Below are 461373 nucleotides of genomic sequence, written 5' to 3' on the forward strand. Positions count from 1 at the left end.
CGGCGTGGCAGACGTTCAACTATTGGATTCCGCTTTATATGGCCACCGAGCGCCATATGAACCTGAAGGAGATCGCGCTGTTTGCGTGGTTGCCGTTCCTGGCGGCAGACGTGGGCTGCGTGCTGGGCGGCTATCTCGCGCCGTGGTTCCAGAAGCGCTTCTCGGTGTCGCTGGTGACATCGCGCAAGCTGGTGATGGTGACGGGCTGCCTGTGCATGATCGGCCCGGCCTGTATCGGTCTGGCGACGAGTCCCTACACGGCGATTGCACTGTTCTGCGTGGGCGGCTTCGCGCATCAGACGCTTTCTGGCGCGCTGTACACGCTCACGTCCGACATGTTCGGCAAGCACGAAGTCGGTACGGCTGTGGGGCTGGCGGGCATGTCGGGCTACATGGGCGGCATGCTTTTCTCGCTGGCGGTCGGCACGCTGGCCACGACGATCGGCTACAACCCGCTGTTCGTGGCGCTGGCCGTGTTCGACATCGTGGCGGCCATCCTCGTGTGGACGATGCTCAACGACAAGCAGGCCCGCCCCGTGCCGATGCAGCCGGGCGGGACGGCACCGAGCACCGCGGCTTGATTCTGCTGCAGCCCGCCCCGATCAAGCGGCCCGCTGAGCGACCTTTGGGTTGAGCTTGGCCGGGCTGAGCGGATCGAAGTCGACCCACTCGCCGTTGCGCCAGCGGCCTGCGGCTTCTTCGACATCCATACCGCCGACGCTGGCGAGGATACGCGCGGCTTCGGCTTCCCGGTCTGGTGTTACGCGCACGGCCAGCAGGACGCCGGAATGGCGTGTGCGCAGCGTGGCATCGGCCGGCTGTGCGGGGTGGGGGTCGTCGCGTGTGGCGACCATGGCACCCGCCAGCGAGCCGATATAGGCGCCCACCCCGGCCGCCACCACCGAGAACAGCACGGCCACGTGCAGCGCGATCAGCACGACCACCCCGGCGACAGCGCCAATCGCGGCGCCGATCGCCATCCCCTTGCCGGCGCCGGCATGGGCCCGTGCCGCACCCGGGTCGGCGTTGCGGTCTCCGCCAATTGGAAATGCCGCATGCTGGCCGGATGGGTTGACGAAGAAGACGTTCACGTCGTCCTCGGAAAAGCGCTGGGCGAACAGTGCACGCGCGGCCTCTTCGGCGCGTTCAAACGTATCGAAACGGGCAGCGACGATAAGCGACATGGGGCCTCCTGAGAAACGCATTTCCCATAGCGCAAGCAAGTCGGGGGCCCGCGCCAAAAGTCGACCCAAAGTTACCTAGATCAGGTGATTGGCCGGGCAATCACTCGTGGCCATACTTGGCCCCCAAGGCCCGCTCGAGGCCATGCCAAATCCAGACAGACGATAACGAAAACGTGGCCGTCCAGAGCAACGGGCGGCCGGCCGATACCGCCCGGCAATCCGGCGGTCTTTTGGTATTCAAAACGGGAGGGTGTGTCATGTTCAACGGCTTTTCTGCGGTGCCGGGCGCGATCGTGCCTTATGCATACGACTGGCTGCTGGTGGGGCTGTCGTATCTGATCTCGGTGGCGGGGGCGTATGTGGGCTTGCGATGGTCAAGACGCGTGCGCAACAAGAACGGCACCCTCGACATGGACCGGTTGATCTGCGCCAGCGTGGCGCTCGGCGGCGGGGCGGTCTGGTCGATGCACTTCATCGGCATGGCGGCTTACCGGACACCCGTCCGGATCGAGTTCGATCTCTTCATGACCATGATGTCGCTGCTGGTGGTGATGGTGTTTGCCGCTGGCGGGCTCGTCATTGCGTCGCGCACCACGGGCAACCGCCTGCGCAACATTGCCGAGGGCGGCGTGCTGACCGGCCTCGGCGTGGCGGTGATGCATTACACCGGCATGGCCGCTGTGCATACGAACAGCAACTTCGACTGGGACGTCTCCATCATGGGCGTCTCGGCCTTGATTGCGGTCGTGGTATCGATGGTCGCGCTGTGGCTGGCAACAACCGTCAAGACACGCGGTCAGCAGTTGGGTGCGGCGCTGATCATGGGCGTGGCCGTCTGCGGCATGCACTACACGGGCATGACGGCCGGCACGATGATCTGCACGGGGCAGAGCTACTCGCCGTCGCTGTTCGCCATTGAAGGCAGCAATATCGGCTACGCGGTGTTTGCGCTGGCCGGCACCGTCCTGATGATCATTCTGCTGATCGAGGCGTCGCGCAGTGCAAGCAGCGCACGCGCCACCGCATCGGGCACGCTGCGCTGAAACGTGTTGCCAGAACGCCCGGCCGGGTGTTTTTCGGCTGGGCGATTCTCATGGCGGTGGCGCGCACCGCTACAATCGCGGCCTGGCATTTGTAGATGGCGTTTGAAATGGTGCTTGGCTGGTTTGGCATTTCCACCGTGTGGCTGCTGCCGCTGGTGTGGCGGTATGTAACGCGCGCGCTGGCGGGGGAGCGGGATTTCCTCAAAGGCCGGGGCACCGTGCGGCTCTGGCTGGTGACGCTCGTCGCGTTGAGCGCCAGCGCCGCGCTTGAAGCCCTGACTTCTGGCGCCGACCCGCAGGACAAGGCCGGCGGTGCTGCCGGGCGCGCATTGTCGTCGCTGTTCTCTCACATGCTGGGCTGGACGGGCGCGTTCCTCCTGATGCTCGGCGTGCTCGTCTGGGTCGCCCCCATGGTGTTCGGACGATCGTGGGGCCAGGTGTTCAACCGCCGTCGCGCCGCTGATGCCGAGGCGTCTTCCGAGCCGGTCACCCGCCACGACGAACCCGTTGACGATGGCTTGAAGCCGACCGCGCTCGGACTCGGCGGGGCAGGGGAGACGCGTTGGACCGCTAATGCCGGCCCCGCGCAGCCGGCGGTGCGTCACCGTGGCATCGAGGCGGTTTCTGCCCGACGCCAGCCCGCATGGCAGCCGCCCCCGCGCACGCGCCCCTCGCCGCCGCAGCCCGGCGAGATCTGGCCGCTGATCGATGCAAAGAAGGGTGCGCCGGCAGAGACGCCAGCAAGCGCCAAGGCGCGGCCCGCAGCTCCACCCACTCCGCCGCAGACGCCCGCGGCACGCCCAAAACCGCGTGCCACCATCGTCAGCAGCCCGTTCCATCAACCGCAACTTGGTCTGCAGACGCAGGCGCCAGCGCCAGCTCCGGCGGTCACGGCGCCGCAGACCATGTCCGCTGCTGAGCCGGTTGTGCTCGCCGAGCCGACGGTGCCGGAGTTGGTGGAGGCGAAAGCCGACGTCGCAGAAACGCCAACCGTCGATCTGGATGCCGTACGCCAAGAAGCCGAGGCACTCCTGGCCGAACTGCGCGGCCTGATGGCGCCCGCCGTAACGTCGACGCCCGCGCAGGAGCTTGCCGAGCCGATCGTGGAAGCTGAAGCCGCCCCGATTGTTGAAGTACTGCCCGGGGTGGGAGCGCTGCCCGCTACGCCGTCTGTCGCGCAGACCGCGCAGACCGCGCAGACCGCGCAGCCGGAAGTCGCGCCTGCCGTGCCTACGCCCAAGCCGCGCATCGTCTTGCCGGCCGTGGTGGGGGAGGTGGTGTCGCGCGCGGCGCCGGTCATCGCCTCGGCGCCTGCGCCCGCACCCGCGCCAGCTGCTGCACCTGCGGCGCCACGCATCGTCGACTACCGCCTGCCGGGCGCCGGATTGCTGACCGCCGCATCCCCCAGCGCGGAATCCGTCTCCGCCGAGCACCTGGAAGAGACCAGCAACCTGATCGCCCAGCGTCTGGCCGAGTTCAAGGTGCCAGTCACGGTCGTTGGCGCGTCGGCCGGGCCAGTCATCACGCGGTTCGAGGTTGACCCGGCGATTGGCGTGCGCGGCGCGCAGGTCGTCGGGCTGATGAAAGACCTGGCGCGGGCGCTGGGCGTGACGTCCATCCGCGTTGTCGAAACCATCCCCGGCAAGACGTGCATGGGCCTGGAGCTGCCCAACGCCCGCCGCGAAATGATCCGCCTGTCGGAAGTCGTGAACGCAGCGGATTTCCAGTCGCATGCGTCGCACCTCGTGCTGGCCATGGGCAAGGACATCACCGGCAACCCGGTGGTGACGGATCTCGCACGCGCCCCGCACCTGCTGGTGGCCGGCACGACGGGCTCCGGCAAGTCGGTCGCCGTCAACGCGATGATCCTGTCGATGCTGTACAAGGCCACGCCAGATGACGTGCGCATGATCATGATCGACCCGAAGATGCTGGAACTCTCGGTGTACGAGGGCATTCCGCATCTGCTCGCGCCGGTCGTCACCGACATGAAGCAGGCCGCGCACGCGCTGAACTGGTGCGTGGGCGAAATGGAAAAGCGCTACCGCCTGATGTCGGCGCTGGGTGTGCGCAACCTGGCCGGCTACAACCAGAAGATCCGCGCGGCAGAACAGGCCGGCCGCAAGGTGCCGAATCCGTTCTCGCTGACGCCCGATGCGCCCGAGCCCCTCTCGACGCTGCCGATGATCGTGGTCGTCATCGACGAACTGGCCGATCTGATGATGGTGGCCGGCAAGAAGATCGAAGAGCTGATCGCGCGCCTCGCGCAGAAGGCCCGTGCCGCCGGCATCCATTTGATTCTGGCGACGCAGCGGCCGTCGGTGGACGTCATCACCGGCCTGATCAAGGCGAACATTCCCACGCGCGTGGCGTTCCAGGTGTCATCGAAGATCGATTCGCGCACGATTCTCGATCAGATGGGCGCCGAATCGCTGCTCGGCCAGGGCGACATGCTGTTCCTGCCGCCGGGCACTGGGTATCCGCAGCGCGTGCACGGCGCGTTTGTCGCCGATGAAGAAGTGCACCGCGTGGTCGAACACTGGAAGCAGTTTGGCGAGCCCGAATACGACGAAGCCATCCTCGCCGGTGATCCGGGTGAAGCTGCCGCGAGCGGTGATTTGTTCGGTGGCGAAAGCGGAGATGCGGAAGCCGATCCGCTCTACGACGAAGCGGCGGCGTTTGTGCTCAACACGCGTCGCGCGTCGATTTCTTCTGTGCAGCGGCAACTGCGCATCGGCTACAACCGTGCCGCGCGGCTCATCGAACAGATGGAAGCGGCCGGGCTGGTGTCGCCGATGGGGCGGAATGGGCAGCGTGAGGTGTTGGCGCCGGGTGGCGGGGAGTGACAGGCGCTTGTCTGCCACGCGTGACGGGTACGACGCGACCAATGTACTGCGTCCTTCCGTGGGCCTGAAAGCAATATGCGACTGAGGCTCTTTCAGAACCGCAGTCGCACATCAACCGCCGGAGCAGCTCAACTCTCCGCCGTGGCATTCAACGATTGAAGCCACTGCCCAAGCTGCTCCTCACCTTGCTCATCCAACCGTCCCGACAGCTCGCCATACCATTGAGCAATGGCTTCGATGGGCAGATTCGCCTTGAGAATCGGCAAGCTGTTTTCCAGGAAGCTCGGGAAAAACGGGATGCCGCGCATGTACAGGAAATGCGAATCCGTGATGCGCACGTGCGCGTAGACATCGCGCAGCCACTCCAGATACGGCAATGCCTCGGCCATGTGCCCGCTCTGCGTGAGTGACGAAATGAATTGCGTGCGGGCGGTGACGCTGGACATCTCGTGCGTCTGCTCGTTGATCTCGTCGAACTTCATCAACCACGCTTCGCCGCGCTTCAGTTCGCCGCACATGACGGACGTCGTCGCCAGCTGCAGCGCGTTGTGCGCGCTGGGCTCCTGTTCGAACAACGCAAGCCAGTAAGGAAACGCCTCGGGATAACGACGCATGTCCGAATAGGCGAGCGCGCATAGGCGGTTGGCGTCGGCGTGGCGATTCGCGTGGGGTGCTGCCGCGGTGATGGCCGCTTCGTACTGGCCTTGTTGGTAGGCCTCCAAGGCAGGGGCGAGTTCGGGGGCGATGTCGGGCGAGGTGTCGTCGTCTTTCGGCGGTGGGGGCGGGTTGGCGACTTGGTCTTTGGTGTTTCGGCCGAATAGTTTTTTCAGTATGCCCATGGTGTCTTCTCGTTGTTCGTCAGTTTGACCGCGCACTTTGATGCGACATGAGAAGCGACCTGCGCTCCGGCGTAGACGGGCAGGGCCAAGTAGAGAAGCCAGAACATCGATGACCTGCTCAATTAACCGACGACGAATCAACAGTGCGGTTCGACTCTATTCGTGTTCACAAAGGGGCTGCCGAGTAAATCGCCACTGATTCGTCGGAACTGTTTCCTCGGCTTGCAAGACGACGCTGGCTTGCAAATCATGCTCACCCGGCTCACGGCTTGTGTGCCGGAGGCGGTCGGCCACCCTTGGCGAGATGAGTCATCATGGAGCGAGCCGATGTGTTCTCCGCCACTTCGGAAAAACGTAAGTACTTCCGACTCGCTGTATCCAGGCTTTCAGATTACGGGGTAGAGAATCGCCTTCATTGTTTGCGTATAGGGCACGCCTTCTTCAATTGTTCGACCGCTGCGGCGGCTCCATTCAAACCGAAGGCGATCTTCTGCCCGTCTACCTCGGCTATCAGTTGGCCTGAAGCTTGGAACAGTGCATAGAAATGCGCCAAGTTCTTAACTTCGCCAGTTGCATACCAATCCATGTCTGACACCTCGCGGTGTGCATGCACCGTCAAGTGGCTACGGCTAGACGAGAACTTGACTTTGACGGGCTGCCCTTCCTTCTGCTGTTCTGCGTAGGTAGCAACAGTTGCTTTGAGGCGCCCGGATTCGCAGCTGACATATAGGGGCAGTCCGTCAGTTTCAGCGCCACCATAAGTGAGTGTCCCTTCTACGTAGTGCCATTCGGATAAGGCCTCGTCAGTTGCCGCAGTGGCGTTGTTGGTGAGAAGGAGCGCGGTGCAGACCAAGGTGGCCGCTGCCGTCAGTAAGGGCTTCAAATCAACTCCAATTTATGAGAATTGCCTGGTTCATCTATATAGAGCGGAGCAGTCCCGTTGCCACAGTGGATCCGTGCTGCAAGAACCAAAGCGACTATCTGTCTTCGCTTGATCAAGGTTGCTCGCGCCCCACACTGACGTGAACGTGGTGGATGTGAATTGAATCAGTCTTGATGAACGTCGTATTGCCTTGCATGCCAACGTTGGCATAGGTGAGTTCCCAAGGGCCGCCTAACCAACCTAATGCACCCGTTTGTCGCTGTTCGGCGAGATATCGATGAAATCTCCGTGAGAAGTCGCGTCGCAGTACTTTAGTCGGGGTATTGGTTTCCGCATCAGACGCAGTTGGTTTTGCGTCAGTTCCCTCTATCCGATGCAAGTGAATCTCGACAGTGACATCATTACCATCGCTCCCGGTAGCAACAGTTCGTAGGTGGGTGATGTCAAGTGCCAATGAGTAGCGATGCCGCGTTGAGCCAGTATGCGGTCTCCAAGCTCCAGTGCTACGGGCGTAAGTTATGTTTAGGGCCTGCATTGCCGAAAGCCACCAATCGAGTACCGACGGGTGCGTCTTTCTAAGGCACTCGTCGGCCGTCATCAGATTTGCGTCAGCGAATCCTTGCGTTTGCCGCCCCCCTTGGGTCGACATTGCCTCGAATCGGACAATTCTGTTGGTCAACTGTAGTTCGCGCGTGGCTGTTTGTCCGTCCGGGACCAGATGTTCTCCATATATTTGCTCTAGCGCGGCTCGGTTGACGCTGCCGGTAATAGAAGGGTGCGATGTTCCATAGCAGGTACTGATATCGCTCCAGAGTTGATTTTTTATGCGGTACTCACCGAGGTTCAAGGCATGCGCTGCCGAAGCGTGCGTGTTGTTTAGCGGCCCCAGACTATTGGCAGCCGCTGGATAAAGATTGGCAGGACGACCGAGCGTGTTGGGGTGCACTTGCGCCACATTGAAAGTCTGCGGTGCTCCGGACTCTGTCACCACCAATTCCATCCAAGGTTGTACTTCCCGTTGGCTCGCTTGACCGCTAGGGAGTTGGTGATACGGGATGGGAAATGTATTGCCGGCCGGTATCGTTACGTTTGGCTCCTTAACGTACAGTCGATAGCGTCCCGCACCGGGGATGGCAAATTTTGCTTCCCCGCTGGAGATATGTGTGATGCTGTTGCTGAGAACAATCCAATTCGCGTTGTTTTGCGCGTCCTGCTGTGTCAGTGTGTACGGAAGATTGGCGGCGGGCCTAGTCCCCGTTCCTTCCTGCATCTGTACGGTTACGCGCAGCCAATACCTCTGCACCAACTGCACCGTCGTTTGCAGAATATTGTTTCCGTTTGTCGCGTTCTGGACCTGCTGAGCAGGAATTTGCTGTTGCGCAGTAGCCATGTGGCGAAATCCTTAAGCCGCACCGTGCATTGCCAGCGGCATGGGGCTGGCAGTGCTATTTGCAGAAACGATCACACGCTTGCGTTGACCGTCCTCGAGATTGAAGGCGCCGATATTTTTCCAGGAGCCGTCGCCCTTCTGGATTTCAATAGAGACGCGTTGCGGTGGGCTTGCTGAAACGACCCAATCACCATGGTTATGCGTTGGTGCAGCATCGGGCGGTCGGATGCGCAGTGTGGGCAACAAGCCGTGCTCGTCGGTTGTACCGGAGAATGACTTGCTGCCTGCGGTGATACGTACGGCCAAGCCTGCGATAGCTTGGCCAAAGCCGTGTTCGAAATAGAGCTCGGCACTGCCGCCGATATGGTCATGATCGTGATGATCGTCGGTTGTCATCGTAGGTGTCTTGCGTGGGCGTTAGGTGGCTAGCAACCACAACCGCTTTCTTCGATAGTCTCTTCAGTGATCGTCCAACCGCCTCGACCAATGTAAACGGTGGCATTGGCCTTGTCGCTTGTGACGACGGGGCTCTTACCGGAGCGGTCTGTAATGCCTTCGGCCAGTACGGTGCCGTCTGCTCCAACGATCTTGTACGGGATGTCAGGCATGGCCTTCTCTCCGTGATCAACGAGCTGCAATTGACCTTTGAAGGGCCCTAGTTGTTGAGCAGGCAATGCCACCATTTGCGCCGCCTGCCCCCCAGGCCCCTCAAACGGATGCCCAGCCCCCTTCACCGACAGCAACCCCGACGTCTCAAACGTCACTGCATTCCCTTCCAGCCGGATCAACGAGTCCCCGCCATGCAGCACGATGTTCTGCTGCGCGAGGATCTCTACCGAATCGGCCGACGAGGTAACGGTAACGGCCTTGTCTGCCAGCACCGCCAACGCATCGGTATGCGCCTGGATGGACACCGGCCCGCCTTCGGCAATCGCGCGGATGCCGTTGCGTTGGGCAAACAGGCTCACGCCCTTTGCAGCGGCAGCGGCGATGACATTGCCAGCGGCGAGGTGCCAGTCGGCCTGCGCGGTGCCGTGCAAGTGCCGCCCGGCGTAGACGGTGGTGGTGGCCTGCGAGGCGAGCGCGATGCTGGAGGGCGATTCGGTCACCAGCAGCGGCTGGCCGAATTTATCGACGGGCTGCTGTGAATCCTGGCCATTGACGTTGCTGGGGTACTTGCCGTCCTGCGCAGGGTCGAGCGCCTTGTCGATCGGCTCGAAGGCTTCGTTGGCCGCCAAGGGCAGCGCTTGCTGGCTGGAGGCTGCGTCAGATAAGCGCTGTGCAGTCTTCTGCGCGGCGGTGAGTTGCCCGCGCGCTTCATGGGCGTCGAGCAGCGTGCCGACGGCTTGAGCACGCGCGGTAGTCGAGAGCAGCAGGCCACCGCCGGCGCGGACCACCGCCCAGGCATCGGTGCGCAGTTCGGCGCCGGTGCCGCGCCACGTGCCGCGGTCTCCGCCCGTGGCGCCGTGCGAGGTGACATAGCCGAGATTGAGCTGGCTGTTGGCGGTCGAGCTGGCCAGGCGCGTGCGCAACTGGCCGGGGTGATCGTCAACGACCCACTGGTTGTAGCCGTCGCCGCCAAGTCCCTGCGAGTGCCAGCCGGACAGGGCTTGCCCAAGCGGCGCATCGGCAGGGGCCCAGGGCAGGGCGTCTTGCGTGTTGTGCAACTGCATGGCGATCATCGGCCGGTCGATGTCGCCGTCGATAAACGTCAGCAGCACTTGCGTGCCGGCGCGCGGCAGATGATTGCCGCCCCAGTTCGGGCCCGCGCTGGCGCTGGCCACGCGCACCCAGGCGGTGACCTGCGTGCGATCGCTGCCGGACGGGTCCGAAAAAGCATTGACCTCCGGCGCGCGCAGCCACGGGAAGCGCACGCGCACACGATGGTCGCGGTCGGTGGTGAGCGGCGCCCCATCGTCGGCAATGACGACGGCGGCCTGGCCTTCAGGCGCAGTCGGGCGGCGTCGATAGGGCGGCACGATGGGCGCCTCGGCCGGTACGGCGACGAAACGATTGCGGTAGCTGCCCGATTCGATCTCCGTGGTGGAGAGCAACTTTGCGATGTCGGCGCCGAGGTTGTTGGCGGCTTCGTGTTCCACCTGCAGCGTGACGAACTCGCTGTGCTTGCTGTCGAAATGCTGCGTGAGCGTGAAGCGCTGGCCGGCGCCCAATTGGCGCACGCTGCCTTGGCCCTCGTAGCGCAGGTAGGCGCCCTCGTGTGCCTGCATGCGAAGTTGCGCGGCGCGGCTGGCTTCTTGCGCATTCGAATATTGATACGAGCCCGAGGCTTCAAAGCGTTCCAGCGTGGGCAGTTCGCCGCCAGGGTCGCCGGCGCTGGCCTGGGCGCTGGTCGCAGCCAGTGCCTTGTAGTCCCACGAGGCGAGCGTCACGGCGTTGGTGCCGACGCTGTGCGCGTGCGAGAAACGCTCGATCGCGTCATCGCTTTCGGTGGCGTCAACGCGGTGGAAGCGGATCTGCGGCTGTGGGCAGGCTGGCCGTTGCGCATCGTTGTCGAAGATGACGACGGTGTGACGCGACTGCGTGCTGCCTTGCTGTTGCTTGTCGTCGCTTTGCTCGTGCTCGATGCGGAACGACAGGCCTTCCTCGGCCAGCAGCCGCATCACGAACGCATAGTCGGTTTCGCGGTATTGGCAGCAGATCGATCGTTTGGCGCACGGCTGCGTTGTCGCAATCTTGTAATGTGCGGTGGGGTATTCGCTGAAGACGTCTTCGATGATCTCGAGCGCCGTCTTGTCCTGGTAGACGAAGCAGTCGCTGCGCGTGCGCAGTCGGTCAAGCCAAGGCACGACGCGCAGGCGGTAGCGTGCGAGGCCGCCGTCGCCGCCAAGCGATGCACAATCGGCCACGTAACCATGCCACGCGCGTCGCTTGCCGTCGGCTTGCACCAGGCGCAGCGTGACTTCCTGCGAGGCCAGCTTGGCCGTGTCCAGATGCGCCGACGGGCTCAGGCAATCGATATGCAGGACAAACGAGGCCGACACCGCCTCGGTGGCGGTAAAGCGCTCCACGACGAGGTTGTCGGAAGCAAGCGCCGTCTCCAGCGTGATCTGGCGGGTCTGCTGCCCGAGCAGCGCGCCCAGGACGGCTTGTGGCACGGCGGCCGGAAGGTTGGACAAAGGCTTCATCGGAACAGCGTCGCGCTGGGGTTCGTGTTGCGGTTCAGCAGAGGGATGGGCGCGCGGCCCATCGTGGCCATCACGGCAGCGAAATCGTCAGGTGCGAAAAGCGCGGCCCGAGCTTGATGACCTGCGAATAGCCTTCCAGCGTTTCGTTGGTCTTGGCGTTCAGCGTGTGCGACAGCCCAAGGAAGCCCAGCAGCCCGATCAACGCAAACACGGCACCGAAAATCCACAGCGGCGTTTCGCGCTTGAGCATGTGCGCGACCTTGTCGGGCAGCGGCCAGTGCGGGGCAAACGCGGCGCGCTTGCCCTTGATGGCGGAAATTTCGTCGCCCAGGCGTGCGGTCAGGTAAGCCAGCTTTTCAGGCCCTTCGAGGATGTACTTGCCGCGAAAGCCCAGCAGCAAGCACATGTGGAAGACCTCCAGCGCCTGCAGGCGCGGCGCACCGTGCGCACGCAGTTCTTCGAGCTTGACGAAGAAGGTCTCGCCGGCGAGCTGTTCGCCAAACAGCACGAGTTGCAGCGGGCGGCGCTCCCAGGCCGGGCGGATCGCAAAGTTGGACGACAGGATGGTTTCGTCCACTGCGGCGCAGAACGCGTACTTGGCGTCGAACACGTCTTCGGCCGACACGTTCAGGCGCTTGGCGCCACGGTCGAAATCGTCGAGGAAGGCGCGCACGCGCGAGAGGAAATCTTCTGCGCTGGTCGGCTGCTGGGCATTGCGCAACTGGAACAGCATGAAGAACCCGTCGTACAGCAAGTCGAGCAGCGTGCGGGCGTGCGTGTTGGATTCACGTGCATCCGCCGCAGCGGTTGCCGGTGCTGAACCGCCAAACAGCGAAGGGGTGGAGGTAGCGCTCATGAAGTCACCGCGATCAGTTCAAGTTTGAGTTCCCGGATGCCGGCCGGGGCATAGATGGTGAGGGTCTGGGCCTGCAGCATGCGTTCGTACAGCATGCCGCGCGCTTCCACGGCGAAGTAGCACGCGCCCGGACGCACCGGAATGGCGGGCGGCACCTGCGGCGTATAGGTGAGCGGCACGCCCGGCATGGACGACAGCACGAGCTTTTCGACGTCGTCGGGGGCGCCGACCTTGAAGCGCGCCGGAATGGCTTCCACCAGCTCGGCGGCCGGCATGTCTGCCGACACCGACAAGTAGAAGCTGGTCTGGTCGTCGATCTTGCCGGAGTCGATGCGGCCCAGGTGGAACGACGGGCGCGTCTCTTCCAGCGCAATCGCAAAGTAGCGCGTGGAGATGACGGTATCGAGCAGCTCGCGCACGATCGTGTCGAGCTTGGCAAACACCGGGCCCGGATTGTCGTGATCGTAGGCGGGCAGGTCGGCCAGCGTGTAGCTCTTGGTGAACGTCATGAGCGCGCCGGCCAGGCGCAGCATTTCCTGGAACAGGCGCTCAGGGTGCAGGTCTGGGTGGTGATACAGATGCGACAGCGCCGCAAACGCCGCATTGGCCGTATGCAGCAACCAGAACGACGCAATGTCGCCGGAGCGGAATTCGATGATGTTCTTGGTCGGCTCGCGGTGGAAACCGTACAGCGCGTTCACCTTGGCCTGCAGGGCGTCCAGCAGCCTGCGCAGGCGCTGATACAGCACGGCCGAGGCGTTGATCGCCATGCTGGGTGCGACAAAGTTTTCGTCCAGTTCAAAACCGCCGGTGCCGGTGCGCCGCACGCGCACCACGGGCAGCGAGATGAACTGGTCGCGCGGTTCTGTCTCGGCAATCAGCTTGACCGACTTCTTCAGATACGTGATGGCGGCGGGCTCCGCCTCTGTATACAGGTCGGCCGTTTCCTCTTCGGCACCGACAAAGCGCGACACCGATGCGCCTTCGATCTGCTCGCGGTAGTTGCCGCCGTTGTCTTGCAGCGGATACAGAGCGATGTGGAAGGTCAGTTCCGACACGCCGGCGGGAATGGCGTCGAGCACCAGCGGCGGCGGCAGTGCATCGGCCTGCGGCGCGAAGTACAGCTCGCCGTCAGGAAAGAACAGCGACAGCTCGATCACGCGCAGCACGCCGCTGGCCAGCGCATCGGTATCGAAGCGCGCGTGGCGGATGCCCCATGCATACGGCTGGATGACCTGCGCAGTCGCATGCAGGCGCGACTCGTGATACGCGTCCTGACGCTGGAAGTGCTGCGGGCGCAGGAACAGCCCTTCGCCCCAGAGAATCTTTGCGGAGTAACTCACGTTGGCCCTTGTTGTTCAGCTACCGCAAACCGCGGGGGAGAGCAGGTTGAGATCGGTCAGCGGCGTGGCGCCAGCCGGCGTGGTCAGCGTGCCGGACGTCACCGTCATGGCGCAGGCGTGCAGCCCGATCACGATGCCCGACTTCTCGTTCTTCTCGGTGTTGAAGGCAAACTTCCAGCGCTGCGAGGCGGGGCTGCGGAACAGCGCCACGACGCCCAGTGTGGTCGCTTCGCGCGAGACCTTCTCGGTGAAGTCGTAGCGCTGGCCGGGGATCAGCGTCATCTCACGCACGTTGACGAGATCCGCGCCGAGGGTCTGCTTCTCACGCGCCGGGTCGATGAAGGTGTCATACGGCGCCTGCAGGAAGCTGGTCGGATCCTTCAACGCATACAGACGCACCACCACCGCAACAGGACGGCGGTCGTTGGCGGCGTTCAGGTTGTTGCCGGCCGTCATCTTGAGCGGCACTTCGCGCGGCGGCTTCTGCGCGTCAGGCACGTTCGACGATTTGAGCCCCATCGCTTCGAGCGCGCCGTTGGCCGCACCGGCCAGCACGCTCGCACCGGTGGAGCAAGCCGCCAGGGCGGCCACGCTGGCGCTTACCAGGATCAGCTTGAACGCCGCTGCGAGACGGTGCTTCAGAGGCTGCTTCAAACGGCTGCCGCAGCCCGGCTGCCTCGCCGCTTGCCCCCAAGCAGCATCGAATTTCATCATCTTCATGCCTGATTTCTGAATTACTTAATTCTCTTTGTTTGACCGGCGCGGCGCCTGTGCAGCTAAAGGAAACCGGTGATTTGTTTCGATTTCTTAATAAAGCAAGGCGGAAGAATGTTTCGGTTTCTTAATAATCGAAGATCGTTGCTGGATGCGGCTCTAAGGTACTGAATACAAAGGATGTTTCGGTTCCTTAATAATCCGTTTTTGGTTGTCAACGGCAACGAGCGGAGTGTACTATTTCGCGCCAGTCGAGACCAACATTTAACTCGCCAATTCCGGCGAATTTGATTGGGTATCGACACACCGCTTTGAAACTTTGAAGAGTCTCGCCGTGGCCAAATCCTCGTCTACTTCCGTTCTCCGTTCCTTCATCGTGCTGGCTGCTGCCACCGCGCTCTTTGCGGGTTGTGCGACCAACAACCCCGGACCCCAAACCGACGAGGCCTTCGGCAAGAGCATGTCGGAGGCGGAAGCTGCGGCCAAGGGCGGCCAGCAGGACAAGGCGATTGATCTGTACCAGCAGATCGCCAAGCAGAACCCGACCCGTGACGAGCCGTGGGTGCGCATCGCGCAGATCCAGTTCGGCGCAGAGAAATACCCGCAGGCCATCCTGGCTGCAGAAGAAGCCCTGCAGCGTGACAACGCCGATCGCCAGGCCAAGAGCATCTTGGCGGTGAGCGGCCTGCGTGTCGCGCGCCGCTCGCTGCAGGAACTGCGTGCCGACAGCGCGCTGGCCGGCGACGTGAAGACCGACGCGCAGGTGCTTGCCAAGATGCTGCGTGACACGCTGGGCGAACAGGTTCTGTTCCCGGGCGAACAACCGGTCGCCAAGCAGCCGGTGCGCCGCCCCGCACGCGTTGTCCGCCGCGCAGCTCCGGCTGCGGAGCACGGCACCACGGCTGCGCCGGCAGCTGCCACCGGTGCTGCCAGCGGCAGCGCAGACCCGTTCGGCGCACTGCGTTAAGCACAGCGCTGGTTCGCATTCCTGGAGGAAGGTGATGGCCAAGAAAGAAAGCGTACAGAAGCGTCTGCAGAAGGTGCGTCCGCCGCGCGTGCAACTGACGTATGACGTCGAAATCGGCGACGCAATCGAGACGAAGGAACTGCCATTCGTGGTGGGCGTGGTGGCCGACCTGTCGGGCCAATCCGAAGTGCAGCAGCCCAAGCTGCGCGACCGCAAGTTCGTCAACATCGACCGCGACAACTTCGACGAGGTGATGAAGGGCGTGGAGCCGCGCGCGGCGTTCCAGGTGCCGAACACGCTGACGGAAGACGGTGGCCGCTTTGGCGTCGACCTGAAGTTCCGTTCGCTTGAGGACTTCAGCCCCGAAGCCGTTGTCGAGCAGGTCGAGCCGCTGCGCAAGCTGCTCGAGGCGCGCTCCAAGCTGGCTGACCTGCGCAACAAGATGGCCGGTAACGACAAGCTGGAAGACCTGCTGTCTGAAGTGCTGAAGAACACCGAAAACGCGAAGAAGCTGGGCGCCAAGCAAAACGGGGGCGAGGATGCTTGAGAACCAATCCGCTGCGCAAGGCGCCTCGGTTGCGGAAGAGGTGAGCCTGCTCGACAGCATCGTCGAGCAAAGCCGCGTCGCCAAGTCCGACTCCGAGCGTGAACGCGCGAAAGACATCATCGGCGAGCTGGCAAGCCAGGTGCTGAGCGGCACCGTGGTGGTGTCCGACAACCTGTCGGCCACGCTCGATGCACGTGTGGCCGAGCTGGACCGCCTGATCTCGCAGCAGCTGAGCGCGATCATGCACGCGCCGGAATTCCAGAAGCTGGAATCCACCTGGCGCGGTCTGCACTACCTCGTCAAGGAAACGAGCACCGGCCAGACGATCAAGATCAAGGCGCTTAACGCGACCAAGCGCGATCTGACGAAGGACTTCAAGACCGCCATCGAGTTTGACCAGAGCGCGCTGTTCAAGAAGGTCTACGAAGAAGAATTCGGCACCTTCGGCGGGGCCCCGTTCGGTGCGCTGATCGGCGACTACGAAATCACGCGTCAGCCCGAAGACATGTACTTCATCGAGCAGATGGCGCACGTGGCTGCGGCTTCGCACGCACCGTTCATTGCCTCGTCGTCGCCGGAACTGCTGGGCCTGGAATCGTTTGCTGACCTGGGCAAGCCGCGCGACCTGGCGAAGGTGTTCGACACGGTCGAATACGCCAAGTGGAAGTCGTTCCGGGATTCGGAAGATTCGCGCTACGTCGGTCTGACGTTGCCGCGCTTCCTGGGCCGTCTGCCGTACAACCCGAAGGACGGCACCGTGGTCGAGAGCTTCAACTTTGTTGAAGACGTCGACGGCACCGATCACAGCAAGTACCTGTGGTGCAACGCCGCCTGGGCGTTCGGCGCACGCCTGACCGCGGCGTTTGACGACTTCGGCTGGTGCGCTGCCATCCGCGGTGTGGAGGGCGGTGGCCTGGTCGAAGACCTGCCGACGCACACCTTCAAGACCGACGACGGCGAAATCGCACTCAAGTGTCCGACCGAAATCGCCATCACCGACCGCCGCGAGAAGGAACTGAGCGACCTCGGCTTCATCCCGCTCGTGCATTGCAAGAACACGGATTACGCCGCGTTCTTCGCTGCACAGTCGGCGCAGAAGGCGAAGAAGTACGACTCCGACAGCGCAAACGCCAATGCGGTGCTGTCTGCGCAGCTGCAGTACATCTTCTCGGTATCGCGCGTGGCGCATTACCTGAAGGCGATGATGCGCGACAAGATCGGCAGCTTTGCCTCGGCCAAGAACGTTGAGACGTTCCTGAACCGCTGGATTTCGCAGTACGTGCTGCTGGACGACAACGCCACGCAAGAACAGAAGGCGCAATTCCCGCTGCGCGAGGCGTCGATCCAGGTGGCGGAAGTGCCGGGCAAGCCGGGCACGTATCGCTCGGTGGCGTTCCTGCGGCCGCACTTCCAGCTCGACGAACTGTCGATCTCGCTGCGCCTCGTGGCGGATCTGCCCAAGTCGGCCAACTCGTAATTCCTGACCGGACTCTCCCCGGGGGGGAATGTTCGGGCATAACCACCCGTTACGCTCGTTACCCGTTGCAGTACCAACAACCAATCTATTGAAGAGGGTCTCTGTATGAAGGATATCTACGTCAAGTTCGACAGCCCGGCAATCAAGGGGGAGTCGCAAGACAAGGATCACAAGGACTGGATCGAAATCAACAGCTGGTCGCAGGCCATCAGCCAGCCGCGTTCGGCCACGGCTTCGACGGCCGGCGGCCACACGGCTGAGCGTTGCGAGCACCGCGACATGGTCTTCACGAAGGATCTGGACGTCGTCAGCCCGCTGCTGTACCAGCACGCTTCGGGCGGCACGACCTTCGGTGAAGTGACCATCGAATTCTTCCGCGCAGATGGCGAAGGCAACCGCGTGAAGTACCTCGAAGTCAAGCTGAAGAACGCCATCCTGAGCGAAGTCGATTCGCAAGTGGTCGCCCAGGGCATCCCGACCGACACCTTCAGCCTGCGCTACGCCGCTGTGCAGTGGAAGTACACGCAGCAGAAGAGCGCCGGCGGCCAAGGCGGCAACTCGCAAGGCGCCTGGAGCCTCACCAAGAACGACAAGACCTACTCGGTTTAACGTTTGGTGTTCTCCTGATGACAAGAGCCGCAGCCGCCGTGCTGCGGCATCTTGTTTTCTAGCAGCATATGAAAGGCTTCGAACCCAGCCTGCTCGACAAGCTCTTCGACGACGAGCCGCACGCGCCCATGCCCACGGCATTGCGCCAGCTCTCGCTGGAAGAACTCAAGAGCACCGTGGCACGCGATATTGAATCCTTGCTCAACACGCGCATCGTGTTGGAAGAAGAGGATTTGCACGGCTTGCCCGAATGCAAGCGGTCGCTGCTCACGTATGGCCTGAACGATTTTTCCGGCCTGAGCCTGGCCAGTTTCTACGACCGCAACTACATCTGCCAGTCGCTCACCAAGGCGATCGAGCGGCATGAGCCGCGACTGCAGCATGTGAATGTGTCGCTGGAGATCAATGAACGCGCGACCAATGCCTTGTGCTTTGGGATCAGCGCGGTTCTGCTGGTGGGGCCCGCACGCGAGCCCGTGAGTTTTGACGCCATGCTGCAACCGTCGACGCTGCGGTATTCCGTTTCGCGCGGACGCGGCTGAGACTGCACGGACCTGCACAACGCACCACCCGCAACACGCTGAAGCACCCGCAGGACCGCCACCGGACCGCCACGAAGAATGGAAGAGCTGCTGCCTTATTACGAACGAGAACTGGCCTTCCTGCGCCGGTACTCGCGCGACTTCGCCGAGCGGTATCCGAAGATCGCCGGCCGCTTGGCCATGTCGGGCGACGGCTGCGACGATCCGCATGTCGAGCGGATGATCGAATCGTTTGCCTTCCTGACCGCACGTGTCAGCAAGAAGCTCGACGACGACTACCCCGAATTTACCGAGGCGCTGCTGGAGGTGCTGTATCCGCACTACCTGCGGCCCTTTCCGTCGTGCTCGGTGGCGCATTTCGATGTGCGCGGCGTGGCTGCGCAACTGAGCGCGCCGGTCACGATTGCGCGCGGCACGTTCCTCACCACACGCATGGTGCGCAAGGTCGAATGCCGCTTCCGCACCGCATACGACGTCACGTTTGCGCCGGTGCGCGTGGCCGGCGCGACGTTCGAGCGCGCAGTGTCGGCGCCGGCCGCCGTGCAATTGCCCAAAGGCGCGACGGGCGCCATTGCCATCACGCTGGAATACGTCGGCGAGCGCGGCGGTTTCGAATCGCTGTCGATGGACAAGCTGCGCGTCTACATGGACGGCGAGCCGTCCTTCGTGGCGGCGCTGGGCGATGCGCTGTTCCTGCACACCGCAGCCGGATACGTGGAAGCCGAACGCGCCGGTGTCTGGAAGCGCCTGATTTCCGTGCCCTTGCACGAAGTCGGCTTTAGCGAAGACGAATCCCTGATCGATTGCCCGGCACGCTCGCATCCGGCCTATCGGCTGTTGACCGAGCACTTCAGCTTTGCCGAGAAATTCAACTTCTTCGACATCGACCTGGCCGCATTGCGGCGCGGCCTGACGCCGGGCGTGCCGGTGCGCCGTCTGACGCTGCATCTGGTGCTGAAAGACGTGCGCAGCGATTCGCACGCCGCGCGCCTGCTCGAGAACCTGCAGCCTGAGCACTTGCGCCTGCATTGCACGCCCGTGGTCAACCTGTTCCAGCAGAAGGCCGATCCGATCCGAATCGAACATACGGCCAGCGCTTATCCGGTCGTGGCTGACAGCCGGCGCGCCCACGGCTTTGACATCTACTCCATCGACAACGTGCAACTGGTGCGTGAAACCACGGCGCACGAGAAGGTGACGGAGTTCCGGCCGTTCTACTCGCTGCATCACGGCGAGGAGCCCGGCCGCGCGGGCCATTACTGGCTGGCACGCCGCAACGAACTGATCGCGCAGCGCAGCCCGGGCTTCGAAACGGAAATTTCCATCGTCGATACGCAGTTCGACCCCGCCAGCCCGCAAACCGACACGCTGAGCCTGACCGTCACCTGCACGAACCGGGACTTGCCTTCGACGCTGGCGTTTGGCCAGCCCGATGGCGATCTGTCGATGGAAGGCAGTTCCATCGCCCGCAACATCACCTTCCTGCGCAAGCCCACGCCGTCGATGCGGTTTGGCGGCGGGCGCGCCGCGCAATGGCGATTGATCTCGCTGCTGGCGCTCAACCATCTGTCGCTCGTGCAGAACGGCTTGCCGACGTTGAAAGAGATGCTCCGCCTGCACGACCTGCCGCGCAACGCGATCTCGGCGCGGCAGATCGAAGGCATCGTCGCGCTCGATTACCAACCGGCGACGCAGTGGCTGGCCGGCAAGCCGTTCGCCACCTTCGTGCGCGGCCTGGAGGTGCGGCTCACGCTGGATGAAGACGCCTTTGTGGGCACCGGCATGCACCGGTTCATCCGTGTGCTGGACCACTTCTTCGGCCTGTACGTCCACATGAACAGCTTTGTGCAGTTGATTGCGGTCTCGCGCCGCAGTGGCAAGGAATTGGTCAAATGCGCACCCCGCAGCGGCGAATCGATCCTGGTGTGATCCGGCGGCTGCTCCAGCAGCCGCACCGGTACCAGTTCTTCCAGGCCGTGCGCCTGCTGGAGCAGTTGTTCGCGCGCGAAGGCGGCACGGCGCCCGAGCAGGCGCTGGCCACGCGCCTGAGCTTTCGCAACACGCTGTCGCTGTCGTTTCCGCCCAGCGAACTGCAGCACATCGAGGCCGAGGGCATTACCGCCGAGATGCTCGAAACCGACGCCGCGTTCATTGCCGCGCTGGAAGAGGGCGCGCTCGATTCGCTGGCGATCACGCCCACGTTCTTCGGCATGCTGGGCGGGCAGGGCGCCTTGCCGTTGCGCTACACCGAAATCGTGGCCGAACGCGAAAGCCTGTGGCGCGACCGCGCTGCGCGTGCGTTCTTCGACATCTTCTCGAACCGGGCAACGGCGCTGTTCTACCTGGCGTGGAAGAAATACCGCCTGCCGTTCCAGTACGAAGTCGACAGCAACAAGCATTACCTGCCGCTGCTGCTATCGCTGGCGGGTGCGGCAGACAAGACGCTGCGCCGCGATCTCTCCACCACGCCGGGGCCGATCCTCGACGAAGCGCTGGCCGGTTATGCCACGGCCATCCGGCATCGGCCGGTGTCTGCGGCGTACCTGCAGCGCGTGCTGTCGGATTACTTCCAGGCGCCGATGCGGGTGGAGCAGTTCGTCGGCGGGTGGTATCGCGTGCCGGCGTCGCAGTACACGCGGCTGGGCAGCACGAACAACCTGCTGGGCGCCACGGCGTTGGCCGGCGCGCGGGTCTGGCAGCGCGACCTGCGCGTGCGCCTGTGGGTCGGCCCGCTCAAGCGTGCGCAATACCGCAATTTCCTGCCGGGTGCCTCCGGCGCGCTGGCGTTGCGCAAGATGCTGACCATCCTGTGCGGCACCACGCTTGAGTTCGAAATCAAGCTGATCCTGCGCCAGCAGGACGTGACCGGCAGCACGCTGGACAACAGCAACGACGGGCGCCTGGGCTGGGACACCTTCCTGTGTTCCCGCCCCGCGCAGCAGGACCGCAGCGATGCGCAATACACCCTCGCGCCGCTGCATTGATACCGACACATTCATCGATTTTTCCGGAGCGCTGCCGCCATGGCCATCCCACTCAAAACCCTGATCGCCAAGCTGAATGCGACGAGCCGGCAAGCCGCCGAGCGCGCCGCGTCGCTGTGCATGGCGCGCGGCAACTACGAGGTCGATCTCGAACACCTGTTCCTGGCGTTGCTGGAAAACCGCCGCAGCGACTTTGCCGTGGCCGCGCGCGCCAGCGGCATCGACCTGGCCGCGCTGCAACGTGACCTGGAAGCCGAGATCGGCCGCTTCCAGACCGGCAACACGCGCACGCCGGCGTTCTCGCCGTACCTGCCGAAGCTGTTCGAGCACGGCTGGCTGATTGCCTCGCTCGATTCGCAAATCACGCGCATCCGCTCGGGCCATCTGCTGCTGGCGCTTTTGACGGAGCCCAGCCTGTCGGCGCTCGCGCAACGTGGCTCGCGCCTGTTCGGCCAGATTGAAGCCGACCGCCTGAAGCACGACTTCGATCGGCTGACCGCCGGTTCCGACGAGCAAGAGCAGGCCGTGGACATTGCCGACGACGGCGCAGACGCTACGCACGGTGAAGGTGGCAAGCCCGCCGCGGCGTTGACGTCCACACCGGCGCTGGACCAGTTCACCGTAGACCTGACCCAGTCCGCACGCGATGGCCGCATCGACCCAGTCATCGGCCGCGATGCCGAGATCCGCCAGGTGATCGACATCCTGATGCGTCGTCGCCAGAACAACCCGATCCTCACCGGTGAAGCCGGCGTGGGCAAGACCGCCGTGGTGGAAGGCCTGGCCCTGCGCGTGGCTGCCAACGATGTGCCGCCGCCGCTGCAAGGCGTGACGCTGCGCACGCTCGACATGGGGCTCCTGCAGGCAGGCGCCAGCGTCAAGGGCGAATTCGAGAACCGCCTGAAGAACGTGATCGACGAGGTGAAGAAGAGCCCGAAGCCGATCATCCTGTTCATCGACGAGGCGCACACCATCATTGGCGCGGGCGGGCAGGCCGGGCAGAACGATGCGGCCAACCTGCTCAAGCCGGCGTTGGCGCGCGGCGAGCTGCGCACGATTGCGGCCACCACGTGGAGCGAATACAAGAAGTACTTCGAAAAAGATGCCGCACTGGCGCGCCGCTTCCAGGTCGTGAAAGTGGAAGAGCCCAGCGAGCCGCTGGCGGCCGCCATGCTGCGCGGCATGGCCGGGCTGATGGAGCGCCATTTTGGCGTGCGCGTGCTGGACGAGGCGATTACCGAGGCCGTGCGGTTGTCGCATCGCTATATCAGCGGCCGCCAACTGCCGGACAAGGCCGTCAGCGTGCTGGACACGGCGTGCGCCAAGGTGGCGCTGGGCCAGAGCGCCACGCCCGGCGCCATTGAAGACGACCAGAAAACGCTCGAACGCCTGCAAGGCGAGATCAACGCGCTGGAGCGCGAACAAAGCGCTGGTGCGGAGCACGACGCGCGCCTGAAGGCGCTGAACGAGCAGCGCACGGAGCTGGAGCAACGTGTCGCGCAGAACACCGAACGTCTGGCGCAGGAGCGCGCGCTGGTCGCACGCATTCAGGCGCTACGCGAGGCCCGCGAAAGCGATGCCGCACAAGCCAGCGAGGAAGACGCACTGCCCGTGGCCGCCAACAGCGACGTGGTATCGATGCCCAAGCGCAAGCGCGCTGCCGACAAGACGGATGAGCAGGACGAACTGGCCAAGCTGCTCGCCGAGCTGCGCGCGCTGCAGGGCGAATCGCCCATGGTGCCGCTGCAGGTGGATGGCCATGTCGTGTCGGAGATCGTCTCGGCCTGGACGGGCATTCCGCTGGGCCGCATGGTCAAGGACGAGCTCCGCACGGTGCTGAACCTCAAGCCGCTGCTGGCTGCGCGCGTGATCGGGCAGGACCACGCGCTGGATGCCATCGCGCAGCGCGTGCGCACCGCCACGGCCAACCTGGAAGACCCGAACAAGCCGCGCGGCGTGTTCCTGTTTGCCGGTCCGTCGGGCGTCGGTAAAACGGAAACGGCACTGGCACTGGCCGACATTCTCTACGGCGGTGAACGAAAGCTCATCACCATCAACATGAGCGAGTACCAGGAGGCGCACAGCGTGTCGGGCCTCAAGGGCTCGCCGCCGGGTTATGTCGGGTATGGCGAAGGCGGCGTGCTGACCGAAGCCGTGCGTCGCAACCCGTACAGCGTCGTGCTGCTCGATGAAGTCGAAAAGGCCCACCCGGATGTGCTGGAGATGTTCTTCCAGGTCTTCGACAAGGGCGAGATGGACGACGCCGAAGGCCGCCCGATCGACTTCCGCAATACCATCATCATCCTCACGTCGAATGTCGGCTCGCAGGCCATCATGCAGGCCTGCCTGAACAAGCCTGCTGAAGAGTTGCCCGACGCCGATGCGCTGGCGGAGCTGCTGCGCCCGACGCTCTACAAGGCGTTCAAGCCCGCATTCCTGGGGCGCATGAAGGTGGTGCCGTATTACCCGATTTCCGACGATGTGCTGGCCGAGATCATCACGCTCAAGCTGGGCCGTATCCGCGATCGCGTGGCCATCAACCACAAGGCGACGTTCCAGTGGGACAACGCGCTGGTCGAATCGGTGCTCGCACGCTGCACGGAAGTCGATGCAGGCGCCCGCGCGGTCGACCACATCCTCAACGGCACGTTGCTGCCGCAGATCGCCGAGTCGGTGTTGACGCGCATGGCTGAAGGCGGCAGCGTCGAGAAGATCAAGGTCGGCGTCGGCAAGAACGGCGAGTTCAAGTACCGCATCAACTAAGTCGCTTCGCTGGAGCACATCATGGTCTCTCCGACCGAGTTGGCAAACCTGCTACGTGCGTCGTTCTCCCAGGCGGACCGGCTGCTGCGCCTGGAAACGCCGCTGGGGCCGAACGTGCTGCTGCCCGAACAGGTGGATGCAGCCGAGCACATCGACGCAGGCGGCTTCCGGCTGGAACTCACGGCGCTGTCCGACAACGCTGACATCGATTCGGCCAAGCTGCTCGGCCAGCCCGTGCGGCTGGATCTGCTGACGCAGCAAAGCCGAAGCGCGCTGCGGCCGTTCCATGGCCACGTGACGCGCTTCGAGCAGGTGGGGGCGAACGGCGGCCTGGTGCGCTATCGGCTGGTGATCGAACCTTGGCTCGCGTTCCTGCGCCATCGGCAAGACAGCTTCCTGTTCCAGGACATGTCGGTCATCGAGGTGATCGACAGCCTGTTTGGCGACTACCAGGGCCAAGGCCGCCTGGTCCCCGCCTGGCGCTGGGCGTTGCGCGACAGCTCGGTCTACACGCGCCGCAGCGTCATCACGCAATACGACGAAAGCGACTTCGATTTCGTCACGCGTCTGCTGGCCGAAGAAGGGCTGTTCTATTTCTTCGAGCACGAAGCCAAGGACGGCGATGCGCTGGGCGTGCATCGCATGGTCATTGCAGATTCCAATGACGTCTTTGCCGACAACGCACAGGCGAGCATCCGTTTTGGCCGCGCAGATGCCACCGCCACCGAAGACGTGATCGACCGCTGGCAAGGCGCCCGCCGCTGGCAGACGAACGCCGTGTCGATCGCCAGCTGGGACTACCGCGCCAACGCCAAGCGCACGGCGCAACTCGGGGCGCAGCAGCAAAGCAACGATGGCCCGCAGCTGACGTTGCAAGACACGGATTACCCCGGTCAGTACTGGTTTGAAGACAACAACCAGGCGCAGCGTGTGGCGCGGCTGATGATGGAAGCGCTGGAGCTGCGCGACAAGCAGTTCGACGGCGAAGGCACAGCCCGCACGTTGGCGACCGGCACGCGCTTCCAGTTGCTCGATCACTTCGATCATGACGATGGCGAGCAGCGCTTTGCCGTGTTGGCCGTGAAGCACCAGGCGCGCAACAACTTCAACGACCGCTTCGGCCAGGTGCTGACCGAAACGCTGGGTGCACTGCGCGGCGGCGATGTGCTGGCCGCGGGAAGCAACCATGCCGCAGGCGACGACGCGCCGTTCTATCGCAACCATTTCACCGTCGTGCGCGATAACGTGCCCGTGCGCCCGCAGCAGAGCGATGAGCAGGGCCGTGCGCTGCATCCACGCCCAACCGTCAATGGCAGCCAGACTGCGCTGGTGGTGGGTGCGGAAGGGCCCGTGCATACCGACCGGGACCATCGCATCAAGGTGCAGTTTCATTGGCAGCGCGGCGCTCGGTCAGCCAGCCGCCAATCGCATCCCGCCGGTGATGACAACGCGCGTGCCAGCGCAGGCCTTGGCGCATGGGTGCGCGTGACCGCGCCCGTGGCGGGTCCGAACTGGGGCGGCGTGGCACTGCCGCGCGTCGGCCAGGAGGTGCTGGTCGAATTCCTGCAAGGCGACATCGATCGGCCCGTCGTGGTGGGCGCGGCCTACAACGGCAGCGGCCAGACCGACGCGCAATACAACCAGAACCAGGCCGGCGCAGCCGGCGCCACGGGCAACGCTCCCGCGTGGTTCGCCGGCGACAGCAAGAGCCAGGGCGCCTACGCGCACAACGCGGTGCTGTCGGGCATCAAGACGCAGGCGCTGGCCGGCAGCCAGTCGGGCTCGTCGGGTTACAACCAGCTCGTCTTTGATGACTCCGAAGGGCAGGGCCGCACGCAGCTGAGCACCACGCAGGCGGCGACTGGCCTCGTGCTCGGTCATCACAAGGAACAGGTCGACAGCGCGCGGCAGGCCGATCTAGGCCACGGAGCAGCGCTTGCAACCGACGACAGCGGCGCCGTGCGCGCCGGCGCCGGCCTGCTGCTCACCGCCCACAGCGCCGGCACCAGCGCATCGCTGCAGGACAGCGAGGATGCCGCCAGCCAGATCGAAGCCGTGAGCGACCTCGCCGAATCCCTCGCCGACGCAGCGCAGAAGCAGAAAGCCGGCCTGGCCGATGAACCCGCCGCCAAGGAACTCCCCGCGCTCAAGCAACTGCGCCACACCACCGAAGTGCTGCGTCACGCCGAAAGCGCCGGTGAAGGCGCGCAGGCCGTTGCCTACAGCGAGCCGCATCTGCAAGTCTCGGCGCCCAAAGGCATCCTCAGCACGACACCGGCCGATGCGGTGCTGGTTGCCGGCACGCAAGCCACGTTGGTCGCCAAGCAAGACACCAACGTCGCCGCTGGCGGCAATCTTTCAGTGGCGGTGGCCGAGGGGCTGAGCCTCTACGCGCACGGTAAATCGCTGGGGCAAGCCGGGGATGCCACACCGGGCATCGCCATGCATGCCGCAAGCGGCAAGGTCGGGCTTTCGAGCCTCAAAGGCGAGACCCATCTGGTGGCCGAGAAGGCCGTGACGGTCGCCTCCACGCAAGCCAACGTCACTGCAGAGGCGAAGCAGCACGTGCTCGTCAATGCAGCCGGTGCGCAGATCAAGGTGACGAATGGCACGATTGAGCTGCATGCGCCTGGGATGGTGACGTTCAAGGGGGCGGGGCATCGGTTTGTGGGGCCGGGTGGGGCGGGCGTGGATACTCAATTGGCGAAGGGTGAGTTGAAGGCGTGCCCCGAGAACGACCAACGCGCGGCAGCGGGTGGTGCAGCAACGCTCTGAAGATGCATATGGCTTTCGAAGATTTGCTGCGCACATTGGGTGAGTCACTCCAGGCGGACGATGAGAGTGCATACCTTCTAGTAGATCCAATGCTGCGCGAACCTCTGGCACGGGACTTCATTCTTGATTCCGGTTGCGAGATTTTTCCAATTGTGATGGCTTCCGTGTGGCTGGCGGAACATCAGACTCCTTATCTTGTGAGGCTCAGGCCTGCAGCCGTTCAGACCCTCAAGGCGAGTCTAGAGGCCGCCCTGCGAGAACAAGTGGACGTGGACGTGGAGAACGATGAGGGTTTCGCTATCGGCGGGTGGCTGCGCTCCGCTGTAGAGCCGCAATTGTTAGCCAAGCATCTGGCTCGTTGCATGACGCCAGTGGGAATGCCTGCCGGCGTTCGATATCTTCGATTGGCGGACCGGCGAGTATTTGAGTTGATTTGGTCCATATCCAATCTAGCGCAACGGCAGGAGTGGCTCGGCCCAATCAGCCAATGGTGGACGCTTGATAGACTCAATTTGCTTGTTCCTCACACCGTGGAACAATCGGTCGCTTGGCAGCTCAACTACCTGCGGATCGATTCGAAGCGTTGGAGGCGCATGCGCAACTGCGAACTTGTCCAGCAGTTGCTGCGCGGTTGGCGTCGGTTTCAACGGGAGCTTCCCCCTGACTACCTTCAACGGGCCGCCAATGCAATTGAGGCAGCGCAGTCGCTCGAACTGGACCAGGCGGCGGATATCGTGCTGCTCGCCGCATATATTGTCCAGATTCACCCGCGGCTCTGCGAGCATCCACGAGTAGTGCAGCTGGTCAAATCTGCACGCCAAGAGTCTCCCAATCTCGCGCAACGCTTAAGCGAACTGCCTGACGATTCGTGGGATGAAATTGGACGGGAGCTTACGAATATGCCCGCTCTTCATCAATCTTTTGACCCGTTAACCTACGCGAGCGTGGAGTGAAGTCATGGCAGGCGAAGCAACCGGAAAGTATGCACAAAATGCCACTCAAGCTGCGATCGGAGTTCCCCAATGCTCGGCGGGCGGATGCCCTTCCTGCACCAAATCTGGGTTACCGATTCTGCTGGTACGGCCGGGACTTGCCGAGAAGTCGTACGCTGCAAGCAAGCATGACGCTATCGCCAAGCTGCTCCCAGGTGTCGCGGACCCGGCGCTCAGTTATTCCGGGTATGTCATGCGGACGTTGCGAGCCGGCTATGTCTATGCATACTACGAAAAGCCACATACCCCCGAGATAAAGGCGCAGAAGGGGTGGCAGGCACTTCAGGTCGACACACTTGGTTATCTGACACCATTTCCGATCGAACAATTGCCTGTACCGGGCGCGGCCAAAGAGTTTTCCTGCCAGCGCACCGATGGCTATGCCGCGGCTATGCTGTTCGTGATTCCAGATGCGCTGAACACGGGGCAGGTTTGGGTGGGCTTCAGTGATACCCCCTGGAGCGACAAAGTACGTGCGAAGTACGCCGGCGACAAAAAGCTCCGCGATCAGCGGATGGCTTGCATCAATGCACCCAATGCGACTTGCAAGCGCAGTATTCCGATGACCGAGGCGAGCTTGTCGGCAGCTTTACCTGAATACAACGCGGACAGGCAAACGGTGGCGACCGCTTTGTTTGGTAGTCCCTATCCTGGCGTGCCATTAGATAGGGACGGCAAGCCGCTGGCGCGCAAGGAGGCAGCAAAGGACGTCTATAGCCAGGCGTCTGTGATCGTGACGCGTGGCAAACAGTTCGATGTGAGTAAAGCCATGCTGGTCAGCGTGCCGGATGCGGTGGGTGCTACGCATGAGGCTGCCCAGCTTCGGCTGGAATTGCCGCAAGCGGCTAAGAAAATCCTGACTGCGAAAAACGGCTACTGGAAGCTGCAATCAGCGATGAGCATCAAGGCGTTGGTGGAGTTGTTCGACGCGCAGTATAAGAATCTGGGTAACACGCCAGGACTGTACGGCGAGTCATATATGCCACGGGCGCAGTTTGACGATATGAAAGGCCGGGGCGCACTGCCCCCCGGCGCGACGTTCATACCCCAGGCTTATACGGTTCAAGGCGGCGGAATGTTTCCTGGTGGGACATACACCAATCCTTCGTTGGGTACCGTCAGCATCCCGCAGGACGAGTTGCCGGCTGTGAGGTTGCAGAAGAAGGCTGGGACGGGCTATACGAAATACCTAGAGCAATACGGTCACGCGTGCGAGAGCGATGCCAAGTTGCTTGCGCGTATCGAGGTTGACTACGGTAGTTGGCTGAATAGCCCCGCACGTAAGCTTGTCACAGAGCATGATTTCGATGAAACCACCCGCCAAGATGGCGTCTACTACGCACACGTTGTCAGCAAGGTGGCATATGGAGGCCCCATTACTGACGTTGGTGCGGGTTGGTATGCAGACTTTGTAAAGAGCGATCCGCGCGACAAGAACAATGTGTTGGTGCGCGCGATGCTGGGCAACCAGAAGGATTTCTTTGAGTGGTTCAAAGAGTCTGATCAGCGTTCAAAGACCGTTGATGAGGCCAAGGCTTTATTCGACGTTATCGAGGAACTGGAGAAGGACGCGAAAGGGGGAAAGCTGGTCGGCATGTTAGCCCACAGCTTGCCGTATTTACGGATCCTCGCATCTGCGGCGGGGTACGGCTTGATGCCTTTGGCCGGGGCGACGGGAATCATGCTGTCCAAAGTCGGGAAGATGGCGCCCGATCTTCTCAGGAAGATGGAGGTACTGATCGTTCGGGTCAGTGTGACGAGCGTCACCACAAGAAAGATACGGGCGACTCGTATTCAAGTCAGCGAGGAGCAGGCAAAGATTTACTGGCGCGAAATTGCTAGAACCAGTCCTGGAGATGTGGGCAAAGCCACACGCAAAGTCGGGGAGTCTGAAGTCACGAACGTCACAAGAAGTGGTGTCTTGGCTATGGATTTGTCCGGTGCCAAGGGCAATGCACGCGTTGATGTCTATGTTTTTGAAAGCGTGACAGCTACGACCACGACACTCGCTGAGTTGCCGAAAAGCGGAGAGCAGCTTAAAGAGGTCGCGCGCAGAGTTGGCAAAGTCCTCAAAGAGGGGGGCGCTGTTCTCTCGGCTGGTGGCGCGGTCATCCAGTTGCTGTGTTTGAGTGAGAACCTTGAGAAACTCCGTAACGGGAATGATGAGGTTCGCGTTGAAGCTTTTCTGGGCCTGGCCTCAGCTGCCCTCGGTTCATCAGCGGCCTTGGCGGAGCTTTCGGCAGCATTTTCAAAGGAGTGGGAAAAGCTCGGCGCCACTTTGGGGCTCAAGGTATTGGCGGGTTTCGCTTCTGCTCTTTCAAGTGTCCTTGATGGCGTGACGGCACTTACCAAGGTGTTTTCACGGCGCCGCAGTGGTGACGCGGCTGCTGCAACAGCCTACGGTTTTCAGGCGTTCTTCTTCTTCAGCGCGGCACTCGCAGGTGGTGCGGCAGTGGCGAATGTGATGGGAGTGCTCACCGTTACAGGATTCGGACTTTCATGGACGGGTTGGGGTTTGCTGCTAGTAGCCTTAGGCGTGGCGGCGGGCTATATCGCCATGATGGTCCAGAATACGCCTGCAGAAGATTGGGTTGCGGGTACGGTGTGGGGCAAGAGTACATGGGGCAGTCTCGCCAAAGAACAAGAGGAAATGAATAAGCTGCTGCTGGGCATCAGCGTTGATTTCAGCTATCGAAATGGGATCGGCGACAATTTCATGCGCTCCATGGCCGTCGTGGGAATGGGTGGCCTGCCCTCGCCGCAGATGTCGGACTATGCAGCGTCCCGTGAAGCTTGGCTTAGCTTCTCGCTAAACAAAGCACTGCGTGAGAAATTGACATGGTCCGTTCAGATATACGGAAAGCGCCGCGACGGTCGTACCGTTCTGCTGATGCAACGCGGCAGTAGATTGGTGGCTTTTCCAGGTAGTGCGGCAGCGACATTGGAGGGCGTTGACAAAGGGCGTCCTGATGTGAAGGACGACGGCAATACCGTGATCGTGTCTGCAGATCTGAACACAATGATGTTCAGCGGTGCATCCGCGAAGGTACGGGTTGAATCGCCGGATGGAGATGTGCTGGTCGAAGAGCAGTTGCCTTGAAATCAACTGCCTCTTTTTGTTGAACAGAATATTGTGAGGTTTCCCAAGATGTCTCAGGGCAATCCTGATTTTCGCGTGCTGCTACCGGAATGGAATCAGCCCGAGCCATATTTCGAGTTCCCTAAGACGAAGAGGCGCGCATTACAAGCGCAGCGAAAGCCATGGCGCGTTGCCCCCGATAACAAGCATCAGCCTGTACACTTGGTTGGAAGCACGTGCGAATCGCTACTGAATATCTATCCGGAAGCCATAGAAATCGGGGCCCCGCTAGGATCGGAAGGCAAGACTATTTTTGGAACCTTGTTCTTGGTCAGCATGACGGTTTTCACGGTCATGTTTGCGTATGCGGGGGTTGCGATGTGGGATCCGGGTGAACCCCTGCTTATGGGCACATCCGCACTAATGATTTTTTGTTCTGTGATCGCGTTTCTTGTGGCCGTGGCCTGTTTCAAGATCGTGTTCTTCTTGCCAAGGGACTTGCCTGTGCTTTTTAACAGGAAAACGCGGCAAGTCAGCTTCATCCAGCTTCAACCCTTCATCTTCTTTCGGTTTTGGAAAGTACAGCGCGTCGCAAAGCCCCGCACCTATTCCTGGGATGAGGTCAAAGCGCGCAGCTACAAGATGACCCAGTTTACGGGGGCTGCAGGTAGAGAAACGTACTTCTTAACCCTCCTGTGGGGCGAGCCGGATAAGCCGAATCTCTGCAAAGAGATCGTGAATATCGGCTACGCAGGCTGGTGGGAAGACGCAGTGCTCTGGCGACTTTACGAACACATCCGCCGCTACATGGAGGAAGATGGTGCTCCGATTCAGCCGGGAGAAAAGCCGCGCCGCTCTGGCGTGGGCAAGGTGCCAGTTTTTTCGCCAGACATCATTGCCGCAGCAGGGGGCCGTGCGTTGAGTGACCAAGAGATCGAGAATCTCGCGTGTAGGCACTAGCCGGTTACTGGTCGAGCCCTTGTGCGGAGGCCGGGAAAAGGGCTGATAGCAGCAAGTGATTGAAATGCAAGAAACCGGGTCGAAGCTGCAGCCACAGAGGCCCCTATCCGCTGCTTCATGAGTGAGGGGCCAAAGAATCTGCGAGACATCAGGCCGTTCCCGCGCGATATCAGTTTCCGGCGGTGCCTGCTGGAGTTCTATCCGTTGTTTGATCGGACAGAAGAAGGCGCACGGCTTCGCGCCAATATGCACGCGGTTGAGTTGGTGCTGCTGACGGCGGTTGGGATCCCGCTGTTTTGGCTGTTTCTTCCTGCGGGTATTTTCGAGTACGTCGGGCAACGCCTTGCGCCGGAACCAAAGTGGCCGGCAGAGATCGTTTCGCGAACCGGGCAAGCCTCGCGCAATTGAGTTTCCTTGTGCCGGGATGCGCCACCCGTGAAGCTCAGCGGTGCAGATGTGAGCGATGGGCCCGCCCACACATGAAGATTTAGAAACAATCCCCCCAACCGCCCCAAGCCTGCGTAGCATCTCCACCGTCCGCCCCGCGCGTGCGGACGTCACATTTCACGCACGCTGATATGAACGCACTGTCCCGCCTCGCCGCCGCTTCTGCTGCGGTCGCGTTGCTCGTCACGCCCGCATTCGCTCAGGACGACACCCCGTTGCAGGTTTCGTACCGCCAGGTGCTGACCGAATATTTCAAGGACGCGCCGACCGCGTCGAAGAAATACGACGGTCGCCGCCTGGTCTTCAAGGGGCAGGTCTATCCGCTGTCCGACGACAGCCTGAACACGCTGGCCGTGACGGAAGACCTGAAGGTGAGCGCGCCGTTCCAGGACGATCAGCGTGACGCGCTCAAGGCGCTGTTTCCCGATCACAAGCTGGCGGCGTACAAGCCCAGCAAGGACATCACGCTGGATTGCCTGAATCGCCAGTTCGTTGGTATCACGCTAGCGCTGGCGGATTGCCGCGTCGCCAAGCCCTGAGTTTCGTATCGCACATCGGTTTTCTTTCGCTTCAGATCATGGCCTCTCTTCCGTTTGACCAATTGCTTGCTCCGCTGCCCGGCGCTCAGCCCTGCGGCGAAGACATGCTCTTCTCTGCAGAATTCGACAGCATCCAGGATGCGCGCCGCTTCGATGATCCGTCGCTCGATCAGGGCGAGTGGGTCACGGAGATCAAGGAAGCTGACTGGCGCGCGGTCATCGCCGAGAGCACGTCGCTGCTGCAGAACCGCACGAAGGATCTGCGCCTGGCTGCATGGTTGGCCGAGGCGTTGTCGAAGGAACGAGGCTTTGCCGGTCTGCGCGAGGGCTACGAACTGATCGCCGGTTTGTGCGAGCAGTTCTGGGAGCACATCTATCCGCTGCCTGAAGCCGACGATCCCGAAGCCCGCACAGGCAGCATGGCGTGGCTTGCCACGCGTTCGAGCCAGCTCATTCGCGAGGTGCCGCTCGTGGAAGCGGGCAAGGGTGGCTACAGCCTTGTCGATTGGGAAGTTGCGACCAGCCTGGTCGAAGCCATCCGCCGCGATCCGGAACAGGCGGACGAGCTGTCGCGCGGAAAAGTCACGCAGGAACAGTTCGAGTCTGCACGGCGCGCAACGCCGCCCGCGTTCTACAAGACGCTGCACGACGATGTGGTCGGCTGCGGCGCTGCGCTGCTGCGGTTGGAATCCGTTCTGGATGCACGGGCGGGTGATCACGCGCCGAGTTTCCGCCCCGCGCGCGAAGCCTTGCAGGCGGTGCGCGCGTTGGTGGAGCGCTTCGGTGGCAAGCCGGAGCCCAAGCCAACCGCCGTGGAAGCAAAGGGGGCTCCGCAACAGGCGACGCAGTCTGCCGCCGGCACCGTCATCGAGACGGTCGTTTCCGGCCCCATCCGCACGCGCGCCCAGGCGTTGAACCAGCTGCGCGATGTGGCCGAGTTCTTCCGCCAGACCGAGCCGCACAGCCCTGTTGCCTACCTCGCCGCACGTGCCGCGAAGTGGGGCGACATGCCGCTGCATGCGTGGCTGCGCACGGTGGTCAAGGACGATGCGACGCTGTCGCAGATCGAGGAGCTGCTGGGCCTGGGCGATCCGCCCTCGGAAAGCGCCAGCTGACCTGGCTAGCTGCTCGAGCAGCCGCCGCAGCCGCTGGATCCGCAGCTACTCGAGCTGCAACTGCTGGAGCCACTGCTGCTGGAGCTGCAGTTGCTCGACGTGTCGCTTCCGGAGCCGCCGGAACTGGCACCGACGGGGGTTCCCATCATCGATCGGTATCCGGCCCACGCTGTGTTGGCCAGCACGCTGGTGCCGCCAAACGCCGCCAGCCACAGTAGATCGTTCGTCGACAAACCGGCACGTGGCGCCTGCTGGCTGCGCTGACGATGAACATCCAGCGTGGCGTTGGCGCCGGCGGTCGGGCCGGCACGCCCTACGCCGATCAGCCGCGCGGTCACGCACCAGTACACGATTACGAACAACGCCACCTCGATCAGCAGCCACATCACCGGACGCTGTCGGGACAAGCCCACAAAGACCTTCATCACCCCGAGCCACAGCATCGCCAGCGCAATGACCCACGCAGCGACGGTCGTCCCGCGCATCGCGCCGCGGGCCCACATCCAACCTTCGTGGCGCAGCCGATCCGTCATGTCGATGGCTTCGTCGAGGAGTCGGTCCCGAAAGGCCGGCCATGGCGAACGGCGCTGTGGTTGCCGTGCGAGCCAGGTCCACGCGTTGACATGACGCTGGGGCATTGGTGTCTCGTTCGCGACCACATATGTGTTTCGGTCACGTTTCCTCTTTGCCGGAGAAGCAACGCGGATCGCACCCGCGTCGAGCAGTGTCAGCGTCGCGACCTGCGCCATTCGTGTGGCGTCGCCGGTAATCAGCGCCGCTTCGACAGGCGTCAGCTGACGCGGCACGTTGCCATCGGCGGCTCCCCAAGGGCGGCGGTCGTACGCCGCGCGATGCAGGCCCCGGATCAGCAGACACGCCATCACGCTCACGCCGAGATAGAACGCGAGAAAGCGCGGCCCCGGAAAGTTCAGCACATCGAAATCCGATGCGATGTTCGTGGTGATGACGATGAGGATGGCTCCGATCAGAAGCCATACGGAAGGCATGACCGAGCGATTGGCCGATGCGGGTGGCGGCGTGACCGGGTTGAGAGCATGCCGTGCGGGGCCGGCAGCCTCCGGCGCGCTGTCAGGCTGCGCAGGTTCCGGCACCGGCCAGACGTCGGCAGGCGGCTCGACGCCGAACGTACGCCGGTAGCTATCGATCGTCTGCTGGTAGTGCTGCGCGTATGTGTCGTCTTCGTCTGGCGCGCCAATGCCGGGTGCGTGGTGCAGCGGCGCGCGCAGGACTTCTCCGCAAAACACCGTCCAATACTCTTTCGAATATTGCAGATGAAGATGCCAGGCCGCATCGATAGCCTCGGATGGCGTGACGGGGTGCCCCGCAAACACCGCCAGATACGCGAAGCGCTTGTATTCCTCGATGACGGTCAGCGTGTATAAACGCGACCACCCTTCCGCTTCTGCCAGACGTTGGCTGAACGGCACTGGAGCATCGGGCGCGTCCGGTGAATACTCGCTCAGCCGGCGCAGGCAGGCTTCCCGATCGGCTTCGGTCGGGGCGGAATCGGGCAGGGTCGATGGGGCGGACGGTGTCATGTGCGTTGCTGTCAACCGTTAATGCCTACTTGCTGGGAGGACACTGCGCGCTTGCATGCACCTAGCCGCGAACGACTAATTCTCTTCATGTCGCTCCAACGCTTCAAATACCGCGCGCTCACAGCGGCCGAAGTCAAAGCTGCGCAAGCGGAGATGGCGGTTGCCGTATTCACCAGCCGCCATCATTTCTGGGATGGAGCGCAGGGGCCCAGCCATCAGGCGCATCAGCGTCTGTGAAATGATCACGAACAACATCGGCGCGAGGGTAAACATCCCGACCATCATCCCCGTGAGGGAACTGGCACCTTCGAGGCCCAACTCGCTACCTGCCACCAAAAGCATGATCACGAGCATCAGCGCACTGAAATAACCGAGAAGGCCGATCGCCTCGCTAAGGCCGGAGTTCCTGCGCGACAGTATGGTCTCCAGCGGTTCGGGCAAGTCTCGAGGGCGCTTTGCAACATAGACAGTCTGTGGCTCACGACGGCCGGTCAAGCGCATGCCCCACGCTGAAAAACAGCCGTTGTCCCACCAGCCTGCAGCAAGCACGCGCATGCCGTTCAGGCCCGCGAAATAGGGTGCATTGGACGAAACCCGACGGTCCGTGACCTGGTATTCGCAGAAGTGGATAACCCGATCGTCGGTCAACGTGATGACGACGGGAGTCACGCGATAGTAGGTATCCCGCGAGATATCGTCGGTGTAGTCATATGCGTTGTGCGCATTGGCATCAACGCTCAATCCCATGGCCTCGTAGGCCCTGAACGCCGCGTTATCCACCTGCACTGAGCGAATGATGCCGCTGACGATCGCGACAGGCGCACCCCGTCGCCGACTGGCAAGCCAGTGCTCAAGCTGCTGCCATGCCCATACCAAATGGCACCAGAGCCACCAGATGCGCTCTTTCACCGGAGAAAATTGCGCGATTGGCTGCGACCGTCTCCTAGTGGGGTCGTGGTACGCGAGGCGGATCTGGGTGGAGGCACGCCGTTCATCACCCGGCTGCAATGGTGCAGCAGGCGACGGCTCACGCAACCGTGCCCGCCGGCGAGCGTCCTGTCGCGTCACTTACTCGCCCGAAACTCGATCCGCCGATTGCGCGAGCGGCCTTCATCGGTGTTGTTGGCCGCGACCGGCTGATCCGGCCCCACGCCCATCGCGGTCAGCGTGCCTTGCTCGGCGCCCTTGGCGATCAGGTAGTTTTTGACCGTCTCGGCGCGCGCCTGGCTCAGGTTGAGGTTCAATGCGCGGCTGCCGGAATTGTCGGTGTGGCCGACGATTTCGATCTTGCGGCCGTTCAGACGCGGCAGCACGGCGGCCATTTCATCCAGAATCGCGCGGCCCTTGGGCGTGAGCGTGGCGCTGCCGGTTTCAAACTCGATGATGCGGTTGGCCAGCGTCTGGTCCAGCAGCCCCTGTTCGGACACCGCCGCCACGCGCAGCCCGTTCTTGATCGTGTAGCTCTGGCCCAGCGCCGTCGCCATGTCGCTCGTGAGCTGTTGGCGCTGCGCCTCGTTGCCGACGTCGCCGTGCAGCGACACCTGCGTGCCGTCGATGTTGAGCTGCCCGCGGTTCACCTGCTTGATGGCCGGCGACAGGATCTTCTGCACGTTGGCCGACCAGTTGGGCGGCGACACCACGTTGCCCACTTCGATCTGATCGACCACGTTGGCGCTGCCGTACAGCTCGCGCAGCTTGGCCAGCACGGTCGCCTTGGTGGCTTCGTCCGGCACCATGCCGCCCGCGACGACCTGGCCAGGCACGGGCGCAGCATCGCCCGCCGCGGCGTGGGCGGGCAGGGCGCTGCCCAGGCAGGCCAGCATGGCGGCGCTTGCCAGGAGTGTTGCAGGCCGGAAGCCGCGCTTGATTGCATCCAGACCCATGTTCATTCTCCGATGAAGACTTCGCGGAAGGTATCGACCGCCACGCGCAGCGACAACTGCGGTTGATCCAGGTAACTCACGAACTTGGCCAAGCCGTACTCTCCGCTGACGTGCTGGTCGACCCACTCCGGATCGTCGATGTTGATGTTCTGTTCGGCATACGCCAGCGGCGACATGACGCTGTGCAACGTGCGCGACGAGGCGCCGTTGAAGCCGATGACCAGCCTCTCCGCGCCGTTGATATCGCCCAGGAACAGCGAGAGCTCGAAGTCCGCCCGCTGCAGGAAGCGCGACACCAGCTCCAGCCAGAAACTCGCCACCAGGCTGCGATAGAGCGGGTCTGCTGGCAGCGGCAGCGTGAGGCCTTTCTCAAGCCGCGACGAGCCATTGGCCATCACAGGTTGCAGCAGGGTGCCGAGCGCCAGCAACGTGCGGCGCAGACGGATGTTGTGGCCCTCCGAGCGCAGCATTTGCTCAAGGCCGGCAACGGTCTGGAAGTCGATGAAATCCGAAAAGCTCGCGTCGTGCGACTGCGTGCTTGTGCCGCCCGTGCCGGTCTCTACGCCGTGTTGCCCTTCGGCCAGCAGGCGCAGGCCTTCAGTGGCGTCGGTCGCGGTGCCGAGCGAAAGCATCTGCTGGCCGGCGCGCGTCCACAGGCGGGCCAGCGCAATCGGGCTGCGGGCGATGAAATTGATCGGGCGATCGACTTCCATCGCCGCAGCCGTCAGGAACGGAAAGCGGCGCGACGACAGATCGCTGCTGGCCATGAGCGTGCCCGCAATGGCGAGCTTGCTCTGCGAGCCGAGAAACGCAAACTGCACCGGCTTCCAATTGTCGTAGGTCGTCTTCCAGTCAGGGGCTTCGGCCAGCAATTCCATGCCTTGCGCCAGCCAGCGGTCGAGCGTGTCGAGCAGCTGGACGTTGTTGGCGCTTTTGACGAAATCGCCGCGCGACGGAAGCTTGCCGAAGTACGAAAGCTGCAACTGGGTCTGGCTCATTGCGCCGTCCCTCCTTGCTCTTCCGTGATGTTGTGGCGTGCGGCCTGCGTGGACACCGCGGCTTGGGCCGCAGGCGGCGTGCCTGTTGGCGCTGCCGGGGCGGGCGGCGTCAGGGTGTTCTGCGGTGCCGATGCATCGGCAATCGACGTCGGCAGACGCAAGCCGCGCAGGCCCTGGCCTTGCGGCGAATCGGATGCGGTGGTGCCGCCGGTCTGCGGGCTGCTGATGATGCGCAGGCTGATCGATACCGTCAGGTTGTCCTTCGTCCAGGACAGATCGAATGCGCCATCCGGACGACGCTTGCGTTGCGCCGTCGCAATCAGGCGCTCCAGGCCGAAGCGGCCCGGCTCGTTGAGCAGTTCCACCGTGCGGCCGTCAAAGGTGGTGGCCGTCACGCGCGCACCTGGCGTGCCCTGCGGATTCGGCCACACGAAGTTGGCCCACTGCGGCGGCGTGTTGCGATAGCGCAGTTGCTGCCCGTCGATCTCGATCGTGTATTCGGTGGCGCCTTGCGACGGCACCGGCAGGATCTGGAATACCGTCTGCGGCGCCGCGGCTGCCGCACCGCCAGCACCGCCGGCAGCACCACCCGTGAGCGGCGCGATCCAGCGTGTGAAGCCCGTGGTGAACTCGGGCACAAACGCGATGCCCAGGTCGCCCCACGTGCGGGAGGCGATCATGTCGCCACGTCGCACCGACAGCGGACCGATCGTCGTGCTGGCGAACTTCGCGATCGCGCCGTCCGGGCCGAACACCTGGCCGATCTCGGCCGCGCTGGCCTCGATCTTGGCATTGGGCGCAAACGGGTACTTGTCGGCCAGCGTGGTGGCGAACGGCTGATACACCTGCGCGTTCCACACCTTGTTGACTTCCGTCGTGGCCGGGCGAATCGCCACCGCATACGACTGCAGCAGCGGACGCACCAGCAGCGGACGCAGCGTCGCGCGCTCGCTGTCGGTCATGCCGGTCAGCATCTGCTCATCCACGTACTTGAGCGTGTCGGCCAGCTCCGAGCCGTTGCCGTCCAGCGTCTGCTGCATCAATTGGCGCGCACCCGGCCCCGGGTCGCCCTGGTTCTTGATCTGGTTGAAGCGCGTGCGCACCTTGGACAGCGAATCCATGTAGCCGCGCAGCAGCGACTTGTCGTCGCGCATGACCACCACGCGTGCCAGCCCCGAGAACTCCTTGCCCACCGGGCCCATCGGAATGGCGCCGGCTTCAGCATTGCCGCCCACCTCCAGGTTGACGTTCACCTGCGACGGCGTCTGGCGCGCAAACAGCTGCTTGAACCAGCCGAGCACGCCGGTCTTGGCCTGCTTCAGGCCGGCGTTGAACATCGACGGGTTGTCCCACGACGTCTGGTCATACGCGGTGTCGAGCACCTTGCGGATCGGCGAGTTGGTCGGGTCGCCCAGCAGGTTCATGCCGGTGACGGCCTGATCGAAGCTGGTGAAATCCTGGATCGCCACGCCCTGCATGAAGCGTTGCCATTCGCGCGCGTATTCGGTCTTGTACATCGTGACCAGCGCCTTCTGGATCTGCTCGGGGCTGCCTTCCAGCGTGAGGTCGTCGCGTGCGGCAACGTTCAGCACCCAGTCCTTCGTCTGCAGTTCCTTGTTGGCCGCTTCCTTGATGGCGGGCTGCACGTAGCCGAACCACGCTTCCTTGGTGAACGTGCCGGGCACCGCGTAGCTGCCCGCAACCAGCCCGGCACCCGTATCGCCGACGATGCGTGCGACGGTCATCGGGGCGTAGCGCGTGGAGGCGCGTGCCTTGATTTCCGCGTACGCGCGTTCGCGTGCGGGCATGCCGCGCACCACGCGGCGCAGGTTCTCACGCGTCTGGTCGACCAGCGAGAGGTTGCCTTCCAGCAGCGGCCAGTTGTCGTCGTTCACGCGGGCCAGGAAGAACGACAGGTTGCGCTCCGCCGAGCGGATCATCTGCTCGCGCGGCATGTTGCCGCGGTTGTCTTCCAGCCAGCCGCGCCAGAAACGCGTCACTTGATCGGTCAGGTGCGCGACTTCCACGTGGCGCTTGTCCGACAGCATCAGGTAGGTCTTGAGCGCGTTGTAGCCGTCTTCCACGTTGGTGGGCGAGGCATCGGTGTAGCGCTTGGCCCCGGTCGACGCCGTAGCCTGGTTTGGCGCGGCAGGCGCGCCGGCTGCTGCAGCCGACGCACCACCCAGCGTGGCGGTAGCCGTCGTCACGGACGTGGTCATCACTGCGCCGGTTTCCGGCGGACGCACCATCGGGGCGAGCTGATCCGGATGCGCGTTGACCTCTGCCAGGAAGGTTTCGATCGCGCCGCCCACCGGCTTGAGCATGACCTGGCGCAGGCCGTTGTAGTACTCGTCGAGCAGCTTGTGCTGCAGCGTGTCGCCCTGGTACAGGCCCAGCGACAGCGCGAGGGGATGGTCGTTGCGATACCGGTCGAGCTGTTCGATCCGGTCTTGCAGGATGTCGAGCGCCTCCAGGCGGGCCTGCAGGTCCACCCGGTTCTGCTGCATCTTCACGATCTTGTCGAGGTCAGCCTGCACGTTGGCCGTCAGCGTGCGGTTGCCCATGTACGACCATGTCCAGCCGCCGAGCATCACGCCCAGCGCCAGCACCAGTGCAAAGAAGGTAGCGATGCGCACGCGCGTCTTCGCGGGGCTGGCGAATTGCCGCACGGTCTGCTTGTCGGCAAAGATCACCTTCGAGAACAGGTCGCGCAGGAAGAAGCCGTTCTTGGAGAACACCTCGCGGGTGCGTGCGGCGCCGTCGGTCGACAGGCCAAAGCGTCGCGCAATGCGCTCGGCCGACACGCTGTTGGTGGCGCCTTCCTGCAGTGCGCTGGTGAAGTAGAAACCGCGGAATACCGGCTTGTACTGGAACGGGTTCTCATCGAACAGCGTCATCAGGAACGCACGCAGCGTCGGCTTGATCGACGCAAATTCCAGCGGGAAGCTCAGCAGCCCCGGCGAGAGCTTGTTGTTCCGGTGCAGCGCGATCTGCGCCACGCTGATCTCCTTCAGCCCGTCGCACAGCTCGTCAAAGCGCTGGTCGAACACGGCGGCCACGTCGGGCTTCGAATCGGGCTCGAAGGGCAGGGTGGCGCCCCAGACGCGGTCGCGCTCCTGCTTCTCGCTGTCGCCAAAGAATTCGGTAAAGCCGGTGATCAGGTCGGCCTTGGTGAACATGACGTACACCGGGGCAAACACTTCCAGGCGTTCGGTCAATTCCTGCACGCGCTGGCGCAGGTTCTTGGCCAGGTTGATGGCGAATTCGGGGCGGTTTTGCGTGAGTTCCGACACGCTCACCGTCACGACGATGCCGTTGATGGGCGCCTTGGGGCGATAGCGTTTGAGGAGGTCGAGGAAGCCGAGCCACTCGCGACGGTCTTCTTCGTGCACGGAGTAACGGCCGGCCGTGTCGAGCAGGATGCCTTCGGTGGTGAAGAACCAGTCGCAGTTACGCGTGCCGCCGATGCCCTGGATGACCGCGCCGCCCTTGTCGGCAAACGGAAACTGCAAGCCGGAATTGAGCACGGCCGTGCTTTTGCCCGCCGCCGGGTTGCCGATCACGATGTACCAGGGCAGCTCGTACAGCGCCGCGCTGCCTGACATCTGCCCGAGCTTGGAGCGCTTGATGGTCTTGACGGCCTCGGCCAGGCGCACGCGCAGGGCTTCCACTTCTTCGCGCTTGTCTGGCGTGGCGGTCTTGTCAGCGGCGGCCTGTTCCAGCACGCCTTCCAGCTTGTTGCTGGCCTGACGCGCGCGCCAGCGCTTCCAGAGATACGTCAGCAGCCACAGCGCGAGCAGCACGCCCAGCGCGATGCCGACCCAGACCAGGCCAACCTCGAAGGTCTGCGCCATCAGCAGCAGGAAGATGGTCAGCACGATCACGCCAAGAATCGACAGCGTGCGTGAGTTGGTCAGGAAGTTCAGGAAGCGTTGCATGTTGCCTTCGGCTCGGGAACAGACGGAATCGGAATCGAAATCTGGAACAAGGTCAGGTCAGGCTGGGCACCACCGCGATGGCGCCGCGCTGCTGGATGTCGTTGGCGGTAATGGCCAGCACCGGCTTGCCGGTCTGCTGGCTCAACTGGTGCGCCACCACCACGGATAGCAGTGGGCCCGCAGCGCCCACATAGCCGCACGGTGTGCCAACGGGCAGCAGATCTGCGGCCAGGTCCAGCGTGGGGAAACGTTCGGAAAACACGCGTGCCACCTCGACGGTGCGCACGGGGTGCATGCCGGTGTCTGAAACGACGCCGGCAACGGTGATGGGTTCGGCAGCCGAATCGCCCTCTGCGGTTTCGGCCTTCTCAGCGGGTGCCGCGTCCTGCTTGGCCTTGACCGGTGCGGCGGCCAAGGTGTCGAGCACGTGGCCCACGGCGTCGCCCAGTGCCTGCAGTTGCGGCTGGCCGCGATCGGGCGTCGGCGATTCCAGGCGCGCCACGCCGGCGCGCGTGATCGTGAACGTCTCGGTTGTAGCGGGAGCACCGTCCAGTGCGGCCGGCTGCATGCTCTGCGCCATGAGCGGTGCGCACAGCAGCACGCCAGCAGCGGCTTCGCCCGGCACGCGGCCATGCTGGCGATTGGCTTCGAACAATTGCTCGTGCTGCATCAGTTGTTCGACCGCGCTTGGGCCCACCAGCGAATCCGCCACCACTACCATGCGCAGCACGCGCTCGTCGCTGGCGCGGTTGACGCCTTGCGTGGCGCGATCGACCAGCAGCAGCGCATCGGCATCGCCTTTGGCGGTGATGGGCTCCAGCGTCAAACGGTCTGCTGGCCAGATCAACGCGATGCGTTGGCGCAGCCAGCCATCGGCGGCGGCTTGATGCTGCGGTGTCCACTCGCGCGGGAGCAGTGCGGTGATGATCAGCCGCGTGGTGTCCGGCTCGGTCGTTTCCGGGGCGTGCGCAACGGCGTGTGCGGCGAGTTCTTCGGCCACCTGGCCGGCCAGAGACAGGGCGCGCAGGCGTTCGTCCAGCCAGTCGACATCGGGATGTTGCTCGGCCAGTTCGGCACGCAGGTCTTCGATGTCGATGCCTTCCACTTGCGCAGCAAAGATCGGCTGGCCGAAGCCTTGCACATCGGTCAATCCGGGCTGCGTATTGGCCTGCACGGCCTCCATCACTGAAGCGGCATCGCCTCCGACGGGCGCACGCAGGGCGCTGGCGAGCAGCACGGCGCGCCATTGGCGCGTGGCGTCTTGCGGATCGTCGGCCTTCGCGTCGGTGCCTGTTGCGGCCGGCGTGGCAGCCGCCAGCTCACGGCCCGCCACGACATTCGAGCGGATGCCATCCAGCGCGCGCTTGATGACCCAATAGCCGACGATCATGCCCACCGGCAGCAACAGCAGGTAGGTCAGGATGTCGCCGGTGGTCGGCATGCGGTTGGCCGACTGCCACCACACGATGACGGCAATCCACACCACCACGAAGACAGCGAGCAGCGTCAGCCCGGACCGGAAGAGTCTTGCAACCATGTCGTGCGCGTTCAGATGCTGCCGGTGTTGCCCTGGCTGGACAGGAGGGTGGCGCCGCAGGCGGTTTTGTCGCCGTGGCGCGCCGCCTGCTTGCCGTCGATGATGACGTTCGGGTCGCCCGTCACGATGACGGTCGTGCCGCCGTGGCCGTTCTTCGGGCAGGTCACCTTGTCACCCACGCAGGCAATGCCCTTGCCGCCGGTGGTTGTGTTGCCCGATGCGGTGATCACCACGCCGCCGTGGTCGGTCTTGTCACCCAGCAGGATGAAGGGCCGTGTCATTGCATGCTCCCCATGTGTCCTATCGTCATTGCCTTGGTGCGGGCTGCTTGCCGAGCACGCCCTTGCGGCGCAGCTCGACGTGGCCCAGATCCATCATCTTCCAGCGGCCGCCCCACACGAGGCCCACCGATTCCGCTGTCTGGCCGTACAGCTCGTAGCCGCGCATCGCCCACGGGTCTTTCTCGCTGATGACCAGCTTGCCCTCGCGGAAGAACGCGCTGTCTGCCGCCAGGCCGTACTGGTGATAGCTCTGGAACGCCGTGGCCTGCGTGACATTGCTGCCCATCGCCGCCAGCTTCACTTGCCGCTCGGGGCTCCGGTAGCCTTCGAGCAGCGCCATCTCGTAACCGTGTTCGTCGCGCATGATCTTGTAGACCAGCAGCAGGCGCTGACGGAAATCCGCGTCGAGCAGGTTCCAGTCGCGGCTCGCATCGCGGATGGCCGGGCGGATCTGCTCGACTTCACGCGTGGTGAACACCTCGGGCGGCAGGGGCGGCGGCGGGATCAGCCGTTCACCATTGAGCAGCGCCGAGATGTGCGGATCCGGCTCGCGCACCTGGTCGTCATCGAACTCGAACGACTGCTGCTCGCGCAGCGCCAGCGCCAGCATGGGCGGCACCGACAGCACGCCCAGCGCACCGAGCAGCAGCATCCGCCGCCGTACCACGAACTGTTTGAACGCCGATACCCCGGACGTTGCGTTGTCCACCGACTCGCGCAGCGACCCTGCCGAGCGCGCGCCCACCACCGCAGCCCCCGCGCTCACGCGCTGCCACTGCGCACGCAGCAACGCCACGCAGCGCTGCCGTACCGACGGCAGCAGCAGCACGGCAGCGACCACCACCATGGCAACGAAGTAGAGAACAAGAGCGACAAAAACCATACCGACCTGCGGAGCGTGGGCGCCTACGTCAATTCATCCAGATTTATATCTGTATTTACAATGCTAAATTATTAATAAACGGTAATAATCGAGCGCTCGCTACGCGGGAATATTAAGAAACGATAAAGAAAATACCGCAACCTGCGCCAATCATTTGTCTTTCAGCAAGGCCAGACTTAGAATCAGCAGCCACCACCGGAATCGGCGCTTGTTTGTAATGCATACGTTCGCCGCGCATTCTATTTCAATTCTGGACCCGTGATGAGTAATAACGGCGATTTGAAACAAGAAGGGCCCCCAACGCTCTTCAATTCTGAATCCGAGACCGATGAGGCCGGACATACGCGCATTCTGGCGAGTCTGGAAGGCCGCGTCGCGGCCGGCGGCAAGGCACCGAAGAAGTCCGGGCAGCGCTATGGCGTTGCGGCGGCGGTGGTCGTGCTCGCCGCCGGTATCGGCGCGTGGATGCTGCTGAACCCCAGCGGCGAATCTGCGCCCCCGCAGGTGGCAGAGCAGGCCGCGCCAGCGGCCGCGCAACCGCCTGCATCCACGCAGGCTGCCGGCGCGGAAACCGCTCACACGGCCGCTGCGGCGCCGGTTGCCTCCGCAAGCGAGCCTGCAGCGCAAGCGCAAGCCGCCACCATCGTCAATGTCGCGCCGGGCGAAGACCACGCAAGCGAGAAGGTCGAGAAGGTCGACAAGGCGCCGGTCGCGAGCGTGCCTGCCAAGGAGCCGCATGACCAGGCGCCACCCGCGCATGTCGTGGCGGCAAAGTCCAGCAGCACCTCCGCCGATACCGACGAAGGCAAGACGGCAACCGCCAAGCTCGTGGCGAAATCGACGAATACGCCATTTAAGGCGCTGCAGCAGCCGTCAAAGCCGAAGGCGCAATCCGCGGCCAAATCCGCCAAGAACCGAAAAGGCACATTGGCGCCCGATGATCCTGACGCCGATCTGCTGGCCGCATTGCTTGCGCCGCAGAATGCTGCCAATAAGGCCGCCAATTCAACCACTTACAAAGGGCAATAGCCGCCCGGCTGCCCGGTTGTTTTTACAACCGGGTGATTGAGCGGAGGCGGCTGCAATGCCCGACATTGCGCTGCCTCGTAAATGCCCGCGCTGGTTTCACGAAATCGCTCCGTGATACGCCACGCGTTGCAGCATCGGACAGCGAATGGACGCCACGACCCTCCTTCAGAACCTCTTCGCACCCACACGCCGCCTGTACACGCTGGAAGGCGAGGGGCCGCTTGCGGAGCTCGCGGTGGAAGCCTGGCTCGGTCGCGAGGCGCTCTCCGAGCTGTTTGAATGGCGCGTGGTGGCTGTCAGCGCCAATGCGCGCATCGCACTCAAATCGTTGCTGGGCCAGCGCGTCACGCTGGTTACGACGCTGGCAGACGGTACGCAGGGCAAGCGCACGGGCTTGATCCGTCTGGCCGAGAAGCTTGGCGCGGACGGCAGCCTCACGCGCTATCGCCTGACCGTGGTGCCGTGGTTCTGGCTGACCACGCAGCAGCGCCACAGCCAGGTGTTCCAGAATCGGCCGCTCGCCGACATTTTTGAGCAGATGCTGTCGCCATACGAGCCGTATGCCTCGTGGCGCTACGCGGCCGGTGCCGAAGCGCGCATGAGCGATTTCGGTACACGCGCGCACATCGCCCAGTTTCGCGAGACCGACTACCACTTCGTCACGCGGCTGCTGGCCGAAGCGGGGCTCGGCTTCACCACGGTGGAAGACGACCAGGCGCACGGCGGCCACACGCTGGTGATTTTTGCCGACAGCACGCAGCTGCCGGAAGATGCGGAGTCCGCATCGGCAGGCGGTATCCGTTTTCACCGCGCGCACAGCCTGGAAGAGCGCGACGCCATCCAGCAACTTGCCTGCCACAGCCGCACGACGGTGGGCGGCGTGGCGGTGGCCGCGTGGGACCCGGAAGGCAAGCAGAACGCTCGCGCCCACGCGCCTGCACGCTTCGCCACCAGCACGGGCAGCCCGGATGCGTATCTGTCGATCAGCCCATCGCTCGCGCCCGATTCCGCCAATGCCCAGCGCGTTGCCGAGCAGGTCATGGAAAGCCTGGAAGTGCGCGCGCTGTTGTTTTCCGGGCGCGGCACCGTGCGCACGCTGCGCAGCGGGACGCGCCTCCAGGTGGTGGATTGCCCGCACCTGCCGCAAGACGTGGAAGGCGCCTATCCGCTGTTGATGGATCTGGTCGAGCACTGCGGCATCAACAACCTGACCGTCGATACGCACAACGCGCTCAGCCAGCGTTTGGGCGGGCTGGATGCCGCGCTGGAATTCGATACGCCGCCCAGCGCGCCGGAATCCGGCCCGGGCGTTTTTGGTTTCCAGGAAGCAGAAGGCCCCGTCGAGCGCAACGCTCCGTCAGGCGATCTGCTCAAGGCCGCACGCACGCACGGCTACGCCGGAATGTTCCGCGCCAGCGACGCACGCAGGCCCTGGCGCCCGGCTGTGACCGAACCCGATTGCGGCCGTCTCTACGCGGCACCCACCGCGCAAGGCGTGCACAGCGCCATCGTGGTCGGCCCGGACGGCCAGACCCAAGCCGGCGGAGACGGCGAGCATCATGCCAGCCCCGCAGGCGAAATCCGCGTGCGCTTTCCGTGGCAACAGGGCGAGCGCGCGGATGACCGCAGCAGCCGCTGGGTACGCGTCGCGCAGCGGCAGGCCGGCTCCGGCATGGGCTGGCAATGGCTGCCGCGCATCGGGCAGGAAGTGCTCGTCAAGTTCAGCGAAGACGACATCGACCAGCCCGTCGTGATCGGCTCGCTGTACAACGGCCAGGGCGAGGCAGGCATCGCGCCAACGCCGGGCGGGCAGGGCGCATCCGACCAAAGCGACGGCACGGCCCTCTACAAGCAAGGCAGCGACAGCGCCGCGAGTGCGCAAGGCAACGTGGCCGGCGGCCACAGCCCCGCCTGGCATGGCATGGGCACCGAAGCCGAAGGCCACCGCAACGCCGCCGCCCACACCGGCTTCAAGAGCGCGGAACACGGCGGCAGCGGCTACAACCACCTCGTCTTTGACGACAGCGACGGCCAGTTGCGCACGCAGCTCGCCACCACGCAGCAATTCAGCCAGCTCAACCTCGGGCATCTCGTCCATCAGCAAGACAACCGGCGCGGCAGTTTCCGTGGCCAGGGCTTCGAGCTGCGCACCGATGGCCACGCCGCCGTGCGCGGCCAGGCGGGCTTGCTGCTGACCACCTACCGCGATGCCAGCAGCGGCAAAGCCGTGCCCACCGGTGACAACGCCGCAGGCATTGCACTGATCAAGCAGGCGAAGGAACTGACGTCATCGCTCGGGCAAGGGGCCGTCACGCATCAGACCGCCGCACTCGACACCGCCAAGAACGACGATGCCCCGCTGGCCAAGCAAGCCAAGGCGGTGGCCGGCATGGTCGACGGCAAAGCGCTCGACGCCGCCAAGCAGGACGCCAGCGCCGGCAACACCGCCACGCAAGGCAAGGTGCCGCATCAGGGCGAGGCCATTGCCCACCTGGCGGGCCGCGCGGGCCTCGTCATGGTGGCGGGGCAAGACCTGCAGCTCGCCAATGGCGAAAGCATCGCGCTGGGCAGCGGCCAAGACACCAACCTCGCCGTCGGCAAGCAGGCACGCATGCACGCCGGCCAGGCGATCGGCGTGGCTGCAGGTTTGTCCAAGGCGGGCGACAACAACATCGGCCTGCAGCTCACGGCGGGGCAAGACAACATCGACGTGCAAGCCCAGCACGACGTGCTCAAGCTGATGGCCAAGCAGGACCTGAAGCTGGTGTCGGCCAATATGAACGTGGATTTTGCGGCCGCCAAGCGCATCCGCATCGCCACGGCCGGCGGGGCGTCGATCACGCTGGAAGGGGGGAATATCACCGTGGAGTGTGCGGGGGCGATTACGTATAAGGCGGCGCAGCGGGTGTTTCAGGGGCCTGTCAATCAACCGTATCCGTTGCCGGCAAGCCCGACCTCCGAGATCAACTTGCCCGGCACTTACCGCTTCTCTCTATAGAAAGCCATGCTAATTTCGTACCCTATCCTGCCCCAAGGTAAGGAGGCTGGAGAAGCATTTGTCGGCCAGAAAGACTGGAAACCTGCAGTCCTTCCTAAAAGCGATCAATCGAAGGATCGCATTGAGGACCGTCCGGGGGAGCTTTCCGAGACTGAGGACGATGAGTTCGCAAAAGAATTGATCGACCAGCCCGCCCCAATAAATGTGCCCAACCGACCACTGAGCGAGGCCGACGCCATTGCCATGGAGCAGCAGGCGATGCACGGTACCTATCCGATCAGCTTTGATCGTAGGTGGCATGGCGGAATTCATCTATCGATTAGCAATACTCTGCAAGCCATCCGTGCAGTCGCTGATGGTACTTTGGTGGCCGCGCTCTATCCTAAAGAGCCACTTAAAGACCCACATGGCTCCGCATGTGAACGCGGTTTTGTTTTGCTGAGGCATGATACAGAGATTGGTGCGAAGCTGATTCCTGCGGTGAATGGCCAAGAGGCGAAGCTTGAGCCTATCAAGTTCACCTACTTCTCGTTGTATATGCATTTGGCCAGCGCAGAGGCGGAGAAGGCGACGGGCGTACGTCGCGGCCCCAATGAAGATGGTTTTGCTCGGCCACTGCGGACGATTGCCGCCGATCAATTGATGATGTTCGCTGACCCGGCAAAAGCGCCTCGTATCTATCGTCGCGAGATCATCGGTTATCCAGGGAAAATGTACGGCGGCAGCCAAGTGCAAGTGGAAATTTTCACAACGGAAGAGCAGCTCAAACAACTGCCGGATACGGAGAGTCTTGTCGCGCAAAAGAAGTCATCGGAACGGCTACCCTGGGGAAAATTGTATTTCTACATTCCTGCCGGAACAGCGTTCGTCGCTACTCCCAGTAGAGCTACACACGGGTTCATTGGGAAAACAGACAAGACAATCAAAGAAGAGGTTGTCGGAAAAAAGAAGGCTCCAACGGGGCAGTATTACGACAGCCGGGGACTAAATTCGGTTTTTTTCCCTAATAAAAAAGCGGGCGTGAATACTTCTCCTCTGGTAGTTGAGATGTGGTATCACAAGGGCTCTCGATATTTTCGGGTTCTCAAGGAGGAGGCGGGGCCGGTAGGAAAACGATACGTTCCACTAGTCAGCAACACGCAAGCCTTCGAGATGAAGGACTACGAGTACGATCTGTACCAACGTGCAAAGCGCATGTACTCAGGATGCATGAGCGCCGGCGCCGATCTTTTGCGCTTTGGCCGAATCGTTGGCGTAGATCAACCGCAGTCCAGCGCAGCCGATTGCTGGTTGGCAGTCCCCTTTGGGGCGGGCACAGAGGACATTGGTTACATAGATCTTGCACAGAGTGCGATCCTAAAGTTCTCAGATGCAGATTTCCCGCACTTTAATGGCTGGAGGCGGGTGAAGGAGGAGCAGGCAAACGTCGATGGTAAAGTCGATGTCGCTTATCTAACAAAGCTCTTAGCGGATGCCGACACAGACCATGATGGGCGGACGTCTGAAGACGAGATGGCGCAGTATTTGACGAGCCATCCAGAGATCAGGCAATGGCTTAGGCACTTGATTTGCAAAGCACCATCCGAGTGGGACGCCAGCCATAATGACAGCCGTTACTCGGACTTGAAGCAAAAAGGGGGGGCGTTCTATGGCAAAGAATCCGAATATCAGGCGTTTTTGTCTTTTGCTAAGAAATTTCAATTCTGGGATGACATCAAGGCGGCATTGGCCGGGCATGGCATCAACAGTTCCACGCTGTGGTTCTTCCACCCATTGCAGTTCGTCAAACAGTTCCGGAAGGCGAACTGGCTGACGTTGGAAGAAATGGCTCAACTGACTCCGTTGAAGCATGAGTGGACGGACGATAAACCTGGCACAAAACCTACCACCGTGGTGACCCTGTGGTCGGACATGCGTGCAAGATTGATCAGCGGCAATAATGAGGCTGGTCGCGGGCCAAGTACTGCCAAAACGTCGCCTCCTGATCTGTGGCGCAACTTGAACTGGACGTTTGTGAAGTACGGTATTGCCGATATTTCACGCAAAGCCCATTTTTGGGGGCAGATCTCTCAGGAAACGGGGTTGCTGACTGACGTGGTTGAAAACGGGGACAGGCAATACTTCCTTGATCACGATTACGATAAGAAGAACGGAAATAGAAACGCGGATGACGCTGAGAACTTTAAGGGGCGTGGGCTGATTCAGATTACCGGTTTGGAAAAATATTCTGCTTATAGCGAATACAGAAAAACAAAAGATTACACAATAATCCCAAATCAGGAATTAATTGGGGGTAATGCATTTGAGACTTGCGATTCTTCGGGTTGGTATTACAGCTTCTTCCGCCCGTCTACAATGCGTGCTGCGGATGGTGGGGCGACTGCTGCGGCTGTCAGAGGTGTAACGCAAGCAGTCAACGGCGGCGTAAACCACATAACCAATCGTGGAACCTATTTCTCCCATGCTTTGCGCGCACTTAATGATCAGGTGGATCAACTTCAGCAATACAGTCCGCTGAATCCAGATACATCGGCAGAGTACGAGGCGGAAGAGGCAGAAAAAAAGCGGAAGCAAGAAGAGGCCAAGAAAAGGAAGCAGGAAGAGGCGGCCAAGAAAAAGCAGGACGCTAACGCAGCCAAGAAGAAAGGAAGGAAAAAATGACGCAGTGGAAGTCCTCTATATTTTTCCTTGCAGCGCTGTGCGCCAGCTATGCTTTCTGTGCAGAACAGGCCGCCTCATCCAGATATGTCCCTAACAATCAAGATGAATCCAGGGGGTTAGTGTCTCAGTGGGTTGCAGAAGCAGAGCGATTCAAAGAAGCCAAGCTTTTATTAATCAAGAGTGGGAAACTCGTAATTGGTAAAAAGTCTTCGACGCCATTTCCTACCCATCCCGTCAACTTGCCCACTGCGGGATGGACGCCGTTGAATACCGAGGAGGCAAAACTATGTGGGTTCTATTTCGCCATTCCGCCGAACAGTGAGGGAGGCGGATGCGAGAAAAGGAGAGAGGCGAACGGGCCAGCGGGGCAGGCACCAGAGTGGAATTCAACCGCACACGATTCTTTCGATTGGGTCGCAGGAGTTAGCATTCCGGTTCGGAAGAGAGGCACGCCGGGGTACACCTTTGACCAATATTTTTCGTATGCGAAATTTATTGTCATTGATAGCCAAAGTTTCGAGCAGCGCCTATTGGAAAGCCCTCAAGTCGGTGCGGGGAAAATTGGGCTTTTTGCTAATAAGGAAATGTACCCAAATAGACTCTGGAATAGTCTGCCGGCCAACCCCGTTGTTGTTAAAAACAATGAAGGAACGCAGCTATTGGTCGCTCGCATAGACGGGATTGGTGATAAGGTTGCTGGGCGTCGGTCGCTTTATTCATCGTGCATTTACTCAATTCATGGAAACGGAAGGCGATCTGCGGAAGCGTTAACATGCTTCATGAATATTGATAAGTATAAAAATAATCAATATATCAATCAGTACATGAGGATGCTCGATTCAATTAGGATGGAATGATTGAATTTGTTGTTATCGTATTGATGTTGGGTTGAATTTATTGCTTTTGAATGCGACGACAATTATCTGCATCTTTTCTCATTGCGTAACTCGATTATCTCAGCTAATTCTCAAATGAACCTGCAATACAAACTTGCCGTAGCCCTCTTGACCACCGCCTGGATGACCGCAGGCATCTGCGCCCAGCACACCTCCACCGAGCCGGCATCAGGCAATGCCCCGCAAAGCGGAATCAAGAAGGCCGTGCACGCAAAGAAGCAGGGCAAGCGTACCAAGGTCGCCCGTGCACGCAAGAACACCGCAGTCGCGCGTGATGGCGATGCAGAAGTGCTCGCCCAAGTGCTAGGTTCCGATAGCAGGAATCCGTTGTGGGGGAAGCCTCAGCAGTAAGGGGAGCTTGTTGGCACATGAGCTGCGTGACGCGGCCGGGGCAAGCTGCAGATTCCGCCGCAAAGAAAACACTACGAAAACCTTGAGATGCTTCGGCGCAGCGGCCACCGCTTTAATTGCGTTTTGCATATTGACCGTTGGCGCGTCGAAGGCGGCGTCAACGGATGATGAGGCGACGGCTAGCATCACTTCGTACAACCACACGCCCGACTACATCCACCAGTTCTACGTGGATGGGACCTGGGGGGGCAACTCGTTCGCCTACGGCGGCGGTGGAAGTTTCGTTTGTTGCGTCGCATACCCCAAGAATTGGCACCCCGGCCTAACCGCCAAGGTGAAATGGACTACCTCCAGTTCTGATCCGAACGCGGAGGGTGATGCTGCGAAGGAGCACTGGCACGAGGCTGTCGTTTCGATCGACAGGTATGAGGACGAAGCCGACACATTGAATGTGCACTTCCTGCCTGAAGGAAAGGTCCGGCTCATTATTTCGAATAAGGGGCCGGGCCAGCGTAATTATCCTGGGCCACCTTACCCTGTTAAGCCGGCAGATTTCCATTTTGAGCCAAGCCGACGTGCAGCGCGTGAGGCTGAACAGCGCGCCCGAGCGCAAGCGGCGGGACGGGCGCGGCTTCAAGAGGAGATGCGCGCGTTGAAGAATGCATCGCCACCCCCTCAAGCGCCGGCAGAGCCGATACCACTTTTGCCCGACGATATCGCGCCCGGTGTGAAGCGAGACGCGACGACACCACCTGGCTACCACCATATCCAAGGGTGATTCATATACCGCAGTGCGCTCGGCCGCCGTCGGAATCGGACAACCAATATCTCGTGCTGAACGGTCTTCTTTGCCTCTCCAAACGACAGGTTGCATGCGCCGCATAGCGACAGCGTTAGCGTTTTTCGTTGTGGCCCAGCGCCCCGCATCAGCTGCCGACGCCGTTGCGATTTCGCTCGATCAACTCACCAACGCCACAATCGAAATACGGGGCAGCGACATCTACTACGAGTTGCGAGCTCCGGCCGGCATTCGCAACGCAACAATTGCCACTGAAACTGAAAAGGCATCAGGTGAACGCTCCAGAATGGCTCTATCGCGTTAGAGGCGCCAAGCTTGAACCGCTACTCGACATCGATGATGGACCGTCTGGCGTGTTGAAAACTACGTGCAATGGCATGCCGGATCTTATGACGAGTGCGCGCGTCAGCATGGGCGAGCATTACGTGACCTACTACCGCTATGACGGCACGCAGTACCAATCTGCGTATGCCTACACCGCGATGGGCGTTGGCACAGACGGCAACGGCAATGATTTGGTGATTGCGCAGGGTGGGCAAGTTACGCCGGCGGTTTGCCGGTAGATCAAGACTTACGGGAGGGCGCCTTTACCCCCCCGTCCGCTGCTTCTGCAACATCGCCAACTGCGTCGCCAGGTAATTGCTCGTATTGGTCATACTCGCCACCACCTTCGACAGCGCATTGAACTGCGTGTAATACAGCGCCTGCTTGGCATCGAGCTGCTTCTGCATCAGATCAATCTGCTTGCCGAGCGAGGTGATGGAGCTATTGATGGCGTCGGTGGCGTTCTGCACCATGCCGTTGTTCGACAGCAAGTTGCCCGACACGGTATGCAGTTGCGCGGCGTAGCCACGCTGCACGGTGACGGTGCCACGGTCGCCCAACGCACCGCCGGTCACTTGCACCGTCAGGCCATCGATGGCCGATCCACTGGCGCCGTACAGGTTCTGGCCCGAACCCGTTGCGGCCGCGCCGTTGATGGTGCCTTGTACATCCCGTCCGGCCGTGGCCGTTGGGCTGCCGCCCAGCAGCGATGCGGCACCATTCCCCGACACCGACACCGTCGATACCGAGCCGTATTGCTTGTCGGTGAGCGTCAGCACGCCGTTGGCATCGGTGCCGATGGCGACTTCCACCTTGGCTCTCTGCAGGTCGGGCGAGGCGTTGATCTGGCTCTGGATTTGCGCGGCCAGGCTCGACGCGGTGTAGCTGCCGGCCGGCACCTGGATGTTGGTCGTGATGCCGCTGAGCGTGACCGACAGGCTGTCGTTCACGCCGCTCTGGATGGTCGTGTTGGCCGCCGCCGAGCCCTTGAGCGAGCCCTGCGTTGCCAGCTGAGTCACGTTGACGGCATAGCTGCCGGCTTGCGTGGTGGTTGAAAACGACGAGACCTTCAATAGCGAATCCGTCGCCGTGCCCGTGCCGGCAAACAGCGCCGCCACCTGGCTGGGCGATTTCTTAAGCGCCGCCGTGAGCTTCGCGTCGTCAATCGACAGCGTGCCTTCCTTGTCCATCGTCACGCCAATGCTGCCCAGCGACTGGAACGCGCCGTTGCCGATGCCCTGGCCCAGCACGTCGGTCAGCTGGTTGATCATCGCCTTGGTGCTGACATCGCCGGCCAGCGCGCCGTTGTTGGCGGCATTGGCGGTGTCGAACTTGGTCAACGCGTTGAGCTGGATGCGCAGCGCGTTGTACGCCTTGACGAAGTTCAGCACCGACTGGCTGGCCTGGCCGGCGTCGCTGCCGACCGTGACCGTCGTGCTGCCCGTCTTGGCCAGCGTGAACGAGGTTCCGTCTACCACGTCCGTCAGCGTATTGGTGGCGCTTTGCACGCTGATGCCGTTGACGGTGGCCATGGCGTTGCGGCCCGTCGCGACCTCGCTCATGTTCTGCGTGCCGGCCGGATCGTGGCTCAGCAAGGATTGCAGTGTCGAGTCGCCCGAGACGGCAATCTTCATTTCCGAATTGGCGCCGCCCGTGGTGGACGTCAGCACCAGCCGGTAGGGCGAATTGCTGCCGTCGTTGACGATGCTGGCCGAAACGCCCAGGTTGGCGTTGTTGATCGCGTCGCGGATGCCGGCGAGCGTGTTGTTCGACGGGTCGATGGTGATCGAGCCGCCGGCCTGGTTGCCGTTCTGCGTGAAGGTGGCGCCGGTGTACTTGCCGTCGGCAAAGCTGCCGCCCGAGACACTGCCGAATGAAAACGTGAGCGTGGTGGGCGTGCCGCCGCCGATGGGCGTCTTGCTTGACGCCTGCCCGGCTGCCGACAGCACCTGCGCCTGCGCAAGCTGCGTCACGTTGACTTGATACGTGCCGGCCGGCGCCGTGTTGGACAGCGAAGCCGTGAGGATCGACGTATCGTGCCCGCTGGCCTTGTTGCCGGTGAACGTGTCCGGATTGTTCAGGGCCGCCATGGCTGTCTGGAAGGTCGCCAGCGCGCTTTTGAGCGAGCCGACCGCCGACAACTGCGTCTGAAACGCCTTCTGCTGCGTCTGCCGCAGCGTCATACCCTTGCTTTCCGCCTGGATCAGCTTCGTGACAAGGCTGTTGACGTCGATGTTCGTACCGATACCCGGAACGGAGATCGGCGGAATGTAGTTATTGCTCGTGGACGAAGTGGCCATGGTCGGACGCGCGCAAACGCTTTCTTCACAATCTCCACAATGTGACGGCAGCGTTGCGCAGTTCTTTAGGGCAAACCCTGCTCCGGCAGCGATTGGGTTCCGTTTTGCTCAGGAAAGCGAAAGGTTTGCCGGCGCCACATCGGCCTGTGGGGGCAGCGCCGGCGGCTTCCACCAAGCTGGAAACCGCCGCGCGCCACGCTAGACCGTCGCGCCTTCCTTGCTCGGATCGACCTGCTTGCCGCGCGCCAGCACCGGCACCAAGGCCGCGCCGGTATGGCTCGCCGGCACGCGCGTCAACGCCTCCGGCCCGCAAGCCGCGACGATCGTGCCGCCTTCGTCGCCGCCTTCGGGGCCGAGATCGAGAATCCAATCCGCCTCGGCAATCACGTCGAGGTCGTGTTCGATCACGATCACGCTGTGGCCGCCGTCCGCCAGGCGATGCAGCACGCGGATCAGCTTGGCCACGTCGGCCATGTGCAGGCCCACGGTCGGCTCGTCCAAAACGTACAGCGTGTGGGGCGCCTTCTGGCCGCGGCGCGTCACGTCGTCGCGCACCTTGGACAACTCGGTGACAAGCTTGATGCGCTGCGCCTCGCCGCCGGACAGCGTGGGCGACGGCTGGCCCAGCGTCAGGTAGCCGAGGCCGACGTCCTTCATCAACTGCAGCGGGTGGGCGATGCTGTTCATCGCGCCGAAGAACTCGACCGCTTCGTCGATCTCCATGGTCAGCACATCGCCGATGTTCTTGCCGCGCCAGGTGACGGCCAGCGTTTCTGCATTGAAGCGCTGACCGTGGCAGACGTCGCAGCCGACCTTCACGTCGGGCAGGAAGCTCATGGCGATGGTGCGCACGCCCTGGCCTTCACAGGCGGGGCAACGGCCGTCGCCGGTGTTGAACGAGAAGCGCGACGCGGTGTAGCCGCGTGCCCGCGCCTCCAACGTGTCGGCAAAGAGCTTGCGGATGGTGTCCCACACGCCGATGTACGTGGCCGGGCAGGAGCGCGGCGTCTTGCCGATGGGCGTCTGGTCGACCTCAAGCACCCGGTCGATGGTTTCCCAGCCGGTGACGCTGTCACAGCCGTGCCAGTCGTGTTTGACGTCGAGCTTGCGCGGCATCTTGGTGTCAGGCACCTCAGCCTGCGCGGCCTTGCGTGCACGGCGCGTTGCCGGCGAAGACAGCACCGAACGGCCCACTGCATCGAGCAGGTTCGTCATCAACACATCGCGCGCCAGCGTCGATTTGCCCGAGCCCGACACGCCCGTAATCGCCACGAGGCGCGACAGCGGCATCGTCGCGGTCACGTTGCGCAGGTTGTGCAGCTTGGCGCCGTGCACCGTCAGCCACTGCTCGGGCACCGCTTGTGCGCCCGTACGGGGAGCAACCACCTGGCGGCGCGGCTGCAGCGGATGCTCGATCGGCTGCGACAGGAACCGGCCCGTGAGTGAATCCGGCTGCGCGGCCAGATCCTGCACCCCACCTTGCGCGACGAGCGTGCCGCCGCGCTTGCCGGCGCCTGGGCCGATATCGATGATGTGGTCGGCGCGGCGGATGGTGTCTTCGTCATGCTCAACCACCACCAGCGTGTTGCCCTTGTCGCCCAGCTTGCGCAATGCGTCCAGCAGGATCTGGTTGTCGCGCGGATGCAGGCCGATGGTCGGCTCATCCAGCACGTAGCAGACGCCTTGCAGGTTGCTGCCGAGTTGCGCCGCCAGGCGAATACGCTGCGCTTCACCGCCAGACAGGCTCGGTGCGGCGCGGTCCAGGCTCAGGTAGCCCAGGCCGACTTCCTCCAGGAACGACAGGCGGCTGTGAATCTCGGCCACCACGTCGCGGGCGATGTCGGCGTCGCGGCCGGTTAGGTCCAGGCCTTCGACCCAGCGGCGGGTCTGGCTGACCGTCCACTGCGCAATGTCGACGATGGGCTTGTCGGCAAAGGTCACCGCGCGCGCCGTCGGGTTCAGGCGTGTGCCGTGGCAGTCCGGGCAGGGCAGGTCGGTCATGCCTTCCGGATCGACTTCCTCCGACGGCAGCGTCTGCTCGCGGCCGCGATCGTCTCCGCCGAGGACGGTGTCGTCAAACGCGGCACGCTGCTCGCGCGTGAGCGCCAACCCGGTGCCGACGCAGCTCGGACACCAGCCGTGCTTGCTGTTGTACGAGAACATGCGCGGATCCAGCTCGGGGTAGCTGGTGCCGCAGGTCGAGCACGCCCGCTTGGTCGAAAACACCTTCACATTGCCGACATGCGCCGTACCGCCGTTGTGCATGGCGTGCTGCAGGCCGTCGAGCGGCGCGAGCACGTGCATGATGCCCTTGCCGTATTCCAGCGCCTGCTCCAGCAGCGCACGCAGCGCGGCTTCGTTTTCCGGCGAGACAACAAGGTCGCCCACCGGCAGTTCCAGCGTGTGCTCGCGGAAGCGGTCCAGGCGCGGCCATGGGTCGACGCTCAGGAATTCGCCGTCGACGCGCAGATGCGTATAGCCGCGCGCCTTGGCCCATTTGGCCAGGTCGGTGTAGACGCCCTTGCGGTTCACGACCAGCGGCGCGAGCAGGCCGATGTGCTGACCGCGATGGTCGCGCATGAGCTGGGCAAAGATCGCCTCCGGGCTTTGCGCCGACACCGGCGTGCCGTCGTGGATGCAGTGCTGCACGCCCAGCTTCACGTACAGCAGGCGCAGGAAGTGCCACACCTCGGACGTCGTCGCCACCGTGCTCTTGCGGCCGCCGCGCGACAGGCGCTGCTCGATGGCCACGGTGGGCGGAATGCCGTACACGGCATCGACTTCCGGCCGCCCCGCGGGCTGCACGATCGAACGTGCATACGCGTTGAGCGATTCAAGATAGCGCCGCTGCCCTTCGTGGAAGAGGATGTCGAACGCCAGCGTCGACTTGCCTGAACCCGACACGCCCGTCACCACGTTGAACTTGCCGTGCGGAATATCGACGTTCAGGCCCTTGAGGTTGTGCTCGTGTGCGTGGACGATGCGCACGACGTTTTCGCCCTGGACTTCCGCCAGCGCCGCACGCTTGGCGCGGCGGTCGGCCAGTGCTGTCTGCAGCGGTACGCCTTCGATGGCTTCCGGCTGGCCGACGCTGGCTTCGTATTGTTTGAGCGCGGCGCCGGTGTGCGATGCAGCGCAGCCTTTGACCTGCGCAGGTGTGCCGGCGCAGACCAGCAGGCCGCCGGCGTCGCCGCCTTCGGGGCCGAGGTCGATGATCCAATCCGCCGCGCGCACCACGTCGAGGTTGTGTTCGATCACGATCAGCGAATGCCCGGCGTCGAGCAGCTTGCCGAACGCGCGCATCAGCTTGGCGATGTCGTCAAAGTGCAGACCGGTGGTCGGCTCGTCGAACATGAACAGGCGGCCTGCGTTGGCCGGCACGTCCTGCTTCACGCGCTTGCGCGCCGCGGCCTGGGCGGCCTGTGCGGCTTCGGCCAGGAAGCCCGCCAGCTTCAGGCGTTGCGCCTCGCCGCCGGAGAGCGTCGGCACCGGCTGGCCAAGCTTCACGTATTCCAGGCCCACGTCGACGATCGGTTGCAGCACGCGCAGCACGTCGGCGTCATCGGCGAACACGCTGGCGGCTTCGCTCACCGTCAGTTCCAGCACATCGGCCACCGACAATGCGCGGCCGGCGCGCGGCAGCTTCACTTCCAGGATTTCGGCGCGATAGCGCGTGCCGTCGCAATCCGGGCAGCGCAGGTAGATGTCGGACAGGAACTGCATCTCGACGTGCTCGAAACCCGAGCCGCCGCAGGTCGGGCAACGGCCGTCGCCCGAGTTGAAGCTGAACGTGCCCGCCGTGTAGCCGCGCTGCAGCGCCATCGGCGCCTTGGCGAACAGCTTGCGGATTTCATCGAACGCGCCAACGTAGCTGGCCGGGTTCGAACGCGCGGTCTTGCCGATCGGGGACTGGTCGACGAACACCACGTCGCTGACCTGATCAGCACCGCGTAGTGCGCGGAATGCGCCGGGCGATTCGGTTGCCTTGCCGAAGTGCCGTGCCAGCGCGGGGTGCAGCACATCCTGGATCAAGGTCGATTTGCCCGAGCCCGACACGCCGGTCACGCACACCAGGCGCTGCAGCGGAATTTCGACCGTGACATCGCGCAGGTTGTGTTCCGCCGCGCCTTCGAGCACCAGCTGCGGCGTGGCGTCATTGACGGGGCGCGCTTGCCAGTCGGTCGCATCGGCCACGCGGCGCTGGCCCGACAGATACGCGCCCGTGAGTGTGTCCGCCTGGCGGATCGACGTCGGCGTACCGTCGAAGACGATGTTGCCGCCACGCTCGCCCGGGCCGGGACCCATGTCGATCAGGCGGTCGGCTGCCAACATCACCGAAGGATCGTGCTCGACCACCACCAGCGTGTTGCCGGCGTCGCGCAGGCGGTGCATGGCTTGGACAATCCGGTCCAGATCGCGTGGGTGCAGGCCGATGCTCGGTTCATCCAGCACGAAGAGCGTATTGACGAGCGACGTGCCGAGCGCCGTCGTCAGGTTGATCCGCTGCACTTCGCCGCCCGAGAGGGTGCGGCTCTGGCGATCCAGCGTCAGGTAGCCGATACCGACGTCGCACAGATACGCCAGGCGCGTGCGCACCTCGTCCAGCAGCAGCTTGAGCGCGTCGTCGAGCAGGGTGGAGGGCAGCGTCAGCTCATCGAAGAAACGGCGGATGCGCTCGATCGGCAGCAGCATCAGGTCGTGCACGGTCAGCCCGGGCACGGCTTCGAGCTGGGCGCGGTTCCAGGCCACGCCGCGCGGCATGAAGCGGTGTTCGGGCGCCAGCACGGCATCTGCGTTTTCCTTGGTGCCGAGGCGCCATTGCATCGACTCGGTTTTCAGTCGTGCACCGCCGCAGGTCTCACACGTCGTGTAGCTGCGGTACTTGGAGAGCAGCACGCGGATGTGCATCTTGTACGCCTTCGACTCCAGGTAGTCGAAGAAGCGGCGCACGCCGTACCACTGCTTGTTCCAGCCGCCACGCTTGAAAGCCGGGTCGCCATTGATGACCCAGTTGCGCTGGGCTTCGGTCATCTCCGCCCACGGCGTGCCGCGCGGGATGTCGGCTGCGGCGGCGTAGCGCATCAGATCGTCCTGACACTCCTTCCAGGCAGGCGTCTGCATCGGCTTGATGGCGCCGTCGCGCAGGGTCTTGCGCTCGTCCGGAATCACCAGCCCCAGATCGACGCCGATGACGCGGCCGAAACCGCGGCAGGCATCGCACGCGCCGTAAGCGGAATTGAACGAGAAGAGCGCGGGTTGCGGGTCTGCGTAACGCAGGTCGCTTTCGGGGCAGTGCAGGCCGGTGGAAAAGCGCCAGATCGTGGGCTCCGCACCTTCCTCTGCAGGCAAAACGTAGACGCTGACACGTCCGCCACCGCGCTTGAGCGACGACTCGATGGCCTCCAGCGCGCGGGCACGCTCGGTGCCCTGCAGGCGGAAGCGGTCGGCCACCACGTCCAGCAGCTTGCGCTTGCCCGTGGACGACTCGACCACGCGCTCGGCCTGCACGCGCGTATAGCCGCTGACCGACAACCACTGCGTGACTTCTTCGGGGCTCGTATTGGCGGGCAGCTCGACGGGAAACGTCACCACCAGGCGCGGATCGCCCTCGCGCGTGCGCGAGAGCAACTCGTCGTAGATGGTTTCCGGTGTGTCGTGCCGCACCGGCAGCGCCGTGTCGCGGTCGAACAGCTGGGCGGCGCGCGCAAACAGCAGCTTCAGGTGATCGTTCAGCTCCGTCATCGTGCCGACCGTCGAGCGCGAACTGCGCACCGGGTTGGTCTGGTCGATGGCGATGGCGGGCGGCACGCCTTCGACGTGCTCGACCTGCGGCCGGTCCATGCGGTCGAGGAACTGGCGCGCGTAGGCGCTGAAGGTCTCGACGTAGCGGCGCTGGCCTTCGGCGTAGAGCGTGTCGAAAACGAGGCTGGACTTGCCGGACCCCGACGGGCCGGTCACGACGGTCATTTCGCCCGTGCGCAGGTCCAGATCGAGGTTCTTGAGATTGTGCTGACGGGCTCCGCGCAGGCGAATGACACCGGAGGACATGGAGGGCGTTCCTTGGAGCTTGGAGGTAAGGGGGAATGCCGGCGCGGTTGAACCATTGGCAGCTGCGCCGGCAATCAGAATTCGAGCCGTAAACTGTAGCGGATTATGAAGATCCGGTTCGTCTACGAAACGAGTCGCGGGCGGGAGCGTAACGCAGGGCTCCTGACAGCGTTTTGTCAGGAGGTTTCAGCGGAGCAGGAAAAAGAGTGGAGTGACGCTTGTGTCACCCCCGCGGCTGGGCGGTCAGCCTACCTCGCGCCCGTAAGAAGCTTGGTTGGCCGGCAGGTCGAAGCCCGTGGGGCCGGGCTTGCGCGGCACAAAACGATGGTGCTCGACCACGCCACCCTTGACGATGACGACCGTCTCTTCGGGGATCTCGGCCCAGGCGCCAGGCAAGTCGACAAGCGGCTCTGACAGCACAAGAAACGCGCCGTCGCCTGCGTCTTCAATTGCGGCGCTGTCAGGATAGAGCTGGTGCAGATGCTTGAACGATGTGCTGTGAAAGAGGGAGCGCGATTCGCCCTCGCTGGAATAGCGCGCTGCCACGATCTGGACGCCGTCCGTTGCGCAGACCGTCATGTTCAGTGGGTATTCGACGCCGTGGCGGCGGCCGATGTCTTCGATCAGCCCGACCATTTGTTCGAGAGCGCCGCGCGGGTCGCGGTCGAGCCCGAACGACAGCGCCAGGAAAAACATGACTTCGGAGTCGGTCGAACCCTCGATCCAGCGGAACAACTCCGGCGCCACTTCCATCATCAGCGCGCGGCGCAGCATCGGATATTCGCGGATGAGCCCGTTGTGCGCAAAAAGCCACCGGCCGTAGCGGAACGGATGGCAATTGGTCTCTTGTGCCGGGGTGTCGGTGGCCGCTCGCACGTGGGCGATGAACATCGACGAGCGGATGGCGCGGGCGGCTTCACGCAGGTTGGTGTCGTTCCACGCGGGGTGCAGGCAGCGGTATCGGAAGGGCACTTCAGAGTAGCGGCCGTACCAGCCGATGCCGAAACCGTCGCCGTTGGTGGTCGTCTCGCCGCCGAGGCGGGAGCGCAGACTTTGGTCGATCAACGAGTGCCGCGGCCGGAACAGCACTGTCTCCATCTGAATGGGATTGCCAGAATACGCCAGCCAGCGACACATGATGCGTTTGCCTGTAAGGGATGCCTTGAAAGGTGAGTCTATGCAATGCGTTTGCGAATGCACAAGAAAATCCCGACCCTCATCCGGCCATGGGATGGGTGCTTTTTCGGTCTTGACGGCTCGGTCCATCGTCCATTTTCTTGGTGTCGTCTCGCACAATATGAAGTTCGCGAATCCGCATGGGGACGGCGCAGCGGGCCTCTGCGAGGGTGGCGCGGACTTTCTGGGCGAGCGTCCAACGCATGTCCCAGAAGTGCTCCGTCCGTGCCCAGACGCGCAGATTCAACACGGCAATACTGTCGTCAAAACGCATCACCATGGCCAGCGGCGCCGGGTCCGCCAGCACCTGCGGTTCATTGGCGGCCAGCGTTTGGAGTGCCTCAAGCGCACGCGGAATATCGTCTTGGAGCGAGACCTCGGTCTCCAGATCCAGCCGGCGGGTCGGGTTGCGCGTGTAGTTGCGCACGGAATGGCTCCACAGCGCGCTGTTCGGTACGTATTCGCAGATGCCGTCGGGCTTGGTCAGGCGCGTCATGAACAGGCTGACTTCTTCCACCGTGCCGGCAACTTCACCGCCGCCGCCATCGATGTAATCGCCCACCCGGAAGGGCCGCAGCGCGAGCAGCATGATGCCCGCCGCAATGTTCTGCAGCGTGCCCTGCAGCGCCAGCCCGATGGCAAGGCCCGCCGCGCCCAGTACGGCAATGATGCTGGCCGTTTCAATGCCCAGCCGGGACAGCGCCCCGACAATGGCAAGAATCCGGATGCCCCAGACGGCGATGTCGCACAGGATGGGCGTGAGCGTGGCGTCGACGCGGGTCTGGCCGCTGGCCAGCCGGGTGAGCCACCGGCCGATGCGTTTGGAGATCCACCAGCCGAGAAACAGGATGAGCATCGCCGCGCACAGGCTGACGGCCAGGCGGCTGAAGGCGTCCCAGATGAAGTTCAGGCGTTCGGGATGAAGGTGCGAGAGAAAGTCTTCCATGGTCGAGTGAATCTGGGCGGGCAGGAATCTGGAGCGATGCGCTCCGTACGCCTGTCGCAGGCCGCAGTATTGGTGGGCAGGCTCGCGGGCAATGGCCCCGAGCCGATGCATCGACCACTGGGATGAGGGTTTGGCTGCGTTTTGGAACCGAAAGTAACAAACGCGCCTTGGTCAAATTGACGCAGAAGGAGGCGGCGTCGGTTTGGATCCGGAAGGAAGGGCCGAGTGCACTCAGGTGCGCAAGCGCTTCGAGCAAGACTTTGCCGCCCGCCGATGAGCTCGGACGGGGCGGCGTCAGACGATCGGGGAAGGTTGTGGCCTTACTCCTCGACCTCGCTACGCACCATCAACACTGGCTTGTTGGTCTTGCGCACCACGCCTTCGGCCACGCTGCCGAGCACCAAATGCCTGAGCCCGCGTCGGCCATGTGTGCCGAGCACGATCAGGTCGGCGGCGGTCTCGTTGGCTTCCGCGACGATCGTTGCCGAGATCTGCCCCGGCGCAATGGATTTTTCGAGCAACTTGGTCGAATGCTTGACGCCTGCTGCGTCGAGCTTTTTCGAAACCTCGGCGAGCGTGTCCCGGCCGTAATTGACGACCTGGTTGGCGTAGGCAATCGAGTCCGCGCCGACCATGTCGAAGGTGATGTCGCTGCTGTCGGCAACGAAGAGGGCTTCGACTTCGGCGCCCGTTGCCTTGCTGACCACAATGGCCTGGTGCAGCGCGAGATAGGACGCGTGGCTGCCGTCGACGGCGAGCAGGATTCGCTGGTACATGGTGGTCTCCAAGGCGTTGCGCAGTACGGCACCGCGTGTAACCAGCGTAGACAGCGTGGCGGCGGGGCTGTTGATGCGCGTCAAAGGTCTTTCGACGCCACCTGCAGGACGGCAGCGCCCGCCACGCGACCGGCGCGGAGGTCTTCCAAGGCGGTGTTGGCATCTTGCAGCCGATAGGGTGTGACGTGAACCTGCAAGGGAACCTCTGCGGCGATGCGCATGAGGGCGAGTCCATCGGCGCGCGTCAGGTTCGCCACCGATACAAGCTTGCGTTCTTCCCATAGCAACCGGTACGGAAACGCCGGGATGTCGCTCATGTGGATGCCGCCGCAGACCACCGAGCCGCCCTTGACCACGGCTTGCAGCGCCTGCGGCACGAGCGCGCCGATGGGCGCGAAGATCAGCGCGGCGTCAAGCGGTTCTGGGGCGGGCGCGTCGCTTGCGCCTGCCCAGCTGGCGCCGGTGTCGAGCGCAAGTTGCTGGGCTGCTGTGTCGCCGGCGCGGGTGAAGGCGAAGACTTCGCGCTGCTCTGCCACGGCAATCTGCGTGATGAGGTGAGCCGCCGCACCAAAGCCGTAGATGCCGATCCGGCGCGCATTGCCGGCCATGCGCAGCGTCCGGTAGCCGATCAGCCCGGCACAGAGCAGCGGCGCGGCGTGGGCATCGTCGTACCGCGCTGGAATCGGCAGGCAGTATCGCGCGTCGCAGACGACGTATTGGGCATACCCGCCGTCGCGCGTATAGCCGGTGAAGGCAGGGTGGTCGCACAGGTTTTCGCGGCCGTGCAGGCAGTACGGGCAGACGCCGCATGTCCAGCCAAGCCACGGCACGCCGACGCGCTCGCCTGGAGCGGGTGTTGTCACGCCTTCGCCGCATGACTCGACGATGCCTACGATTTCGTGACCGGGAATCAGGGATGGTTTCGGGGCGGTCAGTTCGCCGTCCACGATATGCAGATCGGTACGGCAGACACCACATACCGAAACGGCGATCCGGACTTCTCCCGGCCCAGGGGCGGGCAGCGGCACTTCACGCCAGCTCAACGGCTTTCCGGCGCCTTCCATCACCATGGCCTGCATCGATTCAGACATCGCTGTCTCCGAGATTGGCGTGTCTGATCAGTATGGGTCAGCACCACGGAACGGCTGCCCGACAGTCGACCGTCGACTGCGCCAGATCAACCGAAAAGCGTTGCCGCGCGCAATACTGAACGGGTGCAATGCAACGCGTCCGTGTCCACGAAATGTCTTCACTGCTGTCTTTCTCGGTTGCCTTGGGCGTGGGCCTGGCGATCGGCCTTGAGCGCGAGCGTAGTCATGCCGGCAGCACCGAGCTCCCAGCGGGCATGCGAACGTTTGCGATCGGGGCGCTGGCAGGCGCCATTGCGGCAAGCCTGCCAATACCGTTTGCCGTGCCCACGGTGTTGCTGGCCATCGCGGTGTTGGCAGCGATGGGGTATCACCATTCGGCCAATGTTGACCCTGGTGTGACGACGGAGCTCGCGCTTGTGGCGACCACGCTGCTGGGCGCCTATGCCGTGACCGAGCCGGAAATGACGGCCGGCCTGGGCACGGTCCTTCTTGTTCTGCTCTATGCCAAAGCCGGTTTGCATCGGTTTGCCCGCACGGTCATCACCCAGCGTGAACTGGCCGATCTGCTGATCCTTGCCGTGGCGGCATTGCTGATCTGGCCCGCCGTTCCAGACCGGAACCTCGGGCCGCTGAACGCCTGGAACCCGCATACGCTGTGGCTCGTTGTGCTGCTTGTCATGCTGACCGGCAACATGGGCCACTTTGCGGCGCGAGGGTTTGGAGAGCGCCTCGGTCTGCCGCTGGCCGGCTTGTTCAGCGGGTTTGCCTCGAGTGTGGCAACGATCACGACGATGGCGGCACGGGCGCGGCAAGACCGTCGCCCAGTTGACGGCGCAGTTGCCGCCGCGCTGCTCTCCAACGTTGCCACGCTGGTGCAGATGCTGCTGCTGATTGCCGCCATCAGCATCGACTTGTTGCGCGTGCTGGCGGCCCCGCTGGCGGTGGCCATGGTGGTGACCGTGGCATGGTCCGCCCTATGGATATGGCGCGGCAGCGAGCCGCTTCAGGCGGCGCCCGAGGACGCAGCGTCCGCCATCAACTGGCGCATCGCGATCGGTTTTGCGCTGTGGACGGCGGCCTTGCTGCTTGCCGCGGCCGCCGCGCGCATGTGGTTCGGGACGGCAGCGGTCGTGGCCGTCACGGTCTTCGGTGCGTTTGCCGATGTCCATGCCGCCACCGCTTCCATCGCAACGCAGGCGGCAAGCCACACGCTGCAAATATCGACGGCGGGCGCGCTCGTGATGCTTGCGCTGACGGCCAACACTTTCTCGAAGGTTGTCGTGGCCGTCAGCGGAGGCCGGGCATTTGCCGGCAAGGTCACCGCCGGTCTGCTGACCATGCTGCTGGCCAGCTGGGCGGTGTTCTGGTTGGTTGCCTGATCAATCCCGCCCGATGCCCAGCACCCAGTAGAGCGGGCACATGCGGACGAGGCCGGTCACCAGGGGGATCAGACCCACCCAGCCGACCCACGCGGGCACCTTGCCAAAGAACGCCAGCAGAATCATGGCGACGCCGATCAAGATGCGGACGGCGCGGTCCGCGGTTCCAACATTGGTGAACATGGCAGTGCTCCTGGATAACAGTGAGTGAAGCCTTAGAGAATCAAATCGGACGGCGCATGGTGGCGGGGCGCGGTCGCGTTGTCGCGGCCGAGAATGCCGGCGAGCAACGTCCATTCGCCGCCGATCGCGCGGATGGTGTCGTCCAGGCTGAGCATGCCCACCAGCCGTTGCTGACGATCGACCACGCCTAGACGGTGCAGGCCGTGGCTCAGCATCGAGCGGAGGGCTTCACTGATCACGGCGTCATCGTGGATGGTCAGGAGGCCGCGCGTCATGACTTCGGAGACGGCGGTGTGGGTGCAGTCGCTTTGGCTGGCAATGCCGTGCACCACCATGTCGCGGTCTGTCACGATGCCGACCACCCGTGAACCTCCAACGGCTTGTTCCGTGACAAGCAGCGCCCGGGCGCTTTCGTCGCGCATCAGCCGGGCGGCTTGCTGCAGCGTCGCCGTCGCCTGGACGTGGACGATGCGGTGGGAACAGATCTCGTCGACCCTCATGCTGAACTCCGATGCGCGTACGTTTTCACTATAAGAACGGGCCGGTGTCAGAAGTTGATCCCGCACAAGGTGCCGTGAGCTTTCCAGAACTGCACCCGAGAGGCAGCGGATAGCGCACGAGTCTATCGAGCGCGGCGCGCAAGCCCTTGAGGCAGATCAATTGGCATTGCCTGAGGCGCCGGCAAGCCAAACGCTGATGTAAATCAAGGGCTGATCCGCATGGTGGTCCAACATGGAATCCAGCAACCCCGTGTGGGGCGGACGACGGATTCGATGGAGGCACATCATGTACGACAGGATTCTGGTAGCCGTGGATGGCAGTCCTACGGCGGAGCGCGCGCTGGACGAGGCCATCCAGCTTGCAAAAAAGCTCGGCTCTGAGCTGGTCATCGCGCACGTGATCGACAACTCGTATCTGATGTACGACGTTGGCTATATCGATGTCGGCGCCTTTACCGAGGCACTGGTCAAACAAGGCCAGCAAATCGTTGCCGACGCGCGGGACAAGGCCGAAAAGGCCGGTGTACATGTCCACAGCGTGGTGGTGGACGACCCCATCGGAACCTTCGACATCGGCACCGCCATCGAACAGGCGGCACAGAACGTCGGCGCCCAGGCCCTGGTGCTGGGCACGCATGGGCGTCGCGGCTTCCAGCGCTTGTTCCTGGGCAGCGTGGCCGAGAGCGTTGTTCGCCGCAGCACGCTGCCGGTGCTGCTCGTCCGCGCGGTGCCCACGGAACCGGTGCACGAGACTACCGAACCGCTGAGCAACGCCGTCATTGCCTGACGGGTAGTTCCCCCCTCTGACACGACATCAGGATCTGACCATGAGTTACGCCAGTGTGATGGTGCATCTGGACCGCAGCGAGCGCGCCATGCATCGTCTCAACCTTGCAGCCCAGTACGCACAGGCGCATGGCGCCAAACTCGTCGGCATCTATGCGAGCTTCGCGCCCAGCCTCAGCTGGTTCTACATGATGGAGAACGCTGCGCGCTATCTGGAAGAAGACCGCATCCGGCGCGATGGCGTTCGGGACGCCGTACACGCGCGCTTTCGTCAGGCGACGGAGGGCCTGGGGGTGGAAACGGAGTGGCGCGCAGTGGAGGGCGACCCCGTGGCGCTCGTGCTGCGCGAGGCGCGAGAGAGCGATCTTCTCGTGGTCGGACAACGAAACCACGATGATCCGGATGAATTCATCGCCGGCGACTTTGTGGAAACCCTGATCCTGGAGTCGGGCCGCCCTGTACTGGTGGTGCCGTATGCGGGCAACTTCACGGCATTGCCCAAGCGTGTGCTGGTCGCCTGGAGCGGCGGCCGCGAAGCCGCCCGTGCCGTGCACGATGCCATGCCGATCATGAAGGGTGCCAATGTGCACGTGCTGCAGATCACCAGCAAGCAGCCAAAGCACTGGGCCGAAGAAACCACGGTCGGCCAGGTGGCGCGTGCGCTGAACGCGCGCGGCATTCAAACGACGGTTGAAGAGGCCGACTGCGCAGATTCCGACACCGCCGTGGGCGAGCTGCTGCTCTCGCGGGCGGCCGACTTCAATGCCGACCTGATCGTGATGGGCGCCTACGGGCACAGCCGCCTGCGCGAACTCGTGCTGGGCGGTGTGACGCGCACCCTGCTGAAGACGATGACCGTGCCGGCGCTGATGTCGCACTGAGCCTCTGCCGCGGCTGAACCTGATGAGATCGCCATGAAGAACGATATCCAGCTCAAGCACGATGTCGAAGAAGAACTGCAATGGGATCCGGCGGTGGATGCCAGTCGCTTTGCGGTTCAGGCCAAGGACGGCGTCGTCACGCTCTCCGGCCGCGTCGACACGTTCGCCGACAAGCATGCCGCGGAAGAGGCGATCCGGCGTGTTGCCGGCGTGACCGCGCTTGTCATCCATGTGGATGTACGGATGCCCGCGGATATGGTGCGCCCCGATGAAGACATTGCGCAGGCAATCAGCAGCGCGTTGCATTGGAATGTATCCGTGCCGGCCGATGCCATCCGCATTAGCGTCGAAGACGGCGCCGTGACGCTGCGCGGTGAAGTCGACCAGGATTTCCAGCGCCGTGCGGCGTTGGACACGGTGCGCAGGGTGCGCGGCGTGAAGTCTGTCGTCAATGCGCTGACATTGCGCGCCGCCTCCGGGCCGGCCGATCTGAGCGATCGCATCGCAAAGGCACTGCAACGCCTGGCTGCGGTCGACGCCTCGCGCCTGAATGTTTCCGTGACGGACGGGACGGTGACCCTTTACGGGCCGCTGCGCAACCTCAACGAGTGCCGTGCGGCCCGCGAAGCTGCATGGGACGCGCCAGGCGTGCGTGCCGTCGTCGACCGCATGTGGGTAGGTTCCTAGAAGCAATCCGCTGTTCCACTGCTTTCGAGATCTTTGGAGTCCGAGATGGAAAAGAAGCTGATCGTGTACTACTCGCGTACCGGTACGGCACGTCAGGTGGCCGAGCAGATGGCTGCGCAGAGCGGATGGCAGCTTGCCGAGGTGACGGACGAGCATCCGCGCGCCGGTTTCCTCGGGGATGCGCGCTGCGTCATCGAAACCGTGTTCCATGCCCGCGCGAAGTACCGCTATGAAGGCCCGCCGCTCGATGAAATCGAACATGTCGTCGTGATTGCCCCCATCTGGATGGGCCACCTGGCTTCGCCCATGCGGGACTTCCTGGCGGACCAGTTGCCGGGGTCCACGCACCTGTCCGTGATTTGCGTCATGGCCGCCCGCGGGGCCTTCCGCGCAGTCGAAGAGATTATGCGGATCACCGCGACCATTCCTGCGCCCGTACTGGCGCTGTTCCAGCGCGACGTGCTGAGCGGGTTGTCGCAGGAGGAGATGGCGGGCTTCATCGATCAGGTGAAGACCGCCGGCCGGTGGGAGCAGTCGAGGCAACGCCCGGCCTGGCTCTCGCCAACGGAAGCCTGACCTTCAACACACCGCTCGGACATTGGATCAATCGAAGGAGACTTGGCATGAGCCGCTTTACCGAGGCGCAATGGGAACGGCTGAGGAGCTTGCTCGACGAACAGGACGCACGCGTGCAGCGTCAGTTGTCCGCACTGGGGGCATCCGCGGTGCCGTTGCCGCGTGAGGCGCCGTTCGAAAACGCGGATCTTGCCGATGAAGAGGCAGGAGACCAAACGAACGACGTCATGCTCGCCCGATATCGCAGCGAGCTGGAGCAACTGGACGCTGCACGCGAGCGCATGCAGCAGCACAGCTACGGCATCTGCGTCGATTGTGGCGAGGCGATTCCGTTTTTACGCCTGCAAGCCCAGCCGACTGCCATGCGCTGCTTGCCTTGCCAAACCGCGCGCGAGCGCCGGTGGGCGTAGCAAGGCGACGCTATCTAGCAGGAGCAAAGTATGAAAAGCGATCTGGGTATCAAGCAGGACGTCAACGACGAACTGCTTTGGGAGCCCGCGGTGGATGCCGCAGCGATTGGCGTGGAAGTGGAAAACGGCGTGGTGACACTGACCGGCCACGTCCGCAGCTACATGGAGAAACTCGCTGCCGAGCATGCCGCCGAGCGTGTTGGCGGCGTGCGCGGTGTTGTGCAAAAAATTGAAGTCCGCCTGCCGGGCGCGCACACGGACGCGGACGTCGCGCAGGCAGCCCGTGCCGCGCTTGAATGGCAGGTGACCTTGCCGTCCAATCGCATCGAGGTGCTGGTCGAAAACGGCTGGGTGACGCTCTCCGGGGAGGTCGACTGGCCCTACCAGAGCGAACAGGCAGCGCATGCGGTGGGGTCATTGCGCGGTGTGGCGGGCTTGATCAATCGCTTGCGGATCAAAGCGCGCGTGGCGCCTGCCAATGTTGCCGAGCAGATCGGTGCGGCGCTCAAGCGGCATGCCGCGCGTGAAGCTGACCATATCCAGGTCTCTGTTCAGGGCGGGACGGTCACGCTCAGCGGCCACATCGGTTCCGCATCGGAGCGGCGGGCGGCCAAGGGCGCAGCATGGTCCGCACCTGGCGTGACGGAAGTCATCGATCATCTCCAGATCGCGCCCTAGTGAGGGCAGAAACAAGGCGGGGAAGCCCAGCGGGGAAACGCGGGGGAAGCAGAAACGCCGCCCCACCTGAAAAAGGGGGGCGGCGTTCTTTTATGTGGCGAGCCGAGCGATCAAAGCTCGGTCAGTGCGGCCCTGTCGGTCAGTTCGATGTTCTTGCCGCTCACGACGATCCAGCCTTCGCGCTGGAACCTCGACAGTGCACGGCTGACGGTCTCGAGCTGCATGCCAAGGTAGCTGCCGATTTCTTCGCGGGTCATGCGCAGCGTGAAGCTGGAGGCCGAGTAGCCGCGGTCTTGCATGCGCGAGGAGAGGTTCAGCAGGAAGGTCGCCACGCGCGCTTCGGCACTCAGCCCGGCGAGCAGCAGCATGAGCCCCGACCCGCGCACGATCTCTTCGGCCATCAATTGGTGAAGGCGATGCTGCAGCGGGCGGATGTCCTGGCACAGGTCCTCAATGCAATGGAACGGCATGGAGCAGACCGTGCTGTCTTCCAGTGCAATCGCATCGCAGCTGTGGCGATCAGTGGCGATGCCGTCGAGGCCGAGCGTTTCGCCGGGCAGCTGGAAGCCGCTGACGTGGTTTGCGCCGTTGGGGTGCGAAAGCACGGTCTTGAACGAACCCGAGCGGATGGAATAGAGCGCGTGGAAGCTGTCACCCGCGCGGAACAGTGCTTCGCCCTTGGGGATCTTGCGCCACGTGTGCACCATCTGATCCAGCTGTTCACGTTGTGCGGTCGGTACAGCGCTGGCGATGCAGGCCCAGTGCATCATGCAATTGGCGCACTGGCTGCTCGGGATCAGCGGCGTTGTCTGGCGGGCCTGCGCAGCGTCACGGACGAGCCGGAGCTGGGGAAGGGCAGCAGGGTGGCGGGTTTCGACGGGCGTGGGCGACTCAATCGTGCGCGGAATCATGGGGCGGCTCCGGAAGGCGGTTGTTGTGTTTGAACCACACATCCTCTGAGAGGTGGTGGGTATCCGGTCACAGCCCTCCATCAAGGCCTGATGTCCGTGAGTAGAAGTATGGGAGGCGCCGCGTTTGCGCGAAATCAGGCAGCGCTGAGATGCGCGTCGGCGTGCGCTGCGCTCTTGTCAGGGTTTCCTGACAGGCCGTGACAGGGTTTCCCGGGGGGCGCCTCCATCACACAGGCGGTATCTGCCGCCCCCGGAATAAGCTATGTTGTCTGCATTCCAGCCCTTTTTTGGTGCCCGGTGGCGGACCAAGACACTCCATCTTCGAAGGCAACGCACAGGCGACTATTGCAGTTGCAATCCACCTCAGCCGAACTTGTGGTGGGGGTGCTGGCCGTTTTGCTGCTGGCTGCAACGGTGGCTCGGTTGGCGTTCGCACTCCGGGCCGGCGATGCTCCGTTCATTTTGCTGGCCTCGGCAAGTATCGCTGCGGTTGTCGCACTGGTGTTCTATTGGCTGCGGCTCCGGAAGTTGCGGGCGGCCGTCGCGCGGGATCTGACGTACCTGGAAAAGAGCGAAGCCCGGCTGGCCGGCATCATCCGCTCGTCCATGGAAGCCATCATTTCCGTCGATGACGCTCAGCGCATCGTGCTCTTCAATCCCATGGCGGAGACGCTGTTCGGATGCCCGGCGCGCCACGCCATCGGCCGTCCGCTGTCGGACTTTATTCCCGAGCGGTTTCGCGGCGCACACGAAGCGCATGTGCGGCGCTTCGGCGTGACGGGCGTCTCGGAGCGCCAGATGGGCAAGCAGCGCCCGCTGTTTGCGCTGCATACCGACGGGCGTGAGTTTCCGATCGAAGCATCGATTTCCCAGATCGAAGTGAACGGCGGCAAGCTCTTCACGGTGATGCTGCGCGACACCACGGAGCGCGTCCGCGCGGAAGCGGCGCTGCGGCGCTCGCAGGAAGAACTCCAGCATCTGTCGGACAGCATCCTGTCCACGCGCGAGGAGGAGCGGCACCGCATCGCCCGGGAGCTGCACGACGATCTGGGCCAACGTCTGAGCGCGCTCAAGATGGACATTTCTCTGCTGGCGGCCGATCTGCAGGCGGCACGGAGCGACAAGACGCTGATCGACCAGACCCAGGCAATGCAACACGTGATCGACGAGACGATCGCCGCCGTGCGGCAGATCTCGGCCGATCTTCGACCGCCGTTGCTGGACGAGCTGGGGCTCGTGCCCTCCATCGAATGGATGGCCAAGAACTTTCGTCAGCGCTTTGGGCTGGTCGTCACTGTGCGTGCTCAAGAGCTGGCGATGAACGAGCGCGCCGCCATCTCGGTCTTTCGGATCGTGCAGGAGGCGCTCAACAATGTCGTGCGCCATGCCGACGCAACGCGCGTCGAGATCGAGTTCTCGCAGCAGGACGATGTGCTGGAACTGTCGATTCAAGACAATGGACATGGCTGGAGCGGCGCGCCTCCCGCGGCGGGGGAGCGCAAGCCGCTGGGGTTGCTTGGCATTCGCGAGCGCGCCCGGCTACTTGGCGGACAAGCGACGATCACACACGCGCCCGGCGGCGGCTTCCGCTTGAGCGTGAGTTTTCCGGCCGTTCACGAAACCACTGAGGAGGCGCGGACATGATTCGCGTGATGATCGCCGACGATCATGCCGTGATGCGCGATGGCGTGCGTCATATCCTGGAGCGCGCCGGGGATTTTGAAGTCGCATGCGAAGCCTCCGACGGTACGCAAGTCGTGCAGCTGGTGCGTGACCATCAACCGCAGGTGCTCGTGCTCGATCTTTCCATGCCGGGGCGCAGCGGGCTCGAGCTGCTTCGTCAGTTGCACGACGATCACCCCAGGGTGCGCGTGCTGGTGTTGACCATGCATGCGGAAGAACAGTACGTGGCGCGGGCCTTTCGCGCCGGGGCGGCCGGCTACCTGACGAAGGAAAGCGCCGCGACCGAACTCGTCACCGCGCTGCAGAAGGTGGCGAACGGCGGCACCTATGTCAGCCCGCCCATGGCGGAGAAGCTCGCGCACAGCCTGGGCGAGCCCAGCGAAGAGGCTGCCCACACGCGCCTGTCTGACCGCGAGATGGAGGTTTATCGCCGCTTGGTGCGGGGCGAGCCTCTGACCGAGATCGCCACCAGCCTGTGTGTGAGTGCCAAGACGGTCAGTACCTACAAGATGCGGTTGATGGACAAACTGCAGCTCTCCAGCGAAGCCGCCCTTGTGCGTTACGCGATTCGTCATCGCCTGTTCTCGGACGACGATACGCTGTAGCGCATTTCCTGCGGGACTCGGCGCGGCCTTGCGACACATCAAGGGCCGCCAGCCCCGAATCGCTATCGTTGATGCACATGCATGGGCCGGTTGATTTCACCCCGGGGCGCGCCCCTGTCTGCCGTGCATGGTCAAACGGGAGCCATGTGCAAGCCATTCTGAAACGCAAGCGGGTGGTCGTGGGATCGGCCGATGATGCGAGGGTCGCAGCTCGCCGCGCATACACCTGGGCGCAAGGAGATTAGCGATGCGCGGTCAACCAGGCTGGCAAGTGCTTCCCGATGTGCTGCCCGTGCGTTCACCCGCCGCCGACGATCTCTCTACGTGGTCAGCACTTGCCTCGCAAGACGTGCTGGATCGGCTCCACACCCAGGCGCACGGTCTGACACAGGACGCGGCCGCACAGCGCCTGCGTGAATACGGGCCCAACCGCGTGGCCAACGGCCATCACGAGGCTGTGCTGGTCGAGTTGGCTCGCCGCTCTGTCAATCCGCTGAACTTGCTGCTGATCTCGCTGGCGGGCGTCTCGGCGGTGCTGGGCGATGTCCGGGCGGCGGTGCTGATTGCGGTCATGGTGGTGCTGAGCGTGGTGCTCGGCTTTCTGCAGGAACATCGCTCGAACCGCGCGGCGGAAGCACTGCGCCGCATGGTGCATACAACAGCGACGGCCAGGCGCATCGGTTCCGACGGCGTCGAAGCAACCCAAGAAATCCCCATCGAGCAATTGGTGCCCGGCGATATCGTCCAGCTTTCCGCCGGTGACATGGTCCCGGCAGACTTGCGGCTGCTCAGCGCGAAGGATGTGTTCGTCAACCAGTCGGCCCTGACTGGCGAAGCCATGCCGCAGGAAAAGCACGCGGAGCCTTCCGACAGCCACCCTGCGGCAGATTTCGATCGGGCCAACCTCTGCTTCATGGGCAGCGCCGTGGTGAGCGGCTACGCCACAGGCGTGGTCCTGACCACGGGCCAGCGGACCGCCTTTGGCCATGTGGCCAACCTGATTGCTGGGCAACGCGTGCAGACCAGCTTTGATCGCGGCATTACCCGGTTCACCTGGCTGATGCTGACGTTGATCCTGGTGATGGCGCCTACGGTGTTTCTCATCAACGGGCTGACGAAGGGCAACTGGTTCGAGGCACTCTTGTTTGCGGTGGCCGTAGCCGTGGGCCTGACGCCGGAGATGCTGCCGATGATCGTGACGGTCAATCTGGCCAAGGGCGCCATCGCCATGTCGCGCAAGAAGGTCATCGTCAAGCGGCTCAATGCCATCCAGAATTTCGGGGCGATGGACGTGCTCTGCACCGACAAGACCGGCACGCTCACGCAAGACCGCATCATTCTCAAGCATCACCTGGACTTGCGCGGCGAAGAATCCGACCAGGTACTGGAGTATGCGTTTCTGAACAGCTTCTATCAGTCGGGCCTGAAGAACCTGCTGGACGTGGCCGTGCTCAAGCATGTGGAGCTGGAGCAGCGTCTGGATGTGCACGCGCGCTTCCAGAAGATCGATGAGCTGCCGTTCGACTTTGAGCGCAGGCGCATGTCGGTGGTGCTCGCGCAGGACGACGGCACGCACGTATTGATCTGCAAAGGCGCGGTGGAAGAAGTGCTGGCCGTCAGTGCGCGTTACGTGAGCGGTGACGAGGCGGGCCCGCTGGAGGCCAGCCATCTGCAAGATACGCGGCAACTGGCGGAGACCCTGAACGCAGACGGCTTCCGTGTCGTGGCGGTTGCGTACAAGGAGATGCCGGCCGAGCAAAACCAGTACGCCGTTTCGGACGAGTCCGGCTTGACGTTGCTGGGGTATATCGCCTTTCTCGACCCGCCGCGCGATACGGCCGCGCCCGCCATTGCCGCCTTGAAGGCCAGCGGTGTGGCGATCAAGATCCTGACGGGGGACAACGCCATTGTTGCGCGCAAGGTCTGTCGCGAGGTCGGGATCGCCGTGGAGCCCGTGGTGCTTGGGACCGAGCTGGCCGGCATGTCGCCGGAGCAGATGGCCGAGGTAGCAGAGCGCGCATCCGTGTTCGCCAAGGTGTCGCCCGCGCAGAAGGCGGCCATTGTCGAGGCGCTGCACCGCAGGGGCCATGTGGTGGGTTTCATGGGCGACGGCATTAACGACGGGCCGGCGCTCAAGGCAGCCGATGTCGGCATCTCCGTGGACAGTGCAGTCGATATCGCCAAGGAGTCCGCCGACATCATCCTGCTGGAGAAAAGCCTGGCCGTGCTGGGGGAGGGCGTGACGGAAGGGCGCAAGGTGTTCGGCAACATCGTGAAGTACATCAAGATGGGTGCCAGCTCGAACTTCGGGAACATGTTCAGCGTGCTGGGCGCCAGCCTGTTTCTGCCTTTCCTGCCGATGGCACCGGTGCAGGTGCTGCTCAACAACCTGCTTTACGACTTCTCGCAAACCGCCATCCCGACTGACAACGTGGACGACGACTACCTCGTCAAGCCGCGGCGGTGGGAGATCGGCAGCATCCTGAAGTTCATGCTGTGCATGGGCCCTGTCAGTTCGCTGTTTGACTTTGCAACGTATGCGCTGCTGCTGGGTGTGTTTCACGCGTGGGGGAATCCGGCGCTTTTCCAGTCCGGATGGTTTGTTGAATCGCTGCTCACGCAGACACTCATCATCCATATCATCCGCACGGGCAAGGTGCCCTTCGTGCAAAGCCGGGCAAGTACCGCGCTGGTGCTGACGAGCCTCGCCATTGCGTGCGTGGGCGTTGCCATGCCGCTGACGCCAGTCGGCGCACTGTTCGGTTTTGTGCCGCTGCCGCTTGCCTACTGGCCCTGTCTGGTGGCGATCGTGCTGGTCTACGGCGTGTGCGCCTACATGATGAAAGCGTGGTACGTGCGCAGGTACGGTCTTGATTGAGCCGGGCGTGTCAGCCCGCCTGGCGTTCGGTTTGCGGGGCAGCGCCCAACGCAGCACGCACTTCAGCGTCTTCCACCTGAGGAAAATCGGCGTAATACAAGCCGACCGCGCGGAAGCCCTGCGGCGCGTAGAGGCAGACCACTTCATCGGCGAGGGGGCGAATGTCTTCCAGGCTGTCCGGTGCCGCCACGGGAACGGCGCAAATGAGGCGTTGCGGATGACGCTGGCGTATGGCGTGGAGTGCTGCCTTCATGGATGCCCCGGTCGCCAGCCCATCGTCGACCACGATCACAACGCGTCCTTCTACGTCATACGGACCGCGGTTCGGGGTATAGAGCGCACGGCGCCGGCGGATGACATCCATCTGTTCGGCGCTTTCCTGTGCGAGGTATGTGGTGTCTGCGCCAATGCGTCCTGCATAGGGTGCGGTGTAGGTCCAGCCGCCTTCTTCGACGGACCCCACTGCCAGTTCCGGGTTGAATGGCGCGCCCAGCTTGCGGACCAGCACCACATCGAGCTGACCTCCAAGTGCGGTTGCGATGAGAGCGCCCATGGGAACCGCGCCCCTGGGGATGGCCAATACCAAGGGATGCACGCCCCTGTACTGCTCCAGCGCCTGCGCCAGCATGCGCGCTGCATCCAATCGATCTTTGAACCGCATGGCGCTACCTCGTATGTCGGTGGGGTTGGGTCGCTGCACCGAGGTGACGGGCAAACCATGCGCGCGCCAGCTCGGCAACATGTTCCAGCGCGCCGGCCTCTTCAAAAAGGTGCGTTGCGTGGGGCACCGTCTCCAGGGCTTTTTTGCATTGCATCTGGCTCAGCGCCTGACGGTTGAGATCGAGAACATCCAAATCGGCGGCCCCCACAATCAGCAGGGTCGGGCAGGCGAGCGTGCTCAGCGCACGTTGGCCAGCAAGATCCGGGCGACCGCCGCGGCTGACGACCGCTTCGATCGGGCAGGCGTCGTCCTGCTCCGACGCTGCCAGGATCGCCGCTGCGGCGCCCGTGCTGGCGCCGAAATACCCGAGTCGCAGACTGCGTTCGCGGGCGATGCTCCGTACCGCGTGTGTAGCTGTCTGCAGACGCTGAGCCAGAAGGGCGATGTCGAACCGGCACGATGCGTGTGACGCCTCTTCGGCACTCAGCAGATCGAACAGCAGCGTGCCCAGGCCGGCGGCGTGGAGCTGATCGGCCACATACCGGTTGCGCGGGCTGAGCCGCGAACTGCCGCTGCCATGCGCAAAGATGACCAGGCCGGTGGCATTGCCCGGGCAGTCCAAGGTGCCTTCCAGGACGGCCTCATCCGCCACGATGTCCATGCTGAGAGAAAGCGGTTCGGCGTTCATGGAGCGGATATCCCGAAGTGAGGCGCAGCCAGCCGGCAGGTGCGCTACGCGTTTGGTGCTGGCTGGGCACTACCGAGGTTGGTCGATCAGGCGGCCTGTTGAGCCCTTGCCTTTGCGGTGCCTGCCAGTCCGTTCTTCTTCGCTTCGGAGTCGGGCAGGGCCATGAGGTTGAAGCTGTCGAAGAACGCCTTCAGCGAATCGGACGACGCGGCAAACAGCTGGGAGGAAGAGGTTTGCCCTTCGGGTTGCTGCATCTGCTGGGTCCACTCCGTCATTCGACGCAAGGAGGCGGCTTGCAGCTTATTCGTGAACTCGGCCCACGTTTTCAGCGCGTTAGCCCCGTGGCTCGATTGAATCTTCATGAAGATGCTGTTCGCAGCGGCCAGCGATGTCCAGTCATGCGTGCCGCTCAGTTCATGTTCCAGTTCACGCACATCTTCCAGCGCGGCCTCGGCGAGCTTCAGGCGGAAATGGGCTAGGTCGATTTGCGCCTCGAGCATGAAGCTGGCGGTGCGGCTCATCTCGCGCAGAGCGGCGCATGCCAGGTTGCAGGCCATATCAGCAGGTTGTTGCATTGTGATCTCCGGTGGGGTCTTGGCGGACAGGGGAGCGGGCCGCCGAATGGGGAATCCATATGCAGCGTAGGCCCTCTGCGGCTGGGTGCGTTGACGTGGCGCAAACAGCCGGCCGCGCGTGAAGCGCCATCGCTTTGGTGCTTCGTTTCAGGGCATTTGCTTGCCTGAGCCAGCCGGAGGAATGCACTGCCCTGTGCCCCTGAGATGAGGCACCACGTTGGATATCTCACAAGGAATGACATGTGCCCGCTCCTGCGCGTTGAGTGGCTCCTGCGTAGCGATCTGAGCGTCCAGCACCTCCAGGTCTGCCTCGGATGCGTCGCGCCCGCCGTGCATGCGACTGCGGATGCGCTTACGCAGCGTGTCGACGTCGGCAACGCAGTCCGCGATGCCCACCGCCACGCTCAGCCGCCGGCCCAGCGAGAAGAAACGTCGGCGCTGATGCTCGGCCAGGAACGTGGCGTCCGCAATCATCGGAAAGCCTGCGTCTGCACCGAGCTTGCAGATCGCGGCCAGGCGCCGATAGGTACGCTCGAGCGCACGCGGCAGATAGCGATCGGCAGGGCCGGCATACCGAACGCGTTGGCGTTCAACATCGGAGCGCACGCGGATCATCCCTTCCGCTTCGGCAAGCTGTGCGGCACGCGTGGATTTTCCACTGCCGGAAAGACCGTGCATGAGGACAATGCATGCGTCGTTTCGGCAGAGCAGCTTGTGGGACAGGTCGAGCATGCGGCGTGCCTCTGCGCGCGGTTTTGCGGCCAGATCCGGGGTGCCATCCAATTGACGGGCGCGTTCGAGCAGTACACGAGCGCGCACGAGTGCACGCATCGATGCGTAGAAGGGCAGAACCGACAACCCGCCATAGTCGCCGCATCGTTCGAGATAGCGGTTGATGAATCGATACGCCAGCCCGTCCAGACCTGTGGCGAGCACATCCATGAACAGGAACGCGGTGTCGTACATGGTGTCGATCCACCGCAGTGAAGCTGAGAATTCCAGACAGTCGAACGGGGTCGGCTGGCCGTCGATCAACACGATGTTGCCCAGGTGCAGGTCGCCATGGCATTCGCGGATGTGGCGACTGCGTCGGCGTGACGCGAATGACGCTTCCAGACGATCTGCCTGCCGACGAAGCTGCGATACCGTGGCTTGGGCCAGTGCTGGTTCTGTGCTTAAGGCAATGACTCCGGCTGCGCAATCCTCGAGCGTTTGCCGAATGGCCGAGGGCGTTCCATCGTCTGAACCCGCACTGGCGACCGGCGCGGAGGCGTGGAAGTCTGCAATCAGGTCGGCCAGCGCGTCGACTTCTTCTGGGCGGAGCCGCCGGTCACGCGCCACCGCACAGAGTACGTCTTGCTGGGCGAACCGCCGCATGCAGACGGCGTATTCATCAGGCACCCCTTGCCCGTTGATGCGGATGGCGCCCGTGGCCGGATCGCGCGAAATCGGCACCACGCCAACGTATAGCGCGGGGGCGAGGCGACGGTTGAGACGGCACTCTTCCTCGCAATCGATTTGCCGCGCGCGGAGCGTCGAAAAGTCGACGAAATCGAGCTTGACTGGCTTGCGCACCTTGTACGCAAACGCTCCGGCCAGGAAGACCCACGACAGATGCGTTTCGATCATCTGCAGATCGGTGGCGGGGTGCGGATACGCAGCGGCCTCAAGCATGCGGCTGACGAACGCTTCCGCTGCCTGCGTGCTTGGAATGGTGGCGGCTTGTTCGGCCATACGCGGGTTTCATCTCCGGACATTGAACATCAATATCGCGCGCATGCCGACGTGCGCCCTGACGTAGATCAACGTGCGCGCAGGGCGGTTGCCTAGCATGGAGTCATCGTCTTCCTTGGGGACTCCCATGAAAGCGCTCGTCTACGAAGGGCCCGGCAAGATCACCCTGGCCGACAAGCCGAAACCGGAGGTGCAGTCGCCCGGCGACGCCGTCGTGCGTGTCATGTTGACGACGATCTGCGGTACCGATCTGCACATCATCAAGGGCGACGTGCCGACCTGCGAGCCTGGGCGCACCTTGGGCCACGAAGGCGTGGGCGTGGTGGAGTCGGTTGGCGCGGCCGTGACATCACTGCAGCCGGGGGACCATGTGCTGATCTCCTGTATTTCGTCGTGCGGAAAATGTGCGAACTGCCGGCGCGGCATGTACTCGCATTGCGAGACGGGCGGCTGGATCCTGGGCCACCGCATCGACGGCGTGCAGGCCGAGTACGTCCGAATTCCGCATGCGGAGACGAGCCTGTACAAACTGCCGCCTGGCGTTGACGAGGAGGCGCTCGTCATGCTGTCGGACATCTTTCCGACCGGATTCGAATGCGGCGTGCTGAACGGCCGTGTTCAGCCCGGCAACAGCGTGGCGATCGTGGGCGCAGGCCCCATCGGGCTGGCCTCGCTACTGACGGCCCAGTTCTACTCGCCGGCGCAGATCATCATGATTGACACGAATACCGCGCGGCTAGAAGTGGCGGGCCGGCTGGGCGCGACCGCGTGTATCGATGTCTCCAGTGAAGACGCCGTAGCCACCGTGAAGCGGCTGACGGATGGCGTGGGCGTCGATTGTGCGATCGAGGCGGTGGGCGTGCCCGCGACGTTCGAACTCTGCCAGCAACTGGTTGCGCCGGGTGGCGTGATTGCGAACATCGGCGTGCATGGCGTGAAGGCAGACCTGCATCTGGAAACGTTGTGGAGCCAGAACATCGCCATCACCACGAGGTTGGTCGATACGGTCAGCACACCGATGCTCCTAAAGACGGTGCGTGCGGGCAAGCTGCTGCCGGGCCAGCTCATTACGCACCGCTTCAAGCTCGATGACATCCTCACCGCCTACGACACCTTCCGCAACGCTGCGAAGACCCAGGCGCTCAAGGTGATCATCTCCGCCTAGATGGCGACACATGTTCGGTGACTTTTCAGCTCTGTGAGGTGGATGCCATGAGTGCGGCGATGCTCCTGTCTTACGACCCTGTGCAACATCTACTGCCGCAGCCCACATCCCATGCTGCGCCGGCAACCATAGCGCTGGCGCCGCCGCTATTGGATGGCGGCAACATGTTGGCGGCGGCGCTTGCCAAGCGGAAAAGCGTGCGGGAGTTCGCACCGACGCCGCTATCGCTGCAGCAACTGAGCGACTTGCTATGGGCGGCGAATGGCATCAATCGGCCGGAAACCGGCGGGCGCACCGCGCCTTCTGCGCATGGCCTGAACGAGATCGACATCTACGTCGCGCTGCCTGAGGGCGTCTACGAATACGAACCTGGGGCGCACCGCCTGCGCCTCAAGCACGCCGTGGATGCGCGCAACCTCACGGGGTATCAGGATTTTGTGGGGAAGGCCCCGCTGGATCTGGTGTACGTCGTGAACCATGCCCGTGCGGACCAGATGCCCGAAGCCGTGCGCGACACCTTTTGCGGCGTAGCGGCCGGTGCGATCTCGCAGAACGTGTCGCTCTACTGTGCCGCGGTCGGGCTGGGCTGTGTGGTGCGCGGCTGGCTCAACCAGCGCCTGCTGGCAGAGGCCTTGTCGCTCAACGAAGACGAGGTACCGGTGCTGGCGCAGACAGTCGGCCACCCGGCCGCTTAGCGATGAGGTATGACATGAGCCACGCAAGTCGTCTTTTGCAACGCTGCCTGTTCGCCGCATTGGCGTTGGCTGCCAGCGCGCACGCCGGTGCAGCCGGGCCAGATGCAGCGGCGGCTCCGGAAGTCCGCTTCCAGAACGAGATCGCCTATGTGTCCGGCGGCGTGGGAAGCGACGAGCGCGACACCCTGCACGCGATGGCGCGTCGTTTCAACGTGCGGCTGAACGTGGTGTCGGCCAGAACCGGCGAGGCGCTGTCGGACGTGGATGTGTCGGTTGCGGATGATCGCGGCAAGCTCCGTTTGCGCGTGCGCACGGAGGGCCCGCTTCTGTATATGCGCTTGCCCCGCGGGCACTATCAGATCACGGCCGCATATCGCGGAGCGATGCAAACGCTGGGCGTTCGCGCAGGCGCGCAGCCCGTCGATGCGGTCGTGCGGTTGCGTATCGAGCCTGGCGCAGACGAGTGGCTGCTGTGCAAGCGCGGCTGCCCGCGCGCTGGCGCGCGTCCGGCAACACGATAAGGCCGTCATGACAACACATCGCATTGCGCTCATCACCGGTGGCATGGGCGGCCTGGTCCAGGCCATTGCCATCCGTCTTCATGAGCAAGGGCACCGGGTTGTGGTCACCCATTCATTGGGCAATACGCATGCGATCGCATGAGTAACGCGTGCGCACGCCGACGATGTCTCAGGACTGTGGCGAGCGTTTTCCATTGGCCTCCACCAGCATGCGCTCCACGTGCGTGAACGCTTCGTGAAGTGCGACGTAGGGGTCTTCGTGGGACGTATTGCTGGACACATGCGTCTGATGCGGCGCGAACACGTGGACGTGCACGTCGAACGGCTTGCCCTTGTGCTGATGCTTGGCCCCCACGGTAAGGCTGACACGGCAGCGTTCCAGATCGCCACGAATACGCGTCAAGCGGTCTGCACGGTCGATAACGGCCTCTTCGACGGCCTTGGAATGCGCAACACCCTGGAAAGAAATATCGACTGGAAGACTCATGGTTAGGCTCCGGTGGGTCTGGTTGCGGGAGTAGACATCGATGCGTTCATTGTTGATCGCATGATTTCCGGCACCTTGACTCGGATCAAACCGTTTGGCCCAGCAGGCGACATGTTGCAGTGCAGAGACAGGCGGGCCGAGGTGGTGTCTCCCGCCCGGCGTCACATGGTCCGCTTCAACAGCGGAAGCAGCGTGTCGAGCGGGCGCGCATTGACCAGGCCTCTACGCGCACAGACGGCGTCCGTGGCGTCCGTGGAGGCCAAACCAAACGCGGCTACTTCGTCTGATTTCCGCCGTCCGTATAAGCGTCACGCTTGCCCTTTGCGCCTTCTGTGTATGGATCGAACTTGCCGCGTCTCGATCCCTCTGTGTACGGATCGCGCTTGGCCTGCTTGGCGCCGTCCGTATAAGGGTCACGCTTGCCTTTTGCGCCTTCCGTGTAAGGGTCGAACTTGCCGCGTCTCGATCCCTCTGTGTACGGGTCGGGCCTGGCTTGTTTTGCACCCTCCGTGTAGGGGTTGATTTTGTCAGCCCCCTGTCCGTTGTCACCCTGTGCCGCGTCGCTCTTACTTTGTGCGTACACCGAAGTGGACGCCGCAGCGATGACGAGTACCGTCATCATGAGTTTTCCGCGCATTTTTCTGCTCCTGCAAACAAATCCAGTCGATCCAATGGTTTCCGTCTACCGCGTGTGCGTCCGACGGCTATTTCAAGAATAGGCAGCTGTGGGAGACGCTCGTTGACAGGAATCAAGCTCGTCTCCACCGTCGATGCGTGCCTGGCACATCGCTTCCTGCGTGCGTATCTTCTTCCGCGACGACGAGCCGTCAGGCGCCTTGCGCGCGCCTGGACGCAGCGTGCGTTTGCAGCGGCGATTGGGCTTGCGTAGCCGATGCGGCGATCACGTTGAAGGTGTTGACCAACGTCTGCCAGGAGTCGAGAGACGCGATCAACAGTTGCGCTGGGGACGCAGCCGTCCCGGGCCGATGTTGGAATTGATCGTGCCATTCGGTGGCCTGCCGAAGATATGAGCGCTGTGCATCGTTAAGCAGATCGGTCCATTGGCGAACAGCGTTGGCACTTTGGTTCGCTTGCTGCTTCATGTATGCGCTCTGTGCCGAAGCCAGCGCACTCCAGTCTTTGACTGTGTCCAGCTGACCCTCCAACTTGGACAGATTCTCCAGCGCCGTTTCCGCCATCTTGACGCGAAGGCGCGCGAGTTGAAGTTGGCTATCGACGAAGAACTCGGCTGCGCGGCTGGCGTCGCGCATGGTGGCGCAGGCGAGATTGCAGGCTGCATCAGTAGGCTGTGGCATCACGATCTCCGGTTGACCTGACTGCAGGGTAGGCACTTCGTCATTGCCGGAATTGACCTGACGCAAATCTCCAGATCGGCGTCGCATCGGCCTCTGATGGCACGGCGTTCCTCACGCGGTTTGCTGCCAGGGCTGAAAACCCGAAAGAAAGCGCGGTCAAGGAACTTGAGAGCGCCATCCGCAAGGCCGCGTCGCGCGGTACCGCATGACGCAAGCAGCGGCGGAGGTGCTCTACACATCTCCATGCCGGGCAGGCCGCAATCACGTCGATGGATACGGCCACCGGTGGGCGAGTGGCGCGAGCAGTATTGCGTTGTTGAGGCACGTCAAAACGCTGGACGTAGCGCAAATTAGGCTAATAGGTCAGGTCGCTTTGGTGCCGCATTGCTGCTGAATGCGATCAAGGAAGCCGTGAGGCGGTTTGCCGTCAGGCTCAACGGTCTTCCATGCAGCCTCGAAAGGTGCAGCGTGAGGTTGGCTTCTGAGCGAGCCGAGCCGCTTTGCGGCCCCTATTTCGTGCACGTCGAGATGGAGGAGCAGGGGCGTGAGCTTGCAACGGACCAGGCGTCGGACCTGGATGTACATGTCGCGCTTCTCAATGCCCTGCGAGACATGCATGACATGGTGAGGGCCGCTGGATCGAGACGCCGATGTGCTGCCTGACCAATGGCTGACCGCTGTGCCTCCTGGAGGTGTGCAATGCCGGAAATCGTCACGCTGACGGTCAATCCCGCAATCGATATCGCCACGTCGGTGGAGCGCTTGACGGATACGCACAAGATGCGCTGCACGCCGGCGCGCTGTGACCCCGGAGGCGGCGGCATCAACGTCGCGCGCGTCGTCCATCGCCTCGGCGGCGATTGCCTCGCCATCTACCTGGCCGGCGGCCCGATGGCTGAGCGATTGGGGCGCCTTCTATCGGCAGAGGGCCTGCCATTCGTCGCCCTTGGGATTGAAGGCGAGACGCGTGAGAACTTTTCCGTGACGGAACTGTGCAGCCACCGCGAATTCCGTTTCGTCATGCCTGGGCCGGTCGTTTCGGAAACCGAATGGCACCGCTGCCTGGCGTATCTCGATGCACTGCAGCCTGCGCCGCGCTACCTTGTGCTCAGCGGAAGCCTGCCGCTCGGGGTTGCCGACGATTTCTACGCACGCATCATTGATCAGGTCCGGGCGCGTGGCAGCCGCGTCGTACTGGACGCCTCGGGGCCGGCATTGCGTGTTGCGTTGCTGCATGCGCCATACCTGATCAAGCCCAGCCTGAACGAGCTTCGCCAACTGACCGGGCGCGCGTTGGAGACGGAGGCGGATTGCATGCAGACAGCGCAGGAGATTGTCCGCAACGGGCACGCGCATGCGGTCGCGCTCACCCTGGGCGCAGGCGGCGCCATGCTTGTCACGCAGGAGGAGATTGTTCGTGCCGGTGCCGTCGCTACGTCATTGCTCAGCACGATTGGGGCGGGCGACAGCTTCGTGGGCGGAATGGTGTGGGCGCTCAACCGCGATGCAGCCATGCGAGAGGCATTTCGGTACGGCATGGCTGCCGCAGCAGCGGCGTTGAGCCATGCGGGTACCGAACTCGGCAGCGCCGCCGAGATCGAGCAGCGCTTCGCCGAGGTCTCATTGTCTTGAGGCGTGTTCGCTTTGGCTCGGTTTTCGGCGGCGTAGATGATCGATCTGCTAATGCGGCTGTTTCGCGGGCAGCGGAGACGGAGCGCCCGAAGGGGAACCCGCCTCCGATTTCGGGGCCGGCATCGGCGTCACATTTCCAGTCAGGATCATGTCGAGATCGTGGCGGTCGACCACCTCTTTTTCCAGCAGCATGCGTGAGAGCGCTTCCAGCCTGGAGCGCTGGGCTTCCAGCGTGGCTTTCACGCGCGCGCTGGCATCGGACAACACTTTGCGCACTTCCGCATCGATCATCTGCGCTGTGTCTTCGCTGTACTCCTTGCGCTCGCGCTGCATCAGGCCTGCGCCGGCAAGGAGGGGGTTCGGCGTCTGCTCGTAGGTGGCCAGGCCAAGCTGTTCGCTCATTCCAAACTGGGTAATCATCTGCCGCGCCATGTCGGTTGCGCGTTGCAAGTCGTTCTGCGCACCGGTCGACACGTCGTGGTACACGATCTGCTCGGCAACGTAGCCGCCCAGCAGCACGTCGAGGCGGTCGAGCAACTCGCTCCGCTTGAGAAGGTAGCGGTCCTCGGTCGGGGTCTGCTGCGTGTAGCCGAGTGCGGCGATACCTCGCGGAATGATCGACACCTTCGAAACGCGATCGGCCAGGGGCCGGTGTTCGGCCACGATGGCATGCCCGGCTTCGTGGTAGGCGATCGTCTCCTTTTCCGTGGCGTTCATCACGCGGTTCTTCTTCTCCAGGCCGCCCACGATGCGGTCAAGCGCCTCGTCAAAGTCGATGGTCTCCACCGCGGCTTTGCCTTCGCGCGCGGCAAGAAGTGCCGCCTCATTGACGAGGTTGGCCAGGTCGGCACCCGCAAAGCCCGGCGTCCGGGCGGCGATCTTGCTGAGGTCCACATCGGCCCCGAGCGTGACGTTTTTGGCGTGGACCTTGAGGATCTGCTCCCGCCCCTTGAGGTCCGGCCGGTCCAGCGCGATATGGCGATCGAACCGGCCTGGACGAAGCAGAGCGGGGTCGAGTATTTCGGGCCGGTTCGTGGCGGCCATGATGATGACGCCCTTGTTGCTGTCAAAACCGTCCATCTCGACCAGAAGCTGGTTCAGCGTCTGCTCGCGCTCTTCATTGCCGCCAACGACGTTGAACGCGCGCGTCTTGCCCAGGGCATCGAGTTCATCGATGAAGATGATGCAGGGCGCCATGGATTCAGCCTGGCTGAACAGGTCGCGCACGCGCGCCGCACCCACGCCGACGAACATCTCGACAAATTCCGACCCGCTCATGCTGAAGAAGGGCACAGCCGCTTCACCGGCAACTGCCTTGGCAAGCAGGGTCTTGCCGGTGCCGGGCGCACCCACAAGCAACACGCCTTTGGGAATCCGGCCGCCCAGGAGCTGATAGCGCAGCGGCTCTTTCAGAAAGCTCACGATTTCCGACAGCTCGTCCTTGGCTTCGTCGATACCGGCAACATCGGCAAAGGTCACGCCGGTTTCCTTTTGCATGTAGACCTTTGCCTTGCTCTTGCCGATTTCCATCAGCCCGCCGGCCGCGGCCCCGCCCATGCGCCGGATCAGGAAGTTCCAAACAGCGAAGAACAGCAGCGCAGGCACAACCCACGAGAGTAGCGTGCTCAGCCATTTGTTGTCAGGCCGACCAACGAATCGCACCTTGGCTGCCTCCAGCTCCTGAACAAGGGCCGGGTCATTCACACGAAGCGTCTGGAACGGATGGTCGCCCTTGCCCGTGCGGCGGATGAGATCGATCTGCTGCTGCGTCAGCAACGCCTCGATACCCTCCGTCGAGAAGGTGCCGGTGATGTCCTGCTCGCCAATGGCGACGTCCTTGATCTTGCCCGCGTGCAGCAGGGCCTTGAAGTCGCTGTAGGGGAGGGTGTCCGTCTGCTCGGACATGAACAGCGCCTGGAACGCCAGCATGCTCAACGCGACGATGACGGCGTACCAGAGTGAAAACCTCTGTTGCTGCGGCTTCATGCTCTCTTTCACGATTTCACCTTCGCATGGTCGTGCGTCATCTGGCGTCCTGATCGAACCTTGATGTTCGTGCCTGGGCCGGAAAGACGGTTGATGCGGATCAACCCCTGCGCAGGTCGTCGTTGCACTTTCAGCGGCGTGCCCGCGATGGCGGAAACAGCCTCCAGCACCCCGCGCGGTGACGGAAGAAGAGGATGACAAGCGGGCGGGCCGATGTTGTCAGCTCGGCCTGTACGCAGCCGCAGTCGACGCCGGGACAATGCAGGCGCGAGATGCGCAGATTCGGTGCGTCGCGCACGCCAAACCATTTGGTGACCAGCTCGCGCAACGTGGTTTCGTATTGGGGCATGGTGCGATTCGCCGTCATGCGGCCTGGGTCGGCTGCTGGGCAGTGCGCCATTCGGCGGACAGCGCCAGCAGCATCAGCTTGAACAGCATGCGCGCAGCCCGGACGGGGCTTTTCAGGCAGGCCTGCACCTGTGCGCTGCGGCATTCGCCGAACAGGCACCACGAACAGAAATGCTCGCAGTTGTTGGTGAGCAGTCGGTAGTTGCGTTCCCCCAAGCGCGACCCCGCACGGCGGGCGACCTCTTCGCCGTCGTAGCAGGGGCTGGCATCGCACTGGATGGTCACCGCAAAACCGCATGCAAAGCAGGCAATGGAGATGCGCTCCACGGGGCCACGGCGCTGACGGCGAGAGAAGCCGGCGTAGTGAATGACCTGCCCATTGCCGACATAGATGCCGTGGTGCCGGTATCCATCGCGGCCCGCTACAAGGTGCGCGCCTACCGGAAGCACAGCGTCGAAAGCGGCGAGATCGTGCGGTTCATCCCACTGGGCGATGCACTCGATGTTCTGGCTCATGGCGCGCTCCGTTGTACTGGCTGGGCGTTGTCGTATTCCGGGGCGAATCGACAAGGCGCTGCTTGCTTGTTGGCGTGTCACCAGTATTGGCAGCGCATTCGCCGGCGTCATGCAGGCTGCGCTGAGAATGCTGTCGGAGCGGCGGGTTCCCATGTCAGGAAAGCCTGACACCGGGGGCGGTACCTCGGAAGCGATGTGCTTGATACGAGCCGCGCGACGCCCGGTCCGACGCCTGCCGTGCGCCGCCGTTGATCTGCCGCAAGGCGCTCCGAAACTGTCGTGCCACGATGAATGTGCTCACCCCGAGATCCCGGGGACCACTCACCAGGAGGCAGTCATGAGTCAACTCAAGCGTTATGACCCGTTCGCCATGGAGCCGGTCGGCGACATCTTCCAAGGGCTTCTGCGCTCGTTTCGCGGCGGGATGGACGGTGCGTTGCCGTTCAAGGTGGACGTGACGGAGTCGGACAAGGCCTACAACGTGGTCGCAGAAATCCCGGGCGCGAAGAAGGAAGACATTGACGTGACAGTCGATCGCGGCACGGTCATGATCTCGGCCAAGGTGGAACGCAACTCCGAAGAGAAGGAAGGCGAACGCGTCATCCGCAGCGAGCGCTACAGCGGCGCCATGCAGCGCATGTTCACGCTCGATGCGGCCGTCGACGAAAGCAAGGTCGATGCGACATACGAGAACGGGCTGCTGCGCGTGACGCTGCCCAAGAAGGAAGCGTCGCCGCAGCAGCGCGTGACGATTCGCTGAGTGTCAGGGGCGATCGCATGCGGCTGCAATTTCTCGGCGCGACCGACACGGTGACGGGCTCCAAGTACGTGCTTGAGACCGGCGGGCGCCGGGTCATGGTCGACTGTGGCCTGTTCCAGGGCTACAAGTCACTGCGTCTGCGCAACTGGGACAAGCTCGCCGTCAACCCGCACCACATCGATGCGGTCGTGCTCACGCATGCCCATATCGACCACAGCGGCTACCTGCCGCTGCTCGTGCGCAATGGCTTTCATGGCCCGGTTTATTGCACGAAGGGCACCGCCGAACTGTGCAACATCCTGCTGCCTGACAGTGCCCGCCTTGCGCAGGAGGATGCACAGTACGCGAATGCCGAAGGGTTCTCCCGTCATCATCCGGCCTTGCCCCTCTACGACGAAAAGGATGCCGCCAGGGCGTTACGCCGGCTGCATCCCGTTGACTATGGCGAGCGTTTTCCCGTTGCGGAGGGCGTGGAGGCGGAGTTCCACCGAGCAGGGCACATCATCGGTGCGGCCACGGCGACATTGTTCGCGGAGGGCCGGCGCGTCGTCTTTTCCGGCGACCTGGGGCGGCAGATCGACCCCGTCATGCGCCCACCCGAGCCCATTGCCGAGGCCGATACCCTGCTGGTCGAATCCACCTATGGCGACCGCGTGCATCCGGAAGGCGACCCGCTCGATGCGCTGCAACAGGTCGTGCAGCGAACCATTGGGCAGGGCGGCACGCTGCTGATTCCCGCCTTTGCGGTCGGGCGCACGCAAGAGCTTCTGTATTGCCTCTACGTGCTGATTCGCGAACGTCGGATTCCGCATGTGCCGATCTACCTCGACAGCCCGATGGCCGAACTGGCGACCGAGGTATTTGCGCGCCATGTCGACGATCTGCATATCGGCGCCTCCGACTGTCAGGCGGCCTGCGCATTGGCCGTTCCGGTGCAGAGCCCTGAACAGTCCAGGCATCTGGGTAGCGATCGCGCGCCCAAGATCATTCTTGCCGCAAGCGGCATGGCTACGGGCGGACGGGTGCTGCATCACCTGAAGAGCTTTGGCGGAGGTAAGCGCAACGCCATCCTGATGTCTGGCTTCCAGGCGGCCGGCACGCGGGGCGCGGCGCTGTTGGCCGGCCAACGGGCGTTGCGCGTGCACGGACGCGAGGTTGCCATCCGGGCCTCGGTGGAGCAGATCCAGAATCTGTCCGCCCATGCGGATGCCAATGAACTGATGGCCTGGCTGCGCGGCTTTACGCGACCGCCACGGCAGACCTTCATCGTGCATGGCGAGCCGGCCGCCAGTGACGCCTTGCGCCAGCGCATCGAGCACGAACTGCTGTGGCCGGTTCGCATGCCTGAGTATCGCCAGTCCTACGATCTGGAGGGCGCATGACCGCCCCGGCCGTTGGTCTGGACCCGCAGCGCCTGCTGATCGCCATGCCGGGCTGCGACACCGCCGCCATGCGGCTTGCCATCCCGCTGAGCGCGGAATTGGGCCACGCCGCCGTGAGCCACTTTCCGGACGGTGAGTCCTATGTGCGGCTTTACACGCCTGTGCACGGGGCGGAAGTGGCCATTGTCTGCACACTCGATCATCCCGACGAGAAGCTGTTGCCGTTGCTCTGGCTGGCGATTGCGGCACGCCAGGGTGGGGCGCGCCGCGTCGGCCTGATTGCGCCGTATCTGCCGTACATGCGGCAGGACGTCATCTTCAATGCGGGCGAGATTCGCGCTGCGGAACACTTTGCCGGCTTGCTCGACCCCGTGTTCGACTGGCTCGTCACGGTGGATCCGCATCTGCATCGCATCGCGCATCTGTCGGATGTCTATCGCATGCCGACGGTCGCCGTGGAAGCCGCGCCTGCCATTGCCGCATGGATCCAAGCGCATGTGCAAGCGCCGTTCCTGATCGGGCCCGACGACGAAAGCCGGCAGTGGGTGGAGCAGGTAGCCGGTCTTTGCAACGCCCCATGGGCGGCGCTGACCAAGACGCGACACAGTGCGTGGCACGTGGAAATTGCAGCGTTGCCGGATATTCCACCGCGGTGTGTGCCGGTGCTTGTCGACGACATCATCTCCACCGGGCGCACGATGCTCGCGGCTGCGAATCTGCTGCAGCGCGCCGGCAAGTCGCGGCCGGTTTGCGTTGGCGTGCATGCCGTGTTCGCCGCCGACGCGTACAGCCAGCTTTGTGCGGCCAGCGCAGAGGTGGTCACGTGCGACACCATCCCCCACCCCTCGAACGAGATTGCATTGACAGCGCCGCTGGTCGACGCCGTTTCGAGCATGTTCGATTTACCCCTGCCGTCGAACAAGCGGGTGCTTGTTTGATCAGGGCTTCGTATCTGGAGGCCATCATGAAAGAAATCCGGTTCCTGCCTGACGAGCCGGCCTACTGCGCAGCGGGGCCGCGTCTGCAATGCCGCGCGTCTGTCGATGGCAGCTCCGCAAGCTACGCGATCACTGCAGAGGCACTCGAAGACCATTTCGGTGCGCGCTCCTGCCGCTCGGATGATCTGCTCGCCGCGTTCAATGTGCATCGCGGCGATATCGAAAATGTCGCACGCATGCTGTTCGAGCAAACCGGCTCCAAGGAGATTACGCTGCACAGCGGGCACTTCCGCTTCGCCGGCTGACGTGGCTGTCATGAGCACTCGCTCCATGCCCGCGGTTGACGCCGCCGTAGTGCCACAGGGATGCCTCAGCTTCAAGGCGCTTGGCATTGACACGTGGCAGGAGCACGTCATCTACATGCATCCGGACAGCGCGATCTGCCGGTCGGAAGGCTTTACCGCGCAGGCCCGTGTGGAAGTCCAGATCGGGCAGCGATCGACGATCGCCACGCTGAACCTGGTCGGGTCGGAGCTGCTAGAGAAGCATGAGGTGAGCCTCTCGGCCGCCGCGGTCGATGCGTTGATGGCACGCCCGGGTGACGAGGTCTGCGTCAGGCATGCGCCGTCGCTCGAGTCTTTGCGTGCCTTGCGGGCCAAGATCTACGGTGGGCATCTGGACGCCAGGCAGCTGCACGAGATCATTGCGGACATTTCGAACGAGCGCTATGCCGATGTCCATATCGCAGCCTTCCTGAGTGCCTGCGCATCGGGCCGCATGACCATCAAGGAAACCATCGATCTCACACAGGCGATGGTCGACTCGGGCGAGCGCCTGCAGTGGGATCGCGCCGTCGTGGCAGACAAGCACTGCGTGGGCGGGTTGCCTGGCAACCGCACGAGCCCCATCGTGGTAGCCATCTGTGCGGCGGCGGGGCTGCTGCTGCCCAAAACGTCGTCACGCGCCATCACCTCGCCGGCAGGCACCGCAGACATGATGGAAACGCTCACGCGCGTCAACCTGACCGCTGCGGAACTGCGATGCGTGGTGGGGCAGGTCGGGGCATCGCTTGCGTGGGGCGGGGCGCTGAGCCTCAGCCCGGCGGACGACGTGCTGATTCGCGTGGAAAGGGCGCTCGATGTCGACAGCGATGCCCAGTTGGTGGCGTCCATTCTCTCCAAGAAGATCGCGGCCGGGTCGACCCATGTGTTGATCGACGTGCCCGTGGGCCCAACGGCGAAAGTCCGCAGTGTCGAAGACCTCGAGCGCCTGGAACTGCTGCTCAAGCGCGTGGCCCAGGCGTTTGATGTGCAGGTGTTGATGGTGCGCACGGATGGTGCACAACCCGTTGGCCGCGGGATCGGCCCCGCGCTGGAAGCGAGAGACGTTCTGGCCGTGCTGCAGCGTTCTCCTACGGCGCCGTTCGACTTGCGGGAGCGGTCCCTATTGCTGGCCGGCGCGTTGCTGGAGTTCTGCGGCGCTGCTGTTGCCGGAACGGGGCTCGACATGGCAAGCGGCTTGCTGGACAGCGGTGCTGCGTGGCGGAAGTTCGAAGCGATCTGCGAGGCGCAGGGCGGCTTGCGCATCCCCGGCGAAGCCGTCTTCCGCCGCGACGTGGTTGCCGATCGAAATGGCGTCGTCACGAACATCGACAACCGCCACCTTGCCCGCATCGCAAAGCTTGCGGGCGCGCCGATGCGTCAAGTCGCAGGGGTGGAAATCCATGTGCGATTGCGGGATCAGGTGAGTGTTGGGCAGCCGCTGTTCACCATCCACGCGCAGGCTTCGGGCGAGCTGGAGTATTCGTCGGCCTACGCGATGACGCATGCTGTGGTGGATTTATCCCCGATGGGAATCGTTTGACGTTGATTGCACATCGTTGGTGGTGCGGCATCGTCAAATGAAAGGCACATTGCGTTACAATCCGCGCATGCCACGTGCGACTGCAAGCCTCTCGCTTCGGGCAATGCTGCTGTTGACCATCGTGTTGATGCAGCTGCTCAGCCCGCTTCTGCACGGCCATCTCGGAACACCGAAACAATCTGGCCTGCACGTGCACACCGCACTTCCTGCTGCGGTTGATTCTCATTTCGCACCCATCTCGTTTACCCATCGGCCTTCCGCTGAAACGTCGGCCACGACGGATCTCCATGGCCTGGCATTGACGAGTCCGGAACCCTTCGAGGTTGATGTCGAGCCCGCCATGGGCCCGGCGGACCTTGCCGCGTTTCTTTGGGCAGCGGCGGCCGCTGGCGTTTCTGCGCTGACGTTCCTCCTCCTTGCAGCGCTTGCTCGCGCCGCTGCATTGCGTCCCGCCTATCGGCCAACGCCCGTTCGAGCGCGCTGGCGGGATCGCATCAACCGGCCACCTCCGTCTCAAGCACCTCCGCTGCAGTCCTGATCCGTACCCGGTTGACGGCCGGCGTGCGCGTGGCTCCGCAACTTGTTGACTTGCAACAAGCCCTTCGTGTCTGGGTTGGCGATGATGAATGTGTCAGAAGCGCTGTCTTTTGCCGCATTGCGCACGCCCAACGCTACACGGCGGTAGCCACACCGCTCTCCACTGGCCATCCACCGCAAGCGTTTGTCGTTCGCGTCGCATGCAAGCGCTGAGCGACGGTTGATTTTCAGGTTGCTCCGCGTACGCGCGGCAATCAGGGGCGGCGCCCGCAGCGCGCCTCCGAGGATTGGAGTCAGGCATGTCTTTCAAACGAATCTTCACCGCCAGTGCGTGTGTTGCGCTGATCGTGTGCCCGCTCGGGCAGGCCGTTGCCCAAGCAGGTGCCCAGGCGGTGCCGCTGTCTGCGGAGCAGGCGCGCTCGCTTGGCGTGCGCTTCAGCCCGGTCGACAGTGCTTCCGTGCTGGAGGTGGGCACGCACGCGCGCGTCGTCTTCAAGCCGGATGCGCAATATGTGGTGGCAGCGCCGTACGCGGGCATGGTGCCGCGGGTGTTGGTGTCGGTCGGGCAAACCGTCCGCACGGGCCAGCCGCTGGCGGGTTTTCTGAGCCCGCAACTCTTCGAAACGAGCCGCGCACTTACGGAAGCCAATTCGCAGGCGCGGCTCGCACAGCAGTCGCTCTCGCGCGACAAGGCCCTTTACGACGACGGCATCATCGCTGCAAGCCGCTGGCAGGCAACGCAGGCGCGGGCCGCTGAAGCCAGCGCCATGGTCAAGGCGCGCAGGGCGGAGCTGGCTTCCGCAGGCATCGCATTCACCGGCACGGGCGGTGAGGCGCAATTGGTTGCCAGCCGTGGCGGTGTCGTGTCGGAAGTGAACGCCGTTCCGGGCGCGCGAGTGGAAGCGGCGGCACCGCTTTTCAGGATCGTCGACCCGGCTGCCCTGGAGCTGGACCTGCTCGTCGGACGCGATATACCGGTGCCGGCCACAGGCGATCGCGTGGAGGTCGCGCAACGCGGCGCGGGCGGCACCGTCATTGGTGTCGCGCCTTCCGGTGACGGCACGGCAGGCGTGCGGGTGCGCGCATCGCTGGAGCGACGTGGAGACCTGCGCGCCGGAGAGAGTGTCAACGTCACGCTCAAGCTGAGGGGGCAGGCCAACGCGAGCGCCCCCGGCCTGCTGCGGGTGCCTGTGGCCGCGCTGGCCTATGTGCGGGGCGTGCCGGGCGTGTTTGTCGCGACCGATAGAGGCTTCCGCTTCCAGGAGGTCGCCGTCGCCAGTACGGACGACGCCATCGCTGTCGTTCGTGCCGACCTTCCGGCCGGTGCGCGCGTAGCGGTCGCAGGTGTCGGTGCGCTCAAGGGCTTGCTGGCGGGAGAGCAGTGATGTTGCCCCGCCTGATTGAGTTTTCGTTGCGCCAGCGCGTGCTGGTGCTGATCGCGGCTGGCGTGCTGGCAGTGGCCGGCGTCTGGGCGTATCTGAACCTGCCGATCGACGCGTTTCCCGATATCTCGCCGACGCAGGTCAAAGTCGTGCTGAAGGTGCCGGGCATGACACCAGAGGAGGTTGAGCAGCGCGTTTCGACGCCCATCGAGCAGGAACTGCTCGGCCTGCCGCACAAGACGATCGTGCGCTCGGTGTCCAAGTACGGCATCAGCGATGTGACGGTCGATTTTGAAGAAGGGGTGGACGTTTACTGGGCACGCCAGCAGGTGTCGGAACGCCTGGCCGGCTTGGCGCGCGATCTGCCGTCGACGGCCGTGGGCGGCCTGGCGCCCATCACCACGCCGCTCGGCGAGATGTTCATGTTCACGGTGGAGGGCGATGGCTATTCCCTGGCCGAACGGCGCCGTGTGCTGGACTGGGTGATCCGGCCGGCGCTGCGCACCGTGCCGGGCGTGGCTGACGTTAACGCCCTCGGCGGCGAGGTGCGCAGCTATGAGGTGACACCTGATCCGGCCCGATTGCGCGCACGCGGCGTCACGCTCGAACAATTGCGTCAGGCGCTGGACGCCAACAATCGCAACGACGGAGCAGGGCGGCTGGACCGCGGAGACGAGCATTGGGTCGTGCGCGTAGAAGGTGGCGTGCGCGGGCTGGATGATCTGCGCGCGATTGTCGTGGTGCCGGCTCAGGGCTTGTCTTCCGCGTCTGCGGTCACGGTTGGCGATGTTGCGACCGTGCGGATGGGTGAGGCCACCCGCAACGGCGCCGTCAGCAAAGACGGCAACGGCGAGGCGGTTGAAGGACTGGTCCTGGGCCTGCGCGGCAGCGACGCACGCAAGCTCGTGGAGGCGGTGCAGGCGCGGCTCGATGCGCTCGGCCCGCAACTGCCAAAGGGCATGTCGACCCACGTCTTCTACAACCGCGGCGAGCTCGTCACCCGCGCAGCCAATACCGTGGTTCGTGCGTTGATTGAAGCCAGCGTGCTGGTTGTCATCACGTTGTACCTGTTCCTGGGCGGGGTGCGGGCGGCGCTCGTTGTGGCGGCGACGCTGCCGCTGTCGATGCTGGCGACGTTCCTGCTGATGCGCTATGTGGGCCTGACGGCCAACCTGATGAGTCTCGGCGGTCTGGCCATTGCGCTGGGCATGCTCGTGGACGCCGCCGTCGTCGTGGTCGAGAACATCGAGACGGCCATGGCGCGTGCGCAAGACCACAAGACAGATCCGGCGTTGCGCGGTGCGGTCATCCGCCATGCAGTGGCCACGGTAGCGGTACCGATGCTGTCGGGCGTGTCGATCATTGCCATCGTGTTTCTGCCGCTGCTGTCGTTGCAGGGCCTGGAAGGCAAGCTCTTCGGACCGGTGGCGCTGACCATCGTGCTGGCGCTGGCCTCGTCCGTGGTGATTGCGTTTACGGTGGTTCCGGCGCTCGCTTCGTTGCTCTTGCTGGCGCATGCAGACGAGCCGCCCTGGCTGATGCGCAAGGTCGCGGCCGGCTTTGCGCGAATCCAGGCATGGACGACAACGCATCGCCGCACGGTGTTCAGTCTGGCCGGCGTGGCGCTCGCGCTGGCCGTGGTGCTCTACATATCAGTCGGCAAGACGTTCATGCCGACGATGGATGAGGGCGATCTGATCGTCCAGTTGCAGAAGGCGCCGTCTGTTTCGCTCGCGGCGTCGCTCGACATGGACCAACGTGTGCAACAGGCGCTGCTCAAGGAGGTGCCGGAAATACGCTCGATTGTCGCGCGTTCGGGTTCGGATGATCTTGGCCTGGACCCGATGGGCCTGAATGAAACCGATACGTTCCTGGTACTCAAGCCAAAGGACCAGTGGCGCGGCAGCAAGGAAGACATCGCGATAGCGATCCGGCGTGTGATGGAGCGCTTTCCCGGCGTCATCTACGGCTTCACTCAGCCCATTGAGATGCGTGTCTCGGAGATGCTGACCGGCACGCGCGGCGACGTTGCCATCAAGCTGTTTGGCAGCGACCTGGCCGCCATCGATGCGGCCGCGCAGGCCATCGCTGCGAAGGTCCGCACCATCCCCGGTGCAGCCGAGGTGATTGCGCCCAGCAACAGCGGCGTGCAGTACCTGAAGGTGTCGCTGGATCGCGCTGCAGTCGGTCAGGCCGGCTTCTCCGGCGATGCCCTGCAGGCACAACTGCGCGCGCTGATCGAGGGTGACCGGATTGGCGTGGTGCCCGAAGGCATCGTCCGCACGCCGCTCATCTTGCGTGGCGGAGCAGGCTTGCGGCAGGCCCCCGAAAACCTCACCAGCCTTCTGGTGACGGCACCCGACGGCAAGGTATGGCCTCTCACCTCCCTCGCGCGTATCGAACGCGTGGACGGCCCCGTGCGTATCAACCACGAAGACGGCGCCCGGTTTGCCGTGATCCAGGCCAATGTCGACGGTCGAGACCTGGCCGGTTTCGTGCAGGAGGCCCAGGCAGCCGTCGGTGGCATTGGCACCTTGCCGAAAGGGCTGCGCGTGGTGTGGGGCGGTCAGTTCGAGAACCAACAACGCGCCGCAGCGCGCCTTGCGCTGGTGGTTCCACTGGCCCTGGGCGCGATCTTCCTCTTGTTGATGCTGACGTTCCGCTCGGTGCGGCAGGCCGTGCTCGTGGTCGCCAACATTCCGTTCGCGCTCGTGGGCGGCATTGCGGCGCTGCGCATATCGGGCGAGTACCTCTCGGTGCCGGCCTCCGTCGGCTTCATCGCGTTGCTCGGGATCGCCGTGCTCAACGGCGTGGTGCTGGTGTCGCACTTCAACACGCTGCTGGAATCCGGTATTGGCATGGCGCAAGCTGTGCGCGACGGCGTGCGAGACCGCCTGCGGCCCGTCCTGATGACGGCCTGCATCACCGCGCTGGGCATGATTCCGCTCCTGCTGGCCAGCGGGCCAGGGTCAGAAATTCAGCGGCCGCTGGCGATCGTCGTATCCGGCGGGCTTATCTCTTCGACCGCGCTGACGCTGCTTCTTCTGCCCCTGCTGTTTGAACGTTTTGGGTTGCCTCGGCCGCGCGCGGCCGCCGGGCAGGGAGATTCACAATGAAGTTGGAACTGTTTCGCATCGCATTGGCGGGAGCGGGCGCGATGCTGCTTTGGACTGCTGCGGCGCAAGCGCAAGCGCAAGAGCAAGGTTCGCCGAGCTATCTACCCGCCGAGAGCGCCGTGCGCGAGGCCGTCGCACAGTCGCCCGACGTGCTGGCGGCAGAGGCCCGCCGCGATGCCGTACTGGCCCGCGCTGAAGGCATCCGCATGGGCACGGCTGAAACGGTGGTGCGTGCCATTGGTCAAGGCCGACAGGTGCGCGACCCTTCCGAGCGCCATGCCGAAGGGCAGATTGCCGTGGAACGGCCATTGCGGCTATGGGGCAAAGCGCAAGCCGACGGGCAGCTTGCCGATGCGGCTACCGAGGCCGGCCAGCTTGCCGTCAAGGACGCGCGCCATGAGGCATCGCGTCAGATTCTGGCCCTCTGGTTTGCAGCCGTGCGCGCAGGCCAGGCACGCCAGGCGGCGCAGGAAAATGCCAAGGCCGCCGCCGATCTGGCGACGTTGACGGCGAGAAGGGTACAGCTGGGGGATGCGTCCCGCCTGGAGGCCGAGCTGGCCGCAGCCGACCGCGCGCGCATGCAGGCCGCGCTGGCGACTGCCGAGGCGACGGAACGGACGGCGCAGGCAGAGCTGCGAGCCCGGTTTCCGGGACTGGGCAATCCCGCGTTGGGCGCCGATTCCGCGCTCCCAGCGTTGCCGCGCGATCCACACGATCCACCAGATCGTCTGCGCACCCAGTACATCCAGGACAGCCACGAATACCGGCTCGCCATGGCAGAAGAGGCGCAGGCGCAGCAGAAGGCCAAGCGCGCCGATCTGGAGCGTCGGCCGGACCCGACTGTCGGAATGTTCGTTACGGTGGAGCGCGGCGGTGCCGAACGCATCATGGGCGTGAGCGTTGCCATGCCGATCGGGTCGGCACATCGTCGCACAGCGGCGGTGGCGGCCGCTGCCGATGCGGAAACGGCGGCACGGCGCAGGCTGGGCGCGGAGCGGCGGCTGGGTGCCGAATTCGACGTCCTCTACGGCAACTTGCAAGGCAAGCGGGCGAGCGCGCAAGCGCAAATGGAAGCGGCTACGCTGCAGAAAAGCGCTTCCGACAGGGCAACCCGTGCGTATCGCGCAGGGGAGTCGGGCCTGACGGAGCTATTGGCCGCGCGCCGCAGTCTGGCCGAGGCGCAACTGGCCGAGCGGCTTGCCCGCGTCGACCTGCTGGAAGCCGACAGCCGCCTTCAACTCGATCTGCATCGGATGTGGGATTTCGACGATTGACCTGCAACCGCTTGACCGCTCACTCAACACATTCTGGATAACGCTATGCAAACAGAACTGAAATATTCGCCCACGATGCGCGCGCTCCATTGGCTGGTGGTCCTGGCGGTGTCGATCGCCGTCGTGGCCATCGAAATCATGGATTTCTTCCCGAAAGGCAGTGCCGAGCGCGCAGCGCTATTTATTGTTCACCAGACAGCGGGCCTCTCCGTGCTCGCCTTGATGGTGTTGCGCCTGTTGGCCCGGGTGGCCACGCAGGCCCCGCCACCGGTTCCGGGCACACCGCTAGTGCAGCTTGCGGCGCGACTCACGCATGGCGCGCTCTACGCCCTGATGGTCGGGATGCCCGTCCTGGGCCTGTTGGCACTGGCCTGGGGCGGCAAGCCGATTCAACCGTTCGGGCTGAATCTGCCGCTGGCGCTCACGCAAGACAAGACCTTGGCGCACTGGTCCAAGGAAATTCATGAGTCGGGCGCCACGCTGGTCTATATCGCAGTCGGGCTGCATGCCGCTGCGGCGCTCTGGCACGAGTTCATCCTGAAGGATCGGCTGCTGCGCCGCATGCTGTAGTCAACATGGGCACATGAGCACATGAAGACTGCGCCGACCACGGACTCCACGATGCACTCCACGCGCTTGCTCGCCAACGTTGCGTTGCTTGCCGGGTCGGCGCTGACCTTGGCAGCGGGGTTATGGGCGCGGTATGTCGGTGCCGATGCGCTGGCGCAGCAACTCTGGCTGATCGGCGTGGTGCCGAACTGGCTCGCCTTGGCCGTCACGATTGTCCAGTCGCTGATGCGACGGCAGGCCGGCGTGGATGTTCTGGCGGTGATGTCGATCAGCTTTGCGCTGCTGTCTGGCGAGGTGCTGGTGTCGGCGGTCATTGCGTTGATGCTGGCGACGGGCCGCACGTTGGAAGACTTTGCCCAGGCGCGCGCGCAGCGCGAGATGACCGCGTTGCTCGGCCACGCGCCCAAGCGGGCGAATCGCTTCGACGACGGTCAGTGGCGCCAGGTCAGTCTGGAGACGGTGCAAGCCGGTGACCGGTTGCTGGTGCGACACGGCGAAGTCGTGCCGGTGGACGGCACGCTGTCCGAGCCCGCCGATCTCGATGAATCCACGTTGACCGGAGAATCGCTCACCCGTCATCGTTTGCCCGCAGATGCCATTTGCAGCGGCGTGCTCAATGTGGGCGCCGCTTTCGAAATGATCGCGAGTGCGTCAGCCGAGAAAAGCACGTTTGCCGGCGTTGTCCGCCTCGTCGGCGCGGCGCAGTCAGAGCGCAGCCCTTCGGTGAGGCTGGCTGACCGATATGCCTTTGCCTTTGGCGGCGTCGCCATTCTTCTGGCCGGGGCAAGCTGGATCCTCACGGGCGATTCGGCGCGTTGTCTTGCCGTGCTCGTCGTTGCCACGCCGTGTCCGTTGATCCTGGCCGTGCCGGTCGCCATCGTTTCCGGGCTGTCGCGCTGCGCCAAACGGGGCGTACTCGTCAAAGGCGGTAGCGCGCTGGAGCGACTGGCATTGGCCGACACGCTGTTCTTCGACAAAACGGGCACGCTCACCAGCGGATATGCACGATTGGTCGACATTGAATGCGCACCGCAGTACGCGCCGGATGTTGTGCTTGGGCTTGCGGGCTCACTCGCGCAGGCGTCGAACCACGTTACGGCCGAAGCCGTCGCCAAGGCCGCGCGGGAGCAGGGCGCCACGCTGCGATTGCCAAGCGCCGTTGAGGAGAGCCCAGGCGCCGGCGTCTGCGGCCGCGTTGAAGGGCATGTCGTTTCCATCGGCGCGTTGCCTTATGTCTTGGGTTCGGCCGCCGTGCCGGCCTGGGTGGAAGCGTTCGTCAAGCGCGTGAGCTATGGCGGTGCGTCAGCCGTTTTTGTCGGTGTGGATGGCGCACTGGTGGGCGCATTGCAGTTGATCGACCGCGTTCGCCTTGAAGCGCCACGAGCGCTGCGCCTCCTGCGCCGAGAGGGCATCGCACGGCAGGCGATGTTGACCGGCGATCGGGCAGACGTTGCGGAATCGGTCGGATCCATGCTGGGGGTGACGGAGGTCTATGCGGCGCTGTCGCCGGCGGCCAAGCTCGCGGCGATTCGGGATGCCCGCGCCAATGGCACGGTCATCATGGTCGGTGATGGCGTCAACGATGCGCCTGCGCTGGCCGCGGCGGACATTGGCGTGGCCATGGGTGCACGCGGCGCTGCCGCCTCTTCGGAGGCCGCGGACATTGTCTTGCTGGTGGACCGCCTGGACCGGCTCGTTGATGCGGTCCGGATCGCGCACCGCACACGCCGCATCGCGTTGCAGAGCGTGATGATCGGCATGTCGTTGTCGCTGGCCGCCATGGTTGTCGCTGCGCTGGGCCATCTACCGCCGTTGGGGGGTGCGCTGCTGCAGGAGGTGATTGATGTATTGGCAATCGCCAACGCGTTGCGGGCGCTACTGCCCGCACAAGACGAGGCGATCCGTTCAATGATCTCTGCAGACGTCGAACGTCTGAAGGCCGAACACGCCGAGCTGGAGCCCATTCTCGGCCGCATCCGCGTCGTCGCAGACTCGCTGCCGCATATGGCGGGCGCTGCGGCGAAAGCCGCGCTGCTGTCGCTCAACCAATCCTTGGAAGATGTCCTGCTGCCGCATGAGCGCCGAGACGATACCCAGCTGTACCCGGACGTCGCGCGCCTGCTCGGCGGAGACGACCCGATGGCGGCAATGAGCGCCATGCATCGCGAGATATTCCGCGTGACGAACCTGTTGGGCCGTATCGTGGCGGATGTTTCCCCGGACGGACCCGATGCCGCTGTGACACAAGAGCTGCAACGCCTGCTGTATGGGCTCGATGCCATCCTGCGGCTGCATTGCGCGCAAGAAGACGAACTGTTCCATGTGCTGGGTGGAGAGGCCTGAACGCCATGACAAACCTGCTCGCGTTGTTCGCGACCATCTTCTTGCTGAACGTGATGCCGGCCTTCGCACCGCCCACGTGGATGGTGATGTCATGGGTTGGCTTCTCCCGGCCCGATGCGAACCCGGAGCTTCTTGCGGGCGTTGCTGCCTGCGCGGCAACCCTTGGGCGCTTGGTCCTTGCGAGGCTGTCCTGCACACTTGTACGCAACCGCTGGATGCGCGAGGCGGATCGTCAGAACGTCGACGTGGTGCGAGCCTGGTTGGAAGAGCGCAAGGGTATGACGGTCGGCCTGATGCTCGCCTACGCCTTCAGCCCGTTTCCGTCCAACTACATCTTCATTGCGTACGGTTTGACCGGGATGCGGCTATGGCTGATCGGCGTGCCGTTCTTCATTGGCCGCTGGATCAGCTATCTGACCTGGACGCACATTGCCCAGATCGGCGCCCGTTATCTGGATGAGGAGACGGAGATCGACGGGGCGTATATGGGCGTGTACTTCGTCGTGTCGCAGGTCGTGTTTCTCGCGCTCGTTTATGGGTTCGCCAAAGTGGATTGGCGGCACTTTTTACAAACGAAGCGTCTACGCTGGCGGCACCGGGAATCGCTCGCATCGGCATCCGAAGACACACAAACAAAAGCAGGGCGATGAGTTGAGTCTGGACGAGCTGGCCCGGCACCGCGGCGACAATGCGTTTTTTACCGGCGCCTGGGCGCCACGTTTGCACCCATGGGAAGTCCATCCTGACGTTGCGCCCGCGGTAAAAGGTGCGGCCGCGTCTGCAACACCCTACAATGCCGTGGCTGGCGACCTGCCGGCTTCCCCACCTGGCGGCTCTAATGCAACTGCCCTACGGCGTATTAAAGGTCCTTCCTGAACCGTATATCGTCGTAGACGAGCGGCTCTTCATCGTTTTCGCGAATACGGCGGCGCGCGACACGCTCATGCTCCCGCTTCAAGAGGGGCAAGCGCTCGATCTGCAAGCGGATACGCTTCTCGATGCCATTTTGGGTGTCATTCAGCGCGCTTCTGCGCAAACGATTGAACTCCATGGGCGCAGCGGTGCCCGCTTCCAAGCGGAGATCCTGCCTGAGGGCGAAGAAGCGTCGCCCGGTCGCGCCATCATCCGGTTCCACCGCGTTTCTGAGCACCGCCGAGGCAGTGGCCGCGCTGACGACGCGTTTCAAGACGAGGCCATGCTTCGCATGGCGGTTGAAGCGGCCGAGATCGGCACGTTCTACTGCCCGATGCCGCTGGACAAGATCGTCTGGAATGCCAAGTGCAAAGAGCATTTCTGGCTTCCGCCCGATGCCGAGGTCGATATCGGCGTTTTCTATGCGCGGTTGCATCCAGACGATGTCGAACATACGCGCGAGGCCGTCGAAGCGGCCGTGTACCGCGCCATGCTCTATGACATCGAGTACCGCACGCTGTCGCCGTCGGGTGACGTGCGTTGGGTGCGGGCGATGGGCCGCACGCGGTATTCCGAATCCGGCGACCCCGCCCAGTTTGACGGGATCACGATCGACATCACCAAGCAGAAACTGGTGGAAAAGGAGCGGGACCGGCTGCTGGAGCACGAGCGGCTTCGCCGTCAGGAAGCGCAAACCGCAAGCTCGCTCAAGGACTCGTTGATCGCGACGGTTTCGCATGAACTCCGCACGCCGCTCAATGCAATCAAAGCCTGGACCGAGGTGCTGGCAGCCAAGGCGACCGACCCTGAGGCTGTCATGCGGTGTGTCGAGGTGCTGCATCGAAACATCGATGCACAGGCACGACTCGTCGACGATCTGTTGGACGTCAATCGAGCCGCAACCGACAAACTGGTCATTGAAACCGAGCCGCTGCGCATCGAGAACATTGTCTCGGCGGAGGTCCAAAGTTGGATGCCGATTGCGCAACGCAAGCAGATCGATCTGCGCTATCGGCTCGAAGCCGGGGGCGGCGTGGTGGGTGACGCGGTACGTCTGCGCCAGATCATCTCGAACGTGCTCAGCAATGCAATGCGCTACACGCCTGCGGGTGGGCACATCGATGTTGTTGTCACCTTGGACGGCCCCTTCGTGAAGGTGGCAATGTCCGACAGCGGCAAGGGCATCCCGCCGGAGAAGCTGGAAACGATTTTTGAGCCGTTTGCGCAGCTGGGCGCGTCGCGTCCCAAGGATCACGGCGGGTTGGGTCTCGGGCTCGCCATTGCGCGCAAGCTCGCCACGCTGCACGGCGGCACGTTGACAGCGACGAGCGCTGGCGAAGGGATGGGCGCCACATTCGTCCTGGCCGTCCCGCTTGAGGCCGTCAGCGCTGCGACGATGGGCGCGGCCGCCGCCAGCTCCGAGAATCTGCTGGCAGAAGCGCCAGTCGCCGCGTTGATGGCGGCGCCGCACACCGCTGTATCGGTGTCGTGACATTCCCAACGGCGAGATGGCATCGGTCGTCTCCCAGGCGCGATGCACGACAGCGACGAGCGCCTGCACTCGTCGCTTTGCATTCCGCGTGGGATGAAAAACCTTCTGCCACCTGGCCAAAGGTACGGCGCGAAACCGTTGCGCGATCCGCTGAATCAAAGGCGTGACGACATGTACTGTTCCCGGACTGCCAACCCGGCGTAGGGAAGGTTGCTGGCCGTGACGACGGCAAGGTAATCGGCGAATCGATACTGCAGACGGGCGGTCTGCAGTGGCGATCCGCTCAACGCCTCCGGTGATGCATCGCCCACCGTCGACGTTGGCATACCGAGCACATTGCGCAGCGCATACGCCGCGCCGTTCCACGCGGCAGTTGTGTCGCCGGCGCTCATGCCACGTCGGTAGACGTCTATCCCGATGAGGCGGTCGTCTGGGCCGAAGCTGAGCCACAACTCGCTGACGGGCGGGCCGGCAAGACGAAGCTTATTGGCCTCGACGCCGCGACAGCGAAGGTAGCTGTAGCCGTGCTTGACGTCATCGCATGCAATGCCGCTTTCGTGTGCCCAGCGGGTGGCCTCCTCGACTGTCGTGCCGTCCAGCACGAACCCGCCCGGCACCGGGCGAGCCGGCGCCAACCGCTCAGCACGCAGATGTGCCAGTCCGCTTGCGCGCAGCGTGCTGACCTGCTCGGCGGTGGTCTTGTCGACGGGGCAGGGGACGCCAAGCATCGCCAGTACAGGGCGGGCCGCCTTCAAATGCATTGCCCCGACGAGCCCCATTGCAACCGCAAGCGCCGCAACGCCCGGCACGCCATAGCGTTGCAGGCGGCGCCCCGGGCTCATTGGCAGTTCTGGGCAGTGTTGGGGCCCAGGTACTTAGGCATGGACGACACGATGGTCGACTTGAGACCGGTGAGCACCGGAGCGACACGTGCGATGTAGCCGTCCGGAACGCCATCGGTCTTCATGACAGCGGCGGCATCGGTGATGAACTGGTCGAATACGCAGCCAGGGATGCCGACATCGGCGTGCGCCGTTGCCATGTCGTCACACATGACGGTGGTACCGTCCGCCGCGACTTGCCCCGGATAGCTGAAGGGGCCGCCAAACAGCGCCTTGAACTGGAGGTTCAGGCAAGCCTTCAGCCGTCCCACCGTATCGTGTCCGGGCTGACCAATGTTGGCGAAGTAAGGCGCTTCCTTGGGGTCCGCAAGCAGACCGGACACCGCGTCGTCGACAACTTTGGAGATGGCTGCTGGCGCGCCGGCGTCTCCGCCAAGCCCCGCCCACATATCAGCGTTTTGCGGGAACTGCGCGGTCGCCGCCGTCGACGCCATCGACATGGGCGCGTCGTCGCCGCCTCCGCATGCACTGAGCGTCGCGGCGGTCAACGTCAGAACCAATAATGCTCGCTTCATGGGTCAATCTCCTTTGGTCGGATATGGATCGCGCGCTGCGCAGCCCGCCTGAAAGGCCACACAACGCTGGCTTCATATACGTTGCCCGCGCCAGACCGGATGCAGGATGGTCCACTCATCTGAGAAATGCACTCGCGCGCATCCAACCGCGCGCGCGGACCGTATACCCCAGGGGACACAACGACTCCACGCGCACTTCCATGGTGATCCTTCCAATTTGCTGTCATGTCGATCTACCGCAGCTCCATACGGGCGCACGCCTGGGCGGCGGCATTACGCGCCGCGGCACCACTGCCTGGGAGCACGTATGGCGATAACCCGCTTGACACGGCGAGCGTGGCTGGCCGCGGCACTATCCAGCCTGGCCGGCTGCTCGGGCCTCGATGTTCTGAATGCGATATCCAAAGCTGACGCCAGTATTCCCATGCTGGGGTTGGCGTATGGCGACAAGCCGCGACAGAGGCTGGATGTTTACCGGCCGATCCGTCCCATGGCGGGGGCGGCGCGGGCTGTTGTGTTCTTCTACGGCGGGTCTTGGCGTGACGGTTCGCGCACGGACTATGCCTTTGTCGGTGAAGCGCTGGCCGCGGCCGGCGCGATTGCGATGGTGGCCGACTATCGGCTGTACCCGGAGGTCAGTTACCCGGGGTTTCTGGAGGACTGCGCCGCCGCTACGGCCTTCGCGCGGCGCTGGCTCGCGCAGCAAGGCTACGCAAATGCGCGCCTGTTTGTTGCGGGCCATAGCGCAGGCGCCTACAACGCTGCCATGCTGGCCACCGATTCGCGCTGGTTAGGGGCGCAGGGCCTCAGTACCGAGACCCTTTCCGGCTGGATCGGAATGGCGGGTCCGTACAACTTCCTGCCCATCGAGACGGCCGACATACTGCCGGTGTTCAATCATCCGCACGAGACTCAGGACAGCCAGCCGGTATTTCACGTGGATCAACGGTGGCAGCCCCCGGCACTCTTGCTCACCGGCGAACGCGATGCATACGTCGACGTTGGTCGCAACACGCTATCCCTGGCCGAACGCTTGATGAAGTTTCGGCATCCGGTTGAACTTAAGGTCTACCCGCAACTGGATCACAAGACGCTGGTAGCAGCGCTCGCTTCGCCCCTGCAATTTCTTGGACCGGTCCTTCCCGACGTTGTCGATTTCATTGCCAGGGCGTAGCGGACTTCTTTTGCTTTGACGCGTTTGCTCGGCCCGTGAGTCGGGAATGCGTTGATATTTGTGTTCGAAATGGCAGCCGGAGCGACACAGGACATGGCCCTGCATCCCTATACTCGGCACTGACTCTACAGCGATGCCGAGTGCCAATGTCGCCGGCCAATGTCGTTCTATGAATCGGGAATATCGCGCAGCCGGCGTGGCCATCGCGGGTGGCGGCACGCCGGCGCTCGCCTGCGTCTTGGCTCAAAGCGCAACGGGTGGACTCCGACGTCCACAGCAACCCGGGCAACTGGCTATCCATCGCGGGGCAGGGGGCAAATCCGTACGGAGAGGGCGCCGGTCCAATGTCGGGAAGCAGCTTTCGCAATATAACGCTGAAGGTCGGTACCTTCGCCTTTGGGGAGCGCCGTGAGGGATCCCGCCAAGACTGTTCGACTGGTGCTGGGTGACCAGCTCAACCCGATGCACTCATGGTTTAACGACGTTGATCCCCATGTCGTTTACGTGCTCATGGAGGTGCGTCAGGAAACCGATTACGTGCTGCATCATGCGCAGAAGATACTTGCCATCTTCGCGGCTATGCGCGACTTTGCTCGCCACCTTCTGGCGCAGGGTCACCGCGTGCGCTATCTCTCCATCGACGACGCGGACAACACCCACTCGGTGACAGAAAACCTCGCCGCGCTGGCGCAAGCGTATGGCGCCGAGCGCGTGGAATGGCAATCCGCAGACGAGTGGAGGCTTGACGTGCAACTGCGTGCGTGGGCTGCAACGCAGAAGCTGACCACGCACGAGGCCGACACAGAGCACTTCATGACCGGTCGGCGCGATTTGGCAGCCATGTTCGCAGGCCGCAAACAGTGGTTGATGGAGCGGTTCTATCGGGACATGCGCCGGCGCCATGGTGTCCTGCTGGACGGCAAGGGCGATCCGGAAGGCGGGCAATGGAACTTTGATCACGACAATCGCAAGCCCTGGCGGGGTACGCCGCCCGAGCCCGCCGATGTGCGGCCACTCCATGACCACCGGAATCTGTGGGCCACGCTCGAACGCAGTGGCGTAAGGAGTTTCGGCAACCCGCAGGCAGACCGCTTGCGCTGGCCCCTGAATCGCTCGGAGGCACTGGCTTGCCTGGAGGCATTTGTCCACCAAGCGTTGCCGTACTTTGGCGATTTTGAAGACGCGATGAGCAGCGCCCATCAGAGGCTGTTTCATTCGCTCCTGTCGTTCGCATTGAACGTGAAGATGCTCAGTCCGCGTGAGGTGATCATTCGCGTGGAAGCGGCTTATCGGCAAGGGAAGGTACCGGTGGCTGCCGCGGAAGGGTTCATCCGCCAGATTCTCGGCTGGCGCGAGTACGTGCGCGGCATCTATTGGACGCACATGCCGAGCTATGCGTCGTCCAATGCGCTCCATCATCACGCGCCTCTGCCTTCGTGGTTCTGGAATGGCAAAACGCAAATGCGCTGCCTTCAGCACGCTATCGGGCAGTCGCTGGAAACGGCCCATGCGCACCACATCCAGCGGCTCATGGTGATCGGCAACTTTGCGCTATTGGCGGGCATCGCGCCGCTAGAGGTCCATCGCTGGTACCTCGGGGTCTACATCGACGCCTTCGAGTGGGTGGAGGCACCCAACACCCTCGGCATGAGCCAATGGGCCGACGGCGGACGCATTGCCACCAAGCCCTACGTAAGCAGCGCGGCCTACATCTCCCGCATGAGCGATTACTGCAAGGGTTGCCACTATGACGGTAAGCAGCGAATCGGTGAGCGGGCGTGCCCCTACAACGCTTTGTATTGGGATTTTTTCTCGCGCCACGAGCCCATGTTCACCGGCAACATCCGGCTGGCGATGGTGTACAGGCAGCTCGCGAAAATGCCGGCAGAGGAACTTGATGCGCTGCGTGCGCGCGCCGCAGACGTGCGTGCGCGGCTGGAGACGCTGTAGACCCGAGCGGCGCTGCACTGCCCCGATTTCAATTGACATGAGCGTTGAACAACCGTGCGTATATTGCTGACCGGAGGCACCGGCTTGATCGGCCGGGCGCTTTGCCGTTATTGGGCGGCGGGCGGCCATGAGCTCGTTGTCTGGAGTCGTACGCCGCTACGTGTGCCGGCGCAGTGTTCTGGTGCGCAAGGGGTGGCCGCGCTGCGCGAGCTTGATGACGCGGAGCCGTTCGATGCAGTGGTCAACCTGGCCGGCGCACCGATCGCCGACCGCCCGTGGACCGCGCGGAGGCGGCAGGTTCTATGGCGCAGCCGCATCGACCTGACCCGCGAACTCGTGGACTGGCTGGGCGAAAGCGTGCTGCGTCCCCGCGTGCTCGTCTCGGCTTCTGCAACGGGCTGGTATGGCAACCGCGGGAACGAGCGCCTCGACGAGGGTAGCGATCCGGGCGGGAGCGATTTTGGCAGCAGGCTTTGCGTGGCCTGGGAGCAAGAGGCCGAGCGCGCCGAGCAACTGGGCATGCGGGTTGTCCTGCTGCGGACGGCGCCAGTACTTGCCCGCAGTGGCGGAATGTTGCCGAAGCTGCTGCTGCCGTTCAGCTTGGGGCTCGGTGGCCGTCTCGGGAATGGCCGCCAATGGACACCGTGGATCCATCTGGATGACGAGGTCGGACTGATCGACTTTCTACTGCGCACGGAAGACTGCCGAGGGGTGTTCAATGCGTGCGCGCCGCATGCCGTGTGCAATAGGGAATTTGCACAGGCCCTGGCGCGGGCGCTTCACCGCCCAATGCTCTTTCCTGTTCCCGCATGGGCGTTGCGCGTGGCGCTACGGGAAATGTCCATCCTGTTGCTGGGAAGCCAGCATGTTGAGCCCGCACGAGCCATGCAGGCAGGCTATCGGTTTCGGTTTTCGCGCCTGGAGGACGCATTGGCTGATTTGCTGAACGCCCGGTGCGTGGCTGGCGGCTAGATGCTTGCGCGGCGCAAGCGCAGCGCGTTGGATACCACCGAAACCGAACTGAGGCTCATCGCGAGCGCCGCGATCATCGGAGACAGCAGCAAACCGGTCGTGCTGTACAGAACACCGGCCGCGAGCGGTACCCCCAAGGCGTTGTAGACGAACGCAAAACCGAGGTTTTGCTTCATGTTGCCAATCGTCGCCTCGGACAGCGCCCGTGCGCGTGCGATGCCGCGCAGATCGCCTTTGAGAAGCGTGACCTGCGCGCTGTTCATGGCGACGTCCGTGCCCGTGCCCATGGCAATACCGACATCGGCCTTCGCCAATGCAGGTGCATCGTTGATCCCGTCTCCGGCCATCGCCACTGTTCTGCCTTCGCTTTGAAGCCTCGTCACGAGCGCCAACTTATCGGCGGGCCTGACTTCTCCGTGAAATTCGGTGATGCCCAATGATTGAGCGACCGCCTTTGCCGTTGCCGTGCCGTCGCCTGTGGCCATCACCACGCGGATGCCCTTGTCCTTGAACTGCGCCAACGCTTCGACCGTGGTCGGTTTGACCGGATCGGAGACGGCGAGCAAACCGGCAAGCATGCCGTCTGCGGCCAGGTACATGACGCTTGCGCCGCGGGTGCGTAGTTCGTCCGCGGACTGGGCCAATGCGGTTGCGTCAACACGCTCTTGCTCCATCAACACGGCGTTGCCCAGCGCGAGCCTCTTTCCCCCGACCGAACCGCGTACGCCGATGCCGCTGCTGGACTCGAAATCCTGGGCGTTCTGCAAAGACAATCCGCGCGCTTTCGCGGCCTCGACAATGGCCGCCGCCAATGGATGCTCGCTGCCCTGGTCGAGACTGGCCGCCAGGCGGAGCACTTCGGACGCATCAAAACCGTTGGCGCCCAAGCTGCGCTCAAACGCGGGCTTGCCTTGCGTGAGCGTTCCGGTCTTGTCGACGACGAGGGTGTCTACCTTGCGCAGATTCTCGATGGCGGCCGCGTCGCGAAACAGGATGCCGTTCGTGGCGCCCTTGCCGCTTGCCACCATGATCGACATTGGGGTGGCGAGGCCCAACGCGCATGGGCACGCGATGATCAACACGGCAACCGCATTGATGAGCCCATACACCCAGCTTGGCTGCGGCCCAAACAATCCCCAGGCAAAGAAGGTGAGCACCGCAATGGCAACCACAGCAACAACGAAGCCTCCCGCGACCTTATCGGCCATGCGCTGCATGGGTGCCTTGGAGCGCTGCGCTTGAGCGACCAACTGAACGATCTGCGAGAGGACAGTCTCGGAGCCCACTTTCTCCGATTCGATGATCAAGCTCCCTGCGGTGTTCATGGTCGCGCCAATCACGTGGTCGCCCACCCGCTTCGTCACAGGAATGGGCTCGCCGGTAATCATCGATTCGTCGACGGAGCTTGCGCCCTCGATCACGATGCCGTCGGTGGGCACTTTCTCACCGGGGCGCACGCGCAGGCGGTCGCCCACGTGTACGTCGGCCAAGGGCACATCTGCCTCGGTGCCGTCTGCGTTGACACGCCGTGCCGTTTTGGGGGCAAGCCCAAGCAGCGACTTGATTGCCGCTGACGTCTGCGAGCGCGCCTTCAACTCCAGAAGTTGACCCACCAGCGTGAGCGAAATAATGACCGCCGCCGCCTCAAAGTAGACACCGATGCGACCATGCTCCGCGAACGTCTGTGGAAACGCGCCTGGCGCGATGGTGGCGATCACGCTGTAGAGATAGGCCGCGCCGGCGCCCAGGCCAATGAGCGTCCACATGTTTGGACTACGATGCATGAACGACTGAGCGCATCGCTTGAAAAAGGGATAGCCCGCCCAGAGCACGACGGGCGTCGAGAGGGCCAGCTCGATCCAGCTTTGCTGCGGGGCGTCCATCCAGCCATATCGGTGTCCGAACATCGCCAGGATGAAAGCTGCAACGGTAAGCGGCAGCGTCCACCAGAAGCGGCGTTGGAAGTCTTCCAGCTCGGGGTTCTCTTCGTCACCCAGTTCCGGAACCATCGGTTCCAGCGTCATACCGCAGATCGGACAATTGCCTGGGCGGTCCTGCCGGATTTCAGGATGCATGGGGCAGGTGTAGACGGTCCCCGCTCGGGGGCCGGCGGAAGAGGGCGCAACGCGGTCTGCGTCGATCTGCCCGATGGGCGATGTTGTAGTTCGATCGTGCCGGTGCATCACATCGTGCCCTTCATGATGATGGCCGGCATGCCCGTCATGCGAACGTGTGTGATCGTGCTCGGCAGCGTGGATGTGGCGGTGCTCTTCCATTGAGATTGGCTCCTTCCTATGCGTTCGCCCGCTGCCAGATGCACCTGCTTTCGGGGCAGCACACGTTTCGTCCGCTCAGAAAACGATAAACCCTCCCATGCAGGGAGGGTCAACGGGATTTTTTGTGCGGAAGGCGGCAGATGCACGCAATGTCAATGTAGATGGCCGGCACGAGCCGCCATTGATGCATGTCAACGGCGCATCGGCACGTAGCTTTGACATCAAGATGTCGTGTAATTTGCATTATGTAAAATAAATGCAACGCCCGCAGGCGCCGCGACAGCATCTCTCCCATCCGGTTGTTTCGACAAGAAGACTTGTCACCGCAAATTGCATCGGACAGCATGCCGAGCCGCAATCCACTCTTCATTCGTCGGCTCTACCGCGACGCGGATGCGGCTCGCAGAACTGGAAATGATTGCGGCATGCGCTTGGTTGGCTGCGTCATCCAGCTCGGCCCCCAGATAACTCAGTGCACCGACAACGCGTTCGCGCAGTACGGCGTTGTGTTCGCCGATACCTGCCGTGAATACCAGGAAATCCAGCCCGCCCAGCACCGCCACCAAGGCGCCGATCTCGCGGACGATACGGCGCACGTAGAGCGCCAGCGCTGCCTGGGCCCGCGGGTTGTCGGCTTCGTGCGAAATGAGTTCCCGCGGGTCGGAAGACAGCCCCGACACGCCAAGCAGACCCGATTCGTGATACAGCACGTGCCCGACCTGTGCCGGGGAAAGATGCTCCGTCTCCATCATGTAGAGCACCACACCCGGATCGAGCGAGCCACATCGCGTGCCCATCATCAGGCCTTCGAGTGCGGAAAACCCCATCGTTGTGGCCACGCTCTTGAGCCCGTGCATTGCACACAGGCTGGCACCGCTGCCGAGGTGCGCGACGATGGTTCGCCCGCGGGCGATATCGCCATGCCGTTCGGGCAAGGCAATCGACATGTATTCGTACGACAGCCCATGAAAGCCATAACGCCGCAGGCCGCGCTCCCATGCCTTGTAAGGCAACGGCAGCATCGTCTCGACCTGCGGCAGCGTGCTGTGGAACGCGGTATCGAAGCAGGCGACTTGCGGCACGTCAGGCAAGTCCGACAGAAGCGCCTCGATGGCTTCCAGTGCAAATGGCTGATGCAGCGGCGCCAGTGGAATGTAGCTGCGTAGATCGGACAGCACCTCCGCGTCCACGCGCACCGGCGCAAAGTACTTGGCGCCGCCATGTACCACCCGATGCGCCACGGCCATCAGCCGGCGGCCGTCCAGCCTTTGCTCGACACGCCGGCGAATGTGCACGAGCGCGGCGTGATACGGCTGCGCAGCGTCAAGCTCTACCGCCTGTGTCGGCGCGCCTGCCTCAGTTGCAGTGGGGTGTTCAGTGCCGATCCCCTCCACTTTGCCGTTCCACATGGGCGTACGCGGCAACGGGTCCAAGGTGGCGTCGAACAACGCAAACTTGATGCTCGACGAGCCGCAGTTCAGTACGACGATGCAATCGTTCATGGCGGTAAGTTGCGGTAGCGGTGGGCCAGCAATGTGGCAAGCGCGCACGACGCAATGCGCGATTCTCGCGAGTCGGCACGGCTGGTCAGCACAATGGGCACGCGGGCGCCGAGCACGATGCCCGCGCTGGCGGCCCCGCCCAGGTATTCCAACTGCTTGGCGAGCATGTTGCCGCTTTCGAGATCCGGCACCACCAGCACATCGGCCTGCCCTGCCACTTCCGAGACGATGCCCTTGATGCGCGCAGCCGCGGCAGATACGGCGTTATCGAAGGCCAGTGGCCCGTCCAGCACGCCGCCGTCAATCTGGCCACGGTCCGCCATCTTGCACAGCGCCGCCGCGTCGAGCGTGGCGGGCATGCGCGGGTTCACGGTTTCGACCGCCGCAAGGATCGCCACCCGAGGCCGTTCCACGCCAATCGCATGGGCCAGATCGATGGCGTTGCGCACGATGTCCGCCTTCTGATCCAGGGTCGGCGTGATGTTGATGGCGGCATCCGTCACGATAAACGGGCGCGGATACGCGGGCGACTGCATGAGGAAACAATGGCTGATCCGCCGCTTCGTACGCAGCCCTGCCTCTTCGCGCACGACCGCCGCCATCAGTTCATCGGTATGCAGGCTGCCCTTCATGAGCGCCTCTGCCCTGCCCTGCGTGACAAGCTCCACTGCGCGGGTGGCAGCGGCGCTGCTGTGCGGCACGTCTTCAATCTCGATGCCGCGGAGGTCGAGGCCGGCTTCGGCGGCTACGCGCATCAGCTTGGCATGCGGCGCGACGAGACAAGGCACGATCAGCCCTTCAGCGCGCGCGTCCATCACGGCAGACAGGCTCAGCACATCGCACGGGTGAACGACAGCCATGTGGATCGCACCAAGAGGCCGCACATGGTCGAGCAGCCGATGGATACCGTCACTGCCGGTGGTGATGCGCACGTCCGGCAGTGTGGTACGCGGACGCTCGATCCGCTCGGTGGGCGCGATGACCTCCGCCTCGCCCGCGATGGCCACTGTGCCGCTGTCGTTCGTACACGTGCATGCCAGCTTGACGCGCTTTCTTTCGTCCTCTTTGCTGACCACCGTCACGCGGATGGTCAACGTGTCGCCAATGCGCACCGGTGCCAGGAATTGCAGCGTCTGTCCAAGGTAGATCGTTCCCGGGCCCGGCAAACGGGTCCCGAGCAAGGCGGAGATGAGCGCTCCGCCCAGCATGCCGTGGGCGATCACGCCATGAAAGCGCGTGGATGCGGCAAATTCCGGGTCGAGGTGCTGGGGGTTGACGTCCCCCGACAGCACGGCAAAGAGCTGGATGTCCTCTGCCGTGAGCGTGCGCAGGATGGCTGCGGTGTCGCCAACGGCAATTTCGTCAAAAGTGCGATTGCGCACCACGCTGAGGTCGCTGCCCGGCAGGAGCGCCGGAGATGCAGGCAGATGATCGGGGCCCATGTGCGCTCGTCAGGAAGCTTTGCGGAGTTGTCCGTTGCCCTTGCCGGGGGCACGCAGAAGATTCGGGTTCGACGGCTCGCTTGCGGAGCGGACCCATGCATCGCCCGGCACGCCCCACGTCGACAGCATGCCCTGCAGCGCCGTGTGGACCGGCATGGCATTGCCGGCTGTGCTCAGGGCCCGAACGGAAGCCTGCTGCCATTCCAGCATGACGCGCTGGTAATCCGCCACGAAGCTCGACTGGTTCGAGATAGCCGTTTGCAGCACCCGTTGAAGTACATCCATGGCGCGCTGGCTGCTTTGCCAGAAAGCGTTGGGCAGCAGTGCTGCAAACGCGTTCCAGTCCTCGACGCTTTGCAGGTCGGCCAGCGCAGACTCCGTGCGGGCAACGTCTGCGGCAAGCAGGTCGGCGCCGAGTTCATACCAGCGCTGTCGCGTTGCCTTGAGCAGACCCAACGTCTGCAGTGCGAATGCGAGCTGCGCCTTTTGGAGCGCGAGCGGAACGTTGGCGGGTGTATCCATGTTGGCTCCTTAAGCCATCTGGCTGATGGTTTGGCGAAAGCGCGTCAACGATGCGAGAAACAGCACGGCGCCGATGACGCAGATGGCCAGACACTGCGGCCACACGACATCCAGCCCCGCACCCCGATAGAGAATGGCCTGCGACGCCGATACGAAATGCGTGGTCGGTGCGGCGAGCATGATGTCCCGGACCACGCCGGGCATGCTCTCGCGCGGGGTGGTGCCGCCGGAGAGCAACTGCAGCGGCAGCAGCACCAGAACGAGCAGCATGCCGAACTGCGGCATGGACCGCGCCACCGTCGCAAGAAAGATTCCCATGGAGGTTGTGGCAAACAAGTGCAGCGTGGCCACCAGCATGAAGAGCAGGATCGAGCCTTCGATCGGGACATGCAGGGCGCCCTGCACCACGAACACCAGCGCCACCAGCGCGGCGAGCACCACCACCAGCCCCATCGACCAGACCTTGGACACCATGATCTCGAACGGCGTGACAGGCATCACCAGCAGGTGCTCGATCGTGCCGTGCTCGCGTTCGCGGATCAGCGCCGCGCCCGTCAGGATGATCGACAGCATGGTCACGTTGTTGATGATCTCCATCAACGAGCCGAACCACGTCTGCTCCAGGTTGGGGTTGAAGCGTGTGCGCAGCACCAGGTCGACCGGCGTGGCAGGCGCGGCGCGGTGGCGCTGCAGGAACGTGTTCACCTCGCCCGAGACGATCTGCTGGATGTAGCCGTTGCCGGTGAAGGCCTGGCTCATGCGCGTGGCGTCGATGTTGAGCTGGATTGACGGTGCGCGGCCAGCCAGCACGTCGCGCTGGAAATTGGGCGGGATGTCGAGCACGAACGTGTAGCGGCCGCTGTCCATGCCTGGGTCCACGTCCGTGAGCGGGATCAGTGCCGGGGTGCGGAAATGCGGTGGATAGAAGCTCGAGACAATGCGCGCCGACAGCGGCGAGCTGTCTTCATCGACGATGGCGATCGAGGCATTGTGCAGGCTCTCCGGCATTGCGGTGGCGGCCACGTAGATCGACAGCGTGAAGGTGTAGACGATCAGCACCATCATCATCGGGTCGCGCAGCAGGCTTCGCAATTCCTTGATGCCGAGGCGGAAGATGTTGCTCAGACGGGCGGTGCGGCGATCGGTCGGAAGGTGCAGCATGGCGTGACTCTCCTACCGATCCTGCTTGCGCAGCATCAGCAAGGTGGCGCCCAGGATGAACGGCACCGCCGCCAGGAGCGGCCAGAAGGCGCTGCCCAGCGCGCCCACATCCAGCGCCTTGCTGAACACGCCGCGGCTGATCGTCAGGAAATGCGTGGCCGGATACACGCGCCCGATCACAGCGCCCGCCCCTTCCAGCGACGACACCGGATTGAGCAGTCCTGCAAACTGCACGCACGGAATGATCGTGCCGATCATCGTGACGAACATGGCCGCGATCTGGCTTTGCGTGAAGGTCGACGCAAACAGCCCGAAACCCGTGGAACACGTCACGAAGATCAGCGCCCCCAGCGCGAGCGTTGCAAAGCTGCCCTTGATCGGCACACCGAACACCGTCACCGCCAGCAGCGCCAGCAAGAAGAAGTTCAGCATGGCCAGCACGATGTACGGCGCCTGCTTGCCGAGCACGAATTCCGCCCGCGTGACCGGCGTCACGTAGAAATTGATGATGGAGCCCAGTTCCTTCTCTCGCACCACGGACAACGCCGCCAGCATGGCGGGAATCATCATCAGCAGCATTGGAATCACGGCGGGCACCATGGCAGGCAGGCTTTTCACGTCGGGGTTGTAGCGATAGCGCGTTTCAACACTGCTGGGCGCCGCCAGGCGCACCCCCAGCCGGTGCACGGCCGCATCTGCCAGCCAGAGCTGGTGGATGCCCTGCACGTAACCGCGCACGGTTTCCGCGCGGGTGGGCATGGCGCCGTCCACCCAGGCCCCGATCTGCACGACCGTGCCGCGCTCCACATCGCGCGCAAAGCCCGGCGGAATTTCGATTGCCAGCGACAGCTCGCCGTTGCGCATCCGGCGGTCCAACTCAGCGTAGTCCCGAATCGGGGGTTTTTCGATGAAATAACGCGAGCCCGCCAGGTTGAGCGTGTAGTCGTGTGAAAGCACGGTCTGGTCACGGTCGAGCACGGCGTAGGTCAGGTTCTCCACATCGAGGCTGATGCCGTATCCGATGATGAACATGAGGATGGCCGTGCCCAGCAGCGCCAGCGTGGCGCGCACGCGGTCACGGCGCAGTTCCAGGGCCTCGCGCAGCGAATAGCTCATCGCACGCGCCAGACTGAAGCGGCGCGCGGCCGACATGCCGGTAGGCGCAGGGGTTGGCGCCGCGCGCTCCGGCAGCGGCGCGGCAAACTCGGCGGCTCCCGCAGACGCTTCGGCCGCCTCCTGCAGATAAGCGATGAACGCTTGCTCCAGCGTCTCTGTACCCCGGGCATGCACCAGCGCCGCGGGCGCGTCGCTCACCAGCACGCGGCCCGCATGCATGAGCGAGATGCGGTCGCATCGCTCGGCCTCGTTCATGAAATGCGTGGAGATGAAGATGGTCACGCGGTCCCGCCGCGCGAGGTCGATCATCAGGCGCCAGAACATGTCGCGTGCGACCGGGTCCACGCCGGAGGTCGGCTCGTCCAGAATCAGCAGCTCGGGCTTGTGCACCATCGCCACGGCCAGTGACAGGCGCTGCCGCATGCCCAGCGGCAAGCTCTGAGGCAGGCTGTCGGACACGTCCTGCAGCCCGAACCGGGTCAGCATCTCAGCCACGCGCGACTGCACTTCCTGCTCGGGCACCTGGAACAGCCGCGCATGCAGGACAAGGTTCTGGCGCACGGTTAACTCGCCATACAGCGAGAACGCCTGCGACATGTAGCCCACGCGCCGGCGTGTGTCGATGTCCTTCGGGTCCACCGGATGGCCGAACAGCCAGGCCTGCCCTTCGGTGGCGGGCAGCAGGCCGGTGAGCATCTTCATGGTGGTCGATTTGCCGCAGCCGTTGGAGCCGAGAAAGCCGAAGATTTCTCCACGACGGATGCGGAAGTCGACGTGGTCCACGGCAACGAAGTCGCCGAAGCGCATGGTCAGGCCGCTCGCCTGCACGGCCACATCGTCTTCTGCGCCAGCCACGAGGGGTGGCACCACCACGGCCTGATGGCCCTGCCGGCGCGTTGGCGGCAGCAGTGCGATGAAGGCGGCCTCAAGCGAATCGGCACCGGCGCGGCTGCGCAGCTCAGCCGGCGTGCCGGTGGCGAGCACCTGCCCGGCGTCCATGGCGACCAGCCAGTCGAAGCGCTCGGCCTCTTCCATGTATGCGGTGGCCACGATCACGCTCATGCCGGGTCGCGCGGCGCGAATACTGGCAATCAGGTCCCAGAACTGCCTGCGCGAAAGCGGGTCGACGCCCGTGGTCGGTTCATCGAGGATCAACAGATCCGGGTCGTGGATCAGCGCGCAGCACAACGCCAGCTTCTGTTTCATGCCGCCCGAGAGCTTGCCTGCAGGCCGTGAGAGGAACGCCCGCAGGCCGGTGCTGGCCGTGAGTGCATCAATGCGGCGGCGGCGCTCCGCTGCATCGTGGCCGAACAGGCGCCCGAAAAACTGCAGGTTCTCTTCGATCGAAAGCGTGGGATACAAGTTGCGCCCCAACCCTTGCGGCATGTAAGCGATGCGTGGGCCGACCGCTGCGCGTGCTCGGCGGTCGCTCATGTCGCTGCCCAGCACATGGACGGAGCCTTCCTGCAGGGCCCGGGCGCCCGCCACCAGAGACAGCAGGCTGGACTTGCCCACGCCGTCCGGGCCGATCAACCCGACCATGCACCCCGCGGGCAGGTCGAGCGTGACGCCATCCAGCGCGAGCGTCTTGCGGTAGCGCAGGCGCACGCCGGCCAGGCTGGCCACCGGCGCCGCCGGGCGCGCGTCAGGCGAGGCGCATGAGTCGGCAGAGGCGGTCACTGCGGAACCTTGATCGCCAGGCCGGCCGGCCATTCGGCTTGCGCGTCGAGCTTCAGCCACGCCACGCCGGGCAAGCCGGTCTTCACCAGCTTCAGGTGCTTGCGCAGCAGATCGCGATCGATCTGCGCCTTGACGCGGAACATCAGCTTCTGGCGCTCGCTGGCCGTTTCCACGGTCTTGGGCGTGAATTGCGCGGTGCTGGCCACAAAGGACACGCGCGCCGGAATCACGTATTGCGGCGCTGCGTCGAGCACGATACGCACCTCGCTGCCCATGGCGATGCGGCCCGCGTCGGTCTCCGGCACGAAGAAGGTCATGTAGACGTCGGACAGATCGACGAGATTGAGCAGCCGCCCGCCGCCGGCCAAGACCTCGCCAGGCTGGGCGATGCGGTATTGCACGCGGGCGTCGCGCGGCGCCGTCAGGGCGCTGTCATCGATATCGGCCTTGATGCGCAGTACGGTGGCGTCTGCCGCCTTGACGGTGGCGCCGGCGCCGGCCACCTGTGTCCGCGCGGCCAATACGGCTGCCTGCGCCGCCTCGGCTTGCGCGCGGGCCGCCACCAGCGCGGCCTTGGCGCTGCGCACGCGGGCGCGGTCGTCGTCCAGCTCCTGCATCGACGATGCCCCTTCGTGCGACAGCGTCTCGGAGCGCGCCAGGCGGCGCTGCGCGGCATCGAGGTCGCTCTCACGCAAAGCAATCTGCGCGAGAGCCGCCTGCCGATCGGCTTCTCGCACGGCCACCTGCGCCTGTGCGCTCGCCACGGCAGAGACCGATTGCTGCTGCCGCGCCAGAGCCTCGTCGCGCTGCGCTTCCAGCGTCTGCACTTGCATGTGCGCAAGCGGCTGCCCTGCCGTCACGAAGTCGCCCTCGTCCACCAGGATGTCCTGCACGCGGCCGGGGAGCTTGGTTGCCACGTCGATTTCGGTGGCTTCGATGCGGCCGTTGCCGCTCACAAAGCCCTTGCCGGGACCTTCTTGCCGAAGCGTCTTCCACGCGAACGCCGCTCCGGCTACCACCAGGGCGGCCGCCAGCAGCGCAATCCATCGTTGTTGGGGAGTCGTCGTCATGGTGTTGTTCGGCCCGATACGCGCGATGCCGGCGTCAGGCTCAGAGGATGGGGTTGCGGATCGGTTGCGGATTCGACGGCCTGCGTGCCGCCGCCCAGTGCCGCATACAGGCCAACGCGGCTCGAGAGAAGCGCGCGACGCATTTGCACCAGTTGCTGCTGCGCGGCCAGCAGATCGCGCTGGGCGTCGAGCACCTCCAGGAACGTCGATGCTCCAGCGTCGAAACGCAGTTGCGACAGCCGCGCCCGTTCGGTCTGTGCGGCCAATGCGGCCTTTGCAATGTCGAGCTGTTCGGCCAGCCACCTGCGTGCCGACAGCGCGTCGGACACGTCGCGGAATGCGCCCTGCACCGTCTTTTCGTAGGCGGCCACGGCAAGGTCTCTGCGGGCTTCTGCCAGGTCGAGGTTGCTGCGCAGCTTCCCGCCTTCAAACAGCGGCAGGCTGATGCTGGGCGCAAACACCCAGGCGCGTGTGCCGGGTGCAAACAGATTGCCCAGTTCCGGGCCGACGGTGCCGTAAGCGCCCGTCAGCGCCACGCGCGGAAAGAACGCCGCCCGTGCCGCACCGATGCTGGCGTGCGCGGCCCGCAGCCGGTGCTCCGCAGCTGCAATGTCCGGGCGCTGCGTCAGGAGATCGGAAGGCAGACCGGCGCGCAGCTCGGCCAGCATGTGGCGCTCGTCAAGCGGCTCGGCAACAGGTGGCAAATCGATGGGCTTGCCGACAAGCACGGCCAGGCCGTGCGCCTGAACGTCGCGCGCCTGCCGCAGTTGCGTCAGCAGCGCCTGCGCCTGGGTCAGCAGGGTCTCGACCTGCGTTTGGTTCAATCGTGAAGTCGCCCCGACCGCCACCCGGCGCGAGAAGATGCGCAGTGTCTCGGTGCGGCTGTCCACGGTCTGCTGCGCCAGCGCGATGCGCTCGTCCAGTTCACGCAGGACCAGGTAGCTGTCGGCCACCTGTGCGATCAGCCCAAGCGCGACCGCGCGGCGCGCCGCGTCGGAGGCTACGTAGCTTTCCAGAGCGGCGTCGTTGAGGTTGCGCACGCGCCCCCAGAAATCGATCTCCCAGCTGGAGACACCGGCCCCCACCTGGTACTGGGTGACACGCATGGGCATGCCGAATGGGCTGACGTCCGCCGGAATGCTCAGGCGGCTAACGCCGGCCTGCGCGTCAAGGTGCGGAAAAGACTCCGAGCGCTGGATGCCAAACGCGGCACGCGCCTCTTCCACGCGCAGCACGGCAGTGCGCAAGTCACGGTTGTTCTCCAGCGCTTGCGCAATCAACGCCTGCAGGCGCGTGTCCGTAAAGTACGCCTGCCAGCCGGTGGCGGCGGCGGACAGGCCGTCCGTGCCGTCGTCGGTGTCGTAGTGCTGGGCCACAGGCAACGCGGGCGCCTCGTAAGGCGGCGCCATCGAGATGCAGGCCGACAGGGCCAGCACAGCGGCGGCGGCCATCGCGGCGGCGCGGGTGCCTGCGTAGCTGCCATGCTGCCGGCGTTGTTTCTCCACACGCATCTATTTCTCCAGCACGTAGGTGCCGGGCGCATCGGCCAATGGCGGGAATCCTGGAACGCCCATCTTCGGCGGCTTCACCACTGCGGAGCCCGAGGCATGTTCAACGAGCCATGCATGCCACGCCGGCCACCAAGAGCCGTCTGTGGCGGGTGCCGAGGCCAGCCAATCATCCGGCGCCGCCGATGTCTCGCCTGCATGGCGTGTCTGCATCTGGAAACGCCGATGCGAGTTGACGGGCGGGCTCACGATGCCGGCGTTATGGCCGCCGCTGGTCAACACGAACGTCAGCTCAGCCTCGGTCAGGTGATGCAGCTTGTAGACGGAGCGCCAGGGCGCCACGTGGTCGGTCAGCGTGCCCACCACGAAGATGGGCAAATCGATATCGTTGAGCGCCACCGGCTTGCCGTTGACGGGGTAGCGGCCCTCGCTCAGGTCGTCGTTCAGAAACAGGTGCCGCAGGTACTGGCTGTGCATGCGCGCGGGCATGCGCGTGGCATCGGCGTTCCAGGCCATCAGATCGTTCATGGGTGCGCGGTCTCCCAGCAGGTATTCGCCCACCAAGCGCGACCACAACAAGTCATACGAGCGAAGCATCTGGAAGGCTCCGGCCATCTGGCTGGCGCGCAGATAGCCGGTCTGCTCCATCTGCGCTTCAAGCAGGCTGACTTGGGCCTCGTCGATGAACAGGCCCAGTTCGCCCGGCTCACAAAAGTCTGTCTGGGCGGCAAAGAGCGTCATGGACGCCAGCCGCGCATCGCGATCGCGCGCCATGGCCGCTGCGGCAATCGCCAATAGCGTGCCCCCAAGGCAGTAGCCGGTCGCATGTACGCGCTGGCCCGGCACGATGGCATTGACGGCATCGAGCGCGGCAAAGACGCCGAGCTTCAGGTAGTCATCCATGTCGAGGTCGCGATCCGCCTCGTCAGGGTTCTTCCAGGAGATGCAGAACACGGTATGGCCCTGCTCGAGCAGATAGCGGATCAGCGAGTTCTGCGGCGACAGATCGAGGATGTAGTACTTCATGATCCAGGCCGGCACGATCAGGATGGGCTCGGCCTGCACCTTGCTCGTGGCTGGCGTGTACTGGATCAGCTCGATCAGGCGGTTGCGCAGGACCACCTTGCCGGGCGTGATGGCCACGTCGCGGCCCACCATAAAGCGTTCGGTACCGGCAGCGGGCGCGCCGCTCATGGAGCGCTCCACATCGTCAAGCGCATTGAGCGCGCCGCGCACGAGATTGGTGCCGTGCTGTTCAAAGGTCCGGCGCAGGACAATCGGGTTGGTCGCCAATTGGTTGCCCGGCGACATCATGTCGAGCCATTGCCGCGCAGCAAAGGCGACCACGTCCTCATGATGTTTGGCGACACCCCACACGCCGCGCGTCGCCGCCTCCCACCATTGTTCTGTCAAGAGGAAGGCCTGATGCAGCACGTTGAACGGCCACAAGCGCCACTCGTCGGCAGAGAAACGACGGTCGCGGGCCGGCGGCTGGACGCAAAGACACGCGTTCTGGGGCCCGGAAGCCATGCAGTTCCGGATGTAACCCTCGAGTTGTTGGGCCTGCGTCAGCGCCAAGCGGTACAGATCCAGCTGCTTGCCGGGAGAGACGGCCAGATGCAGCGCCCAGTCGAGCAGCGCCAGTTGCATCGATGCAAGCGACAGCGAATTGGAGGCGCGGGCAAGCGCAGCGTGAAACGGTAGGTCGATCTGCTCAGCAGTCAACGAAGACGGCACGGGGGCGGTGCGCATGGTCGGGGCGTCAAACGATTGCGAAATATGCAATCCATTAGATGCCAGGGGCTACCGCCCGGACTTGATGCACCTCAAACCGGGGCAAGAGGGCGGACTCTAGGTGGAGTCACAGAAACGACATCTGGGGGTGGCAATCCGGGCAGCAGGTCACTACCGCGCGCTATTCGGTAGGGGTCTCCGACCCGGGCCACCCCGTCGTCTACCGACGCGTCGGCTCGCCTCGCATATCTGCGGATCCGCCCGAGCCCGCGGCCGCGCCCGTTCCTGCCAAACCGTCGCTACCGCCGGATCCACGCGATCCGGCCGAGGTGCCGGCGCCCTCGGGGGCGGATGCTTTGGGCGCGGACGCCGACACTGTATTGGGATGCCGGGGCAGGGATTTTTTTGTCGCCTGAGGTGGAATCGCCGCTGCGGAAGCTGGCCGCGCAGGGTGTATCTTCCCGGGCTGCGCGAACGAAAGCCCGCTTCCCCATCCCAGCAAAACGAGCAAGCCAGCCGCTGCCCTCTTCTGCACTTTCCATACGTTGTCCATGCTCGGCCTCCGGTGCGTGCCGGTGTTTGAAGCAGCCGACATGCCACCGGTATCCATTCGCAGTCACGATTCTTGCTGCCCCGTCGGCTTTCAGCGTTTTGTTTCGCGCTGAGCCGCCATCGTCAACATCCCCGAAGACGGAGCCCGATATGCACGACGAATTTAAACCGGCCCGGCGCCGTTTGCTCAAGGCCCTGGGGATCACGCTACCCGCCTCGACCACCGTATTCGCTGGCGCGCAAAGCCCAGCGGCACGCACATCCGAGCACCTTCCGGGCATGACTGCCACGCCGGGGCCAAGCGCCACCTCCGGCGCAGCGGCGACTGAACCTGTGAGTCTTTTCTTCAATGCATACGAAAAAGCGGCGGTCGATGCGATCGTTGCGCGCCTGATTCCGGCAGACGAACTCGGGCCCGGTGCGAAAGAGGCTGGCGTCACGGTGTTCCTGGATCGACAACTGGCGGGCAGTTTCGGCAGCGGCGCGAACTTTTATCGCCATGGCCCCTTCCAGCAAGGCACACCGGAACAGGGCTATCAGCTGGCGCTCACGCCGGCGGAATGCTACCGCCTCGGTCTGGCGGCATTGGACCGCGTCTGTGCAAGCCGTTATGGCGGAAAGCGATTCGCCCAGCTCGATGCAGCAACGCAGGACGCGGTGCTTGGCGAGGCTGAGGCCGGGAAACTGCAGATGGACGGTGTGCCGAGCGCGGTGTTCTTCCAGACGCTGTTGGATGGCGCTGTCGAGGGCTATTTTTCCGACCCCATCTACGGCGGCAACCGCGACATGGTGGGCTGGAAGCTGGTCGGTTTTCCGGGCGCAATGGCCAGTTTTGCCAATGACATCGAGCGACACAACCAGCCCTACACGCGTGCGCCTGTTTCGATTGCCACGGCCCACGCGCACGACATGGCGACAGCGCCGCCGCGCTCGGAAGCACAACCGATTGCCTTCGTCGCGCTTGCAAGTAACGAGGTATGCCGCAGCCGCACGGGCGCCGATAACGGAGGCGGCGAATGAAGACATTGCCTCCCGTGGATGCCGTAATCATTGGCGGCGGCTGGACCGGCGCCATCATCGGCAAGGAGTTGGCGGCACATGGCTCGCGTGTGGTGGTGATGGAGCGTGGGCAGCCCCGCTGGCCGTCGCCCGATTTTCAGGCGCCGGCAATCCACGACGAACTGAAATACACGCGCCGGCATGCGCTGCACCAGGACACATCGACCGAGACCTTCACCTTCCGCAACCGCAGCGACCAGGTGGCCTTGCCGATGCGCCGCTGGCAGTTCGCCTATCCGGCCACGCATCTGGGCGGTGCCGGCAACCATTGGTCGGGCGCCTATTACCGGTTCGACCCGACCGACCTCAAGCTGCGCAGCCACTATCGCCAGCGCTATGGCGACCGCATCTTCGACGCCAACCTCACCGCCCAGGACTGGCCCCTCACCTACGACGAGCTGGAACCGTATTACGACCGATTCGACTACCTCATCGGCGCGTCGGGTTTTGCCGGCAACCTGAAGGGGCAGTTGCAACCGGGAGGCAACCCATTCGAGCCGTGGCGCTCGCGTCCGTATCCGAATCCGCCGATGAAGGTGCCGTTTGCATCGGCATTATTCGGCACGGCTGCAGCATCAATGGGATACCACCCCTACATCCAGCCCTCTGCGCTGTGCACGCGTCCGTACGTGAACACCGAGGGGCTGCCGATGAATGCATGCGTGTATTGCGGTTTCTGCTCCAACTTCGGCTGTGAGCATTTTGCGAAGGCGTCCCCGCAAATCTGTGTACTGCCGGCGGCGCTCAAGCTCAACACGTTCGAGTTGCGCACGAACGCCCACGTGCTGAAGGTCGAGCTGGACGAAGCGCGCAAGCATGCCCGGGGCGTGACCTATGCCGACGCCACGGGCCAGCAGTTCTTCCAGCCCGCAGAGATGGTGGTGCTATGTGCGTTCAGCGTTCAGAACGTGCGGCTGCTGCTCCTGTCCGGCATCGGCAAGCCTTACGACGCTGCCACGGGCCAAGGCGTGGTGGGCCGCAATTACACGCACCAGACAACGTCCGGCGTGAACCTGTTCTTCGACGAGAAGACGTGGCTCAACCCCTTCATGGGCGCCGGTGCTGCGGCGGTGACGATCGACGATTTCAGCGCCGACAACTTCGACCACGGCCCGCATGGCTTCGTGGGCGGCGGCTATATCCAGATCCAGGTGGTGAGCGGTGCGCCCATCGGATACCACCCGACCCCGCACGGCACACCGCAGTGGGGCAGCGCCTGGAAGCGCGCCGTGAAGCGCTATTACAACCATTCCGCGTCGATCACGATCACCGGCTCGGCCATGCCGACGCGCGGCGGCTATCTCGACCTGGACCCGACGTACCGCGACGTCTACGGCCTGCCGCTGCTGCGCATCACGTATGACTTTCCCGACAACGACATCCGCATGTCGGCCTTCCTCACCGACCGTGGGAACGCAATCGGCAAGGCCATGCAGGGTGTGGTGGCAACCGAGCCTGGCCCCCGCAAGCGGCCATACACGGCGACGAGCTATCAGTCGACACACCTTACGGGCGGCGCCGCGATCGGCGACGATCCGGCCACCAGTGTCGTCAACCGCTTCGGGCAATGCTGGGATGTGCCCAACGTGTTTGTCACCGGGGCCAGCCTCTTCCCGCAAAACTCCAACTACAACCCCACCGGTACCGTCGGTGCCACCGCGTATTGGATTGCCGACGCCATCAACGCGCGCTATCTGAAATCCCCCGGGAAGGGACTGGTATGACCGAAGACCGCCCGCCCTCTCGCCGCCTGCCGGTCGTTTTATGGCTGCTGCCGTTGCTCGGCATTGCGCTGCCGATCTGCGCGGTCTTCTATGACATGTTGTCGGATCGGGGCATCTCGTCATTTCGTGGGGCAAGCCAGGCGCAAAACCATGCGAAGCCGCTAGGGAACGTGGCGGAAACCGGCACGGCGGTCAGGCGCGCCACCGATTTCATTCCCAAGCCGACGGCATGGTCCGCCCTGCTGGCAAAGGCGCCGCAAGAGGACACCGCGCGCGCGCGGATCCTTGTCACGCAGGGCAGTGGCGCCGTGCCGCCTGCATGCGCGACCTGCCATGGGGCGAAGTCGGTGGCGCCGCAACCGTTTCCTGCGCTGGAGGGATTGCCGGCCGAGTACATCGTCAAGCAACTGCTCGATTACCGCAGCGGCGCGCGGCAATCGTCCGTCATGCGACCGGTCGCGCGCGAGTTGTCGGATAGCGATATCACAGCAGTCGCGCGGTACTACGCGGCGCAAGCGCGGCCGGGCACCGCAGCGCTATCCACGGATGGCGCCGCTGCGAGGCTGCATTGGTCGGGCGACAACGGGCGAGCCCTGCCCGCCTGCGCAGACTGCCACGGCGCTTCGGGGCGTGGCGGCGGCCCGGTCCTGCCACCGCTGACGGGGCAGCCCAAAGGCATGGTCGCTGCGCAGCTCAATGCGTTTCGCTCCGGCACGCGCGCCAACGACGACGACGGCGTCATGCGCGCTTTTGCACACCGCCTGACCGCTGCCGAGATCGAAGGCCTCGACAACTTCTATGCCGCAGCTTCCGCCCCGCAGGGCGGCGTCCGCAAGCCAGCGCAGTAGAAATCGACCTGCCACATCCCGTTCAGATGAGACGGAGCCGCTACTTGCCCCAAGGCGGGGCGTTTCCGTGGTACAACCGGCGCCAGCGTCTCATTCACTTCCTGCATTCAGATCGACATCGGCGCACTTGCGGCCCGATCCACCTGCCTCGCCACCGAGGCACAACGACACCTCCATTTAGAGAAAACCGTGTTCACTTGCATCAACCAGAGCTGCGGCACGCAGTGGCAGCTTTCCGACGTCGTCATCAAAGACGAGGGCCAAGGGCCGCTCTTCCGCTGTGCGCTATGCGGCGCACGCAACTATCTCAAACGCGTCGAAACCAAAGACGGCCGGGTCATCTACAAGCAAATCGAAGGCAAGCCGCTCAAGTGATCCAACGCAACGACATGACCATCGAACCGACCGCCGCGCCTTTCAGCACCCTGCCGCTCGCCCCTGCCGTGCTCGCCAACCTTGCGCAGCTTGGCTACACCGACATGACGCCGATCCAGGCCGCAAGCCTGCCGATCGCTCTTGCGGGCCACGACCTGATCGCACAGGCAAAAACCGGCAGCGGCAAAACCGCAGCGTTTGCGCTGGCCCTCCTCGCACGGCTCGACGCGCGGAGCTTCGACGTGCAGTCGATGGTGCTCTGCCCTACGCGCGAGCTGGCCGACCAGGTTGCGCAGGAGATCCGCCGCTTGGCGCGCGCCGAAGAAAACGTGAAGGTGCTGACGCTGTGCGGCGGCACACCGATGCGCCCGCAGGCGGCAAGCCTGGAGCACGGCGCGCACGTCATCGTCGGCACGCCGGGCCGCATCATGGACCATCTGGAGCGCGGCAATCTCGCGCTTGGTGCACTGAAGACGCTCGTGCTGGACGAAGCCGACCGCATGCTCGACATGGGCTTCTTTGACGACATCGCGACGGTCGTGCGGCAATGCCCGGCCGACCGGCAAACGCTGCTGTTCTCGGCGACGTACCCGGAAGGCATTGCCAAACTGAGCCAGCGGATCCTGCGCAACCCGAAAGAAGTAAAACTCCAAGAGCGCCACGACGACAGCAAGATTCGCCAGCGCTTCTACGAGGTGACCGACAGCCAGCGGCTGCATGCGGTCGGGCTGCTGCTCAAGCACTATCGACCGGTGAGCACGCTCGCGTTCTGCAACACGAAGCAGCAATGCCGCGACCTGCTCGACGTGTTGCGCGCGCAGGGCATTCACGCGCTTGCGCTGCACGGCGAACTCGAACAGCGCGAGCGGGATCAGGTGTTGATCCAGTTTGCGAACCGCAGTTGCTCGGTGCTGGTTGCAACCGACGTCGCCGCGCGCGGGCTCGATATCGCGCAACTCGAAGCGGTGATCAACGTTGACGTGACGCCCGATCCCGAAGTGCACGTGCACCGGATTGGCCGCACAGGCCGCGCCGACGAGAACGGCTGGGCGCTGAGCCTCGCCAGCATGGACGAGATGGGCCGCGTCGGCAATATCGAAGAGGCGATGGGCCGCGAGGTCGAATGGCACAAGCTCGACGAGCTTGATACCGGCAACGATGCGCCGCTGCTGCCGCCCATGGAAACGCTGCAGATTCTCGGCGGACGCAAGGAGAAGATCCGCCCCGGCGATGTGCTGGGCGCCTTGACCGGCGACGCTGGCTTTCGCGGCGACCAGATCGGCAAGATCAACGTGACGGAATTTTCGACCTACGTCGCGGTCGAGCGCGGCATCGCGCGCGACGCGCTGCGCAAGCTCAACGCCGGGACGGTGAAGGGCAAGAAGGTCAGGGTCCGGCTGATGGAGGAGTGACGCCCTCCCCTGCGCCGCCAGCGCCTCAACCCAGCATGGCAGCGGCAACACCCGCCGCCGCACACAACGCCACCACGATCAACGGTGGCGTTTTCCATCGCGCCAGCAGCAGGAACGCAATCACTGCGACGGCAACATCGCTCCATGACCGCACGGCGCTCGTCCAGACCGGCGTGTAAAGGGCAAACGCCAGCAATCCCACCACAGCGGCATTCACACCCGCAAGCAGCGCCGCCATGGAAGGACGCGCGCGCAACGCCTGCCAGTAAGGCAACGCCGCGATGACCAACAGCAGGCCCGGCAGAAAAATACCCACCGTGGCAAGCGCGGCGCCAGCCCAGTGATTGAGCCCCGGGCCGATCGTCCACCCCAGGAACGCGGCGAAGGTGAATAGCGGCCCGGGCACGGCCTGCGCGGCGCCGTAGCCGGCCAGGAAATCGTTTGACGCGACCCAGCCCGTTGCGACTGTCTGCTGCTCCAGCAGCGGAAGTACGACATGACCGCCCCCGAAAACCAACGCGCCCGAACGATAGAACGCGTCGAACACCTTCGCGGGCATCCACGAATGAAGATCCGTCATCAACGGAAGCCCAAACAGGAGCGCGCAGAACAGCACCAGGCTGACGACGCTGGCCATGTGAGACACGCGGAATGCGCCGTCCTGCCCTGCCTTCAAGCCAGCCGGCACCGGACGGGCCGATCGGCACAGCAACAGCCCCAGCACGGCGCCCAGCGCAATCACGACCAGTTGCGCGTAGACGGTCGTCAACGCACCAAGCACGGCAATGCTGATCACCGCGATGCCTGCGCGCTGCCAGTCGGGACAGAGCTTGCGCGCCATGTCCCACACGGCCTGCGCCACCACCGCAACGGCAACGAGCTTCAAACCGTGGATCAGGCCTGCGCCGACCGGGCCGCCCAGGCTCGGCGCGAGCATTGCAAAAGCCAGCAGCAACAGGACGGAAGGTAGCGTAAAGCCGCACCATGCCGCCAAACCGCCGCGCCATCCGGCCCGGAGCAAGCCGACGGAAAACCCGACTTGGCTGCTGGCAGGCCCCGGCAGAAACTGGCACAGCCCCACCAGATCGGTGAATGTTGCGTCGTCGAGCCAGCGCCGGCGCTCCACGAACTCACGGCGGAAGTAACCGATATGCGCGACGGGGCCGCCGAAGCTCGTGAGCCCCAGCTTGAGAAAAACCGCCAGCACTTCCATGGCAGAGCCCGCTTGATGTGTGCGGGACGGTGTGGCGGAAGCGGTCATCGGGGCGGGATATCGATGTTTGAGAAACGCGTATTAGAACATTGCCGCCATGGCTTGGAAGGCAACTAAAGTGGCAGGATAGGCATCGCCGTCACCGTCATCGGACTCTGCCGCGTATCCCATCATGCACTTTGCCCACACCATTGGCGCACAGCGCCATGTGTTCAACGATCTCAAGACGCTCCTGGCCAAAGCCAGTCCGGCGCGCTCCGGCGACTACCTGGCGGGCCTCGCCGCGGCCAGCGAGGGCGAACGCATGGCCGCACGGATGGCGTTGGCGGACGTGCCGCTGTCGGTCTTCCTCAACCAAGCGCTGGTGCCGTATGAAGACGACGAGGTCACGCGCCTGATTCTGGATCGGCACGACGCACAGGCCTTCGAGCCGATCGCCTCGCTCACCGTGGGCGAATTTCGCAACTGGCTGCTCCTGCACGAGACCGACAGCGCGACATTGACGAGCGTCGCCGCGGGCATCACGCCAGAAATGGCCGCCGCGGTCAGCAAGCTGATGCGCAATCAGGATCTGATCGCCGTGGCCCGCAAGTGCCGCGTGGTCACGCGCTTTCGCAACACCATCGGTTTGCCGGGCCGGTTGTCAGTCCGGCTGCAGCCCAATCACCCGACGGATGATCCCAAAGGCATTGCTGCGTCGGTCATCGATGGCCTCCTCTACGGCTGCGGCGACGCGACCATCGGCATCAACCCTGCCGGGGACAATCTCGGCGCCATCGTTTCGCTGCTGCAACTGGTGGATGAGCTGCGCAACCGCTACGCCATTCCCACGCAGTCGTGCGTGCTGACCCACGTGACGAACACGGTGCGCGCCATTGACCAGGGCGCCCCGGTCGACTTGGTATTCCAGTCGGTGGCTGGCAGCGAGCAAGCCAATGCGGGGTTCGGCATCAGCCTCGCATTGCTGGGCGAAGCCCATGACGCAGCGCAAAGCCTCTCGCGCGGCACGGTTGGCAACAACGTGATGTATTTCGAGACCGGCCAGGGCAGCGCGCTGTCGGCCAACGCGCACCACGGCGTCGATCAGCAAACGATGGAAGCGCGGGCCTATGCCGTAGCGCGGGCGTTCTCGCCCTTGCTGGTGAATACGGTCGTCGGCTTCATCGGCCCGGAGTATCTCTATGACGGCAAGCAGATCATCCGCGCCGGATTGGAAGACCACTTCTGCGGCAAGCTGATGGGCCTGCCGATGGGCTGCGACGTCTGCTACACCAACCACGCAGAGGCCGATCAGGACGACATGGATACACTGCTGACGCTGTTTGGCGTGGCGGGCGTCCAATTCATCATGGGCGTGCCGGGCGCTGACGACATCATGCTGAACTACCAGAGCACGTCGTTTCATGACGCGCTTTATCTGCGCGACACACTCGGCCTGCGGCCCGCACCGGAGTTCGAGGCGTGGCTGCAAGGCATGGGCATCGTCGATGCTGCCGGCCGCCTGCAAGACGCGACGGCGCGGCAACCGCTGCTGCAGTTGGCTCACGCGCTGTGAAATCCCTGAGGAAGCCGAACATGCCAAAACACACGCTGGGTCAGCTGAATCCGTGGACGCATCTGCGTGCCTTCACTGACGCCCGAATCGCGCTGGGCCGCGCCGGCAACAGCCAGACCACCGACGCCGTGCTCGCCTTTGGCGTGGCGCATGCCCAGGCGCGCGATGCCGTGCACCTGCCGCTCGATAGCGCCGCGGTGGCGGCAGTACTTGGGGAAGCGGGTTTCACGGCGGTGACGGCCCACAGTGCGGCCGCCGATCGCGCCCAGTATCTGCGCCGTCCCGACCTTGGCCGCCGCCTTGACGATGCGAGCCGCGCAAAACTCGGCGCGTTGCGGCCAGCACAGCCATTCGACGTTGTTTTCGTGATTGCAGACGGGCTCTCCGCATTGGCGGTGCAGAGCCATGCCGTGCCCCTGCTGTGCAGCGTGCGCGAGCGTCTGCCGTGCGACTGGTCGATCGGGCCCGTGGTTATCGCCGAGCAGTCCCGCGTTGCGCTGGGGGATGAGATCGGTGCGCTGCTGGGCGCGCGGCAGGTGGTGATGCTGATCGGTGAGCGACCGGGGCTGAGTTCGCCTGACAGCCTAGGCATTTACCTGACCTACGCGCCGCGTGTTGGCCGCTCCGATGCGGAGCGCAATTGCATTTCCAATGTGCGGCCGGCAGGCCTGACCTATGACCAGGCGGCGAGCCGGCTGGTGTTCCTGCTCAACGGCGCGTTGGCGCTCGGCCGCAGCGGCGTCGACCTGAAGGACGACACCCCACCCGTTTCTGCTGTTGCCTCGGGTACAGCCCGACTTGCCGAACGTCAGAACCCATGACACACTCCCTCCCGCTGCCCACACCGGCAGCACGCAGGCGCGGCTGACGTACCAACGACAGCTGCAACACGCCGCAGGAGAGACCGGGCCCAACGCGCATACGCGTAACGCCCGGCGCCGATGGAGCAACCACCCCGGAAACTCTCAGGCAAAAGGACTGTGGCGTCGACTGCGAATCTGGAGAGAGGCGTGCACGCGCGCGCCCACCGAAGGGGAAGGCGCCAGCGCTGCTGATGCCCAAGCTCTCAGGTCCCAAGACAGATGGGGTGAGCCGACCGGATCGTCCGGTCATGACATCACTCCATAGGGACCGCCATGACGCACATCGTCATCGTCGGCGCCGGCATATCTGGCGTCACTACCGCTTACACGCTTTCGCAACTCGGCTATCAGGTCACGGTGCTCGACCGCCACCTGTATCCGGCCATGGAAACCTCGTTCGCCAACGGCGGCCAGCTTTCCGCCAGCAACGCTGAAGTCTGGAACAGCACCGGCACGCTGCTCAAGGGCATCAAATGGATGCTGCGCAACGACGCTCCGCTGCTGCTCAACCCCAAGCCCTCGTGGCACAAGTATTCGTGGATCGGCGAGTTCGTCGCCAGCATCGCGCACTACCGCCGCAACACCATCGAAACCACCCGCATGGCCATCGAGGCACGCAAGCATCTGTTTGCGATGGCCGAACGGGAGCAGATCGATTTCGACCTGCAGAAGCGCGGCATCCTGCACGTCTATCACGACAAGGCCAGCTTTGCGGCAGCAGGCAAGGCCAACGCCCTGCTCGTCGCCGGCGGGCTTGAGCGCCACGCCGTGAGCCCCGAGGAGATTGCCGCCATTGAGCCGACGCTGCGCGGCAACTACTACGGCGGCTACTTCACCGCATCCGACGCCACGGGCGACATCCACAAGTTCACGCGTGGCCTGGCGCAGGCGTGTGAGAAGCGCGGCGTGCGGTTCATGCACGGCGTGGATGTGCGCGGTGTGGAAACCACCGAAAGCGGCGTGCGCCTGCTGTTGCAAACCACACTCGATGACCGCCTTTCCACCAGCTCGGCGAATGTCGTACAGGACCTTGCCGCAGATGCGATGGTCGTGTGCGCAGGCGTGGGCAGCCGGCATATCGCACAACTGGTGGGCGATCGCATCAACGTGTATCCGGTCAAGGGCTATTCGATCACGGTCCACCTGGACGACGATGCCAGCGTGCAAGGCGCGCCGTGGGTCAGCCTGCTCGATGAGAGCGCAAAGATCGTGACAAGCCGGCTGGGCGCGGGCCGCTTCCGCGTGGCCGGTACGGCAGAGTTCAATGGCTACAATCGCGACATCCGCGCCGACCGCATCGAACCGCTGGTGGCCTGGACGCGCCGCAACTTTGCGATTGGCACGTCGCGCGTGGTGCCATGGGCCGGCTTACGCCCGATGATGCCGGACATGATGCCGCGCGTCGGCCGTGGGCGGCACGCGCGCGTGTTCTACAACACGGGCCACGGGCATCTGGGCTGGACGCTGTCTGGCGCGACCGCTGCCATGGTGGGCGAGGTGATCTCGCGAGATTGCCCGCTGCATTGATCGCAGCATGAAAAAAAGCCCGCCGGAACACTGGCGGGCTTTTTTTCATTGCGGGAATGAACCAAGCGATCAGAACTTGTGCCGCACGCCCAGCATCACGCCCAACCGCGAGTTGTTGCCATACGTGTTGCCCGAATTGTTGAATGCGGCCGCGCTGTTCAGGGCAACCCAGGCGCCCTGCAGGCGGGTGTAGTCCACTTCGGCGTAGACGTCGGTGCGCTTGCTGAAGGCGTAGTCGAGCATGCCAGCGGTGGTCAGGCGCTTACCGCTGGCATCAAGATGTTTCATCCAGTCGTACTGCACGGTGCCGATGAAGCTCAGTGCGCCGGAGATCGGCACCTTTGCACCAACATAGGCGGCCTGGTTCTTGTAGTCGGCCACGTCGAGACGGCTGTTCGTATAGCCGAGGTACCACGTGGCAATCGACGTATCGAGCTTGCCGCCAAAACCCCAGACCGTCTGCTTGCTGGCCTGCGCTGCCGGCACCGCCCCGAAGAACGCCGATGACACATCGCGCGTGACCTGGTACACGGCGCCCACTTCAGCCGGCCCCATGCTGTAGACGATCGAGCCGGCGCCGGCCGAACTCTTGCTGAAGCTGCCAGCCGCCTCGCCAAACGTCCATGCGCCGGCAAGCTGCAGGCCGCCGAACGACTTGATGTATTTGACCGTGTTGTCGTAACGCAGGCCGGTGTAGTTGCCGCCTTGATAGCCGACGATGGAGTTGTTGGCGAACGCCATCGCCTCATACGAAGACAGCACTTCATGCGCCAGCGTGTATTGGCGTCCCAGGTACAGCTTGCCGTAGTCGCCCTCCAGGCCCACCACCGCGGTGCGCCCAAACAGACGTCCGCCCTGCTGGCTGCCGCCGGTATCGGGGAAGAAGCCCGATTCGAGGATGAACATGGCCTTGGTGCCGCCGCCCAGATCTTCGGTGCCGCGCAGGCCCCAGCGGCTGCCGGTCAGCACGCCGTCCATCATCTGCAGATTGCTGTTGCCTGCCGCGTTTTCGTGCGTGCTGTAGCGGATCGTGGTGTCGATCAGCCCATAGAGCGTGACACCGCTCGCGGTTTGCGCTGCCGCTGGCACGCTCGTGGCTCCGAGCACCAATGCGGCAATCATTGTCTTGTTCATGGCTCCCTTGTCTCCTCTTTGGTGTGATGGGTATGGATGTGCGACGGCTGTCCGGGCAACCGCGGTGTTGCGTGGATAGCGCGCACGGCCGCACAACCGTGAGCGCCAGAATTCTCGTGACTCAGTGGTCAGCCGCAGTGGTGGCGCCTCGGCTCAGTTGCGCCTGCACCGCCATGCGCACGGCGGCGTTTGCGGCGCCGTAGCCGAGGTAGCCGTTGCGCTGGACAAGCTCGAAGAAGAAGCGCTCGCGAAACGGTTCGGTGTAGGTGTGCAGAAAATCGCCGTGCGGGTCGCGGTCGTAGAGCAGGCCGTCGTCGTGCAGGCGCGTGACCAGTGCATCGTCGAGCCCGAGCCGGGCAGCGACGTCGTCGTAGTAGTTCTCCGGCACGTGCTGCAGACGTGCGGCACCGCGGTCGATGGCTTCAATGGTTTCGAACAGCCGCTCGGTGCGCAAGGCAATGTGATGCACGCCCGAGCCCGCGTAGGCGGCAATGAACCGGCCGGTGGCCGTACGCCCGCTTTCCGACACGCTGAGCGGAATCCGCACGTTGCGATCGGGGCTCACCATGGCCCGGCTCTTCACGAGACCGTACGGGTCGGCAATCTCCTGCATCGCTTCAGCGTGCATGCCAAAGATGGCGCGGTAGAACAGCACGAAGCTGTCGAGCCGATGCGCCGGCAGCGCCTGTGCAACGTGGTCGATCGATGCCCACCCTGCTGCCTCGTCCTGCACCTGCGGCAGCAAGACAAAATCGTTCTCGTAGATGCTGCGATCGGCTTGGCGATCGTCGATCAGATAGAGCAACGTGCCGTCCGGGGCGCGCAGCGCCGGAATGCTGCGCTCCCTCGGCCCGACCGGCCCGCGCCATTCCTGGGCGCACAACTCGCGCGCGCGTGCCATGGCGCGCTCGGCATCGTCCACCTTCAGGCCGATCGCACAGACAGAGGGCCCGTGCAACTCGAAATGCTCCGACGCCGCGCTGTCCTGCTCCATGTTCAGGATCACGTTGACGCGGCCTTGCCGATACAGGTCAACGGCCTTGGAGCGGTGGTGTCCGGCAAAGGCGAAACCCAGCGCGCGCAGGCGCGCTTCAAGCTCCCGGCCCGCCGCGGCATCCACCGCAAACTCCAGGAAATCCACGCCTTCAAACCGGGCCGCCGCCGGCAGCTCCGCACCGCCAGCTTCGGACTCCAGCCAGAGCAGCGAACGCATGCCGTCCAGCGCGGTCAGCCGCGCGGGCGCCGAGCGGAATTCGTCATTGAAGACTTCCAGTGACAGCGGCCCCGTATAGCCCGCGGCAAGCAAATCGCGCGCAAAGTCCGTCACCGCCAGATCGCCCTGCCCCGGGAAGTTGCGGTGATGCCGGCTCCAGGACAGCACGTCCATCGACAATTTCGGGGCATCCGCAAACTGCACAAAGAAGAGCTTGTCTGCCGGCACATCGCTGAGACCCTCCAGGGAGTCGCCCAGCGAGAGCGTATGGAAGCTGTCGAGAATCAGCCCCAGCGCAGGGTGGTCAGCCTGCCGTACGATCTGCCACGCCTGGCGCCAGGTTCGCGTGTGGCGCCCCCAGGCCAGGGCCTCATAACCTACGCGCAGCCCGCGCCGCGCCGCTGCGTCTGCCATCTGCCGCAGGTCGTCCGCCGCGCGCGCCGGATCGTCGATGGCGAACTCCTGCACGTTGCTGCAGACCAGCACCATCTCGACGCCCAGCTCGGTCATCACGTCGAACTTGCGCTCGGCGCGGGCGAGATTTCGGGCGAACAGCTCATGCGGCATGGCCTCGAAATCGCGGAACGGCTGGTACAGCAGGATCGCCAGCCCAAGGTCGGCCGCCATCTGCCGCACGCGGGCCGGGGAGCCGTCGAAGTTCAGCAGATCGTTTTCGAAGATCTCGATGCCATCAAAACCAGCTGCGGCCGCCGCTTCCAGCTTTTCAGGCAGCGTGCCGGACAGGCAGACGGTGGCAATGCATTTGGGATGGCGTGCTGCGCGGGGCGAATTCATGGCGATGCGTTGTCTGACGATGCCCGCAGCGTAGGTGGGCACACCCCGCGCTCACAAGCGGCATTCGCGCAACAGCGTGCGATGATCGTACAATCGTGCGCACATATCGCTCGTTTTTAGGGTTATCGCCATGACGAAGGAACCGCTGAACCGGCGCGACTGGATCGCCGGGCTGGAAAAAGGGCTCGCGATCCTGGAGGCGTTCGACCACGAGCACCCGAGGCTGACGCCCACGCAGGCCGCCGAGCTGACCGGCCTGACGCGCACCGCCGCGCGCCGCTACCTCCTGACGCTGGAGCATCTGGGCTATCTCACCAGCGAAGGGACGCTCTTCAGCCTGACGCCGCGCGTGCTGAAGGTGGGCTGGTCGTACTTCGATTCGGCGCGCCTGCCGCGCACGGTGCAGCCGTTCCTGCAGCAGGTGACGGCCGCCGTCGGCGAGGTGGCGTACCTGAGCGTGCTGGACGATTGGGAGCTCGTCTTCATCTCGCGCACCAGTACGAGCCGAGTCATGAGCACGGGCTTCGTGCTGGGTGCGCGCGTGCCGGCGCCGCTGGCCTCGGCCGGCGTAATGATGCTGGCCGCGCAACCCGAGCAGAAGGTCAAGGCGTGGCTGGAAACCTGTGTGCTGACGCCCTATACGCCCTACACGATCCTGCAGCGGGACCGCCTGTTCGATGAAATCCGCAAAGCTGCCCGGCAGGACTACGCCGTGGTCGAGCAGCAGCTGCAGATTGGTGTGCGCGGGGTCGCGGTACCGCTGCGCGATCGGCATGGCAACGTGATCGCCGCACTCAGCGTGAACATGCAAGTCGGTGAAGAAACCACGGAGCATGCATTGCAACGCGTGCTGCAGGTGCTGCAGGACACGGCCCTGTCGATCATGCGCGTGCTGTAGCCGGCCACGTCCCCCTCGTTATCCCGGAACGCCATGCTTTGACACAGGTACGGACTCGGAGAAACCCTTGAGTCGTACGTTATTCGCACCATGTTGTGCGATTATCGAACGAATGCAATCGGCAATTGCTTGTGCGCCGCCCCGCGGGCGGACTACGCTGCGTTGCGTGTACAGACGGCCCTTCATCGAACGAATCGCGCGAATTGCACGATAGGCCGCACAGATAAAACCCGGAGACCACCATGACCGCAGCCCCTGCCCACGAGCCCCTGGGCAAGCACCAGTCGAAAAAAGCCGCCGCCAGCGGCTGGATCGGCTCGGCGCTCGAGTACTACGACTTCTTCATCTACGCCACCGCAGCGGCGTTGATCTTCCCGCAGATTTTCTTCCCCAAGGGCGACCCCAAGACGGCCATCATCGCGTCGCTGGCGACGTACGGGGTGGGTTACATCGCGCGGCCCATCGGTGCATTCGTGCTCGGCCATCTGGGCGACACGCACGGGCGCAAGAGCGTGCTGCTCTGGTGCATGTTCCTGATGGGCTTTTCGACCATTGGCGTGGGCCTGCTGCCCACGTATGACCAAGTCGGCCTGTGGGCGCCGACACTGCTGGTGATCATGCGCCTGATCCAGGGCTTTGCCGTGGCTGGCGAAATCTCGGGCGCCAGCTCGATGATCCTGGAGCATGCACCTTTTGGCCGGCGCGGCTTCTACGCGAGCTTTACGCTGCAAGGTGTGCAGGCGGGCCAGATCCTGGCGGCCGCCGTGTTCCTGCCCCTTGCCCACTACATGCCTGCCGACCAGTTCAACGCCTGGGGCTGGCGCATTCCGTTCCTGCTGAGCTTCGTGGTCATCATCGCCGGCTACGTCATCCGCCGCGAAGTGCACGAAACCCCGGCCTTTACCGCTGAGCAGCAGCAACAAGGCCGCCCGCGCTCGCCCGTGATCGACGCTTTCAAATACAGCATGCCGGACATGCTGCGCGTGGTCTGCATGGCGCTGATGAACGTGATTCCGGTGGTGGCGACCATCTTTGGCGCAGCCTATGCCGTGCAGCCGGCGTACGGCATCGGCTTCGCCAAGGACATCTACCTGTGGATTCCGGTCGTGGGCAACATCGTTGCGGTGCTCGTCATTCCGTATGTTGGCGACCTGTCCGACCGCATTGGCCGCAAGCCGCCGATCGTGATCGGTTCGCTGCTCGCTGGCGTGCTCGCGTTTGCCTACCTGTACGCCATCAGCATCAAGAACGTGCCGTTCGCATTTGTCATGTCGATCCTGATGTGGGGCGTCGTCTATCAGGGCTACAACGCGGTCTTCCCGAGCTTCTATCCGGAACTGTTCCCGACGCGCACCCGTGTGTCGGCCATGGCGATTTCGCAGAACGTGGGCACGGCCATCACCGCCATGCTGCCGGCCCTCTTCACCGCCGTGGCCCCGCCGGGAGCCGCCAACATCTGGCTGACCGTGGGCGTCATTGCCTTTGGCGTAACGGTGATTTCCGCCGTGGCCGCCATGACCGCACGCGAGACGTATCGCATCCATATGGACGACCTGGGCCAGCCAGCCGCCCAACCCGTCGACAAGGCCGAATATGCCCGCCAGCGGGCCGGAGCCTTGGCCGCCTGAAACACGCTTCTCCTGAACCATGATTTCTGGAAAAACCACCCTCATCGCCCACATCGGCTACCCGACCGAGACATTCAAGTCGCCGATGATCTACAACCCCTGGTTCGAGCAAAAAGGCATCGATGCCGTTGTGGTGCCCATGGGGGTCAAGGCGGAGGACTACGCGCAGAGCTTCGAATCGATCTGCCGTTTCACCAACCTGCGCGGTGCCCTCATCACCATGCCGCACAAGGTGACGACGGTGGATCTGGTCGATGAAGTCACGCCCGCCGTGCGTATTGCGGGCGCCTGCAATGCGGTCCTCAAGCGCGATGACGGCACGTTGCTGGGCGACCAGTTCGACGGTGCCGGCTTCGTGCGCGGCGTGCAGCGCAAGGGACGCCAGCTCGAAGGCGCGCGTGTGCTGCTCTCGGGAGCCGGTGGTGTCGGCTCGGCGATTGCGGCGTCGTTGGCCGCTGCGGGGGTGGGCGAGCTGGCCCTGTATGACACCCGCGCAGAATCGGCTGAATCGCTGGGCCGACGTCTGCGCGAGCACTACCCCGCGCTGGTGGTGCGTACCGGTTCGAATGATCCGGACGGCTTCGATGTGGTCGTCAACGCCACGCCAGTCGGCATGAAGGAAGACGATCCACTGCCCTTCGACGTGGCCCGCATCGCGCCGAGCTGCTTTGTCGGCGAGGTCGTCATGAAATCCGAGTACACGCCGCTGCTGCGTGCGGCGCTCGACAAGGGTTGCGACGTCCAGGTCGGCACCGACATGCTGTTCGAGATGATTCCCGCGTATCTGGAGTTCTTCGGCTTCGGCACCGCCACCGCAGATGAACTGCGGCGCAGCGCCGCCATCGCCTACTGACCCGATGACGCGTCGCCCTCTGAGCTTTGCCCTGCTGCTGCCGCTATTGCTATCGGCGCAGCCGGTCGCGACCGACAGTTACCTCCCCGCCCTGCCAGCCATTGCGCAGACGCTGGGATCGGCCAGCACGAGCCTCACGGTCTTCGCGCTGGCCTTTGGCATTGGGCAGCTGCCGATGGGAAGCCTGGCAGATCGGTTTGGCCGGCGTCAGGTGCTGCTGATCGGGCTCGCGTGCTATGCCATGGGTGCGCTGGCCGGCGCGCTGGCGACAACCGCCTCCATGTTGACCGCCGCACGCGCCGTACAAGGTTTCTCGATGGCCGCCATCCTGGTGTGCGCGCGCGCTGCCGTACGCGACCTGCACCCCGCACGCGATGGTCCGCACGTCATGGCGCGTGGTCTGACGGGGCTGGGCTTCGTGGCGTTGATGGCACCGATCATCGGCGCCTTTGTCGCGCAACACGCAGGTTGGCGCTGGGTACTGGCGGGCATGAGCTTCTATGCACTCGTGCTTTGGGCGATGTGCTGGTACGGCTTTGCCGAAACCCGGCAGGAGACACACACTCAGGCGGGCAGCGTGCGCGAGATCTTTGCCAGCGCGGATTTTCGCGTCTGGGGGCTGCTGGCGGCGACCACCTACGCCGGCATGTTCTGCTTCCTGCTGCTCTCGCCGATGGTCTATATCGCGTACCTTGGCCTGTCACCCGAGCTGTATGGCTGGATACCGGCCGGCGGCTCGCTCGTCTATATCCTCAGCACGACCGGCTGCCGGCGCCTGCTGCGTCGCCAGAGCCTTGTGCGGACGGTGCAGCAAGGCGCAACGCTCAGCCTAATCGGCGCCGGCATCCAGGGCTTGGGCTGCTGGCTGCTTCCCGGGCACGCGTGGCCGCTGCTGCTCGGGCACGCCGTCTATTGCATGGGCCACGGCATTCATCAACCTTGCGGCCAGGCGGGCGCGGTGGGCGAGCTGCCACATCTTGCCGGGCGTGCCGTGTCATGGTCGGGTTTCATCATGATGCTGGCGGCCTTCTGCCTGGGGCAGACCGCCGCGTCCTTTGACGACGCATCGCACACCCTCGGTGCCTGGCCCATGGTGGTGCCGATGATGCTTGCCGGCACCGTGCTGGCGTCCATTGCGTTCCTTTGGCTGCCGAAGTTGAAGAGCCAGCCGAATCCACAAAGCGCTGCCGCATAGCGACTGCGAGATGCGCATTGCCACGCGCGTGGTACACAATGCGGTGTCTGCATTCTTTGCTTCAGCCACAGGAGTTTGACCATGAGCCGCAACGCCGACCTGCCATTCAAGACCGCCGGCTTGGAGTTCATCGAGTTCGCCACGCAAGCGCCGGCAGCGCTCGGCCAAGTGTTCGCATCGCTGGGCTTCAAGGCCATCGCGCGGCACGTCAGCAAGGACGTCACGTTGTACCGGCAAGGCGACATGAACTTCCTCGTCAACGCTGAGGCCGATTCCTTTGCGCACCGCTGGGCCGAGGAGTATGGCGTCGGCATCTGCGCCATCGGTATCCGCGTCGACGATGCCCAGCACGCCTACGACCGCGCCGTCGAACTGGGCGCATGGCCGGCCGAGGCCGAGCCGATCGGCCCGAGCGAGCTGGTAATACCGGCCATCCAGGGCGTGGGCGATACGCACCTGTATTTTGTCGACCGCTGGCGCGGCAAGCACGGTACTCGGGGCGGCCTGGGCGACATCTCCATCTACGACATCGACTTCCGGCCGCTGGATGCGGCTACCGCGTATGAGGACTGGCACCACGCCGGCGTCGGCCTGGCGCGCGTCGACCACCTGACGCAGACCGTCGGCCCCGGCCGCCTGCAGGATTGGATCGACTTCTACCGCAATCAGCTCGGCTTCAGCGAAATCCACGAACTGCACGCCAACTGGCACGTCGCGGCCGATTCCCGCGTGATGGTGTCGTCGTGCGGCATGATCCGGATTCCGCTCTATGAAGAAGGCACGCACCGCGCGCACCTCATGCACGCCTACCTGCCCGACCACCCCGGCGAAGGTGTGCAGCACATTGCGCTGGCCACCGACGACATCCTGCGCACCGCCACCGCGCTTGCCGCCAACGGGCTCACCTTCGTCGAGCCACCCGCGCACTACTACGACACCGTCGACGCGCGACTGCCCGGCCATGGATTGGATCTGGACGCCCTGCGCCGATACGGCATCCTGGTCGACGGCGAAATCGTCGGCGGCGTGCCCAAACTGTTCCTGCAGACCTTCATCAAGCGCCATCCGGGCGAAATCTTCTTCGAGATCGTGCAGCGGCGCGGGCACCACGGATTCGGCGAGGGCAATCTGCCGGTGTTGACTGCGGCGGCCTGATCCCGGGGAAACGTCGCATACAAAAAGCCCGCCAAGTTTCGGCGGGCTTTTTTTCGTACTGCGGGTGCTGCGATGCCGATCAATAACCAGCTGCCAGCCCCGTGTTGCGACGCGGATCATTCGCGCCATAGAAGCGGTTGTTGCCGACCGGCTTGCCGCCCAGCGACGGCGCACCGACGATGATCGCCGCCAGATGGTTTGCCGGCTGCGGCGCACCCAGGTTATGGCCCATCGACGTCAGGATCTTGCGCGTATCTTCGGACAGCGCATACGGCTCGACGTTGGTCACATCCGGCAGCCATTGCTGATGGAAGCGCGGCATGTCGACGGCCTCCTGCACGTTCATGCCGTAGTCGATCGCGTTGATCATGGTGAGCATGACGGCGGTGATGATGCGGCTGCCGCCCGGCGTGCCCACCACCATGACAGGCTTGCCGTCCTTGGTGACGATGGTCGGGCTCATCGACGACAGCGGACGCTTGCCCGGGGCGATCGAGTTGGCCTCGCCCTGCACCAGGCCGTACAGGTTCGGCACGCCGACCTTGGCAGTGAAGTCGTCCATCTCGTCGTTCAGGATCACGCCCGTCTTGGCGGCCGTGACCTTCGCACCAAACCAGTCGTTGAGCGTGTACGTGACGGACACCGCGTTGCCGTACTTGTCGGCAATCGAGTAGTGCGTCGTGTTGCTGCCTTCATGCGGCTCGACGCCCGGCTTGATGTCCTTCGACACGCCAGCCTTCTTCGGGTCGATCACGGCACGGATCTTGGCTGCGTAGTCCTTGCTCAGCAGGCGGTCCAGCGGGTTCTTCACGAAGTCCGGATCGCCCAGGTAGCTGTTGCGGTCCACATAGGCGTGGCGCATGGCTTCGATCTGGTAATGCGTCGCCTGCGCGGAATGCCAGCCCAGGTCCTTGAGCGGATAGCCTTCCAGGATGTTCAGCATTTCGCAGATGATCACGCCGCCCGAGCTCGGGGGCGGTGCCGACACCACGTGGTAGCCACGGTAGTCGCACTCGACCGGCGCCAGTTCGCGCGTCTTGTAGCTGACGAGGTCTTCTTGCGTGATGAGGCCACCACCGGCCTTGCTCGATGCAGCAATGGCCTGCCCGACCCAGCCCTTGTAGAAGCCGTCGGTGCCCTTGTTGCTGATCTCACGCAGCGTCTTGGCCAGGTCGCGCTGGACGAGCTTCTCGCCCACCTGGAACGGCTGGCCCTTGTTCAGGAAGATCGCGCCCGATGCGGCGTCTTCCTGGAAGTCCTTGGTGGACGTGTGCAGCATGTCGACGTCGCCCTGATCGAGGGTGAAACCCTTCTCGGCCAGCGCGATGGACGGCGCGATCAGTGCAGCGCGTTGCATGGTGCCGTACTTCTGACGGGCGTATTCCATGCCCGACACGGTGCCCGGCACACCCACGGCCAGATGGCCCTTGGTGGATGCGCCCTTGATGACGTTGCCGTCCTTGTCCAGGTACATGTTGGCGGTGGCGGCCTTCGGGGCGACTTCACGGAAGTCGAGGAAGGTCTTGCGGCCATCGGCCAGCTGGATGGTCATGAAACCACCGCCGCCGAGGTTGCCCGCGGCCGGATACACCACGGCCAACGCGTAGCCCACGGCCACGGCAGCGTCGACCGCGTTACCGCCGCGCTTGAGCACTTCCACGCCGACCTTGCTGGCCAGGTGCTGTGCCGAGACGACCATGCCGTTCTCTGCGGCCATGGGGGCGACAGACGCCGCATGTGCGACGGTCGTGATGCTGATCGATGCGATTGCGGCGGTGATCCACCGCATGCCTGTTCTGGGATTCTGCATAGGAGCTCCTTTGGTACCTTCATGGACGCCGGTCGTGCCAGCGTACGTGTTATGGCGCGCGAACCTTATCAGGCGCTGCGCTGGGGCACTATAGCCTCATCCCCGTATTGACGCATTGCGCCGGCAGTGAGACGGCGCGTATCGCTAACCCAGTGGCACCTCGAGCCCGACTTTCACGCGGTTGAGCACCACGGCCGTGCGATACCACTTGATGTTGTCGTTGTCGTCGAACAGGCGTCGCGCGAGGGCTTCGTACTCCGTCATCGTGGCTACGTTGAGGATCAGGACGAAATCGGCCTCGCCCGTTACGTAGTAGCACTGCTGCACCTCGGGGCCGCAGAGCGCCTTCTTGAGCGCAACCATCGCCGCGGTATTCGTGCGCTCGGCATGCACCTCGACGATCACGGTGATGGGTTTGCCGACCCGCTCGGGGTCGACCACTGCCACGTTGCCGACGATGATGCCCGCCTCCTCCATCCGCTTGATACGCCGCTGCACGGCTGCGGTCGATAGATTGACCTCCTCCCCGATCACACGCAGCGGCGTGGTGTAGCAGCGCTGCACCGCATTCAGGATGGCGATGTCGAAGGCGTCGAGTTCGAGCGATTTCTGAGGGGCCATGGCCAGGCTTGTGGCGAGAAATTTTTGCGTCTGGCTGGGCAGAATAGCGGAAATTGCTCTGCCGACGTGACATAGGATTTCGTCATCATTTCGTTCGCAGAGGCCATCCAATGCATTGGCAATCCCAGCTCGTCAGCCCCGAAATGCTCGCTCCTGGCGGCTTTCGTTCGTTGGTGACGCCCGTCTACCGCGGCTCAACCGTGCTGTTCGACAACGCAGCGCAGGTCGTGGACGATTGGCGCCATGCGCAGTACGGCTATACCTACGGCCTGTACGGCACGCCAACCGCCATTGAATTGGGGGCGCGGATTGCGCAACTGGAGCGCGCACGCCACAGCTTTATCGTCCCGGGCGGGCAGGCTGCCATCGCGCTCGTCTACCTGGCCTGCTGCGGCGCGGGCAGCCACGCGCTGGTGCCGTTCAGCGCGTACGGGCCCAATCGCAGCATGGCTGCCGGCCTGCTCAAACGCATGGGCATCGAAGTCGAAACCTACGACCCGCTCATCGGCGCCGGCATCGCGGGGCGCATCCAAGCGAACACCGCGCTGGTTTGGACCGAAAGCCCCGGCTCGGTCACGATGGAAATCCAGGACGTGCCGGCCATCGTGGCCGCGGCGCACGCGCGCGGCGTGCCGGTGGCGCTCGACAACACCTATGCGGCGGGCGTGTATTTCGATGCCTTCGCGCACGGCGTGGATATCAGCGTGCAAGCGCTGACAAAGTACGTGGGCGGCCACAGCGACCTGTTGCTCGGCTCCGTCTCGGTCAATTCGGAAGCGATGTTCGAGCGCGTGGGCAGCGCGTTTGCCGACCTCGGCATGGGCGCCTCGCCCGATGATTGCAGCCTCGCGCTGCGTGGCCTGCAAACGCTGGGGCTGCGGCTGGAGCGCCTGCAAGCCTCCACGCTGGCGGTAGCGCGTTGGCTGCATCTGCAGAACTGCATTGCCACCGTGCTGCATCCGGCGCTCCCGTCCTGCCCCGGCCATGAACTCTGGAAGCGCGACTTTACCGGCACGACGAGCGTGTTTTCGGTGGTCTTCCAGGAAAGCGTTTCTGCCGAACAGGTCAACGCGTTCATCGATGCGCTGCGCATGTTCCGGATCGGCATGAGCTGGGGCGGCACCAGCAGCCTCGTGATGCCCTATCCGGACTTGGCGCGGCCGAACCGCCACTACCGCGGCCGCCTGGTGCGGCTCAATGTCGGGCTGGAAGCACCGGAAGACCTGATTGCCGATCTGCGGCAAGCCATGGCCCGTGCAGGCATCCAGGAGCCCGTCGTGGCGTAACCGCCAGCACGTCAGTCAACCGCGGCAAACGGCGGCGCGCGCCGCTTCACCGTTTGCGCCTTGACGATGGCGGTGTTGGTTTCGGCGTGATACGCCACGCGATCGAGAATCTCATCGAGCTGATCGATCGAGCGCACATACAGGCGGGCGATGAAGCAATCCTCGCCGGTGACCTTGTCGCATTCGCCGATCTCCGGAATCTCTTCGATTAGCTGCTGCACGATATGCAGCTTGCCCGGCATGGGCCGCACGCGCACGATGGCCTGCAGCGTGTAGCCCAGCGCAGTCGGGTCGATGTCGACGGTGTAATTGCGGATCACGCCGCGTTCTTCCAGCCGGCGCAGGCGCTCCGACACGCTCGGGGACGACAGCCCCACCTGCTCGGCCAGCTGCTTGAGCGAGATGCGGGAATCGGTCAACAGGACGTCAAGAATGCGCTTGTCCAGGGCGTCAATCGCGTTCATTTTCTCTTCCGCAATCGGTTGAGGCATTTCGCCTTATTTCATGAAAAACAACGTGAATTTTGCCTTAGAAAAGCAATGGAAGTCGCCCTATTCGCATGCGATCCTTCTTGCATCCAACGCACAAGGTGGTTCGCATGAACAATAAGGCGCGCGGCACGGTCGAGATGACCTCCGCCATGATCATTTCCGGGACGATCGGCTGGTTCGTCGTCCGCTCCGGCCAGCCCGTGGCCGACGTTGTGTTCTGGCGCTGCGTGTTCGGCGCGCTGACGCTGCTGGTGGTATGCGCAGGGCTGGGGCTGCTGCGCGGCGCGATCACGTGGCGGCGCGCCGGCATTGCCGCGCTGGGCGGCGTGGCCATCGTCATCAACTGGCTGCTGTTGTTTGCGGCGTATCCGCGCGCGTCCATCTCGATTGCCACGGCGGTGTACAACACGCAGCCTTTCATGCTCGTCGGGCTGGGCGCGCTGTTTCTGTCGGAAAAGCTGACGGCAGCCAAGCTCACCTGGCTGGCCATCGCCTTCATCGGCGTGGTGCTGATCGTGCAGGTGGGACCGGCCGCCAGCGCTGGGACGGATTACCTGACGGGCATTGCGATGGCGCTGGGCGCGGCGTTTGCCTACGCGGTGGCCGCGCTGTTGATCAAGAAGCTGGCCGGAACGCCGCCGCATCTGATCGCGCTCATCCAGGTGTGCGTGGGCGTGCTGATGCTGGCGCCGCTGGCCAACCTGTCGCATCCGCCAGCCGATGCCCATGCGTGGGTGATGCTGGTCACCGTGGGCGTGGTGCATACGGGGTTGATGTACATCCTGCTCTATGGCGCCATCCAGCGGCTGCCGACACATCTGACGGGGTCGCTGTCGTTCATTTATCCGATCGTTGCGATCGCCGTGGACATGGTTGCGTTCGGACATCGATTGCAACTGGCGCAATTCCTGGGCGCGGCGGCGATCCTGCTGGCGGCGGCTGGTATGAATCTGGGGTGGTCGCCATATCGGTGGCTGCGCGCGCGGAGCGAATCCGCCGTCTCCAAATAACGCAATACGCGCAATAGGCCGCCCCACCGGCAACACGAATGGGCGGCCCAACTGCTGTTATTCTTGTGCGTTTTCCGCCGGCGCCCGGCGCGCCCTGCGCCTGCCTCTCTCCCCCTTTGGCAGCCGGCGGACAGAAACCCCAAAGATACGCACAAGATGAAGGAAGGTCACCCGCCGGCGCCGGGTCGCGAAACCGCGATCGCCTGGATCCTGGAACAAATGCAGATGTACGGCCTGTCTGTCGAAGACCTGCAGGCGCATGGCTGCTTTGACGCGCCACCGCCGCCGCCCGCACCCCTCGGCCCCGTCTACATGAGCGCCGACGGCCAACACTGGGACGGCTCGGGCGACATGCCGGACTGGCTGCAACGCGCCGTCAACGCCGGACAGAGCATCGAGCATTTCCGCGTGGGCTGACGCGCAGACAGCGCAGGTACGCCGGTTGCGTGGTTGTTGGCGTAAGCGCTGCCGGTTTGCTGATCTGCGAGTTGTTCCACTGCATTGCCGGCCGGCGCTCCAACCCAACGGAGGACGTCATCATGCCGGAACGCAAGACCGTAGAACGTGCGCGCGCCGACAAGCGCCACGGCAAGGCCGCCTCAACGCAGGCAGGCAACTTCGTGAAGGAAGAGATGGATCACATCCGCGAAGGCAAGCACGGTGCGAAAAACACCAAGCAGGCCATTGCGATCGGACTGTCCAAGGCGCGCCGCTCTGGCGTTGCCGTCAAGCCGCCGGGGGAAGGCAAGGCGTCGGCCGCCACCCGCAAGAAGGCAGAACACGACGTCAAGGCCGGGAGCAAGACTGGCGGCAAGAAAAGCAGCCACGCCAGCGCGAGCAAGGAATCCACGGCCAAACGCAGCAAGACCACGACGCGCACGCTGAAGAAGGAAGGCCATTCGGCGGCGTCCAAGTCGTCGCTGTCCAAGCAGGCGCATAGCGCGGCTTCGAAGCGATCGAGCAGCGAGCGCTCGGCGGCGGCCAAGAAGGGCGCCGCCACCAAGGGCGCGGCCGGCCGATCCGCTGCCGCCAAGAAGGCAGCCCGCACCCGCGCTGCGCACGCCAAGTAAATCTTTCCTGCTCGACCTGAAGGCGGCCCCATCCGGGTCGCCTTTTTTGTTGCCGATTTACCTGCCTCCAAAAAAACTCGAAAAAATTTCTGTTCTCCGTGTCAGGAACGTTGCCATGCGCCGACGAAGGTGCACGGAACACCTCTGCGCGATGCCGCAGTGAACCGTACGGCGAGGGATTTCGCCCTGCCAGCCGTTCAACGACACCTGTTCAATCAAGGAGAACACACATGAAACAACACGCCATGATCGCCGCCGCCCTGGGTAGCCTGCTCGCACTCGGCGCACTGTCGACGCCGGTGCAGGCCGCCGACGCTGCCGGCAAGGAAAAGTGCTACGGCGTGGCCAAGGCCGGCCAGAACGATTGCGCCAGCCCCGGCAGCGCCCACGCCTGCGCAGGCCAGTCGAAGATCGACAAAGACCCGATGTCGTGGAAGTACGTGCCGGCCGGCACCTGCGCGCAGATGGGCGGCACGATGCAGGCTCCGTCGAAGTAACGCGCGACGCCGGGTGACCGCCATGCAGACCGCTCTGCCAACCTGCGCCGGCGCAGGCCTGCGCGCACCGCACTTTCCCGCCCTGCTGCACGGGGAAGCGCGCTTCCCGTGGGCGGAAGTGCACAGCGAGAACTATCTGTATGGCGGCCCCGCACGTGCAGCGCTGCTGGCCGCGCGAGAGCGCCAGCCGGTGAGCCTGCACGGCGTGGGCATGGGGCTCGGCAACGCAGATGGGCTGGACGTCGAACACGTTCGCGCCATCGCTGCGCTGGCGGACGCCGTTGCGCCTGCCGCGATTTCCGAGCACCTGTGCTTCAACCGCAGCGGCGCACAGGTCGTCAACGATCTGCTGCCGCTGCCCTATTCAAGCGAATCGCTCGGCATCGTCTGCGCCAACGTCATGCGCGCACAGGACATCCTCAAGCGGCCGCTGCTGATCGAGAACATCGCTGCATACATCGACTGCCGCACGCTGGTCGATGCCGACGACGCCGTCTCCGAAGGTGCATTCCTGACCGCCCTCGCCCGGCGCACGGGCTGCGGCATCTTGCTGGACCTGAACAATCTGTACGTCAACAGCGTCAACCACGGCGTGACCGTCGAATCGGTGCTCGCCGACATCGACCCAACGCTGGTCGGCGAGATTCACCTGGCCGGCTTCAGCGTGGAAGACGGCATGCTGATCGACACGCACAGCGCGCCCGTCCATGCGCCCGTCTGGGCGTTGTACGACGCGTGGATTGCCAAGCACGGCCCGCGCCCGACCCTGATCGAATGGGACGCTGAACTGCCGCCCGTGCAGGTGTTGCTGGACGAAGTGGCACGCGCCCAGGCGGTACTCAATCGCCACGCCCACGTCATGCGGGAGCCGCGCCATGCGACTGCGTGACTGGGAAGCGCACCTCGTCGGCGCACTGACGCATTCTGTAAGCGACGCTGAAACGCGCGGCATCGCCATCTACCGCAACGCGCGTCTGGCCATTCTGCGCAACGCATTGGCGGGGGCCTACCCCGTCTGCCGCGCGCTCGTCGGCGACGACTGCTTTGATGCGCTCGCGCGCGACACGCTGACCGCGCAGGCATCTACGTCCCCGAATTTGCATCGCTACGGGAATGCGTTGCCGGACGTCATTGCGCAATCGCCATTGGCGCAGAGCGTGCCCTATCTGGCCGATGTGGCGCGACTGGAATGGTGCGTGCATTGGGCGCATTACGCCCCGGACGCACACGTTGAAGCCCCTGACGCCACGCTGCTCGCGCAGCCTGCAGACACCATCTGCGCAAGCCTGGCCAACGGTGCGCAGTGGGTGGCGTCGCGGTGGCCGGTCGTGTCGATCTGGCGCGCGCACCAGGCTGACGCAACCATCGCGCTCAATGAAATCAATCTTGGGGTGGGAGAAGCCGCGGCGATTGCCGTGCGCGGGCATCGCGTTGCCGTGCTCGATCTTGATCCTGCGACCGCCACGTTCCTCGCCGCTTGCGAAGCTGAGACTTCGCTTCAAGCGGCGCTCGAAACCACGTTAGCCGAGCGGCCGGATTTTGATCTGACTGCATGCCTGTCCGGCCTCTATCGCTCGGGGCTGCTCGCACTGTCTGCCTGCCCAACAACCTCGTCTACTGGAGACACGCCATGAACACCCTCACCACGACGTTTGCCCCGCTTACGCGCCTGCGCGCGTCGTTCGATCGGCTTGCCGGTCCGCAAAGCACGCTGTGTTCGGTCATCCTGTTGATCGCCCGGGCGTATCTCTTTTACGTGTTCTTCCGCTCCGGCCTGACCAAGCTGCACGACTGGGACACGACGGTGCTGCTCTTCACCGAGGAATACAAGGTGCCGCTGTTGCCGCCCGCACTGGCAGCAGCGCTCGGCACGTTCGGCGAACTGGTTTTCCCTTCTCTGATGCTGGCCGGCATCGTGCCGCGGCTGGCGGCTACCGGGCTGTTCTTCGTCAACGTGGTGGCGGCCGTGTCGTACTGGGCCAATCTGTCGGCATCGGCCATCGAATTTCATTTTGTGTGGGGCGTGCTGATTGCGCTCGTGGCAACGGTGGGACCGGGTTGGCTGGCGGCGCAGACGCTCTGGCAGGGTCGCACGCGTTAAGCAGATTGGGTGGGCGGCGGGCTTATGATGTCGGCTTGTCGCCCTCTCTTCAGGAGCATCGATGCGCTTTCCTCAGTTGTCCTTCGCAGCCTCGGCCGGTGTGTTGGCTGCAATTGGCGCCGCAGCATTGCTTACGGCTTGCGCGTGGGGCGATAGCCCGAACAGCACCGGCGCGCACATGCTCGACGACTCGCTGCTGTCGTACCAGGTCAAGGCGGCGCTGGATCAGGACACCGCGCTCAGCACACGCCAGATCCGCATCCGCTCCAGCCCCGACGGCAAGGTGACGCTGACAGGCTGGGTCGATACGCCCGAGATGGCCCGGCGCGCCGGCGACGACGTCAAACGCTTTGTTGACGCGGCCAAGCTCGACAACCAGCTGCGCGTGCTGTCGCGCATGCAGGTGCTGGGCGGCGGCCCGTACATCCCGGCCGGCTTGCCGCCCGAGGCACCCGCCAGCGCCCCCGCCGCGCGCTAAACCGCGCACGCGGTTACGCTGCCCGCGCGCCTGCTCGCCCGGGCACGCGGCCCACGGGCAGCGATTGCAGCAGCCCGAAGCCAACCTCCGCGATCAGGAACGGCACCACCAGCAGCGTAGCGCCCGATGCCAGTGCGTATGCCTGCCACGTCGCAAACAGCCAGCGCGCCACGGCGTCGTACCGGCCGAGCGCCACACTCGCCTGTCGGAGACGCAGCACCGACCACACGCACACCACCGACCCCATCAGATTGGCCATCAGCAGATGCGTCGGCTCAAATGCCGGCAAGCTGCCGATGCCCAGCGCATGCGCCAATGCGCTGAGCGCCTGATGCAACAGCGCGAACGTCCACGGCGTCGCAAACGGGGCGGTCACGATCAGGTCATACCAGGCGCTGGCCCGCACGATACGCAGGAAGGTCGATTCGGAAACCATGGGGAAACTCCAGAAGTGAAGTGAAGGAGCCGCCACGGTAAAGCTTGGTGTACGCTCCAAGGTCAAGCCTTCGGCGTTCCCAGCCCTCCAAACCACCATGCCTGCCCTTCCCGCTTCCAATTCCGCTTCCAATGCGCGCACCGGCGATATTTCCATCGGCGACCTGGCCGCCGCCACCGGCGTCTCGCGGGATGGCCTGCGCTTTTACGAAGCACGCGGCCTAATCCGCGCGCGGCGCCGGAGCAACGGTTACCGTGCGTACCCGCCCGAAACTGTGGAACTGGTGCAATACGTGCGCACCGCGCAGCAATTGGGGTTCACGCTGGCAGAGATTGGCGAAGGGATGGCGCAGGTGTGGCAGCAACCCGACATCGACGCCGCCGTTACGGCATTGCTGCGGGAGAAACTTGCCGCCATCGATGTCCGCATCGCCAGCTTGCAGGCCACGCGCGATGCACTGGCTGCTCGCGTCGGCATGCCATGCCCCCTTGCGCCAGCCTGAGACGCCCGCCATGTCTTGTCATACAACTGTCGCAGACTGCCGCCGCTGGGCGCGTTTTTGCGCGTTTTTCTAACACCCTGACGGCTTGCCGAGTCGTGAAAGGCGCTTGAAAGATCGCGTCGGTAAAAACGCTCCCGTCTCAAGGGGAGTCTGCTGCAGTGAAACATCCGGGTGCGTTCCATCCACGGGTAAGGGCCGTGCTGTGCGCGGTGGCCTGCCTGCCATTTGCCGCTGCCTGGGCAGCCACGCCGGCATCGGCCCTGGCTGCGGCGAGCATGCCGGTCGCCACCATGCCGCCGATCAAGCCTTCCGTGCCCGGCGTAACGGGTGCCGGCTTCAACCTGGTCGAACTGTTGCAGGAGCTGAAAGGCAATAACCCGCAGCTGATCCAGGCACGCCATAACTATCTCTCTGCCAAGTCGATTCCCCCGCAGCTTGCGTCGCCCAACAACCCGCAGCTCGGCTACATCTGGAACAGCATCCCCAAGGGGTTCCCGCTGGCGATCAACCGTGCAGGCGGCAGCCAGTACAACCTGACGCAGCAGATTCCGTTTCCGGGCAAGAAAGCGCTGGCCGCCGAGATTGCCGATCGCCAGGCGGAATCGCTGAACGCGCAAAACGACGCGCTGTACCTGCAGCTCTACGCGCAGCTTTCCACCACGTACTACCAGGCGATCGCGCTGCAGAAACAGATCGACGTACAGAAGCTGACCATCACGCGCCTGGAACAGGTCAAGCAGATCACGCGTGTGCGCTACGCCAACAACGCCGCCGCCTACGCCGACTTCCTCAACGCGCAGGTCATGCAGAGCAGCGCGCAGAACGACCTGTTCGCCGCACAGCGCCAGTACGACACCACGCTCCAGACACTGAACACGCTCATCGGCAAGGAGCCGAGCTTCCCGCTCGTGCTGCGCGCTGACGACGAGTCCGTGCACCTGCCGGAGGAACCGCTGCCCGAGCTGGAAAACCAGGCGCTGCGCGAGCATCCGTCGATCAAGGCATCGGCCGAGCTGATGGACGCCGCGCGCAAGAGCGTGACGCTGGCGCGCAAGGCCTATCTGCCCGATTTCCAGGTCATCGCCACCGTCACCACCGACAACCCGCCATATGGCGTGCGCCCGAACAGCTACCAGATCGAGCTGGACGTGATCATTCCGTTCTGGTTCCTGACCAAGGAAAAGTACGGCGTGAACCAGGCGGTGGAAAGCCAGATTGCCACCGAGGCGAATGACGTGTCGGTGCGCCAGCAGACGTTATTGGCGGTCGATACCGCCTACAACACGCTGCGCCAGACGCTTGCGCAGCTCGACTTCAACAAGCAGCGGCAATTGCCGCAGGCGCTGGCGGCGTATCGCGTCACGATGACCAACTACGCCAGCAACAACGCCGATTTCAACGACCTGCTCACGGCACAGGGCGCGCTCAAGAACGCCGAACTGTCGGTCGCGCAGGCACAGGCCACGGCCTTGCAGGCCTATCACGCGCTGCTCGCGGCCACCGGCCGCTCGCCGGTTCAAGCTCAATAACATCATGAAGAAGTTCTCTCCCGTTGTTGCAGTCATCGCCTTGGCCGCAGCACTGGCTGCGGGCGTGGTCGTCGGACGCAAGTGGCCTGCCGCCGTGCCGGCCGAGACCGCGAAACCTGCGGCAAGTCCGGCCTCTGCGCCGGCTGCCGCGTCGCGTCCGAAACCCGACGCCGTTGAAATTCCGGCCGGCGGCTTCGACCCGCAGCAGGTGAAGGTCGCACAGGTGGGCCAGCAAGCGGTGCCGGTGGAGCTGTCCACGCCGGGCAAGCTCGCCTACAACGCCGAACGCACCAAGCTGGCCTCGGCGCGCGTGGCTGGGCGGCTGGACCAGATCCTCCTGTTCGAAGGTGCGCACGTGCGCGAGGGACAGCCGATTGCCCAGCTGTACGCGCCGGATTTCATCTCCGCGCAGAAGGAATACCTGCTGGCGCTGAATACGGCTCGCCAGCTCAAGGGTTCCAACATGAAGGATCTGCAGGACGATGCCGACGCCACGGTGCAGTCCGCCGCGGGCCGCCTGCACGTGCTGGGCATGTCCGATGCCGATGTCGCGCAGATCGCCAAGCGCGGCACCCCCGCTGAACACCTGACGCTGCGCGCGCCCATCTCGGGCACGATCGTCAAGCGCAACATGGATCCGGGCGCCTTCCTGAACGTGGGCGACTCGTTCATGAGCATCGTCGATACGCGTGTGCTGTGGTTCACAGGCAACGTGTATGAAAACGACATCGCCAGCGTGCGCATCGGCCAGCCGATCTCGCTGCACACATCGGCGTATCCGGACCGCGAGTTCACGGGCCGCGTGAGCTTTATCGCCCCGAACATCGACCCGGCCACGCACACGTTGACGGTGCGCTGCGACGTGCCCAACCCCGACGGCCTGCTGCGCCCCGAGATGTACGCCACGGCGCGTATCCAGACGGGCAGCGGCCAGGCCACGGTGGTCCCAAAATCCGCCTTGGTGAAAGACCACGGCAGCTACTTCGTGATCGTCCAGAGCGATGCCACGCACTTCAAACGCGTGGAAGTGCACGGCAAGGACACCGGCACCGACGGCAACTTTGCCGTGACGGCCGGGCTTGAGGCGTCGTCGCAGGTGGTGGTGCGCGGCGCCGCGCTGCTCAACGAGATGATCGTCAAGGCAGGAGCGTAGGCATGGGCTTCAACCCCATCGCGGGCATCCTCAAGCGCCGGCTGCTGATCGTCTTCCTGGCGATCGCGCTGCTGGTGGCCGGCGTGCTGTCCTTCCGCGAACTGCCGCTGCAGGCGTATCCGGGCGTGGCGCCGCTGTCGGTGCAGGCCATCACGCAATGGCCGGGCCGCAGCACGACCGAAGTCGAACAGCAGATCACCATCCCGATCGAAAACGCGCTGGCCGGCGTGCCCGATGTGCAGTCGTTCCGTTCGGTATCGCTGTTCGGCCTGTCGGTCGTGACGCTCAAGTTCAAGGAAGGCACCGACAGCTTCAAGGCGCGGCAGAACTTCGCGCAATACGTCGCCGCAGCCAACCTGCCGACGGGCGTGCAGCCGTCGCTGAGCCCCGACTCGGACGCCACGGGCGAGATCATGCGCTTTCGCCTCGTGGGCGACGGCGTGGACCTCACCACGCTCAAGAGCTACCAGGACTACGACATCACCAAAGAGTTGAAGCATGTGCAGGGCGTGGCGGATGTCAGCTCCTTCGGCGGCAAGGTGAAGGAGTATCACATCGTGCCGTCGCCCGCGAAGCTGCAGTCGTACGGCATCACGCTGTCGCAGCTCATCACGGCCATCGGCAACGCCAACAACAACACCGGCGGCAACCTGCTGCGCGACGGCGAGCAGCAGTTCGTCGTGCGCGGCGTCGGCCTGCTGCAGACGGTGGACGACATTCGCAACGTGGTTGTGGCCGCCAACAACGGCGTGCCGGTGCGCGTGCGCGATATTGCCGAGGTGGAAGTCGGCAACGTGCAGCGCCTGGGCCAGGTGCAATACAACGACCAGCCCGACGTGGTCGAAGGCATCGTGCTGCTCAAGCGCGACGCCAACGCAAGCGAGGTGCTCGCCAAGGTGCGCGAGAAGGTGGCGGAGCTGAACAACGGCATCCTGCCCAAGAGCGTTCAGATCAAGCCGTTCTATGACCGCCAGGTGTTGCTCGACATCACCATGGGCACGGTCGAACACACGCTGGTGGTGGGCATCTCCCTCGTGCTGGCAGTGTTGTTCGTCTTCCTGGGCAACTTCCGGGCGGCGGCCGTGGTGGCGGCGGTGATTCCGCTGGCGCTGTGCGTGTCGTTCATCAGCATGGAGCACTTCCATGTGCCGGCCAATTTGATCTCGCTCGGGGCGATCGACTTTGGGGTGATTGTCGATGCGGCCGTGATCGTGATGGAAAACATCATGCGGCACCTGGAAGAAGGTGCCGAGAAGCTGGATGACGCCATCGTCAAGGCGACCAGCGAAGTGCAGCGCGCGATGATCTTTTCCACCGGCATCATCATCGTGGCGTACTCGCCGCTGTTCTTCATCGGCGGTGTGGAGGGCATCATCTTCAAGCCAATGGCGTTCACGATGGGCTTTGCGCTGATGGCGTCGATCGTGCTGAGCCTGACGTTCGTGCCGGCTACCACGTCGTTCGTTTTCGGCAAGACGCTGCATCCGCATTCGCCGGCGTTCATCACGGCGATCCTGCGCTGGTACAAGCCCCTGCTGCGCAAGCTGATCGCGCGGCCGATGGCCGTCTTTGCCACGGCCATCACGGCACTGTTGCTGACGCTGTACAGCGCCACGTTCCTCGGCACGGAGTTCCTCCCCACGCTCGAAGAAAACAACCTGTGGCTACGCATCACGCTGCCCAATACGGTCGACCTCGATTACTCGGCGTCCGTCGCGAGCGACCTGCGCGCGTACTTCGTCAAGCAGCCGGAAATCAAGCAGGTTTCGGTGCAGATCGGCCGCCCGGACGACGGCACCGACTCCACGGGCGTGTTCAACCAGGAATACGGCCTGTATTTCGCACCGCCCGACCAATGGCCTGCCGGCATGACGAAGGAGCAACTCGTCGAACGGCTATCCAAGCATCTGGAGAAGATCCCGGGCATCGAATACAACTTCTCGCAGTACATCCAGGACAACGTGGATGAAGCGCTGTCAGGCGTGAAGGGTGAAAACTCGGTCAAGCTGTTCGGCAACGACCTCAACGTGCTCGAAGCCAAGGCCAACGAAATCCAGGCGCAGCTCAAGAAGGTCTCGGGCCTGGTGGACGTGGGCATCTTCCGCGAGCTGGGCCAGCCGACGCTGAACGTTGCGATCGACCGCCAGGCGGCTGCGCGCTTCAACATCAACGTGAGCGACGTGCAGAACCTCGTGCAATACGCCATTGGCGGCGCGCCGGTCACGCAGATCCTGGAAGGCGAAAAGTCGTTCGGCCTGGCGGTGCGCCTGAATCAGCAGGCACGTGCGTCTTACGACGCCATCCGCGAACTGCTGATCGACACGCCCGATGGCCAGCACGTGCCGCTGTCGATGATCGCCAAGGTGGAAATGACCGATGGTCCGTTCTTCATCTACCGTGAACTCGGAAAGCGCTACATCGCCATCAAGTTCGGCGTGCGCGGCCGCGACCTCGGCAGCGCAGTGGAAGAAGCACAGCACGTGGTCGGCGACAGCGTGCAGCTGCCTGAGGGCTACACCGTCAAGTGGGACGGCCAGTTCAACGAGATGAAGGTCGCACAAGGCAAGCTCATGGTGATCGTGCCGTTGACCATCCTCGTGATCTTCCTGCTGCTGTACAGCACGTTCGGCAACTTCAAGGATGCGCTGATGGTCGTGCTGAATGTGCCGTTTGCGGCTATCGGCGGGCTGCTGGCGCTGCATATCGCGCATGAGACGCTGTCAATTTCGGCGGGCATCGGCTTCCTCTCGTTGTTCGGGATTGCCATCCAGGACGGGGTGATTCTGATCTCGTACGTCAATCGCCTGGCGCAATCCGAGAACGTGCGGGAAGCCACCGTCGACGGTGCCGCGCTACGCCTGCGCCCGGTCATCATGACGGCCATGCTGGCGGGGCTCGGTCTGCTGCCAGCAGCGCTGTCGCACAGCATCGGCTCGGAAGCGCAGCGCCCGCTGGCATTGGTGATCGTCGGCGGCATGGTGACGACGACGATCCTCACGCTGCTGGTGCTGCCGGTGGTCTTCACGTGGGCACACCGCCATCGCCGTCCGCCATCGCGCGATTCGGACGTCAATCCGACGGCGGCCATGCTGCCTTAAGCCCCACGCGTACTCAACGGACAACGGGCGCACCGCTTTACCGGCGGCGCGCCCGTTTTCATTTGGGCTCACACCAGAATCGGACCAATCTCATGGTGAGGCGTGGACGAGGCGAGCAGAGTGCGTCTTTGATTCTCATCGCACGCACCGCCGCAATGCACCCCACGCCCAACGTATCCGCCAACGTCGCCGCACAATTTCCCCCGCAAGTCGTCACGACGCTCACCGAGCTGTTTGGCACCGATCTGCAGCAGTGGCGTTTTATCGTCGATCTGTTTTGCGAGACGGTGGAACAGGATCTCGCCAACCTGGAGAACGCCATCCGCGGCGGCGACGACACACAGATCGTTGAAGCGGCGCACCGCATCGTGGGTTCGGCGCGCATGCTCGGCCATCAGGCGATTGGCGATGCCGCCCGCTGCATCGAGCGCGCTGCGCAGAGCGCCGGGCCGTATCGGCAACGCGCGGAGGACATGCAATCGGCCCTCACCTCCCTGCGCGCTCTCGCCGACGAATTCCGCCGGCAGGCAAACGGCTGTCCTTGGCCGGCCATCGACTGAACACCAACATCCCCCCCGGGCCATTTATGTTGACAGTCACATAAATTAAGCAATTCGGTTGTATTTTGCGTAATTCGCAATACAACGGGTGACTACAACTATTGATCTAGAACAGGCTGCCCCACTATCTTTCGCGGGCAACGTCGGCGCACTCCAACCGCAGCCGACTGGCACGCACCGGCCATGACCGGCGCGGCCGCACCGTTTCGCCACACACGTCACAACACGGGCTCAACTTATCCGGGGGGATTCGATGTCCGAAGCAGTCCTGCATCCATTTTTCTCGCGCGAGCGCACCGTCGCCGCGGTTGGTTTCAACCGCTGGCTGGTTCCGCCTGCCGCTCTGGCCATCCATCTGTGCATCGGCATGGCCTACGGTTTCTCCGTCTTCTGGCTGCCGCTTGGCCGCGCGCTGGGCATCACCAAGCCGCTCACCTGCGGCGCCGATGTCTCGCTGATCGCCGAGCTGTTCACCACCACCTGCGACTGGCGCGTCTCCAGTCTGGGCTGGATGTTTACGCTCTTCTTCGTGTTCCTGGGCGCATCCGCTGCCATGTGGGGCGGCTGGCTCGAGCGCGTTGGCCCGCGCAAGGCCGGCGTCGTCTCGGCCATGTGCTGGTGCGGCGGGCTGTTGATTTCCGCGCTCGGCATCCAGATGCACCAGCTGTGGCTGCTGTGGGTGGGCTCGGGCGTGATCGGCGGCATCGGCCTGGGGCTGGGCTACATCTCGCCCGTGTCGACGCTGATCAAGTGGTTCCCCGACAAGCGCGGCATGGCCACTGGCATGGCAATCATGGGCTTCGGCGGCGGCGCGATGATCGGCGCCCCGCTGGCTGACCGCCTGATGAAGCTGTTTGCGACACCCGAATCGGTGGGTGTGTCGCAAACGTTTATCGTGCTCGCCGGCATCTACTTCGTGTTCATGATGGCCGGCGCGCTGGGTTACCGCGTGCCGCCCACGGGCTGGAAACCGGCTGGCTGGACGCCCTCGCCCGCCAAGGCGAAGGACACGATGGTCACGCAACGCCATGTCCACGCAAATGAAGCGCTGAAGACGCCGCAGTTCTGGCTGATCTGGGCCGTGCTGTGCCTGAATGTGTCGGCCGGTATTGGCGTGCTCGGCATGGCCTCGCCGCTGCTGCAGGAAGTGTTTGGCGGCAAGCTGCTGGGCGTGACGACGTCGTTCATGGACCTGACGGCCGCGCAAAAGGGCCAGATCGCGGCCATCGCTGCAGGCTTCACGGGCCTGCTGAGCCTGTTCAACATCGGCGGCCGTTTCTTCTGGGCCTCGCTGTCGGATCGCCTGGGCCGCAAGATGACGTATGCGGTCTTCTTCGTGCTCGGTTTCGTGCTGTATGCATCGATTCCGTGGACGTCGCACACCGGCAATATCGCGCTGTTCGCACTGGCTTTCTGCGTGATCCTGTCGATGTACGGCGGCGGTTTTGCGACTGTGCCAGCCTATCTGGCTGACATGTTCGGCACACAGATGGTGGGCGCCATCCACGGCCGCCTGCTCACGGCGTGGTCGACCGCCGGCATTCTGGGCCCCGTGCTGGTGAACTACCTGCGCGAATACCAGATCGCCCATGGCGTGGAACGCGCAGCCGTGTACGACATCACGATGATGATCCTGGCGGGCCTGCTGATCCTCGGCTTCATCTGCAACCTGCTGGTGCGCCCCGTCAACGCGAAGCACTTCATGACCGAAGCGCAGCTCGACGAGCAACGTCACGCTGCCGCAACCAAGAGCCCGACGCCGTCGGTTGTTTCGCCGGAAACGTCGCTGGAATGGAAGGCGCACCCGGGCTCGGCCGTGGCTGTGGTGCTCGCCTGGGCCGCCGTGGGGCTGCCGTTGGGCTGGGGGGTTTGGATTACACTCCAAAAAGCTGCCGTTCTGTTCTCCTGACACCTGATTCAACGCCGCCCCGCCACCCATGAAGCACCAGAAGATCGAGTTTTACCGTCACCCGGCCGGTGGCTGGGGCGCGCTTAAAAGCGTTGCGCATCAACTGCTGTCGCAGGGCATCGCGGCCAAGGGCGCCAAGACGATGCTGTCGGCCAACCAGCCTGACGGCTTCGACTGCCCGGGCTGCGCCTGGCCTGACCGCGACCACGCATCCACGTTCGAATTCTGCGAAAACGGCGTCAAGGCCGTAGCCGCAGAGGCGACTTCCCGCCGCACCACGCCGGAGTTCTTCGCCCAGCACACCGTGCGCGAACTGGCCGAATGGTCTGACTACGCGCTCGAAGATCAAGGCCGCCTGACGCATCCGATGGTCTACGACGCGGCCAGCGACAAATACGTCCCGATCGAGTGGGACGCCGCCTTCGCGCTGATCGCGCAGCACCTGCGCGCGCTGCCCGATCCGAACCAGGCGATCTTCTACACCTCCGGCCGCACCAGCAATGAGGCGGCCTTCCTCTACCAGTTGTTCGTGCGCGCCTACGGCACGAACAATTTCCCCGACTGCTCCAACATGTGCCACGAGCCCTCCGGCACGGGCATGCGGGGCAGCATCGGCGTGGGCAAGGGCACCGTCACGCTCGACGATTTCACCAAGGCCGACGCGATCTTCATCTTCGGCCAGAACCCGGGGACGAACCACCCGCGCATGCTGGGCGAGCTGCGCGAGGCGTCCAAGCGCGGCGCCAAGATTGTTTCGTTCAACCCGCTGCGCGAGCGCGGGCTGGAGCGCTTTGCCGATCCGCAGAGCAAGATCGAGATGCTGACGCTCGGCTCCACGCGCATCAGCACCGAATACCACCAGGTGTGCATCGGCGGCGACCTGGCCACCGTCAAGGGCATCATCAAACACGTGATCGAGCGTGACGATGTGGCGCGCAGCCGCGGCGAACCTGCCATCATCGACCACGCCTTCATCGCCCAGCACACCGGCGGCTACGACGCCTTTGCCGCCGACGTGCGTGCCGAATCGTGGGCCACCATCGAAGCCGAATCGGGCCTGCCGGAACACGAAATCCGACAGGCCGGCGACACGTACATCCAGGCCGGCAGCGTCATCGCGTGCTGGGGCATGGGCATCACGCAACACAAGCATGCGGTCGCGACGATCCAGATGATCGTCAACCTGCTGCTCCTGCGCGGCAACATCGGGCGCCCGGGCGCCGGTGCGTGCCCCGTGCGCGGCCACAGCAATGTGCAGGGCGACCGCACGATGGGCATTTACGAGAAGCCCGCCCCTGCGTTCCTCGACCGTCTTGAGCAAGTCTTCGGCATCCGGGTACCGCGCGAACATGGCTACGACACCGTCGGCGCCATCGAAGCGATGCGGCAAGGCGCGGCCCGCGTGTTCTTCGCCATGGGCGGGAACTTTGCGGCCGCCACGCCCGACACCGCCGCCACGTGGGCCGGCCTGCGCCAGTGCGACCTGACGGTGCACGTGACCACCAAGCTCAACCGCAGCCACATCGTGCACGGCAAGGCCGCCCTGATCCTGCCGTGCCTGGGCCGGACCGAGGTCGACCAACAGGCTGGCGGCACGCAAGGCGTGACCGTGGAAGATTCGATGAGCATGGTGCACATGTCGGCGGGCATCAATCCGCCAGCCTCGCCGCATCTGCTGTCGGAACCGGCCATCGTGGCGCGGCTGGCCGAGGCGACGCTGCCCGAGAGCACGATTCCGTGGCGCTGGTTGGTCGAGGACTACGACCGCATCCGCGAACGCATTGAAGCCGTGTTCGACGACTTTGCCGGCTTCAACGAGAAGATTCGCGTGCCGGGCGGATTCCGCCTGCGCAACACCGCATCGGAACGTGTCTGGAACACGCCGTCGGGCAAGGCGGAATTCCACGCTCATGCCGTGCCGACCGACACACCGGTCCACCGCGCCCGCGAGCGCCATGCCGACGCCACCGTATTCACGCTCGCCACGGTACGCTCGCACGATCAGTACAACACCACGATCTACGGCATGGACGACCGCTATCGCGGCGTGTTCGGCCAGCGCCGCGTGGTCTTCATCAACAAGGAAGACCTGCACACGATCCGCATGAAAGATGGCGAGTGGGTGGACATGGTGACGCTGTCCGAAGACGGCACCACGCGCCGCGCCGATGGCTTCCGGCTGGTGGCGTACGACATTCCGCGCGGCTGCCTGGCGGCGTATTACCCCGAGACCAATCCGCTGGTGCCGCTGTCTTCCGTGGCCGACCAGGCCCGCACGCCGACGTCCAAGTCCATTCCGGTGATGCTGGTCCCGAGCCAAGTCCAACGCACCGCTGACGCCCAAGCGGCCAACACGGCAGAAGCCTGATGCCAACCGAGCCGGCGTGGTCTGCGCTGCAACTGGCGCTGCTGGCGGCATTACGCGAAACCGACGCCGGCAAGCCGGTGTCGCTGCCCTGGCTGACCAAGCGCGTGGGCGAGCGCGCCAGCACGGTGCTGCGCGCGCTGCATCCCTTGGCCGATGCCGGCCTGCTGCGCGTTGCCATGGACGACACGCGCTGGCTCATTGTGCTGCTCGACGCCGGCCGCGCCTTGCCCGATTTCACTGCATGACTGCCCTGCCCCACCAATCCACCGGCTTGCCCGTCGTTTCCGCCTCCGCGACGAAACGCACGCGGGCCGGCGCGCAAGACGACACCCCTACCGCCGTCGCCGATGAAGCCCCGGTAGCGCTTGTCTTCAACGGCATCACGCATGCGGTGATGATGGCGTCGCCAACTGATCTGGAAGATTTCGCGCTGGGCTTTGCGCTGTCGGAAGGCATCATCGACAGCCGCGCCGATTGGCGTGGCGCAGACGTGGAAACGCGTCCGCATGGGCTCGAAGTGCATGCCGAAATCGCCTCGCATTGCTTCGTGCGGCTGAAGGAACGCCGCCGCGCCTTGGCGGGGCCGACCGGCTGCGGCCTCTGCGGCATTGAAAGCCTGCAGACGTTTGAAGAGGCACCGGCGCCGCTAGTGCCGCCCGCGTGGCTGGCGTCATTGAGCGACGCTCAGGTGCTGGACGCCATGCAGGCGATGACGGCGCATCAGCCCGCCAACGCGCTCACGGGAGGCTTGCATGCCGCAGGCTGGGTGCCCGCAGACGGCAACGCACCGCTGCATGTGCTGGAAGACGTGGGCCGCCACAACGCGCTCGACAAGCTGATCGGCAGGCTGGCCCGGCTTGGCATCCGTCCCGCAGATGGCTTCATCGTCATGACAAGCCGCGCGAGCTTTGAGTTGTCGCGCAAATGCGTGCAACTACAGGTGCCGCTGCTGGCGACGATCTCCGCGCCGTCTTCGCTGGCGATCCGTCACGCCAAGGCCGGGCAGTTGACGCTCCTGGCGTTCTGTCGGGGCGATAGCGTGACGCGGTTTGCGTAGCTCGCACAACGTGCTGCGTCAGATCTCCACCTTGCTGCCCAGCTCAACCAGGCGGTTGGCAGGAATCCGGAAGAAGTCTGACGGCTTGGCGCTGTTGTGCTGCATCCAGGCAAACAGCGATTCACGCCACATCGCCATGCCGGGCAGCGGCGACGGCACCACCGTGGCACGCGTAATGAAGAAGGACGTTTCCATATCTTCAAAAACGATGCCCAGCCGCTCGCCCACATTGCGGACGATCTCGTCAACGGCCGGTGTTTCCTTGAACCCGAAATCCACCACTGCGGTGTGGATGTCGTCGCCAATGGTTTTGACGACCAGTCGCTTGGCGGGGTCCACATACGGCACGGCAAGCGTGCGGAAATGGATGAACAGCACACGCTTGTGCAGCACGTGGTTGTGCTTGAGGTTGTGCAGCAACGCCAGGGGCACGAAGTCGATGCTCGGTGTGAGATAGACGGCAGTTCCATCCACACGATACGGCGGATGGCGCAGCAGCCCCTCCATGAACGGCTCGAGCGGAATGCCGCCTTCCACGTTGCGCGCCTTCAGCAGCTGCGTGCCCGAGTGCCACGTCACCATCAGGAAGAAGATCAGGCCGCCCAGCAGCAACGGGAACCAGCCACCCGCGGCAATCTTGAGCAGGTTGGCGGAAAAGAACGACAGATCCACCGCCAGGAACACCGCGCCGATGCAGGCCACCAGCGACAGGCGCCACTTCCAGGCGTTGCGCATGACGACCGTCACCAGACCGGTCGTCAGCACCATGGTGGTCGTCACCGCAATACCGTAGGCCGCGGCCAGATTGTCGGACTTGCCGAAAGCCAGCACCACCGCCACCACCAGCGCCAGAAGCATGTAGTTGACCACCGGCACGTAGATCTGGCCGATCTCCACATCCGATGTATAGAGAATCTTCATGCGCGGCGCATAGCCCAGATGCACGGCCTGCGCCGTCATCGAAAATGCGCCCGAGATGACCGCCTGCGATGCAATGACGGTGGCCGCCGTGGCCAGCAGCACCATCGGGCCGACTGCCCAGTTCGGCATCAACAGAAAGAACGGGTTCTGCACAGCGCTCGGCTCGCGCAGCAGCAAGGCGCCCTGGCCGAAGTAGTTCAGCAGCAGGCACGGCATGGCAATGTAGAACCAGGCATAGCGGATCGGACGTGCGCCAAAGTGGCCCATGTCGGCATACAGGGCCTCGGCGCCGGTCAGCGCCAGAAACACCGAGCCGAACACGATGAACGCCAGCACCGTATGCCGGAATCCGAATTCGATGGCGTATACGGGGCTCAGCGCCACGAGTATCTGCGGCGACTTCACCACCGAAGCCAGCCCCATCACCCCCAGCAGCACAAACCACAGCACCATGATCGGCCCGAACAGGCGCCCCACCACGTGCGTGCCGTGCTTTTGAATCAGGAACAGCACGATGAGCACGATCAGCGCCAGGGGCAACACCCACTTCTGCAGCGCGGGCGCCATGATCTCCATGCCTTCAATGGCGGAAAGCACCGAAATGGCGGGCGTGATGACGGCGTCACCGTAAAACATGGCGGCGCCCAGCAGGCCGAGCAGCATCAACGTGCGGGTGAACCGGGTACTGCCGCTGCTGGCACGCATGGCAAGGGCCGTCAGCGCGAGGATGCCGCCTTCGCCATTGTTGTCGGCGCGCATGACGAACAAGACATATTTGACGGACACCACCAGCGTCATCGCCCAGAAGAGCATCGACAGGATGCCGAACACGGTCTGGTCGGAAAACGGCACCCCATGCTCGGGGTTGAAGCACTCCTTCAGGGCATACAGGGGGCTGGTGCCGATGTCCCCGAAGACCACGCCGATTGCGCCCACCATGGTGGCCATCAACGCGGGATTTTTCTTCGTTTTACTGGCTGCGACGGTCGTCATGGGTAGGCTGCGACTGGAACGACGGGGGCGCACGCAATTTTCGTGCACCGTCTGCTGCACTTGCTTTACGGGGGCGAACCGAGTGCGGCAGAAGCCACTAAAGCTTAGGTGAAAACGCCCGGGTTTGCGCCGGTGTTTGCACCGATGGCACGCCTGCGCCAACCCTGCTGAGCGGCCGAAAACGACGTACGCACCCGGTCTAAGCAAAAAGCTTAAAAAAACAGACTTTGACGGGGCGACGCGCCAAGCATATATTCACCAAACGATCGTTTGGCCGGTTCGGCCGGGTCTGCCTGCTGTGTTTGTATTTGGCCGGCGGCCGATCGATTTCTCAACTTCACGACTCAAAATCATGGCTACTGGTACCGTCAAGTGGTTCAACGACGCAAAGGGTTTCGGCTTCATTACCCCGGATGATGGCGGCGAAGACCTTTTCGCTCATTTCTCCGCAATCAATGCCGCAGGCTTCAAAAGCCTGAAGGAAGGTCAGAAGGTGTCGTTCGAAGTCACGCAAGGCCCGAAGGGCAAGCAAGCTTCGAACATCGTGCCCCAGTAACAAGGAGCACGCGGGCGCGGTAGCCCGGTTTTGGCTTGCCGCGCGGGGTTTCCTCGCGCGTGTATTGGCCGGGATATTCCGCCAGGCAGGTTGTTTCAGTACGTGTTTGCCATCAAGCAGTCGGATGGCCGCCGGAAGCGGTGGCCTGGTTTGACGAACCCTATTGGGAGCATGCAATGGCCAGCCGAATTGAAGAGAACGCCGTTCAATATGATCCGCCCGCCGGGGCAGCTGCAGAAATGCATGCTGCCCCGAGTTTTATTCGGGATTCGGAGATCCAGTTTTCGCGCTCGCAGACATTCCACGAGGGCCAGCGCGTCAGCTTCGATGTAGAAATCGGGCCCGATGGCGAACTCATCGCCGTCAACATCAAACCAATATGACACGCCGGTTTCAACTCGGCATGTTCAAACGATAAAGGGAGGCATTGCCTCCCTTTCTCATGGGCGATGCATCGGCTTACTTGGCTGTCGGCATCACGAACTCGGCGCCCTTGGCAATCGAATCCGGCCAGCGTTGCATCACGCTCTTGTAGCGCGTGTAAAAACGCACGCCTTCTTCGCCATAGGCGTGGTGGTCGCCGAACAGCGAGCGTTTCCAACCGCCAAAGCTGTGCCACGCCATCGGCACCGGAATCGGCACGTTGATGCCGACCATGCCCACCTGGATCTGCCGCGCAAAGGCACGCGCCACGCCGCCGTCGCTCGTGTAGCAGGACACGCCGTTGCCGAACTCGTGGGCATTGATCAGCTTCACCGCCTCGGCAAGATCGTGCACCCGCACCACCGAAAGCACGGGCCCGAAGATCTCTTCCTTGTAGATCGTCATCTCGGGCTTGACGTGGTCGAACAACGTGCCGCCCGTGAAGAAGCCTTCGGCGTGGCCGTCGACCGTGTGGCCGCGGCCGTCCACCACCAGCTCGGCACCCTCTTCCACGCCCTTGGCGATATAGCCTTCCACCTTGGCCTTATGGGCAGCCGTGACAAGCGGACCCATTTCGCTGTCGGCCTGCATGCCGTTGCCGATCTTGAGTGCGCGGGCGCGTTCGGCGAGGCGCGGGACCAGCTTGTCGGCCACGTCACCCACCGCCACGGCCACGGAAATCGCCATGCAACGCTCGCCGGCCGAACCGTAGCCGGCGCCGATCAGCGCATCGACGGCCTGGTCGAGATCCGCATCCGGCATGACGACGAGGTGATTCTTTGCACCGCCCAAGGCTTGCACGCGCTTGCCGCGCTTGGTGCCCTCGGCGTAGATGTATTCGGCGATGGGCGTGCTGCCGACGAACGAGACGGCCTGCACATCCGGATGCTCGAGCAGCGCATCGACGGCATCCTTGCCGCCCTGCACGACGTTGAACACGCCGTCGGGCAGGCCCGCCTGCTTGAGCAGGTCGGCAATCATGAGGCTGGGGGTCGGGTCACGTTCGCTCGGCTTGAGGATGAACGTGTTGCCGCACGCCAGCGCCACGGGCGCCATCCACATCGGCACCATGAACGGGAAGTTGAACGGCGTGATGCCGGCCACCACGCCCAGCGGCTGGCGCAGGTTCCAGTTGTCGATGCCGCCGCCGATGTTGTCGGTGAAATCGGTCTTGAGCAGGTTCGGAATGCCGCAGGCAAATTCCACCACTTCAATGCCGCGCGTGACTTCGCCCTTGGCGTCGGAGAACACCTTGCCGTGCTCGCGCGTGATGGCGGCCGCCAGGGCATCCTGGTTTTGATCGAGCAGCTCCTTGAACTTGAAGAGAACGCGCGAGCGCTTGAGCGGCGAGGTCTCGGCCCAGTCGGCGGCGGCTGCGTGGGCAGCGGCCACGGCGGCGTCGACCTCGGATTTGCCGCCCAGCAGCACCTGCGCGCTCACGGCGCCCGTCGCGGGGTTGAACACATCGGCGGTGCGCGTGCCGCTGCCGGCATGGCGTTGCCCGCCGATGTAATGGCTGACGACGGAATCCGTCACGGCAGGATCAATCGGTCGGTTCATTTCAGGCTACCTCTTGCAGAACGGTACGAACGGTGTCGAAGATGCGCGCGATCTGCGCTTCTTCGATGATGAGCGGCGGCGAGAACGCCAGGATGTCGCCGGTGTAGCGCACCAGCACCCCGCGCTCCAGGCATTTCAGGAAGACTTCGTAAGCGCGCGCGCCCACGGCGCCGGGGCGCGATTCCAGTTCGATGCCAGCCACGAGGCCCAGGTTGCGGATGTCCTTCACGTGCGGCGCGCCCTTGACCGAATGCGCTGCCGCTTCGAACGCCGGCGACAGCGAACGCGCACGCTCGAACAGCCCTTCGCTGCGATACAGATCGAGTGCAGCCACCGCCGCGGCCGCGGCCAGCGGGTGCGCTGAATACGTATAGCCGTGGAACAGTTCGATCGCGCCCGGCGCACCGGCGTCGACGACGGTGTCGTGCACCGACTGGCGCACGGCCACGGCGCCCATCGGCACAGCGGCGTTGTTGATGCCCTTGGCCATCGTCAGCAGGTCTGGCGTCACGCCAAAGAACTCCGCCGCCGTTGCGGCGCCCAGGCGGCCAAAACCGGTAATGACCTCATCGAAGATCAGCAGGATGCCGTGCTTGTCGCAGAGCGCCCGCAGACGTTCCAGATAACCCTTGGGCGGCACCAGCACGCCCGTGGAACCCGCGAGCGGCTCGACGATAACGGCGGCAATCGTCGATGCGTCATGCAGCGTGACAAGTCGCTCCAGCTCGTCGGCCAGATGCTCGCCCCAGGCCGGTTGGCCCTTGGAGAACGCGTTGTGCTCGGGCGCATGCGTATGCGGCAGGTGATCAACGCCGGGAATCAGGTTGGCCGAGAACGCCTTGCGGTTCGGCGAGATGCCGCCCACCGAGATGCCGCCGAAACCCACACCGTGGTAACCGCGCTCGCGGCCAATCAGGCGTGTGCGCTGTCCTTCGCCCCGTGCGCGGTGGTAGGCCAGCGCAATCTTGAGCGCCGTATCCACCGCTTCCGACCCCGAGTTGACGAAGAAGATGCGGTTCAGACCTTCCGGCATGATCTCGGCCACTTTTTCTGCCGCACGGAAGGCCATCGGGTGGCCCATCTGGAAGGTGGGCGCGTAGTCCAGCGTGCTCGCCTGCGCGGTGATGGCCTCGACGATTTCCTTGCGGCTGTGCCCGGCGTTCACGCACCAGAGGCCCGCCGTGCCGTCCAGCACTTCACGGCCGTCGGCGTCGCGGTAATACATGCCCTGGGCCGACGTCAGCAGGCGCGGCGCAGCCTTGTACTGACGGTTGGCCGTGAACGGCATCCAGAAATAGGACAGATCGGTGGTTTCCAGCGGGTGCGGTGCGGGTTTCATCGGCGGCTCCGAAAAAACAGCGGAAGGGGAACGGACTGGCAAGCCAGCAATTGAAGCAAACTGTACAGAGTCATACGCAACGCGGACATGCACAGATGGCGGTTCTATAAGAAACTGTATAGGCGCCCACCACCCGCTTCGTGCCGCATCGCAACATGCAACTCGAACTCGATCCTTCTCATCCCCAGCGTACGTTGGTCGACCAGATCGTCCAAGGCATTCGTGCGGCGGTGGACAGCCATACCTTGCTGCCCGGCACTCGGCTGCCCTCCGTGCGCAAGTTGGCGCAGGCCCACGATGTGAGCACCTTTACGGTGGCGGAGGCCTACACCCGGCTGGCGGCGCTGGGCGCCATCGTCGCGCGGCCGCGTTCGGGCTACCTGGTGGCGGCTCGTACACCGGCCCAACCGGCTTCCGTGGCCCCACGCTGGGAGCCCCCGACGCTCAACGCGGCGTGGCTGCTGTCGGATGTCTTTGCCGATCGCTCCATCGCCATCAAGCCAGGCTGCGGCTGGCTGCCGAACGACTGGCTGGACGAGCGCGGTGTGCAGGAAGCCATGCGCGCGGTGAGCCGTGTGTCGGCGTTGCGGGTGGCGGGCTACGGACATCCGTGGGGCTATGCGCCGTTGGGCGACTACGTTGCGCAGTCGCTGGCGCTGCGCGGGCTGCCGGTGGAACGCTCGCAAGTGCTGCTGACCAGCGGCGCGACGCAGGCGCTCGACCTGATCGTCCGCACGTTGTTCAAAGCGGGCGACGTCGTCGCGGTGGATGATCCTGGCTACTGCAACGTGCTCCAGGTGCTCAAGCTGGCCGGCCTGCGCGTGGTCGGCGTGCCGCGCACGCCGGATGGACTCGACACCGTGGCGCTGGAAAACATCCTGCGCGCCGACGACGCCGACCGGCCGCGCGCCCTTTTCACCAGCTCCGTGCTGCAGAATCCCACCGGCTCCTCGATGACGGCGCAGAACGCCTATCGCGTGCTGCAACTCGCAGAGCAACACGGCCTTTGGATTGTCGAAGACGACTTGCACCGCGAACTGGCCGATCCCGCCGCCCCGATGCTGGCTGCGCTCGACGGCCTGCGCCGCACGCTCTACGTGAGCGGCTTTTCCAAGACGATCTCGCCCTCATTGCGCGCGGGCTATGTGGTGGCCGACGCCGCCATCACGCGCGAACTGGCGCGCACCAAGATGGCCGTGGCGCTCACTTCGTCTGAAATTACGGAGCGCATCGTGCATGCGTTCGTCACCCGCCCCGTCTATGCCGAACACGTGGCGCGACTGATTGCGCGGCTGGGCGAAGCGCACACACGTGTCGAAACCCTCATGCGCCAACATGGTGCCGAGCCGTTCGATACACCGGGGCGCGGTCTCTTCCTGTGGGCGCGTTTGCCCGGACACGCAGATGCCGCGGCGCTCGCCAATCAGGCCATCGAGCACAACATCTGGCTCGCGCCGGGCCAATACTTCCGGCCGCATGACGAGCCGAGCCCGTGGTTGCGCTTCAACGTGGCGTACTCCGCCGAACCGGCGCTCTGGGAATTCCTCTCGCACGCCTGACAGGCGCAAGCTGCATGCGGCGCAATGACGTATTGCATGCAATCAATCACGTGGCCGGCACTCAAACGTGAACTTCGCTGGAACGGAACGTCGCGGCGTCACAGAAGCGCGACACGATGCGCTGTCGCCTACCGTTCTCCTGCGCTGTCGATTCCCAACGCCACCTGCAGCCCAACCTGCACAAGGAGTGCCATGGACATCAAGACCGTCCGCGAAACCGCCTTCGCGATGCCGTTGACGAGCCCCGCGTACCCGCCCGGCCCGTACCGCTTCATCCATCGCGAATTCTTCATCATCACGTACCGCACCGATCCGGCCAAGCTGCGCGCCATGGTGCCCGAGCCGCTGGAAGTGCCCGAACCGCTCGTCGCCTACGAGTTCATCCGCATGGCCGACTCCACCGGCTTTGGCGATTACACCGAAAGCGGCCAGGTCATCCCCGTCACCTACGAAGGCACTCCTGGCACGTACACGCTGGCGATGTACCTGGACGACCATCCGCCCCTGGCCGGCGGCCGCGAAATGTGGGGCTTTCCCAAGAAGCTCGCCTCGCCCCGGCTGGTGACCGACAAGGACACGCTGATCGGCACGCTCGACTACGGCCCCGTGCGCGTAGCAACCGGCACCATGGGCTACAAGCACCGCGAGCTGGATCTGGCCGAACAGAAACGCCGCCTGGAGCGCCCGAACTTCCTGCTCAAGATCATTCCGCACGTGGACGGCAAAACCGCGCGCATCTGCGAGCTGTCGCGCAACTACATGATCGACGTCGACATGAAAGGTGCGTGGACCGGCCCCGCATCGCTGGAACTGGCGCACCATGCGCTGGCGCCCGTGGCCGAACTGCCCGTGCTGGAGATTGTCGAAGCGCGGCACATCATTGCAGACCTGACCCTCGGCATGGGCGAAGTCGTGTTCGATTACCTGGCGAAGTAACGCCTGCCCAACGCCATTCCTTTCCCGCCAACCCTCGGAGTACACACATGTCTGATTTGAAAGGCAAAGTCGCCGTCGTCACGGGTGCCGCCAGCGGCATCGGCAAGCAGATCGCTCTCACGCTCGCCGGTTCGGGCGCGGCCATCGCCATCGTTGACCTGAACGAAGACGGCGCCAAGGCCGTCGCCAAGGAAATCACCGACGCCGGCGGCAAGGCCATCGGCTTGCGCATGGACGTGACCGATGAACAAGCCGTGGACAGCGGCATCGACCGCGTGGCCGAAGAACTCGGCTCGGTCGACATCCTCGTCTCGAACGCTGGCATCCAGATCGTCAACCCGTTCGTGAGCTATTCGTTTGCCGACTGGAAGAAGATGCAAGCCATCCACGTCGATGGCGCGTTCCTGACCACGCGTGCAGCGCTGCGCCACATGTACAAGGACGACCGTGGCGGCGTGGTGATCTACATGGGCTCGGTGCACTCGCATGAAGGCTCGCCGCTCAAGTCGGCCTACGTGGCGGCCAAGCATGCGCTGCTGGGCCTGAACAAGGTGCTGGCCAAGGAAGGTGCCGCGCATAACGTGCGTTCGCACGTGGTGTGCCCCGGTTTTGTGCGCACGCCGCTGGTCGAAAAGCAGATTCCCGAGCAAGCAAAGGAACTCGGCATCAGCGAAGAGGATGTCGTGAAAAAGGTCATGCTCGGTGATACCGTGGACGGCGTGTTCACTACGGTGGAAGACGTGGCCGAGACGGTGCGCTTCCTGGCCACGTTCCCGAGCGCCGCACTGACTGGCCAATCGTTCGTGGTGAGCCACGGCTGGTTCATGCAGTAAATCTGAGCACCCGCAAGGAGGTTGGAGGAGATATGCCCGCACCCAAACTACGCGTGGCCGCAAGCAAGCGGCCCACGCCGGCAGAGTCGTCACGCCCCGCAGATGCGCCGCTCACTACAGCGCAGCGCATCGTACTTCCCGAATACGAAAACATCGCGTTGGTGCTGCAAGGCGGCGGCGCGCTGGGCTCGTACCAGGCCGGCGTGTTCGAAGGGCTGGACGAAGCCGGCATCGTGCCGAACTGGATTGCGGGCATCTCCATCGGGGCGCTGAATACGGCCATCATTGCTGGCAACGCGCCCAAGCATCGGCGAGAGAAGCTGCGCGAGTTCTGGCAGATCATCACGCAACCGACGTTTTCGCCGCCGCTGCCGGACATCCTGGAAAACGCCTGGTTTGACGGCAACGCGCATCTGCGTAAATGGCTGACCGCCATGCAGGCGACGGACACCCTGCTTGAAGGCCAGCGTGGCTTCTTTACACCGCGCTTTCCTGCGCCGCTGCCGGCCAACGAAGTCGACCCGCTTGAAGCCAGCTACTACGACACCTCGCCGCTCAAGGCGACGCTGGAACGCCTGTGCGATTTCGACCGCATCAACGACGGCGGCATCCGCGTGTCGGTCGCTGCCGTAAACGTCCGCACCGGCAACCTGGAAGCGTTCGACAACACCGAGCGCCGCCTGCGCGCCGAGCACTTCATGGCATCGGGGGCGCTGCCGCCGGGCTTTCCGCCTGTGCTGATCGACGGCGAGTATTACTGGGACGGCGGCGTCGTCTCCAACACGCCGCTGTCGTATGTGCTGGGCTCCAAGCCGCGCCGCGACACGCTGGTGTTTCAGGTGGACCTCTGGAGCGCGCTGGGTCCGGTGCCCAATACGATGATCGGCGTGGCCAGCCGGCAGAAGGACTTGCAGTACTCCAGCCGCACGCGGCTCACCACCGACTGGATGGAGCGTTCGCAATCCACCCGCCGGTTGATACGGAAGCTGCTCGATCACCTGCCGCCCAAGGAGTTCGAGCGCACGCAGTGGTACAAGCACGCGCAGGAAATGGCCTGCACCAAGCGCTACAACGTCTTCCACCTCATCTACGCAGCCAAGGAACACGAAGGCCCCGGCAAGGACATCCAGTTCGGGCCGTCGACCATGCGGGACCATTGGGCCTCAGGCCTGGCGGATATTCGCGAATCGCTTTCGCACCCGGAGTGGCTGGAGATGCCCGATAACGAGACGGGCTTCATCACGCACGACATCCACCGCCATCCGGGCTTAGAGCGGGAAGACAAACGGCTCTGAGCCACACTACCGCGGTGCGGGCGGCATACGCAGCGCAGTCGACAGCGGCGGCCGCGGCAGCGCGGCCGTCCATGCACGGCGGATCACCGCGCTGATCTGCTTGTAGACCTCTTTCGAGATCACCGTTTCGGCCAGCATCGTGTCGATCTTGCTCTGGCCGATGTACAGCGCGAACAGCACCAGCAGGCGTTTTTCCAGCGCAGCGCTGTAGTCGCCAAACTTCTCGCGCAGCTCGGCCAGGCCCTCTTCGGCCGCCTCGATCCGGGTGATCAACACGCCGTCGAGCAGGTCTGCCATGCGCTCGCCCAGCACGGGCTGAAGCGACGTACGGTTGTACGCGCGCAAGCGTTCGAGCACCGTCTGGCGGCAAATGAGCAGCTCAAAGCGATCGGCCAGCGCGTTGGCCAGTGGCCGGTCGATATGCGCCACGCGATGCAGCCACACCGCAAAGCGGTAGCCGGCGTTCTTGGCGAGGATGCGCCGCGATGCGCGCTTGTAACCCAGGCGCCCCTCCGTGCGCGCCGCGTCGATCATGTCGGCGGTGTTGCGCATCATGGCGTCGAGGTTGCGGATCGAGACGAGGCCGTTGCCGTACTCGGGAATCAGCTCACGCTCCCGCGTGGCAAGCGATACCAGGCCGATGGTCAGGCGCTCGCGCTCGGACAGCGCTTCCTCGAGGTTCAACTCCAACGCCCCGGCCGCGACTTCCCGCCGATACACCTCCGCCGCCTGGTCGGTGGCGCCCGACGTGAAATGAAAATGCCCGCCGATGCGGCGCATGGTCGATTCCACTTCCTCCGTCGACATGCTCAGCGCCTGGCCTTGCAAGGCTTGCTCTTGCGGCGACAACTGATCGAGCCCCAACTGCCGCATCACCCAGCGCAGCGTCGCCCCGTTGAAAAGCACGCTCACCAGCACAAAGCCGGTGGCGAGGATGGTGACGAAATGACGATCGGCCTCGTGCACGGCCTGGTTCTCGGCCACACCAAGCGCCAGCACCAGCGTGACAGCACCTCGCAGGCCGCCCCACGCGAGGGCAAGCTTGTAGGCATGGCTGACCGGCGCGGAAAGCTTGAGCCACGCCAGCGCAGGCAGCAGCCCAAACAGCACGGCAAGGCGCGCTGCCAGTGCCGCCAGCACGATCACCGCCAGCCACAGCGCGTCTTTCCACACCACGCCGTGCAGCAGTTCCGGCACGCGCACCGCAGCCAACAGAAAGACCACCGCCCCAGCCAACGCCGCAATCTGCTCCCAAATCAGTTGCAGGTGCGACCAGTTGCGCGGCGTCAGGCGCGTGCGGCCCAGCGCGCCGATCACCAGCCCGGCGCAGACCACCGACACCACACCCGACACGCCCAGCATGTTTTCCGCCACGAGATACAGCGGATACGGCAGCGCGAGCGTCCACGCGGCTTCGGCCTGGGCGATGCCGCGCAGCGCCGGCAGCAGGAATGCGGCGATGCGCCCGGCAATCAAGCCGAACACCACGCCGCCGCCAAACGCCTTGGCCAGCTCACGCAGGCCGGTGCTGACGGTGGCGTCACCGCCGTTTCCCGTCAGCATGGCGAGCAGCACGCCCATGATGGCAATGGCGGCCGCATCGTTGAGCAGCGCCTCTCCCTCCACCAGGCGGATCAGCCGCGCCGGTGCGCCCACGTCGCGAAACACCGCAATCACGGCGGACGGATCGGTCGTGGCGATCATCGCGCCGAGCAGCAGGCACGTGACGATGCCGAACGGCGTGACGGCCGCCGCAGCGAGTCCAATCACACCCGTGGCGACCACCACGGCCACGATGGCCAGCATCAGAATCGGCGCGGCATCCGGCGCCATGCTGCGCACATCGACCGACAGCGCCGCCTGAAACAGCAGCGGTGGCAGGAACAGCCACAGGTACGCCTCCGCCGGCCAGCTCGGGTCGACGAGCGGTGCGAAGAACGTGGTGGCAAAGGCGGGCGCGCTGCTGCGCAAGATCACATAGGCGCCACCGATACCGATGCCCGCCAGTGCCAGCAAGGTCGATTCCGGCAGCGTCAGGCGCGAAGCCAGCATCTGTACCATCGCCACCACCGCCAGCAGACCGCCCGCCACCAGCAACAGGATCACGACGCCGTTCACGACGCTGCCTCCCGCACAGCGAGCCAATCCGCCCGTTCGGCATCGGTCAGGTCCGGCACGACAGCCGTGCCGGTTTCGGCAGCGGCCACGGCGGCTTCGAGCACAGCCATGACGGCCACCGCCTGCACGGGCGGGACGGGATTTGCCCGGTTGCCGAGAATGGCGTCGCGCACAGCGGCGTAGTACGCGCGCTGATCGCCAGCAGGCGTTGCGACGGCGGTTTCGGTGGATGTTGCGCCGTCGATGAGCAGACCCGCGTCGTCGTCGGCGCCCCAGCCTTGCGCGCCGGGTTGCATGCCGGCCAGCAGTTGCGCTTCCTGCTGATCCATCCGCCGCTTGATGAATGAACCGCGCGTGCCGTGGACCACCCAGCGCGGCGAGCCGCCCGCCACCAGCATGCTCGCGTGAAGCACGGCGCGCCGCTCGCCCATTTCCAGGACGACATGCGCCCAGTCCGGCGTCTCGGCGCCGGGGCGCTGGCGTGCGAACGAAGCGCTCACCGCATCGGGCAGGCCAAGCAATTGCAGCGTCTGGTCGATCAGGTGCGGGCCGAGATCGAACCAGATGCCCGTGCCCTGCCCCGCCTGCTCCCGCCAGCGCGCACGCACCTGCGGGCGATAGCGGTCGAAATGCGCCTCGACGTGCATGGCTTCGCCGATGGCGCCGCTCGCAATCGCTCCTTGCACGGCCAGGAAATCGCTGTCCCAGCGGCGGTTTTGGAATACCGACAGCATGCGCCCCGTCTCCCGCGCCACCCGCGCCAGATGCCGCGCCTCTGCCAGCGTGACGGTGAACGGCTTGTCCACGACGACATGCTTGCCAGCGCGCAACGCAGCTTCAGCCAACGGCGCGTGGCGGTCGTTCGGCGCGGCAATGACCACGAGGTCGACATCTGCGTGCGTGGCCGCCGCTTCCGGCGTGCAGACCACAGCCTGCGGCCGGTCCGCATGCACGGCCTCCGGCCGGTTGGAGCCGATGACCCGCAAATGCAGCCCCGGCGTGGCGTCGATCAACGCGGCGTGAAAGAGCTTGCCGGCATAACCGTAGCCGATCACAGCGGCTCTCAATGACATCTGATGTGATGAATGCGACATGTCAGAAAAATGGCAGAAAACAGGCGAGTCAGACGACGGCGCCGCAACTTGGTGCCCAAAACCTTAGGACGTCGTACAAAAAAGTTGCTGGACCCACGGCCAGCAAACGTTGCGTATCGTCAAAAACACGTCTTAACTCTCTTGTAAATAGGAATTGTTCTCATTATTATCTGCGCCTTCACATTCTGAAGGCGCCGCACCTCGGGGGAGGGAGTCGCGTCCTACTTTTCACTTTACGGGAACTGCAATGCCGCCGAAACGTTTGTGCCTGTCTCTGGCCGTCCTTGGAACGCTGCCGTTTGCCCACGTGGCAACTGCAGCCGACACCGTCACCGCAGCCGATGCGGGCACGTTGCCGACGTCCACGGTCAAGGGCACGCGCAGCAGCACGAGCTACGACACGCCGATCGCCAACACCGCCACAAAGATTCCCGTGCCGCTGCGCGAGATTCCGCAGTCGGTGAACGTCGTGCCGCGTGCGGTGATCCAGGACCAGGGCGCGCTGTCGATTAACGACACGCTGCGCAACGTGCCGGGCGTGTCGGCCTCGCTGGGCGATGCGCAGCGCGACCAGGTGACGATTCGCGGTTTCTCGTCGATCAACGACCAGTACGTCGACGGCCTGCGCGACGACTCGCTCTACTTCCGCGACCTGTCCAACATCGACCGCATTGAAGTGTTGAAGGGTCCGGCGGCCGTGCTGTACGGACGCGGTTCGTCCGGCGGCATCATCAATCGCGTGACCAAGAAGCCGCTGGCCACGCCGCTGGCCGAGGTGGGCGTGGTGGTCGGCACCGAGCAGCAGAAGCGCGCCGAATTCGACCTGAACACGTCCGTCAACGACGACGCCATTCGCGCGCGCATCACCGGTGCGGTCGAGGATTCGGGCGGCTTCCGCAACGACTATTTCCTGCGCCGCCAGGCGATCTCCCCGTCGTTCCTGTTCAACCTGGCGCCCGATACCAAGCTGACGGTGCAGTTCGACTATCTGCACGACAAACGCATTGCCGACCAGGGCGTGCCGTCATATCGTGGTCGTCCGGTGAACGTTCCCATCGAGACGCGCTACGGCTCGGCCGATGCGGGCGCCGGCAATGTGGAATCCACCGTCAAGAGCGTGACCGGCACGCTGGACCACCGCTTCAACGACAAATGGTCGTTCCACAGCGTGGTGCGCAACTACGAATACTCGCTCGGCCGCAACAACTACACGACGGTCAGCCGCGTCACCGATGGGCCGATCCCGACTGTCACGCTCGCCGTTAACCAGCGCAACCGCAACGACCGCGGCACGCTGTGGCAGAACGAGTTGACGCAGAAGGCCGAGACCTGGGGCATCCAGCACACGCTGCTGTACGGCATCGAGCTGGGCTATCAGGACAAGAGCGACCGTGTGGCTGCGGCGCCAGGCAGCACGACGTACAACCTGTTCAACCCGACGCTGCAGGTGTTGCCGACTGTGCCCGGCAACGCGGTGCCGACGAACTACGGCCTCTCGCACAACGAGACGTATGCAGCGTACGTGCAGGACTTGATCAAGTTTTCGCCGCAATGGACGGTGCTCGCCGGCCTGCGCTATGAAATCCTCAAGCAGAGCCGCGACGACCTGACCCCGCGCAATGTCGATCTGTCACGCACCGACAAGCCGGTCAGCCCGCGCTTCGGCGTTGTGTATCACCCGATCGAGCCGCTCTCGCTGTACGCGTCGTACAGCCGCTCGTTCCAGCCGCTGGCCGATAGCTTCACCTTCTTCCCGAACAGCGGCGCGCTGGCTCCGCAATCGACCACGAACTACGAAATCGGGGCCAAGTACGACCTCTCGGCAGGCGCGAGCGTCACGGCCGCGCTGTTCGACATGAAGCAGACCAACCTGACAGCAGCCGACCCGGTCACGCTGCTCGGTGTGCCCATCGGCACGCAACGCACGCGCGGGCTGGAGCTGTCGTTCACAGGCGAGATCGTGAAAACCTGGTCGCTGATGGCGAGCTATGCCTACCTGAACGGCCGCCTGGAAAACCCGAACGACCGCAGCGGCGGTGTGGCCGTCAACGGCAACCAGCCGTCGCTCACGCCGCGGCATAGCGGCTCGGTGTGGCTCAAGCACGATCTGCCGAACGGCTTCTACGTAGCGGGTGGTGTGCGTGCGGAAGCTGCGCGTTACGCATCGCAGTACAACCTGACGACGCTGCCCGGCTACATGACCGTCGACCTGGGTGCCGGCTATCGCAGCAAGCACCTTGATGTCACGCTGAACCTGCAGAACCTGTTCAACCGCGCCTACTACGTGTCGGCGCATGGCGGCGCCGAGAACTACAACATGCCGGGTGCCCCGCGCATGGCGCTGCTGGGCGTGCGCTACAAGATGTAAGCGCCGAACAGGCGAACAAGCGATGCTGCGACAGGTGCTCTTCCGCTTGCACTGGCTGATCGGGTTGTCAGCCAGCGTGGTGCTGGCCATCGTTGGCGCTACCGGCGCGCTGATGGCCTACGAAGATGAACTGCTGCGCGCGCTCAATCCCGGCGTGCTCACCCTGCCCGCGCGCAGCGGCCCTGCGCCGACGTTGCCACAGGTGGCTGCGCAGGCGCGTGCGGCCATACCGGATCGCCCCGTCACCTTCATCACCGCTGCGTCCGACCCAACCGAGCCGTGGCGCGTCTGGTACGCCTGGCCGCCCGGCAAACACGGCGGCAGCAGCCGCGGAGAGCTGCGCTACATCGATGCCGCTACCGGCACCTTGCTGCCCGAGGCGCGCGCGCAGCGCTTCTTTGCCACCGTGAAGTTGCTGCATCGAACGCTGCTGGCTGATGAGATCGGCAAGCAGATCGTCGGAGCCAGCACGGTGGGGCTTGTCGTGATGGCCCTCTCGGGCCTGTACCTGCGTTGGCCGCGTCGCGTCTCGAACTGGCGAAGCTGGCTCGTCATCCGATGGAGTCGCGCCGGTCGCATCCGCTGGTGGGACGTGCATACCGTCATCGGTACGCTGGTGTTGCCGCTGTATTTGCTCGCCGCCTTCAGCGGGTTGTATTGGGCGTATGACTGGTACCGCGATGGCCTGCAGCGCCTGGCCGGCATGCCGGTTGTCGCCAAGGCAAAACCGGTGGAAGGCGCGCGACAACCGCTCGACGGTGCGGCATTGGAGCGCACGTGGAACGTTTTCCTGGCCAACGCGTCAAACTACGGAACCGCCACCCTGCGTATTGACGATGCCCGCACCGGCAAGGTCGATATCAACTGGCTCCCGGCCGATGCACCGCACGACCGCGCCTTCAACCGTTTGACGCTTGACGCCGGCACCGGCGCCGTCATCCGCAACGAATCCTTCGCCGACAAGCCGCCGATGCAACGCCTGCTGGCCGGGATGTTGCCGCTCCACAATGGACGCTACTTCGGACCCATCGGCGTCGTGCTAGTGTTGATCGGAGCGTTGATGCTGCCGGTGTTTGCGGCAACGGGGTGGTGGCTCTATCTGGATCGGCGCCGACGCGCGCAACCGCAGCGCAAACACGCATCCGCAGCGACACGTCCTTGCTGACAACGTAGGGGCAGCGACGCGATGTCGGGCGCCTCAACACAACAAGGACAACACCATGGTGATCGAAAAATCCCGCGACCTCTGCCTGCGCCCGCTCGAGCGCAACGACCTGCGTTTCGTCCACGAGCTGAACAACGACGCGAAGATCATGCGTTATTGGTTCGAAGAGCCGTACGAAACCTTTACTGAACTCTCGCAACTCTACGACCGCCACGTGCACGACCAGCGCGAGCGCCGCTTCATCTGTGAAAACGACGCCGGCGAAGCCGTGGGTCTGGTCGAGTTGATGGAGTTGAACTACATCCACCGCCGCGGCGAATTCCAGATCATCATCGCGCCCGGCTGGCAAGGTCACGGCTATGCGTCAACCGCGACGCGACTGGCCGTCGACTATGCGTTCATGGTGCTGAATCTGCACAAGCTGTATCTCGTTGTCGACGTGGTGAACGAACGCGCGATCCACGTGTACGAGAAATGCGGTTTCCAGCGCGAAGGCGAGCTGATCGAAGAGTTCTTCAGCAACGGCGCGTATCACAACGCGCTGCGCATGTGCGTGTTCCAGCGCGATTACGTCAAGTCGATCCGCGGCGCCAACTGACGCACAACAGCACGGCCCTACGCCGTGCGCAGCCACGCATGCAGTTCGCGCTGCCCGACCTCGGTCATGTTGAGGGCCCGCGAATGCTTTTGCCGCGCCAGCCACCCCAGCGCGATGCAGCGCTCCGCCACGGCGGCCCCGAGCGCGCCTGCCAGATGCGGGCGACGTTCGCTCCAATCCATGCAGCCGTAAGCAAAGCGGCGTCGGCCATTGCGCAGTGCATTCACGTCGACGCCGATGGCGGCCAGCGCCTGCTCACCTTCGGGCGTGACGTCGTAGGCGCCATGCGTTTCATCGAGCTGCGTCAGCCAGCCGCGCGACAGCAATTTCTCCGACACCTCCGTGCCGAGCTGCCCGGCCAGGTGGTCATAGCACAGGCGTGCGGCACGCAGGTTTTCGGGCACGGCTGAGCGCCGCGGGTCCGCCGGTTTTTCAGGTGCGACCACCAGCAGCGATTCGATCATCTCCGCCACCGCCGGAGAGCGCAGCCCGAAGTACTTGTAGCGTCCGCTCGACAACGAGGTGATAAGCGCATCGGCCTCGAGCCGGCGCAAGTGCGCGCTGGCCGTGGCGGGCTCCACACCGGCGCCGTAGGCGAGTTCCTTGGCGGTGAGCGAGCGGCCTTCCATCAACAGCAGCAGCATGCGGATCCGGGTCGGATCACCAATGGTGGCGGCCACGCGGCCGATGTCCGGCTGGGTTGTCGATGCGGTGGCTGGGGAAGATGCGGTCATGGTTCGATGGAGACCAAACTGTTGGCGCGTGACAGGCGGGCGGCCAGTCCAGAGAATGGGAGCCATCTTACTCCCGCCCCACGCTGATGACCGCCCTCGACACCGCCCCGCCCGCCGACGTGCTGCAAGCCATCGTGCATGCCGACCCCGCGCCCTACTACGCCGAACTGGCCGCCACGCGTCCGTTCTTCTTCGATGCCACGCTCGGCTGGTGGGTGGCCGCCGGCGCCGAAGCCGTCGATGCCGTGCTGGGCAGCGCCGCGTGTCGCGTACGGCCTGCAGAAGAGCCGGTGCCCCAGGCCGTTGCGGCAACGCCCACGGGCGCATTTTTTGGCCGCCTCGTGCGCCAGATCGACGGGCCGGATCACAGCACACGCAAAGCCAAGGTGATGGCCGCGTTGGGCCGGCTGGATGTATCGGCGCTGGCCAGCCGCGCGCAGCGGCAAGCGCGCGCTACTCTGCCCGACGCAGCGAGCCTGGATGCCGCGCTGGATACCGATGCCCACTTTCGCGTGCCGCTCGCCACGATGGCGCAAACGCTGCTGGGCGATCACGCCGATGCACCTGCCTGCCAGGCCGACATTGCCGCCTACCTGGCCGCGTTGGGCCCGGGGGCCAGCGCAGGGGTGGTCGCGCAGGCCGATGCCGCCGTGGGCCGCCTGCAGCAGCGCTTTGCCGACTCGCCGTTCGCCGGCGGTGACGATGACAACGACGCCGACATCGCCAATCTCGCCGCCCTGCTCGCGCAAACCTACGACGCCTGCGCCGGGCTGCTTGGCAACTGCATCGTTGCGCTGTCGCGGCACGCCGGGTTGACTGCCCGGCTGCGCGCGCAGCCGCTCGCCATCGAGCCTTTTGTGCGTGAAGTCCTGCGCCGCGATGCGCCGGTGCAGAACACGCGCCGCTTCGTCGCGCACGATATCGCGCTGCTCGACCAGCCGCTGCGCGCCGGCGACAAGATCCTGGTGGTGCTGGCCGCCGCCAACGTGGATGGCACAACCAACCCGGACCCACTACGCTTCGACATCGACCGCGCAGCGCCGCGCCTGTGGACGTTCGGCGGCGGCGCGCACCGCTGCCCCGCCGACGCATTGGCAACCACCATCGCGCGCGAAACGGTGCAGCATCTGCTGAGCCTGCCGGGTGTCGACCGATGGCTCGCCGGCCTTGGCAAGTTGACATACCGCCCCTCGCCCAATGCGCGCATTCCCCGCTTTCAAGCTTGAAGTTGCACCCCCGAACGCATCACGAAAACACCCCACAGGAGACTTGCCATGATCGCCGTCATCTTTGAAGTCGAGCCTGCACAAGGCCAGCGCGACACCTACCTCAACCTTGCCGCACGGCTGAAGCCCCTGCTCGAGCAGGTCGATGGCTTCATCTCGGTGGAGCGCTTCCAGAGCATCACCAATCCGGACAAGATGCTCTCGCTGTCGTTCTTTCGCGATGAAGAGGCCGTCAAGGCCTGGCGCAACATGGAGCAGCACCGCGGCGCGCAGCACGTCGGCCGCGACCACGCGTTTGCCGACTACCGCCTGCGCATCGCCCACGTGGTGCGCGACTACGGCATGACCGAGCGCGACGAAGCCCCGACCGACAGCCGCGCCGAGCACGCTTGAGCGCAGGGCCGCGCACCTCTGCGGGCCCGATGTGACGCCTTTTGCGCCCACCGGGCACCACCTTTGCTTAATCAGTCAGAACCCGCACGGCCGAGCACGCCGCATCACGGCCCCGGCATGCTGCCGTGCGCAACGATTGCAAAGGAATTGTCATGAATACCGCTTCTCATGAGGCTGAACGTGAGCCGCAAGTCGCTCCAGCCCGCACCGTTCAGAGTCCGGTGCGTTATGCCGTGGTCGGCGCCGGGTGGATTTCCCAGGCCGCGTTCCTGCCCGGCGTAGCGCAAAGCGGCAACTCCGTCGTCACGGCGCTGGTCACCGGCGACGAAGCCAAGGCCACCGCACTGGCCGAGCGCTACGGCATCGAGCATGTCCACGGCTATGCGGACTACGAGCAACTGCTCGCCTCGGGCGATATCGACGCGATCTACCTTGCATTGCCCAACGACATGCACCGGCAGTACGCCCTGCCCGCCCTCCAGCGCGGCATCCACGTCCTGCTTGAAAAGCCCATGGCCACCAGCGAGGCCGATTGCGAAGCGATGATCGACGCGGCCCGCAACGGCAATGCGAAATTGATGATTGCCTACCGGCTGCACTTCGAGCCCGCCACACTGGCCGCCATTGAACTGGTGCGAGGCGGCAAGCTGGGCCGCATTCGCGCGTTTTCGGCCGTGTTCAGCCAATCGGTGGCGCCGTCCAACCACCGCGCCAACCACGGCTATTGGGCCGGGCCCGTGTCCGACATGGGCGTGTACCCCATCAACGCGGTGCGCAATCTCTTTGGCGAAGAGCCGATCGAGGTGTCCGCCTGCGGCGTGCGCGACCCCGACCTCCCGTTCAATTTCGACGACACCGTCAGCGTGACACTGCGTTTTGCCGAGCACCGCGTCGCCCAGTTCGTCGTCAGCTACAGCGGAGCAAGCATCGACCAGTACCGCATTCTCGGGACAAAGGGCGATCTGGAAGTTTCGCCTGGGTTCATGTTTGGCGTTGGGCTGAAATACCGCGCCACCATCGACGGCCAGACGCACGAACAGGCGTTCGACGCGACCGACCAGTTTGGCGGCGAGCTGCAGTATTTTTCGGATTGCATCCTCAACAACCGAGAGCCCGAGCCCAATGGCGAAGAAGGCTTGGCCGACGTGCGCGTACTGGCCGCCATCGAGCGCGCGCTCGAATCGGGCCAGCCGCAAAACCTGGGGCCGTTCCAGCGTCAAGGCCGCATGGAGACTGCGCAGGTGCGCAAGCTGCCGCCTGTGCCGTCGCCGGAACTGGTGGACGCGGCTGAACCCAGCCAGGGATAAGGAGAACCGAAAAAGAAAAACGCCCGCAACGAACGGCGGGCGTGGGACTCAGGATTTACAGATTGATGCGCTGCACGGCGTCGCGCATGCGCTTGCGGATCGAGACATCCGAATTGGTGTTGCTGCTGGAGCCGTCGGTTTCCATAGCGTTATCGCAACGCCATTCCGTGGCTTCGCCGTTGTCGGTCAGCGCACAGACGCGGTGGGTCCAGCGGTCCCACACAAACACATCGCTGCCGGCCTCGCCGGAGAGCAGCGGCTCAAAACGGTACATCCACAAGTACCCGACACCCAGCAGGGTGACCAGAAAGATCGCCATCCAGGACGCTTTGATTCGGCGCCACATTCTCATTTCTCCTCATGGAGCCACTGCGCCGGACGCGCCTGACAGGGCGTCGCTGGGCCAAAAGCGCGGTACTCCAAGGAGCAAATCGTAACATGTGGCATCCCGGCCCCGGCTCAAGTGGGCAGCCGATGCGGCAGCGCCACAACACCTGCAGCAACCTTATCGGAGCGTCAGTTGAAGACGTCCTGCCGGTAGCGGCCGGATTGCATCTGCGCCGCCAACCAGTCCGACGCGGTCGACAGATCGCTGCCGTAGCGCGCCTGGTGCATGCGGATGAGCGTGTCGCGCACCGCTGGCGCCATCGCACGGCCGTCGCCACAGACATACAACGTGGCGCCCGCATCGAACGCCGCCCACACGGCTTCACGTGCATCCCACAGGGCATGCTGCACGAAGCGATGCGGATGCTCCGCCACGCAGGAATACGCAGGAAAGACGCGCACCACGCCTGCGTCTTCCCACGCCCGCAAAGTGTCGCGGTAGAGAAAGTCGTGCTCGGGGTGGCGGCAGCCGAAGCACAGCAGGGACGTTGCCACCGCCTCGCCTGCCGCCTCCTGCGCGGCGCGCTCCTCCAAGAAGCCCCGGAACGGCGCGATGCCCGTGCCGGCACCGATCAGCACCATCGGCTTGCTGGCATCGGGTTCAGGTGTGAACGGCGGATTGGGCGTGCGCACAGCGGCGGCGATCTCCGCCCCCGCATGCAGCGTCACCAGGTAGTTCGATGCCGTGCCGCGATACGTGCCGACGCCAGACCACGCCGGCCCCGACACCGTGCCCACCGTCAGCGCGGCCACGCCCGGCGACACCCGCGCCGACGACGCGATGGAATAGAAACGCGAGCGCATCGGCCCAAGCCGCGCGAGAAACGCCTCCAGCGTCAGCTCGATCGCGGGGAAGCGCATCAACAGATCGAGCACGCTGACATGCGCGACTTGAATGTCACGGTCGAAGCGCTCGGCCGCGTCATCGCCTTCGAGCCAGACGGCAAGCTGACCGCGCGTGAACGGACAGCGCGTGGCCGCGTGCAGCGCGGTGATATCGCGCACGGTGGCGGTGTCCTGCAGCTCGACAAAATCGCGCAGCAACTGGCGCACGGACACCGGCTGGTTCAGCGGCAAATGCCGCACGTGCGCATGGCGTGCGGTCAGCGTGACGAGCGCATCGCCCTCCAACGCAAGCCGCGTGATGGCCGCGTCGACACGGTCATCGGCATTGCGCGGGTAGACGGCGAGGTGGTCGCCAGTGGCGTAACTCACGTCGTCGGGCAACTGCACCGTGAGATGACGCGTGGGGCCGCGCGGCGCTTCGCGCGTGAAATCCCACAGGCCGGTGGCGTCGCTGACGAGTTCTTCATTGGCGAGCACCGTCATCGCGCGTGCGGCGGGCGGCAGCGTGGCGGCACGGAGCGCATCAGGCGCAACGTAGTCGACGTGGACGGACGGGCCGTCGGCGTGTGTCTGGCGGGTGCCCAGGGCGCTCCACAGGCTGCGCGTCCAGGCGTCGACGGCAGCATCGAAACCGGCATTTCCGTCCGCCTCGCCACGCGGCACGATGGCTTGCGCGCCGGCTGCCACAAGCATCGCTTCCACTCGCTTCGGGAACGCCTGGAACGCGGGCCATTGCGAGTTGCCGCAACCCAGGACGGCATAGCGCAACCCGGTTGCCTGGCGGGTAAGCGCATCGGCCGCGTCCAGCCGCGCCTCCAAGGTGCGGGCGCTGTCCGGCGCACGGCCGTTGTAGGTGGCGGCCACCACAATGAGCGTGCCCTGCTGCGGCAGCGCATCGGCAATGGCGTCGAGCGGCGCCACCTTGGCGTCGAACCCGGCACGCGATGCGGTGGCCGCGAGCTGCTCGGCGATGTCCTGGCAGGTGCCCAGGCTGCCGCCATACAGCACGTGCATCGGCTCACCGCCGCCGGCAAGTGCAGATTCGGCGGCGTCTTGCGTGACGGCCTCGGTGCGCACAGGCGTGGCGATCGACAGCCGCTCCCGCGCATTGCGCAGCCGCGCGCGCAGGCGGAAACCGTCCGGTTTGAGCGTCAGCGTTTCCTTGATCTGGAAGCCGTAGTCGTACGGGTCGGACAGCGCAAAGCGCTGCAGGATCACCGCCAGCGCCAGCTTGGCTTCGGTCAGCGCAAACTGGCGGCCGATGCAGGCGCGCTCGCCGTTGCCGAAGGGCTTGTAGGCGTGCGGGTGGAGCTTGGCTTCGTTCTCTGGCAGGAAGCGGTCGATATCGAAGACTTCGGGGCGATCCCACACCGCCGGATCGCGATGCAGCGCCAGCAGCACGGTCACCACGCGCTGGTCCTTGCGGATGGCGTAGCGGCCGCCAATGCGCGTGTCTTCATACGGCGCCACGCCAAAGCTCGGGGCGGTCGGCCACAGGCGCAGCGTTTCCTTCAGCACGCGCTCGATCACGTCGAGCTGCGCGAGGTGCGCATACTGCGGCACGGTATCGCCCGGCAGCACGCGGTCAACCTCGGCATACGCCTGCGCCAGCACGGCCGGATGGCGCAGCAGCATGTACAGCGCAAAGGTCAGGAGCCCGCTCGTCGTCTCATGCCCGGCAATCAGGAAGGTGATGACCTGGAAGCGGATGTTGGTGTCATCCAGCGGCTCGTCCGATAGGGGATCGCGCGCGTTGAGCATCAAGCCGAGCAAGTCGCTCGCGCCGACGCCGCCATCTTTTGCCTGACGGCGCGCGTGGATCACCTCGTCCACCAGTTGATGCATGGCGGCAACGTCCTGCTCGAACCGGCGATGGTGCTCGCGCATGAAGCGGTCTTTGAGCGGCAGGCGCGTGAGCTTGCCCATGGCTTCGGACAACACCCCCACCATGGCCGCCAGGAACGGATGCAGCTCCGGCGTGTTGAACGAATCGAAACGGTATCCGAAACCCGCCAGCGAGATGGTGTCGAGCGTGAGCCGCGTCATGTCGTCGGCCACGGGGATATCGGCGTCTGGCCCCTGGCGCGCCCACTTGTCGGCCAGCGCATTGGCCACATCGAGCATCACGTCGAAGTAACCCTTCATCGCACGCTGGCTGAAAGCCGGCAGCAGAATGCGATGCGCCTTGCCCCAGTTGGGCTCGTCCTGATGCGCCGTGAAGAGGCCATCGCCCGCCCCCGCGCGCAGGAACGAGAGCGGCGGGCCGATCAGTTTGCGAAAACGCGTTTCGTCGCAGAGTTCGGCCACCAGATCGGCGGAATAGACAAACGGCACGCGCCGCCCGGCAAAGTCGAGCTGGTAGAGACCTTGGGGAAACTGCCGGCTGGTTTCCAGAAGCGTCTGGGCCAGGCGGTCTTTGGGGAGTTGCAGCAGGTTGCCCAGCCACGGCAAGCCCTTGGGCTGCGGGATAGGCTCCGCCGCAGCGGGCGAGGCATTGGCGGGTAACTCGGAGGCGGAACGCATGCGCGGTCGACTGCGAAAATGGGTTGTCCGCCAATGTACGCGCCGCCCTGCCCCGCATCAAACAAAGTCGCCATGTTTGAATGCGGGCCCCTAAAAGTGAATCGGGCGACCCGTAGGCCGCCCGATCTGGGGACGATGTGAAGCGCTGGATCAGCGGCGGCGCGGCTGTGAATTGAACGGCGCGTTGACCTGGGCTTCGAGTTCGCGAATCTGACGCTGCAGTTCGTCGACGCGGGCACGGGCGGCACGGCGTTCGATATCCAGCGCCTCGGCTTCCGTGCGGGCGACCTTCTGTCGTTCCTGGGCCTGGGCCTGCTGCTGACGCTGGATATCCAGGTCGGTCTTCAGGCCACGCAGCCTTTCCTGCTGGGCGGCAATCTGGCGCTCGGAACGCTCCTTCTGGGCTTCCAGGCGGATGCGCTGCAGCTCCAGGTCGGCCATCGTGCGGGTTTGCCGGGCGAAGTCGCTGTACAGACGTTCGGCAGCGGCTTCATTGGTGGTCTTGATGACGCGCCAAAGGTCTTTCTGCTGGAACAGCGTGACGTAGTACGTCAGGTCGCTCTGGGCAAACAGCAGGCTGGCGCCGTAGGCCCCGTTATAGGTGGTACGCAGCTCGGACAGTTCATGCGCCTGCATGCGCTGTTGCAGCTCGAATACGGCGCTGGCAGATGCCGGACCGTCGGTTCGGGCTGTGCCGGTGGGCGTGGCGGCAGCACTGGCGGCGGGCGCCGTGGCAGCCGGCTGACCAACCGTGGCGGTCAATGCCGGCACGGGCGCGGCGGCAGCAATCGGTGCAATGGCGGTGGGCGGTGCGGCCGGGCTCTGCGCCACGGCCGATGTGCAGGCGGCCGTACCGGCCACGACTGCGACTGCGGCCGCGATGGCCAATCCCCTCTGAAACGCCCGGTGCGACGCTTTCCCTGACTGTTTTTTTGTTCTCATCTCGACCCTGTGGATTCTGCGCAGGTGTTGCAGCCGAAAACTATACGCGATCCGCCGCCCGAGTGGCGCGCCGGGCGCCCGCCGCGCGGTAGGGTGTTGTATGGCGTCACTCCAGCTCGCGCAGCTCGGTTTCGCCGTCGGCGATCTGGTATTTGCGCATCTTTTCCCACAGCACCTTGCGGCTGATGCCGAGCGTGGCCGCGGTGTCCTGGCGGCGCCAGTTGTTGGCGTCCAGCGCGGCCAGGATGCGGCGGCGCTCTTCTTCGCCACCCGTACCGCCATTTCCACCGCTGCTGCGCTCGCCATAGCCGCCATGGCTGCCGTTACCGCCCTCGCGCTCGAAGGCGTCGCGCTGCAGGCCGGCGAACAGCGGGAGGATGCGCGCTTCGTCCCAGCGGCCGAACTGACGCAGGGTGATGCCAATGCGCTCGGCCAGGTTGCGCAGCTCGCGCACGTTGCCGGCAAAGTAGGCCCGGGCAACCGACGCCCGCACCCATTCGGGCACCGGCGGCATGGCATCGAAGGTCTTGTCGCCCAGCAAATGCCGCAGGAACGAGAGCAGCAGCGCGATCTTGTCATCCGCGCCGCGCTGCTCAAGGCTGGGGATGCGCAGCTCGATCACGGCCAGGCGGAAGTACAGATCAGCGCGGAATTTGCCCGTGGCGACCATCTCGCGCAGGTTCTTGTTGGTGGCGGCCACCAGGCGGAAATCCAGCTTGACCGGCACCGTCGAGCCCAGCCGCGTGCACTCGCTGTCTTCCAGCACACGCAACAGCTTCACCTGCTGATACAGCGGCAGGTCGCCCAGCTCATCGAGGAACAGCGTGCCGCCGTTGGCCTGTTCGAAGTAGCCGCGGTGCGCGTACATGGCGCCCGTGAACGCGCCCTTGGCATGGCCGAAGAACTGCGATTCGAACAGCCCATCGGGAATCGCACCGCAGTTGACCGCGACGAACGGGCCTTTGCCGTAGACGCTGTTCTTGTCGTGCAGCAGACGCGCAATGCGCTCCTTGCCGGCGCCCGTTTCACCGTAAAGCATGACGTTGCTGTCGCAATCGGCAAAGGTATCCACCTGCTCCAGCAACCCATGCATAGCCGGCGATGCGGCCACGAGGTCGCTCTGATCCTGCGCTTGAGCCTGCGCAGACGACATCGACGGCAGGACCTTGCTGATCTGCGCCCGGAGTTCGGTCGCGCCAAAATCCGGGCCCAGCACATACGTGTATTCGGGCGGAAAGCGGCTGGAATCATGCTGCGTATCCGCCGCCACCCAGATCACCGGCATGCCTTGCGCGGCCTGCCAGTCGAGCACCGTAAAGCCGCCGCTTTCGACCACCGACGCGCTGATCACCGCCACCGCCGGCTTCAGCCGAGGCTCGGCCGGCTGAAAATCGATCCCACCCGCGCGGATCACCTCCGCCCCGAACGGCGCCATGAACCGCGCCACACGATCGGCAATGTCGTGACGGCCTTCCCAGACAAAAATCTCAAGCGTTTCGTACGCCCAGCGATCGGTTTTCATGTCGTCGCTTCCATGTCAGTAAACCAGCTCGACGGCGTCGCAGTCGAGGGAGAGGAGTTTGATGTCGGCGTAGCCGAGTTGGATGCCGAGGACTTCGAGTAGAGGTGACAACACAGCGTCCAGCGTCTGGCCGACAAGGCCGAGCGTGGTGGCCAGCACAGCCTGCGACAAGCCAAGAAGGTTGAGCAGCCCCAGGTCGAGGATGTTTATCTGGACTTGGCTCGAGTTGTTGAGAATCGAAGTAAAGAACGATCCTGTACCCGCGACGCGCGCCGTTTGCCCAACCGTCAGCGTTGTGGGGTCGGGCGTCCAGTTTGCCGTTGAGCCGGGGCTGATACTGGCCCTGATCGACGCCACCGTCACTGGCAGGCCGAGAACATTGGCCTGAACCAATGGTGCAGCCGCGGCGGGACATGAATACCCCGTGATGCTACTGGCTGCCGTACCGGATCCGTTTGCTATGCACAGCGACACCGGCGCCAACTGCCCACCAAAATCGGCGGATATGCCGTTGCGGGGCACAGGACAATGGCCAGCTTCAAAGTGCGCATTTGCACCGGCAGCAATGAGGCCGATAGGGACGTTCATGTTGACAATCCCAAGCACCGAAGCCGAAACATTCAATCCCAGGCTTACCTGCCCGGTGCGGGCAACCGTACGCCAATTACCAGACCCGTCGGTTCCTGGAGGGCCGATCGCAATGACCGGCGGCTGAATGATCTTGAGCGACAAACCGACATTCACGAGACCCGGGAGGCCCGCGACACCGGGCAATCCCAAATTGGTCGAAATCGTCGCACCGTTTTGAGCGTTGGCAATCTGTGCAGCCGTCATGAGCAAGTCGAGCACGTTCAATGTTGCATCAGCCGCCGACTGATCGTTGCCCACATCCGCAAGCAGTTGCAGGACGCCGGGTGTCCCCGCGCTGTTCCCCAGATGGATCGTCGTGCCGCTCAAGAGTGGGCCAAGTACCAGCGTGTTCGGCGCGGCTACGGTCCCGGCCGAGACGCCGGCCAACCCGTTCTGCGCACCCGCCGCGATGACCGCATTGAAAAATTGGGTCAAGGTCAATTGGGCAGAAACGAGTTGCTGCACGGTGCCCACACCGACAGCCGCCATCAGATCAGATACCCGAATGTTGGTGTTCGCCAGCCCTTGGTACGAAACCAAGCTAAGACTCAAAGGGTTGGCGTTGCCAAGAAGGCTTCCGAGTAACTGGTTCAGCAGCCCACCATTGACGGCTGCGAGACCGGACCCCAACGAAAATGACGCAACCGGCGTGTTTTTCGCAATCGCCGTCGCCTGCAACCTGCGTTGGCCAACCATGAAGAAATACGGCACGTTCTGCGTGACCGTCACCTGCGCCGCGTTCGTATTTCCATCGACCGCGGCTTGCGCCGTGAAATACGTTGGAGCGGTTCCCGCGCTCGCATCCCACACGCCCGGCACAACGGCCAGCGTGATGTTGGTGCCATCCACCGTCAGCCCGTTCTGCACCACTGCCTGCTGAGCGGCGGTCGGCAAATCGAGCCGCTGGGCGGCCGCCATGGCGGCGAGATCTGCGGAACGCTGCAACGCGCGTTGCGTGTAGAACAGGTTGCCGATGTCGATCGACACCAACACCGCCAGTCCGACCGTGGCGACGAACGTGGCTGTCATCACGCTCACCGCGCCACGCAGGCGGCGGCGGAGCATGACGGCTCGGCGTAGACGGGGGGCGGCGGCGCGTCTCACAGCGTGGGGATGCATTGAGCAGCGGTCAGCGCCCGGACTGCTGGACAAGGTTGACCGTCGACGCCCGCGTTCCGGAGTTCTGCTGTGCCAGACCCGGCATCGGCTGATTGAACGAATTGAGGTAGCGCTGATAAGCCAGCGCTGCCTGCTCGCCTCGCAACGGCACAAACTCGCCCGCGTAGGTGCCCTCGGCTTGCGCCTTGAGCAGCGCGCGGGTCGCATCACTCACGTTGGTGCCGATCTTGGGTGCTGCTGCAGCGCTCTGCGGGTCGCTGCCAGAGAACCCCTGAGCACCGGCGACGCCGCACGTCAGCCATGCCGCCACACCGGCGGCCATCAGGATGCGGAAAGTCATTGCGAAACCTCCAAGGTGTCAAGCAGACGGCCACGCTGCAATGCCAGCGGGCGGGCCGATGTGCCGGTGGCAGTCGCCGCGGGGGCGACAGAGACGCCGGCAGACGCTGCGGCAGAGGGCCCAATTGCGACAGCGCGCGGCGTCATCGTTGTGGTTTCCCGGGCAATACGGCGATCCCGCCAGGCAGCACGCACGCGCGCGACGTCGTCATCGATGGCCTTGCGCGCGGAGGCTGTTAACTGCGCATGCGCCGCCAGCGACGCGGCATCGTCCTTGCGATCGTTCACGGTCAGCCAGATCACCAGGTTGCCGGCGATCTTCGGACTGGCGACGGCCATCTGCTGGGCCTGCATCAGCGGCACGCGGGCTTGCTCCACTTCGCCGGCGCGCATCAGCGCATAGCCGAGATCGCTTGCCGTACTGGCGTCGGTCGGATTGGCCTGTGCCGACACCTGCAACCGGCGAGCCGCCTCGACAAAATTGCCCTGCCGGCCCGCAACGATGCCCAAGCCCCGCCAGGCTGCGGCATTGAGCAATCCACCCTGCGTGCCCGCGCCCATGGCGGAGGTCGCGCCGACCACCGCGCGGTATTCGGCGTCCGCTGCGGCAAGTTGATCGGTTTCACGCAGAGCATCCGCACGCAGCAGCATGATTTCGGGCGCGCGGCCATAGCGTTGCTGGTAGGCATCGATATGCGCGAGCGACGCGTAGTACAGCCCCTGCTCCTGCATCTTGCGAATCAACGAAAGATACGTCGCCGGACTGGTGATCTCGGCCTTCTCCTGGCTCTGGCGCTGACGGGCCATTTCGATGTCGGCATCGGCGCGCAGGCTCATGTCGGATGTGGCCATCGAGCCGCAGCCCGCCAGCAGGATGGTCAGCATGGCCACGCCGGCCAGGCCGGTGCACGCGGTGTTTTGGAAGCGCGTCATCTCAATGTCCCCCGGTTTGTTGCAGGCTGCGCATCACGCCCATGAAGCCCGGTCCTGCGGTGACGATCAGCAGGGCCGGCAACAACGTCAACACCATGATCATCGTCATCTGCACGGTCAGCTTGCCCACGCGTTCCTTCAGCCGCGCGCGCCGGTTCTCCTGCAGCCGGCCGCCGAACTGCCGCAGAGGCTCCTGCACCGCGCCGCCAAAGCGATCCACCTGCGTGAGCAGCGTGATGAGGCCCTTCAAATCTTCGTTGTCGAACAGGCGCGCAATGCGCAACAGCGTCTGCTCGCGGGGGCGGCCCGAGGCGAACTGCTGGTTGGCGCGGCCAAATTCGCCCGCAAGCACCGGCAGCATGCTGTGGAATTCATTGGCAATCACCTGCAGGCTCTGGTCGATCGACAAGCCGACGCCCTGCAGCAGCCGCAGCATGTCGACCATGACCGGCAGCTCATCGTCCATACGTCGCCGACGGCTTTCCTTGCGACGCCCGAGCAGCCACTTCGGCGCAAGGTAGCCCAGCGCGAGCCCGACGAAACCAAACACGAACACGAACAGCGCCGACGACGCATGCAACGCGCCGAACACCGCAAGCAGCGGCGGCAGCAACATGCGCGTACCGCCAAAGACCGTGCGGGCATGCTCGCCGTAGTAGCCGCATTCTTCGAGCAGCTTGCGGTCTTCCTCGGTCACGATGCGGCGGCCCAGGCCTGTGTCGATCCAGCGTTGGCCTACCTTGGCAATCTGCTGCTGGAGCTGCTGAGCTTCGCGGGGGCCGTGCGGCCGCGGCTTGGCGGAAGGCGACACGGCCGGCGACGCTGCGGGCCCCGCCGGATTGGCCGCCGTCGCGCGCATGTCGGACAGCGCCGTATCGAGCTTGCGTGCGCTGCGATGCCGCGTAAGCGTGGCACGCAGCGCGAGCCCGCCGAATACCAGTAAGCCCGCGGCCGCCGCGGTCAGGCTGAGGGTGATCAGGGTATCGTCCATGCGCCCTCCTCAGACCGATTTCGCCAGCCTGGCCAGCATGACGGCACCCAGCACTTCCATGCCGAAGGCCGTGAGAATCAACGTCTTGCCGAACGGATCGCGCCACATCGACATGATGTACGCCGCGTTGAACATGACGATCACACCACCCACAACGATCGGCAGCAGCCCGATGATCCACGCCGATAACCGCGTCTCGGCCGAGAGCGCGAACAGCTCGCGCTGGGCCTGCTGGCGGTCGCGCATGAAAGCAGCCGTGCGCTCCATCACGATGTCGGCCCGCCCACCGTAACGCAATGCCAGGCGAAGCACTGACGACAGCAGGATCAGTTCATTCACACGGTACTGCTGGCCCACGGTGAGCACCGCGGCGTCAAGGTCCTTGCCGGCGCGCTGCATCTGCGTGATGGCCGTCAGGCAGTTGCGCAGCGGCTGCTCGGTATTGGCGCTGGCCGCCTGGAACGCCGCAGGCACCGCGCTGCCGATGCTCATCAGCCGCACCACGCCATCGAGAAAGCCCGGCAATTGCTGCAGCAGGCGTTCGTTCATCTTCCGGGTCCGGTTCCAGAACAGGAAAGCAACGATCACGACGTACAGCGCCAGCGCCGTCAGGGCCGACATCGCGCTCGACACCGCCCAGACAGCAAGCGCAATCATGAGTGCCGGACCAATGAGCAGCGCGTAGAAGCGCCGGCTCGGCTCGATATCTGCACGGCGCAGTGCGTCCTGCCAGACGCGATTCAGCGAATCCGGCACGCTGGCCGGCACAGGCTCCACATTCGGTTGGTAACGCGCGTTGATCTGATCGGTCTGTGCCCGCACGAAGCTGCGCGATGCCTCGCGCTCGCGACGGCGCACGGCCTCCGCCCACAACATGAGCGAGGCGCCCACCAGCAGCAGCGCCAGGCAACCGAACCAGAGCGTCGCGCTAGACATGGAAGCGGCCCCCGCCGCCGAATCCACCACCCATGCCGCCCATGCCACCGTTCGCGCCATTGTCCATGCCTGCGTTGCGCATGCGCGCAAGCTTGGGGGAATGCGGTTGCAGGCCCAGCGCCGTCCAGCGGTCGATCTCTTCGCCGTCTGGCCCGATGTACGGCTCGTAGCGGTACAGCTCCTGCGTGGAGATGATGTTGTCCCCCAGCCCCGTCACTTCCGTGATCGACAGGATGCGGCGCTTGCCGTTGGACAGCCGGCCGATCTGCACGATGAAATCGATGGCGTTGGTGATCTGCCGGCGCAAGCTCACCTCGCTGCCCTGGAAGCCGGCAAAGCCCGCCAGCATTTCCAATCGATAGAGGCATTCGCGCGGGCTGCTTGCGTGGATGGTGCCCATCGAGCCATCGTGGCCGGTGCTCATGGCCTGCAGCATTTCCAGCACTTCACCGCCGCGCACTTCGCCCACGATGATGCGATCAGGCCGCATGCGCAGGCTGTTGCGCAACAGCTCCCGAATCGTGACGACGCCCGTGCCCTCGAAGCCGCCCGGCCGGCTTTCCAGACGCACCACGTGCGGGTGGTTGAGCGACAGCTCTGCCGTGTCTTCAATGGTGATCACGCGCTCCGTCGTCGGAATGTGATACGCCATCGCATTGAGCAGCGACGTCTTGCCCGAACTCGTGCCGCCGCTGACGAGGATGTTGCAGCGCGCCTGCACTGCCGCTTCCAGCAACGCGCCGATCTCTTCGCTCATGGTGCCGAGGCCGAGCAGGTCTTCCGGCTTGAGCGGATCCTTGCGGAACTTGCGGATCGACACCACCGGCCCTTCCAGTGCCAGCGGCGGAATGACCACATTGATGCGGCCGCCGTCGGGCAAGCGCGCATCGACCATCGGGTTCGACTCATCCAACCGGCGCCCGATCGGCGCGAGGATGCGACGCACGATGCGCAGCAAGTGGTTGTTGTCGGCAAAGCGCACCGGAATGCGTTCCAGAATGCCGTGGCGCGACACGTACACGTCCAGATGGCCGTTGACGAGGATGTCTTCCACCGCCGGATCGGCCAGCAGGTCTTCGATGGGGCCGAAGCCGGCCAGCTCCTTCGTCAGCGCCTCGGCAATCTGCCGGATCTCCGTCTCGTTGACGGGAATGCGGCGCATGCGCGTGAAGCCTTCCACCTCGAGATCGACAAAACGCTGGATGGCCGTGCGCGACCAACGACCGAATTCGGCGCCCAGTTCTTCAATGCGCGTCAGCAGGTGTTCGTGCGCGGCTTCCTTGATGTCCTGGAAGGCCTGCGAGACGGCAAACGCGCCGTTGCCGGCGTCCGCCTGGTTGGAGAACTCGATGGGTTGTGTCATGTCGCGTTCCGTTCGGTGGTCCCGATATCCAGTTCAGTGGCGTCTGTCGATTTGCGTTTGGAGCGCGCACCAAAGCGGCCGCCCAGTCGCGCACTTACGCCCGACACCCAGCTCGATACACCCGACGCACGCTCGCTCTGCTGGGCATAGCCGAGTGTCTGGGCAATCTGCGCAAGCGCACGCACATAGGCATCGGTGGGATGTGTTTCGGCCAGCATCGCGCCCTGGTTTGAGGCAATGACGAGGGCTTCACGGCGATTCGGCACGGTCAGCACCGAGGGGATTTCCAGCCGCTCGGCAATCTGCGCCGCGTCCAACGACAGGCGTGTGTCGAACTTCGAAATGGTCAGATGCAGGTGGTCGCGGTCGATCTCGCGCTTCTTGAGTTCCTGCATCAGCTCGGCCGCAGACACGATGGCGCCCACGCTCTGCTCGGTCACCAGCATCACGTCGTCGGCAGCCTTGATGATCTGTGCGATGAAGTCGATGTTGCCGAAGCCACCCAGGTCGACGACCTGCAGGTCGAAGAACGTGCGCAAGCGGTTGAGCAGGCCAAGCGCCTCGGAGAACGAAATGTCGCGCATCTCGGCCAGCGAGATCGGCAGCGGCAGGACCGCAAGCCCGTTCGGGTGGCGCGACAGCGCGGTCTGCACAAACACCTGGTCGAAGCGGCGCAGGTTGCGCACGGCTTCCACAAAATGGAAATTGGCCTGCACGTTCAGGTACAACGCGCCATCACGCAGCGGCTGGCCCAAGTCGAGCAGCATCACATCGCTGGCCGACGTGCGGCGCACGAGCGTGGCCAGATTGACAGCCAACGTCGTCGCGCCCACGCCAGGGCGCGCGCCCAACACCGCGAGCACGCGGCCACGGCGGGTCGGCTCCGCCGATGCGCGCTCCGCCAGCAGTCGCCGCACCACGCGCACGGCTTCGGTCGGCGCGCCGTCCACGTCGACGAAATCCTTGACGCCTGCGCGCAAGGCGGCCAGCATCGCGCGGCCATCGGCAGCGGAGCCCACGGCCACCAGCGGCAAGCCCGGAAACAGACGCGCGAGTTCTGCGACGAGTTGCGTCGCCTCGTTGATCGCGTCGGCGCCCTCGCCCAGCTTCTGGTCCTGATCGGGCACGTCGATCAATGCGGGGGACGAGGCAAATCGCACAAACACGACCTCGGGGTTCACTGCGCCAATCTGTTCGATGAACGCGTCGTGGCCGGTGGTTTCTGCCACCAGCACACCGAGCTCGCGAATCGCTCCCGCCAGCCACCGGTGTACGCCTGCTGACTGCGCGTCACCTTGCTTGCTGCCGCGCGCGCCGCCGTGCAGAAGAAAGTAGTCCATGCCTGCCCCTTACTTCGAGAACCCAGGCATGGTGGCCGGATCTGCCACCCCCAGAGCATACGGCCGCCACACGGGCTCACTCGCGGTATCGCGCTCCCGCCCGCCGCTCTGCCCCGGCAGCATCTTGTCGATCGGCGCATTGCGTGCCATCGGCCTGACCAGATGCGGCGTCACGATAATCACCAGCTCCCGCTCTTCCTGGTTGTAGTTCAGGCGCTTGAAGAAGGTCCCGATGATCGGCACGTCGCCCAGGAAGGGCACCTTGTCGACATTGGACAGCGTGGAGCGACTGACCAGCCCGCCGATGACAAAGCTCTCGCCATCACCAAGTTCGACCGTCGTGTCGGCACGGCGCGTGACAATGGCGGGCACGGTGGCACCGTTGAGCGTGACGCCTCGGCTGAAATCCAGGTCGCTCGCTTCGGGCGCCACCTTCAGGGCGATGCGGTTTTCCGACAGGATCGTCGGTGATACCGTCAGCCCGATGCCGAACGGCTTGTACTCGATGGTGGTTGTACCCAGCGCCTGCGGCACGGGAATCGGAATCTCGCCGCCGGCCAGGAAGTTGGCGCTCTGCCCGGACAGGGCAACCAGGCTCGGCTCGGCCAGCACCCGCGCCATGCCGTTTGATTCCAGCAGGCTCAGGTCGGCAAAGAGGCCCTTGCTGACCGAGGAGACCAGCAGGTTGAAGGCTGAACCGATCGGCATGGTGGATTCGGTAGACAACCCGTTGGAGCCGAACGTGACCTTGGAGAGCGACGAGGGCGCAAACGTCCGGAAGTCGAAACCGCCGCGCGTACGACCGAACGTGAACCCGGCCTCCTTGAGCACCGTCTTGCTGAACTCCACCACGCGTACGTCGACCTGGACCGTGCCCGGCGCGTTCAACGACGTGGTGTCGACCACGTTGCCGCCTTTGGACTTCTCCGCGCCGGTGGCCAATCCGCCCGTACGGCGCGCACGGGACAGGGCATACACGTCCTTGGGCTGCCCTGAGACGACGGCCGTGTCCCCCTTGACGTCGACATTGGGATCGCCGGGCACGGGCTCGCCCGCATCCACCTGCACGTTGTACGTGATGGCCGAACCGCCCTGTGTCCACACCATCACGCTCGCTGCGCCGGGCTTCTTGGCGATGATCAACAGGCTGCTGGCTGCACCGCGGCCCTTGAGCAACAGGGCATCGGCAATCTCGGGGTTGCCGATCGCGATGCGCTCGAGCGGCTTGCCCAGCCGGATCTCGCGCTGGCTGCCGCTCAGAAGATGCAGGGTCTGACCGGCGGGCGCCGTTTCCGCAAATGCGGTCGATGCGCAGGCCGCCAACACCAGCGTGCCCACATAACCGCGAAGGATGGCGGCGTCAGTCATGTTGCTCCTCACGTTTTCCTGCGCGGATGATTTCTACGCCGCCGGTGGCAGCTGTACTGGTACGTGCGGTCGCGCGCGTTGATGCCACCACCGGCAGCGGCGGCACCTGGAGCACCGGCGAGCGGCGCGCCGCGCCGGTCAGGCTGGCCATCGACACGCCGGCCTGCGCGACGTCCATCGGGTTGCGGTTGTCGGCGGCCAGCAGCGCCCCGTCTTGCGGCTTCACGGTCGGCTCGGCATCGTCGCCCGGATTGCGCAGCGCCAGCAGCAGACGGCCGCTCTGATGCGCCATGGCCAGTTGACTGACCGCTTCCACCGGCACGGCCAGCACTGCCGTCTTGGCCTGATCAACCTTGCGCGTGACCCCGTTGTTCTCGGGCTGTTTCTGCGTCCCTTCATTGACCGCCAGCGGGCCAAACGCCAGCACGCGCAGGTGCGGCAACAGCAGGCGTGCCTGGCTGTCTTGAACTTCCTGGCCGTCCTTTCGCATCACGAGAAACACGTCCACGTAATCGCCGGGCATGACGCGGTTGCCCACGCCGATCACCTCGTCCACGTTGATGGCGACCGCGCGCTGCCCAGCCTCCACCTGTTGCGCGAGGCCCGATGACAACTGCGATGCAATCAACGGCACACCCACTCCGACCGGCAGAATGGGCTCGCGCCCCACCACCTTCGTCACGTCCGAAAACCCCTCCGCCGGATTGATGGGCAACTGCTCGATGGCTACCTGGTCCGCGGTGATCGGCTTGCCGGCCTCCAGCGGTTTCGTGGTCACGACAACGGGATAGACGGTCTTGCCGTCTTTCTGCGCGGCCACGGGCGCTGGCGGGCGATGCGCCGTCTTCCATGCCACGGCGCCAAGAATGGCAGCGAGCAGCAAGAGCGCGGCGGCAAAGATCTGGAGGTGTTTGCTGGTCATCTGGGCGGCGTGTCCGGGCGGTCGATCGAGAAGGTCAGCGAACTGAATGAGGTCAGGAGCCAGGCACCAGCTGCACGACGGCAGAGCCCGTCAACGTGGCGGGTGCCGGCAACAGGGGTATCGAAGGCAGCAGCGGGTTGTTGCCGGAGGTCACCGGTAACGTCAGGACCACGCTCAGGCATTGCATGCCCGCCACGTTCTGGCAATTCACCAGCGGGGTGCTGTTCTGATTGGTCTGGACCCGCCCGCTAAGGAAGGTGGGCAGCACCGACGTCACCGCCGCATAGGCGGCTGCCACGCGCTGCGTGTTGGAAGGCTGATAGCGGAGCGCCGCGCGTGCGCCCTCTTCCGCCGCCAGTGTCAGCGCCTGCTGCATGGCGAGGATCACGCCGTAGTACACGATGCCCAGCATGAGCACCAGCAGCACCGGCACGACGACGGCAAATTCGACTGAAGCTGCGCCGCGGTTGCCGCACCGCCAAGGGCGGCGGACAGCACGCGTGCGGACTTCCGGGTGCATGCGAGCACCCTCCCGTTCCCGTTGCAATGTCGGCATGGCCGACTCCTTTCTTATAGGCAGGCCGCTTGGCGGCTCTTCTTCAACGCTTCAACTGTCTGAACTACATGCCCGGCAGCCAGGGCATGCGCATCACTGAAGGCACCCATGGCAGGCTCAGCAACCCGATCGCCATGTAGGCGGCGTACGGAATGCCCCGACGCCCTGCCCCAGCGGTATCCCAGCGGGCGATAGCCGGGCACACGCGCATCACGATCCAGGCAGGAGGCGAGGACGCATCGAACTGGCGCAACACCATGATGCCGAGCGCGTGCAGGCCGGAAAGCATGCTGGAGACAAGCCATACGGCCACGAGGCCATGCCAGCCTGCCAGCAGGCCGACGACAGTGAAGAACTTCACGTCGCCGGCGCCCATCCAGCCGAGGGCGTACAGCGGCAGAAAGCAGGCAAACGCGATCACTCCGCCGAGCCAGAAGTCGCGCCAGTCATAGGCAAGATCCTGGACTCCGCCGAACTTGACCAGGATGACGGACAGCACGACCCCCGCCGCAACGAGCCAGTTCGGCACCCGTCTTGAACGGAAATCCTGCGCAATTGCAACTAATGAAAGGACGACAACCGCTGCCCAGCCTGGCGTATCGACGTGGCCGTACCAGGTTGCTAGCAAGCCACGTTCTTGTTGACGGCCTGGCAGATGGACGCAAACACGCCCTCAAGCTTGGTACCGAGCGTGGTCACGATCGTCACGATGGCGGCGGCGATGAGACCAGCGATCATGCCGTACTCGACGGCAGTGGCACCTTGTTCGTCACGGATGAACTTCAGAATGGCGTTCTTCATGATTCTCTCTCCTGTTTGCACTCGCCCGCGGATGTGTTGATCCCGACCAGCTTCCGGCGCTCCAACCTTAGCCAGTTCATATTTGGTAATAACGGATAAAACGCATGGGGATTTACTGCGATGACACAAACAGCAAAAAATTTCGCTGCCGGTGTCGTTCCACTAATGGAACGAAATTCAGACATCACCGGACGCGCGTGTCCCGAACACGTCCGATGATCACCGCACGCCCCCCATGGGCCACCATTTTGTTCGACGTGTCACGTATGTCACGTAACACGTCGTAACATCTTTATAGGCGTGCGGCGCCGCAAACAAAATAACTCAATTGAGGTACTTGCCTCAAATTAGAATGAAGTCTCTATTTAATTTTACTAAAGACGCGCCAACCCTCTGAAAACTAATGGAAATCCCCTAATGATCCTCAGATTAATTCTATTAATAGGACGGGTTTCCCATTAATCCTCGGGGCCGGTCTGAACGCTCCCCATTTCTGTCCAGGCAAAAAAAGGATGCGCGAGCGACGGGAACACGCCCGCGCACCTTCAAGAGCACAGACAGGTACTGCTCAGTGCGCCAGGCTGCCAACGCCGCCCAGCAAGTTGGTGACAGGGGCCAGCGGATTGCCGCCCGATGTGCCGCCGGCCGCGCTGGTCGCGCCGCTCAGCAGGTTGGTGACGGGCGCCAGCGGGTTGCTGCCACCGGCTGCGCCGCCCAGCAGGCCCGTGACAGGGGCCAGGGGGTTGGAGCCGCCCGATGCGCCACCCAGCAGGCCGGTCAACGGCGCCACTGGGTTCGTGCCGCCGGTGCCGCCACCCACACCGCCGAGCAGGCCACCCAGCGGATTGCTGCCCGCCGAGCCGCCCGCCGTGGCAACGCCACCGATTGCGGCGACCGTCGTGCCCACCGAAGTCACCACCGGGCCGAGGTTCGAGACTACCGGCACGCCCGTTCCAGTGATGGTGTTGCCAACGCCGGCAACGCCGCCGCCTACCGTCCCCAGCAGGTTGTTCAAGGCGCCGCCTAGGCCCGTCGAATCGCCAATCATCTGGGTGGCGCCGCTGACCTGTGTGGTGACCGGCACGATGGCCGTGCTCAGTTGCTGCGTCACCTGCTGGACCGCGCCGGAAGACAACGCGCTGCCCAGAAGCGTGCCACCGCCGATCAGCGCCTGGCCAATCTGCTGAACGCCGCCGCCCACCGGTTGGGTGATCGGCGCCAACGGGGCGCCAGAGCCTTGACCGAGGCCTTGCACGAGCGAGCCGGCGCTCACGGTTGCCTGGCCGAGGTCCGTCACGACATTGCCGGTGCTGGCCACGGTCGTACCGATTGGGTTGGGGTTCTGGCCCATCTTGCCGAGCCCGGTCTGGATGCCCAGGCCGAGATCGCTGACCGCCTTGCCGGTGTTGTCGACCGTACCGCCCAGCCCGGCCTTGGCCTGATCCGACAGGCCCGGAATGTTTGCGTTCTGAAGTGTCGAGCCGAGGCTGCTGATTGCCTGGCCGGTCGCGACAACGGTGTTGCCGGTGCCGTTTGCGACCTTGCCGATGGGCGTCACGCCCGTCGTGTCGCTCGGGCTCGGATTCGGCGAACTGCCCGAGCCGGAGCCTCCCGAAGAGCAAGCCGCCAACATGAGAGCGGCAACAGCGCAGGCCAACGGCGCAACGCGAATGGAGTATCGAATGTGAGTCATGGTCCGTCCCCTTCTTGGAATGATGTGTCTTGATGTCTGAGCTCGGTATTGCGGACTGCGGGCCACATTCTGCAAATGGCATGCCAGGCGCAGCAGAAAACCGGTTCAGTTTTCAGGAGACGGCGTGGTTATTGGATTTGCGGCTAGCACGTCAGGTGTTACCCCACCCTGAATTCGCCGCGTTACCCCTCCTAAATCCGTGTTCCGCACGTTACGACGTAACGTGACACGGAACACATTCGCCCCCGACATAACCGATAAGGCAAACGTTTAGCCCCTACTTTGGTGGGGTATGTAAATCCCATATTCTGGTTAGTTTTCACATTCGCTCCATTTTTATTGGGTCAAACGCCGCAAATTCCGATACCACGTTACGCATTGCGTAATAATGGCGACATGGCACACCGTTTGCAGAGTCCGGCCACCTCACATCAACAGTGAGACCCTTTCCAGCTGATTAAAGCGGACTTTTTAAAACGGGAGATCCATCATGAATAAGAACATCAAGTGCCTGGCCGCCACCATGGCAAGCCTGTTGGTTTTGGGTGGTTGCGCCAGCTCCGGCTCGGGGGACATGGGCAGCTCGCTGGGAGGTTCGAACGGCGGCGGCTCCAATAACAATGGCGGCGGTTCAACGCCGACGCCTTCGCCGTCCCCCTCGCCCTCCCCGTCGCCGTCTCCTTCGCCTTCGCCGTCCCCCAGCCCGACGCCGGCACCTGCTCCGCTGACACCGACGGGTGCCGTCCTCAACAATACGGGCGGCATCGTCACGGCGGCTGGCTCGACTGTGAGCGGCCTGGGCAAGACCATCGCCACCGCACCACTGCCCTCGCAACTGAGCGGTGTGCAAAGCGGCCTGGGCGGTGTCGTCGAAAACGCCGGCGCGACGGTTTCGGCGCTGGGCACGGGCGTGCAGAACGGGCTGGGCAGCATCGGCCGCAACGCCAATCCGGTTGGCACCACGGTCTCCAGCCTCGGTAACGTGGTAACCGGTGCGGGCAACACGGTCACGAGCGCCGGCACGCTGGTCAACAACCTGGGCACTGGCCCGCTGGCGCCGCTGGCGCCGGTGACGACACCGCTGGCAGGCGTGGTCGCGCAGGTCGGCCAGGCCGTTGCCAACGGAGGCGGCACGCTGGGCACGGCCCTGTCGACCGGCCCTGTGGAGCAGCTCACGCAGCAACTGAGCACGGCGATCGTGCCGCTGACCTCGCAGGTCACCAGCGGTACGCAGACGCTGGGCGCGGCCACGGGCCTGGGCTCGCCGGTCAACTCGCTGCTCGGCACGATTGGCGGTGCAGTCGCCAATGGCGGCACGACCCTCACCGCCGCCAATGTTCCGGTGGTAAGCGGTCTCGGCGGCGTGGTGACGGCCACGGGCAACACGGTTGCCGCACTGGGCGGCGTGGTGTATTCGCCGACGGCATCGGGCGGCAATCCGCTGGCGCCCATCACGGGCCTGCTGGGCGGTCTGGGTGGCGCAACGGGCGGCAGTAACCCGCTGGCCCCCATTACCGGCGCCCTCGGTGGTCTTGGCGGTGCAGGTGGCTCCAGCCCGCTCGCTCCGATTACGGGCTTGCTGGGCGGCCTCGGTGGCGCAACGGGCGGCAGCAGTCCGCTCGCTCCCATCACCGGCGCACTCGGCGGCCTTGGCGGCGCAGGTGGGGCCAACCCGCTGGCTCCCATCACCGGCGCGCTCGGTAGCCTGGGTGGTGCCGCGGGCGGTGCCAGCAACCCGCTGGGCCCGATCAGCGCGATCACAGCTCCGGTTGGCGGTGTAGTCACCACGGTCGGCTCGGGTCTGACCTCGGCAGGCGCGGCAACACCGCTGTCGCCGGTCACCGGCGCGGTGGGCGGTCTGCTCGGCACGGTGGGCGCCGCACTGGGCGGTACGCCCCGCTAAGCCACGATCGAGGCTTCGGCGGGCCGGCTATCACGCCAGTCCGCCGCTGTCGCGTTTCAAACGACCCGGTGCCGCGCAATGCGGCATCGTCATTGGGCTGGCTACCACGCACCTACGCACCCCGCTATCTACCTGGGCCGTTGCGCCGCGTGAACGCTCCCTGTATGTGTCTTGTTGTAAAGCACCATGTCTCGCGGTTATCGTTTGATGCAACGCGCGGCTGCACGGCTTCGCGACACCACAAACGAAAATCACGGAGGAGACAGGCGTGCGGACCACCACCATGCGGTTGGCCCTGGCCACAGGCGTAGCACTGACCGGCCCGGCACTGAGCTGGGCCCAGAGCAGCCCCAACCAAGGCAACCCGATCGACACGCTTCCGAAGGTCGATACCTCCCGTCCGCCCCAGCAGAAGATTCAGGTGGAAGTGCAACGGCCGAATCCGGCGCTGGAAAACCTGCTCGCCTCGCATCTCACTCCGACCAAGTTCCAGATCGAAGGCGTCAAGACGCTGCCGTTTCCCGAAGTCGCAGCGCATTTCGCGCCGCTGGCCGGGCATGACGTCACGGTCGCGCAACTGCTCCAGGCTGCGAACGATGTCACCAAGCTGTACGCCGACCGCGGTTTCCCGCTCTCATTCGCTTTTGTGCCGGCACAGACCTTTGAAGGCGGCGTCGTGCGCGTCACGGTGGTCGAAGGCTATGTAGCGCGCATGCGCATCGAGGGTACGCCCGGGCCATTGGAAGGCCGCCTGCGAGACATCTCGCAGCGCCTGATGAATGAGAAGCCCCTGCGCCGCGAAACGTTCGAGCGCGTGACAGGCGTGCTGGCGCTGCAGCCCGGCGTGCAGATCACCGCGACCGTGCAGCCGCCTACCACCACCGATGGCGCGAGCGAACTCGTGTTGAACGTAAAGCGCCAGCCATACACCATCGGTACGGGCGTTGAATACCGATCGCCCGGTGTGCGGGCCATCATCACCGGCACGCTCAACAGCGTGACGCCGCTGGGCGAACAGATCACCGTGTCGACATTGCAGCCGCGCGGGTCGGACCATGAGACCTTCTACTCCGCCACGTGGGCACAGCCGATCGGCACCGACGGGCTGCTGGCCAAGCTGACGTGGTCGCACTATCGCGGCATGCCCGAGAATCTGCCGCTGGAGCAACTGGGCTATCAATCGCGCTACCTGACCGACACGCAGCGGCTCGGGTTGTCATTGACGTATCCGGTACTGCTGTCGAACACGCGCAACCTGACGGTGACGGGCACCTTCTACGGCAACGACGACAAGCAGCGCTATACGCCGCAGAACCCCGGTTTTGCGCAGACCGAACTGGATGCCAAGGTGCGCGTGGCGGGCGCCGAAGCGCTTTACACCGAGGTGAACCCCGGGGAAACGCGCCGCGCGTCGCTGGGCCTGTATCAAGGCATCAACAGCCTGGGCGCCGGCAAGTCGCCCAACAACAACGTCGACCTCAGTTTCTTGCGCACGCGCATCACGGCCAGCGAAGCGCACGACCTCCCGCTGGGCTTCGGCGTGGTGGTGTCGGGTGCGGCGCAGTACAGCGGTGCGGTGCTGCCGTCATCGGAACAGATCAGCTTTGGCGGCCGCTTCTTCGGTCTCGCCTACCCGGCCGGTGAAGTAGCAGGCGATCGCGGCTGGGGCGCCTCGGTTGAGCTCAACCGCGCATTCCAGGTATCGATGGCTTACCTGAAGACCGTGCAACCCTACGTGCTGTATGACACCGCCAAGGTCTATTCGAACGCGGGCACACTCGTGCACGACCAACTCGGTTCCATCGCGCTGGGCGTGCGCTTCTCCGACCGGAAGTACTACACGCTGGACCTCGCCATCGCGCGCCCGGTCGGCGACAAACCGATCAATTCCAGCTCCCGCAGTCTGCGCTTCAACGCGGCCTACACCTACCAGTTCAACTGACACGCGCGGCATCGTGAACATGTGAACGAACTTTTTATATTTTTTATATTTTCAGCGCTGAAAGTCGACCATACTCCCCTCTCAAGGGGGGGATACATCGCCGCCGGAATTTGGGAGCATCGAAAACGGAATGTTAAGTTTTTCCAAAGAGTTGCCGATTACCACAGAAGTCGCGCAGAACAACAATAATCATTACAGCGACGGCGGCATCACGCCGCACCACGCCGACAGCAAGGGATTGCACCCTGAGCTGTCGCAATACGCACCGGGGGCCATCATGCTGCAACGTCTATCGGATGACGCAGAATTCCATCGACTCGTCGATACCATCTACGAGGCGGTACTCGAGCCTGCGCAGATGCCGATCGCCCTGGCCCTGCTTTCTGTCTACGCCGGCGCCGAAAGCGCACACTATTTCGTCTGGGACAAGCACACCGACACGCCCCGCCATGGCGTTTCGTCGGGCTGGTGCCAAGACTGTCCGCAACAGGGACACTGCAACACCTTCTGCCAAGACCTCCAACTGTCCGACACCGCGCAACCCGAAGAAACGCCGTCGGCCGCGATGACCCTGATCGATACGCCCGACATGCGCGTCATGATGCGCCTGCGCACGCGCGACGACGATCTCTCCGAGGTCAGCGCCATCGAGCGCGAAAGCCGCCTGCAGCGCGTGCTGCCGCACCTGCAGCGGGCGGCCCGCATGCAGCAGCGCAACCTCGAACTGAACGAACTCGCCGCGCTTGGCATGGCCGGGCTGGATACGCTGGACTTTGGCGTGATGGTCATCGAGCGCAGCATGCGCGTGAAATACGCCAATGCCTGGGCGCGCACGATGACGACGGAAGACGACCGTTTGTCGCTTGATGGCAGCCTGTTGCATTCGGCAGACCACACGCACGACGCAGCGCTGCGCAACCTCATCGAACACGCCGCCGGGTCGCTCGGCGTACAAGGCGCGGCCGGTTCGTGGATGTACCTGGCGCGCGACGGCCGGCCGGTGCCGTTCATTGCCACGCCGCTCACGCCTTCCGATGCGATGCGTTCGTCCTGGGCTTCGCCGCTGGCGCTGGTGCTCGTGGGCAATTCCGAGGCGCGCTCCGTCATGGACGCCGGCGTGCTCGCTTCGCTCTTCGGGCTCACCAACAAGGAATGCATCGTCGCTGCGCGGCTGGCCGCAGGTGAAACCCTGCAGGAAATTGCCGAGCGCGAATTCCTCTCGCTGCACACGGTACGCGTGCACATCCGCGACATCCTGCGCAAGACGGGCACGCATCGCCAGTCCGAACTGGTACGCCTGTTGCACCTGCTGCCCAGCGTCGACCTCGAACGTGCCGGTGCCGCCACGCCGACGGCGCGCCGGCGCGGCCGCCTCAACGCCTGAGTTCACGCTCGGGCCGCTCCGACTTCGCATCACTTCCGACGCCCATTCACGGGCGTCGATCCATCCGCGTATACCCGGCTCACGTTTCGCCGGTTTCTGCCGATCCTTCAAGACAGGCGTCGCGCCGTCAGGCTTGCTTGATGCAAAGCGGTAGCGGCGAATGATCCCGACGCATTCTGTGAATAGCGCGCAACAAACGCACCTTTTCGCGGCCTGAAACGACAGGCTTTTGCGCTATCCTCGCCGCAAAACACAGACTAGGCGCTGGTCGTAGATCGGGGGGCCGCGCCGGATGCGCTCGCATGCATAACGACTTCCATATTGCGCTGCTGCTGTTTGCGTGGGTCAGCACTGGGCTGACCACGTTTGCCGCACTGGACGCTGCGACACGTCTGCCGGGGGGCTCGACGATCGCAAAACGCCGCAACTGGCGCATCGCCTGCGCGGCCATTCTTGGCATTGGGTTGTGGTCGGGGCTTTGGCTCGGCCAGCTCGGCCTGCATCGGCAGGTCGGCGCGCCCATATCCGCGCCCATTGCGGCGACGCTCATGACAACGCTGGCCGCAGCGCTGGCGGCGTTTTCCATCTTGCTGCCAGACCCATCGGCTTCCAATGGCGCACAGGCTTCGCAGCGACGCAGTATTGCCATGGGTGCCGTGGCGCTTGGCATCGGGCTGTTGGCGACGGAGCTGTATCTGACGCGCCCCTGGGTGCATGACGAGGCCTTGTCGCTGCGCCGTGCCTTGCTTGGCTGGGGCGGCGGTACGACGGTGCTCGGCGCAGGCGTGTGCCTGGCGATGTGCATGGCATTTCATATGCCGCCCGCGCAGCGTCGCGCCGCTGTGGGTCTGCGTGCACGTGCCGCCGCCGTGCTGGCCACTTCTGCTGTGCTATCGCTCGTGCTGTGGCCAAGCGCCGCGGCATGGCCGGCCGACGAGTCGACGACGCATATCGTGCCCGTCATCATGCTCAGTGCCGGCGGCGTGTTGATCGCACTGGGCTTGCATGCCGTGCTGATGATGCTTGAAACCCGGGTCGACTCGGCGCAGGCACATCTGGAAGCATCGCTGGCGCGGGTGGCGAACCAGGCGCCGCGCCCGCAACTGCACGACGCGCTGACCGGACTGCCGAACCGCCTGCATCTTCGCGAAGCGCTGGAGGCGGCCATCCTGTCGTCTACACGGCGCGGGCGTCCGTTTGCCCTCTTCTATCTGGATCTCGACAACTTCGGACAGATCAACGACCAATACGGCCGCAATGCCGGCGACCGCGTGCTGCAGATCATTGCCGAGCGCCTGCGCCAGGCCATTCGCGGCGAAGACACCGTGGCGCGCCTGGGTGGCGACGAATTCGGCATCCTCGTCGAGGGTCTGGCGCTGCCCGAGGCTGCCGCCACCATCGGCGACAAGCTGCTGTTCCGCCTGCGCGAATCGGTGGAAGTGGAAGGCCGGCGCCTGCGCGCCACCGCCAGCATCGGCGTCGTCGTTCATCCGCACAACGGCGCGACGGCTGACACGCTGCTCGAACATGCCGACACAGCCATGTTCGATTGCAAGCAGTCCACCGGCAACGCCTATCGCTTCTTCGAGCCGCGCCTGAACACCACGGCGCACCGTGTGCTGCAGATCCAACGTGCGCTTTCGCATGCGGCCCTCAACGGGCAGCTGTCGGTGTACTACCAGCCGAAGTTCGATGCGCGCACGCAAGCCATGACCGGCGCTGAGGCGCTCCTGCGCTGGAACCATCCGGAGCTGGGCTCGGTGTCGCCGGCGGAGTTCATCCCGCTGGCCGAGCGCACCGGCACCATCGTTGAACTGGGCGACTGGGTGGTCGAAGAAGTCTGCCGCCAGATCATGCATTGGGATGCCATCGGCATGTCGCCGCAGCGCATTGCCGTCAACCTTTCGCCACGGCAATTCCAGCAGCCTGATCTCGTGCAGCGCCTGTCGCAGATCCTGCATCGCTATCAGGTTGCCGCGCATCGTCTGATGTTCGAGATTACCGAGACGGCCGCCATGCGCGATGCCGGTCAGAGCATCGCGGTCATCCGCCAGATCCAGTCACTCGGCTTTGAGGTGGCCATCGACGACTTCGGCACCGGTTATTCCAGCCTCAGTTATCTGCAGCGATTTCGCGCCCAGCAGATCAAGATCGATCGCGCGTTCGTCTCTGCGCTCGACGACAACCCGCCCGAGGCAGCCGCCATCATTCGCGCCATCTGCGCCATGGCGCACTCATTGGACATGACCGTGGTGGCGGAAGGTGTGGAAACCGAAGCGCAAATGCAGGCCCTCGTGAATCTGCAATGCGATCAGGTGCAGGGCTATCTGCTGGCGCGCCCAATGCCGGCCAAGGATTTTCAGGGGTTACTTGGAATCGAGTACGCCTGAACCGATCGCCTCAAATAGGCGGCACAGAAAATGCGCCATTTCGATGCATTCATGCCTGACCTTTCATAAACCTTTCATCTTCATATTCGGAAATATTTGGCCACGTCGGCCGGCGATTGCCGAAGCAATGAAGCAGTCACATAAAAACATTGTGTAGAAATTGCGTAGTGGCTGCACTGGACCGATTGCAATACAGGCCAATGGTTTTGCAATGGTTCATGTGTTTACGATTTCGACACATCGCGCAAAACCCCGCCCCGCGCAGGTTTGCGCAAAATGCAGTGCGGCAGAAAATCCACGTCGTTGACATGAGGTCTTAACGAAATTCAATTCTCTCCTGCAAAGTCGTTATAATGCCCTGGGCTACGGGGAGCGTGCCCACGTTTCAATTGCAAAGCTGAGGAATCCATAATGCCGACTTACAAGGAAATCGTTCAGAAGATCTCTGAACTGCAGCGCCAAGCCGATGAACTCCGGGCAAATGAACAAGCGACGGTGATCGCTGAAATCAAGCACAAGATCGTGGAATACGGCCTGACCGCCGAAGACCTCGGTTTTGGCACCAAGGGCGCCGTGGCCTCGAAGAAGGCTGGCCGCAAGGTGCCCGTGCGCTACCGCGACAACAACGGCAACACCTGGACGGGTCGCGGCAAGCGCCCGGGCTGGCTGGTCAAAGAGCTGTCGTCGGGCCGGAAGATGGAGGATTTTCTGGTCGCCTGAGCAGCGCTTTCAGCGCAGCATTCCGAGCCCGCACAAAGAGGCGCGCCGGAAACCACACAAGAGAAAGGCCGGCGGATTTGCCGGCCTTTTGCCTTTCTGCGCGACAGAAGCGGGGCAGTTATACCTGGAAGCGCCCCACTGCCGTGCGCAGCAATTGCGCCTGCTCTTCCAGTGACAGGGCAGCGGCGGCGGCCTGTTCCACGAGCGCGGCATTCTGCTGCGTCACTTCGTCCATCTGGTTCACGGCCTGGTTGACCTGCTCGATACCGGAACTCTGCTCTTCAGACGCCGCAGAAATCTCGCCCATGATGTCCGTGACGCGCTTCACTGCAGTCACCACGTCCTGGATCACCACACCGGCCTCTTCCACCAGCGCCGAGCCGTTCTGCACACGGCCCACCGAATCGCCGATCAACTCCTTGATCTCCTTGGCCGCGCTCGCAGAGCGCTGCGCCAGGCTGCGCACCTCTCCGGCAACGACGGCAAAACCGCGGCCCTGCTCACCCGCGCGCGCCGCCTCCACGGCTGCATTCAGCGCCAGGATGTTGGTTTGGAAAGCGATACCTTCGATCACACCGATGATGTCGGCAATCTTTTTGCTGCTCTCGTTGATGCCGGACATGGTCTCGACCACCCGGCCGACCACCTCCCCGCCCTTGACCGCAATATCCGACGCGTTGACGGCGAGCGTGCTTGCCTGACGGGCGTTGTCGGCGTTCTGCTTCACGATGCTGGTCAGTTCTTCCATGCTCGACGCCGTTTCTTCCAGCGAAGACGCCTGCTGCTCCGTACGCTGCGAGAGGTCGGCATTGCCGGCGGCAATCTGCTTGGTGGCGCTGGCGATGGAATCGGCCGAGTTCTTGATGTCGCTAATCGTGCCGGTCAGTTGCTGCTGCATCTGCGACATGGCGAACAGCATGCTGTCCCGATCCCCCGGGCGCGTGTGCACCTGCAACGCCAGATCGCCGCTGGCGATGCGCGCGGCGATGTCCGCCGCGTAAGCCGGTTCACCGCCCAACTGGCGTTGCAAGCCGCGCGTCACGGCCACCACAACCACCGTCATCACCAAGCCAATACCAAACAGCAGGCTCAGCGATTGGATCAGGGATGTGCGGAACGCTGCATCCACATCATCGATATACAGCCCCGTCGTCATCGACCAGTCCCAAGGCTGGTAGTACGAGACGTAGGTCAGCTTGGGCTCAGCCTTGTCGCTGCCGGGCTTGGGCCAGAGATAGCGCACGAACCCGCCGCCCGCCTTGGCCGTTTGCGCGATGTCCACGAACAGGTGTTTGCCTTCCGGATCCGTTGCGGCGGACATGTTCTTGCCGACCATCTCGGGCTTGATCGGGTGCATGACCGATACGGTGTCGGTTCTCGACAGCGAGAAATATCCGTCGGTGCCATAGCGCATGTCTTTGAGGCGCGCGATGGCCTGGGCCTTCGCCTCGTCCACCGTCATCTTGCCGTCCTGCGCCAGCTGGGCGTATTCCTTGATGACGCTGAACGCCGTTGCGCTGACGTTCTGAAGATCGCGTTGCCGCTCTTCCATTCGCACGGTGCGCGCGCCCCATGCACTCCACAATGTGATGACAAGCAGGCACAGCCAACTCAGGACGAGCGGCAGCCACAGCTTCTGACGAAGCGTGAGTCGATTCATCTTCCTTCCCTCCAAGCGTTTTCTTTTGTCCGCAAGGCACAGATGCATCGCGGCGCTCCCCTGGCGCGATTACACGCGCTCTGCTTGAGCTATCGAACGCGCGCAGGGAAAACTTGAGTAGGACATGTACCCAGGAAGACGCTGCCGATTGTAAAAGGCGGGAAAAAGAGACTTCAACGCAACGCGTTGGGGTTGATGCTTGGAAGCGCGCCGCTGCCGGCTGACGCAGGAGCGGCTGTCGGTGCGGGTTGAGCGGGGACCGCCTCTACAGCAGAAGAATCGATCGGCGACCACGATTCCCACAAGCCATGGCGACGCAGCGTTTCGGGTGCTTCGGCAACGGTCGAAGCGGCTGCCACGGCAATTTCTGCCAGGGCTGCCTTTTGGACCACCTCAATATGCGAGCCCGCCATGCGAACCGCATGGCCACCGGCGTCTCGCACCGCAACGCCGTGCGCGGCCATCTGGCGATAGCCGCCATCCTTGTGCCGCATGCGGAATTCCGCCACGTACGCCGGCGTGTTGCCGTCAACATGTGCCTGGATGCGATTGAGCACCATGGGCAGATCATCCGGATGCACCAGTCGGAGATATTCGCTGGTGCTCGGGCCGATTTCCTTGAGCGTGTAGCCAAGCATGGCCGCAAAGCGCGTGGAAAACTGCGCCGCGCGCGTGACCAGATCGAACTCCCACAGGCCGACATCTGCACCGTCGAGCAACAATTGGTGGCGGGCAACGAGTTCGGCTTCGCGGCGGCGGTAGCTCTGCTCCAGATCGTTGAGCGCCTGTACGGTTTCCTTGCGCAGCCGGATTTCGCGCGCGGCGACGGCAGCCGCGGTGTCGCCCGTGGCGCGATCCCGATAGCCCAGCAGCAGAGCAGCGAGCACCGTGGCAACCGCCCCCATCACGAGCAGCAGCCCCAGCCCCGCCGGCGCATTGGCGGGCACGGCGGAGAGCGTCGAAAACGAACCCGCGAGCGACGCCGTGTACACCGCATCCGCCGTCAGCGCCGTGCCGAACAGCACGCTCACAAACAGGCTCACGCCCGGGCGGCGCACCGCCACACCCGTCGCACCTGACCGCGCCGAGAGTGCCAGCTGCAGCGCCGCCGCGCACGCCACCGCCGACAAAACAATCACGATACCCAGCAGCCCAGCGTCTTCCCACGCAGTGGCGCTGAAGCTCGTTACACCCGCCAACAACAACACCGCCACCGGGCCGCTCACGCTCAGCAACACGCCCAGCAACATGGCGCGTATCAGGCTCGCCCGCCCGCCGAGTACGCACCACAGCGCGGCAACAGCCAGGCTCCAGCAGAACGAAGCCAGCGTCATCACGAGCACAGCGGTGTCTTCGTGCAGCGGCCAACGTGCAAGCAGCGGCAGCAGCGGCACGGCCCACAGCCCGATCGCGGCAAACAGCGCTGTCATGACCAGCGGCACGCGCGTGCGCGACGCGGTAGCGCTGCGCAAGTCATCGAGCAGGCGCAGCAGCAAACTGCCTGCGCCACAGGCCACGACAAAAGGCAGCAGCGCAGGCAACGACGCGTGCGCCAGCGTATTGACCAGGTGAACGATCAACGCCTCATCCACGACGGGGCATCTCCTGCGGGTTCGAAGCCTTCAAGGATTCAGCCACGGCTTTGGAAACCGTCCGGATTCATGCTCTGCCAACGCCACGAGTCTTCACACATGCGCTCGATGCCGTATTGCGCGCGCCACCCGAGCAGTGACGCCGCCAGGGCCGGATCGGCATAGCACGCTGCAATGTCGCCAGGGCGGCGGTCCACGATCTGATAGGGCACCGGCTTGCCGCTGGCGCGCTTGTAGGCCTCCACGACTTCCAGCACCGAATACCCGCGGCCCGTGCCGAGGTTGACGGTAAAGCCGCGGTTGTCACGGCGCAGCGTGTCGAGCGCCGACAGGTGCCCGCGCGCCAGATCCACCACGTGGATGTAGTCGCGCACACCGGTACCGTCGGGCGTCGGCCAGTCGCCACCGTAAATCGAAAGCTTCTCGCGCTTGCCTACCGCCACCTGCGCCACATACGGCATCAGGTTGTTGGGAATGCCGCGCGGGTCCTCACCGATCAGGCCGCTGTGGTGCGCGCCCACCGGATTGAAATAACGCAGATAGGCGATTTGCCAGGCCGCATTGGAAATCTCCAGATCGCGCAGCACCTGCTCGCCCATCACCTTGGTCTGGCCGTACGGGTTGGTGGCCGAGAGCGGAAACGATTCGGTGATCGGCACGGTATGCGGGTTGCCATACACCGTCGCCGAGGAGCTGAACACCAGCTGGCGCACATTCGCATGCGCCATGGCCGCGCACAGCGTCACCAGCCCGCCCATGTTGTTGTCGTAGTAGGCCAGCGGCTTCTGCACCGATTCGCCGACCGACTTGAGCGCCGCGAAGTGGATGACCGCAGAGATGCGCGAGCTGGCAAAGAGATCGTCGAGCAGGCGGCGGTCACGTACGTCGCCTTGCACGAACTTGGGCGTCTTGGCGGTGATCTGCTCGATGCGCGACAGCACGGTCGAGCTGCTGTTGCAGAAGTTGTCGAGACCGATCACCTGGTAACCCGCATCCAGCAGTTCAACCCAGGTGTGCGAGGCGATGTAGCCGGTGGCGCCGGTCAGCAGAATCGTTTCTGTCATGGGGTGCGAGGTATCGAGGAAGGAGAGAGCTAGCGTGCCGGTTTGAGCCCGGCATCGTCGTTCTACGCTGCGTCAACCTGCTCCGCAGCGCGCAAAACAGCGCGATCATAGCAAAGGCTGCCGCCGGTTCGCGGGCTGTTTGGAGCCCAACTGCCCATAAAGCGGCCCTACGGCGGGCCGTCGGGATGGGCGGCGGCCTGCCACTCAGCATAGGCCGCGCGCAGACGCCATGCCGAGGTCGAATCGCGCAGGCCCAGTGCGTATCCAACCTCAGCAGGGTTTGCGCCTGCGTCGAACAGCGCGGCCGTGTAGCCGTTACGCAGCGTCTGCGGCGAAAGCCGCTCGCTGCGGTGCAGCAACGCCGGCAGCGCGGCCAGCCAGGCCTCCACGCGCCGGTAGACCGACGCCGCATGCATGACGCGCCCGCCCGCATCGGCAACGAATACGCGCTCGCCCGGCACCTCGGCGTGTGCGCGCACCGCCAGCCAGGCAGCCAGCGCCGGACGCGCAGCTTCAAGCATGGGCGCCTTGTACGCCGGGCCGCGCGTGCGCTCGACGGTGATCGCCTCCAGCGCCTCATCCACTTGGCGGAGCAGCAGCGATTGCACCTGCGCGACCTTCAGCCCCGCGCCATGGCAGACCGCGACGAGCGCCCGGTCGCGCGCCAGCTTGAAGGCGCTGGCGTTGGCGGCGGCCTCGCTGGCCTGCGCGCCCACCTGCAGTGAGGCCTCGATCGCCGCACGCTCGGCGGCTGACAGGAACGTGGTCGGATCGTTCTCGCCCTCGGCCAGCTTCTGCTGGACAGCGGAGCTTGCCGGGTTGTGCGTGCCCGTGCGTTGTTGCTCGATCTGATGGAAGACGCGCTCGATCAAACGCGCGTAGCGGTAGCGATGCAGCTTGGTCAGGCCCGATTCGTCGAGAAAAGCGGCGATGTCGCCCGCGCTCCAGTCGGACAATGGGCGCTGGTGCGATTCGGCCCAGCGCAGCCATTTGCGCCACATCGCGCGATACACCGTGGCCGATGATTCACGATAGCCGCGCGCGGCCAGCCAATGTTCGAAGGCTTGCGCGGGCCGCTCGGCCCAGTCTTGCAGGCTGGGCTGAAACAGGTCCGGAACGGGCGTGGCGGGCGGCGTGAATGAGGTCAATGCGGTAGCGGAAATGCTGAAAAACGAGCGTGGGCGGACCGGGAGTCTGGCAATTTCGCGTATCCTGCCGAGCGTAACACGCAGCTCCTGTATCCCATTGCGGACCCCATCGTGAAGAAAACCGACCTCGAAAAACTCAAGGGCCTCAAGATCGCCAACAACCTCAAGCGCGATAGCCAGCGCACCGGCAAGCCCGGCCAGGGCACCGGCAAGGCCGTTCCCCAGAACAAGCTGCTGAAAGCGCTGCTCGGCAAGCCAGCTGAAGACGACGCGAAAAAGTCGGGAAAATCCTGACGCGCAGTCCACACATCTAGAGCCCCGCCCTGTTGTTCCAACGGGCGCTTGGGTGCTACCGTCCGGCGCGTTTCCACATCATCGCAGCGCCTGCCCTGCGCCGGACATGCCCGCCTCCACGCCCTCCTCGTCCTACTCCTCCTCGCCGTACCCCCACCTGCTCCAGCCGCTCGACCTTGGCTTCACCACGCTCAAGAACCGCGTGCTGATGGGGTCGATGCACACCGGGCTGGAAGACGGCAACCACTTCGACCGGCTGGCCGCCTACTTTGCCGAGCGCGCACGCGGCGATGTCGGGTTGATGGTCACGGGCGGATTCGCGCCCAACATTGCCGGCTGGACCAAGCCTTTTGCCGGGCGCCTGGCCACACATGGCGCAGCGCGCCGCCACCGCACGGTCACCAACGCCGTGCATGAGGAAGGCGGCAAGATCGCTCTGCAGATCCTGCATACCGGCCGCTACGGCTATCACCCGCTTGCGGTGGCGCCCACGTCGTTGCGCTCGCCCATCAGCCCGTTCACGCCGCGCGAGTTGTCCGCACGCGGTATCGAGCGCCAGATCCGCGCCTTCGTGCGGTGCGCGCAACTGGCCCGCGAAGCCGGCTACGACGGTGTCGAGATCATGGGTTCCGAGGGCTACTTCATCAACCAGTTTCTCGTCACGCATACCAACAAGCGCACGGACGACTGGGGCGGCAGCTATGCCAACCGCATGCGCCTGCCCGTGGAGATCGTCCAGCGCACGCGCGAGGCGGTCGGCAAGGATTTCATCATCATTTATCGCCTGTCGATGATCGACCTGATCCCGGACGGCAGCTCCTGGGAAGAAGTCGTGCAGCTCGCCAAGGCCGTGGAGCGCGCGGGGGCCACCATCATCAACACGGGCATCGGCTGGCACGAGGCACGCATCCCGACCATTGCGACGAGCGTGCCGCGTGCGGCGTTTGCGTGGGTGACGAAGAAGATGAAGGGCGAGGTCGGCATTCCGCTCGTGACGTCCAACCGCATCAACACGCCGGAGGTGGCAGAGGCCGTGCTGGCCGACGGATGCGCCGACATGGTGTCGATGGCGCGGCCGCTGCTGGCCGATGCCGACTTCGTACGCAAGGCCGCCACGAATCGCGCGCAGGACATCAACACCTGCATCGCTTGCAACCAGGCGTGCCTGGACCACGCGTTCAAGGCCAAGATTGCGAGTTGCCTCGTCAACCCACGCGCGTGTCACGAGACCGAACTCGTCATCCGACCGACGCCCGCCAAGCGCCGCTTTGCGGTGGTCGGCGCCGGGCCTGCGGGGCTGTCGGCGGCGATCACGCTGGCCGAGCGTGGGCACGCCGTGGACCTGTTCGACGCAGCGCCGGAACTCGGCGGCCAGTTGAACATGGCCAAGACGATCCCGGGCAAGGAAGAATTTCACGAGATGCTGCGCTACTTCACGCGCCGCGTCGATGCGACAGGCGTGACGCTGCGCCTCGGTGCGCGCGTGGATGCACAGCAGCTGCTTGCCGCCAAATACGACGAGATCATCATCGCGACGGGTGTGTCGCCGCGCAACCCGAAGATCCCGGGGCAGGACCATCCGAGCGTGCTGTCGTACATCGATGTGCTGCGTCACCGTAAGCCGGTCGGCAAGCGCGTGGCGATTGTCGGTGCGGGCGGCATCGGCTTCGACGTGGCGGAATTCCTGGCGCTCGACGGCCATTCGCCCACGCTGGATCTGCAGACGTGGCGGGCTGAATGGGGCGTTGGGGACCCGACCGAAGTACGCGGCGGCGTGGATGGCATCCGCCCCGAACCGCAAACACCCGCGCGCGAGATCGTCCTGCTGCAGCGGCGCGCCGGCAAACTCGGCGGCGGGCTGGGCAAGACCACCGGCTGGATCCACCGCACCAGCCTGAAGAACCTGGGCGTGCGCATGGTGGGCGGCGTCAACTACGAGCGCATCGGCGACGAAGGCCTGCTCGTGAGCTACGGAGAAAAACGCGAAGCCGCCGAATGGTTGCCGGTCGATTCCATTGTGCTGTGTGCAGGGCAAGAACCGTTGCGCGAACTGGTGGAGCCGCTGCAGGCCGGCGGTGCAAAGGTGCACGTCATCGGCGGCGCAGACGAGGCGCTCGAACTGGATGCCAAACGCGCCATCGACCAGGGCACGCGCCTGGCTGCATCGCTGTAACTGAGGCTTGCCCGCGTGGCGCGTTGCATGAAAAAACTCAGCGTTCGCTTCATGTTTCGCGCTTTCAATGAGAGTTAAAAAAATAGACGCATGAAAGGCCTGTCCTGCGCTTGCTGAAGTGCGTGCCGTGACCTTAGATGCCATTGCGCAAGCCGCTCAACCGGCCATCGGGCCGCGGTAGCACGCAATAGGAAGCGGCACGCCTTGCAGTGGGGTGGGACGGTGCATGGGCACGACCACGGCCATTGCCGGAGGATCGCGCCATGCCCGACCAGCCTTCCAATTCCGGATCATCCGATCTGCTGCGTGCCCTCGGCGCAGACCTGTCGACGCATCCGGGTGTGCTCTCCGAGCGCGAGCGTGAGTTGCTCGCCAGCCTCGTCGCACAACTCAAGACGCAGACCACCGACCCGAACGTCGGCAACGCGATTCACACCGCGCTAACCAACACGCTCGGCAAACGCGCCAGCGATGTGCTCGGTGCGGCCATCGCATCGCATCTGCTGGGCGGTGCGAGCCGCGTGCCGGTGCATGTCAACCCGGCGGCAGGGCCGGTGGTAGCGCATCCGGTCGCGCCGGTCGTGTCGGAGCCCGGCATCTTCGGACCGGTCGCACCTTCGCCCATCGGGCCTGTCGCGAACGATCCGAGCGGCGGGCCCTGGGTGTGGCCGCCGCTGAATCCGCCGCCGCTTTTCCCGCCATCCATTCCGCCGGTGCCGCCCAACCCCGGGCCGGGCCCCGTGCCGATCCCCATCCCCATTCCCGTCGACCCGCAACCGGTGCCCGTACCGGGTGTGCCGCCATGGTTTCCGATTCCCGTGCCGCCGTCGCTGCCGCCGGACGACCCATTCTTCCCGCACGGACCGCAGCCAATCTTCCCGCCGATCCCGCTCGGCGACCCGGGTGTCCCGCCGCCTCCGGAGCCCATCGACCCCGGCGATCCGCAACCGATCGACCCCGGCTGGCCAGGCGATCCGCAGCCGGGTGAGCCGGGCAATCCGGAACCCGTCGATCCTGGCGAGCCGGGCCCTGTCGGTCCTGTCGGCCCCGGCGATCCTGGAGACCCCGGCGGCCCTGGGCCCGTCGGCCCCGGCGAGCCCACCGGCCCGATCAATCCTGGCCCGGTGGATCCTGGTGGCCCGGGCCCGGTCGATCCTGGCAGCCCTGGAGACCCGGGCCCAGTCGATCCCGGCCCGTCAGACCCCGGCTCGCCGGAGCCCGGCCCTTCGGACCCGGAGGGCCGCTGGAACGGCGTGCTGGACCCTGGCGCGCTCGAATCCATCATCGACCAGTTCGCCAGCGTGGCGGTGCTGCAGCAGGTGGCTGGCGTAGTGGCAGCGGCAGGCGCACGCTTCGAAACGCAGGTCGTCTACACGCGTTCGATCGAAGCCAGCGAAACCCTGGCGCCGGCGCCCGTGCGCATCCAGGTGCTGCGCGACACGCCCCAGGTCGACAAGCTGCTTGTGGGGCCTGTGGAGCGCGCCTTGCCGGGCGCCGCCCGCCGGCTTGCACCGCGCGCGCGTCAGGTGGGCCGGATCCGTGTTTCCGTGTTGGCGTTGCAGCCGGGCACCAGCACGCGCATCGACCTGGCTAACCAGCCCGCGCATGCCAACGACGTGGTGCTCGTCGCAACGCTGGGCAGTACCGGCACGGCCAATGCATCGCTGCGCATGCTGCGCGGCCCGCTGCGACTGGCGGGTGTCGATCCGCGCCGTGGGCAGATCGTGGTGCCGCTTTCCACGGGGCGGGCCGTGGTCGTGCCCGCATTGCGACCGGCAGAGATCGTCGCCCCGGCCGGAGCCAGCGCCAGGCCATTGCTGGTCGCCGTCGTGCTGGCCGAGCTTTCGGTTAAATGAATTGGAGGCCAGCGTGATTGCTCCCGTGCTCGACTATCAGCCGGATGTGCTCGCACCGCGCGCGGCGGTGCAGCGCATCCGCGCGCGGGCGATGTCGGATCAGCCGCTGCGTATCAACCCGCGGCTGCGCTTCGGGCAGTCCGAGCAAGGCTGGTTGCTGCATGTTGAAGACCCGGGCCGCCGCATCGAGCACACCTTCGCCATCAGCCCGAACGCCTGGAGCAGCCTGCGCCGGATGCGTCCTGGCGACATCGCCCCGTCGATGGACCCGTTCATGCAGACCGTGCTCGTCGATGCCGGCGTATTGATATCGGCTGCGCAGTTCGATGCGCCGCACGAGTCGCCGCTCGATGCCGCGCGGGCGTCGTTCGCACACGAAAGCTATGGCGTGGTGACCGATGCCCTGCACCCGTACGAGGTGGCGGCCGTGCGTCGCTATCTTCGCCACGGCGTGCGCACAGGCGCCATCCGGTTTGGCGACCCGCAGGTCCCGCGCCGGTACCGTGCTCACAACGATCCGGTGTTGCGGACCCTGCAGGCGCGCCTCACGCCGCTCATCTCGCACGTGGTTGGCGTTCCCGTCAAACCGTCTTACGCGTACCTCGCGGCCTATACGCAGGGCGCGGTCCTGCACCGCCACGTCGACCGGCCGCAATGCGAATACAGCCTGACCATCGCCGTCGACTACACGCCTGAACCCACACTCGAAGCCTCATGGCCCATTCGCCTGGGCCTGCCCGATGCCGAAGTACTGATTTATCAAAGCCTCGGCGATGCGCTCGTCTACGCCGGCCCGCGCGTGGTGCATTTTCGCGAGGCGCTGCCCGAAGGACACATCTCGACCTCGCTGCTGCTGCATTACGTCAACCTCAACTTTCGTGGGTCGCTCAATTGACGCTCGAACCCCAGCACTTGCCGCTCGCATCGCCCGACCTGTTGCCCGTCGAGCTGGTGCACCCGCCATGGTGGGCGTCATGCGACGAATTCCTGCCGCCCAACGAACTTGAACTCGTGCGCGAAGCGGCGCTCGCCAACCCGGCGGCATATCGCCCGTCAGCGGTTCTCAACGCGGCAGGCGGCGGCGTCGAGCTGGACATCCGCCGCTCACGCGTGCGCTACGACGAGCCGACCATCGTCGCGCTGTTCGAAGAACGCCTGCTCGCCTATGCCGACAACATTTTCGAGCGCCTGCGCATTGCGCCGTTTCCAGTGCAGCGGCTGGAAGTGCAGCTCACCGTGACGGGCCACGGCGAATTCTTCAAGGTCCACAACGACAACACGCACGCGCAGCTGCGCACGCGCCGCGTCACGTTCATCTACTACTTTCATCGCGAGCCGCGTGCATTTGAAGGCGGCAACCTGCGCTTGTATGCCTCGCGCACCGATGGCCGGCGCTGGCGCGAAACCGCAGACTTCGTCGACATTGCGCCCGTGCAGAATCGGCTGATCGTGTTCCCGAGCTTCCTCATGCACGAGCTGCGGCCGGTGAGCGTGCCGTCCGGCCGCATGGAGGACGGTCGCTTCACCGTCAACGGCTGGTTTCACAGCTGAAGCGGAATGGGCGGCAACGGGATGACCACGGTGTGAAGGATTTGCACCCCGCTTCCGTTTTTACAAACACGGCCATTGCCGCGCGTGCCGCAAATGGCGAAATGACAACGTGTGGCGCCGCCGCCCTTTGGCCGGCCCGGTTCTTGCGTGAACAGGCGCATCAAGCACATTCACAAGAACCGGTTTGTCCAAGAACGTCTCTCCTCAGTCTTCTGCCAACGCGGCGCCGCTGCCCCCGCTCGACCTGGGGCAAACGGCCTTCCTGCTCGACTTTGACGGCACGCTGGTCGATATCGCGCCGCAACCCGATGCCGTGCATGTCTCCGCGCCGCTGCGTGAATCGCTGGCCGCGCTGCATGCCGCCAGCGGGGGCGCATTGGCGATCATCAGCGGCCGCACGGTGCACGACGTGGAGTCACGCCTGTCGCTGCCCGGCCTCGTTATCGCGGGTGTGCACGGCGCCGAACGCCGCTATGCAGACGGCGGCTTCGTCCGTCTGAGCACCGATGCCGACGCGCTCGCCCGGCTGGAGCGCGAGTTGCGCGCTGAACTCACGCAGTTGTCGACGCAGTTTTCCGGCGTGGTGCTGGAGAGCAAAGGCATTGCATTTGCCCTGCACTACCGCCACGCGCCCGAAGCTGAGAACGCTGTGCTGACGCTGGCTGATCGGCTGGCGCACCGCTATGCCGATCACGTGCGCCTGCAGGCCGGCAAGATGGTCGTCGAACTCAAGCCGCGCGGCGCCAGCAAGGGCGACGTGGTGCACACGCTGATGACCGAGCCGCCGTTCATGGGCCGCACGGTGCTGTTTGCCGGCGACGACCTGACCGATGAAAGCGCCTTCGATGCCGTCAACGCGCTGGATGGCTGGTCGATCAAAGTGGGCGCAGGCCCGAGCCAGGCGCGTTGGCGCGTGCAGGACGCGGCGGCATTGCGGGCCTGGCTGGCAACGCTCACGGTCCCGGCCAAGCGAGGTGCCGCATGAGCCGACTCATTGTGGTTTCCAACCGCGTTGCGCCCGTTGCCGAAGGCCAGGGAACGGCTGGCGGCCTGGCCGTCGGCGTGTTCGATGCGCTGCGCGAAACCGGCGGCATCTGGTTTGGCTGGAGTGGCGAAACCGCGACGACCGTTTCGCACGAACCCAACATCGTCACCAAGGGCAACATCACCTACGCCACCGTCGGCCTGAACCGCAAAGACTACGACCAGTACTACCGCGGCTTTGCCAACGCGACGCTGTGGCCGATCTTCCATTACCGCGTGGATCTGTCGCGCTACGAGCGCCAGGAGTACCACGGCTACCGGCGCGTCAACGCGCAGTTCGCGCATCAGCTCAAGGCGCTGGTGCAGCCCGACGACATTCTTTGGGTACACGACTATCACCTGATCCCGTTTGCTGCCGAGTGCCGCGCGCTGGGGCTCACCAACCGCATCGGGTTCTTCCTGCACATTCCGTTTCCGTCGCCCGAAATCCTGACGACGATTCCGCCGCATGAAGACCTCATGCGTGCGCTCTGTGCGTACGACCTCGTCGGCTTCCAGACCGAGACCGATCGCGTCGCCTTCTACGACTACATCGAGCGCGAGGCGCGCGGCTACATCGAACAGAAGGAACAGAACGGCCCCGTGCACGCCTATGGCCACACGCTGCGCGCCGAGGTGTACCCGATCGGCGTGCATCCGGACGAGATCGCCCAGCAGGCGAAGGCGTCGCTGGCGCGGCGCAATCCGTTCATGCGGCATGCGAGTGTGCGCGGCGAGCGCATCGCGCCCCAGGGGCAAGGCCAAGGCCAGCCACCCACGAAACTCATCATGAGCGTGGACCGGCTCGATTATTCGAAGGGCCTGCCGGAACGCTTCCGCGCATTCGAGCAATTGCTGGACGATTTTCCGGACCATCGCCGGCACGTGACCTTCATCCAGATCGCGCCCACGTCGCGCCAGGACGTGCAGAGCTATCAGCAGATCCGGCAACGGCTCGAAGCGGAGTCGGGCCGCATCAACGGCAAGCACTCGGAGCTGGACTGGACGCCCATCCGCTACATCAACAAGCAGTACGAACGGCGCGTGTTGATGGCGCTCTTCCGCAGCGCGCAGATCGGTTATGTCACGCCCCTGCGTGACGGCATGAACCTCGTCGCCAAGGAATACGTGGCCGCGCAAGACCCCGAAGACCCGGGCGTGCTGGTGCTGTCGCGCTTTGCCGGCGCGGCGCGCGAGCTGGATGCCGCGCTCATCGTCAACCCATATGACACGCGCGGCATGGCCGAAGCGCTGAACCGCGCATTGACGATGCCGCTGGAAGAACGCAAGGCGCGCTATGCCCACATGATGGATCGGCTGCGCGCGGCCAATCTCACCATCTGGCGCGAGCGGTTCGTGGCCGATCTGCGCAACGCGCCGTCGCAATAAGTCAGGCGCCCGCGCTGCCCGTCCGAGGCATCCGCTCGGCGGCCTCCGCTGCATCGGGGGATGCGGCGGCCTCGGGCCATAGCATGTCGGTCAGCACGGCGTTCATGCGCGCCCAGTGCGAACCGGGCCAATAGATCCGCCGGCAGACGTCGCATGTGCTGAAGAGACGCTGCCGCTCGCGCACCCGGGGCGGCACGCTGGCGGACGCCTCTTCCGCGCTCAGCATGCGCAGCGGCACATTGCATTCGAGACAGCGTGAAAACGGCTTCGCCACGTCGGCCAGCCGCAGGCGCGTGACGATCTCGCGCATCTGTGCCTGCGGCTCGCGCGCACGGATGAACGCGCCACGGCGGATGCCACGTCGCTTGAGAAGTTCGCGATCACGCGACAGCACGATCCAGTCTTCCTCGTATGCGAGCGCTTCGATGGCCGCGTCGGCGTAGTTGTTGTCGTAGGCGGTATCAAAGCCGGCCATGCGCAGCAGGCGCGCGGTGGCGCCCAGGTGCGCGTCGCACAGAAAGTGCAGCGGCGCCGCCGGCAACGAGGGCGCCACCGCGGCCACCGCAACATGGCCCTGGGCCGGGAGCATGGCCTCCAGCGCTATAGGCCGGCCATCTACCAGCACGCGCCCCACCTCGGTATGCGGCACGCCAAGCGCCTCGATGGCGTGCTTGAGCGTGGCGCCCTCTGCCCACGCGCGCGCCACGGGCTGCCCGCGCAATGCCAGGGGAAGAAGCGGCGTCAGGTTGGAATCGAACGTGAGGACGACGGTCTGCATGCCTGCCACGATACTCCCAACCCAACATGGGTGCCTTGGCACGTTGGCGCTACAAGGGTCTTGTCGGACGCCTGAACAATAAAAATGCGGCGTGACCGGTGAAGTCACGCCGCCAACAGGGAGGAGGAGAAATTCAGTCGCTGCGCGGTTTATGCGCGCGATGCAGCGCCGCCGTTCGGATAGCTCGCATCGCCATTCCACGACAGGTAGCCATACGTATCGGCCTGGCGATCTGCGCCTTGGCTGTACGGGTCAAAGCGATCGTTCTTCCACGACAGGTAACCGTAGGTATCGGCCTGGCGATCTGCGCCCTGGCTGTACGGATCAAAGCGATCGTTCTTCCACGACAGATAGCCGTAGGTATCGGCCTGGCGGTCTGCGCCCTGGCTGTACGGGTCGAAGCGGCCTGCCTGCGTTGCAGCCGGCGCATCGAAGTTGGGCTGGATGGAAGCCGTTGCGGGCTGCGACAGCAGCGCGGCGGAAGCCGACACGGTGGCCACCATGGCCAGGACAGCGCGGCGGGAGAAGGCGGAGAAGAGACGGGAGTTCATGATCTGTTCCTTGTTCGTTTGCGCTCGTTGTTGCGCTTGGAAGGCAGAATAGATCGTTGCTCCCGTCTGATAAATGCGACTTTGCAGAAATAACTGTTCAGGCGGCGCTAACAATCTGCAGCCGCGGATTTTCCTTGAGCTGCAGGCACGGGTGGTCGGAAAACAGCGTCGCCACCCAGTCCACGAACACCCGCACCTTGGGCGACAGGTGCCGGTTGTGCGGATACACCACCGAGATGGGCAACGGCTCGGAGATATAGTCCGGCAGCACCTCCACCAGCGCGCCCGACACGAGGTGCTCGTACACCAGGAAGCGCGACGTCTGTAGCAGCCCCAGGCCATGCAGTCCGCACGCCACCGCCGATTCGGCATCGTTGACCGACACCATGCTGCGCACCTTGTGGATCTGCTTCTGCCCGTCGATCACGAAATCCCAGTCCATGCGGCGGCCGTTGCGCGCAGAGAAGTAATTCACCGCCGTGTGGTCCTGCAGGTCTTCCAGCGTCTTGGGCGTGCCGCAGCGGGCCAGGTATTCCGGCGACGCGCAATTGACCATCGACAGCTGGCCGATGCGGCGCGCGACGAGGCTGGAATCCTGCAACTCGCCACCGCGCACGGCGCAATCCACGCCCTCCTGCACGAGGTCGACTGTGCGGTCGCTCATGCCGATCTCCAGCTGAAGATCGGGGTACGCCGCATGAAAATCACGAATGCGCGGCACGAGCAACCGTTTGCCAATCGACGCAGGAACATCGATACGCAACGTGCCGCGCGCGCCCGACGCGCTCTGCGAGAAGGCAGCCTCGGTTTCTTCCAGATCGCCGAGCAGACGCACACAGCGCTCGTAATACGCAGCGCCGTCGGCGGTGACATTCACACGGCGCGTGGTCCGGTGCAGCAGGCGCACGCCGAGATGCGCCTCAAGGCTTTGCACCAGGTTCGTCACCGTGGCGCGGGGTAACTGAAGGCTGTCGGCAGCCTTGGTGAAGCTGCTGGCTTCCACGACACGCGTGAAAACCTGCATGGCCTGCAAGCGATCCATCTGCGGCTCCTTAGGGACGGACTCCACGGGGCGGGCGCACTGCCCGATCAAAACGGGCAATGCGCCGGACCTGTGGAATCAAGGGGTCTGCTCATGCTCGAGAACACCCACGCATTCTGAGCATGGGGCGCGATCAGGAAGGCGGCGACTACGGGTTTTCGCAGTGCAACAAGATCGGCCTTGAGCTAGGACACTTTGTAGCACAACCGTAAATTTTGATTGTTCGGCTGCAACTAATAGTGATGTCTGATTATAGGCATTTATCCGCGTTCGTCTAATCACCATCATTCAGCCCATCGATATCCGGGTTATCCGCAAAGGTAAGCCCCGCCTGACATCATGGGTTCTTCTCCACCGCGCCTCGTTGTTTCGGATCGCTCGCTGACCAGCGATGCGGCATCGGCCGCTGTTCGTCCAGCGCGACCGTACGCAACGCCCGCCCCCAAAAATGTTGCACTGAATAACAATTTGCGCGCCGCAACATCGACGCTGCCTGAGCAAGCTTCTGCGTGCGAGGAAACGGCCCGCGCCGTGCCGCTGCCGCGCGAGGTCACAGCCGAAGATTATTGGACCCAGGGCTACGCCAGCCGCATCCGCTTGCGCGTGTTCCGCCCTGAAATGCACGCCGACGATGCCGCCGCACCGTTGCGGCGCCCCGGCGTGCTGTACCTGCATGGCGGTGGCTTCGTACGCGGCTCGATCGACGATGCCGATGCGCCGGCGCGCCACCTCGCCGCCACATTGCCGGCCGTGGTGGTCACGGTCGGCTATTCGCTGGCGCCTGCCGCGCCCTTTCCGGCCGCACCCGAAGATGTGTACGCCGCGCTGTGCTGCATGGCCGACCATGCCGACGCCTGGGGCATCGACCGCCGCCGCATGGCGGTGGCCGGGCATGACGCCGGCGGCAACCTGTCTGCCGCACTGACGATGATTGCGCGCGACCGTGGCGGCCCGAACCTGCGTGCGCAAGTCCTGATCGCGCCGATGCTCGATCCGACCATGGCCCGCATGCGCCCCGACCACCTGGCCGACGCCGACAACTCGGCCGAAGTCTGCGCCGATTGCTATCGCCAGTACCTGCCCCGCCCGACCGAACGCGTGCACCCCTACGCCGCGCCGGTGGAATCGCGCCGGCTGCAGGGCCTGCCCCCGGCCCTGCTGCTCACCGCGCCGCAAGACCTGCTGCGCACCGAGGCCGAGCGCTACGCCGCGTGCCTGATTGAGGCGGGCGTGGCCACGCAGGTCGTGCGCGTGAACGAAGCCTGCCATGACTCGATTGCCATGAGCGCCGTGGCGCAAGACGAGATGACGTGCTTCCTGCGCTGGCACCTCGGCATGACGCGGCAGGCAGCAGCCCCCCGCAAACGCCGCCCACGTGCGGACCGGAAGGACCGCACCCCCATAGACCCGACCGGGGAGACGCCTGGCTGAACCCATACAACAAGAAACGGAGTGCGAGGCCGCCCGCGTATTTCTACGCGGCCAACGCGCTTTTATCCAGTCTTTTTCTCTTTGCCTACCCAACAAAATCGAGAGAGTCATCATGAGCCTGTCCAAACGCACACTCGCCATTTCGGTTGCCGCCGTGCTCGGCGTTGCAGCTGTGGGCACCTACGGTCTGGTCTCCAGTGCCGGCGCTTCCCAGCAGCCGGCCGCCGCGCCTGCCGCCACGCCGGTGGATGTGGCGCCGGTGCTGGCCAAGAACGTTTCCGAATGGGATGAGTTTTCCGGCCGCATCGAAGCCGTTCAACGCGTTGAAGTCCGCCCGCTGGTGAGCGGCACCGTCACCGCCGTCCACTTCAAGGACGGCAGCATCGTCAAGAAGGGCGACGCGCTGTTCACCATCGACCCGCGCCCCTACGCAGCCGAAGTGGCCCGCACGCAAGCCGCGCTGACAGCCGCCAAATCGCGCGTGGCCTACACCACGTCGGAGCTGGACCGTGCGCAGAAGCTGGTGGCCGACAACGCCATCGCACGCCGCGAGTTCGAAGAGAAGGAAAACGCCGCACGTGAGGCCCAAGCCAACCTGCAAGGCGCCGCCGCCGCGCTGGAAGCCGCCAAGCTGAACCTGGAGTACACGCACATCGTGGCGCCGGTCTCCGGCCGCGTGTCGCGCGCGGAAATCACCGTCGGCAATGTCGTCTCTGCCGGTGGCGCTGCGCCGGTGCTGACCACGCTGGTGTCGGTCTCGCCGATGTACGTGGCGTTCGATGCGGATGAACAAAGCTACCTGCGTTACTCCGAGAAGGCCGCCCAGGGCGCCAAGACCCCGGTCTACATCGGGCTGGCCAATGAGGACGGCTACACGCGCGAAGGCGTGATCCAGTCCGTCGACAACCGGCTGGACGTGCGCTCGGGCACGATCCGCGTGCGCGCCACGCTCGACAACGCCGACGGCCGCCTCACGCCGGGCCTGTACGCCCGCGTGCGCATGAGCACCGGCGCGCCGCACGACGCCATTCTCATCACCGACAAGGCCATCGGCACGGACCAGGACAAGAAATTCGTCCTGGTGGTGGATGCGGCCAACAAGACGAGCTATCGCCCGGTCGTGCTGGGCGCCTCCATCGACGGCCTGCGCGTGGTCAAGTCGGGCCTGAAGGCCGGCGAGCGCATCGTCGTGAACGGCATCCAGCGCGTGCGCCCCGGCGACGCCGTGGCACCCAACACGGTGACCATGGACAGCCTCGTCACCAAGCGCGTGGTGTTGCCGGGTGCACAGCCGGACGCCCCGGCTGCACCCGCCGAAGCCAAAGCCGACACATCCGCAGCGCCTGCCGCCAAGGCCGAAGCCAAGCCCGCCAACGCCAAGACCGCCGCTACCGCGCAACGCCTGCCGGCCGACCGCGCTTGATTTGCGACTGAACCTCATCGCTCACAGCCATGAACTTCTCTAAATTTTTCGTGGACCGCCCCATCTTTGCGGGCGTGCTTTCCACGCTGATCCTGCTGATCGGGATCATCTCGATCTGGCGATTGCCGATCTCGGAATACCCCGAGGTCGTGCCGCCTTCGGTGGTGGTGCGCGCGCAGTTCCCGGGCGCCAACCCGAAGGTGATTGCCGAGACCGTCGCCTCGCCGCTCGAAGAACAGATCAACGGCGTCGAAAACATGCTGTACATGCAGTCGCAAGCCAACAGCGACGGCAACATGACCACGACGGTCACCTTCAAGCTGGGCACCGACCCCGACAAGGCACAGCAGCTCGTGCAGAACCGCGTGTCGCAGGCGCTGCCGCGTCTGCCTGACGTGGTGCAGCGCCTGGGCGTGACGACCATCAAGAGCAGCCCCGACCTGACGATGGTGGTGCACTTGCTGTCGCCCAACGACCGCTACGACATGACGTACCTGCGCAACTACGCCGTGCTGAACGTCAAGGACCGCCTTGCACGGATCAGCGGCGTGGGCCAGGTGCAGCTGTTCGGCTCGGGCGACTACTCGATGCGCGTGTGGCTCGACCCGAATAAGGTCGCCGAGCGCGGCCTGACGGCCAACGAAGTGGTCAAGGCCATCCGCGACCAGAACGTGCAGGTGGCTGCCGGTGTGATCGGCGGCTCGCCGTCGGTGCCGGGCACGGACCTGCAACTGTCCGTCAACGCACAGGGCCGCCTGAAGACCGAGCAGGAGTTCGGCGACATCATCCTGAAGAGTTCGCCCGATGGCGCCGTCACGTACCTGCGTGACGTGGCCCGCATCGAGCTGGCTGCGTCGGAATACGGCTTGCGCTCGCTGCTGGACAACAAGCAGGCGGTGGCCATTCCGATCTTCCAGGCACCAGGCTCCAACGCGCTGCAGATTTCGGATGACGTGCGCAAGACGATGGCCGAGCTGAAGGAAGACTTTCCCGAAGGCGTCGACTACCGCATCGTCTATGACCCGACGCAGTTCGTCCGCTCCAGTATTGAAGCCGTCACGCACACGCTGCTGGAAGCGGTGGCGCTTGTGGTGCTGGTGGTGATCCTGTTCCTGCAGACGTGGCGTGCGTCGATCATTCCGCTGCTGGCGGTGCCGGTGTCGATCATCGGTACGTTTGGCCTGATGCTGATGTTCGGCTTCTCGATCAATGCGCTGTCGCTGTTCGGGCTGGTGCTGGCGATCGGGATCGTGGTGGACGATGCCATCGTGGTGGTGGAAAACGTCGAGCGGAACATCGCCGAAGGCTTATCGCCACGCGAGGCCACGTACAAGGCCATGCGCGAAGTGAGCGGCCCGATCATCGCCATTGCCCTGACGCTGATTGCCGTGTTCGTGCCGCTGGCCTTCATGACGGGCCTGACCGGTCAGTTCTACAAGCAGTTCGCGCTGACGATCTCCATCTCGACCGTCATCTCGGCCTTCAACTCGCTCACGCTGTCGCCGGCGCTGGCCGCCCTGCTCCTCAAGAGCCACGACGCACCGAAGGATTGGCTGGCGCGCACGATGGACAAGGGCCTGGGTTGGATCTTCCGTCCGTTCAACCGTGTGTTTGGTGCGGCATCGGAGTCGTATGGCCGCAGCACGTCGCGCGTGATCGGTCGCAAGGCCGTGATGCTCGGTATCTACCTCGCGCTGATCGGCGCGACCGCGCTGCTGTTCAACAAGGTGCCGGGCGGCTTCGTGCCGATGCAGGACAAGCAGTACCTCGTGAGCTTCGCGCAGCTGCCGGACGGTGCCTCGCTTGACCGCACGGAAGACGTGATCCGTCGCATGTCCGACATCGCCCTCAAGCACCCCGGTGTGGAAAGCGCCGTGGCGTTCCCGGGCCTGTCGATCAACGGCTTCACCAACAGCCCGAGCGCCGGCATCGTGTTCGTCACGCTCAAGCCGTTTGACCAGCGCAAGAGCGCCGACCTGTCGGGCGGCGCCATCGCGGGGCAACTGAACCAGCAGTACGGTGCGATCAAGGACGCCTTCATTGCCGTCTTCCCGCCGCCGCCGGTGCAGGGCCTCGGCACGGTGGGTGGCTTCAAGATGCAGATCGAAGACCGCGGTTCGGTCGGCTACGAACAGCTCTTTGCCGCCACGCAGGCCTTCATGGCCAAGGCACGCCAGACGCCGGAGCTGGGCCCGTCGTTCTCGAGCTACCAGATCAACGTGCCGCAGCTGAATGCCGACCTGGACCGCGTGAAGGCCAAGCAGCTTGGCGTGCCGGTCACGGATGTGTTCGACACCATGCAGGTGTATCTGGGCTCGCTGTACGTGAACGACTTCAACCGCTTCGGCCGCACATATCAGGTGAAGGTGCAGGCAGACGCGCCGTTCCGCGCCCATGCAGAAGACATCCTGCAGTTGAAGACGCGCAACACGGCCGGCGAGATGGTGCCGCTGTCATCGCTGCTGCGTGTGTCGCAAGGCTTCGGGCCGGATATGGTCGTACGTTACAACGGCTACACCGCTGCCGACATCAACGGTGGCCCGGCCCCGGGGTTCTCATCGGGTCAGGCGCAGGCGGCTGTGGAACGCATCGCGCATGAAACGCTGCCCAAGGGCGTGCGCTTCGAGTGGACGGACCTGACGTATCAGCAGATCCTGGCGGGCAACTCGGCCGTGTGGATCTTCCCGATCTGCGTGCTGCTGGTGTTCCTGGTCCTGGCTGCGCAGTATGAAAGCCTGACGCTGCCGCTGGCCGTGATCCTGATCGTGCCGATGAGCCTGTTCGCCGCCATGCTGGGCGTGTGGGTCTCGCATGGAGACAACAACATCTTCACGCAGATCGGTCTGGTGGTGCTGGTGGGGCTGGCGTGTAAGAACGCCATCCTGATCGTGGAGTTTGCGCGCGAGCTGGAGTTGCAAGGGCGCACCATCGTGGAAGCCGCCATCGAGGCCTGCCGCCTGCGTCTGCGCCCGATCCTGATGACGTCGATCGCTTTCATCATGGGCGTGGTGCCCCTGGTGGTGTCGACCGGCGCCGGTGCGGAAATGCGTCATGCCATGGGCGTGGCCGTGTTCGCGGGGATGCTGGGTGTGACGCTGTTCGGCCTGTTCCTCACGCCGGTGTTCTACGTGCTGCTGCGCACGCTGGCGGCACGCCGCGGCCAGCGCTCGGAAGATGCACCCGATCGTGATCTGGACCTGGATGGCGCGCTGCCTGTGCCGTCGGCCCAGCACTAAGGTCAACACTCATCAAGACATCGTTATGAACGCGTCGACACAACAACAAACGGGTCCGGCCATGCGCGCGGGCCGCTGGACTCCGCTGGCGCTGGCCGCCGCGCTGTTCCTGGCGGCCTGCTCGCTCGCCCCGACCTACGAGAAGCCGGACGTTGGCACGCCCAACGCCTTCAAGGAAGCAGCGCAGCCAGCACAGGCGACCGATGCACCGCTGGCCGCAAACGAGCAAGGCAAGTGGAAGACCGCCGAGCCCGCCCTGCCCGCCGACGGCGCATGGTGGAAGATCTTCAACGACCCGGCGCTCGACAAGCTCGAAGCGCAGGCCGCTGAAGCCAGCCCCACGCTGGCCGCCGCCGCCGCCCGCGTGACGCAGGCGCGCGCCTTCGTGCAGGCCAACCGTGCATCGCTGTTCCCGGAACTGGACGTGGGCTTCGGCCCGACGCGCCAGCGGGCGTCGGCGGCATCGGCCGGCTTGCCGGTCGGCGCGCCCGTGCAGCCGCAGACGTACTGGCGCGCGCAGTCCACCGTGGCGTATGAGGTGGACCTGTTCGGCCGCGTGCGCAACAACATCGATGCCGCCGGTGCCGACGCCGAGCGCGTCGAAGCGCTGTACCGTGCCGCACGGCTGACCTTGCAGGCCGACGTGGCGCAGACGTATTTCAGCCTGCGTACGCTGGATGCGGAAGAGGCGTTGCTGTCCCGCACGCTGGTCGGCCGCGAAGAAGCGCTCAAGCTGGTGCAGCGCCGCTTCAACACCGGCGACATCGGCGAACTGGACGTCGCCCGCGCCGATGCCGAACTGGCCACGGCACGCTCTGACCGCATCGGCGTACAACGTCGCCGCGCGGTGCTGGAGCACGCCCTGGCGACGCTGCTGGGCAAGGCACCGGCCGATTTCAACATGGATGCACAACCGCTCACCACGCTGGATGTACGTGTGCCGGCAGGCCTGCCCTCCGCCCTGCTGGAGCGCCGCCCCGACGTGGCCGCTGCCGAACGCTCGATGGCTGCGGCCAACGCGCGGATCGGCGTGGCGCGTGCGGCGTTCTTCCCGCAGCTGCAGCTCACGGGCGGCTTTGGCTACGAGTCGCACGACATCGGCGATCTGCTGAAGTGGGGCAGCCGCACGTGGATTCTCGGGCCGCTCGTGGGCACCGCGCTGTCGCTGCCGATCTTCGACGGTGGCGCCCGCAGCGCCGGCGTGAAGCAGGCACGTGCCGCGTACGAAGAGAACGTTGCCAACTACCGCGAAAGCGTGCTCGTCGCCTTCCGCGAGGTGGAAGACAACCTCTCGGAACTGCGCCTGCTGGCCGATCAGGCCAAGGCCCAGGACGATGCCGTGCGCGCTTCCACGCGCGCCGCGCAGCTGTCACGCACGCGCTACAACGCGGGCTCGGTCAACTACCTGGACGTGATCGATGCCGAGCGCAACATGCTGTCCGCCGAACGCATCGGCGTGCAACTGGCCGGCAGCCGCGTGAACTCCACGGTGGGGCTCATCAAGGCGCTGGGCGGCGGCTGGGGTGATCTGCCGCCGGCCAACGCGGCCCAGCCTGCAACGGTGGCGCAACAGTAACCAGGCATTGCTCCCTCTCTCTCTGGAAAGCGAGATCTGCGCGGCTTCGGCCGCGTTTTTTTTTGCCGTGGACTACCTGCGGCCTGCAGTCATGCCACCTTCGCGCTGCGCTGCGCGACATTCCCGCCCGTCGCGGGAATGCGTCAACCTTTTGTTATTGGCTGTAGCCCCGCCGCTCTATGGCGGCTAACACGTCCCACGTCTGCGGATCGACATCGCGGCCCCCGAGCGACATCGATACATACGCATCAATCGCGTCCACAAAACCCTTCACGAACGGCGGCGGGAATGCCTGTGCGGAGAACAGTTGCAACTGTTCGAGCAGCATGCCCGGCCTGCATTGGCCGTGCGTGCACATGGCGGTGCGTGTGCGCTTGAGATAGGCCTGTGCTGCCAGTGCGCCGTTCAGATAGACGCGGTTCTTGGTGAGCCGGCCTGCGTCGGGCGACGTGGGCGCTGGACTAGGTGACGCTGGGGGTGGAGATGGATAGGACGCAGGGCGCGTCGCTTCGGAAATCGGCATAGGAGCCTCCTTGGGATTAAAGGAGCCTCACCATCTCGGCGCTAAACGAGGGTGGCGGGCCTGACGATGGTGTTAGCGACCCGGTCCCAAGGAAACCGGTAGACCCGAAGGTCTCACCATCCGGCCCGCCAAAGTAGGCGCGAACGGAAGCAGCAGTGCGACTGCATGCAGCAATCGTCCGCCTTGGTGTTTCAGGTCGCTAAACCAGGCTGCCGTTGGTGCGGCAGCGGGCAGATTATAGCGGCGCAGGCATCGTCCAAGTTCCGATTCCGTGTATCAGGTTCTGACGCGCAAGGGCCGTGCGCGCACCGCGCATTCCGGTTCGCAGCGAGCGCCGACCGAGCCTTGCCGAAGCACCCCTGCCCCTTAACGCATCGCCGTTGGCCCGCAGACGGCCGAGCTCCGCAGTTTCCGGTGCGTGCATCAGCCCTAAACATTCGATTTCCACAGTCCGAGAGCGACTCGCCACCCTCAAACAGTGGCGCACGACCCTCGGAGGCCCGAACGCGGCCCGAAAACATTCGATACATCGGACCTCCGAGGCCCGAGCGCCACCCTCAAACCGTCAACGTTGACCCTCTGAGCCTCGTGCGCGACGGTCCGAGGCTGGAAGCCGGCTGTCAGGGCTCGAAAATTTCGACCTCTGACTGTGGAAGACGATTGTTTGAGGCTCGCGTTCGGCCCTCGGAGGGTCGACCTCGACTGTTGGAGGGTCACGTTCGAGCCATCGACGCTCGTGAGCGACCGTTCCAGGGTCGCGCTCCAGCGTATAGGCCCCGTATCCCGTTGGCGTCGTACGACAAAGCCCTCAGCAGCGACGCGCGACGGCACCTCGCAGGCTGGCGGTGCGCCTACGAGAGACGCCGCCCACCCGCCCCACGCGCGTTCCAGCTCATCGCCCACGCATAGAAGCCGACCAGCGTGCCGAACTGCAGGAACACCGCCCACAGCAGAAAGATCTGCGGGTACCACAGCATCGACCCTTTGAGCAGCACCACCGATGCGAGCGTGTACTGAAACGGAATGAACACCGTGAGATACGCCATGCCCATGACGGACAGCACCAGTTTGCGGATCAGGCCGAAGTCCAGCACGTTGTAGATCAGCGCATAAAGCCACGGCGTGATCAGCACCACCACGACCGACGCCTGCGTGAGCGAGCCGATGGAGCCCCCGCCGTCATACGGAAAGCTGGCGGGCCACATGAAGAAGTAGAACTGGGCGCTCGCCTGCACCACGCCAATAAAGCGCAGCCAGTACGCCAGCGGCAACGCGCGGCCGCCGATGAAACGCGTGCCGAACAGCAACGCCAGCGTGACGATCATCCCCACCAGCCATTGCACGGCGGTAGGCAATGCGGCGTCGCTGTGCGGATGCGGAATGGCGCCGAAGCCCGGCACCAGCGCCTTCACGGCCGCCAGCCGCACCTGCCCCTCCAGGGCGACGCTCCAGAAACTGATGATGCGTTCCCACAGCCCGGCAATGGTTGGCCACAGCGCCCAGTAGCCGGCCGTGAGCGCCAGCGGAATGCCGAGCACATCGATCCAGCGCCAGAGCGGAAACGACAGGCGTCGCATCGCGCGGTGCATGACGATGCGATCGCCGCGATAGCCGATCACGCGTTTGGGCTCGTGCCCGCGCAGCCGGCGCTTGGTGGGCAGGCCGTCGGCGGGCCCCTCCTCGACGGGCTTGGCGTTCATCGGAAGCTCCAGCGGAAGCCGATCTCACCGTAGGTGCGGTTGTAGAAGGGGTTGTGGTAGTACTGCGCGCCGATGATCAGCAGCAGGTCGCGCGCGACACGCTCGCGCCACTGGATGGCGTAGCTCATGCTGTTGTAGTCCGCGCGCTCGGTGCCGGTGGTCAGCACCTGGTAGGCCTCGCGGGCGTGTTCCACGCGCAGGACGAGCGCGCGCTTTTCATCGTTGCCGATCGTGGCCGCAATGTATTGGCTCGGGCCGAACACCATGCCCGGATTGGCCCGGTTGAAACGCAGGCCGCCCTCCAGCACCACCGACGGGAAATACGCCAGCGTGCTGAGCACCAGCCCCTGGTCATTGCGCACGCTGTCCTGGCCCTGCGCGTAGTAGGCGCCGATGCCGGCCACGAAACGGCGGTCGGGGCCGAACTTGCGATAGCCCGCCACATCCACACGCCACTTCGAGAACAGCTCGCTGTTGCCCGTGCCCGCACCGACGAGGACGTAGTAATCCTCCGAGAGATCGCGCGTGAGCGAGAGCGCGCCGTACTGGCCCGCAAAACCAAAGCGGCTCTGCCGGTCCAGCTCGGCCTGCCAGATGCCGTACGAGGTGACCATCATGCCGCGCAGGGCCACGGCGGTGGCGCCGCCAAAGCCATCGCTCATCCGGCCGGTGTCGAGCACGGCCTCGATGGCGGCGCGCTCCGGGGCGTAGGGTTCGGGCAGCGGCTCCGGCACGGTGGGCGCGGTGGCACCGGGCGTCGGCACGGGCGTTGCGGCCAATGCCGTTGCATCTGCTGGCGGCGTGGCACCTTCCTGTGCGGCCGGTTGCTCTGGGTCCGTCGCGGCCTCTTGCGGTGTCGCCGGCTCGGCCGGTTGCATGGCTTCGGCCGCTTGTGTCGGTTGCGCGTCTTCGGCGGGCTTGGCCGCGGCGGCCTGTGCCCATGCCGTGGGCGCTGTCATGCCGCAGATGGCAGCCGCCACCACCCACGCAATTGGAGTTCGATCCACGCTGTATTTCCCCGTCTGTTGTCGATGCGGGCGCCGGCCTTTTTTTGATGCGTGGCGGCGGCCCTCTCTGCTTGTCGTGTTGTGTCTTGTGCTCAGGTGCCGGTCTTCAGCTTGGCTGCAATCGTCAGCTTGCTGACGGCGCCCGCCACCACGCGCCAGTTGTTGCCTTCCCGCACCACACTGGCCTGCCCGGCCTCGACGCGCGGCTCGGCATAACGGTCGGCCGAAAACAGCCACGTCAGCTCGTTCAGGGTGTCCGGGTTCTCTGCCGTCACGCGCACGTCGCCGCGCTCCGATGTCGTCTGCCACACGGTCTTCTCGCGGCGCTCGGCAAAGTCGGCCATCTGCGTGATGGTGTGCCAGCGGAAGCGCTTGCGCGCCTCCTGCGCATCGGCGGCTTCCATCAGGGCGTCAATGGCGTGCAGGTAGCGCACGGCGCCCGGCGGGTGGAAGTAGATCAGGCGGATCTCGCCGGACTCCGTGGTGAACTTCACCAGCGAGGTCAGCCACGCCGCAATCTCCGCTTCCGGAATGTGCGCCATGTCGGCTTCTTCAATGGTCGCGTACTGCCCGTACGTCTGCACCGGGAACGACCAGATGTGCGCGTCGCGCCGGCCGTTGCGATACGTGCGCGTGGGCCCCTGGCCGATGTTGCCGGTGAAGTAGTAGCCCTTGACGTTGTGCTCGTCCAGCCAGCGCGTCGCCCACTCGGGCTGGTTGCCGGTCGGGGCGGAATATTCGGTCTGCGGCTTGCCGGTCAGCGCCTCGATGGCGTCTGCGTTCTTCTGCAGATAGGTCTCCATGGTGGCCTGGTTGTCTTCGGTCACGTTCAGGCCGAACCAGTCGTGAATCCAGCCGCCGTGGCTGCCTACCTCGTGCCCTTGCTTCATCAGGCCGTGCACGACCTCCGCAAACGCGGGGTTGTGGGCCAGGTTCACGCCCAGCCCGTCGCCAAACTGGCGCTGGTCGGGGCCAGCGGTGATGTGGAAGCTGAAGGGGCCGCGCTTGAAGACGCCGTCTTCGATCAGCTTGTCGGTGGCGTCAATACAGATGCGCGCATCGCAGTGCCAGTTCAGGACGAGGCCGCCCACGCCCTGCGGCGCTGGCGACAGGCGCGGCTGCTCCAATACGTGGCTGGCAAAGTAGCTCAGGAAGCCGTGCATCAGCACGCCGTCGGTGCGCAGCTTGAGATACGTCAGCGGCAGGTTGACGAACAGCACGTGGCCTTTGCCCACGGTGCGCTCGCCGGCAATGACCGAGTTGTCTTCGGAGCGCAGCAGCACCTTGCCGGCGTAGTCGCCGTGGGTGCGCAGGGTCGGGTACTGCAGCATGTCCTGCCCGTAGCCCGACAGCACCGCTCGCCCGTTCGACACAATCCAGCGCCCCGGCGGGATATGCAGGTCGACCATCGCATCGGGCTGGCCGTAGACGGTCGCCTGGCTGGCCATCTTTTCGCCCAGCGTCGAATAGAAACCGTATTGCACGCCGGCCAGCGTCGACAGGCGCGAGGCGCCGTCCTCGTAGAAGCCCTTTTCATTGAGGATGCCGGCGTCATACACCTGCATCAGCGCGCCGCCGTCCTGCACGAACTGGCTGATCTGGTTGACCAGCGCGGTCGTCATCGAACGGTGCACGGTGTCCGGCAGGATCACGCCGGCAAACACGCGCTCCCCATTCAACCCGTGGCGCACGAAATCCGATGCCGACATGGTGCGCAGGCGCACGCCCTCTTCCAGCGCCGCGTCTTCCCAGGCCTGCACGTAGATGCGGTTGTCTTGCCCGAGGTTGTCGGGCACCACCAGCACGATGTCGTCGGTCTGCGGGCGGCCCGGGCCAGCACTGAGGTTGCGCGCCAGCAGCAGCGCACAGGCCGCAAAGGCGATCAGGATCAGCAGACTGGTCAGGTGCTTGCGCCAGTCGATGCGCTTGGAAGGTGTGCTCATTGGGAAACAGCCAGTGCATGCGAGAGCCCGATCAGCGCGCCCTCTTCCATCAAGTTCCAGCGGCCGGCTGCGCGCCATTGCGGCGCGGCCTGCAGCCACTTCTGCGCGGTCGGCGCATCGCCCAGCGTGTAGGCAGCCCAGGCGATCAGGCCCCAGGGGAACGGGTCTGCCTTGCCCGACAGCCACGTCTGCCCATGGCGGAACATCCACACCGCCCACTTGCGCCGGGCGGCGGCGCCGGTCTCCAGGTCATGCACCCACGGATACACCGGCGCAACCGCCGTCGGGTAGAAGCCGTACGGCGTGGGCGGCAGGCTCACGCGTGCAGGATCGAGCGCGCCGTTCAGTTGGTAACCGTAGGCATGGGCGAGGCCGTCCATCATCTGCTTGTGCGACGCCAGCGCGGCCAGTTCCAGCGTGTAGTGCAACGCAGCCTTGGGGTCGGCACGCAGGCGCTTGAGCGCGCCGGCCACTTCCACGTTGTCGGCAAAGTAGGCTTCGGGTCGATCGGCAAACGCCTGGAACGTGGTGCGCTTCGGGTCCCACAGCGTAGCGAGGTGCGCCAATGACAGGCCGCAGCTGGCCAGCAGTTGCGGCGGGCCGTGCAGGATCTCGTTGACGAGCAGGCACCAGAACACGGCTTGCGAGTCATCCGCATCGGCGTGGCCGCATGCTCGCCAGCCGTCGGCGCCGCTGCGGCAGATGCGCGGGAACGTGCCATTGGCCTGTTGATACGGCAGCAGCCAATTGGCCAGCCCCACCGCCGGCGCCTGCACGTCGACACCCAGGCGGTGCGCGACCAGCAGGGCCTCGATCGCAACGTAGGGCTCGACGTAATCGCCTTGGGCGAAGACGGTCATGGCGCCGTCGGGCGTGGTGAAGTCTTCAAACATCGTGGCACCGTGCGCAGCAGTCGACAGGGCAAGCCCGGCCAGCACCGCGCCACAGCCGCGAACGCAAGCGCGCCAGAACGTGACCATGCGTGCCTCCTCAGCCTTCCACGCGCGCGAACTCGTGCGCGGTAATCACGCCATGCACAACACAGCCCGGCGAGACGAACAGGCGGTTGCAGACGAGCGTGGTCGGCGCATCGGGGCGGCCGATGCGGCAGTTCGGCCCCAGCACGATGTCTTCAAAACCGATGAGCGGGCCCAGCACCGCGCTGCCCGCACCGATTTCCAGGTTCTTGCGTGCCGACAGCGTGCCCGCGATGCGCACGCCGTCGCCCGTGCGCAGGTGCCCGTGCGTCTTGATGCTGCCCTGGAGCACCATGCCACCCGCGACGCGGCAATCGCCGCGCACCACGTAGTCGCAATCGGTTGCCTCGTTGGCCGCGAGCGTGGCATCGCCGTCCAGCACACGGCGCTCCGTGGCCGGCTTCGGCAAACCGACCGGCTGCGCTGCGCTGCGCACGTCGCCAAACATCACCTCACCGGCGCCCGCCCGCTCGAAGCGCGCCGGGGCGGCCATCACGATGCGCTCCTCTGCCGTGACGCGGCCTTCGACACGCACATTCGGCAGCAGCCGCACATTGCGGCCATGCACCCAGCGCTGCACCACCACGTTCTCGCCGAGTTCGATATCGCCTTCGGCCAGGCAGGCTCGCAAGCGGGTGTCGCGCTCGACTTCGACATCCTGCTCGACATACAAGTCGGCGCGCACGCGGCTGCGCGGGCCCAGCCACGCGTTGCCACGGAACACGACGATGTGGTTGACCTTGTCGAGCATGCGCGCCAGCCCCGATTGCTCGACTGCGGGGCGACCGCGCGGGTCGCGCCCCACGCTCAGTTCTGCACTCACGGGCACCTGGTAGGCGGCGCCTGCGGCCCGCATGGCGTCGAGATCCACGCCGTACTGCTCTTGCAGCCGGCGGCGGAAACTGTTGGCAAAGAAGGTGAGATTGTTCGGCTGGTCACGCCGCATCGGCAGCGGCGCGGAGTCGGTCGGGCGCAGCCACTCCGACAACGCCGGCAGGAACGGCAGCACCAGCAGCCCCGCGACCGAGCCGCTCAGCAGCAGCATGCTTCCGATCATGTGCGCTCCGTGCCCGTGGGCACCGGCACGTCGCCGGCCATGATGTTGACCACGCCCGCGGCTTCCGTGCGGAAGCGCTCGGTCTTGTCCCACACCAGCTCGCGCTTCTTCACGGCGTCGATCACCTGCGTCACGCCAGCACGTGCGATCGTCATCATGCTGACCAGGAAGCCAAACAGATTCAGCGGCAACAGGCGGATGCGATTGCGATGGCCGTCCAGGTAGGTGGCCGCCGCGATCTCGAAGAAGGCCGCATTCGTGCCGAGCCCGCCGTAGCACAGCAGCGCGGCCAGCAGCACCCAGCCAGAGACGATCGACTGCGCCGCCGCATAGAACAGGATGACGGCCACCACCCAGCCGGCCAGCTGCACCATCGGCATGACGAAGATCATCAGCAGCAACGCGCCGTCCAGCCGTTCCAGCCGGCTGATGCGATCGTTGGCGAGCAGCTCGCGGATGTTGTTCACCATCACCTGGTTGTGCCCGCGCGACCAGCGGCTGATCTGCTTGAGCCGCACCGGCCACACTTCAGGCACCTCTTCGTAGCACTCGGAGCGGTTCTGGTAGACCGTCTTCCAACCGTGCTGCAGCAGGCGGAACGTCACGTCGGTGTCTTCGGCCAGCGTGTCGATGTTCCAGCCGCCGATGTCGTCCAGCGCACGGCGGCGGATACCGCCCACGGTGCCGCCGTACTGCGGCACCAGGCCCAGGTTCATGCGGGCGGTCTGGTCAACCTGGTAGCCGCCGGCACGCTCCAGATCAAGCAGGCGCGTCAGCAGGTTGGCGCCGGCATTCACGGGCACCACGCGGCCCATGATGGCGCCCACTTCCGGGTCAAAGAACGGCGCCACGAGCTGCTTGATGAGGCCGCGCGCCGGCAGGTAGTCGGCGTCGAAGACGATCATGATCTCGGCGTCGATCAACTGCGTGGCATCGCGCAACGCCGCCGCCTTGCCGGGCCGGCCTTCGGTGCGGTGGAACAGCTGGAAGCGGCCGGGGTTGCGCGCCGCAATCTCGTCGATGATCTCGCGCGTGCGGTCCTTGGAGCGATCGTTGACCGGCATGATGGTCAGCTTGTCGCGCGGGTAGTCCACCAGCAGCAGCGCGTTGAGGCAGTCGGCAATCACGCGCTCTTCGTTGTGCGCCGCCACGCAGACGACCACGCTGGGCCACGCGCCCTGTTCGATGTCGAGATACGGCTGACGCTGACGGCCGAACAGCCGGTTCAGCGTGAACAGGTAGTGCCGCGCCGTGTAGACGACGAGCAGCGTGATGATGCAGAACGCGAGCACCAGCAGGATATCGATCGCGAGCGTGGACATGGTGTTCGTTGCCTTCGGCCGTCAGGCCGCTTGAAGTTCTTCGCCCAGAAACTCCTGGACATGCGCACCGCCCAAGGCCGCCACGATGCGCTGCGAGGCGAGCCCGTCGCCGTATGGGTTCAGGCGCTGCGAGAACGCACGCCAGGCGTCGTCGTTGTCGTACAGATGGCTGACGGCACCGACGATGCTGTCCACCTCCGTGCCGACCAGGCGCACGGTGCCGGCCTGCACGGCCTCCGGGCGCTCCGTCACGTTGCGCATGACGAGCACCGGCTTGCCCAGCGACGGCGCTTCTTCCTGCACCCCGCCCGAGTCCGTCAGGATCACGTGGGCGCGCTGCATCAAGCGCACGAAGCGCGCGTAGTCCAGCGGCTCGATCAGATGCACGTTCGGCAGCCCTGCCAGCGCGGCCTGCACGGGCCCGCGCACGTTCGGGTTCAGGTGGATGGGGTAGACGATCTGGATGTCGTCGCGGCGCGCCAGCCTGGCCAGCGCATCGCAGATGTTGGCGAAGCCCGAGCCGAAGTTCTCGCGGCGGTGGCCCGTCACCAGCAGGACCTTGCGTTCGTCATTCAGAAACGGGAAATGCGCATCCAGCTCGGCGCGGAAGGCGTCGTCCGTCACGATGCGCTGCGTGGTCTGCAGCAGCGCATCGATTACGGTATTGCCCGTCACCAGGATGCGGCCGCCCAGGTTTTCCGCCTGCAGGTTGCGGCGCGAAGAATCGGTCGGCGCGAACAGCAGATCGGCACACACGTCGATGGTGCGGCGGTTCATCTCTTCCGGCCACGGCTGGTAGAGGTCGCCCGTGCGCAGGCCGGCTTCCACATGACCGATGGGAATGCGGCGGTGGAACGCCGCCATGGCCGACATCATTGCGGTGGTCGTATCGCCATGCACGAGGATGCGGTCGGGGCGCACCGTTTCCAGCACGTCGTCAAAAGCCGTGAGCAGGCGGGCACTGAGTCCGTTCAGCGTCTGGTTCTGCGTCATCAGTTCCAGGTCGTACTGCGGCGTGATGTCGAACAGGTCCAGCACCTGCTGCAGCATCTGCTTGTGCTGCCCCGTCACGCACACGACGGACTCCATGGCCGACTGCTCGGCCAGCGCCTTGACGAGGGGCGCCATCTTGATCGCTTCGGGCCGCGTGCCGAAGACGGACAGAATTTTCATAACCGGATAGAAGAAGCACCGCATACGCATCGCAGACGCGCATACAGCTCATAGGACTGACGAAGGGGTTCGATTGGCGCCTCGTCCGTGCCTCCTTCTTGTTGTCGTGCGACCGGGGGCGGGGATATCAGGCGTCGTGCAGGCCGCAATTTTCTCAATGAATGCGCCATTGCCGCCACCCCTCGTTTTTTTAAACAGAAAGGCTGAATAGGATTACCCCTTCTTTAGGGTATTCCCAAAATAACGGGCAGACGCAGAGAAAACAGGATGAGGGATCGCGCGCGTTGCTGGCTGTGTCCGCTGGCCGCGAAGCCGCGCTGGGGCTTGCATTGCGGCTGAGTGCTTGCCCGAATGCGAATCATCGGGCAATAAATCGGCGCTTTCTCTTCGGTTTGTCACGCAACCGAAACATGCGCAATTGCAACGCAAATGAAAACACAAAAATGTTAAATCATTCCCACCCATTGGTGGGGTGTGCCGATTTACTTTTGGTAAAAAAAAGCGCGGCGTCTTCCAAACGCCGCGCGCTGTGCACTTTTGGGGGAAGCACAGGAGTTAAATCGATTCGAGTTCCCGGCCGCGTGTTTCCGGCAGCGTGAGGGCCGCCACGATCAGCAACCCATAGGCGCCCGCGGCGAAGATGCCGATGGCATGCCCCAGTGACGAATGCGCACTCACCTGCCCGATCAGGAACGGGAAGCACGCACCCACCGCCCGGCCGACGTTGTAGCAGAAGCCCTGGCCCGAGCCGCGCACCGCCGTCGGGAACAGCTCGGTCAGGAACGCGCCCATGCCGGCAAAGATGCCCGACGCAAAGAAGCCCAGCGGCAGGCCGAGCAGCAGCATCATGCTGTCGGTCACTTCCAGGTGCGTGTAGGCCAGCGCCACCACCATCGAGCCCACGGCAAACAGGATGAAGTTGCGTTTGCGGCCCAGGCGATCAGTCAGCACGGCGCTGGTGAGGTAGCCGATGTAGGAGCCGATGATGACCACGGCCAGATAACCGCCGGTGCCGAGCACGGTCAGATGGCGCTCGGTCTTCAGAAACGTCGGCAGCCACGTGGTGATGGCGTAGTAGCCGCCCTGTGCGCCGGTGGTCAGCACGGCGGCACGCAGCGTGGTGCTCAACAGCCGCGGCGAGAAAATCGCGAAGAAGCTCGTGCGCTCGGCGGCCTGCGACTTCGCTTCCTGAAACACTTCCGGCTCTTTCACCAGCCGGCGCAGGAAGAACACGAACACCGCCGGCACGATCCCCACGAGGAACAACGCACGCCATGCCGTTTCAGGCGGCATTACGCTGAAGAACCATGCATACAGCAATGCCGATGCGCCCCACCCCAGCGCCCACCCGGCCTGCACCATGCCAACGGCCTTGCCGCGGTCCTGCGCGCGAATGGCTTCACCGATCAGCACGGCGCCGGCCGTCCACTCGCCGCCAAAGCCAAAGCCCATCAGGGTGCGCGCGATCAGCAGTTGCTCGTAGTTCTGCGCGAGGCCGCAGAGGAACGTAAACACCGCAAACCACAGGATCGTGATCTGCAACGCGCGCACGCGGCCGATGCGGTCCGACAGGATGCCCGCCACCCAGCCGCCCGCCGCCGATGCCAGCAACGTGCATGTGCCGATCAACCCCGCATCGGCCTTGGACAGGCCCCACACGCCGATCAACGTGGGGATGACGAAGCTCAGGATCTGCGTGTCCATCGCGTCGAGCGCGTAGCCGACCTTGCAGCTCCAGAACGTGCGCCGCTCCTGCGCGGAGATCTCTCCGTACCAGCGGAACAGGCCGCCGGAATTGGCTGCGGCTGAGGCGTCCGGCTCGGCGGGCGCTCGCGCAACCGTGGCTTCGGTTGTCATGGTGTTTCCTCCTTGTTACTGATGCTGTCTCGATGCGTTGATCGCTTATTGCTATAAACCAGCGCCTCTGCGTGCGCCAGTTGGAACCCCGTTACCCGTCCGTCTTTCTTCCGGCCCTGCGACCGCGTGTTCAGGCCAGCGCTGCGGTGCGCAGGTCGGTGATCAGCATGTGCCCCGGCGCATGCGTGATGCACAGCTCCGGCCGCGCCTGTTGCACCACGGCCTGGGGTGTCACGCCGCAGGCCCAGAACACCGGCACCTCGCCCGGCTGCACGGGCACCGCATCGCCCCAATCGGGCTGCGAGATATCTGCAATGCCGATGGCGGCCGGATCGCCAAAGTGCACCGGCGCCCCGTGCGCACGTGGCATGCGCGAAGTGATTTCAATGGCGCGGATGGCATTGGCCACCGACATCGGCCGCATCGACACCACCAGCTTGCCTGCCAGGCGGGATGTACCGACCGTCTCGATCGAGGTGCGATACATCGCCACGTTGCGCGACATGGCGATATGGCGCAGCGGCACGCCGGCTTCCATCAACGCGTGCTCGAACGAGAACGAGCAGCCGATGGCAAAGGCGACCATGTCGTCCGTCCACAGCGCTTCAACGTCGGCCGGCTCATCAGCCAGTTCGCCGTTGCGGTAGACGCGATAGCGCGGTACGTCGCGGCGCACGTCAACGTCCTGGCCCAGATGGCGGAACACCGGCACGCCGGGCTCGGTCACGTCCAGCAGCGGGCACGGTTTGGGGTTCAGCTGGCAGAAGCGCAGGAACTCGTTGGCCCACGTATCGCGCAGCATCACGATGTTGGCCTGCACATAGCCATCGCACAGGCCGCTGGTATGGCCGCGCAGCACGCCCGAGCGCGCCGCCAGCCGCGCGGAATACGGATTTGCGTAGGCCACGCTGGCACCCGTGCGGGCCGGTGCGGGTGCGGGCGCCGGTTGTTCCGGCATTCTCTTTGCCTGGGCTGTCTCCACTGCCGTCGTCATGCAAGCTCATCCACAAGGTTGTTCGTGCGGCAGATTGTGAAAGCGTGATGAAACCCGGTCCAACGAAAGTTTCGGATGACAGGCGATAGGAAAAGGTGATTGCCGAGGCGGCTGCGGCACCCGCGTGTAGAATCCCTCGCCCCACCGTTTGCCCTCCTGGCCTGACATGGACTACCAAGCGATCCTGGACACCATCCACCGCGACATCCAGCCGTACCTCGGCCGGGGGCGGGTTGCCGATTACATCCCCGAGCTGGCCGGCGCCAGTGCGACGGATTTCGGCATGGCCCTCGTCACACTCCGCGGCGACGTCTACACGGTGGGCAAGGCGGATGTGCCGTTTTCGATCCAGAGCGTTTCCAAGCTGTTTGCCTGCACGCTGGCCTTCCAGCTCGAAGGCGAAACGCTCTGGCAACGCGTCGGCCGCGAACCCTCCGGCAATGCATTCAACTCGCTGGTGCAGCTCGAATACGAGAACGGCATCCCGCGCAACCCGTTCATCAATGCCGGTGCGCTGGTCGTGACCGACGTGCTGTGCCGGCGCTTCGTGCAGGCCGAGACCGCGCTGGTGCAGTTCATGCGCCGCCTGGTCGACAACCCGCGCATCGACTACGTGCGCCGAGTGGCCGAATCCGAACTGGCCCATGCCGACCGCAACCGCGCGATGGCACACTTCATGAAGAGCTTCGGCAACCTGCACATGCCGGTGGAAACCGTCATCGATGCGTACTGCCGCCAGTGCGCCATCGAGATGGACTGCACGGACCTCGCCCGCGCGGTGCTGTTTCTTGCCAACGGCGGCGTGGTGCCGTGGAGTGGCGAGCGCATCGTCGACGTCAGCCCCGCCAAGCGCCTCTCCGCGCTGATGCTGACCTGCGGCACGTACGACGCCGCGGGCGACTTCGTCTATCGCGTTGGCCTGCCCGCCAAGAGCGGTGTGGGCGGTGGCATCGTGGCCGTGCTGCCGGGCGAATTTGGCGTGTGCGTGTGGTCGCCTGGGCTGGACGTCAGCGGCAACTCGCTCGCCGGGTTGCAGGCGCTGGAATGGCTGACGACGCTGACCGGACGCTCGATTTTCTGACGCTGCCGCCACGGCACGCTTGCGTAATTCAGGCGGCTCAGGCCGCTTCCGTGTTGCGCTCGACTTCTTCGGCAATGGCGTAGCGCGGGCCGACCGACAGGCAGAATTCCCGCGCCATCGTGCGCGCCAGGCCGACGATGGCCTCATGCACCTCAAGCCCCGCCCCGGCGCGCCACGACGCGATGATCGGCAAGGCGGGTAGCGCCGGCTCCACTTCGAGCACCGTCAACGCGCCGCTCTCGATGCGGTCGCGCACCAGTACGGTCGGCAATGCACCCACGCCAAAGCCATCGCCCACCAGGCGCGTCATGGCGGCCACCGAGTTGACGCAGTTCACGCGCGGTGACTCCACCCCGCTCAGGTGCAGCAGGTTGAGCATGTCCTGATGCGGCCGCGAGTTGCGCACAAAGGTGATGAGCCGTTCGCGCGCCAGTTCGCCCAGGCTGGCATACGGGTGCGCCAGGCGGGAGTTGGTGGCCACCACCCAGTGGATGGGGTACTGCGCGAGCTGCACGTTGCGCACGCTCTCGGCGCGCAGCAGATCGGTCTGGAAGGCAATGTCGAGCGCGCCCTTCTGCAAGTGCTCGACGAGGTGCATGGCGCTGTCGGCCACGAGTTCGATTTCCAGCGCAGGAAACATCTCGGCCGTGCGTGCAACGAGCGGCGAGAGCCACGTATGGATGACGCTGTCCATCGCCCCGACGCGCACGCGCCCTTCAAAGCCCGGGCGCTGTGCCACTGCGGCCTGCAATTGGTGCAGCGTGCTCACCATGCGGTCGGCATATTCCAGCACCTTGTGGCCGTCGGGCGTGAGCTGCACGCCGCGCGTATCGCGGTCGAACAGGCGCACGCCCAGTTCTTCTTCCAGTGCGGCAATCCGCGCGGAAATGGACGCCTGCGTGGTGAACAGCTTGTCTGCGGTCAGGCGAAAACTGCGCAGCCGCGCCACCCAGACAAAGGTTTCCAGAAAACGTAGGTTCATGCCCTGCCCCTCGTGTTGTTGTATCTGGCGCCGTTGCTGCGCACGCGCATGCACGCCTGTTCGGCGGTTTTTACCAATGCCGCGCCAAAACTGCCACGGAACCTCGTAGTTTCTACAACGCGGGCGCATCCACACCCGCACCGCGCTACGTAATTTGCCAATAGCTGCGCTGGCAACCGGCATCCAGAATGCCTTTATCACCCGATTGTTTTCAATCAGGCCCACCCCGCATGGGGCGCCGCTGGAGACCGCCATGCCCGCCATCGATGAGATCAACGGCCGCATCGTCTACTACCGCCCGCCGCCCCCGCCGCCTGCGCCCACCCCCGAGCAGAAACAAGCCGCGGCCGACGCCAAGACCCAGACGGACGCAGCCATCCAGACAGCCAACACGGCGGTCAACAACTACATCAACAACGGCGACGACTCCACGGCCGCGCAGGCCAAGCTCGACAAGCCGCTGTCGGACGTCATCAATTCGGTGCAGAACGAGTTGCGCCGGCAGGCCGACGAGGCACCGGCCGGCAGCGAAAAGAAGGCCATCGAAGACGCGGCCGCCGCCATCAAGAAACGCGACCCCGATGCCAAATGGCTCGACAAGATCGTCGACGACGCAAAAGACGCGGTTGAGAAGCAAGACCCGAGCCAGCGCACCGCGTCTGAAGCGCGCGACGGCGTGCTCAACGCGCAGGACAACCTGCAGAACGCCCAGAGCATCAAAGTCACCAACCGCACGATCGCTGAAGACAAGCAGGACGCCATCAACGCGGCGCAGGCCAACCTGCACAAGGCCATCCAGGACTTCAAGACGGCCCTCGGCGGCGAGCTTTCCACGTACGAAAACTTCGGCTCCGGCGACAACCTGAAGGCCGCCAACGACGCCGTCGATGCAATGGCCAAGGCCCACCCCGACTGGGACGACGGCAGCCTCGCATTTGCCAGGAACATCGCCACGGCCGATGCCATTCAGTACCAGATCAACCACATCAACCCGAACGACCCGACGCTGTCGGCGCAGGACAAGGCGCTCGCCACCAACGACCCCGTGCAGTTCGCGTGCGTGCAGCTCGCGCGGCCGTACGCCAGCGACCCGAACGCCGAGAAGATCTACGAGCAGATCGGCGCCGCCAGCTACGACGTGCGGGTGACGTACACCAAGGACCAGGTCGCCGCCAAGATGAAGGCCGGCGATGCCGAAGGCGCGCTGAAGATCCTGTCGACGAACATGAACGACGTGTCGGTCACCAGTGCCGACCCCGACGCACGCGCGCACCTGTACGAGGTGGCCGGCGCGCCCTTCTTCAACGCGCACAGCGACTACTTCAACAAGCAGATCACCGACCTCACGCAGGTCTACAAGTACAACCCCGACGACCCGGACGCCAACCGCAAGATGGCCGACAGCACCGTCAAGTACGACGCCGTCGGCAAATGGATGAAGGACCTCGCCAAGGTGGCGCCGCCCGAGGTGGCCGGCAACCTGCTGACCACCGTTGAGGACCGCTTCAACGACAACGGGCACTGGTTCCAGAGCAACGCCGGCCCCGACACGTCGGGACTCGTGCCCCGCGGCTCCGACTTCTACGGCGGCCTCAGCCTGACCGCCGCAGTGGCCGATGCGCCGCGCTTTGCCAGCGACCAGCCCAGCACCGACCACGCCCAGCAGGTGGCGAACTGGCTGACCACCAACTCCAACGCCAAGTCGTTCCTGTACAGCATGCAGACCTCCGGCTCCGGGGGCAGCATGCCGTCGTGGGTGCCGGTGCAGAACGCCGTGGGCAATGGCAACGGCGCCACGGTCACCAACGCGCTGATCCAGCAGCACGGCAAGGACTTGCCCAACGCCGACATGCTGCAACGCGCCTTTGACCGCGGCAACGAGAAGGTCCAGCAGAAGCAGGCGGAGGCCGACTACAAGACGTTCCAGTCCGACCAGAACGGCGGGCTCAAGACCATCTTCGGGCAGATGTCCAAGGCCACGTTCGGCAAGGACACGCCGCTCTACAACGACACGGCGCAAACCTTCAGCGGCCCCGATGCCGACACGCAGCTCAAGAACTACATCGGCGGCGCGTTGATGATCCAGGCCGACAACGCGGGCGCGCAGAGCAGCGGCACAACCGGCACCGCATGGTTTACCAGCGGCAACAGCACCAAGGTCATCAACGAGGTCGACAAAGCGATCCACGAGGCGGGCGGCGACAACCCGACCGTGAAGGCGATTCCGATCGTCTACGTGGACAAGAGCGCGGGCGTGATGCCGACAACGTTGTTTGAAGTGGCCGACAAGAAGGGAGGCAAGCCGCACTACATCGACGATCGCGGCTGGGACTACAGCAGCCTCGATGATTACCGCCACAACAACGCGCTGTCCGACGGCGGCACGATCTACGTGCCGAAGAACCTTGCCGGCACGGTGGCGCTCGGCAGCAACGGCGTTCCCGACGTCGACCACTTCAGCGCGCACATCACCACCACGGGACAGAAGATCCGGCACGTGGTCGACATCGTGGCCGGCGTGGCGACGGCGGTGGGCGGCGTGATCCTGTCGGTTGGCACGTTTGGCGGCGCATCGATTGTGGGCGGCGCCATGGTGGCGGTCGGCACAGGCTGGATCGTGGGTGAATCGGTCGACCACCTCCACACGCTGGCCGACCACGGCCGCTCGTGGTCGCCACTGAATCCGGAAGCAACGAACGACTGGTTGGCCATCGTCACGTCCGCCGCAGGCGAATACAGCCTTGCGGGCAAGGGCCTGGTCGCCGTATCGGACGTGGCCAATGCATCGAGGCTGTTCAAGATCACGCGCTCGGCGTCGGACCTCGTGGCCGGGGGCGGCGGCATGATCATGACCGGCGCGCAGGTCAAGGACCTGCTGATGTATGGCGACCGGATGTCGGGCTCGCAGAAGGCCGAATCCATCATGTTCCTGGGGCTCGGCCTCGGGCAGGTGGGCGCAACACGCATGCTGGAACGTGTCGGGCTGTCGCAAGGCACTGAACGCGTCGGCCTGCTCAACGCACTGAAGAACAACGCCGACCGCTACAAGCCCACCGAGATGGCGCCCGATCCCACCACGGTAGCGGCCAATGATCCGGCCAGTGCCGGGCGCCCCACGACCGACCCGACCACCGAGCCGGTCATCCTGCAAGCCGGCGGCAAGACCCCGGAGCGAGGCGGCACCACACCCGGTAAAGACGGAAACGATGGAAACGACGGCAAGCCCGGCACCGACCCGATCGACCCGGCCACGGGCAAGCCCAAGGCTGCAGGGGATCCGGCCACCGAACCCGGCAAGACCGGCACACCGGGCGACGAAGGCAACCCGACCAACACGGGCCCTGCCCGCCCCTCGCGGCCGCTGCCGGGCGCCCTGGATGACCTGGCCAACCCGGAAGTCACGCTGACGAGTTTTACCGACACGCAAAAGGCACTCGACGCCGCCACGCAGAACGCGCTGTCGCAGCATGCCGACCTGCTGCTCGACGCCGAGAACTACCGCACCGACGGCACCACCATCGGCCATCACCCGCGCGGCATCGGCGTGCGCCGGCTGGCCGCCAAGCTGGCCGAGATGAGCGACGAGCAGCGGCGGCTCATCCTGAGCAAGGCCGAGTTCGCACACGACACCGCCAACATCAAAGACCCGGTACGCATGAGCTGGCGCCAGCGCATGCAGCTCTATCGCGGGAAGTCGTCGGTATTCGGGCGCACGGCCGACCGCATCATGTCGCCGGTGGACCGCATCCAGGCGTTGTTCGTGGATCGCGGCATCCGCAAGTTCTTCGTCAAGGGCGGCACGGAAGACGCAGCCGCCGCGCTGAAAGACAGCCAGCGCATTCTGCTGGTGACGGGCTTCACCGTTGGGCGGGATCCGGTCTCCGGCCGCGCGCTGCCCGAAACGGACGGCCCCGTCGGCACTGCCGAAATGGCAGCCAAGCTCGCGCTGGCCGGCCGCGACATGACCATCGCCACCGATTCGGCGAACATGCCGGTCGTGCAATCGGTGCTGGCGAGCTTCGATGGCGGGCACCTCGTCAAGCTGGAGCCGTTCGATGCCAAGCGCGGGCAGCCCGCTCGCGATGCCGCGAACGAACTGCTTGACCGCGTGCAGCCCGATGCCGTCGTCGCCATTGAACTGCCTGCCCGCAATGCCGACGGCGATTACCTCAACATGCGCGGCATCTCCGTGGCGGAAGTGAATGCCCCGAAGGATCAGATCGTGCTTGAGGCCAACAAGCGCAAGGGGATCATCACGGTAGGCGTGGGCGATGGTGGCAACGAGGCAGGCATGGGCAGCCTGCGCAGCAATATCCCGCCCGTCACGCTGGCCGACAACACCACGATCGATTTTGCATCGACCGTGCCGGTGGACCATCCCGTGACCGCATGGAACTCCAACTTTGGCGCGCAGGCCATCCTGGCCAACATGCTGCACCGGATGGGTCGCATGGACCTCATGACCACGCCGGAAGAACTGCACGCAGCCATCAAGGCTTCAGTCGATGCGGGGGCGGTGGACGGTGTCAGCCGCAAGAGCGAAGCCAGCGTTGACGGTTTCTCCTCACAGGTGCATCAGGGCATGCTCGTGCTGCTGCGCGAAGCGATGAACCATATGCCCACCGACAAGACCTTCGACGAAGCTACGCCCACCGAGCCGTTTACGTTTGCCGCATTCGATTCCAGCAACGGCGGACTGATCGCCGCCAAGAACATGCTGGCGACCATCAAGGCGCAAACCGGCGAAGACCTGCCTGTGGCCATCGTGGTCGACCACGCCAACGCGCCCTATGGCCCCAAGAGCCCGGATGCGCTCATCCGCCTGGTGGGCAACGGCCTGCAAACAGCGCAACGCCTGAAGGCCGCCATGGTTGCCATGGCGTGCAACACGGCGTGCACAGCCTTCCCCAAGGCGCTGGAAAACGTAGACGTGCCTGTCATCGATCTGGTCGACGTCACCTCGCGCGCCATCGTCGAGCACGGCGGAGAGCGCCCGGCAGTCATCGCCACCGCCGGCACCGTCAAGAGCCACGCCTATCAAGACAAGGTGGCCGCGCTGAGCGGCAGCCCCCCGCCGCAGGCCGTCGCCGCCCATAAGTTTGCGGATTTCGTCAACGAGCTCAAGCACAAGAGCGACAATCCGGCGGTCAAGAAAGAACTGCAGGAGGCATCCGACCTGTACGTATCGGAACTGGACGAGGGCACCACATCGCTGTGGCTGTGCTGCACGCACTATCCAGCCATGAAGGATTTCCTCGTGACGTCGCTGCAGAAGCGCGGCATGGATATTCCCGTGGTCGACCCGATGCAGTACCAAGCCAAGGCGGTGCTCGATGCCATCGGCCAACAGGAATGGAAGGTGCCCAGCGCGGCGTATTCGTCCGATCCGTATGTCGTCACCTCCGGCAAGACTGGGCCGGTGAGCGAGTCGGCACAGAACCTGATGGAGCGGCCCGATGTGCCAGTGCAACGCGTGCGCAGGTTTGGCCCCGGCAGGACGCTGGATAGCGTGATCCCCTCGAACCCGCGGCTTGAGCCCAGCCCCATCACCAATGCCGTGCAGGCGCTGTTCACCGGCGACTCGGCCCGCATTGAAAACCCCTTGGGCATCGACCGGGCGGCCGCCGCGCTGCAGAACAGCAATCGCATTCTGGTACTGGCCGGCGCCCGCAACGCCCACGGCGCAGTCGATACCGACGGCATGGCCGGCGCCGCTGTGTTCGGGCATGACATGCAGGCGGCGGGCAAGAATGTCGTTTACGTGGTCCCGCATGAAGCCGTGCCGGCGCTCGATGCCGCCTTGCAGGCGCGCGGTGCCGCCGTCAACGACTACAGCATCGTCCCGTTCAACGCGGAGCCCGGCGAGCCGGCGCGCACCACCGCGCAAGACCTCATCAATGAGGCGTCGCCGGACACGATCGTCTCCATCAACGTGCACGGCCGCAATGCCGATGGCCGCTATATCGACCAGAACGGCAATGACGTCACCGACCAGACCGTGCCGCTGGACGAGGTGGCCATTGCCGGCTGGAAGACCGACGGCGTGACCACCATCGGTGTCGGCTCGCGCGGGCATGAAGCCGGCATGGGCAACACGCGCCGCACGGCCGCGCAGGTGACGCTGCCCGATGGCACGGTGGTGGACCCGCGTTCCGTGGTGCCGGCAGACCACTACGTGAGTGCGTCCAACTCCAACTGGGGCGCGCACGGTCTCGCGGCTTCGGTGCTGGAAGCCGCCGGCCGCACCGATCTGCTGACCACCCATCAGCAGCACATGGACGCGCTGAACGCTACCGCCAGCGCCGGTGCGGTCGATGGCGCGACGGGCCAAGCCACCGGCACGGTGGGCGGACACGACAGCAACACCTACCAGACCGTCGTGCAGATGATCAACCTGGCGGCAGGCAAGAAGCCCAATGCGCCGCCCCCCACAGCCGCACATGCGACGGAGCCGAAGGGGCCGACGGGCCCAGATGGCCCGCAACCCAAAGAGCCCGCGTCGACCACGGAGCCGATCACTGCAAAGACCAGCGAAGCCGGCGACGACGGCAACGGAACCCCGCCCACCACGCCAGACAGCGCCGCCAGTGCCGGCGAACCCAAGCGCAAGCCTTGGATCCGCTGGATCTTTGCGGGATCGCTCACGGGGGCATTCTCCACGGCGGCGAGTTCAGCGACGCTCACTGGAAGCGCCGCTACGCACGCGGTATTCGATCCGTCCGTCACCAGCCCGCTGTCCTTCATGTATCGCGGCGGCATCGCGGCGTTGCGTGCCAACAAGACACGCGCCGTCTCTGACCAAGTCGGCAAGCTGGGCACAGAAGATTCGGACGCTGCACTGGCTTGGCTCAAGACCAACATGTCCGACCACGGGCGCCGCTGGGGCGTGACGAAGAGCGACCGGCAAACCATCGCCGACGCGGTCACGCGGTTCCAGGACAACCCCGATGCGCTGACGGCCGCGCTGTCCAAGGTCGACGATCCCAAGGCCAAGGATGACCCCGACGTGCAAGCACTACTGGCACTCAAGGGGGCGCCGGGCAAGCTGCTGTCGCCCAAGAGCCCCGTGGGCCGCGCGAACGACACGCTGCAACTGCTCACGCTCGCGCTCAACAACGGCAACACGGCTTACTGGTTTGCCACGCACGGCGCGCACCTGAACACACCGTCGTTCTGGAGCAACGCGCTGTTCCTGAGTGCCAACCTGGCGCTGTCGAGCCGCAACTTTGCCGGCCGCCTGGGCGCCACGTTCAACGACAAGGCGACCAACACAAGCCCGTGGTTGAACCGTGCGCAGGCATTCACGATGTCGCTGTACACGGTCGGCTCGGTGCCGCTGGCAATGAACGACGCGCTCATGCATACGAACAGCCCGGCCATGGGTGCCACCAAGGCGGCATTGGACCTGGCCTTCGGTGCTGGCGCCCTGCGCATCGCGGGTGACCTGATGCCCAAGGTCGGCCAGCGGTTGCCGAGCCATGCCATGCTGCCGGGCGGCGTGATCCTGGGCGTGGCGGCGGTCACCCGCTTCGGCATCGAGCTGTTCGTGCCCAACCAGGCGGCCAAACCGGCCGTGGCGAACGTGCAGGCCAACAGCAACGTGCAGGATCAGGACAACCAGCCCGTTGCCGCGTTCCCGCTGCCCGACATGCAGGGCGTCAGCGGTGATCTGCTGCGCGCCAACGCCCCGCACGCGTTGCCATCGATCGGCACAGGCACCTCACCGCAGTACGCGATCGTTGGCCCAGGCGGCACGCTCTGGCAATTGAGCGCGGCCGATGCCGCCAAGCTGCTCGGCACCGCAGGCCCAGCATCCGACGCGCGCACCGCAGCCGCGCTGGACAAACTGCCGCCGATGAACAGCCAGTTCGACTGGTCCGCGGTGGATGGCCATCCATATACGCCAGCCACAACGGGGCAGGACCCGGATCTGGTCGTCCCGGGTGACCTCGTGCGGATCGGATAACGGATAACGGAGAAAGCGAGCCTGCAGCGGCGGGCGCAGCAGTCAGGCGCTCGCCGCGTTTTTTCCCGCGTTCTTTTTGCGCGTTCAGGAGGTAGACGACACGTACGGGTTGCACACCGCGTCTGCGCCTTCGGCCCAGCGCAGCAGCGCGGCCACATCGCGGAACAGCGTGCGGTCAATGGTGGTATCCATCGGCACGGTGTCGTGCAGGCGCTCCGCCAGGCCTGCATTGGCGGCGGTCGGCACGAGGTGGTATTCGGCCATCTGTCGGATGCGCTGGACAGCCTCGCCGCTGCCCTTGGCGATCACCATCGGCAGCGTGCCGTCGCCGGGGTAGTACAGCGCCACGGCATGCCGCGCGCTGAACACGATGGCGGTGGCAATGCGCATGCGATCTTCCAGCGCGCTGTATTGCACTTCCAATGCAAGCTGGCGGCGGCGCCCGACGATGTGCGGATCGCCCTGCAGTTCGCGGTGCTCGCGGCGCAGTTCTTCGGTCGACATGCGGTTCTTCTTGAAGAATTCGAAGCGGACGTGCCAGTAGTCCAGCGCGGCCATCAGCACATACACCACCGCGGCCCAGCCGAACAGCAGCAGTATCAGATGCGCGACGACGGCCAGGATCGCTGCAGGCCGCCCGTAACCCGCCTGCAGCGGCAACGCCAGCGAACTGCGAATCACCACGAACAGCGTCAGCGCCAGGCAAGCCACCTTGAACAGCATGATGGCCAGGCCGATCAGGTTGCGCACGGAGAACATGCGCTGGATGCCCTCGCCTGGATTGAGCCGCGACATTTTCGGCGTCAGGCGTTTGGGCGCGAACATGCCGCCCACCTGGGCAAACGCCCCCAGCGCCGCCAGCACGGTCACCAGCACCAGTACGGCTGCGCTCAACAGGAGCCACTCCGCGCCTGCCGATACCAATGCCTGCCGGACCGCCGCAGTCGGGTCGCGCGCCTGCGCCACGGCAGTCACGTTCTGTATGAGCAGGCCACGCAGGCGTTCGAGCAACCACGGACCGCCTTGCCACAACAGCACGAGTATTCCGATAAAGACGAGCGCGCTCGTCACGTCCGTGCTGCGGACGACCTCGCCTTCGCGCCGCGCATCTTCGAGCCGGCGCTGTGTCGGCTTGTGCTGTTTCTCGCTCATGCGCCGGGACTGTGCAGCAGCGCACGCAACAGCCAGACCATCTCGCCGTTGCCGGCCAGGAAGGTGCGCATCGACTCGAAGACAAAGCCGAGGAACAGCACCATCATCAGCACGGCCAGCAGGCTCTTCACGGGCTGGGCAAACAGGAACACGTTCAACTGCGGCACCGAGCGGTTGATCAGCCCGATGCCCAGCTCCGCCACCACCAGCACGATGATCACCGGTGCGGCCAGCTTGAGCGTCCAGCCGAGCACGCTATCGGCCTCGTGCACGGCAAACTGCTCCAGCGCGACCGACGCGCTGGGCAGCATGCGTTCGATCGGCCAGAGCTTGTACGACTCGAAGAACGCGCCGAGCATCACATGCAGGCCGCCGCCCGTGACGAACAACGTGACGGCCATGAAGCCGAGAAAGCTCGCGGTCGGCCCGCTCGCGTGCCCCGCTACGGGGTCGAAGAAGGAGGCGTTGCCGGAGCCGGTCTGAAAATCGATGAGGTGGCCGATGTTCTCGATGGCCCAGAGCAGCGCACCAAAGGCCATGCCCAGCAGCACGCCGATCAGTGCCTCCTTGAGCGCCAGCGCCATCCACAGGCCGCCGCCCTGCACGTTCATCGCCGCGCCCTCCATGGATGGCGCCACGAACACCGCCAGGATGGCGATGAACCCGCTGCGCACCATGCCCGTCACCACCCGCCCGCTGAACACGGGCACGATGAACATGATGGGCAGCAGACGCGGCATCACCAGCAGCGCCTGCCGGAACAGGCCTTCCATGGAGTGCGGATCGAACCCTTGCATCGGCTCAGGCGGTGGTCTTCTGGCCGGCAAACTGGCGCGCGAGCTGGGCTTCGAGCGCGGCGTCTTCTTCCTGCCATTCCGTCGCGCGGCGCCGCGCGGTCACCATGCGCTGTTCGGCGCGGTCGACCGCTTCGCATTTGGCGTTGGCACGCGCGACATGCCGCTGCGCGCGTGCCTGCGCCATCTGCTCGGCTGCCAGCGCCGTGCCGGTCTGCTGCGATTCGACATGCGCTTCGACAATGGCGCGATCCAGCGCCAGCCGCGCAGCGTTGGCCCCGCATAGCAGCGCGACGGCACTGCGCGCATCTTCGCGCACGGCCTGTTCGATGGCGGCGTCGTGTGCGGAACGGGCCGATACCGTCTGCTGCAGCCCCTGTTGCGCTGCCGCGTTCTGCGCGGCAGCCTGCGCCACCAAGGCAGCCTGCTTCTGAGCCCGCGCCACGGCACCGAGCTTGCGCGCCTCGCGCACGCGGGCGAGTTGACGCAGCACGTCGCTCATAGCGCCCCCACCACGGCTTCGAGATCGGCCACCGTGCGCTCCAGCTTCACATGCGCATCGGCGTCCTGCTCAAAGAAGCGTGACAGAGCGGCATGCGCGCGCAACGCGGTATCGCCCAGGGCATCGCTGCCCTCGCGGTATTCGCCAATCTGCACGAGCAATTCGATCTCCTGATATTTGGCCAGCAACTCGCGCACACGTTGCGCGGCGGCGCGGTGCGCGGGCGTTGTCACCTGCGGCATCACGCGGCTGATACTGGCCAGCAGGTCGATGGCCGGATAGCGCCCCGCCAGCGCCTGCTTGCGCGAGAGCACGATATGGCCATCGACGATGGAGCGCACTTCTTCGGCAATCGGGTCACTCTCTTCGTCGCCTTCCACGAGCACGGTGTAGAAGGCCGTGATGACGCCATGCGCACCGGCGCCCGCGCGCTCCAGCAATTGCGGCAACACCGAGAACGTCGACGGCGGAAAACTGCGCCGCGTGGGCGGCTCGCCGCTCGCCAGGCCCACCTCGCGCTGCGCGCGCGCAAATCGCGTGAGTGAGTCCACCAGCAGCAGCACGTTCTTGCCGCGGTCGCGAAAGTACTCGGCCACGGCGGTAGCCACCAGCGCGCACTTCACCCGTTCCATGGCCGGGCGGTCAGAGGTCGAAACCACCAAAACCGTCTTGCGCCGCGTCGCCTCCGGCAGGCACAGCTCCAGGAATTCGCGCACCTCGCGCCCGCGTTCGCCGATCAGCGCGATCACGTTGACGTCGCTCTGCGCGCCGCGCGCAATCATGCCGAGCAGCGTGCTCTTGCCCACGCCGGATGGCGCGAAGATGCCCAGCCGCTGGCCAATGCCCACCGTCAACATGGCGTCGATGGCGCGCACGCCGGTGGAAAGCGGTGCGTCGATGCGGCGGCGTGACAGCGGGCTCGGCGGCTCTGCGTGCGTGGAAACACGTTCGTTGGTGAAGAGCGGCCCGGCGTCATCCATGGGCGCGCCCAGCCCATCGAGCACGCGGCCAAGCAGCGCATCGCCCACGCCAAAGCGATGTGCGCTGCCGGACGGGATCACCTCCGTGGCGGCAGACAAGCCGTGCACGCTGCCCAGTGGCGTCAGCAAGGTGGACTGCCGCTCGAAGCCGACCACTTCCGCATAGACGCTGCGCTCACCGGGCGTACGCAATTCGCACACCTCGCCCAGCCGCGCCTGGATGCCGGATGCGTTCAGCATGAGCCCCACCGCACGGTGAATGCGCCCGCGCATCTGCACGCCGGTGCCCACGCCGTCGGCGCGATCCAGCACGCCGCGCAGGCTGCGTTCCAGATCGCCCGCGTCGATGATGTGGCTCACGGCCGGTTCGGTCATGCTTCGTCCCCCACCAGCGCGGCGTGCAGCGCAGCCAGTTGCGTGTCGATGCCGGCCTCGACCACGCCCGATGCGGTTTCCACCACCAATGCCTCTTCCGACAGGCTGGCATCGGGCACCACGCGCACGCGGCGGGTACCGTCGGTCATGGTGCCGAGCACACGCTCAAGATCGGCCACCTGCTGCGGGGCGATGCGTACCGTCAGCACAGGCTCGTGCTCGACCAGCGTTTCGATGCGGGAAAAGGCCTTGGCATAGATGGCGTCGCGCGGCAGGTCGGCCGCCAGCTCGCGCACCGTGCGCGTGACGAGTTCCGCCATCAACTGCTTCATGGCGGCCAGGGCGCGCGCGTTCGCCAGCGCATCGGCGTACAGGCGCGTGGCGGCTTCGCGTTCGCCCTTTTCATAGCCGGCGTCGTAGCCGGCCTTGAGCTGTTGCTCACGATGGGCCTCGGCATCCTTGAGCAGGCGCTCCCGTTCCTCCTGGGCAGTGCCGAGGATGCTCGTGGCATCGAGCAGCGCGGCGTACTCGTGCTGCTTGAGCACCTTGCGCTCGCTCAGGATGTGCAGCTTGTCGGTGGTAATCAGAAAAGCCAGTCCCATGCCGGCACCTGTTCAGGAATCAAGCTCAGCCGCAGCAGCTCGCCCAGTTCGGCGCGTTGCGTGCGGCCCAGTAAATACGGCGGCCGATCGGCATCGGCGGCGTTGCGTGGAAACTTCAGCGCCAGCCGCCGGATGACGGCCGGGCCGAAGGGCACCAGAAAATCCGTCAGCAGCCGGCGACCACGGGCACGCAGCGTTTCCACCGCCAGGCGCGGATACTGGCGCTGCGCCTGCAGGGTCTCGGCGACGGCCTCGAAGGCCGGCATGCGCTCCAGCGCGAATGCCACCAGCGGTGCGCCGAACGCCAGGTCGATGGCCTGCCGCGTCTTGCGCGACACCTCGCCCTCGCGCAGCCACTGGCGATGCAGGCACAGGCCGCAGCACACCGCCATGCGCTCCAGTGCGTCGGCAGGCAGCAGGGCGATGCGCTTTTCCACGGCAGCAAAGTCGTAGTCCCATTGCCCTTGCAACTGATGCGCCTGCAGCAGCGCCCGCGCCAGCACGGCGCGACCGGCCTCGCCGTAACGGGCGGGGTCGCGCAGCGCGAGCGGCCAGTCCGCCGGCAGCCACGATGCGTCGATATAGCGATCCGGCCGCAGGTTGAACGTGGCGACCAGCCCCGCGAGGCGCGCATCGATGGTCATGACGCGCGTTCCGGCCTGCGCCCGGCGAGGTTGTCGAACACGCCACGCCGCCATGCAACGAGACCGGTCACCACCAGCGCCGCGACGATCAGCAAGCCGAGCAACCACACCAGCGGGTTGCGCGTGCTGAATGTGCCGAGCAACGCCGCGCCTTTGCGCACGTCCACGGGCACCGGCTGCGCGCCCTGCAGGAACAGCGATACGTTGTCGTAGCTCAGCCCCTCGATGCTGTGCGCGACGAGGTCTTTCACCATCGGCGCCATGGCGGTGAGGTTCACGCCGGGCCGGTAGCGGATGTACACGGCTGCCGACGCAGGCTTGGCCTTGTCGGCCAGCGGGTCGTTCTCGGGAATGACGACGTGCACGTGCGCGAGCATCACGCCGTCCACATCCAGCAGCGTGCGCGACAGCTCCTGCGATACGCCGTAGATGTAGCGCACGCGCTCTTCGGCCGGCGTGGCCACCAGCCCCTGCTTCTGGAACACCTGGCCGAGCGACGCGAGGCGCGGGCGCGGCAAGCCCTGCGCGCGCAGCACCGCCAGCGAGGGGCCCATGTCGGCCTGGTCGACGGTGAGCGTCCAGGTGCGGCCCTCCTGCCCCTGGCCGTCCTGCACGAGCTTCTGGCCGCTGATGCCGGCTGACGACAGCGCGGCCACCATCTCGTTGACCTCGACCTCCGACAGGCCGGTGTACAGCTCCTGCTCGCACCCGGCCAGGCCGAAGAGGCAGGCAAGCGCCATCAGCACACCCAGCAATCGGTTCATGTCAGCCTTCCTGGTTCTTCAGCAGCGAGTGGCTTACGCCGTTGGCGGCCTGCGCAAAGCTCATGTCCATCTGGTACTCGGCCAGCGTCATCGAGGCGAAGTAGCTGAAGTCGGCCAGCTTCACCATCGTCATGGTCACGTCCATGCTGTCGAGCGAATCGAGCATCTCTTGCCGCTTGCTGTTGATGCTGGTGTAGCGCTCGTTGAGGTCGTGGCCGTAGTCGCGCCACTGGCCCATCGCACCGTCGGCGCCGGGCCCCCGCGTGAATGAGAACGACACATCCGGCACCGGCGACGGCGTTGCGTTGGCGGCCGTCGGAATCGGCTGCGGCGGTAACGTCGCCGGCTGCGCCGCGGTGGTCGCAACGGGGCGCATCATGCTGCCGAACTGCTGCGCGTCGGTGGGCATTGCAGCCTGCGTTGCTGGAGCGCCGATGCCCTGTTCGACCTGCCCCGGCCCTTGGGCCGCATACGCGGCGGGGTTCACCTGTGCGGCCTGGCTGGCGCCGGCAGCACCGCCGGCTTGCACCTGTGCGGCCTGAGTCGCGGCAACGGCCGCAATCGCGTTTGCTTCGATCGACATCGTGCCCTCCTGAATTCGATGAAGCGGCGGCAGGCCGCGCCCGCCGCCGCTGGGTTGCGCGTCAGCTCGCGCGTGCGCCGTCGCGGACGGCACCGGCGGCCGAGGCTGCCGTGTTGCTCAGCGATTGGGCCGCGCCGATGATGCCGCTGGCGGCGGCGCCCTTGGCTGCGGCAGCCTGCACTGCCGTGGCGATCTTCAGCTGGTCTTCGCCGGACTGGTTGATGCTGCCGATGGCGCCGTCGACGCCGGTGGTGGGTGTACCCATGGTGCTCTCCTGGATGTCAGTCAAAAGGGTGAAAAAGGACTACCAACTTCACTGTCAACTGCTTGCGGTGGAAGCCGACATCGCATCTGCCGGCCCCTCCGTACGACACACCCCGCGCGCGGGAAAGGGGAACCCGCTGCGCTACGGTGTTTGCGGCTGCACCGGCCATGTGACCGATTGCCCGCCGCGGTCGAGCACCACACCATCTGAAGCGATGCTCTTCACCTGGAGGCCGCCCTTGAGCCGGGCGCCCTCGAAATACAACTGGCCGTCGCGCGTCTGCACAAACCGCGTGCCGTCTTCGTCTTCGTACGTGCTGACGATGGCGGGCAGGCCGTCGGCGCGCGGCGTTTCGGCCGCGATGTTCGGCGGCGGCGGGCCATCCCACGCCACGCGGTCGACCACTTCGACGGCGGGCTTGGCGTCGCGCGCGTAGTTTCGGATGCGCTGCCATGCCTGGGCGCGATCGGCCGTGCCGCTCACCACGATGCGGCCGTGTCCTTCGTAGGCCACGTTCAGCGCGGCGGTGCCGCTGGTGCCGCCCGCACTGAAGTACTGCTGCGCGGCGGCCAGCAGGTCGCTCACCACGTACACCTCGCCGATCGACACATCCGACAACCCGCGCGCGCGGCTCAGCAGCGCCTGGTGGTCGGCCTCGGTCGGCACGTAGCCGGAAACGCGCGAGGTGCCGTCCGACGCGGGCGTCACCACGATCTCCGCCGGGTCGCCCAATGCGTGACGGACCTGCGCCGCGCGCGCCGCCGGGTCGCGGCCCCAGAGGGACCAGCCGTCGTGCCCGGCAAACGCCACCACACCGCCGGCCAGCAGAACCGCAAGCCACAGGCCGATGCCGGCCACCAGCCACGTCCGCCCGCGGCCGGCCTTGGTGGACACCCGCGACAGCCACACCGCCGCGGCCAGCGGCAGCCACGACGGCACGCGCTCCGCCAGCGCCGTGGCGCCCGCGCCTTCCACCGCGGCGGCCGGCATGCGGATCGTCCCGACCTTCTCGATGCCGACGCGAATGTCGCCCATGGCGATCACATCGCCCGGCACTACGCTGCGGCGTGTCTGGCCGAATGGCTGGCCGTTGAGCGTGGGCTCGGCGTCGTCCAGCCGCCGTGCGGACACCGCGATGCCGCCTACCTCGAACATCAGCTCCCGCGCGGCGACGCTGCTGTCGGGCACGATGATTTCGCAGGTGGGCGCCGAGCCGACCACGTTGGCGCCCATCCGCAGCGGCATCGATCTGCCGTACAGCGGACCGCTCAGGAAGCACAGCTTCCAGGGCGATTTATCCGAGTGCGGCGAGGGTTGTGTGGCTGGCGGGTTCATGCAGTCGCGAAACAGGCGGCGTGGGCAAGGCACCGACACTGGCCGGCGGCTGATTGGGTGCCGGCGTGTCGGGCAGCGGGCCCGGTTTCCAATCGGTCGCACCCGGCACCGGCATGCCAACGCCCGGGATCGACACGGCGGGCACGTCGTTCGGGTTGGTGCTGGCGGTGGTCAGGACGCGCGGGGTCAGCAGATAGAAGCGCTCCATGTGCTGACCGGTCTTGTTGGTGTACTTGAACAGGTTGCCGATGAAGGGCACGTCCGAGAGGAACGGAATGCCCGACTTGGTGTTGTTCAGGCTGTCGGAGTTGAAGCCGGCAATCAGCAGACTCTTGCCCTCTTCGATCATCGCCTTGGTGACGATCGAGCGCTCCTGCACCACCGGCAGTTGCGAGACGCGGTCGTTGGTCAGGTTGCCGTCGTCGATGTCGATCGACATCATCACGCTCATCTGGCCGGCCTCGTTGACGATGAGCGGCGTGACCTTCACGCTCGTGCCTGTCGTGATGCCGTACAGCGACGCATCCTGGAAGCCCGACACCGGCACGTAGAAGTGGATGAGGTTTTCAAGAATGGCTTCGGTGTTGTCCAGTGCCAGCACCTTCGGCTTGGCCTGCAGTTGCGCGTTACCGCTCTGCGTGAGTGCGTTGATGCGCGCCAGCAGGTAGTTGCGCAGGCTGCCGCCAATCGACGCCGTAAGCGCCATGCCAACCGGCGTGGTGGCGCCGGTCTGGCCGTCTTCCGTGGTGCCCACGTTGAAGGTGAGCGGCGGATTGTTGCCGTTGCCGGATTGGAAATCGCCGTGCTTGGTGTGCAGGCGCCAGTCCACGCCGAGGCTGTCGAGCGAATCGGTGCTGATGTCGATGATCGTGAGGTTGATCTCCACCAGCCGCGGCTTGGTATCGAGCGAGGCGATCAGGCGCTCGTACTGCGCCATGTGCTCGGGCACGTCGCGGATGAGCACGGCGTTGATGCCGGCGTCGGCTTCGATACGCGGCAGGTCAGGCGGCGTACCACCGCCCGATGCGGCGGGCGCCTGCGCGCTGTAGCCGGAATCCCCTTGCGACCCTGCCAGCGGGATCTCGATGCGCGGCACGTTGATGCTGTCACCGGAGCTGAGCTTCATCTGCCGCGTCGGCCCGGTCAGCCGCATGGCGCGCGTGGGCGACATGCCGGGGCTGCTGGCTGCCGGATTGGGCGCGCCCAGCAGCCGACGCATCATGGTGGCAATGCCGGGAATCGTCACGGGCTTGCCGGACCGGTTGATCTCCACATCGCCCGCCCAGGCGTACTTGAGCGGGAATGCGCGAATCTCGGCGCGGTCCGCACCGCGTGACGGATCGGCAATCGATGCAATGGCCTGGCGCACGAGTTCCACATAGCGCTTCGGGCCAGACGCGTAGACCGTGTTCTCCTTGTCGCTCACGACGAGCGGGAAGCGCTGATCTGTGATCTGCATGGCGCGCAGGATCTGCGCAAGTTCCGGGCCGCTGCCCTTCGGGATCGGGAACACCTGCGTCTGTGAATCGTCGGCGCGGTCCACGTAGATGAGCGAGCCGTCGTAGTACCAGGTGAGCCCGTAGGTGGCGCACACGGTATTGAGCGTGCTGGCCGGCGGGCCCGAGAACTTGCCGTTGATGGTGCCTTCCACCTTCGGGTCGACGACCGCCGTCACGCCCTGGGATGCCGCCAGCTCGCGGATGAAATCGCCCACTTTCTTGCCTTCGGCCACCAGCGTGTACGACCGGTTGCGCCAGCGCAGCTCGGCCGCCTCCACCACGGCCGCCGTCGTCAGCAGCCACAGGCACGCCGCTGATGCACTCCACTGCAGGAATCGATAGCGTTTGTTCACGCGTGTTCTCGCTCGGTTATGTTGTTGTTCGTTCGGCGCCATCTCGCGATCCCCCCGCTAGAAAGGCGCCACACCGCCGTAAAACACCTGATCGAGTGCCATGCGGGCAAAACGCAGCACCTCGCGTCCGCCCCACCCCGCCAGCACCACGATGGTCACCATCACCGCAATCAGCCGCACCGACAGGCCGATGCTCTGATCCTGGATCTGTGTCACTGCCTGCGCGATGGCAATCAGCAAGGCCGATACCGTCGCCACCGCCACCACGGGCAACGAGACCAGCAGCACCAGCAGCAGGCCCTGGCGTGTGGCTTCGAGAATGGTGGCGCTCATGTTCATGGGCCTGTCTCCTTGCGTGTTCCGCGTGTTCTGTGTGTCAGGCCGGGTTGGTCACCCAGCCCACGGTGTTGAGCTCGATCGCTTCGTCGATCTCCTGGTACGACAGCACCGGAAGATCGCCAAACACCGGCTGCAGCATCGTCTTGACGTAGCGCCGGCAATTGAGCGACACCATCACCGCCAGCGGGCGGCCATGGCGGTCTTTCTCCAGCGGGCGGGTGCCGCCCAGGATCTTGACCACCTGGTCGGTGATCGCCTGCTTGGCGTCGCGCGTGAGGCTCAGCACGCTGCCCTGCTTGGTGTGCACGACGGCCTGCTCGATGCGCTCCTGCAAGGACTGCTCGAACAGCACCACGTCGAGCACGCGGCTGGTGCCGCAGAACTGCTCGGTGATCTGGCGGTGCAAGTCAACGCGCACCAGCTCCACGAGGCCGATCACGTCTTCGGGCTCTTTGGGCGACCACGTGATCAGGCTCTCGAAAATGGCGCGCAGGTTGCGGATCGACACGCCCTCCTGCACCAGCCGGCGCAGCACTTCGGTAATGCGCTGCGGCGGGACGAGGCGGGTGAGTTCGGCTACAAGCTCGCCGTGTTCGCGGCGCATGATCTGGATGAGGTTCTGCGTTTCCTGAATGCCGATGAGCGAAGCGGCATTGCGCTCGATGAGCGTTTCGACTTCGGCGGCAAGACGGTCTTCGGCCGGCACCGCGCCGTCGGAAATCGCATCGCGCTCGGGCAGCGTGCCTTCAGCGGCCAGCACGTCCTGCACGAGCAGCGCGTAGCCGTGGGCGGGCAACGTCGCGTCCCAGTTCAGTTGCACGCGCGGGAACACCGCACCGAGCCTGCGCTGCACGCGCGATTTGGCTTCGGCCAGGCGCGTCTGCAGGGCAACGAGTTCGATCTCGCCGCGCAGGTCTTCCGACAGGCGCACGGCGATGGGCGGCGCAATGCCTTCCGCCGGCGAGCCTGCCTCGGGCTCGGCCAGGCGCCGTGCATCGGGGCCGAGCACAAGCAGGTCGAGCGGCGGCGCCTGTCGGCGCTGGCGCATGCGCAGGAAGGCGGCCGCCGCGGTGCCGATCGCCAGCAGCAGAAACGACCACTTCGGAAAACCCGGCACCAGCAGGAACGCCAGCAGCACGCCGCTGGCCATCAGCATGCCGCGCGGGTGGGCGGTGATCTGCGCGCCGATCTGCTGGCCGAGGTGGCGCGCCTCGCGATCACGCGTGGCGACACGGGTGGTGACGATGCCGGCGGCAATCGACACCAGCAGCGACGGAATCTGCGAGGCCATGCCGTCGCCCACCGTCAGGATTGCGTAGCGGTGCAGCGCGTCGCCGATCGACATGCCGTGCATCAGCGCGCCCACCGCAATGCCGGCCAGGATGTTGATGACCGCGATGATGATGCCGGCAATGGCGTCGCCCTTGACAAACTTCATCGCGCCGTCCATCGCGCCGTGCAGCTGAGATTCCTGCTCCAGCGCTTCGCGGCGGCGCTTGGCTTCGTCCGACGTGATGATGCCGGCGCGCAGATCGGCGTCGATGCTCATCTGCTTGCCGGGCATCGCATCGAGCGAAAACCGCGCACCGACCTCCGCCACGCGCTCTGAACCCTTGGCGATCACGATGAACTGCACCACCGCGATCACCAGGAACACGACACCGCCGACCACGAAGTTGTTGCCGACCACGAGCTTGCCGAAGGTGTCGATCACATGGCCCGCATTGGCCTGCAGCAGGATCAGCTTGCACGAGGCGATGTTCAGCGACAGCCGGAACAGCGTCGTGAACAGCAGCACCGCCGGAAACGACGAGAACGCGAGCGCCGACGGCAGATAGATCGACACGCACAGCAGCACGATGCTGGCCGCCAGGTTGAGCGAGATGAGCCCGTCCAACACCACGGTCGGCAACGGCAGCACAAAGAGCGCGACCACCGCGACCACGAACACGGCAATCGCAATGTCGTAGTTCACCAGCCGCGCCCAGCGCATGCCGGAGAGCGGAACATCCAACGCTGCAGCAAGATTCCGAGGCTTTGCCATGGAGCGCCTTTGGGCCCGTTTTGGACTGTTGGGACTGTTTTGGGGCCGCGTGGGCCCACGAATCTCCGTAGAAGACAGGCGCTGTTGAGCACCTGCTTCTCTTGCGAAAGTGTAGAAGTGAGGGGCCTCTGCGCTCAACGCGAAAACTCGTAGTCAAGCGGACAATCTCTGACGAAGATTCGGGGTCGACTACGCTTTTCGGTAGTTCATCGCCGCGTGTGCGCGCCACTACAGTGAGTGCATTCACTTGCCACGCGAGAGGCCACGGTTGACTGCTTCGAATGTGGGTGCCGGCGATGTCCGCGCGCCGATCCTGTTTGGCGAAGAACACATCGTGGTCGATGCGGAATCGATCCGCCTGGGCGCAATGGCACGCGCCGAGTCCTTCTCCGAAACCGCGCAGGACCTGCGGGCCGCGCACGGGGCGCAGGAACGGCAGTTGCTACTGCGCGCCGTCTTGCGCAGCATCGGCTTCGACTGGCTCTGCTACTACCGGCTGACACGCATTGGCGAATCGATTACGCGCGTGCTGTACTTCCGCGCGTATTCGCCGCCCAACTGGCCAAAGCGCTACGTCGACGAACGCTACTTTGAAGTCGACCCGCGCCTGGCCTTCGCATTGCGCTACGAGTGGCCGCTGGTGTGGGACCTGGCGGATCTGGGCGCCACGCTCACCGCGCCATCGGATGCCGATCGCCTGCACCGCCTGCTGCAAGACGCAGAACGCTCCGGCCTGCGCAGCGGCATCAGCTTCGGGGTCGTGAGCCCCCGCAGCCTGGAACACAGCGTCATCTGCTTCGGATCGGGCAACAACGCCAAGGGCTGGATCGCCGACAACGTAGTCGGCCAGGCCTATGCCGTGGGGCTTGGCGTGCATGAATTCCTGATGCAGCACGCCAAGCCGTTGCATGAAGACGCGCACGCGCGGGCGCTCTCCCAGGTGCAACGGCAGATTCTGGAATTCATCACCAGCGGGTTGTCGGACAAGGCCATCGCCGAGCAGCTCAACATGTCGCCGCACAACGTCGACTATCACCTGCGCCAGCTCAAGAAGAAGTACGGCGCGCAGAACCGCGTGCAGCTCGCCTACATGGCCGGGCGGATGTTGATGACATGAACACGCTCGACGCCCGCATGCTGTCGGCAGTGGACCCGGCCCTGGCCCGCACGCTGTCTCGCCTCTATCTCGCGCGCGCGGCACTACCGTTTTCCGTAGGCGAGACACCCTACGAGGTGCGTTGCGAGGCCCATGCCGTGCAAGCTGCGGCGCAAGCCTACCGATTCACGCTGGGCGATGCGCTGGGCTGGCTGCTGCTCGACGCGGCCGCCGAACGCGCATGGCTGGCCGACGCCGCGGATGTGCACGTGCCGCAAGCCTTGCGCTGCGCCGTGCTGGCCGATGCGCTGGCGCCGCTCGCACGCGGCATCGAACAACGCAGCGGACGCGCGCTTGCGTGGTTGCCGGAGGCCGCCTCGCCCGACATACGGCTGGACCGGCCCGACGTCCTGCAAATGCTGGTCTCACGCCGCGATGAAACACCTGCCGAAGACGGGGTCGCATCGTGGCAGGCACGCGCAGGGCTGCTGTTCGACGCGCCGCAGGCACTGCCTGAACTGTGCCCGGCCGAGTTGGCTGCGGAGCCCATCCCGCTGGCGGCCTTCATGGGTACGCAGGTGCCGCTGCGCTTCGAGCTGGGCGCCACGTTCCTGTCGCGCCGCGACTTTGCCGGCATTGCGCTCGGCGACATCGTGCGCATCGAAAAATGGCTGCCGGCCGGCAACGCCCTGCGCTGCGTGGCCCGTGTGCGGGGGCGGCTGCACCTGCGTGTGTTCGGGCAGGTGCAAGGCAACCGCATCGTGGTGGAAAACATTGAGGAAAAACCGATGACAACCGAAAACGCAGCCCCCCTCAACGCTGCACCCGGCACAGAGGCCCCAGCGAGGCCGCTTCCGACCGACAGCCTGGACGACATCGAACTGGTCACCACCTTCGAGCTGGAAGAACGGCGCCTGTCGTTGGCCGAGCTGCGTGCGCTGCGGCCCGGCACGGTGATGGAGCTGGCGCAGCCGCTCAACCAGGCCGTCATCCGGATCCTCGCCAACGGCACGCCGGTGGGCGAAGGCCACCTGATCGCCGTCGGCAACCGGCTCGGCGTGCGTGTATCGCGCTTCATCGGCCAGGCGGCACCCGGGCAGGCATAACGCCCGGCCCGCTTCTCCCTCAACAAGAACAACGCATCGACACACTCGACACGCACATGGGAAACCTGCCCAATCCCGTAGCGATGATTGCCGTGGTGGCGGCACTGGGCATCGCACCCTTTGCCGCGCTCATGGTCACGAGCTACACCAAGCTGGTGGTGGTGTTTGGCCTGCTGCGCTCGGCGCTGGGCATCCAGCAGGTGCCGCCCAACATCGTGCTCAACGGGATCGCCCTGATCCTGACGGTGTTCATCATGGCGCCCGTCGGCATGGACATGGTCGACAACCTGCGCGGGCGCAATTTCAACCTGAGCAGCCAGATGAGCGTGGACGACGTGATCGCCATCCTCGATGCAGCACAGCCGCCGGTGAAGAAATTCCTGCAGACCCATACGCTGGAATCGGAGCGCAACTTCTTCGTCAAATCCGCCACGAGCATCTGGCCCAAGGAGCGCGCGGCCGGCCTCAAGAACGACGACCTGACCGTGCTCGTGCCGAGCTTCACCCTCACCGAGCTGATCAAGGCGTTCCAGGTGGGCTTTGTGCTCTACATCATCTTCGTGGTGGTCGACCTGATCGTGGCCAATCTGCTGCTGGCGTTGGGCATGCAGATGATTGCGCCGACCACCATCTCGGTGCCGTTCAAGCTGCTGCTGTTCGTGATGCTCGACGGCTGGTCGGTGCTGGTGCACGGGCTCGTATTGTCTTATCGATAAAGGTGGCGACCATGCGTGCCAGTGCCTTCATCGTCGCCGCCATGGCGTTTGCCGCCTGCATGGCCGCCACCTCTGCCGTGGCGGGGCCGCGCATTGATGCGCGTGCCTTCGCCACGCTGGCCGCCACCTGCGCGCCGCGGGTGGACCGCCTCACGCTCGAAGCGCTGGTGCGCACGGAATCGGCCTACAACCCGTATGCGATCGGCGTGGTGGGCGGCCGGCTGGTGCGCCAGCCCGCCACGCTCGAAGAAGCCGTGGCGACGGCACGTTCCCTGGAACGTCAGGGCTACAACTTCAGCGTCGGCCTCGGGCAGGTCAACCGCTACAACCTCGCCCGCTTTGGCGAGACGCTGGAGACGGCCTTCGACGCCTGCCGCAACCTGCGCGCAGGCGGCACCATCCTCGCCGAGTGCTTCGCGCGCTCGCTGCCGCGCTATGGGGACCAGCAGCAGGCGTTGCGCGCCGCGCTGTCGTGCTACTACAGCGGCAACTTCGAGACCGGCTTCCGCCACGGCTATGTGCAGAAAGTGGTTGCCAACGCCGGCGACGTGCCGGCCATCGTGCCCGACGCGGCCGGTGGGCGGATCGAGCCGATTCCCGTGGTGCCCGCGGGCGGCGGCACGCCGGCCCCGAGGGGGCCACGCGCAGCTTCAGCGCCGGCGCAACCACGGGTGCTGACCGGCAGCGCGTGCACGGGCCAGGCCGGCCGGCAAGTGATGATCCTTGCGTGCAATCGCGCCGACGGCACATCGTGCCTGCGCTGCGTGGCGCTGCCGCGCTGACTGCCGCGCAGCAGCTTCCACAACGTCGTTCCTGCTCAAATCAGATGAGGTTCAGGCGGCCCGCAATGTAGGCGAGTTGGGCACGGTTGGTCGCTCCGTAGCGGCGGCGGATCAGGCGCAGGTGGTAATCCACGTTGTGCGCCGTCGTGTGCAGCTTGATGGCGATTTCCTTGTCGCTCATGCCGGAGGCCAGGCACGTCAGCACACGGCTTTGCATGACGGTAAGCGGTGCCTCTTCGCTGCATGCGCGCGTATTGCGCGCGAACGTTTGCAGCGGCGCCCGCCAGACCTGATGCAACGCCATGCCAAAGAGAATCGACTGGCCGAGCACGCTGTCGCTGATCCACTCCCGCCCGGCGTGCGGCGAGCTGAGGCTGACAATCGCATGGCTCGTGCCCTTGCCGGCGCCCAGGCTGAACATCACGCCGCTGCGCAGGCCGTGTTCGTCCATCGTCTGCAGCAGCGCGCGCAAGGCGGGCTCCATGCGTGCCTGGCCGCGCGCGAGCGATGCCAGATCCCACACCAGCGGCATGCCGGTCGCAAACACCGCAGGCAGACGCGGGTCGACCGTGAAGAGGCGTTCGTCGCAATAGCGCTGCAGGAACCGGGGCGTCACGTAGTTCTTCAGCATGGCCACCGTCGGCGGCGCGTTTTCGTGGCGTTCGGTCAGCGCGTAAGTCAGCGACGAGAAGCCCATCAGCCCCATCAGCCCGGACACGATGCGCGCGCGCTCGGCCACACCGCGTGCGGCCTGCAGCTCTGCCGCAAGACGCAGGCGGCCGGGGTGTGCGGGCGCCGGTTCAAAGAAGAGCGCGTGCTCGTCCACGGGAACAACGTCCGTGCCCGGCGGCAGCGGCACGAAGAAACGATCGCCGTTGGCGGCATCGTCTGCAGCGGTGCGCGCGGATAGGGAATCGGCGTGGCCGGGTAAGGCGGCGGGTACCGACGCGGCTTCCGCCTGTGGTACGGGCAGCGCATCCAGGTCGATCTGGACGGAAGCCCCTGGGCGGGCGGAACCGCGAGACTGCCCGTCCGCCCCCTTGAGCGCGGGGCGCATGTCCATCAGCAGCGCCAGATCTTCGGCGCGGGGGAAACGTACTGCCTGCAAACCATCTGCGCGATGTGCGGCGGCCATTGCCGTCCTCCGGTCATGTTGGAAACACCTGCTTGGCCGCCGGAACGCTTCCGGCCATCGCCAAGACTGGTTTCCCCCCCCGGGGGATGACTTTTGCTGTGCGGTGACCCTGTTCACCGCGGGCCCGGATCGTGAAAAGCGACGTCCGGCCTACGTTTTGGCGCATTGTGGCAAGCCGGCGGCAACGTTGTCCAACAAAACTTTTTAGTTCCCCACCATCGACGCGGCTTATGTCGCAATGCAGCGAACAACGCCCCTGACAGTCGCCATGGGGCGGCGGCTCCATGCCCCTTGCCGCATGCCGGGCATCACCGTGTCAGGATTGACCTGGCGTTATAACCAACCCTATATTGCGAAGAACCCACCCAATCTGTCGCCGGCGCCCAACGCGTCACCTCGGTTCGAGGGAATCGTCCGGCCGGCCGATGGCACCCTCGCAAACTATCCGCATGTCCGCATCCATCTGGACGCCTCTGCTGCTCTCACTCAAGGTGGCCGGCTGGGCGACTGCCCTCAACCTCGTGCTCGGCGTCGGCGCGGCCTACGCGCTGGCACGCACGCGCAACCGCCTGCGCGACGTCGTCGATTCAGTCCTGACGCTGCCGCTGGTGCTGCCGCCCACGGTGCTCGGGTATTACCTGCTGGTGTTGCTGGGCCGGCGCGGCACGATTGGCGGGTGGCTGGACAGCCTGGGCATCCAGCTCGTCTTTACTTGGCAGGGGGCGGTGATTGCCTCCACGGTGGTGGCGTTTCCACTGGTCATGAAATCGGCACGCGCCGCCTTTGAAGGCGTCGATCACCAATTGGAGAACGCGGCGCGTGTGCTGGGCTTGCCGGAAGCCGCCGTGTTCTTTCGCGTCACGCTGCCGCTGGCTGCACGCGGCATTGCCGCCGGCGTGCTGCTGGCCTTCGCACGCGCCTTGGGCGAATTTGGCGCCACGCTGATGATCGCAGGCAACCTGCCGGGCCGCACGCAAACGCTTTCCGTTGCCATCTACGAAGCCGTGCAGGCCGGCGACGACGCCACGGCCAACACGCTGGTGCTGATCACCTCGCTCACGTGCATCGTGGTGCTGGTCGTGGCCAGCCGCCTGCTGCAAGGGCGTACACCGAGCCTGCAGGAGCAGTTGGCATGACCGGCGGCATGATCGATCTCGTGGTGCAGAAAACGCTCACCAGCGCGGCGCGGGTGTTTTCGCTCGACATTGCCGTCCGCTCGGACAGCCGGCGCGTGGTGCTCTACGGCCCGTCGGGCGCCGGCAAGAGCCTCACGCTGCGCGCCATTGCTGGCCTGATGACACCTACGCGAGGCCGCATCGTCCTGAACGGCCGCACGCTGTTCGACCATGCCGACCGCGTCAACCTCAGCGCGCAGGAGCGCCGCGTCGGCTATCTCTTCCAGGACTACGCGCTCTTCAACCACCTGACGGTGGCGCAGAACATCGCGTTTGGGCTCAAGCGCGGGTGGTTCAACCCGCCGCGCCGCACCCGCGACCCGCGCGTTCAGCAGTGGATCGACACATTCGAGCTGGGCGCCGTGGCCGCCAATTATCCTTCGCAGATCTCCGGCGGCCAGCGCCAGCGTGTGGCGCTTGCCCGCGCGCTGATCGCGGAGCCGTCCATGCTGCTGCTCGACGAGCCCTTTGCCGCGCTGGACCCGGCGTTGCGTACGCGCATGCGCTCGGAGCTGTCTGCCCTGCAAGCGCGGCTGCAGGTGCCGATGCTGATGATTACGCACGATCCGGCCGATGTAGAGATCTTCGGCGACCACGTATTCGAGCTGCGCGATGGCCGTGTCGTCGCCGATGCCGTGCGCGCGCCCGATGCGGCACCGCTGTCGCCGTATCCGCATCTGACGGCGGTTGTGACCCGCTGACCTCAGAAGACGCCCAACGCGAGCCCGATAGCCATGGCCTGCCCGACGGCACGGCAGCGCTCCAGGTCGTCTGCGCCAAGTTGTTTTGGCGCGAGGATGGCCTCCGGCGTTTGCGCGTGCGTGCAGACAATGATCGGCTCGGCCACGGGCTTGAGCCGCCAGCCGGTGGCAATGCGTTCAATCTGACGCACGGCGTTCTGGCCATCGCTGCCCGCGCAGACGAGGCACGCGTATGGACGGCCGTTGATGCGATCAAGCGCGGGGTAATAGCAGCGGTCGAAAAAATCCTTGAGCTGGCCGCTGATGGCAGCGAGGTTTTCGGGTGTTGCGAAGAGATAGCCGTCTGCGGCAAGCACGTCGCCGGGACCCGCTTGCGCGGCGTGCAGCAAGCGCACAGTCACACCGTCCTCTTCTGCGGCGCCCGCCTGCGCGGCCTCGGCCATCTGGCGCGTGCCGCCCGTCATCGAGTGGTAGACGATCAGCAGGGTCTTGGGCGTCATGGGCGCTTCAAGCCAATCCCAGAATCACGCTCGATGCCTCGAACACCGCCATGGCTTCCACGCCTTCGGCCAGTGCCAGCATTTCCACCGCCGTGCGCGAGAGCATGGCCACCAGCACGGTCTCGCCTGCGGACGTGGCATTGGCATCCGCCAGGCGCAGCCGCACTTCGGCCTGCACCGCACCATCGCGGATTTCCGTGACGACGCACGGCAATTGGTTCTCTGCCGAGACGCGCCATTCACCGGCGCCGCGCATCAGCATCACGGCAGGCGCCTTGATGAGCGCGACGGCATGCACTCCAGGCGCCAACCCCAGCAAGCGCGTGCTTTCCTGCGTGATGGTGGCGGCGACGGGCTGGCCGCCAGGCAGACGCAGCGTCACCACATCATTGACGGCGCCCGGCGCGACGGATTCCACCGTGCCGAATAGCGTGTTGCGCGCGCTCGTTCGCAACATCAGGCGACGCATCAGGTTGACGTCTTCACTGGCGGCTTGCGCGGCGGCATCCAGGCGATCGACAAAGCGGCGATGCTCGGCTTCCAGCACGCGGAAACTCTCGATGAGCCGTTGCGCGCGCGGCGTCAGCACACTGCCGCCACCGCCCTTGCCGCCCGTGGTGCGCACCACCAGCGGCTCACCGGCCAGGTTGTTCATGGTGTCGATGGCGTCCCACGCGGCCTTGTAGGAAAGACCCACGGCCTTGGCGCCTGCCGTGATGGAGCCGGTCTGCCCGATGGCAGCCAGCAGTTCGATCCGGCCGTGCCCGCCCCAGTTGTCTTCACCGGCGCGCAACCAGATGGTGCCGTCGAGTTCCAGCATGTCGTCCCGTCTTGAATGGAGATTGCAACATGCAGGATGTTAACGTGTTAACGCCGATTCGCTGGCTCAAGCCGCCGCCAGGCGCGGCGTACGCACATGCAGCAGCACCGAGCGCGAGAGCAGCAGGCCGCCCAGGAAGCCGAACAGCGCGCTGAACAGCGCCATGAAGCTGCCGGAGTGCGAAACCTCTGGGTGCATCGCCAGCATCACGTTGTAGACATAGCGGGCGGCAAACAGGCCCACGATCACCACCATCGGCACCCAGCTCCCGGGCACGCGCACGGTGTCGGCCATTTCAGACGCGGCACCGTCGGGCGGAGACATGTACGTCAGCAGGAATGCCACCAGAACGGCGACCAGCCACATCGTCAGCGCCAGCGGGCTGCCATGGCTTGCCGTCGACACGCCGTGCAGCGAGTACGCTGCCACCACCAGCGGCAGAACGATCAGGCGGCGGCGCGACACGATGCGCGGCTGCAACTGGCGCACCCCGATGCCGATCAGCACGGCAAACACCACGAACACCCAGGTGGGCGTATGCGACACGATGGAGGTAATCGATTCGAGCATGGCGGTCTCCCTGTTGGAATGCCGCCAGCTTAGGTGCCGGCTCCCGCACGCGGGAGCGGATTGCGACGAACGGCAGAAACGCCGGTATGAACGGTGGAAAAAGCGCGATTCGGGTCGGGCGGTCAGCCCAGCGCGGCGCGCACGCCGGCATCCACCACCGACAGGTGCGCCCGCAGCAAGCGGTCGAAACCTTCGGCCGTGACCGGCTTGCCGATGTAGTAACCCTGGATTTCCTGGCAGCCCGCCTTGGCGAGAAACTCCACCTGGTCGGCATCTTCCACGCCTTCGGCGGTGACCGTCATGCCCAGGGCGCGGGCCATGGCGACGATGGCCTCCGTCAGCGCCACGGAATCCGGATCGCCCGGAATGCCGGTGATGAACGAGCGGTCGATCTTTACGTTGCTGATCGGGAAGCGCTGCAGATACGACAGCGACGAATAGCCGGTGCCGAAATCGTCGATGGAGATCCGGATGCCCTGCGCGGTGAGCGCATCGAACATGGGGCGCACTTCGTCCGCACCGCCCATCAGCAGGCTTTCGGTAATTTCGACTTCCAGCGCGGTGGGCGGCAGGCCGGTGTCGGCCAGCGTCTGCTCGATCATCGGCACCACGTCGCCGGCCTGGAACTGGCGCGCCGAGAGGTTGACCGCCATGCGGAAGTCGTAGCCAAGCGCCTCGTACCAGATCACGGCCTGCTCGCAGGCACGGCGCAGAACCCATGCGCCAATCGGCACGATCAGCCCCGTCTCTTCCGCCACCGGGATGAACTCGACCGGCGAGATCGCCCCGAGCTTGGCGCTGTTCCAGCGCAGCAGCGCCTCGGCGCCGACGATGCGATGGCTGGCCAGGTCGTACTTGGGTTGATAGACGAGCTGCAGTTCGTTGTTCTCGCGCGCGTCGCGCAGCGCGTTTTCCAGCATGTAGCGGCGTTGCAGGCGGGCGTTCAGTTCAGCCGTGTAGAACTGCGCGCGGTTGCGGCCGTTCTGCTTGGCGCGGTACATGGCGGCGTCGGCCGAACGGAGCAGATCGGAACCCGAAATGCCGTCGTGCGGATACAGCGCCACGCCAATCGACACGCCCAGGTAATAGCGCCCGTTGACGGTATCGAACGGCTCACGCATGGCCTGCAGCAAGCGCTCGGCCAGCAGCGCAATGCGCTTTCCCTCGACACGCTGGTCGATGAGGATGACGAACTCGTCGCCGCCTAGACGGGCGATCACGTCGCCGGGGCCGATGCAATCGGTGAGGCGCGCGGCGGCGCTTTGCAGCAGCGTGTCGCCGCAGGCATGGCCTGCCGTGTCGTTGACGCTCTTGAAGCGGTCCAGGTCGAGGAAGAAGAGCGCCAGTTCGCGGCTCTCGTCGCGCGCGCTCTCGATGGCGCTTTCCAGATGCGCGATGAAGAAGCTGCGGTTGGTCAGCCCGGTGAGCGCATCGTGCGCGGCCAGATGGCGCAGGCGCTGTTCGGCACGCTTGATGTCGGTGATGTCGGCAAACGACAGCATCACGCTGCTGGGCGTCGGCTCGGCATGACGACGGATGGGGATGATGTTCTGCCGCACCCACATCAGTTCGCCCGTCTTGAGCAGCAGCCCGTAGACGCGGCCGAAGATCGGCTCGCCGGTGCGCAGCACGTGCCCGGACGGCATCATGGTCAGGCCGACTTCCTTGCCGTCTTCATCGACCACGCGTTGAATCGGGTCGAGCCGGTTACGACCGACGAGCTGCCCGGGACGCACGCGCAGGATGCGCTCGGCACTGGCGTTGGCCGCCTGCACCACCCCATCCGGCGACATGATCACGACGCCCTCGTGCAAGTTCGAGATCGCCAGGCGATAGCGCTCTTCGCTTTCGGCCAGACCGCGTTCGACGTTGTCTTTCTGGATGGCGACGCCCGCCAGGTGCGTGACGTCGTCCAGGAAATGCTGTTCTTCCTCCACGGGCATGCACGGCTGTCGATAAAACAGGCCCAGCACGCCGAGCTTGTCCCCGCGCGACGAACGGATCGGCAACGCCCAGGCAGAAGCAAAGCCGGCCGACAATGCTGCCGTGCGCTCATGCTGCCAGCGCGGGTCGGTCGCAATGTTGTCGATGAAGACGGCGTCGCCCAGGTACACGGCGCAACCGCATGCGCCGGCATCGGGGCCGACAGGCGTGTTTTCCAGTGTGGCGGCATAGGCCGCAGGCAGCGTGGGCGCAGCGGCCACGCGCAAGGTCTGCGAATCGGCGTCCAGCAACAACAGCGCCGACATGGCGTTCGGATAGACCTGTTCGACGTACAGGCACAGGTGGCGCAGTACGGTCGACAGCGTCGCATTGGAAGCAAGTTGCGCAAGCACGGCATTCTCCGAAGCGAGCAGGCGGCGCGCATGCAGCGCCTCGGCGCGCGCCTGTACGGCGTGGCGCTCCAGCGCATGACGCGACACGGCTTCGCGCAGCACCAGCATGACGGCAGGCTGGCCCTCGTGCTCGCACGCGGCGGCTTCGCTGGCAACCAGCACGTGCGTGTAGTCGGCGCGCACCAGACGATGTTCGACCGGCTGGGCGGAAGCACCGCTGCTGACCATGCCCGCCAGGCGCGGCACCACCTGTGCAACGTCATCGGGATGAATCAGGCCGGCCAGCTGCAGGCCTTCCAGCTGCGCTGTGTCGTGAGCACCCAGCAAGCGCACGGCCGCCGGGTTGGCTCGCACGACATGCCCGTCCACGGTCAGCAATACGGCGTCGGACGACAGCCGTGACAGTGCGTCGAAATCGGAACCGCGCACCCCGGTCATTGCCCGGGCCATGGCCGCCACCGGACGTTGCGCGGCCTCGGAGCCCGGCGCAACGTCTGCAGGAGAGGCTCCGGCCTGGGCCGGAAGAAACTGGGTCATGGGCAGTGCGATGGCTTGAGCAGTGACAGCGACAGCGACGGCAACGGGAAAGCGGGACCCGAGACGACACGTGTCTCCGCCCTAACCACAACGGCGCGCCGGCGGAAAACTGAAGGGTGCTGTGTGCGATACCCCTGAGGGCCGTATGGTGGCGATCCTACGTTGGCATCGCTCAAGAAAAAACCCGCGCTCAGTTGACGAGGCGCGGGTTGAAATCTCTGGACCGTGTCGATCTGTTCCAGAGAGGAGAACCGACCCATGAGGCGACCGACGCAAGGCTGCATCGCACCGCCATGTTGTGAATCATAGTGGCCCCCTTGGAAAAACAAAGGGCGGAAAAGGCCGGGTATTCCATCCCATTTTCATTTCCGCCGACCCATTTGTTCTGGCACTGCACGAACCCCGTTGCTGCTTGTCCCGTCTGCTTACATCGTCCGCATGTGCGGGCCGTGTGTGGAGGCCGTTTCACGATGCCAACGATGCCGGAAAAAAATCTCCCCGGCATATTGGTTGGTCGCTACATTCAAGAGAATGTTCCAGGGCTTCCCGATTATGTCGTTCACATGAACTATTTGCGCAGGCAAAATCACGCGCGGGTGACCCATGAGGCAGATTGCCACGTCAAGTTCGCGCGCGGCGTGCCGTTACTGGTCGAAAGAGCGCGCCTGTCTCGTGACTTGGCAGGCGCAATTTGGATGCCCGTGCCTGGACTGTTCATGCCGTCTCTGTCTCCCCCCAATCGATCGCTTTCACGGCGCACCGTGCGGTTGCTGATTGCCGTCAGCGTGCTGGCCGCACTGGTTGCGTTACCGCGCGCGCACGCTTCAACGGCACCCACGGCTGCGGCAGCAGCCGCGCCTGGCCGGCCGCCTGTTGCGGCCGCCGCACCCGCCGCAATTCCGGTTCCGAAGACAAGCAAGGCCGCGACCGTTGCCTCTACGGCCCCGACCTGCCGAGCAATCATGCAGCGCCTGTCGGGCAGCCTGGCTGCCACGCCCAGCACGGCCGACAAGCCGGGCACCGTGATGATCGACGTCGACAAGGCCGGCGTGATGATGGCCTGCAGTCATTCCGACTCGATCGCCATCCCCGTACCGGGCGGCAAGCCGCGATGACGCGCTTCGCCTTCGGGCCCCGCGTCTTGACCGGCATGCTGGCGACGCTGGCAGCGCTGACCTTGCCGGTGGCCGGCGCAGAGCGCTGGATCGCACTGCCCGATCAACCGGACAGCCGTGCATCGCTCGACGTCGGCAGCATCCAGCGCATGCCGAGCGGACCAGTCAGTGCCTGGGTGCGCGTGGAAGCGTCGAACCGCGCGGGCATGCGTTCGCTGCGGCGCATGTTCGGCGCCTTTCGCGGCGACATGGCCGATTTTCTGTACACCGTCGATTGCCGCAGCCGGCAGTTCTCCGTCTCGCAAGCCAAGCTGTATCAAGGCGCGCTGACCGTCAGCGAGCGGCAGATCGCCAACGATGCCGGCTGGCAGCGCGTGGACGGCGTCGGCTTGGCGGGCGAAGTGGCGCACCAGCTCTGCGGCGGATAGCCCCCCTACTTTTGCGCGCGCATCACGGTGCCATCGTTGGTAACATCGACGCGTGCGCCGCGCCTCCACATCCCCTTCGCTTCAACCTGCCGACCCTCGCGTTACTGCAGACGCGAGCGTCTTCGGCACGCTTGCACGCGGCTCGCGCGCATCGCTTGAGCGCGTCGCCAATCTGGGCGACGGCGTAACCGCCGCCATCTGGCGCAACGAGCACGACGAGGCCCGCTACATCCAGCCTGGGCACCACACGCTCTCGGTCTATCTGCAAGGTGGCTACACCACACACCGGCAAGATCTGCCGCACCTGTTCGGCGCACCCGGGCGCGTGTGCATGCTGCCGGCCGAGCACCAGTCGAGCTGGGTGATCGAGCAACCGATGCGCTTCGTTCATCTATATTTCGCGCCCGACGCGCTGGCCGGGCACGCGGTACGTCTGCTCGACGCAGAGCCGCGCCTGTTCACGCTGCACGACCGCACCTTCATCGAAGACGCGCATCTCGCACAGGCTTGCGCGAACATCGCCCAGCTCGATTGGACCGACCTGGACGATCGCATGCGCGCCAACGCCCTGGCCAACGACACGCTGTCGTACCTCGTTCAGACTCAGGGCCGCACGCGAGCGCTTGCCGTGCGCGGCGGGCTGGCGCCACACGTGTGCCGACGCATTGCCGCACGCATCGATGCCGAGCTGCATCTGCCCTTGTCGCTCGGACAACTGGCGGCCGAGGCGAACCTGTCGGAATTCCATTTCGCGCGGATGTTTCGTGCGTCGTTCGGGGCCGCGCCGCATGAGTGGGTGATGCAGCAACGCATGGCGCGTGCGCAAACGCTGCTGCGCACCACCACGCTCGCGCTGGCGACGATTGCCGAGCGATGCGGCTTTGCGAGCGCCAGCCATTTCAGCCGGCGATTTGCCTTGCAGCTGGGCGCATCGCCGTCACGCTACCGGCAGGCGTGGCAACGCGGGTAGACCGCAAGCTGCCACGTCAATATGCGAACGACCGTGCATCGATTTTCCGGTCGTCCCTCTCAGCCGAAAACCTGTGCTGGACTAGCGTTTTCCACGATAGAGGCGTATCGGCCGGCGCAGTAACGTGGAGTCGGGTTCCCCATGGAGACCGCCATGTTTACCCATATCCTCCTGCCGACCGACGGCTCCGAGCAGTGCCGCAAGGCCATCGACGGCGCGCTCAAGCTGGCGCGCGCCACGGGCTGTCGCCTCACCGCCTACACGTGCATTGAAGAATTCCCCAACATGGCGTATTCGGCCGGCGTGGGCGAGTGTCCGCATGCGCACTACATGGAAACGGTGCAGGGCCATGCCAAGGACTGCATTGACCGCATTGCAGAGCGCGCCCGGGAAGAAGGTGTGCAGTTCGACAGCGATGTGTCGCAGTTTGCCGAGCCCTATCTGGGCATCCTCGATGCGGCAAAGCGGCACGCGTGCGACGTCATCTTCATGGCATCGCACGGGCACCGCAGCTTGATGGGGCGACTGCTGATCGGCAACGAGACGCGCAAGGTGCTCACCTACGCGCACGTGCCGGTCGTGGTCTACCGGTAGAAATTCCGGTCGCAGCGGTCAACCGCGCGCCGCGCCCCCCATCTTTGGTCCGAGCCCCGGATTACATCATCGGCGGGGCTTCCGGCCCAGCCTCTCCGGGCTCGAGTTCCGCCACGCGCTGGGCTTCACGCTCGCCGACCTGCTTGCGCTGTTCCGGCGTGAGCACCTGCATGATCTTGGCGTCGGCCTGCGCACGCAGCTGCGCTTCGCGGGCCACGGCGCGGCCCAGCGATTCGGTCAGGCTGCGTGCACGCGCTTCGTCGTATTGGCCGGAGGCCACCATCTGGTGCAGATCGCGGCGGGCATGCTCGATGGCCTTGCGCTGCTCACGCGCTTCCGGCATCTGCGCATAGTGGATGGCGAAAATCTTGTCGCGCTGCTCTTCGCTGAGCTTCAGGCCACGCAGAAAAGGCGCACCGCCATGATGCGGGCCCATGCCGCGTGCGCCGCCCGGGCCGGCGCCTGGCCCGCGCTCCATCATGCCCGGGCCATGTGGCGCCATAGGTGGCATGGGCGACAGCGGAACGGCGCCGGGGCCGGCGGTCTGGGCCAGCGCGGCGCATGAAAGCAAAAGTCCGGCAGCAATGCCGGCTACGCGGGAAATCACAGCGGTCATGTTGAGGCTCCTGATGAGATCGTCGGCCGGACATGCCGGCCATGTGCTCACTGTAGCCGTCGACACCGCACCAAAGGTGGGCAAACCGTGGAGTTTTCTTGAACCTCAGGCGTCGAGCCGGTAACCCACGCCATAGACGGAATGGATCAGCTCGGTGCCCGGGCTCACCTGCTCCATCTTGCGGCGCAGGTTCTTGATGTGGGTATCGACGGTGCGGTCGGTCACGATGCGGTGATCGTCGTAGATCTGCTCAAGCAGGTTCGAGCGCGAGAGGATGCGCCCCGGCGCCCCAGCCAGCGCGGCGAGCAGGCGGAATTCAACCGGCGTGAGGTCGAGCCGCTGGCCGCGCAGCGTGGCGGAATAGGCTGCACCATCGATCTGCAATGCGCTCTCCGGCACGCCGCCGGCGCGCTGTACGCGGCGCAGGATGGTCTTGATGCGCGCCACCAGTTCGCGCGGGCTGAAGGGCTTGCAAACGTAGTCGTCGGCGCCAAGCTCGAGACCGAGCAGGCGGTCGATTTCTTCCACGCGTGCCGTCACCATGACGATGGGCACCTCGCTGAAGGCACGCACCTCCCGGCAAATTTCCAGGCCGTCCTTGCCGGGCAGCATCAGGTCCAGCAGCACGAGTTCGGGCGCCGTCTCGCGAACGCGCTGCGTCGCGTGCGTGCCATCGGCGAGCCACTCGGTCTCGTAGTGAGCGGCGCGCAGATAGTCGGTCATCAAGGCAGCCAGCTTGGGTTCGTCTTCAATGATCAGAATCATGGTCGGCTAGCGGATCAAGCACATCAAGAACAGGCAGGCGGATGGCAATCCACAGCCCGCCCAACGGCGAATGTCTGGCTTCAATGGTGCCGCCATGAGCGGCGACGATCGTCTGGCACAGGCTCAGGCCCAGGCCGGCCCCGCCCTGCGCCCGGCTGCGCGAGGCATCCACGCGGAACAGGCGGTCGAAGATGCGCGGCAGCATCGCCTCGGGCACGCCCGGCGCGCTGTCCTGCACGTCGATCTGCTGCCAGCCACCGTCCTGGTGAACATGGACGCGCAGCGTGCCGCCGGCATCGGTATAGCGCAGTGTGTTTTCCAGCAGGTTCTGCATGACTTGCCGCAGCCGCTGCGCGTCGCCTTTGATCATCGTTGCATGCGACGGCGCCGCCGGCACGTCGAGCTGCAGCGCGATGCCCTTTTCCATCAGGCGCGGCGTAAAGCCCTGCACGGCGCTGCACACGGTGTCGGCCAGGTCGAGCGGCTCCATGTGGAAAGCGAGCGCGCCCACATCGGCCAGCGAAAGTTCATACAGGTCGTCGATAAGCTTGCTGAGGGTCGACACCTCGGCCTGCAATGACGCCAGCGACGTGGCCGTCAACGGCCGCACGCCATCTTCCAGTGCTTCCAGTTCGCCGCGCAGCACGGCCAGGGGTGTGCGCAGCTCATGCGAAATGTCGGCCGTGAGCTGACGACGCATCTTCTGGTTGGCTTCCAGCGACGCGGCAAGGTGGTTGAAATCCGCCGCCAGCTCGCCGAGTTCATCGCGCGAATGGACGTCGACGCGGGTGGCGTAGTCGCCGTCGGCCATGCGGCGCGCGGCATCCGTCAGCCGGCGCATCGGCGCCAGCAGACCGCGTGCGAGCAGCACCGCCACCAGCGCCGCCAGCAGGACCGACAGCCCGGCGATGATCCACGTGGCGCGCAACTGCTGCGCCTGGAATGCCTGGTCGGCACCTTCGGGCACGCGCACGCGCGGCGGCATGGCCAACCAGCCGACGATCTGGCCGTTGTGGTGCAGTTCGTGCCATCGCGCGTTCGGCCCGAGCGGCGGCCCGTCGCCGATGATGACGTTGCGCTGGGCATCCAGCAGCCAGATCGGCGAGTGTGGGATCGGCGGCTCGCCGGGCGGGGGCGGCGGCATGCGGCCGGCGGTCGGCGGCCCGGGCGGAGGCGGCGCGTCTTTGTCCATGCCGGGCGGGATCGGATCGAAGCGATGGCCCGGCGGCAGGTCAAAGCGGTCACCGCCCATGCCGTTGGCGCGGGCGCGCGCGCCTTCGCGGCGCAGCAGGCGGAACCACGCCAGTCGATCGTTGCGCAGGAAATCCCAGCTGCCGTGCTGCGTGTAGGCCGCCTCCACGCCTTGTGCCAGCGAGGCCATGCGCTCAGCCTCGCGTGCGTTCACGTAGTCGAGAAAGTTGGCGTCGAACCGCCAGCGCACCGCCGCGCCCATGGCGAGCGCAACGACGATGCTCAGCATGAACAACGCAACGAACAGCTTGGAGGTGATACCGAAAGACGGGCGCATGGATCAGTCAGAGGCTGCCGGGCGCCGCCGCGGGAGCGGTTCCCGCGCTGCCCGGCCGCAGGCACGGCGTCATCTTACCGGGCGCATTGCCGCAGAAAGCCGAAGCATACCAACCGCCTGTGCGCAAAAAATGAGCGAAATGCGAAGAAAGCGTATGCTGCTGCCACGCTGCAGCTCCACAGATTCGCGCATTCCCCTCACAAGGAACCGCCCTTTGTCCAACCGGCCGGCCAACCTCGCGTTCTTGATGCACCGCTGCGCCATGCGCGGCGTGGAAGCCGTCGCTGCAGATTCCGGTCACGCTTTTCCACGTCACACGCATGGCCAGTTCGGCATCGGCATCGTCGATCGTGGGGCGCAGAAGTCGTTCAGCGGACGCGGCACGGTGGAAGCCGGCGCGGGCGACGTCATCACCGTCAATCCGTTTGAAGTGCACGATGGCACACCCATCGGCGACGCTGGTCGCGCGTGGCGCATGCTTTACCTCGACCCCGGCGTCGTCACCGACCTGGCCACCGACCTGCACCCCAGCCAGGCCGGGGATGCCGAGTTTGACCGCCCTGTCATCCACGACGCCAATCTCGCACCGCGCGTCCGCCTGCTGTTTGCGCAGATGACCGTGCCCGCCGCGCAAGGCGACGCCCTGCTCCGCGAGCAGCTGCTGCTATCGGTACTGGCGGACGCGCTGCATCCCGCAAACCGGGCAACCGGCAAACACGGCGACGCAGCCCCCGACGCCATCCGGCTCGCCCGAGCGCGCATCGACGATGACCCGGCTGCCGCTATCTCCCTCCTCGACCTCGCACACGAAACTGGCCTGAGCCGCTTCCAGGTATTGCGCGGCTTTGCCCGCGTGACCGGCCTCACACCGCACGCCTATCAGGTGCAACGGCGCGTGGCCCTGGCGCGTCGGCTGATCGCCCAAGGCGAGCCGTTGGCGGACGTGGCGGCCGCCTGCGGCTTTGCCGATCAGAGCCACATGACGCGGCAGTTCGTGCGCAAGTACGGCGTATCGCCGGGCATGGTGGCGGCGGCGCGCTAGGCGCATCTTCCGACGCTTCCGCCGCTGCAATTTCGTTCAAGACGCGCGCATCGCGTGCGCCCATCCTGCGACCTCCACACACGCAGGATGCGATATGCCCAAACTGTCCAAACGACTTGAAGGTTATCTCTACCTTGCCCTGGCGATGGTGCTGGTGGGCAGCACCGTTGCGGCCAGCAAGATCATCGCGGCGGGCTTGCCGCCATTCACGGCGACGGCGTTGCGCTTTGCGATGGCACTGCCGATGTTCCTCGTCATCATGCGCATGACCCGTTCGCGCTGGCCCGTGCTTGCACGCCGCGACTGGGTGCTGCTCTTCCTGCAGGCGGCCGCCGGCAGCGTGGGCTATACGACGCTGCTCATTTCGGGGCTGCGGCACACGTCGGCCGCAGACGCGGGCGTCATCATTGGGACGCTGCCGGTCATGTCGGCACTCATTGCGATCGTGCTGCTGGGGGAGCGGCCCGGGCGCGCGGTGCTCGGGGCGATTGGGCTGGCCACCGCCGGCGTGCTGACCATCGCCCTGCAACCGCGCGGCGACGCGGCACATCCGCTGCTTGGCAATCTGCTGGTGATGGGCGCCGTGGTGTGCGAGGGACTCTTCATCCTGCTCAACAAGCGGCTGCGTACGCCGGTACCGCCGCTGGCCCTGTCGGCATTAATGAGTGCATTCGGTTTGCTGACGGCGCTGGCGCCCGCGCTGTGGGAAGCACCGTGGCAGTTGCACGCATCGGCGCAGGCAACGCACGCGCTGATGGCCGTGGCCTATTACGCCATCGTACCGACGGTTGGTGGTTTTGTGCTCTGGTATGCCGGCGCTGCGCGCGTGAGCGGTGCCGAGGCATCGTTGTTCACCGCGCTTGCGCCTGTGGCAGCCGTGGTGTTTGCAGCCGCGCTGCTCGGCGAGGCCGTCAGCGCGCGCCAGGTGGGCGGCATTGCGTGCGTGCTGGCGGGGGTGCTCAGCCTTGGATTGGCGCGCGCACCAAGGCCGGCCTCATCGGCCGCGTCTTAGGCTTCAGCCTCTGGGGCCGTCACATCTTCCATGCGCTCGATGCGCACGCGCACGATGCGGCGGCTCCCTGCTTCAAGGATCACGAAACGCAGATCGTGGCGCACCAGCGTGTCGCCCACTTCGGGCAGGCGGTCCCACTGGTTGAAGAGGTAACCGCCCAGGCTCGTGGCGCCGCCGCCTTCGTCGAGCAGCCAGTCGACGTGCAGCACATCTTCGAGCTGGCGCAGGTCCGCTTCGCCAGCGACTTCCCAGCAGCTATCGCTGACTTCCATCACGCCCGGGCGCTCGTCTTCATCGGGGAATTCACCCGCAATGGCTTCGAGCACGTCGATGGGCGTCACCACGCCTTGCACGACGTCCAGCGGATCGGTCACCACCAGCATGCGCCCGCGCGCACGCTTGAGCTGATCCATCAGGCGGAGGATGCCGATGTTGTCGGACACCTTGAGCGCAGGCTTCACGCTGCGGTCTACGTCGATGGAGCCACGGGTGTCGAGATCGCCCATCAGATCTTTGGCGCGCGCCACGCCCAAGAGGTCGTCCAGGCCGCCACGGCAGACCGGAAACTGGTTATGCGGCACGGCCAGCAGCAATTTGCGGGTGACGGCCACGTCGGCGTCCAGATCCACCCACGAAATATCGTGGCGTGGCGTCATGATCGAGCGCACCGACCGCTCGGCCAAGTCGAGCACGCCGCTGACCATGCTGCGCTCTTCGGGGCGGAACACAGTCTCGGGCACGTGCTGGCCCGCCTCGTGCGAAACCGCCTCGTGCGATTCGGACTCCGCCGGCGCGCCGCGACGCTCGCCCAGCAGGCTCAGCACGGCATCTGCGGTGCGCTCGCGCAGCGGGCGACGGCGCTCGTAGCGCACGGTATTGCGCTGGGCCACCTGGTTGAAGAACTCGATCAGGATCGAGAAGCCGATGGCGGCGTACAGATAGCCCTTCGGAATATGAAAGCCCAGCCCTTCGGCAACGAGCGAGAAGCCGATCATCAGCAGGAAGCTCAGGCACAGCACCACCACCGTGCGATGCGCGTTGACGAACTCCGTCAACGGGCGCGAGGCAAACAGCATGGCGCCCATGGCGATCACCACGGCCGCCATCATCACCGGCAGGTCGTTGACCATGCCCACGGCCGTGATGACGGAGTCGATGGAGAACACCGCATCGAGAATCACCACCTGCGCAATCACGTTCCAGAACTTGCCGTGCCCGCTGCCATGGCTTTCGTCCTGCGGCTGGCCGTCCAGACGTTCGTGCAGCTCCGACGTGGCCTTGAACAACAGGAAGAAGCCGCCTAGCAGCAGGATGAGCGATCGGCCCGACAGGTCGACGGGCCCCAGCGTAAGCAACGGCTTGGTCAGCCCGATCAGCCACGACATGGTCGCCAGCAGCACCATGCGCATGACCAGGGCCAGGCCCAGCCCGATCATCCGGGCACGGTCGCGCAGCGCCGGCGGCAACTTGTTGACCAGAATGGCGATGAAAACGAGGTTGTCGATGCCGAGAACAATCTCGAGCACCACGAGGGTGAACAGGCCGATCCAGATGGACGGGTCAGCAAGCCAAGTCATAGCGGGAAGTGGAAAACAGCAGAAAGACGATCCGCCGATGATAACCGCAGCGCACGCGCGGCCTTGCGCGAATCCCCCCGCAAGGTGTTGCAACAAACGGGCCGCGGCAGGCGCTGCGGACGTTTAGCGCTGTGCAACGCGGCTGCCGCCTTGGGCGCCGGCCTGCGCCGCCCGCGCGGGGCGGTAGCCGTCGGTGAGCGTCTTGAGGAAGGCAACGATGTCGCGCACGTCGGCCTCGGACAGCACGGGCTTATCGCCCGGCTTGCCCCCAAACGGCGGCTCCATGTTGACGTTGACGCGGTATTGGGCGGGCAGATCATCGAACTTGTCGACCGTGCCATCCGCCTTGCGCGGATACCACTTCTGCGGTTGCGTGTCGCGCTGGGCGTAGAAGCGCACCGCATCTTCCAGCGAATGGATCGCACCGTTGTGGAAGAACGACTTGCGCAGCGCCACGTTGCGCAGCGACGGCGTGCGGAAGCGGCCGCAATAGTCGGCGCGGTCTTTCAGATCGGTCCGGTCGGGGCCGCAGAGACCGAGGTCGAAGAACTTCGGGTCGGCATTGGCGGCCAGCGTGCGGTTGCGGGGCACGCCCACGGCAATGAGGCCGAAATCGGTAAAGGCGGGGAACGCGCCGTCCTGCTTGATGGCGCTCACGTGGCACGACGCGCAGTTGCCCTTGGCCGGATCGGCAAATGCCTGCAGACCGCGCATCTCCTGCGGCGACAGCTTCACCTGTTTGCGCAAGAACGCGTCGTACTTGCTGTCGTACGGATAGAACTCGGACGGCGTCTCCTGGAAGACCTCAAGCACCATCAGTGCGGCGCGGAAGGCGGTGTCTTCGTTGTCGAGGATGTCGTTGCCGAATACCTGGCGGAATGTCTGCGCGTGGCGGCCATTGCGCAGCTTGGCCACCACGCTGGCCTGCGTGCCGTTGGCCATCTCGTGTGCAGACAACAGCGGGATGCGCGCCTGCTCATGCGTGGACGACACGCGGCCGTCCCACGTGTAGCCGCCGGTCGGGCCCTGGTCTTCGGAGTCGTTGCCGTCGCTCTCGTAAAAGTGTTCCGTGAACGGCGGCACGTTCTGCAGGTAGCGCAGCGACGGCGCAGCGCGCACGCCCGTCCTGTTCATGCCCGTGCCGCCAAGCTGCACCGACAGATCGTTCGGCGGGCCGTAGGCATGCGTGGGGCTGTGGCAGCTTGCACAGGACAGTTTGCCCGAGGCCGACAGGGCCGGATCGAAGAACAGCGCCTTGCCCAATGCCGTCATCGCGGGCACCGATGGGCGGCGCGTCGCCATCATCGTGTAGAAGGCCTTTTCGTAAGCGGGGGCCGCTGCTGGCTTGGCAGCCGGCGCGGATGCCGCCTGCGTCACGGCCGCCTCCCCTCGCCGGCAGCCGCTCAACCCGGCAGCCAGCCCCACAAGCGCAAGCGCGGAAACGACGATCACGCGAAGAGTTGCAGGCAGAAGGCGGCGCATTTGCGATAGGCGAAATGTTGGGAGCCTTGCAACTTAGCATGGGTCCCATGACACTTTGATGTCGTCAAACGCGTGTCACGTCAGCCCTTGGAGAGGTCCCATGGTGGCAAATGTCTTCAAACGTTCGGTGGTGCCCCTGCTCATCCTGATGATGGTCATCACGCTCAACTGGGGCGAAATCGGTTCCACGCCTGCGTTTGCATCATCAACTTGTCACACACGAAGCACAGACTCCGGCTCGCTTTCGTCCCCCACACAACAAACCAGGGAAATCATGAGCCGAGCGCTTCGTCTTTTGCCGCTGACCGCGTTGGTCGCGGCCAGCATGTCTGCCTGTGGTGGCAGCGATTCGAGCAGCAATGCCTCCGCGTCCACCTCGGGCGTCGTGACGGGCAGCTACTTCGAGAATGCCAAGGTCTGTATCGACGCCAATAACAATGGCAAGTGCGATGCCGGTGAAACCAGCACGCGCACCGCCAAGGACGGCACGTACACGCTGTCGGGCACGGGCCCCGTCACCGTTGAAATCGGTACGGACGCGTTCCGCAACGACCCGGACACCGGCGCCCACACAGCCATCACGCAGCCGCTGGTGTTTCGCGCGCCGGCTGGCGCCAACGCCGTCGTCAGCGCCATTTCCACCGAACTGGCCGTGCTGATGGACAGCAACGGCGGCGACCTGAACGCGGCCAAGACGGCGCTCGCCGCCCGCCTTGGCGTGACGGTGGACAAGCTGCTCGAAGACCACAACAAGGAAGCCGACGCTGGCATCAAGGCTGCGCTGCAGGCTGAAATCGACCAAGCCATCGATCTGATCGCCGACGCCGTTGCCAATGGCGGCGACATCGGCAAGACCCTGCGCGACGGCGTGGCCAAGCGCGTGGCGCTGGCCAACAACGTCAAGACGATCGTGGTGATCTACGCAGAAAACCGCGGCTTCGACAACCTGTACGGCCTATTCCCGGGCGCCAACGGCATCCCCGGCGTGAACCCGACTTCGACCGGTACCGCCGTTGCGCAGAAGGACTTCGACGGCTCGGTGCTGCCGACGCTGCCGCCCACTTGGAAGGGCGTCACGGCTGCAGGCCAAGCTGTGCAAGTCTCGCAAGCCCAAACGAGTGGTTGGGCGAACAAGCCGTTCCAGATCGACGATCCCGCAGGCATCAACGGTACAGGTATCGTCGTCGGGCAGAACGTGATCACCCGCGACCTGTGGCACCGCTTCTATCAGAACCAGATGCAGATCAACGGCGGCAAGAACGACAAGTTCGCCGCGTATGCCGATGCCGGCGGCCTGACCATGGGCTACTACGACGGCAGCAAGATGGCCATGTGGAACATCGCCAAGCAATACACGCTGGCGGATAACTTCTTTATGGGCGCATTCGGCGGTTCGTTCCTGAACCACCAATACCTCGTTTGCGCCTGCGCGCCGATTTATCCGAACGTCGTTGGCTCGCCGGCAGAGGGGAGCCGCGCAACGGTTGCGTCCGTTGACGCCAACGGCACGCCCCAGCTCGCGCCGAGCGCCAGCTCCGTTATGGCAGGATCGCCGACGTTCGCCGGCGACGGCAACCTGACGCCACTGGAAAAGGACGGCAGTGCGTATGCAGTCAACACGATGCAGCCGCCGTACCAGCCGTCGGGCAACGCCGTGGCCAGCGGCAACGCGGCCTACGCCGATCCGACCAAGGCCACCACCCTGCCGAAGCAGTCGACCACCAACATCGGTGACCTGCTGACGGCCCGTGGCGTGGACTGGGCCTGGTACGCCGGCGCCTGGAACGCGGCCCTTGCCGACGCCCCCAACGCCACGCGCAGCGTGATCTACAGCGGCGCAATCCAGTTCCAGCCGCACCACCAGCCGTTCAACTACTTCAGCCGCTTCGACCCGGCCACGACGAGTGGCGCTGCCGAGCGTGCGGCCCACCTGCGCGATTACGATGCTGCGTTCCTGCAAGACGCAGCGGCAGGCAAGCTGCCCGCCGTCACGTTCTACAAGCCGCAAGGCAACCTGAACCAGCACCCGGGCTATGCCAACGTGGCTGACGGCGACGCGCACATCGCCAACGTGATCGCGCAACTGCAGAAGAGCCCGCAGTGGAAGAACATGGTGATCGTCGTGACGTATGACGAAAACGGTGGCTTCTACGACCACGCCCCGGTGCCGAAGGCCGACCGCTGGGGCCCGGGCACGCGTATCCCGGCGATCATCGTTTCGCCGTTCGCCAAGAAGGGTTTCGTCGACCACACGCAGTACGACACGGCTTCCGTCCTGCGCCTGATCACGCACCGCTTCGACCTGCCGACGCTGCCGGGTATCAAGCAACGTGACGCAGCGCTCGTCTCCAACGGCAACAAGCCGATGGGTGACCTGACCAACGCGCTGGACTTCACGCAGGCGCAATAACGCTGCAGCGCAGCCCTCACGAAAAAGGCGGCCGGAGCAATCCTGGCCGCCTTTTTTCTTGACCCGCTATTTGCCTTTCTTCTTGCCGGCGGGCTTTTCGCTCTCCAGCGTCTCGAGCCGCATTCCAACCTTGATCGTCACCTGCCAGTGGGCAATCCTGCCGTCGACGAGGTGGCCTCGCGTTTCCAGCACTTCAAACCAGTCCAGATGCTTGAGCGTCTCGCCCGCGCGCGCGATGGCGTTGCGGACCGCCGCATCGCTGGAGTCGGGTGAAGAACCGACCAGCTCGATCATCTTGTAGGTATGGGAACCCATATCGCCTCCTTGTTGGCATGGTTGGAACGTCGGCAGGGTGCTGCAAGGCGCGATGTGCATGCGGTTGGTTCGATGCGCGCGCCATGGCACTTACCAGAATGGCACCTGCCCCCGCACCTTGATAGCCCGGATTTGCACGGGGCTGAAAAATCCTGGCGGTTAATTGCGTTTACAAATCTGACAAATCTCGTCAACAGACCGACGCGTGACGTCAAACCCTCGCCGATCCCGCAGCTGTGACCGCAGCCGATGTGCCACTTTTCGGGCGGCCGTACGATGCGGCCACGTCAAACCGGGCTGGTACGGAACCTGCGTTGCGGTGGATACCCGTGTCCCCCAGAGAGGAGGCGCCATGCGCCATCCCGAACAACAAGCATCCGCCTCATACTCGCCGCTGTCGGCCGTGCCGCCGGCACCGCCGGCTTCGCACGACACCGCGCGCCTGATCGCCGAGACCATCCCGTTTCATATCGAACGCGGCGGCCGCAGCATCGAAGCCACCTATTCGACCCGCAACGGCATCGTCACGGTCAAATACCGGGGCAAGACACTGTCTACGTATTCGCCCCAGGGCGACGAGGCCGACTACAAGGCCGTCGCTCGCCAACTGCTCAGCGTCATGCTGACCATCTGAGCCGCGTCCGTTCCTCAATGCCGGACCTTCGCCGTGCCGTGCGCAGGGCGGCCAAACTCGGCACGCAGCGCGTCCTTGGCGCGTTCGAGAATCCGGCGCCGCCCGGCGCTCAGGTTGTGCCCCGCCCGATTGATATAGAACGTCAGCATCGACATGGCCGACTGGAATGCCGTCCCTTTGCGCCGCCGGCTGTGCTCGGCCGATGCCTTGAGCGATGCCGCAATCCGCGCGGGGCTGCGCGACTTGAAGATGTCGGGTTCGAGGTCCAGCGCGTCGCTGGTTTCCATCACATGGCGCGACCAACGGTGGTTCTGCTGCTTGGCCTTCGATTTGGCCGGCACCGGCTTGGACCGGGCGTGATGCGTGGCCATGATGAAATCTCCTGTAACGATGTACCGGCAGTTCCGCAAGCCACGTACCCGGGCGGCCGGCACCACAGGGCGGAGTTCCGTTACGATGACGGTCGGTTCACGCATTCTTTCCGCCTCCTTCATTGATCGCCGGCTTCCGGCGCACTTCCAACGTGTCTGGCGACGCCGGTCTTTCCCCCGCTTCCTCTTCCGCATCTGCGCAAACGCTGTCACATGCGCCGTTCTCCTACCCCGCCTTCCGGCTGTTCTGGTTCGCCAGGCTGTCCACCACGTTCGCCTACCAGATGTTCGGGGTGGCCGTCGGCTGGCAGGTCTACGACCTGACGCGCAGCGCCTATGTACTGGGGCTGGTCGGGCTGGCGCAGTTTCTGCCGTCGGTGGTGCTGGTGCTGGCCTCCGGCCATATTGCGGACCGCTACGATCGGCGGTACGTCGTACGCGCGTGTCAGGCCATCGAGGCGTTGGTGGCGCTTGCACTGGCCGTCATGGCAGCGAATGGGCATGCCGGCGTGCAGCCCATCTTCCTGTGCGTGGTCGTGATTGGCGCAATGCGCGCGTTCGAGACGCCGACGCTGCAAGCGCTGCTGCCCACGCTCGTGCCGCCGCAGGCATTGCCGCGCGCCGTGGCGCTGTCCAGCTCGGCGGGGCAGACCGGCGTCATCCTGGGGCCGGCGCTGGGCGGTTTTCTGTACGTGGCCGGTGCGCCCGTGGTGTATGCCACGGCAGCCGGGCTCTTTCTGCTCGCGCACGTGTTGCTGGCGCTGGTGCGGATGGAGCGTGCGGTGCCGGTCAGCACGCCGGTGAGCCTCGAATCGCTGTTTGCGGGTATCGCGTTCATCAAGAGGCGGCCGGTGGTGCTGGGCGCCATCTCGCTCGACCTGTTTGCCGTGCTGCTGGGCGGCGCGACGGCGTTGCTGCCGATCTATGCGCGCGACATCCTGGGCACGGGCGCGTGGGGGCTGGGGCTGCTGCGCTCGGCGCCGGCGGTTGGGGCGCTGGGCATGGCGCTCTTCCTGGCGCACCGTCCGCTGGATCGGCATGTTGGACGCGTGATGTTTGCCGCCGTGGCCGTGTTCGGGCTGGCGACGCTGGTGTTCGGGGTGTCGCGCTGGCTGCCGCTGTCAATGCTCGCGCTGGTGCTGCTCGGCGCATCGGACATGATCAGTGTGGTGATCCGCACGTCGCTGGTGCAGCTCGATACGCCCGATGCCATGCGCGGGCGCGTGAGTGCGGTCAATTCCGTGTTCGTGGGCGCGTCCAACCAGTTGGGCGAATTCGAGTCGGGCATGCTGGCCGGATTGTTTGGGCCGGTGGCCTCGGTGGTGATTGGCGGCCTCGGCACGCTGTTGGTGGTGGCCGCCTGGATGCGGCTGTTCCCCGCGCTGACGCAGCGCGACCGCATGCGCGATCCGCTCCCGGAACCAGCTGGACACCCCTCTTCAGGGGGATAAACCCGCCAGGCCGCGCCGCTGCTGGCCTGAGCAAGAATCGGGCGCTGTCTTGCAAGCGTGTCAGCGAAACCCCGATGGCATCGGAGGCGGCCAATTCGTATCCTGAGTCACCTTTGGCTGCCTTGTTCTACGCCCGGTATTGCGCCCGACTGTGACGTCCATCCTGCCCTCTTCATCCCGCCCGTCGGACGCGCGCGCTGCTGACCCTGCCCGGTTGCCGGACCCTGGGCCCTTCAGCACGACCGGGTTCAACGGTGCGCCGGCTATACGTCCGTCAGCATGGCTGGTGGCCATCGGTGCTGCCGTAGTCGGCACGATCGGGCGTTTGCTGCTCGAATCGGCGCTGGGCATCCACCTGCCCTTTTACCTGGCTTTTCCGGTGGTGACGATTGCCGCGTGGTACGGCGGCTTCTGGCCGGGGATCCTGGCGATCGTCTGCTATGCGGGGCTCTTCACGGGACTGGCCGCGCTGCAGAGCTGGCCCGCCGCCGTGCCGCTCACACCAATCCAGATGACGGTGTTTGGGGTCGGTGCGCTGCTCATCTGCGCCTTGTGCGAGCAGTTGCGCCGCGCCCGCGCGGGGGCCGAACGGCGCGCGCGGGCTGAGACCCAGCAACGCCTGTCACAGCAACGTCTGCTGGCCGCGCTGCAGGCGTCGCCCATTTCGCTGTACGACGTCGACAACACGATGCACTTCACGTGGGTGCACAACCCCGTGTTCGGCCTGCAGCCCGAGCAGCTGCTGGGGCGGACGGTGCGCGAGGTGTTCGGCCGCCGCGCCGCATCGCGCCTGACCGAGGCGGGCCAGCGCGTCATCGCAACCGGCACGCCCACGCGCGTGGAGTTCGCCTTCCGGCGGCGCCACACGCAGCGCGTGGTCTACGACGTGGTGGTCATGCCGCTGCGCGACGACACCGGCGAGATCATCGGCCTGACCAACGCCGTGATCGACATCAGCGAGCGCCGCCAGGTCGAGGCCCGCCGCACGCAGCTGCTCGAAGCCGAATCCCGCGCCCGCGAAGAAGCCGAGCGCGCCAGCCGCCTGAAAGACGACTTCCTGGCGACGGTCAGCCACGAACTGCGCACACCGCTCAACGCCGTGCTGGGCTGGGCCCAGCTGCTGAACATGCGCGCCTACGACGAGGCGATGTTCAAGCGCGGCATTGAAGCCATCGAGCGCAGCGCGCGCACGCAGGTTCACCTGATCGACGATCTGCTCGACATGTCGGCCATCCTCTCGGGCAAGGTCCCGCTGGAGATCGGCCCCGTGGATCTGGCCGACGTGCTGGAACGGGCGCGCGAGACCATCGAACCGATGGCGCGCCAGAAGAACATCACCATCGAGACCGAATTCCTGCCGGTGCCGACGCTGCAAGGCGATGCCGGACGACTGAAGCAGGTGTTCTGGAACCTGCTGGCCAATGCCGTCAAGTTCACGCCCGAGGGCGGGCACATCCGGCTTTCGGTGCATCCGGCGCCGGAAGGCGTGGTCGCTACCGTGCGCGACACGGGCATCGGCATCGAGCCCGCCTTCCTGCCGCATATCTTTGACCGGTTCCAGCAGGCGGATCTGTCCAGCACGCGCCGCCACGGCGGGCTCGGCCTGGGGCTGGCAATTGCCAAACAACTTGTCGAGCTGCATCACGGCCGCATCACCGCGGCCAGCAGCGGCGCGGACCGTGGCACCACCATGGCGGTGTCGCTGCCGTTGCATGCCGCGCAACCGGGCGAACAGGCCAACCGCACGCCGGGCCTCGTCGCAGGCACGGGCATGCCGACGCTGGACGGCATCCGCGTGCTGGCGGTGGATGACAACCCCGAATCGCTCGGCGTGATCGCCCTGATGCTGGAGCGCTACGGCGCCGAGGTTGTCACCGTATCCAGCGGGGCCGCCGCGCTCGATGCACTGGAACAGGCCGCCGCCGCCCACCCGTTCGATGCGCTGGTGAGCGACCTTGCCATGCCGGGCATGGACGGCATGCAGCTTGTGCGCGCCGTGCGCGACCGTGGTTTGACCGACCTGCCCGCCATCGCCGTGACGGCATTTGCCGACCCGATCCGCCTCAAGGCGGCAAAGGAAGCCGGTTACCAATCGGTCATCACCAAGCCGATCTTCCCGGGCGAGCTGGGTCACGTGCTGGCCGCCAATGTGCATCGCAAGACGGGGCCCGAAACGCTGGCATGACACATCGGCAACCATGCCTTGACGGAATGGTTGACCGAACAAAAGTCATTGGCGTATGTGGCGGCGCATCCGCATACTCGTTGGTCTGTGCCGATCGGTGGGGCATCTCTCCCCTAGCAGTTGCCAGCACCCGCTCAGCCGATCGGCCAGCTTGCCCTTCCCATCAGCCGCGCTCGCGGCTGTCTGCTGCATCCATAAGAACGCCTGAATCCTCCCTGCCCCATCTGGGCTGCGCGGGCATTCCGGGCTCAGAGAGGAGACTGCATCGCCATGCCTATCCGTTCGCTTCCCGTTCTGTTGTCTGCCGTTGCACTCGGCATTTCGACGCAGGCTGCAGCCAAAGACGCGCCCACGACGGCCACGCAGACCATCGCCGTACCCGGCCTGTCAAAGCCCGCCGATATCCTGATCGACCGCTGGGGCGTACCGCACATCTACGCCAAGAGCGAAGACGATGGCTTCTTCGCGCAAGGCTTCAATGCCGCGCGAGACCGTCTCTTCCAGATCGACCTGTGGCGCCGCCGGGGTCTGGGCGAACTGTCGGAAGTGTTCGGCCCGGCCTATGTGGAACAGGATCGCGCCACGCGGCTGTTTCTCTATCGCGGCGACATGCAGGTCGAATGGAACCGCTACAGCCCCGACGCGCAGCGCATTGCCACGCGCTTCGTAGCCGGCATCAACGCGTATGTCGACTGGCTGGCCAGGCATCCGGACCAGATGCCGTTCGAATTCCGCAAGCTGAACTACGCGCCAGCGCATTGGGCGCCGGAAGACGTGGTGCGCATCCGCAGCCACGGCCTGACGCGCAACCTGCAATCGGAAGTTGCACGCGCCAACGTGGCCTGCAAGGCCAATCTCGCCGACGACACCGTCCGCTTCGGCCTGCAGCCCGCCTGGCAAACCCAGTTGCCCGAAGGCCTAGACCCATGCCTGCCGAAGGACTTGCTGAAGGTCTTCACGCTCGCCACGCAAGGCGTGAAACTCACGCCGGAATCGCTCAAGGGTGTAGACGTCGACAGCACGCGCGTCGCGGCCGCCGCCAACCTCGAAGAGACGATGGAGGGCAGCAACAACTGGGTGATCGCGCCGGGCAAATCGACCACCGGCCGCGCCGTGATGGCCAACGACCCGCACCGCGCCTATTCCGCACCGAGCCTGCGCTACATCGCCCACATCAGCACACCCACGCTCGACATCATCGGCGCCGGAGAGCCCTCGCTGCCGGCCGTGTCGATCGGCCATAACGGCCACGTGGCGTTCGGGCTCACCATCTTCAACATCGACCAGGAAGACCTCTACGTCTACGAGCTGAATCCGGCCAACAACAGCGAATACCGCTACAACGGCGGCTGGGAGCCCTTCACCGTGCTGCACGAAACGGTGAAGGTGCGCGGCGGTGACTCCCGCCCCGTCGACCTCACCTTCACGCGCCACGGCCCGGTCATCTACGTCGACGCCGAGAAGCACCGCGCCTACGCGGTGCGCTCCGCGTGGCTGTCGCCGGGCATGTCGCCGTATTTCGGCTCGGTCGGCTACATGCGCGCACGCACCTTCGCGCAGTTCAAGCAGTCGATGATGAACTGGGGCGCCCCCACTGAAAACCAGGTCTATGCCGACACGAAGGGCAACATCGGCTGGGTGCCGGGCGGCCTCGCCCCGATCCGCCCGAACTGGGACGGCCTGCTGCCCGTGCCCGGCGACGGCCGCTTCGAATGGGCCGGCTTCTGGCGCGGCGATCAACTGCCCAGCACCTACAACCCGAAGTCGGGCTACTTCACCTCGTCCAACGAGATGAACCTGCCGCAGGATTACCCATACCGCGAGCGAAAACTCGGCTTCGAGTGGACCAACGGCTCGCGCCACGCACGCATTGACGAAGTGCTGGCCAAGCTCGACAAGGTGTCGATCGAAGATTCGATGCGCCTACAGAACGACATGGTGTCGATCCCCGCGCGCAGGCTGATGGCCCTGCTGGCGCCGCTGTCGTCCAACGACGCCGACACACAAGCCGCGCTCAACCTGTTCAAGGGCTGGAACGCGACCATGCTGGCGTATTCGCCGCAGGCCGCGCTGCATGAAGTCTGGTTCACACACCACCTTGGCGGCGCGTTCAAGAATGCCGTGCTGTCCAAAGCCGGCGCCGAGGCAATGGCCGCGCCCGATACCGCCGTCATGCTCGACACGCTGGAGCACCCGCAAGGCAGCGAACGCAAATTCGGCGAAGACCCGCAACAAGCCGCCGCCAAACGCGATGCCGTGCTGCTCGCCAGTCTGAAGAATGCGTGGGCCGATATGGTTAAGCGCCAGGGCCCGAACCCGCAAGCGTGGAACTGGGGCCAACTGCACCACAACCTGAACGCCCATCCGTTCGCCGCCATCGTCGACGAGGCCACGCGCGCCAAGCTCAACGTCGGCCCCACGCCTGAAGGCGGCAGTCCCTACACGCCCAACCAGTCGACGTACCGCGCCAGCGATTTCCTGCAGACCAACGGCCCATCGTTCCGCACGGTGGTGGACGTCGGCAACTGGGACAACTCCCGCGCCGTCAACCTCCCCGGCCAATCCGGCAACCCCGACAGCCCGCACTATCGCGACCTGGCACCGCTGTGGCTCAAGGGCGAATACTTCCCGCTGCTGTATTCGCGCAAGGCCGTCGAAGCCGCGACCGAGTCGCGCGTGCATCTGGTGCCTGGAAAGTAAGCACACGACCCACAAAGAAAAACGCCACCGCGCTATTTGCGCTGGCGTTTTTCTTTGTGCTTTGTACCGCCCAACTGGCGGCGTCGATCCAGATACGTGGACAACTCACTACCCTGGCGGATTGGATTATTTTGTGAATTCGCAGGCAGACGGACCTCTCGCTGGCTACGCTCCACAGCTTCCCGAGCTGGAGCGTTGCCGCCATGGGCCGTCGAGAGTTACCGTTTGCCACCCGAACCGTTACCGTCTCCGGGGCTGGATTGCCGGAGGTCATGGGCCAACCAGCCCTGGTGTTTTCCAAGCTCTTCGGTACCGAGCATCTGGGCGAGCTGTTCGAGTACGAAGTCGAACTTAAGACTCCCGACGATCGCAACGTTCTCTACGGCCCTGGGGCGAATCTCGACACCAACGCACTACGCGGACAGGAACTCACTGTCACCATTGCGCTGGATGGCAACGGCTTTGGCCTTGGACGTGGCATCGGTGCCGGCAGGCGCGAGATCACCGGTCTGGTCACCGACGTCGTTGGCCCCATCCCCGTGGACCATGGCCGGCAGATCAAATACCGCCTTACGCTTCGCCCCTGGCTCTGGTTGGCCACGCTCAACCGCGACACCCGCATCTTCCAGCAGCAAACCGTTGTCGAGATCCTCGACACCCTGCTCGCCGACTACATCTTCCCCGTTGAACTCCGTCTGGATGTCGCTCGCTACCCCAGGCGCGAGTACCAGGTTCAATACAACGAAAGCGACTTCCAGTTCTTCCAGCGCCTTACGCAAGAGTGGGGCATTTCCTGGCACATCGAGCACAGCGACGGCAAGCACCGTCTGATCCTCACCGATGGCAATGGCGCATTTGCTCCGTTCGCCAGCCCCGCATATCAAACGATCCGCTGGCAACCGTCCTCTGATCGCATCGACGAAGAACACCTGCACACCTTTGAGCTGCACGATCGCGTCGTCTCCGGCCAATGGGCCAGCACCGACTACGACTTCGTCAAGCCAACGGCGGACTTGACCGTCCGCGCCTCCGATCCGCTCGACACCGCCCACGCCGAAGCGGAAGTGCGCGAATGGCCCGGTGACCACAGCCAGCCCGCCACCGGCAACGACCCATGGGCCGAAGGCAATCAAATCGCCCGTCTGCGAGTGGAAGCCTTACGTCAGCACGGCCGGCGAGTCAGCGGGGCTGGCAACGTCCGCGCCATGGTGCCTGGCTGCACCTTCAGGCTGACGCACTTCTTGCAAGACGAAGCCAATCGGGAGTACCTGATCCTCGGCACGCAGCTCCGAATTGAGGACGTGCCCGAAGCATCAGGGGGTGGTCAACCGTGGTACTGCGAAGTCAGCTTCACCGCGCAGCCCAGCAACGAACTCTTCCGCCCCGAGCGCACGCAGCCCAAGCCGGGAACGACAGGCCCCCAAACGGCAAGCGTGGTCGGCCCCGAGAATCAGGAAGTCTGGACCGATGAATACGGCCGTGTCCGCCTGCAATTCCACTGGGACCGCATCGGTCAACGAAACGCCAACAGTTCCTGCTGGGTGCGGGTGTCGTCTTCATGGCAAGGCGAGCGCTTTGGGGCTATTCATATTCCGCGTATCGGCCAAGAAGTCATCGTCGATTTCATCAATGGCGATCCGGATTGCCCCATCATCATTGGCCGTGTCCCAAACCGGAACAACATGCCCCAGTGGCCAATGCCGGGGCATCACGCACTGTCCGGTTTCGTCAGTAAAGAACTACACGGGGGTGGCACCAACACCTTCGTGCAGGACGACACGCAGGGGCAAATTCAGACGCAACTGCAAAGCGATCACCAGAATTCCAGCCTCAGCCTTGGGTTTATCACACGCATCCTGCGCGGCATCGGGCGCCAGGAGAAACGCGGCGAAGGATTCGAATTGCGCACCGACGGGCACGGTGTCGTGCGCGGCGGCGACGGTTTGTTGATTAGTACCGAAGCCCGGCCCGATGCCAAAGCGCACCACAAAGACATGGGCGAAACGCTCGCCCGGTTGAAACAGGCACAGCATGCTCACGACATCACGGGTCAACTTGCGCAGCATCACAACGCACAAGATGCCGAACAACAAGACGTCGCCCAGGCGCTCAAAGCACAGCATGACGAAATCCATGGCTCTGGCGAGGTTCACGGTGAACTAAGCGCGCCGCACCTCGTGCTGGCGTCGCCTGCCGGTATGGCGGCTACAACGGCACGATCGAACCAATTGCACAGCGGCGAGCATCTAGCCGTTACCACAGGCAAGCACGCATCCTTCGTAAGCAATGGCGGGTTCTTTGCCAGCGCCGCGCGGCGCATTGCACTCTTCGCGCACAGTCTTGGCATCAAGCTCGTGGCCGCCACCGATCACATCGTGCTTGAGGCGCAGGACGGCGACATCAAAGGCATTGCCAGGCGCAAGATCCATCTCCGCTCGCTGGGTGAGATCGTGTTGGAGGCCGATCAAGGCATGTTGTTAAAGGTCGGTCAAACCTACCTGCGCTTAACGCCTCAGCAGATCGTTGAGGGCATGAGCGGGAAGAAGCAAGTTCATGCCGCGTCATACAGCCTCACCGGCCCTGATGGCATGAGCCTCGGCGCTGTTTAGCTGCCACACAGCGATTTCGATCAGGAGGTGTATCTGCACCTACCTGATGGCTCGCCCGCCGCAAACCGAAAATTCCGCATCACGCACGCCGATGGCACCGTCGTCGAAGGCGTAACAGACAGCGATGGGCTGACTAGGCTGCGCCAAAGCCAAAGCGCGGAAAACCTCCAAATTCAAATTCTGGATCTGCAGCATGGAAATTGATCGCATCCACCTGCCCGTCGGGGAAGAAATCGGCGGGCATGCCGGCGCTACCATTGCCCTCACACCTTCGGTTGACAAGGTCCGCGTCAGCCTGCCTGTGCCCCCGACCAAAGTGATCCCCATCATTTTTCTGCCGGGCGTCATGGGGACCAACCTGCGCATGAGCCGCCAGCGGCAAGCGTTTCTCAATCAAAAGGACAACAAGGCGTGGCGACCGGATGATTTGGGCCCCGCTGGCCTCTTCGGCGGCAACACGCACCAGGCACAGTACCTCACACCAAGTCAGCGGCAGCTTATGTTCGATCCAGACGAGGTCGAAGTCGACCGCTACGAGATCACGGAAGACGCGGGTAAGTTCGACCTGACGGGCGAGAAAACGCAAGATTCCGACGCGCGGCATCAGGATGTGCCAAACGGGTTGCCTGATATTGGCTTGTTGATGAGCGCGCCATTGCCACCGGCCGCCGAACAATGGAAAGCCAAACGCGGCAAGCACGAATCCACCGCTGCGCAGAAAGCGCGCTGGCGAGGCTGGAGCGAGGTGCTGTTTCGCTCGTCGTATGGCGATGTCATCAAGCTCATGGAAGAGCGACTGAACAACATGGTGCTACCGATATTTGGCGGCGGTGCAAAGATCAACCCGCTCTGGAGCAACGAAAACACGAACGCGCGGGTGTTGGGCGTCAACCCGTCAACGTGGGGTGGCACTGGCGACGCCCTGACCGAGGCTGACATTCTGCGCATAGCCAACTGCTGGTATCCGGTCTATGCGATGGGTTACAACTACCTGCAAAGCAATGGCCAATCCGCAAAGAAGATTGCCAAGCGCGTTACCGACATCATCCAGATGTACAAGGCCAATGGACGGCAATGCGAGAAGGTCATCATCGTCACGCATTCAATGGGCGGGCTGGTGACGCGCGCGCTGCTTCACTCCGAGTATGGAAACATCAAGGACAAGATTCTCGGCGTCTACCACAGCGTGCAGCCCGCGCTGGGCTCGGCGGCAGCCTACAAACGGGTGCGCACGGGGTTCGATGCCGTATCTACACTCAACGTGAAGGGGTGGGTTGCCCGCAACATCATGGGCAAGACTGGCAAGGAGGTTACGGCTGTCTTTGCCAACGCCCCGGGGCCGCTGGAGTTGCTACCGATCGCGTCCTATCCACGTGGTTGGCTGCGGGTGAAAGCCGCCCACGATGACCGACTGGCGATGGCGCTGCCAGCCACCTCAGACGAGCCGTTGAAGGCGTATCACGAAGAGATGCGCCTGCACCAGTCGCTGGGCGTGAAAAAGCCGACGCCACCCGCAGTCATTGGCGAGCCGGTGTACGACATCTATGGACGCAGCCCGAAGGAGTGGTGGCGGTTGCTGAATCCGGAGTGGATTAATCCTGCCAAGAAAAAGTATCTTGGGATCGCCCCATACGGAGCCGCACAACGACGGATTGCGCTTGCACAGGATTTCCACACAAACATCAAGAATCTGTACCACCCCACGACCTACGCCAGTTACGGCGCGGACACCTCGCAAAAGACCTATGGCAGTGTGACCTGGCGGGCGGATACGTCCGACCTCGCGTCTCACGGTGATCCTCTCATGTGGACCTTTGAGAGCGAGGATGCCGAGGGCAAGATCGTGGTGCGCACGCAGGGCAATAGATTGCTGACCCTAACCTTGGCACCCGCAGAAGAATCGGGCGATCAGACGGTGCCGGCCAAAGCGTCCGCCGAAGCAGTGGGTGGCACGCACTTCCGGCAAACCGGCTACGACCATCAGAAGAGCTATTTGGACGACAAGGTGTTGGCCAGCCTCTTGTATTCGATTGTCAAGATTGCCAACACTTCCACCTGGTGGGACAAATGAACCGTCGCCGTTTCTCAATCATCATCGGTGGCCTGCTGCTGGCGGGCTACGCGTCGACAGCCTTTGCGGAGAAAAATATGTCGGAACCCGTTGTCATGTCGCCTCGCCTGCAAAAGCTGTTTGCCAAGACTAAGCACGTCTGTTTTGGGCGCAATGTGGTGGAGGTCCCTGCTGAGGCGGAATTACTCTGGGGATTCCAAGAGTTCCCCGCAAAGATTGTTGTCCACGTTGGCGAAGCGGGCCGCCTAAAAGAAATGGCCGAAAGCTATCGTGCCAAGGTGCTCGCATCTAGCAAGACCGCGGAGATTACCTACTTCAGGCTAGAACCATCCAGTAACAGCATTGAAGTTCGGTCATTCGAAGACAAGTATGCACGGCAGTATGGGTTAGAAGCACACATGACCTTCGCCTCAAGCGGCTCCAATCTATATGAGTGGTTTACCGGCGGCAAGGAGCTTGGGCGACTACTGCATGGCCTCCGCGCGCGCAAGAACACAGAAATCCCCACCGCGCCCGGTGTATGCATCGACCACGGCTTCATTGCAGATTCATCTGGCAGCTTCCAGGAAATCTTTGGCGTAGGCATCAACTTCCCGAGCCTCCCCGATGTCAGTTTCTCAATTCTGTCCAACAAAGATGCAAGCACCGACGGCGACCCCGGCCTGATCGAACGCCACTACGACGCGATGGGCAAGGTGACACCCGCCGGAGTCAAGCGATTGCAATTGGGCAAGCGTGAAGTCAATGGCTGGAAAGGCGAGCAGGTCCTGCTACGGCGCGACGGAATCGAGAAAGGTGTATTCGCGCATGAATTCCTGTGGGCGTCCATCGGCAAGAGCGGCAGCGCACTGAACCCCGCCTCGGTCGACATTCAACTCAACACTGGCGTCAAGGCCAACCGGACACTGGGTCAATCCTCTTCACTCACGGACGAAGAAGCGCTGGCCTTGTGGAACCGGCTCCTGGACAGCGTGCGCTTTCGCGTCAACGCGCCACCCACGCAAACCGGTGCCCCGGTGACAGTGCGCTCGGGGGAACCGACTCCGCTGACTGGTTTGTGGCGGGCCTCGCTGCCTCCGGATCATCCGGAGGCTGCGTGGGTTGCCAATGGCCGCAGTGTCTTCCGTCAACGAGGCGAACCGATGGTCCGCTTCGGGTTGGGGTTGTCGCAAGACGAAGCGCTTGTCGTGTGGACATGGATGGGCGAGTACGACGCGTGAGCACCCATTACATCATTGCAGTTGATTGCCTTAGTTGAAAGGTGGATCTCATCGACACCACGCTATTTCTAGCAATTCTGGTACTGACCCTGGTACTAGTAGGTCGGGTTATCGCCCGCACCGTACCCAACTCTGACAACCCTTACATCGCATCAGTCATGTGGCCACTCTGTGGTGCGGCCGTGCCTGCCATCTGGTTCTACGTTGCTCAGTCTGGAAAGTTCTTGGGTTTTTCCTCTGCATGGCCCCTTGTTTATGCAATTTTCTTCTTGCCTACGGCCGGATCAGCAATCGTATTCAGTTGGTTGACCCAACGACGCAACAGGAAGAACCGAGGTTGACTAGGCACTGCCAAAGCGTTGCTTCCGGATATGACGACAAAAATCCTGAAAGACACATGAGCGCTGAAATCATCCGCGTAGGAGACCCAACCGACCACGGTGGTGTAGTGCTCGACGGCATCCTTGGCACCGACCTGTATGGCCTTCCGATGGCTGGTATCGGGAACTTGGTCATGTGTCCCAAGTGCGGCGGTCCGTTCCCGATCATCGAGGGCGCCTCCAACTATGAGGTCAACGGCGTAAAGGTGGCGCTGCGCGGCATGATGACCGCCTGCGGTGCTGTACTGATCGCTGGAGACCCGCGCACACAAGTCAGTGGCTAGCTCGCGAACCATTCCGATGCCGGTGACACGGTTCGCACACAGAGCGGCACGTCGATGCGCCACCTGCCTGACAGCAACGTCGGAGGTTCATTACCATTGGTCCGCAGAATACCCTTGGTGGATTTCTTCAGGCGAGACAACGCAATTCACCTGAAAGCAAAACGCCACCGCGTCATAGTGCGGTGGCGTTTTGCTTGCGGCAACAGACTCAGGAAATCGCCCTTCAGGCTGGCGGCCCCAACACCGCCCGCACAACCTCCGCCCGCGGAATCGGCGCCACAGCGCTATACCCCGTCGTAGAAATCGCAGCCGCCACATTGGCATACCGCGCCGCCTCCGCAGGCGAATCCCCGGCAACAATCCGCGCCACAAACGACCCACCAAAACAATCGCCCGCGCCGGTTGCATCAATCGCATTGACGGTATGACGCGGCACCAGCGTACGGGACTCCGGTGTGGCCACGTAGCAGCCTTCCGCGCCCATCTTCAGCGCCACCAGCTTCACGCCCCAGCCGAGCAGCCTATCGACAATGCCATCACGATCATGGCAGTCGAGCAGCACCGTCACGTCATCCCAACTCGGCAGGCACAGATCGCACGTGCGCATCGCTTCCTGCATCACGGCGCGGGCACGCGCGAGCGGCCACAGTCGCAAGCGCAGATTGGTGTCGAACGACACCAGCACACCCGACGCCCGCGCATGCGCCATCGCTGCCAAACCCGCGTCGCATGCAGTGTCGCTGATCGCCAGGCTGATCCCCGACAGGTGAAACGCCTTGGCCGCCGCAATCGCCTGCAGCGGCAGTTGCGCGGTCTGGAAGCGGCTGGCTGCCGAGCCTGCGCGCAGGTAGTCGAAATGGTGCCCACGCGCATCGTGCGAAACGAAGTACAGGCCGGTGGGGGCCTGCGCATCGGTGTGCACGTTGGTGTGGTCGACGCCTTCGTCCTGCCACAGCGCACGCAGCGCCTGGCCGAAGCGGTCGGCGCCTACCGCGCTGATGTAGCCCGTGCGCGCGCCCTGCCGCGCCGCGGCGATGCAGAAGTTCGACGTATCGCCGCCGAACCCGAAATTCCACGACGTGCTGCCGGGATCCGCCTGGTTGAACTCGATCAGCGCTTCGCCATAGGCGAGGATGTCAGCCATGGGCGCCCCGCTCAGAAGTAGGTCTGCACAACGTCGACCACGTTGTAGGCGTCGTCAACGACAGAAATCTGGCGCCACTTGTCGAACGTGAGGCACGGGTGCGAGATGTCGAAGGCGATCATGTCGCCGACCTTGATGTCGTCGCCCGGGGCGATCTTCAGGTAGGCATGCTGATCCATCATGCCGGTGACTTCCCAATGCGCCGGCGTGGCCGACGGCGTCTTGTCGCCCGGCCGGAAATGCAGCACCGGCAGCGGCAGACCGGCGTCGAATGCAGCATCGCGCTTGCCCAGCGCAATGATGGCGCGCTCAGCCTCGGGCACGGATTGCACATAGGCCCACAGTTGCAGCGCGGGCAGCAAGCTCGACCGCATCTTGTGCGCGATCGGGTTGTTGGCGTCGATACGGGCCTGCGCGGCGCGGTAGATGCCCACGTCGTGCGTCAGATAGCAGCCGGGGCGCAGCACCACATCCAGCGGCTGGCCGATATTGGCTTTGGCGAACTCTTCGGCCACGACGTCGTACCAGGCTGAACCGGCACCCGTCAGCACGGCGGGCGTGCGCTGCAGGCGCCCGTCCTTTGCAAGGTCACCCATCACCTTCACGGCGCGCTGCAGGAACGTGCGGATATCCGCCTCTTCCTTGATCACGCCTTCATAGACTTCAACGCCCGCGAGCTTGACGGCGCCATCGGCTCGCGAGAGCGCGTCGAGCACCGATTGCAGTTGCGCGTCGTCGCGCACGCCGGTGCGACCGCCCTGCACGCCCAGTTCGATCAGCACCTGGATCGGGCGCCCCGCCTTGCCGAAGAAGGCGGCAAGCTGATCGACCTGATCCGCCGCATCCACCAGGCAGAAGAACTCGAACGTCGGATCGGCCAGCAACTCGGCCAGGATCGCCATGTTGCGCTTGCCGACCAGCTGATTAGCCATCAGCACGCGACGCACGCCGTGGGCATACGCGATGCGTGTCTGGTGCGCCGTTGCCAGCGTGATGCCCCACGCACCGCCGGCCAGCTGACGTTGAAACAGGCGCGGCGCCATCGTCGTCTTGCCATGCGGCGCGAGCTTGGCACCGTATTCGCTCACGAAACGTTGCATCCACGCCAGGTTGTGCTCCACGCGCGACTGCGAGAGCACCGCCGCGGGCAGGTTCAGGTCTTCGTTCAATACATTCCAGCGCCGAGCAGCAATCTGCTCCGGCGCGCATGCGGTTTCCAACGCACCCAAGCCCTTGTCGAGCGGGTTGACAACGGCGTTGGCGTCTCCTTGGTACTTTGTATCACTCATGGGAATGGACTCGTGTTCCTTTGGGGGTAAACATCGGGTTGACACAATGATAGCGGCGAAATTATTCTCCGGGCCAGCCTGTTACAAAGTACCAAAGCACTCTCAAAGCCGCTATCCGGACGACTACCGGGGGCCAGAATGCGCGACCCTAAGCCCGACCCCATGCGTGAACCGATGGACATCGTGACCCGACTCTCCCAGCGTGCCGCTGAACTGCGCCCCGCCGAGCAGAAGGTCGCGCAGACCGTCCTGAGCGACATTGCAGAAGCCGCCGCCGGCAGCATCCAGACGCTCGCCGAACGCGCCGGGGTGAGTGAGGCCAGCGTCACCCGTTTTGCCAAGGCGATGGGTTGCCGCGACGTGCGCGAACTCAAGCTCAAGCTAGCGCAGGCAGCCGCAGTCGGCCAGCGCTTTCTGGATGGCGGCGCGGACCGCCCGCCCTCCAGCGCAGACGGCATCCTGGCCGACATCAGCAATGTGCTGGAGGCCAACCGCGCGCTGGTGCAGCCCGAGGCCTTCCGCACTGCCGCTGTCGCACTGGTGGCGGCGCGCATGATTGCCGTGTTCGGCATGGGCGGCGGCTCGACCACCATGGCCGACGAAATGCGCTACCGCCTCGCCCGCCTGGGACGGCCGGTCACCACCTATCATGATTCGATGCTGCAGCGGATGGTCGCGGCCACGCTCAGCCCGGACGATGTAGTGGTCGTGTTTTCCGTGACCGGCCACGTGCCGGAGGTGATCGACAGCGCGACCATCGCGCGCGAGTACGGCGCCCGGATCGTCGCCATCACGGCCATCGGCTCACCGCTGGCGGCGCTGGCCGATGTCTTGCTGCCGATCCAGGCCATGGAAACCGATTTCATCTTCAAGCCGTCGTCATCGCGCTACGCCATGATGATGATGATCGACCTGCTGGCGACCGAGGTCGCATTGCAGCAGGCCGATCGCAGCAAGGAGCTCTTACGGCGCATCAAGTACGTGCTCGATGCGCATCGCGGCGGCGGCAACCGCCAGCCGCTCGGAGATTGACATGCAGCAGTACGACACCGTCATCCGTCAGGTCCGCATTGTGGACGGCAGCGGCCACGAACCCGAGGCCACGCTGTTCGACGTGGCCATCACCGACGGCCGCATCGCCGCCATCGCCACATCCGACTCCACCGCGTGGCTGGGGGACGAGGAAATCGCCGGGGAGGGCCGCGTCCTTGCTCCTGGCTTCATCGACGTGCATACGCACGACGACACCAACGTGATCCGCACGCCCGACATGCTGTGCAAGGTGTCGCAAGGCATCACGACCGTCATCGTGGGCAACTGCGGCATCAGCGCGTCGCCGGCCACGCTCAGGGGCGACCCGCCCGACCCGATGAACCTGCTGGGCCCTGCCAGCGCGTTTGCGTATCCGACCTTCGCTTCATACGTGGACGCCGTCGAGCGCGCGCAACCGGCGGTGAACGTCGCCGCGCTGGTCGGGCACACGGCACTGCGCAACAACCATCTGGACCGCCTCGACCGCCCCGCCACCGCTGATGAAGTCGAAGGTATGCGCGCGCAACTGCGCGAGGCGCTCGACCACGGTGCGCTCGGCCTGTCGACCGGCCTGGCCTACGCCAACGCCTTTGCGTCGACTACCGAGGAAGTGATGGGCCTGGCGGAGCCGCTAGCCGAGGCCGGAGCCATCTACACGACGCATCTGCGTACCGAATTTGCCGCGATTCTCGATGCGATGGACGAGGCGTACCGCATCGGCAAACATGCGCGCGTGCCCATCGTGATTTCCCACCTGAAGTGCGCGGGCGCTGCCAATTGGGGCCGCGCGGGCGAGGTGCTCGAATCCATTGAAGGTGCGCAGCGCTATCAGTCGGTGGGCTGCGACTGCTATCCGTACACCGCAAGCTCGTCCACGCTGGACCTCAAGCAGGTGACGGACGAATTCGACATCTTCATCACGTGGTCGGAGCCGCATCCGGGCATGGCCGGCCAGACGCTCAAGGAGATTGCCGCCGCCTGGGGCACCGACCTGATGGAAGCCGCGCGGCGCCTGCAGCCGGCGGGCGCCGTGTACCACAACATGTCGGCGCAGGACCTGGACCGCATCATCACGCACCCCGCCACCGTCATCGGCTCCGACGGCCTGCCGAACGATCCGAAACCGCATCCGCGCCTGTGGGGCGCCTTCCCGCGCGTGCTCGGCTACTACAGCCGCGAGCGCAAGCTGCTCTCGCTTGCAGCCGCCATCCGAAAGATGACGGGCCAGTCGGCCGAGCGCTTTGGCCTGACCGAACGCGGCCTGGTGCGCGAAGGCTACTGGGCCGATCTCGTGCTGTTCGACCCGGAAACGGTGCGCGATGTCGCCACCTTTACCGACCCGCAGCAACCGGCGGCAGGCATTGCGGCGGTGTGGGTCAACGGCCATCTGTCGTATCAGGACGGTGCCGTGCAGCCCGCTGTGCGGACACCCGGCGCGGGCCGCTTCCTCAAGCGCGGGCCGCGTGCGCAGCCGGCTGCGGCCGCGGAAGTTCATTGAAATCCGAGTTTTGTTTGAAGGTTTGAAAGAAGGAACGTAGCGATGACGATTACCCGAATTGGCGTTGAAGGCGGCACCGGCACCGGTGGCCAGCACCTCCCCTTTGCCCGTGCGGCGGGCGCAGACGGCTGGCTGTTTGTGTCGGGCCAGACGCCCATGGTGAACGGCGAGGTGGTCGGCAACGGCATCGTCGAGCAATCGCACCAGACCATCAAGAATGTGCTGGCCATCCTGGCCGAAGCCGGCTACGGGCCAGAGCACGTCGTGCGCTGCGGCGTATGGCTGGATGATCCGCGCGACTTCCAGTCGTTCAACAAGGTGTTCAAGGAGTACTTCGGTGCCAACCCGCCCGCCCGCGCCTGCGTGGTGTCGAGCATGGTCATCGACTGCAAGGTCGAAGTCGATTGCGTGGCCTACAAGAAGCCGTAACCCGCATTTTCATAAGGTCGCCCTGCACGACGGGGCGCCCAGACAACAAGAGCCGTGAATATCCCTGAGGAGGAAACCCGATGGTCCCGATGCAAGGCAACTCGCTATTGCTGACCGCCGCGCTGGCGGTGGTGGCACTGATCTACCTGATCGCTGTCCAGAAACTGAACCCGTTCGTTACGCTGATCGTCGTCTCGCTTGTGCTGGGCGTGGTGGTTGGCATGCCGATGGGCAATATCGTCAAGGCGTTCGAAACCGGGGTGGGCAACACGCTCGGCCACATTGCGCTGGTGGTGGGCCTCGGGACGATGCTCGGCAAGATGATGGCGGAATCAGGCGGGGCCGAGCGCATCGCCAAAACGCTCATCAGTGCCTTTGGCGAGAAGAACGCGCACTGGGCCATGATGGTCGTGGCGTTCATCATCGGCTTGCCGGTGTTCTTCGAAGTCGGCTTCGTGCTGCTGATCCCGATTGCCTTCAACGTGGCCAAGCGCACGGGCACGCCGATCCTGCTGGTGGGCCTGCCGATGGTGGCCGGTCTGTCGGTCGTACATGGTCTGATCCCGCCGCACCCGGCTGCGCTGCTGGCCGTGACGGCGTATCAGGCGGACATCGGCAAGACCATCATGTATGCGCTGATCGTCGGCCTGCCGACCGCCATCCTGGCCGGTCCGCTGTGGGCGATGCTGGTCTCGCGCTACGTCAAGCCTGACGAGAACAACCCGCTTGCGGCGCAATTTGTTGAATCCGACCAGAAGCGCGAACTCCCGGGCTTTGGCGTGACGCTGTTCACGATCCTGCTGCCGGTGGTGCTGATGCTGATCGGCAGCTGGGCCGACCTGATCGTCCCGCCCAAGACGCTGGCAAACGACATCCTGAAGCTGGCCGGCAACTCCGTGATGGCCCTGTTGATTGCCGCCATCGTGAGCTTCTACACGTTCGGCAAGGCACGCGGCTTCAATCGCGACACCATTCTCAAGTTCACCAACGAGTGTCTGGCCCCGATCGCCACGATCACGCTGGTGGTGGGCGCAGGCGGCGGCTTTGGCCAGATCCTGCGTGATTCGGGTGTGTCGAAAGCCATCGTGGCCGTCGCCACCGATGCACACCTCTCGCCGCTGCTGCTGGGCTGGGTGGTGGCCGTGCTGATCCGTATCGCCACGGGTTCGGCCACCGTCGCCATGACAACTGCCTGCGGCATCGTCGCGCCGATCGCCGCAGCCTCGGGCGCCGCCGTCAAGCCGGAGCTGATGGTGCTGGCCACCGGCGCAGGCTCGCTGATCCTGTCGCACGTGAACGACGGCGGCTTCTGGCTGGTGAAGGAGTACTTCAACCTGACCGTGCCGCAAACTTTCAAGACGTGGACGGTGCTGGAAACCATCATCTCGATCGTCGCGCTGCTGCTCACGCTGGCGCTGGCGACCGTCGTTTAAGCTTGTTCCGTTGAAGTTGATCTAGGAGAACGTTGTGGGTATCGATTCCGTCGTCAAGGCCGGCCCGGTCATCCCGGTGCTGCAGTTCCAATCTGTCGATGAGGGCGTCAAGGTGTGCCGCGCGCTGTACGAGGGCGGTATCCGCACGTTCGAGATCACGATGCGCACGCCGGTGGCGCTGGATGTGATCCGTGCGGTGGTAAATGACCTGGGCAGCGATGCGATCGTCGGTGCCGGCACGCTCACCCGGCCCGAGCATTTCCAGCAGGCGAAGGATGCCGGTGCGGTGTTCGCGGTGTCGCCGGGCATTACGCCCATGCTGGCCGTGGCACAGGCGAAAGCTGAACTGGACTGGCTGCCGGGCATCGCCACGCCCTCCGAGCTGATCCTGGCACTGGAGTTCGGCCTGACCACGCTCAAGTTCTTCCCGGCCGAAGCGGCTGGCGGCATCCCGATGCTCAAGTCGATCTACGGACCGTTTGGCGATGTGCGTTTCTGCCCGACCGGCGGGATCACGCCGCAAAGCGCGCCAGACTATCTCGCGTTGCCCAACGTGGTGTGCGTGGGCGGCTCGTGGATGGTGCCTAAGGACAAGGTCGCGGCCGGCGATTGGGCAGGCATCACGGCGCTCGCCAAGGAAGCCGCCGCGCTCAAGCGGTAACCAGCGTCACCTCTCTCGCGCGGCCGGCTGGTCGTCAGACAAAGCTGACCGCGCGCTCCATCTGCTCCCGATATTGAACGATGTCTTCAATGGTCAGCACCGGCAGGTTGTGCTGATCGGCGAAGCGCACCGCGTCGTCACGGCGCGCCATGGTGCCATCCGGCAGCATCAGTTCGCATAGCACGGCGGCCGGCGGCAAGCCTGCCAGACGTGCCAGGTCGACCGAGCCTTCGGTATGACCGCGCCGCGTGAGCACCCCACCCTCCTTTGCCACCAGCGGGAATACGTGCCCCGGGCTGACGACCGATTGCGTATCGGCATCCGGCGCGATGGCCGCGCGGATGGTCGTGATGCGATCCGCCGCCGATACGCCGGTGCTCACGCCGGTGCGGGCTTCGATCGACACCGTGAACGCCGTGCCGTACTGGCTGCGGTTGTCTTCCACCATGGGGCGCAAGCCGAGCGACGCGCTCTTCTCCGCCGTCAGGCACAGGCAGACGATGCCGCTGCACTCGCGAATCAGCATGGCCATGCTGGCCTGCGTGAGCCTGTCGGCGGCGACGATGAGGTCGGCCTCGTTTTCGCGGTCGGCATCGTCGAGCACGACGACGGGCACGCCAAGCCGCACCGCGTCGAGGGCGGCGGCCATGCGCGCGGGCATGTCGGCCGGATCGAAGCGGGCTTCGATGGCGTCAAACGCCACATTCGCGGAAGGCAATGCGGGCGGGTGAACTGCTGGGGATTGCTGAGTGGACAACATGGAAACGCTCCTCGCAAGATTGGCGACAAGACGTTCCAGGGCAAGCAGACAAACAGGCACGGGCCATGCAGCGGCGCAGCCCGGCACAAAGCCAGGCGCGCTCCTTTGGCGCGGGCATGTTGTTCCGCACATCTTCTTCCATCCGGACTCTGACCGTCGGCCCCGGCATCTCACCGGATCTGCTGACCCCTGCATGCAGGCGCATGCAAGGCGCTCGCGGGCTCACGGACACACGGTCCGCATACCGCCGGTGGGGAATTCCACCCCGCCCTGAAGACGTACTGAACCGGCAGGATCGCCGGCAAACGCAATGCTACCGCAACAAGTTGCAACGATTCGACCCTACTGACGGGTCGGGCAAAGCGCTATGCCGTCATATCGTTATCACGCCATTTCGCTCACCGCGCCCGGGCCAGCATGGCATGCAGCAGCACATCGGCGCCGCGCGTCACATCTTCGGGAAGCGCGTCTTCCGCTTCGTTGTGGCTCAGACCGTTCACGCACGGGATGAAGATCATCGCCGTCGGGCAATGCTTGGCAATGTGGATGGCGTCGTGCCCCGCGCCGCTCACGATGCGCTGATGCGGGTAGTCGAGAGCCTCCACCGCATCGGCCACCGCCTTCACGCAAGCGGGGTCGAACGGCGTGGCCGGGCTGACCCAATGCTGGTCGATCTGCACGGTCAGGCCGCGGCGCTCGGCAATGTCGGCAAAGCGTTCACGCAGCGCCGCCTCCATCTCGGCAATGCGCGCGTCTTCGTGATGGCGCAAATCCACCGTAAACGTGAGATCTGCGGCGATGGTGTTGCGCGAGGCATTGCGGATGCCGAGTTCGCCAATCGTCACGAGGCCATGCGGCGCAAAACTGTCGACCAGCACTTCCAGCGAGGTCGCCATCTCCGCTGCTGCAAACATCGCGTCGCGGCGGAAACGCATGGGCGTGGTGCCCGCATGGGCGGCCTGGCCCTGCACATGCACATCGAGCCAGCGGATCGCCTGCCCGCCCGTCACCACGCCAATCGGCACGCCGTTCTCTTCGAGGATCGGCCCTTGCTCGATATGCGCCTCGAAGTAGGCGTCAAACGGCGCACCGGGGATGGCGCGTTCGCCCGCGTAGCCCGTCGCCGCCAGCGCTTCGGCCACGGAGATGCCCTGCGCGTCACGCGAGGTCAAGGCCTGTTCCAGCGGCATGACGCCTGCAAATGCGGCTGAACCCAACATGGCGGGCGTAAAGCGCGCGCCTTCCTCGTTGGTCCACACGACAATCTCGATGGGCTTGTCGGTTTCAATGCCCGCGTCGTTGAGCGTGCGCACGACTTCCAGCGCGGCCAGCACACCGTAGACGCCGTCGAAGCGCCCGCCTTCCGGCTGCGTGTCGAGATGACTGCCGCTCGCCACGGGGCGGGCTTGCGCCGATTTGCCGGCGCGACGCGCAAACAGATTGCCGACGCGGTCAAAGCTGAGCGTCATGCCCGCGTCTTTGCACCAGCGCGCGAACAGCGCGCGGCCGGCCGCATCTTCTTCCGTCAGCGCAAGGCGCCGCACGCCGCCTTTTGGCGTGGCACCGACCGCCGCCATTTCTATCAGGCTCGACCACAGCCGCGCCCCGTTGACCTTCAACATGTCTCCATTCCTTTTGCATGCGCGCCGACCGTCTCGGCGCATCCAGCCGCCTTTATCTGGCAATCGCAAAATGCGCGTCAAATTGCGAATGTTTATTCGGCCTATAAATCAGGCAAATACTGCTGGCCCGAAGCCTGCATCCACGCGCTGCCGGCGTCGCTCATACGCACCGCAATGGCGCGATCAAGGCGTGAAGCTCCCAATCCCAGGGCATAAGCCCGGCTAATACGGGGAATCAAAAATGCGAATTTGCCGCCGCCCGCGTCGATGCGCATAAATGGCGGCGTCGGCTGACGACCGACACCCCGCTTCCGCGACACAGACCGATGCCTGAACATCGGCGGCGCGCTGGCGGGGCCACGCCCAAAAGAGGAGGACGCCCCATGTCAACGCCGCAACCATCCACCGCGACGCACCAGCCCGTGCGCGCGGCCACCGCCGCCTTCATCGGCACCGCCGTCGAGTTCTACGACTACTACACCTACGCCACGGCCGCCGCGCTCGTGCTGGGCGAGGTGTTCTTTCCCAGCAGCAACCATTTCCTGAGCACGATGGCGTCGTTTGCCACGTTCTTTGTCGGCTTCATCGCACGGCCGTTGTCCGGCGCAGTGTTCGGGCATCTGGGCGACCGCATCGGCCGGAAAAAGATGCTGCTGGTGACGATGTTCCTGATGGGCATCGCCACGACCGGCATCGGCCTGCTTCCGGGCTACGCGACCATCGGCATCTGGGCGCCGATTCTGCTGGTGTTGCTGCGCGTGCTGCAGGGCATTGCGGTGGGCGGCGAATGGGGCGGCGCGGTGCTCATGGCAAGCGAGCATGCGCCGAAAGCCAAGCGCGTGTTTTTCGCGTCGTTCCCGCAGATGGGCAGCCCGGTCGGGTTAATCCTCTCGCTGCTGTCGTTCCGGCTGGTGTCGTCGCTCGACCATGAGAGCTTCATCACGTGGGGCTGGCGCCTGCCGTTCCTGGCCAGCTTCGTGTTGCTGCTCGTGGGAGTGGCGATCCGCATGGGCGTGAAGGAATCGCCCGAGTTCGAGCGCATGAAAAAGAACAACGAGGTGCTCAAGAACCCCGTGGGCGAAGTGCTGCGCACCGCGTGGCGCCCGATCGTGCTGGCGGCCATGGCCACCACCATCGGCTCCGCAGGGTTCTTCTTCACCAACACCTTCATGATTTCGTACGTGACGACGTACCTCGGCATGTCGAAGGCACTGATTCTCGATTGCCTGTTCGTCGTGACGATCCTGCAGCTCTTGTCGCAGCCGGTATCGGCGCTGCTGGCGCAACGCTACGGAGACACGCGCTTCCTGACGTGGGCCGCATTCATTTCGATGCTCACGCCGTATCCGATGTTCCTGCTGGTGAGCACACAGAACCCGGTGGCGATGGTGGCGGGCATCACGCTGGCGGTGGTCACGCTGTCGGCTGTGTATGCCGTCATCGCAGGCTTCATGACGCCCGCCTTCCCGACGCGCGTGCGCTACTCGGGTATCTCGATCGCCTATCAGGTCTGCACCATGATCGCCGGCGGCACCACCCCGCTGATCGGCACGATGCTGGCCGAACGCTACAAGGGCGAATGGCTGCCGCTGGCGCTGTTCTTTACGGTGCTCTCCGCGATCTCGCTGATCGGCATCATCGGCCTGGGTCGGTATCGCGACGGCAAGCAGCCTGAAGAATCCGCGGCGCTCGCCACAAATTGATGTCTACCTCCCTCCGTATTCCCATGGAAGCCCAACCCGTTTCGCTGCACACGCGCCGCCCCGCGGCCTTCTCTGAAACCGAATGGCAGGTTCGTACCGATCTGGCCGCGCTCTATCGGCTCGTCGATCATTTCCGCATGACGGACATGATCGACACGCACATCACCGCACGGCTGCCCGATGAAGACGGCCGCCCGACCTTCCTCATCAACCGCTACGGCGTGCTGTTCGGCGAGATGCGCGCATCGGATCTCGTCAAGATCGATCTGGAGGGCAACGTCATCGACGAACGCGCCGATGCGGACCCCGAGCACTACGCCGTCAATGCGGCCGGCTTCACGATCCACTCGGCCATCCATGCAGCGCGCGACGATCTGCATTTCGTGGTGCATACGCATACGGCCGCGGGCATTGCGGTGTCGGCACAAGAGCATGGCTTGTTGCCGATCAGCCAGCATGCGCTCAAGTTCTACGGCAAGCTCGCGTATCACGACTACGAAGGCATCGCGCTGGACCTGGGCGAGCGCGAACGCCTCGTGCACGACTTCGGCCAGCACAAGGCGATGATCCTGCGCAACCATGGCCTGCTCGCCGGCGGCCACACGGCAGCAGATGCGTTTCACGAAATCTACTTTCTCGAGCGCGCCTGTCAGGCACAGATCCAGGCGCTGGCGGGCGGCACGCCGCTGCGCTTTCCACCCGAAGAGGTGCGCCAGCGCACCGCCGCGCAGTTCAATCGGGAAGAGTCGCCCGTCATTGCGCGCCGAGCATGGCTGGCGGCACTGCGGCTGATCGACACGTCCCGCTCCGACTACCGGAGCTGATGCGCATGACGACCCTCGCCCTCATCAGCCGCGACTACGACATGTCGCACCTGGTGCCGTCCATCCTGCGCGCCGCGCCCGAGTTCGACGTGCGCATGTACGGCGAGCCCGCCGCGCGCGACGCCGAGATCGCCGTCTGCTGGAACCCGCCCGAAGGCGCCATCGCCGCCATGCCGCGCGTGCGACTCGTGCACAGCATCGCCGCGGGTGTCGACAACATCCTTACCGACCCGACATTGCCGGCGGTGCCGCTCTGCCGCGTGGTCGACCCACAGCACGCACGCGGCATGGCGGAGTTCGTCACCTGGGGCGTGCTGCATTTCCACCGGCAGTTGGACCGCGTGCTGGCCAACCAGCGCAGCGCCACATGGTTCCGGCCCGAACAGCAGCCTCCGTCAGCCTGCACCGTGGGTGTGATGGGCCTGGGAGAAATCGGTTCGCATGTCGCCGGAGAACTGCATCGCCTCGGCTTCAGCGTGCGGGGCTGGGCGCGTCAGTCGCGTGATTTGCCCGGTATCGGCGTGTACTGCGGGCAAGCCGGCCTGCCGATGTTCCTGGACGGCACCGATATCCTGATCTGCCTCTTGCCGCTCACCGACGCCACCCGCGGCTTGCTGAACGCCGCCACATTCGCGCGACTCAAGCCGGGCGCCAAGCTCATTCACGTCGGGCGCGGCGAGCATTTGGTCGCAGCGGATCTGCTCGACGCATTGCAAACCGGCCACCTCGGCGGCGCCATCGTCGATGTGTTTCCGAACGAGCCACTGCCCGCGAGCGATCCGCTCTGGCGCGCACCCAACCTGATCGTCACGCCGCACATGGCGTCTGTCGCAAGCGCCGACACCATTGGCTTGCAGGTCGCCCAGAACGTGCGGCGCCTGCTCAGGGGCGAAGCGCTCGCCAACGTGGTCGACGTCACGCGCGGTTATTGACCGCCCATCGTCCCCGACGCGGTCTCCGGATAGCGCGCATCGATAAAGCGATGCAGCGCTTCCAGAAACGCCGCTTCCGCCGCACTGAACTTGCGGTCGGCCATCCATAGCAGGTGCATGTCGACGTCGGCCACGCCGGCTTCGGGCGGCAAGCGCTGCAGGCGGCCCTGTTCGACGTCGTCCTGCGCCACGTGCTCGGGCAGGCAACCGATGCCGAATCCGGCCACGATCAGCCGCCGCACTTCCCACATGCTCGAAGACGAGCCGACCACGGGGCCGGTCAGGCCCATCTCGTCGCGAAAGAACGTGAGCATCGAGAGCGGATCGCCGATCTTGTCGCCCGTGAAGGAGACAAACTTCTCGCCGGCCAAATCGGCAATCTGCACATCGGCGCGACCGAACAGCGGGTGATATTGCCCGCAGAACAGGGCATAGCGCTGACGGAGGAACAACCGGTGTTCGATCTTCTTCGGCAGCGCGCGCTTGGGCGACAGACCCAGCGTGGCCGTGCGCAATTCCAGGCTGCGCACCACGTCGGCGCTGCGCATCTCCTGGCATTCGAGTTCAATGCGCGGGTAATCGCGGTGGAAGCGGCCGAGAAACGCGTCGTACTCCGGAAAGTCCAGCCCGCTGACGATGGCCACGCGCACCATGCCGGCAATCTCGTGCCCGCCTTCGCCACTGGCTTGCGACAGGCGCGAAATGGTGCCGTAGACCTCCTCGGCAATCAGCCGGACCTCCTCACCCGCCCGCGTGACTTCAATGGGATTGGCCTGGCGGTCGATCAATTGCAGGCCGAGCTGATCTTCAAGCCGCTTGAGCGCCTGGCTTACCGCCGGCTGCGTCAGGTGAAGGCGCGTGGCGGCACGGCTGATGCTGCGTTCCCGCGCGATAGCAAGGAACGTGCGCAGCAAATTCCAGTCGAGACGGTCGTTGAGGTAGGTGTCGAGCTTGGCCTTGCTCATGCGCAGTACCGGGAAGGATCATAGACATTTGGCCAGGCTAACCATCCGCTAATCCGGCATCGACTAGAATCCTACCCTTTCCGACCGTGCCCGCGAAGTTCATCCCACGCATGGAATCCCGCCTTGTTTCTTCCCGCCGCTCGCCGTGGATGGCGTTGATCGTTGTCGCGCTCATCGGCGTGTTCCTCGCGCTGTGGACGGACGACCTCTTCCAGCGCTCCACCCTGTTCCGGCCCGATGAAGGTCGCTATGCAGAAATCCCCCGCGAGATGGTGGCCTCCGGCGACTGGGTGACGCCGCGTCTGAACGATCTGAAATATTTCGAAAAGCCGCCCCTGCAGTACTGGACGACCGCCGCCACGTTCGAGGCATTCGGGGTCAACGCCTGGGGTGCACGCCTGTGGCCGGTGCTGTTCGGCCTGGGCGGAATCCTGATGACGGCATGGACGCTGGCCGTCTATCGCGGCGGGCGCACGGCGGCGACGGGCGCAGCGATTTTGGCCTCGTCGCTGCTGTATCTGCTGTTCGGGCAGGTCATCACGCTCGACATGGGCGTGGGCTTTTTCCTGACCGTCGGTGCGTGCGGCTTTGCACTGGCGCAGCGGTCGGGCGCATCGCGTGGCGGACGGCTCGGCTGGATGCTGGTGGTCTGGCTGGCGCTGGCCGGTGCAACCCTGACCAAAGGACTGATCGGGCTGGTCGTGCCCGGCCTGATCGGCGTGGCCTATCTGCTGATGACGCGCGACTGGGCGCTGATCCGCCGCATGCATTGGCTGCCGGGCCTGGCGCTGTACCTGATCGCCACGGCGCCGTGGTTCGTGATCGTGCAGCAGCGCAATCCCGAGTTCTTCAACTTCTTCTTCATCCACGAGCATTTTCAGCGCTTCCTCACCAACGAGCACCATCGCAGCGGCAAGTGGTGGTACTTCATCGCGGTAGGCGCGGCCGGGTTGCTGCCGTGGACGCCGCTGCTGTTTGCGGCCATCGGCCGGCGCCTGGGCCGCGTGGCTGATCTCTTTGTCGGCACGCGGCAGTTTGACCTGATGCGCTGGTCGATTGCCTGGGCGGGGATGATCTTCCTGTTCTTCTCAGCCTCCAGCTCGAAGCTGCCCGGCTACATCGTGCCCGCCTTCCCCGCGCTGGCCATTGTGCTGGCGCTGGCGCTGGAAAAAATGCCGACGCGCGCCGTGGCGTGGTCGCTGGGTGTCAATCTGCTGATCGCCATTGGGCTGTGGTTTGCCGTGCCGACGATCGGCGCCAAGGCCGGCGCAAAGATGCCCGCCGAACAGGTGGCGCTGGCCATGCCGGCACTGCGCGAAGTGATGGTCATGCTGGCCGTCGGCACGTTGGTCGCGCTCGCAGCCTTGCGCTGGCAGCGGCGCACCGTCGCCGTGATCGTGCTGTCGATTTCCGCCCTGTTCTGCTGGGACCGCGTGCTCAACGCCAGCGAAATCTTCCGCGATGCATTGTCTGCCCGCGATCTCATCGAAAAGACGCTGAATGCGACGGGCCCGATTCCGCCCGAAACGCCCTTTTACTCGGTCGAGTGGCTGGACCAGACAGCCATCTATTACCTCGGGCGGCCGATGACACTGGTGTCAGGCTTTGACGAACTCGAAATGGGCGCCGGGCTTGAACCAAGCAAGGTCGTTGCCACCACTGACGAATGGATCCGCCGCTGGATCGACGGGCCGCCCGCCTACGCCTTCATGCGCCGCACGACATGGCAGAACCTGCAAGCCGCTGGCGTGCCGATGCGGCTCGTGGCCGAATCCGCCGACAAGGTGGTGGTGGCGCGGCGGTAAGCCTCTCCAAACTAGCCGCAACCTCCAAACAGGAAGGGCCGCAACGTCTGCGGCCCTTTTTGTTACCTGCAGCGACTGCCGGCGCTTACCACGTACAACTGCCGCGTAGGAACGCCCATTCCTCACATTCATCGCCGCCAGGGCTCACGCAGATTCCCATATCGGCACCGTTGGCACGCGTGGAAAACTCAAGTTGACCGCCGCGCTGCAGGCAATACGTGGATGCCGGATTCGCCATGCCGGGCGTTGCGCGCGGCGGTTCGGTGTCAGCAGCAGGCGGTGCGGTGTAGGTCGGCGGCGGAGTGGGCACCGCCTGCATGGCAGGTGAAGGCGGCAGCGTCGTGGCAGGTGCAGGTGCGGGGGCCGGCGGGGGCGGCGGCGCGGGTTGGATGATCGTGCGCGGCGGCTCCCACGGAGGCATCGGCGACGAGCAACCCGCCAGACCCATCGCCAGCACACATGCGGCAACGGCAGCGGTCATGCGGGCCTGGCCAGCATCCTTGACGAGACAGACAGCGCGATCCATGCGTTTCCTCCCGGAGTTCTGGTGAGCGCACGCAACAAGCGTGCTTGCCTCGCCTAGGATAGCTTACGCAACCGCGTGCCCATATGTCAGTCGGGCGATTGGACGAATGGACGATCGGGCGATCAAGCCGCCGCAGTCGACACCGGAAACCGCATGGTGATGCGAAAACCGGGCGCGGACGCATCCGCCGCCGTCGGTCCGACCGCGAGGTCGCCGCCAAGATGACGCACCAGCCGATCGACGATCGCCAGGCCCAGCCCGCAGTGCGCGTTGCCGCCCCGCGCCGGGTCCAGGCGCACAAAGGGCCGCATGACGCGGTCGAAGTCGGCCGCGGGGATGCCGGCGCCGTGATCTTCCACCGTCAGCGTGTAGCTGGCATCGTCCACGGCGGTGCGCACGTTGACGGGCTCCGCGCCATACGCGAACGCGTTGTCGAGCAGATTGACGACGATGCGCTCCAGATGCGTCGGCTTGAGGCGGAAGCGGTCCCCCGCATGCAGATCGAGCGCGACATGCTTGCCCTGCTCGGCAAACGGCTGCACCAGGCCGCGCAGATGGCGGTCGACCGACACCTCGCGCGCCTCGCTGTCGCCGCTTTGGGCATAGGCAAGAAACTGCTCGACGATGGCCGACATGGACTCGACATCGCGTTCGATACCGGCGCCGGCTTTCTGGTCGGCCAGCATTTCGGCGCGCAGGCGCAGGCGTGACAGCGGCGTCTTCAGGTCATGCGCAATGCCGGCAAGCATGGTGTTGCGCTCTTCGTCGGCGGCCGACAGGTCTGCCGCCATATGGTTGAACTGCTCGGTCAGCTGGCGAAGCTCGTAGGGGCCGCGCTCCTTGAGCGGGGGCACGTATCGACGGCGGGCCAGCGCACCGGCTGCATCGGCCAGCTCGCGCACGGGGCGTTGGATCTGCCACGCCGCGAAGAGCGAAAACGCAATCGCAATCGCCAGCACCACCATCACGCCCGGCACCACGGCGGAAATGGTGGGCGGCGCATGCACCCACACCAGCGGCATGGCGATCCACTTGTTGCGCTGCGGAAAGCGCACGAACACGCGCGGCGTGGGGCCCGCTTCCAGCCGCAGCTGCGTGTCGGAAGGCAAGCGGCGCGCAAGCTGACGCACCAGTTCCGCAGACTTATCGGATGCCGACGAAGCGTCGCCTGCAGGCGGTTCATCGGTTTCGGTCACGAGATCAGGCAGCTTCACGCGCAGATGCCCATCCATCGCTGCCTGAAACGCCTGCAGCTGGAACGCCATCTGGTCTACCGACGCCTGGAACTGCCGCTCGCGCCGCTCCGCGCGCAGCACGCCCAGCCACGAAAAATGGCTGAGCACGAGCACCACCACGATCAGCACCGCCAGCCGGCCGAACAGCGTGTCGAATCTAGCCTTGAACTTCATTGACTTCTTCCCGCTCGTCCGGCACGAAGGTGTAGCCGCGGCCGCGTACGGTCTGGATATAGCGCGGGCGCTGCGCGTCTTCTTCCAGCACGCGACGCAGGCGCCAGATCTGCACGTCGATGCCGCGGTCCGACACGCCGCTGCCCGGCCCGTACATCAACTCGACGATGTGCTCACGCGTGAGCACCTGCATGGCATGCCCGATCAGCAACTTGAGCAGCGCGAATTCGGTATCGCTGATGGAAAGCGCGCTGTCGCCGCGAAACAGCGTACGCATGCGGAAATTGAGCTTGAACGGGCCGAAGCTGAAGCTGTCGCGGTCTTCCGGCGCCGAGGCCGGCACGGCCAGGCGCCGGCGCAGCACGGCATTGATACGGGCGAGCAGTTCCCGCGGCGAGAACGGCTTGCCGAGATAGTCGTCGGCGCCGATTTCCAGGCCGATGATGCGATCGATCTCGTCGCTGCGGGCGGTGAGCAGGATGACCGGCACGTCGTCGTTGCGGGCGCGCAGGTCCCGCAGGGCGGACAGCCCGTCCACCTTGGGCATCATCAGGTCGAGCACCACAAGCGCCGGGCGCTCGCGCTCAAGCCGGGCAGCCAGCCCGTCGCCGTCGTGCAGCACGGAAACGGCAAAGCCCTGCTGGGTCAGGTATTCGCGCAGGAGGTCGCGCAGTTCGACGTCGTCATCGACGACCAGGATCTTGGTGCCGCTCATCTGTCTGGTGGAGTGTCTGGTAGACGCAGGAAGGTGTGCTCATGATAGCGACTGTGGCCACCATGAATCGCGCGCACTTTCACCATATTGTTTCGCCCGGTAACACCGCAATGGGTTTGTAATCTGCCGTAATAGAACCCGCAGCGCGACTAATTCTGCGCAAAGACGTTGCCTTTAAGCTGCGGTCTGACTGGCACGGGCGCCCGCTATCATGTGCGCTCGTCCCCATATTGCCAAGAACAGGAACGCCAACATGTCCGATCCCAAGGACCAGAAGCCCGGTCAGTTTGATGACGCCGGTCGCCGTACGCACGACGGTGCAGAGACGCCCCACGAGGTGTCTTCGACGCTGCTGCCGCCCCCGCGTGAAGGCGGCAAGCGGCGTCGCTGGGGTATCTGGGTGGTGATCGTCATCCTGGTGTTGATCGGCTATGCGGTCTATCACGCGAAGTATCGCAACGCGGGCGGTCCAGGTGGGCCAGGTGGGCGGGGGGGGCCAGGCGGCCGCGGCGCCGCCATGGCCAACAAGCCGATGCCGGTAATGGTCGGCACGGCCGTCAAGGGCGACATCAACGTGGTGCTGTCGGCGCTGGGCAATGTCACGCCGGTCAACAACGTGACGGTCAAGACGCGCGTGGACGGCCAGCTCGTGCGCCTGGCGTTTACCGAGGGCCAGACCATCAAGGCCGGCGACCTGCTGGCCGAGATCGACCCGCGCACCTATCAAGCGCAGCTCGCGCAGGCGGAAGGTCAGCTGGCGCGCGATCAGGCGCTGCTGCAGAACGCGAAGCTCGACCTGCAGCGCTATCAGACGCTGCTTTCGCAGGATTCGATCTCAAAGCAGCAGGTGGATACGCAGGCCGCGCTCGTGCGCCAATACGACGGCACGGTCAAGCTGGACCAGGGCAACGTCGACAACGCGCGCGTGCAGCTTTCCTATACGCGCATCACGGCGCCGGTGTCGGGCCGGGTGGGCCTGCGCCAGGTCGATCCGGGCAACATCGTGCATGCGTCCGACACCAACGGCATCGTCGTCATCACGCAGATCGACCCGATCACGGTCATCTATTCGATTCCCGAAGACAGCCTGCCCAAAGTCATGCCGCGCCTGCAGTCCGGCGACAAGCTGCCGGTGGAAGCATGGGACCGCAGCCAGACCACGCAGCTCGCGCGCGGCGTGCTCATGACAGTGGACAACACCATCGACAACACCACCGGCACGGTCAAGCTGCGTGCGCAGTTCCCGAACCAGAACGCGATGCTGTTCCCCAACCAGTTCGTGAACGTTCGCATGCGAGTGGATACGCTGCGCGACGTGGTGATCGTGCCAGGCGCCGCCATCCAGCGCGGCACGCAGGGCACCTTCGTCTACGTGGTCGGCGACGACAACAAGGTGGCGCTGCGCGTGGTCAAGCTGGGCGTGACCGAAGGTGAGCGCGTGTCGGTGGCGCAAGGCCTGCAGCCCGGCGAGCGCGTGGTGATTGACGGCGCCGACAAGCTGCGCGACGGCTCGCCGGTTGAGGTGATCCAGCCGGGTGCCGCCGCAAGTGCCCCCGCCGCCGGCCAGGCCCATCAGGGCGGGCGTCATCGCCGGGGCCAGGGAGGCGCTTCGGCACCCGCGGCGAGCGCCCCGGCTGCCAAACCGTAAGCCCTGAGTCGTGCATTGCGTGCACGCGCCTGACGAAGTCTTCTGTTCCGAGCTGGCATGAATCCCTCCCGAATCTTCATCCTCCGGCCCGTGGCGACCACGCTGTTGATGGTCGCCATCCTGCTCTCGGGCCTGGTGGCGTACCGGATGCTGCCGCTCTCTGCGCTGCCCGAAGTCGACTACCCGACCATCCAGGTTACGACGCTGTACCCGGGTGCCAGCCCCGACGTGATGACGTCGTCCATCACGGCGCCGCTCGAACGCCAGTTCGGGCAGATGCCGGGCCTCAAGCAGATGACGTCGTCCAGCTCGGGCGGCGCCTCGGTCATCACGCTGCAGTTCGATCTGTCGCTCTCGCTCGACATTGCCGAGCAGGAAGTGCAGGCGGCCATCAACGCGGCCGGCAACCTGCTGCCGAACGACCTGCCGATGCCGCCGATCTACAGCAAGGTGAATCCGGCCGACGCGCCGATCCTCACGCTGGCGATCACCTCCAACACGATGCCGCTGCCCAAGCTGGAAGACTTGGTCGACACGCGCATCGCGCAGAAGCTGTCGCAGTTGCCAGGCATCGGCTTGGTGAGCATCAGCGGCGGACAGCGGCCGGCTGTGCGCATCCAGGCGAATACGTCGGCGTTGGCGGCGCTGGGGTTGTCGATTGACGACATCCGTACCGCCATCGGCACGGCCAACGTCAATGGGGCCAAGGGCAGCTTCGACGGCCCGGCGCGCGCCTCCACCATCGACGCCAACGACCAGCTCAAGTCGGCCGCTGAGTACGGCAAGATGATCGTCGCCTACAAGAACGGCGCGCCCATCCGCCTGACCGATGTGGCGCAGATCGTTGATGGCGCCGAAAACAGCAAGCTGGCCGCGTGGTCCAACACCACACCCGCCATCATCCTGAACGTGCAGCGCCAGCCGGGCGCCAACGTGATCGAAGTGGTCAACCGTGCCAAGGCCTTGCTGCCGCAGCTCAAGGACACGCTGCCCGGCAACGTGGAAGTGTCGCTGCTGACCGACCGCACCACGACCATCCGCGCCTCGGTATCGGATGTGCAGTTCGAGCTGATGCTCGCCGTGGCGCTGGTCGTGATGGTGATCTTCCTGTTCTTGCGCAACGTGCCGGCCACGGTCATTCCGGCGGTGGCGGTGCCGTTGTCGCTGGTCGGCACATTCGGCGTGATGTATCTGGCAGGTTTTTCGATCAACAACCTCACGCTGATGGCGTTGACCATCGCTACCGGCTTCGTGGTGGACGATGCCATCGTGATGATCGAAAACATCGCCCGCTACATCGAAGACGGCGACCCGCCGATGGAAGCCGCGCTCAAGGGCTCCAAGCAGATCGGCTTCACGATCATCTCGCTCACCTTCTCGCTCATCGCGGTGCTGATTCCGCTGCTGTTCATGGGCGATGTGGTGGGGCGGCTGTTCCGCGAGTTCGCCATCACGCTGGCGGTGTCGATCCTGATCTCGGCCGTGGTGTCGCTCACGCTCACGCCGATGATGTGCGCGCGTCTGCTCAAGCACATTCCCGAAGCTGAGCAATCGCGCTTCTATCACGCTGCGGGCGCGTTTTTCGACAACGTCATCGCGCGGTACGGCCGCATGCTGCAATGGGTGCTTGACCGGCAGAAGACGACGTTGCTGGTGGCCATCGGCACGCTGGTGCTGACGGGGCTGCTGTATGTGGTGGTGCCCAAAGGCTTCTTCCCGGTGCAGGACACGGGCGTCATCCAGGGCATTTCGGATGCGTCGCAGTCGATCTCGTTCTCGGCCATGGCCGAGCGGCAGCAGAAGCTGGCCGAAGTCGTGCTTAAGGACCCGGCGGTCGAGAGCCTGTCGTCGTTCATCGGCGTGGATGGGGTGAACACCACGCTCAACAGCGGCCGCATGCTCATCAACCTCAAGCCGAAGGATGAGCGCGACGCCGACGCCACCGAGATCATCCAGCGCCTGCAACCCGAACTGGCCAAGGTGGCTGGTATCCAGCTGTACATGCAGCCGGTACAGGATCTGACGATTGAAGACCGCGTCAGCCGCACGCAGTACCAGTTCACCGTGGAAGACCCGGACCCGAACAATCTTTCGAAGTGGGTGCCGAAACTCGTTGAACGCCTGCAGCAGACCCACGAGCTGCGCGATGTGGCCAGCGACCTGCAGGACAACGGCTTGCGCGCCTACGTGCAGGTCGACCGCGACAAGGCGGCGGTGTACGGCATCACGATGGCGGCTGTCGACAGCGCGCTGTACAGCGCCTATGGCCAACGCCTGGTGTCGACGATCTTCACGCAATCGAACCAATACCGCGTGGTGCTGGAAACCGACCCGAAGATGCAGCTGGGGCCGCAATCGCTGTATGACCTGCACGTGGCATCGAGCAGCGGCCAGCAGATTCCGTTGGGCGCGTTTGCCACGGTGGTGGAGCAGCCCGGCTCGCTCGTGGTGAACCATCAGGGCCAATTCCCGGCGGCGACCATTTCGTTCAACCTGGCGCCGCGTGCATCGCTGGGCGCCGCGGTCGACACCATCAATGCGGTGGAAGAGGAAATCGGCTTGCCGGCCAGCATGCAGACGAGTTTCCAGGGCGCGGCCCTGGCGTTCCGCGCTTCGCTGTCGAACCAGCTGTGGCTGATCCTTGCGGCCATCATCACGATGTACATCGTGCTGGGCGTGCTGTACGAGAGCACGATCCACCCGGTGACGATCCTGTCGACGCTGCCGTCGGCCGGCGTGGGCGCCCTGCTGTCGTTGCTGGTGTCGGGCAAGGACATGGGGATCATTGCCATCATCGGGATCATCCTGCTGATCGGCATCGTCAAGAAGAACGCGATCATGATGATCGACTTCGCGCTCGAGGCCGAGCGCGAGCAGGGCATGGCCCCGCGCGATGCCATCTACCAGGCGTGTCTGCTACGCTTCCGCCCGATTCTGATGACAACCATGGCCGCCCTGCTGGGCGCCCTGCCCCTGATGCTCGGCACCGGCGTGGGCTCCGAGCTGCGTCAGCCGCTGGGCATCACGATGGTGGGCGGCCTGCTGGTCAGCCAGGTGCTGACGCTGTTCACCACGCCGGTCATCTATCTGGCCTTCGACAACCTTGGCGCACGCATGCGCGACTGGCGCGCGCGCCGTGCCGCCCGACGCCACGGTACGGCTGGTGCCAACGAGTCTGGCGGGCCGCGATGAACCTGTCCGCCACTTTCATCGCACGGCCGGTTGCCACGGCGCTGCTGACCATCGGTGTGGCGCTGGCCGGTATCGCAGCGTTCCGCCTGCTGCCGGTGTCGCCGCTGCCGCAGGTGGACTTTCCGACAATCTCGGTCAGCGCATCGCTGCCGGGTGCCAGCCCAGAGACCATGGCGGCCACCGTCGCGACGCCGCTGGAGCGCTCGCTCGGCCGCATCGCGGGCATTACCGAGATGACCTCGTCCAGCTCGCTCGGTTCGTCGCGGATCACGCTGCAGTTCGATCTGTCGCGCGACATCGACGGCGCGGCGCGCGATGTGCAGGCGGCCATCAATGCTTCACGCAGCCTGCTGCCGTCTGGCCTGCCGAGCAACCCGACCTATCGCAAGGTCAACCCGGCCGACGCGCCGATCATGATCGTCGGGCTGACGTCCGACACCAAGTCGCGCGGCGAGCTGTACGACGCCGCGTCGACCATCCTTGCGCAGAAGCTGTCACAGATCAACGGCGTGGGCCAGGTCACCATCGGTGGTGCGTCGCTGCCGGCGGTGCGGGTCGAGCTGAACCCGATGGCGCTGAACAAGTACGGCATCTCGATGGAGACCGTGCGCACCGTCATCACCAGCACCAACGCCAACAAGCCCAAGGGCATGCTGGAATCCGGCGACCGCGTCTGGACCATCTACGCCAACGACCAGGCCAAGAAGGCCGTCGAATACCAATCGCTCATCATCGCCTGGCGCAATGGCTCGCCGGTGCGGCTGGCCGACGTGGCCGAGGTGACTGACAGCGTGCAGGACATCCGCAACTACGGCTCGGCCAACGGCAAACCTTCGGTGCTGCTCATCATCAGCCGGCAGCCGGGCGCCAACATCATCGACACGGTCGACCGCATCAACGACATCCTGCCGTACCTGCGCAACACCATTCCCGCGCAGATCAACCTCGATGTGATGATGGACCGCACGCCCACCATCCGCGCCTCGCTCAAGGATGTGGAGCGCACGCTGGTGCTGTCGATCGCGCTGGTGATCATGGTGGTGTTCCTGTTCCTGCGCAACGTGCGGGCGACGCTCATTCCCAGCGTGGCCGTACCGGTCTCGCTCATCGGCACATTCGGGGTGATGTACCTGTGCGGTTACAGCCTCGACAACCTTTCGCTGATGGCGCTGACCGTGGCGACGGGCTTTGTCGTGGACGATGCCATCGTCGTGCTGGAAAACGTCTCGCGCCACATCGAAAACGGCATGCGGCCCATGCAGGCTGCGCTCAAGGGCGCGCGCGAAGTCGGTTTCACCGTGGTGTCGATGAGTCTTTCGCTGATTGCCGTGTTCATTCCGCTGCTGATGATGGGCGGCATCGTCGGCCGGCTGTTCCGTGAGTTTGCGGTGACGCTGTCGGTGGCCATCCTGGTGTCGCTGGTGGTATCGCTGACGACTACGCCGATGATGTGCGCACGCTTGCTCAAGCCCGCCGCCGAGGAAGAACACGGCTGGTTCCATCGCAAGACCGAAGGCTTCTTCACCTTCCTGCTCGACCTCTACCGCAACTCGCTGGCGTGGGCGCTGCGGCACAGCTGGCTCACGCTGCTGATCCTGTTGGCCACGGTGTGCCTGAACGTCTACCTGTACATCATCGTGCCGAAGGGGTTCTTCCCGCAGCAGGATACCGGCCGGGTGATCGGCTTCATCCAGGCGGACCAGTCGATCTCCTTCCAGGCGATGCGCACCAAGTTGACCGACTTCATCACCATCGTTCGGCAAGACCCGGCGGTGGAGAACGTGGTGGGCTTTACGGGGGGCAGCCAGCGCAATACCGGGCAGATGTTCATTCAGCTCAAGCCGCTGGCCGAGCGCAAGATGTCGGCCGACCAGATCATCAACCGGCTGCGCGGCAAGCTCGCGCGTGAGCCGGGCGCCAGCCTGTTCCTGCAATCGGTACAGGACATCCGGGTGGGCGGTCGGGCCAGCAACGCGCAGTACCAATACACGCTGCAGGCCGACGACCTGAACGAGCTGCGCGCGTGGGATCCGAAGATCAAGCAGGCGCTCACGCAGGTGAAGTCGCTGACGGACGTCAACACCGATACGCAGGACAAGGGCCTGCAGACATCACTCGTCATCGACCGCGACAAGGCCAAATCGCTCGGCATCAACCCGAGCGATGTCGACAACGCCCTGAACAACGCGTTCGGGCAGCGCCAGGTATCGACCATCTACAACCCGCTCAACCAATACCGTGTTGTGATGGAAGCGGCGCCGCAGTACTGGCAGAACCCCGACGGCCTGCGCGACATCTACATCATCACGTCGACGGGTGCGCAGGTGCCGCTGTCGACCTTCTCGCATTACGAGCCCACCAACACGGCGCTGGCCGTCAATCACCAGGGGCAGTTTGCGGCCAGCACCATCTCGTTCAACCTCGCGCCGGGGGCATCGCTGTCGGGTGCCACGCAGGACATCCAGGATGCGATGAACCGCATCGGCGTGCCGTCCTCCGTGCACGGCAGTTTCCAGGGCACCGCCAAGGCGTTCCAGGATTCGCTCTCCAGCCAGCCCGTGCTGATCCTGTTTGCGCTCATCACCATCTACATCGTGCTGGGCGTGCTGTACGAGAGCTACGTGCATCCCATCACGATTCTCTCGACGCTGCCCTCGGCCGGTGTGGGGGCGCTGCTGGCGCTGATCATCACGGACACGGATTTCTCGATCATCGCGCTGATCGGCGTGATTCTGCTGATCGGCATCGTCAAGAAGAACGCCATCATGATGATCGACTTCGCGCTCGAGGCTGAGCGCAGCCAGGGCATGAGCCCCGCAGATGCGATCTTCCACGCCTGCGTGCTGCGCTTCCGGCCGATCCTGATGACGACGATGGCCGCGCTGCTGGGCGCCCTGCCCCTGGCGCTCGGCCACGGGGACGGCGCGGAGCTGCGCACGCCGCTGGGCATCTCCATCGTCGGGGGGCTGCTGGTCAGCCAGATCCTCACGCTCTACACCACGCCGGTGGTCTACCTGGCGCTCGACCGGCTGCGCCTGCGTCGCGCCGGCCGCAGCAAAGACGCACCGCTGCCCGCATTGGATTCGCAAGGAAGCTGAACATGACAAGAGGCACCCAAGCCCTTCGCATCTCGTTGCTCGCGCTGGCCGCGTGCGCGCTCGTCTCGGCCTGCGCGGTCGGGCCCGACTACAAGCGGCCCGACGCCGAAGTGCCGCAGCAATACAAGGAAGCCGGCGACTGGAAAATCGCCGACCCGAGCGACGCCATCGCCCGCGGCAAGTGGTGGGAGATCTTCAACGACCCGCAGTTGAATGCGCTGGAGGAACAAGTCGCGGCCGCCAACCAGAACATCCTGGTGGCCGAGGCGCAGTACCGCCAGGCCCAGGCGCTGGTGCAATCCGCGCAGGCTTCGTTCTTCCCGACGCTGGGTGCCAGTGCGTCCGCCACGCGCAGCCGTTCCGTGCGCACGTCGGTCAATCCGGACGGCAGCCTGTCGACCGGCAACCCGAGCCTGCTGAATTCGCAGAGCCTGTCGCTCAACGCCAGTTGGGAACTCGACCTGTGGGGCCGCATCCGCCGATCGGTGGAGTCGAACAAGGCCAGCGCGCAAGCCAGCGCAGGCGATTTATCGTCCGCTTTGCTGTCCGCCCAGGCGACGCTTGCGCAGAACTATTTTCAATTGCGTGTCACGGATACCCAGAAGGCCGTCTTGCAGCGCACCGTTGCGGACTACGAGCGCTTCCTGAAGCTCACGCAAAACCAGTACGCCGTGGGCGTGGCGCAGCGCTCGGATGTGCTGACCGCGCAGACGCAGCTCAAGCAGTCCCAGGCGCTGCTGCTGGATACGGAAGTCACCCGCGCACAACTCGAGCACGCCATTGCGGTGCTGATCGGCAAACCGCCTGCGGACTTTTCACTGGCGCCGGCCACCGCTGCCAGCGTGGCCGACTTGCCGGCACTGCCCGCCATTCCGCTGGAAGTGCCATCGGCCGTGCTGGAGCGGCGCCCCGACATTGCCGCCGCCGAGCGCCGCATGGCTGCCGCCAACGCACAGATCGGCGTGGCCAAGGCCGCGTACTTCCCCACGCTCACGCTGGGGGCATCGGCCGGCTTGGCGGCCAACACGCTTACACGCTTGGCAACGCTACCGAGCCGCGTCTGGTCGATCGGCCCGACGCTGGCGGCCACGCTGTTCGATGGCGGCGCGCGTGCAGCCGCTGTCGACAAGGCCGGCGCTGCCTACGATGCGTCTGTCGCAACGTACCGGCAGACCGTGCTCGGCGCGTTCCAGGATGTTGAAGACAACCTTGCCGCGCTGCGCTGGCAGACGCAGGAATTTGCGGTACAGGCCGACGCCGTCAAGGCCGCACAGGAAGCCGCGCAGCTCAACCTGAACCGGTATCGCGCCGGCACGGTGAGCTTCCTGGAAGTCATCACGGCACAAGCCACGGCCTACAGTGCCGAGCGCACGCTGCTCACGCTGCAAGGCAAGCAGTATTCGGCGGCGGTGCTGCTGGTGAAGGCGCTGGGCGGCGGCTGGCACGGCGAAGTGCCGGTGGTCGGCCAGGCGGCGCTGCAGCCCGCTTCCGCCCCGGCCGCCCAATAACCCTTCTGGCATTGCCGGTGGCCGACGACGTTTCGCCGCCGGCAATGTCCCCTTGTGCGTAAGCACGCACGCAGTCGGATAGTTCCCCCTATAATCGTCGGAATTTGTTCCGGACCGTCCCGATCATGTGGGCGGGCGGGTGCAGCAGCAGGCGCGCAAATTGCGTCGTCCGATGCCTTGCAAGCCCGCCCCGGTGCGATCCCGACCGTCCGTTTGCCTGCCACCATGTCCGCCGCGCGCGTGGTTGCCGACGCAGTTGCCCCGATTCACGCGCGCCGTTCAACTGATTCCGCTCTCTCTGATGATCCGATCCGCGCTTCCCCGCTCCGCCAAGTTGCTGGCCACCGCCCTGGGCGCCGCCACGCTGTTCGCCGCCCTGCCTGCGCAGGCTGACCCTTCCGTGCGCGTCATCTACGGCCGTGACAACAGCCACGGCATCGAGAAGTACGGCGTCGATCTGGATTTCGATTCGGGCTTCCACTGGGGCAACCCGCAAGGCTGGTTCGTGAACCTGGATTGGGAAGTGGCGCTGGGCCAATGGCGCTCGACCAAGGGCACCAACCGCCAGAACCTGACCGAATTCGGCGTGACGCCGCTGTTCCGCATCGAAAAGCGCGGGGGCTCATGGGTGCCGTTCATTGAAGCCGGCATCGGCCCGCGCCTGCTCTCGCACACCCGCACGTCGGATGAGCACAACTTCAGCACGGCCTTCCAGTTCTCCGACATGATCGGCGTGGGCGTGTCCTTCGGCAGCAAGCAGCAATTCCAGATGGGCTACCGCTTCGAACACCTGTCGAACGCGTCGATCAAGCGCCCGAACCCGGGCACGGATCTGAACGAGCTCTACTTGCGTTACACGTTCTGAGTTTCGAGCGTTTGCAACGCTTGAAGAAAAAAAAACGGCCTGCCTTGCGGCGGGCCGTTTTGTTTGGGTGCGCGGTAGCGGATCAGCGCGCGTCGGCTTCGCCGTCGAGATCGCGATTGCGCGATCGCATGCCCATCAGCCGCTCATAGTTGAGCGAGGCATGGAAACCCACGCCGTTGCCGCCGGCACGTTTGACTTCATACATCGCCGCGTCGGCGTTGCGGATGAGCGTCTGCGCGTCACGCCCGTCAGTCGGATACAGCGCCACACCGGCGCTCACACCCATCGACAGCACATGGCCCTCCACACGGAACGGCGTCTGCAATTGCTCGATCAGGCGTTCCACGGTTTGCGTCACATCGTCGCGCGTGGCGCAGTGCGTGAGGACGGCGACAAATTCATCGCCGCCCAGGCGGGCCACCGTGTCGGAGGCGCGCAGCCCGCTGCGCAACCGCATGGCAGTTGCCTTCAGGACGAGATCGCCAACCGCGTGGCCATACTCGTCGTTGACCGGCTTGAAGCGATCGAGATCGATGAACACGACGGCGACCTGCCCGCGCGCGCGGCGCGCCGCCTGAATGGCGACGAACAGGCGATCGCGAAGCAAACGTGCATTCGGCAAGTCCGTCAGCGGATCATGCAGCGCGAGGTGGTGCGCCTGATCCAGCGCCGTGCGCCGCTGCGTCACGTCGAGCAGCGTGCCGCTTACGCGCGTGGCCATGCCGCGTGCATCGCGCTCCGTCACGCGCCCGCGGGCGGCCACCCAGATCCATTGGCCATGGCGCGCGCGCATGCGCTGCTCGATTTCAAAGCTGTCGGCATCGCCGCGCATATGGCGATAGATACGCCGCGCGCTCAATGCTGCGTCTTGCGGATGCACCATGGCGAACCATGCATCCGGATCGTTGGGCAGATCCGCCGGCTCGTAGCCGAGCATGTCGGCCGTCCGGCGGTTGAACGACACATGCCGCGCGCGCGTCGACCAGTCGAACGTGCCCAGCCCCGCGCCGTCCAGCACATAGGCCAGCCGTTGCTCCGACGCGCGCAGCGATTCCAGCGCCAGGCGCCGCGCGGTCACATCCTGCATCTGCACGACAAGGTGCTGGCTGCCGTCGTCGCGCGCAACGGCCACGTCGGCCTGCACCCACACGGTTGTGCCGTCCTGGCGGACCAGGCGCGTCTCCATCGACAGCGCATCGCGCTGGCCGGCGAGCAGCGACTCGACACCATGTCGGGTGCGTTCAGTGTGATCGGGGTGGCACAGGTCGAACAGATCGCGCGTGCGCAGCGCCTGTGCTTCGTGACCGGTCAGCGCGCACAGCGCACGGTTCACGTCGAGGAAGCGACCCTCTGGCGCGCACAGGCCGATTCCTATCGGCGAATGTTCGATCGCAGCCTTGTACAAGTGGTGGTCCTCAAGCATGGCGATGCTGTTTCGCGAATGCGGCAGTCCCGGGGGTGGCTGATGTGGTGGCCATCGCGCCGCGGGGTCCATGACGCAATGGCTGCGTCAGGCGCGCGCGGTGGCGGTTGGCGTGATCCCCGTAACCGGTCTCGTGGTCTGTGCGGCCCAGTTGACGGCCGGCAATGACAGACCTTGGTGCGTTGCAAGCGCACGAATCGAGGCGGACTATAGAAGCCGCGAGTTAACGGGGCAATCCCTTCCCGCGAGGGGACATGGACCGCGAGCGCGCTTTCGGTCCCCTCGTGCGCGAAATGACGCGAAGGAAACGCGCCCCGCGTCATTCCCGTCTGCGTTTGTCGACGTCGATTGTCGACATCTGCCCGACGTCGCCGGACATCGGACAAAACTGTACACGGGCGCCCGTTGCGAAGCAGCTAGCCGTTCGGTTAGGTCGCACAGGCACTGCCCGAACGCAACCGTTTGCCACATGGCCGGGCGGCAATCTCCACATTGTGAATGTCTTAAGGTGAAGACAAGGCCCCTTGAACTCATCCGGAAGGACGAAACGCGCAATCGGACAGCTCCGTTACTATTCTTCAATATCGCTTCGGGGGGCGAATTCAAACACGGCGAGCCGCGGCACCAGCGCACGCGGTTGTAGGAGGTCGTATGGAATTGAGTTTTGTCGCCCCCGGCACGCAGACACATCGGTATGCGCTCAAGCTTGCGGGCCTGCCCGAAGGCACCGAGCCCGGCACGGCGCCAGTCGACCCGGCCTGGGTGGACGATGCCCTCACCGCCGCCGTGCGGGTATTCGATGCGCATCGCGTGCACTTTGCCGACGCCTACTTCGCCTATCGCGCACGTGAGACCGCGCAGCACTCCACGCGCGCTGGAAAGACCTCGTCCGCACGCGTTGTCGGCGACCTCCACGACGACACACCGCTGCTCGCGGATACGTTTGCGATTGCGCAGCTGGCAGCACTCGTCTCGTTGGAGGCGTCGGGCGTGGCCGACGTCATCGACGTTCACCTGGTGGTGGAACGCCTGCGTGACGATGCCCCGGTCCCGCCCGCCGATGGTATCGGCGATGTGGCGTTCGTCACGGAAACCGCTGCCGGCCTGCAGAGCGTGGGAAGCCGGCATTGACGCAGGAGGGCCCATCACGGGCCCTTATGCGGGGGCCGTTCCTGCACGATGACTGGTTGCGGCTCCGTCGGCGCGCCGACGGCATCGGCGTCACGGAACGTCCAATACCGGTGCACCAGAAAGTTGAAGACTGCCGTGATGGCCGAGGCGAATACCTGCGCGATCAGGTAATACAGGCCGATCCCGAGGCCGATGGCCATGATGGTCGCATTGCATCCCAGGGCGAGGAAGGCCACCAGACCGAAGCGCACCATCGCGCCGATGTGCCCGCGTGTGCTGTTGAAGACGGCCTGCCGGCTGATGAAGTAGTTGAGCGTGGCACCGATCACGCTGCCCGCCACCGATGCCCGCCACGGCGACACCCCCACCTGCACGAGTCCGAACAGCCCCACATAGTGCGCCAGCGTTGCGCCGCCGCCGATGACGACATAGCGCGCAAACTGCTCCACCACCGCCCAGAAATGCTGCCGAGACGCCATGCGCGCGCTCACCCCATCCACGTTGGAACCGCCATTGTGCTCGATCATGACGGGCGGGCCGCAACTCCCGTGCCACCGTCCCTGCACAATCAATAAGTGCGCTTAAAGTTGTGCAACATTTGGCCGTATAGAAACGTGGGGCCCCGCGCGGCTGTGGGGCCCCCATTGCCATGCTCGAACTTCAACCTCTCGACATTCCGCTTGCGATCCCCCTGCCGTGGCCGATGCTTGACGCCGACGGGCAGCTGCTCGTCCCGAAAGGCGACGTCATCCACTCGCCGGAAGAGATCGATCTGCTGTGCACGCTGCACCGCCCGCACCGTCTGGCGGACGGCACGCCCGCGCCTGCGCCCGCGTTTGCAAACACGCAGTTCCCGAACACGATGTTCCCGGACATGGGCGACGACCCTGACGGCGAACGCACGATCGCCATGGAGCTGCTGGGCCTGCGCCCCGGCGGCATGCTGACTGTGCGCCTGACGGCGGGTGCCGGTCAGACCAAGGGCGCCGCGCGCGTGATGGGCTATAGCCCGCAACGCCATCTGCTCATCACCATGCCCACCGACAGCGGCCGCACCGTCATGCCGGTCAAGGACGAACTCGTGGAAGTCCACGCCTTCTCGGGCGAGGGCATTGCCAGTTTCGAGTGCACGGTGATGGCGGTGTGCCGCATCCCGTTCGAATACGTCGTGTTGTCGCCGCCGCGGCGGATCAAGAGCCGCACGCTGCGCAAATCGCTGCGCGTGCGCGCCAACGTGGTGGGCAAGATGCTAGTGAGCGGCGACCCGCCGCGCATGATCCATATTTCCGACATCAGCACGACGGGCGCGTCGTTCCGCTCTGCGCATCGGCTTGAAGTCAGTGGCGCGCCGGCCCGCCTGCGCTTCCGCGTGAAAACGCGCGACTACCACTCCGAGCTGGTGGCCGCCGCCCTCGTGCGCAGTGAAAAGCCGGCCGACCTGCCCAATGTCTATCAATACGGCGTGGAATTCATCGAACTGGTCGCCGCCCAGAAGATGCTGCTGCAGTGCTTTATCTATGAGCAGTTGCTGTGGGGCGGTCAGCGCATGGTGTAACGGGCAGAAGGACTGATATTCGCGCCGCTTTGATCAGAATTAATTACCGCTAAACGTTAAAAACACGGGCCGGAAGCGCCCGAAAACATGCCGGCGATCGGCCACCCTGGCCGGTTTTCGGCTTATGATGCCGCAGGCTGGCTTGTGACAAAGCTCTACAATTGACAGTGCATCAAGCGTACGCATTTCCGTTTTAAAGGCATTTGCAGGACGATCCCCATTTATGAGCCGCGCAAGGTCTGCCGCGCCATCGAGTCTGGATCCCATCTCCGGATTGCCGGACCGCGAACGATTCGTCCAGCTGCTGGCGGCCATGCCGCAACCGGCTCGCCAGGACGCAATCGGCGCGCTGCTGCTCATCGGCTTCGACCATTTTGCCGAGGCGACCAACACGCTCGGGCCGCTGGCCGCGCGAGAGGTCATCGTCGAATGTGCATCGCGGCTTCAGGCGCTGAGCGTGCCACCTGCGGATGGCCCAGCCCCTATCGTCGGGCGCATCGGCCCCGAGACCTTTGCCGTTGCCTGCGCAGACTTCGTCTCGGCACAGGACGTGCACGATCTCGCGCGGCGGATTTCCGCGGCGCTCACGCGGCCTTTCATCACACACGGTTACGAGCTGGTCTGCTCTTGCAGCATCGGCATGACGCTTTTCGAAGGCATGCCCGCCGATGCGGCACGGCTGATTGAACAGGCCGACCGGGCGCTGTATGGCGTACAGCACGGTGCCGAACCCAGCCCAGCGCTGTACGCCCCGGCGGCCATGCCTCCACGCACGGGCCCCAACGTCGCCCATGCCGACGGATACGACGCCGTCGCCGAGCACCCGCGCCTGGCCGCGCAACTCCGCCACGCGCTTGCCCGCCGCCAGTTCAGCCTGAACCTCCAACCCCAGCTGAGCCTGACCGACGGACGGATCGTCGGCTACGAATTCTTGCTGCGCTGGATTTCACCCGAGCTGGGAGGCGTGGCACCAGCCGATTTTCTGCCGATCCTGGAGCAGACCGGCGACATTCGCGAGGTGGGCCACTGGGTGCTCGACAACGCCGCGCAGATGCTGGCCGGGCTGGTGCGCGAAGAAGCGCAGCGTGCAGGGCGCAACAGCCGGCACCAGCCGGGCGTGCATGCCGCCGTCAACTTGTCGGTGGCGCAGCTGCTTGATCCGCAATTGAGCGATGTCGTGCGCGAGATTGCCGCGCGACACGCGGTGCCGACCGCACGGCTGGTCTTCGAGATATCGGAACACACGCTGCACCGCGCCAACGGCTCAGCGCAGAAGGCCGTGGACGCCCTGCACGCCAGTGGCGCACGCGTGGCTGTGGAAGATTTTGGCGCCACCGCGCACAGCCTTGATTGCCTGGCAACGTTCCGGCCGGACCAGGTCAAGCTCGATCAGGCCATCGTCAACGCGGTGACCAACGCGAGCGACCACGCGGCACTGCAACGCTTGGTGACTGCCGCCCACGGTGCGGGCGTGCCCGTCACGGCCACGCGCGTGGAAACGGCGGCGCAGCTCCATGCGCTGCGTGCCTGCCGGTGCGACGTCATCCAGGGCTACCTGCTCTCGCAGCCCTTCCCGGCCCGCTGGATCGACGACACGCAAGACGTGATCGCCGAGCGCGCGCGCGATCTGCTGCCGTGAAAAAAAAACGCCCTCCCGCTGCAAAGCGGAAGGGCTTAGGTGCTTGCGCGTGTGCTGCTTATGCGTGCTCGACGCGGAAGACCGCCACCGCGCTGCGCAGCGCCTCAGCCTGTTCTTCCAGCGATTCCGCCGCAGCGGCTGCTTGCTCGACCAGCGCCGCATTCTGCTGCGTCACCTGATCCATCTGCGTGACGGCCTGGTTGACCTGCTCGATGCCGCTGCTCTGCTCTTCCGACGCGGCGCTGATCTCGCCCATGATGTCGGTCACGCGGCGCACGGCTACCACGACCTCGTCGATCACCGTGCCGGCTTCGGCCACCAGGGTCGAACCGTTCTGCACGCGGCCCACCGAATCGCCGATCAACTCCTTGATCTCCTTGGCGGCCGTGGCGCTGCGCTGCGCGAGGCTGCGCACCTCGCCGGCAACGACGGCAAAACCCCGGCCCTGCTCGCCAGCGCGTGCGGCTTCCACTGCGGCATTCAAGGCCAGGATGTTGGTCTGAAACGCAATGCCCTCGATCACGCCGATGATGTCGGCGATCTTGCGGCTGCTTTCGTTGATGCCGGCCATCGTGTCCACCACGCGCCCCACGACTTCCCCGCCCTTGACGGCGATGTCCGACGCGTTGACGGCGAGCGCGCTCGCCTGGCGTGCGTTGTCGGCGTTCTGCTTCACGATGCTGGTCAGTTCCTCCATGCTCGACGCGGTTTCTTCCAGCGACGAAGCCTGTTGCTCCGTGCGCTGCGAGAGGTCGGCATTGCCGGCTGCAATCTGCTTGGTGGCACTGGCGATCGAATCCGAGCCCGTACGCACCTGCCCGATGATCTGCTGCAGGCTCGTTTGCATGGACGACACCGCATGCATGAGCCGTGCGGTTTCGTCGCGGCGGCCGGCGGCGGTCTGGCCTTCCATGCGCGTGGCGAGGTCGCCCGACGCCATGCGCTCGAACACCTGGATGGCGCGTTCCAGCGGACGCACCACCGTGCGGCCGAGCACGCCGCGCGCCACCACCGACAGCACCAGCGCAGCGGCCAGCAAGCCGCCCGAGATCCAGATGCTCATCGCATAGCGCGATTGGGAATGGTCGAAGCGCTGCTGGCCGTACTTGAAGCGCGCCCCGACCAGCGGCCCGAGCGCCGCGTCGTAGTCGACAAACAGCTTCGGCACCAGGTTGGTGTTCAGCTCGCGATACGTGGTGAGGTCGCTGCGCTCCAGCGCGGCAATGGCCGGCTCCAGCGCGGTCTTGACGAACTTGGTGCGGGCGGCATCGGCGGCTTGCAGCTGGGCGCGGTCCGCATCCGGAATCGGCAGCTTCATGAACTGCGCCCACGCCTCGTTGGCCGAATTGACCATGGTGTGCGCGTCGGCCAGCAGCTTCTTGAGCTCTTCCGGCGACGAGACCGCATCGAAATTGGTCAGGTGGATGCGCGCCCACAGCAGGTTGATGGTGTCTTTGGCCAGCAGGTCAAGGCCTTTGGCATCTTCCAGATACACCGCGCGCAGATCTTCATTGGTGGCCCGGCCGGTGGTGATGCCGGCGAAACCCACCACCGCAATCATCACGGCAAATACCGCGACCAGGAACGTCAGCCGCGTGCGAATGCTCGTATCCATCCACTTCCACATGTGTTTTCCCCTGCATGGTTGGCCCGTGTGGCGCGGAGATCGTTTCCCCGCGCCCCTCTTCAGGCACCCTGTTCACTCCCAAAGGTGCTAACGGCAGGCGGCGGCGGAAATAGAGGGCCAGCACCCGAATGCCGGGGATGCGCCGCAAGTGATATGCAAGAAGGTAAAAAAGATGCGGCAGACGCACCCCACGTGCGCGGGGTGGCACTAAAATGCGGGTTGCGCCACCGGTTGGGGTGGCAATCACGCGAACATCGTGCGGGATACCGCACGGCTCACAAGGGGATCGAGATGAAGAAACTGATCGCACTGCTGGCCCTGGGCTGCGCCGTTCTGGCTGGCTGCAACACGATGGCAGGCATGGGCAAGGACATCCAGACCGGTGGCCAGAAGCTGGAAAACGCTGCTGACAACACCAAGCAGAAGATGTAATGAAGCAACGGCCGGGCGAGCCCTGGCCTACGCTGCAAAACGCCGCACTTCGCGGCGTTTTTCTTTTGGAGCCGCTACAGAAGCTCTTCCGGCGTAAACGGCGCCAGCATCTGGATCCACGTCCGGCGGCCCAGGCCGACTTCGGGCTCGTGATCGACCACGACCTCCTTGCCGTTCTCATGCGTGGTCCAGCGCAGGTGGCCGTCGTCCTTGGTCACCCGGTAGGCGCTGTCGCGCACCGAGTCGTCGAACAGCTTGGCCACCGCCTCCGCCAACACCGGGCTGCGGATGATCAGCCCCGTTTCCGTATTCAGGCCGATCGAGCGCGGGTCGATGTTCATTGAGCCGACAAACAGCGTGCTGCGGTCCACCACGATCGATTTCACGTGCAGGCTGGCCTGCGACGAACGGAACGTGCCGATCATCCTGGGGCGATCGCCCAGCGTCGGGCGCAGTTCGTACAGCTCGACACCGTCGTCGATCAGCGCGCTGCGATATTTCGCATAGCCGACATGCACGATGGGCGCGTCGGTCGCCGCCAGCGAATTGGTCAGCACGCGCAGGCGCACGCCGCGATCCTGCAGGCGCTTGGCCACCTCGATGCCGCGCTTGCCCGGCACGAAGTACGGTGAGATGAGCACCACCTCGCGCTTGGCCTCGTCAATCAGGCGCAGAAGCGTCTGGGCGAGACGCTCACCGCCAGGTTCCACCTCATCCCCCGACACCTTGGCCGGACGATCGACGATGACCTGCGCAGGCGCCCACTCCAGGCGCAGCCGGCCACGGGCAATCTGATCGGCGAGGAACCAGTCACGCGGGGCAGGTTTGAGCGGCAAGGGCTGCTCCGGCGCCGGGCTGGCGAGGTCAGTCCGGTTGCGGCGCTGCTCGAGCTGCGAGATCGTCTTGTCAGGCGAGGCCTTGCCGGAACCGGAGCCTGAACCCATGTCGATCGGCCGGGTCGGCACGTCGATATGCTGGGGCGGCCCTTCCGGCCGGTTCGGCATCGTCACGGGTGTGGGATAGTTGCCGTCTTTCTGCGCGGGCGGATGCGCCGTGCTCGGTTCGGGCGCCAACGCCTGCACCGGATAGGCAAATTCGCTGTTCCAGTACGCATCGAACGCCGACGACAACTGGCGCACCGCCGGCCCCGCGGCCAGCACGTCCAGGTCGACAAAGTTGGTGGTCTCGTTCTGGGTGAAATACTCGGCGCCCAGATTGCGCCCGCCCGTCACGGCCAGCGCGTTGTCGGCAATGAAGGCCTTGTTGTGCATGCGGCGATTGACGCGGCGGAACTCAGCCGCACCGCTCAGGTACCGCGTGACGTTCGACATGCGGCCGCCAGGAAACGGGTTGAACAGCCGTACGTCGATGTTCTTGTGCGACGAAAACTTCAGGAACGCCAGGTCGCGCCCGTCGCTGTGCAGATCGTCGACCAGCATGCGTACGCGCACGCCCCGGTCGGCAGCGGCCCGCACATGGCGCATCAGTTCGCGCACGCTGTTGTCGCTGGCGATGATGAAGTACTGCAGGTCCAACGTACGCTCGGCCCGGTCGGCCAGTGTAAGCAGCGTGGCATAGGCTTCTTCGCCCGAGGGGATCAGCCGGAAGCCGGACACATCGGCCGACGGCGCATTGGTCTGTGCGAGGCGCCCCAGCGAGGTGGCCGATTGGGCATTGGCCAGCGCCGTCGTCACGGGCCGATCGACATGCTCGGGCAGGCTTGCGCAGCCGGTCAGCAGCGCGATGGCCAGCCAGGCAAGCCACGCGCGTAGAAACGCGGTCGGGAGGTTCCTCGGGTGCCCTTGCATGTTCGAATGTCGGTTGGGTACGGCGGGTCGAGAGGACGTTGACTTCACACCAGCATGCGGCGTGCCTGACGTGGACGCCGCAGCCAGACTACGCGAGATATCCGCCAGGGCAATATCCGTGTTTGTCCGACGCCACCTGGACCGTGTCAAAATGGCCAACGGTGTGCCGTTTCCCCCGACGCTCTCAATGCTGACCAACACCACGGCATTTGCCGCCTTCCTCTTTCTTGTGCACTGCGTGGGCGTGCTCGCTGCCATGCATGCCGTGCTGACCGTGCGTACGTCGCAGGGCGCCATCGCGTGGGCCATCTCGCTGGTCACGCTGCCGGAATTCACGCTGATCCCCTATCTGATCTTCGGGCGCAGCACCTTTGCCGGCTATGTGGATGCACGCCGCTTTCACAACGCCCGCCTGCGAGAAATCACCCTCTCCGACGACTGGCGCCGCCTGCGCGACCATGAATCGAGCGTGGTCGCGCCGCAACACACCTGCATGCAGGCGTTGCCTCGCCTGACCGGCACACCGTGCCTGGCGCGCAACCGCGTGCGATTGCTTGTCAACGGCGCAGAAACCTTCGATGCGATCTTTGCGGCCATTGAGCAGGCGCGCCGGGTGCTGATCGTGCAGTTCTTCATCGTGCATGACGACACGCTCGGGCGCCGCCTGGCCGAACTGCTGCTCGACCGCGCGCGTGCCGGGGTGCGCGTGTACTTTCTCTTCGACAGCATCGGCTGCCACGCGCTGCCCCGCCACTATGTGCACCGGCTCGTCGAAGGCGGCGTGCTGGCCAAGCCCTTCTCTACCCACGCCGGGTTCGTCAACCGCTTCCAGCTCAACTTCCGCAACCACCGCAAACTCGTCGTGGTGGACGGCGAGCGCGCTTACGTTGGCGGCCACAACGTCGGCAACGAATACATGGGCGAAAAGCCGCCGCTTGCACCGTGGCGCGATACGCATATCGAGATCGTCGGTGCCGCGGTCATGGACTTGCAGCTGACCTTTGCCGAAGACTGGTATTGGGCTGCCCACGAAGTGCCGCAACTGATCGTGCCCGAACTGCGGCCGGAAGAAGACATGGTCTGCCAGGTGGTCGCCAGCGGCCCGGCCGACAAACAGGAAACCTGCTCGCTGTTCTTCATGGAGGCCATTCAGTCGGCGCGCAAGCGGCTGTGGATCACGTCGCCGTACTTCATTCCGGACGAAGCGGTGTTTGCTGCGCTGCGCCTCGCCGTGCTGCGCGGGGTGGACGTGCGCATCCTGATCCCGTCGCGGCCGGACCATCACATGGTGTTCCTGGCGTCGTCGCTGTATGCGTATCAGGCGATCCGCGCGGGCGTGAAGATCTACCGTTACCTGCCCGGCTTCCTGCACCAGAAGGTCGTGCTGATCGACGATGAGGCCGCCGCCGTGGGCAGCGCCAACCTTGACAACCGCTCGTTCCGCCTGAACTTCGAGCTGATGATCATGACCGCCGACCCGCGCTTCGCCAACGACGTCGCGCAGATGCTGGAAGTCGATTTTGCCGAAGCCGCCCGCGTCGGCCGCGACGAATACGAACACGCCCACCCGCTGCGCCGCGTGATCATGCACGTGGCCAAGCTATTCGCGCCCATCCTGTAGTCAGCGTCACGCCCGGAATTCGCCCGCAAGAAGCGGAGCGCACGCAGACATCGTCATCCCTACCCTGAGCGTACGTTTTCAGGAGTGTGCGATGTCCGATCCCCATGTCCCTGCTGTCGACCGCCTGCCGCCGGGCTTCAACCGGCTGGCTGGTTCCAACCTGGCCGCCCAGTCTGCCGAGCAGATTGCGCTGGCGGCCATGCCGATGGTTGCTGTGCTCACACTGCATGCCGACGCGAGCACGGCGAGCTGGCTGCAAGTGGCGCTCACGCTGCCCTTCGTGCTGTTTGCCATTCCCATCGGCATGCTGGCGGACCGTTGGCCCAAGCGCGCATTGATGGCCGGCGCGGAGGCGGTGCGCGCACTGGCGTTGTTTGTTGTGGCGGGGCTGCTGATCGCCGGGCGGTTGAACCTGACGGCGCTGGGCGTGCTCGGCTTTGTGGCGGTATGCGGCACGGTGGTGTTCAGTGTGGCGGCGCCCGCGCTGGTGCCGTCGCTTGTGCCGGCAGCGATGCTCGCGCGCGCAAACGGCCGCATCGAATTGGCGCGCACCGTTGCATTTGCGTGCGGCCCCGCCGTCGGCGGTGCGTTGATCGGCTGGACGGGCGCACTTGCGGCGTTCGTGCTGGCGGCGGCGTTGTCGGCCATGGCTTCGGCAATGTTGGCCGGCGTGACTGCGCAGGAGCCCGTGGCACGGCGCGCGGCGCATCCGCTGCGCGACGTTGTCGAAGGCGCGCACTTCGTGTTTCACCACCCGCTGCTACGGCCGGTGTTCATCACGCAATGCCTCTTCACCATGGCGTTCTTCATGGTGTCGGCCATCTTCGTTCCATATGCGGCGCATCGGTTGAACCTCTCTGCGCAGGCGATCGGGCTGACGCTCGGCATGTACGGCGCTGGCATGGTGGTCGGCGCCCTGCTGGCCGCGCGGATTCTCGCGCGCTGGCGCTTCGGCCACGTGGTGGCGACTGGCCCCGTGTGCGGCTTGGCGGGCGGTGCGCTGCTTGCGGCCACGCTGTGGCAGCCGTGGCCGGCGCTGGCACAAGCCGGCTTCTTTCTGCTGGGTTGCGGGCCGATTCTTTGGGTGGTGAGCACGACCACACTGCGGCAGACGGTGACGCCGCCCGCACTGCTGGCACGCGTGTCCGCGGTGAACGTGATGTCATATGGCGCTCGGCCGGTTGGCGCCGCGATGGCTGCGTGGCTTGCCGCACACGCCGGTGTGGGGGCATGCCTGCTCGTGGCGGTGGTGGGCTTTGCGCTGCAGTTGCTGTGCATCCTGCAATCGCCTGCGGTGCGGCTGGCGCGTCAGCCGCGTGCGGATGATGCGCCGGCCGGGCTGGAACCCGCCTGAGCCGCTTCGGCACCACGCTCGCCGCGCTGCGCCTCGCGCCACGCACGCGGCGTCATGCCAAAGTGGGCGATGAACCAGCGCGTGAACGACGCCTGCCGCGTATAGCCGAGCAGCGCTGCCACCCGCCCGATCCGGTAGCTGGGGTTGGCCATGTAGCGAACGGCAAGGTTGTGCCGCACCTCTTCCACCAGATCAGAGAACGTCATGCCGGCCAATTCCAGCTGCCGCTGCAAGGTGCGCACGCTCAGGTGGAGATGATCCGCCACCTGCTCCACCGACGCACGCTCCAACGGCAGCAGCAGGTAGATCGCACGACGCACATCCTGCACCACCGCCTCCTGCGCCGACACATTGAGCGGCTCGGCAAGACTCTCGGCATAGCGCACGAGCGCCGGGTCAGCGGCGGGATTGGGCGTTTCCAGATCGGCAGCCGCGCAGACGATGCCGTTGAAATCGCTGCCGAACACGATGGGGCAACCGAACACGCGCCTGTGCAGGCTCACGTCACCGGGGGCGGCATGGGTGAAATGGATGCTGCGCGGCTTCCAATGCACGCCGAGCAGCGCACTGCACGTCCGGGCGAGCACGCCGACAGCCAGTTCGTTGGCCTGTCGCAACGGCACCGGTGTTTCGGTGATGACCTCTTCGCGAATGACCACCATGTCGCCGTCGGATTCCAGGTAGATCGCCAACGCCTCGTTCAGCAGGTGGCGGTACTGGATGATGGCCTGCAGCGCCTCGCGCAGCGTGCGCTTATGGGCCAGCAATAACCCGAGCACACCGAAGTCCAGTTCCTGGCGCGCCTCGGCCATCTGCAGGCCAAGCGTCGGACACGGGGCATTCGCGGCAGTGATCTCCATCAACTGGCACGTCGCCACGACCGGCACAGGCTGTTCGGGATCGGCCAGCTTGGCTGGGTCCAGCCCCACCTGGCGCAGCGCTTCCTGCGGGTTGAAACCGAGCCGCCGCACGACCTGGAAGTAGCCGTTGAGCGACCGGGCACGCACCATCGTTTCCATCGATTTCAGGGCGCTCCGAACCGTCTTGGTGTTTACGCGGAATGGCGCGCAAAGAGAAAAACTTGGCGCCAATTGAGAAATTCAAAGCTACCGCTTCCCTATAGTGAAGTCCAGCCGAGACATCCCCTACAGGAGCCCCCAACATGCAATTCCTCGATGATTCGCTGCACCCGGAAAACCAGGACAAGGTCGTCATTACCGTTGCGCCGTACGGCCCGGAATGGATGCCGGAAGATTTTCCTGAAGACATTCCGGTGACGATGGAAGAACAGGTGCAGAAGGCCGTCGATTGCTACAACGCCGGCGCCACGGTCCTGCACCTGCATGTGCGCGAGCTGGACGGTAAGGGCTCCAAGCGGCTGTCGAAATTCAACGAGCTGATTGCCGGCGTGCGCGCGGCGGTGCCCGACATGATCATCCAGGTGGGCGGCTCGATTTCGTTTGCGCCGGAAGACGAAGGGCAAGCCGCCAAGTGGCTGTCCGACGACACCCGCCACATGCTGGCCGACCTCACGCCGTCGCCCGATCAGGTGACCGTGGCCGTCAACACCACGCAGATGAACATCATGGAGCTGCTGTATCCGGCGTATCTGGAAGGCACGTCGCTGGCCAACCCGGCGCTGGCCGCGGCCTATGCGGAAATGACCGTGCCCGCCGGCCCCGCCTGGCTGGAGGAGCACCTGCGCCGCCTGCAGGCCTCCGGCGTACAGCCGCACTTTCAGCTGACCGGCATCCACGCGCTGGAAACGCTGGAACGCGTCGTCCGCAAGGGCGTCTATAAGGGCCCGCTCAACCTGACGTGGATCGGCATTGGCGGCGGCTTCGACGGCCCCAATCCGTTCAACTTCTTCAACTTCATCCACCGCGCGCCGGATGGCTGCACGCTGACGGCCGAGTCGCTGCTCAAGAACGTGCTGCCCTTCAACATGATGGCCATGGCAATGGGCCTGCACCCGCGCTGCGGCATTGAAGACACGATCATCGACCAGCACGGCAACCGCATGACATCCGTGCAGCAGATCGAGCAGTGCGTGCGCGTGGCGCGTGAGCTGGGCCGCGACATTGCCAGCGGCAAGGAAGCGCGCGCCATCTACCGCATTGGCGTGCAATATGACAGCGTGGAAGAAACGCTGGCGAAGAACGGCATGTCCCCCAACCGTGCGCCGAACGTGAAGAACCTGCCGCTGCGCGCGGCCTAAACTAGAAGCCGCAGTATCACCGGGCCAACACAGGCGGCGCTCAACGCAAGCGTCGCCACTCGGAGACAACCATGAATCTGCATGCCGCCGACCCGCGCGCAGACCACGACGACTACCTCGTCAGCCGCCCCCAGGCGTGGTTTGCGTTTGCGATGACCTTTGCACTGATGCTGTTCGATTACATCGACCGGCAAGTCATCGTGTCGCTGTTTCCGCACCTGAAAACCGCCTGGGCGCTGTCCGACAAGCAGCTTGGCGCACTCGTCTCGGTCATCTCCATCGTGGTAGCGGTGGGTGGCTTGCCGGTGGCGCTGCTGGCCGACCGCTTCAGCCGCGTCAAGAGCATCGTCGTGATGGCCACCGTATGGAGCCTCGCAACGATCTCGTGCATGTTCACGCGCAACTACGCGCAGCTCTTCACCGCGCGCGCCATTGTGGGCGTGGGTGAAACCGGCTACGGCTCGGTGGGCGCAGCGCTCATTGCCAGCCTCTTCCCCAAGCGCCTGCGCGCCACGTTGATGGGCGCCTTCTTTGCCGCGGCATCCGTCGGTTCGGTGCTGGGCGTGTTGCTCGGCGGCGTAATCGCAGCGCGCTGGGGCTGGCAGGCGGCGTTTGGCGTGGTGGGCGTACCGGGCCTGGTGCTGGCGCTGCTTTACGTGTTCGTGCCCGACTACAAAACGGTGGCGATGGCGCCTGGCAGCACGCAAGCGCGGCAGCCTGCGGGCACGCTCCTGCAGCGCGTGGCAGGCGCGTTGACCAGTTCGCGCACGCTGTGGTGGACGTGCCTGGGCGCTGCCTTCCAGTTGATCGTCGTGTCGACCATCTGGTCATGGCTGCCGAGCTACCTGAATCGCTATCACGGCACGCCGCCGGACCGCGCCGCCATGCAAGCCGCGCTGGTGGTGCTGTGCGGCGCGCTGGGCGCCTTCGTATGGGGTGTGGTGGCCGATCTGGTTGCGGCACGCCGCCAGCGCAACCGGCTGATTGCCGTGGCCGTACTGGCCGTGGTGACGCTGCTCGTCTTCATGACGGCGTTCGGCACCACCATGCCGGCCAACCAGCAGTTCCTCATGATCGCCTTTGGCGGCTTCTTGATGACGTGCACGGTGGCGCCGGCATCGAGCGTCGTGTTCGACGTGGTGCACCCCGGCGTACGCTCGACAGGCGCCGCGGTGCTGTCGCTGTTCCAGAACCTGTTCGGCCTGGCGATCGGGCCGTTTGTGGGCGGTGCCATGTCCGACGCATGGGGCCTGCAGACCGCCCTGGCCGTGATGCCGATCTTCGGTGTGGTTGCAGCGGGCTGCTTCCTGCTGGCCGCACGCAGCTACGAAGCCGAACTCAAGCGCGTCGCCCACGTGCCGATCGACGCGGCACCCGCCGCCGCACCCACCGCTGTGGCTTCCGCATGATGGCCTTGCTCCGCTAACCGCGCGCCGCCCTCAAGGCACCCATCCCCTCTCCGCTTTGACCGCGTCTCCTGAGCGAGGCGCGCGGGCGGCGCGCACCCCGAACATCCGAAAAAAGCATCCAGGAGATACACATGGCAACCGCAATCCGCTTTCACGAAACCGGCGGCCCCGAGGTCTTGCGCTGCGAGACGGTCGAAGTCGGCCAACCCGGCCCGGGGCAGGTCCGTCTGCGCCACGAAGCCGTCGGCCTGAACTTTGCCGACACCTACTTCCGCTCGGGGCTCTACTCCGTACCGCGCCCGGCCGGCATGGGCGTTGAGGCGGCAGGCATCGTTGAGGCCGTGGGCGATGGCGTGGCCAATGTCGCCGTGGGCGATCGCGTGACCTACACAGGCTTCATCAACACGTTGGGCGCGTACAGCACCGAACGCCTCATTCCTGCCGCACCGCTCATCAAGCTGCCCGCCGCCATCGCGTGCGAAACCGCCGCCGCCATGACGATGCGCGGCCTGACGTCGGCCTACCTGCTGCGCCGCATCTACCCGTTTGCGAAGGGCAACACGATCTTGCTGCATGCGGCCGCAGGCGGCGTGGGGCTCATCGTCTCGCAGTGGGCCAAGCTGCTCGGGCTGACGGTGATCGGCACGGTATCGAGCGAAGCCAAGGCCGACATCGCCCGCGCGCACGGCTGCGACCACGTCATCAACTACGCGCACGAAGACGTTGCAAAACGCGTGCGCGAACTCACCGATGGCGTGGGCGTGAACGTGGTGTTCGACAGCGTGGGCAAGGCCACCTTCGATGCCTCGCTGGATTCGCTCAAGCGACGCGGCCTGATGGTGTGCGTCGGCACGGCGTCTGGCCCGATCCCGCCGTTCAACCCGCAACTGCTGGCGATGAAGGGATCGCTTTACCTCACGCGTCCGGCCCTGGCCGACTACATCGCCGATCCGGCCGAGAAAGCCGAGCTTGCCGGCGAGCTGTTCGACCATGTAGCCGCCGGCCGTATCAAGATCGAAATCCACCAGCGCTATGCGTTGGAAGACGCCGTGCAGGCACATCGCGATTTGGAATCGCGCAAGACGACGGGGTCGTCCGTCTTCGTCATCTGAGGGGCCGTCATGCGCATTGAACAACTGACCAACGCCCTGGGTGCCGAGCTGACCGGCGTGCAATTGCGCGACGCCATCGAAGACGATGGCCTGTTCGGCGAGATCCGCGCCGCGCTGCTCAAGCACCGCGTGATCTTCCTGCGCGACCAGGACCTGAGCCGCGCGCAGCACGTCGCATTTGCCCGCCGCTTCGGCGATCTGGAAGATCATCCCGTCGCCGGCAGCGACCCCGAACACCCCGGGCTCGTGCGCATCTACAAGACGCCCGATCACCCGAACGACCGCTACGAAAACTGCTGGCACGCCGACACCACCTGGCGCGAGGCACCGCAGTTTGGCGCCGTGCTGCGCTGCGTGGAATGCCCGCCCGTTGGCGGCGACACCATGTGGGCCAACATGGTGCTGGCGTACGAAAACCTGCCCGACGACGTCAAGCGCGACATTGCCGGCCTGCGCGCCCGCCACAGCATCGAAGCCAGTTTTGGCGCAGTCATGCCGATCGAAAAGCGCCTCGCGCTCAAGGCGCAGTACCCGGATCCCGAACACCCCGTTGTGCGCACCCATCCCGAGACCGACGAAAAGGTGCTGTACGTGAACGGTTTCACAACGCACTTCACGAACTACCACACACCCGCGCGCGTGCGCTTCGGACAGGACGCCACCGGTGGCGCGTCGGAGCTGCTGCGCTACCTCATCAGCCAGGCCTACATTCCTGAATACCAAGTGCGCTGGCGCTGGAAGCCGAACAGCGTGGCCATCTGGGACAACACCGCCACGCAGCACTACGCTGTCATGGATTACGCACCGTGCCATCGCAGGATGGAACGTGCCGGCATCATCGGCGGCAAGCCGTTCTAACGATCGTCGGGACACACTGGACCCGTCGGCGACAACACCAAGAGGAGACCCTGCAACATGAAGACGAAGCACCTCGCCCCCGCGGCGCTGCTGGCCTGTGCCGGCGCAGCCTGCGCGCAATCCGGCGTCACGCTGTACGGCGTTATCGACACCAATATCGAATACGCGACCAACCTGCCGGGCGCCACGCCGGGCAGCTCGGGCAATCGCGTTTCCATGCAAAGCGGCGGGCTGTCAGGCTCGCGCTGGGGCCTGCGCGGCGTGGAGGATCTGGGCGGCGGACTGAGCGCGCTGTTCGTTTTGGAGAGCGGCTTTGCAAGTGACACGGGCCAATCGCAGCAAGGCGGCCGGCTGTTCGGGCGTCAGGCCTACGCTGGGCTCAAGAGCAGCACGATCGGGCAGTTCACCTTCGGCCGCCAGTACACGACGCTGTTCCAGCTGCTGGCCAACTTCGAGCCGATGGCGTATTCCACGCAGTACGAACCGGCGGCCGTACAGACGGGCGTGAATTTCCGCTCCGACAACACGGCCATGTACACGGGCAACTTCGGCCCGGTGACGGCGCAGGCCCATTGGTCGTTCGGCACCGGTGCCCCGAGCGCCAACCCAACCGGCGGCGGCAACGGCGAGGTGCCCGGCCAAGCGCGACGCGACAGCGGCTACGGCGCGGGGGTGGCCTATTCGGCCGGACCACTGGGCGCCACGCTGGCGTATGACCAATACAACCCGAGCACCCCGCTCGGCGGCGGCGCGTTCAGCTCCGGCACGGTGCGCAAGGCAGCGCTGGCAGGCAGCTATCTGGTGGGCGATACGCTCAAGGTCATGGGCGGTTACCGCTGGGGCCAGAACAAGAACGCCAACGGCAGCGTGGCACTGCGCGATGACTACTTCTGGGCCGGCGCCAACTATCAGGCGACGAACGCGCTGATGCTCTCGCTCGAATACTCGTATCAGAAGATCAAAACCATCAACAGCGCACCGTCGACACAGGCCAACCCGTGGCAGGTCGCATTCATTGCCGACTACACGCTTTCGAAGCGCACCGATCTGTATCTGACGACGGCGTATGCGCGCAACGCTGGCCTGGCACTGGATCAGGCCGCCGTGGATCTCAACGCCACCGGTTACGGCTTGGCCGCCGGCAAGACCAGCATGCTGGGCGCGGCTATCGGCATCCGTCACAAGTTCTGAGCGGCCCACACCTCGGGAGGCGGGCTCCGCCGTCTCCCCGGTCGGCATTCGAGGAGGGCGACCTCCTCGTTTTTTCTGCATGGCGCTTCATCATGACGTTGTCCAACACCCCTTCCACCCTCCTTTTCGTGCCTGGCCTGCGCGACCACGTGGCCGAACACTGGCAGACATTGCTCGAAGCCAAGCTGCGGGCGGCCGGCCACAAGGCTGTGTCGGTCCCGCCGCTGGAGGTCGACAAGTTGAGCTGCGCGGCACGCGTCGCGGCCTTGGACAAGACCATCAACGCCATTGAGGGGCCGGTGATTCTGGTCGCGCATAGCGCCGGCGTGATGATCACCGTGCATTGGGCCCGGCGGCACACGCGCAAAATCCACGGCGCCCTGCTGGCCACACCGGCCGATCTCGACACGCCCCTGCCTTCGGGCTACCCCACGCGCGAGGTACTGCAGGAGAACGGCTGGCTGCCGTGCCCGCGCAATCCGCTGCCGTTTCCAAGCATCGTCGCGGCCAGCAGGGACGATCCGCTGGCCTCGTTCGAACGCGTGGCCGGTATGGCCGCCGACTGGGGCGGCCGCCTTGTCGATCTCGGAGAGGTGGGGCATCTGAATCCCGCCGCAGGCTTCGGCCCGTGGCCCATGGCGGAAGCGCTGATCCATGAACTCATTTGACTCGCCCGGGCAGGCAAGTCCTGCCGGCGTGAGCGGTCGGCGCGCCACGCTCACTGTCGATGTGTTCTTCGACTTCATTTGCCCGTGGTGCTGGATCGGTACGCGCCATCTGGCGAGCGCACTGCGTACGTTCGCAACGCTGCATCCGGAGGTGAAAACCAAGGTGCGGTGGCGCCCCTACCCCCTGTTGCCGGACACCCCGGCCGAAGGGCTGCCGCACCAGGCGTTTTACCTCAGCCGCCTGGGCAGCCCCACTGCCGTTTCGATGCGGCGTGCCCAGGTGCAACGCGCAGGGCACGCCGCCGGCATTGACTTCGATTTCACACGCATCAACGTCCTGCCCAATACCGACCGCGCGCACGGCGCGGTTCGGAAATACCGCCGCATCGATGCGGGCGGACAGCCGGCCCCGCTTATCGAACGCATCTTCAACGCCTATTTTGTGGAAGGCGCCGACATCGGTGACGAAGACGTGCTGCGACGGCTGGAGATCGAGAACAACATCGCCCCGGCGATAGGGCTCGATGCGGGCCCACCCAGCGTCTGCAAACCGGTTGGCCGCGGCGTGACCGTTTCCGGCGTGCCGCATTTCGTCTTCAACGCCGACGTGACAATCTCCGGTGCGCATCCTGCAACGACGCTCGTGCGCGCCATGCAAAACGCGCTGTCACCGTCGCACTCGCCATGCACATCATGACCCGCAATGTCACCGTGGCGTCCGCCAGCGAACTGCCTGCCGGCCAGCGCAAACTCGTCTTCGTCAACGGCCGAAGCATCGTCCTGCTCAACGTCGAAGGCCGGCTTCATGCCGTCGACAACAGCTGCCCTCACAACGGCGCGTCGCTCGCCGCCGGGGGTCTGGATGGCAATGTCCTGCAGTGCCCTGCGCACGGCCTGCGCTTCAACCTCACCACCGGTTGCATGCCCGGCGTCGGCGGCCTGTGCCTGAAGACCTACGCGATTCAGGAGACCGACGGCCACATCGTCATCCATGTGGAAGACGCTGCCTGAATCGCCACGTCGATTTGAACCTGCATACACAACAAGGCCCTTCAGAACATGCATGAGAACCTCATCACCCCGACACCGTCGGCGTACACCTATCCGCTGCTCGTCAAGCACTTGCTGACCAACGCGCAATGCCTCCATGGCGAGCAGGAAATCACGTATCGCGGGGCGCTGCGCTACAGCTATCGCACGTTTCGCGAGCGCATCGGCCGGCTTGCATCGGCGCTGAGCGCACTGGCGGTTCAACACGGTTCAACCGTGGCCGTCATGGATTGGGACAGCCACCGCTATCTCGAGTGTTACTTTGGCGTGCCGACGATGGGTGCCACGCTGTTCACCGTGAACGTGCGGCTCTCAGCCCAGCAGATTCTCTACACGCTCAACGATGCCTGTGCTGAAGTTGTGCTCGTGCACGCCGATTTCGTGCCGCTGCTCGAAGAGATCTGGGCCGAGCTGACGAGCGTGCGTCACGTTGTCGTGCTGGCCGACAACGCCCCCATGCCGCACACCACGCTGCCGGTGGCAGGTGAATACGAAGCGCTGCTCGCCCATGCCTCGCCTGATTTTTTATTTGCCGACTTCGAGGAACGCACGCGGGCCGCAACGTTCTATACGACCGGCACGACGGGTGACCCGAAAGGCGTGAGCTACAGCCACCGCGACATCGTGCTGCACGCCATGGCGACTGCCACGACCCTGTGCGCGCCGCGCGATGGCCAGCGCCTGCACCGTGAAGATGTCTACATGCCGATCACGCCGATGTTCCACGTGCTGGCCTGGGGCATGCCGTACATCGCCGTCATGCTCGGCCTGAAGATCGTGCTGCCGGGGCGCTATGCGGCCGACCTGCTCCTGAAGCTGCACGACACGGAGCGCGTGACCTTCTCGCATTGCGTGCCGACGCTGCTGCAAATGCTGCTGCAGGCGGCGGAAGGCGGCATGCACGACCTGTCGGGATGGAAGGTCCTGATTGGCGGCTCGGCGTTGTCTCCGGCGCTGTGCGAGGCAGCGCTTGATCGCGGCATTGACGTGTTTGCCGGTTATGGCATGTCCGAAACCGGCCCCGTGGTGGCGCTCGCGCAACTGCCGCCTGGCCGCAAGCCAGCAGACCTCCAGGAGGAGATCCGCATGCGCTGCGCCACGGGGCGGCCCGTGCCGCTGGCCGAGTTGCGCATCGTCGACGAGCATCTGCGCGATGTGCCGCACGACGGCAAGCACCAGGGCGAGATCGTGCTGCGCACGCCCTACCTCACGCAGGGCTATTTCAACAAGCCGGAAGCATCGGAAGAACTGTGGGCCGGCGGCTACCTGCACACGCAGGACATCGCCGTCATGACGCCTGATGGTTTCGTGCAGATCGTCGATCGCATCAAGGACGTGATCAAGACCGGCGGCGAATGGGTGTCGTCGATTGAAGTGGAAAGCCTGATCGCCCAGGTGCCGGGCGTGCAGGAGAGCGCCGTCATCGGCGTGCGGGACGCCAAGTGGGGCGAACGGCCAATGGCGTTTGTCGTGAGCAAGCCGGGGGCGCGCCTGAAGGCCGAGGCCATTCGCGACTCCCTTCTGGCACACGCCGACGCCAAACGCATCAGCAAATACGCCGTGCCGGAACTGGACCGTATCGCCTTCGTGGCGGAGATCCCGAAGACGAGCGTCGGCAAGATCAACAAGAAAGTCTTGCGCGAGAACGCCGCGTAAGTCCCGCACGCGCTCCACCGCCCGCCGCCCCTTTGGCAGCTGGCGGCGGCGTCGTCAGACCATGCGGCGGATGCCGAACCGCTGCGCGCGGCGGCGCCACACGAGCGCGTAATACAGCCCTTGCATCACGAACATGGCGAGGAAGGCGGCCGGGTATGCAGCCCAGATGCCATCGGTGCCGATATGCCGGCTCAGCACCCAGGCCACCGGCACTTCCACCGCCGCAATGGCGAGGATGGAAATTGCCGTTGGGGCCATCACCGTGCCGCTCGAGCGCATCACGCCCGAGAAGACGCTCGCCATGCCAAAGATGACCGAGCTCCACAGCGAGATGTGCAGCAGGCTCTGCGCAAGGCTCATCACTTCCGTGTTCGTGGTGAACCAGCCGATGACGGCGCGCGAGAACAGCAACGCCATCAGCACCAGCACGCCGGTAATGACCACGTTGAGCCACAAGCCGGTGCGCGTGATGGCGTCGAGCCGCTCCGTATTGCCTGAGCCGATGGCCTGCGCCCCGAGGATGGACGCCGTGATCGCAATCGACATGGCGGGAAATTGCACGTAGCTGATGATCTGCGTGCCGGCGCCGTAGGCGGCCGTCGCGTCGGAACCGAAGCCGTTGACGAAGGACAGCAGCGCCAGCTCGGCAATCGAGATGACCACAAGCTGCACGCCCGTCGGCACGCCGATCTTCAGCACGGTTTTGAGCACACCAACATCGACCCACAGATGCCGCGCCAGCACGGCATCGGGCGCGAGCGGATGGTTGCGGCGGCGCAGGAAGAAGGCGAGCCACACCAGCGCGATCGTGAACGAGATGATGGTCGCCGCGGCGCCGCTTGCCACACCCAGTTGCGGCAAGCCGAACCAGCCGCGAATGAAGGTCGGCGTCAGTACCAGCCCGATCGCCGTCGACAGCGCGAGCGTGCGCAGCGGCGTGCGCGTATCACCCACGCCGCGCATCATCGCCGTGGCCAGCAGGTAGACGAACAGGCCCGGCATGGCGTAGAGCATGACGCTGGCGTAAAGCGTGGCGTCCTGCAGGATGTCGGCCGGCGTGCCGAGCCAGCCCAGCAGCGCGTTCGCGAACGGGCCGCCCAGCAGCGCCACCGCCAGCCCTACGATGAAGCCCACCGACAACGTTGTCCCGGCCACGGTCTTGACTGCCTCGGGCTTCTTGGCGCCCCACGCCTGCCCGATCAGCACCGCCGCACCGGACCCGAGCCCGATGATGAAAGCGATGAAGAAAAACAGGATCGGAAAAAACGCCGACACCGCGGCGAGTGCCTTCACGCCCAGCATGTGCCCCACATAAACGTTGTTGAGCGTGCCCGACAACGATTGCAGGATGTTGGCAAGGATCAGCGGGCCGAGGAATGCGATGAATGTTCGCCACAACGGGCGAGCAGCAGGCGCTGTCATGCAGCCTCCTGTTGAGGATTGAAGGCCCGGCTTGCCAGTTCGCGTGCAAAGTCGCGCACGTCGGCGGGCCAGGAATGTGTGAGGGATTCGAACGCCGCGGCATCTGCGGCAAACAGGGCGCGCGCTGCCTCTTCAAAGCCAGCGGCGTTGCCGGCCATGGCGGACATGAAGCGGTACGCCGCCTCTTGCGCCACGCGACGGCGGTCGGCGCCTTCGGCAGCGCGGCGCGCATCTTCCACGAGCTTGCGCAGCGTAACCGATGCCCCGCCCGGCTGCGCGGCCAGCCAGTCCCAGTGGCGCGGCAGCAAGGTGACCTCGCGCGCAATCACGCCCAGCTTGGGGCGGCCTGGGCCACGCGGGCGACTTTCGGACTCGGCAGGTTCCGTGGCAGACGGTACGGTTTGATCCAGGCGCGCGAGCACGTCTTCAACCGTGCCGCGCAAGTCGAATTCGACCGGTTGTGCGGAGGTGTTGTCGAACACCAGCACCTGTGATTCGGGGTGTGCATCGACGTGGATCTTGACGGCCCGGGCGACGTCGCGGACGGGCCCGCCGGCCAGGCGTTGGGTGCCGGCAAAGGCCGTGCACGCGTGGATTGTTGCGGCATCCATGAGAAGCGCTCCTGCTGAAGTTTCAACAGGAACGCATTCTACCCGGATTAAATATCGGTAGCAATATCGCCCGGGTACAATTTAGATTAGTCGCGAGATAGCGGAATGGCTAGCAGGCGCTCGCCCAAACCTATTCGTGCATGGGCAGCCCTCCACCGCCCAACGCACAGGTCCGATTCGAGCATTGCGTCAAGTTTCGTCAATTCCGCTCCGGTGGCGCGACAGAGCAATGAGCATGTCCCCTCTTGACCTCTACTGGGAGACTGCTCGTGAGTCAAAACATCGCTCGCATCAACCGCCCCGCGAACGCGCGTAACGCAATCCCTCGACCCGGTCATCACCGCACAGTCAAAGCCACGAGTGCAGCGATCCCAGAGTTGCTGAGCGAGCCGCAGTTGGAATTCGTGCGCGTCTCGGGCCGCGAATCCCTGAGCGAACTGTTCACCTACACGGTCGACCTGCGCCCCGTCTCTGTCGGTGCAGCGCAAACCATGCTCGAAACCGACCCGGATGACGCCATTGGCCTGGAGATGACGTTGACGATTGAGTTGGACGGCATCGGCACCGGCTTGACGGGTGGTGTTGGCGCAGGCGAGCGCCAGATCACCGGCCTCATTACCGGCGTCGAGGTGATCGGTGGTATCTCCGACAACCGTCTCTACCGCTACACCCTGCGCCCGTGGCTGTGGCTCGCCACCCAGACCAGCGACTACAAATCCTTCCAGAACAAGAGCGTCGTCAATATCCTCGACGAAGTCCTGGCCGACTACACCTTCAGCATCGACAAGCGCCTGGACGAGGCCGCCTTCCCCAAGCTCGAATGGGAAGTCCAGCACGGCGAAACGGATTTCGCCTTCCTCCAACGGCTCACCGAAGAATGGGGCATCACCTACTTCTTCGAACACGATGGCGGCCACCACCGCCTCGTTCTCGTGTCCGAATCCGGCGCCTGGCACAAATTCCCCAGTGCTGCGTATCACACGCTGCCGATTTACCCACAGGGCTTCAAGGTCGACGAAGAACACCTCACGCGCTTCGAGCCCCTCAACCGCCTGCGTACCGGCAAGGTCACCCTCAAAGACTACGACCCGCGCCAGCCCAAGGCCGATCTCACCACGGGCGACAGCCTGCCGCGTGACACGCACCACTCCGAGTTCGAACGCTACGAATACGAACCCGGCGCCTATACGACCCGAGAAGTGGGCAGCCTGCGTGCCCGCATCCGCATGGAAGAGCGTCGCGCCAAAGGCCGCCGGATGCGTGGTGCTGGCGCCCTGCGCGGTATCGCTGCCGGCTGCACTTATCAGATCACCAACCACGACAAGGATGATCTCAATCGGGAATTTCTCGTCGTCAGCACCGAGCTTGAACTCGAAGACGTCGCCGTCCAATCGGGCGGCACCCAGCGCTACGCCTGTCGCGTCCGCTTTGAAGCTCACCCGACGGACGAAGTCTTCCGCCCGCCGCTGACCACTGCAAAACCGCGCGTCAAGGGCATCCAGCGCGCCGTCGTCACCGGCCCCGAAAACCAAGAGCTTTGGACCAACGACTTTGGCTGCGTCAAAGTCCAGTTCGAGTGGGACCGCTACGGCCAGTACAACGAAAACTCCTCCCCCTGGATCCGTGTCGCCAACGGCTGGTCAGGTGACCAATTCGGCGCCATGCACGTGCCCCGCATCGGGCAGGAAGTGCTCGTGGATTACCTCAACGGCGACCCGAACACGCCGATCATCATTGGGCGGGTGCCGAATCAGTTGAACCTGCCGCCGTGGCAACTGCCCGGTCAGCATGCTCTCAGTGGTATCGCCAGCAAGGAACTGTTCGGCAAGCGGCGCAACCACCTGTTGATGGACGACACGCAGGGCCAGATTCAGGCTCAGCTGTCGTCAGACCACCAGACCAGCCAGCTCAACCTGGGCTATCTGACCGGTGTACCTGGTAACCCTGGGCGCAAGGACCAGAGAGGTGAAGGCTTCGATCTGCGCACCGATGGGCACGGTGCCATCCGTGGGGCCAAGGGCTTGTTCCTCACCACCGAAGGACAAGTCGCTGCCGTGGGCGGCCACCTCGACCGGCAAGACTTCATTCGCTGCATGGAGGCTGCGCTCGAAGCCGCCAAGTCGTTGGGCGACTACAGCAGCCAGCACGAAGCCCTGAAAGCCGACGCTGGCCCGCAATCGACCCTCGCACAGGCCATTGAGGAATGGGATGCCGGGGCCAACAACCATCAGGACAAGCCAGGCCAAGGTGGCCAGCCCCTGCTGGGCGCCTACGCGCCGGCCGGCATCGCCTTGGCCACGCCCAAGAGCCTGACCAGCTATGCCGGCCAGCACATCGACACCGTTTCCAAACTGAACCAACAGCAAACGGCAGGGCAGCAATACCTCGTCAATGCCGGCACCGGTATCAGCCTGTTTGCCCACAGCGGCGCGTGGAAGGGCATTGCCCACCAGGGGCAACTCGTCCTGCAAGCCCAGCAGAAAAGCATCACGGCCAACGCCAAGCAGGATGTGGTTGTCACGGCGACGGACGGCTCCATTCTCCTCAATAGCAAGACGGGGATCACGATCATGAGCGGCAACGCTGGAATCCGCATCGCCGATGGGAAGGTCGAGGCCTTTGGGCCCACGCTCATCCACCTGCATACGGGGAACTTCGATGTGCCGGGGCCGGAGGGTGTCAATGGGGCGCTGCCGCAGTTTGATTCGGGCGACACCAAGCGCAGCTTTGCGCTGGTGCGCGAGATCGATGGCGAACCCATTTCCAGCGCCGCATACACCTTGACCACTGCCGATGGCGGCGTGGTTGGCGAGGGCGTTGCCGCGAATGACGTGACTCCGGAATCAACCTCGCAGCAGATCGAACACCTGCAAGCCGCCTTCAAGCTTCCCAAACTGTTCTGAGCACCTGCACCGTGACCACACAAGAATTCAGCCTCCCCGAAACGAACGTCATCGCCCGCGCCCGCGACATCACGCTCCCCGGTGGCGGTGTGTGTAAGACCCCATTCAACGCGCTGCCCGGCCTCATCATCTTCGTGCACGGCGTCAATTCCACAGGCGAGTGGTTTGATGCCACCGAAGCAGGGCTGTGCCAGGGGCTCAATGAACGCCTGCACCGCAGCAAGTTCGACCAGGCCCATGACACGAGCCTTGCCGGTTTGCTACGTGCTGCGCGGTACGCGCCCGAACTCACCCCTGACGGCTATCTCGCACGGACCAAGAGCGACACTGGCGTGCCAGCCAGCGAGTTCGTCAGTGACGAAGCAGCCAGCCCCGTGATCCGCTTCCGGTGGGGATTTGCAGCCCACAAGGAAGATTTGGCAGAAGTCGGTCCCAACATCCTGCTCGACGAAGACAACGCCTGGGGCGGTGGCCCATTTGCGAACGGTTGCACGGCGCTGCCCGACATGTGGGGCAGCGGCACCGCCACCGACCTGCTCATGGGCCTGACCGTACAAGACCTGAACACCGAGAGCAGCCGCCTCGTCTTCGACTGCCCGCCCCGGCACTACCAGGCTCACGCTGCGTGGCGTCTCGCCGCCCTGGTGGCGGAGGCACGCAACCGGCATCGGAATGAATACGACGGCGCGAAAGAATGCCCCATCACCATCGTCTGTCACAGCCAGGGCAACATGGTCGGCATTGCCTCCGCCTTCATCGGCAAGGCAAGGTTTGGCGGCGATGGCGTGGCGGATACCTACGTCCTCGCCAACCCGCCCTACGGCGTGTTGCCTAACTTCTTTGACAACTTCGCCCAATACGATGAGGTCACCCAAGAGGGACGTGTCACCGTCTTGGCGCGCCGCAAGACGCTGGACTCGTTCTTTGGCATCGTCAACGAACGTAAGGCCAAGACCGGCAACCTTGCCAGCCCCGCCTGTGTCGATCTCTACCTGAGCAACAAAAAGGCGCCGTGGAGCCACGCCCAAGACCAGAAGACCTACCCAACGCACGGCAACGTCTTTCTCTACGCCAACCCGCATGACCAGGTGATTGGCGTCGCTTCGGTCATGGGCATGGGATGGCTCGGCTTGCCGCAGGCCGTACTGGCTGGCAAGGACGACGACGCGGGCGACAAGCCCCACGTCTTCAAACACGCACACGGCGTGCTCTATCAACGCATCTGGGCCCAGGGCAACCCGCTCAAGTACAAGACCGAACCCTTCAAGGTGGGTGCCGCGCCCGGTAAGGATTTCGTCTACTACGACAAATACCACCCCGAACGGGCCGACACCATTCAAGGCAAGAGCGGCGCCTTCTGGCTGCGCACACCGCTAAACGCCCACGTCCACTTCACACGACCCTGGAAAGACAGTCGGCGCAGTATCCCCTCCAAGATCGGTGCCACCCTCATCGGTGGTGTCATCACCCTTGGCGGCATTCTCGTCAAAGTGCTCACCCTGGGTCAGAAAGGCGACATCCCCGTCAACGCCGATCCACCCGACGGCTGGAAGGTCAATATCAACGCCCACGCCGTGCCCAACCCGGTGGTGCCCATTGCGCACCACCTGTACCACCCGCAAACCGACGCCACCGGCCAACAGCCCAACGACGACGCGCAAGCACGGCTGGACGGCGGAACACCGGCCAGCGGCAAGGTGGCAGGCGTTTTCAACCAAGGGCCGGAATCTCATACCGACGCACTCAACCGCGGCGCCAAGACCAATGACATTTACGACCAATACCGCGCACAGGGCCAGGGCGGCGTTGGCGACGAAGCCGCGCTGCGCTACGAGCACAACGCCAGCGTGCGCCAGCTTGCGCGCGGCGTGAAAGGCAACCCCTTTGACAGCGCCATCGACCGGATGCGCCGCGGTGGCGACCTCTCGGGCGAAGAGCATGCCGCCTTCCGCCAGTTCGATCAGAACGTGCGCGAAGACTTCTTGAAGCAGGCCGTCAACCTGAATGCCAGCAACCACTCCACCATCCTCACCAACCCCGAGCACGCCAGGAGGGTGCTGGCCTACGACGTGAACGTGGGGCTGAACGTGCTGCCGCTGCATCAGATGAACTGGCTGCGGCAGTTTGCGGATTGGCGGTATGGGGATCCGGAGGATCCGGTGATGGAGGAATGGTGTCCGTATTACAGGACCGGGCGGTTACCTCAAAACATAAGGCTTGAAGACCACAAGTACTACCAACCTGCAGTGCCGGCAACACTCGGCATCGACGCCGAGCGCAACAACAGCGGCGGGTTCATACAAAGCTACCGCGAACCGCAGCCCGAGCCCCTGATGCCACGCGAGCGTAGCCCCGGAGAGGAGCTGCGCGACGCGCGACGCGCAGAACTGCTAAGGCAGCGGCAGCGCCCGAGTGAGATTGATCAAGTCTTTGGATTGGGCGACGCGCCGCAGCCTGAACCCCCTGGGCCAAGCCGCTCCGAAATTGACCGTGTCTTTGGATTGGATACCCCCGATGAATGACCTTCAGCCAAACCGCCCACGCCGGGCGACGCTCGCCGGCCTGTTGGCCGCTACCCTGCTGTTCACTGCCTGTACTGGAACCTCTATGTCGTCGCAATCCCGATACTTCCGCTTGCCAACCCCCTATCCACTGGCCGTCAAGACACCTGTAGAAGCCGGCCCCAACGCGCCCGCCGCCCACGTGCTAGGCGTGCTCTGGCGCAGCCCCCTGATGTGGATCGACTACCCCACGCACTGGAACCTGCTGTGGACCCAGGGCATGGCCGAGCGCAACCCCAATGACACCGACAGTCCAGAGCTGAAGCTGGGTGACCCTACCGGCGTACTGGTACGCCCTGTGCGCGTGGTGTGGAAGACGGACAACCCGAACCCGGTCTATTGGAAGCCATTGCGGGCATTGATTCGTGATCCGCTGTACCCCCTGGGCTATCACTACGCGGTGAACCGAAACTATTTCTATTCCATCCAGCACGGCACCAACCGGCCCGACTTTGCCGACGTCAAGGTGTTCGCGGGCATGCCCCGCGCGTGGATCGATACGCCGACCTATATCAAGGAGGAGCGGTATCGCAATGGCATGGATCGTCTGACCGATCACTTTGAGTATGGTATGCCCGCACCTTCAATCTTGGCCGAGAACGAAGCCCATGCCGAGGCACGCATGCCGTATTTCTTCACCAAGATGTACACCATCCGTGGGAAGCTCCGGCGAGGTCTTGGTGCCGACCAAGAAATGACCATCGGCCTGCCCACCTTCACCCTGAAGGCGGCGCGACGGCTGTTCACCAGCGAGATTTTCAGCGAAGCCGAGGCGATGAGCCTGAAGCTCTATCCCCAAACCAAAGTCCCTGACGTGACCGTCATGGCCGGCGATGAAACGGTGGGCTTCTATGACCTGAAAGAGGCCATCGCCTACCTGAACGCCAACCCGCGCAAGACAGTGTGGGTCTACACCATGGACGCGCCCGGCTATCCCAAGGGCGGCCGCACGGATGAAAACTCGGTCCTGCTCATCCTCGGCCACCCGAATGCCGATTGGGGCTACACACCGCTGTCGGCCCTCTACATCCCGCAGCATCACGAAGGCGGCATCGGCGCCAAGGCGGCCACGCCGGGCGGCGCCTGGAGTGCGCTCATGCAGACTATGCAGGCGCAAGCCCCGTCAGATCATCCGGTCGGCCGCGTCTATCACGACGTGGACAAGCATGTCGACAACGTCAACAAGTTGGTGGGGCCGCTGCGCGCCGCCGTGCATCAACAGTGGCCAGACCTGGACCCGATCGAGAACGTGCGCAGCGTCTCCGAGCACGCCATCGGCGGCCTGCGTGCCGCCAGCGCGGGGTTGAACATCGCACGCGCCACGGCGTATGCTGACCAGACCGGTAACAGCGCCGTCGTCACCAGCGCTGCGGATTCGGACGACGTTTGGAGCGTGTTGGTGGCCCCACCGCGGGGCTGGGTCAAGCGCGATCCGCCCAAGCAGTGGCCGCGCGCCGGTGGGCGGACCAATGCGTATCTGCCGTGGTTTGGGCAATGGACGAATGGAAAGTGACCGACATGCCTAAAGCCAAAATGCGAGGGCTGGCTCGCGGGGAACATTGCAACGCGCCGGGGCGCGTTGCGCTCGTGCTAGCCACATGCGTGCTGCTGGCGGCCTGTACTGGAACCTCCATGTCGTCGCGCTCGCAATCTCAATATTTCCGTCAACCCACGCCCTATCCGTTGGCCGTCAAGACACCGGTGGAAGCCGGCCCCAACGCGCCCGCCGCCCACGTGCTAGGCGTGCTCTGGCGCAGCCCCCTGATGTGGATCGACTATCCCACCCACTGGAACCTGCTGTGGACCCAGGGCATGGCCGAGCGCAACCCCAATGACACCGACAGTCCAGAGCTGAAGCTGGGTGACCCTACCGGCGTACTGGTACGCCCTGTGCGCGTGGTGTGGAAGACGGACAACCCGAACCCGGTCTATTGGAAGCCATTGCGGGCATTGATTCGTGATCCGCTGTACCCCCTGGGCTATCACTACGCGGTGAACCGAAACTATTTCTATTCCATCCAGCACGGCACCAACCGGCCCGACTTTGCCGACATCAAGGTGTTCGCGGGCATGCCCCGCGCGTGGATCGATACGCCGACCTATATCAAGGAGGAGCGGTATCGCAACGGAAGTGATCGTCTTGCCGACGATTTCCGGCTGGGTATGCCAGCACCTTCGATCCTGGCCGAGAACGAAGCCCATGCCGAAGCACGGATGCCGTATTACCTGACAAAAAATGTACAACGACGGTGGCACGCCACGGCGCGGCCTTGGTGCGGATGCCGAATTGGCTATCGGCCTGCCCACCTTCACCCCGAAGGCGGCGCGACGGCTGTTCACCAGCGAGATTTTCAGCGAAGCCGAGGCGATGAGCCTGAAGCTCTATCCCCAAACCAAAGTCCCTGACGTGACCGTCATGGCCGGCGATGAAACGGTTGGCTTCTATGACCTGAAAGAGGCCATCGCCTACCTGAACGCCAACCCGCGCAAGACGGTGTGGGTCTACACCATGGACGCGCCCGGCTACCCCAAGGGCGGGCGCACCGATGAGAACTCGGTCCTGCTCATCCTCGGCCACCCGAATGCCGATTGGGGCTACACACCGCTGTCGGCCCTCTACATCCCGCAGCATCACGAAGGCGGCATCGGCGCCAAGGCAGCCACGCCGGGCGGCGCCTGGAGCAATCTGATGCAGACCATGCAGGCGCAAGCCCCGTCTGATCATCCGGTCGGCCGCATCTATCACGACGTGGACAAGCATGCCGACAACGTCAACAAGTTGGTGGGGCCGCTGCGCGCCGCCGTGCATCAACAGTGGCCAGACCTGGACCCGATCGAGAACGTGCGCAGCGTCTCCGAGCACGCCATCGGCGGCCTGCGTGCCGCCAGCGCGGGGTTGAACATCGCACGCGCCACGGCGTATGCAGACCAGACCGGTAACAGCGCCGTCGTCACCAGCGCTGCGGATTCGGACGACGTTTGGAGCGTGTTGGTGGCCCCACCGCGGGGCTGGGTCAAGCGCGATCCGCCCAAGCAGTGGCCGCGCGCCGGTGGGCGGACCAATGCGTATCTGCCGTGGTTTGGGCAATGGACTGGCGGCAAATAGGTCCTCTTTGGAACTCGCTTTTTCGCCAGCCAGATAAGAGCACGGAGATGGTTGACATCTACCGTGCTTCGCCGCTAGGTGCACCGCACACGCCCCGTGCGGGCGACTTCGACCTCGACTGCCAGCCAATGCAGTGAATATCGGCAACCGCGGTATTCGCGGGCTATGAGCTCAAGGAACTCGAGTTTTGCCCCACCCACCGTTCTCGCGGTGCGCGTGCAAGTTACACCGCGAACCATTTCTCTAACGAGGGTTGCCAGCAAAGTCATGCCGCCTGCTGCACGCGCGCCTCCACCAGCAACCGCTTCAGCTCCGGCACGCACGAGCCGCAATTGCCGCCCGCCTTCAGGCAGGCCGTGATCTCGCCGGTGGAGTGCAGGCCCTGCGTGCGGATGGCATCGCAGATGGTGTTGCGGCCCACGCCAAAGCACGAGCAGACGGTGGGACCGACGTCGACGCCCGCTTCGATCGGCTGGCCGAGCAGCACGCCCGCCCGATCGACGTCTTCCAGCCGTTCTTGCGCGAACAGGCCTGCCAGCCAGTTGCGCGACGGCAGGTCCGGGCGCGGCGAGAGAAACACGCAGGCTTCGATGCGGTCATCCACCACGTGCACGGCGCGGTAGACACGCGCGGTGGCGTCTTCGTATTCGAGCCAGTCGGCGTGCGGATCCGTCACGCCGAGCAGCGCGCGCGCCCAATCGTGTACGGCCCCCAGTTGCTGGCGACCAGCCAGCTCGTAGCGCACGAACTGCTTGCCCTGGATGCGCGTCCACCACGTTGCATCGTCGGTGTCGAGCGCACGGCGCGAGAGTACGAAGCCGTGCCATGCCACATCGAACGGCTCGACCATCACGGGCGTGTGCTTGAACTCGGGCTCGCCGGACACCGGGTCAACCACAGGATTGACGACCGCGCCCACGCGCGCATCGGATGCAAACTGGCCGTTCCAGTGGATCGGCACGAACACGCTGCCACGCGCGATGCCGCCCGTCATGCGCACACGCGCCACCACGCTGCCCCAGCGCGACGACACGCGCGCCAGGCCACCCTCGCGCACGCCGGCCAGCAGCGCATCGTGCGGGTGCAGATCGACGAACGGTTCGGGTATGTGGTCCGCCAGCTTGGGCGCGCGGCCGGTGCGCGTCATGGTGTGCCATTGGTCGCGCACGCGGCCCGTGTTGAGGATGAGCGGATATTCACCGTCCGCCGCATGCGCGGGTGCGCGGGCGGGCGTCGGTACGAAGCGCGCGCGGCCATCGGCGTGGGCGAAGCGGCCATCGCTGAAGAGGCGCGCTTCGCCGTTGCCCGATGTTGCGATGGGCCATTGCACCGGCGACATGCCGTCATATGCCTCAGCATCGAGCCCCGCCAGGCCACCGAGGTGGAAGGCACGGCGAATGCCGCTCGCACCGTTGGCGTAAGCGGACAGGCGCGCATGTTCGTCGAACACATCGCGCGCGCTCTTGAAGTCGAAGCCGTCGTAACCCATGCGGCGGGCGACGTCGGCGATGATGTCCCAGTCGGCGCGTGCCTCGCCGGGTGCGGGCAGGAAGGCTCGCTGGCGCGAGATGCGGCGCTCCGAATTCGTCACCGTGCCATCCTTCTCGCCCCAGCCGAGCGCAGGCAGCAGGATGTCGGCCAGCACGGTCGTGTCGGTGGCTTCAACGATGTCGGAAGCGACGACGAGTTCGCACTTGGCGAGCGCACGGCGCGCCTGGTCCGCATCGGGCAGGCTGACCACGGGGTTGGTGCCCATGATCCACACGGCCTTCACGCGCCCGTCTTCAATGGCGTTGAACAGGTCGACCGCCTTGAGGCCCACCTTGTCGGCCATGCGCGGCGCGCCCCAGAACGTCTGCACGAGGTCGCGATGCGACGGCTCGTTCAGTTCCATGTGTGCGGCCAGCATGTTGGCCAACCCGCCCACCTCGCGGCCGCCCATGGCATTCGGCTGGCCGGTAATCGAAAACGGCCCCATGCCCGCGCGGCCGATGCGGCCGGTGAGCAAGTGGCAGTTGATGATGCTGTTGACCTTGTCCGTGCCCGCCGTCGACTGATTGACGCCCATCGAGAACGCGGTAATGGTGCGCTCGGTGTCGGCAAACCAGCTGTAGAAGGTCAGCAGATCGTCGAGTTTGAGCTTGCACGCCTTGGCGACGGCCTCAACGTCCTCGCTCTCGGTGCCGGCAGCTTCCAGTGCGGCGTCGGGGCCGTTGGTATGCAGCGTGACGAAATTCCTGTCCACCACGCCACGCCGCGAGAGGAATGACAGCAGGCCGTTGAAAAGCCGCACATCGGTACCGGGCTTGATGGGCAGATGCAGATCGGCCAGTTCGCACGTGGCCGTGTGGCGCGGGTCGACCACCACCACCTTCATCTCGGGCCGCGCTTCCTTGGCGCGCACGATGCGCTGGAACAGGATCGGGTGGCACCACGCGGTGTTGGAGCCGACCAGCACGATGAGGTCCGCCATTTCCAGATCGTCATAGCAGACGGGCACGAGGTCTTCGCCAAACGCGCGCTTGTGCCCTGCCACGGCCGACGACATGCACAGGCGCGAGTTCGTATCGATGTTGGCCGTGCCGATGAAGCCCTTCATCAGCTTATTGGCGACGTAGTAGTCCTCGGTCAGCAACTGGCCGGAGACGTAGAGCGCGACAGAATCCGGGCCGTGTTCTTCGGCGATGCGGCGAAAGCCTTGCGCGACGGCGTCGAGGGCGGTGTCCCATGTCACGCGCTGCAGCGGGGCAATGGAGGCGTCGAGGTCATGCGAGCGTTCGCGGATGGCGGGATAGAGCAGGCGACCATCGAGGCTGACGGTTTCCCCCAGCGCGGAGCCCTTTACGCACAGGCGCCCGGCGTTGGCGGGATGCGTTGGATCGCCTTGAATGCTGACGCTGCCATCCGCTTGCGGGGTCGCTAGCACGCCGCAGCCGACGCCGCAGTAGGGGCAGGTGGTGCGCACGGCGTTCGTTACTGGGTGGATGGGGATGGTGGTCATCGTCGTCTCTGTTTTGCTTTGCGTGATTGGTGCATCCCTTGTTTCATCCCCTGCCGGGGCTGACTCACTTTTCTTTGTCTTGCCAAAGAAAAGTAAGCAAAAGAAAGGCGCGCCCGAGATGGCGACTTCCCCTTGGATTTTTGTAACCGGGCGGAGACGGGGAAAACTCGCTGCGCTCAGACAGTTCCCCGTCTTTTTTCCGCCCGCTTACAAAAATCCAAGGCGCCATCTAGGGCCGGAACGGCCACACCGGCGGCGTGCAAAGGTGTTGCCGGTTTCGCGTCTTGCCGGTGTTCATTACGCCGCTTCCGCTTCGCAGAGCGCGCGGCCAAACAATAGGCGCTGGCGGATCGACGTGATGGGCACTTCGCGTTGGATCAGGTCGAAGTACCACGGGCCGTCGGCTACATCGCCGTACAGGACTGCGCCGACGATACGGTCTTCCTTCAGGACGAGTCGTTTGTAGACGCCGCGGCGCGGGTCGCGCAGCACGATGTCTTCGGTGCCGTCGCCGCCGATGAAATCGCCTGCCGAATACAAATCCACGCCCGTGACCTTCAGCTTGGTGGCCGTGGCCTGCTGGACATAGCGGCGGTGCCCGGCGCCGGCCAGGTGCGCGGCGCACACGCGGGCCTGGTCCCAGATGGGAGCAACGAGGCCGAACGTTGCGCTGCGGTGCTGCACACATTCGCCCACGGCGTAGATACGCGGGTCGTAGGTCTGCAGCGTGTCGTCAACGATGATGGCGCGCTCGCAATGCAGGCCGGCCGCCTTGGCAAGCTCGATGTTCGGGCGTACGCCGGCCGTCATAACGACGAGGTCGGCGGGGATCTCGGTGCCGTCCTTGAAGCGCACGGCGGTCACGCGGTCGGTGCCGAGCAGTTCCGCCGTGTGCGCGCCCAGCAGGAATCGCAGGCCCTTGGCTTCCAGCGCCTTCTGCAGCAGTTGCGCGGCGGGCTTGTCCAGCTGACGCTCCATCAGCGTGTCGGGCAAGTGGACGACCGTCACGTCCATGCCTTGGCGCATCAGCCCGTTGGCCGCTTCCAGCCCGAGCAGGCCGCCGCCGATGACGACCGCATGCCGGTGGTTGCGTGCGGCTTCCAGCATCGTCTCCACATCCTGAATGTCGCGAAAGGCGATCACGCCCGGCAGCAGATGCCCCGGCACCGGCAGGATGAACGGCCGCGAGCCCGTGGCGATCAGCAGCCGGTCGTAGCGCATCTCCACGCCGTCGCGCGAGCGCAGCGTGCGGCGCGGTCGGTCGATAGCCACCACCGGGTCGCCTGCATGCAGCGTGATGTGGTTCTGTTCGTACCACTCACGCGTGTTGAGCATGATGTCGTCAACCTGCTTTTCGCCCGCCAGCACAGGTGAGAGCAGGATGCGGTTGTAGTTGCCGTGCGGCTCTTCGCCAAACACGGTCACGTCGTACAGGTCCGGCGCGAGCTTGAGCAATTCTTCGACCGTGCGCATGCCGGCCATGCCGTTGCCGATGACGACCAGCTTGGGGCGTACGGTCTTGGCGTTCATGCTGCCCTCTCCTGAAGGTTGTCGGTCATTGATTCACTCAGTGCCGGCGGCCATGGCCCCGGCTTCACTGCTTACGGCTTGCGGCTCATGCCGCTACCCACACCTTGCCGTCTTCCACCTTGGTCGCGTACGCGTGCACGGAGTTGGCCGGCGCTTCCAGGCACTCGCCGGTGGTCAGGTCGAAATGCTGCTTGTAAATCGGCGAGGCGACGACGATGCGTTCGCCCAGGTTGCCGACCAGCCCGCGCGAGAGCACGGCGGCATCGGAGTTTGGATCGTAGTTGCCGATGGCGTACACGCCTTGCGACGTGTTGCCCGCCACACGGAACACGGCAACCTGGTCACCTTCCACCAGCGCGCAGACGCCGGTGTTGGGAACGATGTCGTCCAGGGCACAGATCGGGGTCCAACGGGATGCTTGCATGGCGTCCTCCTCTTCCTCTATCAGGCTCAAGCGGCTTCAGCAACAACGGGAATGCGCACGGGCCGTGTCTTGGCACGCTCCTCGACCGTGGCGGGGCGGATCTGGCCGCGCTCTTCGACGAAGACGACATTCGCATCGTTCGCCTCGCTGTTGACGAAGTGGCGGAAGCGCTTGCGAACGTCGGGGTTGGTCACGGCCGTCTTCCATTCGTCCTGGTAGGTGTCGACCACATGCTGCATCTCGGCTTCGAGTTCGGCCGCGATGCCCAGCTTGTCGTGGATGACCACGTCCTTCAGGTAGTCGAGGCCGCCCTCCAGGTTGTCGCGCCATGTGCTGGTGCGTTGCAGGCGATCGGCCGTGCGCACGTAGAACATCAGGAAGCGGTCGACATACTTGATGAGCGTTTCCTGGTCGAGGTCGGCCGCCAGCAGTTCGGCATGGCGGGGCTTCATGCCGCCGTTGCCGCACACGTACAGGTTCCAGCCCTTCTCGGTGGCGATGATGCCGACGTCCTTGCCTTGCGCCTCGGCGCATTCACGCGTGCAGCCCGACACGCCAAACTTCAGCTTGTGCGGCGAGCGCAGGCCCTTGTAGCGGTTCTCCAGCGCAATCGCAAAACCGACCGAATCGCCCACGCCATAGCGGCACCATGTGGAACCCACGCACGACTTCACCGTGCGCAGCGATTTGCCATACGCGTGGCCCGACTCGAAGCCTGCCGCGATCAACTCTTCCCAGATCAGCGGCAGTTGCTCCAGGCGCGCGCCGAACAGGTCGACACGCTGGCCGCCGGTGATCTTGGTGTACAGGCCGTATTTCTTGGCGACCTGGCCCACGGCGATCAGGCCGTCTGCCGTGACCTCGCCGCCGGGCATGCGCGGCACCACGGAGTACGTACCGTCCTTCTGGATGTTGGCGAGGAAGTAGTCGTTGGAATCCTGCAGGCTGGCGTGCTCCTTCTTGAGCACGAAGTCGTTCCAGCACGAAGCGAGGATGCTCGCCACAGCCGGCTTGCAGATGTCGCAGCCCATGCCGCTGCCGTGCGCTTCCAGCAGCGCTTCGAACGACTGGATGCGGCCCACGCGCACCAGGTGATACAGCTCCTGACGCGAATACGGAAAGTGCTCGCAGATGTGGTTGTTGACGGCCAGGCCCTGCTTCTTCATCTCGGCCTTCATCACCTGCGTCATGAGCGGCACGCAGCCGCCGCACGAGGTACCGGCCTTGGTCGCGTCCTTGAGCGCGCCTACCGACGTGGCGCCGGCACACACCGCTTGGCACAGCGCGCCCTTCGACACGTCGTTGCACGAGCAGATCTGCGCGCTGTCGGGCAGCGCGTCCACACCCAGCGCCGGGCGCGCATTGCCATCGGCCTGCGGCAGGATCAGGAATTCCGGTGCTTCGGGCAATTCGATGCGGTTGAGCATCATCTGCAGCAGCGTGCCGTATTCGGCCGCATCGCCCACCAGCACGCCGCCCAGCAAATACTTGCCGTCTTCCGACACCACCAGCTTCTTGTAGATCTGCTTGCGCTCGTCGGTGAACTGCACGCTGCGGCTGCCCGGCGTCACGCCCTGCGCATCGCCCAGGCTGGCGACATCCACGCCCATCAGCTTGAGCTTGGTGCTCATGTCGGCGCCGCTGAACTCCGACGCGTCGTCCGCCGCCAGGATCTGCTTGGCGGTGATGCGGGCCATCTCGTAACCCGGCGCAACCAGCCCGTAGACCTTGCCGCCCCACAGCGCGCATTCGCCAATCGCGTACACATCGGGCGCGGAGGTGCGGCACTCGGAGTCGATCACGATGCCGCCGCGCTCGCCCACTTCCAGCCCGCAAGCCCGCGCCAGCTCATCGCGCGGACGGATGCCGGCCGAGAAGACCACCATGTCGGCTTCCAGATGCGTGCCGTCGGCAAAGTTCAGGCGGTGCGTCGCCGTTTCGCCGTCGACGATTTCGGACGTGTTCTTCTGCGTGTGGACGGTCACGCCCAGGTCTTCGATCTTCCGGCGCAGCATGCGGCCGCCACCGTCGTCCACCTGCATCGCCATCAGGCGGCCGGCAAACTCGACCACGTGCGTTTGCAGGTTCATGTCACGCAGCGCCTTGGCGCATTCCAGCCCCAGGAGGCCGCCGCCGATGACGACGCCGGTCTTGGCCCGTTGGCCGCACTCGGCCATCGCTTCGAGGTCTTCGATGGTGCGATAGACGAAGCAGTCCTTGCGGTCGCGGCCCGGCACCGGCGGCACAAACGGCGAAGAGCCCGACGCGATGACGAGCTTGTCGTACGGCAGCACCTCGCCGGTGGACGCCGTCACGGTTTTGGCGGTGGTGTCGATGGCCGTGGCGCGGGCGTTGAGCTTGAGCACCACGTCATCGCGGTCAAAGAAGCCCGGCGCGACGAGCGAGAGATCTTCCGCCGTCTTGCCCGTGAAGAATTCCGACAGGTGCACGCGGTCGTAGGCGGGGCGCGGCTCTTCGCACAGCACCGTCACCTGAAGGTGATGGCCCGGTGCATGCAGCAGGCTTTCCAGAAACTTGTGGCCCACCATTCCGTGGCCAATGACGACGATCTTCATGGTCATGGTGATGTCCTCTTTCAGGCGTTGCCGGCAGCGGCCAGCGTGTTGTCGTAGAGCGCTTGTTCACGCGCCTTGTGTTCCGGCGAAAAGCGCACGGCAATCGCACAGATGGCAGACAGCCCGACCAGCACGCCCAGCACCGACAGCGTGGCCTGCGTATCCGCCATGCCCTTGAGCAGGAAGCCCGCGGCCACCGCGCCGGCGTTGCCGCCCGCGCCGATGATGCCGGCCACACCGCCCAGCGCACGGCGATCGATAAACGGCACCAGCGCATACGTCGCGCCGCATGCCATGTGCGTGAACAGGCCGAAGCCGAGCATCGCCAGGATGGCGATCGGCACGCTGCCCGCATGGGCAAATCCGAACAGGCCCAGGCCCTCGCCCACCATCAGCACGCACAGCAGTTGGGTCCGTGCATCCAGGCCGCGCTTGGCGGCCACGCGATCCGAAACGATGCCGCCCAGTGCGCGGGCAAACAGCGCCAGCAGGCCGAAGCTCGCGGCAGCCATGCCCGCGGCCGACAGCGACAGGCCGAAGTGGTCGACGTAGTAGGTAGCGGCGATGTTGTGGATGAAGATCTCCACGCCAAAGCACGCGCCGTAGGTGATGAACAGCAGCCACACACGGTAGTTGCCGGCAGCGGACACAAAGCTGCCCCAGCCGCCCTTCTTGCCGCCGTCGATGGTCTTGCCGGCGGCGCGCAGCGCGCTGAAGTTGCCCTCCGGGCAGTCCTGCGTATAGCGCCAGTACAGCGCCGCGACGATCAGCATCGCCACGCCCGGCACCACCATGGCGAGGCGCCACCCCAGGCTCTGCGTCACGCCCATCATCACGATGGCGGTCAGCAGCAGCGGCATCGTGCCTTGCGCCACACCGCCGCCTGCGTTGCCCCAGCCTGCAGCCGCCGCGTTGGCCGTGCCGACCACGTTGGGCGCGAACATGACCGACGTGTGGTACTGCGTGATGACGAAGCTCGCGCCGATCGCGCCGATCGCCAGGCGGAAGAACAGGAAGGCCTCGTAGCTTTGCGCCAGCGCCACGCCCAGCACGGGGACGGCGCCGAGCAGCAGCAAGCCGGTATAGGTATTGCGCGGGCCGAAGCGGTCGCACAGCGGGCCGACAATCAGCCGCACCAGGATCGTCACCGCCACGGCCGCGATGTTGATGTTGGCGATCTGGCCCGGCGTGAGGTGGAACTCGCCCTTGAGCACCGGCATGAGCGGCGCGCAGGCAAACCACGCGTAGAAACACACGAAGAACGCGAGCCACGTCAGATGGAAGGCGCGCATCTGCGGCGTGCGCAGGCTGAACAGGTCGATTCGGGTCGCTTTGCCGGTCATGTTGAATCCCATCAATCAGGGGCCAAAAAAAAAGAAAGGCGTCCGAGAGCCCGGCTGCAGTAGCCGGGGTCTGGGACGCCGTTGTCCAAGTAGCCCTGAGCACCAGGGCCTTCACCACGAAGAGCACGAATCGCCTTTGACCCGCGCAATGGTGCTATGCAACAGGTATGCCAGGCGGGCAAAGCCTTGAACTGTCGCGGTTTGCGGGAGATTCAGAAGAAATCGCCGCCCGCGCGTGCCTCATGCGGGAGCACCGCGCCGCACGGTTTCGGTGCAGATGCGGTCGGGATGGTGCGGCACAGCAAATGCGTGGGCCGCCGCCAATGGCGACCGGCACATCACGTGCATGACGTGTGGAAGGAGAAGCTGCCGGACCCGTAACCGACGTCAGTAGCCGTGCGTCACGATCGACAGCACGGACAAATCCGGATGCGTGCCGTCGACGATGCTGCGCGCCACGTGCACGGCTTCTTCCATGGCTTCTTCGGGGCTGCGGAAGGTCTCGTCGCCATCGGCATGAAACGCCACGACGTGACCGGGCAACTGCGGATCGGCGCCGGGGTGGCACACGTAGCCGGTGTAGGTGTAGCGCGTGGAGTTTGCCCGAGTCGGGCTTGGCACAACATGAATCTCGAACCCTTCGTAGAGTTCTTGCGGTGCGGTGGTGAGCTGGTCAGACATGGTGGCCTCGCCGGGTTAGCGTGTACCGGCCCCGCCGGCGCTTGTGGCGCGGCGCGGCTGCCCTTGGTTCAACCAGTCTAGGTGATGCGGTGCATGTTGAAATCCGGCGGTTGGATGACATCCGCATCCACCGCCGTTCTTGGGATTGGTGCTGCCTTGCGCTATGCGCGCTTGATGAGCCGGATGATGAACAGCAGGATCACCGCGCCGATGACCGCCGTGACGATCGAGCCGATCCACCCGCCGCCCAGCGAGATGCCCAGCACCCCCGCCAGCCATCCGCCGATGAACGCACCGACGATGCCGACCACGATGTCGACGAAGATGCCGAAACCACCGCCCTTGACCAGGATGCCGGCCAGCCAACCCGCTACCGCGCCGATGATCAACCAGGCAATCAAACCGTGTGAGGCCATGTTCGCGCTCCAATGAATGTGCGTTTTGAGGGACGTTACCGCACAGGCATAGTAGGCGAAGACCGCACAATCGCGATGCGGCGCTCACACGGTTTTTGCAATTGCGTCGTGTTCAACGGAACACGTTCACCGCCTCCACCAAGCGTGTCGCCTGGATGCGCAGGCCCTCGGCCGCCGCCGCGCTCTGGCCGACCAGCGTGGCGTTCTCCTGCGTGACCTGATCCAGATGGTTGACCGCCTGGCTGACCTGCGTGATGCCTTCGGTCTGCTGCGCCGTCGCCAGGCTGATGTCGGCGATCATGGCCGAGACCTTCTTGACCTGCTCGACGATGTCGTCCATGGTCTTGCCGGCGTCGTCCACCAGCCGCGAGCCGGATTCCACCTTGTCGACACTGGTGCCGATCAGCTCCTTGATCTCCTTGGCTGCACCGGCGCTGCGCTGCGCAAGCGCACGCACCTCGCCCGCGACGACAGCAAAACCACGCCCCTGTTCGCCGGCACGCGCGGCTTCCACGGCCGCATTGAGCGCCAGGATGTTGGTCTGGAACGCGATGCTGTCGATCACGCCGATGATGTCGGCAATCTGCTTGGCGCTCTGCGTGATGGCGCTCATGGTGGAGACCACCTGTTCCATGGCACGGCCGCCGTTGACCGCCGCCTGCGTGGCCGCGCTCGACAACGTGTTGGCCTGCCCGGCCGTCTCGGCATTGCTGGCCACCGTGGCGGTCATCTGCGTCATCGAGCTGGAGGTTTCTTCCAGGCTGGCAGCGGCCTGCTCCGTGCGGATGTTGATGTCGCCGTTGCCCTTGGCGATCTCCTGGCTGGCCGATTGCACGTTGACGACCTGCTCGGCCACGTCGTCGATCAACCAGCGAAACATCAGCCCGAGCTGACTGATCGTGCGCAGCGTCATGCCGATCTCGTCCACGCGGTCTGCGATGGCGACTTTCCGGCTCTCACCCGAGGCCACGCTCAGTGCGAGCTCCTGCAGCTTTTCAAGCGGCGTGGCGATCTGCACCTTCAATGACCACGACGCCAGCGCCAGCGCCACGAGCAACGCGCCGGCAAAACCGCCGAGCGCCGCGCCGGAGAGCCCAAACGCCCACGCCACCGCCACCAGCGCGGGCAGCAATGTGAGAAACGTGAGCCGGATGCGCCAGCGCACCGGCATCACCTGAAACACCGAACGCCAGGCCATCAACCCGGTTCGCACGATCAGACCCTTGTGAAACTTCCGGCTGCCGGCTTGGCCGGTGCGGAAATCCTTGTAGAGCGCCTCGGCTGCAGCGATCTCCTCGCGCGTGGGCTTGGTGCGCACTGACATATAGCCGCTGGTCCGGCCGTTACGCACCACGGGCGTTGCATTGGCACGCACCCAATAATGGTCGCCATTCTTGCGGCGGTTCTTGACCAGCGCCGTCCATGGTTGCCCCGCCTTGAGCGTGGCCCACATGTCGGCAAATGCCTCGGTTGGCATATCCGGGTGACGCACGATGTTATGTGGCTGCCCTTCGATCTCTTCGCGGGAAAAACCGCTCACCTCCACAAACGCTGCGTTCGCATACGCGATGTAGCTCTGGGTATCGGTGGTCGACATGAGCGTGGCGTTGTCCGGGAACTCGTATTCGCGCTGGGTAACAGGTTCGTTGACACGCATGGGGAATCTCCTTTGATGATTTGCTTCGCAACGGATTATCGGCACATAACCGGATTTATTAAGGCCGGATAACCCCGCTTTGGCGCTCACCAAACGCGACTCATTCCCTTGCCCGAGCAGATAAACGCATTATGAAAAATGATTCGCATCTACCTTATCCGGAGCAGATTTCTCGGCTCGCGCGACGAGCGCATCGGATTACCGCCGCCAAGCACGTTCGTTAATACCCCATCTGCGTTAATTCTTGGCGCCTGAACTTGAGATAAAACATAAAAACGGTGCGCCACATGCGCCGTTGTGAGCAAACCTCACATATTGCGACGCGATAGCTCCCGAACCACAGCACACCCCCCCGCGACAGCGCGCCACATTGCGAGGCCGGCCAAGACAGCTAAACTTTCACAAATTCCTAAAAATTGAGAAAAATCAAAACAATGCAACTCTCCCCCTTGAAACAGCGCTTCGTCCTGCATTTCGGCGAGATGGGCAGCCGCTGGGGCATCAACCGCACCGTCGGGCAGATCTACGCGCTGCTCTACGCCGCGCGCGAGCCGATCAACGCGGACGAGATCGCCGAGGCGCTGGGCTTCTCCCGCTCCAACGTGAGCATCGGGCTGAAAGAGCTGGAGTCGTGGAAGCTGGTCCGGCTCTCGCACAAGCCGGGCGACCGGCGCGAATATTTTTCCGCCCCCGACGACATCTGGACCATCTTCCGCACGCTGGCCGAAGAGCGCCGCAAGCGCGAGATCGACCCCACGCTTTCGCTGCTGCGCGACGTGATGCTCGAATCTCCCAACGATCCGGATGACCGCCACGCCCAGGCGCGCATGAAGGAGATGTACCAGCTCATCACGCTCATGACGAACTGGTTCGACGACGTGCAGAAGCTCGACGCCGAATCGCTGCAGCAGCTCATGAAGATGGGCGCCAAGGTGCACAAGCTGCTGGAAATGAAGAACAAGCTTGCCGTTGTCGTTGGCGGCAAATCGAAGTAGCCCGTATCAAGAAAAAAACCATGTCGCTCGATCCCGTTGTCCTGGCGCGCATCCAGTTTGGCGCCAACATCACCTTCCACATCCTCTTTCCCACCATCAGCATCGCGCTTGCGTGGGTGCTGCTGTTCTTCAAGCTGCGCTATCGCAAGACCAGTGACGAAGCCTGGATGTCCGCCTATCGCCTTTGGGTGAAGGTCTTTGCACTGACGTTCGCGCTGGGCGTGGTGTCCGGCGTGACGATGAGCTTCCAGTTCGGCACGAACTGGCCGGGCTATATGAATACCGTCGGCAACATCGCTGGGCCGCTGCTGGCGTATGAAGTGCTGACGGCGTTCTTTCTGGAAGCCAGCTTTCTCGGGATCATGCTGTTCGGCACGGGCCGCGTAAGCCCGCGCATCCACACATTCGCGACGTTCCTGGTTGCCCTGGGCACGACCATCTCGGTGTTCTGGATCATCGCGCTCAACTCGTGGATGCAGACCCCCGCCGGCTACGTGATGATCGACGGCCGCGCGCATCCGCAAAGCTGGCTGGCGATCATCTTCAACCCGTCGTTCCCCTACCGGTTCACGCATATGCTGCTGGCCTCAGGACTGACGGTGTCGTTCCTGCTGGCAGGGGTATCGGCCTACCGCTGGCTGCGCAACGACCGCGGCGGCGATGTGCGTGCGGCGCTCAAGACCGGCGTGGTGCTTGCAGCCATGCTGATCCCGCTGCAGATTGCCGCCGGCGATGCGCACGGCCTCAACACGCTGGAGCATCAACCGGCCAAGCTGGCCGCGATGGAAGGCATCTGGCAAACGGAACGCGGCGTGCCCGCCGTGCTGTTCGGCATTCCCGATGCGGCTTCGCACAGCAATCGCTACGAGATCGCGGTGCCGAAGCTGGCATCGCTGTATCTCACGCACTCGCTCGACGGCGAGGTACGCGGGCTCGACCAGTTTGACGAGCACCCGCCCGTGCTGCCCGTGTTCTTCGCCTTCCGCTTGATGGTGGGCGTGGGGCTGCTGATGCTGGCGGTGTCGTGGACAAGCGCCTGGCGCCTTCGCCGCAACGGCGAGCTGCCGCGCTGGCTGGCGCGTGCCCTCGTCGCCATGACGTTCTCCGGCTGGGTCGCTGTGGTGGCCGGCTGGTACGTCACCGAGATCGGCCGTCAGCCGTGGCTCGTCTACGGCGTGCTGACCACCGCGCAGGCAGCGTCGTCCGTGCCCGCGCGCATGATCGGCAGCACGCTGGCGATGTACCTGGCGCTGTACGCGTTCCTCATCGCCTCGTATATCGGCGTGGTGTTCTATCTGGCCCGCAAGGCCGGTGGCGTGATCGACCCCACCGACCCCGATGCCACCGGCACACCCGTCATCGAAACACCCAACCCGGTCTTCGCCCAACCCGCCCGGAGCCAAGCATGAGCACCATTCCCGACCTCGCCCAACCCGCCGGCTGGCTGCCGGTGGTCTTCATGGCCTTGATGGGGATTGCCGTGCTCGCCTACGTCGTCCTCGACGGCTACGACCTGGGCGTCGGCATCCTGCTGCGCCGCGCCGACGACGCCGAGAAGGACACCATGATCGCCTCCATCGGGCCGTTCTGGGACGCCAACGAAACCTGGCTCGTGCTCGGTGTCGGGCTGTTGCTGGTGGCGTTTCCCGCCGCGCATGGCGAGATCCTGGGCGCCCTCTATTTGCCCGTGGCGCTGATGCTGTTTGGCCTCATCCTGCGCGGGGTTGCATTCGACTTTCGGGTCAAGGCACGCGCGCACCACAAGCCGTGGTGGAACCGGGCGTTCTATGCCGGCTCCGTCATTGCCACCGCAGCGCAAGGCCTGATGCTCGGCCTATACATCACCGGCTTCCAGTACGACGCCGCCAACGTCATCTTTGCGATCTGCACGGCGGGCGGCCTGATTGCCGGCTACCTCCTGCTGGGCGCCACGTGGCTCATCATGAAGACGGAAGGCGCGCTGCAGCTGCGCGCGGTGCAGTGGGCACGCGGCAGCCTGTGGTTCACCGCGCTGGGCGTGGCTGCCGTGTCGCTGGCGACGCCGTGGGTCAGCACACGCGTGTTCGACAAGTGGTTTGCGCTGCCGAACATCATCCTGCTGGCGCCCGTGCCACTGGTGACCATCGTGCTGTTCCTGCTGATCGACTGGGTCCTGCGCCGCCTGCCGCAGCAGATTGCCAAGGGCGATGAACACCTGATCTGGGCGCCGTTCGTCGGTACCGGGGCCATCTTCCTGCTGGCCTTCAATGGCCTCGCTTACAGCCTCTTCCCGTATCTGGTGGTGGATCGGCTCGACATCTGGCAGGCCGCCAGCGCGCCGGAATCGCTTGAATTCATGCTGGTGGGCGTGGCGATTGTGCTACCGACCATCGTCGGCTACACGATCTACTCGTACAAGGTGTTCCACGGCAAGGCGACGGAGTTGCGCTACTACTGAGACTGAACACGCCGCCCGCACACGGCATTGACCGGACTGCGGGCGGACGTTTAGGCTGGTGCGCTTCCGACCTCACCACACGCGCCATGATCACCTGCTACCTCCGCTACATCATCAACCCGGCACGGCTTGCCGAATTCGAAGCCTACGGAAAGATGTGGATTCCGCTCGTCGAAAAATTCGGCGGCCAGCACCACGGCTACTTTCTCCCATCGGAAGGGGCGAACAACGTCGCGCTGGCCTTGTTCTCGTTTCCGAGTCTGGCGACCTACGAGGTCTATCGCGAGCGCGCCAAGACCGACCCCGATTGCATGGCGGCCTTCCAGTACGCCGAAGACACCGGCTGCATCGTCAGCTACGAGCGCAGCTTCTTCCGTCCGGTATTTTCCTGACAGCCGTCTAGCGTTGCGGCCTGCGCTGCGACAGCACCCACAGCATTGCGCCCACGGCCTCCGCCTGCGATCGCGTGCACGTCTTTTCAAAGATGGCCCGCAGCTGCGAACGCACGGTCGACATGGCGACGTTGGCGTTGGCTGCGTATTCGTCGGGCGTCTTGCCGGCGATCAGCGCTTCACCCACCGCCGCCTCCGCCGCTGACAAACCAAACGCCTGGCGCAGTTGCACGGCCGTCACCGGTGCGGCATCGCCCTTGCGGCGCGCCGTGACCAGCATGGCGGCATCGCCAAACGCGGCATGCGCGGCATTGGCCGGCAACTGCGAAATACCGAGGAAGACTTCGTGCGGCGCCCCGAGTGCCGGCCGCACGGCAAGGCTCTCGCCCTTGCGTGACTTCGCCACCCGCGCCAGCGCGGCTTGCAGGCCATCGTTGTCGGCGGCAAACGCGGCAACCAGCCGGCCGTGCTCCAGCCGCAGGCAAGTCGATGCGCGCAGCAACACTTCGGCCTGCGCGTTGGCAAACAGCACACGCTGATCCCGCCCGAGTGCGAACACGGCCAGGCCAAGCTGCTCCATCAGTTCTGCCCCGACGGCTGCATCGCGATGCAGCACGCGCGTGTCCTGCCAGAGATTGATGGTGCGCTGCAGGTGGCCCGTCATGCCGGCAGCCGTGGCGCGCTCCTCGTCGGAAAACGGAGCGCGGCCGTTCGCGCGCAGCATGCCCAGCAGGATGTCGCTGCCGCCGGGACGCGCCAGCCGCACGCCCATCAGGTAGCGAAATCCCGACGGAAGCTGAAAGTCCTGGTAGAACTCGCTGCGCTCGACGTAGGCATCGGACACGTAGTCCTGGCAGAAAGCAAACTCGCCCTGCGCGGCACGCTCGACATGCGCGCGCCGCGGATCAAGCGCGCCGTAGTACTGGTCGTAGCGGGCAATGGCATCGTCCCACCCCCGCCCTGGGGAGTAAGTCGAAAGATGCGGTGCATTCCGAACGGGGTCCCAACTGAACATGTGGAACACGTTGGCGCCCAGCGCTTCCGTGACGTCGTGAAACACGTCCAGGAAACCGTCCTGCGTCACCGCGGCTTCGTACAGATCACCAATGAGCTGGTCTTTAAGCACACTCCCCTCCCCCGAAGGATGGCTGTCTGGCCATGGCGCCCGCCGTGCTCACCCGGTGTAAACAAAGTGGCAGCGGACATGTTATGCGCGCAAACGTAACACGCGCGTGCGCCAATCAACATCGTTCATTTGGCGACGCTTTCCTCCAAATGAATGATGCGGGTGCCTGGGGCGTGCTTCGAGAATCTCCGTGCCGAATAACGGCGTCGCATGTACGGCGCACCCACGATCCAGGGAGGAACTCCATGAAACTCACCCCCATTGCAATCGCACTGGCCACGCTTGCCCTGTCGGCCTGCGGCGGTGGCGATTCCGGCAGCAACGCCAGCACGGCGCCAGGCACCAACGTTCCGGCAGCACAGACCGTCAGCGGGGTCGCTGCCACGGGTGCAGCCATGCAGGGCGCCACGGTCACGCTGATGGATGCGAGCGGCAAGTCGGTCGACTGCCCCGCTAACGCCACGACGGGCGCCTTCCAGTGCACGGTCACGGGCCTTACCGCGCCGTTCGTGCTGTCGGCAGCCGGCAACGTTGCCGATTCGCAGGCCACGCTGATTGCGCTGTCTGCCAGCGCCGGTACGCAGACGATCAACATCACGCCCATCACCAACGCCATTGCAGCCACCATCGTGGGCGACAACCCGAGCAAGCTCCTGGGCAACACGGGCCTGCTGCAGAGCAAGGTGACCGCGCAGACTGTCTCCAGCACCGTCGCCGCCTATGCCGCCGCGCTGGCCGACCTGCTGGCCGCCACCGGCAACACCGGGGTGGATCTGATCTCCGGTCCGCTGACGGCCGGCGCCCCTGGGCTGGACCGATTGCTCGACCAAGTGAAAGTAAATGTGCTACCGGACGGCAGCGTGCAGATCAGCTCCGTGGCAGGCGCGTCAAGCGATACGCCCGCGCAGCTGCAGCTCTCGCCTGGCGTAGCGCCCCAGCCCAGCGACAAGGCCAGCCTGCCAAGCGTGGCGACCATCAATGGCAACCCCGTCTCGAACCTGCCGACCGCGTCCGATCTGGTGGCGCTGCAAACGGCGCTCAATCAGTGCTTTGCGGGTTCCACGGGCGCGGCGCGCACGGGCGGCAGCGTACCCGTCTGCGGTCAGATCTTCGTGGACGACGTGGCCAACGGCGCGCTCATCAATGGCGTGCCGTCGGCCTACCTGAACAACGGCCTGACTGCCGACAAGGAATTCGGCCCCGCATTGGGCGGCGGCGCGCCCGGCCTGTTTGCCGATGACGCGATGAACAACGCCAGCTTCAGCCTGCCGGAGATCATCCGCGTGACATCCAGCAGCGGTGACACGCTGTGGGTCAAGCTCGCCTGGACCCGCGCCGATGGCCTTCGCGACGGCATGCAGCAGCACGTGCAAGTGGCGGTGCAGCCCGCCGCCCGCGCCAGCGGCGACAATGGCTGGCGCATCGTCGGCAACCAACGCGCCGTGTTCACCAAGGTCAACGCCAACGCGCAGAAGTGGGACTGGTTGAACAGCGCCACCGCAATGACGGGCACCAATGCGTTTGTCGATTCGATCAACATGCAGGTCGGCATCGTCGACGCCGCCGGCACGCCGGTCGATTTCGCGATCGTGACCGGCCCGGGCCTGCGCAATGGCGTGTTCCTGCAGCCGTCTTCCGGCACGTGCGACACGCTGAACATCCGTGCCCAGATTGGCGCCAGCCAGACCCCGGCGCAGCTTGCCGCGCTGACCAGGCAAAGCGCCTGCCGCAATAACTTCCGCTTGGCAGGCGTGGCCCAAGACCCGGCCAACCAGGGCAGCTTCACGTGGCCGGGCGATGCGCCGCGCAACAACACGGCCTGGGCCAAGCCGCAACTGACGGCTTCGGAGCTGGCGACCATCACGCCGTTCAGCGCCTACACGATCGCCATCTATCAGGGGGGCGTGACGAGTCAGCCGTCGAAGACCTACACGGTGCGCCTGCGCACGCCGTCGCCCTCGCCGGATGCGCTGCGCCAGTACACGTGGCAGGACATCTCGCAGGCCACGCGCGACATCCTCACCCCGGGCACGGCATCGACGTTTGCGGGCGGCCCCACCCTGCCCGTCACGTGGACGACCAAGGCCGGCGTGCCTTTCGTGAAGCGCGTCAATGTGCAGATCCGTTCCACGATGTCGGGCCAGCCGACGGTGTTCGTCAATGGCGTGGGCCGCGCCTCGCCGGCTGCGCCCGGGACCACGCTCACGCTGAACGTGGCGGGTGACCAGGGGACGGCCTTCCCGGCGGTGACGGGCTGGACGGGCACGCAGGACATGTCGTTCACCAACATGTCGTGGGCAGACCCGCTGGATCTGAACTTCACCACGTCGGTCGAGTACGACCGCTGATACACCGCTGACAAGCACGGCACACGGGGAAGTGCGGTGATCGGGCCCGCAAGGTTTTTGCCGCCTTGCGGGCGCCGATCAACCGACCGTCGCCTCGAACACGCGCCGGTAGTTGCCGCCCAGGATCTGGCCAACTTCCACTGACGTGAATCCCGCCTTCAGCAATGCCGTGGCCAGCGCCGGCAACTGCGTATAGCTGGTGAACACCGGCGGCCGGATGAAACCCAACATGTCAGTGCCCAGCCCCACGTGCGCCACGCCCACCACATCAGCCATGCGCTTGATGCCCAGCGCCATGGCATCGAGGCTGGGAAAATCCGCCGCATTGGGCCACACGCCAATCACGCCGCCGGTGTCCGCCACCGCGCGTGCATGGTCGGCGGAAATCAACCGGCTGCGCGGCCTGGGCGACCCTGACAACGCCGTATGCGACAGCACCAGCGGTTTGGTGGTCGTCGCTGCCGCTCGCTTGACGAGGTCGTACGTGCCGTGCGCTACGTCCACCACAATGCCCCGCGCGTTGCAGCGGCGCACCACGTCTGCGCCGAAATCGGTCAGGCCACCATGCACCGGCGGTTCGGTCTGAATATCGCCCAGTTCATTCACGCGGTAATGCGTCAGCTGCAGGTGCCGCAGACGGTGCTGCGTGTAGGCCTCGTCCACGCGTTCGATGCGGCCCTCCAGAAAGTCCGCACCTTCCGACGCGATGATGACGCTCGGCCCTTGTGTGCCCATGGCGGCCAGCGATGCGGCGTCGGTCACGACATGCAGTTGCTCGCGCTCGATCAGCCGCCGCGCGCGGGCAAATTCCGTCATGCCCACTTGATACAGCTCGCCTGGCTCCGGCGCGCGGAATGCCTCGAAACGGTTGCCGCCAGCGCCCACGTGCACGACCGTGGTGTCGGTCACGATGGCCAGGCAGATGACATTCATGCCTCCAGCGCGCATCGGCTCGGCCGCCGGCAAAAACGGCCGATTGGCGCCGATCTTGGGGTCGCGGGAGATGATGACGCGCCCGGCATGGGAATGCATGTCGATGGTGAGCGCGCCGGGTGGCGGCGTCCACCTGGAAGACGCGTCTGACGGCGCATCCGTGTAGTTGGCAAAGCGGCCCGGTGCACACGCCGCCAAGCCCATCGCGGCACCTGCGGCCAGGAACACGCGGCGGCTGACGCGCGGTGATCCGGCAACAGGTTGCCCCGGCGCGGTCGACGCATCCACCAATTGATAGCGCCAGCCCGCGGGGTCGTCCTGCAAACGCATCAACCGGCCGCGGACGCGCGTCACGTCCCCCACCGGCATCGGCTGCGCTGCAAGGACTTCGACGCTGGTGGCCGGGTTGCGCGACACGCAACCGCCGCAGCACGGCGTTTCGGCACTCAGCAGGAAGTAGTCGGCGGACTGCGCCGCGGCGTCCAGCGGCATCGCCCAGCCTTCCATGTCGACGACCGTGTCGTGCAGCGCGTCAGCCTCGCGCGTGGCGATGAGGGACCAATCGATGAGCATGCACACTCCGCAAAATTGAGCTGCGGTATTGTGCGCGCGATGGGCTCATCGCTCTATCGGCGTTGGTTACACGGTCCTACACCGCGAGACGCTCGCCGCAGCCGAAACGCGGGGCCCACCGGCGCCATTTGCGCTACGCTTACGGCCTTTCGCCCGACCGGGCCTTCATCGCCTCTTGCGTCACCTCATGCCCGCCCTGCAACACGTCGACCTCCGCACGGATCCCGCCGCCCGCCCCTTCGTCAAGGACGAGACTGTCCACGTCGACTTTGCCGCCGAAGCCGGCGAGCTGATGAGCCTGGAAGGCCCGAACCGCTACGCCCCCGGCGATGCGCTGATCACCGGTTCAACGGGCGACCGCTGGGTGGTCTCGCGCGAGCGTTTCGATGCGAAATACGTTCCCGCCGATGCATCGCTCGCGCATGGTCAGGCTGGCGCCTACCGCAACCGACCGAGCGTGGTGCTGGCCAAGCAGATGCGTGAAGCGTTCTCGATGGCGCGCTCCGAGGCCGGCGACGTGCTGCATGGCCAGGCCGGCGACTGGGTGCTCCAATACGCCCCCGGCGACTACGGCGTCGTGCAGGCGCAGCGCTTCGCCAAGGTCTACCGCCCGGCCTGAAGCGCTACTGCGCCGTCTGCTGCCGCTCGATTTCGTGATGCTTCATCTGCAGGTAATCCTGCCGTTCCACTTCATGCAGCTGGCGCGGGTACTGCTCGGTGGCGTTGAACCACGTGTTCAGCCGCTGCTGCACGCGCTTGTCCGGCGGCGCAGACAGCGACTTCAGATAGGCGTCGATCGCGAGGTAGTAGCGCATCGTGTTGCGCTCGAGCAGGCCCCGCACGCCGCCCACATATTCGGGCTCGCCGCCCGATGAGGATTCCGCCGTCTTGGTAAAACCGACCTTGCCGCTGCCCACGGTGGCGAGGTACGTGCGCATCGCCAGTCGACCGGCCGTTCCATAGCCGTACGCGTAGGTCAGGTGCAGGAAGGTGTGGTTGCCGGCGCCAGGGGCGGGAATGGCCTCCAGCATGATGTGGTAGTCCCGGGTGCTGAGCGGGCCGGAAGCCGCGCTGAGTTCCACGCGAAAGTAATCCGCATTGCTGACGACAGGGTGGTAGCCGAACTCGAGGCGGTAGCTGCTGGAAAGCGAGTCCTCCACCTTGCGGCCCAAATTCACGTTCAACACGCTGCTCTCCGTGCCCTGCGTGGCATGGCAGTACTTGATGTTCAGATGCAGGATCAGCACGTCGCACCAGTTGGCAGCGCCGCGCTCGGGGTCGCCCAATGCGCTCCTGACGGTGGCAAACGGGTAGTCGAGCACGCTATAGATGTCGCTCTTGAGCCGTTCGGGCGCTTCGGTGGATTCCAGGACCAGCGGGCGGTGGAACGCGTTGTCAGCCAACTGCGGCGCCACGGTCTGGTATTTGTCGCGCAGCGCTTGCGCGTTGTCCGCCGCACGCGCGGGGACGCTGAGGCACAGGCCTGCCATCAAAGCACTCAGGGCAAGCAGACCTGACCAGGCGGAATGTCGATGGGGGGTCATAGGCATGGCGTTCTCGTGGAATCGTTCTTCATTCTAGGAGGCGCGGATGCACATGCCGTCGCAACAAATGGTCCTGCGAAGGCACATCGGTCATGCGGCGTTCTGTCATCACGGCTGCCAAGGCATGCGCCGATGCGGCTCGGTAAAATGAGCGCTTCTCCGCCTCGTGCTTCCCGGCACCTTCGGCACCATGCCCTCGCCACTCGTCGCCATTCGCGAACGCATCGCCAATCAGATCCGCGGCCTGACGCGCGCCACCGGCAGCCTCACCCTCGACATTGCCTCGCCGCCCGGCGACCCGGGTCTGTTCGGCCCCGACGCGGTCTGCTGGAAAGTGCACGCCGATTTCCCGGCGATGATGGCCGGCGGCATCAGCGCATTGTTGTTGCAGGCGCTGCACCCACGAGCGCTGGCCGGCGTGTGGGATCACTCCAACTTTCGTGAAGACCTGCAGGGGCGCCTGGGCCGCACCGCGCAGTTCGTGGCCGGCACCACGTACGGCAGCCGGCAAGATGCGCTGGCGCTCATCGAGCGGGTGAAGACCATCCACGACCGCGTGCAGGGCATCGCGCCCGATGGCCGGCCGTATTCCGCCAACGACCCCGACCTGCTCACCTGGGTGCACGTGGCCGAGATGTCGAGCTTCCTGGCGGGCTATCTGCGCTATGTGGATGGCAGCCTGAGCGGCGCCCAGCAGGACCGTTACTTTGAAGAGACCGCGCTGGTGGCCGAGATGCTCGGCGCGCGCGACGTGCCGAAATCGCGCGCGGCGGTCCAGACCTATCTGAATGCGATGCGCGCCGAGCTGGTGGCCAGCGACCGCACGCGCGCGGTGGTGGAAGTCTTGATGACGTGGCAGGCGCCGCGCCCGGGGTTGCGCCCGGCGGTACGCCTCTTTCTGGACGCCGGCATCCAGTTGCTGCCGCCGTGGGCCATCCAGATGCTCGATCTCAAGCGGCCACCGCTGCAGGCGGCATTGGCATCGGCGGCCATGCGGACCGTGGCACCGACGCTGCGCTGGGCGCTGCATGACGGCAGCGTGGCACGCCGCGCTCGTCGGCGCGCGCTGGCGCCTGCCACGAGCTAGCCCACTTAGCTTTTACTCGATGGCTTCGGCAAGTGACACCTTGCCGCGCAGCGCCTTCTCTTCCAGCCGCACGATCAGCAGCGGCGAAATCACCGACACCGCAGCGGCAAAGAAAAACAGATGCCGGAACGCGCTCTCGCCTGCGCGTTGCAACGCCTGGGCGTCGGCACCGCTGCTGGCAAGTGCCGCGTGGAAAAGGTCCATCAGCACGTCGCCGCCGGCCGCCACCTGCGCTTCGGGCGCAGCCTGACGCAGCAGCGCAATCAGCACGGACGTCAGCACCGCTACACCCACAGCGCCGCCCAGCAGGCGCGAGAACGCCGTCAGCGCCGTGGCCAGGCCCACCGTCTGCGGCGGCACCGCGTTTTGCGTGGCGACCAGGCCAGTCGGAAACTGCACGCCAATTGCCAGGCCCAGCACGATCATCGCCAAGGTCAGCGCCAACACGCTGTGCGGGTCCAGCAAACCCAGCGATGCCACAGCAAACGGCACCACGCATGCGCCGCCCACCATCAGCGGCTTATAGCGGCCGCTGTGCGTCATCCACTTGCCGGCGATGAAGGCGCCGAGCGGAATCGACAGCGTCAGCGGCACGAGGCGCAGCGCCGCGGCGTCGGGGCTGGCACCGGCCACCATCTGGAAACGCAGCGGCATCAGCACCGAAGTGGCGATCAGCTGGAAGAAGCACAGGAACAGCGCCAGGCAGCAGATCGTGACCGTGCGCACCCGGAACATCGACAGCGGAATGATGGGTTCGACGGCGCGGTTTTCCTGCCAGACAAAGGCGCCGAGCAACACCACGGCCCCGGCCAGCAGGCCGAGGTTGTCGGGCTGCGTGAGCGGCGTGCCCTGCCCCACCCGGGTGATCATCAGCAAGAGCGCAGTCAGCCCCGCGGCAAAAAGCACCACGCCCGGCACGTCGATGGGGCGACGCTGATGCGCCACCGGCAGATGCCGCAGCGTGCGGCGCACGACGAGCAGCGCGACGATGCCCAGCGGCAGGTTGATCCAGAAGATCCAGCGCCACGACAGGTAATGGGTGAGATAGCCGCCGATCACCGGCCCGGCGAGGCTGGCCATGGCCCACATGCCGCTCACGTAGCCCTGGTAGCGGCCGCGCTCGCGCAGCGGCACCACATCGGCAATCGTCGCCTGCGACACCGAGATCAGACCGCCTCCACCCAGGCCCTGCAGCACGCGCGCAAACAGCAGCATCGGCATGCTGGTCGCCAGCGCACACGCCACCGATGCCAGCACAAACAGCACGATGGCCGTTGTCAGCATGGCGCGGCGGCCGTAGAGGTCGCTCAACTTGCCGTAGATGGGCGTGACGACGGTAGACGCCACCAGATACGCCGACACCAGCCACGCCATCAGCGCAAAGCCGTTGAATTCGCCGGCGATCACGGGCAGCGCCACCGCAACGATGGTCTGCTCCAGCGCGCCCAGCAAAATGGCGAGCATCAGCCCGCCCATCACCGCCATCACCGGAATGTCGGCCACCGGTAGCGCGTCCAACGGGCTGGGTGCCGACGCGATGGGCGCAGTGGGCGTGTCTGGCTTGGGCGGTTCAATGCTGGGGCGGGAGGACATGGGAATGTGCGCGAATGCCGCTCGGAGCACGCGCGCCAATGGGAGAAGCGAAGCCGTTGATGATACTGCCGATTCGCATTCGTTGCAGAGTCAACGATCGGGTTGGCGGACGATGTCCTCGTAGCACCGGCTGACGTTTGCCGTCATGTCCGGCAGCTCCTCGGCCAGGAATTCGATGAACGCGCGCACGGCCGGCACCAGCCCGCGGCGTGACGGAAACACCGCGTGAAACTGGTGCACCGGCAAGCGGTATTCCGGCAGCAGGACGACGAGCCGGCCATCGCGCACCGGCTCCGCGCACAGGTTGAACGGAAGCTGCGCAACGCCAATGCCGGCCAGTGCCGTCTGCCCCATCAGGTAGAGGTCGTCCGTCACCAGCGCGGGGGTGTATTCGATATCGACCGCGCCGCCTTCAGGCGCAGTCAGGCGCCAGCGCGTCCGCTCTCCGGCCGCGCCGTCGACGCCCACGCCCATCACGCCGCGCATCGATTCGGGCGTTTCGAACGGGCCATGCTCGGCGACAAACGACGGGCTGGCCACCAGCACCTGGTCGCTCACGCCAAAGCTGCGCACGACGAGGTTGGAATCGTCCAGCGTCGAGCGCACGCGCAGCGCCACGTCGTAGCCGTCGCCGATCACGTCGACACGGCGGTTCGTCACGTCCAGTTCCAGCCGCACATCGGGTTGCGCGCGCAGGAATTTGGACAGCACGGGTGCGATAAACACGTGCGCCACGCCCACCGGGCAACTTACGCGCAGCCGACCCGAAGGCTTTTCGCTCGCGTGCTCGGCCACTTCGAAGGCGGCACGCGCGGCCTGCGTCATCGATTCGCAATGCGTGAAGAACGCCGAGCCCACGTCCGTGACATGCACCGCCCGCGTTGAGCGCTGCAGCAACCGCACCCCCAGGCGCGTTTCCAGATCGGCCACACGCCGGCTCACGCGCGATTTGGGAATCCCGAGCGCCCGGGCGGCGCCCGAAAAACTGCCGTGCGTCACCACACTGGCAAACAGGACGAGGTCGTTCAGGTCTTCCATGGCCGTTCTCCAAAGCACCGGCGCATTGTCTCACTCATAGAACGATGTGTGTCGATTCAACCCACTACTGGAACTCGCTGCATCGCACTATCTTTGCAGCAACCCACCTTTTTCTTGGAGAGACACCATGCAAGTCCTTCACATTGATTCGAGCATCCTCGGTGACGCCTCGGCCTCGCGCCTCCTGAGCGCCGCCATTGTTGACGAACTGCGCCGCGAAAACCCCAGCGCCACCGTCGTCCACCGCGACCTGTCGGTCGAAGCCATTCCTCACCTGGACGGCGCCATTGCCGCCGGCTTCCGCGCCACGGGCGCTGACGAATTCGACGACGCGACCCGCGCCGAGCATGCCCGCTCGGAAACGCTCGTGAATGAACTGCTCGCCAGCGACGTGATCGTGGTAGGCGCGCCGATGTACAACTTCTCGGTGCCGAGCCAGCTCAAGGCCTGGATCGACCGCGTGGCGCAGGCCGGCCGTACGTTCAAGTACACGGAAACCGGCCCCGTCGGCCTGGCCGGCGGCAAGAAGGTGATCGTTGCATCGACGCGCGGCGGCATGTACTCCGCCGGTCCGGCCTCCGCCATGGATTTCCAGGAGGCGTATCTGAAGACCGTGTTCGGCTTCTTCGGCATCACCGATGTGCAATTCGTGCGCGCCGAACGCCTGGCGATGGGCCCGGACGCCCGCGCACAGGCCCTCGAAGCCGCTCACGCCGCCATGCGCGACGTTGTCAGCCAGGCCGTGGCAGCCTGAGCGAGCACGGTTGCGGCGCAACGGGACGCGTCGCGCTCTGCCTCGCAGAATGCCAAACGGGCGCCCACAGCAGTGCGGCGCCCGTTTTCGTTTTCAATCAGTGCGAGAAGCAGATGGGATCGGCGCAGCGGGCCGATCGGCCGATCACTCTTCGCGGTGTTCGCGCGCTTCGTGCATCGCTTCGAGCACACGGCGCGTGCGCAGCTTGCCCCACATGACCGGCACGACGATCGCGGTGGCGATCAGGCACGGTGCAGCCCAGGCGATGGTGGATTCCAGAATGTTGGCCATGATGCGTCCCCCCGATGTGTGTTGCCGACGCGCACGGTTGGGCGGTGCGCATCGCATGGTCCCCGCAGGGCTTTGCTGTCCCGGCTGGACCGAGACGCCCCGACATCTATATGAACGGCTATCGGCGCTGTGCGTTCAAACTTGAAGCCCAACGTTTGCCGTTTGTTGTATTTCCCGCCTATCTCGACGATCTGTCAATAGTGTGGCGATAAGTTCGTGGAACATTGTGGCGCTGTGCTGACAGTCGCGGAACAGGCCCGGTCTGCTCCACAGTCTGATCGCAAAGGTAACGGCAAATTACGGCCGCCACGGTGCGAGCGGGGTCCGCCTGAGGCCGGCCGCCGATCACCGGCTTGCGCGTCACAGTTTTGCTTACAAACGGTAAAGCGCGGTTGCGAAGCGTTTCCATACAGTGAGGCCAAGTCCAACGATCACCACGGAGCCTCATCATGAAACGCACCATCGCCCTGCTCATCCTTGCCGCTGCCGCGACCTCTGCGCTGAGTGCGTGCGTGGTGGTGCCGGCAGGCGGGTATTACGACCGCCCGCACTACTACCGCCCGTACTATCGCGGTTACTGATCTGCAGACCGCGCGGCGCGCAAGACATGCCCGCCACTCATGCCTTGCGCGCTTGCAGCATGCGGATGCGCGCGACGGCCTGGTGGTCGGTCGTGGCGGCGTCATATAAGCGCGCCAGGTCGGCCTTCAATGCCGTGCGCGAGCCGGCGTCCAGGTACACCATGTGCCCCGACGGATAAAACCCCGCCGAGAGGTTCTTGCGCACGCCCGCATCCAGCAACGGCATCGCCTTCAGGTCCAGCATGGTCTGGTAGAACGGTGTGACGAAGTCGTAATAGCCGTTGGCGGAAAACACCTTCAGATCCACGTTCAGGCTCATCGTCGCGGCGAGGTCGCCGGCGGTGTAGAGGGCGACGTTGCCGTTGGCATCGAGCCCCTTCTGCGCGCCGGTCGGGTCGGTATGGCGGAAATCCCAGTGACGGAAGGCTTGGTCGTTCAGATCCGTGAAGGCGGAGTTGGAGGTGAATTTCAGGTCGTCGTTCAGGTAGGTATTCCACATGGCCGTGTAGACGCCGGACACCGCCGTCATGGTCGGATCGTTGCCGCCGGAGTTCGGATCGACACTCGCTGCAATGCCGGTGTGGATGCCCGTGACGCGGCCGTCGTACGCTCCAAGCGACAAGCCCTTGTCGGCCAGCAGCGTGGTCAGGAACAGCGACGTGCCCGCCCCGTCATACGCGGCCACATCCAGCCGCCAGCCCTGCAGCGTTGCCGCATCGATGCCGGTATAGGCAGACAACGTTTTGAGCACCGCCGGATCGGCATGCGTGGGTTTAGCGAGCGCTTTTTCGTAATCGGTGCTCGCAAAGACGGCGGCGGCTTCGGCAAAGTCGCCCACGTCTGCGGGCAGCGAGCCGCCTTTGGGCGCAGTTGCACGCTTGTGAAACCACGCATCCGCTGCGCACGTCGGCAGGAGCCCCACGGGGTTGCCCGCCTGCGTGTAGTCGAGGATGGACGACTGCAGCGTGATGCCGTTCAGGTCGACCCCGTCTTCGTGCAGCACATACGAGAGCACGCAGGAACGCGCCGTGCCGTAAGACTCGCCAAACAGAAACTTGGGCGAATTCCATCGATCATTGGCCGTCAGCCAGCGCTTGATGAACTGCGCGATGCTGCGCGCGTCCTGATCCACACCCCAGAAATCCAGATTGCGCTTGGGCGCGATGGCCGTCGAATAGCCGGTGCCGACCGGGTTGATGAAGACGAGGTCGGAGCGATCGAGCAGGCTGTCGGGATTGTCTTCCATGCGATACGGCGCGGGCGGCGTGAAGGACGGCATCGCCGTCACGATGCGGCGCGGCGCAAACGAGCCGAGCAGCACAAACACTGCCGAAGACCCCGGCCCGCCGTTATAGAAAAACGTTACGGGCCGCGCCTGCGCGCCGCCTTCCGGAGCATCGGCCACAAAGGCCACATGGAACATCTTGGCCACCGGCTGCGAACTGCTCGGGTCGACCGTGACGAGGTGGCCGGCGTGCGCGGTGTAGGCGATGTCGCGTCCGCCGATGCGCACGGTGTGGTGCGTGATCGCCATGCCCTCGCTGGTGTCGGTCACGCTGTCGTCGGGGCCGTTGCCGTAGGCGGTGGGGTCGAAGAACGGCTGGTCGGTGCTGGTCATGCGTGCCTCGCTGCTAGAAAAGGTTCGCGATTGCGTCGCCCTTGGGGCTGCCCAGGCCGGTGCAGGCGTCCCAACCGGGCGCCGCGGCAAAGGTGCCGTTGTTGCCCTGCTTGATGTCGTTGAACGCGCCGGGGTTTTGATACAGCCGCGCGTGCAGATAACCCGCCGGGCGGCGCTTGATGGCGTTGATGCGCGCGATGAGCGCAGCCCACAGCGGCGCCGCAGCACTGGTGCCGCCCACGACGCCGGTCTCGCCATCCACGCGGACGACGTAGCCCGTCAGCGGGTCGGCATCGGCCGATACATCGGGCACGCCGCGCCGCGCCAGTGGCACACTCGCGCCCCGCGTCTGCTGGGCCGCCAAGCCTTGCTGCCAGCTGGGCAGCGCAAAGACGGCGCTCACCCCGCCGCCGCCCGCACCGCCCTGCGCGCCGTCGTTCCACACTGATTCCTCGGCGATGCGGTTTCCGTTGGCGCGCACGCTGGTGCCGCCGCATGCGAGCGCGTACGGGCTTGAGGCAGGAAAGTCGACGTGGTCCGCGCGATCGGGCAAGCCGTCGCTGGAGCCGCTGTCGCCCGAGGCCACACACACCGTCACGCCCATCGTCGCCGCGCTTTGCAGTGCAGCGTTCACGGCTTGCATGGCCTGAGGCGTCCAGGCGCTTTCAGGCGCGCCCCAACTGATGGACACCACCGATGGCCTCAGCTTGGTGTCATGAATGGCAGCGTTGATGGCCTGCACGAAGCCGGCATCGGTATTGACGGTGAAGTACACGGCCAGCGTGGCGCCCGGTGCCGCAGCGCCTGCCACCTCAAGATCGAGCATGACTTCGCCATCGGGACCGCTCGGGTCGCCCGTTGGCCGATTGGCGCCCTGCCCGACGGGCACGGCTGTCACCGTCGGCATCGGCACGCCCAGCTCCTGGAAGTACGCCCGTAGATCGTCTTCCCGATAGCCGCCGCCGAGTTCGATCAACGCAATGCACTGGCCCGCGCCGTCGCCCTCCGGAAAACCATAGAGCTGCGCGAGCTGCACCGGCGTGTACGACGCCGTAGGCGCTGCACGCGCGGGCCGGATGCCTCCGGGCTCGGTCGACCCGGTGGGCAGCGGCACGAAGCGGAAATGCGGCTCCGTCTGCGGGCGCGAGTCGAGCCCCAACACGGCAACAACCACGTCCTGCAAAGACTCTGGCAACCGCAGCGGGCCGGAACGCCCGCGGTATTCGCAATCGCCGTGGGCCACGCGGTGCAGGTGCGTATCGAAGGCCTTGCAGAACTGTTCGACGGAGCCTTCGAGCGTAACGGTGGCGGCGGCCACGTTCACCTCAGCCACCTGCAGGCCGTGTTCGCGGGCAAAGGCGCGGACGGCGTCGATGTCCTCGGTGGTTGCGCCAAACTGGGCCGCCCATTCTTCGCGGGTCAGCGGTGTGGGCGGCGGCGTCCCGGCGGCATGCGCGTGGGCAAATCCGGACAGGCGCGTATCCAGATCCGCCTCATTCGGGCGGCGCAATTGCACGAGCGCGTGGATCTGCTCCGCAGGGTGCGCATCGCCGAGGATGCGTGCGTCTTCAGGAATGGTGCGCTCGCTGCCGCGCAAGGGGTGCCGGACCATGGGCCATCTCCATGTAGGTAGGTGGCCCGTGCGTCGCAACCGGCGTGCCGAGGGTGCCCAGCGTGCCGGCAAGAAGCGGCGCCACCTCCAACCACGTTAGGCGAAGGCTTGCCCGCTTGATTTACAGGGCTCGTCAGTCGGCGAAATCGGCGCCGCCGGCCCCTTCTGCGGAATGCTGCGGCCTGCCTTCGGCAAAGGCACGGCGGATCAGTGCGCCGCATGCCGCGCTGCGCACATAGGCGCGGGGGCCCAGCGTCTCGCGTACGAGCATGCCGTAGTGCTGCTTGTCAGCGGTGATCCACGGATAGAAGCCGAAGGCGCCGGCCGAACTGAACGCGCCATCGCCGCCGGGCTGATCCTCGATCCAGTAGTTGAGCGCGTAATGCCACGGCAATGCGGCCGGCGTGCTGACGGCGGTCGGGCATGTGCCGGGCTCGGTGCAAACGGCATGCTGGCCGAGCATCTTGCCGAGCTGGTATTCGCCCCGGACGAGACGACGCAGGAACTGGCCGTAAGCCGCCGGCGTGGCGATCATTCCGCCGGCGGGTTCGGGGGCGAGATAGCGGATGCCGAGCGGTTGGCCGGCATCGCGCAGACCCGGCGCGTTGGCGAGTTGGCGGTCGAGATCGTTGTTGAGCGCCTCGGCATCGGCGCGGCCCAGACCAAGATCCATCAGCAGCTTCTGATCATGGCCGCCGTTGTAGCTGAAACGCCCGACGTGCCCCGGCGTGAAGGTGGCGTTGCGACCGCGCTCGAAGCAGCTTTGCACGGTGTCATTACGATTGCACAGCAGCGGATTGAGCCCGTCGTAGCCGGAGCGCATGGTGAGTGCGTCGATTTCTGCCGGTGTGGGCTTGCCGCGCGCCCGTTCGATCACGTAGGCGCCAAAGACCCATTTGGATGCCGACGCCAACCGGACCGTCTTGTTTGCGCCGATGCGTTGGCCCTGTTGTCCGTGCATCAGCTCGCCGTGGGCATCGCCGATTTCCCAGTAGTAGTCGCCCAGACGCTGACAACTGGCGGCATGCGCCAAGGTGGATTCCACAGCGGCACGGCGTGTTGCCAGACTCGGTGGGGCGGCCTGCGCGGCGGCCGTTGCCACCAACGCCGCCCATACCGCCAAAGCGGCACGCCGCCCTTGCCCGAACCCCGCGGACGCCCTGTTCTTCCGGGCGCGTCTTGCTTGCGTCATGTCGATGTCCTGCTCTTTCTCTGATGCCTTGCCAGCTCGGCGGCACTGTACCGCAGCACGCGTGGCATTTCGCTGTTTTACGCTCGGGCGCCTCTTGCCGTGCAGTCTTGCAACACGTCGCCCACGAACGCGCATGACTGTATCGGCCGCACCTTGCAGGCAGGTTGCGAGGGTGCCACGACATGCGTTTCAAACGTAAGCGTTTGCGTATCCATTAATCGTCTTGGAAAGTGATGAATATCACTTCATATTCGCACCCCCAATATGTCCTAAACCTCCCGTTTATGAGCCAAATGGACGATAAGAATCATGCCAAGGGGCGCTAGCGGTCTGCATAGCGTGTCCTAGAATGCAACCGAAGAATAGTAGATTTAAATAAAACTAAATACGCGGCAGCGGCGAGCTTTCGGGAGCGGCCATGGGAACAATCAAACGGGGAACAGCGAGCTTGACTGCTCGCCTGGGGTGGGAACGTCACCCTGCTAATTGGCAGGTGATTCCTACGCGTCGGCGCCTTTTTCAAACGCGGCTTCCGGCGACGCGCACCTCCACCGTCTTGCTGTGGCTGCTGGCCGTCTCGATTACCATAGGTGTCGGGCTGCTGCACCGGTTGTGGTAACGAAAAAAACATAAAGGAATTTTGTACGGGGAAGGTCGCAGCGCGAGAGCGAACCCGCAGTCAACTACCGAATTGACAGACCGTATAACGGCACCGAGGGATAGTCCGGCCCGCTTCACTGGGTCAAACGCATCCGGATGGATTCAACATCTGGAGCATCGTCATCCCTCCATTCGGCAACCACGCTCCTGCATGTGATCACTGCGCCGCGAAAGCGGCATGTGGGGCACGCCGCTCAATCGGCGCGTCTGATCAATGGGGGGAGCATCATGAACATTTCATTCACCGGCAAGACCTTCAGGTCCGTAGGCGACCTGTTCTTCCAAGCCATCGTCGACGGCAAGGTCGTGAGCTGTTTCGTCACGTCCGAAGCGCTGTCGCTCTGCGATTGCGCACATCAGAAGATCACGGCCGAAGAGGTCTATCGCAATTACCGCGACTGGATCGAACTGGCTGCATCGGACCTGATCCGCGCAGGCTCGCTCGCCCCGGTCATCGTGCGCGGCCGCGACCTGGCCGCCTCACGTGCCTCGCTGCCGCACGGCGGCGTGCCGGCCTACGATCTGGATCGCGCGCGTCAATTGCGCCTGGTCCCGCGCTCGTCGCGCTGATATCAGTCAGCGCTGGCGCAGCGGAACGTGCGGTCGGGGGGGCCGCACGTTCCGTGGGTGCCAAAGCCCGACGCACGCATCAATCGGTCGGGAAATCCTCTTCCCAATATTCCAGCAGGTTGCGTACGCCAGCGGTGTTCTCGCTGCGCGCGGCTTCTCGCATGCGCAGTTCGACGCGCCGGATCTTGCCCGAGATGGTTTTGGGCAGATCGGCAAATTCGATCCGGCGCACGCGCTTGTAGGAAGCCAATCGGCTGCGGCAAAAGCGGAGGATGTCGCGCGCCAGTTCCGGCCCGGCTTCGTGCCCCGCGCGCAGCACCAGGAAGGCTTTCGGCACGGCCAGGCGCAGCGGGTCGGGGCTCGGCACAACAGCAGCCTCGGCGATGGCGGGGTGCTCGATCAGCACGCTCTCCAGCTCGAACGGGCTGACTCGGTAATCCGATGCCTTGAATACGTCATCGGCGCGGCCGACGTAGGTCAGGTAGCCGCTGGCATCGCGCGCCGCAATGTCGGAGGTGTGATACACGCCGCCGCGCATCGCTTCGGCGGTTTTGTCGGCGTTGCCGGCGTAGCCTTCCATCAGGCCGGTCGGCCGTGCATTCAATTCGATGCAGATCTCCCCCTCTTCCGCCTCGTGGCCGTCGGGGTCGCGCAGCGTGATGCGGTAGCCCGGCAGCGGGCGCCCCATCGAGCCCGGCTTGACGGGCTGCCCCGGGCTGTTGCCGATCTGGCAGGTGGTTTCGGTCTGGCCATAGCCGTCGCGGATGGTGATGCCCCACGCGGCGCGCACCCGTTCGATCACCTCCGGGTTGAGCGGCTCGCCGGCGCCCACGAGTTCGCGCAGCGAGGGCTTCCACGCGGCCAGGTCTTCCTGGATCAACATGCGCCACACCGTGGGCGGTGCGCATAGTGTCGTCACCTTGGCCCGGCAGAGCACGTCGAGCGCCGCCTTGGGTTCGAAGCGCGCGTAGTTGTAGATGAAGACGGTGGCGCCGGCATTCCACGGCGCGAAGAAGCAGCTCCACGCGTGCTTGGCCCAGCCGGGCGAGCTGATGTTCCAGTGCACATCGCCCGGGCGCAGGCCGATCCAGTACAGCGTGGACAGATGCCCGACCGGATAGCTCGCCTGCGTGTGCATCACGAGTTTGGGTTTGGACGTGGTGCCGGACGTGAAATACAGCAGCAGCGGATCGCTCGCCTGCGTGGGCGCATCCGGCGTGAATTCGGCCGGGGCATCGTAGGCGTCTTCAAAGCGGTGCCAGCCGGCCGGCGCCTTGTCCGTACCGACCGCGATGCGCGTGAAGGTGCCCGATACCGCGTCGAGCTTGGCGCAATCCGTCGCGCCCACCACGACGTGGCTCACCTCGCCCATGGCAATGCGTTCGCGCAGGTCTTCGGCGGTGAGCAGCGTCGTGGCCGGGATGATGACCGCGCCGATCTTGATGCTGGCGAGCATCACGTCCCACAGCCCCGGCACGTTGCCGAGCATGAGCAGGATGCGGTCACCGCGCTGCACGCCCAGTGCCCGCAAATGGTTGGCGACGCGCGCCGAGCGCTCGGCCATCTGCGCGAACGACAGCCGCGTCTCGTTGCCTTGGTCGTCAACCACCCAGAGGGCGATCGCGTCGTTGCCGCGCGCCATGGTGTCGAAATAATCGAGCGCCCAATTGAAGCGGTCCAATTCGGGCCACGCAAAATCGCGCACGGCGGTGTCGTAATCCTCACGGTGCGCGAGCAGAAAGTCGCGGCACCGCAGGAAGGCATCCAGCGATGTCATGCCTGTCTCCTGAGGTTCGGAGCGTGTGATGCACGCTCCAACAGCACGCCTCGTCCGGGCGCTACAGTCCGGGCGCTACAGAAACGCACCTGCAACCGACATCGCCACTTATAGGAGGAATTCCTTCGCCAGACCAGCCCGGATTGTCCCGAGCCATGCGCTCATTGCGAGCGTGGCGGAAAGCGCAACGAACGGCCACCGCCCAGGCTCAGCCACGCCCAGGCCGTTGCGGCCATCACCACGCCCAGCACGACGATCCATTGCGCGCTGACGAGCATCAGCTCGATCGTGCCGGCCATGTCCGGCAAAATCTGCGGCCACGCGGGGGCAAGCCAGCCGTCGGCGTCGAACCATGCGCCGCGTCCGGCACCCGTGGCCAGCTCTACTGCCAGCAGCGCCGCGTTGACGGCCGCGAATGCCATGCCGCTGTGTGCCAGCAATCGGCTGAACACCGGCAGCTCATACAGCGGCTTCATATATTGGATGTGCCGCGTGAGCGACCACGCGCACACGATCAGCAGCGCAACGCTGATGGCCACCATCGGCGCCGGGCTGCGCAGGCACACGCCCAGCGCGATCCACGCCAGCGCATTGATCTCGTGGCGCCGATAGATGCGCAGTGCACGCGCGGCGTGCAGCAGGCCGATCGGCGGAACACCTGGGGGAACACCGGCAGACGCCATGATGTGCTCCATGAGCGGAGGTTGGTGCGGCGCCGCACGTCAGTAGCTGGGCAAACCGCAACTGCTTGCAGTGTACCGACGCGTTTTCAGCCGCGCGAGTTCAAACAGCATCTCTCCGCCAAATGACGGACACGCACCCCGCTCAGGCCTCGCGCAAATGCTCGATCAGCTGGCGCGCAAAGACGGGCAAGTCGTCGAAATGGCGCACGCAGATCCGCAGAAGGCGCGTCGCCCAGGCGTCGGTCAGGCGCACCCTGCGGATGCCCATGGAGCGCTGCAGCCGGATCGCCGCATGCTCGGGGATCACCCCCACGCCCACGTTGCGCTCCACCATGCGGCAGACGGCGTCGAAGCTGCGCAACCGCACGCGGTATTTGAGCCGATGGCCGGCGCGCGCAGCATGCCCTGCCAGATACGCCTGCAATGCGTTGTCGCCGGTCAGGCCGACAAAATCTTCCTGCAAGGTTTCAACGAAGGCCAGCTCGCGGCGCTCGGCCAGCGGGTGGTCGCGCGCGGTCACCAGCACGAGGCGGTCGTGGCGAAACGGAAAGGTCTCCAGCCCCGACAAGTCGACCGCGTCGTTGACGATACCGATGTCGGCGCGCCCCTGCGCAATCGCTTCGACAATCTCGTGGCTGACCAGCTCTTCCAGATCGACGTCGACTTCCGGATGGGCGGCCAGAAAAGCGCTGAGCGTTTCCGGCAAAAACTCGGTCATGGCGGCCGTGTTGGAAAGCAGCCGCACGTAGCCTTTGAGGCCACGCGCGTATTCCCCCAGCTCACCGCGCATGCGGTCCATCTGTTGCAGGACGACGCGGGCGTGGTGGACCAGGGTTCGGCCGGCCGCGGTGGTTTCCACGCCGCGACGATTGCGCGTGAGCAGCGGCACGCCCAGCGTGTCTTCCATGCCGCGGATGCGGGCGCTGGCCGACGCCAATGTCAGGTGTGCACGCTCGGCGCCTGCAGTGATGCTGCCCGCCTCGGCGGTGTGGAGAAAGAGTCGAAGGTCTGTGAGGTCGAAGCGCACAATGCGTCTCAAGTTGGCGTCAGCCTCAGTCCTGCACTGAGGCTCGGTCAATGTATCGCACATTGTGGCGGGGTCGCCAGTGTCGGAAACTGAGGCACCTAAAAACAGAACATCCCAGACATCGCCCCCAATGGAATCCGCCACGCTGCTGCTTTTTGGCGCGGGCCTGCTCGCCGGCATGATGAATGCGCTTGCCGGCGGCGGCTCGTTTGTCACCCTGCCCGCGCTCATGTTCGCGGGTGTGCCGTCCGTATTTGCCAATGCGTCGAGCACGGTCGCGCTCCTGCCCGGCGCGGCCACGTCGGCCTGGGCGTATCGCGCGGACTATCGCGGCTTTGGGCAGGTCTCGATGCGCGCCATGGTCGCCATCAGCCTGGTGGGCGGGCTGCTCGGCGCGCTGCTGCTGATGAACACGCCGTCTCGCGCGTTCGATTTCATCGTGCCGTGGCTGCTGCTGGTCGGCTCGCTGGCGTTCACCTTTGGCAAGCAGGCCGGTGCGTGGTTGCGCCGGCGCGTGCAGATCGGGCGGAAAACGCTGCTGGTCGCGCAAGGCGCGCTCGCCATCTATGGCGGCTACTTTGGCGGCGCGGTGGGAATCATGATGATGGCGGTCTGGGCACTGTTCGGCCACGACGACATCAAAGCATTGAACGCCTCGCGCACGCTGCTGGTGGGCGCGACCAACCTTGTGGCCGTGATCTGTTTTGCGCTGGCGAGGATGGTGTGGTGGCCGCAGACGCTCGTCATGCTGGTGGCCGCTGCGCTGGGCGGTTATCTCGGCGCGCATGTCGGCAAGCGCTTGCCGGTACCCGTTGTGCGGGCGTTGATTTCCACCTTCGGCTTTTCGATGACGGCGCTGCTGTTCTGGCGCGCCTGGTCGCACGCTTGAGCATGAGGAGAACCGCCATGTCGCACATGCAGCCTCATTCGACGCGCCGCACGGCCGTGCCACGCGCTCATCGCGATCCTCTAGCCTACCGGGCAGCGCGCAGTGCCTGGCACGCCCACATTACCGAAACCGCCTCTGCCGAGCCGGAAATGGCGGGGGCGCAAGCGGTGTTCTACATCGCGCGTGGTGTCGCGGTCTTGCTGGCCGCCCTATCGGTGGGCCTGGGAGCCCCATCCAATGACGCAGAGCCACGTTCCACGGCATACCCCTCTTCTTCGCACGCGACAGCGCGCTGAGCGCGCGCTATCATCCGCCCCCGCCGCAGCACAGATCCGGTAGCCGGCCGGACAAAGAAAAAGCCCGCGGGCCGGGGGGCGGGCGGGCTTAACATCTTCAGCCTTTGACGACGAAAGATGGTCGGGTGTGCTTTGTGAACGAGCAATGCGCCGGAATTCACAAAGCGAGGCCATTATAAAAAGTGCGCGCTCCCCGCCATACCCCAACAACGAGGGGGGTCCGTGTCGTTTTCTGATTAATCCCTGAGCGCTGCTTCCAATAGTTGAGGCGTCAGCAAGCCGCTCGATGCGTGGCGCTTACCGTCCGGGCGCAGGATGATCGTACGCGGCATCTCGCCCTGCCAGCCGGGGTCGAGCGCGGCGCGCAGGCGTTCCGGCATGTCTTCGGCATTGGCGTATTGCGGCACGCGGGCAATGTCGATCTTCCTGTCGCTGGCCAGCGGCGCCAGCGCGCGGTTCAGCATCTCGGCCTGGTCGGGGCCGTCCATCGACACCATCACCACATCGACGTTCTTCTTGGCCGTGCGCCGCCATTGCGCGATACGGGCGATGTTCTCGCGGCAGTAACTGCATTCCAACGACCAGATTTCGACGATGAGCGGCCGCGCATGTGGCGTCTGCAGCAGTGCTGGCACATCGTGCGCGAGCAGCGGCCGAAACTGCAGCGCGCCTGCGGCCTGCGCGGTGAAGGCGGCAGCAGATAACGCCGCGCCAATCGCAAACGATTTCCATCGTCCCTTCATTTCGATGCCTCCAATGATGGATTGGACGGACTGACATTGCCGATATCAATCAACCGGTAGCCCTCGGCCTGCGTGCGCCACGACAGATAGACATAGCCATCGCGTGCGAGCAGTTGCGGGTGGTCGCTGCCGCCATTGGTGCTTGTCACGCTGGCGGGCGCTGTCCAGTGTGCGCCGCCGTCCGTGGATTTGCGCAGCAGGATCTGCATGCGGTCGTCGGCAAATTGTTTCCAGACCAGCCACAGCGCGCCGTCCGCAGCGAGTAGCGCGGGGTGCGATGCCTGCGCGCCGGCTTGTGGCGAACCGGCAAAACCCCAAGCGCCGCCGATCGGTTTGCCGTCGGCCGAGAGCCGGCTGTAAAACAGGCCCGGCTTGTCCTGCTGCACAGAGAACCACGCCATGTGCCGCACGCCATCGGCCGTGACGGCCAACGCGGGGCCATGGTGCGGACACGCATCCACGCGCCAGTCCGAGAACGTCGCGCGCGTGACGGCAAGCGGCGTGTTATCGATCGGTAATGTTGCCAATGCGTGGTCGCGAATCTGCCCGGCAAACACGTTGCGCCACAGGGCGAGCATGTGGCCGTCGGCATCGGGCGCGAGCGCAATGCGGCAGCATTCGCAGGTCTGGTCGATGATCTTGCGCTCGGGCGCAAAGGTGGCGCCGCGGTCGGTCGAAACGGTGTAGTACACCGCCGCGCCGTCGTACGGCTGTTTGGCTGCCTGCGCGCGCAGGAGGTCGCGCTTGTCGATCCATGTGACGAAGATGCGGCCGGCGCTGTCGACCGCAATCGAATCGAAGCGGTGCGTGATCGGCTGGCGATCGTGGTGGACAGTGACCGGCGCGCTCCACGTCTTGCCGCCGTCGAGCGAGCGCGAGAAACGCACGAAACCCGTATACGGCGCATCGAGCGGGCGCGACCAGCTCACATACAGCGCACCGTCCGGGCTGGCGATGACTTTCGGGCGGTTCTCGCCGTCGGTATAGATCGGTTCCGGTTGCGGGTTCACGCGCTGCGGCACGGACAGCGTCTTGCCCAGATCGTCGGACGACGCGACCACCACGTGCTGCCCTTCCGCCCACGTCACCCACAGGCGCCCTGCCTTGTCGAACGCGGCCGTCGTGGCGAGCTGCGGTTTGGCGGCCGGCTTGGCTGCCATGGCGCCGTGGTCGTGGCCTTCATGCGCTGGCGCCACCGTGGCCGCCAAGGCCAGCAGCGCACCGGCAAGGAATCGAGGAATCGACTGCATTACAGACGCCATTTCAGTTGTCCATAGAAGGTGCGCGACGGATACGGGTGGTACACGAAATACCGCCGGTCGGTCAGGTTATCGACGCCCAGCGCCAGCGTGATGTGCTTGTCGATACGGTAGCTGGCCTTGAGGTCCACGGTGAAGAAGCTGCTGGTGCCGCCGTAGACGTTCGGCAGCACATCGGTGTTGTCGAGCGTGCCGTATTGGCGGCCGGAGTAACGCATGCCCGCGCCGACCGTCCAGTCCGGCGTGGCATGCCAACTCGCAAAGAGATTGGCGCGCACGCGCGGCATGCGCGGCCAGGTCTTGTCGACGTAGGTCGGGTTGGCGGCATCGGCCAGCGTCTTCGACTGCGTGAAGGCGACGTTGGCCTCGACGTCCACGCCACGCAGGCCTGCGCCCTGCAAGACGTCCTGCCCGGAGTACGCCAGTTCAATGCCGCGCGTGCGCACGCGACCGACGTTCTGCACGTTCGTCACGTTGGGCGTGACGGTGATGTTGGTCTGCGTGTAGATGCTGTCGCGCACGTCGCTCTGGAACAGGCTGGTACGCAGCACGCCGTACGGCACGGCCTGCTCGACGGTGAAGTCGAAATCATTGGCGCGTTCAGGCTTGAGATTCGGATCGTTGTTGACGATCGTGTTGCCGCTGATCGTGCCCTGGAACAGCTCCGCCACCGTCGGAAAGCGCACGGCGCGGCCGTACGACAGGCGCAGCAGCGTGTCTTGCGTGGCCTGCCACTGAATGGCCGCCTTGGGCGAAAACGCGTCTTCGGTGCGGCTGGCGTAGCCCAACGTACTCGTGCCGTTGCCCAGCTGGCCGTTGTAGGCGCGCCAGCTTTCGTAGCGCAGGCCCAGCGTGGCGAGCCAGCGCGGCGCAAACGCCCAGGCATCCTGCAGGAAGACGGCCTGCGTTTGCGTGTCGCCCTGGTAGCTGGATTTGAGCGTGGAGAGCGTTTCCGTCGACCAGTTCGTCGCGTTGAAGGTCTGGTTGCGCAGGTGGTATTGGTCGTAGTGGTAACCGGTCGTGAAGGTATGGCCGGACACCGTGGGCGACGTCGCCTTGATGTCGAAGTTGGACCAGCCGGTGCCGTCGCCGTAGAACACCGTGCCGGGCCCATTGCCGGCCGCCGTGTTCGACGCGCGAAGGATGTCGCGCGAAACGTTGTAGGCCGACGCGTTGGTGTCGATCTTCCAGCCACCGATCTTGCCCTTCACACCCAGGCCGTAGAGCCAGTTTTCCTGGTCGCCGTTTTGCGGGGCGAAGGTGTTCGGGGCGATCGTGTACGGCGTGCCGTTGATCAGCACATTGCCGCCCGTGACGGTGTTGCCGGCCGCATCGCGCAGGAAGCTGAGCGCCTGGTCGTTGAAATGGTTTTCCCAATGGCCCAGCGTGAGCGATGCTTCCAGGCTGTCGCTGAACACGTAGCCGAGTCGCAACGTCTCCTGCAGCTGCTGCGTGCGCTCGAGCATCTGCGGCCCGAGAATCACGCGGGGCTGGCCGTTGGGACCAAGATCCTGCCGCGCACCCGTGACCGGCACCGGCGTGCCGCCCGCGGTGAACCTCGAGTTGGGCGTGGCGTATTGCATCGGCTGGCTGTCGTTCTCCAGCCGGTCGACCGACAGCGCATACCAGAACTTGCCGATGCGGTCGCCCAGCGATGCGCTTTCGTGGTTTCCGGTGACGTTGCGCGAAAAGCCGTAAGCATCGTTGTAATGCTGGCTCATCACCTGCGTCTGCGCGGCGGCCTCGAATTTTTCGGGGCGGCGCAATGTCATCGCGATGGTCGTGCCCATCGAGTTGCCGGGCAGCAGCGCCGAGAACGGCCCATACAAAATATCGACGCGCGCCAGGTCATCCGGCCCGACCATCGACCAGCGCGGCGGGAAGCTGTAGCTGGAGCCCAGCAGGTTCGAAAGCAGGATGCCGTCGGCATACAGCAGGCCGCGTGCACTTTGAATCTCGTTGAAGTCGCGGCCGGCAAAGATGGAGTTGCGGTCGCCAATGAAGCGGCGGCGCACCATCACGTTGGGCTGGTATTTGACGGCGTCTTCGGTGGTGACGACGTTGCGGTCGGCCAGTTGATCGGCTGTGACGCTTTGCACGACGGCTGGCGTATTGCGCGCGAATGGCGCAGGGTTGGCGTTGGCCCGTACCACGGTGGGCGCAAGTTCCTGCATGACGGGCACGGGCGCAGATGCCGCGTCCTCGGCGGCAAAAGCGGACAGCGGTGCCGCCGCGCTCAGCGCGAGCGCTGCACGGCACACCAGCGTGCGCTTAGGGGCGGCGGCCCCGGCGCGCTTGTGGAATGACATCGGAAAGGTCTCCGGATTGCGATGGCGCTGGCCCCAACGAGGGCCGAACGCAAAGGCGCCACGGCATTACGTCCGCGGGCGCGTCAGATCGACAACGACGGAGACACAGGAGGCGCGCGCGACTCGGCCACGCGCAGCGCACTGCGCGCGTACACGGGCGCCGGGGTGGCCGGCTGCCGCACGCGATAGACAAAATGGGCGGAAGGAACATCCAGCGCCGGCAACGAGGCGAGCGCCAACCCGGCGGCAAACCCCGGGCAATACAGACAGTGCGCCACGCTGTGGTGGGCGGCCGAATCGTCGGCAGAGCCATCGCCAGGCACATCGATGGCGACCTGGACAGTGCTGCCATGCGGTGCCGTTGCGCTGCACAGCTCGACGGCCAGCGTGCCCGTGGCCGCCGCACGAGCGGAAGCGAGCACCGGCGACAGTACGTTCAGTACGATCGCAAGCCAGACGAGGAAGAGCCAACGGCGATGGAGCATGGATGGACAACGTCAGAATGTGTGGAGTATAGCGCTGCACACAGTTCCCCGAATTGCCTGCGGCACAGTGCCGCGCAAGGGCGGGATCGCCGAAGAACGACTGGCAATTCGATCGGAATTAGCCTTAATTATTGGATCAACTATAATTTATACCGATTTCCATAATCAGGTCTAAAACAGGGCTTTCCATGGATTCCCGACTCGACTCCGGCGATACCAGCCGCTTCAACTTCCACCGCCAGGACCTTGCCAACACGCTGTGCGACAGCCTGGAAGGCAAGGGGCTGGCCGACGCGCGCTCCGGGCTCTTCCTCGCGGCGCCCCGGCGCACGGGCAAAAGCACGTTCCTGCGCGAAGACCTGGTGCCGGAGGTCGAACGCCGCAAGTGGATCGCCATCTACGTCGATTTATGGGCCGACCGCGCCCGCGACCCCGGCCTGCTCATCGCCGACGCCATCAAATCGAAGCTGGCCCAGTTCGACGGGCCGATCGCGAAGCTCGCCAAGCAGGCCGGCATGGAGAAGGTCGACGTGCTGCGCACCTTCACCTTCAACCTCGGCAAGATCGGGCTGCCGCCGGGCATCACCCTGGCCGACGCGCTGGATGTGCTTTACAAGGCGGTGCAGCGGCCCGTCGTGCTGATCATCGACGAGGCGCAGCACGCGCTGTCCACCGAGGCCGGCACCAACGCCATGTTCGCGCTCAAGGCCGCGCGCGACCAGATGAACCAGGGGGTGGAAGAACCGCGCCTCTTTCTCGTCTTTACGGGGTCGAACCGCGACAAGCTCGCCAACCTGCTGCTCAATCGCACGCAGCCGTTTTTCGGCTCGCGCGTGACCAACTTCCCGCTGCTGGGGCGGCCGTATGTGTCGGCGTATACGGCCTGGGTCAACCAGCACCTGGCGCCGAACAACCAGTTCAAGGAAGACGACATGTTTGCCGCCTTCCAGCTGGTCGGGCACCGGCCGGAGATGCTCAAGGGCATCGTCAGCGAGATCGCCCTGGAGCTGGGCGAAGCCGCCAGCCTGGGAGAGCTGCTCAAGCGGGGCGCGCAGGGTTTTCGGGACCGCATCTGGGGCGAGATCGAAAGCGATTACAGCGCGCTGACGGAAATCCAGCGCGCCGTGCTGGCGGTGCTGATCGAGCGCGGGCAAGGCTATTCGCCGTTTTCGGAAGACTCGATGAAGGCGTATGCGGCCAAGCTCGGTCACAGTGAGTTTTCCACCGCCACTGTGCAGGCCGCGCTGGACGCGCTGCGCGACAAGAACCTGATCTGGAAGGAATCCCGCGGCGCCTACGCGCTGGAAGACGAAAGCCTGGCGCTGTGGTTTCGCGAGACGCGTGGCGCGCATGCCGTGCCCCCGAAGCTGAGCAAATAGCGCGTCTGGGGCGATCATCCCGCGGCACGCAATGGCTTGTGCCCGCTACACTGGACAGACGACACAACAATATTCGGGGAGCAGCCAAATGGCACGCAATCACACCACGTGGCGCGCGCTCGCGGCCGCGTTTTTTCTGCTGACGGGTACGGGCGCCGCTGTCGCGCAAGACGCAACGCCCGCACAGGCACAGGCCGCGGCACCGAACTGTCCGCCGCCCGCCTCCAGCTTCATCCCGAAGGACGGCTGGGCCGCCGCCGCACAACGCGCGACCGACCACGGCCTGCTCTGGCGCATCGAAAAGAACGGTCACACCTCGTGGCTCTACGGCACGATCCACGTGGCGCGGGCCGACTGGATGCTGCCCGGCCCCACCGTGCGCAGCGCGCTTCAGCAGGTCGACAGCATCGCGCTCGAACTCGACCTGCTCGACAAGGACACCGACCGCAAACCGCTGACCGCGCACAACAGCGCCGAAGACGGCCGACTCCTGACCGGCCGTCGCGGCGAACGCTTCAACAAGCTGCTCTCGGCGGCGTGCCTGCCCGACACGGCGCTCACACAGATCCGCAAGTTCCAGCCGACCATGCAGCTGGCCTCGCTAGCGGTGCTGGGGGTGCGCACGGACGGGCTCTATCCGGATTTCGGCATCGACCTGTTTCTCACCACCTACGCCAAGAGCGTGCACCTGCCGATCGTGCCGCTCGAAACGCTGGCGCAGCAGGTGCGCGTGCTCAACGAGATCGTGCCGAAGAACGAGGTTGCGCAGCAATTCGATACCGTGCTCGACGCGATTGAATCCGGCGAGGCGCGCACGCAGACGCTCACGCTCGCCAATGCATGGGCCGACAGCGACATCAGTACGCTCGAGCACTACCCGCAGTGGTGCGATTGCCTGAAGACGGCGTCGGACAAACGCGCCTTCCGGCGCCTGGTGACGAACCGCAACCGCGCCATGGCCGAAAACATCGCGCGCGTGCACAACAGCGGCCAGCGCGTGTTTGGCGCCGTGGGGGCGCTGCACATGATCGGACCCAAAGGGATTCCCGCGCTGCTGGCAGCACGCGGGTACAAGGTCACGCCGGTGTTGCCGGCACCCGAGCCGCGTTAGGCCGCGCGCGTTTTCGCTATTCGGTCAGCGCTATTCGGTCAGCCCTATTCCGTCAGCGCTTTGCCGGCGGCGTCGATCCAACGGCCGCCGCCAGTTCGGCATGCGCGGCCAAGTCAGCCCGGCGATGCTTGACCGTCGTACTGGCCGGATACTTGCCCAGGAAGTTGCCGTTCTTCCAATCCTTCGACGGGCGGATCGGCCGCGCCGTAAAGCCGCCGCCGCAGTTCGGGCAGACATTGCCGAACACGCCGTCCGCGCACGTCGCGCAGAACGTGCATTCGAATGAGCAGATGCGCGCGTGCTTCGCGTCGGGCGGCAGTGCGGTGTTGCAGTGTTCGCAGGTCCGGCGGAGTTCGAGCATCGTGTCTTCGGTGTGGTGAATCAGTTAATGGCAGCCAGGATGCGCTGCGCGCAGGCTTCGTCGGTCACAAGACCGGTCAGCCAGCCGCCCCGCAAGGCCGCCCCGATCGCGCCCGCTTTCGCCACGCTGCCGGCAACGGCGATGACGGGGCGAGACGGCATCGGCTTGAGCGGCAAACTGGTGATGCGGGTCTGCAAGGGCACCTCCAGCAAGCAGCCCTGGGCGTCGATCGGCCGGCCGATCAGCTCCCCCGCCGCGCCATGGGCGAGCAGATCGTCAACATCCTTCTCGCTGATGAAGCCGTCGACCTGCAATGGGCACCCCGGCTCGATCGTGCCGACACCGATGAAGGTGACATCCGCCTGCGCCGCCAGATCGGCCACCACGCCGTAGAGCCGGTGGTGACACCACTGCCGCGTGTCTTCGGCGCTGTCGGCAACGAGCGGCGCGGGCAGCAGGTAGTAGCGGCTGCGGGTTTTCTCCGCCGCGGCGAGCGCAACGTCGTAGCGGTTGGAGGACCCATCCGCCGCAATCGCCCCGACCATCGAGACGATGCGGTGTTGCGGCCGGTCAAGGTCGGGCAGTTGGTCGATCGCGGCGCGCAGCGTGCGGCCGGAGCCGACGTTCACCACGCGCGGCGCGTCGGCCAGCAGGTGGCGCTCCATGACTTCCGCGGCGGCCACGGCGATCATGCGTTGGGCGGCGTCCGCATTGTCGGCATTGGCGGGCACCACGTGGCAGGTCTCCAGCCGGAAACGGCTGCGCAGGCTCTCGGCCAGCTCCAGACACGCCGACACCGGGTGCGTCACGCGCACCTTCACCAGCCCATGCTCCACCGCATAGGCGACCAGCCGCTGGGCGATCTGGCGCGACACGCCCAACTGCTCGGCGATGTCCTGTTGCGTGTGGTTGCCCACGTAATAGAGCCACGCCGCGCGGGCGGCCTGGTCTCGTTTCTCTTGCTGCTTGGACACGCAGCGCCTCCTCTAGTACCTCGGCGATATGGGATGCATCGTAGCGTGCTTTTGCCCTTTCAACGAGCATTTGCTTGACAAGCGCAACATCGCATCCGATTATTTGCTCACAACACGGACAATTGCTCAAGCCCCGAAGCAAGTCCCGGCGGTGCGCCCGCATCGCCACATTCCAAGAAAGGAGACGACTGCATGTTCCGCACGCTTCTGCGCGGGATGGCCCGCCCATCCCGGCTACTCAAGCTGACCGCCTTCGCTGCCCTCCCGGCCTTCACCGCCATTTCCGCGCACGCCGCGCCCACCACGCTCACCATCGCCACGATCAACAACCCAGACATGATCGTGCTGCAGAAACTGTCGAGCCAGTTCGAGCAGGCGCATCCCGATATCAAACTGCGCTGGGTCACGCTGGAAGAAGGCGTGCTGCGTCAGCGCGTGACCACCGACATCGCCACCGGCAGCGGCCAGTTCGACCTGATGACGATCGGCGGCTACGAAGCGCCGCTGTGGGCCAAGAAGGGCTGGCTCACGCCGCTGGACATGCCCGCCAGCTACGACATGGCCGATCTGTTGCCGACGGTGCGCGATGGTCTGTCGCAGGGCGGCAAGCTCTTCGCCGTGCCCTTCTATGCCGAAAGCTCGATGACGTACTACCGGCGCGATCTGTTCAGCGCAGCGGGCCTGAAGATGCCCGAGCAACCGACGTATGACGACATCGCCAAGTTCGCCGCCAAGCTCCACGACCCGGCCAAAGGGGTGTACGGCATCTGCTTGCGCGGCCGTGCGGGCTGGGGCGAAAACATGGCGCTAGTGTCGACGATGGTCAACACGTTCGGCGGCCGCTGGTTCGACGAGAAATGGCAGCCGACCATCGATACGCCGCAGTGGAAACAGGCGGTCAACACATATGTCGACCTGCTGAAGAAATACGGCCCGCCCGGTGCAAGCAGCAACGGCTTCAACGAAAACCTCGTGCTGTTTTCGGGCGGCAAGTGCGGCATGTGGATCGACGCCACCGTCGCGGCCGGCATGGTCAGCAGCGCGAAGGATTCCAAGGTGGCCGACAAGGTGGGCTTTGCGAATGCGCCCGTCGCGAGCACACCGAAGGGCTCGCACTGGCTGTGGATCTGGGCGCTCGCGGTGCCGAAGTCGTCGAAATCGCCGGAGGCTGCCAAGACGTTCGCGGCCTGGGCGACATCGAAGGACTACATCCGCGCCGTGGCCAAGGCGCAGGGCTGGGGCGAGGTGCCGCCGGGCACGCGCGCATCGACGTATGACGACCCGGCCTACCAGAAAGCCGCGCCGTTCTCGGGCTTCGTGCGCCACGCCATCGAAACGGCCAACCCGAACGATCCGTCCGCACAGAAAGTGCCCTACACCGGCGTGCAGTTCGTGACGATTCCGGAGTTCCAGTCGCTGGGCACGGTGGTCGGCCAGGCAATCGCCGGCGCGCTCACGGGCAAGACGACCGTGGACGACGCGCTGCGTGTCTCGCAATCGCAGGCACAGCGTGCGATGCGCCAAGGCGGCTATCTGAAGTGATGCAGCCGCTGCTGCGCCCGGAGGTGTCATGGAACATGTATTGGAGTCGCGGGTGAACGGCATGGGCGGCACGCCGTCACCCGCCCAGCCCGTACAACCACAAAACGGCGCGCGGCGCTGGCTGCCGACGCTGCTGGTGTCGCCGTCGGTGCTGGTGCTGCTGTTGTGGATGACGGTGCCGCTGGCGATGACGCTGTATTTCTCCGTCAGCCGCTACAACCTGCTCAACCCCGATCAGACCGGCCTGGCGGGGCTCGACAACTACCGCTTCCTGATCGAGGACCCCGCCTTCTGGCCGGCCATCGGCAACACGCTCGTGCTGATCGGCTCGGTGCTGGTGATCAGCGTCGTGGCCGGCACGCTGCTGGCGGTGCTGTTCGACCAGCCGTTCGCGGGGCGCGGTGTGGCACGCATTCTCGTGATCAGCCCGTTCTTTGTCATGCCGACGGTGGCCGCGCTCATCTGGAAGAACATGATGCTGCACCCCGTGTACGGGCTGGCCGCCTGGGTGGCGCGCTTGTTCGGCGCCGAGCCGGTGGACTGGCTGGCCACGCATCCGATGCTTTCCGTGATCATCATCGTGGCGTGGCAGTGGACGCCGTTTGCCTTCCTGATCCTGCTGACGGCGCTGCAATCGCTCGACCCCGAGCAGAAGGAAGCCGCGCAGCTCGACGGCGCGAGCCCCGTGCGCATCTTCTGGCACATCGTGCTGCCGCACCTGAAGCGCGCGATTGCGGTGGTAGTGATGATCGAAACCATCTTCCTGCTGTCGATCTTTGCCGAAATCCACACCACCACCGCGGGCGGCCCCGGCACGGCCACGACCAACCTCGCCTACTTCGTCTACAGCCTCGGCCTGCAGCAGTTCGACATCGGCATTGCGTCGGCCGGCGGCATCGTGGCCGTGGTGCTGGCAAACGTGGTGGCGTTCTTCCTCGTCCGCATGTTGGCCCGCAACCTCAAGGGAGTGCACGAGCAATGAGCACCCTGACCTCAACCTGGCGCACGCGGCTGGCCGGTGTGCTGGCGTGGGCGATTGCCCTGGCGCTGTTCTTCCCCATCGCCTGGGCGGCGGTGACCGCCTTCAAGACCGAGCAGGACGCCTATACGCCCACGCTCCTGTTCACGCCGACGCTCGACAGCTTCCGCGAGGTGCTGGAGCGCGCGCACTACCCGAGCTTCCTCGGCAACTCGCTGGCGGTATCGATCATCTCCACGTTGCTGGCCCTGGCGATTGCCATTCCGGCGGGCTATGCGATGGCGTTCTTCCCGAACAAGCGCACGCAGCAGGTGCTGCTGTGGATGCTGTCGACGAAGATGATGCCGGCCGTGGGCGTGCTGCTGCCGGTGTACCTGCTGGCAAAAACGGCGGGGCTGCTGGATTCCATCACCGCGCTCGTCATCGTCTACACGCTCGCCAACCTGCCGATTGCCGTGTGGATGGTCTTCACCTACTGCAACGACGTGCCGCGCGAGATTCTGGAGGCCGCGCGCATGGACGGCGCCAACCTCTGGCAGGAACTCGTCTACGTGCTGCTGCCGACGATGCTGCCGGGGCTCGCCTCTACCGCGCTGCTCCTGCTGATCCTGTCGTGGAACGAAGCCTTCTGGAGCCTGAACCTGACGAGCATCGATGCCGCGCCGCTCACCGTATTCATCGCGTCGTACTCGAACCCCGAGGGGCTGTTCTGGGCGAAGCTGTCTGCGGCCTCGGTCCTGGCCATTGCGCCGATCCTCGTGCTGGGCTGGCTGGCACAACGGCAACTCGTGCGCGGCCTGACGTTCGGGGCCGTGAAATGACGCCACATGCCAACGAATATGCCAACGCGCGCCCGCCCGCCTACCTGATCTGCGATTGCGACGGCGTGCTGATCGACAGCGAATCGGTGGCGCTGCGCGCGCTGATCCGCTCGCTCGGTCCGCACGTGCCGCATCTATCGTCCGCCGCGCTGGAAGAAGCGCTCGAGCCGCGCCTGGGCATGAACACGATGGCGCTGCTGACCGAGCTGCAGAGCAGCATCGGCTTTCATCTGTCCGACACGCAACTGGCCGGCGTGCAGGCCGATGTCGAACACGACTGCGCCACGCAATCGCAGCCCGTGCCCGGCATTGCCAACCTGCTGGCCGCGCTGCCGCAGCCCAAGGCCGTCGCCAGCAACAGCAGCCGTCCGCGCATTGAAGCAAGCCTGCGCAGAGCGGGCCTGCTCGACGTATTTGGCCCGCACATCTATAGCGCCTACGAAACAGCGCGGCCCAAGCCGGCACCGGATGTGTACCTCGCCGCCTGTGCGGGCCTGGGCGCCAGCCCCACGCAATGCCTGGTCATTGAAGACAGCGACACCGGCGTGCGCGCCGCCCGCGCCGCCGGCCTGACCGTATTCGGCTTTGCCGGCGTCGCACATGTACCGGCAGTTGCCACACAGCGCCTGCTGGCTGCCGGCGCACGCCACGTCTTTACCGACACGCGGGCCCTGGCCGACGCGCTGACGTCGACGCTCGCCACGCCCGCCTGATCCGCACACAGAACACGCCCAAGGAGACCTCGCCATGGCCAGCCTGACCCTGCGCAATCTGCAGAAGCGTTACGAGCAGAACACCGTCCTGCACGACATCAACCTCGACATTGCCGATGGCGAATTCGTCGTCTTCGTCGGCCCATCGGGCTGCGGCAAGTCGACATTGCTGCGCACGATTGCGGGCCTGGAGGGCATCGATGGCGGCGACCTGTTGATCGGCGATACGCGCGTGAACGACGTGGTACCCGCCAAGCGCGGCATTGCAATGGTGTTCCAGTCGTACGCGCTATACCCGCACATGAGCGTGTACGACAACATGGCCTTTGGGCTGAAGCTCTCCGGCATGAAGCGCGAAGCCATCGACGCTGCCGTACGCCGCGCTGCCGAAGTGCTGCACATCGATGCCCTGCTCGATCGCAAGCCGCGCCAGCTCTCCGGCGGGCAACGCCAGCGCGTGGCTATCGGTCGCGCCATCACCCGCGAGCCCAAGGTCTTCCTGTTTGACGAGCCGCTCTCCAACCTCGATGCCGCGCTGCGCGTGAAGATGCGCCTCGAGTTTGCCCGCCTGCACGACGCACTGAAGACCACCATGATCTACGTCACGCACGATCAGGTGGAAGCCATGACGCTGGCCGACAAGATCGTCGTGCTGCGTGACGGACGCATCGAACAGGTCGGCTCTCCGCAGACGCTGTATCACCATCCGGCCAGCCAGTTTGTGGCCGGCTTCATCGGCTCGCCCAAGATGAACTTCCTGCGTGGCGTCGTCGATCGTGCCGATGCGTCGGGCGTCTCCGTGGCGCTCGGGGGCGGCCAACAGCCGGTGGCCGTGTCCCCGGGCGAGCTGCGTGCGGGGGACGCCGTCACGCTCGGCATCCGCCCGGAGCATCTGCATCTCGACGCGGCCGGCAGCCTGCGGGGCACCGTCACGCATATCGAATCCCTGGGCGACGTGGCCTATCTGCATGCCGACTGCGAAGCCGCACCCGACGGCCTTGTGCTGCGCGTGCCGGAATCGACGCGGCTCGCGCACGGCAGCGCCATCACGTTGTCTGCCGACGCCGCGCACTGCCATCTGTTCGACGCCGAAGGCCGCGCGCTGCCGCGCCTGCAAGCCCAACAGTCCCAACAGGCCGCCTGAGTTTCACACCGCAACGTTGCACGCCCCGACCATGCCTTCCCCCAACGCTTCTTCCACCTGGCTGCACCTGGGTGCCGGCTCGTTCCATCGCGCGCACCAGGCGTGGTATCTGCATCGCCTTCGCGAGACCGGCGGCACATCGTGGCGCCTGGCGCTTGCCAATATCCGCGACGATGCCGGCACGCTGCTGCATGACCTCGCTGCCCAGCACGGCGCTTACACGCTGGAGACGGTCGACACCGCCGGTCATCGCCAATACACGCGCATCGAGTCCATCGACGCGGTCGTGCCGTGGGATGCCGAACTTGCGGCACTGTGCGAGATCGGCGCGGCACCCGACACGCGCGTGATCTCGTTCACCGTGACGGAAGGCGGCTATTACCTCGACCAGCAGCACCAGCTCGACGCCACGCAGCCGGACATCGCCGCCGACCTGCGCGGCAGTGCCTGCACGCTCTACGGCGCACTGGCGCGCCTGCTGCGCCTGCGTTTGCAGCGCGGCGGCGCTCCGCTCACGCTGCTCAATTGCGACAACCTGCGCCACAACGGCGAGCGCTTCCGAAGCGGCTTGCGCCAGTTCCTCACGCTGCGGGGCGAGCCCGGCGACAGCGACCTCATCGCATGGCTGGACGCGCACACCAGCACGCCCAACACGATGGTCGACCGCATCACGCCGCGCCCCACCGACGCCTTGCGCCAACGGGTGGCCGCACAAACCGGCTCGCAAGACCGCTGCCCCGTGATGGCCGAAACCTTTGCGCAATGGGTGGTAGAAGACGACTTCCGCGCCGGGCGGCCCGCGCTCGAACGCGTGGGCGTGGACTTCGTCGCCTCGGTGCTGCCGTACGAGGAAGCGAAGATCCGCGTGCTCAACGCCAGCCATAGCTGCATCGCGTGGGCCGGCACGCTCCTCGGGCTGCACACCATCGATGAAAGCGTGGCCGTGCCGTCCATCCACCGCATGGCGAGCGCCTATGTGACCGACGATGTCATCCCGTGTCTCACGGCCAACCAGCCCTGCCCCATCGACCTGGCCGCCTACCGCGACACCGTGCTCGACCGTTTCGCCAATCCGCACATCCGTGACACCAACCAGCGCGTGGCGGCAGACGGCTTTTCGAAAATTCCCGGGTTCATTACGCCCACCCTGGCGGAGTCCTTTGCGCGCGGGCATGTGCCCCTTGCCACGGCGATGCTCCCGGCGCTGTTCTTCGTCTTCCTGGAGCGCTGGCAAGCGGGCACGCTGCCGTATGCCTACCAGGATGGCCAGTTCGATCCGGTTGCCGCGCGCGCCATGCTGGAGGCAGACGACCCGGTTGCCGAGTACTGCCGGAACACTGCACTGTGGGGCAGCCTCGCGGGCACGGAAGCGCTCACGGGCCTTGTCCGCAACGCCATCGAGCGTGTGCGGGCGTGGCTGGCAGTCGAACAAGCCGCCACTGCCGGCTAATCATCAGCAAACGCAACGGCGGATTCGCGCGACAATCCACGGTTCAAGCAACCGGACCCGGCGGCCTCATGTACCTCGGCATCGATCTCGGAACCTCGGAAATCAAAGTGCTGTTGCTAGACGCGGCGGGCACCATCGTCGGCACAGCCGGCGAGCCGCTCACCGTATCGCGGCCGCATCCGGGCTGGTCCGAGCAAACGCCGGAAGACTGGTGGCAGGCCACCACTGCCGCCATAGGCAAGCTGCGCGACACGGCGCCGGAAGCCTTTGCCGCCACACGCGCCATCGGACTGTCGGGGCAGATGCACGGCGCGGTGCTGCTCGACGCGCGCAACCGCGTGCTGCGCCCTGCCATGCTGTGGAACGACACCCGCAGCACCGCCGAATGCCTCGAACTCACCCGCCGCGTGCCTAACTTGCACGCCGTTGCCGGCAACCTGGCGATGCCCGGTTTTACCGCGCCGAAGCTGCTGTGGAGCGCGCGCCATGAACCCGACGTGTTCAGCGCCATCGATTGCGTGCTGCTGCCCAAGGACTACCTGCGCCTGCGCCTGACGGGTGAACGCGCGTCCGACCCGTCGGATGCGGGCGGCACGCTGTGGCTCGACATGGCACGACGCACGTGGTCTGACGAACTGCTCGCCGCGACGGGCTTGTCATGCAGCCAGATGCCGCGCCTGGTGGAAGGCAGCGCGCCCAGCGGCACGCTGCTGCCCGCGGTGGCCGACGCATGGGGCCTGCCGCGTGGCGTTGTCGTTGCCGGCGGCGGCGGCGATGGCGCGGCCAGCGCCGTGGGCATCGGCGCGACCCAGCCGGGCGATGGCTTTCTGTCGCTCGGCACGTCGGGCGTGATCTTTGTCGTCAATGACCGCTTCCGCCCGAACCCGGCCCAAGCCGTGCACGCGTTCTGCCATGCGCTGCCGGGACGCTGGCACCAGATGAGCGTGATGCTGTCTGCCGCAAGCTGCCTGCGTTGGTTCTGCCGGCTGACGAGCGTGCCGGAAGCCACGCTGCTGCCTGAGATCGCTGCGCTGGCTGAATCCGAACGCCAGTCAGCGCCGTTCTTCCTGCCCTACCTCAGCGGCGAGCGCACGCCGCACAACGATGCGTTTGCGCAAGGGCATTTTCACAACCTCACGCATGCCAGCGACCGCGCCGCGCTCGGTTACGCCGTGCTCGAAGGCGTCGCCTTTGGCATGGCGGATGGGCTGGACGCCTTGCGCGCAGCCGGCACGCAGGTGGCCTCGCTCTCGTTTGTGGGCGGCGGCTCGCGCAGCCCGTTCTGGGCGCAATTGCTGGCTGACACGCTCAACACCGAACTGACGACCCATGTCGGCAGCGAAGCCGGCGGCGCGCTCGGTGCCGCGCGCCTGGGCTGGATGGCCGACGGCGGCGTCGAAGCGGCCGTCTGCGCCAAGCCGCCCGTGCAAGCCACGTATCGGCCCGATGCCGCACGCCACGCGCGCCTTGCCGAACGGCTGTCGACATTCCGTGCGCTGTATCGGCGCGCTTCACCGCTGCCAGTCGCGCCTTCTGCCCAAACTTCCGATCTCCCCTTGCCTGCATGTCCGACGCCCTGCCCTTGCCCCGCCTCGTCGTCTTTGGCGAAGCGCTGACCGATTTCCTGCACCAAGGCAACGGCCAATGGCTCGCCCGGCCAGGCGGCGCGTGCTGGAACGTGGCGCGCGTGGCGGCGCGTCTGGGTGTACCCACGGGCTACGCGGGCGCCATCAGCAACGACGTGTTCGGCGATGCGCTCTTCGCCGATTCCCAGGCCGCCGGGCTCGACCTGCGCTATCTGCAGCGCGTGGATCGCTCGCCGTTACTGGCGATGGTCACGTCGACCCAGCCGCCGCACTACTTCTTCGTCGGCGATGACAGCGCCGACCTGCATTTCGATGCGCAAGCCCTGCCAGCCGGCTGGCAAACCGCCGTGGAGATCGCCCACTTCGGCTGCATCAGCCTGGCGCGCGAGCCGCTCGGCAGCCGCCTCGTGGCGCTGGCCGAAACGCTGGCCGCGCAAGGCACCCGCATCACCTTCGACCCGAACTGGCGCACGGCGATGGACGCACCGCACTACGCGCCACTGCTGCTGCGCATGGCCGCCATCGCATCGGTCATCAAGGTGTCGGATGAAGATTTGCGCCACCTGTTTCCCGGGGATGCCGATCCGCTGACCACGCTGCGCACCCTCGCGCCGCAGGCCGACATCCTGCTCACGCTCGGGGCGGAGGGCATGGAATGGCTGGCAGCGGCGCACGGCGAGCAAGACGATGCGCGTATCGCCCAACCGGCCTTTGCCGTACGGGTGGCAGACACCGTCGGCTGCGGCGATGCCGCGATGGGCGCTTGGCTGGCGAGCCAGCTGCAGTCGCCCGAGGCGCCACCGCAGGCGCATCTGCGCCAAGCCGCAGCGGCGGCCGCCCTCACCGCCACGCGCGCCGGCGCGTATGCCGGCACGCAAGCCGAAATCGATGCGCTGCTGGAGGCGCACACCGCCTCGCCCGCCTGAGACCGGGCGACCATCGCGGCAGCGCCGCCCCACATGCCACAATCGGCGCCGTCTGCGTCTTGATTGCTTCGGGGCCCGCTTTGGAACTGCTTCGTATTGCCGTGCTGTTCGCCGTCACCGCCGTGGCGGAAATCGTCGGTTGTTATCTGCCGTGGCTCGTGCTGCGGCAAGGCAAGCCGATCTGGCTGTTGCTGCCGGCGGCCGCCTCACTGGCGCTGTTTGCGTGGTTGCTGACATTGCATCCGACCGCGGCCGGCCGCACCTATGCCGCATACGGCGGCGTGTATATCGCCGTGGCACTGGTGTGGCTGCGTCTGGTCGACGGCGTGACGCTCACCCGCTGGGATATCGGCGGCGCGGCCATTGCGTTGACGGGGATGGCGGTGATTGCCCTGCAACCGCAGGCCAACTGATCGGATTGCGCGCCACATTGAGGATTTCCTGAGCGAAACGGAACCCTAAGCCACAGCCAGAATCGGAGGGTGGATCATTGCTGCGGCCGCCGCGTTGCACGCCGGTCGCCCCTCATCCAACCGCTTTGTCCCGGAGGCCGCGATGCCTGCCAATACCCTCAAACACCTCGTCGTGGCCACGATGCTGATGTCCGCAGCGATGACGGCCTCGGCCCTGACCACGTCAACGTTCACCTTCACCGATCAGGACCTGCAAGGGATGCTCGCCCACAGCCAGCCTCCGCAGGCCGCCCAGCAGCCGAAGCCAGCCGAACCCGCCGCTACAGAGAGGCTCAGTGTCGGCCTGAGCGATCCGGGCACGCAGCTTGTGCTGCCCTGGTTCCTGGCGGATCTGGTGGATGCGGTCAACCGGCGGGCATCGCCGCAGGACTTCGCGAAAAAGCTGCGGGACGGGATCTGATCGGCCACCGCCGTCAGCGTTCCGTTCACCACCCCCACTTTCCACAGGCAGGCATCACAGTGCTGTATATTCATACAGTTATTTTTTGTGACGCCCTGCCGTGCTTGCCGCCTCCCCCACCCCAGACACCGCCACTGTGCCGGCCACGCCCGGTTACCTGGCCCGGCTGAACGACCAGCAGCGCCAGGCGGTCGAGTTCGGTATTTCCGGGGCAGACGCGGCGGAAACCGGCCCGCTGCTCGTGCTCGCCGGTGCGGGCTCCGGCAAGACGCACACCCTGGGCTGGCGCGTGGCGCACCTGGTGGCCAACGGCGCCGATCCGCAACGCATCCTGCTGTTGACGTTTTCCCGCCGCGCGGCGAGCGAGCTGTCGAACCGTGCCGGCCACCTGCTGGCGCGCGCCATGCAAGGCGAGCGATCGAACAACGCGCTCAATTCCGCGGGCACGTCATACAAGACCACGCTGCCCTGGGCCGGCACCTTCCACGGCATCGGCGCGCGCCTGCTGCGCGAATATGCCGAGCGCGTCGGCCTCGCGCCCGATTTCACCATCCACGACCGCAGCGATTCGGCCGATCTGCTCAACGTCGTGCGCCATGAACTGAACCTGTCGACCAAGGAACGCCGCTTCCCGCTCAAGCAGACCTGCATCGCGATCTACTCGCGCGCCATCAACGCCGAGAGCCCGCTGAACGCCGTGCTCAAGCACCACTTTCCGTGGTGCGCGATGTGGGAGACGCAATTGCGCACGCTGTTCGATGCGTATGTCGAAGCCAAGCAGGCGCAGCACGTGCTCGACTACGACGATCTGCTGCTCTACTGGCACGCGATGGTGTCCGACGCAGAACTGGCGGCCGAGATCGGCGCGCGCTTCGACCACATCCTCGTCGACGAATACCAAGACACGAATCGGCTGCAGTCGTCCATCCTGCGTGCGCTGCGCCCGGACGGCCGCGGCGTCACCGTGGTGGGCGACGACGCGCAGTCGATCTACGCATTTCGCGCGGCGACGGTGCGCAATATCCTCGACTTCCCACGCCACTTTTCGCGGCCCGCGCACACGGTGCTGCTGGAGCGCAATTACCGTTCGACGCAACCGATTCTGGATGCTTCGAATGGCGTGATGCGTTTTGCCACGGAGCGCTTTGCCAAGACGTTGTGGACGGACCGCGCATCGACGCATCGCCCGCGGTTGATTTCGGTGCGTGACGAGGCCGAACAGGCGCGTTGCGTGGCCGAGCGGGTGCTGCATCACCGTGAAGGCGGCCTGACGCTGAAATCGCAAGCGGTGCTGTTTCGCACCGCGAGCCACAGCGCGCCGCTGGAAATCGAACTCACGCGCCGCAACATCCCGTTCGTGAAATACGGCGGCCTCAAGTTTCTGGAAGCCGCGCATGTGAAGGACGTGCTGTCGGTGCTGCGCTGGGCCGAGAACCCGCGCAACCGCATTGCCGGGTTTCGCGTGATCCAGTTGCTGCCGGGCGCTGGCCCGGCCACGGCGGCACGCGTGCTCGACGCCATGGCGGAAGCGGCGGACCCGATTGCGGCGCTGCTCGCCTACGAACCGCCGGCACGGCTGGCCGGCGACTGGACCGCGCTGATGGCGCTCATGCAAACCCTGCGCACGCCCAAAGACAGCCTGGAATGGGCCGGTGAACTCGAAGCCGTCGGCGCCTGGTATTCACCGCACATGGAGCGCCTGCACGACGACGCGGCCGTGCGCCAGGGCGATCTGGACCAGCTCGCTCGCATGGCCACCACCTACGCCACGCGCGAGCGGTTCCTGACCGAAATGACGCTCGACCCGCCCGAGCTGACCAGCGATGAATCGGGCGACCCGTACCGCGATGAGGACTACCTGATCCTCTCGACGATCCATTCATCGAAAGGCCAGGAGTGGAAGGCCGTGTATGTGCTGAACGCCGTGGACGGCTGCATGCCGGCCGATCTGGGCGCGGGTTCGCACGAAGAACTGGAAGAAGAACGCCGGCTGCTTTACGTGGCGATGACGCGTGCGCGCGAGCATCTGGACATCCTGGTGCCGCAGCGTTTCTACGTCACGCAGCAAACCCCCAACGGCGACCGGCACATCTACGCGTCGCGCACGCGCTTCATTCCGCCTGCGCTGCTGCCGCTGTTCGAAGCGTGCGCATGGCCAGAACCGGAGCCCGGCGCGGACCCCGCAGCCGAAGCACGTGCCGCGGCCAAGGTCGACCTGAGCAAGAAGATGCGCGGCTACTGGAAAAAGTAGTCAGCCGAATCGCCGGAGCGCACGCTCAATGCACTTCCATCTCGGGCCGCTTGACGACGTGCGTTGACTCGAAGCGCGAGAGCTGGGCAAAGATCCATGCGGCCGCACAGGTCATGACGCCCACGCAGACAAACGTCTTGTGGAACGCCGCCAGCGTGTCGCGTCCCTCCGGCCCGGCGGTGAAGTCGGTAAAGCCCGTCAGCAGTGCGCCGGCGGCGGCCACACCGAGGCTCATCGACAGCATCATCACCATCGACAGCATGCTGTTGCCCGCGCTGGCCAGCGGGCCGGTCAGGTCCTTCAGCGTGAGCGTGTTCATGGCCGTGAACTGCATCGAGTTGAAGGTGCCGAAGATCGCCAATTGCACGATGCGCAGCCACACCGGCACGTTGGGCGTCATCACGGCAAAGCTGGCCATCATCAGGCCGACCATGACCGTGTTGACGGACAGCATGCGGCGATATCCGTAGCGCTTGATAGCCCAGGTGCCCAAAGGCTTGGCGGCCATGCCGGCAGCGGCCACCGGCACCATCATCAGCCCGGCCTGCAGCGGCGTGTACCCCAGGCTCACCTGCAGCAGCAGCGGAATGAGGAACGGCATCCCGCCGCTGCCGATCCGTGCAAACAGGTTGCCGAGCACACCAATGGAAAAGCTGGGAATGCCGAACAGCGTGCGCGGAAACAGCGGCCCGGCCACGCGCCCCGCGTGCAGCCAGTACGCCGTGAGCGCGGCCAGGCCGAAGATCAGCAGCACCAGCACCGTCGCGTGCTGGAAGCCCAGCTCCGACAGCCCGTCGAGCGAGAACGACACCGCCGCCATGCCGAAGGCCAGCATCAGATAGCCGGACCAGTCGAAGCGGCTGTCGTCTTCAGCATGCACATCGGGCATCACCTTGAGCGTGACCAGCGCACCGATCACGCCCACCGGAATGTTGATCAGGAAGATCCAGTGCCACGACACGGCCTCCACCAGCCAGCCCCCCAGCGTCGGGCCGATCAGCGGACCGATCAGCCCCGGGATGGTGACGAAACTCATGGCCGGCAGGAACTGCTCGCGCGGCACCACGCGCAGCACGGTCAACCGCCCGACGGGCATCAGCAACGCGCCGCCCACACCTTGCACCACGCGCGAGGCAATCAGCATGGTCAGGCTGCGGGATTCCGCGCACAGCAAGGAGCCAATCGTGAACAGGAAGATGGCGGCGAAGAACATCTTTCGCGTGCCGAAGCGATCGGCCAGCCAACCGGAGGCGGGCATCAGCATGGCGGTCGTCAGCGTGTAGGCGATGATGACCGACTGCATCTTCAGCGGGCTCTCCGACAGGCTGCGCGCCATGGCCGGCAAGGCGGTGTTGACGATGGTCGAATCGAGCGTCTGCATGAACAGGCCCATCGCCACCAGCCAGAGCAGCGGTTTCAGAGATGCGTCGATGGAGGCTGAGGGCGTGGTGGGCATGGGACGGGGGGCGGGGGCGGAAGTGGCAGATGTGCGACGCAGCCGTCATTGTGGCGTGCCTCGCCTGCGCCCGCAAACGCTGTACCCGGCTGGCAGACGTATCTGCCCTACCGCCAACAAGGACACTGGGCTCTGCCTATACTGGAGCGTTCTTCCCCGTCACCTCGTGCCTTCCTTCAGCCATGACAACCCGTACTGAACGCGACACCTTTGGCCCTATTGAAGTCCCTGCCGACCACCTGTGGGGCGCGCAAACGCAACGCTCGCTGCAGAACTTCGACATTGCGGGCGACCGCATGCCGCGCGAGCTGATCGACGCGCTCGCCCGCATCAAACGTGCCAGCGCCGTCGTCAACCAGCGCCTGGGGCTGCTGTCCGCGGACAAGGCCAACGCCATCGTCAATGCCGCTGACGAGGTCATCGCGGGCAAACACCCGAATGAATTTCCGCTGGTGGTCTGGCAAACGGGTTCGGGCACGCAGACCAACATGAACATGAACGAGGTGCTCGCCAACCGCGCCAGCGAGCTGCTCGGCGGGGAGCGTGGCGAAGCGCGCCTCGTGCATCCGAACGATGACGTGAACCGCAGCCAGTCCTCCAACGATGTGTTCCCGACCGCGATGCACGTTGCCGCCGTGACGGCCATCACGCACCACCTCATTCCATCGCTGCGCACACTGCGCGAGACGCTTGCCAAGAAGGCCGCCGATTTCAACGACATCATCAAGATCGGCCGCACGCACCTGCAGGACGCGACGCCGCTCACGCTGGGCCAGGAGTTCTCCGGCTACGTGGCCCAGCTGCAGCACAACGAAACGCATCTGAACGCCGCCCTGCCGCACCTGTGCGAACTCGCGCTGGGCGGCACGGCGGTCGGCACCGGTCTCAACGCACCGGCCGGTTACGCCGAACAGGTGGCCGAAGAGCTGGCGCAACTGACCGGCCTGCCCTTCGTCACCTCGCCCAACAAGTTCGAGACCATGGCGTCGGCCGATGGCCTCGTGCATGCGCACGGCGCGCTGAAAACGCTGGCGGCGAGCCTGACCAAGATCGCCAACGACATCCGCTGGCTGGCGAGCGGCCCGCGCAGCGGGCTGGGCGAAATCTCCATCCCCGAAAACGAGCCGGGCTCGTCCATCATGCCCGGCAAGGTCAACCCCACGCAGAGCGAAGCGGTGACGATGCTGTGCGCGCAGGTCTTCGGCAACGATGTCGCCGTGAACGTGGGCGGCGCGTCGGGCAACTTCGAGCTGAACGTGTTCCGCCCGATGATCGCGTACAACTTCCTGCACAGCGTGCGCCTGCTGGCCGACGGCATGCGCAGCTTCAACGATCACTGCGCCGTGGGGATCGAGCCCAACCGCGACCGTATCGACGAGCTGGTGCAGCGCTCGCTGATGCTTGTGACGGCGCTCAACCCGCATATCGGCTACGACAAATCGGCGCAGATCGCCAAGAAGGCGCACAAGGAAGGCACCAGCCTGCGCGAGGCCGCCCTGGCGCTCGGCTATGTCACGCCGGAGCAGTTCGATGCCTGGGTACGGCCCGAGAACATGGTGGGCCGCTAAGTGATGTGTCACCGGCCCGCGGCTTGCTACACGTGGGCTATCCCCCTGTCGTTGGCTGTTTCGAGTGCGCCGGCCTGACCGGCGCCCCTTTGCGCATGAAAGCCGCCCCGATCCCGGATAACGAAGCACAACGTCTGGCCTCCTTGCAGGACATGCTGTTGCTGTCCACGCCCGATGAGGAACTGTTTGATCGCGTGACCCGTACCACCAAGCGGGTGTTCGACGCGCCGATCGTGCTGGTGTCGCTTATCGACGCGCAGCGGCAGTGGTTCAAGTCGTGCATCGGCCTGAACGTGCGCGAGACTGTGCGCGACATCTCGTTCTGCGGCCATGCCGTGGCCGAAGAGCAGATGCTCGTCATTCCGGACACCAAGGCCGACGCGCGCTTTGCCGACAACCCGCTGGTGACGGGCGCCCCGAACATCCGCTTCTATGCCGGGCGGCCCGTCAAGAACCTGGCGGGCTACGCCGTCGGCACGCTCTGCGTGATCGACCAGAAGCCGCGCGCGTTTGACCAGGCGGAGCGAGAGCTGCTCGATGACCTGGCCAGTTGGGTGGAGTCGGGTTTTCGCGAGCGCGAACTGAGCGAAACGCAGCGCTCCATCCTGACCGAGCTGCAGGTTGCCCGCCACGAGAGCCTGACCGATCCGATGCTGAGCATCTGGAACCGGCGCGCCGCGATGGAGCTGCTCACGCGCGAATGCGGCCACGCCATGCTGCACGGGCACCCGCTTTCACTGCTGGTGGTGGATGTCGACCACTTCAAGCGCGTGAACGATACCTACGGCCACCCCGTAGGCGATGCGGTGCTGGTTGAAATCGCACGTGTGCTGCGGGTGAATTCGCGCCCCGTCGACGCGGTGGGCCGCTACGGCGGCGAGGAATTCCTGGTGGTGCTGCCGGATACGACCACACTGCAGGCCACCGGCATTGCGGAACGGCTACGCGGCGCAGTGGAATCGCTGGAGATCGCCACGCCAGAGGCCAACATCCGCTGCACCATCAGCGTAGGCTTGGCAAGCTGCGAGGCGAGCAAGAACCTGTGCACGCCCACAGACCTCATCATGCGCGCCGATGCCGCCTTGCTGGCCGCCAAACGGCTGGGGCGCAATCGCGTGATATTTGACGGCCAGCCGGTGTAGATCAGTTCGGGGCGGGCTCGCCACCGCGGCGGGCGACGCGCACGTCAACGCGCTCCGGCCTCAAGGCCCGCTCGAACACCGCCCGCGCGGCATGCGTCGTACCGGTGCCGCACATGAATGCATCGATGGCGGCGAAGCCGTGCTCGGGCCAGGTGTGAATCGAAAGATGCGATTCGGCGAGCAGCAGCACGCCTGTCACGCCGCCCTGCTCGCCAACGGGCAAACCCGTGCGCACAAAATCGAAGCTATGCAGATGCGCGTGCAGGATGGTCGCGCCCAGCGCGTCGGCAGCATCGCGCAGCGCGGTTTCCAGCGCCACCGCATCGCGGAGCAGTGCGGGCGCCACGCCGTAAAGATCGAGCAGAAGATGCTCGCCCACAGCGGCGGGGGCTTCATCCACAGAAAGTGCCGCGTCGGTGCGCGTCACTTGTGGCCCCCGCTGAAACCACCACCATAGCCGCTACCGCCCGAAGAACCGCCCCAGTAGGACGATCCGCCCGTGCTGCTGCCGTAAGACGGCGTGCGCGGCGCAGCAAAGCCGGCCTTCCAGTCCATATACGTTGCCCCGATCACCACGGCCACGGCATAGAGAACGAACCAGTTCTTCATTCCCCGCCCCCAATCTTGGCGACCAGCCACGCGGGCACCAGCAACAGCAGCGCCGCGAAAAACGTGATCCCGAACACCGAGCCCGGCGCCATGAAAAAGGGCACGAGGTTCAGCAGACCAAGCAGCACGCAGGCGACCACCGCCACCGTCATGTAGTTCGACGACGATGCCTTGACGGGCTCGGCGACCACCTTGCCGAACCACGCCTTGATCTGCGCGGCGCTAACCGGCGTGCTCTTGGACCACGTCAGCTCATGCGCGTCGCTCTCCGCCGCGAGGCTTTCCTCGCCTGCGGTGTATTCGACTACGCGCGTCTGGTCGCCCGATTTGACACGCCAGTTGAAGGCGCCAGCGGCGTATGTCACGCGCGAGGTGTAGTCCTCGTCGCGGGCGTAGGCCTTGCCGTCGAGCACTGCCGTGCGCCCGTCCTTCTGGGTGGGCCAGCGGTCGAGCACGTTGGCGCGGAACCAGCCGTCATCGGTTTCGACCATCCAGCTGAAGCCGCGCTTAGGGGTGTACAGCAGGTATTCGAACCATTCGCCGCCGCCGTCAACGACCGTGCGACGCATCACGCCGATCACCTGCCACTGCAGGCCATCGATGAGCGCCTTGTCGCCCAGCTCCAGCGTGGTGGCAACCTGCGGTACCGACCGTGCGCGCGCAATGATGTCGCCGCGCGGCGTGGCCGCATCGATCGCCGCGCCGCAGCCGGGGCACAGCACATGGCCGGTTACGCCGGGGCTGAACGGGATCGACGTGCCGCACTGCGGGCAATCGAGATTCGTGAGCTTGCCGGGGACGCGGCCGGCAGTTTCCTTGATCTCGGCGTCGGTGCGCAGCAGCTGGCACTTGAGCACGTCCAGCGTGGTGGCTTCACCCACGTAGAGCGTTGGCGCCGTACCGTCGGAGTAGTCCAGCGTGATGAAGGCGTCTTCTCTGCGGCCATCGGCCACGCGCGCATGCCAGCCTTCGCCCACGCGGAACGGCAATTCGCCCTGGCCGCCCGTGCAATCGGCCTCGCGCACGTCGGACAGCACGTACTGCTTGCCATCTGCGTCGTACAGCTGCCCCGGGCGCAGCGCCTCGAACGCGACCGCGTTGGCGGGCGTGCCGCGCGCGAACGTCATCGTGACCTGCCCGGACGCTTCGGCCAGCCAGCCGTCGGTGCCGTCGTCGAACAGCACGTACCACTCGTTCCAGAAGCCCGCGTCGTAGCGCAGCTGGATGCGGCCGACGACGGTGAACGCCTTGTTCTTGTAGCGCCCGGTGGTGCCGATCTGCACGCGTGCGTAGTCCTCCAGCACGGCAGACATCTTGCCGATGTCGGAAAGCGTCTCGCCGTCGCGCAGGAGCGTGCTTTTGCAGAAGCTGCACACCGCCATCACGGCAGCTGCGGACTTCAGTTCCACCGGCGCGCCACACGCCGGGCAGTTGGCATGAAACATGGTCAGGTCGTTCGATTGCGCGAAAGATTGCGCAGAAAAACGGGCGGCTTGCGGTGCCGCCCGGTCATCCGATCAGCGGGGCCGAAGCTCAGCCTCCGGTCAGCGCCTTCAGCACAGCAGCCTTGCCGGCGTCAAAGTCGGCTTGCGTGATGAGGCCCTTGTCGAGCAGTTCCTTGAGCTTGGCCAGGCGCGCGGTGGGGTCGTCCGCCGCGGGCGCGGGAGCCTGCGTGGCGGCTGCGGGTGCGGGTGCGGCGCCGCCCTGTACGGCCGTGCGCAGGCTGTCGGCCATCGCCTGGCCCATCGCCAGGCCGGCTGCCAGGCCGGCGCCCGTGCCCGCGATGCCGCCCTCGTTGCGTGCCGCCAGCGGCAGCGATTCGGCCGTCTGGTATTGCGTGAAGCGCTGCATGTCGCCGGTCATGTCCATGCTGATGCGGCGGTCCAGCGCGGCCTGCAGTTCGTCCGGCAGCGTGACGCTGGACACCTGGAAGCTGTCGAGCGCCAGGCCGTACTGCGTGAACTGCGGCAGCAGCGCCTCGCGCACCTTGTTCGACATCAGCATCTGGTTGGCGGCCAGGTCCAGGAACGGCACACCGGATTCGCCAAACGCCGTCGCCATCGCACCCATGATGACGGGCGCGAGTTGCGCTTCGACTTCATCGACGGTGTAGATGTCGCGCGTGCCGCTCACCTGCTGGTAGAACAGCTTCGGATCGGCCACGTGGTAGGCGTACACGCCAAACGCGCGCAGGCGGATCATGCCGAAATCCTTGTCGCGCACCGTCACGGGCTGCGGCGTGCCCCAGCGGCGGCCGAGCTGCTGGCGCGTGCTGAAGTAGTAGACATCGGACTTGAAGGGGGACTCGAACAGCTTGTCCCAGTTCTTCAGGTACGTGAGAACGGGCAGCGTCTGCGTGGTCAGCTTGAAGGTGCCGGCGCTGAACACGTCGGCGATCTGGCCTTCGTTGACGAACATCGCCATCTGCGAGTCGCGCACGATCAGGGTGCCGCCGTTCTGGATTTCCATGTCCTGCATCGGATAGCGCCAGGCGAGCACGCCGTCTTCGCTTTCCGTCCATTGCAGGATGTCGATGAACTGCTTCTTGATGAAACTGGACAGGCTCACAGCAAACTCCTTCGCGATGATTCGCGGGGCAGGAACAATCAGGACAAGGTCACGACAGGCACGCCGCGTTGATCACGCCAACGGCCAGCGCGCTCACGCCAAACAGCATACCGGCGGCGATGTTGTTGTGCTCGATCTGCAGGCGGTAGTCCGGCATCAGCCGCGTGAGCACCAGGAAGACGATCAGTTGCACCACCGACGCCATCACCGCCCAGAACAGGAACGGCACCAAGCCATCGGCGTGCGTGATGCTCGACGCGATGGTCAGCACGAAACCGAGCAGCGCCCCGGCCAGCGACAGCGCCGCCGCGATATTGCCTTCGCGGATCAGCTTGAGCTCGTCATACGGCGTCAGGCGCAGGTAGATGAAGAAGAAGCCGGAGAACACCACGGCGCCCGCCAGCAGGTGCGAGGCGTAGGCGATCACGGAAGCGGTCATGTCGGGCATGGGATGGCCGGGCAGTACATAGGTGGCGCCACTATAGCGGCTGATGCGCCGCTTGCGTACCCCCCGATGCGGCCCCGCACCAATCGGCTCGCGGGCCGGGAAAAAAGGCGGCACAATCGCGCTCGCCTTGGCACCCGCCGTTTGTTAACACCCCTTCATTTTCCACCTTCGCAGCATGTCGACGCCGCAGCCTGACGCCACGTACGAACCCACGCAGCCCGCGGGCCGCGGCAATGCCCTGCTGGTCCTCGCCGTCTTCGTGGTGGCCTCGTGCGGGCTCGCGTACGAACTGATTGCCGGGGCATTGGCTTCGTATCTGCTGGGCGATTCCATCCTGCAGTTCTCTTCCATCATCGGCGCCTATCTGTTTGCCATGGGCATCGGCTCATGGCTCTCGCGCTACGTGGCGGACGAGGCGCTGCTCGCTCGCTTTGTCGATCTGGAATTGCTGGTCGGGCTGTTTGGCGGCGTGTCGGCTGCTGCGCTGTTTGCGTTGTTTGCGCTGGAATCGGCGCCGTTCCGGCTGGTGCTGTACGCGCTGGTCACGGTGATCGGCGTGCTGGTCGGCATGGAGATCCCGCTGGTGATGCGCATGCTGCATCGCCGGCAGGCCAAGTTTTCTGATCTCGTCAGCCGCGTGCTGACGTTCGATTACCTTGGCGCGCTGGCGGTGTCGCTGTTGTTTCCGCTGGTGCTGGCGCCGCGCCTGGGGCTGGTGCGCACCGGCTTCCTGTTCGGCCTGTTCAATACGGCGATTGCGGTCTGGACGCTGTGGCACTTTCGCGCCGAGCTGGCGCTCACGGCACGCATGCGCACGGCGATGGCGTGGCGCGCCGGCGCAGTGGCAGCGGCATTGCTGGCGGGCTTTGGTGCGTCGGACAAGCTCACACATTGGTCGGAACGCGCGCTCTTTGGCGACGAGATCATCCACGCGATTTCCTCGCCGTATCAACGGCTGGTGGTGACACGCTGGAAAGACGACCTGCGCCTGTACATCAACGGCAACCTGCAGTTTTCCTCGCGCGACGAATACCGCTATCACGAGGCGCTGGTGCTGCCCGCACTGGAATCCGTGCGCGGTGCGCGGCGCGTGCTCGTGCTGGGCGGCGGCGACGGCCTTGCGCTGCGGCAGATCCTGAAGTACCCGCAAATCGAGCATGTCACGCTGGTCGACCTGGACCCCCGCATGACGAATCTGTTCTCGCACGCCGAGGCGCTGGTCACGCTGAATCAGCATGCGTTCAGCGACCCGCGCGTGACGGTGGTCAACGCCGATGCGGCGCAATGGATGCAGACCGCCAACGATATGTTCGACGTGGCCATCGTCGATTTTCCGGACCCGTCCAACTTCAGCATCGGCAAGCTGTATTCGGTGCCGTTCTATCGGCTGCTGTCGCGCCATGTGGCGGATACGGGCCTGGTCGTCATTCAAGCGACGTCGCCCTATTTCGCGCCGCGTTCGTATTGGTGTGTGGATGCGACGCTGAAGGAAGCCGGCTATCGCACGTGGCCCTATCACGCGCTGGTGCCGTCGTTTGGCGAATGGGGCTTCATCCTGGCCGCACCGGGCCGCGCGGACTTCAAGCCGCCTACGTCGTACCGCGTGCCGACGCGCTTTCTGGACGCCGACACCACGCACCAGATGTTCAGCTTCGCGCCCGACATGCCGCGCCCGCAGGTGGAGCCGAACCGGCTGAACAACCAATCGCTGGTGCGGTATTTCGAAGAAGACTGGCACGGCGTGCTGCGCTGATGGCAACGCGACGCAGCTTTCTTGTGGGCGCAGCTGCGGCCGGTGTGGCTGCGGCGGGTGCCGCTTCGTGGGCAGGCTTTCGGGCCTTTACCGAAATCACGCCCAACGTGCGCATGCCCGGCCAGGCTGCAGGCCATCGGCTGCGCGACCTGCGCACGCTGCCGCCACCATCGGAAACGCGGCGCGTGGGCGTTGCCATTTGCGGCAGCGGCATCGGCGGATTGAGCTGTGCGTGGCGACTCGCAAAAAGCGGCCGGCGCGACGCGGTGGTCGTGGAAGGCCCGGAGCGCTATGGCAATGCCGCTGGCGGCGCCTTCGGTGCGCAGCGCTTCCCGACCGGTGCGCATTACCTGCCGCTGCCGTCGATGGAATCGACGCACGTGCGCGAGATGCTGGCCGACTTTGGCGTGATCGAGCGCGACCCGTTTGCGCTGCGCCCGACGTACGACGAACGCGTGCTCGTTCACGCGCCCGATGAGCGCCTGTGGCTGGGCAACCGCTGGCAAGACGGCTTTGTACCGCACGAGGGCATTACCGAAGCCGAACGCGCCGAGCACACGCGGTTCTTCGCCCACATCGACCGGCTGCGCCAGACCACCGGTGCCGACGGCCGCCGCGTCTTTGTCGTGCCGACGGCGCTCTCGTCCGCAGACCTGGCATGGCGCGCGCTCGATGCGCTCACCTTCCGCGACTGGCTGCACCGCGAGGGCTACCGCGCCGCCACGCTGCACTGGTATGCCGACTACTGCTGCCGCGACGACTACGGCGTCACTGCCAATCACGTTTCCGCCTGGGCCGGCATTGCCTATTTCGCCAGCCGAGGCGGCATGGCCAGCAATGCCGAACAAGGCACCGTGCTTACGTGGCCAGAGGGCCTGGACTGGATGGCGGAGCGGCTATTCCAAGCCGCCGGACTGAACGAACCGGGCCGCCTGCTGCCGGGCAGCGCCGCCCGCATCGGCACTACAACTGAGGCCGGCGCCCGCGGCTTCGCCGATGTGCTGCAAGCGGATGGCCGCGTCGTCCGGCTGCTGGCCGATCACGTGGTCAGCGCGATGCCGCTGCACGTTGCCAAACACATCGTCGACGGCTTTGACGTGCCCGCCGCCGAGTTGCCCGAAACCGCTCCGTGGCTGCTCGCCAACCTGCTCATCGAGGGCTTTCCGCCCGAACAAGACGACACGCCGCTGGCGTGGGACAACGTGGTCTATCGCGGCACGGGGCTGGGCTATGTGGTGGCCAATCACCAGGACATTCGCGTCGGGCCGCCCGCGCAGAGCGTGTTCACGGCCTACGTGGCGCTGTCGGACATGACGCCGAAGGCGGCGCGTGAATGGCTGCTGAAGGCATCGCCGCAAGCGTTGCTCGATCGCGCGTTGGCCGATCTGGATGCCGTGTACGGCATCCGCCTGCGCACGCAGATCCGCCGGGCCGACCTGACGCTACGCGGCCATGCGATGGCGATTCCCACACCCGGCTTCCTCTCCCGACCCGGCATTGCGCGCCTGCGTGAAAGCGCTGGGCCGATCCACTACGCGCATGCGGACCTGTCCGGCTATTCGGTTTTTGAAGAAGCGGCGTGGTGGGGGGATCGCGCGGCGCGGCGCATTCAGGGTGGCTGATTTCCCGGCTTTGCCGCAGGGCGTTCAGCGCAACCGCTCAACCGCGGCCATCAGTTCCCATGTGGCCGGATCGATATCGCTACGCTCAAGCGCCAGTGACACGTATGCGCCGATCATGTCGACAAACCCGCGCGCAAACGCAGGCGGGTACCCGCTGCCCGTGTACTCCATCAGTTGCTGCCGCAAGAGGCGCGGCCGATGCTGCCCGAACTGACGCACGTAGGCCTGCGTTCGGCAGAGGAAGGCTCGCGCTTCCAGCGCACCATCGAGGTAGACGCGACGTTTGGTGAGTGTCATGGGCGGCTCCCGAATCGCAACGGAACGGGACACAACCAAGGTGGAGAAGGAAAAGACGCGGGGCGACGCCCGCTGAATAAAACAGTCATGGAGCCTCCTACGGATTGCAAAAGGCCCGACGTTTCGCTGCTAAACGAGGGTGGCGGGCCCGACGACAGGGTTAGCAGACCGGCCCGTAGGACGCCGGCGACCCGAAGGTCCCCTGCCCGGCCCGCCAAAGTACAAGCGTGCGCGAGCACGGACGTAAAAAAGCCGCACAAGGCGGCCGTCCGGCCATACGGTAAGAATAGGCTGCTAAACCCAGCTGCCGTTGGTGCGGCAGCGCCGTGCATTATAGCGGCGGCAACAGCGCAGCCCACATGCGAAATTGCAGCATTTCGTGATCGCGCCGTACCGCCAAACCCGCCGTCCTGTGTGGGCTTACCAGAGCGTGCGGCCAAAGAACGTCAGCGCGCGGTCCCAGGCGTGTTGCGCCCACACCGGGTCGTATTGCGTGATGGCGATGCGGTTTTCGCCCACGGCCGTTTCATTGGCGAATGCGTGATGCGCGAGGTACCGGTGGAACTCGACATCGACGCCGGCATCGACGAGCTTCTTTTCCAGCGCATCCACGCCTTCGATCTTGAAGGCGGTGTCCTGCGTGCCCCAGTGGCCCTGCACCGGCACCTTGATCTTCGAGGCGTCGATGTATTCGAGCGGAGGATAGCCGTACCACACCACGCCGGCGTCGGCCTCCGGCACGTTGCTCAGCGTCAGGAGCGTCAGCGCGCCGCCCATGCAGTAACCCGTCACGCCGACGCGGGCGCAGGTCTGCTTGAGATATTGCACGGCGCCGCGCACATCCTGCGTGGCCGCGTCGCCAAAGTTGAGGTTGGTCATCAGGTGGTGCGCCTCTTCCTCTTCCACCGTCATGGTGCCGCGATAGAGGTCGGGCACCAGCGCCACGTAACCCGCGCGCGCGAGGCGGTCGGCCACGCCGCGAATCTGGTCGTTCAGGCCCCACCACTCCTGGATGACGACGATACCCGGGGCGCCCTCCGCCTTGGCCGGTTTGGCCAGATAGCCCTGGAGTTCCTGCCCATCCGGGCGCTTGAACGAAATCATGGATCCTTGCGATGCAGTCATGCGGTGGCTCCTCTGCCTGGAACGAAAGCGCACAGGATAGTCCCGGACGATGAAATTTGCAGCCGGCGCATCGCGCTGCAATGATGCTTCGCGCGGTCTTTGCCTTGCCAATACCCCTCCCTCAGGGTTACCGGTGCGCCGGGCAAAGTCACTATCATGGCGGCACGTTCACATCTGATTGCATCCCATGATCAAAACCCTCGCCCTCATCGTCTACCTGCTGGTGCTGCTGATCCACGTCTACATCGTCGTACTCGAAATGGTGCTTTGGAAGACGCGCGGGCCCAAGGTGTTCCGCATGACGCCCGAGAAAGCCGCTGAGACAGCCGCCATGGCGTCCAACCAGGGCTTGTACAACGGTTTTCTGGTGGCGGCGCTCGTCATTGGGCTGATCGCACCGGACCCGGCCATCAACGCTGCGTTTGCGCTCTTCGGGTTGATCTGCGTGGCGGTGGCCGGCATCTGGGGCGCCATCACCGTCAACAAGCGGATTCTCTTCGTGCAGACGGTGCCGGCCGTGGCGGCATTGGCGCTGGGGTGGTTTGCCTGAAGATTGAAGTGATCCTTACGGCCTGACCGGTGATGCAGGCGTTTTCGCGCCGCCGGGCACCACCGCACCGGCGCGGAACAGTGCATACGGCACACCGCGCTCGGGGTGCGCCGTTGTCTCGTCGATGAAGCGTTCCACATCGGGCACCTCGCGCAGCGCGGTCATGAACGGCGCCAACGTGTAGCCCGGCGCCACGCAGCCCTGCACGAGCATCCAGCGCTGCCATATCGTCACCCACAGCGTGGTGTTCTGCTTCCATCCCGGCACGTGGATGGACATCCATTGCAGGCGCCGCTTCGCCGTCTCGGCAATCTCGTCGTCGTAAGAAAACGCGTTCGGCAAGCGGCACCGGCCTTCGACCCAGCAATGGTTGCCGTGCTCGATGCGATGGTGCGAATCACGCTTCCATTCGGCTTCGCTGATGCGCGGGCCGGCAGGCTCAGGGCAGTTGGCAACACCGGAAGAAATCTGGAAGAACGGGTCGTGACCGCGATTCTGCAGGTCATCTTCGGCGTGGGCGGCGGGCGCTGCCAGCAGCAGCGCCAGGACAAGACAGCGTGGGGCAATCCTCACGGTGGCCTCCTCGCCCGCTCGGGGCGTCGGCTTGAGCAATGCTGCGAAGGATAGGCGCAAAGTGCCGCGCCAGCCAGACGCCCGGACGCCCCCGCTACCTCGATTTCACGTGCGCCGCCAGCATCGAGGCAAACACATCGTGCAGCTCCGTCTTGCCGAAACGCTGCTCGGATACGCCCTTCTCCACGTCGATCTGCCCAGCGTTGACCGCGTCGTAGAGTTCGGTCAGCAGCTGCACATGGTTCGCGCTCAGACCGGCACGCTGCAGCATCGGCGCCCGCGCGGTGCGCGGCACGGCGTCGGCGACAATCTCGCGGCCGACCACGGCGCTGAATGCGCGTGCGACATCGATCAGGCTCACGCGGCGCGGGCCTTCCACGCTGACAATGCGCGGCGGCTTGCCCGATGGCGCTTCGAGCAACAACTCAGCGGCCAAGGCGCCCACGTCCTGCGTGGCGACGGTCGCAAACGCGCGGTCAAGGGGATGGTGCAGGCTCGGCAGCCGCCCCGTCGCCAACATGACGGGCAGCATCGCCGCCCAGTTCTGCGCATGCTCAGCCGAACGCAGCAGCGTCAGATGGGTCGCCAGCGGTTTGAGCCGCGCTTCTAGGAGATGAAACAACTGCGTCAGGCCGGTGCCCCGCTCCAGCTCGGCGCCGTAGTCCGACAGGGCCAGGACAGCCGATGGCGTGTTCGCGCGCAGCGCACCGGCCGCCACGTCGATCATGCGCTCCATGGTCGACGCTGGGTCCGCATCGCGCACCGGCACCGGGCACAGGATCTGCACAGCCGTGGCGCCCTTGATGGCCGATGCGACGGAGGCGGCGTCGGTCAGGTCAGCAACGGCGATGTCGCAACCGAGTTTGGCCAACGCCTCGCCTTGCCGGGCATGGCGCACCACTGCGCGCACGGGCCGGCCCGCGTTGCGCAGCGCCGTAGCCGTCGCGGTGCCGACCTTGCCCGACGCCCCAAAGATGACAAACATGTTTGTGTTCCTCTCAAGTAGGAGGCACGAGCGTAGAGCGTCGGCGCCAGTCCAACTTGCAGGAACAGAGGAATCTGACAGATTCAGAGGATCGGCTACCTGCGCCGCATGCCCGCGAGAGCAGCCGCAGCCTTGCCCGCGCGGATGACCTCACGCGGGGCCACACCGAGCAGCCGTTGCATCCATTGCGTCATATGGCTCTGGTGTGCGAACCCCACGTCCAGCGCGATTTGTGACGCGCTGCACCGGCCCTCCAGCAGCATCGATTTCGCGCGCTCCACGCGGCGCTGCACGACATAGCGATGCACCGGCACGCCCAGCGTTGCACGAAACAGCACGTTGAAATGCGGCACGCTCAAGCCAGCCTGTGCCGCCAGTTCAGCCAGCGTCAGGCGCTGGTGCAGATGGGCTTCGATGTAATCGATCACGCGTGCAGCCACGCGGGGTGCCAGCGTGCGAGCGTTGTTGGACACATCCCGACTGCTGTTCAGCAGACGGACGACCAGCGCCGTGCACAGGCTTTCCGCATACAACGCATCGGATGCGTCTTCCGCTTCAAGCTCCGCCCCCAGCGCCGCGGCAAGATGCTGCACGCGCGTGTCGCGCCATTGCAGACGCGGCGTGATGTCGGCCCGCACGCCAATCTGCTCGCCGATGCCGCGCACAAACGTGTCGGTGATGGCGATCCGCAGAAACCGGCAGTCGGCATCGTCCGTCCACATGCCAGGCAGGCCGGCGGGAATCACGTCCGCGTCGCCATGTGCCTGGATACGCGAAGTGCGGCGGCCATCGCATGCGCAGTTCGCCCGCACGGGTGGGCCGACATGCACGCTGATCCGGTGATGCGCCATGGCGGGCACCCGGTACGTCCCGGGACGGATGCTGAGCAGCGTGGCGGCAAAGCCGTCCCAGCCGAGCCCGTCGCTGGAGCGCAGGGTGATGGGGGCGGGTTCAAGCAATGCGACGGGCGTGATGGCGTTCATGGCGGGCGTGGGCAGTCTTCGCTTCGACATTCTGCGCCAACGCCGTCGCATCGGCTGGCGACGGCTCGCCAGCCGCGGCATACCTCAGGCCGGTTGGGCCATCAAGCGCGCGCGGGATACTGCGCGAGCACCTTGTCGCGGATTGACGGCTTGATGTTCGCCAGCGACATGTTGCCGTTGTAATGCGCCACCACGCGCGGGTTCATCACGCGGAACCACAGCGGCGGCACATAGGCGATCAGGATCATCGCGGCATAGCCGGCTGGCAGTTGCGGCGAATGCTCGAAGTGCCGCAGCGCCTGGAATGACCGCGTCGGGTTGGCGTGGTGATCGGCATGCCGCTGCAGTTGATACAGGAACAGGTTCGTCACCACGTGGTTGCTGTTCCACGAATGCTGCGGCGTGCATCGCTCGTAGCGGCCGCTGGGCAATTGCTGGCGGCACAGGCCGTAGTGCTCCAGGTAGTTCACCACCTCCAGCAGCGATGCGCCGTAGATGGCCTGGATGATCAGGAACGGCACCGCCTTGGGCCCGACAAACGCGATGCACACGCCCCACAGCACCACCGTCATCGCCCAGGCGTTGAGCACATCGTTACGCCAGGACCAGACCGAGTGCCCCTGCTGCTCCAGCCGACGCTTCTCCAACGCCCACGCCGATTTGACGCTGCCCACCACCGTACGCGGCAGAAATTCCCAGAACGATTCGCCATAGCGCGCGCTTGCCGGGTCGGCCGGTGTAGCCACGCGGACGTGGTGGCCGCGGTTGTGCTCCACGAAGAAATGTCCATACGCCACGGGCGCGAGCGTGATCTTTGCGAGCCAGCGCTCGAAGCCATCGGTCTTGTGACCCAGCTCGTGCGCGGTATTGATCGAGATGCCCGTCACCACGCCCACCGAAAACGCGAACGCAATGTAGTCGTACCAGGCAAGGTCGTACGTGCGCAGCACCCACATCGCCACCGCAAAGCTCACGTAGAGCACGGTGGTCGCCAGGTAGACGATGCGGCGGTAGTAACGCTGTTTTTCCAGCGTGGGGACGACGTCTTCGGGCGGGTTGTCGCGGTCGTCGCCGATCAGGAAATCGAGCAGCGGGATGATCGTGAACACGATGAACGGCCCCGCCCACCAGAGCGGATGCCAGCCCGTCGCCAGTGCCGAAACGGCGGCGATGATGGGCAGCGTGATGGTCAGCGCGCCGAGCATCCAGAGATAGCGCTTGCCGTCGGTCCATTCCACGGACGCGACCATGCCGGGTGTTGCCATGTGTCTTCCTCCTGTTTTGCCCCGCTGGGTGGCTTGGCTTGTGTACGCACATGCGTGCGCCGCCGGGGTCGTGCCCGACATCTGCGTTATAGGCGCAGCAGGAGAAGAGACCAACGCCGGAAACTAGGTGCGAAACTCCAAACAAAAGGGCCGCCGGGCAGCCCTCTGAAGGCGGGAAAAAAGCAGGTGATTGAAACGGATGATTTAAAAACGGTCGTTCGATTTTGGTGCGACGCACCTGAACGGAGGCTGGATCAGGCGGAGGCGCTCAGGAAAACGTTGATGGCGTCGAGCACAGCAGCTTCCTGCTCCCGATGCGGCACGTGCCCGCAACGCTGTACGAGCTTGAGCGTGGCCGGCGCGCCGGCCAGCGTGACGATGCGCTCGGGCTGCGCGGTGGAGCCGTATTCGTCTTCGGTGCCGTGCAGCGCCAGCACCGGGCTGCGCACGGCAAGCAGCGCGTCGTCCACGCACCACTGCGCAAATGCCGGAGACAGCCACGCGTTGACCCACGCATCCAGCACCCATTGCGCCTTGCTGCCGTGGTACCGCTCGAGCCGGCCCATCTGGCCGGGTTCCGCAAATTGCGCCTGGGCGATTCGGATGCCTTGTCGCGTTTGCTCTTCCACAAACGCCTGCGCCGACTCGGTGATCAAGCCTGCGCAGCGGCCCGGATACGCTGCCGCGATCGACACCGCCATGCCACCGCCGACGCTGTGGCCGAAGACGATGAAGCGGTCCACGCCAAGCTGGTCCGTCAGCGCGGCAAAGCCGCCGTACGCTTCCTGCTGAATGAAGCTGGGATCCAACTGCCCGGGATATGCGTCGGATTGGCCAAAGCCGAGCCGGTCATAGGCGATGACTGCATGTCCGGTCGACTGCGCCAGACGCTGCGGAAAATCACGCCACAGCGCCACGCAGCCGAGCGAATCGTGCAGCAGCACGATGGGCGGTTTGGCGGCATCGTCCACCGGGCCGCCCCATTGCCGGACATAAAGCCGGCCATCGGGCGTGGTGATCCAGGCTTCGATGCCGTCAACGGACGGCGCGGAAAGCGATTCGGCCATCCGCGGCTCAGAACAGGCGGTCGAGCCAGCCGTGCGGATCCGGCGCGCGGCCGTTCTGCAAGTCCACCAGCGCCGCCTTCAGCTTGCTCGTCAGCTCACCCGCCTTGCCATCGCCGATGGTGAAGTTGTGCTTGTGGCCCTTGACCTTGCCGATGGGCGTGACGACCGCTGCGGTGCCGCAGGCAAAGGCTTCGCGCAGGCGGCCGCTTTGCGCGTCGGCCTGCCATTGGTCGATGGAGTACGGCTCTTCACGCACGGTCAGGCCCATGCCACGCGCCAGCGTGATCAGCGAGTCGCGCGTGATGCCCGGCAGGATCGTGCCGGTCAGCGGCGGCGTCTGCAGCGAACCATCGTCGAAGACAAAGAACACGTTCATGCCGCCCAGCTCTTCAATCCACTTGCGTTCCACCGCGTCGAGGAAGACGACCTGATCGCAGCCTTCGCGGGTGGCTTCGGCCTGGGCGACCAGGCTGGCAGCGTAGTTGCCGCCGCACTTGGCCTCGCCCGTACCGCCGGGTGCGGCGCGCGTGTAGTTGTCGGACACCCAGATGGTGACGCCCGCCGATGCATCGCCCTTGAAGTACGCGCCCACCGGGCAGGCAATCACGCAGAACAGGTATTCAGCCGACGGCTTCACGCCCAGGACGACTTCCGTGGCGATCATGAACGGGCGCAGGTACAGCGCCGAACCCTGACCCGACGGAATCCAGTCGCGGTCCAGCTTGACCAGCTCGCGCACGGCCTGCAGGAAGAGGTCTTCCGGCAGCGCAGGCATCGCCAGGCGCTTGGCCGAGTTCTGGAACCGGCGCGCATTGGCTTCCGGGCGGAACAGCGCGCCGCCGCCGTCGGGCAGGCGGTAGGCCTTCATGCCCTCGAAAATTTCCTGCGCGTAGTGCAGCACCAGCGTGGACGGATCGCACTGGATCGGGCCATGCGCGCCGATTTTGGCGTCGTGCCAGCCCTTGCCCTCGGTGTAACGGATGGTGGCCATGTGATCCGTGAATACGCGGCCGAAAGCCGGGTTTTCCAGCAGGCGCGCGCGCTCTTCCGCCGAAACAGGGTTCGGGCGCTTCTCGATCGAAATGGCCGATTCGACAACGTTGTTCATACCGTCTCCATGAGGTGCAGGGGGCGCAAAAAGACGCCCAAACCGCTATTTTGCGCCAACGGCGATGCAATTTGTTTGCGTATTGAAGCGCATATGGTATTGCCGGCGCCGGAAAAACGAGGCGCCCGACAAACGCGCGGGGCCTCCATCGCCATCGCTCAATGGCCGAGATGCCGCTTGGCCGAGTCAGAACCGGCGCCTCCTGGGTAGGCATCCAGACACGCCCGCAGCGCTCGCGCAAGGCGCCCGGCGTCCTTCGCGTCGACCACGTTGGCAAAGCCCATGACCAAGCCGCGCGGCGTGTGCCGCAAACGCGCATTCGCATACCACCACGACAGCGCGCCAACGGCGAGCCCCGCGTCGCGAGCGCGCATGGCCACAGCAACGTCGTCGACGGGACCATCGGGACCGACGGTGAAGCGCACTGGAAATTGGATGCCGCCGTGGGGCATGTCGACGATCATCCGGTCGCCAAACGCCTGCTTCAACGCGTCGGCAATCAGCGTGCGCCGCTCTCCGTACAGCGTCCGCATGCGCTTGATGTGCCTGGCGAAATGCCCCTGCTCGATGAAGTCGGCCAGGGCGGCCTGCAGCAACGCGGGGGATCCGGCATTCATGCTGCCGGCCACGCGCTGGACGCGTTCAACGGCGCGCTCGGGCACCACGGCGTAGGCCAGCCGCAAGCCGGGAAACATCACCTTGCTGAACGTGCCGCAGTAGATCACGCGGTCACTCTTGTCGAGGCTCTTGAGTGCCGGCAAGGGGCGACCGACGTAGCGGAATTCGCTGTCGTAATCGTCTTCGATGATCCAGCGCGATGCCTTCTCGGCCCAATCCAGCAACGCCATGCGGCGCGCAAGCGACAGCGTGTAGCCGAGCGGCGCCTGATGCGACGGCGTGACCAGCGCAAAGCGCGCCTGCGGGTCAAGCTCCATGCCGCGCGCGACATCGATGCCGTCTTCATCCACGGGCACCGGAACGAGGTGCACGCCCGTTTCGGACAGAAAGCCGCGCGCAAGGAGGTAGCCGGGGTCTTCAAACCACATGCGGTCGTTCGGGCTCGCCAGACTGCGCAAGACAAGCTCGAGCGTTGCACGGTAGCCGCTGGTCACGAACACCTGTTCCGGCAAGCACGTGACGCCGCGCGACAGGCCGAGATACGTGGCGATGTGTTCGCGCAGCGCCGGATAGCCCATGGGATTCGGGTAGGCAAGCATCGCGCGGTCGCCGCTACGCGCACGGCGTGACACCAGCCGGTTCCAGAGCTTGCGCGGAAACATGTCGAGCGCGGGCAGCCCCGGTTGCAGCGGCCTGGGCTCGCCGCTCATGTCGATGGCAATGGGAAGTTCGCGCCGCATCGGCTGGCTGCCCTGCGGGGCGCTCTCCGCCCTCGGCGCGCCTGATCGGTCTTGCCCGCCTTTCGCACGTTGCGCGCGCGTGGCGGCTTCCGGCAGCGACGGCGAGACGAACGTCCCCGCCGCCCCGCGCATGAGCAGATACCCTTCGCCCACGAGGATCGTGTAAGCCAGTTCCACCGTGCCCCGCGCGGTATTCAACTGCATGGCAAGGCCGCGCAACGCGGGCACGCGATCGCCAGGGCGCAAGTGCCCCGCCGCGATGGCGGTACGAAACCGTTCGCAGATCTGCAGATAGATCGGCACCGGTTTCTGTCGGTCAATCTCGATGCTCAGGGCGGGCGTTTTTACGGTCATGGCAATCTTTCCGGCAACTGAACTTGGCCTAGTCAAATCGATATTTCTTGGCCCTTACTCATGGGGCATGATTCTTCCACACTGTCTCCATCCAAGCGCTATGCGCATTCATCCACGTCCTCAGGAGACTCTGTCATGAAGATTGTCGTTATCGGTGGTTCGGGCCTGATCGGCTCGCGTCTTGTCAAGCGGCTTGCCGAAGCCGGCCATACGGCGGTTGCCGCCTCCCCGCGCACCGGGGTCAACACCATCACGGGCGAAGGCCTGAGCAACGCGCTGGTCGACGCAGACGTGGTCGTGGACGTCACCAACCCGCCGTCATGGGAGCCGCAGGCGGTGCTCGATTTCTTCCGCACCTCCGCGCGCAACCTTGGCAAGGCAGAACTGGCCGCCGGCGTGCGCCACCACGTGACTCTGTCGATTGTCGGCACCGATCGCATGCCCGAAAACCCGTACTTCGTCGCCAAGGTCGCGCAGGAAGAAGCTGTGGAAGCGTCCGGCGTGCCGTACACCATCGTGCGTGCCACGCAGTTCATGGAGTTCATCGGCGGCATTGCGGATCTCAGCACCAACGACGGCACGGTACGCATCGGCGATGGGCTGTTCCAGCCGATTGCCGTGGACGACGTCGTGGCCATCCTCGCGGAGGTCGTCGTGGGCGCCCCGCTGAACAGCACCATCGACATTGCCGGCCCCGACCGCGCACCCTTCGCGGAAACCGTCGCGCGCTATCTGAAGTCGGTCGGCGATGCACGCCCCGTCGTGAAAGACCGGAACGCGCGATACGTCGGCGGGCAGGTCGAGGAACTGTCGCTCGTGCCACTGGGCGAGGCACGCATCGGCCAACTGGGTTTCCAGCAATGGCTGGCCCGGAATCACGCGGAGTAACGCCATGCCGTTCCAAGCCATGAAAACCATCGTGTCGCGTGCGGCAACGTTGATGCTGCCGCTTCTGCTGGCTGCGGCGCCGGCGATGGCGGCACCGCAAGCGAGCGTCACGCCGTTGCGCACCGATACGCTGCCCGAATACCCGGGCAAGGAAGTGGAGATGATCGTGGTGGACTACCCGCCGGGCGCGGTCGACCCCGTGCATCGCCACGACGCCCACGCGTTTGTCTACGTGCTGGAGGGCAGCATCGTCATGGGCGTCAAGGGCGGCAAGGAGGCCACGCTCAAGCCAGGCGATACGTTCCATGAAGGCCCCAACGACGTCCACACCGTGGGGCGCAACGCCAGCGCGACGCAGCCGGCCAAGTTCGTGGTGCTGCTCATCAAGAACAAGGGCGCGCCGATCTTGACGCCTGTGAAGTAACGCGAAGCGTGTGCGGGCCCCGGCAACACCGGCGCCCCGCTACGCGGCCCGCAGTAGGAACTGCAGCCGCGTCAGGAAATCCTCGAAACTGGCCCGGTCTTCAAAGAGCCGTTCCGAGACCTGCGTTTTGGCATCGCCGCTGACGATGGTCAGGATGCGGGACGATTTCACGGTCTGCATCGTCATGCCGGCGATGTCGCGCAACGGCACAACGGTTTTCTCCGACGTGGAATACCGCACCGGAATGGCGACGTCGCTGGACGAAAGCGTGATGCACCGCTCCTTCGCGAGCGCAAGCCGCATGCTGGCAAACCCCGGCGCCACAAAGCCCAGCGAGACCAAGGCGATCAACCACCAGAAAACCCCTGCGCCGTCCAGATCAGGGGCGATCAGGCCATCGAGAATCCAGCCCGCGCCCATGTCCACGGCAAGGTAGCCGGCAAACACCGCGCAGAAGAGGAAGAACCCCGTGCCCAGCAATGCGCTTTCGAAGGTGGGCCGGTAGCGGTAGTCGATCGTTCTCTGCGGGTTCACGCTGCGCCTCCTGTGCAGTGCTCGCCAAATGATACAGATCAGTATCTTTTGGCGTCAATCGCATGGCCGCTCCGCACCTGCGCTCGTGCCGTCAGGACTGCCGGAGGCCTGAGGACCGGGCATCACCCCTGCGTGATATGAAGCCCTATGGTACGGTTGTCCGAATGAACGCCATGACCCGCCATCCGCTGCCGGTACACGGCGGCACAGCGTTGCCGCCAGGGAGCGTCACGCACCATGAGTGATGCGAAACACGATCCGCGCCGCCAGATCCACGCCGAGAAAGTCGCCGTCAGCCGCGCCTTGAGGCTCAGCGTGCCGGCAGAGGCACGGCCCGCGCCGGTGAGCCGAAAAGAGTGGCTCCGGCAACGGAAGGAACAACTGCAGGCTGCCCGCGTTGCCGCCAAACAGCGACGTGATCTGCTCAAGGCAGAAATCCTCTCGGCCGCACAGGAAGTGGCCCGCGAGGAGCGCGTTGCGGCACGGCGCGAAGCCGAACGCGTCAAGGCGGAAGCCAAGTCCGCCACCGTGCATGCCAAGGAAGATGCACGTGCGGCCGCCAAATTCGAGCGCGGCAAGCCCGCCCGCCCCGCGTCGAAGCGCAAGACGCTGGGACCAGGAAAACGCAAATTGGTCTCTTACGCAGATCTCCTGCGCATGCGCGGATGACCTGCCAGCCCTTTTGCGGGGCATTTAGTCAAAACATAACCCGCACGTCGCAGCACGTCCGCTGGGCAACCGACCTCTTTTACGTCTGACGACTTGCGCCGTACCGCGCGCCCGGCTCGTCCCGCTGCCTCTTGGCAAGCGACTCGGATGCGGCGCCTGCAATCGTTAGCGCGCCTGTACTGCCTCGGCCTCCACGTTTTCGGTACGAGACGGTTTGGGCCGCGCATCCAGCCGGCGAAAGATGAACGCAGAAAGTACGGTCACCACGCCCATGGTGAAGAATGCCAGCCGATACGCCGGCGCTGCCACGCCAAGCTTGACCGAGAACAGGCTGACAAGTCCGCCTCCAATCGACACGCCCAGGCCGATGGCGAGCATCTGCACCATCGAAAACAAGCTGTTGCCGCTGCCGGCATCCTGATGCGACAAGCCTTTGAGCGTGATGCTGTTCATGGCCGCAAACTGCATCGAATTCGCCCATCCGAACACCGACAGTTGCACGATCGACAGCGCCAGCGGCCAGCCCGGCGACATGGCCGCAAACGAGGCGATCGACACACCGACAACCCACGTGTTGACCTGCAGAAACACGTCATATCCAAAGCGGTTCACGAGGGGAACGACCCAGCGCTTGGCGAGCATGCCGGCAATAGCAATCGGCAATAGCAGCAACCCCGAATGGAACGGCGAATAGCCAAGCTGCAACTGGAACAGCAGCGGCAGCAGGAAGGGCACGGCGCCCGAGCCAATGCGGCAGAACAGGTTGCCGACGAGCCCAACGCTGAAATTCGGTTCACGAAACAGCGCAAGCTGGAACAGCGGCGCCGCCCGCCGCCTCGCGTGCGGAATATAGAGCAGCGCGCTGACCACGCTCACGGCGATCAGCACCGCGCTCCACGGGCTCTGCGCGCCGTTTTCGAGCGCCAGCGAGAACGCCACCATGCACAGCGACAGCAGCCCGCAGCCAAGCCAGTCGAATGGCGCCACGGCGCGCACGGCGTCGTGCGGCAGATAGCGCCGTACCGCGAACAAGCCCACGAAACCGACGGGCACGTTGATCAAGAAGATCCAGTGCCACGAGACATCCTGCACGAGCCAGCCGCCCAGGGCCGGCCCCAAGAGTGGCCCGACCTGCCCCGCCACCGACACGAAGGCCAATGCCGCGATGTACTGCTCGCCTGGAATATTGCGCAACACGGC

The 461373-nt window shown here is 64.9% G+C and carries 384 protein-coding genes, 1 pseudogene and 2 riboswitches (2 of these 387 only partly in view); of the genes and pseudogenes, 205 read left to right on the forward strand and 180 right to left on the reverse strand.

Annotated features, from left to right (window positions below):
* Positions 1-581 carry the 3' end of an MFS transporter gene (locus R2669_RS00600; protein ID WP_316891100.1) on the forward strand. The gene continues 721 nt to the left of window position 1, outside the view, so the window shows 581 of its 1302 coding nt (coding positions 722-1302); the start codon falls outside the window, past its left edge; it ends in the stop codon at positions 579-581.
* A 21-nt stretch (positions 582-602) separates the two neighbouring features.
* On the opposite strand, the gene R2669_RS00605 is transcribed toward R2669_RS00600, so the two are convergent.
* Positions 603-1184: a hypothetical protein gene (locus R2669_RS00605; RefSeq protein WP_316877378.1), complete on the reverse strand. Its 582-nt coding sequence runs from the start codon at positions 1182-1184 to the stop codon at positions 603-605.
* A 257-nt stretch (positions 1185-1441) separates the two neighbouring features.
* Between R2669_RS00605 and R2669_RS00610 the strand changes: the two genes are divergently transcribed.
* Together R2669_RS00610 and R2669_RS00615 are read left to right on the forward strand one after the other, a co-directional pair.
* Positions 1442-2227 carry an MHYT domain-containing protein gene (locus tag R2669_RS00610; protein ID WP_147217850.1) on the forward strand — a complete coding sequence of 262 codons (786 nt, stop codon included), beginning with the start codon at positions 1442-1444 and terminating at the stop codon, positions 2225-2227.
* Positions 2228-2322: 95 nt separating this feature from the next.
* Positions 2323-5073, forward strand: coding sequence for an FtsK/SpoIIIE family DNA translocase (locus R2669_RS00615; protein WP_316897954.1), 2751 nt, complete (start codon positions 2323-2325; stop codon positions 5071-5073).
* A 128-nt stretch (positions 5074-5201) separates the two neighbouring features.
* Here the strand turns inward: R2669_RS00615 and R2669_RS00620 are convergent, their stop codons facing one another.
* The 8 genes from R2669_RS00620 to tssJ form a co-directional block, all read right to left on the reverse strand.
* Complete coding sequence (locus R2669_RS00620) at positions 5202-5912, reverse strand: hypothetical protein (protein WP_316899027.1); 711 nt, start codon at positions 5910-5912, stop codon at positions 5202-5204.
* Positions 5913-6324: 412 nt separating this feature from the next.
* Positions 6325-6795, reverse strand: a complete 471-nt coding sequence (locus R2669_RS00625; protein WP_316891104.1) for a hypothetical protein — start codon at positions 6793-6795, stop codon at positions 6325-6327.
* A gap of 112 nt (positions 6796-6907) precedes the next feature.
* Complete coding sequence (locus R2669_RS00630; RefSeq protein WP_155954032.1) at positions 6908-8185, reverse strand: hypothetical protein; 1278 nt, start codon at positions 8183-8185, stop codon at positions 6908-6910.
* A gap of 12 nt (positions 8186-8197) precedes the next feature.
* Positions 8198-8581 (reverse strand): hypothetical protein, encoded by a 384-nt coding sequence (locus tag R2669_RS00635; RefSeq protein WP_316891106.1) that lies wholly within the window; start codon positions 8579-8581, stop codon positions 8198-8200.
* Between the two features lie 29 nt (positions 8582-8610).
* On the reverse strand, positions 8611-11331 hold the full coding sequence (locus R2669_RS00640) for a type VI secretion system Vgr family protein (protein WP_316897957.1): 2721 nt from the start codon (positions 11329-11331) through the stop codon (positions 8611-8613).
* A 70-nt stretch (positions 11332-11401) separates the two neighbouring features.
* Positions 11402-12187: a type IVB secretion system protein IcmH/DotU gene (icmH, locus tag R2669_RS00645; RefSeq protein ID WP_027678922.1), complete on the reverse strand. Its 786-nt coding sequence runs from the start codon at positions 12185-12187 to the stop codon at positions 11402-11404.
* Positions 12184-13530: a type VI secretion system baseplate subunit TssK gene (gene tssK, locus R2669_RS00650; RefSeq protein ID WP_316897958.1), complete on the reverse strand. Its 1347-nt coding sequence runs from the start codon at positions 13528-13530 to the stop codon at positions 12184-12186. Before tssK ends, icmH begins: the two co-directional genes overlap by 4 nt.
* Before the next feature lie 15 nt (positions 13531-13545).
* Positions 13546-14244 carry a type VI secretion system lipoprotein TssJ gene (gene tssJ, locus R2669_RS00655; RefSeq protein ID WP_147217893.1) on the reverse strand — a complete coding sequence of 233 codons (699 nt, stop codon included), beginning with the start codon at positions 14242-14244 and terminating at the stop codon, positions 13546-13548.
* Between the two features lie 334 nt (positions 14245-14578).
* Here tssJ and R2669_RS00660 point away from each other — a divergent pair, with 334 nt between their 5' ends.
* From R2669_RS00660 to tssA, 15 genes are all read left to right on the forward strand, one after another.
* Positions 14579-15211, forward strand: a complete 633-nt coding sequence (locus tag R2669_RS00660) for an outer membrane protein assembly factor BamD (protein WP_092975583.1) — start codon at positions 14579-14581, stop codon at positions 15209-15211.
* A gap of 34 nt (positions 15212-15245) precedes the next feature.
* A complete protein-coding gene (gene tssB / locus R2669_RS00665) occupies positions 15246-15758 on the forward strand; it encodes a type VI secretion system contractile sheath small subunit (protein ID WP_009241817.1) in 513 nt (170 codons plus the stop codon).
* Positions 15751-17235 carry a type VI secretion system contractile sheath large subunit gene (gene tssC / locus R2669_RS00670; protein ID WP_027678926.1) on the forward strand — a complete coding sequence of 495 codons (1485 nt, stop codon included), beginning with the start codon at positions 15751-15753 and terminating at the stop codon, positions 17233-17235. The genes tssB and tssC overlap by 8 nt, the downstream gene beginning before the upstream one ends.
* Positions 17236-17340: 105 nt before the next feature.
* Positions 17341-17844 (forward strand): Hcp family type VI secretion system effector, encoded by a 504-nt coding sequence (locus tag R2669_RS00675; RefSeq protein ID WP_009241815.1) that lies wholly within the window; start codon positions 17341-17343, stop codon positions 17842-17844.
* Between the two features lie 68 nt (positions 17845-17912).
* Positions 17913-18386, forward strand: a complete 474-nt coding sequence (gene tssE, locus R2669_RS00680; RefSeq protein ID WP_009241814.1) for a type VI secretion system baseplate subunit TssE — start codon at positions 17913-17915, stop codon at positions 18384-18386.
* 78 nt (positions 18387-18464) lie between these two features.
* Positions 18465-20315 carry a type VI secretion system baseplate subunit TssF gene (gene tssF / locus R2669_RS00685; protein ID WP_316897960.1) on the forward strand — a complete coding sequence of 617 codons (1851 nt, stop codon included), beginning with the start codon at positions 18465-18467 and terminating at the stop codon, positions 20313-20315.
* Entirely contained in the window at positions 20279-21370 is a 1092-nt protein-coding gene (gene tssG / locus R2669_RS00690; protein ID WP_147217844.1) for a type VI secretion system baseplate subunit TssG, read from the forward strand. The genes tssF and tssG overlap by 37 nt, the downstream gene beginning before the upstream one ends.
* A gap of 39 nt (positions 21371-21409) precedes the next feature.
* A complete protein-coding gene (gene tssH, locus R2669_RS00695) occupies positions 21410-24133 on the forward strand; it encodes a type VI secretion system ATPase TssH (protein WP_316897962.1) in 2724 nt (907 codons plus the stop codon).
* A 21-nt stretch (positions 24134-24154) separates the two neighbouring features.
* Entirely contained in the window at positions 24155-26908 is a 2754-nt protein-coding gene (locus R2669_RS00700) for a type VI secretion system Vgr family protein (RefSeq protein ID WP_316897964.1), read from the forward strand.
* Positions 26909-26916: 8 nt separating this feature from the next.
* Positions 26917-27861, forward strand: a complete 945-nt coding sequence (locus R2669_RS00705) for a DUF4123 domain-containing protein (RefSeq protein ID WP_316897966.1) — start codon at positions 26917-26919, stop codon at positions 27859-27861.
* 4 nt (positions 27862-27865) lie between these two features.
* Entirely contained in the window at positions 27866-31000 is a 3135-nt protein-coding gene (locus R2669_RS00710) for a T6SS effector BTH_I2691 family protein (protein ID WP_316897968.1), read from the forward strand.
* 48 nt (positions 31001-31048) lie between these two features.
* Entirely contained in the window at positions 31049-31939 is an 891-nt protein-coding gene (locus tag R2669_RS00715; RefSeq protein ID WP_316897969.1) for a DUF6708 domain-containing protein, read from the forward strand.
* A 117-nt stretch (positions 31940-32056) separates the two neighbouring features.
* The gene (locus tag R2669_RS00720; RefSeq protein ID WP_316897971.1) at positions 32057-32347 is read left to right on the forward strand and encodes a DUF6708 domain-containing protein; all 291 of its coding nucleotides are present in this window, start codon (positions 32057-32059) and stop codon (positions 32345-32347) included.
* A gap of 170 nt (positions 32348-32517) precedes the next feature.
* The gene (locus R2669_RS00725; RefSeq protein WP_316897973.1) at positions 32518-32925 is read left to right on the forward strand and encodes a hypothetical protein; all 408 of its coding nucleotides are present in this window, start codon (positions 32518-32520) and stop codon (positions 32923-32925) included.
* Positions 32926-32963: 38 nt separating this feature from the next.
* Complete coding sequence (gene tssA / locus R2669_RS00730) at positions 32964-34040, forward strand: type VI secretion system protein TssA (protein WP_316897975.1); 1077 nt, start codon at positions 32964-32966, stop codon at positions 34038-34040.
* 5 nt (positions 34041-34045) lie between these two features.
* Here the strand turns inward: tssA and R2669_RS00735 are convergent, their stop codons facing one another.
* The 8 genes from R2669_RS00735 to R2669_RS00770 all read right to left on the reverse strand — a co-directional run bounded on the left by R2669_RS00735 (position 34046) and on the right by R2669_RS00770 (position 45119).
* Positions 34046-35599: a TIGR04222 domain-containing membrane protein gene (locus tag R2669_RS00735; RefSeq protein ID WP_316897977.1), complete on the reverse strand. Its 1554-nt coding sequence runs from the start codon at positions 35597-35599 to the stop codon at positions 34046-34048.
* 75 nt (positions 35600-35674) lie between these two features.
* Complete coding sequence (locus tag R2669_RS00740) at positions 35675-36508, reverse strand: hypothetical protein (protein ID WP_316897978.1); 834 nt, start codon at positions 36506-36508, stop codon at positions 35675-35677.
* Between the two features lie 155 nt (positions 36509-36663).
* Positions 36664-37482 carry an OmpA family protein gene (locus R2669_RS00745; protein WP_316897979.1) on the reverse strand — a complete coding sequence of 273 codons (819 nt, stop codon included), beginning with the start codon at positions 37480-37482 and terminating at the stop codon, positions 36664-36666.
* 2 nt (positions 37483-37484) lie between these two features.
* A complete protein-coding gene (tagF, locus tag R2669_RS00750) occupies positions 37485-38480 on the reverse strand; it encodes a type VI secretion system-associated protein TagF (RefSeq protein ID WP_147217114.1) in 996 nt (331 codons plus the stop codon).
* Positions 38477-42418 carry a type VI secretion system membrane subunit TssM gene (gene tssM / locus R2669_RS00755; protein ID WP_316897980.1) on the reverse strand — a complete coding sequence of 1314 codons (3942 nt, stop codon included), beginning with the start codon at positions 42416-42418 and terminating at the stop codon, positions 38477-38479. Before tssM ends, tagF begins: the two co-directional genes overlap by 4 nt.
* A 52-nt stretch (positions 42419-42470) precedes the next feature.
* The gene (locus tag R2669_RS00760; protein ID WP_316897981.1) at positions 42471-43955 is read right to left on the reverse strand and encodes a hypothetical protein; all 1485 of its coding nucleotides are present in this window, start codon (positions 43953-43955) and stop codon (positions 42471-42473) included.
* A gap of 11 nt (positions 43956-43966) precedes the next feature.
* Complete coding sequence (locus tag R2669_RS00765; protein WP_316891122.1) at positions 43967-44236, reverse strand: PAAR domain-containing protein; 270 nt, start codon at positions 44234-44236, stop codon at positions 43967-43969.
* Positions 44237-44261: 25 nt separating this feature from the next.
* On the reverse strand, positions 44262-45119 hold the full coding sequence (locus R2669_RS00770; RefSeq protein ID WP_316897983.1) for a M15 family metallopeptidase: 858 nt from the start codon (positions 45117-45119) through the stop codon (positions 44262-44264).
* Between the two features lie 261 nt (positions 45120-45380).
* On the opposite strand from R2669_RS00770, the gene R2669_RS00775 reads away from it, so the two are divergent.
* The 8 genes from R2669_RS00775 to R2669_RS00810 all read left to right on the forward strand — a co-directional run bounded on the left by R2669_RS00775 (position 45381) and on the right by R2669_RS00810 (position 54416).
* On the forward strand, positions 45381-46148 hold the full coding sequence (locus R2669_RS00775; RefSeq protein WP_316897984.1) for a hypothetical protein: 768 nt from the start codon (positions 45381-45383) through the stop codon (positions 46146-46148).
* Positions 46149-46293: 145 nt separating this feature from the next.
* Positions 46294-49146 (forward strand): type VI secretion system Vgr family protein, encoded by a 2853-nt coding sequence (locus R2669_RS00780; RefSeq protein WP_316897985.1) that lies wholly within the window; start codon positions 46294-46296, stop codon positions 49144-49146.
* A 6-nt stretch (positions 49147-49152) separates the two neighbouring features.
* Positions 49153-51807, forward strand: coding sequence for a hypothetical protein (locus tag R2669_RS00785; RefSeq protein WP_316897986.1), 2655 nt, complete (start codon positions 49153-49155; stop codon positions 51805-51807).
* Positions 51804-52664 (forward strand): hypothetical protein, encoded by an 861-nt coding sequence (locus R2669_RS00790; protein WP_316897987.1) that lies wholly within the window; start codon positions 51804-51806, stop codon positions 52662-52664. Before R2669_RS00785 ends, R2669_RS00790 begins: the two co-directional genes overlap by 4 nt.
* Positions 52665-52778: 114 nt before the next feature.
* Complete coding sequence (locus R2669_RS00795) at positions 52779-53054, forward strand: hypothetical protein (protein WP_316891129.1); 276 nt, start codon at positions 52779-52781, stop codon at positions 53052-53054.
* Between the two features lie 10 nt (positions 53055-53064).
* Positions 53065-53832: a DUF3304 domain-containing protein gene (locus R2669_RS00800; protein ID WP_316897988.1), complete on the forward strand. Its 768-nt coding sequence runs from the start codon at positions 53065-53067 to the stop codon at positions 53830-53832.
* 94 nt (positions 53833-53926) lie between these two features.
* Positions 53927-54157, forward strand: a complete 231-nt coding sequence (locus R2669_RS00805; protein ID WP_316891131.1) for a hypothetical protein — start codon at positions 53927-53929, stop codon at positions 54155-54157.
* A 73-nt stretch (positions 54158-54230) separates the two neighbouring features.
* Positions 54231-54416, forward strand: a complete 186-nt coding sequence (locus R2669_RS00810) for a hypothetical protein (RefSeq protein WP_316891132.1) — start codon at positions 54231-54233, stop codon at positions 54414-54416.
* Positions 54417-54440: 24 nt separating this feature from the next.
* On the opposite strand, the gene fliD is transcribed toward R2669_RS00810, so the two are convergent.
* From fliD to R2669_RS00840, 6 genes are all read right to left on the reverse strand, one after another.
* The gene (fliD, locus tag R2669_RS00815; RefSeq protein ID WP_316897989.1) at positions 54441-56477 is read right to left on the reverse strand and encodes a flagellar filament capping protein FliD; all 2037 of its coding nucleotides are present in this window, start codon (positions 56475-56477) and stop codon (positions 54441-54443) included.
* 198 nt (positions 56478-56675) lie between these two features.
* Positions 56676-62525, reverse strand: coding sequence for an excinuclease ABC subunit UvrA (gene uvrA, locus R2669_RS00820; RefSeq protein WP_316897990.1), 5850 nt, complete (start codon positions 62523-62525; stop codon positions 56676-56678).
* Between the two features lie 243 nt (positions 62526-62768).
* Positions 62769-63662, reverse strand: a complete 894-nt coding sequence (locus R2669_RS00825) for a class II glutamine amidotransferase (protein WP_147217081.1) — start codon at positions 63660-63662, stop codon at positions 62769-62771.
* A 79-nt stretch (positions 63663-63741) separates the two neighbouring features.
* Complete coding sequence (locus tag R2669_RS00830) at positions 63742-64647, reverse strand: mechanosensitive ion channel family protein (RefSeq protein WP_316899029.1); 906 nt, start codon at positions 64645-64647, stop codon at positions 63742-63744.
* A 320-nt stretch (positions 64648-64967) separates the two neighbouring features.
* Complete coding sequence (locus R2669_RS00835; RefSeq protein WP_316899031.1) at positions 64968-65423, reverse strand: universal stress protein; 456 nt, start codon at positions 65421-65423, stop codon at positions 64968-64970.
* Positions 65424-65503: 80 nt separating this feature from the next.
* A complete protein-coding gene (locus R2669_RS00840) occupies positions 65504-66514 on the reverse strand; it encodes a zinc-dependent alcohol dehydrogenase family protein (RefSeq protein ID WP_316897991.1) in 1011 nt (336 codons plus the stop codon).
* Positions 66515-66666: 152 nt separating this feature from the next.
* Here R2669_RS00840 and R2669_RS00845 point away from each other — a divergent pair, with 152 nt between their 5' ends.
* Positions 66667-67893: an MgtC/SapB family protein gene (locus tag R2669_RS00845; RefSeq protein ID WP_316897993.1), complete on the forward strand. Its 1227-nt coding sequence runs from the start codon at positions 66667-66669 to the stop codon at positions 67891-67893.
* On the opposite strand, the gene R2669_RS00850 is transcribed toward R2669_RS00845, so the two are convergent.
* Positions 67894-68076: a YgaP family membrane protein gene (locus R2669_RS00850; protein ID WP_147217076.1), complete on the reverse strand. Its 183-nt coding sequence runs from the start codon at positions 68074-68076 to the stop codon at positions 67894-67896. It lies immediately after the preceding gene.
* Between the two features lie 32 nt (positions 68077-68108).
* The gene (locus R2669_RS00855) at positions 68109-68576 is read right to left on the reverse strand and encodes a CBS domain-containing protein (RefSeq protein ID WP_316897994.1); all 468 of its coding nucleotides are present in this window, start codon (positions 68574-68576) and stop codon (positions 68109-68111) included.
* Between the two features lie 286 nt (positions 68577-68862).
* On the opposite strand from R2669_RS00855, the gene R2669_RS00860 reads away from it, so the two are divergent.
* From R2669_RS00860 to R2669_RS00885, 6 genes are read left to right on the forward strand one after another with little or no spacing between them, the layout of a single operon-like run.
* The gene (locus tag R2669_RS00860; RefSeq protein WP_316897996.1) at positions 68863-69363 is read left to right on the forward strand and encodes a universal stress protein; all 501 of its coding nucleotides are present in this window, start codon (positions 68863-68865) and stop codon (positions 69361-69363) included.
* Positions 69364-69403: 40 nt separating this feature from the next.
* Complete coding sequence (locus tag R2669_RS00865; protein ID WP_316897998.1) at positions 69404-70243, forward strand: universal stress protein; 840 nt, start codon at positions 69404-69406, stop codon at positions 70241-70243.
* Between the two features lie 33 nt (positions 70244-70276).
* Positions 70277-70930 carry a BON domain-containing protein gene (locus R2669_RS00870; protein ID WP_316897999.1) on the forward strand — a complete coding sequence of 218 codons (654 nt, stop codon included), beginning with the start codon at positions 70277-70279 and terminating at the stop codon, positions 70928-70930.
* 45 nt (positions 70931-70975) lie between these two features.
* The gene (locus R2669_RS00875) at positions 70976-71506 is read left to right on the forward strand and encodes a flavodoxin family protein (protein WP_316898000.1); all 531 of its coding nucleotides are present in this window, start codon (positions 70976-70978) and stop codon (positions 71504-71506) included.
* Between the two features lie 47 nt (positions 71507-71553).
* The gene (locus tag R2669_RS00880; protein WP_316891139.1) at positions 71554-71916 is read left to right on the forward strand and encodes a TraR/DksA family transcriptional regulator; all 363 of its coding nucleotides are present in this window, start codon (positions 71554-71556) and stop codon (positions 71914-71916) included.
* Between the two features lie 30 nt (positions 71917-71946).
* Positions 71947-72594: a BON domain-containing protein gene (locus R2669_RS00885; RefSeq protein ID WP_147217069.1), complete on the forward strand. Its 648-nt coding sequence runs from the start codon at positions 71947-71949 to the stop codon at positions 72592-72594.
* A 110-nt stretch (positions 72595-72704) separates the two neighbouring features.
* Here the strand turns inward: R2669_RS00885 and R2669_RS00890 are convergent, their stop codons facing one another.
* Positions 72705-73505 carry a helix-turn-helix domain-containing protein gene (locus R2669_RS00890; protein WP_316898001.1) on the reverse strand — a complete coding sequence of 267 codons (801 nt, stop codon included), beginning with the start codon at positions 73503-73505 and terminating at the stop codon, positions 72705-72707.
* A 255-nt stretch (positions 73506-73760) separates the two neighbouring features.
* On the opposite strand from R2669_RS00890, the gene R2669_RS00895 reads away from it, so the two are divergent.
* From R2669_RS00895 to mgtA, 3 genes are all read left to right on the forward strand, one after another.
* Positions 73761-75149: a PAS domain-containing sensor histidine kinase gene (locus tag R2669_RS00895; protein ID WP_316899033.1), complete on the forward strand. Its 1389-nt coding sequence runs from the start codon at positions 73761-73763 to the stop codon at positions 75147-75149.
* Positions 75146-75793 carry a response regulator gene (locus R2669_RS00900; RefSeq protein WP_147217067.1) on the forward strand — a complete coding sequence of 216 codons (648 nt, stop codon included), beginning with the start codon at positions 75146-75148 and terminating at the stop codon, positions 75791-75793. The genes R2669_RS00895 and R2669_RS00900 overlap by 4 nt, the downstream gene beginning before the upstream one ends.
* A gap of 247 nt (positions 75794-76040) precedes the next feature.
* Positions 76041-78671: a magnesium-translocating P-type ATPase gene (mgtA, locus tag R2669_RS00905; RefSeq protein WP_316898002.1), complete on the forward strand. Its 2631-nt coding sequence runs from the start codon at positions 76041-76043 to the stop codon at positions 78669-78671.
* A gap of 10 nt (positions 78672-78681) precedes the next feature.
* On the opposite strand, the gene R2669_RS00910 is transcribed toward mgtA, so the two are convergent.
* The 4 genes from R2669_RS00910 to R2669_RS00925 all read right to left on the reverse strand — a co-directional run bounded on the left by R2669_RS00910 (position 78682) and on the right by R2669_RS00925 (position 82329).
* Positions 78682-79332, reverse strand: a complete 651-nt coding sequence (locus tag R2669_RS00910; RefSeq protein ID WP_316898003.1) for a phosphoribosyltransferase — start codon at positions 79330-79332, stop codon at positions 78682-78684.
* A gap of 4 nt (positions 79333-79336) precedes the next feature.
* Positions 79337-80020: a dienelactone hydrolase family protein gene (locus tag R2669_RS00915; protein ID WP_316898005.1), complete on the reverse strand. Its 684-nt coding sequence runs from the start codon at positions 80018-80020 to the stop codon at positions 79337-79339.
* An 86-nt stretch (positions 80021-80106) separates the two neighbouring features.
* Positions 80107-80595, reverse strand: a complete 489-nt coding sequence (locus R2669_RS00920; protein WP_316898007.1) for a hypothetical protein — start codon at positions 80593-80595, stop codon at positions 80107-80109.
* 147 nt (positions 80596-80742) lie between these two features.
* Positions 80743-82329 carry a bifunctional aminoglycoside phosphotransferase/ATP-binding protein gene (locus R2669_RS00925; protein WP_316898008.1) on the reverse strand — a complete coding sequence of 529 codons (1587 nt, stop codon included), beginning with the start codon at positions 82327-82329 and terminating at the stop codon, positions 80743-80745.
* Positions 82330-82456: 127 nt separating this feature from the next.
* On the opposite strand from R2669_RS00925, the gene R2669_RS00930 reads away from it, so the two are divergent.
* From R2669_RS00930 to R2669_RS00945, 4 genes and pseudogenes are all read left to right on the forward strand, one after another.
* Positions 82457-83494: a zinc-dependent alcohol dehydrogenase family protein gene (locus R2669_RS00930; protein WP_316898010.1), complete on the forward strand. Its 1038-nt coding sequence runs from the start codon at positions 82457-82459 to the stop codon at positions 83492-83494.
* A gap of 47 nt (positions 83495-83541) precedes the next feature.
* Positions 83542-84189, forward strand: a complete 648-nt coding sequence (locus R2669_RS00935) for a SagB/ThcOx family dehydrogenase (protein ID WP_316898011.1) — start codon at positions 83542-83544, stop codon at positions 84187-84189.
* Positions 84190-84203: 14 nt separating this feature from the next.
* Entirely contained in the window at positions 84204-84710 is a 507-nt protein-coding gene (locus R2669_RS00940) for a hypothetical protein (protein ID WP_316891148.1), read from the forward strand.
* A 7-nt stretch (positions 84711-84717) separates the two neighbouring features.
* Positions 84718-84843: pseudogene (locus R2669_RS00945) on the forward strand (beta-ketoacyl-ACP reductase); the annotation flags it as partial.
* 36 nt (positions 84844-84879) lie between these two features.
* Here the strand turns inward: R2669_RS00945 and R2669_RS00950 are convergent.
* The 4 genes from R2669_RS00950 to R2669_RS00965 all read right to left on the reverse strand — a co-directional run bounded on the left by R2669_RS00950 (position 84880) and on the right by R2669_RS00965 (position 87098).
* Positions 84880-85197 (reverse strand): HPF/RaiA family ribosome-associated protein, encoded by a 318-nt coding sequence (locus R2669_RS00950; RefSeq protein WP_147217050.1) that lies wholly within the window; start codon positions 85195-85197, stop codon positions 84880-84882.
* A 274-nt stretch (positions 85198-85471) separates the two neighbouring features.
* On the reverse strand, positions 85472-85834 hold the full coding sequence (locus tag R2669_RS00955; protein ID WP_316898013.1) for a hypothetical protein: 363 nt from the start codon (positions 85832-85834) through the stop codon (positions 85472-85474).
* 190 nt (positions 85835-86024) lie between these two features.
* The gene (locus tag R2669_RS00960) at positions 86025-86600 is read right to left on the reverse strand and encodes a hypothetical protein (RefSeq protein WP_316898015.1); all 576 of its coding nucleotides are present in this window, start codon (positions 86598-86600) and stop codon (positions 86025-86027) included.
* 276 nt (positions 86601-86876) lie between these two features.
* Positions 86877-87098, reverse strand: coding sequence for a hypothetical protein (locus R2669_RS00965; protein ID WP_316898017.1), 222 nt, complete (start codon positions 87096-87098; stop codon positions 86877-86879).
* Between the two features lie 114 nt (positions 87099-87212).
* Between R2669_RS00965 and R2669_RS00970 the strand changes: the two genes are divergently transcribed.
* On the forward strand, positions 87213-88145 hold the full coding sequence (locus tag R2669_RS00970; RefSeq protein WP_316898018.1) for a 1-phosphofructokinase family hexose kinase: 933 nt from the start codon (positions 87213-87215) through the stop codon (positions 88143-88145).
* A 48-nt stretch (positions 88146-88193) separates the two neighbouring features.
* Here the strand turns inward: R2669_RS00970 and ftsH are convergent, their stop codons facing one another.
* The 3 genes from ftsH to R2669_RS00985 all read right to left on the reverse strand — a co-directional run bounded on the left by ftsH (position 88194) and on the right by R2669_RS00985 (position 90995).
* Positions 88194-90131 carry an ATP-dependent zinc metalloprotease FtsH gene (gene ftsH / locus R2669_RS00975; RefSeq protein WP_316898019.1) on the reverse strand — a complete coding sequence of 646 codons (1938 nt, stop codon included), beginning with the start codon at positions 90129-90131 and terminating at the stop codon, positions 88194-88196.
* A gap of 130 nt (positions 90132-90261) precedes the next feature.
* Positions 90262-90480: a hypothetical protein gene (locus R2669_RS00980; RefSeq protein WP_316891153.1), complete on the reverse strand. Its 219-nt coding sequence runs from the start codon at positions 90478-90480 to the stop codon at positions 90262-90264.
* 14 nt (positions 90481-90494) lie between these two features.
* Positions 90495-90995 (reverse strand): lecithin retinol acyltransferase family protein, encoded by a 501-nt coding sequence (locus tag R2669_RS00985; RefSeq protein ID WP_316898021.1) that lies wholly within the window; start codon positions 90993-90995, stop codon positions 90495-90497.
* A gap of 337 nt (positions 90996-91332) precedes the next feature.
* Here R2669_RS00985 and R2669_RS00990 point away from each other — a divergent pair, with 337 nt between their 5' ends.
* The 13 genes from R2669_RS00990 to R2669_RS01050 all read left to right on the forward strand — a co-directional run bounded on the left by R2669_RS00990 (position 91333) and on the right by R2669_RS01050 (position 107564).
* Positions 91333-91755 carry an Hsp20/alpha crystallin family protein gene (locus R2669_RS00990; protein ID WP_316876299.1) on the forward strand — a complete coding sequence of 141 codons (423 nt, stop codon included), beginning with the start codon at positions 91333-91335 and terminating at the stop codon, positions 91753-91755.
* A 17-nt stretch (positions 91756-91772) separates the two neighbouring features.
* Positions 91773-93137: an MBL fold metallo-hydrolase RNA specificity domain-containing protein gene (locus R2669_RS00995; RefSeq protein ID WP_316898023.1), complete on the forward strand. Its 1365-nt coding sequence runs from the start codon at positions 91773-91775 to the stop codon at positions 93135-93137.
* Positions 93134-94075, forward strand: coding sequence for a ribose-phosphate pyrophosphokinase (locus R2669_RS01000; protein WP_316898025.1), 942 nt, complete (start codon positions 93134-93136; stop codon positions 94073-94075). Before R2669_RS00995 ends, R2669_RS01000 begins: the two co-directional genes overlap by 4 nt.
* Positions 94076-94101: 26 nt before the next feature.
* Complete coding sequence (locus tag R2669_RS01005; protein WP_147217034.1) at positions 94102-94380, forward strand: DUF1488 family protein; 279 nt, start codon at positions 94102-94104, stop codon at positions 94378-94380.
* Positions 94381-94390: 10 nt separating this feature from the next.
* On the forward strand, positions 94391-95938 hold the full coding sequence (locus R2669_RS01010) for a thymidine phosphorylase family protein (protein ID WP_316898027.1): 1548 nt from the start codon (positions 94391-94393) through the stop codon (positions 95936-95938).
* Positions 95901-96476: a hypothetical protein gene (locus R2669_RS01015; protein ID WP_316891157.1), complete on the forward strand. Its 576-nt coding sequence runs from the start codon at positions 95901-95903 to the stop codon at positions 96474-96476. Before R2669_RS01010 ends, R2669_RS01015 begins: the two co-directional genes overlap by 38 nt.
* Before the next feature lie 298 nt (positions 96477-96774).
* Positions 96775-97860 carry an efflux RND transporter periplasmic adaptor subunit gene (locus R2669_RS01020; protein ID WP_316898029.1) on the forward strand — a complete coding sequence of 362 codons (1086 nt, stop codon included), beginning with the start codon at positions 96775-96777 and terminating at the stop codon, positions 97858-97860.
* Positions 97860-100973, forward strand: coding sequence for an efflux RND transporter permease subunit (locus tag R2669_RS01025; RefSeq protein ID WP_316898030.1), 3114 nt, complete (start codon positions 97860-97862; stop codon positions 100971-100973). Before R2669_RS01020 ends, R2669_RS01025 begins: the two co-directional genes overlap by 1 nt.
* Entirely contained in the window at positions 100970-102247 is a 1278-nt protein-coding gene (locus R2669_RS01030) for a TolC family protein (RefSeq protein WP_316898032.1), read from the forward strand. Before R2669_RS01025 ends, R2669_RS01030 begins: the two co-directional genes overlap by 4 nt.
* Before the next feature lie 45 nt (positions 102248-102292).
* Complete coding sequence (locus tag R2669_RS01035; protein WP_316898034.1) at positions 102293-102817, forward strand: cytochrome b; 525 nt, start codon at positions 102293-102295, stop codon at positions 102815-102817.
* 51 nt (positions 102818-102868) lie between these two features.
* Positions 102869-105160 carry a heavy metal translocating P-type ATPase gene (locus R2669_RS01040; protein ID WP_316899034.1) on the forward strand — a complete coding sequence of 764 codons (2292 nt, stop codon included), beginning with the start codon at positions 102869-102871 and terminating at the stop codon, positions 105158-105160.
* Between the two features lie 5 nt (positions 105161-105165).
* Positions 105166-105810: a hypothetical protein gene (locus tag R2669_RS01045; protein WP_316898036.1), complete on the forward strand. Its 645-nt coding sequence runs from the start codon at positions 105166-105168 to the stop codon at positions 105808-105810.
* Between the two features lie 188 nt (positions 105811-105998).
* Positions 105999-107564, forward strand: a complete 1566-nt coding sequence (locus tag R2669_RS01050; RefSeq protein WP_316898038.1) for a sensor histidine kinase — start codon at positions 105999-106001, stop codon at positions 107562-107564.
* 155 nt (positions 107565-107719) lie between these two features.
* Here the strand turns inward: R2669_RS01050 and R2669_RS01055 are convergent, their stop codons facing one another.
* Positions 107720-108406 (reverse strand): hypothetical protein, encoded by a 687-nt coding sequence (locus tag R2669_RS01055; protein WP_316898040.1) that lies wholly within the window; start codon positions 108404-108406, stop codon positions 107720-107722.
* Positions 108403-108981, reverse strand: coding sequence for a globin family protein (locus R2669_RS01060; RefSeq protein WP_316891165.1), 579 nt, complete (start codon positions 108979-108981; stop codon positions 108403-108405). The genes R2669_RS01055 and R2669_RS01060 overlap by 4 nt, the downstream gene beginning before the upstream one ends.
* A gap of 313 nt (positions 108982-109294) precedes the next feature.
* Between R2669_RS01060 and R2669_RS01065 the strand changes: the two genes are divergently transcribed.
* The 3 genes from R2669_RS01065 to R2669_RS01075 all read left to right on the forward strand — a co-directional run bounded on the left by R2669_RS01065 (position 109295) and on the right by R2669_RS01075 (position 113077).
* The gene (locus R2669_RS01065; protein ID WP_430708767.1) at positions 109295-110155 is read left to right on the forward strand and encodes an alpha/beta hydrolase; all 861 of its coding nucleotides are present in this window, start codon (positions 109295-109297) and stop codon (positions 110153-110155) included.
* A 408-nt stretch (positions 110156-110563) separates the two neighbouring features.
* On the forward strand, positions 110564-112105 hold the full coding sequence (locus R2669_RS01070; protein ID WP_316891548.1) for a cryptochrome/photolyase family protein: 1542 nt from the start codon (positions 110564-110566) through the stop codon (positions 112103-112105).
* A 54-nt stretch (positions 112106-112159) separates the two neighbouring features.
* Complete coding sequence (locus R2669_RS01075; RefSeq protein WP_316898044.1) at positions 112160-113077, forward strand: TIGR01777 family oxidoreductase; 918 nt, start codon at positions 112160-112162, stop codon at positions 113075-113077.
* Here the strand turns inward: R2669_RS01075 and R2669_RS01080 are convergent.
* The 9 genes from R2669_RS01080 to R2669_RS01125 all read right to left on the reverse strand — a co-directional run bounded on the left by R2669_RS01080 (position 113074) and on the right by R2669_RS01125 (position 127106).
* Positions 113074-115152: a copper-transporting P-type ATPase gene (locus tag R2669_RS01080; RefSeq protein WP_430708768.1), complete on the reverse strand. Its 2079-nt coding sequence runs from the start codon at positions 115150-115152 to the stop codon at positions 113074-113076. The genes R2669_RS01075 and R2669_RS01080 overlap by 4 nt on opposite strands.
* Positions 115153-115673: 521 nt before the next feature.
* On the reverse strand, positions 115674-116855 hold the full coding sequence (locus R2669_RS01090; RefSeq protein ID WP_316898050.1) for an acetate/propionate family kinase: 1182 nt from the start codon (positions 116853-116855) through the stop codon (positions 115674-115676).
* Entirely contained in the window at positions 116852-118297 is a 1446-nt protein-coding gene (locus R2669_RS01095; protein WP_316898051.1) for a bifunctional enoyl-CoA hydratase/phosphate acetyltransferase, read from the reverse strand. Before R2669_RS01095 ends, R2669_RS01090 begins: the two co-directional genes overlap by 4 nt.
* A gap of 9 nt (positions 118298-118306) precedes the next feature.
* Positions 118307-118819 (reverse strand): hypothetical protein, encoded by a 513-nt coding sequence (locus tag R2669_RS01100; RefSeq protein WP_316898053.1) that lies wholly within the window; start codon positions 118817-118819, stop codon positions 118307-118309.
* 9 nt (positions 118820-118828) lie between these two features.
* The gene (locus R2669_RS01105) at positions 118829-119980 is read right to left on the reverse strand and encodes an ABC transporter permease (RefSeq protein WP_316898055.1); all 1152 of its coding nucleotides are present in this window, start codon (positions 119978-119980) and stop codon (positions 118829-118831) included.
* A gap of 12 nt (positions 119981-119992) precedes the next feature.
* Positions 119993-122809 carry a ribosome-associated ATPase/putative transporter RbbA gene (gene rbbA / locus R2669_RS01110; RefSeq protein ID WP_316898057.1) on the reverse strand — a complete coding sequence of 939 codons (2817 nt, stop codon included), beginning with the start codon at positions 122807-122809 and terminating at the stop codon, positions 119993-119995.
* The gene (locus R2669_RS01115) at positions 122773-123846 is read right to left on the reverse strand and encodes an HlyD family secretion protein (protein ID WP_316898059.1); all 1074 of its coding nucleotides are present in this window, start codon (positions 123844-123846) and stop codon (positions 122773-122775) included. The genes rbbA and R2669_RS01115 overlap by 37 nt, the downstream gene beginning before the upstream one ends.
* Entirely contained in the window at positions 123843-125357 is a 1515-nt protein-coding gene (locus R2669_RS01120) for an efflux transporter outer membrane subunit (protein ID WP_316898060.1), read from the reverse strand. Before R2669_RS01120 ends, R2669_RS01115 begins: the two co-directional genes overlap by 4 nt.
* Entirely contained in the window at positions 125358-127106 is a 1749-nt protein-coding gene (locus tag R2669_RS01125; protein ID WP_316898061.1) for a PHA/PHB synthase family protein, read from the reverse strand.
* Between the two features lie 684 nt (positions 127107-127790).
* On the opposite strand from R2669_RS01125, the gene R2669_RS01130 reads away from it, so the two are divergent.
* From R2669_RS01130 to dbpA, 5 genes are all read left to right on the forward strand, one after another.
* Complete coding sequence (locus R2669_RS01130) at positions 127791-128660, forward strand: gluconate 2-dehydrogenase subunit 3 family protein (RefSeq protein ID WP_316898062.1); 870 nt, start codon at positions 127791-127793, stop codon at positions 128658-128660.
* On the forward strand, positions 128657-130423 hold the full coding sequence (locus tag R2669_RS01135; RefSeq protein ID WP_316898064.1) for a GMC family oxidoreductase: 1767 nt from the start codon (positions 128657-128659) through the stop codon (positions 130421-130423). Before R2669_RS01130 ends, R2669_RS01135 begins: the two co-directional genes overlap by 4 nt.
* Entirely contained in the window at positions 130420-131271 is an 852-nt protein-coding gene (locus tag R2669_RS01140) for a c-type cytochrome (RefSeq protein ID WP_316898066.1), read from the forward strand. Before R2669_RS01135 ends, R2669_RS01140 begins: the two co-directional genes overlap by 4 nt.
* A gap of 189 nt (positions 131272-131460) precedes the next feature.
* Positions 131461-131646, forward strand: coding sequence for a hypothetical protein (locus R2669_RS01145; RefSeq protein ID WP_009241699.1), 186 nt, complete (start codon positions 131461-131463; stop codon positions 131644-131646).
* 14 nt (positions 131647-131660) lie between these two features.
* Positions 131661-133058 carry an ATP-dependent RNA helicase DbpA gene (gene dbpA, locus R2669_RS01150; protein ID WP_316891179.1) on the forward strand — a complete coding sequence of 466 codons (1398 nt, stop codon included), beginning with the start codon at positions 131661-131663 and terminating at the stop codon, positions 133056-133058.
* 25 nt (positions 133059-133083) lie between these two features.
* Here the strand turns inward: dbpA and chrA are convergent, their stop codons facing one another.
* The gene (chrA, locus tag R2669_RS01155) at positions 133084-134319 is read right to left on the reverse strand and encodes a chromate efflux transporter (RefSeq protein ID WP_316898069.1); all 1236 of its coding nucleotides are present in this window, start codon (positions 134317-134319) and stop codon (positions 133084-133086) included.
* Between the two features lie 124 nt (positions 134320-134443).
* Between chrA and R2669_RS01160 the strand changes: the two genes are divergently transcribed.
* The 3 genes from R2669_RS01160 (at position 134444) to R2669_RS01170 (ending at position 138216) form a co-directional block, all read left to right on the forward strand.
* Positions 134444-135826 carry an ethanolamine ammonia-lyase subunit EutB gene (locus tag R2669_RS01160; RefSeq protein ID WP_316898071.1) on the forward strand — a complete coding sequence of 461 codons (1383 nt, stop codon included), beginning with the start codon at positions 134444-134446 and terminating at the stop codon, positions 135824-135826.
* A gap of 20 nt (positions 135827-135846) precedes the next feature.
* Positions 135847-136647, forward strand: coding sequence for an ethanolamine ammonia-lyase subunit EutC (eutC, locus tag R2669_RS01165; RefSeq protein ID WP_316898073.1), 801 nt, complete (start codon positions 135847-135849; stop codon positions 136645-136647).
* Between the two features lie 64 nt (positions 136648-136711).
* Positions 136712-136817, forward strand: a riboswitch (glycine riboswitch).
* Positions 136818-136962: 145 nt separating this feature from the next.
* Positions 136963-138216 carry a D-amino acid dehydrogenase gene (locus tag R2669_RS01170; protein ID WP_147217450.1) on the forward strand — a complete coding sequence of 418 codons (1254 nt, stop codon included), beginning with the start codon at positions 136963-136965 and terminating at the stop codon, positions 138214-138216.
* 69 nt (positions 138217-138285) lie between these two features.
* On the opposite strand, the gene R2669_RS01175 is transcribed toward R2669_RS01170, so the two are convergent.
* Together R2669_RS01175 and R2669_RS01180 are read right to left on the reverse strand one after the other, a co-directional pair.
* Positions 138286-139350 (reverse strand): porin, encoded by a 1065-nt coding sequence (locus tag R2669_RS01175; RefSeq protein ID WP_316898075.1) that lies wholly within the window; start codon positions 139348-139350, stop codon positions 138286-138288.
* A 121-nt stretch (positions 139351-139471) separates the two neighbouring features.
* Positions 139472-141358 (reverse strand): bifunctional sugar phosphate isomerase/epimerase/4-hydroxyphenylpyruvate dioxygenase family protein, encoded by a 1887-nt coding sequence (locus R2669_RS01180; protein ID WP_316898078.1) that lies wholly within the window; start codon positions 141356-141358, stop codon positions 139472-139474.
* Between the two features lie 130 nt (positions 141359-141488).
* On the opposite strand from R2669_RS01180, the gene R2669_RS01185 reads away from it, so the two are divergent.
* The 5 genes from R2669_RS01185 to R2669_RS01205 all read left to right on the forward strand — a co-directional run bounded on the left by R2669_RS01185 (position 141489) and on the right by R2669_RS01205 (position 147087).
* Positions 141489-142256, forward strand: a complete 768-nt coding sequence (locus R2669_RS01185; RefSeq protein WP_147217454.1) for an IclR family transcriptional regulator domain-containing protein — start codon at positions 141489-141491, stop codon at positions 142254-142256.
* A 242-nt stretch (positions 142257-142498) separates the two neighbouring features.
* Complete coding sequence (locus tag R2669_RS01190) at positions 142499-143884, forward strand: MFS transporter (RefSeq protein WP_147217456.1); 1386 nt, start codon at positions 142499-142501, stop codon at positions 143882-143884.
* Positions 143885-143903: 19 nt separating this feature from the next.
* The gene (locus tag R2669_RS01195) at positions 143904-144737 is read left to right on the forward strand and encodes a shikimate dehydrogenase family protein (RefSeq protein WP_316898080.1); all 834 of its coding nucleotides are present in this window, start codon (positions 143904-143906) and stop codon (positions 144735-144737) included.
* A gap of 4 nt (positions 144738-144741) precedes the next feature.
* Positions 144742-145932, forward strand: a complete 1191-nt coding sequence (locus tag R2669_RS01200) for an MFS transporter (RefSeq protein ID WP_316898082.1) — start codon at positions 144742-144744, stop codon at positions 145930-145932.
* An 81-nt stretch (positions 145933-146013) separates the two neighbouring features.
* Positions 146014-147087, forward strand: a complete 1074-nt coding sequence (locus R2669_RS01205) for a 4-hydroxyphenylpyruvate dioxygenase family protein (RefSeq protein ID WP_316898084.1) — start codon at positions 146014-146016, stop codon at positions 147085-147087.
* 79 nt (positions 147088-147166) lie between these two features.
* On the opposite strand, the gene ggt is transcribed toward R2669_RS01205, so the two are convergent.
* Together ggt and R2669_RS01215 are read right to left on the reverse strand one after the other, a co-directional pair.
* On the reverse strand, positions 147167-148897 hold the full coding sequence (ggt, locus tag R2669_RS01210; RefSeq protein ID WP_316898085.1) for a gamma-glutamyltransferase: 1731 nt from the start codon (positions 148895-148897) through the stop codon (positions 147167-147169).
* 144 nt (positions 148898-149041) lie between these two features.
* Positions 149042-149518: an Lrp/AsnC family transcriptional regulator gene (locus R2669_RS01215; RefSeq protein ID WP_316898086.1), complete on the reverse strand. Its 477-nt coding sequence runs from the start codon at positions 149516-149518 to the stop codon at positions 149042-149044.
* Positions 149519-149628: 110 nt separating this feature from the next.
* Here R2669_RS01215 and R2669_RS01220 point away from each other — a divergent pair, with 110 nt between their 5' ends.
* Entirely contained in the window at positions 149629-150804 is a 1176-nt protein-coding gene (locus tag R2669_RS01220) for a cystathionine beta-lyase (protein WP_316898088.1), read from the forward strand.
* Between the two features lie 11 nt (positions 150805-150815).
* Here R2669_RS01220 and R2669_RS01225 read toward each other — a convergent pair whose 3' ends face one another.
* Positions 150816-151268 (reverse strand): Lrp/AsnC family transcriptional regulator, encoded by a 453-nt coding sequence (locus R2669_RS01225; protein WP_147217465.1) that lies wholly within the window; start codon positions 151266-151268, stop codon positions 150816-150818.
* 134 nt (positions 151269-151402) lie between these two features.
* Here R2669_RS01225 and R2669_RS01230 point away from each other — a divergent pair, with 134 nt between their 5' ends.
* The 8 genes from R2669_RS01230 to R2669_RS01265 all read left to right on the forward strand — a co-directional run bounded on the left by R2669_RS01230 (position 151403) and on the right by R2669_RS01265 (position 156451).
* Entirely contained in the window at positions 151403-152305 is a 903-nt protein-coding gene (locus tag R2669_RS01230; RefSeq protein WP_147217467.1) for a DMT family transporter, read from the forward strand.
* Between the two features lie 156 nt (positions 152306-152461).
* Positions 152462-152722 (forward strand): H-NS family nucleoid-associated regulatory protein, encoded by a 261-nt coding sequence (locus tag R2669_RS01235; protein WP_147217468.1) that lies wholly within the window; start codon positions 152462-152464, stop codon positions 152720-152722.
* A gap of 122 nt (positions 152723-152844) precedes the next feature.
* Complete coding sequence (locus R2669_RS01240) at positions 152845-153375, forward strand: DNA-binding protein (RefSeq protein WP_147217470.1); 531 nt, start codon at positions 152845-152847, stop codon at positions 153373-153375.
* Between the two features lie 230 nt (positions 153376-153605).
* Positions 153606-153872: a BufA1 family periplasmic bufferin-type metallophore gene (locus tag R2669_RS01245; protein WP_063394404.1), complete on the forward strand. Its 267-nt coding sequence runs from the start codon at positions 153606-153608 to the stop codon at positions 153870-153872.
* 22 nt (positions 153873-153894) lie between these two features.
* Positions 153895-154761, forward strand: a complete 867-nt coding sequence (gene bufB / locus R2669_RS01250) for an MNIO family bufferin maturase (protein ID WP_316898091.1) — start codon at positions 153895-153897, stop codon at positions 154759-154761.
* Entirely contained in the window at positions 154748-155506 is a 759-nt protein-coding gene (locus tag R2669_RS01255; protein ID WP_316898093.1) for an HvfC/BufC family peptide modification chaperone, read from the forward strand. Before bufB ends, R2669_RS01255 begins: the two co-directional genes overlap by 14 nt.
* On the forward strand, positions 155503-155973 hold the full coding sequence (locus R2669_RS01260; RefSeq protein ID WP_316898095.1) for a DoxX family protein: 471 nt from the start codon (positions 155503-155505) through the stop codon (positions 155971-155973). The genes R2669_RS01255 and R2669_RS01260 overlap by 4 nt, the downstream gene beginning before the upstream one ends.
* Positions 155974-156034: 61 nt before the next feature.
* Complete coding sequence (locus R2669_RS01265; RefSeq protein WP_316898096.1) at positions 156035-156451, forward strand: BON domain-containing protein; 417 nt, start codon at positions 156035-156037, stop codon at positions 156449-156451.
* A 13-nt stretch (positions 156452-156464) separates the two neighbouring features.
* Here R2669_RS01265 and R2669_RS01270 read toward each other — a convergent pair whose 3' ends face one another.
* Positions 156465-156887 carry a death domain-containing protein gene (locus tag R2669_RS01270; RefSeq protein ID WP_316898098.1) on the reverse strand — a complete coding sequence of 141 codons (423 nt, stop codon included), beginning with the start codon at positions 156885-156887 and terminating at the stop codon, positions 156465-156467.
* Positions 156888-156984: 97 nt separating this feature from the next.
* Here R2669_RS01270 and R2669_RS01275 point away from each other — a divergent pair, with 97 nt between their 5' ends.
* The 9 genes from R2669_RS01275 (at position 156985) to fdhD (ending at position 169063) form a co-directional block, all read left to right on the forward strand.
* A complete protein-coding gene (locus R2669_RS01275) occupies positions 156985-157389 on the forward strand; it encodes a MerR family transcriptional regulator (protein ID WP_316898099.1) in 405 nt (134 codons plus the stop codon).
* Between the two features lie 158 nt (positions 157390-157547).
* Complete coding sequence (locus tag R2669_RS01280; protein WP_316898100.1) at positions 157548-158918, forward strand: TolC family protein; 1371 nt, start codon at positions 157548-157550, stop codon at positions 158916-158918.
* Between the two features lie 4 nt (positions 158919-158922).
* Entirely contained in the window at positions 158923-160071 is a 1149-nt protein-coding gene (locus R2669_RS01285) for an efflux RND transporter periplasmic adaptor subunit (RefSeq protein ID WP_316898102.1), read from the forward strand.
* Positions 160072-160073: 2 nt separating this feature from the next.
* Complete coding sequence (locus R2669_RS01290) at positions 160074-163169, forward strand: efflux RND transporter permease subunit (protein ID WP_316898104.1); 3096 nt, start codon at positions 160074-160076, stop codon at positions 163167-163169.
* A gap of 92 nt (positions 163170-163261) precedes the next feature.
* A complete protein-coding gene (locus tag R2669_RS01295) occupies positions 163262-163729 on the forward strand; it encodes an Hpt domain-containing protein (RefSeq protein WP_316891202.1) in 468 nt (155 codons plus the stop codon).
* A 253-nt stretch (positions 163730-163982) separates the two neighbouring features.
* Positions 163983-165638, forward strand: coding sequence for an OFA family MFS transporter (locus R2669_RS01300; protein WP_316898106.1), 1656 nt, complete (start codon positions 163983-163985; stop codon positions 165636-165638).
* A gap of 28 nt (positions 165639-165666) precedes the next feature.
* The gene (locus tag R2669_RS01305; RefSeq protein ID WP_316898108.1) at positions 165667-168006 is read left to right on the forward strand and encodes an FdhF/YdeP family oxidoreductase; all 2340 of its coding nucleotides are present in this window, start codon (positions 165667-165669) and stop codon (positions 168004-168006) included.
* Positions 168006-168251 (forward strand): MarR family transcriptional regulator, encoded by a 246-nt coding sequence (locus R2669_RS01310; RefSeq protein ID WP_147215632.1) that lies wholly within the window; start codon positions 168006-168008, stop codon positions 168249-168251. The genes R2669_RS01305 and R2669_RS01310 overlap by 1 nt, the downstream gene beginning before the upstream one ends.
* Positions 168248-169063: a formate dehydrogenase accessory sulfurtransferase FdhD gene (fdhD, locus tag R2669_RS01315; RefSeq protein WP_316898110.1), complete on the forward strand. Its 816-nt coding sequence runs from the start codon at positions 168248-168250 to the stop codon at positions 169061-169063. The genes R2669_RS01310 and fdhD overlap by 4 nt, the downstream gene beginning before the upstream one ends.
* An 18-nt stretch (positions 169064-169081) precedes the next feature.
* On the opposite strand, the gene R2669_RS01320 is transcribed toward fdhD, so the two are convergent.
* Positions 169082-170977 (reverse strand): potassium transporter Kup, encoded by a 1896-nt coding sequence (locus R2669_RS01320; protein WP_316898112.1) that lies wholly within the window; start codon positions 170975-170977, stop codon positions 169082-169084.
* A gap of 352 nt (positions 170978-171329) precedes the next feature.
* Here R2669_RS01320 and R2669_RS01325 point away from each other — a divergent pair, with 352 nt between their 5' ends.
* Positions 171330-171533 (forward strand): cold-shock protein, encoded by a 204-nt coding sequence (locus R2669_RS01325; RefSeq protein WP_027679026.1) that lies wholly within the window; start codon positions 171330-171332, stop codon positions 171531-171533.
* A 176-nt stretch (positions 171534-171709) separates the two neighbouring features.
* Positions 171710-171916, forward strand: a complete 207-nt coding sequence (locus R2669_RS01330; RefSeq protein ID WP_024978714.1) for a cold-shock protein — start codon at positions 171710-171712, stop codon at positions 171914-171916.
* A gap of 76 nt (positions 171917-171992) precedes the next feature.
* Here the strand turns inward: R2669_RS01330 and R2669_RS01335 are convergent, their stop codons facing one another.
* Both R2669_RS01335 and aptA read right to left on the reverse strand, forming a co-directional pair.
* A complete protein-coding gene (locus R2669_RS01335) occupies positions 171993-173516 on the reverse strand; it encodes a CoA-acylating methylmalonate-semialdehyde dehydrogenase (protein WP_316898113.1) in 1524 nt (507 codons plus the stop codon).
* Between the two features lies 1 nt (position 173517).
* Positions 173518-174855 carry an omega-aminotransferase AptA gene (gene aptA / locus R2669_RS01340; RefSeq protein ID WP_316891207.1) on the reverse strand — a complete coding sequence of 446 codons (1338 nt, stop codon included), beginning with the start codon at positions 174853-174855 and terminating at the stop codon, positions 173518-173520.
* 155 nt (positions 174856-175010) lie between these two features.
* Here aptA and R2669_RS01345 point away from each other — a divergent pair, with 155 nt between their 5' ends.
* From R2669_RS01345 to R2669_RS01360, 4 genes are all read left to right on the forward strand, one after another.
* The gene (locus R2669_RS01345; RefSeq protein WP_316898115.1) at positions 175011-176414 is read left to right on the forward strand and encodes an aminotransferase-like domain-containing protein; all 1404 of its coding nucleotides are present in this window, start codon (positions 175011-175013) and stop codon (positions 176412-176414) included.
* Positions 176415-176606: 192 nt separating this feature from the next.
* Positions 176607-177350, forward strand: coding sequence for an acetoacetate decarboxylase (locus tag R2669_RS01350; RefSeq protein ID WP_316898117.1), 744 nt, complete (start codon positions 176607-176609; stop codon positions 177348-177350).
* Between the two features lie 47 nt (positions 177351-177397).
* Positions 177398-178183 (forward strand): 3-hydroxybutyrate dehydrogenase, encoded by a 786-nt coding sequence (locus R2669_RS01355; protein ID WP_045220069.1) that lies wholly within the window; start codon positions 177398-177400, stop codon positions 178181-178183.
* A gap of 32 nt (positions 178184-178215) precedes the next feature.
* Positions 178216-179478 (forward strand): DUF3734 domain-containing protein, encoded by a 1263-nt coding sequence (locus R2669_RS01360; protein ID WP_316898119.1) that lies wholly within the window; start codon positions 178216-178218, stop codon positions 179476-179478.
* Between the two features lie 6 nt (positions 179479-179484).
* On the opposite strand, the gene R2669_RS01365 is transcribed toward R2669_RS01360, so the two are convergent.
* Together R2669_RS01365 and R2669_RS01370 are read right to left on the reverse strand one after the other, a co-directional pair.
* A complete protein-coding gene (locus R2669_RS01365) occupies positions 179485-181596 on the reverse strand; it encodes a cation:proton antiporter (RefSeq protein WP_316898121.1) in 2112 nt (703 codons plus the stop codon).
* On the reverse strand, positions 181593-182669 hold the full coding sequence (locus R2669_RS01370; protein ID WP_316898123.1) for an oxidoreductase: 1077 nt from the start codon (positions 182667-182669) through the stop codon (positions 181593-181595). Before R2669_RS01370 ends, R2669_RS01365 begins: the two co-directional genes overlap by 4 nt.
* Before the next feature lie 268 nt (positions 182670-182937).
* Between R2669_RS01370 and R2669_RS01375 the strand changes: the two genes are divergently transcribed.
* Genes R2669_RS01375 through speG form a run of 3 tightly spaced genes read left to right on the forward strand, consistent with a single transcriptional unit; the run spans position 182938 to position 186821 of the window.
* On the forward strand, positions 182938-185058 hold the full coding sequence (locus R2669_RS01375) for a TonB-dependent receptor (protein ID WP_316898124.1): 2121 nt from the start codon (positions 182938-182940) through the stop codon (positions 185056-185058).
* Between the two features lie 22 nt (positions 185059-185080).
* Positions 185081-186223 (forward strand): PepSY-associated TM helix domain-containing protein, encoded by a 1143-nt coding sequence (locus R2669_RS01380; protein ID WP_147215653.1) that lies wholly within the window; start codon positions 185081-185083, stop codon positions 186221-186223.
* A gap of 55 nt (positions 186224-186278) precedes the next feature.
* Positions 186279-186821, forward strand: coding sequence for a spermidine N1-acetyltransferase (gene speG / locus R2669_RS01385; RefSeq protein ID WP_102066311.1), 543 nt, complete (start codon positions 186279-186281; stop codon positions 186819-186821).
* Positions 186822-186838: 17 nt separating this feature from the next.
* On the opposite strand, the gene R2669_RS01390 is transcribed toward speG, so the two are convergent.
* On the reverse strand, positions 186839-187555 hold the full coding sequence (locus tag R2669_RS01390; protein WP_147215655.1) for an ArsR/SmtB family transcription factor: 717 nt from the start codon (positions 187553-187555) through the stop codon (positions 186839-186841).
* Positions 187556-187641: 86 nt separating this feature from the next.
* On the opposite strand from R2669_RS01390, the gene R2669_RS01395 reads away from it, so the two are divergent.
* From R2669_RS01395 to R2669_RS01405, 3 genes are all read left to right on the forward strand, one after another.
* Positions 187642-188781, forward strand: a complete 1140-nt coding sequence (locus tag R2669_RS01395; RefSeq protein ID WP_316898126.1) for a cytochrome P450 — start codon at positions 187642-187644, stop codon at positions 188779-188781.
* Positions 188782-188829: 48 nt separating this feature from the next.
* On the forward strand, positions 188830-189174 hold the full coding sequence (locus R2669_RS01400; protein WP_316898127.1) for an antibiotic biosynthesis monooxygenase family protein: 345 nt from the start codon (positions 188830-188832) through the stop codon (positions 189172-189174).
* 152 nt (positions 189175-189326) lie between these two features.
* Positions 189327-190481, forward strand: coding sequence for a Gfo/Idh/MocA family protein (locus R2669_RS01405; RefSeq protein WP_316898129.1), 1155 nt, complete (start codon positions 189327-189329; stop codon positions 190479-190481).
* Between the two features lie 55 nt (positions 190482-190536).
* On the opposite strand, the gene R2669_RS01410 is transcribed toward R2669_RS01405, so the two are convergent.
* The 17 genes from R2669_RS01410 to R2669_RS01490 form a co-directional block, all read right to left on the reverse strand.
* Positions 190537-190827 carry a hypothetical protein gene (locus R2669_RS01410; RefSeq protein WP_009240655.1) on the reverse strand — a complete coding sequence of 97 codons (291 nt, stop codon included), beginning with the start codon at positions 190825-190827 and terminating at the stop codon, positions 190537-190539.
* A 170-nt stretch (positions 190828-190997) separates the two neighbouring features.
* Complete coding sequence (locus R2669_RS01415; RefSeq protein WP_316898131.1) at positions 190998-194237, reverse strand: bifunctional cytochrome P450/NADPH--P450 reductase; 3240 nt, start codon at positions 194235-194237, stop codon at positions 190998-191000.
* 150 nt (positions 194238-194387) lie between these two features.
* Positions 194388-195179, reverse strand: coding sequence for a DUF2968 domain-containing protein (locus R2669_RS01420; RefSeq protein ID WP_316891218.1), 792 nt, complete (start codon positions 195177-195179; stop codon positions 194388-194390).
* A gap of 106 nt (positions 195180-195285) precedes the next feature.
* On the reverse strand, positions 195286-196701 hold the full coding sequence (locus R2669_RS01425; RefSeq protein ID WP_147219226.1) for a sigma 54-interacting transcriptional regulator: 1416 nt from the start codon (positions 196699-196701) through the stop codon (positions 195286-195288).
* Positions 196702-196716: 15 nt separating this feature from the next.
* Positions 196717-198396, reverse strand: a complete 1680-nt coding sequence (locus R2669_RS01430; RefSeq protein WP_316898133.1) for a TadG family pilus assembly protein — start codon at positions 198394-198396, stop codon at positions 196717-196719.
* A 64-nt stretch (positions 198397-198460) separates the two neighbouring features.
* Positions 198461-198790, reverse strand: a complete 330-nt coding sequence (locus tag R2669_RS01435) for a DUF3613 domain-containing protein (RefSeq protein ID WP_316891220.1) — start codon at positions 198788-198790, stop codon at positions 198461-198463.
* The gene (locus R2669_RS01440) at positions 198787-199722 is read right to left on the reverse strand and encodes a tetratricopeptide repeat protein (RefSeq protein WP_316898135.1); all 936 of its coding nucleotides are present in this window, start codon (positions 199720-199722) and stop codon (positions 198787-198789) included. The genes R2669_RS01435 and R2669_RS01440 overlap by 4 nt, the downstream gene beginning before the upstream one ends.
* Before the next feature lies 1 nt (position 199723).
* Positions 199724-200713 carry a type II secretion system F family protein gene (locus R2669_RS01445; protein ID WP_316898137.1) on the reverse strand — a complete coding sequence of 330 codons (990 nt, stop codon included), beginning with the start codon at positions 200711-200713 and terminating at the stop codon, positions 199724-199726.
* A gap of 9 nt (positions 200714-200722) precedes the next feature.
* Positions 200723-201649 (reverse strand): type II secretion system F family protein, encoded by a 927-nt coding sequence (locus R2669_RS01450; RefSeq protein ID WP_316891222.1) that lies wholly within the window; start codon positions 201647-201649, stop codon positions 200723-200725.
* Positions 201642-203012, reverse strand: coding sequence for a TadA family conjugal transfer-associated ATPase (locus R2669_RS01455; protein ID WP_316898139.1), 1371 nt, complete (start codon positions 203010-203012; stop codon positions 201642-201644). The genes R2669_RS01450 and R2669_RS01455 overlap by 8 nt, the downstream gene beginning before the upstream one ends.
* Positions 203009-204352 (reverse strand): CpaE/TadZ family protein, encoded by a 1344-nt coding sequence (locus tag R2669_RS01460; RefSeq protein ID WP_316898141.1) that lies wholly within the window; start codon positions 204350-204352, stop codon positions 203009-203011. The genes R2669_RS01455 and R2669_RS01460 overlap by 4 nt, the downstream gene beginning before the upstream one ends.
* Before the next feature lie 9 nt (positions 204353-204361).
* On the reverse strand, positions 204362-205720 hold the full coding sequence (locus tag R2669_RS01465) for a type II and III secretion system protein family protein (RefSeq protein ID WP_316876391.1): 1359 nt from the start codon (positions 205718-205720) through the stop codon (positions 204362-204364).
* Complete coding sequence (cpaB, locus tag R2669_RS01470) at positions 205713-206642, reverse strand: Flp pilus assembly protein CpaB (RefSeq protein WP_316898143.1); 930 nt, start codon at positions 206640-206642, stop codon at positions 205713-205715. Before cpaB ends, R2669_RS01465 begins: the two co-directional genes overlap by 8 nt.
* Before the next feature lie 52 nt (positions 206643-206694).
* Complete coding sequence (locus tag R2669_RS01475; RefSeq protein WP_316898145.1) at positions 206695-207198, reverse strand: TadE/TadG family type IV pilus assembly protein; 504 nt, start codon at positions 207196-207198, stop codon at positions 206695-206697.
* Between the two features lie 64 nt (positions 207199-207262).
* Positions 207263-207727 carry an A24 family peptidase gene (locus R2669_RS01480; protein WP_316899036.1) on the reverse strand — a complete coding sequence of 155 codons (465 nt, stop codon included), beginning with the start codon at positions 207725-207727 and terminating at the stop codon, positions 207263-207265.
* Between the two features lie 92 nt (positions 207728-207819).
* Positions 207820-207999: a Flp family type IVb pilin gene (locus R2669_RS01485; RefSeq protein WP_147214770.1), complete on the reverse strand. Its 180-nt coding sequence runs from the start codon at positions 207997-207999 to the stop codon at positions 207820-207822.
* Positions 208000-208567: 568 nt separating this feature from the next.
* Positions 208568-209692 (reverse strand): collagen-like triple helix repeat-containing protein, encoded by a 1125-nt coding sequence (locus R2669_RS01490; protein ID WP_316898147.1) that lies wholly within the window; start codon positions 209690-209692, stop codon positions 208568-208570.
* A 490-nt stretch (positions 209693-210182) separates the two neighbouring features.
* Between R2669_RS01490 and R2669_RS01495 the strand changes: the two genes are divergently transcribed.
* The 5 genes from R2669_RS01495 to R2669_RS01515 all read left to right on the forward strand — a co-directional run bounded on the left by R2669_RS01495 (position 210183) and on the right by R2669_RS01515 (position 218031).
* Positions 210183-211595, forward strand: coding sequence for a collagen-like triple helix repeat-containing protein (locus tag R2669_RS01495; RefSeq protein WP_316898149.1), 1413 nt, complete (start codon positions 210183-210185; stop codon positions 211593-211595).
* A 268-nt stretch (positions 211596-211863) separates the two neighbouring features.
* Positions 211864-213537 (forward strand): ShlB/FhaC/HecB family hemolysin secretion/activation protein, encoded by a 1674-nt coding sequence (locus R2669_RS01500; protein WP_147214767.1) that lies wholly within the window; start codon positions 211864-211866, stop codon positions 213535-213537.
* Between the two features lie 130 nt (positions 213538-213667).
* A complete protein-coding gene (locus tag R2669_RS01505; RefSeq protein ID WP_316891231.1) occupies positions 213668-214921 on the forward strand; it encodes a helix-turn-helix transcriptional regulator in 1254 nt (417 codons plus the stop codon).
* Between the two features lie 302 nt (positions 214922-215223).
* Positions 215224-217311 carry a putative bifunctional diguanylate cyclase/phosphodiesterase gene (locus tag R2669_RS01510; protein ID WP_316898152.1) on the forward strand — a complete coding sequence of 696 codons (2088 nt, stop codon included), beginning with the start codon at positions 215224-215226 and terminating at the stop codon, positions 217309-217311.
* A 411-nt stretch (positions 217312-217722) separates the two neighbouring features.
* Positions 217723-218031 (forward strand): H-NS histone family protein, encoded by a 309-nt coding sequence (locus tag R2669_RS01515; protein ID WP_147214765.1) that lies wholly within the window; start codon positions 217723-217725, stop codon positions 218029-218031.
* Between the two features lie 118 nt (positions 218032-218149).
* On the opposite strand, the gene R2669_RS01520 is transcribed toward R2669_RS01515, so the two are convergent.
* The 4 genes from R2669_RS01520 to R2669_RS01535 all read right to left on the reverse strand — a co-directional run bounded on the left by R2669_RS01520 (position 218150) and on the right by R2669_RS01535 (position 223495).
* Positions 218150-219691 (reverse strand): methyl-accepting chemotaxis protein, encoded by a 1542-nt coding sequence (locus R2669_RS01520; protein ID WP_147214764.1) that lies wholly within the window; start codon positions 219689-219691, stop codon positions 218150-218152.
* Between the two features lie 173 nt (positions 219692-219864).
* On the reverse strand, positions 219865-221283 hold the full coding sequence (locus tag R2669_RS01525; RefSeq protein ID WP_316898157.1) for a PAS domain-containing protein: 1419 nt from the start codon (positions 221281-221283) through the stop codon (positions 219865-219867).
* Between the two features lie 38 nt (positions 221284-221321).
* Positions 221322-222347: a UDP-glucose 4-epimerase GalE gene (gene galE / locus R2669_RS01530; RefSeq protein WP_147214762.1), complete on the reverse strand. Its 1026-nt coding sequence runs from the start codon at positions 222345-222347 to the stop codon at positions 221322-221324.
* A gap of 167 nt (positions 222348-222514) precedes the next feature.
* The gene (locus R2669_RS01535; protein ID WP_316898159.1) at positions 222515-223495 is read right to left on the reverse strand and encodes a tyrosine-type recombinase/integrase; all 981 of its coding nucleotides are present in this window, start codon (positions 223493-223495) and stop codon (positions 222515-222517) included.
* A gap of 111 nt (positions 223496-223606) precedes the next feature.
* Between R2669_RS01535 and R2669_RS01540 the strand changes: the two genes are divergently transcribed.
* The 7 genes from R2669_RS01540 (at position 223607) to otsA (ending at position 231781) form a co-directional block, all read left to right on the forward strand.
* Positions 223607-223789 carry a hypothetical protein gene (locus R2669_RS01540; RefSeq protein ID WP_316898161.1) on the forward strand — a complete coding sequence of 61 codons (183 nt, stop codon included), beginning with the start codon at positions 223607-223609 and terminating at the stop codon, positions 223787-223789.
* A gap of 106 nt (positions 223790-223895) precedes the next feature.
* Complete coding sequence (locus tag R2669_RS01545) at positions 223896-225962, forward strand: oxidoreductase (RefSeq protein ID WP_316898163.1); 2067 nt, start codon at positions 223896-223898, stop codon at positions 225960-225962.
* Between the two features lie 263 nt (positions 225963-226225).
* On the forward strand, positions 226226-227818 hold the full coding sequence (locus R2669_RS01550; protein ID WP_316898165.1) for a hypothetical protein: 1593 nt from the start codon (positions 226226-226228) through the stop codon (positions 227816-227818).
* Positions 227819-227831: 13 nt separating this feature from the next.
* Complete coding sequence (locus R2669_RS01555; RefSeq protein WP_316898167.1) at positions 227832-228713, forward strand: hypothetical protein; 882 nt, start codon at positions 227832-227834, stop codon at positions 228711-228713.
* Positions 228710-229369 (forward strand): 2OG-Fe(II) oxygenase, encoded by a 660-nt coding sequence (locus tag R2669_RS01560; RefSeq protein WP_316898169.1) that lies wholly within the window; start codon positions 228710-228712, stop codon positions 229367-229369. The genes R2669_RS01555 and R2669_RS01560 overlap by 4 nt, the downstream gene beginning before the upstream one ends.
* Before the next feature lie 184 nt (positions 229370-229553).
* Positions 229554-230354: a trehalose-phosphatase gene (otsB, locus tag R2669_RS01565; protein ID WP_316898171.1), complete on the forward strand. Its 801-nt coding sequence runs from the start codon at positions 229554-229556 to the stop codon at positions 230352-230354.
* Positions 230351-231781, forward strand: coding sequence for an alpha,alpha-trehalose-phosphate synthase (UDP-forming) (gene otsA / locus R2669_RS01570; protein WP_027679069.1), 1431 nt, complete (start codon positions 230351-230353; stop codon positions 231779-231781). The genes otsB and otsA overlap by 4 nt, the downstream gene beginning before the upstream one ends.
* 1 nt (position 231782) lies before the next feature.
* Here the strand turns inward: otsA and R2669_RS01575 are convergent, their stop codons facing one another.
* The 3 genes from R2669_RS01575 to R2669_RS01585 all read right to left on the reverse strand — a co-directional run bounded on the left by R2669_RS01575 (position 231783) and on the right by R2669_RS01585 (position 234152).
* On the reverse strand, positions 231783-232559 hold the full coding sequence (locus R2669_RS01575) for a Mut7-C RNAse domain-containing protein (RefSeq protein WP_316898173.1): 777 nt from the start codon (positions 232557-232559) through the stop codon (positions 231783-231785).
* Positions 232560-232708: 149 nt separating this feature from the next.
* Positions 232709-233110 (reverse strand): hypothetical protein, encoded by a 402-nt coding sequence (locus R2669_RS01580; RefSeq protein ID WP_316898174.1) that lies wholly within the window; start codon positions 233108-233110, stop codon positions 232709-232711.
* Positions 233111-233207: 97 nt separating this feature from the next.
* Positions 233208-234152 (reverse strand): LysR family transcriptional regulator, encoded by a 945-nt coding sequence (locus tag R2669_RS01585; RefSeq protein WP_316898176.1) that lies wholly within the window; start codon positions 234150-234152, stop codon positions 233208-233210.
* 339 nt (positions 234153-234491) lie between these two features.
* On the opposite strand from R2669_RS01585, the gene R2669_RS01590 reads away from it, so the two are divergent.
* The 4 genes from R2669_RS01590 to R2669_RS01605 all read left to right on the forward strand — a co-directional run bounded on the left by R2669_RS01590 (position 234492) and on the right by R2669_RS01605 (position 241818).
* Positions 234492-235583 (forward strand): alpha/beta hydrolase, encoded by a 1092-nt coding sequence (locus R2669_RS01590; RefSeq protein ID WP_316898178.1) that lies wholly within the window; start codon positions 234492-234494, stop codon positions 235581-235583.
* A 112-nt stretch (positions 235584-235695) separates the two neighbouring features.
* Complete coding sequence (locus R2669_RS01595; protein ID WP_316898180.1) at positions 235696-237006, forward strand: efflux RND transporter periplasmic adaptor subunit; 1311 nt, start codon at positions 235696-235698, stop codon at positions 237004-237006.
* Between the two features lie 29 nt (positions 237007-237035).
* Entirely contained in the window at positions 237036-240242 is a 3207-nt protein-coding gene (locus tag R2669_RS01600; RefSeq protein WP_316898181.1) for an efflux RND transporter permease subunit, read from the forward strand.
* Positions 240243-240267: 25 nt separating this feature from the next.
* Entirely contained in the window at positions 240268-241818 is a 1551-nt protein-coding gene (locus R2669_RS01605; RefSeq protein ID WP_308217196.1) for an efflux transporter outer membrane subunit, read from the forward strand.
* A 154-nt stretch (positions 241819-241972) separates the two neighbouring features.
* On the opposite strand, the gene R2669_RS01610 is transcribed toward R2669_RS01605, so the two are convergent.
* The 10 genes from R2669_RS01610 to R2669_RS01655 form a co-directional block, all read right to left on the reverse strand.
* Positions 241973-242341, reverse strand: a complete 369-nt coding sequence (locus tag R2669_RS01610; RefSeq protein ID WP_260772630.1) for a hypothetical protein — start codon at positions 242339-242341, stop codon at positions 241973-241975.
* An 851-nt stretch (positions 242342-243192) separates the two neighbouring features.
* Complete coding sequence (locus tag R2669_RS01615; RefSeq protein WP_316898184.1) at positions 243193-244041, reverse strand: hypothetical protein; 849 nt, start codon at positions 244039-244041, stop codon at positions 243193-243195.
* Complete coding sequence (locus R2669_RS01620; protein WP_316891245.1) at positions 244038-245048, reverse strand: YaiO family outer membrane beta-barrel protein; 1011 nt, start codon at positions 245046-245048, stop codon at positions 244038-244040. Before R2669_RS01620 ends, R2669_RS01615 begins: the two co-directional genes overlap by 4 nt.
* A gap of 92 nt (positions 245049-245140) precedes the next feature.
* Positions 245141-246991: a polysaccharide deacetylase family protein gene (locus R2669_RS01625; protein ID WP_316898187.1), complete on the reverse strand. Its 1851-nt coding sequence runs from the start codon at positions 246989-246991 to the stop codon at positions 245141-245143.
* Positions 246988-247971, reverse strand: a complete 984-nt coding sequence (locus R2669_RS01630; protein WP_316898189.1) for a hypothetical protein — start codon at positions 247969-247971, stop codon at positions 246988-246990. The genes R2669_RS01625 and R2669_RS01630 overlap by 4 nt, the downstream gene beginning before the upstream one ends.
* Before the next feature lie 10 nt (positions 247972-247981).
* The gene (locus tag R2669_RS01635; RefSeq protein ID WP_316891248.1) at positions 247982-249025 is read right to left on the reverse strand and encodes a bactofilin family protein; all 1044 of its coding nucleotides are present in this window, start codon (positions 249023-249025) and stop codon (positions 247982-247984) included.
* Positions 249022-250347, reverse strand: coding sequence for a glycosyltransferase family 2 protein (locus tag R2669_RS01640; protein ID WP_316898191.1), 1326 nt, complete (start codon positions 250345-250347; stop codon positions 249022-249024). Before R2669_RS01640 ends, R2669_RS01635 begins: the two co-directional genes overlap by 4 nt.
* Positions 250348-250368: 21 nt before the next feature.
* Positions 250369-251520, reverse strand: a complete 1152-nt coding sequence (gene wecB, locus R2669_RS01645; RefSeq protein ID WP_316898192.1) for a non-hydrolyzing UDP-N-acetylglucosamine 2-epimerase — start codon at positions 251518-251520, stop codon at positions 250369-250371.
* Positions 251521-252075: 555 nt separating this feature from the next.
* Entirely contained in the window at positions 252076-253377 is a 1302-nt protein-coding gene (locus R2669_RS01650; protein ID WP_147218456.1) for an MFS transporter, read from the reverse strand.
* A 130-nt stretch (positions 253378-253507) separates the two neighbouring features.
* Complete coding sequence (locus R2669_RS01655; RefSeq protein ID WP_147218458.1) at positions 253508-254335, reverse strand: putative hydro-lyase; 828 nt, start codon at positions 254333-254335, stop codon at positions 253508-253510.
* 202 nt (positions 254336-254537) lie between these two features.
* Here R2669_RS01655 and R2669_RS01660 point away from each other — a divergent pair, with 202 nt between their 5' ends.
* The gene (locus R2669_RS01660; RefSeq protein WP_316891251.1) at positions 254538-255452 is read left to right on the forward strand and encodes a glutaminase; all 915 of its coding nucleotides are present in this window, start codon (positions 254538-254540) and stop codon (positions 255450-255452) included.
* A 37-nt stretch (positions 255453-255489) separates the two neighbouring features.
* On the opposite strand, the gene R2669_RS01665 is transcribed toward R2669_RS01660, so the two are convergent.
* The gene (locus tag R2669_RS01665) at positions 255490-256434 is read right to left on the reverse strand and encodes a LysR family transcriptional regulator (protein WP_147218461.1); all 945 of its coding nucleotides are present in this window, start codon (positions 256432-256434) and stop codon (positions 255490-255492) included.
* A gap of 253 nt (positions 256435-256687) precedes the next feature.
* On the opposite strand from R2669_RS01665, the gene R2669_RS01670 reads away from it, so the two are divergent.
* Entirely contained in the window at positions 256688-264400 is a 7713-nt protein-coding gene (locus R2669_RS01670) for a glutamate cyclase domain-containing protein (protein WP_316898194.1), read from the forward strand.
* Between the two features lie 84 nt (positions 264401-264484).
* On the opposite strand, the gene R2669_RS01675 is transcribed toward R2669_RS01670, so the two are convergent.
* The 13 genes from R2669_RS01675 to R2669_RS01735 all read right to left on the reverse strand — a co-directional run bounded on the left by R2669_RS01675 (position 264485) and on the right by R2669_RS01735 (position 276580).
* Positions 264485-265552, reverse strand: a complete 1068-nt coding sequence (locus tag R2669_RS01675) for an EscU/YscU/HrcU family type III secretion system export apparatus switch protein (protein ID WP_316898196.1) — start codon at positions 265550-265552, stop codon at positions 264485-264487.
* Entirely contained in the window at positions 265549-266325 is a 777-nt protein-coding gene (sctT, locus tag R2669_RS01680; RefSeq protein ID WP_316891254.1) for a type III secretion system export apparatus subunit SctT, read from the reverse strand. The genes R2669_RS01675 and sctT overlap by 4 nt, the downstream gene beginning before the upstream one ends.
* Before the next feature lie 28 nt (positions 266326-266353).
* The gene (locus tag R2669_RS01685) at positions 266354-266848 is read right to left on the reverse strand and encodes a hypothetical protein (protein ID WP_316898198.1); all 495 of its coding nucleotides are present in this window, start codon (positions 266846-266848) and stop codon (positions 266354-266356) included.
* A complete protein-coding gene (locus R2669_RS01690; protein ID WP_316876461.1) occupies positions 266845-268203 on the reverse strand; it encodes a FliI/YscN family ATPase in 1359 nt (452 codons plus the stop codon). Before R2669_RS01690 ends, R2669_RS01685 begins: the two co-directional genes overlap by 4 nt.
* Positions 268200-268805: a type III secretion system stator protein SctL gene (sctL, locus tag R2669_RS01695; RefSeq protein ID WP_316876463.1), complete on the reverse strand. Its 606-nt coding sequence runs from the start codon at positions 268803-268805 to the stop codon at positions 268200-268202. Before sctL ends, R2669_RS01690 begins: the two co-directional genes overlap by 4 nt.
* Positions 268787-269449, reverse strand: a complete 663-nt coding sequence (locus R2669_RS01700) for a SctK family type III secretion system sorting platform protein (RefSeq protein ID WP_316898200.1) — start codon at positions 269447-269449, stop codon at positions 268787-268789. Before R2669_RS01700 ends, sctL begins: the two co-directional genes overlap by 19 nt.
* On the reverse strand, positions 269446-270213 hold the full coding sequence (gene sctJ, locus R2669_RS01705; protein ID WP_316876465.1) for a type III secretion system inner membrane ring lipoprotein SctJ: 768 nt from the start codon (positions 270211-270213) through the stop codon (positions 269446-269448). The genes R2669_RS01700 and sctJ overlap by 4 nt, the downstream gene beginning before the upstream one ends.
* Before the next feature lies 1 nt (position 270214).
* Entirely contained in the window at positions 270215-270796 is a 582-nt protein-coding gene (locus R2669_RS01710; RefSeq protein ID WP_316891257.1) for a hypothetical protein, read from the reverse strand.
* Positions 270797-270857: 61 nt separating this feature from the next.
* Complete coding sequence (locus R2669_RS01715; protein ID WP_147218483.1) at positions 270858-271061, reverse strand: hypothetical protein; 204 nt, start codon at positions 271059-271061, stop codon at positions 270858-270860.
* Between the two features lie 141 nt (positions 271062-271202).
* Positions 271203-272396, reverse strand: a complete 1194-nt coding sequence (locus R2669_RS01720; protein ID WP_316898202.1) for an FHA domain-containing protein — start codon at positions 272394-272396, stop codon at positions 271203-271205.
* Positions 272356-274290, reverse strand: coding sequence for a type III secretion system outer membrane ring subunit SctC (gene sctC, locus R2669_RS01725; protein ID WP_430708750.1), 1935 nt, complete (start codon positions 274288-274290; stop codon positions 272356-272358). Before sctC ends, R2669_RS01720 begins: the two co-directional genes overlap by 41 nt.
* 15 nt (positions 274291-274305) lie before the next feature.
* The gene (gene sctS, locus R2669_RS01730) at positions 274306-274581 is read right to left on the reverse strand and encodes a type III secretion system export apparatus subunit SctS (protein ID WP_024978637.1); all 276 of its coding nucleotides are present in this window, start codon (positions 274579-274581) and stop codon (positions 274306-274308) included.
* Between the two features lie 43 nt (positions 274582-274624).
* Positions 274625-276580, reverse strand: coding sequence for an FHIPEP family type III secretion protein (locus R2669_RS01735; RefSeq protein ID WP_316899038.1), 1956 nt, complete (start codon positions 276578-276580; stop codon positions 274625-274627).
* 319 nt (positions 276581-276899) lie between these two features.
* Here R2669_RS01735 and R2669_RS01740 point away from each other — a divergent pair, with 319 nt between their 5' ends.
* From R2669_RS01740 to R2669_RS01755, 4 genes are read left to right on the forward strand one after another with little or no spacing between them, the layout of a single operon-like run.
* Positions 276900-277748, forward strand: coding sequence for a helix-turn-helix transcriptional regulator (locus tag R2669_RS01740; protein WP_147216330.1), 849 nt, complete (start codon positions 276900-276902; stop codon positions 277746-277748).
* Entirely contained in the window at positions 277745-278833 is a 1089-nt protein-coding gene (locus tag R2669_RS01745; protein ID WP_316898204.1) for a FliM/FliN family flagellar motor switch protein, read from the forward strand. Before R2669_RS01740 ends, R2669_RS01745 begins: the two co-directional genes overlap by 4 nt.
* Positions 278834-278889: 56 nt before the next feature.
* Positions 278890-279549 carry a type III secretion system export apparatus subunit SctR gene (sctR, locus tag R2669_RS01750; RefSeq protein ID WP_024978633.1) on the forward strand — a complete coding sequence of 220 codons (660 nt, stop codon included), beginning with the start codon at positions 278890-278892 and terminating at the stop codon, positions 279547-279549.
* 11 nt (positions 279550-279560) lie between these two features.
* Positions 279561-280331: a lytic transglycosylase domain-containing protein gene (locus R2669_RS01755; protein ID WP_428984288.1), complete on the forward strand. Its 771-nt coding sequence runs from the start codon at positions 279561-279563 to the stop codon at positions 280329-280331.
* 40 nt (positions 280332-280371) lie between these two features.
* Here the strand turns inward: R2669_RS01755 and R2669_RS01760 are convergent, their stop codons facing one another.
* Positions 280372-281466, reverse strand: coding sequence for a helix-turn-helix transcriptional regulator (locus R2669_RS01760; protein ID WP_316898206.1), 1095 nt, complete (start codon positions 281464-281466; stop codon positions 280372-280374).
* 449 nt (positions 281467-281915) lie between these two features.
* On the opposite strand from R2669_RS01760, the gene modB reads away from it, so the two are divergent.
* Both modB and R2669_RS01770 read left to right on the forward strand, forming a co-directional pair.
* A complete protein-coding gene (modB, locus tag R2669_RS01765) occupies positions 281916-282602 on the forward strand; it encodes a molybdate ABC transporter permease subunit (RefSeq protein ID WP_147219124.1) in 687 nt (228 codons plus the stop codon).
* Positions 282599-283342 carry an ABC transporter ATP-binding protein gene (locus R2669_RS01770; RefSeq protein ID WP_316898208.1) on the forward strand — a complete coding sequence of 248 codons (744 nt, stop codon included), beginning with the start codon at positions 282599-282601 and terminating at the stop codon, positions 283340-283342. The genes modB and R2669_RS01770 overlap by 4 nt, the downstream gene beginning before the upstream one ends.
* A gap of 2 nt (positions 283343-283344) precedes the next feature.
* On the opposite strand, the gene R2669_RS01775 is transcribed toward R2669_RS01770, so the two are convergent.
* The 4 genes from R2669_RS01775 to R2669_RS01790 form a co-directional block, all read right to left on the reverse strand.
* The gene (locus R2669_RS01775; protein WP_147219120.1) at positions 283345-283842 is read right to left on the reverse strand and encodes a flavodoxin family protein; all 498 of its coding nucleotides are present in this window, start codon (positions 283840-283842) and stop codon (positions 283345-283347) included.
* A gap of 7 nt (positions 283843-283849) precedes the next feature.
* Entirely contained in the window at positions 283850-284662 is an 813-nt protein-coding gene (locus tag R2669_RS01780; protein WP_316898210.1) for a TOBE domain-containing protein, read from the reverse strand.
* A 66-nt stretch (positions 284663-284728) separates the two neighbouring features.
* Positions 284729-285232 (reverse strand): DUF6622 family protein, encoded by a 504-nt coding sequence (locus R2669_RS01785; RefSeq protein ID WP_147219116.1) that lies wholly within the window; start codon positions 285230-285232, stop codon positions 284729-284731.
* A gap of 122 nt (positions 285233-285354) precedes the next feature.
* Positions 285355-288105, reverse strand: a complete 2751-nt coding sequence (locus R2669_RS01790) for a sensor domain-containing protein (RefSeq protein ID WP_316898213.1) — start codon at positions 288103-288105, stop codon at positions 285355-285357.
* Between the two features lie 470 nt (positions 288106-288575).
* Between R2669_RS01790 and R2669_RS01795 the strand changes: the two genes are divergently transcribed.
* From R2669_RS01795 to R2669_RS01810, 4 genes are all read left to right on the forward strand, one after another.
* Positions 288576-289220: a hypothetical protein gene (locus tag R2669_RS01795; protein ID WP_316898215.1), complete on the forward strand. Its 645-nt coding sequence runs from the start codon at positions 288576-288578 to the stop codon at positions 289218-289220.
* Positions 289217-289648: a hypothetical protein gene (locus R2669_RS01800; RefSeq protein WP_316898217.1), complete on the forward strand. Its 432-nt coding sequence runs from the start codon at positions 289217-289219 to the stop codon at positions 289646-289648. The genes R2669_RS01795 and R2669_RS01800 overlap by 4 nt, the downstream gene beginning before the upstream one ends.
* Positions 289649-289700: 52 nt before the next feature.
* Entirely contained in the window at positions 289701-290618 is a 918-nt protein-coding gene (locus R2669_RS01805; RefSeq protein ID WP_147219108.1) for an AraC family transcriptional regulator, read from the forward strand.
* A 153-nt stretch (positions 290619-290771) separates the two neighbouring features.
* Entirely contained in the window at positions 290772-291212 is a 441-nt protein-coding gene (locus tag R2669_RS01810) for a universal stress protein (RefSeq protein ID WP_316891268.1), read from the forward strand.
* Between the two features lie 61 nt (positions 291213-291273).
* Here R2669_RS01810 and R2669_RS01815 read toward each other — a convergent pair whose 3' ends face one another.
* From R2669_RS01815 to R2669_RS01825, 3 genes are all read right to left on the reverse strand, one after another.
* Positions 291274-291828 (reverse strand): Spy/CpxP family protein refolding chaperone, encoded by a 555-nt coding sequence (locus tag R2669_RS01815; RefSeq protein ID WP_147219104.1) that lies wholly within the window; start codon positions 291826-291828, stop codon positions 291274-291276.
* A gap of 105 nt (positions 291829-291933) precedes the next feature.
* A complete protein-coding gene (locus tag R2669_RS01820; protein ID WP_316898219.1) occupies positions 291934-292593 on the reverse strand; it encodes a response regulator in 660 nt (219 codons plus the stop codon).
* Complete coding sequence (locus R2669_RS01825; RefSeq protein WP_316898220.1) at positions 292577-294121, reverse strand: ATP-binding protein; 1545 nt, start codon at positions 294119-294121, stop codon at positions 292577-292579. Before R2669_RS01825 ends, R2669_RS01820 begins: the two co-directional genes overlap by 17 nt.
* Positions 294122-294383: 262 nt before the next feature.
* Between R2669_RS01825 and R2669_RS01830 the strand changes: the two genes are divergently transcribed.
* On the forward strand, positions 294384-295163 hold the full coding sequence (locus R2669_RS01830) for an AraC family transcriptional regulator (RefSeq protein WP_147219130.1): 780 nt from the start codon (positions 294384-294386) through the stop codon (positions 295161-295163).
* Between the two features lie 94 nt (positions 295164-295257).
* The gene (locus tag R2669_RS01835; RefSeq protein WP_316891271.1) at positions 295258-296175 is read left to right on the forward strand and encodes a DMT family transporter; all 918 of its coding nucleotides are present in this window, start codon (positions 295258-295260) and stop codon (positions 296173-296175) included.
* Here the strand turns inward: R2669_RS01835 and R2669_RS01840 are convergent.
* Together R2669_RS01840 and R2669_RS01845 are read right to left on the reverse strand one after the other, a co-directional pair.
* Positions 296172-297752 carry a TerC family protein gene (locus R2669_RS01840; protein ID WP_316891272.1) on the reverse strand — a complete coding sequence of 527 codons (1581 nt, stop codon included), beginning with the start codon at positions 297750-297752 and terminating at the stop codon, positions 296172-296174. The genes R2669_RS01835 and R2669_RS01840 overlap by 4 nt on opposite strands.
* 123 nt (positions 297753-297875) lie before the next feature.
* A complete protein-coding gene (locus R2669_RS01845) occupies positions 297876-299234 on the reverse strand; it encodes a cytochrome-c peroxidase (protein ID WP_316891273.1) in 1359 nt (452 codons plus the stop codon).
* A 274-nt stretch (positions 299235-299508) separates the two neighbouring features.
* Here R2669_RS01845 and acpA point away from each other — a divergent pair, with 274 nt between their 5' ends.
* Entirely contained in the window at positions 299509-301644 is a 2136-nt protein-coding gene (gene acpA, locus R2669_RS01850) for an acid phosphatase (protein WP_316898222.1), read from the forward strand.
* A 66-nt stretch (positions 301645-301710) separates the two neighbouring features.
* On the opposite strand, the gene R2669_RS01855 is transcribed toward acpA, so the two are convergent.
* Entirely contained in the window at positions 301711-301959 is a 249-nt protein-coding gene (locus R2669_RS01855) for a dodecin (protein WP_024978611.1), read from the reverse strand.
* A gap of 352 nt (positions 301960-302311) precedes the next feature.
* Here R2669_RS01855 and R2669_RS01860 point away from each other — a divergent pair, with 352 nt between their 5' ends.
* Entirely contained in the window at positions 302312-302593 is a 282-nt protein-coding gene (locus tag R2669_RS01860) for a hypothetical protein (protein ID WP_316898224.1), read from the forward strand.
* A 14-nt stretch (positions 302594-302607) separates the two neighbouring features.
* Here R2669_RS01860 and R2669_RS01865 read toward each other — a convergent pair whose 3' ends face one another.
* On the reverse strand, positions 302608-302964 hold the full coding sequence (locus tag R2669_RS01865) for a DUF3175 domain-containing protein (protein WP_316898226.1): 357 nt from the start codon (positions 302962-302964) through the stop codon (positions 302608-302610).
* Between the two features lie 152 nt (positions 302965-303116).
* On the opposite strand from R2669_RS01865, the gene R2669_RS01870 reads away from it, so the two are divergent.
* The 7 genes from R2669_RS01870 (at position 303117) to R2669_RS01900 (ending at position 315864) form a co-directional block, all read left to right on the forward strand.
* Positions 303117-304415, forward strand: coding sequence for an MFS transporter (locus R2669_RS01870; RefSeq protein WP_316898227.1), 1299 nt, complete (start codon positions 303117-303119; stop codon positions 304413-304415).
* Between the two features lie 139 nt (positions 304416-304554).
* Positions 304555-306600 carry an ATP-binding protein gene (locus tag R2669_RS01875; protein ID WP_316898228.1) on the forward strand — a complete coding sequence of 682 codons (2046 nt, stop codon included), beginning with the start codon at positions 304555-304557 and terminating at the stop codon, positions 306598-306600.
* 270 nt (positions 306601-306870) lie between these two features.
* Entirely contained in the window at positions 306871-309300 is a 2430-nt protein-coding gene (locus R2669_RS01880; RefSeq protein WP_316898229.1) for a penicillin acylase family protein, read from the forward strand.
* 272 nt (positions 309301-309572) lie between these two features.
* A complete protein-coding gene (locus R2669_RS01885; RefSeq protein ID WP_316898232.1) occupies positions 309573-311909 on the forward strand; it encodes a type VI secretion system Vgr family protein in 2337 nt (778 codons plus the stop codon).
* A 193-nt stretch (positions 311910-312102) separates the two neighbouring features.
* Complete coding sequence (locus R2669_RS01890) at positions 312103-313980, forward strand: lipase family alpha/beta hydrolase (protein ID WP_316898233.1); 1878 nt, start codon at positions 312103-312105, stop codon at positions 313978-313980.
* Positions 313977-315200: a T6SS immunity protein Tli4 family protein gene (locus R2669_RS01895; RefSeq protein ID WP_316898235.1), complete on the forward strand. Its 1224-nt coding sequence runs from the start codon at positions 313977-313979 to the stop codon at positions 315198-315200. The genes R2669_RS01890 and R2669_RS01895 overlap by 4 nt, the downstream gene beginning before the upstream one ends.
* Positions 315201-315597: 397 nt before the next feature.
* Positions 315598-315864, forward strand: a complete 267-nt coding sequence (locus R2669_RS01900; RefSeq protein WP_316891281.1) for a PAAR domain-containing protein — start codon at positions 315598-315600, stop codon at positions 315862-315864.
* Positions 315865-316087: 223 nt separating this feature from the next.
* Here the strand turns inward: R2669_RS01900 and R2669_RS01905 are convergent, their stop codons facing one another.
* Positions 316088-317008, reverse strand: coding sequence for a sugar kinase (locus R2669_RS01905; protein ID WP_316898237.1), 921 nt, complete (start codon positions 317006-317008; stop codon positions 316088-316090).
* A gap of 11 nt (positions 317009-317019) precedes the next feature.
* Positions 317020-318297 carry an amino acid deaminase gene (locus tag R2669_RS01910; RefSeq protein ID WP_316898239.1) on the reverse strand — a complete coding sequence of 426 codons (1278 nt, stop codon included), beginning with the start codon at positions 318295-318297 and terminating at the stop codon, positions 317020-317022.
* A 162-nt stretch (positions 318298-318459) separates the two neighbouring features.
* Between R2669_RS01910 and R2669_RS01915 the strand changes: the two genes are divergently transcribed.
* The 5 genes from R2669_RS01915 (at position 318460) to R2669_RS01935 (ending at position 323350) form a co-directional block, all read left to right on the forward strand.
* Positions 318460-319329 carry a MurR/RpiR family transcriptional regulator gene (locus R2669_RS01915; protein WP_316898241.1) on the forward strand — a complete coding sequence of 290 codons (870 nt, stop codon included), beginning with the start codon at positions 318460-318462 and terminating at the stop codon, positions 319327-319329.
* 1 nt (position 319330) lies between these two features.
* The gene (locus R2669_RS01920) at positions 319331-320827 is read left to right on the forward strand and encodes a D-aminoacylase (RefSeq protein ID WP_316891283.1); all 1497 of its coding nucleotides are present in this window, start codon (positions 319331-319333) and stop codon (positions 320825-320827) included.
* A 42-nt stretch (positions 320828-320869) separates the two neighbouring features.
* On the forward strand, positions 320870-321256 hold the full coding sequence (locus R2669_RS01925; RefSeq protein WP_009240594.1) for a RidA family protein: 387 nt from the start codon (positions 320870-320872) through the stop codon (positions 321254-321256).
* A gap of 80 nt (positions 321257-321336) precedes the next feature.
* Positions 321337-322689 carry a GntT/GntP/DsdX family permease gene (locus R2669_RS01930; protein ID WP_316876489.1) on the forward strand — a complete coding sequence of 451 codons (1353 nt, stop codon included), beginning with the start codon at positions 321337-321339 and terminating at the stop codon, positions 322687-322689.
* 34 nt (positions 322690-322723) lie between these two features.
* Positions 322724-323350 carry a bifunctional 4-hydroxy-2-oxoglutarate aldolase/2-dehydro-3-deoxy-phosphogluconate aldolase gene (locus tag R2669_RS01935; RefSeq protein WP_316891284.1) on the forward strand — a complete coding sequence of 209 codons (627 nt, stop codon included), beginning with the start codon at positions 322724-322726 and terminating at the stop codon, positions 323348-323350.
* A gap of 34 nt (positions 323351-323384) precedes the next feature.
* Here the strand turns inward: R2669_RS01935 and ribB are convergent, their stop codons facing one another.
* From ribB to R2669_RS01950, 3 genes are all read right to left on the reverse strand, one after another.
* Positions 323385-324110: a 3,4-dihydroxy-2-butanone-4-phosphate synthase gene (gene ribB, locus R2669_RS01940; RefSeq protein WP_316891285.1), complete on the reverse strand. Its 726-nt coding sequence runs from the start codon at positions 324108-324110 to the stop codon at positions 323385-323387.
* A 126-nt stretch (positions 324111-324236) separates the two neighbouring features.
* Positions 324237-324392, reverse strand: a riboswitch (FMN riboswitch).
* A gap of 116 nt (positions 324393-324508) precedes the next feature.
* Complete coding sequence (locus R2669_RS01945) at positions 324509-325732, reverse strand: Zn-dependent hydrolase (RefSeq protein ID WP_316898243.1); 1224 nt, start codon at positions 325730-325732, stop codon at positions 324509-324511.
* Between the two features lie 101 nt (positions 325733-325833).
* On the reverse strand, positions 325834-326007 hold the full coding sequence (locus tag R2669_RS01950) for a hypothetical protein (RefSeq protein ID WP_316876492.1): 174 nt from the start codon (positions 326005-326007) through the stop codon (positions 325834-325836).
* Between the two features lie 108 nt (positions 326008-326115).
* Between R2669_RS01950 and R2669_RS01955 the strand changes: the two genes are divergently transcribed.
* The 3 genes from R2669_RS01955 to R2669_RS01965 are packed head-to-tail and all read left to right on the forward strand — an operon-like array spanning position 326116 to position 329191.
* Entirely contained in the window at positions 326116-327435 is a 1320-nt protein-coding gene (locus R2669_RS01955; protein ID WP_316891286.1) for an MFS transporter, read from the forward strand.
* 23 nt (positions 327436-327458) lie between these two features.
* A complete protein-coding gene (locus tag R2669_RS01960) occupies positions 327459-328259 on the forward strand; it encodes a class II aldolase/adducin family protein (RefSeq protein ID WP_316899040.1) in 801 nt (266 codons plus the stop codon).
* A 5-nt stretch (positions 328260-328264) separates the two neighbouring features.
* A complete protein-coding gene (locus tag R2669_RS01965) occupies positions 328265-329191 on the forward strand; it encodes a 2-hydroxyacid dehydrogenase (RefSeq protein ID WP_316898245.1) in 927 nt (308 codons plus the stop codon).
* Here R2669_RS01965 and R2669_RS01970 read toward each other — a convergent pair.
* Complete coding sequence (locus R2669_RS01970) at positions 329185-330156, reverse strand: LysR family transcriptional regulator (RefSeq protein WP_027679129.1); 972 nt, start codon at positions 330154-330156, stop codon at positions 329185-329187. The two genes, R2669_RS01965 and R2669_RS01970, sit on opposite strands and share 7 nt — an antisense overlap.
* 110 nt (positions 330157-330266) lie before the next feature.
* On the opposite strand from R2669_RS01970, the gene R2669_RS01975 reads away from it, so the two are divergent.
* On the forward strand, positions 330267-331961 hold the full coding sequence (locus R2669_RS01975; RefSeq protein ID WP_316898247.1) for a phospholipid carrier-dependent glycosyltransferase: 1695 nt from the start codon (positions 330267-330269) through the stop codon (positions 331959-331961).
* A gap of 85 nt (positions 331962-332046) precedes the next feature.
* Here R2669_RS01975 and R2669_RS01980 read toward each other — a convergent pair whose 3' ends face one another.
* From R2669_RS01980 to R2669_RS01990, 3 genes are all read right to left on the reverse strand, one after another.
* On the reverse strand, positions 332047-332487 hold the full coding sequence (locus R2669_RS01980) for a putative hemolysin (RefSeq protein WP_316898249.1): 441 nt from the start codon (positions 332485-332487) through the stop codon (positions 332047-332049).
* Between the two features lie 122 nt (positions 332488-332609).
* The gene (locus tag R2669_RS01985) at positions 332610-333896 is read right to left on the reverse strand and encodes an ATP-binding protein (RefSeq protein WP_316898251.1); all 1287 of its coding nucleotides are present in this window, start codon (positions 333894-333896) and stop codon (positions 332610-332612) included.
* Positions 333880-334611 (reverse strand): response regulator, encoded by a 732-nt coding sequence (locus tag R2669_RS01990; RefSeq protein WP_147214728.1) that lies wholly within the window; start codon positions 334609-334611, stop codon positions 333880-333882. The genes R2669_RS01985 and R2669_RS01990 overlap by 17 nt, the downstream gene beginning before the upstream one ends.
* Before the next feature lie 253 nt (positions 334612-334864).
* Here R2669_RS01990 and R2669_RS01995 point away from each other — a divergent pair, with 253 nt between their 5' ends.
* From R2669_RS01995 to R2669_RS02015, 5 genes are all read left to right on the forward strand, one after another.
* A complete protein-coding gene (locus R2669_RS01995; protein WP_316898253.1) occupies positions 334865-336259 on the forward strand; it encodes an MdtA/MuxA family multidrug efflux RND transporter periplasmic adaptor subunit in 1395 nt (464 codons plus the stop codon).
* A 57-nt stretch (positions 336260-336316) separates the two neighbouring features.
* On the forward strand, positions 336317-339451 hold the full coding sequence (locus tag R2669_RS02000) for an MdtB/MuxB family multidrug efflux RND transporter permease subunit (protein ID WP_316898255.1): 3135 nt from the start codon (positions 336317-336319) through the stop codon (positions 339449-339451).
* Positions 339448-342549 (forward strand): multidrug efflux RND transporter permease subunit, encoded by a 3102-nt coding sequence (locus R2669_RS02005; protein WP_316898257.1) that lies wholly within the window; start codon positions 339448-339450, stop codon positions 342547-342549. The genes R2669_RS02000 and R2669_RS02005 overlap by 4 nt, the downstream gene beginning before the upstream one ends.
* 2 nt (positions 342550-342551) lie before the next feature.
* Positions 342552-344057, forward strand: coding sequence for an efflux transporter outer membrane subunit (locus R2669_RS02010; RefSeq protein WP_316898259.1), 1506 nt, complete (start codon positions 342552-342554; stop codon positions 344055-344057).
* Positions 344058-344358: 301 nt separating this feature from the next.
* Positions 344359-344922, forward strand: coding sequence for an acyloxyacyl hydrolase (locus R2669_RS02015; protein WP_147214731.1), 564 nt, complete (start codon positions 344359-344361; stop codon positions 344920-344922).
* A gap of 82 nt (positions 344923-345004) precedes the next feature.
* On the opposite strand, the gene R2669_RS02020 is transcribed toward R2669_RS02015, so the two are convergent.
* Entirely contained in the window at positions 345005-346345 is a 1341-nt protein-coding gene (locus tag R2669_RS02020) for a sensor domain-containing diguanylate cyclase (RefSeq protein ID WP_147214732.1), read from the reverse strand.
* Positions 346346-346996: 651 nt separating this feature from the next.
* On the opposite strand from R2669_RS02020, the gene R2669_RS02025 reads away from it, so the two are divergent.
* Positions 346997-347476 (forward strand): hypothetical protein, encoded by a 480-nt coding sequence (locus R2669_RS02025; protein WP_316876502.1) that lies wholly within the window; start codon positions 346997-346999, stop codon positions 347474-347476.
* A gap of 14 nt (positions 347477-347490) precedes the next feature.
* On the opposite strand, the gene R2669_RS02030 is transcribed toward R2669_RS02025, so the two are convergent.
* Positions 347491-348003 (reverse strand): GtrA family protein, encoded by a 513-nt coding sequence (locus R2669_RS02030; protein WP_147214734.1) that lies wholly within the window; start codon positions 348001-348003, stop codon positions 347491-347493.
* Positions 348004-348125: 122 nt separating this feature from the next.
* Here R2669_RS02030 and R2669_RS02035 point away from each other — a divergent pair, with 122 nt between their 5' ends.
* Positions 348126-349031 (forward strand): flagellar brake protein, encoded by a 906-nt coding sequence (locus R2669_RS02035; protein WP_147214735.1) that lies wholly within the window; start codon positions 348126-348128, stop codon positions 349029-349031.
* A 223-nt stretch (positions 349032-349254) separates the two neighbouring features.
* Positions 349255-350670: an EAL domain-containing protein gene (locus R2669_RS02040; protein ID WP_316898261.1), complete on the forward strand. Its 1416-nt coding sequence runs from the start codon at positions 349255-349257 to the stop codon at positions 350668-350670.
* A gap of 58 nt (positions 350671-350728) precedes the next feature.
* Here the strand turns inward: R2669_RS02040 and R2669_RS02045 are convergent, their stop codons facing one another.
* Complete coding sequence (locus tag R2669_RS02045) at positions 350729-352297, reverse strand: methyl-accepting chemotaxis protein (protein ID WP_147214737.1); 1569 nt, start codon at positions 352295-352297, stop codon at positions 350729-350731.
* A gap of 291 nt (positions 352298-352588) precedes the next feature.
* On the opposite strand from R2669_RS02045, the gene R2669_RS02050 reads away from it, so the two are divergent.
* Positions 352589-352729: an entericidin A/B family lipoprotein gene (locus R2669_RS02050; RefSeq protein WP_009240575.1), complete on the forward strand. Its 141-nt coding sequence runs from the start codon at positions 352589-352591 to the stop codon at positions 352727-352729.
* 74 nt (positions 352730-352803) lie between these two features.
* Here the strand turns inward: R2669_RS02050 and R2669_RS02055 are convergent, their stop codons facing one another.
* Entirely contained in the window at positions 352804-354537 is a 1734-nt protein-coding gene (locus R2669_RS02055; protein WP_316891296.1) for a phospholipase D family protein, read from the reverse strand.
* Positions 354538-354724: 187 nt separating this feature from the next.
* On the opposite strand from R2669_RS02055, the gene cls reads away from it, so the two are divergent.
* Both cls and R2669_RS02065 read left to right on the forward strand, forming a co-directional pair.
* Positions 354725-356158: a cardiolipin synthase gene (gene cls, locus R2669_RS02060; RefSeq protein WP_147214739.1), complete on the forward strand. Its 1434-nt coding sequence runs from the start codon at positions 354725-354727 to the stop codon at positions 356156-356158.
* Between the two features lie 91 nt (positions 356159-356249).
* Entirely contained in the window at positions 356250-357512 is a 1263-nt protein-coding gene (locus R2669_RS02065) for an MFS transporter (RefSeq protein ID WP_316898263.1), read from the forward strand.
* On the opposite strand, the gene R2669_RS02070 is transcribed toward R2669_RS02065, so the two are convergent.
* Positions 357467-358531: an AraC family transcriptional regulator gene (locus R2669_RS02070; protein WP_316898265.1), complete on the reverse strand. Its 1065-nt coding sequence runs from the start codon at positions 358529-358531 to the stop codon at positions 357467-357469. The genes R2669_RS02065 and R2669_RS02070 overlap by 46 nt on opposite strands.
* Positions 358532-358674: 143 nt before the next feature.
* On the opposite strand from R2669_RS02070, the gene R2669_RS02075 reads away from it, so the two are divergent.
* The 9 genes from R2669_RS02075 (at position 358675) to R2669_RS02115 (ending at position 367674) form a co-directional block, all read left to right on the forward strand.
* The gene (locus R2669_RS02075; protein WP_316898266.1) at positions 358675-359730 is read left to right on the forward strand and encodes a beta-keto acid cleavage family enzyme; all 1056 of its coding nucleotides are present in this window, start codon (positions 358675-358677) and stop codon (positions 359728-359730) included.
* Between the two features lie 71 nt (positions 359731-359801).
* The gene (locus R2669_RS02080; protein WP_316898268.1) at positions 359802-361139 is read left to right on the forward strand and encodes an MFS transporter; all 1338 of its coding nucleotides are present in this window, start codon (positions 359802-359804) and stop codon (positions 361137-361139) included.
* A 131-nt stretch (positions 361140-361270) separates the two neighbouring features.
* Positions 361271-362251: a quinone oxidoreductase family protein gene (locus R2669_RS02085; protein ID WP_316898269.1), complete on the forward strand. Its 981-nt coding sequence runs from the start codon at positions 361271-361273 to the stop codon at positions 362249-362251.
* Positions 362252-362260: 9 nt separating this feature from the next.
* Positions 362261-363109, forward strand: coding sequence for a TauD/TfdA dioxygenase family protein (locus tag R2669_RS02090; protein WP_316898270.1), 849 nt, complete (start codon positions 362261-362263; stop codon positions 363107-363109).
* A gap of 57 nt (positions 363110-363166) precedes the next feature.
* Positions 363167-364300, forward strand: a complete 1134-nt coding sequence (locus R2669_RS02095; RefSeq protein ID WP_316891303.1) for a porin — start codon at positions 363167-363169, stop codon at positions 364298-364300.
* A gap of 92 nt (positions 364301-364392) precedes the next feature.
* Positions 364393-364968 carry an RBBP9/YdeN family alpha/beta hydrolase gene (locus tag R2669_RS02100; RefSeq protein WP_316898272.1) on the forward strand — a complete coding sequence of 192 codons (576 nt, stop codon included), beginning with the start codon at positions 364393-364395 and terminating at the stop codon, positions 364966-364968.
* On the forward strand, positions 364955-365665 hold the full coding sequence (locus R2669_RS02105; protein WP_316898274.1) for a DsbA family oxidoreductase: 711 nt from the start codon (positions 364955-364957) through the stop codon (positions 365663-365665). The genes R2669_RS02100 and R2669_RS02105 overlap by 14 nt, the downstream gene beginning before the upstream one ends.
* Entirely contained in the window at positions 365653-365979 is a 327-nt protein-coding gene (locus R2669_RS02110; RefSeq protein WP_316898275.1) for a Rieske (2Fe-2S) protein, read from the forward strand. The genes R2669_RS02105 and R2669_RS02110 overlap by 13 nt, the downstream gene beginning before the upstream one ends.
* Before the next feature lie 48 nt (positions 365980-366027).
* Positions 366028-367674: a fatty acid--CoA ligase gene (locus R2669_RS02115; RefSeq protein WP_316898276.1), complete on the forward strand. Its 1647-nt coding sequence runs from the start codon at positions 366028-366030 to the stop codon at positions 367672-367674.
* Positions 367675-367728: 54 nt separating this feature from the next.
* Here the strand turns inward: R2669_RS02115 and R2669_RS02120 are convergent, their stop codons facing one another.
* Both R2669_RS02120 and R2669_RS02125 read right to left on the reverse strand, forming a co-directional pair.
* Complete coding sequence (locus tag R2669_RS02120; protein ID WP_147214750.1) at positions 367729-369096, reverse strand: MATE family efflux transporter; 1368 nt, start codon at positions 369094-369096, stop codon at positions 367729-367731.
* Positions 369093-369707, reverse strand: a complete 615-nt coding sequence (locus R2669_RS02125; protein WP_316891309.1) for a DUF2239 family protein — start codon at positions 369705-369707, stop codon at positions 369093-369095. The genes R2669_RS02120 and R2669_RS02125 overlap by 4 nt, the downstream gene beginning before the upstream one ends.
* Before the next feature lie 320 nt (positions 369708-370027).
* Between R2669_RS02125 and R2669_RS02130 the strand changes: the two genes are divergently transcribed.
* The 5 genes from R2669_RS02130 to R2669_RS02150 all read left to right on the forward strand — a co-directional run bounded on the left by R2669_RS02130 (position 370028) and on the right by R2669_RS02150 (position 378277).
* Positions 370028-372610 carry a type VI secretion system Vgr family protein gene (locus R2669_RS02130; RefSeq protein ID WP_316899041.1) on the forward strand — a complete coding sequence of 861 codons (2583 nt, stop codon included), beginning with the start codon at positions 370028-370030 and terminating at the stop codon, positions 372608-372610.
* Between the two features lie 11 nt (positions 372611-372621).
* Positions 372622-375132, forward strand: coding sequence for a T6SS effector phospholipase Tle3 domain-containing protein (locus R2669_RS02135; RefSeq protein WP_316898279.1), 2511 nt, complete (start codon positions 372622-372624; stop codon positions 375130-375132).
* Positions 375133-375217: 85 nt separating this feature from the next.
* Positions 375218-376684: a hypothetical protein gene (locus R2669_RS02140; protein WP_316891310.1), complete on the forward strand. Its 1467-nt coding sequence runs from the start codon at positions 375218-375220 to the stop codon at positions 376682-376684.
* Positions 376666-377577: a hypothetical protein gene (locus tag R2669_RS02145; RefSeq protein ID WP_316898281.1), complete on the forward strand. Its 912-nt coding sequence runs from the start codon at positions 376666-376668 to the stop codon at positions 377575-377577. The genes R2669_RS02140 and R2669_RS02145 overlap by 19 nt, the downstream gene beginning before the upstream one ends.
* A gap of 10 nt (positions 377578-377587) precedes the next feature.
* A complete protein-coding gene (locus R2669_RS02150) occupies positions 377588-378277 on the forward strand; it encodes a hypothetical protein (protein ID WP_316898283.1) in 690 nt (229 codons plus the stop codon).
* 265 nt (positions 378278-378542) lie between these two features.
* On the opposite strand, the gene R2669_RS02155 is transcribed toward R2669_RS02150, so the two are convergent.
* The 8 genes from R2669_RS02155 to R2669_RS02190 all read right to left on the reverse strand — a co-directional run bounded on the left by R2669_RS02155 (position 378543) and on the right by R2669_RS02190 (position 389905).
* Entirely contained in the window at positions 378543-381278 is a 2736-nt protein-coding gene (locus tag R2669_RS02155) for a molybdopterin-dependent oxidoreductase (RefSeq protein ID WP_316898285.1), read from the reverse strand.
* Positions 381279-381575: 297 nt separating this feature from the next.
* Positions 381576-382808 carry an NAD(P)/FAD-dependent oxidoreductase gene (locus R2669_RS02160; protein WP_316898287.1) on the reverse strand — a complete coding sequence of 411 codons (1233 nt, stop codon included), beginning with the start codon at positions 382806-382808 and terminating at the stop codon, positions 381576-381578.
* Positions 382809-382893: 85 nt separating this feature from the next.
* Complete coding sequence (gene nirD, locus R2669_RS02165) at positions 382894-383232, reverse strand: nitrite reductase small subunit NirD (RefSeq protein ID WP_316898288.1); 339 nt, start codon at positions 383230-383232, stop codon at positions 382894-382896.
* A 26-nt stretch (positions 383233-383258) separates the two neighbouring features.
* Positions 383259-385814, reverse strand: coding sequence for a nitrite reductase large subunit NirB (gene nirB / locus R2669_RS02170; RefSeq protein WP_316898290.1), 2556 nt, complete (start codon positions 385812-385814; stop codon positions 383259-383261).
* 14 nt (positions 385815-385828) lie between these two features.
* Positions 385829-387151 carry an MFS transporter gene (locus R2669_RS02175; RefSeq protein WP_316898292.1) on the reverse strand — a complete coding sequence of 441 codons (1323 nt, stop codon included), beginning with the start codon at positions 387149-387151 and terminating at the stop codon, positions 385829-385831.
* A gap of 387 nt (positions 387152-387538) precedes the next feature.
* On the reverse strand, positions 387539-387832 hold the full coding sequence (locus R2669_RS02180; protein ID WP_147218272.1) for a hypothetical protein: 294 nt from the start codon (positions 387830-387832) through the stop codon (positions 387539-387541).
* Positions 387833-387993: 161 nt separating this feature from the next.
* Positions 387994-388248: a GlsB/YeaQ/YmgE family stress response membrane protein gene (locus tag R2669_RS02185; protein WP_147218274.1), complete on the reverse strand. Its 255-nt coding sequence runs from the start codon at positions 388246-388248 to the stop codon at positions 387994-387996.
* A 112-nt stretch (positions 388249-388360) separates the two neighbouring features.
* A complete protein-coding gene (locus R2669_RS02190; protein WP_147218276.1) occupies positions 388361-389905 on the reverse strand; it encodes a methyl-accepting chemotaxis protein in 1545 nt (514 codons plus the stop codon).
* A 434-nt stretch (positions 389906-390339) separates the two neighbouring features.
* Between R2669_RS02190 and R2669_RS02195 the strand changes: the two genes are divergently transcribed.
* The 4 genes from R2669_RS02195 to R2669_RS02210 all read left to right on the forward strand — a co-directional run bounded on the left by R2669_RS02195 (position 390340) and on the right by R2669_RS02210 (position 393729).
* Positions 390340-390900 (forward strand): GbsR/MarR family transcriptional regulator, encoded by a 561-nt coding sequence (locus tag R2669_RS02195; RefSeq protein ID WP_147218278.1) that lies wholly within the window; start codon positions 390340-390342, stop codon positions 390898-390900.
* Positions 390901-390920: 20 nt separating this feature from the next.
* Positions 390921-392309, forward strand: coding sequence for a cytochrome ubiquinol oxidase subunit I (locus tag R2669_RS02200; RefSeq protein ID WP_316898294.1), 1389 nt, complete (start codon positions 390921-390923; stop codon positions 392307-392309).
* Entirely contained in the window at positions 392306-393337 is a 1032-nt protein-coding gene (locus R2669_RS02205) for a cytochrome d ubiquinol oxidase subunit II (protein WP_316898296.1), read from the forward strand. The genes R2669_RS02200 and R2669_RS02205 overlap by 4 nt, the downstream gene beginning before the upstream one ends.
* Before the next feature lie 86 nt (positions 393338-393423).
* Positions 393424-393729: an NIPSNAP family protein gene (locus R2669_RS02210; RefSeq protein WP_092972042.1), complete on the forward strand. Its 306-nt coding sequence runs from the start codon at positions 393424-393426 to the stop codon at positions 393727-393729.
* 7 nt (positions 393730-393736) lie between these two features.
* On the opposite strand, the gene R2669_RS02215 is transcribed toward R2669_RS02210, so the two are convergent.
* On the reverse strand, positions 393737-394855 hold the full coding sequence (locus R2669_RS02215) for a helix-turn-helix transcriptional regulator (protein WP_316898298.1): 1119 nt from the start codon (positions 394853-394855) through the stop codon (positions 393737-393739).
* Positions 394856-395100: 245 nt separating this feature from the next.
* On the opposite strand from R2669_RS02215, the gene R2669_RS02220 reads away from it, so the two are divergent.
* A complete protein-coding gene (locus R2669_RS02220) occupies positions 395101-397203 on the forward strand; it encodes a hypothetical protein (protein ID WP_316898300.1) in 2103 nt (700 codons plus the stop codon).
* Positions 397204-397281: 78 nt separating this feature from the next.
* Here R2669_RS02220 and R2669_RS02225 read toward each other — a convergent pair whose 3' ends face one another.
* Positions 397282-398709 (reverse strand): dipeptidase, encoded by a 1428-nt coding sequence (locus tag R2669_RS02225; protein WP_316898301.1) that lies wholly within the window; start codon positions 398707-398709, stop codon positions 397282-397284.
* 187 nt (positions 398710-398896) lie between these two features.
* Between R2669_RS02225 and R2669_RS02230 the strand changes: the two genes are divergently transcribed.
* Entirely contained in the window at positions 398897-399328 is a 432-nt protein-coding gene (locus R2669_RS02230) for a PGDYG domain-containing protein (protein ID WP_178961963.1), read from the forward strand.
* 4 nt (positions 399329-399332) lie between these two features.
* On the opposite strand, the gene R2669_RS02235 is transcribed toward R2669_RS02230, so the two are convergent.
* Complete coding sequence (locus R2669_RS02235) at positions 399333-400259, reverse strand: hypothetical protein (RefSeq protein WP_316891323.1); 927 nt, start codon at positions 400257-400259, stop codon at positions 399333-399335.
* Between the two features lie 184 nt (positions 400260-400443).
* Here R2669_RS02235 and R2669_RS02240 point away from each other — a divergent pair, with 184 nt between their 5' ends.
* The gene (locus R2669_RS02240) at positions 400444-401340 is read left to right on the forward strand and encodes an oxygenase MpaB family protein (RefSeq protein WP_316891324.1); all 897 of its coding nucleotides are present in this window, start codon (positions 400444-400446) and stop codon (positions 401338-401340) included.
* Positions 401341-401352: 12 nt separating this feature from the next.
* Here the strand turns inward: R2669_RS02240 and R2669_RS02245 are convergent, their stop codons facing one another.
* Together R2669_RS02245 and R2669_RS02250 are read right to left on the reverse strand one after the other, a co-directional pair.
* Positions 401353-402933, reverse strand: a complete 1581-nt coding sequence (locus R2669_RS02245; RefSeq protein ID WP_147218294.1) for an MDR family MFS transporter — start codon at positions 402931-402933, stop codon at positions 401353-401355.
* A 90-nt stretch (positions 402934-403023) separates the two neighbouring features.
* Positions 403024-403971 (reverse strand): LysR family transcriptional regulator, encoded by a 948-nt coding sequence (locus tag R2669_RS02250; protein ID WP_316898303.1) that lies wholly within the window; start codon positions 403969-403971, stop codon positions 403024-403026.
* A 127-nt stretch (positions 403972-404098) separates the two neighbouring features.
* Between R2669_RS02250 and R2669_RS02255 the strand changes: the two genes are divergently transcribed.
* Positions 404099-404725 (forward strand): FMN-dependent NADH-azoreductase, encoded by a 627-nt coding sequence (locus tag R2669_RS02255; protein WP_316898305.1) that lies wholly within the window; start codon positions 404099-404101, stop codon positions 404723-404725.
* A 144-nt stretch (positions 404726-404869) separates the two neighbouring features.
* On the opposite strand, the gene R2669_RS02260 is transcribed toward R2669_RS02255, so the two are convergent.
* Positions 404870-405016 (reverse strand): hypothetical protein, encoded by a 147-nt coding sequence (locus R2669_RS02260; protein ID WP_186829360.1) that lies wholly within the window; start codon positions 405014-405016, stop codon positions 404870-404872.
* Between the two features lie 449 nt (positions 405017-405465).
* On the opposite strand from R2669_RS02260, the gene R2669_RS02265 reads away from it, so the two are divergent.
* Positions 405466-405597 carry a hypothetical protein gene (locus tag R2669_RS02265; protein WP_260801500.1) on the forward strand — a complete coding sequence of 44 codons (132 nt, stop codon included), beginning with the start codon at positions 405466-405468 and terminating at the stop codon, positions 405595-405597.
* A gap of 37 nt (positions 405598-405634) precedes the next feature.
* Here the strand turns inward: R2669_RS02265 and R2669_RS02270 are convergent, their stop codons facing one another.
* From R2669_RS02270 to R2669_RS02280, 3 genes are all read right to left on the reverse strand, one after another.
* Positions 405635-407305, reverse strand: a complete 1671-nt coding sequence (locus tag R2669_RS02270) for a S10 family peptidase (RefSeq protein ID WP_316898307.1) — start codon at positions 407303-407305, stop codon at positions 405635-405637.
* Positions 407229-408827 carry a S53 family peptidase gene (locus tag R2669_RS02275; RefSeq protein WP_316898309.1) on the reverse strand — a complete coding sequence of 533 codons (1599 nt, stop codon included), beginning with the start codon at positions 408825-408827 and terminating at the stop codon, positions 407229-407231. Before R2669_RS02275 ends, R2669_RS02270 begins: the two co-directional genes overlap by 77 nt.
* Before the next feature lie 133 nt (positions 408828-408960).
* On the reverse strand, positions 408961-410019 hold the full coding sequence (locus R2669_RS02280; protein ID WP_316891329.1) for a serine hydrolase family protein: 1059 nt from the start codon (positions 410017-410019) through the stop codon (positions 408961-408963).
* Between the two features lie 888 nt (positions 410020-410907).
* Here R2669_RS02280 and R2669_RS02285 point away from each other — a divergent pair.
* Positions 410908-411249, forward strand: coding sequence for a DUF1488 family protein (locus R2669_RS02285; RefSeq protein WP_004627574.1), 342 nt, complete (start codon positions 410908-410910; stop codon positions 411247-411249).
* A gap of 79 nt (positions 411250-411328) precedes the next feature.
* On the opposite strand, the gene R2669_RS02290 is transcribed toward R2669_RS02285, so the two are convergent.
* The 3 genes from R2669_RS02290 to R2669_RS02300 all read right to left on the reverse strand — a co-directional run bounded on the left by R2669_RS02290 (position 411329) and on the right by R2669_RS02300 (position 414736).
* Complete coding sequence (locus tag R2669_RS02290) at positions 411329-413026, reverse strand: AMP-binding protein (RefSeq protein WP_316898311.1); 1698 nt, start codon at positions 413024-413026, stop codon at positions 411329-411331.
* 161 nt (positions 413027-413187) lie between these two features.
* The gene (locus R2669_RS02295) at positions 413188-413709 is read right to left on the reverse strand and encodes a hypothetical protein (protein WP_316898312.1); all 522 of its coding nucleotides are present in this window, start codon (positions 413707-413709) and stop codon (positions 413188-413190) included.
* Positions 413710-413851: 142 nt separating this feature from the next.
* Positions 413852-414736 carry a LysR family transcriptional regulator gene (locus R2669_RS02300; RefSeq protein WP_147218306.1) on the reverse strand — a complete coding sequence of 295 codons (885 nt, stop codon included), beginning with the start codon at positions 414734-414736 and terminating at the stop codon, positions 413852-413854.
* Between the two features lie 130 nt (positions 414737-414866).
* On the opposite strand from R2669_RS02300, the gene R2669_RS02305 reads away from it, so the two are divergent.
* Positions 414867-415625, forward strand: coding sequence for a sulfite exporter TauE/SafE family protein (locus R2669_RS02305; RefSeq protein WP_316898313.1), 759 nt, complete (start codon positions 414867-414869; stop codon positions 415623-415625).
* A 532-nt stretch (positions 415626-416157) separates the two neighbouring features.
* Here the strand turns inward: R2669_RS02305 and R2669_RS02310 are convergent.
* The 4 genes from R2669_RS02310 to R2669_RS02325 form a co-directional block, all read right to left on the reverse strand.
* Positions 416158-416664, reverse strand: a complete 507-nt coding sequence (locus tag R2669_RS02310; protein WP_316898315.1) for a redoxin domain-containing protein — start codon at positions 416662-416664, stop codon at positions 416158-416160.
* A complete protein-coding gene (locus R2669_RS02315) occupies positions 416661-417914 on the reverse strand; it encodes a sialidase family protein (protein ID WP_316898317.1) in 1254 nt (417 codons plus the stop codon). The genes R2669_RS02310 and R2669_RS02315 overlap by 4 nt, the downstream gene beginning before the upstream one ends.
* Positions 417914-420232, reverse strand: a complete 2319-nt coding sequence (locus R2669_RS02320; RefSeq protein WP_147218314.1) for a TonB-dependent receptor — start codon at positions 420230-420232, stop codon at positions 417914-417916. The genes R2669_RS02315 and R2669_RS02320 overlap by 1 nt, the downstream gene beginning before the upstream one ends.
* Before the next feature lie 83 nt (positions 420233-420315).
* Positions 420316-420717, reverse strand: a complete 402-nt coding sequence (locus R2669_RS02325; protein ID WP_147218316.1) for a DUF2946 domain-containing protein — start codon at positions 420715-420717, stop codon at positions 420316-420318.
* Between the two features lie 188 nt (positions 420718-420905).
* Here R2669_RS02325 and R2669_RS02330 point away from each other — a divergent pair, with 188 nt between their 5' ends.
* Both R2669_RS02330 and R2669_RS02335 read left to right on the forward strand, forming a co-directional pair.
* Positions 420906-422096, forward strand: coding sequence for an ATP-binding protein (locus R2669_RS02330; RefSeq protein WP_316876537.1), 1191 nt, complete (start codon positions 420906-420908; stop codon positions 422094-422096).
* An 88-nt stretch (positions 422097-422184) separates the two neighbouring features.
* Positions 422185-423207, forward strand: coding sequence for a TraB/GumN family protein (locus R2669_RS02335; RefSeq protein WP_316876538.1), 1023 nt, complete (start codon positions 422185-422187; stop codon positions 423205-423207).
* Positions 423208-423259: 52 nt separating this feature from the next.
* On the opposite strand, the gene R2669_RS02340 is transcribed toward R2669_RS02335, so the two are convergent.
* Together R2669_RS02340 and R2669_RS02345 are read right to left on the reverse strand one after the other, a co-directional pair.
* Complete coding sequence (locus tag R2669_RS02340; RefSeq protein ID WP_316898319.1) at positions 423260-423568, reverse strand: DUF1272 domain-containing protein; 309 nt, start codon at positions 423566-423568, stop codon at positions 423260-423262.
* Positions 423569-423588: 20 nt separating this feature from the next.
* Positions 423589-424542 (reverse strand): sugar-binding transcriptional regulator, encoded by a 954-nt coding sequence (locus R2669_RS02345; RefSeq protein WP_316898321.1) that lies wholly within the window; start codon positions 424540-424542, stop codon positions 423589-423591.
* 216 nt (positions 424543-424758) lie between these two features.
* Here R2669_RS02345 and R2669_RS02350 point away from each other — a divergent pair, with 216 nt between their 5' ends.
* From R2669_RS02350 to R2669_RS02400, 11 genes are all read left to right on the forward strand, one after another.
* Positions 424759-426084 carry an ABC transporter substrate-binding protein gene (locus tag R2669_RS02350; protein WP_410003895.1) on the forward strand — a complete coding sequence of 442 codons (1326 nt, stop codon included), beginning with the start codon at positions 424759-424761 and terminating at the stop codon, positions 426082-426084.
* Positions 426085-426112: 28 nt separating this feature from the next.
* Positions 426113-427066, forward strand: a complete 954-nt coding sequence (locus tag R2669_RS02355; protein WP_410003894.1) for a carbohydrate ABC transporter permease — start codon at positions 426113-426115, stop codon at positions 427064-427066.
* Positions 427063-427884: a carbohydrate ABC transporter permease gene (locus R2669_RS02360; RefSeq protein ID WP_147218326.1), complete on the forward strand. Its 822-nt coding sequence runs from the start codon at positions 427063-427065 to the stop codon at positions 427882-427884. The genes R2669_RS02355 and R2669_RS02360 overlap by 4 nt, the downstream gene beginning before the upstream one ends.
* Entirely contained in the window at positions 427881-428597 is a 717-nt protein-coding gene (locus tag R2669_RS02365) for an HAD family hydrolase (protein ID WP_316898323.1), read from the forward strand. The genes R2669_RS02360 and R2669_RS02365 overlap by 4 nt, the downstream gene beginning before the upstream one ends.
* A gap of 34 nt (positions 428598-428631) precedes the next feature.
* Positions 428632-429741: an ABC transporter ATP-binding protein gene (locus R2669_RS02370; RefSeq protein ID WP_316898325.1), complete on the forward strand. Its 1110-nt coding sequence runs from the start codon at positions 428632-428634 to the stop codon at positions 429739-429741.
* A gap of 31 nt (positions 429742-429772) precedes the next feature.
* Positions 429773-431191, forward strand: a complete 1419-nt coding sequence (gene dalD, locus R2669_RS02375; RefSeq protein ID WP_316898327.1) for a D-arabinitol 4-dehydrogenase — start codon at positions 429773-429775, stop codon at positions 431189-431191.
* A 68-nt stretch (positions 431192-431259) separates the two neighbouring features.
* Complete coding sequence (gene xylB, locus R2669_RS02380) at positions 431260-432807, forward strand: xylulokinase (RefSeq protein WP_316898328.1); 1548 nt, start codon at positions 431260-431262, stop codon at positions 432805-432807.
* Positions 432756-433703, forward strand: coding sequence for a carbohydrate kinase family protein (locus R2669_RS02385; protein WP_316898330.1), 948 nt, complete (start codon positions 432756-432758; stop codon positions 433701-433703). Before xylB ends, R2669_RS02385 begins: the two co-directional genes overlap by 52 nt.
* Before the next feature lie 80 nt (positions 433704-433783).
* Positions 433784-434116: a YnfA family protein gene (locus R2669_RS02390; RefSeq protein ID WP_232039858.1), complete on the forward strand. Its 333-nt coding sequence runs from the start codon at positions 433784-433786 to the stop codon at positions 434114-434116.
* A gap of 142 nt (positions 434117-434258) precedes the next feature.
* Positions 434259-434576: a hypothetical protein gene (locus R2669_RS02395; protein ID WP_316898332.1), complete on the forward strand. Its 318-nt coding sequence runs from the start codon at positions 434259-434261 to the stop codon at positions 434574-434576.
* A 100-nt stretch (positions 434577-434676) separates the two neighbouring features.
* Entirely contained in the window at positions 434677-436827 is a 2151-nt protein-coding gene (locus tag R2669_RS02400) for an ATP-dependent helicase (protein WP_316898334.1), read from the forward strand.
* 25 nt (positions 436828-436852) lie between these two features.
* On the opposite strand, the gene mdtD (R2669_RS02405) is transcribed toward R2669_RS02400, so the two are convergent.
* Positions 436853-438283: a multidrug transporter subunit MdtD gene (mdtD, locus tag R2669_RS02405; protein ID WP_316898337.1), complete on the reverse strand. Its 1431-nt coding sequence runs from the start codon at positions 438281-438283 to the stop codon at positions 436853-436855.
* Positions 438284-438465: 182 nt separating this feature from the next.
* Between mdtD (R2669_RS02405) and fumC the strand changes: the two genes are divergently transcribed.
* Positions 438466-439851: a class II fumarate hydratase gene (fumC, locus tag R2669_RS02410; protein ID WP_147217943.1), complete on the forward strand. Its 1386-nt coding sequence runs from the start codon at positions 438466-438468 to the stop codon at positions 439849-439851.
* 95 nt (positions 439852-439946) lie between these two features.
* Complete coding sequence (locus R2669_RS02415) at positions 439947-440993, forward strand: sensor domain-containing diguanylate cyclase (protein ID WP_316898338.1); 1047 nt, start codon at positions 439947-439949, stop codon at positions 440991-440993.
* A 1-nt stretch (position 440994) separates the two neighbouring features.
* On the opposite strand, the gene speD is transcribed toward R2669_RS02415, so the two are convergent.
* The 5 genes from speD to R2669_RS02440 form a co-directional block, all read right to left on the reverse strand.
* Positions 440995-441420, reverse strand: coding sequence for an adenosylmethionine decarboxylase (gene speD, locus R2669_RS02420; RefSeq protein ID WP_316898340.1), 426 nt, complete (start codon positions 441418-441420; stop codon positions 440995-440997).
* Complete coding sequence (locus tag R2669_RS02425; protein WP_039375299.1) at positions 441417-441602, reverse strand: hypothetical protein; 186 nt, start codon at positions 441600-441602, stop codon at positions 441417-441419. The genes speD and R2669_RS02425 overlap by 4 nt, the downstream gene beginning before the upstream one ends.
* The gene (locus tag R2669_RS02430; protein WP_316891346.1) at positions 441599-443047 is read right to left on the reverse strand and encodes a DUF4178 domain-containing protein; all 1449 of its coding nucleotides are present in this window, start codon (positions 443045-443047) and stop codon (positions 441599-441601) included. The genes R2669_RS02425 and R2669_RS02430 overlap by 4 nt, the downstream gene beginning before the upstream one ends.
* Before the next feature lie 88 nt (positions 443048-443135).
* Positions 443136-444170, reverse strand: coding sequence for an SPFH domain-containing protein (locus tag R2669_RS02435; RefSeq protein ID WP_316898341.1), 1035 nt, complete (start codon positions 444168-444170; stop codon positions 443136-443138).
* A 49-nt stretch (positions 444171-444219) separates the two neighbouring features.
* Entirely contained in the window at positions 444220-444618 is a 399-nt protein-coding gene (locus tag R2669_RS02440; protein WP_063394234.1) for a DUF350 domain-containing protein, read from the reverse strand.
* A gap of 175 nt (positions 444619-444793) precedes the next feature.
* Between R2669_RS02440 and R2669_RS02445 the strand changes: the two genes are divergently transcribed.
* On the forward strand, positions 444794-446371 hold the full coding sequence (locus tag R2669_RS02445; RefSeq protein ID WP_316898343.1) for a polyamine aminopropyltransferase: 1578 nt from the start codon (positions 444794-444796) through the stop codon (positions 446369-446371).
* Positions 446371-447993: an NAD(P)-binding protein gene (locus tag R2669_RS02450; RefSeq protein ID WP_316898344.1), complete on the forward strand. Its 1623-nt coding sequence runs from the start codon at positions 446371-446373 to the stop codon at positions 447991-447993. Before R2669_RS02445 ends, R2669_RS02450 begins: the two co-directional genes overlap by 1 nt.
* Before the next feature lie 24 nt (positions 447994-448017).
* On the opposite strand, the gene R2669_RS02455 is transcribed toward R2669_RS02450, so the two are convergent.
* Positions 448018-448290, reverse strand: coding sequence for a hypothetical protein (locus R2669_RS02455; RefSeq protein WP_316898346.1), 273 nt, complete (start codon positions 448288-448290; stop codon positions 448018-448020).
* A 420-nt stretch (positions 448291-448710) separates the two neighbouring features.
* The gene (locus tag R2669_RS02460) at positions 448711-449415 is read right to left on the reverse strand and encodes a dienelactone hydrolase family protein (protein ID WP_102066061.1); all 705 of its coding nucleotides are present in this window, start codon (positions 449413-449415) and stop codon (positions 448711-448713) included.
* Positions 449416-449602: 187 nt separating this feature from the next.
* On the opposite strand from R2669_RS02460, the gene R2669_RS02465 reads away from it, so the two are divergent.
* A complete protein-coding gene (locus R2669_RS02465) occupies positions 449603-449965 on the forward strand; it encodes a DUF1304 domain-containing protein (RefSeq protein ID WP_147217931.1) in 363 nt (120 codons plus the stop codon).
* 15 nt (positions 449966-449980) lie between these two features.
* On the opposite strand, the gene R2669_RS02470 is transcribed toward R2669_RS02465, so the two are convergent.
* The 7 genes from R2669_RS02470 to pdxR form a co-directional block, all read right to left on the reverse strand.
* The gene (locus R2669_RS02470; RefSeq protein WP_316898349.1) at positions 449981-450538 is read right to left on the reverse strand and encodes a BON domain-containing protein; all 558 of its coding nucleotides are present in this window, start codon (positions 450536-450538) and stop codon (positions 449981-449983) included.
* Between the two features lie 94 nt (positions 450539-450632).
* Positions 450633-451523, reverse strand: coding sequence for an NmrA family NAD(P)-binding protein (locus R2669_RS02475; protein ID WP_316898351.1), 891 nt, complete (start codon positions 451521-451523; stop codon positions 450633-450635).
* Between the two features lie 95 nt (positions 451524-451618).
* Positions 451619-452506, reverse strand: coding sequence for a helix-turn-helix domain-containing protein (locus tag R2669_RS02480; protein ID WP_316899043.1), 888 nt, complete (start codon positions 452504-452506; stop codon positions 451619-451621).
* A 101-nt stretch (positions 452507-452607) separates the two neighbouring features.
* Positions 452608-453771, reverse strand: coding sequence for an alkane 1-monooxygenase (locus R2669_RS02485; RefSeq protein WP_316898353.1), 1164 nt, complete (start codon positions 453769-453771; stop codon positions 452608-452610).
* A gap of 254 nt (positions 453772-454025) precedes the next feature.
* Positions 454026-454838 (reverse strand): alpha/beta fold hydrolase, encoded by an 813-nt coding sequence (locus R2669_RS02490; protein ID WP_316898355.1) that lies wholly within the window; start codon positions 454836-454838, stop codon positions 454026-454028.
* A 7-nt stretch (positions 454839-454845) separates the two neighbouring features.
* Entirely contained in the window at positions 454846-455946 is a 1101-nt protein-coding gene (locus R2669_RS02495; protein ID WP_316876575.1) for a branched-chain amino acid aminotransferase, read from the reverse strand.
* A gap of 158 nt (positions 455947-456104) precedes the next feature.
* Positions 456105-457658 (reverse strand): MocR-like pyridoxine biosynthesis transcription factor PdxR, encoded by a 1554-nt coding sequence (gene pdxR / locus R2669_RS02500; protein ID WP_316898357.1) that lies wholly within the window; start codon positions 457656-457658, stop codon positions 456105-456107.
* A 135-nt stretch (positions 457659-457793) separates the two neighbouring features.
* On the opposite strand from pdxR, the gene R2669_RS02505 reads away from it, so the two are divergent.
* Together R2669_RS02505 and R2669_RS02510 are read left to right on the forward strand one after the other, a co-directional pair.
* A complete protein-coding gene (locus R2669_RS02505; RefSeq protein WP_147217917.1) occupies positions 457794-458546 on the forward strand; it encodes an SDR family oxidoreductase in 753 nt (250 codons plus the stop codon).
* A gap of 19 nt (positions 458547-458565) precedes the next feature.
* Entirely contained in the window at positions 458566-458970 is a 405-nt protein-coding gene (locus R2669_RS02510; protein WP_316899044.1) for a cupin domain-containing protein, read from the forward strand.
* Positions 458971-459009: 39 nt separating this feature from the next.
* Here R2669_RS02510 and R2669_RS02515 read toward each other — a convergent pair whose 3' ends face one another.
* The gene (locus R2669_RS02515) at positions 459010-459504 is read right to left on the reverse strand and encodes a hypothetical protein (RefSeq protein ID WP_316898360.1); all 495 of its coding nucleotides are present in this window, start codon (positions 459502-459504) and stop codon (positions 459010-459012) included.
* A 237-nt stretch (positions 459505-459741) separates the two neighbouring features.
* Here R2669_RS02515 and R2669_RS02520 point away from each other — a divergent pair, with 237 nt between their 5' ends.
* Positions 459742-460173 carry a F0F1 ATP synthase subunit B family protein gene (locus tag R2669_RS02520; RefSeq protein WP_316898362.1) on the forward strand — a complete coding sequence of 144 codons (432 nt, stop codon included), beginning with the start codon at positions 459742-459744 and terminating at the stop codon, positions 460171-460173.
* 165 nt (positions 460174-460338) lie between these two features.
* On the opposite strand, the gene mdtD (R2669_RS02525) is transcribed toward R2669_RS02520, so the two are convergent.
* Positions 460339-461373, reverse strand: partial view of a multidrug transporter subunit MdtD gene (gene mdtD / locus R2669_RS02525; RefSeq protein WP_316898363.1) — the 3' portion only. It continues 384 nt past the right edge of the window; only the last 1035 of its 1419 coding nucleotides appear in the window; its start codon lies beyond the right edge, outside the window; it ends in the stop codon at positions 460339-460341.

The organism is Ralstonia edaphi, assembly GCF_958350185.1.
Classification (GTDB): domain Bacteria; phylum Pseudomonadota; class Gammaproteobacteria; order Burkholderiales; family Burkholderiaceae; genus Ralstonia; species Ralstonia edaphi.

Bases quoted from the DNA above. Each gene is read 5' to 3' on its own strand.
- R2669_RS00605 (WP_316877378.1), bottom strand. From the start codon at position 1,184: ATGTCGCTTATCGTCGCTGCCCGTTTCGATACGTTTGAACGCGCCGAA.
- R2669_RS00610 (WP_147217850.1), top strand. From the start codon at position 1,442: ATGTTCAACGGCTTTTCTGCGGTGCCGGGCGCGATCGTGCCTTATGCA.
- R2669_RS00615 (WP_316897954.1), top strand. From the start codon at position 2,323: ATGGCGTTTGAAATGGTGCTTGGCTGGTTTGGCATTTCCACCGTGTGG.
- R2669_RS00620 (WP_316899027.1), bottom strand. From the start codon at position 5,912: ATGGGCATACTGAAAAAACTATTCGGCCGAAACACCAAAGACCAAGTC.
- R2669_RS00630 (WP_155954032.1), bottom strand. From the start codon at position 8,185: ATGGCTACTGCGCAACAGCAAATTCCTGCTCAGCAGGTCCAGAACGCG.
- R2669_RS00635 (WP_316891106.1), bottom strand. From the start codon at position 8,581: ATGACAACCGACGATCATCACGATCATGACCATATCGGCGGCAGTGCC.
- R2669_RS00640 (WP_316897957.1), bottom strand. From the start codon at position 11,331: ATGAAGCCTTTGTCCAACCTTCCGGCCGCCGTGCCACAAGCCGTCCTG.
- icmH (WP_027678922.1), bottom strand. From the start codon at position 12,187: ATGAGCGCTACCTCCACCCCTTCGCTGTTTGGCGGTTCAGCACCGGCA.
- tssJ (WP_147217893.1), bottom strand. From the start codon at position 14,244: ATGATGAAATTCGATGCTGCTTGGGGGCAAGCGGCGAGGCAGCCGGGC.
- tssB (WP_009241817.1), top strand. From the start codon at position 15,246: ATGGCCAAGAAAGAAAGCGTACAGAAGCGTCTGCAGAAGGTGCGTCCG.
- tssC (WP_027678926.1), top strand. From the start codon at position 15,751: ATGCTTGAGAACCAATCCGCTGCGCAAGGCGCCTCGGTTGCGGAAGAG.
- R2669_RS00675 (WP_009241815.1), top strand. From the start codon at position 17,341: ATGAAGGATATCTACGTCAAGTTCGACAGCCCGGCAATCAAGGGGGAG.
- tssE (WP_009241814.1), top strand. From the start codon at position 17,913: ATGAAAGGCTTCGAACCCAGCCTGCTCGACAAGCTCTTCGACGACGAG.
- tssF (WP_316897960.1), top strand. From the start codon at position 18,465: ATGGAAGAGCTGCTGCCTTATTACGAACGAGAACTGGCCTTCCTGCGC.
- tssG (WP_147217844.1), top strand. From the start codon at position 20,279: ATGCGCACCCCGCAGCGGCGAATCGATCCTGGTGTGATCCGGCGGCTG.
- tssH (WP_316897962.1), top strand. From the start codon at position 21,410: ATGGCCATCCCACTCAAAACCCTGATCGCCAAGCTGAATGCGACGAGC.
- R2669_RS00700 (WP_316897964.1), top strand. From the start codon at position 24,155: ATGGTCTCTCCGACCGAGTTGGCAAACCTGCTACGTGCGTCGTTCTCC.
- R2669_RS00705 (WP_316897966.1), top strand. From the start codon at position 26,917: ATGGCTTTCGAAGATTTGCTGCGCACATTGGGTGAGTCACTCCAGGCG.
- R2669_RS00710 (WP_316897968.1), top strand. From the start codon at position 27,866: ATGGCAGGCGAAGCAACCGGAAAGTATGCACAAAATGCCACTCAAGCT.
- R2669_RS00715 (WP_316897969.1), top strand. From the start codon at position 31,049: ATGTCTCAGGGCAATCCTGATTTTCGCGTGCTGCTACCGGAATGGAAT.
- R2669_RS00720 (WP_316897971.1), top strand. From the start codon at position 32,057: ATGAGTGAGGGGCCAAAGAATCTGCGAGACATCAGGCCGTTCCCGCGC.
- R2669_RS00725 (WP_316897973.1), top strand. From the start codon at position 32,518: ATGAACGCACTGTCCCGCCTCGCCGCCGCTTCTGCTGCGGTCGCGTTG.
- tssA (WP_316897975.1), top strand. From the start codon at position 32,964: ATGGCCTCTCTTCCGTTTGACCAATTGCTTGCTCCGCTGCCCGGCGCT.
- R2669_RS00735 (WP_316897977.1), bottom strand. From the start codon at position 35,599: ATGACACCGTCCGCCCCATCGACCCTGCCCGATTCCGCCCCGACCGAA.
- R2669_RS00745 (WP_316897979.1), bottom strand. From the start codon at position 37,482: ATGGGTCTGGATGCAATCAAGCGCGGCTTCCGGCCTGCAACACTCCTG.
- tagF (WP_147217114.1), bottom strand. From the start codon at position 38,480: ATGAGCCAGACCCAGTTGCAGCTTTCGTACTTCGGCAAGCTTCCGTCG.
- tssM (WP_316897980.1), bottom strand. From the start codon at position 42,418: ATGCAACGCTTCCTGAACTTCCTGACCAACTCACGCACGCTGTCGATT.
- R2669_RS00760 (WP_316897981.1), bottom strand. From the start codon at position 43,955: ATGGTTGCAAGACTCTTCCGGTCCGGGCTGACGCTGCTCGCTGTCTTC.
- R2669_RS00765 (WP_316891122.1), bottom strand. From the start codon at position 44,236: ATGACACGGCCCTTCATCCTGCTGGGTGACAAGACCGACCACGGCGGC.
- R2669_RS00770 (WP_316897983.1), bottom strand. From the start codon at position 45,119: ATGGTTTTTGTCGCTCTTGTTCTCTACTTCGTTGCCATGGTGGTGGTC.
- R2669_RS00775 (WP_316897984.1), top strand. From the start codon at position 45,381: ATGAGTAATAACGGCGATTTGAAACAAGAAGGGCCCCCAACGCTCTTC.
- R2669_RS00780 (WP_316897985.1), top strand. From the start codon at position 46,294: ATGGACGCCACGACCCTCCTTCAGAACCTCTTCGCACCCACACGCCGC.
- R2669_RS00785 (WP_316897986.1), top strand. From the start codon at position 49,153: ATGCTAATTTCGTACCCTATCCTGCCCCAAGGTAAGGAGGCTGGAGAA.
- R2669_RS00790 (WP_316897987.1), top strand. From the start codon at position 51,804: ATGACGCAGTGGAAGTCCTCTATATTTTTCCTTGCAGCGCTGTGCGCC.
- R2669_RS00795 (WP_316891129.1), top strand. From the start codon at position 52,779: ATGAACCTGCAATACAAACTTGCCGTAGCCCTCTTGACCACCGCCTGG.
- R2669_RS00805 (WP_316891131.1), top strand. From the start codon at position 53,927: ATGCGCCGCATAGCGACAGCGTTAGCGTTTTTCGTTGTGGCCCAGCGC.
- R2669_RS00810 (WP_316891132.1), top strand. From the start codon at position 54,231: ATGCCGGATCTTATGACGAGTGCGCGCGTCAGCATGGGCGAGCATTAC.
- fliD (WP_316897989.1), bottom strand. From the start codon at position 56,477: ATGGCCACTTCGTCCACGAGCAATAACTACATTCCGCCGATCTCCGTT.
- uvrA (WP_316897990.1), bottom strand. From the start codon at position 62,525: ATGTCCTCCGGTGTCATTCGCCTGCGCGGAGCCCGTCAGCACAATCTC.
- R2669_RS00825 (WP_147217081.1), bottom strand. From the start codon at position 63,662: ATGTGTCGCTGGCTGGCGTATTCTGGCAATCCCATTCAGATGGAGACA.
- R2669_RS00830 (WP_316899029.1), bottom strand. From the start codon at position 64,647: ATGGAAGACTTTCTCTCGCACCTTCATCCCGAACGCCTGAACTTCATC.
- R2669_RS00835 (WP_316899031.1), bottom strand. From the start codon at position 65,423: ATGTACCAGCGAATCCTGCTCGCCGTCGACGGCAGCCACGCGTCCTAT.
- R2669_RS00840 (WP_316897991.1), bottom strand. From the start codon at position 66,514: ATGTCTGAATCGATGCAGGCCATGGTGATGGAAGGCGCCGGAAAGCCG.
- R2669_RS00845 (WP_316897993.1), top strand. From the start codon at position 66,667: ATGTCTTCACTGCTGTCTTTCTCGGTTGCCTTGGGCGTGGGCCTGGCG.
- R2669_RS00850 (WP_147217076.1), bottom strand. From the start codon at position 68,076: ATGTTCACCAATGTTGGAACCGCGGACCGCGCCGTCCGCATCTTGATC.
- R2669_RS00855 (WP_316897994.1), bottom strand. From the start codon at position 68,576: ATGAGGGTCGACGAGATCTGTTCCCACCGCATCGTCCACGTCCAGGCG.
- R2669_RS00860 (WP_316897996.1), top strand. From the start codon at position 68,863: ATGTACGACAGGATTCTGGTAGCCGTGGATGGCAGTCCTACGGCGGAG.
- R2669_RS00865 (WP_316897998.1), top strand. From the start codon at position 69,404: ATGAGTTACGCCAGTGTGATGGTGCATCTGGACCGCAGCGAGCGCGCC.
- R2669_RS00870 (WP_316897999.1), top strand. From the start codon at position 70,277: ATGAAGAACGATATCCAGCTCAAGCACGATGTCGAAGAAGAACTGCAA.
- R2669_RS00875 (WP_316898000.1), top strand. From the start codon at position 70,976: ATGGAAAAGAAGCTGATCGTGTACTACTCGCGTACCGGTACGGCACGT.
- R2669_RS00880 (WP_316891139.1), top strand. From the start codon at position 71,554: ATGAGCCGCTTTACCGAGGCGCAATGGGAACGGCTGAGGAGCTTGCTC.
- R2669_RS00885 (WP_147217069.1), top strand. From the start codon at position 71,947: ATGAAAAGCGATCTGGGTATCAAGCAGGACGTCAACGACGAACTGCTT.
- R2669_RS00890 (WP_316898001.1), bottom strand. From the start codon at position 73,505: ATGATTCCGCGCACGATTGAGTCGCCCACGCCCGTCGAAACCCGCCAC.
- R2669_RS00900 (WP_147217067.1), top strand. From the start codon at position 75,146: ATGATTCGCGTGATGATCGCCGACGATCATGCCGTGATGCGCGATGGC.
- mgtA (WP_316898002.1), top strand. From the start codon at position 76,041: ATGCGCGGTCAACCAGGCTGGCAAGTGCTTCCCGATGTGCTGCCCGTG.
- R2669_RS00910 (WP_316898003.1), bottom strand. From the start codon at position 79,332: ATGCGGTTCAAAGATCGATTGGATGCAGCGCGCATGCTGGCGCAGGCG.
- R2669_RS00915 (WP_316898005.1), bottom strand. From the start codon at position 80,020: ATGAACGCCGAACCGCTTTCTCTCAGCATGGACATCGTGGCGGATGAG.
- R2669_RS00920 (WP_316898007.1), bottom strand. From the start codon at position 80,595: ATGCAACAACCTGCTGATATGGCCTGCAACCTGGCATGCGCCGCTCTG.
- R2669_RS00925 (WP_316898008.1), bottom strand. From the start codon at position 82,329: ATGGCCGAACAAGCCGCCACCATTCCAAGCACGCAGGCAGCGGAAGCG.
- R2669_RS00930 (WP_316898010.1), top strand. From the start codon at position 82,457: ATGAAAGCGCTCGTCTACGAAGGGCCCGGCAAGATCACCCTGGCCGAC.
- R2669_RS00935 (WP_316898011.1), top strand. From the start codon at position 83,542: ATGAGTGCGGCGATGCTCCTGTCTTACGACCCTGTGCAACATCTACTG.
- R2669_RS00940 (WP_316891148.1), top strand. From the start codon at position 84,204: ATGAGCCACGCAAGTCGTCTTTTGCAACGCTGCCTGTTCGCCGCATTG.
- R2669_RS00950 (WP_147217050.1), bottom strand. From the start codon at position 85,197: ATGAGTCTTCCAGTCGATATTTCTTTCCAGGGTGTTGCGCATTCCAAG.
- R2669_RS00955 (WP_316898013.1), bottom strand. From the start codon at position 85,834: ATGCGCGGAAAACTCATGATGACGGTACTCGTCATCGCTGCGGCGTCC.
- R2669_RS00960 (WP_316898015.1), bottom strand. From the start codon at position 86,600: ATGCGACGCCGATCTGGAGATTTGCGTCAGGTCAATTCCGGCAATGAC.
- R2669_RS00965 (WP_316898017.1), bottom strand. From the start codon at position 87,098: ATGTACATCCAGGTCCGACGCCTGGTCCGTTGCAAGCTCACGCCCCTG.
- R2669_RS00970 (WP_316898018.1), top strand. From the start codon at position 87,213: ATGCCGGAAATCGTCACGCTGACGGTCAATCCCGCAATCGATATCGCC.
- ftsH (WP_316898019.1), bottom strand. From the start codon at position 90,131: ATGAAGCCGCAGCAACAGAGGTTTTCACTCTGGTACGCCGTCATCGTC.
- R2669_RS00980 (WP_316891153.1), bottom strand. From the start codon at position 90,480: ATGCCCCAATACGAAACCACGTTGCGCGAGCTGGTCACCAAATGGTTT.
- R2669_RS00985 (WP_316898021.1), bottom strand. From the start codon at position 90,995: ATGAGCCAGAACATCGAGTGCATCGCCCAGTGGGATGAACCGCACGAT.
- R2669_RS00990 (WP_316876299.1), top strand. From the start codon at position 91,333: ATGAGTCAACTCAAGCGTTATGACCCGTTCGCCATGGAGCCGGTCGGC.
- R2669_RS00995 (WP_316898023.1), top strand. From the start codon at position 91,773: ATGCGGCTGCAATTTCTCGGCGCGACCGACACGGTGACGGGCTCCAAG.
- R2669_RS01000 (WP_316898025.1), top strand. From the start codon at position 93,134: ATGACCGCCCCGGCCGTTGGTCTGGACCCGCAGCGCCTGCTGATCGCC.
- R2669_RS01005 (WP_147217034.1), top strand. From the start codon at position 94,102: ATGAAAGAAATCCGGTTCCTGCCTGACGAGCCGGCCTACTGCGCAGCG.
- R2669_RS01010 (WP_316898027.1), top strand. From the start codon at position 94,391: ATGAGCACTCGCTCCATGCCCGCGGTTGACGCCGCCGTAGTGCCACAG.
- R2669_RS01015 (WP_316891157.1), top strand. From the start codon at position 95,901: ATGCTGTGGTGGATTTATCCCCGATGGGAATCGTTTGACGTTGATTGC.
- R2669_RS01020 (WP_316898029.1), top strand. From the start codon at position 96,775: ATGTCTTTCAAACGAATCTTCACCGCCAGTGCGTGTGTTGCGCTGATC.
- R2669_RS01025 (WP_316898030.1), top strand. From the start codon at position 97,860: ATGTTGCCCCGCCTGATTGAGTTTTCGTTGCGCCAGCGCGTGCTGGTG.
- R2669_RS01030 (WP_316898032.1), top strand. From the start codon at position 100,970: ATGAAGTTGGAACTGTTTCGCATCGCATTGGCGGGAGCGGGCGCGATG.
- R2669_RS01035 (WP_316898034.1), top strand. From the start codon at position 102,293: ATGCAAACAGAACTGAAATATTCGCCCACGATGCGCGCGCTCCATTGG.
- R2669_RS01040 (WP_316899034.1), top strand. From the start codon at position 102,869: ATGCACTCCACGCGCTTGCTCGCCAACGTTGCGTTGCTTGCCGGGTCG.
- R2669_RS01045 (WP_316898036.1), top strand. From the start codon at position 105,166: ATGACAAACCTGCTCGCGTTGTTCGCGACCATCTTCTTGCTGAACGTG.
- R2669_RS01050 (WP_316898038.1), top strand. From the start codon at position 105,999: ATGCAACTGCCCTACGGCGTATTAAAGGTCCTTCCTGAACCGTATATC.
- R2669_RS01055 (WP_316898040.1), bottom strand. From the start codon at position 108,406: ATGAGCCCGGGGCGCCGCCTGCAACGCTATGGCGTGCCGGGCGTTGCG.
- R2669_RS01060 (WP_316891165.1), bottom strand. From the start codon at position 108,981: ATGAAGCGAGCATTATTGGTTCTGACGTTGACCGCCGCGACGCTCAGT.
- R2669_RS01080 (WP_430708768.1), bottom strand. From the start codon at position 115,152: ATGCATCCTGAAATCCGGCAGGACCGCCCAGGCAATTGTCCGATCTGC.
- R2669_RS01090 (WP_316898050.1), bottom strand. From the start codon at position 116,855: ATGAACGATTGCATCGTCGTACTGAACTGCGGCTCGTCGAGCATCAAG.
- R2669_RS01095 (WP_316898051.1), bottom strand. From the start codon at position 118,297: ATGGGCCCCGATCATCTGCCTGCATCTCCGGCGCTCCTGCCGGGCAGC.
- R2669_RS01100 (WP_316898053.1), bottom strand. From the start codon at position 118,819: ATGGATACACCCGCCAACGTTCCGCTCGCGCTCCAAAAGGCGCAGCTC.
- R2669_RS01105 (WP_316898055.1), bottom strand. From the start codon at position 119,980: ATGCTGCACCTTCCGACCGATCGCCGCACCGCCCGTCTGAGCAACATC.
- rbbA (WP_316898057.1), bottom strand. From the start codon at position 122,809: ATGGCCGGCCGGCCTGGCGATCAAGGTTCCGCAGTGACCGCCTCTGCC.
- R2669_RS01115 (WP_316898059.1), bottom strand. From the start codon at position 123,846: ATGACGACGACTCCCCAACAACGATGGATTGCGCTGCTGGCGGCCGCC.
- R2669_RS01120 (WP_316898060.1), bottom strand. From the start codon at position 125,357: ATGCGTGTGGAGAAACAACGCCGGCAGCATGGCAGCTACGCAGGCACC.
- R2669_RS01125 (WP_316898061.1), bottom strand. From the start codon at position 127,106: ATGCGCACCGCCCCCGTGCCGTCTTCGTTGACTGCTGAGCAGATCGAC.
- R2669_RS01130 (WP_316898062.1), top strand. From the start codon at position 127,791: ATGCACGACGAATTTAAACCGGCCCGGCGCCGTTTGCTCAAGGCCCTG.
- R2669_RS01135 (WP_316898064.1), top strand. From the start codon at position 128,657: ATGAAGACATTGCCTCCCGTGGATGCCGTAATCATTGGCGGCGGCTGG.
- R2669_RS01140 (WP_316898066.1), top strand. From the start codon at position 130,420: ATGACCGAAGACCGCCCGCCCTCTCGCCGCCTGCCGGTCGTTTTATGG.
- dbpA (WP_316891179.1), top strand. From the start codon at position 131,661: ATGACCATCGAACCGACCGCCGCGCCTTTCAGCACCCTGCCGCTCGCC.
- chrA (WP_316898069.1), bottom strand. From the start codon at position 134,319: ATGACCGCTTCCGCCACACCGTCCCGCACACATCAAGCGGGCTCTGCC.
- R2669_RS01160 (WP_316898071.1), top strand. From the start codon at position 134,444: ATGCACTTTGCCCACACCATTGGCGCACAGCGCCATGTGTTCAACGAT.
- eutC (WP_316898073.1), top strand. From the start codon at position 135,847: ATGCCAAAACACACGCTGGGTCAGCTGAATCCGTGGACGCATCTGCGT.
- R2669_RS01170 (WP_147217450.1), top strand. From the start codon at position 136,963: ATGACGCACATCGTCATCGTCGGCGCCGGCATATCTGGCGTCACTACC.
- R2669_RS01175 (WP_316898075.1), bottom strand. From the start codon at position 139,350: ATGAACAAGACAATGATTGCCGCATTGGTGCTCGGAGCCACGAGCGTG.
- R2669_RS01180 (WP_316898078.1), bottom strand. From the start codon at position 141,358: ATGAATTCGCCCCGCGCAGCACGCCATCCCAAATGCATTGCCACCGTC.
- R2669_RS01185 (WP_147217454.1), top strand. From the start codon at position 141,489: ATGACGAAGGAACCGCTGAACCGGCGCGACTGGATCGCCGGGCTGGAA.
- R2669_RS01190 (WP_147217456.1), top strand. From the start codon at position 142,499: ATGACCGCAGCCCCTGCCCACGAGCCCCTGGGCAAGCACCAGTCGAAA.
- R2669_RS01195 (WP_316898080.1), top strand. From the start codon at position 143,904: ATGATTTCTGGAAAAACCACCCTCATCGCCCACATCGGCTACCCGACC.
- R2669_RS01200 (WP_316898082.1), top strand. From the start codon at position 144,742: ATGACGCGTCGCCCTCTGAGCTTTGCCCTGCTGCTGCCGCTATTGCTA.
- R2669_RS01205 (WP_316898084.1), top strand. From the start codon at position 146,014: ATGAGCCGCAACGCCGACCTGCCATTCAAGACCGCCGGCTTGGAGTTC.
- ggt (WP_316898085.1), bottom strand. From the start codon at position 148,897: ATGCAGAATCCCAGAACAGGCATGCGGTGGATCACCGCCGCAATCGCA.
- R2669_RS01215 (WP_316898086.1), bottom strand. From the start codon at position 149,518: ATGGCCCCTCAGAAATCGCTCGAACTCGACGCCTTCGACATCGCCATC.
- R2669_RS01220 (WP_316898088.1), top strand. From the start codon at position 149,629: ATGCATTGGCAATCCCAGCTCGTCAGCCCCGAAATGCTCGCTCCTGGC.
- R2669_RS01225 (WP_147217465.1), bottom strand. From the start codon at position 151,268: ATGAACGCGATTGACGCCCTGGACAAGCGCATTCTTGACGTCCTGTTG.
- R2669_RS01230 (WP_147217467.1), top strand. From the start codon at position 151,403: ATGAACAATAAGGCGCGCGGCACGGTCGAGATGACCTCCGCCATGATC.
- R2669_RS01235 (WP_147217468.1), top strand. From the start codon at position 152,462: ATGAAGGAAGGTCACCCGCCGGCGCCGGGTCGCGAAACCGCGATCGCC.
- R2669_RS01240 (WP_147217470.1), top strand. From the start codon at position 152,845: ATGCCGGAACGCAAGACCGTAGAACGTGCGCGCGCCGACAAGCGCCAC.
- R2669_RS01245 (WP_063394404.1), top strand. From the start codon at position 153,606: ATGAAACAACACGCCATGATCGCCGCCGCCCTGGGTAGCCTGCTCGCA.
- bufB (WP_316898091.1), top strand. From the start codon at position 153,895: ATGCAGACCGCTCTGCCAACCTGCGCCGGCGCAGGCCTGCGCGCACCG.
- R2669_RS01255 (WP_316898093.1), top strand. From the start codon at position 154,748: ATGCGACTGCGTGACTGGGAAGCGCACCTCGTCGGCGCACTGACGCAT.
- R2669_RS01260 (WP_316898095.1), top strand. From the start codon at position 155,503: ATGAACACCCTCACCACGACGTTTGCCCCGCTTACGCGCCTGCGCGCG.
- R2669_RS01265 (WP_316898096.1), top strand. From the start codon at position 156,035: ATGCGCTTTCCTCAGTTGTCCTTCGCAGCCTCGGCCGGTGTGTTGGCT.
- R2669_RS01270 (WP_316898098.1), bottom strand. From the start codon at position 156,887: ATGGTTTCCGAATCGACCTTCCTGCGTATCGTGCGGGCCAGCGCCTGG.
- R2669_RS01275 (WP_316898099.1), top strand. From the start codon at position 156,985: ATGCCTGCCCTTCCCGCTTCCAATTCCGCTTCCAATGCGCGCACCGGC.
- R2669_RS01285 (WP_316898102.1), top strand. From the start codon at position 158,923: ATGAAGAAGTTCTCTCCCGTTGTTGCAGTCATCGCCTTGGCCGCAGCA.
- R2669_RS01290 (WP_316898104.1), top strand. From the start codon at position 160,074: ATGGGCTTCAACCCCATCGCGGGCATCCTCAAGCGCCGGCTGCTGATC.
- R2669_RS01295 (WP_316891202.1), top strand. From the start codon at position 163,262: ATGGTGAGGCGTGGACGAGGCGAGCAGAGTGCGTCTTTGATTCTCATC.
- R2669_RS01300 (WP_316898106.1), top strand. From the start codon at position 163,983: ATGTCCGAAGCAGTCCTGCATCCATTTTTCTCGCGCGAGCGCACCGTC.
- R2669_RS01305 (WP_316898108.1), top strand. From the start codon at position 165,667: ATGAAGCACCAGAAGATCGAGTTTTACCGTCACCCGGCCGGTGGCTGG.
- R2669_RS01310 (WP_147215632.1), top strand. From the start codon at position 168,006: ATGCCAACCGAGCCGGCGTGGTCTGCGCTGCAACTGGCGCTGCTGGCG.
- fdhD (WP_316898110.1), top strand. From the start codon at position 168,248: ATGACTGCCCTGCCCCACCAATCCACCGGCTTGCCCGTCGTTTCCGCC.
- R2669_RS01320 (WP_316898112.1), bottom strand. From the start codon at position 170,977: ATGACGACCGTCGCAGCCAGTAAAACGAAGAAAAATCCCGCGTTGATG.
- R2669_RS01325 (WP_027679026.1), top strand. From the start codon at position 171,330: ATGGCTACTGGTACCGTCAAGTGGTTCAACGACGCAAAGGGTTTCGGC.
- R2669_RS01330 (WP_024978714.1), top strand. From the start codon at position 171,710: ATGGCCAGCCGAATTGAAGAGAACGCCGTTCAATATGATCCGCCCGCC.
- R2669_RS01335 (WP_316898113.1), bottom strand. From the start codon at position 173,516: ATGAACCGACCGATTGATCCTGCCGTGACGGATTCCGTCGTCAGCCAT.
- aptA (WP_316891207.1), bottom strand. From the start codon at position 174,855: ATGAAACCCGCACCGCACCCGCTGGAAACCACCGATCTGTCCTATTTC.
- R2669_RS01345 (WP_316898115.1), top strand. From the start codon at position 175,011: ATGCAACTCGAACTCGATCCTTCTCATCCCCAGCGTACGTTGGTCGAC.
- R2669_RS01350 (WP_316898117.1), top strand. From the start codon at position 176,607: ATGGACATCAAGACCGTCCGCGAAACCGCCTTCGCGATGCCGTTGACG.
- R2669_RS01355 (WP_045220069.1), top strand. From the start codon at position 177,398: ATGTCTGATTTGAAAGGCAAAGTCGCCGTCGTCACGGGTGCCGCCAGC.
- R2669_RS01360 (WP_316898119.1), top strand. From the start codon at position 178,216: ATGCCCGCACCCAAACTACGCGTGGCCGCAAGCAAGCGGCCCACGCCG.
- R2669_RS01370 (WP_316898123.1), bottom strand. From the start codon at position 182,669: ATGTCATTGAGAGCCGCTGTGATCGGCTACGGTTATGCCGGCAAGCTC.
- R2669_RS01375 (WP_316898124.1), top strand. From the start codon at position 182,938: ATGCCGCCGAAACGTTTGTGCCTGTCTCTGGCCGTCCTTGGAACGCTG.
- R2669_RS01380 (WP_147215653.1), top strand. From the start codon at position 185,081: ATGCTGCGACAGGTGCTCTTCCGCTTGCACTGGCTGATCGGGTTGTCA.
- speG (WP_102066311.1), top strand. From the start codon at position 186,279: ATGGTGATCGAAAAATCCCGCGACCTCTGCCTGCGCCCGCTCGAGCGC.
- R2669_RS01390 (WP_147215655.1), bottom strand. From the start codon at position 187,555: ATGACCGCATCTTCCCCAGCCACCGCATCGACAACCCAGCCGGACATC.
- R2669_RS01395 (WP_316898126.1), top strand. From the start codon at position 187,642: ATGACCGCCCTCGACACCGCCCCGCCCGCCGACGTGCTGCAAGCCATC.
- R2669_RS01400 (WP_316898127.1), top strand. From the start codon at position 188,830: ATGATCGCCGTCATCTTTGAAGTCGAGCCTGCACAAGGCCAGCGCGAC.
- R2669_RS01405 (WP_316898129.1), top strand. From the start codon at position 189,327: ATGAATACCGCTTCTCATGAGGCTGAACGTGAGCCGCAAGTCGCTCCA.
- R2669_RS01410 (WP_009240655.1), bottom strand. From the start codon at position 190,827: ATGTGGCGCCGAATCAAAGCGTCCTGGATGGCGATCTTTCTGGTCACC.
- R2669_RS01415 (WP_316898131.1), bottom strand. From the start codon at position 194,237: ATGCGTTCCGCCTCCGAGTTACCCGCCAATGCCTCGCCCGCTGCGGCG.
- R2669_RS01420 (WP_316891218.1), bottom strand. From the start codon at position 195,179: ATGAGAACAAAAAAACAGTCAGGGAAAGCGTCGCACCGGGCGTTTCAG.
- R2669_RS01425 (WP_147219226.1), bottom strand. From the start codon at position 196,701: ATGAAAACCGATCGCTGGGCGTACGAAACGCTTGAGATTTTTGTCTGG.
- R2669_RS01430 (WP_316898133.1), bottom strand. From the start codon at position 198,396: ATGCTCCGCCGCCGCCTGCGTGGCGCGGTGAGCGTGATGACAGCCACG.
- R2669_RS01435 (WP_316891220.1), bottom strand. From the start codon at position 198,790: ATGACTTTCCGCATCCTGATGGCCGCCGGTGTGGCGGCATGGCTGACG.
- R2669_RS01440 (WP_316898135.1), bottom strand. From the start codon at position 199,722: ATGACGCGCTTCCAAAACACCGCGTGCACCGGCCTGGCCGGCGTGGCC.
- R2669_RS01445 (WP_316898137.1), bottom strand. From the start codon at position 200,713: ATGGACGATACCCTGATCACCCTCAGCCTGACCGCGGCGGCCGCGGGC.
- R2669_RS01450 (WP_316891222.1), bottom strand. From the start codon at position 201,649: ATGTCTAGCGCGACGCTCTGGTTCGGTTGCCTGGCGCTGCTGCTGGTG.
- R2669_RS01455 (WP_316898139.1), bottom strand. From the start codon at position 203,012: ATGACACAACCCATCGAGTTCTCCAACCAGGCGGACGCCGGCAACGGC.
- R2669_RS01460 (WP_316898141.1), bottom strand. From the start codon at position 204,352: ATGGACTACTTTCTTCTGCACGGCGGCGCGCGCGGCAGCAAGCAAGGT.
- R2669_RS01465 (WP_316876391.1), bottom strand. From the start codon at position 205,720: ATGACTGACGCCGCCATCCTTCGCGGTTATGTGGGCACGCTGGTGTTG.
- cpaB (WP_316898143.1), bottom strand. From the start codon at position 206,642: ATGACCAGCAAACACCTCCAGATCTTTGCCGCCGCGCTCTTGCTGCTC.
- R2669_RS01475 (WP_316898145.1), bottom strand. From the start codon at position 207,198: ATGCCGACATTGCAACGGGAACGGGAGGGTGCTCGCATGCACCCGGAA.
- R2669_RS01485 (WP_147214770.1), bottom strand. From the start codon at position 207,999: ATGAAGAACGCCATTCTGAAGTTCATCCGTGACGAACAAGGTGCCACT.
- R2669_RS01490 (WP_316898147.1), bottom strand. From the start codon at position 209,692: ATGACTCACATTCGATACTCCATTCGCGTTGCGCCGTTGGCCTGCGCT.
- R2669_RS01495 (WP_316898149.1), top strand. From the start codon at position 210,183: ATGAATAAGAACATCAAGTGCCTGGCCGCCACCATGGCAAGCCTGTTG.
- R2669_RS01505 (WP_316891231.1), top strand. From the start codon at position 213,668: ATGTTAAGTTTTTCCAAAGAGTTGCCGATTACCACAGAAGTCGCGCAG.
- R2669_RS01510 (WP_316898152.1), top strand. From the start codon at position 215,224: ATGCATAACGACTTCCATATTGCGCTGCTGCTGTTTGCGTGGGTCAGC.
- R2669_RS01515 (WP_147214765.1), top strand. From the start codon at position 217,723: ATGCCGACTTACAAGGAAATCGTTCAGAAGATCTCTGAACTGCAGCGC.
- R2669_RS01520 (WP_147214764.1), bottom strand. From the start codon at position 219,691: ATGAATCGACTCACGCTTCGTCAGAAGCTGTGGCTGCCGCTCGTCCTG.
- galE (WP_147214762.1), bottom strand. From the start codon at position 222,347: ATGACAGAAACGATTCTGCTGACCGGCGCCACCGGCTACATCGCCTCG.
- R2669_RS01545 (WP_316898163.1), top strand. From the start codon at position 223,896: ATGCCCGCCTCCACGCCCTCCTCGTCCTACTCCTCCTCGCCGTACCCC.
- R2669_RS01550 (WP_316898165.1), top strand. From the start codon at position 226,226: ATGCCCGACCAGCCTTCCAATTCCGGATCATCCGATCTGCTGCGTGCC.
- otsA (WP_027679069.1), top strand. From the start codon at position 230,351: ATGAGCCGACTCATTGTGGTTTCCAACCGCGTTGCGCCCGTTGCCGAA.
- R2669_RS01575 (WP_316898173.1), bottom strand. From the start codon at position 232,559: ATGCAGACCGTCGTCCTCACGTTCGATTCCAACCTGACGCCGCTTCTT.
- R2669_RS01580 (WP_316898174.1), bottom strand. From the start codon at position 233,110: ATGAACTCCCGTCTCTTCTCCGCCTTCTCCCGCCGCGCTGTCCTGGCC.
- R2669_RS01585 (WP_316898176.1), bottom strand. From the start codon at position 234,152: ATGGATCGCTTGCAGGCCATGCAGGTTTTCACGCGTGTCGTGGAAGCC.
- R2669_RS01590 (WP_316898178.1), top strand. From the start codon at position 234,492: ATGGGTTCTTCTCCACCGCGCCTCGTTGTTTCGGATCGCTCGCTGACC.
- R2669_RS01595 (WP_316898180.1), top strand. From the start codon at position 235,696: ATGAGCCTGTCCAAACGCACACTCGCCATTTCGGTTGCCGCCGTGCTC.
- R2669_RS01600 (WP_316898181.1), top strand. From the start codon at position 237,036: ATGAACTTCTCTAAATTTTTCGTGGACCGCCCCATCTTTGCGGGCGTG.
- R2669_RS01605 (WP_308217196.1), top strand. From the start codon at position 240,268: ATGAACGCGTCGACACAACAACAAACGGGTCCGGCCATGCGCGCGGGC.
- R2669_RS01610 (WP_260772630.1), bottom strand. From the start codon at position 242,341: ATGCCGATTTCCGAAGCGACGCGCCCTGCGTCCTATCCATCTCCACCC.
- R2669_RS01615 (WP_316898184.1), bottom strand. From the start codon at position 244,041: ATGAACGCCAAGCCCGTCGAGGAGGGGCCCGCCGACGGCCTGCCCACC.
- R2669_RS01625 (WP_316898187.1), bottom strand. From the start codon at position 246,991: ATGAGCACACCTTCCAAGCGCATCGACTGGCGCAAGCACCTGACCAGT.
- R2669_RS01630 (WP_316898189.1), bottom strand. From the start codon at position 247,971: ATGGTCACGTTCTGGCGCGCTTGCGTTCGCGGCTGTGGCGCGGTGCTG.
- R2669_RS01635 (WP_316891248.1), bottom strand. From the start codon at position 249,025: ATGATCGGAAGCATGCTGCTGCTGAGCGGCTCGGTCGCGGGGCTGCTG.
- R2669_RS01640 (WP_316898191.1), bottom strand. From the start codon at position 250,347: ATGTCCACGCTCGCGATCGATATCCTGCTGGTGCTCGCGTTCTGCATC.
- wecB (WP_316898192.1), bottom strand. From the start codon at position 251,520: ATGAAAATTCTGTCCGTCTTCGGCACGCGGCCCGAAGCGATCAAGATG.
- R2669_RS01650 (WP_147218456.1), bottom strand. From the start codon at position 253,377: ATGACAACCGAAGCCACGGTTGCGCGAGCGCCCGCCGAGCCGGACGCC.
- R2669_RS01655 (WP_147218458.1), bottom strand. From the start codon at position 254,335: ATGCCGGAACAACCGGCGCCCGCACCCGCACCGGCCCGCACGGGTGCC.
- R2669_RS01660 (WP_316891251.1), top strand. From the start codon at position 254,538: ATGGACTACCAAGCGATCCTGGACACCATCCACCGCGACATCCAGCCG.
- R2669_RS01665 (WP_147218461.1), bottom strand. From the start codon at position 256,434: ATGAACCTACGTTTTCTGGAAACCTTTGTCTGGGTGGCGCGGCTGCGC.
- R2669_RS01670 (WP_316898194.1), top strand. From the start codon at position 256,688: ATGCCCGCCATCGATGAGATCAACGGCCGCATCGTCTACTACCGCCCG.
- R2669_RS01675 (WP_316898196.1), bottom strand. From the start codon at position 265,552: ATGAGCGAGAAACAGCACAAGCCGACACAGCGCCGGCTCGAAGATGCG.
- sctT (WP_316891254.1), bottom strand. From the start codon at position 266,325: ATGGAAGGCCTGTTCCGGCAGGCGCTGCTGGTGATGCCGCGTCTGCTG.
- R2669_RS01685 (WP_316898198.1), bottom strand. From the start codon at position 266,848: ATGAGCGACGTGCTGCGTCAACTCGCCCGCGTGCGCGAGGCGCGCAAG.
- R2669_RS01690 (WP_316876461.1), bottom strand. From the start codon at position 268,203: ATGACCGAACCGGCCGTGAGCCACATCATCGACGCGGGCGATCTGGAA.
- sctL (WP_316876463.1), bottom strand. From the start codon at position 268,805: ATGGGACTGGCTTTTCTGATTACCACCGACAAGCTGCACATCCTGAGC.
- R2669_RS01700 (WP_316898200.1), bottom strand. From the start codon at position 269,449: ATGACCATCGATGCGCGCCTCGCGGGGCTGGTCGCCACGTTCAACCTG.
- sctJ (WP_316876465.1), bottom strand. From the start codon at position 270,213: ATGAACCGATTGCTGGGTGTGCTGATGGCGCTTGCCTGCCTCTTCGGC.
- R2669_RS01710 (WP_316891257.1), bottom strand. From the start codon at position 270,796: ATGTCGATCGAAGCAAACGCGATTGCGGCCGTTGCCGCGACTCAGGCC.
- R2669_RS01715 (WP_147218483.1), bottom strand. From the start codon at position 271,061: ATGGGTACACCCACCACCGGCGTCGACGGCGCCATCGGCAGCATCAAC.
- R2669_RS01720 (WP_316898202.1), bottom strand. From the start codon at position 272,396: ATGAACCCGCCAGCCACACAACCCTCGCCGCACTCGGATAAATCGCCC.
- sctC (WP_430708750.1), bottom strand. From the start codon at position 274,290: ATGGCGCCGAACGAACAACAACATAACCGAGCGAGAACACGCGTGAAC.
- sctS (WP_024978637.1), bottom strand. From the start codon at position 274,581: ATGAGCGCCACCATTCTCGAAGCCACACGCCAGGGCCTGCTGCTGGTG.
- R2669_RS01735 (WP_316899038.1), bottom strand. From the start codon at position 276,580: ATGCGCTGGGCGCGGCTGGTGAACTACGACATTGCGATTGCCGTGTTC.
- R2669_RS01745 (WP_316898204.1), top strand. From the start codon at position 277,745: ATGAACACGCTCGACGCCCGCATGCTGTCGGCAGTGGACCCGGCCCTG.
- sctR (WP_024978633.1), top strand. From the start codon at position 278,890: ATGGGAAACCTGCCCAATCCCGTAGCGATGATTGCCGTGGTGGCGGCA.
- R2669_RS01755 (WP_428984288.1), top strand. From the start codon at position 279,561: ATGCGTGCCAGTGCCTTCATCGTCGCCGCCATGGCGTTTGCCGCCTGC.
- R2669_RS01760 (WP_316898206.1), bottom strand. From the start codon at position 281,466: ATGGCCGCCGCACATCGCGCAGATGGTTTGCAGGCAGTACGTTTCCCC.
- modB (WP_147219124.1), top strand. From the start codon at position 281,916: ATGTCCGCATCCATCTGGACGCCTCTGCTGCTCTCACTCAAGGTGGCC.
- R2669_RS01770 (WP_316898208.1), top strand. From the start codon at position 282,599: ATGACCGGCGGCATGATCGATCTCGTGGTGCAGAAAACGCTCACCAGC.
- R2669_RS01775 (WP_147219120.1), bottom strand. From the start codon at position 283,842: ATGACGCCCAAGACCCTGCTGATCGTCTACCACTCGATGACGGGCGGC.
- R2669_RS01780 (WP_316898210.1), bottom strand. From the start codon at position 284,662: ATGCTGGAACTCGACGGCACCATCTGGTTGCGCGCCGGTGAAGACAAC.
- R2669_RS01785 (WP_147219116.1), bottom strand. From the start codon at position 285,232: ATGCTCGAATCGATTACCTCCATCGTGTCGCATACGCCCACCTGGGTG.
- R2669_RS01790 (WP_316898213.1), bottom strand. From the start codon at position 288,105: ATGACCCAGTTTCTTCCGGCCCAGGCCGGAGCCTCTCCTGCAGACGTT.
- R2669_RS01795 (WP_316898215.1), top strand. From the start codon at position 288,576: ATGCCAACGATGCCGGAAAAAAATCTCCCCGGCATATTGGTTGGTCGC.
- R2669_RS01800 (WP_316898217.1), top strand. From the start codon at position 289,217: ATGACGCGCTTCGCCTTCGGGCCCCGCGTCTTGACCGGCATGCTGGCG.
- R2669_RS01810 (WP_316891268.1), top strand. From the start codon at position 290,772: ATGTTTACCCATATCCTCCTGCCGACCGACGGCTCCGAGCAGTGCCGC.
- R2669_RS01815 (WP_147219104.1), bottom strand. From the start codon at position 291,828: ATGACCGCTGTGATTTCCCGCGTAGCCGGCATTGCTGCCGGACTTTTG.
- R2669_RS01820 (WP_316898219.1), bottom strand. From the start codon at position 292,593: ATGATTCTGATCATTGAAGACGAACCCAAGCTGGCTGCCTTGATGACC.
- R2669_RS01825 (WP_316898220.1), bottom strand. From the start codon at position 294,121: ATGCGCCCGTCTTTCGGTATCACCTCCAAGCTGTTCGTTGCGTTGTTC.
- R2669_RS01830 (WP_147219130.1), top strand. From the start codon at position 294,384: ATGCGCGGCGTGGAAGCCGTCGCTGCAGATTCCGGTCACGCTTTTCCA.
- R2669_RS01835 (WP_316891271.1), top strand. From the start codon at position 295,258: ATGCCCAAACTGTCCAAACGACTTGAAGGTTATCTCTACCTTGCCCTG.
- R2669_RS01840 (WP_316891272.1), bottom strand. From the start codon at position 297,752: ATGACTTGGCTTGCTGACCCGTCCATCTGGATCGGCCTGTTCACCCTC.
- R2669_RS01845 (WP_316891273.1), bottom strand. From the start codon at position 299,234: ATGCGCCGCCTTCTGCCTGCAACTCTTCGCGTGATCGTCGTTTCCGCG.
- acpA (WP_316898222.1), top strand. From the start codon at position 299,509: ATGAGCCGAGCGCTTCGTCTTTTGCCGCTGACCGCGTTGGTCGCGGCC.
- R2669_RS01855 (WP_024978611.1), bottom strand. From the start codon at position 301,959: ATGGGTTCCCATACCTACAAGATGATCGAGCTGGTCGGTTCTTCACCC.
- R2669_RS01860 (WP_316898224.1), top strand. From the start codon at position 302,312: ATGCGCCATCCCGAACAACAAGCATCCGCCTCATACTCGCCGCTGTCG.
- R2669_RS01865 (WP_316898226.1), bottom strand. From the start codon at position 302,964: ATGGCCACGCATCACGCCCGGTCCAAGCCGGTGCCGGCCAAATCGAAG.
- R2669_RS01880 (WP_316898229.1), top strand. From the start codon at position 306,871: ATGCCTATCCGTTCGCTTCCCGTTCTGTTGTCTGCCGTTGCACTCGGC.
- R2669_RS01885 (WP_316898232.1), top strand. From the start codon at position 309,573: ATGGGCCAACCAGCCCTGGTGTTTTCCAAGCTCTTCGGTACCGAGCAT.
- R2669_RS01890 (WP_316898233.1), top strand. From the start codon at position 312,103: ATGGAAATTGATCGCATCCACCTGCCCGTCGGGGAAGAAATCGGCGGG.
- R2669_RS01895 (WP_316898235.1), top strand. From the start codon at position 313,977: ATGAACCGTCGCCGTTTCTCAATCATCATCGGTGGCCTGCTGCTGGCG.
- R2669_RS01900 (WP_316891281.1), top strand. From the start codon at position 315,598: ATGAGCGCTGAAATCATCCGCGTAGGAGACCCAACCGACCACGGTGGT.
- R2669_RS01905 (WP_316898237.1), bottom strand. From the start codon at position 317,008: ATGGCTGACATCCTCGCCTATGGCGAAGCGCTGATCGAGTTCAACCAG.
- R2669_RS01910 (WP_316898239.1), bottom strand. From the start codon at position 318,297: ATGAGTGATACAAAGTACCAAGGAGACGCCAACGCCGTTGTCAACCCG.
- R2669_RS01915 (WP_316898241.1), top strand. From the start codon at position 318,460: ATGCGTGAACCGATGGACATCGTGACCCGACTCTCCCAGCGTGCCGCT.
- R2669_RS01920 (WP_316891283.1), top strand. From the start codon at position 319,331: ATGCAGCAGTACGACACCGTCATCCGTCAGGTCCGCATTGTGGACGGC.
- R2669_RS01925 (WP_009240594.1), top strand. From the start codon at position 320,870: ATGACGATTACCCGAATTGGCGTTGAAGGCGGCACCGGCACCGGTGGC.
- R2669_RS01930 (WP_316876489.1), top strand. From the start codon at position 321,337: ATGGTCCCGATGCAAGGCAACTCGCTATTGCTGACCGCCGCGCTGGCG.
- ribB (WP_316891285.1), bottom strand. From the start codon at position 324,110: ATGTTGTCCACTCAGCAATCCCCAGCAGTTCACCCGCCCGCATTGCCT.
- R2669_RS01945 (WP_316898243.1), bottom strand. From the start codon at position 325,732: ATGTTGAAGGTCAACGGGGCGCGGCTGTGGTCGAGCCTGATAGAAATG.
- R2669_RS01950 (WP_316876492.1), bottom strand. From the start codon at position 326,007: ATGCGCATCGACGCGGGCGGCGGCAAATTCGCATTTTTGATTCCCCGT.
- R2669_RS01955 (WP_316891286.1), top strand. From the start codon at position 326,116: ATGTCAACGCCGCAACCATCCACCGCGACGCACCAGCCCGTGCGCGCG.
- R2669_RS01960 (WP_316899040.1), top strand. From the start codon at position 327,459: ATGGAAGCCCAACCCGTTTCGCTGCACACGCGCCGCCCCGCGGCCTTC.
- R2669_RS01965 (WP_316898245.1), top strand. From the start codon at position 328,265: ATGACGACCCTCGCCCTCATCAGCCGCGACTACGACATGTCGCACCTG.
- R2669_RS01970 (WP_027679129.1), bottom strand. From the start codon at position 330,156: ATGAGCAAGGCCAAGCTCGACACCTACCTCAACGACCGTCTCGACTGG.
- R2669_RS01975 (WP_316898247.1), top strand. From the start codon at position 330,267: ATGGAATCCCGCCTTGTTTCTTCCCGCCGCTCGCCGTGGATGGCGTTG.
- R2669_RS01980 (WP_316898249.1), bottom strand. From the start codon at position 332,487: ATGGATCGCGCTGTCTGTCTCGTCAAGGATGCTGGCCAGGCCCGCATG.
- R2669_RS01985 (WP_316898251.1), bottom strand. From the start codon at position 333,896: ATGAAGTTCAAGGCTAGATTCGACACGCTGTTCGGCCGGCTGGCGGTG.
- R2669_RS01990 (WP_147214728.1), bottom strand. From the start codon at position 334,611: ATGAGCGGCACCAAGATCCTGGTCGTCGATGACGACGTCGAACTGCGC.
- R2669_RS01995 (WP_316898253.1), top strand. From the start codon at position 334,865: ATGTCCGATCCCAAGGACCAGAAGCCCGGTCAGTTTGATGACGCCGGT.
- R2669_RS02000 (WP_316898255.1), top strand. From the start codon at position 336,317: ATGAATCCCTCCCGAATCTTCATCCTCCGGCCCGTGGCGACCACGCTG.
- R2669_RS02005 (WP_316898257.1), top strand. From the start codon at position 339,448: ATGAACCTGTCCGCCACTTTCATCGCACGGCCGGTTGCCACGGCGCTG.
- R2669_RS02010 (WP_316898259.1), top strand. From the start codon at position 342,552: ATGACAAGAGGCACCCAAGCCCTTCGCATCTCGTTGCTCGCGCTGGCC.
- R2669_RS02015 (WP_147214731.1), top strand. From the start codon at position 344,359: ATGATCCGATCCGCGCTTCCCCGCTCCGCCAAGTTGCTGGCCACCGCC.
- R2669_RS02020 (WP_147214732.1), bottom strand. From the start codon at position 346,345: ATGCTTGAGGACCACCACTTGTACAAGGCTGCGATCGAACATTCGCCG.
- R2669_RS02025 (WP_316876502.1), top strand. From the start codon at position 346,997: ATGGAATTGAGTTTTGTCGCCCCCGGCACGCAGACACATCGGTATGCG.
- R2669_RS02030 (WP_147214734.1), bottom strand. From the start codon at position 348,003: ATGATCGAGCACAATGGCGGTTCCAACGTGGATGGGGTGAGCGCGCGC.
- R2669_RS02035 (WP_147214735.1), top strand. From the start codon at position 348,126: ATGCTCGAACTTCAACCTCTCGACATTCCGCTTGCGATCCCCCTGCCG.
- R2669_RS02040 (WP_316898261.1), top strand. From the start codon at position 349,255: ATGAGCCGCGCAAGGTCTGCCGCGCCATCGAGTCTGGATCCCATCTCC.
- R2669_RS02045 (WP_147214737.1), bottom strand. From the start codon at position 352,297: ATGTGGAAGTGGATGGATACGAGCATTCGCACGCGGCTGACGTTCCTG.
- R2669_RS02050 (WP_009240575.1), top strand. From the start codon at position 352,589: ATGAAGAAACTGATCGCACTGCTGGCCCTGGGCTGCGCCGTTCTGGCT.
- R2669_RS02055 (WP_316891296.1), bottom strand. From the start codon at position 354,537: ATGCAAGGGCACCCGAGGAACCTCCCGACCGCGTTTCTACGCGCGTGG.
- cls (WP_147214739.1), top strand. From the start codon at position 354,725: ATGCTGACCAACACCACGGCATTTGCCGCCTTCCTCTTTCTTGTGCAC.
- R2669_RS02065 (WP_316898263.1), top strand. From the start codon at position 356,250: ATGTCCGATCCCCATGTCCCTGCTGTCGACCGCCTGCCGCCGGGCTTC.
- R2669_RS02070 (WP_316898265.1), bottom strand. From the start codon at position 358,531: ATGGAAACGATGGTGCGTGCCCGGTCGCTCAACGGCTACTTCCAGGTC.
- R2669_RS02075 (WP_316898266.1), top strand. From the start codon at position 358,675: ATGCAATTCCTCGATGATTCGCTGCACCCGGAAAACCAGGACAAGGTC.
- R2669_RS02080 (WP_316898268.1), top strand. From the start codon at position 359,802: ATGAATCTGCATGCCGCCGACCCGCGCGCAGACCACGACGACTACCTC.
- R2669_RS02085 (WP_316898269.1), top strand. From the start codon at position 361,271: ATGGCAACCGCAATCCGCTTTCACGAAACCGGCGGCCCCGAGGTCTTG.
- R2669_RS02090 (WP_316898270.1), top strand. From the start codon at position 362,261: ATGCGCATTGAACAACTGACCAACGCCCTGGGTGCCGAGCTGACCGGC.
- R2669_RS02095 (WP_316891303.1), top strand. From the start codon at position 363,167: ATGAAGACGAAGCACCTCGCCCCCGCGGCGCTGCTGGCCTGTGCCGGC.
- R2669_RS02100 (WP_316898272.1), top strand. From the start codon at position 364,393: ATGACGTTGTCCAACACCCCTTCCACCCTCCTTTTCGTGCCTGGCCTG.
- R2669_RS02105 (WP_316898274.1), top strand. From the start codon at position 364,955: ATGAACTCATTTGACTCGCCCGGGCAGGCAAGTCCTGCCGGCGTGAGC.
- R2669_RS02110 (WP_316898275.1), top strand. From the start codon at position 365,653: ATGCACATCATGACCCGCAATGTCACCGTGGCGTCCGCCAGCGAACTG.
- R2669_RS02115 (WP_316898276.1), top strand. From the start codon at position 366,028: ATGCATGAGAACCTCATCACCCCGACACCGTCGGCGTACACCTATCCG.
- R2669_RS02120 (WP_147214750.1), bottom strand. From the start codon at position 369,096: ATGACAGCGCCTGCTGCTCGCCCGTTGTGGCGAACATTCATCGCATTC.
- R2669_RS02125 (WP_316891309.1), bottom strand. From the start codon at position 369,707: ATGGATGCCGCAACAATCCACGCGTGCACGGCCTTTGCCGGCACCCAA.
- R2669_RS02140 (WP_316891310.1), top strand. From the start codon at position 375,218: ATGTCGTCGCAATCCCGATACTTCCGCTTGCCAACCCCCTATCCACTG.
- R2669_RS02145 (WP_316898281.1), top strand. From the start codon at position 376,666: ATGGACGAATGGAAAGTGACCGACATGCCTAAAGCCAAAATGCGAGGG.
- R2669_RS02150 (WP_316898283.1), top strand. From the start codon at position 377,588: ATGGCCGGCGATGAAACGGTTGGCTTCTATGACCTGAAAGAGGCCATC.
- R2669_RS02155 (WP_316898285.1), bottom strand. From the start codon at position 381,278: ATGACCACCATCCCCATCCACCCAGTAACGAACGCCGTGCGCACCACC.
- R2669_RS02160 (WP_316898287.1), bottom strand. From the start codon at position 382,808: ATGAACGCCAAGACCGTACGCCCCAAGCTGGTCGTCATCGGCAACGGC.
- nirD (WP_316898288.1), bottom strand. From the start codon at position 383,232: ATGCAAGCATCCCGTTGGACCCCGATCTGTGCCCTGGACGACATCGTT.
- nirB (WP_316898290.1), bottom strand. From the start codon at position 385,814: ATGACCATGAAGATCGTCGTCATTGGCCACGGAATGGTGGGCCACAAG.
- R2669_RS02175 (WP_316898292.1), bottom strand. From the start codon at position 387,151: ATGACCGGCAAAGCGACCCGAATCGACCTGTTCAGCCTGCGCACGCCG.
- R2669_RS02180 (WP_147218272.1), bottom strand. From the start codon at position 387,832: ATGTCTGACCAGCTCACCACCGCACCGCAAGAACTCTACGAAGGGTTC.
- R2669_RS02185 (WP_147218274.1), bottom strand. From the start codon at position 388,248: ATGGCCTCACACGGTTTGATTGCCTGGTTGATCATCGGCGCGGTAGCG.
- R2669_RS02190 (WP_147218276.1), bottom strand. From the start codon at position 389,905: ATGCGTGTCAACGAACCTGTTACCCAGCGCGAATACGAGTTCCCGGAC.
- R2669_RS02195 (WP_147218278.1), top strand. From the start codon at position 390,340: ATGCAACTCTCCCCCTTGAAACAGCGCTTCGTCCTGCATTTCGGCGAG.
- R2669_RS02200 (WP_316898294.1), top strand. From the start codon at position 390,921: ATGTCGCTCGATCCCGTTGTCCTGGCGCGCATCCAGTTTGGCGCCAAC.
- R2669_RS02205 (WP_316898296.1), top strand. From the start codon at position 392,306: ATGAGCACCATTCCCGACCTCGCCCAACCCGCCGGCTGGCTGCCGGTG.
- R2669_RS02210 (WP_092972042.1), top strand. From the start codon at position 393,424: ATGATCACCTGCTACCTCCGCTACATCATCAACCCGGCACGGCTTGCC.
- R2669_RS02220 (WP_316898300.1), top strand. From the start codon at position 395,101: ATGAAACTCACCCCCATTGCAATCGCACTGGCCACGCTTGCCCTGTCG.
- R2669_RS02225 (WP_316898301.1), bottom strand. From the start codon at position 398,709: ATGCTCATCGATTGGTCCCTCATCGCCACGCGCGAGGCTGACGCGCTG.
- R2669_RS02230 (WP_178961963.1), top strand. From the start codon at position 398,897: ATGCCCGCCCTGCAACACGTCGACCTCCGCACGGATCCCGCCGCCCGC.
- R2669_RS02235 (WP_316891323.1), bottom strand. From the start codon at position 400,259: ATGCCTATGACCCCCCATCGACATTCCGCCTGGTCAGGTCTGCTTGCC.
- R2669_RS02240 (WP_316891324.1), top strand. From the start codon at position 400,444: ATGCCCTCGCCACTCGTCGCCATTCGCGAACGCATCGCCAATCAGATC.
- R2669_RS02245 (WP_147218294.1), bottom strand. From the start codon at position 402,933: ATGTCCTCCCGCCCCAGCATTGAACCGCCCAAGCCAGACACGCCCACT.
- R2669_RS02250 (WP_316898303.1), bottom strand. From the start codon at position 403,971: ATGGAAGACCTGAACGACCTCGTCCTGTTTGCCAGTGTGGTGACGCAC.
- R2669_RS02255 (WP_316898305.1), top strand. From the start codon at position 404,099: ATGCAAGTCCTTCACATTGATTCGAGCATCCTCGGTGACGCCTCGGCC.
- R2669_RS02260 (WP_186829360.1), bottom strand. From the start codon at position 405,016: ATGGCCAACATTCTGGAATCCACCATCGCCTGGGCTGCACCGTGCCTG.
- R2669_RS02265 (WP_260801500.1), top strand. From the start codon at position 405,466: ATGAAACGCACCATCGCCCTGCTCATCCTTGCCGCTGCCGCGACCTCT.
- R2669_RS02275 (WP_316898309.1), bottom strand. From the start codon at position 408,827: ATGGTCCGGCACCCCTTGCGCGGCAGCGAGCGCACCATTCCTGAAGAC.
- R2669_RS02280 (WP_316891329.1), bottom strand. From the start codon at position 410,019: ATGACGCAAGCAAGACGCGCCCGGAAGAACAGGGCGTCCGCGGGGTTC.
- R2669_RS02285 (WP_004627574.1), top strand. From the start codon at position 410,908: ATGAACATTTCATTCACCGGCAAGACCTTCAGGTCCGTAGGCGACCTG.
- R2669_RS02290 (WP_316898311.1), bottom strand. From the start codon at position 413,026: ATGACATCGCTGGATGCCTTCCTGCGGTGCCGCGACTTTCTGCTCGCG.
- R2669_RS02295 (WP_316898312.1), bottom strand. From the start codon at position 413,709: ATGGCGTCTGCCGGTGTTCCCCCAGGTGTTCCGCCGATCGGCCTGCTG.
- R2669_RS02305 (WP_316898313.1), top strand. From the start codon at position 414,867: ATGGAATCCGCCACGCTGCTGCTTTTTGGCGCGGGCCTGCTCGCCGGC.
- R2669_RS02310 (WP_316898315.1), bottom strand. From the start codon at position 416,664: ATGAAGGGACGATGGAAATCGTTTGCGATTGGCGCGGCGTTATCTGCT.
- R2669_RS02315 (WP_316898317.1), bottom strand. From the start codon at position 417,914: ATGCAGTCGATTCCTCGATTCCTTGCCGGTGCGCTGCTGGCCTTGGCG.
- R2669_RS02320 (WP_147218314.1), bottom strand. From the start codon at position 420,232: ATGTCATTCCACAAGCGCGCCGGGGCCGCCGCCCCTAAGCGCACGCTG.
- R2669_RS02325 (WP_147218316.1), bottom strand. From the start codon at position 420,717: ATGCTCCATCGCCGTTGGCTCTTCCTCGTCTGGCTTGCGATCGTACTG.
- R2669_RS02330 (WP_316876537.1), top strand. From the start codon at position 420,906: ATGGATTCCCGACTCGACTCCGGCGATACCAGCCGCTTCAACTTCCAC.
- R2669_RS02335 (WP_316876538.1), top strand. From the start codon at position 422,185: ATGGCACGCAATCACACCACGTGGCGCGCGCTCGCGGCCGCGTTTTTT.
- R2669_RS02340 (WP_316898319.1), bottom strand. From the start codon at position 423,568: ATGCTCGAACTCCGCCGGACCTGCGAACACTGCAACACCGCACTGCCG.
- R2669_RS02350 (WP_410003895.1), top strand. From the start codon at position 424,759: ATGGCCCGCCCATCCCGGCTACTCAAGCTGACCGCCTTCGCTGCCCTC.
- R2669_RS02355 (WP_410003894.1), top strand. From the start codon at position 426,113: ATGGAACATGTATTGGAGTCGCGGGTGAACGGCATGGGCGGCACGCCG.
- R2669_RS02360 (WP_147218326.1), top strand. From the start codon at position 427,063: ATGAGCACCCTGACCTCAACCTGGCGCACGCGGCTGGCCGGTGTGCTG.
- R2669_RS02365 (WP_316898323.1), top strand. From the start codon at position 427,881: ATGACGCCACATGCCAACGAATATGCCAACGCGCGCCCGCCCGCCTAC.
- R2669_RS02370 (WP_316898325.1), top strand. From the start codon at position 428,632: ATGGCCAGCCTGACCCTGCGCAATCTGCAGAAGCGTTACGAGCAGAAC.
- dalD (WP_316898327.1), top strand. From the start codon at position 429,773: ATGCCTTCCCCCAACGCTTCTTCCACCTGGCTGCACCTGGGTGCCGGC.
- xylB (WP_316898328.1), top strand. From the start codon at position 431,260: ATGTACCTCGGCATCGATCTCGGAACCTCGGAAATCAAAGTGCTGTTG.
- R2669_RS02385 (WP_316898330.1), top strand. From the start codon at position 432,756: ATGTCCGACGCCCTGCCCTTGCCCCGCCTCGTCGTCTTTGGCGAAGCG.
- R2669_RS02395 (WP_316898332.1), top strand. From the start codon at position 434,259: ATGCCTGCCAATACCCTCAAACACCTCGTCGTGGCCACGATGCTGATG.
- mdtD (WP_316898337.1), bottom strand. From the start codon at position 438,283: ATGCCCACCACGCCCTCAGCCTCCATCGACGCATCTCTGAAACCGCTG.
- fumC (WP_147217943.1), top strand. From the start codon at position 438,466: ATGACAACCCGTACTGAACGCGACACCTTTGGCCCTATTGAAGTCCCT.
- R2669_RS02415 (WP_316898338.1), top strand. From the start codon at position 439,947: ATGAAAGCCGCCCCGATCCCGGATAACGAAGCACAACGTCTGGCCTCC.
- R2669_RS02425 (WP_039375299.1), bottom strand. From the start codon at position 441,602: ATGAAGAACTGGTTCGTTCTCTATGCCGTGGCCGTGGTGATCGGGGCA.
- R2669_RS02430 (WP_316891346.1), bottom strand. From the start codon at position 443,047: ATGTTTCATGCCAACTGCCCGGCGTGTGGCGCGCCGGTGGAACTGAAG.
- R2669_RS02440 (WP_063394234.1), bottom strand. From the start codon at position 444,618: ATGCCCGACATGACCGCTTCCGTGATCGCCTACGCCTCGCACCTGCTG.
- R2669_RS02445 (WP_316898343.1), top strand. From the start codon at position 444,794: ATGTCGACGCCGCAGCCTGACGCCACGTACGAACCCACGCAGCCCGCG.
- R2669_RS02450 (WP_316898344.1), top strand. From the start codon at position 446,371: ATGGCAACGCGACGCAGCTTTCTTGTGGGCGCAGCTGCGGCCGGTGTG.
- R2669_RS02455 (WP_316898346.1), bottom strand. From the start codon at position 448,290: ATGACACTCACCAAACGTCGCGTCTACCTCGATGGTGCGCTGGAAGCG.
- R2669_RS02460 (WP_102066061.1), bottom strand. From the start codon at position 449,415: ATGACTGCATCGCAAGGATCCATGATTTCGTTCAAGCGCCCGGATGGG.
- R2669_RS02465 (WP_147217931.1), top strand. From the start codon at position 449,603: ATGATCAAAACCCTCGCCCTCATCGTCTACCTGCTGGTGCTGCTGATC.
- R2669_RS02475 (WP_316898351.1), bottom strand. From the start codon at position 451,523: ATGTTTGTCATCTTTGGGGCGTCGGGCAAGGTCGGCACCGCGACGGCT.
- R2669_RS02480 (WP_316899043.1), bottom strand. From the start codon at position 452,506: ATGAACGCCATCACGCCCGTCGCATTGCTTGAACCCGCCCCCATCACC.
- R2669_RS02485 (WP_316898353.1), bottom strand. From the start codon at position 453,771: ATGGCAACACCCGGCATGGTCGCGTCCGTGGAATGGACCGACGGCAAG.
- R2669_RS02490 (WP_316898355.1), bottom strand. From the start codon at position 454,838: ATGGCCGAATCGCTTTCCGCGCCGTCCGTTGACGGCATCGAAGCCTGG.
- R2669_RS02495 (WP_316876575.1), bottom strand. From the start codon at position 455,946: ATGAACAACGTTGTCGAATCGGCCATTTCGATCGAGAAGCGCCCGAAC.
- pdxR (WP_316898357.1), bottom strand. From the start codon at position 457,658: ATGACCGTAAAAACGCCCGCCCTGAGCATCGAGATTGACCGACAGAAA.
- R2669_RS02505 (WP_147217917.1), top strand. From the start codon at position 457,794: ATGAAGATTGTCGTTATCGGTGGTTCGGGCCTGATCGGCTCGCGTCTT.
- R2669_RS02510 (WP_316899044.1), top strand. From the start codon at position 458,566: ATGAAAACCATCGTGTCGCGTGCGGCAACGTTGATGCTGCCGCTTCTG.
- R2669_RS02520 (WP_316898362.1), top strand. From the start codon at position 459,742: ATGAGTGATGCGAAACACGATCCGCGCCGCCAGATCCACGCCGAGAAA.